The sequence below is a fragment of the Marinicauda sp. Alg238-R41 genome (assembly GCF_947331485.1).
Taxonomy (GTDB): Bacteria; Pseudomonadota; Alphaproteobacteria; order Caulobacterales; family Maricaulaceae; genus Marinicauda; species Marinicauda pacifica.
Map to the genome: position 1 here is coordinate 337,395 of NZ_CAMZOJ010000002.1, position 388,252 is coordinate 725,646.

At 64.9% G+C, this 388,252-nt stretch carries 382 protein-coding genes, 6 tRNA genes, 1 other RNA gene and 1 riboswitch (1 of these 390 running past the window's edge); of the genes, 245 read left to right on the plus strand and 144 right to left on the minus strand.

The window, feature by feature from the left end:
• From PGP17_RS10125 to PGP17_RS10175, 11 genes are all read left to right on the plus strand, one after another.
• Positions 1-1,794, plus strand: the 3' portion of a protein-coding gene (locus PGP17_RS10125; protein ID WP_270375235.1) for a heme lyase CcmF/NrfE family subunit. The gene continues 168 nt to the left of window position 1, outside the view; 1,794 of the gene's 1,962 nt are visible here — the last part of the coding sequence; its start codon lies beyond the left edge, outside the window; the stop codon is at positions 1,792-1,794.
• Complete coding sequence (locus PGP17_RS10130) at positions 1,791-2,150, plus strand: cytochrome c-type biogenesis protein (RefSeq protein ID WP_270375236.1); 360 nt, start codon at positions 1,791-1,793, stop codon at positions 2,148-2,150. The genes PGP17_RS10125 and PGP17_RS10130 overlap by 4 nt, the downstream gene beginning before the upstream one ends.
• Positions 2,151-2,221: 71 nt before the next feature.
• The gene (locus PGP17_RS10135) at positions 2,222-3,430 is read left to right on the plus strand and encodes a bifunctional alpha/beta hydrolase/OsmC family protein (protein ID WP_270375237.1); all 1,209 of its coding nucleotides are present in this window, start codon (positions 2,222-2,224) and stop codon (positions 3,428-3,430) included.
• 125 nt (positions 3,431-3,555) lie between these two features.
• A complete protein-coding gene (locus tag PGP17_RS10140) occupies positions 3,556-5,028 on the plus strand; it encodes a Do family serine endopeptidase (protein ID WP_233342036.1) in 1,473 nt (490 codons plus the stop codon).
• A gap of 37 nt (positions 5,029-5,065) precedes the next feature.
• Entirely contained in the window at positions 5,066-5,740 is a 675-nt protein-coding gene (locus PGP17_RS10145) for a response regulator transcription factor (protein ID WP_270375238.1), read from the plus strand.
• 31 nt (positions 5,741-5,771) lie between these two features.
• On the plus strand, positions 5,772-7,187 hold the full coding sequence (locus tag PGP17_RS10150; protein WP_270375239.1) for a sensor histidine kinase: 1,416 nt from the start codon (positions 5,772-5,774) through the stop codon (positions 7,185-7,187).
• Between the two features lie 37 nt (positions 7,188-7,224).
• Positions 7,225-10,110 carry a bifunctional [glutamine synthetase] adenylyltransferase/[glutamine synthetase]-adenylyl-L-tyrosine phosphorylase gene (locus PGP17_RS10155; RefSeq protein ID WP_270375240.1) on the plus strand — a complete coding sequence of 962 codons (2,886 nt, stop codon included), beginning with the start codon at positions 7,225-7,227 and terminating at the stop codon, positions 10,108-10,110.
• Positions 10,111-10,171: 61 nt separating this feature from the next.
• A complete protein-coding gene (locus tag PGP17_RS10160) occupies positions 10,172-10,735 on the plus strand; it encodes an EF-hand domain-containing protein (protein ID WP_270375241.1) in 564 nt (187 codons plus the stop codon).
• The gene (locus PGP17_RS10165; protein WP_270375242.1) at positions 10,723-11,415 is read left to right on the plus strand and encodes an RNA polymerase sigma factor; all 693 of its coding nucleotides are present in this window, start codon (positions 10,723-10,725) and stop codon (positions 11,413-11,415) included. Before PGP17_RS10160 ends, PGP17_RS10165 begins: the two co-directional genes overlap by 13 nt.
• Positions 11,415-11,837: a hypothetical protein gene (locus tag PGP17_RS10170; RefSeq protein WP_270375243.1), complete on the plus strand. Its 423-nt coding sequence runs from the start codon at positions 11,415-11,417 to the stop codon at positions 11,835-11,837. Before PGP17_RS10165 ends, PGP17_RS10170 begins: the two co-directional genes overlap by 1 nt.
• Entirely contained in the window at positions 11,837-12,451 is a 615-nt protein-coding gene (locus PGP17_RS10175) for a periplasmic heavy metal sensor (RefSeq protein WP_270375244.1), read from the plus strand. The genes PGP17_RS10170 and PGP17_RS10175 overlap by 1 nt, the downstream gene beginning before the upstream one ends.
• A gap of 9 nt (positions 12,452-12,460) precedes the next feature.
• On the opposite strand, the gene PGP17_RS10180 is transcribed toward PGP17_RS10175, so the two are convergent.
• The 3 genes from PGP17_RS10180 to PGP17_RS10190 form a co-directional block, all read right to left on the minus strand.
• Positions 12,461-14,953, minus strand: a complete 2,493-nt coding sequence (locus tag PGP17_RS10180; RefSeq protein WP_270375245.1) for a PAS domain-containing sensor histidine kinase — start codon at positions 14,951-14,953, stop codon at positions 12,461-12,463.
• A gap of 196 nt (positions 14,954-15,149) precedes the next feature.
• Entirely contained in the window at positions 15,150-15,746 is a 597-nt protein-coding gene (locus PGP17_RS10185) for a response regulator (RefSeq protein WP_270375246.1), read from the minus strand.
• A 106-nt stretch (positions 15,747-15,852) separates the two neighbouring features.
• A complete protein-coding gene (locus PGP17_RS10190; protein WP_270375247.1) occupies positions 15,853-16,386 on the minus strand; it encodes a hypothetical protein in 534 nt (177 codons plus the stop codon).
• Between the two features lie 234 nt (positions 16,387-16,620).
• On the opposite strand from PGP17_RS10190, the gene dusA reads away from it, so the two are divergent.
• Complete coding sequence (gene dusA / locus PGP17_RS10195) at positions 16,621-17,619, plus strand: tRNA dihydrouridine(20/20a) synthase DusA (RefSeq protein ID WP_135945896.1); 999 nt, start codon at positions 16,621-16,623, stop codon at positions 17,617-17,619.
• Positions 17,616-18,434, plus strand: a complete 819-nt coding sequence (locus PGP17_RS10200; protein WP_270375248.1) for a sulfite exporter TauE/SafE family protein — start codon at positions 17,616-17,618, stop codon at positions 18,432-18,434. The genes dusA and PGP17_RS10200 overlap by 4 nt, the downstream gene beginning before the upstream one ends.
• Here the strand turns inward: PGP17_RS10200 and PGP17_RS10205 are convergent.
• Entirely contained in the window at positions 18,431-18,622 is a 192-nt protein-coding gene (locus PGP17_RS10205; RefSeq protein ID WP_135945895.1) for a DUF1289 domain-containing protein, read from the minus strand. The two genes, PGP17_RS10200 and PGP17_RS10205, sit on opposite strands and share 4 nt — an antisense overlap.
• Before the next feature lie 114 nt (positions 18,623-18,736).
• On the opposite strand from PGP17_RS10205, the gene PGP17_RS10210 reads away from it, so the two are divergent.
• Entirely contained in the window at positions 18,737-20,035 is a 1,299-nt protein-coding gene (locus PGP17_RS10210) for a NupC/NupG family nucleoside CNT transporter (protein WP_135945894.1), read from the plus strand.
• Between the two features lie 58 nt (positions 20,036-20,093).
• On the opposite strand, the gene PGP17_RS10215 is transcribed toward PGP17_RS10210, so the two are convergent.
• On the minus strand, positions 20,094-20,765 hold the full coding sequence (locus PGP17_RS10215) for a c-type cytochrome (RefSeq protein ID WP_270375249.1): 672 nt from the start codon (positions 20,763-20,765) through the stop codon (positions 20,094-20,096).
• Positions 20,766-20,902: 137 nt separating this feature from the next.
• Between PGP17_RS10215 and PGP17_RS10220 the strand changes: the two genes are divergently transcribed.
• A complete protein-coding gene (locus tag PGP17_RS10220) occupies positions 20,903-21,424 on the plus strand; it encodes a GNAT family N-acetyltransferase (RefSeq protein ID WP_270375250.1) in 522 nt (173 codons plus the stop codon).
• Positions 21,421-22,887: a RimK family protein gene (locus PGP17_RS10225; RefSeq protein ID WP_270375251.1), complete on the plus strand. Its 1,467-nt coding sequence runs from the start codon at positions 21,421-21,423 to the stop codon at positions 22,885-22,887. The genes PGP17_RS10220 and PGP17_RS10225 overlap by 4 nt, the downstream gene beginning before the upstream one ends.
• 16 nt (positions 22,888-22,903) lie before the next feature.
• Here PGP17_RS10225 and PGP17_RS10230 read toward each other — a convergent pair.
• The 3 genes from PGP17_RS10230 to PGP17_RS10240 all read right to left on the minus strand — a co-directional run bounded on the left by PGP17_RS10230 (position 22,904) and on the right by PGP17_RS10240 (position 24,135).
• A tRNA-Thr gene (locus PGP17_RS10230) sits at positions 22,904-22,979 on the minus strand.
• A 72-nt stretch (positions 22,980-23,051) separates the two neighbouring features.
• Positions 23,052-23,567 (minus strand): helix-turn-helix domain-containing protein, encoded by a 516-nt coding sequence (locus PGP17_RS10235; RefSeq protein WP_270375252.1) that lies wholly within the window; start codon positions 23,565-23,567, stop codon positions 23,052-23,054.
• 55 nt (positions 23,568-23,622) lie between these two features.
• A complete protein-coding gene (locus PGP17_RS10240) occupies positions 23,623-24,135 on the minus strand; it encodes a GAF domain-containing protein (protein ID WP_270375253.1) in 513 nt (170 codons plus the stop codon).
• A 309-nt stretch (positions 24,136-24,444) separates the two neighbouring features.
• Here PGP17_RS10240 and metG point away from each other — a divergent pair, with 309 nt between their 5' ends.
• The 5 genes from metG to PGP17_RS10265 all read left to right on the plus strand — a co-directional run bounded on the left by metG (position 24,445) and on the right by PGP17_RS10265 (position 29,833).
• Positions 24,445-26,157: a methionine--tRNA ligase gene (gene metG, locus PGP17_RS10245; RefSeq protein ID WP_270375254.1), complete on the plus strand. Its 1,713-nt coding sequence runs from the start codon at positions 24,445-24,447 to the stop codon at positions 26,155-26,157.
• Positions 26,158-26,245: 88 nt separating this feature from the next.
• A complete protein-coding gene (locus PGP17_RS10250) occupies positions 26,246-26,752 on the plus strand; it encodes a hypothetical protein (protein ID WP_135945888.1) in 507 nt (168 codons plus the stop codon).
• 70 nt (positions 26,753-26,822) lie between these two features.
• On the plus strand, positions 26,823-28,163 hold the full coding sequence (locus PGP17_RS10255; RefSeq protein WP_270375255.1) for an amidohydrolase: 1,341 nt from the start codon (positions 26,823-26,825) through the stop codon (positions 28,161-28,163).
• Positions 28,160-28,588 carry a RidA family protein gene (locus PGP17_RS10260; RefSeq protein WP_270375256.1) on the plus strand — a complete coding sequence of 143 codons (429 nt, stop codon included), beginning with the start codon at positions 28,160-28,162 and terminating at the stop codon, positions 28,586-28,588. The genes PGP17_RS10255 and PGP17_RS10260 overlap by 4 nt, the downstream gene beginning before the upstream one ends.
• Positions 28,589-28,681: 93 nt before the next feature.
• Positions 28,682-29,833 (plus strand): DUF819 family protein, encoded by a 1,152-nt coding sequence (locus tag PGP17_RS10265; RefSeq protein WP_270375257.1) that lies wholly within the window; start codon positions 28,682-28,684, stop codon positions 29,831-29,833.
• On the opposite strand, the gene PGP17_RS10270 is transcribed toward PGP17_RS10265, so the two are convergent.
• Positions 29,830-31,197, minus strand: a complete 1,368-nt coding sequence (locus tag PGP17_RS10270) for a sodium:solute symporter family transporter (protein WP_270375258.1) — start codon at positions 31,195-31,197, stop codon at positions 29,830-29,832. The genes PGP17_RS10265 and PGP17_RS10270 overlap by 4 nt on opposite strands.
• 7 nt (positions 31,198-31,204) lie before the next feature.
• Complete coding sequence (locus tag PGP17_RS10275) at positions 31,205-32,854, minus strand: acyl-CoA dehydrogenase family protein (protein ID WP_270375259.1); 1,650 nt, start codon at positions 32,852-32,854, stop codon at positions 31,205-31,207.
• Positions 32,855-33,028: 174 nt separating this feature from the next.
• Here PGP17_RS10275 and PGP17_RS10280 point away from each other — a divergent pair, with 174 nt between their 5' ends.
• Positions 33,029-34,009: a GIN domain-containing protein gene (locus PGP17_RS10280; protein WP_270375260.1), complete on the plus strand. Its 981-nt coding sequence runs from the start codon at positions 33,029-33,031 to the stop codon at positions 34,007-34,009.
• Positions 34,010-34,063: 54 nt separating this feature from the next.
• Here the strand turns inward: PGP17_RS10280 and rlmB are convergent, their stop codons facing one another.
• Positions 34,064-34,855, minus strand: coding sequence for a 23S rRNA (guanosine(2251)-2'-O)-methyltransferase RlmB (gene rlmB / locus PGP17_RS10285; RefSeq protein ID WP_135945882.1), 792 nt, complete (start codon positions 34,853-34,855; stop codon positions 34,064-34,066).
• A 112-nt stretch (positions 34,856-34,967) separates the two neighbouring features.
• Here rlmB and PGP17_RS10290 point away from each other — a divergent pair.
• The 3 genes from PGP17_RS10290 (at position 34,968) to PGP17_RS10300 (ending at position 35,880) form a co-directional block, all read left to right on the plus strand.
• Positions 34,968-35,053 (plus strand) — tRNA-Tyr (locus PGP17_RS10290).
• 248 nt (positions 35,054-35,301) lie between these two features.
• Positions 35,302-35,727, plus strand: a complete 426-nt coding sequence (locus tag PGP17_RS10295) for a DUF6491 family protein (protein WP_270375261.1) — start codon at positions 35,302-35,304, stop codon at positions 35,725-35,727.
• Positions 35,728-35,806: 79 nt separating this feature from the next.
• A tRNA-Gly gene (locus tag PGP17_RS10300) sits at positions 35,807-35,880 on the plus strand.
• Positions 35,881-36,097: 217 nt separating this feature from the next.
• Here the strand turns inward: PGP17_RS10300 and PGP17_RS10305 are convergent.
• Positions 36,098-36,673 carry a DUF7010 family protein gene (locus PGP17_RS10305; RefSeq protein WP_135945880.1) on the minus strand — a complete coding sequence of 192 codons (576 nt, stop codon included), beginning with the start codon at positions 36,671-36,673 and terminating at the stop codon, positions 36,098-36,100.
• Positions 36,674-36,923: 250 nt separating this feature from the next.
• On the opposite strand from PGP17_RS10305, the gene tuf (PGP17_RS10310) reads away from it, so the two are divergent.
• From tuf (PGP17_RS10310) to PGP17_RS10575, 54 genes are all read left to right on the plus strand, one after another.
• Positions 36,924-38,099, plus strand: a complete 1,176-nt coding sequence (gene tuf, locus PGP17_RS10310) for an elongation factor Tu (RefSeq protein WP_135945864.1) — start codon at positions 36,924-36,926, stop codon at positions 38,097-38,099.
• Positions 38,100-38,222: 123 nt separating this feature from the next.
• Complete coding sequence (locus PGP17_RS10315) at positions 38,223-38,996, plus strand: 2OG-Fe(II) oxygenase (RefSeq protein WP_270375262.1); 774 nt, start codon at positions 38,223-38,225, stop codon at positions 38,994-38,996.
• A 1-nt stretch (position 38,997) separates the two neighbouring features.
• On the plus strand, positions 38,998-41,073 hold the full coding sequence (locus PGP17_RS10320) for a tetratricopeptide repeat-containing sulfotransferase family protein (RefSeq protein ID WP_270375263.1): 2,076 nt from the start codon (positions 38,998-39,000) through the stop codon (positions 41,071-41,073).
• Positions 41,070-42,860, plus strand: coding sequence for a tetratricopeptide repeat protein (locus PGP17_RS10325; protein WP_270375264.1), 1,791 nt, complete (start codon positions 41,070-41,072; stop codon positions 42,858-42,860). The genes PGP17_RS10320 and PGP17_RS10325 overlap by 4 nt, the downstream gene beginning before the upstream one ends.
• Positions 42,861-43,055: 195 nt before the next feature.
• Positions 43,056-45,908, plus strand: coding sequence for a TonB-dependent receptor plug domain-containing protein (locus tag PGP17_RS10330; RefSeq protein WP_270375265.1), 2,853 nt, complete (start codon positions 43,056-43,058; stop codon positions 45,906-45,908).
• 23 nt (positions 45,909-45,931) lie between these two features.
• Positions 45,932-46,996 carry a class I SAM-dependent methyltransferase gene (locus PGP17_RS10335; RefSeq protein ID WP_270375266.1) on the plus strand — a complete coding sequence of 355 codons (1,065 nt, stop codon included), beginning with the start codon at positions 45,932-45,934 and terminating at the stop codon, positions 46,994-46,996.
• A 149-nt stretch (positions 46,997-47,145) separates the two neighbouring features.
• Positions 47,146-47,221: transfer RNA gene (locus PGP17_RS10340), tRNA-Trp, on the plus strand.
• 39 nt (positions 47,222-47,260) lie between these two features.
• Positions 47,261-47,551, plus strand: a complete 291-nt coding sequence (gene secE / locus PGP17_RS10345; protein ID WP_135945874.1) for a preprotein translocase subunit SecE — start codon at positions 47,261-47,263, stop codon at positions 47,549-47,551.
• A gap of 5 nt (positions 47,552-47,556) precedes the next feature.
• Positions 47,557-48,090, plus strand: coding sequence for a transcription termination/antitermination protein NusG (gene nusG, locus PGP17_RS10350; protein ID WP_270375267.1), 534 nt, complete (start codon positions 47,557-47,559; stop codon positions 48,088-48,090).
• A 129-nt stretch (positions 48,091-48,219) separates the two neighbouring features.
• Positions 48,220-48,651 carry a 50S ribosomal protein L11 gene (gene rplK, locus PGP17_RS10355; RefSeq protein ID WP_135945872.1) on the plus strand — a complete coding sequence of 144 codons (432 nt, stop codon included), beginning with the start codon at positions 48,220-48,222 and terminating at the stop codon, positions 48,649-48,651.
• A 6-nt stretch (positions 48,652-48,657) separates the two neighbouring features.
• On the plus strand, positions 48,658-49,365 hold the full coding sequence (gene rplA / locus PGP17_RS10360) for a 50S ribosomal protein L1 (RefSeq protein ID WP_135945871.1): 708 nt from the start codon (positions 48,658-48,660) through the stop codon (positions 49,363-49,365).
• Between the two features lie 316 nt (positions 49,366-49,681).
• Complete coding sequence (rplJ, locus tag PGP17_RS10365; protein ID WP_135945870.1) at positions 49,682-50,197, plus strand: 50S ribosomal protein L10; 516 nt, start codon at positions 49,682-49,684, stop codon at positions 50,195-50,197.
• A 51-nt stretch (positions 50,198-50,248) separates the two neighbouring features.
• On the plus strand, positions 50,249-50,623 hold the full coding sequence (gene rplL, locus PGP17_RS10370; RefSeq protein WP_135945869.1) for a 50S ribosomal protein L7/L12: 375 nt from the start codon (positions 50,249-50,251) through the stop codon (positions 50,621-50,623).
• A 248-nt stretch (positions 50,624-50,871) separates the two neighbouring features.
• Positions 50,872-54,951 (plus strand): DNA-directed RNA polymerase subunit beta, encoded by a 4,080-nt coding sequence (rpoB, locus tag PGP17_RS10375; RefSeq protein ID WP_270375268.1) that lies wholly within the window; start codon positions 50,872-50,874, stop codon positions 54,949-54,951.
• An 84-nt stretch (positions 54,952-55,035) separates the two neighbouring features.
• Positions 55,036-59,250: a DNA-directed RNA polymerase subunit beta' gene (gene rpoC / locus PGP17_RS10380; RefSeq protein ID WP_270375269.1), complete on the plus strand. Its 4,215-nt coding sequence runs from the start codon at positions 55,036-55,038 to the stop codon at positions 59,248-59,250.
• Between the two features lie 414 nt (positions 59,251-59,664).
• Entirely contained in the window at positions 59,665-60,036 is a 372-nt protein-coding gene (gene rpsL / locus PGP17_RS10385) for a 30S ribosomal protein S12 (protein WP_009801142.1), read from the plus strand.
• A gap of 12 nt (positions 60,037-60,048) precedes the next feature.
• Positions 60,049-60,519, plus strand: a complete 471-nt coding sequence (gene rpsG, locus PGP17_RS10390) for a 30S ribosomal protein S7 (RefSeq protein WP_135945866.1) — start codon at positions 60,049-60,051, stop codon at positions 60,517-60,519.
• 35 nt (positions 60,520-60,554) lie between these two features.
• Entirely contained in the window at positions 60,555-62,630 is a 2,076-nt protein-coding gene (gene fusA, locus PGP17_RS10395) for an elongation factor G (RefSeq protein WP_270375270.1), read from the plus strand.
• A 55-nt stretch (positions 62,631-62,685) separates the two neighbouring features.
• Positions 62,686-63,861, plus strand: a complete 1,176-nt coding sequence (gene tuf, locus PGP17_RS10400; RefSeq protein ID WP_135945864.1) for an elongation factor Tu — start codon at positions 62,686-62,688, stop codon at positions 63,859-63,861.
• A 449-nt stretch (positions 63,862-64,310) separates the two neighbouring features.
• On the plus strand, positions 64,311-64,625 hold the full coding sequence (rpsJ, locus tag PGP17_RS10405; protein WP_135945863.1) for a 30S ribosomal protein S10: 315 nt from the start codon (positions 64,311-64,313) through the stop codon (positions 64,623-64,625).
• 4 nt (positions 64,626-64,629) lie between these two features.
• The gene (gene rplC, locus PGP17_RS10410; protein ID WP_135945862.1) at positions 64,630-65,445 is read left to right on the plus strand and encodes a 50S ribosomal protein L3; all 816 of its coding nucleotides are present in this window, start codon (positions 64,630-64,632) and stop codon (positions 65,443-65,445) included.
• Complete coding sequence (rplD, locus tag PGP17_RS10415; protein WP_135945861.1) at positions 65,442-66,080, plus strand: 50S ribosomal protein L4; 639 nt, start codon at positions 65,442-65,444, stop codon at positions 66,078-66,080. The genes rplC and rplD overlap by 4 nt, the downstream gene beginning before the upstream one ends.
• Positions 66,080-66,373, plus strand: a complete 294-nt coding sequence (locus PGP17_RS10420) for a 50S ribosomal protein L23 (RefSeq protein WP_135945860.1) — start codon at positions 66,080-66,082, stop codon at positions 66,371-66,373. The genes rplD and PGP17_RS10420 overlap by 1 nt, the downstream gene beginning before the upstream one ends.
• A gap of 25 nt (positions 66,374-66,398) precedes the next feature.
• Positions 66,399-67,235, plus strand: coding sequence for a 50S ribosomal protein L2 (gene rplB / locus PGP17_RS10425; RefSeq protein ID WP_135945859.1), 837 nt, complete (start codon positions 66,399-66,401; stop codon positions 67,233-67,235).
• Between the two features lie 15 nt (positions 67,236-67,250).
• Positions 67,251-67,529 (plus strand): 30S ribosomal protein S19, encoded by a 279-nt coding sequence (gene rpsS / locus PGP17_RS10430; RefSeq protein WP_135945858.1) that lies wholly within the window; start codon positions 67,251-67,253, stop codon positions 67,527-67,529.
• 4 nt (positions 67,530-67,533) lie between these two features.
• Positions 67,534-67,914, plus strand: coding sequence for a 50S ribosomal protein L22 (gene rplV, locus PGP17_RS10435; RefSeq protein ID WP_135945857.1), 381 nt, complete (start codon positions 67,534-67,536; stop codon positions 67,912-67,914).
• Positions 67,914-68,618, plus strand: a complete 705-nt coding sequence (gene rpsC, locus PGP17_RS10440; RefSeq protein ID WP_135945856.1) for a 30S ribosomal protein S3 — start codon at positions 67,914-67,916, stop codon at positions 68,616-68,618. The genes rplV and rpsC overlap by 1 nt, the downstream gene beginning before the upstream one ends.
• A 22-nt stretch (positions 68,619-68,640) precedes the next feature.
• Positions 68,641-69,069 carry a 50S ribosomal protein L16 gene (gene rplP, locus PGP17_RS10445; RefSeq protein WP_135945855.1) on the plus strand — a complete coding sequence of 143 codons (429 nt, stop codon included), beginning with the start codon at positions 68,641-68,643 and terminating at the stop codon, positions 69,067-69,069.
• Positions 69,066-69,269: a 50S ribosomal protein L29 gene (gene rpmC / locus PGP17_RS10450; protein WP_135945854.1), complete on the plus strand. Its 204-nt coding sequence runs from the start codon at positions 69,066-69,068 to the stop codon at positions 69,267-69,269. Before rplP ends, rpmC begins: the two co-directional genes overlap by 4 nt.
• A gap of 3 nt (positions 69,270-69,272) precedes the next feature.
• Positions 69,273-69,509 (plus strand): 30S ribosomal protein S17, encoded by a 237-nt coding sequence (gene rpsQ / locus PGP17_RS10455; protein WP_135945853.1) that lies wholly within the window; start codon positions 69,273-69,275, stop codon positions 69,507-69,509.
• A 39-nt stretch (positions 69,510-69,548) separates the two neighbouring features.
• Positions 69,549-69,917: a 50S ribosomal protein L14 gene (gene rplN, locus PGP17_RS10460; protein WP_135945852.1), complete on the plus strand. Its 369-nt coding sequence runs from the start codon at positions 69,549-69,551 to the stop codon at positions 69,915-69,917.
• A gap of 2 nt (positions 69,918-69,919) precedes the next feature.
• On the plus strand, positions 69,920-70,234 hold the full coding sequence (gene rplX / locus PGP17_RS10465; RefSeq protein WP_270375271.1) for a 50S ribosomal protein L24: 315 nt from the start codon (positions 69,920-69,922) through the stop codon (positions 70,232-70,234).
• The gene (rplE, locus tag PGP17_RS10470) at positions 70,227-70,787 is read left to right on the plus strand and encodes a 50S ribosomal protein L5 (protein WP_270375272.1); all 561 of its coding nucleotides are present in this window, start codon (positions 70,227-70,229) and stop codon (positions 70,785-70,787) included. Before rplX ends, rplE begins: the two co-directional genes overlap by 8 nt.
• Before the next feature lie 50 nt (positions 70,788-70,837).
• Entirely contained in the window at positions 70,838-71,143 is a 306-nt protein-coding gene (gene rpsN / locus PGP17_RS10475; protein WP_135945849.1) for a 30S ribosomal protein S14, read from the plus strand.
• Positions 71,144-71,155: 12 nt separating this feature from the next.
• Positions 71,156-71,554, plus strand: a complete 399-nt coding sequence (rpsH, locus tag PGP17_RS10480) for a 30S ribosomal protein S8 (protein ID WP_135945848.1) — start codon at positions 71,156-71,158, stop codon at positions 71,552-71,554.
• A gap of 12 nt (positions 71,555-71,566) precedes the next feature.
• The gene (rplF, locus tag PGP17_RS10485; RefSeq protein WP_135945847.1) at positions 71,567-72,100 is read left to right on the plus strand and encodes a 50S ribosomal protein L6; all 534 of its coding nucleotides are present in this window, start codon (positions 71,567-71,569) and stop codon (positions 72,098-72,100) included.
• A gap of 11 nt (positions 72,101-72,111) precedes the next feature.
• On the plus strand, positions 72,112-72,474 hold the full coding sequence (rplR, locus tag PGP17_RS10490; protein WP_135945846.1) for a 50S ribosomal protein L18: 363 nt from the start codon (positions 72,112-72,114) through the stop codon (positions 72,472-72,474).
• 12 nt (positions 72,475-72,486) lie between these two features.
• Positions 72,487-73,068 (plus strand): 30S ribosomal protein S5, encoded by a 582-nt coding sequence (rpsE, locus tag PGP17_RS10495; RefSeq protein ID WP_135945845.1) that lies wholly within the window; start codon positions 72,487-72,489, stop codon positions 73,066-73,068.
• A gap of 10 nt (positions 73,069-73,078) precedes the next feature.
• Positions 73,079-73,273, plus strand: a complete 195-nt coding sequence (rpmD, locus tag PGP17_RS10500; protein ID WP_135945844.1) for a 50S ribosomal protein L30 — start codon at positions 73,079-73,081, stop codon at positions 73,271-73,273.
• 28 nt (positions 73,274-73,301) lie between these two features.
• Positions 73,302-73,784 carry a 50S ribosomal protein L15 gene (gene rplO / locus PGP17_RS10505; protein WP_135945843.1) on the plus strand — a complete coding sequence of 161 codons (483 nt, stop codon included), beginning with the start codon at positions 73,302-73,304 and terminating at the stop codon, positions 73,782-73,784.
• Between the two features lie 77 nt (positions 73,785-73,861).
• A complete protein-coding gene (secY, locus tag PGP17_RS10510; RefSeq protein WP_135945842.1) occupies positions 73,862-75,214 on the plus strand; it encodes a preprotein translocase subunit SecY in 1,353 nt (450 codons plus the stop codon).
• Positions 75,211-75,774 carry an adenylate kinase gene (locus tag PGP17_RS10515; RefSeq protein WP_135945841.1) on the plus strand — a complete coding sequence of 188 codons (564 nt, stop codon included), beginning with the start codon at positions 75,211-75,213 and terminating at the stop codon, positions 75,772-75,774. The genes secY and PGP17_RS10515 overlap by 4 nt, the downstream gene beginning before the upstream one ends.
• Before the next feature lie 209 nt (positions 75,775-75,983).
• Positions 75,984-76,352 carry a 30S ribosomal protein S13 gene (rpsM, locus tag PGP17_RS10520; protein WP_135945840.1) on the plus strand — a complete coding sequence of 123 codons (369 nt, stop codon included), beginning with the start codon at positions 75,984-75,986 and terminating at the stop codon, positions 76,350-76,352.
• A gap of 12 nt (positions 76,353-76,364) precedes the next feature.
• Positions 76,365-76,754, plus strand: a complete 390-nt coding sequence (rpsK, locus tag PGP17_RS10525; protein WP_135945839.1) for a 30S ribosomal protein S11 — start codon at positions 76,365-76,367, stop codon at positions 76,752-76,754.
• Between the two features lie 86 nt (positions 76,755-76,840).
• Entirely contained in the window at positions 76,841-77,860 is a 1,020-nt protein-coding gene (locus PGP17_RS10530; protein ID WP_270375273.1) for a DNA-directed RNA polymerase subunit alpha, read from the plus strand.
• A gap of 48 nt (positions 77,861-77,908) precedes the next feature.
• Positions 77,909-78,331, plus strand: coding sequence for a 50S ribosomal protein L17 (gene rplQ / locus PGP17_RS10535; RefSeq protein WP_135945837.1), 423 nt, complete (start codon positions 77,909-77,911; stop codon positions 78,329-78,331).
• A gap of 172 nt (positions 78,332-78,503) precedes the next feature.
• Positions 78,504-79,940: a Do family serine endopeptidase gene (locus PGP17_RS10540; protein WP_270375274.1), complete on the plus strand. Its 1,437-nt coding sequence runs from the start codon at positions 78,504-78,506 to the stop codon at positions 79,938-79,940.
• A gap of 115 nt (positions 79,941-80,055) precedes the next feature.
• Positions 80,056-80,364: a hypothetical protein gene (locus PGP17_RS10545; RefSeq protein ID WP_270375275.1), complete on the plus strand. Its 309-nt coding sequence runs from the start codon at positions 80,056-80,058 to the stop codon at positions 80,362-80,364.
• A gap of 161 nt (positions 80,365-80,525) precedes the next feature.
• The gene (locus PGP17_RS10550; RefSeq protein WP_270375276.1) at positions 80,526-81,818 is read left to right on the plus strand and encodes a replication-associated recombination protein A; all 1,293 of its coding nucleotides are present in this window, start codon (positions 80,526-80,528) and stop codon (positions 81,816-81,818) included.
• Positions 81,819-81,887: 69 nt separating this feature from the next.
• Positions 81,888-82,709 carry a PIG-L deacetylase family protein gene (locus PGP17_RS10555; RefSeq protein ID WP_270375277.1) on the plus strand — a complete coding sequence of 274 codons (822 nt, stop codon included), beginning with the start codon at positions 81,888-81,890 and terminating at the stop codon, positions 82,707-82,709.
• A gap of 46 nt (positions 82,710-82,755) precedes the next feature.
• Positions 82,756-83,142, plus strand: coding sequence for a fluoride efflux transporter CrcB (gene crcB / locus PGP17_RS10560; RefSeq protein WP_270375278.1), 387 nt, complete (start codon positions 82,756-82,758; stop codon positions 83,140-83,142).
• Entirely contained in the window at positions 83,139-84,122 is a 984-nt protein-coding gene (locus tag PGP17_RS10565; RefSeq protein ID WP_270375279.1) for an RluA family pseudouridine synthase, read from the plus strand. Before crcB ends, PGP17_RS10565 begins: the two co-directional genes overlap by 4 nt.
• Positions 84,119-84,808 carry an HAD-IA family hydrolase gene (locus PGP17_RS10570; RefSeq protein WP_270375280.1) on the plus strand — a complete coding sequence of 230 codons (690 nt, stop codon included), beginning with the start codon at positions 84,119-84,121 and terminating at the stop codon, positions 84,806-84,808. Before PGP17_RS10565 ends, PGP17_RS10570 begins: the two co-directional genes overlap by 4 nt.
• Complete coding sequence (locus PGP17_RS10575; RefSeq protein WP_270375281.1) at positions 84,808-85,548, plus strand: ATP12 family chaperone protein; 741 nt, start codon at positions 84,808-84,810, stop codon at positions 85,546-85,548. The genes PGP17_RS10570 and PGP17_RS10575 overlap by 1 nt, the downstream gene beginning before the upstream one ends.
• Here PGP17_RS10575 and PGP17_RS10580 read toward each other — a convergent pair.
• Positions 85,545-85,991, minus strand: coding sequence for a hypothetical protein (locus PGP17_RS10580; RefSeq protein WP_270375282.1), 447 nt, complete (start codon positions 85,989-85,991; stop codon positions 85,545-85,547). The genes PGP17_RS10575 and PGP17_RS10580 overlap by 4 nt on opposite strands.
• 238 nt (positions 85,992-86,229) lie before the next feature.
• Here PGP17_RS10580 and PGP17_RS10585 point away from each other — a divergent pair, with 238 nt between their 5' ends.
• Positions 86,230-87,762, plus strand: a complete 1,533-nt coding sequence (locus PGP17_RS10585; RefSeq protein WP_270375283.1) for an acyl-CoA carboxylase subunit beta — start codon at positions 86,230-86,232, stop codon at positions 87,760-87,762.
• A 9-nt stretch (positions 87,763-87,771) separates the two neighbouring features.
• Positions 87,772-88,533, plus strand: coding sequence for a hypothetical protein (locus tag PGP17_RS10590; protein WP_270375284.1), 762 nt, complete (start codon positions 87,772-87,774; stop codon positions 88,531-88,533).
• A gap of 5 nt (positions 88,534-88,538) precedes the next feature.
• Here PGP17_RS10590 and PGP17_RS10595 read toward each other — a convergent pair whose 3' ends face one another.
• The 4 genes from PGP17_RS10595 to PGP17_RS10610 form a co-directional block, all read right to left on the minus strand.
• Positions 88,539-88,805 carry a Txe/YoeB family addiction module toxin gene (locus PGP17_RS10595; RefSeq protein WP_270375285.1) on the minus strand — a complete coding sequence of 89 codons (267 nt, stop codon included), beginning with the start codon at positions 88,803-88,805 and terminating at the stop codon, positions 88,539-88,541.
• Entirely contained in the window at positions 88,802-89,107 is a 306-nt protein-coding gene (locus tag PGP17_RS10600) for a type II toxin-antitoxin system Phd/YefM family antitoxin (RefSeq protein ID WP_270375286.1), read from the minus strand. Before PGP17_RS10600 ends, PGP17_RS10595 begins: the two co-directional genes overlap by 4 nt.
• Positions 89,108-90,045: 938 nt before the next feature.
• Positions 90,046-90,687, minus strand: coding sequence for an MlaC/ttg2D family ABC transporter substrate-binding protein (locus PGP17_RS10605; RefSeq protein ID WP_270375287.1), 642 nt, complete (start codon positions 90,685-90,687; stop codon positions 90,046-90,048).
• A 37-nt stretch (positions 90,688-90,724) separates the two neighbouring features.
• Complete coding sequence (locus tag PGP17_RS10610) at positions 90,725-91,498, minus strand: MlaA family lipoprotein (RefSeq protein WP_270375288.1); 774 nt, start codon at positions 91,496-91,498, stop codon at positions 90,725-90,727.
• Positions 91,499-91,711: 213 nt separating this feature from the next.
• Between PGP17_RS10610 and PGP17_RS10615 the strand changes: the two genes are divergently transcribed.
• From PGP17_RS10615 to metH, 5 genes are read left to right on the plus strand one after another with little or no spacing between them, the layout of a single operon-like run.
• Positions 91,712-92,704 carry an ArsR/SmtB family transcription factor gene (locus PGP17_RS10615; RefSeq protein WP_270375289.1) on the plus strand — a complete coding sequence of 331 codons (993 nt, stop codon included), beginning with the start codon at positions 91,712-91,714 and terminating at the stop codon, positions 92,702-92,704.
• A 5-nt stretch (positions 92,705-92,709) separates the two neighbouring features.
• The gene (gene metF / locus PGP17_RS10620) at positions 92,710-93,600 is read left to right on the plus strand and encodes a methylenetetrahydrofolate reductase [NAD(P)H] (protein WP_135945828.1); all 891 of its coding nucleotides are present in this window, start codon (positions 92,710-92,712) and stop codon (positions 93,598-93,600) included.
• Entirely contained in the window at positions 93,597-94,661 is a 1,065-nt protein-coding gene (locus PGP17_RS10625) for a homocysteine S-methyltransferase family protein (RefSeq protein ID WP_270375290.1), read from the plus strand. The genes metF and PGP17_RS10625 overlap by 4 nt, the downstream gene beginning before the upstream one ends.
• Complete coding sequence (locus PGP17_RS10630) at positions 94,658-95,089, plus strand: gamma-glutamylcyclotransferase family protein (RefSeq protein ID WP_270375291.1); 432 nt, start codon at positions 94,658-94,660, stop codon at positions 95,087-95,089. Before PGP17_RS10625 ends, PGP17_RS10630 begins: the two co-directional genes overlap by 4 nt.
• Entirely contained in the window at positions 95,086-97,764 is a 2,679-nt protein-coding gene (gene metH, locus PGP17_RS10635; RefSeq protein WP_270375292.1) for a methionine synthase, read from the plus strand. Before PGP17_RS10630 ends, metH begins: the two co-directional genes overlap by 4 nt.
• A 251-nt stretch (positions 97,765-98,015) precedes the next feature.
• Here metH and PGP17_RS10640 read toward each other — a convergent pair whose 3' ends face one another.
• Positions 98,016-99,044 (minus strand): glutathione S-transferase family protein, encoded by a 1,029-nt coding sequence (locus PGP17_RS10640; RefSeq protein ID WP_135945812.1) that lies wholly within the window; start codon positions 99,042-99,044, stop codon positions 98,016-98,018.
• A 55-nt stretch (positions 99,045-99,099) separates the two neighbouring features.
• Positions 99,100-99,930, minus strand: a complete 831-nt coding sequence (locus tag PGP17_RS10645) for a pirin family protein (protein ID WP_135945811.1) — start codon at positions 99,928-99,930, stop codon at positions 99,100-99,102.
• A gap of 217 nt (positions 99,931-100,147) precedes the next feature.
• On the opposite strand from PGP17_RS10645, the gene rimK reads away from it, so the two are divergent.
• Positions 100,148-101,593 (plus strand): 30S ribosomal protein S6--L-glutamate ligase, encoded by a 1,446-nt coding sequence (gene rimK / locus PGP17_RS10650; RefSeq protein WP_270375293.1) that lies wholly within the window; start codon positions 100,148-100,150, stop codon positions 101,591-101,593.
• A 132-nt stretch (positions 101,594-101,725) separates the two neighbouring features.
• Here rimK and PGP17_RS10655 read toward each other — a convergent pair whose 3' ends face one another.
• Positions 101,726-102,247, minus strand: a complete 522-nt coding sequence (locus PGP17_RS10655; protein ID WP_270375294.1) for a fasciclin domain-containing protein — start codon at positions 102,245-102,247, stop codon at positions 101,726-101,728.
• Between the two features lie 301 nt (positions 102,248-102,548).
• On the opposite strand from PGP17_RS10655, the gene PGP17_RS10660 reads away from it, so the two are divergent.
• Entirely contained in the window at positions 102,549-103,460 is a 912-nt protein-coding gene (locus tag PGP17_RS10660) for a LysR family transcriptional regulator (RefSeq protein WP_135945808.1), read from the plus strand.
• Here PGP17_RS10660 and PGP17_RS10665 read toward each other — a convergent pair.
• Positions 103,457-104,632 (minus strand): FAD-dependent oxidoreductase, encoded by a 1,176-nt coding sequence (locus tag PGP17_RS10665; protein ID WP_270375295.1) that lies wholly within the window; start codon positions 104,630-104,632, stop codon positions 103,457-103,459. The two genes, PGP17_RS10660 and PGP17_RS10665, sit on opposite strands and share 4 nt — an antisense overlap.
• Positions 104,633-104,817: 185 nt before the next feature.
• Here PGP17_RS10665 and PGP17_RS10670 point away from each other — a divergent pair, with 185 nt between their 5' ends.
• Positions 104,818-105,714, plus strand: coding sequence for a tetratricopeptide repeat protein (locus tag PGP17_RS10670; RefSeq protein ID WP_270375296.1), 897 nt, complete (start codon positions 104,818-104,820; stop codon positions 105,712-105,714).
• Here PGP17_RS10670 and PGP17_RS10675 read toward each other — a convergent pair.
• A complete protein-coding gene (locus tag PGP17_RS10675; RefSeq protein WP_270375297.1) occupies positions 105,711-106,634 on the minus strand; it encodes a thioesterase family protein in 924 nt (307 codons plus the stop codon). The genes PGP17_RS10670 and PGP17_RS10675 overlap by 4 nt on opposite strands.
• A 30-nt stretch (positions 106,635-106,664) precedes the next feature.
• Positions 106,665-107,096 (minus strand): transcriptional repressor, encoded by a 432-nt coding sequence (locus PGP17_RS10680; protein ID WP_135945804.1) that lies wholly within the window; start codon positions 107,094-107,096, stop codon positions 106,665-106,667.
• Positions 107,097-107,250: 154 nt separating this feature from the next.
• Here PGP17_RS10680 and PGP17_RS10685 point away from each other — a divergent pair, with 154 nt between their 5' ends.
• From PGP17_RS10685 to PGP17_RS10715, 7 genes are all read left to right on the plus strand, one after another.
• A complete protein-coding gene (locus PGP17_RS10685; protein WP_270375298.1) occupies positions 107,251-107,781 on the plus strand; it encodes a TonB-dependent receptor plug domain-containing protein in 531 nt (176 codons plus the stop codon).
• Positions 107,778-109,361 carry a TonB-dependent receptor domain-containing protein gene (locus PGP17_RS10690; RefSeq protein WP_270375299.1) on the plus strand — a complete coding sequence of 528 codons (1,584 nt, stop codon included), beginning with the start codon at positions 107,778-107,780 and terminating at the stop codon, positions 109,359-109,361. Before PGP17_RS10685 ends, PGP17_RS10690 begins: the two co-directional genes overlap by 4 nt.
• Before the next feature lie 114 nt (positions 109,362-109,475).
• On the plus strand, positions 109,476-110,114 hold the full coding sequence (locus PGP17_RS10695) for an OmpW/AlkL family protein (protein ID WP_135945802.1): 639 nt from the start codon (positions 109,476-109,478) through the stop codon (positions 110,112-110,114).
• A 156-nt stretch (positions 110,115-110,270) separates the two neighbouring features.
• Positions 110,271-111,071 carry a SapC family protein gene (locus PGP17_RS10700; protein ID WP_270375300.1) on the plus strand — a complete coding sequence of 267 codons (801 nt, stop codon included), beginning with the start codon at positions 110,271-110,273 and terminating at the stop codon, positions 111,069-111,071.
• Positions 111,072-111,194: 123 nt separating this feature from the next.
• A complete protein-coding gene (locus PGP17_RS10705; protein WP_270375301.1) occupies positions 111,195-113,345 on the plus strand; it encodes a protein-disulfide reductase DsbD family protein in 2,151 nt (716 codons plus the stop codon).
• A complete protein-coding gene (locus PGP17_RS10710; RefSeq protein WP_270375302.1) occupies positions 113,342-113,959 on the plus strand; it encodes a thioredoxin family protein in 618 nt (205 codons plus the stop codon). The genes PGP17_RS10705 and PGP17_RS10710 overlap by 4 nt, the downstream gene beginning before the upstream one ends.
• Before the next feature lie 5 nt (positions 113,960-113,964).
• Positions 113,965-114,948 carry an NAD-dependent epimerase/dehydratase family protein gene (locus PGP17_RS10715; RefSeq protein ID WP_270375303.1) on the plus strand — a complete coding sequence of 328 codons (984 nt, stop codon included), beginning with the start codon at positions 113,965-113,967 and terminating at the stop codon, positions 114,946-114,948.
• Between the two features lie 10 nt (positions 114,949-114,958).
• Here the strand turns inward: PGP17_RS10715 and PGP17_RS10720 are convergent, their stop codons facing one another.
• Entirely contained in the window at positions 114,959-115,417 is a 459-nt protein-coding gene (locus PGP17_RS10720) for a hypothetical protein (RefSeq protein WP_270375304.1), read from the minus strand.
• A gap of 130 nt (positions 115,418-115,547) precedes the next feature.
• Between PGP17_RS10720 and hisS the strand changes: the two genes are divergently transcribed.
• Positions 115,548-117,014 carry a histidine--tRNA ligase gene (hisS, locus tag PGP17_RS10725; RefSeq protein ID WP_270375305.1) on the plus strand — a complete coding sequence of 489 codons (1,467 nt, stop codon included), beginning with the start codon at positions 115,548-115,550 and terminating at the stop codon, positions 117,012-117,014.
• Positions 117,015-117,278: 264 nt separating this feature from the next.
• Here the strand turns inward: hisS and PGP17_RS10730 are convergent, their stop codons facing one another.
• Positions 117,279-118,214, minus strand: a complete 936-nt coding sequence (locus tag PGP17_RS10730; RefSeq protein WP_270375306.1) for a hypothetical protein — start codon at positions 118,212-118,214, stop codon at positions 117,279-117,281.
• A 182-nt stretch (positions 118,215-118,396) separates the two neighbouring features.
• Between PGP17_RS10730 and PGP17_RS10735 the strand changes: the two genes are divergently transcribed.
• Positions 118,397-119,503 carry a glycoside hydrolase family 3 N-terminal domain-containing protein gene (locus PGP17_RS10735; protein WP_270375307.1) on the plus strand — a complete coding sequence of 369 codons (1,107 nt, stop codon included), beginning with the start codon at positions 118,397-118,399 and terminating at the stop codon, positions 119,501-119,503.
• Here PGP17_RS10735 and PGP17_RS10740 read toward each other — a convergent pair.
• From PGP17_RS10740 to PGP17_RS10755, 4 genes are all read right to left on the minus strand, one after another.
• Entirely contained in the window at positions 119,500-120,957 is a 1,458-nt protein-coding gene (locus PGP17_RS10740) for an amidohydrolase family protein (protein ID WP_270375309.1), read from the minus strand. The genes PGP17_RS10735 and PGP17_RS10740 overlap by 4 nt on opposite strands.
• 132 nt (positions 120,958-121,089) lie before the next feature.
• Positions 121,090-122,727: a chaperonin GroEL gene (groL, locus tag PGP17_RS10745; protein WP_270375310.1), complete on the minus strand. Its 1,638-nt coding sequence runs from the start codon at positions 122,725-122,727 to the stop codon at positions 121,090-121,092.
• Between the two features lie 93 nt (positions 122,728-122,820).
• Positions 122,821-123,111 (minus strand): co-chaperone GroES, encoded by a 291-nt coding sequence (gene groES, locus PGP17_RS10750; RefSeq protein WP_135945792.1) that lies wholly within the window; start codon positions 123,109-123,111, stop codon positions 122,821-122,823.
• 200 nt (positions 123,112-123,311) lie between these two features.
• On the minus strand, positions 123,312-124,325 hold the full coding sequence (locus PGP17_RS10755; protein WP_270375311.1) for a zinc-binding alcohol dehydrogenase family protein: 1,014 nt from the start codon (positions 124,323-124,325) through the stop codon (positions 123,312-123,314).
• A 252-nt stretch (positions 124,326-124,577) separates the two neighbouring features.
• Here PGP17_RS10755 and PGP17_RS10760 point away from each other — a divergent pair, with 252 nt between their 5' ends.
• From PGP17_RS10760 to PGP17_RS10770, 3 genes are all read left to right on the plus strand, one after another.
• On the plus strand, positions 124,578-125,234 hold the full coding sequence (locus PGP17_RS10760) for an OmpA family protein (RefSeq protein WP_270375312.1): 657 nt from the start codon (positions 124,578-124,580) through the stop codon (positions 125,232-125,234).
• 192 nt (positions 125,235-125,426) lie between these two features.
• Positions 125,427-126,731 (plus strand): EAL domain-containing protein, encoded by a 1,305-nt coding sequence (locus PGP17_RS10765; protein ID WP_270375313.1) that lies wholly within the window; start codon positions 125,427-125,429, stop codon positions 126,729-126,731.
• A gap of 199 nt (positions 126,732-126,930) precedes the next feature.
• Entirely contained in the window at positions 126,931-127,185 is a 255-nt protein-coding gene (locus PGP17_RS10770; RefSeq protein WP_135945788.1) for a GlsB/YeaQ/YmgE family stress response membrane protein, read from the plus strand.
• Between the two features lie 390 nt (positions 127,186-127,575).
• Here PGP17_RS10770 and PGP17_RS10775 read toward each other — a convergent pair whose 3' ends face one another.
• Complete coding sequence (locus PGP17_RS10775; RefSeq protein WP_270375315.1) at positions 127,576-128,037, minus strand: RidA family protein; 462 nt, start codon at positions 128,035-128,037, stop codon at positions 127,576-127,578.
• A 127-nt stretch (positions 128,038-128,164) separates the two neighbouring features.
• Between PGP17_RS10775 and PGP17_RS10780 the strand changes: the two genes are divergently transcribed.
• The gene (locus PGP17_RS10780; protein WP_270375316.1) at positions 128,165-129,061 is read left to right on the plus strand and encodes an alpha/beta hydrolase family protein; all 897 of its coding nucleotides are present in this window, start codon (positions 128,165-128,167) and stop codon (positions 129,059-129,061) included.
• 32 nt (positions 129,062-129,093) lie between these two features.
• A complete protein-coding gene (locus PGP17_RS10785) occupies positions 129,094-129,798 on the plus strand; it encodes a glutathione S-transferase family protein (protein WP_270375317.1) in 705 nt (234 codons plus the stop codon).
• An 8-nt stretch (positions 129,799-129,806) separates the two neighbouring features.
• Here the strand turns inward: PGP17_RS10785 and PGP17_RS10790 are convergent, their stop codons facing one another.
• On the minus strand, positions 129,807-131,075 hold the full coding sequence (locus PGP17_RS10790) for a DNA polymerase IV (protein ID WP_270375318.1): 1,269 nt from the start codon (positions 131,073-131,075) through the stop codon (positions 129,807-129,809).
• Complete coding sequence (locus tag PGP17_RS10795) at positions 131,072-131,989, minus strand: ROK family protein (RefSeq protein ID WP_270375319.1); 918 nt, start codon at positions 131,987-131,989, stop codon at positions 131,072-131,074. The genes PGP17_RS10790 and PGP17_RS10795 overlap by 4 nt, the downstream gene beginning before the upstream one ends.
• Before the next feature lie 183 nt (positions 131,990-132,172).
• On the opposite strand from PGP17_RS10795, the gene PGP17_RS10800 reads away from it, so the two are divergent.
• A complete protein-coding gene (locus PGP17_RS10800; protein ID WP_135945782.1) occupies positions 132,173-132,538 on the plus strand; it encodes a response regulator in 366 nt (121 codons plus the stop codon).
• 11 nt (positions 132,539-132,549) lie between these two features.
• Positions 132,550-133,914 (plus strand): PleD family two-component system response regulator, encoded by a 1,365-nt coding sequence (locus PGP17_RS10805; protein WP_270375320.1) that lies wholly within the window; start codon positions 132,550-132,552, stop codon positions 133,912-133,914.
• An 86-nt stretch (positions 133,915-134,000) separates the two neighbouring features.
• Here the strand turns inward: PGP17_RS10805 and rpmG are convergent, their stop codons facing one another.
• The 6 genes from rpmG to topA form a co-directional block, all read right to left on the minus strand.
• The gene (rpmG, locus tag PGP17_RS10810) at positions 134,001-134,168 is read right to left on the minus strand and encodes a 50S ribosomal protein L33 (protein ID WP_135945780.1); all 168 of its coding nucleotides are present in this window, start codon (positions 134,166-134,168) and stop codon (positions 134,001-134,003) included.
• Positions 134,169-134,252: 84 nt separating this feature from the next.
• Entirely contained in the window at positions 134,253-135,428 is a 1,176-nt protein-coding gene (locus PGP17_RS10815; protein WP_135945779.1) for an MFS transporter, read from the minus strand.
• A gap of 8 nt (positions 135,429-135,436) precedes the next feature.
• Positions 135,437-136,027 (minus strand): hypothetical protein, encoded by a 591-nt coding sequence (locus tag PGP17_RS10820; protein WP_135945778.1) that lies wholly within the window; start codon positions 136,025-136,027, stop codon positions 135,437-135,439.
• 17 nt (positions 136,028-136,044) lie between these two features.
• Positions 136,045-136,719 (minus strand): NUDIX hydrolase, encoded by a 675-nt coding sequence (locus tag PGP17_RS10825; protein WP_135945825.1) that lies wholly within the window; start codon positions 136,717-136,719, stop codon positions 136,045-136,047.
• A gap of 4 nt (positions 136,720-136,723) precedes the next feature.
• Positions 136,724-139,006, minus strand: a complete 2,283-nt coding sequence (rnr, locus tag PGP17_RS10830; protein WP_270375321.1) for a ribonuclease R — start codon at positions 139,004-139,006, stop codon at positions 136,724-136,726.
• The gene (gene topA, locus PGP17_RS10835; RefSeq protein ID WP_270375322.1) at positions 139,003-141,714 is read right to left on the minus strand and encodes a type I DNA topoisomerase; all 2,712 of its coding nucleotides are present in this window, start codon (positions 141,712-141,714) and stop codon (positions 139,003-139,005) included. The genes rnr and topA overlap by 4 nt, the downstream gene beginning before the upstream one ends.
• 161 nt (positions 141,715-141,875) lie before the next feature.
• Between topA and PGP17_RS10840 the strand changes: the two genes are divergently transcribed.
• A complete protein-coding gene (locus tag PGP17_RS10840) occupies positions 141,876-142,085 on the plus strand; it encodes a hypothetical protein (RefSeq protein WP_270375323.1) in 210 nt (69 codons plus the stop codon).
• Here PGP17_RS10840 and dprA read toward each other — a convergent pair.
• Genes dprA through PGP17_RS10860 form a run of 4 tightly spaced genes read right to left on the minus strand, consistent with a single transcriptional unit; the run spans position 142,082 to position 146,058 of the window.
• Positions 142,082-143,212, minus strand: coding sequence for a DNA-processing protein DprA (gene dprA, locus PGP17_RS10845; RefSeq protein ID WP_270375325.1), 1,131 nt, complete (start codon positions 143,210-143,212; stop codon positions 142,082-142,084). The two genes, PGP17_RS10840 and dprA, sit on opposite strands and share 4 nt — an antisense overlap.
• The gene (gene plsY, locus PGP17_RS10850) at positions 143,209-143,808 is read right to left on the minus strand and encodes a glycerol-3-phosphate 1-O-acyltransferase PlsY (RefSeq protein WP_270375327.1); all 600 of its coding nucleotides are present in this window, start codon (positions 143,806-143,808) and stop codon (positions 143,209-143,211) included. The genes dprA and plsY overlap by 4 nt, the downstream gene beginning before the upstream one ends.
• 16 nt (positions 143,809-143,824) lie before the next feature.
• Positions 143,825-145,087 carry a dihydroorotase gene (locus tag PGP17_RS10855; RefSeq protein ID WP_270375328.1) on the minus strand — a complete coding sequence of 421 codons (1,263 nt, stop codon included), beginning with the start codon at positions 145,085-145,087 and terminating at the stop codon, positions 143,825-143,827.
• Complete coding sequence (locus tag PGP17_RS10860; RefSeq protein ID WP_135945771.1) at positions 145,084-146,058, minus strand: aspartate carbamoyltransferase catalytic subunit; 975 nt, start codon at positions 146,056-146,058, stop codon at positions 145,084-145,086. The genes PGP17_RS10855 and PGP17_RS10860 overlap by 4 nt, the downstream gene beginning before the upstream one ends.
• Positions 146,059-146,306: 248 nt before the next feature.
• Here PGP17_RS10860 and PGP17_RS10865 point away from each other — a divergent pair, with 248 nt between their 5' ends.
• Positions 146,307-146,705 carry a hypothetical protein gene (locus PGP17_RS10865; protein WP_135945770.1) on the plus strand — a complete coding sequence of 133 codons (399 nt, stop codon included), beginning with the start codon at positions 146,307-146,309 and terminating at the stop codon, positions 146,703-146,705.
• Positions 146,706-146,783: 78 nt separating this feature from the next.
• Here the strand turns inward: PGP17_RS10865 and PGP17_RS10870 are convergent, their stop codons facing one another.
• The 3 genes from PGP17_RS10870 to ruvX are packed head-to-tail and all read right to left on the minus strand — an operon-like array spanning position 146,784 to position 149,082.
• Complete coding sequence (locus tag PGP17_RS10870; RefSeq protein WP_270375331.1) at positions 146,784-147,692, minus strand: AEC family transporter; 909 nt, start codon at positions 147,690-147,692, stop codon at positions 146,784-146,786.
• The gene (locus tag PGP17_RS10875; RefSeq protein ID WP_135945768.1) at positions 147,689-148,621 is read right to left on the minus strand and encodes an AEC family transporter; all 933 of its coding nucleotides are present in this window, start codon (positions 148,619-148,621) and stop codon (positions 147,689-147,691) included. Before PGP17_RS10875 ends, PGP17_RS10870 begins: the two co-directional genes overlap by 4 nt.
• Positions 148,618-149,082 carry a Holliday junction resolvase RuvX gene (gene ruvX, locus PGP17_RS10880; protein WP_135945767.1) on the minus strand — a complete coding sequence of 155 codons (465 nt, stop codon included), beginning with the start codon at positions 149,080-149,082 and terminating at the stop codon, positions 148,618-148,620. The genes PGP17_RS10875 and ruvX overlap by 4 nt, the downstream gene beginning before the upstream one ends.
• Before the next feature lie 145 nt (positions 149,083-149,227).
• Between ruvX and PGP17_RS10885 the strand changes: the two genes are divergently transcribed.
• Positions 149,228-150,061 carry an aldo/keto reductase gene (locus PGP17_RS10885; protein WP_135945766.1) on the plus strand — a complete coding sequence of 278 codons (834 nt, stop codon included), beginning with the start codon at positions 149,228-149,230 and terminating at the stop codon, positions 150,059-150,061.
• Between the two features lie 90 nt (positions 150,062-150,151).
• Entirely contained in the window at positions 150,152-150,862 is a 711-nt protein-coding gene (locus tag PGP17_RS10890) for a flavodoxin family protein (RefSeq protein WP_270375332.1), read from the plus strand.
• 12 nt (positions 150,863-150,874) lie between these two features.
• Here the strand turns inward: PGP17_RS10890 and PGP17_RS10895 are convergent, their stop codons facing one another.
• From PGP17_RS10895 to PGP17_RS10915, 5 genes are all read right to left on the minus strand, one after another.
• Entirely contained in the window at positions 150,875-152,809 is a 1,935-nt protein-coding gene (locus PGP17_RS10895; RefSeq protein WP_270375333.1) for a BCCT family transporter, read from the minus strand.
• Between the two features lie 45 nt (positions 152,810-152,854).
• Positions 152,855-154,861: a tetratricopeptide repeat-containing sulfotransferase family protein gene (locus tag PGP17_RS10900; RefSeq protein ID WP_270375334.1), complete on the minus strand. Its 2,007-nt coding sequence runs from the start codon at positions 154,859-154,861 to the stop codon at positions 152,855-152,857.
• Positions 154,862-154,958: 97 nt separating this feature from the next.
• Positions 154,959-157,592 carry a TonB-dependent receptor gene (locus PGP17_RS10905; RefSeq protein WP_135945762.1) on the minus strand — a complete coding sequence of 878 codons (2,634 nt, stop codon included), beginning with the start codon at positions 157,590-157,592 and terminating at the stop codon, positions 154,959-154,961.
• Positions 157,593-157,879: 287 nt separating this feature from the next.
• The gene (locus tag PGP17_RS10910; protein ID WP_135945761.1) at positions 157,880-158,368 is read right to left on the minus strand and encodes a MarR family winged helix-turn-helix transcriptional regulator; all 489 of its coding nucleotides are present in this window, start codon (positions 158,366-158,368) and stop codon (positions 157,880-157,882) included.
• Between the two features lie 106 nt (positions 158,369-158,474).
• The gene (locus PGP17_RS10915) at positions 158,475-159,227 is read right to left on the minus strand and encodes a PhoH family protein (RefSeq protein WP_135945760.1); all 753 of its coding nucleotides are present in this window, start codon (positions 159,225-159,227) and stop codon (positions 158,475-158,477) included.
• 315 nt (positions 159,228-159,542) lie between these two features.
• On the opposite strand from PGP17_RS10915, the gene PGP17_RS10920 reads away from it, so the two are divergent.
• Positions 159,543-160,067, plus strand: coding sequence for a gamma carbonic anhydrase family protein (locus tag PGP17_RS10920; RefSeq protein ID WP_442915157.1), 525 nt, complete (start codon positions 159,543-159,545; stop codon positions 160,065-160,067).
• Positions 160,068-160,097: 30 nt separating this feature from the next.
• On the opposite strand, the gene PGP17_RS10925 is transcribed toward PGP17_RS10920, so the two are convergent.
• The 3 genes from PGP17_RS10925 to PGP17_RS10935 all read right to left on the minus strand — a co-directional run bounded on the left by PGP17_RS10925 (position 160,098) and on the right by PGP17_RS10935 (position 162,041).
• Positions 160,098-160,586 carry a GYF domain-containing protein gene (locus PGP17_RS10925; RefSeq protein ID WP_233342099.1) on the minus strand — a complete coding sequence of 163 codons (489 nt, stop codon included), beginning with the start codon at positions 160,584-160,586 and terminating at the stop codon, positions 160,098-160,100.
• Between the two features lie 185 nt (positions 160,587-160,771).
• Positions 160,772-161,401 (minus strand): PilZ domain-containing protein, encoded by a 630-nt coding sequence (locus PGP17_RS10930; RefSeq protein ID WP_135945758.1) that lies wholly within the window; start codon positions 161,399-161,401, stop codon positions 160,772-160,774.
• A 76-nt stretch (positions 161,402-161,477) separates the two neighbouring features.
• On the minus strand, positions 161,478-162,041 hold the full coding sequence (locus PGP17_RS10935; RefSeq protein WP_270375351.1) for a PAS domain-containing protein: 564 nt from the start codon (positions 162,039-162,041) through the stop codon (positions 161,478-161,480).
• Positions 162,042-162,207: 166 nt separating this feature from the next.
• Here PGP17_RS10935 and PGP17_RS10940 point away from each other — a divergent pair, with 166 nt between their 5' ends.
• Entirely contained in the window at positions 162,208-163,077 is an 870-nt protein-coding gene (locus tag PGP17_RS10940) for a hypothetical protein (RefSeq protein WP_174235012.1), read from the plus strand.
• A gap of 73 nt (positions 163,078-163,150) precedes the next feature.
• On the opposite strand, the gene PGP17_RS10945 is transcribed toward PGP17_RS10940, so the two are convergent.
• The 3 genes from PGP17_RS10945 to fumC form a co-directional block, all read right to left on the minus strand.
• Positions 163,151-164,362, minus strand: a complete 1,212-nt coding sequence (locus PGP17_RS10945) for a hypothetical protein (RefSeq protein WP_270375354.1) — start codon at positions 164,360-164,362, stop codon at positions 163,151-163,153.
• A 37-nt stretch (positions 164,363-164,399) separates the two neighbouring features.
• Positions 164,400-166,076: a methyl-accepting chemotaxis protein gene (locus PGP17_RS10950; protein WP_270375356.1), complete on the minus strand. Its 1,677-nt coding sequence runs from the start codon at positions 166,074-166,076 to the stop codon at positions 164,400-164,402.
• 281 nt (positions 166,077-166,357) lie between these two features.
• Positions 166,358-167,749, minus strand: coding sequence for a class II fumarate hydratase (gene fumC / locus PGP17_RS10955; protein WP_135945754.1), 1,392 nt, complete (start codon positions 167,747-167,749; stop codon positions 166,358-166,360).
• 359 nt (positions 167,750-168,108) lie between these two features.
• On the opposite strand from fumC, the gene PGP17_RS10960 reads away from it, so the two are divergent.
• Together PGP17_RS10960 and PGP17_RS10965 are read left to right on the plus strand one after the other, a co-directional pair.
• A complete protein-coding gene (locus PGP17_RS10960) occupies positions 168,109-168,450 on the plus strand; it encodes a RusA family crossover junction endodeoxyribonuclease (RefSeq protein ID WP_135945753.1) in 342 nt (113 codons plus the stop codon).
• A gap of 7 nt (positions 168,451-168,457) precedes the next feature.
• Positions 168,458-169,459: a zinc transporter ZntB gene (locus tag PGP17_RS10965; protein ID WP_270375360.1), complete on the plus strand. Its 1,002-nt coding sequence runs from the start codon at positions 168,458-168,460 to the stop codon at positions 169,457-169,459.
• Here the strand turns inward: PGP17_RS10965 and PGP17_RS10970 are convergent.
• The 3 genes from PGP17_RS10970 to PGP17_RS10980 are packed head-to-tail and all read right to left on the minus strand — an operon-like array spanning position 169,456 to position 171,539.
• Positions 169,456-170,649, minus strand: a complete 1,194-nt coding sequence (locus PGP17_RS10970; protein ID WP_270375362.1) for an MFS transporter — start codon at positions 170,647-170,649, stop codon at positions 169,456-169,458. The genes PGP17_RS10965 and PGP17_RS10970 overlap by 4 nt on opposite strands.
• A gap of 6 nt (positions 170,650-170,655) precedes the next feature.
• Positions 170,656-171,090 carry a PaaI family thioesterase gene (locus PGP17_RS10975; protein ID WP_270375364.1) on the minus strand — a complete coding sequence of 145 codons (435 nt, stop codon included), beginning with the start codon at positions 171,088-171,090 and terminating at the stop codon, positions 170,656-170,658.
• The gene (locus PGP17_RS10980; RefSeq protein ID WP_270375366.1) at positions 171,087-171,539 is read right to left on the minus strand and encodes an SspB family protein; all 453 of its coding nucleotides are present in this window, start codon (positions 171,537-171,539) and stop codon (positions 171,087-171,089) included. Before PGP17_RS10980 ends, PGP17_RS10975 begins: the two co-directional genes overlap by 4 nt.
• Positions 171,540-171,696: 157 nt before the next feature.
• On the opposite strand from PGP17_RS10980, the gene PGP17_RS10985 reads away from it, so the two are divergent.
• Positions 171,697-173,130, plus strand: a complete 1,434-nt coding sequence (locus tag PGP17_RS10985; RefSeq protein ID WP_270375368.1) for a cytochrome P450 — start codon at positions 171,697-171,699, stop codon at positions 173,128-173,130.
• Between the two features lie 30 nt (positions 173,131-173,160).
• On the opposite strand, the gene PGP17_RS10990 is transcribed toward PGP17_RS10985, so the two are convergent.
• Positions 173,161-173,634 (minus strand): hypothetical protein, encoded by a 474-nt coding sequence (locus PGP17_RS10990; protein ID WP_270375370.1) that lies wholly within the window; start codon positions 173,632-173,634, stop codon positions 173,161-173,163.
• 381 nt (positions 173,635-174,015) lie between these two features.
• Between PGP17_RS10990 and PGP17_RS10995 the strand changes: the two genes are divergently transcribed.
• Positions 174,016-175,455: a hypothetical protein gene (locus tag PGP17_RS10995; RefSeq protein ID WP_270375372.1), complete on the plus strand. Its 1,440-nt coding sequence runs from the start codon at positions 174,016-174,018 to the stop codon at positions 175,453-175,455.
• Positions 175,456-175,608: 153 nt separating this feature from the next.
• Here the strand turns inward: PGP17_RS10995 and ssrA are convergent.
• Positions 175,609-175,969, minus strand: a transfer-messenger RNA (tmRNA) gene (ssrA, locus tag PGP17_RS11000).
• Between ssrA and PGP17_RS11005 the strand changes: the two genes are divergently transcribed.
• The gene (locus PGP17_RS11005; protein ID WP_270375374.1) at positions 175,969-176,646 is read left to right on the plus strand and encodes a DUF2459 domain-containing protein; all 678 of its coding nucleotides are present in this window, start codon (positions 175,969-175,971) and stop codon (positions 176,644-176,646) included. The two genes, ssrA and PGP17_RS11005, sit on opposite strands and share 1 nt — an antisense overlap.
• A 38-nt stretch (positions 176,647-176,684) precedes the next feature.
• Here PGP17_RS11005 and PGP17_RS11010 read toward each other — a convergent pair whose 3' ends face one another.
• Positions 176,685-177,056 carry a VOC family protein gene (locus PGP17_RS11010; RefSeq protein WP_135945746.1) on the minus strand — a complete coding sequence of 124 codons (372 nt, stop codon included), beginning with the start codon at positions 177,054-177,056 and terminating at the stop codon, positions 176,685-176,687.
• A 257-nt stretch (positions 177,057-177,313) separates the two neighbouring features.
• Between PGP17_RS11010 and PGP17_RS11015 the strand changes: the two genes are divergently transcribed.
• The 14 genes from PGP17_RS11015 to PGP17_RS11080 all read left to right on the plus strand — a co-directional run bounded on the left by PGP17_RS11015 (position 177,314) and on the right by PGP17_RS11080 (position 192,481).
• A complete protein-coding gene (locus PGP17_RS11015) occupies positions 177,314-178,150 on the plus strand; it encodes a thymidylate synthase (RefSeq protein ID WP_270375377.1) in 837 nt (278 codons plus the stop codon).
• Positions 178,150-178,692 (plus strand): dihydrofolate reductase, encoded by a 543-nt coding sequence (locus tag PGP17_RS11020; RefSeq protein WP_135945744.1) that lies wholly within the window; start codon positions 178,150-178,152, stop codon positions 178,690-178,692. Before PGP17_RS11015 ends, PGP17_RS11020 begins: the two co-directional genes overlap by 1 nt.
• A gap of 87 nt (positions 178,693-178,779) precedes the next feature.
• Complete coding sequence (gene hflK / locus PGP17_RS11025) at positions 178,780-179,925, plus strand: FtsH protease activity modulator HflK (protein WP_135945743.1); 1,146 nt, start codon at positions 178,780-178,782, stop codon at positions 179,923-179,925.
• 3 nt (positions 179,926-179,928) lie between these two features.
• The gene (gene hflC / locus PGP17_RS11030; RefSeq protein ID WP_135945742.1) at positions 179,929-180,816 is read left to right on the plus strand and encodes a protease modulator HflC; all 888 of its coding nucleotides are present in this window, start codon (positions 179,929-179,931) and stop codon (positions 180,814-180,816) included.
• A 163-nt stretch (positions 180,817-180,979) separates the two neighbouring features.
• Positions 180,980-182,362: a Do family serine endopeptidase gene (locus tag PGP17_RS11035; RefSeq protein WP_270375379.1), complete on the plus strand. Its 1,383-nt coding sequence runs from the start codon at positions 180,980-180,982 to the stop codon at positions 182,360-182,362.
• Between the two features lie 9 nt (positions 182,363-182,371).
• Positions 182,372-183,310 (plus strand): tRNA (adenosine(37)-N6)-dimethylallyltransferase MiaA, encoded by a 939-nt coding sequence (gene miaA / locus PGP17_RS11040; protein WP_270375381.1) that lies wholly within the window; start codon positions 182,372-182,374, stop codon positions 183,308-183,310.
• Entirely contained in the window at positions 183,307-184,296 is a 990-nt protein-coding gene (gene ilvC / locus PGP17_RS11045) for a ketol-acid reductoisomerase (RefSeq protein WP_270375383.1), read from the plus strand. Before miaA ends, ilvC begins: the two co-directional genes overlap by 4 nt.
• A 115-nt stretch (positions 184,297-184,411) precedes the next feature.
• Positions 184,412-185,170: a TVP38/TMEM64 family protein gene (locus PGP17_RS11050; RefSeq protein WP_270375385.1), complete on the plus strand. Its 759-nt coding sequence runs from the start codon at positions 184,412-184,414 to the stop codon at positions 185,168-185,170.
• A 124-nt stretch (positions 185,171-185,294) separates the two neighbouring features.
• Positions 185,295-186,335, plus strand: coding sequence for a rod shape-determining protein (locus PGP17_RS11055; protein ID WP_135945820.1), 1,041 nt, complete (start codon positions 185,295-185,297; stop codon positions 186,333-186,335).
• Positions 186,336-186,359: 24 nt separating this feature from the next.
• On the plus strand, positions 186,360-187,430 hold the full coding sequence (gene mreC / locus PGP17_RS11060; protein WP_135945737.1) for a rod shape-determining protein MreC: 1,071 nt from the start codon (positions 186,360-186,362) through the stop codon (positions 187,428-187,430).
• Positions 187,430-187,936 (plus strand): rod shape-determining protein MreD, encoded by a 507-nt coding sequence (gene mreD / locus PGP17_RS11065; protein WP_135945736.1) that lies wholly within the window; start codon positions 187,430-187,432, stop codon positions 187,934-187,936. The genes mreC and mreD overlap by 1 nt, the downstream gene beginning before the upstream one ends.
• A 57-nt stretch (positions 187,937-187,993) precedes the next feature.
• Positions 187,994-189,859 (plus strand): penicillin-binding protein 2, encoded by a 1,866-nt coding sequence (mrdA, locus tag PGP17_RS11070; protein ID WP_270375389.1) that lies wholly within the window; start codon positions 187,994-187,996, stop codon positions 189,857-189,859.
• Positions 189,860-189,863: 4 nt separating this feature from the next.
• On the plus strand, positions 189,864-191,009 hold the full coding sequence (rodA, locus tag PGP17_RS11075) for a rod shape-determining protein RodA (RefSeq protein WP_270375391.1): 1,146 nt from the start codon (positions 189,864-189,866) through the stop codon (positions 191,007-191,009).
• A gap of 131 nt (positions 191,010-191,140) precedes the next feature.
• Positions 191,141-192,481 carry a sodium-dependent transporter gene (locus PGP17_RS11080; RefSeq protein ID WP_135945733.1) on the plus strand — a complete coding sequence of 447 codons (1,341 nt, stop codon included), beginning with the start codon at positions 191,141-191,143 and terminating at the stop codon, positions 192,479-192,481.
• A 59-nt stretch (positions 192,482-192,540) separates the two neighbouring features.
• On the opposite strand, the gene pip is transcribed toward PGP17_RS11080, so the two are convergent.
• A complete protein-coding gene (gene pip, locus PGP17_RS11085; RefSeq protein WP_270375393.1) occupies positions 192,541-193,515 on the minus strand; it encodes a prolyl aminopeptidase in 975 nt (324 codons plus the stop codon).
• A 128-nt stretch (positions 193,516-193,643) separates the two neighbouring features.
• Here pip and PGP17_RS11090 point away from each other — a divergent pair, with 128 nt between their 5' ends.
• Together PGP17_RS11090 and PGP17_RS11095 are read left to right on the plus strand one after the other, a co-directional pair.
• A complete protein-coding gene (locus tag PGP17_RS11090) occupies positions 193,644-194,294 on the plus strand; it encodes a hypothetical protein (protein ID WP_270375395.1) in 651 nt (216 codons plus the stop codon).
• 6 nt (positions 194,295-194,300) lie between these two features.
• The gene (locus PGP17_RS11095) at positions 194,301-194,924 is read left to right on the plus strand and encodes a class I SAM-dependent methyltransferase (protein ID WP_270375396.1); all 624 of its coding nucleotides are present in this window, start codon (positions 194,301-194,303) and stop codon (positions 194,922-194,924) included.
• On the opposite strand, the gene PGP17_RS11100 is transcribed toward PGP17_RS11095, so the two are convergent.
• Genes PGP17_RS11100 through PGP17_RS11110 form a run of 3 tightly spaced genes read right to left on the minus strand, consistent with a single transcriptional unit; the run spans position 194,893 to position 198,001 of the window.
• Positions 194,893-195,999, minus strand: a complete 1,107-nt coding sequence (locus tag PGP17_RS11100; protein WP_270375398.1) for a hypothetical protein — start codon at positions 195,997-195,999, stop codon at positions 194,893-194,895. The genes PGP17_RS11095 and PGP17_RS11100 overlap by 32 nt on opposite strands.
• The gene (locus PGP17_RS11105) at positions 195,996-196,715 is read right to left on the minus strand and encodes a class I SAM-dependent methyltransferase (RefSeq protein WP_135945728.1); all 720 of its coding nucleotides are present in this window, start codon (positions 196,713-196,715) and stop codon (positions 195,996-195,998) included. Before PGP17_RS11105 ends, PGP17_RS11100 begins: the two co-directional genes overlap by 4 nt.
• A complete protein-coding gene (locus PGP17_RS11110) occupies positions 196,712-198,001 on the minus strand; it encodes a glycosyltransferase family 4 protein (RefSeq protein ID WP_270375400.1) in 1,290 nt (429 codons plus the stop codon). Before PGP17_RS11110 ends, PGP17_RS11105 begins: the two co-directional genes overlap by 4 nt.
• A gap of 116 nt (positions 198,002-198,117) precedes the next feature.
• Between PGP17_RS11110 and PGP17_RS11115 the strand changes: the two genes are divergently transcribed.
• The 5 genes from PGP17_RS11115 (at position 198,118) to PGP17_RS11135 (ending at position 202,945) form a co-directional block, all read left to right on the plus strand.
• A complete protein-coding gene (locus PGP17_RS11115) occupies positions 198,118-199,287 on the plus strand; it encodes an MFS transporter (RefSeq protein ID WP_270375402.1) in 1,170 nt (389 codons plus the stop codon).
• A 112-nt stretch (positions 199,288-199,399) separates the two neighbouring features.
• The gene (locus tag PGP17_RS11120; protein ID WP_135945726.1) at positions 199,400-200,551 is read left to right on the plus strand and encodes an ABC transporter permease; all 1,152 of its coding nucleotides are present in this window, start codon (positions 199,400-199,402) and stop codon (positions 200,549-200,551) included.
• Positions 200,548-201,312 carry an ABC transporter ATP-binding protein gene (locus tag PGP17_RS11125; protein ID WP_135945725.1) on the plus strand — a complete coding sequence of 255 codons (765 nt, stop codon included), beginning with the start codon at positions 200,548-200,550 and terminating at the stop codon, positions 201,310-201,312. Before PGP17_RS11120 ends, PGP17_RS11125 begins: the two co-directional genes overlap by 4 nt.
• A 20-nt stretch (positions 201,313-201,332) precedes the next feature.
• Complete coding sequence (locus PGP17_RS11130; protein WP_270375414.1) at positions 201,333-202,289, plus strand: MlaD family protein; 957 nt, start codon at positions 201,333-201,335, stop codon at positions 202,287-202,289.
• A gap of 8 nt (positions 202,290-202,297) precedes the next feature.
• Positions 202,298-202,945, plus strand: coding sequence for an ABC-type transport auxiliary lipoprotein family protein (locus PGP17_RS11135; protein WP_270375416.1), 648 nt, complete (start codon positions 202,298-202,300; stop codon positions 202,943-202,945).
• 509 nt (positions 202,946-203,454) lie between these two features.
• On the opposite strand, the gene PGP17_RS11140 is transcribed toward PGP17_RS11135, so the two are convergent.
• Together PGP17_RS11140 and PGP17_RS11145 are read right to left on the minus strand one after the other, a co-directional pair.
• Positions 203,455-205,491 carry a hypothetical protein gene (locus tag PGP17_RS11140; protein ID WP_270375417.1) on the minus strand — a complete coding sequence of 679 codons (2,037 nt, stop codon included), beginning with the start codon at positions 205,489-205,491 and terminating at the stop codon, positions 203,455-203,457.
• Positions 205,492-205,622: 131 nt separating this feature from the next.
• Entirely contained in the window at positions 205,623-205,886 is a 264-nt protein-coding gene (locus PGP17_RS11145; protein WP_270375418.1) for a hypothetical protein, read from the minus strand.
• A 176-nt stretch (positions 205,887-206,062) separates the two neighbouring features.
• Here PGP17_RS11145 and PGP17_RS11150 point away from each other — a divergent pair, with 176 nt between their 5' ends.
• The gene (locus PGP17_RS11150; protein WP_270375419.1) at positions 206,063-207,268 is read left to right on the plus strand and encodes a DUF418 domain-containing protein; all 1,206 of its coding nucleotides are present in this window, start codon (positions 206,063-206,065) and stop codon (positions 207,266-207,268) included.
• Positions 207,269-207,275: 7 nt separating this feature from the next.
• Here the strand turns inward: PGP17_RS11150 and PGP17_RS11155 are convergent, their stop codons facing one another.
• The 5 genes from PGP17_RS11155 to PGP17_RS11175 form a co-directional block, all read right to left on the minus strand.
• Positions 207,276-207,602 carry a hypothetical protein gene (locus PGP17_RS11155; RefSeq protein ID WP_270375420.1) on the minus strand — a complete coding sequence of 109 codons (327 nt, stop codon included), beginning with the start codon at positions 207,600-207,602 and terminating at the stop codon, positions 207,276-207,278.
• Positions 207,603-207,679: 77 nt separating this feature from the next.
• Positions 207,680-209,038 carry a dicarboxylate/amino acid:cation symporter gene (locus tag PGP17_RS11160; RefSeq protein ID WP_270375421.1) on the minus strand — a complete coding sequence of 453 codons (1,359 nt, stop codon included), beginning with the start codon at positions 209,036-209,038 and terminating at the stop codon, positions 207,680-207,682.
• Between the two features lie 106 nt (positions 209,039-209,144).
• On the minus strand, positions 209,145-210,095 hold the full coding sequence (locus PGP17_RS11165) for a GGDEF domain-containing response regulator (RefSeq protein WP_270375422.1): 951 nt from the start codon (positions 210,093-210,095) through the stop codon (positions 209,145-209,147).
• Between the two features lie 170 nt (positions 210,096-210,265).
• Positions 210,266-211,768 (minus strand): UbiD family decarboxylase, encoded by a 1,503-nt coding sequence (locus tag PGP17_RS11170; protein ID WP_270375423.1) that lies wholly within the window; start codon positions 211,766-211,768, stop codon positions 210,266-210,268.
• Positions 211,769-211,838: 70 nt separating this feature from the next.
• Positions 211,839-213,320, minus strand: coding sequence for an amino acid permease (locus PGP17_RS11175; RefSeq protein WP_270375424.1), 1,482 nt, complete (start codon positions 213,318-213,320; stop codon positions 211,839-211,841).
• A gap of 277 nt (positions 213,321-213,597) precedes the next feature.
• Between PGP17_RS11175 and PGP17_RS11180 the strand changes: the two genes are divergently transcribed.
• Together PGP17_RS11180 and PGP17_RS11185 are read left to right on the plus strand one after the other, a co-directional pair.
• Positions 213,598-214,911, plus strand: coding sequence for a PQQ-dependent sugar dehydrogenase (locus PGP17_RS11180; RefSeq protein ID WP_270375425.1), 1,314 nt, complete (start codon positions 213,598-213,600; stop codon positions 214,909-214,911).
• Positions 214,912-215,016: 105 nt separating this feature from the next.
• Complete coding sequence (locus tag PGP17_RS11185) at positions 215,017-215,310, plus strand: hypothetical protein (protein WP_135944083.1); 294 nt, start codon at positions 215,017-215,019, stop codon at positions 215,308-215,310.
• 117 nt (positions 215,311-215,427) lie between these two features.
• Here PGP17_RS11185 and PGP17_RS11190 read toward each other — a convergent pair whose 3' ends face one another.
• The 10 genes from PGP17_RS11190 to PGP17_RS11235 form a co-directional block, all read right to left on the minus strand.
• Complete coding sequence (locus PGP17_RS11190; protein WP_135944082.1) at positions 215,428-215,736, minus strand: GNAT family N-acetyltransferase; 309 nt, start codon at positions 215,734-215,736, stop codon at positions 215,428-215,430.
• A complete protein-coding gene (locus PGP17_RS11195; protein ID WP_270375427.1) occupies positions 215,733-216,029 on the minus strand; it encodes a GNAT family N-acetyltransferase in 297 nt (98 codons plus the stop codon). The genes PGP17_RS11190 and PGP17_RS11195 overlap by 4 nt, the downstream gene beginning before the upstream one ends.
• A gap of 32 nt (positions 216,030-216,061) precedes the next feature.
• Positions 216,062-216,838: an enoyl-CoA hydratase gene (locus PGP17_RS11200; RefSeq protein WP_270375428.1), complete on the minus strand. Its 777-nt coding sequence runs from the start codon at positions 216,836-216,838 to the stop codon at positions 216,062-216,064.
• 90 nt (positions 216,839-216,928) lie between these two features.
• On the minus strand, positions 216,929-217,966 hold the full coding sequence (locus PGP17_RS11205) for a strictosidine synthase family protein (RefSeq protein ID WP_270375429.1): 1,038 nt from the start codon (positions 217,964-217,966) through the stop codon (positions 216,929-216,931).
• Between the two features lie 79 nt (positions 217,967-218,045).
• On the minus strand, positions 218,046-218,477 hold the full coding sequence (locus tag PGP17_RS11210) for a MarR family winged helix-turn-helix transcriptional regulator (protein ID WP_270375431.1): 432 nt from the start codon (positions 218,475-218,477) through the stop codon (positions 218,046-218,048).
• 50 nt (positions 218,478-218,527) lie between these two features.
• Positions 218,528-219,184 (minus strand): class I SAM-dependent methyltransferase, encoded by a 657-nt coding sequence (locus tag PGP17_RS11215; RefSeq protein WP_270375432.1) that lies wholly within the window; start codon positions 219,182-219,184, stop codon positions 218,528-218,530.
• A 4-nt stretch (positions 219,185-219,188) separates the two neighbouring features.
• Complete coding sequence (locus PGP17_RS11220; protein WP_270375433.1) at positions 219,189-219,767, minus strand: beta-class carbonic anhydrase; 579 nt, start codon at positions 219,765-219,767, stop codon at positions 219,189-219,191.
• A 29-nt stretch (positions 219,768-219,796) separates the two neighbouring features.
• Positions 219,797-220,372 (minus strand): peptide-methionine (R)-S-oxide reductase MsrB, encoded by a 576-nt coding sequence (msrB, locus tag PGP17_RS11225; protein WP_270375434.1) that lies wholly within the window; start codon positions 220,370-220,372, stop codon positions 219,797-219,799.
• A gap of 979 nt (positions 220,373-221,351) precedes the next feature.
• On the minus strand, positions 221,352-222,725 hold the full coding sequence (locus tag PGP17_RS11230; RefSeq protein WP_270375436.1) for a glutamate--cysteine ligase: 1,374 nt from the start codon (positions 222,723-222,725) through the stop codon (positions 221,352-221,354).
• An 82-nt stretch (positions 222,726-222,807) separates the two neighbouring features.
• A complete protein-coding gene (locus tag PGP17_RS11235) occupies positions 222,808-223,584 on the minus strand; it encodes a 16S rRNA (uracil(1498)-N(3))-methyltransferase (protein ID WP_270375437.1) in 777 nt (258 codons plus the stop codon).
• 91 nt (positions 223,585-223,675) lie between these two features.
• Between PGP17_RS11235 and PGP17_RS11240 the strand changes: the two genes are divergently transcribed.
• From PGP17_RS11240 to PGP17_RS11250, 3 genes are all read left to right on the plus strand, one after another.
• Positions 223,676-225,040 carry an NAD-dependent succinate-semialdehyde dehydrogenase gene (locus PGP17_RS11240; RefSeq protein ID WP_270375438.1) on the plus strand — a complete coding sequence of 455 codons (1,365 nt, stop codon included), beginning with the start codon at positions 223,676-223,678 and terminating at the stop codon, positions 225,038-225,040.
• 56 nt (positions 225,041-225,096) lie between these two features.
• Entirely contained in the window at positions 225,097-226,026 is a 930-nt protein-coding gene (ubiA, locus tag PGP17_RS11245; protein WP_270375440.1) for a 4-hydroxybenzoate octaprenyltransferase, read from the plus strand.
• Between the two features lie 107 nt (positions 226,027-226,133).
• A complete protein-coding gene (locus tag PGP17_RS11250) occupies positions 226,134-227,945 on the plus strand; it encodes a peptide MFS transporter (RefSeq protein ID WP_233342161.1) in 1,812 nt (603 codons plus the stop codon).
• Positions 227,946-228,022: 77 nt separating this feature from the next.
• Here PGP17_RS11250 and PGP17_RS11255 read toward each other — a convergent pair whose 3' ends face one another.
• The 4 genes from PGP17_RS11255 to PGP17_RS11270 all read right to left on the minus strand — a co-directional run bounded on the left by PGP17_RS11255 (position 228,023) and on the right by PGP17_RS11270 (position 233,406).
• Positions 228,023-228,907: an aspartyl protease family protein gene (locus PGP17_RS11255; RefSeq protein ID WP_270375441.1), complete on the minus strand. Its 885-nt coding sequence runs from the start codon at positions 228,905-228,907 to the stop codon at positions 228,023-228,025.
• A 61-nt stretch (positions 228,908-228,968) separates the two neighbouring features.
• Positions 228,969-231,092 (minus strand): TonB-dependent receptor plug domain-containing protein, encoded by a 2,124-nt coding sequence (locus PGP17_RS11260; protein ID WP_270375442.1) that lies wholly within the window; start codon positions 231,090-231,092, stop codon positions 228,969-228,971.
• Positions 231,093-231,239: 147 nt separating this feature from the next.
• A complete protein-coding gene (gene tldD, locus PGP17_RS11265; protein WP_135944068.1) occupies positions 231,240-232,652 on the minus strand; it encodes a metalloprotease TldD in 1,413 nt (470 codons plus the stop codon).
• Between the two features lie 91 nt (positions 232,653-232,743).
• Positions 232,744-233,406: a hypothetical protein gene (locus tag PGP17_RS11270; protein WP_270375444.1), complete on the minus strand. Its 663-nt coding sequence runs from the start codon at positions 233,404-233,406 to the stop codon at positions 232,744-232,746.
• Positions 233,407-233,653: 247 nt separating this feature from the next.
• On the opposite strand from PGP17_RS11270, the gene coxB reads away from it, so the two are divergent.
• The 10 genes from coxB to PGP17_RS11320 all read left to right on the plus strand — a co-directional run bounded on the left by coxB (position 233,654) and on the right by PGP17_RS11320 (position 241,970).
• Positions 233,654-234,523: a cytochrome c oxidase subunit II gene (gene coxB, locus PGP17_RS11275; RefSeq protein WP_135944066.1), complete on the plus strand. Its 870-nt coding sequence runs from the start codon at positions 233,654-233,656 to the stop codon at positions 234,521-234,523.
• A 12-nt stretch (positions 234,524-234,535) separates the two neighbouring features.
• Positions 234,536-236,170, plus strand: coding sequence for a cytochrome c oxidase subunit I (ctaD, locus tag PGP17_RS11280; RefSeq protein WP_270375446.1), 1,635 nt, complete (start codon positions 234,536-234,538; stop codon positions 236,168-236,170).
• A gap of 25 nt (positions 236,171-236,195) precedes the next feature.
• The gene (locus tag PGP17_RS11285; protein WP_442915150.1) at positions 236,196-237,236 is read left to right on the plus strand and encodes a heme o synthase; all 1,041 of its coding nucleotides are present in this window, start codon (positions 236,196-236,198) and stop codon (positions 237,234-237,236) included.
• The gene (locus PGP17_RS11290) at positions 237,233-237,469 is read left to right on the plus strand and encodes a hypothetical protein (protein WP_270375449.1); all 237 of its coding nucleotides are present in this window, start codon (positions 237,233-237,235) and stop codon (positions 237,467-237,469) included. Before PGP17_RS11285 ends, PGP17_RS11290 begins: the two co-directional genes overlap by 4 nt.
• A 5-nt stretch (positions 237,470-237,474) precedes the next feature.
• Positions 237,475-238,056, plus strand: a complete 582-nt coding sequence (locus PGP17_RS11295; RefSeq protein ID WP_135944062.1) for a cytochrome c oxidase assembly protein — start codon at positions 237,475-237,477, stop codon at positions 238,054-238,056.
• Positions 238,057-238,176: 120 nt separating this feature from the next.
• Entirely contained in the window at positions 238,177-239,070 is an 894-nt protein-coding gene (locus tag PGP17_RS11300) for a cytochrome c oxidase subunit 3 (RefSeq protein WP_135944061.1), read from the plus strand.
• A 3-nt stretch (positions 239,071-239,073) separates the two neighbouring features.
• Positions 239,074-239,445, plus strand: a complete 372-nt coding sequence (locus PGP17_RS11305; protein WP_135944060.1) for a DUF983 domain-containing protein — start codon at positions 239,074-239,076, stop codon at positions 239,443-239,445.
• Positions 239,446-239,454: 9 nt separating this feature from the next.
• On the plus strand, positions 239,455-240,144 hold the full coding sequence (locus PGP17_RS11310; RefSeq protein WP_270375453.1) for an SURF1 family protein: 690 nt from the start codon (positions 239,455-239,457) through the stop codon (positions 240,142-240,144).
• An 87-nt stretch (positions 240,145-240,231) separates the two neighbouring features.
• Positions 240,232-240,810 carry a GNAT family N-acetyltransferase gene (locus PGP17_RS11315; protein WP_135944058.1) on the plus strand — a complete coding sequence of 193 codons (579 nt, stop codon included), beginning with the start codon at positions 240,232-240,234 and terminating at the stop codon, positions 240,808-240,810.
• Positions 240,759-241,970 (plus strand): EAL domain-containing protein, encoded by a 1,212-nt coding sequence (locus tag PGP17_RS11320; protein WP_270375454.1) that lies wholly within the window; start codon positions 240,759-240,761, stop codon positions 241,968-241,970. Before PGP17_RS11315 ends, PGP17_RS11320 begins: the two co-directional genes overlap by 52 nt.
• A gap of 13 nt (positions 241,971-241,983) precedes the next feature.
• Here PGP17_RS11320 and PGP17_RS11325 read toward each other — a convergent pair whose 3' ends face one another.
• Positions 241,984-242,565 carry a YqgE/AlgH family protein gene (locus PGP17_RS11325; RefSeq protein ID WP_270375455.1) on the minus strand — a complete coding sequence of 194 codons (582 nt, stop codon included), beginning with the start codon at positions 242,563-242,565 and terminating at the stop codon, positions 241,984-241,986.
• A 146-nt stretch (positions 242,566-242,711) separates the two neighbouring features.
• Here PGP17_RS11325 and PGP17_RS11330 point away from each other — a divergent pair, with 146 nt between their 5' ends.
• Together PGP17_RS11330 and PGP17_RS11335 are read left to right on the plus strand one after the other, a co-directional pair.
• Positions 242,712-243,194 carry a peroxiredoxin gene (locus PGP17_RS11330; RefSeq protein WP_270375456.1) on the plus strand — a complete coding sequence of 161 codons (483 nt, stop codon included), beginning with the start codon at positions 242,712-242,714 and terminating at the stop codon, positions 243,192-243,194.
• 189 nt (positions 243,195-243,383) lie between these two features.
• Positions 243,384-244,757, plus strand: a complete 1,374-nt coding sequence (locus PGP17_RS11335) for an MBL fold metallo-hydrolase (protein WP_270375457.1) — start codon at positions 243,384-243,386, stop codon at positions 244,755-244,757.
• 8 nt (positions 244,758-244,765) lie between these two features.
• Here PGP17_RS11335 and rnhA read toward each other — a convergent pair whose 3' ends face one another.
• From rnhA to ispH, 4 genes are read right to left on the minus strand one after another with little or no spacing between them, the layout of a single operon-like run.
• Positions 244,766-245,221, minus strand: coding sequence for a ribonuclease HI (gene rnhA / locus PGP17_RS11340; RefSeq protein ID WP_270375458.1), 456 nt, complete (start codon positions 245,219-245,221; stop codon positions 244,766-244,768).
• Positions 245,218-245,592: a nuclear transport factor 2 family protein gene (locus PGP17_RS11345; RefSeq protein ID WP_270375459.1), complete on the minus strand. Its 375-nt coding sequence runs from the start codon at positions 245,590-245,592 to the stop codon at positions 245,218-245,220. Before PGP17_RS11345 ends, rnhA begins: the two co-directional genes overlap by 4 nt.
• Positions 245,589-246,017, minus strand: coding sequence for a DUF1801 domain-containing protein (locus PGP17_RS11350; protein ID WP_270375460.1), 429 nt, complete (start codon positions 246,015-246,017; stop codon positions 245,589-245,591). Before PGP17_RS11350 ends, PGP17_RS11345 begins: the two co-directional genes overlap by 4 nt.
• 49 nt (positions 246,018-246,066) lie before the next feature.
• Entirely contained in the window at positions 246,067-247,011 is a 945-nt protein-coding gene (ispH, locus tag PGP17_RS11355; RefSeq protein ID WP_270375461.1) for a 4-hydroxy-3-methylbut-2-enyl diphosphate reductase, read from the minus strand.
• Between the two features lie 137 nt (positions 247,012-247,148).
• Here ispH and PGP17_RS11360 point away from each other — a divergent pair, with 137 nt between their 5' ends.
• The 7 genes from PGP17_RS11360 (at position 247,149) to gcvPB (ending at position 254,970) form a co-directional block, all read left to right on the plus strand.
• The gene (locus PGP17_RS11360; RefSeq protein WP_135944049.1) at positions 247,149-247,721 is read left to right on the plus strand and encodes a hypothetical protein; all 573 of its coding nucleotides are present in this window, start codon (positions 247,149-247,151) and stop codon (positions 247,719-247,721) included.
• Positions 247,722-247,739: 18 nt separating this feature from the next.
• Positions 247,740-249,503, plus strand: coding sequence for an arginine--tRNA ligase (argS, locus tag PGP17_RS11365; protein ID WP_270375462.1), 1,764 nt, complete (start codon positions 247,740-247,742; stop codon positions 249,501-249,503).
• A 97-nt stretch (positions 249,504-249,600) separates the two neighbouring features.
• Positions 249,601-249,691, plus strand: a riboswitch (glycine riboswitch).
• Between the two features lie 190 nt (positions 249,692-249,881).
• Positions 249,882-250,979, plus strand: coding sequence for a glycine cleavage system aminomethyltransferase GcvT (gene gcvT, locus PGP17_RS11370; RefSeq protein ID WP_270375463.1), 1,098 nt, complete (start codon positions 249,882-249,884; stop codon positions 250,977-250,979).
• 35 nt (positions 250,980-251,014) lie between these two features.
• Entirely contained in the window at positions 251,015-251,386 is a 372-nt protein-coding gene (gcvH, locus tag PGP17_RS11375) for a glycine cleavage system protein GcvH (protein WP_135944046.1), read from the plus strand.
• 6 nt (positions 251,387-251,392) lie between these two features.
• The gene (locus PGP17_RS11380; RefSeq protein WP_270375464.1) at positions 251,393-252,034 is read left to right on the plus strand and encodes an FMN-binding negative transcriptional regulator; all 642 of its coding nucleotides are present in this window, start codon (positions 251,393-251,395) and stop codon (positions 252,032-252,034) included.
• Between the two features lie 9 nt (positions 252,035-252,043).
• Positions 252,044-253,387, plus strand: coding sequence for an aminomethyl-transferring glycine dehydrogenase subunit GcvPA (gene gcvPA / locus PGP17_RS11385; protein ID WP_270375465.1), 1,344 nt, complete (start codon positions 252,044-252,046; stop codon positions 253,385-253,387).
• Positions 253,388-253,389: 2 nt separating this feature from the next.
• Entirely contained in the window at positions 253,390-254,970 is a 1,581-nt protein-coding gene (gene gcvPB / locus PGP17_RS11390) for an aminomethyl-transferring glycine dehydrogenase subunit GcvPB (RefSeq protein WP_442915151.1), read from the plus strand.
• A gap of 3 nt (positions 254,971-254,973) precedes the next feature.
• Here the strand turns inward: gcvPB and PGP17_RS11395 are convergent, their stop codons facing one another.
• A complete protein-coding gene (locus PGP17_RS11395; protein ID WP_270375467.1) occupies positions 254,974-256,077 on the minus strand; it encodes an acyltransferase family protein in 1,104 nt (367 codons plus the stop codon).
• A 219-nt stretch (positions 256,078-256,296) separates the two neighbouring features.
• On the opposite strand from PGP17_RS11395, the gene PGP17_RS11400 reads away from it, so the two are divergent.
• Positions 256,297-256,593 (plus strand): hypothetical protein, encoded by a 297-nt coding sequence (locus PGP17_RS11400; protein ID WP_270375468.1) that lies wholly within the window; start codon positions 256,297-256,299, stop codon positions 256,591-256,593.
• A 192-nt stretch (positions 256,594-256,785) separates the two neighbouring features.
• Here the strand turns inward: PGP17_RS11400 and PGP17_RS11405 are convergent, their stop codons facing one another.
• From PGP17_RS11405 to PGP17_RS11440, 8 genes are all read right to left on the minus strand, one after another.
• A complete protein-coding gene (locus PGP17_RS11405) occupies positions 256,786-257,280 on the minus strand; it encodes a F0F1 ATP synthase subunit B family protein (RefSeq protein ID WP_135944040.1) in 495 nt (164 codons plus the stop codon).
• A 3-nt stretch (positions 257,281-257,283) separates the two neighbouring features.
• Positions 257,284-257,853 carry a F0F1 ATP synthase subunit B gene (locus tag PGP17_RS11410; RefSeq protein WP_270375469.1) on the minus strand — a complete coding sequence of 190 codons (570 nt, stop codon included), beginning with the start codon at positions 257,851-257,853 and terminating at the stop codon, positions 257,284-257,286.
• Between the two features lie 88 nt (positions 257,854-257,941).
• Entirely contained in the window at positions 257,942-258,175 is a 234-nt protein-coding gene (locus PGP17_RS11415; RefSeq protein WP_135944038.1) for a F0F1 ATP synthase subunit C, read from the minus strand.
• A gap of 47 nt (positions 258,176-258,222) precedes the next feature.
• Positions 258,223-258,999 carry a F0F1 ATP synthase subunit A gene (locus PGP17_RS11420; RefSeq protein ID WP_270375470.1) on the minus strand — a complete coding sequence of 259 codons (777 nt, stop codon included), beginning with the start codon at positions 258,997-258,999 and terminating at the stop codon, positions 258,223-258,225.
• Between the two features lie 40 nt (positions 259,000-259,039).
• Positions 259,040-259,387, minus strand: a complete 348-nt coding sequence (locus PGP17_RS11425) for an AtpZ/AtpI family protein (protein ID WP_135944036.1) — start codon at positions 259,385-259,387, stop codon at positions 259,040-259,042.
• A 121-nt stretch (positions 259,388-259,508) separates the two neighbouring features.
• On the minus strand, positions 259,509-262,946 hold the full coding sequence (locus tag PGP17_RS11430; protein ID WP_270375471.1) for an AAA family ATPase: 3,438 nt from the start codon (positions 262,944-262,946) through the stop codon (positions 259,509-259,511).
• A 73-nt stretch (positions 262,947-263,019) separates the two neighbouring features.
• The gene (locus PGP17_RS11435; protein WP_270375473.1) at positions 263,020-263,751 is read right to left on the minus strand and encodes a DsbA family protein; all 732 of its coding nucleotides are present in this window, start codon (positions 263,749-263,751) and stop codon (positions 263,020-263,022) included.
• A gap of 105 nt (positions 263,752-263,856) precedes the next feature.
• Complete coding sequence (locus PGP17_RS11440; protein WP_270375475.1) at positions 263,857-264,405, minus strand: DUF721 domain-containing protein; 549 nt, start codon at positions 264,403-264,405, stop codon at positions 263,857-263,859.
• 118 nt (positions 264,406-264,523) lie between these two features.
• Between PGP17_RS11440 and PGP17_RS11445 the strand changes: the two genes are divergently transcribed.
• On the plus strand, positions 264,524-265,615 hold the full coding sequence (locus tag PGP17_RS11445) for an A/G-specific adenine glycosylase (RefSeq protein WP_270375476.1): 1,092 nt from the start codon (positions 264,524-264,526) through the stop codon (positions 265,613-265,615).
• Here PGP17_RS11445 and PGP17_RS11450 read toward each other — a convergent pair.
• The 3 genes from PGP17_RS11450 to PGP17_RS11460 all read right to left on the minus strand — a co-directional run bounded on the left by PGP17_RS11450 (position 265,612) and on the right by PGP17_RS11460 (position 268,679).
• On the minus strand, positions 265,612-266,754 hold the full coding sequence (locus PGP17_RS11450) for a diaminopropionate ammonia-lyase (RefSeq protein WP_270375477.1): 1,143 nt from the start codon (positions 266,752-266,754) through the stop codon (positions 265,612-265,614). The genes PGP17_RS11445 and PGP17_RS11450 overlap by 4 nt on opposite strands.
• A gap of 20 nt (positions 266,755-266,774) precedes the next feature.
• Complete coding sequence (locus PGP17_RS11455) at positions 266,775-267,866, minus strand: site-specific DNA-methyltransferase (protein WP_135944031.1); 1,092 nt, start codon at positions 267,864-267,866, stop codon at positions 266,775-266,777.
• A gap of 174 nt (positions 267,867-268,040) precedes the next feature.
• On the minus strand, positions 268,041-268,679 hold the full coding sequence (locus PGP17_RS11460) for a ribonuclease HII (RefSeq protein ID WP_135944030.1): 639 nt from the start codon (positions 268,677-268,679) through the stop codon (positions 268,041-268,043).
• Between the two features lie 170 nt (positions 268,680-268,849).
• Between PGP17_RS11460 and PGP17_RS11465 the strand changes: the two genes are divergently transcribed.
• On the plus strand, positions 268,850-269,089 hold the full coding sequence (locus PGP17_RS11465; protein ID WP_135944029.1) for a DUF2188 domain-containing protein: 240 nt from the start codon (positions 268,850-268,852) through the stop codon (positions 269,087-269,089).
• 15 nt (positions 269,090-269,104) lie between these two features.
• Here the strand turns inward: PGP17_RS11465 and PGP17_RS11470 are convergent, their stop codons facing one another.
• The gene (locus tag PGP17_RS11470) at positions 269,105-269,968 is read right to left on the minus strand and encodes a PA0069 family radical SAM protein (protein ID WP_135944028.1); all 864 of its coding nucleotides are present in this window, start codon (positions 269,966-269,968) and stop codon (positions 269,105-269,107) included.
• Positions 269,969-270,337: 369 nt separating this feature from the next.
• On the opposite strand from PGP17_RS11470, the gene PGP17_RS11475 reads away from it, so the two are divergent.
• The 5 genes from PGP17_RS11475 (at position 270,338) to PGP17_RS11495 (ending at position 277,255) form a co-directional block, all read left to right on the plus strand.
• Positions 270,338-270,673, plus strand: coding sequence for a hypothetical protein (locus PGP17_RS11475; RefSeq protein WP_270375480.1), 336 nt, complete (start codon positions 270,338-270,340; stop codon positions 270,671-270,673).
• 46 nt (positions 270,674-270,719) lie between these two features.
• The gene (locus PGP17_RS11480; RefSeq protein WP_135944026.1) at positions 270,720-272,030 is read left to right on the plus strand and encodes a TolC family protein; all 1,311 of its coding nucleotides are present in this window, start codon (positions 270,720-270,722) and stop codon (positions 272,028-272,030) included.
• The gene (locus tag PGP17_RS11485; protein ID WP_135944025.1) at positions 272,027-273,316 is read left to right on the plus strand and encodes an efflux RND transporter periplasmic adaptor subunit; all 1,290 of its coding nucleotides are present in this window, start codon (positions 272,027-272,029) and stop codon (positions 273,314-273,316) included. The genes PGP17_RS11480 and PGP17_RS11485 overlap by 4 nt, the downstream gene beginning before the upstream one ends.
• Positions 273,300-276,455 carry an efflux RND transporter permease subunit gene (locus PGP17_RS11490; protein ID WP_270375482.1) on the plus strand — a complete coding sequence of 1,052 codons (3,156 nt, stop codon included), beginning with the start codon at positions 273,300-273,302 and terminating at the stop codon, positions 276,453-276,455. The genes PGP17_RS11485 and PGP17_RS11490 overlap by 17 nt, the downstream gene beginning before the upstream one ends.
• A gap of 74 nt (positions 276,456-276,529) precedes the next feature.
• Entirely contained in the window at positions 276,530-277,255 is a 726-nt protein-coding gene (locus tag PGP17_RS11495; protein WP_270375484.1) for a ZIP family metal transporter, read from the plus strand.
• Between the two features lie 23 nt (positions 277,256-277,278).
• On the opposite strand, the gene PGP17_RS11500 is transcribed toward PGP17_RS11495, so the two are convergent.
• From PGP17_RS11500 to PGP17_RS11520, 5 genes are all read right to left on the minus strand, one after another.
• Entirely contained in the window at positions 277,279-277,632 is a 354-nt protein-coding gene (locus PGP17_RS11500) for an STAS/SEC14 domain-containing protein (protein ID WP_206751050.1), read from the minus strand.
• A gap of 162 nt (positions 277,633-277,794) precedes the next feature.
• On the minus strand, positions 277,795-279,147 hold the full coding sequence (locus tag PGP17_RS11505; protein ID WP_135944022.1) for a dihydrolipoyl dehydrogenase family protein: 1,353 nt from the start codon (positions 279,145-279,147) through the stop codon (positions 277,795-277,797).
• Between the two features lie 10 nt (positions 279,148-279,157).
• Positions 279,158-279,382: a GDCCVxC domain-containing (seleno)protein gene (locus tag PGP17_RS11510; RefSeq protein WP_135944158.1), complete on the minus strand. Its 225-nt coding sequence runs from the start codon at positions 279,380-279,382 to the stop codon at positions 279,158-279,160.
• A 24-nt stretch (positions 279,383-279,406) separates the two neighbouring features.
• Positions 279,407-279,742 carry a cation transporter gene (locus tag PGP17_RS11515; RefSeq protein WP_135944021.1) on the minus strand — a complete coding sequence of 112 codons (336 nt, stop codon included), beginning with the start codon at positions 279,740-279,742 and terminating at the stop codon, positions 279,407-279,409.
• 10 nt (positions 279,743-279,752) lie between these two features.
• The gene (locus PGP17_RS11520) at positions 279,753-280,145 is read right to left on the minus strand and encodes a mercuric transporter MerT family protein (RefSeq protein WP_135944020.1); all 393 of its coding nucleotides are present in this window, start codon (positions 280,143-280,145) and stop codon (positions 279,753-279,755) included.
• 80 nt (positions 280,146-280,225) lie between these two features.
• Between PGP17_RS11520 and PGP17_RS11525 the strand changes: the two genes are divergently transcribed.
• On the plus strand, positions 280,226-280,666 hold the full coding sequence (locus tag PGP17_RS11525) for a MerR family transcriptional regulator (protein WP_270375489.1): 441 nt from the start codon (positions 280,226-280,228) through the stop codon (positions 280,664-280,666).
• 414 nt (positions 280,667-281,080) lie between these two features.
• Here the strand turns inward: PGP17_RS11525 and PGP17_RS11530 are convergent, their stop codons facing one another.
• Positions 281,081-281,647 (minus strand): RNA polymerase sigma factor, encoded by a 567-nt coding sequence (locus PGP17_RS11530; protein WP_158291217.1) that lies wholly within the window; start codon positions 281,645-281,647, stop codon positions 281,081-281,083.
• Entirely contained in the window at positions 281,634-282,062 is a 429-nt protein-coding gene (locus PGP17_RS11535) for a Spy/CpxP family protein refolding chaperone (protein WP_135944017.1), read from the minus strand. The genes PGP17_RS11530 and PGP17_RS11535 overlap by 14 nt, the downstream gene beginning before the upstream one ends.
• 562 nt (positions 282,063-282,624) lie before the next feature.
• Between PGP17_RS11535 and PGP17_RS11540 the strand changes: the two genes are divergently transcribed.
• The 9 genes from PGP17_RS11540 to PGP17_RS11580 are packed head-to-tail and all read left to right on the plus strand — an operon-like array spanning position 282,625 to position 292,901.
• Positions 282,625-284,487: a copper resistance system multicopper oxidase gene (locus PGP17_RS11540; RefSeq protein ID WP_135944016.1), complete on the plus strand. Its 1,863-nt coding sequence runs from the start codon at positions 282,625-282,627 to the stop codon at positions 284,485-284,487.
• On the plus strand, positions 284,487-285,269 hold the full coding sequence (locus tag PGP17_RS11545; RefSeq protein ID WP_270375490.1) for a copper resistance protein B: 783 nt from the start codon (positions 284,487-284,489) through the stop codon (positions 285,267-285,269). The genes PGP17_RS11540 and PGP17_RS11545 overlap by 1 nt, the downstream gene beginning before the upstream one ends.
• A 10-nt stretch (positions 285,270-285,279) precedes the next feature.
• Positions 285,280-286,380: a DUF2231 domain-containing protein gene (locus PGP17_RS11550; protein ID WP_270375491.1), complete on the plus strand. Its 1,101-nt coding sequence runs from the start codon at positions 285,280-285,282 to the stop codon at positions 286,378-286,380.
• A 35-nt stretch (positions 286,381-286,415) separates the two neighbouring features.
• On the plus strand, positions 286,416-286,976 hold the full coding sequence (locus tag PGP17_RS11555) for a DUF305 domain-containing protein (RefSeq protein ID WP_135944013.1): 561 nt from the start codon (positions 286,416-286,418) through the stop codon (positions 286,974-286,976).
• Between the two features lie 55 nt (positions 286,977-287,031).
• Positions 287,032-287,250, plus strand: a complete 219-nt coding sequence (locus PGP17_RS11560; protein WP_270375493.1) for an SHOCT domain-containing protein — start codon at positions 287,032-287,034, stop codon at positions 287,248-287,250.
• A 33-nt stretch (positions 287,251-287,283) separates the two neighbouring features.
• Positions 287,284-288,615: a permease gene (locus PGP17_RS11565; RefSeq protein ID WP_270375494.1), complete on the plus strand. Its 1,332-nt coding sequence runs from the start codon at positions 287,284-287,286 to the stop codon at positions 288,613-288,615.
• Entirely contained in the window at positions 288,605-290,824 is a 2,220-nt protein-coding gene (locus PGP17_RS11570; RefSeq protein ID WP_270375495.1) for a copper-transporting P-type ATPase, read from the plus strand. The genes PGP17_RS11565 and PGP17_RS11570 overlap by 11 nt, the downstream gene beginning before the upstream one ends.
• Positions 290,821-291,576, plus strand: coding sequence for a class I SAM-dependent methyltransferase (locus PGP17_RS11575; RefSeq protein ID WP_270375496.1), 756 nt, complete (start codon positions 290,821-290,823; stop codon positions 291,574-291,576). The genes PGP17_RS11570 and PGP17_RS11575 overlap by 4 nt, the downstream gene beginning before the upstream one ends.
• A gap of 47 nt (positions 291,577-291,623) precedes the next feature.
• Complete coding sequence (locus PGP17_RS11580; RefSeq protein ID WP_442915158.1) at positions 291,624-292,901, plus strand: APC family permease; 1,278 nt, start codon at positions 291,624-291,626, stop codon at positions 292,899-292,901.
• A 572-nt stretch (positions 292,902-293,473) separates the two neighbouring features.
• Here PGP17_RS11580 and PGP17_RS11585 read toward each other — a convergent pair.
• Together PGP17_RS11585 and PGP17_RS11590 are read right to left on the minus strand one after the other, a co-directional pair.
• On the minus strand, positions 293,474-294,580 hold the full coding sequence (locus PGP17_RS11585; RefSeq protein ID WP_135944008.1) for an acyltransferase family protein: 1,107 nt from the start codon (positions 294,578-294,580) through the stop codon (positions 293,474-293,476).
• 336 nt (positions 294,581-294,916) lie between these two features.
• The gene (locus PGP17_RS11590; protein WP_135944007.1) at positions 294,917-295,192 is read right to left on the minus strand and encodes a DUF5676 family membrane protein; all 276 of its coding nucleotides are present in this window, start codon (positions 295,190-295,192) and stop codon (positions 294,917-294,919) included.
• 158 nt (positions 295,193-295,350) lie between these two features.
• On the opposite strand from PGP17_RS11590, the gene PGP17_RS11595 reads away from it, so the two are divergent.
• The 7 genes from PGP17_RS11595 to PGP17_RS11625 all read left to right on the plus strand — a co-directional run bounded on the left by PGP17_RS11595 (position 295,351) and on the right by PGP17_RS11625 (position 304,564).
• Positions 295,351-296,436, plus strand: coding sequence for an acyltransferase family protein (locus PGP17_RS11595; protein ID WP_158291216.1), 1,086 nt, complete (start codon positions 295,351-295,353; stop codon positions 296,434-296,436).
• 62 nt (positions 296,437-296,498) lie between these two features.
• Positions 296,499-296,945, plus strand: coding sequence for a hypothetical protein (locus PGP17_RS11600; RefSeq protein ID WP_270375498.1), 447 nt, complete (start codon positions 296,499-296,501; stop codon positions 296,943-296,945).
• Positions 296,946-297,016: 71 nt separating this feature from the next.
• Positions 297,017-297,445: a hypothetical protein gene (locus PGP17_RS11605; RefSeq protein ID WP_270375499.1), complete on the plus strand. Its 429-nt coding sequence runs from the start codon at positions 297,017-297,019 to the stop codon at positions 297,443-297,445.
• 69 nt (positions 297,446-297,514) lie between these two features.
• A complete protein-coding gene (locus tag PGP17_RS11610) occupies positions 297,515-298,765 on the plus strand; it encodes a TolC family protein (RefSeq protein WP_270375500.1) in 1,251 nt (416 codons plus the stop codon).
• Positions 298,762-300,495 carry an efflux RND transporter periplasmic adaptor subunit gene (locus PGP17_RS11615; RefSeq protein ID WP_270375502.1) on the plus strand — a complete coding sequence of 578 codons (1,734 nt, stop codon included), beginning with the start codon at positions 298,762-298,764 and terminating at the stop codon, positions 300,493-300,495. Before PGP17_RS11610 ends, PGP17_RS11615 begins: the two co-directional genes overlap by 4 nt.
• A complete protein-coding gene (locus tag PGP17_RS11620; protein WP_270375503.1) occupies positions 300,495-303,641 on the plus strand; it encodes an efflux RND transporter permease subunit in 3,147 nt (1,048 codons plus the stop codon). The genes PGP17_RS11615 and PGP17_RS11620 overlap by 1 nt, the downstream gene beginning before the upstream one ends.
• A 353-nt stretch (positions 303,642-303,994) precedes the next feature.
• A complete protein-coding gene (locus PGP17_RS11625) occupies positions 303,995-304,564 on the plus strand; it encodes a hypothetical protein (RefSeq protein ID WP_135944000.1) in 570 nt (189 codons plus the stop codon).
• 166 nt (positions 304,565-304,730) lie between these two features.
• Here the strand turns inward: PGP17_RS11625 and PGP17_RS11630 are convergent, their stop codons facing one another.
• From PGP17_RS11630 to PGP17_RS11645, 4 genes are all read right to left on the minus strand, one after another.
• A complete protein-coding gene (locus PGP17_RS11630) occupies positions 304,731-305,018 on the minus strand; it encodes a hypothetical protein (protein WP_270375504.1) in 288 nt (95 codons plus the stop codon).
• A 36-nt stretch (positions 305,019-305,054) separates the two neighbouring features.
• On the minus strand, positions 305,055-307,133 hold the full coding sequence (locus PGP17_RS11635; protein ID WP_135943999.1) for a recombinase family protein: 2,079 nt from the start codon (positions 307,131-307,133) through the stop codon (positions 305,055-305,057).
• Between the two features lie 934 nt (positions 307,134-308,067).
• Entirely contained in the window at positions 308,068-309,837 is a 1,770-nt protein-coding gene (locus PGP17_RS11640; RefSeq protein WP_158291213.1) for a recombinase family protein, read from the minus strand.
• Positions 309,743-310,249 (minus strand): hypothetical protein, encoded by a 507-nt coding sequence (locus tag PGP17_RS11645; RefSeq protein ID WP_270375505.1) that lies wholly within the window; start codon positions 310,247-310,249, stop codon positions 309,743-309,745. The genes PGP17_RS11640 and PGP17_RS11645 overlap by 95 nt, the downstream gene beginning before the upstream one ends.
• On the opposite strand from PGP17_RS11645, the gene PGP17_RS11650 reads away from it, so the two are divergent.
• Positions 310,248-310,946, plus strand: coding sequence for a glycosyltransferase (locus tag PGP17_RS11650; protein ID WP_270375506.1), 699 nt, complete (start codon positions 310,248-310,250; stop codon positions 310,944-310,946). The genes PGP17_RS11645 and PGP17_RS11650 overlap by 2 nt on opposite strands.
• Positions 310,943-311,608, plus strand: a complete 666-nt coding sequence (locus PGP17_RS11655) for a TIGR04282 family arsenosugar biosynthesis glycosyltransferase (protein ID WP_270375508.1) — start codon at positions 310,943-310,945, stop codon at positions 311,606-311,608. The genes PGP17_RS11650 and PGP17_RS11655 overlap by 4 nt, the downstream gene beginning before the upstream one ends.
• On the opposite strand, the gene PGP17_RS11660 is transcribed toward PGP17_RS11655, so the two are convergent.
• Positions 311,605-312,453: a uracil-DNA glycosylase gene (locus PGP17_RS11660; protein WP_270375509.1), complete on the minus strand. Its 849-nt coding sequence runs from the start codon at positions 312,451-312,453 to the stop codon at positions 311,605-311,607. The two genes, PGP17_RS11655 and PGP17_RS11660, sit on opposite strands and share 4 nt — an antisense overlap.
• A gap of 165 nt (positions 312,454-312,618) precedes the next feature.
• On the opposite strand from PGP17_RS11660, the gene PGP17_RS11665 reads away from it, so the two are divergent.
• From PGP17_RS11665 to PGP17_RS11680, 4 genes are read left to right on the plus strand one after another with little or no spacing between them, the layout of a single operon-like run.
• Entirely contained in the window at positions 312,619-314,292 is a 1,674-nt protein-coding gene (locus PGP17_RS11665) for an electron transfer flavoprotein-ubiquinone oxidoreductase (protein WP_135943994.1), read from the plus strand.
• A gap of 41 nt (positions 314,293-314,333) precedes the next feature.
• Entirely contained in the window at positions 314,334-316,004 is a 1,671-nt protein-coding gene (locus PGP17_RS11670; protein WP_270375510.1) for a tetratricopeptide repeat protein, read from the plus strand.
• Complete coding sequence (locus PGP17_RS11675) at positions 316,001-316,888, plus strand: 4-(cytidine 5'-diphospho)-2-C-methyl-D-erythritol kinase (protein WP_270375511.1); 888 nt, start codon at positions 316,001-316,003, stop codon at positions 316,886-316,888. The genes PGP17_RS11670 and PGP17_RS11675 overlap by 4 nt, the downstream gene beginning before the upstream one ends.
• Positions 316,885-317,907, plus strand: a complete 1,023-nt coding sequence (locus PGP17_RS11680) for a glycosyltransferase family 4 protein (protein WP_270375512.1) — start codon at positions 316,885-316,887, stop codon at positions 317,905-317,907. Before PGP17_RS11675 ends, PGP17_RS11680 begins: the two co-directional genes overlap by 4 nt.
• Here the strand turns inward: PGP17_RS11680 and PGP17_RS11685 are convergent.
• Positions 317,904-318,854, minus strand: a complete 951-nt coding sequence (locus tag PGP17_RS11685; protein WP_135944155.1) for a polyprenyl synthetase family protein — start codon at positions 318,852-318,854, stop codon at positions 317,904-317,906. The genes PGP17_RS11680 and PGP17_RS11685 overlap by 4 nt on opposite strands.
• Positions 318,855-319,054: 200 nt before the next feature.
• Between PGP17_RS11685 and PGP17_RS11690 the strand changes: the two genes are divergently transcribed.
• From PGP17_RS11690 to PGP17_RS11700, 3 genes are read left to right on the plus strand one after another with little or no spacing between them, the layout of a single operon-like run.
• Positions 319,055-319,285, plus strand: a complete 231-nt coding sequence (locus PGP17_RS11690; protein WP_135943989.1) for a putative signal transducing protein — start codon at positions 319,055-319,057, stop codon at positions 319,283-319,285.
• Positions 319,282-320,031 carry a tRNA1(Val) (adenine(37)-N6)-methyltransferase gene (locus tag PGP17_RS11695; protein ID WP_270375514.1) on the plus strand — a complete coding sequence of 250 codons (750 nt, stop codon included), beginning with the start codon at positions 319,282-319,284 and terminating at the stop codon, positions 320,029-320,031. The genes PGP17_RS11690 and PGP17_RS11695 overlap by 4 nt, the downstream gene beginning before the upstream one ends.
• A gap of 45 nt (positions 320,032-320,076) precedes the next feature.
• Positions 320,077-320,916, plus strand: a complete 840-nt coding sequence (locus tag PGP17_RS11700; protein ID WP_233342155.1) for a S49 family peptidase — start codon at positions 320,077-320,079, stop codon at positions 320,914-320,916.
• A 158-nt stretch (positions 320,917-321,074) separates the two neighbouring features.
• On the opposite strand, the gene meaB is transcribed toward PGP17_RS11700, so the two are convergent.
• Complete coding sequence (gene meaB, locus PGP17_RS11705) at positions 321,075-322,109, minus strand: methylmalonyl Co-A mutase-associated GTPase MeaB (RefSeq protein WP_270375515.1); 1,035 nt, start codon at positions 322,107-322,109, stop codon at positions 321,075-321,077.
• Positions 322,110-322,227: 118 nt separating this feature from the next.
• Here meaB and PGP17_RS11710 point away from each other — a divergent pair, with 118 nt between their 5' ends.
• Entirely contained in the window at positions 322,228-323,466 is a 1,239-nt protein-coding gene (locus PGP17_RS11710) for a DUF445 domain-containing protein (protein ID WP_270375516.1), read from the plus strand.
• A gap of 70 nt (positions 323,467-323,536) precedes the next feature.
• Here PGP17_RS11710 and PGP17_RS11715 read toward each other — a convergent pair whose 3' ends face one another.
• Together PGP17_RS11715 and PGP17_RS11720 are read right to left on the minus strand one after the other, a co-directional pair.
• A complete protein-coding gene (locus PGP17_RS11715) occupies positions 323,537-323,968 on the minus strand; it encodes a peptidase S1 (protein WP_270375517.1) in 432 nt (143 codons plus the stop codon).
• A gap of 214 nt (positions 323,969-324,182) precedes the next feature.
• Positions 324,183-324,683, minus strand: coding sequence for a CC0125/CC1285 family lipoprotein (locus tag PGP17_RS11720; protein ID WP_270375518.1), 501 nt, complete (start codon positions 324,681-324,683; stop codon positions 324,183-324,185).
• A gap of 246 nt (positions 324,684-324,929) precedes the next feature.
• On the opposite strand from PGP17_RS11720, the gene PGP17_RS11725 reads away from it, so the two are divergent.
• A complete protein-coding gene (locus PGP17_RS11725) occupies positions 324,930-325,613 on the plus strand; it encodes a hypothetical protein (protein WP_270375520.1) in 684 nt (227 codons plus the stop codon).
• Here PGP17_RS11725 and scpA read toward each other — a convergent pair.
• On the minus strand, positions 325,610-327,742 hold the full coding sequence (gene scpA, locus PGP17_RS11730; RefSeq protein WP_442915153.1) for a methylmalonyl-CoA mutase: 2,133 nt from the start codon (positions 327,740-327,742) through the stop codon (positions 325,610-325,612). The genes PGP17_RS11725 and scpA overlap by 4 nt on opposite strands.
• Positions 327,739-329,703, minus strand: coding sequence for a methylmalonyl-CoA mutase family protein (locus tag PGP17_RS11735; RefSeq protein ID WP_270375524.1), 1,965 nt, complete (start codon positions 329,701-329,703; stop codon positions 327,739-327,741). Before PGP17_RS11735 ends, scpA begins: the two co-directional genes overlap by 4 nt.
• A gap of 167 nt (positions 329,704-329,870) precedes the next feature.
• On the opposite strand from PGP17_RS11735, the gene PGP17_RS11740 reads away from it, so the two are divergent.
• Positions 329,871-330,692: a DUF2793 domain-containing protein gene (locus tag PGP17_RS11740; protein ID WP_270375525.1), complete on the plus strand. Its 822-nt coding sequence runs from the start codon at positions 329,871-329,873 to the stop codon at positions 330,690-330,692.
• Here PGP17_RS11740 and PGP17_RS11745 read toward each other — a convergent pair.
• Positions 330,678-331,697: an alpha/beta fold hydrolase gene (locus PGP17_RS11745; RefSeq protein ID WP_270375526.1), complete on the minus strand. Its 1,020-nt coding sequence runs from the start codon at positions 331,695-331,697 to the stop codon at positions 330,678-330,680. The genes PGP17_RS11740 and PGP17_RS11745 overlap by 15 nt on opposite strands.
• An 83-nt stretch (positions 331,698-331,780) precedes the next feature.
• On the opposite strand from PGP17_RS11745, the gene PGP17_RS11750 reads away from it, so the two are divergent.
• Positions 331,781-332,395, plus strand: coding sequence for a YqaA family protein (locus PGP17_RS11750; protein ID WP_270375527.1), 615 nt, complete (start codon positions 331,781-331,783; stop codon positions 332,393-332,395).
• Between the two features lie 60 nt (positions 332,396-332,455).
• On the opposite strand, the gene PGP17_RS11755 is transcribed toward PGP17_RS11750, so the two are convergent.
• Both PGP17_RS11755 and PGP17_RS11760 read right to left on the minus strand, forming a co-directional pair.
• Positions 332,456-333,241 carry a slipin family protein gene (locus PGP17_RS11755; protein ID WP_135943976.1) on the minus strand — a complete coding sequence of 262 codons (786 nt, stop codon included), beginning with the start codon at positions 333,239-333,241 and terminating at the stop codon, positions 332,456-332,458.
• A gap of 55 nt (positions 333,242-333,296) precedes the next feature.
• Positions 333,297-334,730, minus strand: coding sequence for an NfeD family protein (locus tag PGP17_RS11760; protein ID WP_270375528.1), 1,434 nt, complete (start codon positions 334,728-334,730; stop codon positions 333,297-333,299).
• A gap of 232 nt (positions 334,731-334,962) precedes the next feature.
• Here PGP17_RS11760 and PGP17_RS11765 point away from each other — a divergent pair, with 232 nt between their 5' ends.
• On the plus strand, positions 334,963-335,424 hold the full coding sequence (locus PGP17_RS11765; protein ID WP_270375529.1) for a hypothetical protein: 462 nt from the start codon (positions 334,963-334,965) through the stop codon (positions 335,422-335,424).
• A gap of 246 nt (positions 335,425-335,670) precedes the next feature.
• Here PGP17_RS11765 and PGP17_RS11770 read toward each other — a convergent pair.
• A tRNA-Thr gene (locus PGP17_RS11770) sits at positions 335,671-335,745 on the minus strand.
• A gap of 323 nt (positions 335,746-336,068) precedes the next feature.
• On the opposite strand from PGP17_RS11770, the gene murA reads away from it, so the two are divergent.
• The 8 genes from murA to PGP17_RS11810 all read left to right on the plus strand — a co-directional run bounded on the left by murA (position 336,069) and on the right by PGP17_RS11810 (position 341,016).
• Positions 336,069-337,334 (plus strand): UDP-N-acetylglucosamine 1-carboxyvinyltransferase, encoded by a 1,266-nt coding sequence (gene murA, locus PGP17_RS11775; protein WP_270375530.1) that lies wholly within the window; start codon positions 336,069-336,071, stop codon positions 337,332-337,334.
• 13 nt (positions 337,335-337,347) lie between these two features.
• The gene (locus tag PGP17_RS11780) at positions 337,348-337,824 is read left to right on the plus strand and encodes a DUF2948 family protein (RefSeq protein WP_270375531.1); all 477 of its coding nucleotides are present in this window, start codon (positions 337,348-337,350) and stop codon (positions 337,822-337,824) included.
• The gene (locus PGP17_RS11785) at positions 337,821-338,297 is read left to right on the plus strand and encodes a UPF0262 family protein (RefSeq protein WP_135943970.1); all 477 of its coding nucleotides are present in this window, start codon (positions 337,821-337,823) and stop codon (positions 338,295-338,297) included. The genes PGP17_RS11780 and PGP17_RS11785 overlap by 4 nt, the downstream gene beginning before the upstream one ends.
• Positions 338,294-338,737 carry an arsenate-mycothiol transferase ArsC gene (locus tag PGP17_RS11790; RefSeq protein WP_270375532.1) on the plus strand — a complete coding sequence of 148 codons (444 nt, stop codon included), beginning with the start codon at positions 338,294-338,296 and terminating at the stop codon, positions 338,735-338,737. Before PGP17_RS11785 ends, PGP17_RS11790 begins: the two co-directional genes overlap by 4 nt.
• A gap of 152 nt (positions 338,738-338,889) precedes the next feature.
• On the plus strand, positions 338,890-339,108 hold the full coding sequence (infA, locus tag PGP17_RS11795) for a translation initiation factor IF-1 (RefSeq protein WP_009800516.1): 219 nt from the start codon (positions 338,890-338,892) through the stop codon (positions 339,106-339,108).
• Between the two features lie 12 nt (positions 339,109-339,120).
• The gene (locus PGP17_RS11800; protein ID WP_270375535.1) at positions 339,121-339,744 is read left to right on the plus strand and encodes a Maf family protein; all 624 of its coding nucleotides are present in this window, start codon (positions 339,121-339,123) and stop codon (positions 339,742-339,744) included.
• Positions 339,741-340,811, plus strand: a complete 1,071-nt coding sequence (locus tag PGP17_RS11805) for a ribonuclease E/G (RefSeq protein WP_270375536.1) — start codon at positions 339,741-339,743, stop codon at positions 340,809-340,811. Before PGP17_RS11800 ends, PGP17_RS11805 begins: the two co-directional genes overlap by 4 nt.
• Before the next feature lie 4 nt (positions 340,812-340,815).
• A complete protein-coding gene (locus PGP17_RS11810; RefSeq protein WP_270375537.1) occupies positions 340,816-341,016 on the plus strand; it encodes a DNA gyrase inhibitor YacG in 201 nt (66 codons plus the stop codon).
• A gap of 3 nt (positions 341,017-341,019) precedes the next feature.
• On the opposite strand, the gene PGP17_RS11815 is transcribed toward PGP17_RS11810, so the two are convergent.
• Together PGP17_RS11815 and PGP17_RS11820 are read right to left on the minus strand one after the other, a co-directional pair.
• Complete coding sequence (locus PGP17_RS11815) at positions 341,020-342,069, minus strand: PAS domain-containing sensor histidine kinase (protein ID WP_270375538.1); 1,050 nt, start codon at positions 342,067-342,069, stop codon at positions 341,020-341,022.
• Between the two features lie 265 nt (positions 342,070-342,334).
• Positions 342,335-344,989: a TonB-dependent receptor domain-containing protein gene (locus PGP17_RS11820; protein WP_270375539.1), complete on the minus strand. Its 2,655-nt coding sequence runs from the start codon at positions 344,987-344,989 to the stop codon at positions 342,335-342,337.
• Positions 344,990-345,180: 191 nt separating this feature from the next.
• Here PGP17_RS11820 and PGP17_RS11825 point away from each other — a divergent pair.
• Positions 345,181-345,256: transfer RNA gene (locus PGP17_RS11825), tRNA-Phe, on the plus strand.
• A 337-nt stretch (positions 345,257-345,593) separates the two neighbouring features.
• On the opposite strand, the gene PGP17_RS11830 is transcribed toward PGP17_RS11825, so the two are convergent.
• The 13 genes from PGP17_RS11830 to PGP17_RS11890 all read right to left on the minus strand — a co-directional run bounded on the left by PGP17_RS11830 (position 345,594) and on the right by PGP17_RS11890 (position 354,925).
• Positions 345,594-346,796: a tyrosine-type recombinase/integrase gene (locus PGP17_RS11830; protein WP_270375540.1), complete on the minus strand. Its 1,203-nt coding sequence runs from the start codon at positions 346,794-346,796 to the stop codon at positions 345,594-345,596.
• 72 nt (positions 346,797-346,868) lie between these two features.
• A complete protein-coding gene (locus PGP17_RS11835; RefSeq protein ID WP_270375541.1) occupies positions 346,869-347,159 on the minus strand; it encodes a hypothetical protein in 291 nt (96 codons plus the stop codon).
• A 27-nt stretch (positions 347,160-347,186) separates the two neighbouring features.
• Positions 347,187-347,429 (minus strand): hypothetical protein, encoded by a 243-nt coding sequence (locus tag PGP17_RS11840; RefSeq protein WP_270375543.1) that lies wholly within the window; start codon positions 347,427-347,429, stop codon positions 347,187-347,189.
• Positions 347,426-347,659: a hypothetical protein gene (locus tag PGP17_RS11845; RefSeq protein ID WP_270375544.1), complete on the minus strand. Its 234-nt coding sequence runs from the start codon at positions 347,657-347,659 to the stop codon at positions 347,426-347,428. The genes PGP17_RS11840 and PGP17_RS11845 overlap by 4 nt, the downstream gene beginning before the upstream one ends.
• A 53-nt stretch (positions 347,660-347,712) precedes the next feature.
• Positions 347,713-348,972, minus strand: a complete 1,260-nt coding sequence (locus tag PGP17_RS11850; RefSeq protein WP_270375545.1) for a DUF5131 family protein — start codon at positions 348,970-348,972, stop codon at positions 347,713-347,715.
• Complete coding sequence (locus PGP17_RS11855; RefSeq protein WP_270375546.1) at positions 348,972-349,472, minus strand: hypothetical protein; 501 nt, start codon at positions 349,470-349,472, stop codon at positions 348,972-348,974. Before PGP17_RS11855 ends, PGP17_RS11850 begins: the two co-directional genes overlap by 1 nt.
• Positions 349,469-350,017, minus strand: a complete 549-nt coding sequence (locus PGP17_RS11860; protein ID WP_270375547.1) for a hypothetical protein — start codon at positions 350,015-350,017, stop codon at positions 349,469-349,471. The genes PGP17_RS11855 and PGP17_RS11860 overlap by 4 nt, the downstream gene beginning before the upstream one ends.
• Entirely contained in the window at positions 350,014-350,295 is a 282-nt protein-coding gene (locus PGP17_RS11865) for a hypothetical protein (protein ID WP_270375549.1), read from the minus strand. Before PGP17_RS11865 ends, PGP17_RS11860 begins: the two co-directional genes overlap by 4 nt.
• Entirely contained in the window at positions 350,292-350,885 is a 594-nt protein-coding gene (locus tag PGP17_RS11870) for a hypothetical protein (RefSeq protein ID WP_270375550.1), read from the minus strand. The genes PGP17_RS11865 and PGP17_RS11870 overlap by 4 nt, the downstream gene beginning before the upstream one ends.
• A gap of 14 nt (positions 350,886-350,899) precedes the next feature.
• Complete coding sequence (locus tag PGP17_RS11875) at positions 350,900-351,406, minus strand: helix-turn-helix domain-containing protein (protein WP_270375551.1); 507 nt, start codon at positions 351,404-351,406, stop codon at positions 350,900-350,902.
• Positions 351,407-351,443: 37 nt separating this feature from the next.
• The gene (locus PGP17_RS11880) at positions 351,444-353,801 is read right to left on the minus strand and encodes a ParB/RepB/Spo0J family partition protein (RefSeq protein WP_270375560.1); all 2,358 of its coding nucleotides are present in this window, start codon (positions 353,799-353,801) and stop codon (positions 351,444-351,446) included.
• A gap of 305 nt (positions 353,802-354,106) precedes the next feature.
• On the minus strand, positions 354,107-354,427 hold the full coding sequence (locus PGP17_RS11885; protein WP_270375561.1) for a hypothetical protein: 321 nt from the start codon (positions 354,425-354,427) through the stop codon (positions 354,107-354,109).
• Between the two features lie 60 nt (positions 354,428-354,487).
• Positions 354,488-354,925 carry a hypothetical protein gene (locus tag PGP17_RS11890; protein WP_270375562.1) on the minus strand — a complete coding sequence of 146 codons (438 nt, stop codon included), beginning with the start codon at positions 354,923-354,925 and terminating at the stop codon, positions 354,488-354,490.
• A 118-nt stretch (positions 354,926-355,043) separates the two neighbouring features.
• Here PGP17_RS11890 and PGP17_RS11895 point away from each other — a divergent pair, with 118 nt between their 5' ends.
• The 35 genes from PGP17_RS11895 to PGP17_RS12065 form a co-directional block, all read left to right on the plus strand.
• Entirely contained in the window at positions 355,044-355,511 is a 468-nt protein-coding gene (locus tag PGP17_RS11895; RefSeq protein WP_270375563.1) for a hypothetical protein, read from the plus strand.
• On the plus strand, positions 355,508-355,870 hold the full coding sequence (locus PGP17_RS11900; protein WP_270375564.1) for a hypothetical protein: 363 nt from the start codon (positions 355,508-355,510) through the stop codon (positions 355,868-355,870). Before PGP17_RS11895 ends, PGP17_RS11900 begins: the two co-directional genes overlap by 4 nt.
• A 13-nt stretch (positions 355,871-355,883) precedes the next feature.
• Positions 355,884-356,309, plus strand: a complete 426-nt coding sequence (locus PGP17_RS11905) for a hypothetical protein (protein WP_270375565.1) — start codon at positions 355,884-355,886, stop codon at positions 356,307-356,309.
• An 84-nt stretch (positions 356,310-356,393) separates the two neighbouring features.
• A complete protein-coding gene (locus tag PGP17_RS11910; protein WP_270375566.1) occupies positions 356,394-356,726 on the plus strand; it encodes a hypothetical protein in 333 nt (110 codons plus the stop codon).
• Positions 356,723-357,127: a hypothetical protein gene (locus tag PGP17_RS11915; RefSeq protein WP_270375567.1), complete on the plus strand. Its 405-nt coding sequence runs from the start codon at positions 356,723-356,725 to the stop codon at positions 357,125-357,127. The genes PGP17_RS11910 and PGP17_RS11915 overlap by 4 nt, the downstream gene beginning before the upstream one ends.
• A complete protein-coding gene (locus tag PGP17_RS11920) occupies positions 357,124-357,786 on the plus strand; it encodes a hypothetical protein (RefSeq protein WP_270375568.1) in 663 nt (220 codons plus the stop codon). Before PGP17_RS11915 ends, PGP17_RS11920 begins: the two co-directional genes overlap by 4 nt.
• A complete protein-coding gene (locus tag PGP17_RS11925) occupies positions 357,786-358,061 on the plus strand; it encodes a hypothetical protein (protein WP_270375569.1) in 276 nt (91 codons plus the stop codon). Before PGP17_RS11920 ends, PGP17_RS11925 begins: the two co-directional genes overlap by 1 nt.
• A complete protein-coding gene (locus PGP17_RS11930) occupies positions 358,058-358,690 on the plus strand; it encodes a hypothetical protein (protein WP_270375570.1) in 633 nt (210 codons plus the stop codon). The genes PGP17_RS11925 and PGP17_RS11930 overlap by 4 nt, the downstream gene beginning before the upstream one ends.
• Positions 358,690-358,989, plus strand: coding sequence for a DUF4031 domain-containing protein (locus PGP17_RS11935; protein WP_270375571.1), 300 nt, complete (start codon positions 358,690-358,692; stop codon positions 358,987-358,989). The genes PGP17_RS11930 and PGP17_RS11935 overlap by 1 nt, the downstream gene beginning before the upstream one ends.
• Before the next feature lie 238 nt (positions 358,990-359,227).
• A complete protein-coding gene (locus PGP17_RS11940; protein ID WP_270375573.1) occupies positions 359,228-360,055 on the plus strand; it encodes a hypothetical protein in 828 nt (275 codons plus the stop codon).
• Positions 360,052-360,951 (plus strand): hypothetical protein, encoded by a 900-nt coding sequence (locus tag PGP17_RS11945; RefSeq protein WP_270375574.1) that lies wholly within the window; start codon positions 360,052-360,054, stop codon positions 360,949-360,951. The genes PGP17_RS11940 and PGP17_RS11945 overlap by 4 nt, the downstream gene beginning before the upstream one ends.
• Complete coding sequence (locus PGP17_RS11950; protein WP_270375575.1) at positions 360,948-361,913, plus strand: hypothetical protein; 966 nt, start codon at positions 360,948-360,950, stop codon at positions 361,911-361,913. The genes PGP17_RS11945 and PGP17_RS11950 overlap by 4 nt, the downstream gene beginning before the upstream one ends.
• Before the next feature lie 272 nt (positions 361,914-362,185).
• Positions 362,186-362,983 (plus strand): hypothetical protein, encoded by a 798-nt coding sequence (locus PGP17_RS11955; RefSeq protein ID WP_270375576.1) that lies wholly within the window; start codon positions 362,186-362,188, stop codon positions 362,981-362,983.
• A 9-nt stretch (positions 362,984-362,992) separates the two neighbouring features.
• A complete protein-coding gene (locus PGP17_RS11960) occupies positions 362,993-365,176 on the plus strand; it encodes a terminase gpA endonuclease subunit (protein WP_270375577.1) in 2,184 nt (727 codons plus the stop codon).
• Positions 365,173-365,382: a gpW family head-tail joining protein gene (gene gpW, locus PGP17_RS11965; protein ID WP_270375578.1), complete on the plus strand. Its 210-nt coding sequence runs from the start codon at positions 365,173-365,175 to the stop codon at positions 365,380-365,382. The genes PGP17_RS11960 and gpW overlap by 4 nt, the downstream gene beginning before the upstream one ends.
• A 3-nt stretch (positions 365,383-365,385) precedes the next feature.
• Complete coding sequence (locus PGP17_RS11970; RefSeq protein ID WP_270375579.1) at positions 365,386-367,053, plus strand: phage portal protein; 1,668 nt, start codon at positions 365,386-365,388, stop codon at positions 367,051-367,053.
• Between the two features lie 12 nt (positions 367,054-367,065).
• Complete coding sequence (locus tag PGP17_RS11975; RefSeq protein ID WP_270375580.1) at positions 367,066-368,742, plus strand: S49 family peptidase; 1,677 nt, start codon at positions 367,066-367,068, stop codon at positions 368,740-368,742.
• A gap of 106 nt (positions 368,743-368,848) precedes the next feature.
• Positions 368,849-369,223, plus strand: a complete 375-nt coding sequence (locus PGP17_RS11980) for a head decoration protein (RefSeq protein WP_270375581.1) — start codon at positions 368,849-368,851, stop codon at positions 369,221-369,223.
• A 72-nt stretch (positions 369,224-369,295) separates the two neighbouring features.
• Entirely contained in the window at positions 369,296-370,330 is a 1,035-nt protein-coding gene (locus PGP17_RS11985) for a major capsid protein (protein ID WP_270375582.1), read from the plus strand.
• A 100-nt stretch (positions 370,331-370,430) separates the two neighbouring features.
• Complete coding sequence (locus PGP17_RS11990) at positions 370,431-370,793, plus strand: hypothetical protein (RefSeq protein ID WP_270375584.1); 363 nt, start codon at positions 370,431-370,433, stop codon at positions 370,791-370,793.
• Between the two features lie 69 nt (positions 370,794-370,862).
• On the plus strand, positions 370,863-371,258 hold the full coding sequence (locus tag PGP17_RS11995; RefSeq protein WP_270375585.1) for a hypothetical protein: 396 nt from the start codon (positions 370,863-370,865) through the stop codon (positions 371,256-371,258).
• A gap of 5 nt (positions 371,259-371,263) precedes the next feature.
• Positions 371,264-371,965 carry a DUF6441 family protein gene (locus tag PGP17_RS12000; protein ID WP_270375586.1) on the plus strand — a complete coding sequence of 234 codons (702 nt, stop codon included), beginning with the start codon at positions 371,264-371,266 and terminating at the stop codon, positions 371,963-371,965.
• Positions 371,962-372,435, plus strand: coding sequence for a hypothetical protein (locus PGP17_RS12005; protein WP_270375587.1), 474 nt, complete (start codon positions 371,962-371,964; stop codon positions 372,433-372,435). The genes PGP17_RS12000 and PGP17_RS12005 overlap by 4 nt, the downstream gene beginning before the upstream one ends.
• Before the next feature lie 14 nt (positions 372,436-372,449).
• On the plus strand, positions 372,450-372,704 hold the full coding sequence (locus PGP17_RS12010; protein WP_270375588.1) for a hypothetical protein: 255 nt from the start codon (positions 372,450-372,452) through the stop codon (positions 372,702-372,704).
• 92 nt (positions 372,705-372,796) lie between these two features.
• Entirely contained in the window at positions 372,797-373,804 is a 1,008-nt protein-coding gene (locus tag PGP17_RS12015; protein ID WP_270375590.1) for a phage tail tube protein, read from the plus strand.
• Entirely contained in the window at positions 373,801-374,340 is a 540-nt protein-coding gene (locus PGP17_RS12020) for a hypothetical protein (protein WP_270375591.1), read from the plus strand. Before PGP17_RS12015 ends, PGP17_RS12020 begins: the two co-directional genes overlap by 4 nt.
• Positions 374,341-374,480: 140 nt before the next feature.
• On the plus strand, positions 374,481-374,690 hold the full coding sequence (locus PGP17_RS12025; RefSeq protein WP_270375592.1) for a hypothetical protein: 210 nt from the start codon (positions 374,481-374,483) through the stop codon (positions 374,688-374,690).
• Positions 374,691-377,369: a hypothetical protein gene (locus tag PGP17_RS12030; protein ID WP_270375593.1), complete on the plus strand. Its 2,679-nt coding sequence runs from the start codon at positions 374,691-374,693 to the stop codon at positions 377,367-377,369. It begins immediately after the preceding gene.
• Positions 377,369-377,734 (plus strand): hypothetical protein, encoded by a 366-nt coding sequence (locus PGP17_RS12035; protein ID WP_270375594.1) that lies wholly within the window; start codon positions 377,369-377,371, stop codon positions 377,732-377,734. The genes PGP17_RS12030 and PGP17_RS12035 overlap by 1 nt, the downstream gene beginning before the upstream one ends.
• On the plus strand, positions 377,734-378,237 hold the full coding sequence (locus PGP17_RS12040; RefSeq protein WP_270375595.1) for a hypothetical protein: 504 nt from the start codon (positions 377,734-377,736) through the stop codon (positions 378,235-378,237). The genes PGP17_RS12035 and PGP17_RS12040 overlap by 1 nt, the downstream gene beginning before the upstream one ends.
• Positions 378,237-378,674, plus strand: coding sequence for a C40 family peptidase (locus PGP17_RS12045; RefSeq protein WP_270375596.1), 438 nt, complete (start codon positions 378,237-378,239; stop codon positions 378,672-378,674). The genes PGP17_RS12040 and PGP17_RS12045 overlap by 1 nt, the downstream gene beginning before the upstream one ends.
• A gap of 16 nt (positions 378,675-378,690) precedes the next feature.
• Positions 378,691-383,856 carry a TipJ family phage tail tip protein gene (gene gpJ, locus PGP17_RS12050; protein ID WP_270375597.1) on the plus strand — a complete coding sequence of 1,722 codons (5,166 nt, stop codon included), beginning with the start codon at positions 378,691-378,693 and terminating at the stop codon, positions 383,854-383,856.
• Positions 383,857-383,873: 17 nt separating this feature from the next.
• Positions 383,874-387,422, plus strand: coding sequence for a glycine-rich domain-containing protein (locus PGP17_RS12055; protein WP_270375598.1), 3,549 nt, complete (start codon positions 383,874-383,876; stop codon positions 387,420-387,422).
• A gap of 11 nt (positions 387,423-387,433) precedes the next feature.
• Entirely contained in the window at positions 387,434-387,919 is a 486-nt protein-coding gene (locus PGP17_RS12060; RefSeq protein WP_270375599.1) for a hypothetical protein, read from the plus strand.
• A partial coding sequence (locus tag PGP17_RS12065; RefSeq protein WP_270375601.1) for a DUF1353 domain-containing protein occupies positions 387,916-388,252 on the plus strand: 337 nt, incomplete at its 3' end. The genes PGP17_RS12060 and PGP17_RS12065, both read left to right, overlap by 4 nt.

Genomic DNA, 388,252 nt, shown 5'->3' on the forward strand with positions numbered 1-388,252 from the left:
CTGTTGATCGTCGCCTTTTTGCAGTCCGATTTCTCGATCGCCTACGTGGCGGGCCATTCCCATATCGACAAGCCGCTGCTGTACAAGGTCGCGGCCGCCTGGGGCGGGCATGAAGGCTCGATGCTGCTCTGGTGCCTGATGCTGGGCCTGTTCGGCCTGGCGATCTCGCGCGTGGGTCCGGCCGATCCGGCGCTGCGCCTGCGTGCGGTTAGTGTGCAGGCCATCCTCCAGCTTCTCTTTTTCAGCTTCCTGGCGTTCGCCTCCAACCCGTTCGACCGGCTGCTGCCCGCGCCGGTGCAGGGCGCCGACCTCAATCCGATCCTTCAGGACCCCGCGCTCGCGGTGCATCCGCCGCTGCTTTATGTCGGCTATGTCGGATTGTCCTCGGCCTTCGCGATTGCGGCGGCCGGGCTGATCGAGAAGACGCCCGGGCGCGCGCTGGGCGCAGCGCTGCGGCCCTTCGCGCTCGCGGCCTGGACCGCGTTGACGGCCGGCATCGCGCTGGGCGCCTGGTGGGCGTATTACGAACTTGGCTGGGGCGGCTGGTGGTTCTGGGACCCGGTCGAGAACGCCAGCTTCATGCCGTGGCTGCTGGGCGCGGCGCTGATCCACTCGGCCATCGCGACGGAAAAACGCGGCGCCTTCCCCGGCTGGACGGTCTTCCTGGCGCTGCTGGCCTTCATCCTGTCCACGCTGGGCGCCTTCCTGGTGCGCTCCGGTGTGCTGACCTCGGTTCATGCCTTCGCGCTCGACCCCGAACGAGGCGTCTGGATTCTCGGCATGCTGGCAAGCGCTGCGGTCGGCGGCTTTGCGCTGTTTGCCCTGCGCGCCGGATCGCTGGGCGAAGGCGAGGGCTTCGAGCCGACCAGCCGGGAAGCCTTCATCGGCGCGAACAATTTGCTGCTGGCGGCCAGCGCCGGCGTGGTGCTGGTCGGCACGGTCTATCCGCTGATCCTGGATATGAGCGGCGGGGCCGCGGTCTCGGTCGGTCCGCCCTATTTCAACGCCACCGCGACACCGCTGATGATCGCGGCGCTGGTGCTCCTGCCGCTGGCCCCCTTCCTGCCTTGGGCCAATGGCGGCGCGCGCGCCGGACTGGCGCAGATGCGCGCCGCGCTTCTGCTTCTGCCGGTCGCGATCGGTGGCGGCGTCCTGATCTGGATGGGCGCGCCGGTCCTGGCGGTGATCGGCGGCGCGCTGGGACTGTGGGTGCTGGGCGGAGCGGCGATGGACGCGGTTAGCGCATTGCCCGCCGCGCGCACGCGAGCCCTCAAGTTTGCGGTGGCCGGCCGGGCGCTCGCTCATGCCGGCGTGGGCTTCATCGCGCTGGGCGCTGCGGCCGATGCCAGCCGCCCGCCGGAACTGACACGGGCCCTGGTTCCTGGCGAGAGCCTGACCCATGCCGGCTATACCGTGACGCTGGAAGACGTGCGCCGCGCGGACGGGCAGAATTATCTCGCCGACCGGGCCACGCTGCGCCTGGAGCGCGGCGGCATTCTGCAGCCGGAACGCCGTTACTATCCAGCCGCCGACCAGAATACGCGCGAAGTCGCCATCCGCACCCGATTGAGCGGAGATTTCTACGCGGCGATCGGCGAACCGCGCCTGCAGCCCGACGGGCGCGTCGGCTACGAGATCCGGCTGGCCTTCCACCCGATGATCTGGGCGCTGGGCCTCGGGGCCTTCATGATCGTGCTGGGCGGAGGATGCGCGCTCTATGCCCGCGCGGCGGGCCGCGTGGTCCAGCGCCGGCGCGCGGCGGGTGAGACAGCGGCCCGGGGGGCGAACTCATGACAACGCTTCTGATGGCCCTGTTCTTGAGCCTGCAGGCCGCAACGCAGCTTGGCACCGAAGAGGAGGCGCGCGCCCAGGACCTGATGCGCGAAGTGCGGTGCATGGTGTGCGCGGGCCAGTCCATCGCCGATTCCGATGCGGGCATGGCCGTGGACATGCGTCGCTTCGTGCGCGAACGCGTGGAACAGGGCCAGAGCGATCGCGAGATTCGCGATGCGCTGGTGGAGCGGTTCGGCCATCAGGTCCTGATGCGGCCGCCCCTGGACAGCCAGACGGCACCGCTCTGGATCGCGCCGGTGGCCTTCCTCCTGCTCGGCGGCGGCCTGCTGGCCGCGACCATGCGCAAGAAGCGCTAGGTGAGGCGCGGCTTGCGTCTCCGGTTCGCGATGCCATCTTTCGCAGGTGGCAATCAACAGGAGCGCAGGTCATGAGCGTGTCGAAAAAGGTGAGTTTTGAAGGCGCGCTGGGTGAGACGCTGGCCGCGCGTCTCGACCTGCCGCTCGGTCCGCCGCGCGCTTATGCGATCTTCGCCCATTGCTTTTCCTGCTCGAAGAACGCGCTCGCCGCGTCGCGCATTTCACGCGCGCTGGCGGAAGACGGAATCGCGGTGCTGCGCTTCGACTTTACCGGGCTCGGAGAGTCCGACGGCGATTTCGCCAATACCAATTTTTCCTCGAACGTCGAGGACCTGATCAAGGCCGCCGGCTTCCTGCGGGAGGAATACGCTGCGCCGACCCTGTTGGTCGGCCATTCGCTCGGCGGCGCGGCCGTGCTGGTGGCGGCCGGCAGCATTCCCGAGACCAAGGCGGTCGTGACCATCGGCGCTCCGGGCGACGCCGAGCATGTGACGAGCCAGTTCGCCGAACACATCGAAACCATCGAGACCGAGGGCGAGGCCGAAGTCGATCTGGCGGGACGCCCCTTCCGCATCCGCAAGCAGTTCCTGGACGATATCGAGGGCCATACGCTGACCGATATTGTGGCCGGGCTGGATGCGCCGCTGCTGATCGCGCACTCGCCGGTCGACGAGATCGTGGGTATCGACAACGCAACCAAGCTGTTCGTCAACGCCCGTCATCCCAAGAGCTTTCTGAGCCTGGACGGGGCGGACCACCTGCTGAGCGACGAGGCCGATGCCGAGCACGCGGCCCGGGTGATTGCCGCCTGGGCGGAACGCTATGCGCTGACGCCCCCGCCGCCCGAACCGGCGGCGGCCCCGCGCTCGAAATCCTCAGCCGTCGTGAAAGAAACCGGGCTGGGCACGTATCACGCGCAGGCCAGCACCGGTCCGCACCATTTCTTCGTGGACGAACCGCGCGAGATGGGCGGAGACGAGGGCGGTCCGAACCCCTACGACCTGCTGTCTGCCGCGCTGGCCGCGTGTACGACGATCACGCTGCGCATGTACGCCAACCGCAAGGACTGGGATGTCGGGCTGATCAGTACCCAGGTCATCCACTCGCGCGAAAAAGGCGCCAAACCGAACGAGGCCGCCGACACGTTCGACCGCGTCATCCGCACCGACAAGGCGCTGGACGAGACCGAGTGGGACAAGCTTCTGGAAATCGCCAACAAGTGCCCGGTGCACCGGACATTGGAGCGCGAAACCACGATCCGCACTTGCAAGGGTGAATAATGACCCCCAATTGCTGATTGGTAATGTTACGGTAATGGAGACGTGACCCGGGCTGCTTCATGAGTGGCGCCGTACCCGGGTGTCTCCCCAACACCGACACACTCGCAAACAGGATGGTCCGAAAAATGAGTTTCAAGATGCCACTGCGCACGCTTTCGACCGGTCTCGCCGCCGCGCTTCTGACGACCTCTGCGCTTCCCGCCATGAGCCAGGCTCAGCAGCCCCGGCCGCCTCTGGCCGCCGCCGTGCCGCAGGGCGCGCCGATGTCGTTTGCCGACCTGATCGAGCAGGTAAGCCCGGCGGTGGTGTCCATCGAGGCATCGGGCACCGTGTCCCGCGGCGAAACGCCGAACCTGGAAGACCTCCCGCCGCAATTCCGGGAATTCTTCGAGCGGTTCGGCGGCCTGCCCGATCAGCAGGAGCCCCAGGAACGCCGCGCGCAGGGATCTGGCTTCTTCATCTCCGCCGACGGCTACCTGGTGACCAACTATCACGTGATCCGCGACGCGGACGACATCACCATCGTAACCAAGGATGGCGACCGCTTCCCGGCCAATGTCATCGGCACCGACGAGGCTACCGATCTGGCGCTGCTTCGCGTCGAGGATGAAGACGAGACCTTCCCCTTTGTGACGCTGGACCAGGATCCTGACGTGCGCGTCGGCGACTGGGTCGTCGCCGTGGGCAATCCGTTCGGCCTCGGTGGCACGGCTACGGCGGGCATCGTTTCCGCGATCGGACGTCCGATCGGCGCGGTCTATACCGATTTCCTGCAACTGGATGCTCCGATCAACCGGGGTAATTCCGGCGGCCCGGCCTTCGACCTGGAAGGCAATGTTGTCGGCGTGAACTCGGCCATCTTCTCCCCGACCGGCGGCAATGTGGGCATCGGCTTCGCCATTCCCTCCGACCTGGCCTCCAGCGTCATCGCCCAGCTGCGTGAAGGCGGAACGGTCAGCCGGGGTTATCTCGGCGTGCGACCGCAAACGCTGACCGCCGACCTGAAGGACGCCCTGGGCCTGGACGAGGACCTGGAAGGGGTTCTGGTCCCGGAAGTCATCGCCGGAACGCCGGCTGCCCAAGGGGGCCTGCAGAACGGCGATGTAATCATCGAGGTCAATGACAACGAGGTCACCAGCGCCATCGAACTGACGCGGCGCATCGGCGCTTTCGCGCCGGGCGAAACCGTGCGTCTGACCGTTCTGCGCGACGGTGACGAACGCACGCTGCGCATCGAGCTGGCCGAGCGCCCGGGCGAGGACGAGCTGAACGGCACTGCCAACGATAACGAGGCCACGGACAGCTTCTTCGGCATGTCTCTCGAGCCCGCCGACGAGGAAACGCGCGAGGGCCTGGATATCGAGGGTGGCCGCGGCCTGTCGGTCGTCGGTGTCGCGCGCGGCTCGGAAGCGGCGGAGAAGAGCATTCGCCCCGGTGACGTGATCCTCGAAGCGGGCGGTCAGGACCTGATGTCGGTCGCCGACCTCGAGGCGGCAATCGAATCCGCGCGCGAACGCGGCCGCAGCGCGGTTCTCGTGCTCGTCGCCTCGCAGGGCGGGGTCCGCTACGCCGCGCTTCAGTTCGAGGACGAGGAATAGGCCATCCGGCCGGATTCCCGACGGGAGAGGAAGTGCCATGCGTCTCTTGATCATCGAAGACGACAAGGATGTCGCCAGCTTCATGAGCCGGGGCATGAAGGAAGCCGGCCACGTCATCGATGCGGCGCACGATGGCGAGACCGGCCTGGAGATGGCCCGCAATGGCGGTTACGACGTCCTGATTGTCGACCGCATGCTGCCCAAGCTCGATGGTCTGACGGTGATCGAAACGCTGCGCGGGGAGGGCGATCAGACCCCGGTTCTGATCCTCTCCGCCCTCGGCGAGGTCGATGACCGGGTCCAGGGCCTGAAAGCGGGCGGCGACGACTATCTGGTCAAGCCGTACGCCTTCGCCGAGCTGCTGGCCCGTGTCGAGGTCCTGGCGAGGCGCCGCGACCCGGACAGCGTGAAGACCCGGCTGACCGTGGGCACGCTGGACATGGACCTTCTGGCCCGCACCGTGCGGCGTGACGGCGAGGACATCCTGCTGCAACCGCGCGAATTCCGCCTGCTGGAATTCCTCATGCGCAATGCCGGCCAGGTGGTGACGCGCACCATGCTTCTGGAGAAGGTCTGGGATTATCATTTCGATCCCCAGACCAACGTGATCGACGTGCACATCTCCCGGCTTCGGTCGAAGATCGACAAGCCTTTCGGTGCGGAGATGCTGCATACCGTCCGCGGGGCAGGCTACCGGCTTTCCGCGCCGTGAGACGGGCCGCTCGGGCCGGGGAGGCTGAGACGTGAACTGGCGCATGCCCGCCTTCGCGCGCACGACCGCCTTCCGGCTGACGCTGATGGCGGCCGGCCTGTTCGCGGTGTCCAGCTTCGTGATCCTGGCGCTGGTCTACGCCTACTCGGTGGGGGCCGCCTCGCGGCGTGCCGATGCCACGATCGGCCAGGAAGTCGCGGCGGTCGAAAAACGCTTCGCCGAGGGCGGGCCGGGCCTGGCCAACCGCTACATCCTGCAGCGATCGGTCGGCGGGTCGGAGTTTCTCTATCTGCTGGTCGGGCCCGACGGGGAGCGAATGACGGGCAATATCTCGGCATTGCCCGCCGTTGCTCCCGACGAGGACGGGCGTATCCGCTTTACCTATGACCGGGCCCCGGTCGATGACGAGGACGGCCAAACCGATACGGCCACCGGGCGCGAGGCGCGCGGACGCATCGCCGCCTTGCCCGACGGGTATGCGCTCTTTGTCGGTCTCGACGTGCAGGAGGAAACGCGCCTCGTCGCCGGACTGCTCAACGCGATTCTGGTCGCCTCTGGTCTGGCGCTGGCGTTTGGGATCGTCTCCGGCGTGCTCGTCAGCCGCCGCTTCGCTGCACGTCTGGAGAGCATTAACGCCGCCGCGCGGCAGGTCATGACCGGCAAGTTTGCCACGCGTGCGCCGCGCACCCATTCCGGCGACGATCTCGACGATCTGGCGCGCCACTTCAACGACATGCTGGACCGGGTCGAGCACCTCATGCATCGCATGCGCACGGCCGGGGATTCCATCGCGCACGATCTGCGCCTGCCGCTGACGCGGATGCGCAGCCGGCTGGAAACGGCGCTGGTCGAGGGTGCGGACAAGACCGACTATGAAGCCGCGCTGGCTCAGGCTGTCAGCGATACCGATGAGTTGCTGAAGACCTTCAATGCCGTGCTGTCGCTGACCCGGCTGCAGACGGGCGAGCGCCGGCAGGCTTTCCAGACGCTGGACCCGGCCGAACTCCTGTCCGATATCGCCGAACTCTACGAGCCGGTGTGCGAGGATGCGGGGCTGGAGTTTTCCAGCGAGCTGGCCAGTGGCCTGACCATTCTGGGCGACCGCGAGCTGATCGCGCAGCTGGTCGCCAACCTCATCGACAATGCGGTCAAGTACGCGCCGGCGGGAGAGGCCATCTGCCTGCGCGTGCGTGAGACCGGGTCCGGCGCGGTGGAGATTTCCGTCACCGATACCGGGCCGGGCATTCCGGCCGAGGACCGGGTCCGCGTGCTGGAGCGTTTCGTGCGTCTCGAAGAAAGCCGCAACCAGCCCGGCGTCGGGCTGGGCCTGTCTCTGGTCCAGGCCATCGCCGAGGTGCATAGCGCCGCGCTGTCGCTCGATGACGGGCCGGGAACGGACGGCGCACCGGGCCTGAGGGTGGCGCTGGTCTTCCCGCAGGTGAAGTAGGCTTGCCCTTCCCGACCCGACGCGCCACCGTCTGTCCATGCCCGATCCCATCCCTGCCCGCCTGACCCGATCCCTTCCGGTATGCGACACCGAGCGTGCCGCGCGGGTACGCGCGCGCCTGCCGGAAGCGGCGAGGGAGGCGTGGGCGGAGGCGTCCGGATTCGTCGATGCGGTGTTTGCGGCCGCGCCCTATCTGGGGCGTCTGGCCGTCCGGCGGGCGGAGACCTTCCTGCGACTGGCGCGCGACAGCCCCGAAGCGGTGATCGCGGACGCCATCGAGCGCGCGCGGGCCGTCGCAGAGCTCAGCGATCACGACGAGGCGGCGCGCGTGCTGCGCGAGGCGAAGAGCGATCTTCATCTGGCTGCCGCGCTGGCCGATCTGTCCGGGGCCTATGACCTGTCCCATGCCGTGGGGGCGCTGACCGCCTTTGCCGATGCCAGCGTGCAGGGCGCTCTGGGCGCGGCAGCGCGCATCCGGGGCTTCGACGTTGAAGCCGACGACACGCCGCTGCCGGGCTATTTCGTCCTGGCGCTCGGCAAGATGGGCACCGGCACGCTGAACTATTCCTCCGATATCGATCTGGTCGTGCTGTTCGAGCCGGACCGGATCGTGACGCCCGCAGGCAAGGAACCGCAAAAGGCGCTCGACCGCCTGACGCAGACCTGGGTGCGGCTCATGTCGGAGGAGACTAGCGATGGCTATGTCTTCCGGGTCGATCTCAGACTGCGGCCCGACCCGTCCTCCACGCCGGTCTCGCTGTCGGCAGAATCGGCGCGGCGCTATTTCGAGGCGGTCGGACAGAACTGGGAGCGGGCCGCTTACGCCAAGGCGCGCGTCTGCGCAGGCGACAGGGAGGCGGGTGAAGCCTTCCTGCGCGATCTCGAACCCTTCATCTGGCGCCGGGCGCTGGATTTTGCTGCGGTCGAGGACATTCGCAGCCTGGCCAAGCAGATCCAGTCCATCGGGCGGCGTGCGGAGATCCGCGTCGCCGGCCATGACGTCAAGCTCGGCCGGGGCGGCATCAGGGAAGTCGAATTCTACGCGCAGGTGATGCAGTTGTTGTTCGGGGGGCGCAAGCCGGCCCTGCGGGTGCCGGACACGGTCGGGGCGCTGCGCGCGCTCCAGGCCGAGGACCTGATCGAGGCGGGGGAGGCTGAGGCCCTGATCGAGGACTACCGCACGCTGCGCCATGTCGAGCACCGCATCCAGATGCGCGAGGACGAGCAGACCCAGACCCTGCCCGTGGACCGCTCTGCCCGCGCGGCGGTCGCGGCCCTTTTCGGCGAAGCGGAGCTCGAGGCCTTCGATGCGCAGGTGACATCGGCCTTGCAGCGCATCCATGCCGCCTTCTCCGACCAGTTCGATGACGGCGACAGCCTGGCCACCGGCGAAGGCAGTCTGGTCCTGACCGGCGTGGAGCCCACACCGGATACGCTCGCCACGCTGAGCGCGCACGGATTTTCACAGCCTGAACAGATCTGGTCGCGGCTGTCTGGATGGGCGGCGGGCCGGGCCAGGGCCGGCCGGACCGAACGCGCGCGCGGCCTGTTTTCCAGGTTGGCGCCGCGCCTGGTCGAAGCGATCGGGGCCACCGGCGATGCCGACCGGACATTTGCGCGCTTTGCCAAATTCTTCGAGGGCCTGCCGTCGGGCGTCCAGCCGCTCTCCCTGCTGGTCAATCACCCCGAACTCGCCGACGAGCTGATTGCCATCCTCGGGCTGGCTCCGCGCCTGGCCGAGGTGCTCGCGCGCCGTCCCGCCCTGCTGGATATCATGCTGGATCCGTCCTTTACCCAGCCGCTGAAGACCGGCGACCGGACCAAGCTCGCCGAGCGCATGCGCGAGGTGCGCGGACGCGGCACACCCTTCGAGCTGGCGCTCAATCAGGCGCGGCGCATCGCGCGCGAGGAACGCCTGCGCATCGGGGCGCAGACCCTGCTGGGCCGGGCCAGTGCCGGCGAGGCAGGGCGCGCCTATACCGATCTCGCGGAGGCGGCAATCGAGGTCATGAGCGATGCGGCCCTCAACGAAGTGGCGCGCCGCCACGGCCCGCCCCCGGGCCGGTTTGCCATACTTGGACTTGGAAAGCTGGGCGGGTGCGAGCTTTCCGCGGACTCCGATCTGGACATCATGGTGGTCTACCAGGCCGATCGCGAGATGTCGGAGGGCGAACGCCCTATCGGATGCGACACCTGGTTTTCGAGATTCACGCAGCGCCTGGTCGCGGCGCTGTCGGCGCCGACCGAAGAAGGCGATCTGTTCGATGTCGACCTGGCCCTGCGGCCGTCGGGGTCGGCGGGTCCGGTGGCGGTCAGCCTGGCCCGGTTCGAGAGCTATTATCAGGGCGGGGAAGCCTGGACCTGGGAGCGCATGGCGCTGACACGCGCCCGTATCGTGGGCGGTCAGGGCCTGGACTCCGAGGTGAGCGCGGCGCTGGACGCGGCGATGGCGTGCGACGTTCCGGCCGGGGACATCCGGCGCGACGCGGCTGCGATGCGCGCGCGCCTGGAACGCGACAAGCCGGCTGGCTCGCTCTGGAATCTGAAGCTGCGGACCGGCGGGCTGATCGAGATCGAATTCATCGCCCAGACCGGACAGCTGGTGTTGGGCCGGCGCCTGTCGCCATCGACCGCTCAGGCCTTGCGGATGCTGGTGGAATGCGGCGCGCTCCCGGATGGCGACGGGGAAGCCCTGACCGGCGCGCTGCGCGACTACAGCCTGGTCACGCAGCTCCTGCGTCTGGCGCACGGGTCGGGCTTTGACCCCGACACCGCCAGCCTCCCCTTCGCCGAACGGCTGGGCGAGGCGGTGGGCGTGAGCGGCCTTCAGGCCCTGCAGGACAGACTGGACGACCATGCGGCCAGGGTTCGCGCCCTTTTCGTGGCCCATATCGGCGAGCCGCAGCTGGACAGCGACGGATAGTGACGGGCCGCAGCGTTCTAGCCTTCGAGGACTGACGACTGACCCTTAGGAGGCTTCACTCATGAAGACCGCATTGAAAACCACGCTTCTGGCCGCCGGCATCGCGCTGGGCGGACTCAGCGTTGCCGTCGCCGCGCCCGGACAGGGCCATCACGGGGGTGGCCGTGGCCATTCCGGACTGACCCATCTGGCCATGTTCGACCTGAATGGTGACAATACCGTCACACGAGACGAAATCGCCTCGCTGAAGGGCGAGGAGTTCGAATGGCGCGACCGTAATTCGGACGGCTATCTTGACGCGGAAGACGCCTCGCCCATGCATCGGCGCATGATGGAGATGCGCGAGGCCCGCCGCGAGGAGATGGGCGACGATGAAGATGGCCGGCGGGGCCGCGGCCATCGTGGCAGACGCGGCGAACGCGGCGGCTGGATGGACGGTCAGGACGCGGACGAAGATGGCCGGATCTCGCGCGCCGAGTTCGTCGACGGCGAAACCCGGATGTTCGACCGTCTCGACACCGATCAGGACGGTTCGGTGACGGCCGATGAACTCGATGCTGCGATGGAACGGCGCGAGGAGCGCCGTGAAGATCGCCGCGGATCGCGCCGCTGGTGGCGCAACTAGGAGCCAGGCCGCATCGTGCGGCCGGGGAGGGCGTCATCGCGCCACGACTGACCTTGATTGCGGGCGGCAAGTCCAGCTCGTCAGTCGACCGCGACGCCTTCCCCGGCGGCGATCTGGCGTATGCGCGCGCCCTGTCGCAGGGCGACCCGGCGGCGGCGCGCCTGTTCATGCGCCGCAATGTGCCGGTCATTCTGGGCCTCGCCCGGCGTCTGCTCGGCAGTGAGGCGGAAGCCGAGGATGCCGCGCAGGACGTGTACATCAAGGTATGGAGAGGCGCGGGCAGGTGGCAGCCCGGAACCGCTCGGTTCGATAGCTGGGTGGGACGTATCGCCATCAATGCCTGCTACGACCGTTTGCGCCGCCGCCGCGAGGTCTCCGGCGAGGTGCCCGAGCGGGCCGACACGGCACCTCTGGCCGACCGGAAGATCAGTGCCAGCCAGACCGCAAAGGCCGTGCGCGAAGCTGTGCAGGCATTGCCCGAACGCCAGAGACTGGCCCTGGAGCTGTGTCACTTCCAGGAGCACTCCAATATCGATGCCGCAACGATGATGGAGGTGAGTGTCGACGCCCTGGAATCGCTACTGGCGCGAGCGCGCCGCGGCTTGAAACAGGCGCTTGCCGACGAACAATCCAACCTCCTCTCCGGCCTGGCCGGGGGAGCTCACGAGGGAGAGAGCTGATGGACCGCACCCGCTTCGACCGCCTTGTCAGCGCCTATGGCGCAGCTCCATCGCGCTGGCCCGCCGCCGATCGCGAGGCAGCGCTTGTTTTCCTGCGCGACCACGCTGACGACGCTCTTCGCGCGCAGCTCGAAGAGGCCGCCCGGCTCGACCGCCTGCTGGAGTCCGCCCGGGACCTCACCGGGGTGCCGGGCAATCTTGAGGCGCGCCTGCTGGCCTCCGGTCCTGGGGCGAAATCGCGCCCAGGCATGGCGACCCCGCGATGGGCGAGCATGGCGGCTGCCGTCGCATTGATTGGCGGCCTGGGGCTGGGATGGTCGTTCGGGGAAACGGGCCAGCCGGACCGGGACGATATGGCGATCTATATTGCCGCGTTCGACAGTCTCCAGGCCGAGAATTCAGCCTGGGTGGAGGAAGAGTGATGTTTAACCGCACCGGCCTTGCCGCCAATCTCTGGGTCGGCCTTCTTGTCGTCTCTGTACTGGCCAACGGCATCCTGATCGGCGTGCTGTTGCAACGCGGGTTCGAGCAGCCGGGGGCCCGGGAGGATCGGGCTCTTGAAACGGTTCTCGGGCCGGGCCGCTTCAATCCGCGCGCCTTCTACGAAGCGTTGCCCGAGGAGGGACGCGCGGCCGCGCGCGAACGCATGATGGAGGGGCGCGGAGAAATCCGCCCCTTGCTGCGTGAAGCCGGTGCGGCACGCCGCGAGGCGGCCGCCGCCATTCTGGCCGAGCCCTTCGATACGGAACGCGCCGCCGAGGCGTTGCGCCGGGCGCGCGAGACGCGCGCCGCCGTCGAAGCGCAGGGCGAGCGCGTGCTGCTGGACATCGTTGAAGGTCTCGATCCGCAGACGCGCAGCGAGGTGCTGGCCGAGGCCTATTCGGGCCGTCCCCCCTTCGAGGGACGCCATCATCGCCGTCACGATCGCCGTGACCGTCATGAGCATCGCGAGCATAACCGCGGCGGCGACGGCGATGGAGATGACGCGGTCCGGGGAGACGAAGCTGCAGACGCGCCGGCCGGGCCGAACAACTAGTTTGGGGAATTACTCGGCGGCGTTGGCGTTCAGCTGAAACGCACCATGCTCGCCTGAGGCTTCGTCAGGCAGCTGCGCGGGCAGGGTGAAGGACACCGTGGTCCCTTTGCCGAGCGTGGAATCGATCCGCAACGTGCCGCCATGCAGCTCCACCAGAGACTTGGACAAGGCCAGGCCCAGGCCAGACCCTTCGTGCTTGCGCGAATGATGCGCTTCGATCTGCTCGAACGGGCGGCCAAGCCGGGGCAGGTCCTCTTCGGGAATGCCGATGCCGGTATCGCTGATCTGGAGCACGACGCCGTCCACCGCATTGAAGCCGCGCACGGTGACCCGGCCGTCCTCCGGGGTGAACTTCACGGCGTTTGACAGAAGATTGAGCAACACCTGCTTGATGGCACGCGGATCGGCTTCGATCTCCGGCAGGTCTTCGCCTTCCAGAACGATATTGATGTTCTTCTCGGCTGCGCGCGCGGAGACCAGGCGCAGGCATTGTTCGATCAAATCCATCGGAACGACCGGCTCGGCTGACAGAACCATCTTGCCGGCTTCGATCTTGGACATGTCGAGAATGTCGTTGATCAGCGAGAGCAGGTGTTGACCGGAATTGTAGATGTCGTTCGCATACTCGGTGTAGCGCTCGTGGCCGAGCGGGCCGAAAATGTTCTGGATCATCATTTCCGAGAAGCCGTTGATGGCATTGAGCGGCGTACGCAGCTCATGGCTCATGTTGGCGAGAAATTCGGATTTCGACCGGTTCGCCTGCTCGGCGCGGATCTTTTCTTCTTCATAGCTGTGCGCCAGTTCCTGGATCCGTTCCTGGGACCGTTTCAGGCTGTCGACACTCTGGCGCAACTGACGGTCATTGGCCTTGAGTGTCGCTTCGTGGCGTTTGAGCGCGGTAATGTCGGCGCCGACCGAGACCAGGCCGCCATCATTGGTGACCCGCTGGGAGTAGTGCAGCCAGCGCCCGTCCTTCAGCTCCATCTCGTAAGTAGCGTTCTCGCGCGCATCGGAATGGACGGCGAGAATGGCCTTTCCGGCGGCCGCCTCGGCATCGTCATAGGCCATGCCGGCTTTCAGCGCGTGCTCGTCGAGATCGAAGAATTCCCGGAACTTGCGGTTCCACAACACCAAGCGGCGCTTGGAGTCCCACAGCACGAAGCTCTCATTCATGGATTCCAGCGCGGCGCGCAGGCGCGATTCCGCCGCCGCGACGCGAGCCTGGGCGCCCTTGCGCTCGGTGATGTCGATGGCGACGCCCATGATGCGCCGGGCATCGCCGCGTTCGCTGACCATCGGACGGCCGCGCATCTGCATCCAGAGCGCGATTGAGTTGGCGCGCGCTTCCAGATTGACCTCTCCCGATTTGAGGGCGCCGCGCAGAGCCGTGCGAACGCGGCCCCGGTCTTCAGGGTCGAGCAGGCTGAGAAACTCCGGCCCACTGATGATCGAGGCTCCCTTGCGGCCCACCATGCGGGCGAAGGACTCGGTGATGAAGACGTCGTCGGTCGACAAATCCCAGTCCCACACGCCGCAGCGGGCGCCCTCGATCGCCAGACGGAAACGGCGCTCGGAGTCTTCAAGCTGCGCCTGGATGGTCTTCAGCTTGCCCATCTGGATCAGCAGGAGCGCACATAGCGCCACGGCCGCAAAGAGCGGCCCGAGGAACATCAGAAGATAGAAGATCAGCGTGCGGCGCCAGCCTGTCTGGTCGATGGCAGGCGGCCCCAGGCTATAGGTCTGGATCGGCGCGTCGGCGAGGGCTGCGACACCCAGAATGCGGTCCTGCTCGCCCATGCGTGCGCCTGAAATCGCTCCGCCCTGGCCGGCCACGCGCAGGATGCGCTCTGTCGACAGCCCGAACCGTTCGGCCGCAAAGGGTGCCCCGCGAAGCTGCACCGGAGGCTGCAAGGCAAGTGTGCGCCCTTCCGCGCTGGCCAGGATCGAGATCTGGTCAGGGCGGTTTTCCGGAAGAATGGCGGCCGGGTCCACCCAGACGACCAGGGCGCCGACCTGGCCGGTGGGCAGCGGCACGCCGGAGCCCATGACGATGCTGGAGGGCGGGCCGAGCAGGGTTGCCACACCGGTCGGGCTGGCCAGAGCCGCCTCGGCCGCCTCCCGGATATCGGCCTGCGTATCCGGCGAGCGGACCACGCTTCCGCCGGGCAGAAGCAGGGCGGCCCCGGAAATCAGGCTGGACTCGGTCAATGTCTGCAGACGGATCCGGGCGACGTCTTCAATGCGGTCTGCCTCGGCCGTCGACAGGTCGGCGGCGGCGAAGGCGAGGGCGCCGCGCACCTCGGCCAGACGTCCGCTGACGCGCTCGGCCAGGAAGGCGGCGGTGCGCGCCTGGGTACCTTCGGCTTCCTCGACCGTGTCGGCCCATTCCTGCTGGAGCTTGAAGGCGATGATCGCGCCGAAGATCATCGAGAACGCGATCACCGCGAAGAGGACGCGGCGCGGCGTCAGCCCGCCGCGCATGGGGCGAGCTTGCTCGGTCATCCCGACAGAGCCATCCGCAGAAGCGGACGCGGATCGCAGGCGCGCCTCGGTCATTGTGTGATTTAACGGAGAGTGAACGCGTTCGTCCAGCAGAATGAAAAGTTTAAGCAGGAAACCGCATGCGTTTGCGAGGCATGATTAAACAATCGCGACGGTTTTGTTGTAATCAGGCGACACGTCTTGCTTTTCTGCCAGTCTAGCCGGCCTGTTCCAGTATGGCCTCTGCTGCTTGCGACGCCGCTTCGCCGGCGGCTTTCGGGGCCGTTTCGCCATCTGGGGCTTGGGGTTGTGGGGCCTCGATCGGCGTCTTGCGCCGCTCTTTTTCAGCCGGCCACTCGATTGTGCGGCGACGGCGGTCCGGTCCAAAAAACGTCTTGGTGCGCACGAACGGGCGCGGCTCGTTCACGCAGGCCGCGATCTTGCGCCACAGCTCGCTGGCATTGATGGGCTTGGCGCAGATTTCGGTCACGCCGGCGTCTCGCGCACTCAGGATGCGCGAACGTTCAGTATAGGCGGTCAAGAGGATGATCGGCACGAACCGGTTGTGGCTGTCGGCTGCGGTGCGCAGCATGCGCGTGAATTCCAGTCCGTCCAGCATATCCATCTGATAATCGAGAATAATCAGGTCGATGCTGTCATTGCGGGCAATGTCGATGGCCTCGGCCGGGTCGCGGCTCTCGAAGATATGAACGATGCCGAACCCGCGCATCATTGTGCGTACGATGTGCAGCATGTGGCTGTTATCGTCGACGAGGAGGACCGTTAGCCGGTCGAGACCGGGAAAAAATTGCACGAGCGACACCTGAAACTGTACCGTTTAAGTGAAGATAGTCTCCGCTGCGCGCTTACCAAGGTGTTAGCCAGGCGACCCATAAATTATTCAGACGACCTGCATTCCGCTAGGTGTCCGATTGGGGTGTGTTCTTGACTGCCCGGACGGTGTCCTTGGCGCGGCGGGCGAGGGAAAGCAGCTCATCGCCCGCCCCCGGATCGTCGCCGGTCAGGCGAACCAGCGCCTCGGCGAGGGCAAGAAGGCGCGGAGCATTCGCGACCAGACGGGCCTGCGCCTCTATCCGGTTGGGATCGCGGTCGTATTCCGCACCGGGCACACGCCACCCGCCCCAGTCGCGCTCATCGGTGACGACCACAGGGTAGGTCCCGGGATGCGGGTGGTGAATGCACTCGTCGGCGGTCTGCCACTTGTTCTTTACCCGCATGAGGCGCCACTGGCCGGGCTGGACATCGGCGTCAGCGGTTTCCTCGGCGGCGAGCTCTGCAGCGGAGAAGTCACGCCCGAGCCCGCAATCGTAGAAGACCTTGACCGGCTCTTCGACGTCCTTGACCCATTGCGGCTTGACCTGCTCCACCATCGCCCAGGTTCCGACCGGGCGCACGAAGACACGCTGGTGTTTCTGAAAGACGGCCTTGGCCATGGATGTCCGCTCCACTTCTGGCAGAAGCATAGGCCCGAAAGCCTCAAATCCCCGTTAAATGTCAGGGTTAAAAATGGACAGTTTGGGGCTGCGTCAGTCGCTGGCTCAGTTCAGGTCCCGCCCTGGGGCCTCATCGGTTCGCGGCAATCGTGGCCGCGAATTTCTTCGATGCAGGCAAAACAGCTCGGTCCCGGCCCGTTTGCGCTTTTTCTGCTGCCGAACTAAATGATCACAATGACCGCACACCCGCACACCCTGGATCGCCGGTTCACCGTGGCGCCCATGATGGACTGGACCGACCGGCATTGCCGGGCCTTCCATCGTGTCCTGACGCGGCGCGCCGTGCTTTATACCGAGATGGCGGTCGACCAGGCAGTGATCCACGGCGATGCGCCGCGCCTGATCGGATTTGATGCGAGCGAGCACCCGGTCGCGATCCAGCTGGGCGGATCGGACCCGCGCTTCCTGACCGAAGCTGCGCGCATCGCGGAAGGCTTCGGCTATGCTGAGATCAATCTGAATGTGGGCTGTCCGTCCGACCGGGTCCAGTCCGGCAAGTTCGGTGCCTGCCTGATGCGCGAGCCGGAGCTTGTGGCCGAATGCCTGGCGGCGATGCGCGATGCAGTCGACGTGCCGGTCACGGTCAAGCACCGGCTCGGCGTGGACGACCAGGATCCCGAGCAGACGCTTTTCTCCTTCGTCGACACGGTCGCCGCCTCGGGCGTGACCACCTTCATCGTGCATGCCCGCAAGGCGTGGCTGAAAGGGTTGAGCCCGAAGGAGAACCGGGACGTGCCCCCGCTCGACTACGCGCTGGTGCGCCGCCTGAAGACGGCGCGCCCGGACCTTGAAATCCTGCTCAATGGCGGTCTCGCCACGCTGGATCAATCGGTCGAGGAGATGAGCGGCGTGGACGGTGTCATGCTGGGCCGGGCCGCGTACCACACACCATTCGAGCTGGCGCGCGTCGACAGCCGCCTCTATGGCGAGCGCGACCCGGTAGAGACACCGTTCGACGCGCTGGAAGCGTACCGGCCTTATGTGGAAGGCGCGCTCGCCGCGGGCACGCGTCTTCACGCCATCACCCGCCACATGCTCGGCCTGTTTACCGGCATGCCCGGCGCGCGCCGCTGGCGCCAAATCCTCTCCAGCGAGGCCAACCGGCCGGGTGCGGACTGGTCGGTTGTCGCGCGCGCGGCGGAGGCCGTCTCGGAGGCGAGACAGGCCGCGTGACCGCGCAGATCTGGGTCTTCTTCGCCGGGCTCCTGGCCACGGGCGCCTTTGCCGGTCTGATCGCCGGCCTGTTCGGGATTGGCGGCGGCGTCGTGATGGTCCCCGCCCTCTACTACACGCTGAGCGCGCTCGGCTATGAAGACCACGCCATGCATGCCGCGGTGGGAACCTCGCTCACCGTCATCGTCTCGACCTCGCTGCGCTCCGTCGCCGCGCATGCCGGCCGCGGCGCGGTCGATTTCGACGTGCTGCGCCGCTGGACCCCCTGGATCGTACTTGGCGCCCTGACCGGGTCGGTGATTGCCGACCTCGCCCCGGGCGAAGTCCTGACCGCGCTGTTCGGCATCGTCGCCCTGCTTTTGTCCGCGCAATTCTTTTTCGGCCGGCCCGACTGGAAGCTGGCGCAGGACCTGCCCGGCCTGCCGATGAGCGGTGTTCTGGGCACGCTGATCGGCACGCTATCCAGCCTCATGGGGATTGGCGGCGGGGTCTTCGGCGTCACGCTGATGACGCTGTGCGGCAAGCCGATCCACAAGGCGGTCGGGACCGCGGCCGGCTTCGGCGTGGCGATCGGTCTGCCGGGGGCCATCGGCTTCATGGTCGCCGGCATGGGCGAGCTTGGCCGGGCGCCGTTCTCTCTGGGTTATGTGAACATGGCCGCCTTCGCGGTGCTGGCGATTGCCGCCGTCTTTCTCGCCCCGGTCGGCGCGCGCCTTGCCCATGCCCTGCCCGAGCACAGGCTGCGACAGGCCTTCGCGATCGGGCTGGTGATCGTCGCGCTGAACATGTTGCGCGAGGCATTCTTCACGGGCTAGCCGGCCTTGCGTGCCAGATAGGCTGCGCGACGCTTTTCAAGCTCCGGTTTGAGCGCGGCGCGTTCGGCGTCGGTAAACCGGGTCCACCGGCCGAGCTCCTCAAGCGTGCGAAAACAGCCGACGCACATCCGGTCCTCCGGGTCGACGAAGCAGACCTGTATGCAGGGAGACCAGATCGCGCGTTTCATGGCGGGGACAGTGTCGTTTCGCGCACGACAGTTCAAGCGCTGGAAAACCGTCCGTCTACACATTAGGGTGCGCGCCCGGGACCGGGATTTCTCAACAACTCGAAGGCAGACACGATGGAAGACGCGGGGCTTCAGCTGCGCAGCCTGATTGGCGTTTTTGCGTTTATCGCAATCGCCTGGGCATTCGGCCCGCGGCGCAAGCCGCCATTCCTCCTCATCGCCGGCGCGGTCGCTGTCCAGTTCGTGATTGCGGTCATGCTGTATTCGCTCGCGCCCACGCGTGCCTTCCTGGCCTCGCTGACCGGCGTCGTGGATGCGCTGCAGAAGGCGACCCTTGAGGGAACGAGCTTCGTCTTCGGCTATCTGGGCAGCCAGCAGGCCGCGGACATGCCGTTCCAGCCTGTCGCGATCAATCCCGACGGGACGGTGCCGGGAGCGTTCACCTTTGCTTTCCATGCCCTGCCGATGGTCATTGTCCTTTCCGCCCTTTCGGCGCTGCTGTGGCGCTGGCGCATTCTCGAGTTTGCCGTGCGCGCTTTCGCGCTGCTCTTTCGGCGCATCCTCCAGCTTTCAGGCGCGGCCTCGCTCGGCGCGGCTGCCAACATCTTCCTGGGGATGACCGAAAGCCCGGTTCTGATCCGTCCGCGCCTGGCCACGATGAGCCGGTCGGACCTCTTCCTGATCATGACGGTCGGGTTTTCCACGGTCGCCGGGTCGGTGATGGCGATCTACGTGTCGCAGCTCTCAGGAGTGCTGCCCGACGCCGCCGGCCACATCGTCACGGCCTCGCTCATCTCCGTGCCCGCGGCGGTTCTGCTTGCCCGCGTGATGCACCCGGCGGAGCCGGGTGAGGAGATGACGGGACAGGAGCCGATCCCGGTCAATCTCTATCATTCCACGATGGACGCTCTCACCACCGGCGTGACCGACGGCGTGAAGCTGTTCATCAACATCATCGCCATGCTGCTGGTCTTCACCGCTCTGGTGACCCTGCTCAACATGATGCTGACCGTCTTTCCCGACTTTTTCGGCGCGCCCATCTCGGTCGAGCGCTTCATGGGCTGGATCTTCTCGCCGCTGGTCTGGCTTGCCGGCATTCCGTGGGCCGAAGCGAACCAGGCCGGCTCCATCATGGGCTACAAGACGGCGCTGAACGAGATTCTGGCCTATGCCGAGCTCGCCAATGCGGAGGGCCTGTCGCCGCGCACCACGCTGATCTTGACCTACGCGGTCTGCGGTTTCGCCAACTTTTCCTCGGTCGGCATCCTGATCGGCGGATTGATGGCGGTCGCGCCCTCGCGCCGAGAGGACATTCTGGCGCTGGCGCCGCGCGCGCTCATCTCCGGCTCCCTGGCCACGCTGATGACCGGCGCGGTGATCGGAGCCCTCCCGGGAAGCCTGTTCGGACTGTAGACGCGAAAACGCCCCTCCCGGCGGGGAGGGGCGTTTCAAGCCCTGCCTCGGGCCGCGATCATTCGACCGGTTCGGCGTGGGTCTCGACCGCCAGGTACGCAATCACGTCGTGACGGTCCTGCTCGTCGCGCAACCCGGGGAAAGCCATGCGGTTGCCGGGGAGGAATTCGCGCGGATTGGCCAGCCATTCTTCAAGCCGGTCCGGCGTCCATTCGAAATCGGCGTTCTGGACCGCATCGGAATAGCGGAAGCCTTCGACCGTGCCGGCTTCGCGCCCAAAGACACCGTGCAGGTTCGGACCGACCAGATTGCGCGCGCCCTCGGGAAGCGTGTGGCAGGCGGCGCAGCGCCGGAAAACACGTTCGCCATTTTCGAGATCGGCTTGCGTATAGGGAGCACCGAATCCGGCGAGGATGGTTTGTGCCTCCTCGCTCATGGCCGGTGTCTCGTCCGCCGTCGCTTGATCCGGAGCAGTTTCGCCAGTCTGATCGGCGTCGGCATCACCGGTCGGGTTGCCATAGGCCGGATCGGGCTCGGCGCTGTCTTGCGACGCGGATGCGGTTTCGGTGCTTCCGCGCGCCGGCGTCTCCGGTCCATGACCAGTGTCCACCTCGCTGTGCGAGGCGGCATCGCCCTCGGGCGCCATCGGTTCGGACTCAGGGTCCTGGCCCGGGCCGCAAGCGGCGAGCACAAGCGCGGATACAGCGGTCAGCAGGCTCAATCGGGTCATCGGCTCGGGACTCCTTGAAGATGATTGGTTCAAATTCGCTTCGTGTCTCAATAGCGCGCCAGGGCCTGCGGGTTCAACGCGCGAGATGACGCAACCGGTTCCATAGCGCTACATACTCCTCGCCCCAGTCCGCCTCCATGAGTCGTCCCTTGACCTCGAACCCGCACGCGCCGTCATCGTCTGTCCACATCCGCCCCGCCGGGCCCGCAGACCTCGATGCGATCGATGCGCTGGAGCGCGGCGCGTTTGCTCAGGATCGCTTTGCCCGCCGCAATCTGCGCCGGTTGCTCACGCGTCCCTCCGCCCTGGTCCTGCTGGCCGAGCGCGCCGGGGAACACGGTCCGGAGCGCGTGGGTTATGCGTTGATCCTCTACCGGCGCAATGCGACGGTGGCCCGGCTCTATTCGATCGCCGTGGACGAGACGGCACGCGGTCAGGGTATCGGTCCGGCACTGGTCGAGGAAGCCGCGCGCCACGCCGCACAGCGCGGATGCCGACGTTTGCGGCTGGAGGTTCGCCGGTCGAACGGCGCTGCGCAGCGAAGTTATGAGAGAAGCGCTTTTCGCCGAACCGGAATTCGCCCAGCATACTATGATGACGGAGAGGATGCGGTGATCATGGAGACCGAGATCGCAATGCGAGAACACACACAGTCATGAGCGATTGGCTCCTTCTGGTCGACCATTCCGGTGACCTGGCCCAGCACGAGACGCCCCACAAGGTGCTCAAGGTCGCCGACTACCTGACCAAGCCCCGGCTCTTCTCCGACCGCCGGCCCAACATCATCAACCTGTCACGCTCCTACGCCTATCAGAGCGCAGGCTATTATGCCTCACTGCTCGCGGAGGCGCGCGCTCACCGCATCGTGCCGACGGTGCAAAGCATGGTCGAGCTGTCGCGCAAGTCGCTCTACGTGTCGGCGCTGCCTGAACTCAACGCTGCGCTGGCCCGCGATCTCGACGCCCTCGCGGAGCGGCCGGAGCGCTTTCTCGTCGCATTCGGGCGTCCCGAGCTTGCCGGCTTCAAGCGGTTTTCGAAGTTACTGTTCGACTGGTTCCGCGTGCCCGCCATCGAGGTGCGCCTGAACGAAGCGGGTGGTATCGACAAGCTGCGCCCGGTTTCGATCCATGCGCTGAAAGGCGAACGCCGCGACTTCTTCCTGGACGCGCTGGACTCCCATACCAAGCGGAGCTGGAGCCCGCAGAAAGCCCGCACTCCGGCGCGCTGGTCGCTCGCGGTGCTGGTCGACCCCAAGGAGGAGAAGCCGCCATCGAACGCGGCCTCTCTCAAGAAGCTGGCAGCGGTGGCCTCGCGCGAGCATGTCGAGGTGCAGCCGATCGGGCCGAACGATCTGGCCAATCTGGCCGAGTATGATGCGCTCTTTATCCGCGCGACCACGGCGATCGACAACTTCACCTATCGCTTCGCGCGGCGCGCCGAGCAGGAAGGCATGCCGGTCATCGACGACACCCAGTCCATGATCCGCTGCACCAACAAGGTCTATCTCAAGGAGCTGCTGGAAAAGGCGGGCATTCCCGCACCGCGCACCCTGATCCTCGACGAAGACGCGAACCTCTCCGACGTGATGGAATCGCTCGGCAGCCCGGTCGTGCTGAAGGCTCCGGACGGGTCGTTCTCGCGCTCGGTCCACAAGGTGGCCACGCGCGAGGAGCTGACGAAGAAGGCCAAGGCGCTGTTCAAGGACACCGCGCTGATCATCGCCCAGGAATACATGCCCACCACATTCGACTGGCGAGTCGGGGTGCTCGGCGGCAAGCCCCTGTTTGCCTGCCAGTACAAGATGGCCCGGGGCCACTGGCAGATCATCAAGCACGGAGAGGGAGGCAAGATGACCGAAGGCGGCTCGGCCACCTTCGCCATCGAGGATACACCCGCCGAGGTCATCGATATTGCCGTTCGGGCCGCCCGCGTGATCGGCGACGGGCTCTACGGCGTCGATATCAAGCAGAACGAAGCCGGGGTGTTCGTCATCGAGGTCAACGACAACCCGAACATGGAACACGATGTGGAAGGCCTGGTCCTGAAGGACGAGATGTGGAAGCAGCTCATCGCCTGGTTCGCCGTGCGTCTGGAAACGCGTATCGGCCACCTGCCTCGATAATCGCCGGGTGTGAAAATGGTGCCGGTTGAGGGACTCGAACCCCCGACCTTCGGTTTACAAAACCGCTGCTCTACCAGCTGAGCTAAACCGGCCTGTCGGTCTTGCGACAACCGGCGCCTCCTATACGCGCGGGCCCCGGCGCGTGCAAGCCGGGCAGCAGCGTCCTAGTGCGTGCGGATGATCTCCACCAGGGCAAGGCGGGAGCCGTGATCGTCGACCACGAGCTGGAGATTGAGATGCAGCTTGGCTCCGTCGATCGTGATCGGGCGCGTCACCGGTTGCTGGGTCGCATCCACGAGCGCGCTGCGAGTCTGTGAAACCGCTTGGGCGATCGTATCCATGGCATTGTCGGGAGCGGTCGCCCCGGCCTCAGCCCAGCGTTCGAAACCGCGCGATACGGTGAGCGGATCGCTTTCCGCACCCATCAGGCGGTAGAGGGCGAACAGGCCGTCCAGACGGGACACGGCCGCGCGCCAATAGTCAAAACTCGACTGGTTCGTGGGATTGGCGAGCAGGGCCTCGATGCTGTCCGCCAGCTGCTGGCTGGCCTCCATCACGCCGGATTCCAGCCGGGAAATCGTGGCCTGGCTGACGCCGAGATCCGCCGCGAGCGCTTCCTGCTTGATCCGTTGACGGATACGGAAGGCGCGAAGCTTTTCACCCAGGTGCAGTCTCGACATGGTGCTTCCTTCTTGAAAAGGCGGTCAGTGCGCAGGCCGGGCAATCAGCCCGATTTCACGATCCTGTGCGCAAGTTCGAATCCGTCTCCATCTCGATCTCCTGGCGATGGGCTGTCAGCGCCGTCATGGCAAACTGGGCGAACCCGAAAAGCATGGTCAGTTCGTCGTCTTTCAGTGTACGCGGCTGCGCATCGATGATGCAGAACGTCCCGAGCGCGGCGCCTTGCTTGTCGATGAGCGGAATGCCCGCATAGAAGCGGATGAAGGGGTGGCCGGTAACCAGCGGGTTGTTCTTGAAGACCGGGTGGCTGGCGGCATCCTCGACAATAAAGGGTTCGGTGCTGACGATGGCGTGCGTGCAGAACGAGATTTCCCGCTCGGTCTCGCAGACATCAAGCCCGTGCCGCGCCTTGAACCACTGGCGCGATTCATCCACCAGCGTGACGAGGGCAATCGGCACATCGAGGGCAATCGCGGCGGTGTTTGTGATCGCCTGAAACCGCGGATCGGGGTCGGTGTCCAGAACCTGGTAGCGCCTGAGCGCCGCGACCCGTTCAGCGTCGGTCATCGAAGCCATGTCAGCGTGTCTCCCATTGCCCGATAGTCCAGGCGACGTGGTTGTAGCGTTTGCACGAACATGACCGAATTTTCGATCTGCCGTCGAGTCCCCGGCTGTTTGAAGACTGCTCACCATCGACCGCGCCGGCGTCCTGCTTCCGACCGATCGCAAGCCTCCCGATCCCCCGGGCCGCTGCCAAAATGCGCCCTGGCTATTTTCCTGACCTCGTGTGACCGCTATGTCTGCGCCTCGCACCGCACCCGCTTCAGCGATCCCGGGCCGGCGGTCAGCACTCTCGAGATTGGACGGTTATCGATAATGCCCCGCATTCTGGTTACGAGCGCCTTGCCTTACATCAATGGTATCAAACACCTGGGCAATCTTGCCGGGTCGATGCTGCCCGCTGATGTCTATGCGCGCTTCGAACGCATGCGCGGCCATGATGTCCTGGCGATCTGTGCGACCGACGAGCACGGCACCCCGGCCGAGCTGGCCGCGGCCGCGGCCGGCCAGGACGTGCGCACCTATTGCGACGAACAGCACGAGATCCAGAAGGCGCTTGGCGAGCGCTTCGGTCTGGCCTGGGATTATTTCGGCCGCACGTCGAGCCCGCAGAATGCCGAACTGACGCAGCATTTCGCGCGCGTGCTCGAAGACAAGGGCCTGATCGAAGAGGTCGTCGAGAAGCAGATCTATTCCATCGACGATGGCCGCTTCCTGCCCGACCGCTACGTCCAGGGCACGTGCCCGACGTGCAAGCATGAAAAGGCGCGCGGCGATCAGTGCGATAATTGCGGCCGGCTGCTGGACCCGGTCGACCTGATCGATCCCTATTCGGCGATTTCGGGATCGAAAAACCTCGAAGTGCGCGATACCCGCCACCTGCGCCTGCTCCAGACCCGGATGGAGAACCGTCTGCGCAGCTGGGTGGACGCGGCGGACGGCTGGCCCTCGCTCGCCAAGTCCATCGCCTACAAATGGCTCGACGAGGGGTTGCGCGACCGGACCATCACCCGGGACCTGTCCTGGGGCGTGCCGGTGGTCCGCGAGGGCCAGGCGCGTGAGGGCTTCGAGGACAAGGTCTTCTATGTCTGGTTCGATGCGCCCGTCGGCTATATCGGCGCGACCGTGGAATGGGCCGACAAGACGGGGGGCGACTGGCAATCGTGGTGGCGCACCGACGAGGGCGCGGGCGACGTCACCTATGTGCAATTCATGGGCAAGGACAATGTCGCCTTCCACACGGTGTCTTTCCCCGCCACGATCCTGGGGTCGGACGAGCCCTGGAAGACGGTGGACCGGCTCAAGGCCTTCAACTGGCTGACCTGGTATGGCGGCAAGTTCTCCACGAGCGAGAAGCGCGGCGTCTTCATGGACCAGGCCATCGACCTGCTGCCCGCCGACTACTGGCGCTGGTATCTGACCGCCGGGGCGCCCGAAGGCGGCGACGCGCAGTTTACCTGGGAGCATTTCCAGTCGGTGGTGAACAAGGACCTGGCCGACGTTCTGGGCAATTTCGTCAACCGCATCCTGCGTTTCGGAAATTCGCGCTTTGACGGCGAGATTCCGGCCGGCGGCGAGCCGGGCGAGGCCGAGAGCTGGCTGTATGAAGAAGTCGATGCCCGTCTGAAGACCATTGCCGAGCACTACCAGGCGATGGAGTTCCGCAAGGCGATGGCCGAGACACGTGCCCTGTGGGCGGCAGGGAATGAATATCTGACCCGCGCCGAACCGTGGAGCCATTTCAAGACCGACCGCGAACGCGCAGCGCTGGGCGTGCGCACGGGCATCAATCTGTGCCGCCTGTTCGCACTGGTGGCTCACCCGGTCATTCCCTTTACCGCCGACAAGATCATGGCGGCTCTGGGCCTGTCCGGCGAAGGCTTCGACTGGCCCGAGGCGAGCGCGCAGGAGATTCTCACCGCGCTGCCGCCGGGAGGCGCCTTCACCCCGCCCGACGTGCTGTTCGCCAAGATCGAGGATGACGCGGTGGCCGAGTGGAGCGAGCGGTTCGGCGGCGGGCAGGAGTGATCGGATTGCGGGGCGGGCGGTTAGGCGTTCCTAAACCTTGAGGCGTGAAAGATGCGCCTTTGCAATGGGTTTGAAGTCCGGACCAGGCATGAGTGACACGGAGACGACATTGGGGGAGGGCGCGCTGGGCGCGGATGTGCTGGCCAAGGCCAACATCAATCCGGAGACCGGCCTGGCGACCGACTACCTCAACCATTTCAACGAAGTGGTGATGCTCATGGACATGTTGCCCGACATGCCCGATTGCGCTGAGGATGTGCTCGATTGGGCCCCGTGCGACTATGTCGAGCATTTCCAGCGTTCGACTTTTGCGGCCAAGGAGCTCGCCATCCTGGCTTACGGCGCCGCACCGCGGGCGCTGCGCGCGCACCTGGAAACCATCATCCTGCAGATCGACAGCGAGGTCGCCCGCGCTCAGTCCATGCTGGAAGGCGGCGCCGATTCCGAGACATGCGCGACAGTCGCCCGCATGGCCAACGAGGATATCCGCCCGCTGATCGGGGCGGCGTCCGGCGCCATTCACGGCAAGATGGACGACGCGGACGAAGCCGAAGAATCCTCCGCCCAGGCCGATATTGACGCGATGTTCGGCTAGGCTGCCATTGACCTTCCCCCCGGCGCACGCTGCAATGGGCGTCAATCAGAGACACCGGGGAGTTCCTTCTATGCGCCGTCTACTCATCGCCGCCGCCTCAGCCACCGCGCTCTGCGCGCCCGCTTTCGCGCAAACCGACGATCTGTCGAGCGCGGTAAGCGCCGACTATGACGCCTACCTGGAAGGCCTCTACCAGCACTTCCACGCCAATCCCGAACTCTCCATGGTCGAGACCGAGACCGCAGCCCGCCTGGCCGAGGAACTGCGCCAGGCCGGCGTCGACGTCACCGAGGGTGTGGGTGCGCCCGGCCTGGTCGGGGTTCTGGAGAATGGCGACGGCCCGACCGTGCTGCTGCGTGCGGACATGGACGGCCTGCCGATGGAGGAGGACACGCCGCTCGACTTCGCCTCCGAGGCCACACAGGAAGACCGTAACGGCAACGTGTTCCCGGTCATGCATGCCTGCGCGCACGACACGCACATGACGGCGCTGGTCGGTGCGGCCCGCTGGTTCTCGAACAATCGCGATGCGTGGTCGGGCAAGCTGATCCTGATCGGCCAGCCGGGCGAGGAGATCGGCCTGGGCTCTCACGCCATGCTGGAGGACGGGCTCTACGAGCGCTTCGGCACGCCGGATGCCGTGGTCAGCTTCCATACCTGGGGATATGTCCCGGCTGGCGAGATCACCTTCGTTTCCGAATACGCGATGGCCAATGTGGACAGCGTCGACATCACCGTGCGCGGGATTGGCGCGCACGGCGCCAGCCCGCAGAACGGGGTCGATCCGATCGTGCTGGCCAGCCAGATCGTGACCAATCTCCAGACCCTGGTGAGCCGGGAGATTTCGCCGTTCGATACCGGCGTCGTGACGGTGGGGGCCTTCAATGCGGGGACCAAGCACAACATCATCCCCGACAGTGCGCATCTCCAGCTGACGGTACGCAGCTATGAGCCCTCCGTGCGTCAGACGCTGCTGGACGGCATCGAGCGGATCGCCATGGCTCAGGCCCGGGCGGCAGGCCTGCCCGACGATCTGATGCCGATCGTCGAAACCGAGGATATCTACACGCCGGCGCTGTACAACGATCCGGCGCTGACCCAGCAATCGGTCGGCGCGCTGCGCGCCCGCTTCGGCGAGGAGAATGTGCGCTCGACCCAGCCGGTAACCGGCGGCGAGGACTTTGCCCGCTACGGCATGACCGAGGCGGGTGTGCCCATCTTCATGTTCTGGGTCGGCGGACAGCCGCGGGATGTGTGGGACGAATACATGGCTCGCGGTGAAGTGCCGCCGGCCAATCACTCGCCCTTCTTCTACCCCGACGCGGAAACCTCCATCACCATGGCCACCGAAGGCATGGCCGCGATCGCGCTGGATATCTTCGAGAATGGTGTGCAGCGGGGCGCCGAGTGAATACGCCCGAACGTGGCGGGATACGGCGCATCCCGTCCGGTGCTCCGTGGGAGGACCGCGTCGGGTATTGCCGGGCGGTCGTCCACGGCGATCAGGTCTGGGTCGCCGGCACGGTGTCCGTCGGACGCACCGGCCATGTTCACGCGCCCGGCGATGTCGGAGCCCAGGCTGAACGCTGCCTGGAGATCATCGCCGACGCCCTGACCCAGGCCGGTACCGATACCGCCCACGTGGTGCGCACGCGCATGTTCGTAACCGACATGAGCGTGCAGACACAGGCGGCCGTGGGTGCCGCTCACCTGGCGGTGTTCGGCGCGCACAGGCCGGCAAGCACCATGATCGGCGTGGCCGCTCTGGCCGCACCCGACTACCTGGTCGAGATCGAGGCCGATGCGGTATTACCCGCAAGGGTTCCGAGCGCATGAGTCCGGCTTGACTGCCTTGCGGCCCGCTCGCCGTGGCTTATGTCTGCCCGACGCAAGACGCGCGAGACAGATACGACAGAAAGGATGGCTCCGATGGAGGGTGTAGAGGCCTCGTCCCTGATCCCGGCCGGAAACAACATCGCCGTGATGGCCGCGCTCTTCACCATCGCCGGCATCGGCTTTCTGCTGGAGAAGACGCGGATCGGCGCACTGCTGACCGGAACGGTCTGGACGATCCTGCTTGCCATTCTCGCCTCGAACCTGCGCATCCTGCCCTTCGACGCGGCGGCGTACGATTTTGTCTTCGCGTATTTTGTGCCCATCCTGATTCCGCTCTTTCTGATGAAGGCGGATCTGCGCCGGATCATCTTCGAGACCACGCGCATCAGCGCGGCCTTCCTGATCTGCTCGGTCGCGACGGTGGCAGGCGCGTTGCTGGCCGGGCTGTTGCTCGATCTGGGCGAGCTGGAAGCCGCGATCACCGGATCGCTGACAGCCAGCTATATCGGCGGATCAGTCAATTTCGGGCCGCTGGTCGAGCAGACAGGCCTCGCCGCGAACGAACCGGCGCTCGTCTCGGCCATCGTCGCGGCAGACCATCTGGCCAGCGCCACCTATCTGGCGATCCTGGCCATCCTGCCCGGCATCGCCTGGCTTGCCCGGCGCTTCGTGACGCGCGACCACACGACTGGCACGGTCGCGGAGACCGGCGAAACGAGCGCAAATGCGGCCACGCCTCTGAGCCTGGGCCTGACGCTCACTTTCGCGCTGCTCGTCGTGGCAATCGCCGATTTCATCACGCAGGCCATCGGCATTCCGGGCCTTCGCTACGTGCTCATCACGGTCCTGGCGGTCGCGCCGGCAACGCTTCTGCCGCGCCAGATGGCAAGGCTTCATGGCGGGTTCGAGCTGGGCGTGGTGCTCGCCTTCGTCTTCTTCGGCGCGATCGCTGCCGGTGCAAACGTCGCCGACATGATCTCGCAGGCCCCGATGATCATGGCCTTCATCGCGATGCTGATCGCCATCCACGCGGTGATCATGCTGGCTGTCGGCTCGATCGCCCGCCTGTCCCTGCCGGAGATGATCATCGCGTCGAACGCCGCCATTCTGGGCGCGACGACCGCGCCTGCGCTGGCGGCGGCCAAGGGCTGGAAGGATCTGGTCACGCCCGGCGTGCTTGCGGGCGTGCTCGGCTATGTGATCGGCACCCCAATCGCGCTCGGTATCTACTGGCTCGTGGGTTAGGCACGGGCGGGCCTGGCGAACGCGAGACCAGCGGCAGCATAGCCGAGCCCCGCCATGGCGATCGACAACATGAATGCGCCTGGTAGGTCCAGCGCATAGTCGGCAATCCAGATGGTGGACAGACCGGCAGCTAGCGCGCCGAGCGCTGCCACCTCTCCGCCAAACCGTGTGCGCAGGCCTATGAGCAGGCTGACCAGGAGACCTGCCGAGCCAAGCGAGGATGCAATCTCGACCAGCCCGTAAATCGTCTCGCCGCTGGTCGCCACCACGTAGGCGCAAAGGCCTGCCACCACGGTCAGCCCCCGTGCGGCGAGCAGCTTCTCCTGCGCATTCGCCTGCGGCCGAAAGCGGGCGTAGACATTTTCTGTCGAGAGCGCGGCAACCGCTAGAAGCGCGGAATCCACGGTGGAGAGTACCGCAGAGAAAAGCGAGCCCACGAAGACGACAAAGAGCGCGTCGGGCAGCAACTGCCTGGCCATGTTGGGCAGAAAGAGATCGCCTTGGGCGGGGTCGAAGCCCAGATTAGGCGCCACCATTCCGAAGATGAGCGGGATGAAGCCGACCACCAGATAGGCGCTGCCGGCGATCAGACCGCCGCGCACGGCGATTCGGGCCGTCCGCGCGCCGAGGAAGCGCGCAATCATCTCTTGCGCAACGATCGACCCCAGAACCGGGATGGCGAACGCGTCGAGCCGAGCAATCCAGCTTTCGCCTTCGGGGACCAGAACCAGCTGTTCAGGTCGGATCAGGGCAAGGCCTTCGCCGATACCGCCCGCCCGCCCGATAAGCAGGACTAGCAGCACCACGAGTCCCGCAAGCACCACGACGCTTTGAACCATGTCGGTAATGACATCGCCCAACAGTCCGCCCAGCAGGGTGTAGACAATGACCAATCCGGTCGCGCCGATCAGCGTGAGGCCGATTGGCAGGCCCGCGACGACCGACAAGATGGACGCCAGCGCCAGAAGCTGGGCTGCGGCCCAGACGACGGAGGTCGGAATGGAAACGAATGCTGCAGCGATTTCGGCGCGCGGACCGAACCGGTCGCGGAAGAAGTCGGCAAGCGTCATGTAGCCGCGCGCCCTCAACTGTCCGGCGACCAGAAGCGCGGCAAGGATCAGGCAGAGGGCGTAACCGATTGGCTCGGCGCGAGCCCCGGCAATGCCCTCATTGGCAATCGTGGCAGTCGATCCGATCACGGTTTCACCGCCAAACCAGGTCGCGAACACCGAAATTCCGACTGCGAACAGCCCCAGGCGGCGTCCGGCTACGAGATAGTCAGCATCGCCTGCGACCCGGCGCGACGCCCAGTAAGCGATGGCGAGCTGTAGCAGAACGTAGCCCGCGAGGGCTGCCAGCATCATGGAGGGATCACACGGTCAGCCGCGCCCGGCCGATCAGCGTGTCGCTGTCGATCCGGGCCGATCCCGCGCCCAGCATGATGGCGCTCTCTTCTATCCGCCGGCCGATAAAGGCCTCCGCGACGGGGTCGAGCCCCGCCCGGATGAGGCTCGCCGCGGTCAAGGCGAGCGCGGCATGTTCCGCAAAGCGGCGCGCATCGGCTTCGCCCACACCGGTTTCCACCATGCGGGAAAGGTCGCGAATGCGCGCGTCCAGGGCAGGGTGGCGGCCGGTCACGCTGGAAAGCTCGCGGGCAAGTGCGTCGCGGGCGGCGGTGTCGCGGGAGAGGGCGCGCAGCACGTCCAGCGCGATGACATTGCCGGACCCCTCCCAGATCGCATTGAGCGGGCTCTGGCGGAACATGCGTGGCAAGGGGTGTTCCTCGACATAGCCTGCGCCGCCATGGGCCTCCATCGCTTCATAGACGAGATAGGGTGCGCGCTTGCAGATCCAGTATTTGGCCAGGGGTGTCAGGACGCGGGCCAGCGCGGCCTCGTGCTCGTCCTCTCCGGCCCGGTCAAAGCTTTCCGAAACCCGGAAGGCGAGCGCGATCACGCCATCGGCCTCCATCGAGAGCTCGGCGAGGACTTCGCGCATCAGCGGCTGATCGACCAGGCGCCGCTGGAAGGCATTGCGCCGGTCGCTGTGCCAGACCGCGGCGGCCGCGGCCTGGCGGATCAGTCCGGCCGACCCGGCCAGGCAATCGAGGCGGGTGTGGTTGACCATTTCGATGATGGTGCGGACGCCGCGCCCCGGTTCGCCGACGCGCCGCGCCCAGGCGGCCTTGTATTCGATCTCGGAGGAAGCGTTCGACTTGTCGCCGAGCTTGTCCTTCAGGCGCTGAATCTCGATCGTGTTGCGCGTGCCGTCCGGGCGCCAGCGTGGCACCAGAAAGCAGGACAGCGCCTCTTCTCCCTCAAGATAGGCCAGTGTCAGGAAGGCGTCGCTCATCGGCGCCGAGCAGAACCATTTATGTCCCGTCAACTCCACTTCGTCGCCGCCGATCGGGCGCGCCTGCGTGGTGTTGGCCCGCACATCCGACCCGCCCTGCTTCTCGGTCATCGCCATGCCCAGGGTCAGGCCGGACTTTTCGTTTGCGGGCAGGAAGCGGGGATCGTAGGCCCCGGCCGTCGCGCCCTTGATCCAGTCGCCGGCCCAGTTGGCGTGGCGCAGTGCAGGCACGCAGGCATAGGTCATCGACATCGGGCAGCACACGCCGGTATCGGCATCGCCCATGAGCATCAGCAGGGCGGCATGCAGGCTGTGTCCGCCCTGATCGACCGTCCAGGCCGCGCTCGACACGCCGTGCGACAGGCCGAGCTCCATCAGATTGTGATAGTCGGGATGAAACTCGACCTCGTCCAGGCGCTGGCCGAACCGGTCAAAGGGCTTGAACACGGGCGGGTTCGCATTGGCGCGGACCGCCCAGTCCTGAACCTCCTGCGACCCGATGCGCGCGCCGAACCCGGACAGCCGTTCGGCATGGACCTTCGCACCGGTCCGCCCGATCGCTTCGCGCACCATCACATCGTCGCTGAAGGCGTTATAGCCTGTCATCGGTTCGGACTGGTTGAACACCTCGTGGGTGGAAAGCTCGGTGCGCGGTTTGAAATGGGTCATGGACGGGTTTCCCGGACTTCGTGTGGGCCAGGCCAGTGACGGCTCAGACCGTGAATGGACAAGGTTTAACGTGTCACGGCGAGCGTATGCGAACAGTATTCAGCCCTATAACACCATAATAGCACAGACCTTCAGTGCAGAAGGGTGTGCAACAGACGTTCGAAAGGTTGAACAATGATCCTGACTACGCTCCTCGCCGCTTCGGCCCTGCAGTCGACCGGCCCCGTCGTTCGCATTGAAGATTTCGTGGGCGAGATCACCGTTAGTGAAGGCGCTTCTCTTTCCGCGCGCCTGGCACGCCGCGGCGCTGGACCCGAGCCAGGCTTTTCCGAGCGTGCCGACGGGTTGCATGTCGATGGCGGTCAGGACACCCGGCGCTGGCAGTGCCGCTCCGGCCTGACGGGCACGACACGGCTGGGGCCGCGCGGCGGAGAGCGCCTGGCCTTCTCCGAATATCCTCACATCGAGATCACGGTACCTGCCGGAACCACGCTGGTGGTCGGCGACAGCATCTTTGAGGGCCGGGCCGGAAATCTCGGCGGACTGGATCTCAGCGCGTCGAGCTGTGGTGATTTCGCGGCCGGCCACATATCCGGCGACGCCGATATCGCGCTTGCCGGCTCGATGGACATCCAGGTTGGCGATGTGGCCGGGACCGCCGAGGTCTCGGTAAGCGGTTCAGGCGATGTCGATCTGGAGGACGTGAACGCGCTGTCGATCCGGCTTGCCGGTTCGGGGGACATCACCGCGGACGAGGTGCGCACGCTTGATATCAGCCTCGCCGGATCTGGCGACATCGAGGTCGATCGCGTGATGAACGGGTCGACCGTACGCATCGCCGGCTCCGGAGATGTCGAGATCGGCCAGGCCGGCGCGCTGACCGTTTCGGTGAATGGCAGCGGCGATTTCGAAGCCGGCCGTGCGGATGGCGCGTTCGATCTGACCTCGAACGGCAGCGGCTCGATCGACATCGGCGGCGGGACGGCCAGCAGCTTCGAAGCACGCACCAGCGGCTCTGGCGATATTGTGTTTGACGGGCACGCCAGCGACCCGCAGGTCCGCCTCTCCGGCGGGGGCGATATTGTCGTGGATTCGACCTCCGGCGATGCCCGGATCAACCGCACCGGCGGTGGCCGCTTCGTCATCCGCGACTGATGCAGGGACAGGCTCGCGCGTCTGGCCGCCGGCCGGCCGCGCGAGCTTCCCACCCTACTGCGGATACAGCTTGGGATTATAGCGGGAGGCCTCGTAGAGCGCGACGGCGGCAGCCGTCGAGACATTGAGGCTTTCCGCCTTGTCGCTCATGGGAATGCGCACCAGCGCATCGCAGTGATCGGCCACGCGCGGACGCAATCCCTTGTCCTCGGCGCCCAGCACCAGGACCAGTCCCGGCCCGGCCGCCTCGCGCACCGCATCGGCGAGGCTGAGGCTGGCTTCCCCGGCGAGTCCCAGGACGGTCCGTCCCGCATCGCGCAGCTCGTCCAGAGCGTCGGCGATGTTCACCACGCGCACATGGTCGATGGATTCAGCCGTCCCCACGGCCGACTTGCAGACCGTGCTGAACAGGGGCGGGGACTTGCGGTCCTGCAGGATGACCGCGCGCGCGCCAAAGGCGGCCGCGGAGCGGAAGATCGCGCCGACATTGTGCGGATCGGTAATCTGGTCGAGCACGACCAGCACGCCGTGCGTCGGGTCGGCGACCGATTTCAGCGAGGCAGGATCAAGTGCCTTCGCCCGCGCGGCGAAGCCTTGATGGACCGCGCCTTCGGGCAGGCGCCGGGCAATCGAATCGGGGTGCTCTTCGGTGAAAGGCGTCCCGTCCGCCAGATCGCGCGCGCCATTCTTTGACACGTACAGCTCGAGGATCTGCCGGCGCGGGTTTGCGACCGCTGCCAGAACCGCGTGACGGCCCCAGATCCAGCCTTCTTCGATCTCGGTTATCTTGCCTGCAGAACGTGCTGCATCGGGCTTTTTCGGGGTGTTGCGCCGCTCATGGGCCATCAGTATAGTCCGCGCTCCAAATCGGGGAGCCGCCTCGTTAGGACGGTCAGCGGTCGAACGCAACACCGTTCAGCGGGGCGGTTTTTTGAGCTGGACCACCCGGTGGTATTTTGGAGGGGTGGGAGAGTGGTTAAATCCAGCAGACTGTAAATCTGCCCGCTTCGGCGTACGCTGGTTCGAATCCAGCCCCCTCCACCATTTCCCGTCACGCACCAGCCCGCCTTTCTCGCGCTTCGAAGGACCGGCCTGGTCGCGCTTCCGCTCGGCGCGGCGACCCAGGGCGCCGACCTCGTGCAAACACATCTGTGTGGCCGCCCGGACGTCTTTCCCTGTTCACCCCTCCGATGGCATTCAAAGCGAACGTAAAAATTCGCATCTCCCGGAACCCGGGCGGCATCAGGCTCGTTGCGAAGCCGATTCGACCAACTGTTCGAGGAGCCGAATTCATGATCCGCAAGTTCTCGATTCTTCTTGCCGGCACAGCAGTGGGACTCACGGCGGCAGCGTGCGAAACCGCGGCGACCGACGAGCCCGACGGTGTTGCCCGCTTCGCTGATGACCCGCGTCTGGGAGAGCGTGCCGACCGCATCTGCTTTACCAGCCAGATCGACGGTTTCGGCCAGGCGACCGACCGAACCATTGTCGTTGAGGCCGGCGTCAACGAACATTATCTCATCGAGACATTCGGCTACTGCCCCAATCTCGACTGGGCGCAATCCATTCGGTTCGATGCGTTCTCGTCCTGCCTGACGCGCGGGGACTCCCTCATTCCCTACGAAACGCTGTTCGCGTCCGATTACTCCGGTCTGGCGGCGCCGCGGGCCTGCCTGATCAGTTCCATCCACGAATGGAATCCGGATGCCGGCGGGTAGGGGCCTCGATCTGCACCCGGTCTACCTGTGAGGCTTGCTTCGCGCGGCAAAGATCGCCAATAAGAAACGAGCGCCTTTCGCGGGTGTAGTTCAATGGTAGAACGGCAGCCTTCCAAGCTGCATACGCGGGTTCGATTCCCGCCACCCGCTCCAGCCTCTTGCGGTAAGCGCTTGTCCCAAAAACATTCTGCGGATGCCTTGGCCCGGACACGCGGCGCCGCGTTGTCCACGCTCTGCGATGTCAGGCCTAGGCTGCGCGCGCTACCACGCGGAGACGGCCATGACGGCCCAGCCTCCTTTCCGAACACGTGCGAGTTCGGCCCCTAGCGGACAGGCGGCGGATTCTGTGGCGAGCGCCGCGCCGTCAAATTCAGGCCGGCGCGCTTCCGGTTTTGGTGCGGGCGTTCAGCTCGATGACAAAGCCGGCAATCGAAATCGCGTAGACGAGAGCGACGAAGGCGGAAATGGCCGTCGCCTGGTTTTCCGTGTCAGGCAGGAGAAGGAAGAGCGCCGTCACGCCGCCGACCCGGATCAGCGTATGCATCAGACCAACCGGGCTGGCATACATCCAGCCGACCACAGCCCAGATTCCGATCGTGGACATACCAAGCGCGAGCGGGAAGAGCGCTGGCGCTTCGAGCATCAGCGCCACCGTGACCGGCCAGTGGAGATTTGCCGCGATCACCGCCGGCAAAAGCACGCCGTTCAGCGGAGATTTTGTCTTGAAGAAGGGCGCCTTGAGTGGCGCCTGCAGCGCCATCGCAATCGGGAAGATCGCCCCCAGCGCATAGGCGCACAGCAGCATCCAGCTGGCGTAATCGACAAAGACCGAGGCGATAGCCAAAGCCGTGAAGACCACAAGGCCCGCCACCGGCATGGGCAGGCCCGCGCGGTTGGCGGCGAACAGGCGGCGGCGTTCTGCATCGAGTGCAGTCTGATCAAGCATGCGCGGGTTCCACGGTTAACAGGTTAGGGCCACAAAGTGAATTAGCGAGCGGTGCCCTGTCTATGTCAAGGATTCGGCGTTCATCGTTTGGCTTTTTCGACGCGGAGCGAGATAGCGACCGAGGCGGGCGTATGAGCCTACCGCCACACCCTCTTGCCTTTCGCGTCGGCGGGCGCTATCCCGCGCGCTCAGTTTCGCGGTGCGGTCCTCGCGCCGTTTACGTTCCATCCCATCATGAAGGTTGAGCGAGATGGCTAAGGAAAAGTTTGCACGCACGAAGCCGCACGCGAACATCGGCACGATTGGTCACGTTGACCATGGCAAGACGACGCTGACGGCGGCGATTACGAAGTATTTCGGCGATTTTCGCGCCTATGACCAGATTGACGGTGCGCCCGAAGAGAAGGCGCGCGGGATCACGATCTCGACGGCTCACGTCGAGTACGAGACCGAGGGTCGTCACTACGCGCACGTCGATTGCCCGGGCCACGCCGACTACGTGAAGAACATGATCACGGGTGCGGCGCAGATGGACGGCGCGATCCTGGTGGTGAACGCGGCCGACGGCCCGATGCCGCAGACGCGCGAGCACATCCTGCTGGCGCGCCAGGTTGGCGTTCCGGCTCTGGTGGTGTTCCTGAACAAGGTTGACCAGGTCGACGACGAAGAGCTGCTCGAGCTGGTCGAGATGGAAGTGCGCGAGCTTCTGTCCTCGTACGATTTCCCGGGCGACGACATTCCGATCGTGGCCGGCTCTGCGCTGGCGGCGATGGAAGGGCGTGATCCCGAGATCGGCGAGAACAAGATCCGCGAGCTGATGGCGGCTGTGGATGAGTTCATCCCGACCCCGGAACGCCCGATCGACCGCGAGTTCCTGATGCCGATCGAGGACGTGTTCTCGATCTCGGGCCGGGGCACGGTTGTGACCGGTCGTATCGAGCGCGGCATCGTGAAAGTGGGCGACGAGATCGAGATCGTGGGTATCCGCGACACGGTCAAGACGACGTGCACGGGCGTTGAGATGTTCCGCAAGCTGCTCGACCAGGGCCAGGCGGGCGACAATGTGGGTCTTCTGCTGCGCGGTATCGACCGCGAGGGCGTGGAGCGCGGCCAGGTGCTGTGCAAGCCCGGCTCGATCAAGCCGCACAAGAAGTTCGAGGCCGAGGCCTACATCCTGACGAAGGAAGAGGGCGGGCGTCACACGCCGTTCTTCTCCAACTATCGTCCGCAATTCTACTTCCGCACGACGGACGTGACCGGCGTGGTGACCTTGAAAGAGGGCACCGAGATGGTGATGCCGGGCGACAATGTGGAAGTGAATGTCGAGCTGATCCAGCCGATCGCGATGGAAGAGAAGCTGCGCTTCGCCATCCGTGAAGGCGGTCGTACGGTCGGCGCCGGCGTGGTGTCCAAGATCATCGAGTAAATCGCGCCGCCTCACCAGGCGACACGATCGAACCAGGGCGGCTGTCACATGGCAGCCGCCCTTTTTCTTTGCGATGAGCGGGATAGACTGCGCCGGACACCAGACTGGCGGGGCGACTTTAGCATGGCGCGAGACATCGAACTGAGGCTCAATCCGGACCTCGATCCGGCACCGTTTGCGGAGGCTTACGCCCGCGACAAGCTCGTGCGCATTCCCGAGATTTTCGCTGAAGAGACTGCGGCGGCGATCGAAGAAGTCCTGATGCGAACCCTGAGCTGGCGGCTGGTCTTTCCAGAGCCGTCTTCCGAGCCGGGCGGGCGCGAGCAGGTCGCCATGCTCACCCAGGACGATATCGCGCGGCTCGGGCGCGAGGGGATGGCCCGGCGAATGCAGGGTGTGCTGACCCGGGCGAGCCAGAACTATGGCTATCTCTATCACGCCTATCCGATGATCCAGGCCTATACGAGCGGGTGGGATTCCGGCCATCCGGTCCACCAGATCACCGAATTTCTCAATTCGCCGGAATTTCTCGAATTCGGGCGGGAGGTGATCGGCGCCAGCGTGATCACCAAGGCCGACGCCCAGGCCACGCTCTATGCACGGGGCAATTTCCTGACCCGTCATACCGATGAAGGCCATGACCGCGAGCGCCGGGCGGCCTACACGCTGGGCTTTACCCGCAGCTGGGAGCCGGACTGGGGCGGAATGCTTGCCTTTTTCGATGACGAGCTCAATGTGAGCCGGGCCTTTCTGCCCCGGTTCAACATGTTGTCGCTCTTTGACGGGACGGTCATGCATTCGGTGGGTACGGTGACCCAGTTCGCGGCGGCCGGACGCTACCAGATTACCGGGTGGCTGCGTGATGATCCGCCGGCGTCCGCCTCGGCAGGAGGCTGAGATGACGGATCTGGAAAAAGCGCACGAACGCCGGCTGGCCGGCGATCTCGATACGGCTGAAACCTATTGCCAGAAAGTGCTGGCGGGAGCCCCCGAAACCGCCGAAGCGCTCAGCCTGCTGGCTGTCTGCCGGGCCGAACGCGGGGCGGTCGATGCGGCCCAGGCGCCCATCGAGCAGGCGAGAAACCTTGCGCCTGACAGCGCGATCGTCGCGATGCATCTTTCGGTCGTGAAGGAGGCTTCCGGCCTGATCGACGAGGCCATGGAGGCGGCCCGCGAGGCGACCTCGCTGGGGCCGGACCGGTTCGAGACATGGGGACGCCGAGGCGACTTGGCCGGGCGGCTGGAGCAGTTTGAAGAGGCTGAAGACGCGCTGGCCCACTGCCTCGAGCTCAAACCTGATCACGCCGGTGTTGCGCTCCGGCTCGCAGGCGCCCGCCTGGTGCTGGAGGATTTCGCCGGTGCGTCCGCCGCACTCGACCAGATCGGACCTCAGGCAGACGACCTGCCGGAGGCCCTGCAGATTCGCGTGGCCATCTCTCATCGCAATGGCGACTGGCGCCGGATGCAGGCTTATGCCGAGCGTCTCCTCACACTCATGCCGGACGATCCGGATATGACCGGCGCTCTGGCTTACGCTCTGGGCCAGCAAGGTTACTACAACAAGGCGAGCCGGATCTTCCGGCCCGTGCTCGATGCGGAGCCGGACAATGCGCGCCACTGGGCCGCGCTCGGACGGCTGCGCCTCGGCGCCCGGTCCGTGGACGAGGCGCGCGAGTGCTTTTCAAAGGCACTTGAAATCGAGCCGGACAATCCGGACGCCAATTTCGGGATGGCGCGCCTGCTCACCTTCACCGGCGACATGCAAGACGCAGAGGCCTATTGCCGGCGAACGCTGGAGGCCGATCCCGATCATCTGGAAGCGTTCGGTCAGCTCTGCGAAGTGTCTTCCGGGCGAATCAGTGACGAAGAACTCGAACGCCTCGAAACCCTGCTGGAGGAAGACAGCCGGCCTGCCGATCAGCAAGCCATCGGCCTCTTCGCGCTGGGTGACATCTACCACGCCAGAAAGCGGCCCGATGACGCTTTCGATTCCTGGTCGCGGGCCAACGAGGCCAAGCAGTCGCTGATCAGCGAGACCCGCCCGGGGTATGATGCGCAAGCACAGGCTTCCGGTACACAGCGCCTGATGTCGGCCTTCCCGGCACCGGTCGAGCCGGCTACCGCGTACGACCGCAAGACCATGCCCCTCTTCATCGTGGGCATGCCGCGATCGGGCACCACTTTGCTGGAAACCGCCATCTCCGCTCACAGCGAAGTCTCCGCGGCCGGGGAGCTGCCGGCAATGCCATTCATCATCCAGGAGATGCTCGCCTGGATGCGCAAGACGGGCTGGAAAGGCGGGAAGCTTCCGGCTGAGCGTCTGGAAGCGTGGCGCCAGACTTATATCGGTCAGTACGACAGCTTCGATATTCCTCCCGCACGCTTCGTTACGGACAAGCAGCCCTCGAACTTCCTCGCGGTCGGTCTGATCGCGCAGCTCTTCCCCGAAGCGCCGATCATTCACATCCGGCGCAACGCTGTGGAGACGGGGTTCTCGATCTTCCGGCGCAATTTCACGGCGCAGTGGCCCTTCGCGAACGATCTTGAGGATATCGCCCACTATTACGGCCAGTACGCGCAGATCATGCGCCATTGGGACCGGGCATTGCCGGACCGGGTGAATTTCGTGCAGTACGAAGACCTGATCGATTCCTTCGAACCGGAACTGCGGCGGTTGCTCGACGGGTGCGGGCTCGATTTCGAACAGCAGTGCGTCGACTATCATACGGTCGACCGCACCGTGATGACCTTCAGCGCGACCCAGGTGCGCAAGGGGCCGACCGCGAGCCACAAGCGCGGCAGCGCGGCTTACGAACACAGGCTGGAGCCCCTGCGCGACGGACTGCGCGCCAACGGCATCGTCGCGGAAACCGGTGCTCTAGCCGGTGAGGGCGCAGGCATTGAGCCGGTCAGCGCTCGATCGTCCGGTGACAGCGCGCGCCGGCCATTCTGGAAGCGGCTGCTCGGCTCATGAATGCTGGCGTGCATACCCAGGCTGTGACCCTTCTGCGAACCGGGGACATCGCCGGTGCGCTCCGTCTGATCGACCGTCATCTGTCCGATCATGACCGGGATGCGGAAGCCTGGCACCTCAAGGCCATGGCTCTGGGCCAGGCCGGACGTCTCGACGAGGCCGAGCTGGCCTTTCACAAGGCCGCGGCGCTGCACGCGCAGCCTGGGATTATTCTGACCAATCTGGGCAACGCACTCTGGCGCGCGGGCCGAACCGAATCCGCGTTGGCCGCCTATGAGTCGGCGTCCCGCAAGGCGCCGGGCCACGGGCCGGCGAGCCTCGGCGCCGGACTGGCTTATCTTGCGCTCGAACGCCTGGACGAGGCGACGCGTGCCCTAGAGGCGGCCCGCGACCGAATGCCCGGCCAGGCTGCGCCGCTCAGCGCACTTGGACGGCTGTACGCAAAGGCGGGCAGGGACGATCTGGCCCTCGAACAGTTCAACGCGGCGCTCGCTGTGAATCCGCGCGCTGCACCGACGCTGCTCAACCGGAGTGCACTCTTGCGCAAGCTCGGGCGACTCGACGCGGCGCTCGCGGATGCCAGGCTGGCGATCCAATTACAGCCGGGCTCGCCCGATGCCCATCTTCAGCTCGCCCACGGGCTACGCCGGGCGGGTCGGACCGACGAGGCGCACGGCGCGTTCATGGGTGCGGTGCAACGCGCACCGTTGCGCGGCGATATTCACGAGGATGCTGCCAATTTCCTGTGGGAGCAGGGCGCGGCGGATCGCTTCACGGACGCGCTGGACCAGGTGCTCTCTCGGCAGCCTGACGCGGGCCTCCTGACGCTGAAGGCCCGCATGTGCCTGCGCGCCGGACTCCTGGAGCCCGCGCTGGCGGCAGCCGAGCAAGCGGTGGAGTTGGCGCCGGAGTCTGCAGGCGCGTTGAGCGTTCGCGCGACATTGCGCCGCCATGCGGGCCAGACAGACCTCGCCGAGGAGGACTTCAAGGCCGCATTATCGTGCAGCGAGGCGACTGTGGACACGCGCCACGAGTACGCGGAACTCCTGCTCTCCGCGCACAGGTTCGAAGACGCGGCCACGCTGCTTGAGGACGAGGTGCCCGATTCCTCGCTTCAACGTCATGTGGCGCTCAAGACCCTCACCTGGCGGGCGCTTGGCGATTCTCGCTATCGCGACCTCTACGATTACGAGACGCTGACCAGAGCGATGACGATCGAGACGCCGGAAGGCTTTGAGTCGCTTGAGGCGTTCAATGCGGCACTGGCCGATTCGATTCGGCGTCTGCACACGTCCAGCACGCATCCGCTCGATCAGACTCTCTATGGCGGAACGCAGAGCGAAGGTCGGTTGTGGGATGTCGACGACCCCGTCATCCAGGCGCTCGCGGGCGCGCTTCAGAAAGCGGCCGAGGCTTACGTATCCGCGCTTCCCGACGACCCGGCACACCCCTTCCTGAAGCTGAAATCCGAGCGGCTTCGCCTCACCGGCGCGTGGTCTGTGATTCTGCGGTCCGGGGGCGGGCATGTCGATCATTTCCACCCGGCGGGGTGGATCAGCGCCAGCTACTACGTGCATGTGCCCGACACCGTGATGTCGGGGCAGAAATCTGGGTGGCTCCGGCTGGGGGGCTCCGGGGTCACAGGCCTCGACCTTCCGGCGGAGCATTACGTGCGGCCCGAACCGGGACTTGCCGTATTCTTCCCGTCCTACATGTGGCACGGGGTGGAAGCCTTTGAAGCGACAGACGAACGCATCACGGCTCCCTTCGATCTGGTGCCAGCCTGAGCGCGCTATGTGACGAATTTGTCACGAGTTGATCCATTTCCCCGCATGGCCGCCTTGCGTGATTGACGGGGCAGTGAGCGCGAACATACGGTCAGCCTGTCGGAATGCCGCGAGGGTATTTCACAGAGCTATCGTGCCGTTTCGGGAAGGGGTCCCGTCTGCGTCACGACTTGTTGCCTGTTTTGGGGAGTTACTATGAGCACGAAAAAGGCTTTTGCCACCAAGCTGCTTTGCACGACCATGTTGTCGGGCCTGGCGCTTTCCGGTGCCACCGCGGTCGCGCAAGACGCGCCTGCGGCTGCAGCGGAAGACGTCATCCAGGTCACCGGTACGCGCATTCAGCGCACCGACACGGTCGCGCCGAGCCCGATCACCTCGGTCGACGCCGAGCTGTTCGAGCTGAACAACGTCGTCAACACCGAAGACCTTCTGAACACTCTGCCGCAGCTGATCCCGGCCTTCGACGCCACGTCGAACAACCCGGGTAACGGCACCGCGACGGTCAGCCTTCGCGGCTTGGGCACCACGCGTACCCTGGTTCTCGTGGACGGCACCCGCTTCGTCGGTTCCGGCGCAGCTCAGGTCGTCGACCTGAACAACATCCCGGCCGCGCTCGTCGAGCGCGTCGACGTCGTGACCGGCGGCGCCTCGGCCGTTTACGGTTCTGACGCCGTTGCCGGTGTTGTGAACTTCATCATGCGTGACGACTTCGAAGGCGTTGAAGTCAGCGCTTCGCATGAGTTCTCCACCAACGAAGGCGATGCGGCGATCACCGACGTCAGCGTCACGCTCGGCGGCAACTTCGACGGCGGCCGCGGTAACGCGGTTGTGTCCTACGGCTACACCCACCGTGAAGCCGTGTTCCAGGCGTCGCGCGAATTCTCCGAGACGGCATTCTGGAGCCCGGGTCCGGGCACCGATCCGTACATTCCGGGTGGTTCGTCCAGCATCCCGCAGACCTGGGTCCGTCCCGCCGCGGGCAACTACTTCGACACGAACCCGGTTGATGGCAGCGGTGACCCGTACTTCCTGATGACCCAGCCCGGCGGCGCGATCGCCGAGCGTCAGGTGTACAACTACGCCCCGACCAACTACCTGCAGCTCCCGCAAGAGCGCCACATGATCTCCACGTTCGGCACGTACGAGCTGAACAGCAACATGGAGCTCTATGTTCGCGGCATCTACTCGAACAACGTTGTGGACTCCCAGCTGGCCCCGACCCCGACGGGTACGCTCGGTCTGACTGTGAACCTCGACAACCCGCTGCTCTCCACCGAGCTGCGTAACCTGTTCACCAACGACACGAGCTCGAACAACGGCGACGGCACGGCGGACATCCGCATTGCCCGCCGGATGGAAGAGATCGGCACGCGTAACAACCTGCGTGACACCAATACCTTCCAGGGTGTGTTCGGCGTTCGCGGCGACATCAACGACGACTGGTCGTACGACGCGTTCTACAACTACTCCCGTTCGTCGGTCGCTCAGATCCTGTCCGGCAACATCTCGGTGTCTGCCTTCCAGGAAGCGATCCTCTGCGACGGTGGCCCGACGGCGATTGCCAGCGGCTGTACTGCCCCGGCTCTCGACATCTGGAATGGCGCCGGCTCGGTGTCTCCGGAAGCTGCCGAATACGTGTCGCGCACCGGTGCCCAGATCGACGTGATCGAGGCGACCCAGGCTGTGGCCGCGGTCTCCGGCAATCTGTCGAACATGGCGTCTCCGATGGCCGACGTCGCTCCGGCGGTCGTGCTGGGTCTCGAGTATCGTGAGAGCTCTGCCTCGATCCGTCCTGACTCCGTGCTGGGCCCGGACGTTCGTGGCTTCAACCAGTCGCTGCCGATCGAAGGCTCGTTCGACGTGACCGAGTTCTTCGCGGAAGTTGACATTCCGCTCATCACCGGCCGCCCCGGCATTGAAAGCCTGGGTGTCACCGCCGCATTCCGTGCGTCTGACTACTCCACGGTTGGCGATGTCCAGACCTACGCCGTCGGCGCGGGCTGGGAACCGGTCGACTCCCTGCGTTTCCGTACGCAGTACAACCGCGCGGTTCGTGCGCCGAACGTGGGCGATCTCTTCGCTCCGCTGACCAACGGCTTCCCGGGTGCAGCTGACCCGTGCTCCAGCGGCCTTGGCAGCTTCGGTGCTGAAACGATCGTCGCCAACTGCGTCGCGACGGGTGTTCCCGCCGCTTCTGTCGGCACGCCGTTCCAGTCGAACGCCCAGATCGAGTCGCTTTTCGGCGGCAACCCGAACGTCTCCGAAGAAGTGGCCGACACCTTCACCATTGGTGCTGTGTGGCAGCCGACCTTCCTCGCCGGCGCAACGGTTCAGCTCGACTACTACAAGATCGAGATCGAAGACGCGATCGCGACCCCGAGCCTGCAAAACCTGTTGGACGAGTGCTACATTCAGGACATCTCGTCCTCGTGTGACTTCTTCACGGGCGCTCGTAACCCGAGCACCGGTGAGATCGCCAACCCGTTCTTCCCGGAACTGTCCTCGGCCAACCTCGCGATTCTCGAAGCCGAAGGCGTCGACCTTCGCGTCGATTACCTCTGGGATGCCGATCAGATGGGCCTGCCTGCTGATCTTGGCTCGTTCGGCCTGAACTACTACGCGACCTACACGCTGAGCAACGGCTACCAGAACTCGCCGTCCGCTGGCTTCGTGGCTTGCGAAGGCAAATTCGGCGCGCAGTGCGGCGAGCCGACGCCTGAGTACAAGCACGTCGTGCAGGGCAGCTGGTACTGGGGTGCTCTGACCACGTCCGTGCGTTGGCGCCGGATCGGTTCGGTTGATCTGGAAGAATCCTTCCGTCCGTTCGTGAGCGATCGCGAACTGCAGATCGACGCGACCGATTACTTCGACGTCACCTTCGGTTACGACGTGACCGAAGCGGCACGCCTCAGCGTTGGTATCCAGAACGTGTTCGACGAAGAGCCGCCGGTTCTGACCTCGACCTCGTCTGAGCAGGCCAACACCTACCCGGCGACGTACGACCCGTTCGGTCGTCGCCTGTTCCTGGGCGCCAACCTGCGCTTCTAGGATCTTAGGTAGTCTGTAAAGAGATGGCGGGCCCGCAAGGGCCCGCCATTTTCTTTTGTAACGGTGCCGTTGCCGTGGCAGGCAGGAAACGAAAAGCGAGGGAGTTGCGTGTGAGCGAGACAGGCGGTGAATGGAAGGCGTTCTGGGCCGATGGTGCCGATGGGCGAACCCGGGCTGCAACCAGTCCGGAACTTCGCAGCTTTTGGGCGGACCTGTTCGCGCGAAGCTTTGAAGGCAGGACCCAGGCTCGGATGCTGGACATTGCAACTGGCCCCGGCATCCTGATCGAGCACGCGCTTGCTTATGCGGCGGACCAGGCCGATCGCTTCGCTCTCCACGCCGTAGGCAGCGACCTGTCCGAGCATGCCGGTGCGAAGGCTCTTCGTTCGAGCGACGAGGGCCGGGTAAATTTTGTCGTCGCCGATGCCGCTCAGCCGCCCTTTCCGGAGTCCACTTTCGATCTGGTCGCGAGCCAGTTCGGGGTCGAGTATGCAGGGCTGGATGCGGTCATGGCGGCGGCCGTGCACGTGGCTCCCGGCGGGCGGCTGGCGCTCGTCATGCACCTCGCAGGAGGCGATATCGAGGATTATTGCCGCGCCTGCGCAGATCTGTTGGGTCAGGTAAAAACTACCGGCGTGTTTGCTTGCGCCTATGCGCTTCTGGATCAAGCGCGCGACGTTCTGGACGGCAAGGAACATGACCGGGATCGGGCACAGGCGCTGGAACAGGAGTTCGTGGCTGCGCGCGACCAACTTCTGCGGTCCATGCATGCGGCCTCGCAGGAGGCGATGGCCGTGACCCCGTTTCTGGCGCGCATGCTGAACGATCTCAATCAATTGTGCGCGCGCCGCTATGCCTATGCGCCGCCGGACGCGTTGAGCTGGGTGCAGCACCAGGAGCGCGAGGTGGAGGTCTATCGCCGCCGCATGCAGTCCATGCTGGAAGCCGCGCAGACCCCCGAGGACCTGGGCGCGCTGCAAACCCGGCTCGAAGCGAGCGGCTTTGACTCCGTGCGCTATGACAAGGTTGTGTCCGCTTCGCACGGCAATGCCTTTGCCTGGCATCTTGAAGCCGTCCGGCCGGGCTGAGGGCTCATCACCTGCCCGGGTGCATTTTTTTTAAGTCCGGGGCTTCCGTTAACGGATTGGTCTGGTTACAACCCCTGCTTCCGAGACTTGGCCCGTCGGCTGGTCCCGTGCTACAGCGCGCGGCCCGGTCGGTATCGGGCATTTTGTGTAGGGGTGTAGCTCAGCTGGTAGAGCGACGGTCTCCAAAACCGTAGGTCGGGGGTTCGAGACCCTCCGCCCCTGCCAGTCTCTGGCGGACGATCTTAAGGGATTTGATCGAGTAGCATGGCGCGACAAAGCAAGACGCGACAGCCGGCCCGTCCCGGCGCGGGCACGTCCAAGGGCGGTTCAGGGTCCGCTCCGGCGGCTCCGGCGCCCAAGAAGGCTTTCAATCCTCTGCGCTTCCTGCGCGAGGTGCGCCAGGAGGGCCGGAAGGTCACCTGGACGTCCCGTCAGGAGACGATCGTCTCGACCATCATGGTCGTGGTCATGGCGAGCCTTGCAGCCGTCTTCTTCTTCGGTGTCGACAGCCTGATTTCCCTGATCATCGATTTCCTTCTGGCCTTGGGGGCATAAGCCTGATGAGCGCGAAGTGGTACATTGTCCACGCGTATTCCAACTTCGAGAAGAAGGTGGCAGACGCGATCCGCGCCGAGGCGGTGATGAAGGGGCTTGAGGACAGGTTCGAGGAAATCCTGGTTCCGACCGAGGAAGTCACCGAAGTGCGCAAGGGCCGCAAGGTCAATGCGGAGCGCAAGTATTTCCCCGGCTATGTGCTGGTGAAAATGGACATGACCGACGAGGCCTATCACCTCGTCAAGAATACGCCGAAAGTCACCGGCTTTCTGGGTTCGGGCAAGCGTCCGACGCCGGTGCCGGAACGCGAAGTCAAGTCGATCATGGGGCAGATGGAAGAGGATGCGGAGCGTCCGCGTCCGACCGTCACCTACGAGATTGGCGAAACGGTGCGCGTGACCGACGGTCACTTCCAGAGTTTCTCCGGCATCGTCGAGGAAGTTGACGATAGCCGCGCGATCCTGAAGGTCGCGATCAACATCTTCGGCCGGGCGACGCCGGTCGAACTCGAATACAGCCAGGTGGAAAAGTCCGCCTGACAACCGTTTCGGTGCGGGAGGGTCCGGGAAAGTCCATTCCGGGTCTGTTTACCGCGCCGCCCACCGCCGCACTGTGCGGCGTCACAGCAAGGGCCGCGCGCACGTGCGCGGTCATAGGAGAAGAGGGACATGGCGAAGAAGATCGCAGGCTATATCAACCTGCAAGTTCCCGCCGGCGCGGCCAACCCGTCGCCGCCGATCGGTCCGGCGCTGGGTCAGCGCGGCGTGAACATCATGGAATTCTGCAAGGCGTTCAACGCCAAGACGCAAGAGATGGAAAAAGGGATTCCGATCCCGACCGTCATCACCGTCTTTCAGGACAAATCCTTCACCTTCGTCACGAAGACGCCGCCGGCGAGCTTCCTGATCAAGAAGGCCGCAGGCGTCCAGAAGGGCTCCGGCGAGGCGGGTAAGGCGTCCGACATCGGTAAGGTGTCCCGCGCCCAGTGCCGTGAGATTGCTGAGACCAAGATGAAGGATCTCAACGCAAACGATCTCGACTCGGCGACCAAGATCATCGAGGGCTCTGCGCGCTCGATGGGCATCGAAGTGACGGAGTAAGGCGCGATGGCTAAGATTGCTAAACGTATCGCCGCGGGCCGCGAAGGCCTTGACCGCGACGCGCTCTACACGCTCGAAGAGGCTGTAAAGCTCGTCAAGGACCGCGCCAATGCCAAGTTCGATGAAACCATCGAAGTGGCCGTGAATCTGGGTGTCGACCCGCGCCACGCCGACCAGATGGTCCGCGGTGTTGTCGGTCTGCCCAACGGGACCGGCCGTTCGGTTCGTGTCGCCGTGTTCGCCAAGGGTGCGAAGGCGGAAGAGGCCGAGAAGGCCGGCGCCGACGTCGTCGGTGCCGAGGACCTGGTCGAAAAGGTTCAGGCGGGTGAGATCAACTTTGAAAAAGTGATCGCGACCCCCGACATGATGCCGCTGGTCGGCCGCCTCGGTAAGGTGCTCGGCCCGCGTGGCATGATGCCGAACCCGAAGGTCGGCTCGGTGACCATGGATGTGGCCAAGGCCATTGAGAACGCCAAGGGCGGTGCCGTCGAATTCCGTGTGGAGAAGAACGGCATCGTGCATTGCGGCGTGGGCAAGGCGAGCTTCAGCGAAGACGCGCTCGTCGCCAACATCCGGGCGCTGCTCGACGCGTTGCTCAAGGCCAAACCGGCCGGCGCCAAGGGCCAGTACATGAAGAAAATCGCACTCAGCTCGACAATGGGGCCGGGCGTGAAAGTGAACACCTCCGAAGCGTCCGCCGCCGCGGCCGCTTAAGAGATAGACCGTCTTCCCGGGTGCGCTTGCGTGCCCGGGCGGGGCGGACAAAGGGGCCTTTACCGGCCGGTTTGTTCGCCCGACCTGTCCGAGATCACAGGGGGCACTCTGCAATGGGTGCCTTAATCCCCGAACGGGGCTCTGGGTGAGACAGAGCAAGAATTCGATTGTCCCGCACGTTCGGGGTGGTCGGTTCGAGCCCTGGGACAGGAATGCGCCGACGGAGGCGCGTTTTCGTCCGCGGGCGAAAGCGCTGCCGCCGCAGGCGCTTTCACCGGGCCGCTCGTGGTGAGGGGCCCAAACAGGGAGACCGCAAATGGATCGCCAGACCAAGGAAGCCTCCGTAGAAGACCTGAAAAGCGTCTTCGCCGGAAGCGGATCCGTGGTCATTGCCCATTATTCGGGCATGACCGTTGCGGAAATGACCGAGCTGCGCACCAAGCTTCGCGAAGTGGGCGGCACGTTCAAAGTGGTTCGCAACCGCCTCGCCAAGATCGCGCTGCAAGGCCAGCCGGGCGAGAAAGCCTCCGACATGTTCACCGGACCTGTCGGGATCGCTTTCTCGGGAGACTTTGTCTCCGCCCCGAAGGTTGCCGTGGATTACGCCAAGTCGAACGACAAGTTCGAGATCATTGGCGGGTTCATGGACGAGGAAGTGTTCGACGCAAAAGGGATCGACGCATTGTCGAAAATGCCCTCGCGCGAAGAACTCATCGGAACCATTGCAGCCCGGCTGCTCGGCCAGGCGGGCGAGATCGTCTCGCGCGTCAACTCGCCGGGTCAAACGCTTGCCGGTTGCATTCAGGTCATCGGCGAAAAAGCCGACGCCTGAGCTGGTCATTCTCCGCATTCGAACTGACACCCTAATCAAGGACGAAAACAAATGGCTGATGTAGCTAAACTTGCTGACGAACTCATGGCTCTGACCATTCTGGAAGCCAAAGAGCTCAACGACATCCTCGAAGAAAAAGGCATCAAGCCGGCCGCTGCTGCGGTTGCTGTTGCTGGTCCGGCTGCTGCCGACGCCGGTGCGGCCGCTGAGGAAAAAGACGAATTCGACGTCATCCTGGTTTCCGCGGGCGACAAGAAGATCAACGTGATCAAAGAAGTTCGCGCGATCACCGGCCTGGGCCTGAAAGAAGCCAAGGAACTGGTTGAAGCCGGCGGCAAAGCGGTCAAGGAAGCCGCTTCCAAGGGTGAAGCCGAAGAGATCAAGAAGAAGCTCGAAGACGCGGGAGCGAAAGTCGAGCTGAAATAACTATGTGCCGGCAGCCCCTCGGGGCGGTCAGCAGATATACGGTGCTTGACGGGCGCGCAGAGCGAATTCTGCGCGCCCGTCGAGGCGTCTAAAAGTTTTCGCCTGCCGCTCCGTTTCGTCCCGGGAGTGGCAAGGCCGGTCCGCCGCCCCCTCATGTCTGGCGGACCGTTGAAAGGGACGGAGTAGGGATCGCGACTGTCGCGGTTCTTATCGAAGGCGCAAGGCACAAAGCCTTGAAGGGAGCGGAAATGGGTCTGTCGTTCACCGGCAAGAAGCGCATTCGCAAGTCATTCGGTCGAATTCCCGAAGCGATTGAAATGCCGAACCTCATCGAGGTTCAAAAGCACTCCTACGATCAGTTCCTGATGAAGGACGTGAACCAGAGCGAACGCTCTGACGAAGGCCTGCAGGCCGTGTTCAAGTCCGTCTTCCCGGTCAAGGATTTCTCCGAACGGGCTGTGCTCGAATTCGTGAACTACGAGTTCGAAGCCCCCAAGTACGACGTTGACGAGTGCATGCAGCGCGACATCACCTTTGCGGCACCGCTGAAGGTGAAGATGCGTCTGATCGTGTTCGATGTGGACGAGGAAACCGGCGCGCGCTCGGTCAAGGACATCAAGGAACAGGATGTCTACATGGGCGACATTCCGCTCATGACCGACAAGGGCACCTTCATCGTCAACGGCACCGAACGCGTCATCGTCTCCCAGATGCACCGGTCGCCGGGCGTGTTCTTCGACCACGACAAGGGCAAGACCCACGCGTCGGGCAAATTCCTCTTTGCCGCGCGTATCATCCCCTATCGCGGCTCCTGGCTCGACTTCGAGTTCGACGCCAAGGACATCGTCCACGTGCGTATCGACCGCCGGCGCAAGCTTCCGGCGACGACCCTTCTGTACGCGCTGGGCCTGGACCGTGAAGAAATCCTGTCGATCTTCTACGACCACGTGAGCTTCGAGCGCACCGCGAAGGGCTGGACCATGCCTTTCGTGAAAGAGCGCTGGCGCGGGGTGAAGCCGCAGCGCGATCTGATCGATGCCAAGTCGGGCGAAGTCATTGCTCCGGCCGGCAAGAAGGTGTCCGCGCGCGCGGCCAACAAGCTGGCCGATGACGGCGTCGAGAAGCTGATCGTGGCCGGCGACGACCTCATAGGGCGTTTCGCCGCGGTCGACATCGTGAACCTGGAAACCGGCGAGATCTTCGTGGAAGCCGGTGACGAGTTCACCGAAGAGTCGCTTCAGCAGATCGAAGAGGCCGGCATCGACTCGCTCGACGTCCTCGACATCGATGGTGTGAACGTGGGCGGCTATATCCGCCAGACGCTCGCCGTCGACAAGAACGAGTCCCGCGAGCAGGCACTGGTCGACATCTACCGCGTCATGCGTCCGGGCGAGCCGCCGACGCCGGACACGGCCGAGGCGCTCTTCCAGGGCCTCTTCTTCGACTCCGAGCGCTACGACCTGTCTCCGGTCGGACGCGTGAAGATGAATATGCGCCTCGACCTCGATGCCGAGGACACGGTGCGTGTCCTGCGCAGGGAAGACATCCTGGCGGTCCTGCAAACCCTGGTGGGTCTGCGCGACGGCAAGGGCGAGATCGACGACATCGACAATCTGGGCAATCGCCGCGTGCGCTCGGTCGGCGAGCTGATGGAAAATCAGTATCGCATCGGCCTCCTGCGCATGGAGCGGGCCATCAAGGAGCGTATGAGCTCGGTCGATATCGAGACCGTGATGCCGCACGACCTGGTCAACGCCAAGCCGGCCGCGGCCGCCGTGCGCGAATTCTTCGGCTCCTCGCAGCTGTCCCAGTTCATGGACCAGACCAACCCGCTGTCGGAAGTGACGCACAAGCGCCGCCTGTCCGCGCTCGGGCCGGGCGGTCTGACGCGTGAACGTGCCGGCTTCGAAGTGCGCGACGTGCACCCGACCCACTATGGCCGGATCTGCCCGATCGAAACGCCGGAAGGCCCGAACATCGGCCTGATCAACTCGCTGTCGACGTTTGCGCGGGTCAACAAGTACGGCTTCATCGAGAGCCCGTACCGCAAGGTGGAAGACGGCAAGCTCACCGATCAGGTCGACTACCTGTCGGCGATGCAGGAAGCGCGCTTCAACATCGCGCAGGCCAACGCAACCGTGAACGAGAGCGGCGAGCTCGCCAACGAGTTCGTCAACTGCCGCATCGGCCCGGGCCGCGACGCGACGCTGATCCCGCGCGAAGACGTGGATTACATCGACGTCTCGCCCAAGCAGGTCGTGTCTGTGGCTGCCGCGCTCATTCCGTTCCTGGAAAATGACGACGCCAACCGCGCCCTCATGGGCTCGAACATGCAACGCCAGGCCGTGCCGCTGCTGAAGGCCGAGGCCCCGCTGGTCGGGACCGGCATGGAAGCGGTCGTGGCACGCGATTCCGGCGCGGCCATCGCGGCGCGCCGCGAGGGAACGGTCGAGCAGGTCGATGCCATGCGTATCGTCATCCGGGCGACGGGTGATATCGATGCCACCGCATCGGGTGTCGACATCTACCGCCTGGCAAAGTTCCAGCGGTCCAACCAGTCGACTTGCATCACCCAGCGTCCGATCGTGAAAGTGGGCGACCAGGTCAAGACCGGTGACATCATCGCGGATGGTCCCTCGACCGATCTCGGCGAGCTGGCCGTGGGCCGGAACGTGCTCGTCGCATTCATGCCCTGGAACGGCTACAACTTCGAGGACTCCATCCTCATCTCCGAACGCATCGTGCGCGACGACGTCTTCACGTCGATCCACATCGACGAGTTCGAGGTGATGGCTCGTGATACCAAGCTTGGTCCTGAAGAGATCACCCGCGACATCCCCAATGTCGGGGAAGAAGCGCTGCGTAATCTCGACGAGGCCGGGATTGTCTCGATCGGCGCCGAGGTCGAAGCCGGCGACATCCTCGTCGGCAAGGTGACGCCGAAGGGCGAAAGCCCGATGACGCCGGAGGAGAAACTCCTGCGCGCCATCTTCGGCGAGAAAGCGTCCGACGTTCGCGATACCTCGCTGCGTCTGCCGCCGGGCACGACCGGGACGATCGTCGAAGTCCGGGTCTTCAACCGTCACGGCATCGAAAAGGACGAACGCGCGATCACGATCGAGCGTGAGGAAATCGAACGCCTGGGCAAGGACCGGGACGACGAGCTGTCCATCCTGGAACGCGACATCTTCTCGCGCCTTCAGGACATCCTGATCGGGAAGAAGGCGGTCTCCGGTCCGCGCGGCTTCCAGAAGGGTGACGTCACGGCCGAGAGCCTGGAAGAGATTCCGGCGTCGCAGTGGTGGAAGATCGGCCTGGACGACGAGAAGGCGATGGGCGAAGTCGAAGCGCTGAAAAAGCAGTTCGACGAGTCGCGCGCCCGTCTGGACCGCCGCTTCGAGGACAAGGTCGAGAAGCTGCAGCGCGGCGACGAGATGCCGCCGGGCGTGATGAAGATGGTCAAGGTCTTCGTCGCGATTAAGCGCAAGCTTCAGCCGGGCGACAAGATGGCCGGCCGTCACGGCAACAAGGGCGTGATCTCCAAGATCAATCCGCTGGAGGACATGCCCTTCCTGGACGACGGGACCCCGGTCGACATCGTTCTGAACCCGCTGGGCGTGCCGTCGCGCATGAATGTCGGGCAGATTCTCGAGACGCACCTGGGCTTTGCCTGCAAAGGGCTTGGCCGCCAGATCGGCGAGGCCTACGAGGCCTATCGCCGGGACGGCAATGTCGAACCGCTCAAGGCCAAGCTGAACCTGGCCTATGGTGACGATCAGGAGATGCCGGAGACGGACGAGGAACTGGCCGAACTCGGCCGCAACCTCGCCAATGGCGTTCCGATCGCCACTCCGGTGTTCGACGGCGCACGCGAACCGGACATCGTCGACATGCTCAAGCGTGCCGGCATGGACGAAAGCGGTCAGGTCACCCTGTACGATGGCCAGACCGGCGAGTCCTTCCGCCGCAAGGTCACCGTGGGCATCAAGCACCTGCTCAAACTGCACCACCTGGTCGACGACAAGATCCACGCGCGGTCGATCGGCCCGTACTCGCTCGTCACCCAGCAACCGCTGGGCGGCAAGGCGCAGTTCGGCGGTCAGCGCTTCGGGGAGATGGAAGTCTGGGCTCTGCAGGCCTACGGCGCTGCCTACACCCTGCAGGAAATGCTCACCGTGAAGTCGGACGACGTGGCCGGCCGTACCAAGGTCTACGAGGCCATCGTGCGCGGCGACGACACGTTCGAGGCGGGCATCCCGGAGAGCTTCAACGTGCTCGTCAAGGAAATGCGCTCGCTCGGTCTGAACGTCGAGCTGGTCAACGAGTAAACGCCTAACCGGCAATGTAGCGAAAGGGCGGCGGGGTCTCCCCTCCAACAGGCTCCGCCGCCGCTACCGTCAAGGAGACGGACCATGAACCAAGAGGTCATGAATATCTTCAACCCGTCCGCCGAAGGCCCGTCCTTCGACCGGATCCGGATTTCGCTGTCCAGCCCGGAGAAGATCCTCTCCTGGTCCTACGGCGAAGTGAAGAAGCCCGAGACCATCAACTACCGGACCTTCAAGCCGGAGCGCGACGGCCTGTTCTGCGCCCGCATTTTCGGTCCGGTGAAAGACTATGAGTGCCTGTGCGGCAAGTATAAGCGCATCAAGTACAAGGGCATCGTCTGCGAGAAGTGCGGCGTCGAAGTGACGCTTCAGCGCGTGCGCCGTGAGCGCATGGGCCACATCGAACTGGCGGCCCCGGTTGCCCACATCTGGTTCCTCAAGTCGCTTCCCTCCCGGATTTCGCTGATCCTGGACATGGCCCTCAAGGATGTGGAGCGCGTGCTCTACTTCGAGAGCTATATCGTGACCGAACCGGGCCTCACCCCGATGCAGCAGAACCAGCTGCTGACGGAAGAGGAATATTACGAAGCGGTCGACGAGTACGGCGACGACGCGTTCACCGCCGGCATCGGTGCCGAGGCCATCCGCGAAATTCTCATCGCGATGGACCTTGAAAAAGAAGCCGAGCGCATGCGCGAGGACATGAAGGAGACGGGCTCGGAGCTGAAGCTGAAGAAGCTTTCCAAGCGCCTGAAGATCGTCGAATCCTTCATGACGTCGAAAAACCGTCCCGAGTGGATGATCATGACGGTCGTTCCGGTGATTCCGCCGGAACTGCGCCCGCTCGTCCCGCTGGACGGCGGCCGGTTCGCGACGTCGGATCTCAACGATCTCTATCGCCGCGTCATCAACCGGAATAACCGCCTCAAGCGCCTGATCGAGCTGCGGGCGCCGGACATCATCATCCGTAACGAAAAGCGGATGCTGCAGGAGTCCGTCGACGCCCTGTTCGACAATGGCCGCCGCGGCCGGGTGATCACGGGTGCGAACAAGCGTCCGCTGAAATCGCTCGCCGATATGCTCAAAGGCAAGCAGGGCCGCTTCCGCCAGAACCTTCTGGGCAAGCGCGTCGACTATTCGGGCCGTTCGGTCATCGTGGTCGGCCCGGACCTGAAGCTGCACCAGTGCGGCCTGCCCAAGAAGATGGCGCTCGAGCTGTTCAAGCCCTTCATCTATGCGCGTCTCGACGCCAAGGGTCTGTCGGGCACCGTCAAGCAGTCGAAGAAACTGGTCGAAAAAGAGCGTCCCGAGGTCTGGGACGTGCTGGACGAGGTCATTCGCGAGCACCCGGTTCTTCTGAACCGCGCGCCGACGCTGCACCGTCTCGGCATTCAGGCGTTCGAGCCCAAACTGATCGAAGGCAAGGCCATCCAGCTTCACCCGCTGGTGTGCGCCGCGTTCAACGCCGACTTCGACGGTGACCAGATGGCTGTGCACGTGCCGCTGAGCCTCGAAGCTCAGCTCGAAGCGCGCGTGCTGATGATGTCGACGAACAACATCCTGTCGCCTGCGAACGGCAAGGCGATTATCGTCCCGTCGCAGGACATCGTGCTCGGTCTCTACTACCTGTCGATCTCCAAGGACGGCGAGCCGGGCGAGGGCATGATCTTCGGCTCCATGGCCGAAATCGACGCGGCCCTGGATGCCGGCGTCATCACGCTGCACACCAAGATCAAGGCGCGCTACGAGGGCGTGGATTCGGAAGGCAACGAGAAGGTCTCCGTGATCGACACGACGCCGGGCCGCATGAAAGTGCTTGAGCATCTGCCCAAGCACAAGCTGCTCAACCCGGACATGCTCGCCGAGCTTCTGACCAAGAAGGCGATCGGTAACCTGATCGATCAGGTCTATCGCCACACCGGTCAGAAGGCGACGGTGATCTTCTGCGACCAGATCATGGCGCTCGGCTTCAAGGAAGCCGCGCGGGCGGGCATTTCGTTCGGCAAGGACGACATGCTGATCCCCGATGCCAAGGCCGATCTGGTTGGCGAAACCCGCTCGCTGGTGGCCGACTACGAACAGCAATATGTCGATGGCCTGATCACCAAGGGTGAGAAGTACAACAAGGTCGTCGATGCCTGGGCGAAGTGCACCGACAAGGTGGCCGACGCCATGATGGACGAGATTTCCAAGCCCATGCCCGGCAAGGACGGCCGTGAGGGCGAGGTGAACTCGGTCTACATGATGGCCCACTCCGGCGCGCGGGGTTCGAAGAACCAGATGAAGCAGCTCGCCGGGATGCGTGGCCTGATGGCCCGTCCGGACGGCTCGATCATCGAGACGCCGATCATCTCGAACTTCAAGGAAGGTCTGACCGTCCTTGAATACTTCAACTCCACCCACGGCGCGCGTAAAGGCCTGGCCGATACCGCGCTGAAGACCGCCAACTCCGGTTATCTGACCCGCCGTCTTGTCGACGTGGCTCAGGACTGCATCGTCAACGAGGACGATTGCGGCACCGAGGAAGGCATCGAGATGAGCGCGGTCGTCGATGGCGGCGAAGTCGTTACCGGCCTGTCCACGCGCATTCTCGGCCGCAATACGGCCGAAGAGGTCAAGGACCCGCAAACCGGCGAGATCCTCGCCACGCGGGATGCCTATCTCGACGAGAATCTGTGCGCGGCGATCGAGAAGGCCGGCGTTGTTTCGGTCAAGGTGCGCTCGCCGCTCACGTGCGAGACCCGCCTTGGCGTCTGCGCCACCTGCTACGGGCGCGACCTGGCGCGCGGCACGAAGGTCAATATGGGCGAGGCGATCGGCGTGATCGCAGCCCAGTCGATCGGCGAGCCGGGCACCCAGCTGACGATGCGGACCTTCCACATCGGCGGCACGGCCCAGGTGTCCGAGCAGTCCTTCATCGAAGCGACCCACGAAGGCAAGATCGTCTTCAAGGATCGCTCCACGGTGCAGAACTCCGAAGGCGCCTTCATCGTCATGAGCCGCAACATGCAGATTGCGATCGTGGATTCCGAAGGCAAGGAGCGCGAGACCTACAAGCTCCAGTACGGCTCCAAGCTGCGCGTCGATGACGGTGAAACCGTCAAGCGCGGTCAGCGCCTGGTCGAGTGGGACCCGTACACGGTTCCGATCGTGACCGAGGTTGGCGGCAAGGTGAAATTCATCGACGTGCTCGAGGGCATCTCGGTGAAGGAAGAGACCGACGAAGCCACCGGTATTGCGTCCAAGGTCGTCATCGACTGGCGCGGCACGACTTCGAAGTCGGGCTCCATCCAGCCGGCGATCGTGGTCAGCGACGAGAGCGGCGATCCGGTCAAGCTGCCGAGCGGCTCTCCGGCCAACTACATGCTGTCGGTGGGAGCCATCCTGTCGATCTCCGACGGGGACGAGGTGAAGCCGGGCGACATCATCGCGCGTATTCCGACCGAAGGGGCGAAGACGCGCGACATCACCGGCGGTCTGCCGCGTGTGGCCGAGCTGTTCGAAGCCCGTCGTCCGAAGGACCACGCCATCATCGCGGAGATGACCGGTCGTGTGGAATTCGGCCGCGACTACAAGAACAAGCGCAAGATCAAGATCACGCCGGAAGGCGAGGATGCCGAAGCCGTCGAATACCTGGTGCCCAAAGGCAAGCACCTGACGGTCCAGGAAGGCGATGTCATCCAGCGGGGTGAATACCTCATGGACGGCAACCCGGCGCCTCACGACATCCTGCGCATTCTGGGTGTCGAGCCGCTGGCCAGCTACCTGATCAACGAGATCCAGGAGGTCTATCGACTGCAGGGCGTGCCGATCAACGACAAGCATATCGAAGTGATCGTGCGTCAGATGCTGCAGAAGATGGAAGTCGGCGATCCCGGCGACACGCACTTCCTGGCCGGCGAGCACGTCGACAAGGTCGAGTTCCTCGAGACCAATGAGAAACTGGTCAAGGAGAAGAAGAAGCCCGCGACCGGCGAGCCGGTCCTGCTCGGGATCACCAAGGCGAGCCTGCAGACCCGTTCCTTCATCTCGGCGGCCTCCTTCCAGGAGACCACCCGCGTGCTCACCGAAGCCTCGATCCAGGGCAAGGTCGACATGCTCGAGGGTCTGAAGGAGAACGTGATTGTTGGTCGTCTGATACCGGCTGGCACCGGGGGAGTTATGCGGGACTACCAGTCAGTAGCGGACAAGCGCGACAGGGATCGTCTCGAAGAACAGGAAAGTGCCACGGCCACCGGCGCGGAGGCTCTCCCCGCCGAAATCGAGGAAGCGGCCGAGCAGGAAAAGAGCGAATCCTGATCGATCAGGCTGTACGCTGAATGAAATGAGCCCCGGTCATCTGGCCGGGGCTTTTTTCTGTTTTCGTTGTCAAAACAAGCTTCAAGCCAGTCCGGCCGCCTTGCTGGACCGGGCGTTGCTGGCGAAGGTGAGGGGGCTTGAAGAGCGCCGGATTTGGCCGGGGGCGGGGCTATGCATTATCCCCTCCACACCCCGCTTGACGGAAGCGAGTCACGCCAGTAGGTTCCGCGCTCGTTTTCGGAGGCGAGCCGTAATCCGCGCCCCGTGCGCCGATTAGACGTCGCCCGAAACAACGAGACAATTTGGATCCGATCGCGGCCGGGGGATACGCTCTCGTCCAAGATCGGTTTTACGCGTTCGCTGCTTGAAGACGGTGGCAACGCCCTAGCGGGATTAGGAACGGACAAGAGCGGGATGCCCACAGTCAATCAGCTCATCCGCAAGCCGCGGAAAGATAAGCCCAAGCGTAACAAGGTGCCGGCCCTTCAGGCCTGCCCGCAGCGCCGTGGTGTGTGTACGCGCGTGTACACCACGACCCCGAAGAAGCCGAACTCGGCTCTTCGTAAAGTGGCCAAGGTCCGTTTGACCAATGGCTACGAAGTCGTGAGCTACATCCCCGGCGAGGGCCATAACCTTCAAGAGCACTCCGTGGTTCTCATCCGCGGCGGCCGTGTGAAGGACCTTCCCGGCGTGCGTTATCACATTCTTCGCGGCGTGCTGGATACCCAGGGCGTCAAGGATCGCCGTCAGCGTCGTTCGAAATACGGCGCCAAGCGTCCGAAATAAGGAGAGACAGGGATGTCCCGTCGTCACCGCGCAGAGAAGCGCGAAATCTTCCCGGACCCGAAGTTCGGCGATCGCGATCTGACCAAGTTCATGAATTACATGATGCACGACGGCAAGAAATCGGCCGCCGAGAGTATCGTGTACGGTGCGCTTGAGATCGTTGAAGGCAAGGCCAAGCGTGAGCCTGTGCGGGTCTTCCACGAGGCGCTCGAAAACGTTGCTCCGGAAATCGAGGTGCGTTCGCGCCGTGTGGGTGGTGCGACCTACCAGGTTCCCGTCGAGGTGCGTCCGGACCGTCGCAAGGCGCTGGCCATTCGCTGGCTTGCTGCCGCTGCTCGCGGGCGTAATGAAAACACGATGCGCGAGCGTCTGGCCGCCGAGTTGATGGATGCATCGTCCAATCGCGGTACCGCGGTGAAGAAGCGTGAAGACACGCACCGCATGGCCGAAGCCAACCGCGCCTTCTCGCACTACCGCTGGTAAGATACTGCCCGGGCCGACGTTAAAGGACCTCCCCAATGCCCCGCGACTATAAGATCGAAGACTATCGTAATTTCGGCATCATGGCGCACATCGATGCCGGCAAGACGACCACGACCGAACGCATCCTGTACTACACGGGCAAGTCGCACAAAATCGGTGAGGTCCATGACGGCGCGGCCACCATGGACTGGATGGAGCAGGAGCAGGAACGCGGCATCACGATCACGTCTGCTGCGACCACGACCTTCTGGCGGAACAAGCGTCTGAACATCATCGACACGCCCGGACACGTCGACTTCACCATTGAAGTCGAGCGTTCGCTGCGTGTGCTCGATGGTGCGGTTTGCTGTCTGGACGCGAACGCCGGGGTCGAGCCGCAGACGGAAACGGTCTGGCGCCAGGGTGACAAGTACAAGGTCCCGCGCATCATCTTCGTCAACAAGATGGACAAGCTGGGCGCCGACTACTTCAACTGCATCAAGATGATCAAGGATCGCCTCGGCGCTACTCCGCTTGTTACGCAGCTGCCGATCGGTGCGGAAAACGAGTTCGAAGGTCTGATCGACCTGCTCAAGATGAAGGCGGTCATCTGGGAAGCCGAGAATCTGGGCGCCACCTTCCGTGAGGAAGAAATCCCGGCCGACCTCGCCGACCAGGCTGCGGAATACCGCGAGCTGCTCGTCGAGACTGCCGTCGAGCAGGACGATGAGGCCATGGAGGCTTATCTTGCTGGCGAAGAGCCGTCTTACGAGAAGCTTATTGAGCTTGTCCGGAAGGGTACAATCGGCCTGAAGTTCAACCCGGTCTTGTGCGGGTCGGCGTTCAAGAACAAGGGCGTCCAGCCGATGCTTGACGCGGTTGTCGATTACCTGCCGTCGCCGGTCGACGTGCTCGACATTCGCGGCATCGATCCGAAGACCGAGGAAGAGACCAAGCGCCGGTCCTCCGATGATGAGCCGACCGCGCTCCTGGCCTTCAAGATCATGAACGATCCCTTCGTGGGCACGCTCACCTTCTGCCGCATCTATTCGGGCAAGGTCGAGACGGGCACTTCGCTGTTGAATACGGTGAAAGACAAGAAGGAACGCATCGGCCGCATGCTGCTGATGCACTCCAATTCGCGCGAAGACATCAAGGAAGCCTTCGCAGGCGATATCGTCGCCATCGCGGGCCTGAAGGACACGACCACGGGTGATACGCTCTGTGATCCGGCAAAGCCTGTCATTCTTGAGCGGATGGAATTCCCGGAGCCGGTGATCGAGCTGGCCATTGAGCCGAAGTCGAAGGCGGACCAGGAAAAGCTTGGTGTTGCGCTTCAGCGCCTCGCGGCCGAGGACCCGTCCTTCCGCATGTCGACCGACGAAGAGTCCGGTCAGACGATCATTGCCGGTATGGGCGAGCTTCACCTCGACATCCTGGTTGATCGTATGAAGCGTGAGTTCAAGGTCGAAGCGAACGTCGGCGCGCCTCAGGTGGCCTATCGTGAAACCGTCGGTGTGCCTTGCGAAATCGATTACACCCACAAGAAGCAGTCGGGTGGTTCGGGTCAGTTCGCCCGCATCAAGCTGCAGATCACGCCTAACGAGCCGGGCGAAGGCTACAAGTTTGAGTCCAAGATCGTTGGTGGTTCGGTGCCCAAGGAATACATTCCGGGTGTTGAAAAGGGCATCGAGTCGATCCGGCACAATGGTCTGTTGGCCGGGTTCCCCCTCATCGACTTCTCGGTGACTCTGGTCGACGGTGCCTACCACGACGTGGACTCCAGCGTCCTGGCCTTCGAAATCGCCGCCCGTGGCGCGATGCGCGAAGCGAAGCCGCAGATGAAGATCAAGCTGCTTGAGCCTGTCATGAAGGTCGAAGTTGTGACCCCGGACGACTATACCGGTTCGGTCATCGGCGATCTGAACTCCCGCCGCGGCCAGATCCGCGACCAGGAGATGCGCGGCAACGCAACTGTCGTGAACGCGATGGTGCCGCTCGCCAACATGTTCGGCTACGTGAACAACCTGCGCTCGGCCACTCAGGGTCGCGCCCAGTTCACGATGCAGTTCGACCACTATGCGCCGGTTCCCCAAGCGGTGGCCGACGAGGTTATCTCGAAAATCGCCTGATCCGGTTGGCGGACCAGGCCCCTGAATAAACGACGCCAGAAGAGCGAGACTAAAGATGGCTAAGGAAAAGTTTGCACGCACGAAGCCGCACGCGAACATCGGCACGATTGGTCACGTTGACCATGGCAAGACGACGCTGACGGCGGCGATTACGAAGTATTTCGGCGATTTTCGCGCCTATGACCAGATTGACGGTGCGCCCGAAGAGAAGGCGCGCGGGATCACGATCTCGACGGCTCACGTCGAGTACGAGACCGAGGGTCGTCACTACGCGCACGTCGATTGCCCGGGCCACGCCGACTACGTGAAGAACATGATCACGGGCGCGGCGCAGATGGACGGCGCGATCCTGGTGGTCAACGCGGCCGACGGCCCGATGCCGCAGACGCGCGAGCACATCCTGCTGGCGCGCCAGGTTGGCGTTCCGGCTCTGGTCGTGTTCCTGAACAAGGTTGACCAGGTCGACGACGAAGAGCTGCTCGAGCTGGTCGAGATGGAAGTGCGCGAGCTTCTGTCCTCGTACGATTTCCCGGGCGACGACATTCCGATCGTGGCCGGCTCTGCGCTGGCGGCGATGGAAGGGCGTGATCCCGAGATCGGCGAGAACAAGATCCGCGAGCTGATGGCGGCTGTGGACGAGTTCATCCCGACCCCGGAACGCCCGATCGACCGTGAATTCCTGATGCCGATCGAGGATGTGTTCTCGATTTCGGGCCGGGGCACGGTTGTGACCGGTCGTATCGAGCGCGGCATCGTGAAGGTGGGCGACGAGATCGAGATCGTGGGTATCCGCGACACGGTCAAGACGACGTGCACGGGCGTTGAGATGTTCCGCAAGCTGCTCGACCAGGGCCAGGCGGGCGACAATGTGGGTCTTCTGCTGCGCGGTATCGACCGCGAGGGCGTGGAGCGCGGCCAGGTGCTGTGCAAGCCCGGCTCGATCAAGCCGCACAAGAAGTTCGAGGCCGAGGCCTACATCCTGACGAAGGAAGAGGGCGGGCGTCACACGCCGTTCTTCTCCAACTATCGTCCGCAATTCTACTTCCGCACGACGGACGTGACCGGCGTGGTGACCTTGAAAGAGGGCACCGAGATGGTGATGCCGGGCGACAATGTGGAAGTGAATGTCGAGCTGATCCAGCCGATCGCGATGGAAGAGAAGCTGCGCTTCGCCATCCGTGAAGGCGGTCGTACGGTCGGCGCCGGCGTGGTGTCCAAGATCATCGAGTAAATCGCGCCGCCTCACCAGGCGACACGATCGAACCAGGGCGGCTGTCACATGGCAGCCGCCCTTTTTCTTTGCGATGAGCGGGATAGACCGAAGGCGAAACAGGAGTTCTCGGGCGGACCTCTGGTAGAGAATCACCATTGATGCGCCAGTCTTCTGCCAGGCGTTGCTGCGCCTCAACCCCGGTTGAAGGGCCCTGTGCGGGCCTTCCATGTTAAAATGGGGTGCTAGGAAGTGTTCAGCTGCGCAACTGGCTGCCGACGAAGAGCCTAATTACGTTGCAGGGTGTTGACGGAACCGACGGGGAAGAGTATCCCACCGTCCTTCTGAGCGGGCTGGCCGTGCCGAGTGCAAACGCAGCTCCATGAAACGCAAAATTTGGATTTGGCGTGAGCTGCCGTGGGCCATAGAGGTCTGTGGTCTGGCTCGCGCGCATTGTTGGGACCGGATCGATGGCACAACAAAACATTCGCATCCGCCTCCGGGCTTTCGATCACCGCGTGCTGGATTCGTCCGCGCGGGAGATCGTTTCCACGGCGAAGCGCACTGGCGCGGCGGTACGCGGGCCGATCCCGCTGCCGACGCGGATCGAAAAGTTCACGGTGCTGCGGGGTCCGCACATCGACAAGAAATCTCGCGAGCAGTTCGAGATGCGCACTCACAAGCGCGTCCTGGATATCGTTGACCCGACGCCGCAGACAGTGGACGCGCTGATGAAGCTCGACCTGTCTGCTGGCGTCGACGTCGAGATCAAGCTGGGAGCTTAAGACCATGAGCCAGGCTCAACAGCTACGCACGGGCGTTCTGGCGAAGAAGGTCGGTATGACCCGTATCTTCTCCGAGGACGGCAATCACGTGCCCGTTACCGTGCTGCACATGGACAATGTGCAGGTAGTCGCGCAGCGAACCGCTGAGCGCGACGGTTACACCGCGCTGCAGCTCGGTGCCGGTGCGGCGAAAGCCAAGCGCACGTCCAAGGCGATGCGCGGCCACTTCGCCAAGTCCAGCGTCGAACCCAAGCGCAAGGTGCTTGAGTTTCGTGTGAGCGACGATGCGCTCATCGACGCAGGCTCCACGTTGACCGCGGATCATTTCGCCGTCGGCCAGAAGGTCGATGTCGCGGGCACTTCGATCGGCAAGGGCTTTGCCGGTGGCATGAAGCGTTGGAACTTTGGTGGTCTGCGCGCCTCGCACGGCGTGTCGATCTCTCACCGTTCCCACGGTTCGACCGGTCAGTGCCAGGATCCGGGCAAGGTCTTCAAAGGCAAGAAGATGGCCGGCCACCTCGGTGCCGAGCGCGTCACGGTCCAGAATCTCGAAGTCGTTCGTATCGACGCCGAACGCGGCATCCTTTGGGTGCGTGGCGCGGTTCCGGGCTCGGCCAGTGGCTGGGTCGAGGTGCGCGACGCTGTCAAAGGTGTGAAGGCCGAGGATCTGCCTTTCCCGGGCCAGTTCAAGGCTGCCGGCGAAGTCGACAGTCCGGAGCCGGGCTCTGAACAGGCCGACATGGTGGCTGAAGGCGCGCCGACCGAAGATCAGGTCGACGCCGCCGCCGACACCTCCGGCGAAGGAGAATCCAAGTTATGAAGATCGACGTGATCAAGCTCGATGCCGGCAAGGCCGGCTCGGTCGATCTCGACGATGCGATTTTCGGCATCGAGGAGATCCGCGGCGACATCCTTCAGCGTGCCGTGAAGTGGCAGCTGTCGCGTCGCCAGGCCGGTACGCACAAGGCACTTGAGCGTAACGAGATCAGCCGCACCACAAAGAAGATGTATCGCCAGAAGGGTACTGGCGGCGCGCGTCACGGTTCGCGCCGTGCACCGATCTTCGTGGGTGGTGGCAAGGCGCATGGTCCGCGGGTTCGCTCGCACGCGACCGAGCTTCCCAAGAAGGTTCGAATGCTTGCTCTGAAGCACGCGCTGTCGTCCAAGGTCGGCGGTTCGAGCCTCATCATTCTCGATGAGGCCAAGCTCGACGCTCCGAAGACGAAGGCGCTGCTCGAGGCGTTCGGCAAGATCGGGCTGAAGAATGCGCTGATCATCGACGGCGAGACGCTGGACGAAAACTTCGCCCGCGCCGCGCGCAACATTCCGAATGTGGATGTGCTGCCGGCGCAAGGTCTCAATGTTTACGACGTGCTGCGCCGGGACACGCTGGTCCTGACCAAAGCGGCCGTTGAAAAGATCAACGAGCGGCTCCAGCCGCGGGAGAACGCGTGATGCCCGCTCCGCGTCATTACGACACCATCGTCGCGCCGGTGATCACCGAGAAGTCGACTCTTCTGTCCGAGGACAACAAGGTCGTCTTTCGCGTGCCGCTCGATGCGACCAAGAAGGACATCGCCGAGGCGGTGGAAGAGCTGTTCAAGGTCAAGGTGAAGGCGGTGAATACGCTGATCACCAAGGGCAAGACCAAGCGCTTCCGCGGCATCGTCGGCCGGCGTACCGATGTGAAAAAAGCGGTCGTGACCCTCGAAGAGGGCCACTCGATCGACGTCACGACGGGCCTCTAGGGCGTCTGGCAGAAGGAAGACACACATGGCACTGAAGACATTCAAGCCGACTTCGCCGGGCCGCCGTTCGCTGGTTCTGGTCAACCGCGAGGAACTCTATTCCGGTCGTCCGGAAAAGACGCTCGTCGAAGGTCTGCGTAAAAATGGTGGCCGCAATAACACCGGCCGCGTGACGGCTCGCCGTCGCGGGGGCGGTGCGAAGCGCCTCTATCGCGTCATCGATTTCAAGCGGACCAAGTGGGATGTGCCCGCCACGGTCGAGCGCCTGGAATACGATCCCAACCGTTCGGCGTTTATCGCACTGATCAAGTATGAAGACGGTGAGATTGCCTATATCCTGGCGCCGCAGCGTCTGGGTGTCGGTGACACGGTCCTTGCGGGCCAGCGCGTCGACGTGAAGCCGGGCAATTGCATGCCGCTGCGCTCCATGCCGGTGGGTACGATCGTGCACAATGTCGAGATGAAGCCGCTCAAGGGTGGTCAGATCGCGCGTTCTGCCGGCGCGTACGCTCAGCTGGTCGGCCGCGACGCCGGTTATGCCCAGGTGCGCCTGATGAGCGGCGAGTTGCGCATGGTTCATCAGGATTGTGTGGCGACGGTTGGCGCGGTGTCCAATCCGGATCATATGAACCAGAACCTGGGCAAGGCCGGCCGTAATCGCCATCTGGGCCGCCGTCCTGCCGTTCGCGGCGTCGCGATGAACCCGGTCGACCACCCGCACGGTGGTGGTGAGGGTCGCACCTCTGGTGGCCGTCACCCGGTGACCCCGTGGGGCAAGCCGACCAAGGGTCGCAAGACGCGCAAGAACAAAGGCACCGACAAGTTCATCATTCGCTCGCGCCACGAGCGCAAGAAACGCTAAGGGAGCGCGCTAGCTATGCCCCGTTCTGTCTGGAAAGGTCCGTTCGTCGACGGATACCTCCTGAAGAAAGCGGACGCCGCCCATGAGGGTGGTCGTAAGCAGGCCATCAAGACTTGGTCGCGCCGCTCGACAATCATGCCGCAATTCGTGGGTCTGACCTTCCAGGTTCACAACGGCAACAAGTTCGTGCCTGTGCTGGTGTCCGAAGACATGGTCGGCCACAAGCTCGGCGAATTCGCGCCTTCGCGGACCTACTACGGTCACGCGGCGGACAAGAAAGCCAAGAGGAAGTAGCGCGATGGGACAGTCAACCAATCCCCGCCGCGTCGCGGACAATGAGGCTCGCGCCAAGCAGCGTATGATCCGGATCAGCCCTCAGAAGCTGAACCTGGTCGCGTCCATGATCCGCGGTAAGCCGGTCGAGCGCGCCCTCAACGATCTTACCTTCTCGCGCAAGCGCATTGCCGACGACGTCAAGAAGGTTCTTGAGTCCGCGATCGCGAACGCTGAGAACAATCACGGTCTCGACATCGACTCTCTGGTCGTGGCCGAGGCCTATGTCGGCAAGAACATCGTTATGAAGCGGTTCCGTGCGCGGGCGCGCGGTCGGGGTGCTCGCATCCTGAAGCCGTTCTCCGAACTCACGATCGTCGTCCGCGAAGTTGAGGAGGCCGCATAATGGGTCAGAAGGTCAATCCGATCGGCCTGCGCCTTGGCATCAACCGCACTTGGGAAAGCCGGTGGTTTGCTCAAGGTGAGGAATATGCCGAGCTTCTGCACGAAGATCTGAAAATCCGCCGCTTTCTTCACGACCGTCTGAAGAATGCTTCGGTCTCCAAGATTGTCATCGAGCGGCCCCACAAGAAGTGCCGTGTGACCATTCACACCGCACGTCCGGGTGTCGTGATTGGCAAGAAGGGCTCGGACATCGAGAAGCTGCGCCGCGAACTGATGAAGATGACCAGTGGTGAGGTTTTCCTCAACCTGGTCGAGGTTCGCAAGCCGGAGACCGATGCCAACCTGGTGGCCGAATCCATCGCTCAGCAGCTTGAGCGCCGCGTTGCGTTCCGCCGTGCCATGAAGCGTTCGCTGCAAACGACGATGCGCATGGGTGCCCTCGGGTGCCGGATCATGTGCAGCGGCCGTCTTGGCGGAGCGGAAATTGCCCGCGTTGAGCAATACCACGAGGGCTCTATCCCGCTTCACACGCTGCGTGCGGACATCGATTACGGCTTTGCCGAAGCGATGACCGCGATGGGCATCATCGGCGTGAAGGTCTGGATCTACAAAGGCGAGATCCTCGAGCACGATCCGATGGCGTCCGAACGCCGTCTTCAGGAAACCGGTGAGCAGCGCGCCCGTTCGGGCCGCGCCGCAGCCTAGAGTTCGAGGTAGGAGTTAAGCCATGCTTCAACCGAAGCGCACGAAATACCGGAAGGCGCACAAGGGGCGCATTCACGGTAATGCCAAGGGCGGCTTCACCCTCAATTTCGGTTCTTACGGCCTGAAGGCTGTTGAGCCGGAGCGGGTTACCGCGCGTCAAATCGAGGCGACCCGCCGCGCCATCACCCGTCACATGAAACGGGCCGGCCGCGTGTGGATTCGCGTATTTCCGGATCTTCCGGTTTCGAAGAAACCGACTGAAGTCCGGATGGGTAAAGGTAAAGGCTCCCCGGAATTTTGGGTGGCCAAAGTGAAGCCGGGCCGGATCATGTTCGAGATCGACGGCGTGCCTGAAGACGTTGCGCGCGAGGCGCTGCGTCTTGGGGCTGCCAAACTTCCGATCAAGACCAAGGTCGTGACCCGTCCGGGCGAACAGGAGGCAGCGCGATGAAACCCGAAGACGTTCGCGCTCTGAGCGATGACCAGCTGCAGGACGAACTCCTCAAGCTGAAGAAAGAGCATTTCAACCTGCGTTTCCAGGCGGCCACCGGCCAGCTGGAGAACACCGCGCGCTTCGGGCATATCCGCAAGGACATTGCCCGACTGAAGACGGATATCCGTCGTCGCGCGCTGCAAGCCCAAGGGAGCTAGGCGATGCCGAAGCGAATTCTGCAAGGCACCGTGGTCAGCGACAAGCAGGCGAAGACGGTGATCGTCCGTGTCGAACGGACCTTCCTGCACCCGCTGCTGCGCAAGACCGTGCGCCGCTCGAAGAAGTATCATGCCCACGACGAAGCGGGCGTGAAGAAGATTGGCGACAAGGTCCTGATCCAGGAGTGCGCGCCGAAGTCGAAGCTCAAACGGTGGGAGGTCGTCGCGGACCAGGCGTAAGCCGTCCTCGAAGACCATCCTGATCTATGGAGGATCACGATGATCCAGATGCAAACTAATCTGGACGTGGCCGATAACTCCGGCGCCCGCCGTGTGCAGTGCATCAAAGTACTGGGCGGAGCGAAGCGGCGTTATGCGCGCGTCGGCGACATTATTGTCGTCTCTGTAAAAGAAGCCTCGCCGAAGGGTCGGGTGAAGAAAGGCGACGTGCGCAAGGCCGTCGTGGTGCGTACCGCTGCGGACATCAAACGCCGCGACGGTAGCGTGATCCGCTTCGACAACAACGCCGCGGTTCTTCTCAACCAGAGCAACGAGCCTCTGGGCACGCGTATCTTCGGCCCGGTCCCGCGCGAATTGCGGGCCAAGCAACACATGAAGATCGTCTCGCTGGCTCCGGAGGTGCTGTAGTCATGGCTGCCAAGATCAAAAAGGGCGATAAGGTCGTCGTTCTGACCGGCCGCGACAAAGGCAAGACCGGCACGGTATCCAAAGTGGTGCCGAGCGAAGGCCGGGTGTTTGTCTCCGGGGTCAACATGGTCAAGCGCCATCAGCGCCCGACGCAGGCCCAGGCCGGCGGTATCGAAGAAAAAGAAGCTCCGATCCAGATCTCCAATGTGGCGATCGCCGACCCCAAGACCGGTGAGCCGACACGCGTCGGTTTCAAGGTCGAGGGTGGCAAGAAGGTTCGGATCGCGAAGAAATCCGGCGAGGTGATCGATGTCTGACGTCGCTCAATACGAACCACGCCTGAAAGCGCGCTACCGCGAAGAGATTCGCAAGAGCCTTCAGGAGAAGTTTGGCTACAGCAATCCGATGGAGATTCCGCGGCTCGAGAAAGTCGTGATCAACTTCGGTGTCGGCGAAGCGGCCCAGGACTCCAAGAAGATCCAGGGCGCGCTGGCCGATCTGCAAGCGATCTCCGGTCAGAAGCCCGTCGCGACCAAAGCGAAGAAGTCCATCGCCGGCTTCAAGCTTCGTGAAGAGCAGCTGATCGGCGCGAAGGTGACCCTTCGCAAGGATCGGATGTTCGAGTTTCTCGATCGCCTTATCACGATCGCTCTGCCGCGCGTCCGCGACTTCCGCGGCCTGAACGGCAAGAGCTTCGATGGCGGGGGCAATTACGCGATGGGCCTGAAAGAGCATATCGTGTTCCCCGAAATCGACTACGACAAGGTCGAGAAGATCCGCGGTATGGACATCGTGGTTTGCACCACGGCCAAGACCGATGAAGAAGCGAAGGCCCTGCTGGCCGAGTTCGATTTCCCGTTCTCGAACTAACGCAGCAGGAACGCGGGCTCGTGGTGAGTCCGCACGCAGGAGATTGATGAATGGCTAAGAAGAGTGCAGTCGAACGCAACCAACGCGTCCGCAAACTCGCAAAGCAGTACGAAGCCAAGCGTGAGCGTCTCAAGGCGATTGCGCGCGACACCGAACGCCCGGTTGACGAGCGTTTCGCCGCGCAGCTGAAGCTCGCCGAGCTTCCGCGCAATTCCGCGCCCACGCGCATCCGGAATCGCTGTGAAGTCAGCGGTCGGCCGCGTGGTTATTATCGCAAGCTGAAGATGTCGCGCATCGCGCTGCGTCAACTGGCCAGCCACGGGTTTATCCCGGGCATGGTCAAGTCGAGCTGGTAGGGAGAGGGACTCATGTCGATGATTGATCCGCTCGGCGATATGCTGACCCGTATCCGGAATGCGCTGATGCGCCACCGGTCCAGCGTTCGCACCCCGGCTTCGAAGCTGCGTCAGCGCGTTCTTGATGTGCTGCTGGAAGAAGGCTTCATCCGCGGCTATTCCGAAACGTCCGATGTGAAGGGCTTCAAAGAGTTCGAAATCGAACTGAAGTACTTCGAAGGTTCCTCCGTTATCAGCGATATCAAGCGCGTGTCCAAACCGGGCCGCCGCGAGTATCGCAAGGTCAGAGATCTGCCCCTCGTTCGCAACGGGCTCGGGATCGCGATCGTCTCCACGCCGATGGGTGTGATGAGCGACGCGGCCGCGCGCGAAGCGAATGTGGGTGGCGAGATTCTCTGCCACATCAGCTAAGGGGAGATTTGAATGTCTCGTTTAGGCAAACTTCCCGTCGAAATCCCCTCTGGCGTCAGTGCCGCGATCAACAACGCGGTAATCCAGGTCAAGGGCCCGAAGGGTGAGCTGAGCTTCGCGTTGCCGCGCAACGTTGCGGTCGAACATGGCGATGACGGGATCACCGTCCAGCCGGCCGACGAAAGCAAGGAGTCCCGCGCGATGTGGGGCACCACGCGTGCGACGATTTCCAATATGGTTCACGGTGTGACGCAAGGCTTCACGCGCGACCTGGAGCTGATCGGCGTCGGTTACCGCGCGCAGATGCAGGGCAACGATCTGAAGTTGTCGCTCGGTCTCTCCCACGACGTGGTCTACACGCCGCGCAATGGCATCAAGATTGCCACCCCGAAGCCGACGGAGATCAAGATCGAAGGTCCCGACAAGCAGGTGGTCGGCCAGACCGCTGCGGAAATCCGGGATTTCCGTCCGCCGGAGCCCTACAAGGGCAAGGGTATCAAATATTCCGACGAGTATGTTCGCCGGAAAGAAGGCAAGAAGAAGTAAGGACGCAGGCGATGAAATCCTCACGCGAGAAGATGCAACGCCGCGCCCAGCGCACACGCACGCGGCTGAAAAAACTGGCCAATGGGCGTCCGCGCCTGTCGGTCTACCGTTCGTCGAAGCACATCTATGCCCAGATCATCGACGACAGCAAAGGCGTGACCCTTGCTGCCGCCTCTACTCTGGAAAAAGACGTGGCCGGCGACGCCGCCACCGGTGCGACGGTCGAGCTGGCCGAGCGTGTCGGCAAGCTGGTCGCCGAGCGTGCGAAAGCCAAGGGCCTGACCGAGGTCGTGTTCGACCGGGGCGGCTATATTTATCATGGGCGCATCAAAGCGCTCGCCGACGCCGCCCGTGAGGGCGGCCTGCAATTCTAAGGGAGGCGACGCATGGCTCGAGATCAGGAGCGCGGTCGCGGCAGGCGCAAAGACCGTGATGATGAGCAGGGCGACGAACTCGTCGACAAGCTCGTCCACATCAACCGCGTTGCCAAGACGGTTAAAGGCGGGCGGAATTTCCAGTTCGCCGCTCTCGCCGTTGTCGGCGACCAGAAGGGCCGTGTCGGCTTTGGCCAGGGCAAGGCGCGTGAAGTGCCGGAAGCCATCCGCAAGGCGACCGAGGAAGCCAAGAAGACGATGGTCCGCATTCCGCTGCGCGAGGGCCGCACTTTGCACCATGACGGCAAGGGCCGTTGGGGTGCAGGCAAGGTGATCCTGCGTTCTGCGCCTCCGGGTACCGGTGTTATCGCCGGCGGTCCGATGCGTGCGATCCTGGAAAGTCTCGGTGTTCAAGACGTGGTGGCCAAATCCACCGGTTCGTCGAACCCGTACAACATGATCCGCGCGACGCTGGAAGCGCTGAAGGCGCAGGAAAGCCCGCGTACGGTGGCTTCCAAGCGGGGCCTCAAGGTGGGCGACATTGCCAACCGCCGCCGCGACGGTGCTTCGGCGCCTGAAGCGATTGAGTCTTAAGGGGTAGATGATGGCGAAGAAAACCACCCTCATCGTGCGCCAGACCGGTAGTTCGACCCGGCGCCCCAAGACTCAGCTTCAGACGCTCGTCGGTCTCGGCCTCGGCCGGATCGGCAAGCAGCGCGAGCTGGAAGACACACCGGCCATTCGCGGGATGATCGCCAAGGTCTCCCACCTGGTCGAAATCGTCGAGGAGCGCGGCTAGGCCGCTGCTTCGATAAAGGAGTACTCCCATGCGTCTGAACGAACTGCGCGACAATCCGGGCGCCGTCAAAGAGCGTACCCGCGTCGGTCGCGGCATCGGCTCGGGCAAGGGCAAGACCGGCGGACGTGGCGTTAAAGGCCAGAAATCTCGTTCCGGTGTAGCCATCAAGGGCTTCGAAGGCGGTCAAATGCCGCTCCATCAACGTCTGCCCAAGCGCGGCTTCACCAAGCCGAACCGGGCGCGTTATGCCGAAGTCACGCTTGAACGCTTGCAGACGGCTGTCGATGCCAAGAAGCTGGATACGACCAAGACCGTTGATGCGGCTGCCCTGGTCGAAGCCGGCGTCGTGCGCCGCGCCCTCGACGGCGTGCGCGTGATCGGCGGTGGCGAGCTGAAGGCCAAGCTGGATCTCGTAGTTGCGGGCGGCTCCAAGCCGGCGCTTGCTGCGGTCGAAAAAGCCGGTGGCAAGGTCACCGTGCTGATTCCGGCCAAGAGCGACAGCAAAGACTAATGTAACGCGGCGACGAGCTTCCTACATGGAAGCTCGTCGTTACCGTGTCTTCCGCCCGGATGGAGTGATCTGAACTCATGGCGTCTGCTGCAGAACAGCTCGCACGCAATATGAATTTTGCCTCTTTCGCCCAGGCGAAAGAGCTTCAGAAGCGCATTCTCTTCACTCTTCTGGTTCTGGTGATCTACCGGATCGGGACCTATGTTCCGATTCCCGGGATCGATCCGGAAGTCTTCCGCCAGACTTGGGAAAACCAGCAGGGCGGAATCCTCGGAAATCTGAATATCTTTGCCGGTGGCGCCGTTGAGCGGATGGCGATTTTCGCCCTCAACGTCATGCCCTATATCTCGGCATCCATCATCATGCAGCTCATGGCGGCCACCGTGCCGAGCCTGGAGCGCATGAAGAAGGAAGGCGGCGAACAGGGCCGCAAGCAGATCAACCAGTATTCGCGCTATCTGACCGTGCTGCTTGCCGCTGTGCAGGCCTTCGCTCTGGCGATCGGTATGGAGCAGGTCAACTCGTCCGGCGTCTCGGCGGCCGTCGATCCGGGCTGGTTCTTCCGCATAACGGTTGTGGTTACCCTCGTCGGCGGAACGATGTTCCTGCTGTGGCTGGGTGAGCAGATCACTGCGCGCGGTGTCGGTAACGGCGTCTCGCTGATCATCTTCGCCGGCATCATTGCCGAGATGCCGCGGGCCTTGTTCGGCCTGCTGGCTCAAGGCGAGGAAGGCACGATCGGGGGCGGCACGATTCTGGTGGCGCTGCTGCTGATGCTGGCTGTGCTGGTGTTTGTGGTCTTCATCGAGCGCGCTCAGCGCCGCCTGCTGGTTCAATATCCCAAGCGTCAGGTGGGCAACCGCATGATGGGTGGCGAATCCAGCTTCCTGCCGCTGAAGCTGAACACGGCCGGCGTCATTCCCGCGATCTTCGCATCCTCGCTGCTGTTCCTGCCCCAGACCATCGCGGGCTTCACGGCACAGGGCGGGGGACCGGAGTGGCTTCGCACGGTCGCCGCACTGCTGGGCCCGGGCCAACCGCTCTTTATTGCTTTCTACGCCGGACTCATCATCTTCTTCTGCTTCTTCTACACATCGATCGTGTTCAATCCGGAAGACACGGCCGAGAACCTTCGCAAGCATGGGGGCTTCCTGCCAGGAATTCGTCCTGGCAAGCGGACCGCCGAGTATCTTGATTACGTGCTCTCGCGCCTGACGGTCATCGGTGCCGGCTATCTGACGATTGTCTGCGTCTTTCCCGAAGTGCTTCGGGCCCAGGCGCCAGGTATTCCCTTCTATATCGGTGGCACGGCGGTGCTGATCGTCGTTTCGGTCACCCTCGACACCGTGACACAGATTCAGTCTCACTTGCTGGCGCACCAGTATGAGGGATTGATCAAGAAGACGAAGCTGCGGGGGCGCAAGCGATGAACGTTATTCTGTTCGGACCGCCGAACGCAGGCAAAGGCACTCAAGCCAAGCGCCTCGTGAACGAGTACGGCTGGGTTCATCTGTCTACCGGTGACATGCTGCGCGCTGCGCGCAAGGCCGGAACGGAACTCGGCAAGCAGGTTTCCGCGATCATCGATCGCGGCGATCTGGTCTCTGACGAGATCGTCATCGCTCTGATCGAAGAGCGCCTGCCGGATGCCGAAGCCGCCGGCGGTGCGATCTTTGACGGCTTCCCGAGGACGATTGCCCAGGCTGAAGCCCTGGACAAGGTGCTGGAAAGCCGTGGCAAGAAGATCGACGTGGTTATCCGGCTCGATGTCGATCCGGACGAGCTCACCCGGCGTGTTGAAAAGCGCGCGAAGGAAGAGGGCCGTCCCGACGACACGGTGGAAGTGTTTAAGAATCGTCTCGACACCTATGAAGCCGAGACAGCGCCGCTCATTCCGTATTACGAGAGCCAGGACAAGCTGGTGAACGTCGATGGCATGGGTAGCGTCGAAGACGTGGCGGCGAGCATCGACAAGGCGCTTGGCCGCTAGAACCGGAAGCATACGGCGGGATCGGTCCTGCCTGCCTGCTTCTACTGAAAGAGAACACGTCGCTCCCTGTTGACGGGAGGGACGCTGAGACTATAAGAAGCGCCCTTCGCTCAAAAGGGCCGGAGCCGTCCCTGTGTGCAGTGTCTTTGGCTGCACCTGCCGGTCCCGGTGTCTTCTGTGAAGCGGCCTGAAGAATTAAGGAGAGCGTCGTGGCTCGTATTGCCGGCGTCAACATTCCGACGAACAAGCGCGTAGAGATCGCGCTGCGTTACATTCATGGCATTGGTGCAACCAAGGCCCGTGAAATCATCGAGACGGTGGGCATTCCGGCTGAAAAGCGGGTCAACCAGCTCACCGATGCGGAGATCCTGCAGATCCGCGAGACGATCGACGCCAATTACACGGTTGAAGGTGATCTTCGCCGTGAGGTGGCTGTCAACGTCAAGCGCCTGATGGATCTTGGTTGCTATCGCGGCCTGCGCCACCGTCGCGGCCTTCCGGTCCGCGGTCAGCGCACCCACACCAATGCACGGACCCGCAAGGGTCCGGCCAAGCCGATCGCCGGCAAGAAGAAGTAAGGACCAAGGTTTATGGCCAAGGAACCCAGCCGCGTACGTCGCCGCGAGCGGAAAAACATTACCGCTGGCGTTGCGCACGTGAATGCCAGCTTCAACAATACGATGGTGACCATCGCCGACGCCCAGGGCAATACGATTTCCTGGTCGTCCGCCGGTCTGATGGGCTTCAAGGGGTCGCGTAAATCGACCCCGTTCGCCGCCCAGATGGCTGCCGAGGATGCGGGCAAGAAGGCGCAGGAACACGGCGTGAAGACGCTTGAAGTGCGCGTTTCCGGTCCGGGTTCGGGCCGTGAGAGCGCTCTGCGCGCCCTGCAGTCGGTGGGGTTCACCATCACGATGATCCATGACGTGACGTCGATCCCGCACAACGGGTGCCGTCCGCCGAAGCGTCGCCGCGTCTAGAGACTCGTGCGGCGTTTGCCGGCTTGCTGAATACACTGTGGCGCGTCGGCCCCTCCGGCGCGCAGTCCGCTTGAAGGGGACGTAACGTGATCGAGAAAAACTGGCAGGAACTGATCCGCCCGATGAAGCCGGAAGTCACTCCCGGCTACGACTCCTCGCGCCTTGCCAAGATCATTGCCGAGCCGCTGGAGCGTGGCTTCGGGATGACGCTCGGCAACGCACTGCGCCGCGTGCTCCTGTCCTCTCTGCAGGGCGCTGCAGTGACCGCCGTTCAGATCGACGGTGTCGTTCACGAATTCTCGTCCATTCCGGGCGTGCGTGAAGACGTCACCGATATCGTTCTGAACCTGAAGCAGGTCGCGTTGCGCATGCACGCCGAAGGTCCCAAGCGCCTGACCCTCAAGAAGACGGGTCCGGGCGAAGTGACCGCGGGCGATATCGAGGAAGTCGCCGACATCGAGGTGATCAACAAAGATCACGTCATCTGCACCCTGGACCAGGGTGCTGAAGTCCGCTTTGTGCTGACGGTCAATACCGGCAAGGGCTATGTCCCGGCCGATCGCAACCGCCCCGAAGACGCCCCGATCGGCTATATCGGCGTCGATGCGCTTTACAGCCCGGTCAAGCGGGTGGCCTACAAGGTGGAAAACACCCGTGAAGGCCAGGTGCTCGACTATGACAAGCTGACCCTGGACATTGAAACCAACGGTGCGGTCACGCCGGAAGACGCTGTGGCGTATGCCGCGCGTATCCTGCAGGACCAGTTCCAGATTTTCGTCAATTTCGAAGAGCCCTCCGAGGCGCGCGGTCCGGAAGAAGAGACTCCCGAGCTCGACTTCAACCCGGCGCTCCTGAAGAAGGTTGACGAGCTGGAGCTTTCGGTGCGTTCGGCGAACTGCCTGAAGAACGACAACATCGTCTATATCGGCGACCTCATCCAGAAGTCGGAAGCGGAAATGCTTCGCACGCCGAACTTCGGCCGCAAGTCGCTCAATGAGATCAAGGAAGTTCTGGCCCAGATGGGGCTGCACCTCGGTATGGAAGCGCCGAACTGGCCGCCTGAGAATATCGAGGACCTGGCGAAGAAGTACGAGGATCACGTCTAGGACGGACTGCCGCGAGGCACTCTGCCAGGGACGATAAGGAGAGAAGTCATGCGCCACGGTAATGCGCACCGCAAACTAAACCGGACCGCGTCGCACCGCAAAGCGATGTTCGCCAACATGGCGGCGTCCCTGATCGAGCACGAACAGATCGTCACGACCCTTCCCAAAGCGAAGGAGCTCAAGCCGATCATGGACAAGCTCATCACGCTCGCGAAGAAAGGCGACCTGGCCTCGCGCCGTCTCGCGATTTCGCGGATCCGCAATGAAGAGCAGGTCAAGAAGCTGTTCGACACGCTGGGCGGCCGCTACGCCGAGCGTCAGGGCGGCTATACGCGGGTCCTGAAAGCCGGGTTCCGCCATGGCGACAACGCGCCGCTGGCCGTGATCGAGCTGGTAGACCGCGATCCGGAAGCCAAGGGTGCCATCGACCGCGCCCGCGCCGCCGAGATGGAAGGCGCCGACGAGGACTAGGTTCTCATCAAACTGGTCAATTGAGGAAGGCCGCGCCCAAGAGGGCGCGGCCTTTTTCATTTTGGGCCGAGCCGGCCTTGCGAAATCTTAATCGGTCATGGCCTGTTCAGGTGCGATCGTGTTGCCTAAATGGAAGTCGATTTTTGTGCCGGTCGAAACAGGATTCAAGTTCATGATCCGCGTTGCCCTCTCTACTCTGAGCCTGATGCTCGGGCTTGCCGCCACTGCCTGCGCGCAGGAGGACGTCGATACGCTCCAGGACCGTGCGCCGGATAGCTTCCACGAGGAGCGCGCTGTTCCGGAAAACCGGACCGAGATGCAGCTCTCCTTTGCCCCGATCGTGCGCGAGGCGGCTCCGGCGGTCGTCAATGTCTATTCGCGCCGCGTAGTGGCTCAGCGCTCGCCCTTTGCCGGCGATCCCTTCTTTGAGCGCTTCTTCGGCAGCCAGCCGCAGCAGCGCGACGTGGGCTCTCTGGGGTCGGGGGTGATCGTGGACCCGTCCGGCGTGATCGTGACGAATAATCACGTCGTCGAAGGCGCTCAGGAATTACGGGTCGTGCTCGCCGACCGGCGCGAGTTCGATGCGGAGCTCTTGCTGGCGGACGAACGCACCGACCTTGCGGTTCTGCAGATCCAGGCCGACGAGACTCTTCCGGTTCTCTCCTACAATGAGGCGGGAGACTCCGAGGTCGGCGATCTCGTTCTCGCCATCGGCAATCCCTTCGGCGTCGGTCAGACCGTGACCTCCGGAATCGTTTCGGCGCTGGCGCGCACCGAGGTCGGGATCAGCGATTACTCCTTCTTCATCCAGACCGATGCTGCCGTGAACCCGGGCAATTCCGGGGGTGCGCTTGTGAACATGAATGGCGAGCTGATCGGCATCAATACAGCGATCTTCTCCCGCTCCGGCGGGTCGATCGGGATCGGGTTCGCGATTCCCGCCGAGATGGTGCGTTCGGTGGTCAATGCCGCGCTCAATGGCGAAGACCTGATCCGGCCCTGGCTCGGCGCCAAGCTTCAGCCGGTGACCAGCGAACTTGCCCAGTCGCTCGGTCTCGACCGGCCGCGCGGCGCCATCGTGGCCGACCTCTGGCCCGACGGCGCGGCTGAAGAAGCCGGCCTGGAGCGCGGGGATATCATCGTCGCGGTCGACGGGGTGGAGGTGAATAACGAAACCGGCATCCGCTTCCGGTTCGCGACGCACGCGCTCGGCGACCTCGCCCGCGTTGAAGTGCTTCGCGATGGCGACACGCGCGAATTCGAGGTGGAATCGCGCCCGGCTCCGGGCAACACGACCGCCGAGCCGCGCACGGTGGGCGGCCGCAACCCCTTTCAGGGCGCGCGCATCGTGGAACTGTCTCCCGCCTTCAACGAGGCTAACGGCATCGATCCCTTCATGGACGGGGTCATGATCGTGGCCGTTGGACGCCGGTCCGTAGCCGACTATTACGGATTCCAGGCCGGCGACCGGATTGTCACCATCGCGGGGATCGAGGTGGATGATTTCGCTGACTTCGAAAACGCCATGGCCGATCAGGATAATGCCCGCGAATGGCCGATCGAGATCATCCGCCGAGGTGAGCGCCATTCTAGGGTTCTGCGTCTTTAGGGATGACGGAGATCGAAAGATTTGGTCAAGCGCAGTTGACGGTTTGAGCCCGCCTCCCTTTAATAGACTCTTGTAGGGAGAATCCAGATGTCAGGATTCGCGAGGAGGGTGCGAGATGAACAAGACAATTTCTTTACTGTGCGTGTCGGCGGGGATTCTGATTGCCGGCTGCACGACAACCGAGGAACGCGCGGCGCTCCAGGCCGAACGCGACGCCGAGCGCGAAGAAATCGCCCGCATGATCGCGGCCGGGGAGTGTCAGGAAGAGCATCGCCTGGGCACAAGGACGCGGCCGCGTTATGTCTGCGACCCTAGTGGCGAGGGCCGGGACGCGAGCGCGGACGGTGCGCGAGAGGCGGTCCGCCGCATTCAGCGCCAAGGCAGTATCTGTTCTGGGACGAACCCGGCTTGTAGTCCCGACTAGCCGAAGGTGCGGCTTGCGCCACCGCAGAGGCAGCCGGCGGTGGTATGCGGTTGAACATCCGGTGATCGTCCGGTCGAGGAGTTGAGGCCGGTCTGTCTCCCGTCAGCCTGTTGCTGACAGGGCGATGTTCATCTGCCGGTTCTCTATGGCACGATGCACGCATGACAGACCTCTTCCAATCGGCCGGGCTCGAGCAGTCCGCGCCGCGCCCTCTTGCTGATCGCCTTCGCCCAAGGACGCTGTCCGAAGTCGTGGGGCAGGATCATCTTCTCTCCGAAACCGGCCCTCTCGGCAGGATGGTCGCGCAAAAGCGGTTGTCCTCGATTATACTCTGGGGCCCGCCGGGGGTGGGCAAGACCACCATTGCGCGCCTTCTCGCTGAAGGGGCCGGGCTTGAGTTCGATGCCATCTCGGCGGTGTTTTCCGGTGTCGCGGACCTGAAGAAGGCGTTCGATCGTGCCAGGGCGCGCCGGGCCAGCGGATCGGGGACGCTGCTCTTTGTCGACGAAATCCACCGCTTCAACCGCGCCCAGCAGGACGGCTTCCTGCCGGTAGCTGAGGAGGGGATTATTACCCTTGTCGGCGCAACGACGGAAAATCCCAGCTTTGAACTGAACGCGGCCTTGCTCTCGCGTTGCCAGGTGATGGTGCTGAAGCGGCTCGACGCCGAGGCGATGGAGCGTCTGCTCAAGCGCGCGGAAGGTCTGGAGGAGGCCTCGTTGCCGATCACAGCCGAGGCGCGCGAGGGGCTCATCGCCATGGCCGATGGCGATGGGCGCTACCTTCTGAACCTCGCCGAGGAGCTTTTCTCGCTCAAGCTGGAGAAACCGCTCGGTCTCGCTGACCTGGCCGATGTGCTCCAGCGGCGCGCGCCGGTCTACGACAAGGATCGTGAGGAGCATTACAATCTTATCTCCGCGCTTCACAAATCTGTTCGGGGATCTGACCCCGATGCCGCGCTCTACTGGCTCGCGCGCATGCTGGCCGGCGGCGAGGATCCGCTCTTCCTGGCGCGGCGCATCGTGCGCATGGCCAACGAGGATATTGGCCTGGCGGACCCGACCGCGGTTCACGCCGCCCTTGCCGCGAAAGAGGTCTACGACTTCCTGGGCAGTCCTGAGGGCGAGCTCGCCCTGGCCCAGGCGGTGGTCCATCTGGCTTGTGCGCCCAAGTCGAATGCCGTCTACACCGCGTACAAGGCGGCCATGCGCAGCGCGAAGAGCACCGGCTCGCTGATGCCGCCCAAGCACATCCTGAACGCGCCGACCAAGCTGATGAAGTCCGAAGGCTATGGCGAGGGCTACCGCTACGACCATAATGAGGCGGGCGGGGTCTCCGGGCAGAACTATTTTCCCGACGGGATGGAGCGCGAACGCTTCTACGAGCCGACCGACCGCGGCCGCGAAGCCGCGATCAAGGAGCGGCTGGAGCACTGGGGCAAGTTGCGGAGGTAGGCGGCGTGTCCGGTACAGTCCGCGCCGGGCCTCTGGCAATCGGCCATGCGAAAGAGACTAGGGGAGCTAATGAGACGCGTCGTTTTGATCTCCATTGCGGCGGCGGCTGCCATTCTCCTGCTGGCGGTCCTTGCCGGGCTCCTGATCGCCCGCTCCATGGTCGGCGAACCCGGCGTCGAGCGCCTGTCCAGCGTGACGGAAGACCTCGGTGCGCAGCGCTTGCTCTTCGTCTTCGCCCACCCCGATGACGAGATCACCGCCAATGCGCTGATGCGCCGCGCTGTGGCGGAGGGCGTCCATGTGGCCCTCTATACGGCGACGCGCGGGGAGGCGGGCACGCAGTATCCGCCTGTCATCGACCAACCCAATCTGGGTGTCGTGCGCGAAGCCGAGGCGAGAAAGCACGGCTTCGACATCGGTGTGGGCCGTCACACGGTCGAGGATCTGGGCGACGGACAGCTTGCCGGCCGCGATTTCGAGGATCTGGTGGCGCGAGTCTCAGCCGAGATTGCGGTTGCGGGGCCGGACACTGTGGTCAGCTTCCATCCGCAGAGCGCGATATCGCTTCATCCCGACCACATGACGATCGGGCGGGCCACTGCCGAGGCCGTCGCGCGCTCGGACCGGCAGATAAATCTCGTCTGGGTGCTGGCCCCGCGCCCGGCGCTGAACCGCTTCGGGGGCGAGCAGGGTGCGCGTATCGCCAGCCTGCAGCCAGCGCCGGACTTTGCCGTTGCCGCGCCGGCGCGGGACAAGCGGCGCGCCTGGGCGATCCATCACAGCCAGTCGGAGTATCTCCAGGCCGAATACGGCCTTCCCCCCTGGCTGCTGTACACGCTATGGACCGAGGAATATTACGCGTTGGCCGGGGAGGGGTGGGACCGGCGATAGCTGCCGGTCTTGCCACTTCCAGTCTTGCGCCCTAACCCTTCGCGTCATGAACCATCTTCTCTTCATTGCTCTGGGCGGCGCACTGGGTGCGGTCTCGCGGCACCTGGTCAACCAGGCGGGTCTGCGCTGGCTCGGGCCGGAATTTCCCTACGGGACGTTTCTGGTGAATGTCGCCGGCTCCTTGATGATCGGGCTTCTGGTCGGGTGGCTCGCTCAGGCCGGGCGGCCGGATGCGACGGAAATTCGGTTTGCGCTCGGCGTCGGCTTCCTCGGTGCGTTTACAACGATGAGCGCCTTCGCGCTGGACGTCGTCGTTATGGCCGAACGCAAGATGCTGGGACTGGCGCTGGCCTATGCGAGCGGGACTGTCGTGTTGAGCGTGCTTGCGGTATTTGCGGGCCTCCTGATTGCAAGGCGGTTATTCGGGTCATGAGCGGCGTCCAAAACCTCGAAGTCACACGTGACGAAGCCGATATCCGGCTCGACCGCTGGTTCAAGCGGCGCTTTCCCCATGTGCCATTCGGCATGGTGGCCAAGCTCGCGCGGAAGGGGCAGGTGCGCGTGGATGGCGGCCGGGCCAAACCGGACGACCGGCTCCAGCCCGGCCAGATCGTGCGCGTGCCGCCACTGCCCGACCCCGGCGAGACCAAACCCGAGCTCAGCCTGTCGCGTGAAGATGCCGCGTTCGCGCGGTCGCTGGTGATCTACCAGGACAAGGAGCTGATTGCCCTCAACAAGCCGCCGGGGCTCGCGGTGCAGGGCGGGTCGAAGATCACCCATCATGTCGACCGCCTGCTCGATGCCTTCGGTCGGGGCGAGGAGCGCCCGCGCCTGGTGCACCGCCTCGACAAGGACACGTCCGGGGTCCTGATCGTCGCGAAAACCGCACAGAGCGCCAAGCGCCTGGCCAAGCTGTTTCAGGGGCGCGACCTGAAAAAGACCTACTGGGCGATCTGTCTGGGCGTGCCGGTGCCCAAGGCCGGCGAGGTCAAGGGCTTCATCAAGAAGGCGGTCGGAGACCATGCCGATCGCGAGCAGATGGTCGGCGCCGCCCATGGCGAGGAGGGCGCGCAGTATGCGCTGACCCGCTACGCCGTGGCCGAGGAGGCGGGCCGGCGTGTCAGCTGGGTCGTGCTGCGGCCCGAAACCGGGCGTACCCACCAGTTGCGCGTTCACATGGCCGCGACCGGCAACGCCATTCTGGGCGACGGGAAATACACCTGCGACGTGCCCGTTCCCGAGGGCCTGTCCCGCAAGCTGCACCTGCATGCCCGCAAGCTGGAAATCCCGCGCCCGGGTCAGAAACCGCTCATCATCGAAGCACCCATGCCCGAGCACATGAATCAGACGTTCGACGCGCTGGGATTCGATCCGCGCGCGGACCTGATCTTTGTCGAGGAGGCCCTCACATGAGCGACCTGAAGCTCGCCATCTTCGACGTCGACGGGACACTGGTCGACAGCCGCCAGGTCATTCACAAGGCCATGGATCGCGCCTTCGTGCGCGCCGGTCTGGGTGAGATAGACTATGACCGCGTGCGCATGATCGTCGGCCTGGAGCTTGGAGAGGCTGTTTCACGCCTTGCCCCGCCAGACTATCCGGTCGCCCGTACTGCCGAACTGGCGGGCTACTACAAGGAAGCCTTCGTCCAGATGCGGGCCGAGGACGGGTTTGCAGAGCCGCTCTACGACGGGGCGCGCGAGACTGTCGAGCGCCTGGTCGACGAGGGCTGGCTTCTGGGTGTGGCGACAGGAAAGGCCCGGCGCGGGCTGGACATCGTCTTCTCCCATCACGGCCTGCATGCCCACTTCCAGACGCTGCAGACGGTCGATCACGGTCCCGGCAAACCGCATCCGCGCATGGTGCTCGACGCCATGGCGGAGACCGGCGTGGATGCCGGCAACACCGTGATGATCGGCGATACCAGTTTCGACATGGAAATGGCCCGGGCCGCCAAGACGCGGGCCATCGGAGTGAGCTGGGGGTTTCACACGCCTGACGAGGTGAGAGCAGGCGGCGCACATGAGCTTCACGAGGATTTCGACAGCCTGTCTGCAGCGCTGCGGGTCTTTGCCTACGAGCGCCGGGGAGCGGCCTGATGAGCATGTCCAAGGCGAAGGCGGAGAACCGCCCGCTGCCCAAGCGATTCTATAGCGAGGTCGCCATCGACCCGGTCGACGAGGGCTGGCGCATTCTGCTCGACGGCCGTCCGGTCAAGACCCCCGCGCGCGCGATATTGCTGGCGCCGGGCGAGGCGCTGGCCGACGCAATGGCGGCCGAGTGGCAGGCCCAGGAAACCGAGATCAATCCGTTTTCAATGCCGCTGACCCGGCTCGCGCATGTGGCGCTGGACCGCATGGGCCAGGTCCGCGACGGGGCGGCGGACGAGATTGCCCGGTTCGCCGGCACCGACATGCTTTGCTATCGCAGCGACCTTCCCGATCTGGCGCGGCGTCAGGCCGAAACCTGGGATCCCTATCTGGACTGGGCGGCGCGCGAACTGGACGCGCCGCTGCACAAGGCACAGACCATTCTGCCGATCGAGCAACCCGACGCCTCAATCGAGGCGCTGCGTGCTCATGCGCTCATACTGGACAATTGGCGGCTGACGGGCCTCGCCAGTGCCGTCCCCCTGACCGGCTCGGCGGTGCTGGGCTTCGCACTTCTCAAGGGGCGTATTACCGGAGAGGCGGCATTCGAGACGGCCCAGCTCGAGCAGGACCATCAGGCCGAAACCTGGGGCGAGGACAGCGAGGCTGCCGATATGGCGGCAAACCGGCGCCGCGACCTGCTGGCTGCGGACCACCTGTTCCAGCTCATGGACGCCGCGAAAACCTAGCTGCGCCGTCCCTTGCCAGGCCCGACACGGTTGGCCGCATGCGAGATCACCAGAGCGGTGAATTCCTCGCTCGCTTGCCAGGTCCGATCGAGCCAGCGCCGGGCATTCAGGCGCGTTTCAAAATTGCTGGCCATGATCTGAACGTTGGCGAACGCCTTGCGAGCGCGACCTCGCTGGGCGGTCAGATCGCTCCGGATGATGGCCACTTCCATGATGTCGGCCAGCAAGAACAGGCGGCTGATCGGATCGTGCTGATGGAAATATACCCGCTCGCCTTCGGCGAGAGGCGCGCCACCATGATCAATCATGAGCTGGGAAACACGCTGATCGCGGCAGATCTCGGCAAGTTCGCAATAGGTCAGCCATCGCTCGGACACGCTTAACGGCCCTTGCAGGCGAGCGTAGAGACGATATGGCGCTTCCAGTTCCCAGTCGAGGATCATTGCCCCCCTCCCAGTCGGTCAGCATTAGACGATAGTACTGAAACCTGCAATTGAAAGGCCAATGGCGCAATTTAGTAGCCTTGGGTCTTTTCTTGTTTAATGCGGCCTGAACTGTGGGCCCGGAAAATCATGGCGGCTGGACCGGTCCGCCGCACGGTTCGGGCCGGTGTGGTGTTTGCTCCTTTCGGGCGGCGGTGCTAACCAGCGATCCAACAAGAAAATCTCGGGAGCGAAGTCCATGAAAGATGTCCTCGAACAGCTCGATGCCAAGCGTCAGGCCGCCCGGGCCGGGGGTGGAGAAAAGCGTGTCCTCGCCCAGCACGAGAAGGGCAAGCTGTCGGCGCGCGAGCGTATCGAGGTCCTTCTGGACGATGGCAGCTTCGAGGAATTCGACATGTTCGTGGAGCATCAATGTTCCGACTTCGGCATGGACGAGAAGAAGATCCCCGGCGACGGGGTGGTGACCGGGTCGGGCACCATCAACGGGCGCCTGGTCTATCTGTTCGCCAAGGATTTCACGGTGTTCGGCGGCTCGCTCAGCCTGGCGCACGCCAAGAAGATCATGAAGGTGCAGGATGCGGCCCTGCGCAATGGCGCGCCGATCCTGGGCCTGTTCGATGCCGGCGGCGCGCGCATCCAGGAGGGCGTGGACGCGCTGGGCGGCTATGCAGAGATCTTCCAGCGCAACGTGCTGGCCTCCGGCGTGGTGCCCCAGATCAGCGTCATCATGGGTCCGTGCGCGGGCGGGGATGTCTATTCGCCGGCGATGACCGACTTCATCTTCATGGTCAAGGACACCTCCTACATGTATGTGACCGGCCCCGACGTGGTCAAAACGGTCACCAATGAGGTCGTGACGCACGAGGAGCTGGGCGGAGCCAGCATTCACGCCAAGAAATCGGGCGTGGCCGACGGCGCGTTCGAGAACGATATCGAGGCGCTGGTCCAGATGCGCCGCCTGGTCGACTTTCTGCCCCTGAACAACCGGGAAAAAGTCCCCGCGCGCCCGAACTATGACAATCCCGACCGGATCGAACCGAGTCTCGATACGCTTGTCCCGCCCAATCCGAACAAGCCCTACGACATCAAGGAGCTGATCCGCAAAACCGCCGACGAGGGCGACTTCTTCGAGATCGCCCCCGACTACGCGACCAATATCGTGACCGGTTTCGGACGCCTGGAAGGCCAGACGGTCGGCTTCGTGGCGAACCAGCCGATGAGCCTGGCCGGCGTTCTGGACATCGACGCTTCGAAGAAGGGCGCGCGTTTCGTGCGCTTCTGCGATGCCTTCTCCATCCCGATCGTCACCTTCGTGGACGTGCCGGGCTTCCTGCCGGGCACCAAGCAGGAATATGGCGGCCTCATCAAGAACGGCGCCAAGCTCCTGTTCGCCTACGCCGAAGCCACCGTGCCCAAGCTCACCGTCATCACGCGCAAGGCCTATGGCGGGGCGTATGACGTGATGGCGTCCAAGCATCTGCGCGGCGACATCAACTATGCCTGGCCGACCGCCGAGATCGCGGTGATGGGCGCCAAGGGCGCGGCCGAGATCATCCACCGCGCCGACCTGGGCGACGAGGAGAAGATGGCCGCCCACACCAAGGAATACGAGGACCGCTTCGCCAACCCGTTCGTGGCGGCCTCACGCGGCTATCTCGACGACGTCATCCAGCCGCGCTCCACCCGCGTCCGCCTGATCAAGGCGCTGCGCACCCTGAAGAACAAGAATCTGAGCAATCCCTGGAAGAAGCACGATAATTTGCCGCTGTGAGGGTTGGTGATGGACGATCCGTCCCTTTCTGAAATACTTCTGCGCTTGGTGGGGCATCAGCTCGCTTGGGCGGAAGCACAACGACAACCACTCTGGCATCTGGCCGCCATTTCCTTGGGAGCATCATTAGTGGGTGCTGGTGCGGCGTTGGGCGGCATTTGGATAGCCGACCATTTTCGTCGCAAAGAACGAAATGCCGAAGCAGCGGCGGCGCTGATTTCAAAATTCAATGTGATTACAAACGGCCTTTGGGGTGTGCATCAGTATCTGCGAGCCGGTATCGCTAACGCCGGGGATGCACCTCGTGAGGAGTGGTGGAAATATATAAATGAAACTATTGGATTTTTGCCGCCTCCCGAGCCCTTGGGGGGCAGGGAACTAGAGCTTCTTGCTAAACACGGTGAAGCGTCATTGTTTTCTGACTTGTCGGAGATTGAGAATTCAAACCGGATCGTCTTTCAGTCCATGCAGAAATATGGAGAAATAAGGCGTTCTCTGCACGAATTAGTCGCGCCATACACCAACTTTCGCAGAACTGATCAAGGGATGGTTGCCGAAACAAACTTTAGACGAGAAGACGCGCCTCTCGCTCCAGCTTTGGCGTATGATTGCGAGTCATTGATAATTGAAAACATCAATATGCTCGAAAGAGTGCTGCCCCAACTCAAGCGCGCAGCTGAGAAATTGAATTCGTTATTTAAGCGCCACAGAAAGTCATGGGGAATTGGGCTCCATATTGAAACGCCCCAGGCTACTGAAGCGGCGAATTAGGCCGTTCAATAATGATACCGGCACTGCACCACCTGCAGCCTTGCCGCATCGCCCTTGCCGATTACCCGATAGACCAGCCGGTGCTCTGAATCGATCCGTCGTGACCAGAGGCCGGAGAATTCTCCCTTGAGCGGTTCGGGTTTGCCCAAGCCCTCGAAGGGTTCGCGCCTGATGTCCTCGACGAGTTTCAGGATGCGCTTGACCTGACGTGGCTCCTTCTCCGCGAACCATCGCAGATGAGTGAGCGCGCGCGGCGTGAACTCGACGTTCATTCGTTGAAATAGGCGGCCGGGTCCTCGGCGAGCTGGCGCAGATCGTCTTCGGTCAGCTCGTGCGTCTCACCCGTCTCGGCCTCGGCGAGGCTCTTGCGCAGCTCGGCGGCGTTCGCCGGGCTCTTCAGGAGGTAGTTGGTCTCCTGGATGGATTCCCATTCCGATAGCGAGACCATCACGACGGGTTCAGCCCCGCGCCGCGTGATGACGGCGGGCGACTTGTCCCCCGTGACCCGGTCCATCAGGGCTTTGAGCCCCTGCCGGGCCTCGGTGAAGGAAACGATGTTGGCGCGCTTGGTCATCTTTAAAGTGTACGCTTCGTTGTACAGGTAAGCAAGGTTTGGGTGGTGAGAATGCTGGCGCTCGCCTCCTACTATTACGACTATCACGGCGCCGGTTTTGGGGGCTCGCGGGGTGTTGCGGGTTCACACGTGAGAAAGAGCTTGGCGAGGGTAGGGCGTGTGACGCGGGCGGGGATGTTTTCTTCTCCCTCTCTCGTCCTCTTTCCTGACGAAAGTCAGGATCCAGGAGAGGACGGGGCGGCGTCATCGGATGAGAGCGCTCCACGCTCTCTGGATCCCGGATCAAGTCCGGGATGACGAGGGTGGAGCGGTTTGAGAGAAGTGCCAGGTGTATGCGCCCAGCACGTTCACCTGCGCCGGCTGTTTGCCGCGCAGGGATGAGAGACGGGGGACGCGGGAGGGATCGCGAACCGGTAGGGATAGTGCGCTGTATGGATAGGCCCACGGGCCTCCCGCGCCACGATGATTTTACAGCCGTCCAGACCCTTTGGCGTAGCGGATTTCCACCTGCCTGCCGGATCGTGTCCCGGACACTGCCGGGACGTCTGCGCGGGGTTTCCACCGGATCTAAAGCGGGGCAACGCGGCTCCCCGGCGGACCTTCACGCCTCCTCGATCCTGCGAGGCGGTATCTGGAATGCGGCCCTTTCAGACCGCACAGCACCACCGGCCGCTCTTTCATCCGCGCGGGACGTTAGACCGCGCGAACTCGAGGCATCGCCCCCACCGCCACACACTTCGGACGCTCCGGAAGGCGCCCCCGTCAGTCACGGTGAGGTGAAAGCAGTATGGAGTGAAATGCGGGGAGGGGGATAAATGGGGAGATATTCCCCTCCTCTTTCCTGACGAAAGTCAGGACCCAGGGAGGACGCGCGGCGTCCTACGGCCTCTGGGTCCCAGCCTTCGCTGGGAAAGAGGGAGGGAAAGGGGAGTGCCAGTCTATCCTTCGCAGACGCGGGCGTAATCGTCCGCGTCCTGGTCCTGGATGCGGCCGCACAGCGTGTCGATCGCGGCCTGGATGTTGCCGCCCGCATTCCCGATGACCGAGGTGATCTGTTCGCGCTGGGTCTGGGCGAGCCAGACGCCGGCGACCTGTGCGTCGAGGACCTTCAACGTTCCGTCGCGCTCCTGGACACGCCAGTTTACTTCGTAGACCTCGCCATCGGGACCGCCGGAGACCTGCGAGCGCACGACCCAGTCATTCTCGTCGCGCGTGACCGATCCGGTGACGTCCAGCGTCTGGCCGGAATAATTGGTCAGTTCGCTCTCATAGACGTTGATCGCGAACTCGCGAAAGACGGTCTGGAATTCTTCCAGCGTCGCCGGCTCGGCCCCGCGGCGATAGCGTCCGAGCACGAAGTTGGTAATACGGTCGACGTCCGCAAGCTCGTTGATGCGATCGCGGAAATCGGCCTTGACCTCAGCCATTTCGCGCTCGCCGGCGCGCATGTCCTGAAGCACGGTGATCACACCCTGGGCCTGGGTCTCGACAAAGTCCTCGGCCTGGCTCGCATCGGCCGCGTAGGCAGGGAGCAGGGTGGTGCAGGCCAGGAGGCCGGCAAGCAGTGTTGTCTTGAACATGGGGGTGTCCTTTCGGAAAGAAGCGGGGGCGGGGCGCCTACTCGTCTTCGTCGTAGTCGGCGCTGAAATCGGGAAGTTCGCCGAACGCGTCGCCATTCTCGTTGGCGATCTGGCTGGCGCGTAGCTGGCGGTAGGCGGACCGGACCTGCACGTAGGGATCGATGGCGGTGCTCTCCATCGTCGTGAACACGCCCTGGGCGCGGGCTCTGGTATCGAGCCCGTTCAGGCCGCGAACGCCCCAGGCCCAGGTGGACTGGCTGTATTCGGCGTTCCAGTTGAGCGGGTGCGGGTAGCGGTCGACAAAACGCCCGGTGCCGTCGCGCAGGCTGGAGGGACCGAGGACGGGCAGCATGATGAAGGGCCCGTCGGCCACACCCCAGACGGCGAGCGTCTGTCCGAAATCTTCCTGGTGCTGCTCGACGCCGGCCGCGCTGGCGACGTCAAAGACACCGCCAATGCCGAAGATCGTGTTGACCGTGAAACGGCCGAACGTCTCGACCGAGGCGCGTACATCGCCTTGCAGCAGCGTGTTGGCGAACACGACGGGCTGGTTGAGGTTGGTCATGAAATTCTGGACCCCGTCGCGCGCCGGCTCAGGCGTGACCGTGGTGTAGACATTGGCAGCCGGTTCCAGAACGGCATCGTCGAGCGCCATGTTGACGCTGTAGATTCCCCGATTGAGCGGCTCGAACGGGTCTCCGGTCTCAGCCGCCTGCTCGCGGCTGGCGCAAGCAGTGGTCAGGGCCGCGACGCCTATCACAAGCGCCGGTTTGATGGCGCGCCGCGCTCGCCCGACAAAAGTCGTTAACATTCAAAGTCTCCAAATTCCTTTGTCCGCGCCCGTCCCCACCTGGGCCGCGCGCGGCGAATGGGTGAACTAACCAACGTTTTTGTCAGAATTCGGTTCGCCGGCGGATGATTTCAAGCGCATGTGCGCAACAGCGCAGCACAAAGGTGAGACGTTGAATGAAATCGGATAATGGCATAAAGATATCTTTATGTCGTTTATCCGGATCTGCATCTGATGGAAGACCTGCTCAAGAAGCTGCGCGCCCTTGCCGAGCCAACCCGGCTGCGCATCACGACCTTGCTGTATCGCGGCGAGCTGACCGTCAGTGAGCTGATGCAGATTCTCGGGCAGAGCCAGCCGCGCGTCAGCCGTCATCTGAAGATGCTGGTCGATGCCGGCCTGGCCGAGCGCCTGCCCGAAGGCGCCTGGGTGTTCTACCGCCTGGCCAAGAATGCCGTGGGCGAGAAGCTGGCCGCCCTGATCGACGAGATGGCCCACGCCGAGGATGCCGACCTCGCGCGCGATCTCCAGCGTCTGGCCAAGGTGAAACAGATTCGCGCGGACGCAGCCCGGCGCTATTTCGAGAACGCGGCCGATAACTGGCAGAAGATCCGCGCGCTCTATTTCCCCGAAGCCGAGGTGGAGGAGGCGCTGCGCGCCGCAGCCGGTCCCGGCCCGTTCAAGCTGCATCTCGATGTCGGGACGGGGACGGGACGGATTCTGGAGCTGTTTGCCGATGTGGCGCGCGACGGAATCGGGATCGATCTCTCTCACGAAATGTTGAACGTCGCCCGTTCGAAAATCGCCGATGCCGGGCTGACCGACCGCTTCGTGCGCCAGGCCGATGCCGGCGCGCTGCCGATCGATACGGGAACGGCAGACCTGGTGACGATGCACCAGGTGCTCCACTATCTCGACGACCCCCAGCGGGCGCTGCACGAGTGCGGCCGGGTGATGGCGCCGGGCGGGCGGCTGATCGTCGTCGACTTCGCGCCCCACGGCCATGAAGTGCTGCGTGCCGAACACCATCATCGCCGCCTCGGCTTCGAGCCGGACGAGATTGCCGGCTGGCTCGAGGAGTCCGGGCTCGGCCCGGCGAAAGTCACGACGCTGGAGCCGGACGATCCTGCAGCGGCCCTTACTGTTCTGATCTGGACTGCGGAAAAGCGCGTTGCCGCCAGCACGGCGGCCGGGCTCACTGCGCAATCAACGGAGCCTGTCCAATGAGCTGGATGACCCAACCCCCGCGCGATTCTCTCGCGCCTGCGAAAGTCTCCTTCGAGTTCTTTCCGCCGAAGAATGACGAGATGGAGGCCCGGCTCTGGGACTCCATCAGCCGGCTGGAGCCGATGGATCCGGCCTTCGTCTCGGTGACCTATGGCGCGGGCGGCTCTACGCGCGACCGCACGCATCGCACGGTTCGGCGCATCGTGACGGAAACCTCGCTGAAACCGGCCGCGCACCTGACCTGCGTGTCGGCGACGTGCGAGGAAATCGACGATGTCATCCGCGATTACTGGGCGGCGGGCGTGCGCCATATCGTGGCTCTGCGCGGCGATCCGCCCGGGGGCATCGGCGAATGCTACACGCCCCATCCGGGCGGTTACGCCAACGGCGCGGAGCTGGCCGCCGGGATCAAGAAGGTCGCCGATTTCGAGATTTCGGTCGGCTGCTATCCGGAGAAGCACCCCGAGAGCGCGACGTGGGAGTACGATCTCGACCTGCTCAAGCAGAAGATCGACAACGGTGCGACGCGCGCCATCACGCAGTTCTTCTTCGATCCGGAGGTCTTCTTCCGCTATCGCGACCGGGCACGGAAGGCCGGGATCGATATTCCGATCGTGCCCGGCATCATGCTGCAGCCCAACTTCAAGGGGCTCAAGCGGATGGCCTCCATGTGCGGCGCGTCGATCCCGCAATGGATGGACGAGCTCTATGAAGGCCTGGATGACGATGTGAAGACGCGCGAGATGGTGACCGCCAATCTCGCGGCCAATCTGTGCACCGCCCTGCAGAAGGACGGCGTCGATCAATTCCACTTCTACACGCTCAACAAGGCGGCAATGGCGCTGTCCACCTGCCGTCTCCTGGGCCTGAAACCGGCCGAGCTGGAGGACGCATGACCCGTCAGGACCGACTGAAGGCCGCAGAAGAGCTGGCCAGCGAACGCATTCTCATCCTGGACGGGGCCATGGGCACCGAGATCCAGCGCCTCGGCCTGGAGGAGGAGGATTATCGCGGCGAGCGCTTTGCCGACTGGGACTCTCCGCTGAAGGGCAATAACGATGTGCTCAACCTGGCCAGCCCGGATGCGGTGGTGAAGGTTCACCGCGCCTATTTCGAGGCCGGGGCGGACATGGTGGAGACCAACACCTTCTCCGCCACCACGATCGCGCAGGCCGATTATTCGATGCAGGATCTGGCCAACGAGATTGCGTCCGAAGGCGCGCGCCTGGCGCGCGTCGCCGCCGACCAGGTGGCCGAGGAAACCGGGTCGCCACGCTTTGTCGCCGGCGCCATCGGGCCGACCAACAAGACGCTGTCGATTTCCCCCGACGTGGAAGATCCGGGCTATCGCGATGTCAGCTTCGACGACGTCCACGCGGCCTATTCGCGCCAGATCGAGGCGATGGCCGAGCATGTCGACTTCTTCCTGATCGAGACGATCTTCGACACGCTGAACGCCAAGGCGGCCATCAAGGCGCTGCTGGATCTTCGAAGCGCGGGCACGATCGACGCGGACATCCCGGTTCTGATTTCAGGCACGATCACGGATGCCTCCGGACGCACCCTGTCGGGCCAGACGACCGAAGCCTTCTGGAATTCGGTGCGTCATGCCAAACCCTGGGCGGTGGGTCTGAACTGCGCACTCGGCGGCAAGGAATTGCGCACCTATGTGCGCGAGATGAGCCGCATCGCGGAGACGCGCGTGCTGGCCTATCCCAATGCCGGCCTGCCCAACGCGATGGGCGAGTATGACGAGACGCCGGACGAGACCGCGGCTTTCATCGCCGACTGGGCGGAAAACGGCCTGGTCAATATCGTGGGCGGGTGCTGCGGTACGACGCCCGAGCATATTGCCGCCATCGCGAAGGCCGCACGCGGCCACCCGGCGCGCGAAATCCCGAAACGCCCGCGCGCCATGCGCCTGTCCGGCCTGGAACCGTTCGAGCTGGCATCATGATCAACGGACCGGTCCAGAGCGGCGATCTGTTCATCTTCTACGGGCTGCTGAAGAGCGGGGCGCGTGGCGCGCCCGAGCATATCGACCTGAAGGGCGGCGGTGCCTTCCAGGGTGCCTGCCGTTTCAGAGGGCGCCTGGTGGATCTCGGCGGATTTCCGGGCGCGATGGACGGAGACACGCTGTGCCACGGCCAGGTCTACCGCCTGGACGACGCAGGTCTGATCGGCGCGCTGGACGAATTTGAAGGCGTGGATGCCGGCGACCCGGCCCGCTCGCTCTATGTCCGGCGCCGCACTGAAATTCTGGACGACGACGCCAAACCAACCGGGCAGAGCGCCTGGATCTACTGGTACGCCAAGCCCGCCGGGGGCGCATCCGACGTCGCCGAGGGCAACTGGCCGCTGGAAGCGGGGAAAGCACGGATATGAGTACGCAAGCCTCCAACAATTTCGTCAATGTCGGCGAGCGCACGAACGTCACGGGCTCGGCCAAATTCCGCAAGCTGATCAAGGACGGCGACTACGCGACGGCGCTGGATGTTGCCCGCCAGCAGGTGGAGAACGGCGCCCAGATCATCGATGTGAACATGGATGAGGGCTTGCTGGACTCGGCCGAGGCGATGGAGACCTTTCTCAAGCTGGCCGCGACCGAGCCGGATATCGCCCGCGTGCCGGTGATGATCGACTCGTCCAAGTTCGACGTCATCGAGACCGGCCTGAAATGGGTCCAGGGCAAGTGCATCGTCAACTCGATCTCCATGAAGGAGGGCGAGGACCAGTTCCGCGAGCAGGCGCGCATCTGCCAGTCCTATGGCGCGGCCGTCGTGGTCATGGCGTTCGACGAGGTCGGTCAGGCCGACACCGCCGACCGCAAGTACGAGATTTGCGAACGCGCCTACAAGATCCTGGTCGACGAGGTCGGCTTCGCGCCCGAGGACATCATCTTCGACCCCAACATCTTCGCGGTCGCCACCGGCATCGAGGAACACAACAATTACGCGGTCGACTTCATCGAGGCGACCAAACGGATTCGCGAGAACCTGCCCGGCTGTCATGTCTCCGGCGGCCTGTCGAACATCTCCTTCTCCTTCCGCGGTAATGAGCCCGTGCGTCAGGCGATGCACTCGGTCTTCCTCTATCATGCCATTCCGGCGGGCCTCGACATGGCGATCGTCAATGCCGGCCAGCTGGAGATCTATGACGAGATCGACCCCAAGCTGCGCGATCTGGTCGAAGACGTGATCCTGAACCGGCGCGACGACGCCACCGAGCGCCTGCTCGAAGCGGCCGAAGAGTATCGCGGCGACGGCTCGAAGAAGGAAAAGGTCGACGCCGAATGGCGTTCCAGACCGGTCGAGGAGCGCCTGAAGCATGCGCTGGTCAAGGGCATCACCGAGCACATCATCGACGACACCGAGGAGATGCGCCTGAAGTCGGAGCGCCCGCTTCATGTCATCGAAGGTCCGTTGATGGACGGGATGAATGTCGTTGGCGACCTGTTCGGCGCGGGCAAGATGTTCCTGCCTCAGGTGGTCAAGTCGGCGCGCGTGATGAAGAAGGCGGTCGGCCACCTTTTCCCCTACATGGAAAAAGAGCGCGAGGAGATGGGTCTGGCCGACGAGCCGGCCGGCAAGATCGTGATGGCGACCGTGAAGGGCGACGTGCACGATATCGGCAAGAATATCGTCGGCGTGGTCCTGCAATGTAATGGCTATGACGTCGTCGATCTCGGCGTGATGGTGCCGCCGGACAAGATTCTGGAGACCGCGCGCAAGGAGAAGGCCGACGTCATCGGCCTGTCCGGCCTCATCACCCCGTCGCTGGACGAAATGGTGATCGTCGCCAGCGAGATGCAGCGCGAGGGGTTCGACCTGCCGCTGATGATCGGCGGAGCGACGACCAGCCCGGCCCACACCGCGGTCAAGATCGAACCGGCTTATAACCGCGCGCCGATCATCCACGTTCACGATGCCAGCCGCGCGGTCGGCGTGGTGTCCAAGCTGCTGTCGGACAAGCGCGAGGCGTTCTGGGAAGAGACCCGGGAGAAATTCGAGAAAATCCGCGTCACCCGCGCTCGCAACCGCAATGCCAAGACGCGGCTGCCCCTCGAGAAGGCGCGCGAAAAGGCCTTCGACCCCGACAAGGACGGTTATACGCCGGTCAAGCCGAAGCAGATGGGCGTGACCGCGATCGAGGATGTGCGCCTGAAGGATCTCGAGCCCTATCTCGACTGGACGCCCTTCTTCATGTCCTGGGACATGAAGGGCACCTATCCGAAGATTTTCGACGACCCCAATCGCGGACAGGCCGCGCGCGAGCTGTTCGAGGATGGCCAGAAGATGCTGCGCCAGATGGTCGACGAGGACTGGCTCCATCCCAAGGGGGTGGTGGGCCTGTGGCCGGCGCAGCGCGTCGGCGACGATATCGAGGTCTTTGCCGACGAGGACCGCAAGGCGGTCGCGGGCAAGTTCCATGGCTTGCGCCAGCAAAGCGAGAAGAGCGGCGACCGGCCCTATCTGACGATCTGTGACTTCGTCTCAGAGACCCAACCCGATTATGTGGGCGGGTTCGCCGTCACGGCCGGGACCGACGAGGACGACATCATCGCCCGGTTCAAGGCCGACAAGGACGACTATTCGGAAATCATGTTCAAGGCGCTGGCCGACCGCTTTGCGGAGGCCTTCGCCGAGTATCTGCACGAACGCGTCCGCAAGGAAATCTGGGGCTATGCGCCGGAGGAGTCGCTCACGACCGAGCAGCTGATCGGGGAAAACTATGCCGGTATCCGTCCGGCTGCCGGCTATCCGGCCCAGCCCGACCACACCGAGAAGGATGTGCTGTTCGAGCTTCTTCAGGCGACGCAGCACACCGGGATCGCCCTGACCGAGAGCCGGGCGATGAATCCGCCCGCTTCGGTAGCCGGGCTGTACTTCGCCCATCCCGAGAGTGCTTACTTCGCGGTCGGGCGGATTGCGAAGGACCAGGTGGAAGACTATGCCGCGCGCAAGGGGTGGAGCCTGGAGGAGGCCGAACGCCATCTGGCGCCGATCCTGGGCTATGACCCGGACAGCCAGAAGGCGGATGTCATGGATGCGGCCGAGTAGGCGGTCTTACATCGTGACGATGACGAACATCGCGCACATAGCCATGATGGTAAGCCGGATAAACATGATAACGCGTCCTGTGCATGGGACGGCGCCTCAAGAGCGGGGCTCTTTGGCGTTCCGCGGCGGCCAGGGCGACGATCTCGCTGCGAGATGTCCGCCAAATCCAGCGCCGCCTCGTCCCGGGGCGGGTGGGCCATGCGGCCCGGTGTGGTCAGCGTATTAACGAAACCTTTCCCGCCCCGGTTCCTCTAGATTGCACTTCCCGGCCGCATCTTGCGCGGCCCGGCTTCGCGGACATGCGGGCCTGAACTCTCTTGTCCATCGGCAATATGGTTGCGCGGACCGAGCGGTACGACTCCGGTCGGGTTCACCATGTCGTGACTTTCGTAATAGTGACGCTTGGCGTGCTCGAGATTGAAGAGTTCGCCGATATCGTCATGGCCGTGCAGCCGCCGCCCGTAGGCCGCCAGGTTCTCGTATTCGGTCAGGCGCTTCAGATTGCACTTGAAGTGGCCGTGATAGACCGGATCGAAACGCACCAGCGTCGTGTAGAGACGCCAGTCGGCCTCGGTCAGCGCTTCGCCCATCAGGTAGGGACGCCCGTCCGACAGCCGGTCTTCGAGCCAGTCGAGCGCGTCGAACAGGGTCGTCACGGCCTCTTCATACGCGTCCTGGCCGGTCGCGAAGCCCGCCTTGTAGACGCCGTTATTGATGTCGTCATAGACACGCGAATTGACCTGGTCGATCTCGGCGCGAAGCGATTCCGGATAGTAGTCGCCCTTCGCGGCCCCGACCTCGTCGAACGCGGAGTTGAACATGCGGATGATTTCCGCGCTTTCGTTCGAGACGATCGTTTCCCGCTTCTTGTCCCACAGGACAGGCACGGTGACCCGTCCGGTCATCTCCGGCTCCGCGGCCAGATAGACCTCGCGCAGATAGTCGGCGTCGTGGATGGGATCGGGGATTACGCCCGGCCCGTCCTTGAAGGTCCAGCCCTGATCCTTCATCAGCCAGTGGACGACCGACAGCGAGATCATGTCTTCCAGCCCCTTCAGACGGCGGAAGATCAGCGTGCGGTGAGCCCACGGACAGGCCAGCGAGACATACAGATGGTAGCGTCCGGGCTCTGCCTTGAAGCCGCCTTCGCCGGACGGGCCGGGCTCGCCATCGGCGGTAACCCAGTTCCGAAACTTGCTCTGGGAGCGTTTGAACTTTCCGCCGGTAGACTCGGTGTCATACCATTTGTCGTGCCATTCGCCGTCGATCAGGAGGCCCATGAGTCGTCCTTTCAGTGTCGGTTTGTCGCGCGGGGCAGTGCCGGAGGAGACCCGGCTAGAAGCGGCCGTTCTGGAAATCGGCCATGGCCTGGCGCACTTCGCCCTCGGTGGTCATGACGAACGGGCCGGCCCACACGATCGGTTCCCCGATGGGTTTGCCGGCGGCCAGCATGACGCGTGCGCCCTTGGGGCCTGCCGTGAACCGGACCGTCTTGCCGGGGCCGAAGACGCCGAGCTCGGACGTGTCCAGTGTCTGCCCCTCCACGCTGATCGAGCCGGTATGGACGGCCGCGAACGTCGTCTTCTCATCGCCGATCGGCTCCTCGAACACGGCGCCCGCTTCCATGCGCAATTCGGCATAGAAGGGCTCGACCGTCACGCCGCCGACCGGACCTTCGACACCGGTCGAGGTCTTGCCGGTGACGATCTTGGCGACGACGCCGTCGCGCTCATCGGCGGGAATCCCGGCCTCGTCGAATTCCTGATAGCCGGCCGGTTTCATTTTTTCGGCCTTGGGCAGGTTGATCCAGAGCTGGAAGCCGCTCATCAGCCCGTCTTCCTGCTCGGGCATTTCGGAATGGATGATCCCGCCTGCTGCGGTCATCCACTGCACGCCGCCCGGCTCGATCACGCCCTCATGACCCTTGTTGTCCTTATGGCGCATCTTGCCCGCGATCATGTAGGTCACGGTTTCGAACCCGCGGTGCGGGTGGGACGGGAATCCGGCGAGATAGTCGCCCGGATTGTCCGAATGAAAATGATCCAGCATCAAGAACGGGTCCAACGTGCGCAGCGAGGGCGTGCCGAGCATGCGCGTCAGCTTCACGCCCGCGCCGTCGGACGCCGGCATGCCTCTGGTGATTTGCTTCAAAGTCCGGATTGCCATTGATCGGGTCTCCCTGGCCGGTATTGCGTTTCCTATGAGATGGGGCAGGCTGGCGCGGGTATCGAGCCCCGGCGTGGACGAGCTCTGTTTCCTGAATGGAAACGCTCGAACGGCGGGAGCGTTTCGTCCGGTACAGGCCGGTAGACGCCGCCATAGGCGCCGGGCTAAGCGAAGGCCGCCGGCATTCCCGTCAGCAGAACAGGACCTGACACGCGATATGAGTGATCCTTTCGTTTTGGGATGGGAGGAGTGGGCCGCCTTTCCCGGGCTCGGTCTTCCGGCCATCAAGGCCAAGGTGGATACCGGGGCGCGCACGTCGGCGCTGCATGCGGTGTCGATCGAGCCGTTCGGACCCGATGACAATCTGCAGGTCCGCTTCGTCATGCACCCCGTTCCCGAGGATCCCGAGGTCGAGGTAACGTGCGCGGCGCCCGTGGTCGACCGGCGCGAGGTCACCAGTTCGAACGGCGAAACAGAATTGCGCTGGGTCATCGAGGCGCGCGTCAGGATAGGCGAGCGCGAATGGCCGATCGAGGTCACGCTGACCAATCGCGAGACGATGCAGTACCGCATGCTGCTCGGCCGGGCCGCCATTCTGGACGATATGGTGGTCAGTCCGACCACTTCGTGCGCGCAGAATGCGCTCAGCTTCGAGCTGTACAAGGATTTTCCGCGCCGCAAGCCGGTCAAGCGCCCGTTGCGCATCGCAATCCTGACGCGCGAGCCGAAGAATTATTCCTCCCAGCGCCTCAAGGAGGTCGCCGAGGCCCGCGGACACGTCGCCGAGATGATCAACACGGCCCGCTGCACCATCGCGATCAATGCGCTCTCCCCGGCGGTGTATTACGATGGCCGCAAGCTACCGCGCTATGATGCCATCATTCCGCGCATCGGCGCGTCGATGACCAATTACGGCATGGCGGTGCTGCGCCAGTTCGAGATGACCGGCGCCTATATCCTCAACAACGCCGAAGCCATCGGGGCCAGCCGGGACAAGCTTTACGCCCACCAGATCCTGGCCCGCGCCGGGATCGGCATGCCGACGACGGCCTTTGCCCACTCGCCCAAGGATACCAAGAACCTTGTCAGCCATGTCGGCGGGGCGCCGCTTGTGGTCAAGCTGCTGGAAAGTACCCAGGGCAAGGGCGTGGTGCTGGCGGAAACCACAAAGGCGGCCGAAAGCGTGATCGATGCGTTCCGGGGACTCGACGCGAACTTCATCGTGCAGGAATTCGTCAAGGAAGCGGCCGGCGAGGACATCCGCACGCTGGTCGTCGGCGGCCGGGTGATCGCCTCGATGAAGCGCAAGGCGCAGCCCGGCGAGTTCCGCTCCAACCTTCATCGCGGCGGGGAAGCCACCCGCGTGCGCATCACCAAGGAAGAGCGCCGGACCGCCATACGGGCCGCCAAGTCCATGGGACTGGCCGTGTGCGGGGTCGATCTGCTGCGCTCGGAGACCGGACCCAAAGTGCTGGAGGTCAACTCCTCGCCGGGTCTGGAGGGTATCGAGAAAAGCTCGGGCAAGGATATTGCCGGCATCCTGCTCGACCATATCGAGTCCCATGTGCGCGCGGTCAGCGTGCCGCGCCGGCGCACGCGCGCCAAACCCTCGGCATCGGCGGCAAGCGGCGCTGGCGGTGGCACTCCTGACCAGGGGGTGTGATTTTGCCCGGAACCGAAGTCTGTCGAACGCATAGAAGAGCCCGCGATCCATGCGGATCGCGGGCTCTTTTGCGCGCCGGCCGATCGAGGGGACGATGAACCGGCCGGCCGCGCGTCAGGCTGAGCGGGCGATTTATTCGCCCGGCATGATCACGGCGTCGATCACGTGGATCACGCCGTTGGAGGCGTCCACATCGGCGGACACGACATTGGCGCCGTCAACCGTGACCGAACCGTCGTCGGAGACGACGACCGTGACGCTGTCGCCCTGCAGGGTGTCCAGCTCATACGTTCCGGCCGCGGTATCGGCCGCCATGTATTCACCCGGGACCACGTGATAGGTCAGAACCGAGGTCAGCTGGTCCTTGTTCTCGGGTTCGAGAAGCGTGTCGACGGTGCCGGCCGGCAGCGCAGCAAACGCCGCGTCGGTCGGTGCAAACACGGTGAACGGGCCGTCAGCCTTTAGGGCGTCGACCAGGTCGGCGGCCTGAACCGCAGCGACCAGCGTGTTGAAATCGTCGGCGCTGATCGCGGTGTCGACAATGTCGGCCTGCATGGCGTCATGATCGGACGAGCCGTGATGATCGGCGAGAGCCGGCGTGGCCGCGGCAGTGGCGGCGAGGGCGGCGGTCGAAAGAAGGGCGGTAAGACGCATTGTAAATCTCCTCCTTGGAGGGGTTCGTCTTGGTGGGGAGGCCGACACGAAATCATATCGGGCCGGCTGCTCCGCATCGTGCGGAACACACACTCCTACGGCTCAGCCCCGCAACTGGATCGCAAGATAATAATTTAGAAGCAGAAAAATTTAACTTTTATCGGGGCGCAGATGCCGACCACGGCCCGTACAGGCCTGTCTACGCTGTGTTCCACACGCCTGGATCGCACAAAGATGGATGACTGCGATGCCGGGCTAATCTAAGAGAGAGCCTGCTCATTATTTCCGCATCGGAAACGACATGGACCGAATTGACTCCCTGAGGCTGTTTTCTGTCGTGGCGGAGCTGGAGAGCTTCACCAAAGCCGCCGACCGCATGGGAATGACCCCGGGCGCGGCCTCCAAGCAGATCTCGGCTCTGGAAGAGCGCTTGCAGGCCCGTCTGCTTGAACGCACGACGCGTTCGGTTCGCCTGACCGATGCCGGCCAGGCCCTGCTCGACCGGGTTCGTCCCTGGCTGATCGAATACGAAGCGATCGAGAACGGGCTGGTGACCGAGACCGGCAAGGCTGCCGGCTTGCTGCGTGTCTCGGCACCGGTCGATTTCGGCGCGGCGCGCCTGATCGAACCGGTCACGGCCTTCATGGCGAAATGGCCTGAAGTGGAAATCCGGCTGGAGCTTGCCGATCGCATGGTCGATCTGGTTGACGAGGGCTATGATCTGGGTGTGCGCATCGGTCATCTCACCGACTCCTCGCTGATTGCCAAACGCCTCGCGGGCGCCTGCATGACCACGATCGCCAGTCCGGACTATCTCGGCGAGCACGGTGCCCCGGTGCACCCCGACGATCTGTCGCGCCATCTGTGCATCATCGACCGCAACAAGCCCGCGCCCAACCAGTGGCGCTACACGCGCGGTAACGAAATCGTCGAGGCGCGGGTGAATGGACGCCTCACCCTGAACGGGGCGAGGGCTGCGGTCTGCGCCGCAGCGGCCGGAGCAGGCATTGCCTGCTCACCGGCCTGGGCAGCCGAGCAGGCGCTGGCCGAGGGCAAGGTCGTGCCGCTGCTGGACGGGTGGGAGCCCGATCACCGCGACCTGTGGGCGGTCTTTCCGTCCAATCGGTATCTGGCCCACCGCGTACGGCTTTTCGTCGATTTTCTCGTCGACTGGTTCAAGGACGGGTTCGAGCAGGGCGGGGCGAAGCGCTAGAACGGTGTGCGTCCCCGCCCGGTCAGCGTCCACGCCATCCAGCCGCGAACGACCGGCATCCGGCAGCCCAGCCCCAGGGCCAGGTCGCGCGCCCGGCCCAGAAGCCTTGACGAGGACTGGAAGACCGGCGTCAGCGCCCAGCTCATCCAGGTGTAATAGCGTGCCGCCCGTCTGCGGCGCGCCTCCCAGTGGCGAATGGCGTGCGTAAGCGGAGCATGATCGCGCAGGCTGAGGGCCAGCTCCACCGCGTCGCACAGGGCCAGATTCGCCCCCTGACCCAGTTGCGGGCTCATGCCGTGCGCGGCATCGCCCATCAGCAGGACGTGACCACGCCGCCAGCGCGGACAGCGTACATCGCGGTACACTGCATGGGCATACTCGCCGGGCTCAGCGACGTCGCCGTCGACACGGGCGGCTTTCGGCCAGATGCGTGCGAGTTCCTCGCGAAAGGGCGCGAGACCCTGCGCGCGCCAGGCGTCCAGTTCGCTATGCCGGATTGACCAGAAGAAGCTCACTCCGGGTCTGCCTGACGGATCGGCAGGATTGTCCCCGACCGGCAACAGGCCCACCATGATGCGGCATCCTTCATAGACTTGTTCCAGCTCGCCTTCGCGCCGTCCATCCGGCTCCGGGGCGATCCGCCACAGCGCGCCCCAGGGATAGACTGGCGCGCTCGCCTGCGGACAAACCTGGTCGCGCAGGCCGGACGCCGAGCCGTCGCACACGAGCGCGAGGTCGAACGCGTCTTCGGGCTGTCCGTCGATAATAGGCCGGGGGCGGTCACACCCGTCGAATCCCGTGACTTCGCGGCCTGATCGCCAGGTCACTCCGGCCTCGCGCGCGGCCTGGTAGAGCATGTCGAACAGGCTGGCACGGTGAATGCCGTAGCCGGTATCGCCCGGGCGGCCATCACAATAGCGAAGATCGAGCACCGTGCGCCCCTTCGGAGTCCGGCCGATCAGGCGTGAGATGCGCGCGCCACGCCGTTCTGCCTCCTGCCGAAGCCCGAGCGTCTCCAGCGCACCCAGTCCGGAGGGCTGGAGCAGCAGCCCCGCGCCGAGCGGGCGCGGAGACTCAAATCGCTCGAAGACGGTCACGCGATGTCCGGTGCGCGCCAGTTGGGTTGCGCTGGCCAGTCCGGCGACCCCGCTTCCGATAATCGCAATGTGCATCGCCGCTTCCCCCGTCAGCCCGGCTCGCTACCTGATTAAGCGGTTGCGAGGCGGGCTCCAATAGGTGGAGAGCGCGCAATATTCGGCCCGGGCACGGGGTAGGCGAGGCGGGCAGCTTGGCTATGATGGCGTTTACCGTGTTCGCGCTAGTTCTGTGGCCTGACCGTTGAAGGATGAGCCCGCCAATGAACCGATCTGCCTCGTCCATTGTTTTCGCCAGTCTCCTGGCCGCCGCCGGTTCCGTGTGTGCAGCCGCGCCGGCATCTGCCGAGCTGATCGATGCGCGTGTGCGCCAGCAGGACGGGCAGGGGACACTCTGGCTGGCGTTCGACACTCAGCCGGGCGGGCTGGAGATGGACAGCTCTCTGAATACGCAAAGGCTGCTCGTGACCGGGGTATCCAGCGCGGATCGCCGCATCGAAATTGCGGTCCCGAGCGCGATTTCAGTGATCGAGCTGAACCCGACCGGAGAGGATAGCGTCGAGATTATTCTGTCCGGCATGTTCGAGACGGTCCAGGCCGATATCCGCCAGGGCGGCATTGCGATTCTGTACCAGGGTGACCCGGTGCCTGGCCCGGTTGTCACGCGCCGTTCGGCTCAGCCGCGTCCGGCAGAGCCGGCACAGGCAGAGCCGCAGCCGGAATCGTCTGACGAGCCGGACTCAGTGCCGGCGAACCCTTCCGCGGCGGTTCCCGCTCCACGCGAGAGCAATTCTGGCGAGGCTGACCAGGCGCGGCCTGGACCGGCCGATCTGACGCAATCTGGCCAGACAGACACGGTGATCTGCGGCGAGACCGAAGCGGCGGTGGCCGAAAGCCCGTGGGATCTCGATGCGCTGGCGAGCCACGCCGATTGTCTGGCCGAAGCCGGGCTCACCGCTCAGGCGGTCGGCCTGTACGAGCGGGTACTGGCCTTCGAACCGGGACATTTCTCCGCGGCGATGGGGCTGGGCCAAATCCGGCGTTCGAACGGTTCGAACGAGGTCGCGCGCCAGCTTTTCCTGGATGCCGCCGACAATGCGCGCACCGACAGCGAGGCCTTACAGGCACGCAGCGCCGCCCGCGGTCTGGAAGAGGGCTAGAGTTTCAGCTCCTCGCGGACCTGAGCGCGCAAGCTTGCGAGCGTATCCGCCTCGGTGGGGACGAGTTTGCGGGCATCCAGATCCATGATGCAGGCCACGCCTTCCACGCTCCACCAGGGCCGCCCGGTAACCGGGTCGAGCACCCAGTGGACGAGGTTCCGGACTTTCTCCCCGACCCCGGTCAGACCCGAGCGGATGACAAAGCCGTCGCCGGGCCGCGCATAGTTGCGAATCGCGATGCGCACTTCGAGAAGGGCGCTCGCGCGGCGCGCCGGACCGTTCCCGGCATGGCTCGCCCATTGTTCGGGGAAGCCTTCCTTGAAGTGTATGACGCTGTCGGAGACCTTTCCTATGGCGCACTCGGCCCGCATCCAGCCGAACATGTCCGCATCCTCCGGCAGGAAGCGGCCCCGCCCCGCCCAGGCCAGATCGAGCGCGTCGGCGCGCTGGAGGCTGAGATCGCTCGCGGGCTCGGCCGGTTCGATGCCGCGCGGCCCCGCCTCGTCGGGCAAGCGCACGAGCAGCTGGTCAAGACGGCTCTGCATGCGATCGGGCCAGGTGAAGGGCTGACCGCTTCTCGGCGCCGCATGATCGAGAGAGATGACAAAGCTCGCCGCCAGCCGGGCCGTGGCCGAATGATACATCATCAGTACCGCATCCAGCCCGTCGGGACGGACGTCGAGAACACCGCCCTGGATATGGAGCGGCGCGCCTGGGCGGGATTCGGCGAAAAAGCGGATGTGCATCGTGCGCGCGATCAGTGTCGCGCTCGCGTCGCCGCCAAAGGCGCGGCGCATGCCGATCAGGTCGGACAGCGTACCGATTCCCTGCATCGCCTTGGCGATATAGTGGCGCACATTGAGGTGACCGAGCTCGTCGCATTCCCACGCATTCGCGTTGCCGCGCCATAATTCATGCATGCTGGTCGCCCCCCAGGCATGGATCCGATCTCAGGACTGCGCGCACTGCGCACAGCGGCCGTAATGCTCGATCACCGATCGATCGACCTGGAAACCCGAGGGGGTTTCGGTCGGAACCGGCGAGGTGTGTCGCTCCGTGACCGCGCCGCACCCTTCGCAGATATAGAGCTCGGCTCCGCCGCACTCATCCCCGCGCACGCACGCCATGTAGGCATTCAGCGCCTCGACCTTGTGGGCCAGGCCCGCCGCGGTCAGGAAATCCAGCGCACGGTACACGGTGGGCGGCTGCGCGCCGCCGCCCGGTTTCAGGCTCGATAAAAGATCATATGCCTTGACTGGCGCGCCGGCCGTCAGAAGCAATTCGAGCACGCGGCGCCGCATCGGCGTCAGCGACAGGCCGCGGCGCGTGCACACCTTCTCCGCCTGGGTCAGGGCGCTGTTTATGGTCAGATTCTGGGTCATCACGAGTCGAAAGTTAATGTGTTCTGCGCGCCAGCGCGAGCCCGCAGCCTGCAGGAAAGTGGCTTGCCATCGCCGAACCCTTGGGGTAGGCGTGCTTTTAGCGAATGCAACATTATAACATTACTAAATCGTCAGAGACGCTCGGAGACCTGTCATGCGCCGCTTCAACCCATCCTCCCTCATGTTTGCTGTCAGTGTCATCGCCCTGACCGGCGCTGGCGCGCAGGCCCAGTCCGAGCCTGAAGACGTGATCCGCGTGACATCCGCACCTTTGGAAACGCGAGCAGACGAAGTCGTCGGCTCCGTCGATGTTGTCGGAAGCGACGAGCTCGTTCGCAATCTGAACGGCAACCTGGCCGATACGCTGGAGAATCTGCCCGGCGTGACCTCGACCTATTTCGGCCCTGCTTCCGGGCGTCCGATCGTGCGCGGCCTTGGCGCGGACCGGGTGCGTGTTCTGATCAACGGGCTTGGCGGGCTCGATGCCTCATCTTCCAGCCCCGACCATGCGGTGACCGCCGAGGTCATCGGCGCGGAGCAGGTCGAGGTGCTGCGTGGTCCGGCCGCGATCGCCTATGGCGGTGGTGCGATCGGCGGTGTGGTGAACGTCATGGACGGCCGCATTCCGACCGCGCTCCCCGAAGACGGCCTCGATGGTTTCGTCTATGGGGCACGACCAGCGTGAATGACGGCACGCAGGTGGCCGGCCGCGTACTGGGCAATCTCGGCGCGCTGGTGCTGCAGGGAGAATACCAGCGCCGCGAGGCCGATAATTTCGAGATCCCGGGCTATGCCGAATCCGCCGCGCTGCGAGAACTCGAGCATGGCGACGAGCATGAGGACGAGGATCACGACGAGCACGAAGAGCACGGAGACGAAGAGGAACTCGCCTATGGCGAGGTCGAGAACTCCGGCTACACCTTCGAGACCGGCTCCGTGGGCGCCTCCATCGTGGGCGACTGGGGCTTTGTCGGCCTTGGCTACAAGCAGACCGACGCCAGCTACGGCCTGCCCGGTCACAGCCATGCCCATGAGGAAGACCACGAGGACGAGGATCACGACGAGCACGAAGACCACGAGGAGGAAGAAGGCCATGCGCACGGCGAGGAAGACGTGCGCCTGGAACTCGACCAGAAGCGGGTCGATCTTCGCGGCGCGTTCGAACGCGAAGGCTTCTTCAACCGGATCCGCTGGTCCTTCGCCCACGCCGACTACGTGCATACCGAATTCGAAGGCGATGAAATCGGTACGGTCTTCGACAAGGAGGGCGTCGAGGGACGCCTGGAAGTTCGCCACCAGCACGGCGGGCCGCGCCAAGGCGCCATCGGCGCCCAGATGCTGACGCAGGAATTCAACTCAGCCGGGGCGGAGGCGTACCTGGAGCCGGTCGTCACGCAGGACTGGGGTCTCTTCGTCGCGGAGCGCTGGGATTTCGATCGCTGGGGTATCGAAGGCGGGCTGCGTTACGACACCCGCAATCTCGATGGACTGCGGGCCGAGCGCGATTTCGACACGGTGTCCGGGTCAGTTTCACTTTTCGCGCGACCGGCCGACGGGTGGTTCACCGGCATCACGCTGTCGCACACCGAACGTGCGCCGACCGACGCGGAAGTCTTCTCTAACGGGGCACACGTTGCCACCCGGGCCTTCGAGGTTGGCAATCTGGATCTGGGTACCGAGACGGCCTGGTCCGGCGAGGCCACGCTGCGCCGTGAGGCTGGCCGCTTCAGCGCCGAAGCCACGGCCTTCTACGCCGATTATGATGGCTTTATCGGTCTTTTCCCGACAGGCGAAGAAGAAGACGGTCTGGACGTGTTCGAATACCGGCAGGAAGACGCGGCGCTCTATGGGTTCGAAGCCAAGTTTGAAACCGAGCTGGGCCGGGTCGCGATGTTCGACCTCAGCGCGGAAGCGACGGCCGACTATGTCCGTGGCGAGCTCGACAATGGCGGCGATCTGCCGCGCATTCCGCCCCTGTCAGGCACGCTGGCGCTGATCGCCGATCACCGCCTGGTATCCCTGCGCGCCGAAGGCCGCTTCGTGGCCGAGCAAGACGAGGTCGCGAGCTTCGAAACATCGACCGAGGGCTTCGCCCTGTTCAACGCGGATGCCCGCATCACGCCGTTCGACGAGCATGACGTGGCCTTCATCGTGGGCGTGCGCAACATCACCGACGAGGAAGCCCGCCTGCACACCTCCTTCCTGAAGGATCAGGTTCCGCTCCCGGGGCGCTCGTACCGCGCCGCGGTCAGCGTCCGGTTCTAGCCGCCTGCGGCGCCCTGCCGCGCGGCAGGGCGCCCCGCGGCAGGATGACCTCTCCCCAAGCGGCCGGAACGGGAGCAGAAAGCCCTACCGAATGTAAGGGAAAGGGGTAATCCCATGAAAACGCTTCTCAAAGTTACGCTGGCTGCCGGCATCTTCGCGCTTGCAGCCGCGCCCGCCCATGCCGAGCAGGGCGACTGGCTCTTCCGTCTGCGCGCGATCAATGTCGTTCCCGATGAAGGCGCGGATATCACGCCGATCGGCGGGGGTGTCGATATCGACACGTCTGTGATGCCCGAGCTGGATATCAGCTATTTCTTCACCGACCATATCGCGGCCGAGCTCATCCTGGGCGTGACGCCGCATGATGTGACCGCGACTGGCACGGCCCTTGGCGATGTGGATCTCGGCGATGTGACTCTGCTGCCGCCGACGCTGACGCTTCAATACCACTTCAATCCCGACGGTCAGATCAGCCCGTATGTCGGGGCCGGCGTGAACTACACGATCTTCTTCGATGAAGACCTTCCCGGCGGAAGTCCGCTGACCAGCATCGACTACGAGGAAAGCTTCGGCGGCGCGCTCCAGGCCGGTGTCGATTACCGGCTCAACGAGCGCTGGTTCCTCAATGCCGACCTGAAGAAAGTCTGGATCAATACCGACGTCACGATCGATGCCGGCGGACTGGGTCTCGTGGAGGCCGATGTCGACATCAACCCGTGGATTTTCGGACTGGGCTTCGGTTACCGCTACTAGGCTCGATCCTCTCACAGATCATCCCACTGGCCGGGGGCTGCGAAAGCGGCCCCCGGTTTGCATTGTCCTAACTGCACCGGGGCGGTGAGGGGCCGTGTTGCCCTTTCAGGCCCGCTCCGCTACCAAACGCGCAAAGTGACAATCTGGGGATAGACCATGGCCGACGCTACACCTTCCGCAAATGCTGCCGTTTCGGGCAACCTTCCGCTCTACAACAACCCGGTCCCGCTCAATAAGGATCGTCACAAGGGCAAGGGGCTGAAATTCTCCGATCGCCAGTTCGACTTCCTCAAGGATACCCATTTCGTACCGGTGACCTTCGGCGAGTTCGGATCCGTGGCGAGCCGCTTCCCGATCCTGTTCCTCGGCGAGAACAAGACCGCCGTGGCCGCGATGGGTCTGCGCAAGGGGCAGAACCTGTTCGTGGACCCGCAAACCGGCCGGTTCGAGCAATTCACCTATCTGCCCGCGTTCGTGCGCCGCTATCCGTTCGTCTCCGCCTCGCACGGTCAGGAGAAGGATCGCTTCACGGTGTGCGTCGATGAGGGCTCTGACCTGTATTCGGACAAGCCGGACGTGCACTTCTTCGACGACAAGGGCGAACTGACCGATTTCACGCAGCGCGCGATCGACTATGTGCGCCGTTTCGAGGCGGATGTGCGCCAGACCCAGGAGTTCACCGCACGGTGCGAAGAACTCGGCCTGCTGACCCAGCAGGAATCCAAGTTCCAGCCGCGCAACGAGAAGGGCGAGCCGGTCGGCGAGCCGCAAGTCGTCGCCACCTATTTCGGCATTGATGGCGGCAAGCTCATGGAGCTCGATACCGAGACCTTCGCGGGTCTGCGTAATAACGGCTATCTGGGCGGCATGTACGCCGCGATGCTCTCCCAGCTGAACTGGGACCCGCTCATCCAGCGCGCCGCAGCCCAGGATACGGGCCAGGCCGCGCAGGCCTGATCGGGGTCCGCCAGTCGAGAATTGCAAAAACAGCCTGCGATCACATGCGCGTCAGGACGGTTTCACCCCGGACCGCCGCGCGATATATCCGGCCTAAAGCCGCTTGTCCGAACGGAGACTTATGTGACCGCACGCCCTGATCTGTTCCGCCGGTATGTGCTGGCCCCGATTGCGTGCGCGCTGGCTCTGGCCGGTCTTGCCCAGGCACAATGGGACAACGCCGACCCGATGGTCGATGCGAGCCTGGTCAGCGAGCGCGAGACCGTCGCGCCGGGCGAGACCTTCCATATCGCGCTGCATCAGGACATCACGCCGGGATGGCACACCTACTGGCAAAATCCCGGCGATAGCGGAGAGCCGACGCGGCTTTACCTGACGCTGCCCGAGGGCTGGCAGGCCGGTGAGCTGATCTGGCCGGCGCCGGCCACCTACGCGCTGGGGCCGCTGACCAATTACGGTTATGCGGATGAGGTGAGCTTTCCCGTTGCTGTCACCGTGCCGGAAAGCGCCACACCCGGTTCCGTGACGATCGAAGCCGAAGCCACCTGGCTGGTCTGCGAGGAAATCTGCATCCCCGAGGACGCCGAGCTGGCGCTCACACTGACTGTGGGCGATAGCGTTTCCGACCGCGCCGGCGCCCGTCTGATCGACACGGCGCTGGAGCGTGCGCCCGTCGCGGCCCCGCAGGACGTGTCCGCCGGGCTGGTGCGCGCGGGCGACCGTCTCCAGCTGAGCGTTGCCGGCGGCCCGTTTGCCGCGGGGGAAAGCGGTGTCCGCAACGTCTATTTCTTTCCCCATCAGGGCGGGCTGATCGAACATAGCGCGGATCAGGAAGCCGTCTTTGCCCCCTCCGGCCTGGCCCTGCGTCTGGCGCCCGGCTTCCTGGCCGGCGATCCGGTCGACGAGGTGCATCCCGGCGTGCTGACCGCCGAGTTTCGCGATAACGGGCGGTGGCAGTCGCGGGCCTACACGATTGCGCCTGAACCCGGTTTGCAGGTGGTGGAGTTGGGCGCGGCGGCGGGTAGCGAGACCGGCCGCACAGGCCCGACGGCGCCCCCGGGCATAAGCCTCTGGCAGGCCGTACTCTTCGCACTCCTCGGCGGTCTAATCTTGAACCTGATGCCGTGCGTCTTCCCGATCCTGTCGATGAAGGCGCTTCACCTGGTTCAGAAACGCGATAGCGATCCCGCGCAGGCCCGCATGCTCGGCCTGATCTTCGGCGCCGGCGTGATCTCGACTTTCTTGGCTTTGGGGGCTGCTCTGGTCGTCGCCCGCGCCGCCGGCATGCCCGATCTGTGGGGCTTTCAGCTTCAGGTCCCGGGCGTGGTGGCCGGTCTGGTCCTGCTGATGTTCCTCATCGGTTTGAATTTCCTGGGGGCCTTCGAGGTCGGAACCTCGTTGCAAGGTGTCGGCGGCGAGGTGAATCCCAATACGCGGGCAGGCTCCTTCCTCACAGGCGTACTGGCCGTCTTCGTCGCGGCGCCTTGCCTGGCACCCTTCATGGCCGGCGCGCTGGCCTTCGCCATCGCCCAGCCGCCGGCGATTGCATTGGTCGTCTTCGCCTGTCTCGGCATCGGACTGGCGCTGCCTTTCGTTGCTGTGAGCTTCAGCCCGGGCCTGCTGGCGCGCCTGCCGAGGCCGGGGCCCTGGATGGTGCGGTTCAAGCAGGTGCTGGCCTTCCCGATGTTTGCGGTCGCCATATGGCTGATCTGGGTGCTCACCCTGCAGACCGGCGCGACCGGCATGGTGTGGATGCTTGTCGCCCTTCTGGCCACGGGGTTCGCGATCTGGGCCTGGCAGGCCGGGGGCAGTCTCGGCCGGGTCAGCGGCGTCCTGGGTGTCGCCCTGGTTGCCGGCGCGCTGGTCATGACCGCGCGCCTCGAGCCGGGCGCGCAGGCCTCCTCGCAGACCGATTTCGAAGTGTGGAGTCCCGAGCGCGTGGCCCAACTCCAGAGTGAAGGGCGCCCGGTCTTTGTCGATTTCACCGCCGCCTGGTGCGTGACCTGTCAGGTCAACAAGCTGGGCACGCTGTCCGACCGCGACGTGCGCGAAGCATTCGATACCGCAGGCATGGCATTGCTGCGCGCTGACTTCACCAATCGCGATCCCGTGATTGCCGCCGCACTGGAAACCCATGGATCGGCGGGCGTTCCGATGTATCTTGTCTACCCGACATCGGGCGGAGAGCCGCAGAAGCTTCCCCCGCTTCTCACCGAAGACACCGTGCTGCGTGCAATCCGCGCGGCCACCGCAAACGGGAGTGATGCCTCATGATGACGCGTTTCCTGACCACGCTCGCAGCCGGTACCAGCCTGCTGGCTCTGGCCGGCATGGCGCATGTCGACCCGGTCGTGGGCGAACCGGCGCCGGCCTTCGAAGCCAGCACTGCCACCGGCGAGGCCATCGCCCTGTCAGATTTTTCCGGCGAGACCGTGATCCTTGAGTGGACCAATCATGGCTGCCCGTACGTGCAAAAGCACTATGACGGCCAGAACATGCAGCAATTGCAGGCGAGCGCCGCGAGCGACGGGATCACCTGGGTCCAGATCATCTCGTCCGCGCCGGGCAAGCAGGGCCATGTTTCCGCCGAGGAAGCGCTCGCCCTGAACCAGTCGCGCGGTGCTGCGCCGGCTCATGTCGTCCTCGACCCGGAAGGCACGATCGGACGCGCCTACGAGGCCGCCACGACCCCGCACATGTACATTATCGATTCCGAGGGCACGCTGCGCTATGCCGGCGCGATCGACGATCAGCCGAGCGCGCGCTCGTCCAGCCTGGAAGGCGCGCACAACTATGTCACCGCCGCGCTCGACGCGATGGAGGCAGGCGAGCCGATCGATCCCGATCAGACGGTCGCCTATGGCTGTAATGTGAAATATCCTGGGTAGGGGCGATGAAAGTCCTCGTCACGGGAAGCTCCGGCCATCTGGGCGAAGCCCTGATGCGCACGCTTCCTCTTGCCGGTCATGAGCCCGTCGGGCTCGATGCCAGACCGGGCGCGTTTACACGGCATACCGGCTCGATCTGTGACATGGACCTCGTCCGGTCGACGATTCGAGGTGCCGATGCGGTTATTCATACAGCCACATTGCACAAGCCGCACGTCGCCACCCATAGCTGGGCCGATTTCGTGGACACGAACATCACCGGCACGCGGATCCTTCTGCAAGCGGCGGTCGAAGCCGGGGTCGGAGCTTTTCTCTTTACCTCGACGACGAGCGCGTTCGGCCGCGCGCTCCGGCCCCCGGCCGGCGCGCCGGCTGCATGGATCGACGAAGAGGTTTCCGGCCGCGTCAAGAATATCTATGGCGCGACCAAGACGGCGGCGGAAGATCTGTGCGAGCTGACGCACGGGCAGACCGCGATGCCTGTTCTGGTCTTGCGCACCTCGCGCTTTTTCCCCGAAGAGGACGATAATCCGCAGGTCCGTGCGCGCTATCGGCCGGAGAACGCCAAGGCCAACGAGTTCCTCTATCGCCGCGTCGATCTCGCCGATGCGGCGAGTGCGCATGTCTGCGCGCTCGAGCGGGCCGGAGAGATCGGCTTCGCGAAATACATCATCAGCGCCACGCCGCCATTCGACCGGGATGACGTGGCGGGGCTACGCGACGATGCGCCGCCGGCCGTCTGGTCCCGCTTCCCAAGTGGCAAGGCAATCTACGAGTCGCGCGGATATGAGATGTTCGATTCGATAGACAGGGTCTATTCCAACGCGAGGGCGCGCCGCGAGCTCGGCTGGGAGCCGGAATACGATTTCGCCCGCATCCTGCGCCAGCTCGATGCCGGGGACCCGATCGGAAGCGCGCTGGCACGTGAGGTCGGCGTCAAGGGCTATCACGGAGACGCCTTCGCCGATGGCCTCTACCCCGTGGCCTGACCCGGTCTGCCTACTCGGCCTCGACAGGGCAGGGCAGGCTGGCCACGGCCTGGGTCTCGCTATCGCGCGCGATGATCGCCGCGTCTTCGAACAGGCCGGCGAACTCGTGATAGGTACGCGCACGCTCGCCATTGCGCGCCGGCTCCGCGAGCGCGTCCAGCCGCGACAGCGCATCTTCGCTCATGCCTTTGAAGATGCATTTCAGGTCGATCGGTCCCCCGACGGCCTCGATATGGCGCGAGAGCCGGATCGCCTCGCCGGCAAAGTCCTGCACCCCCGTGGCGAACGGGTCGGACGGCTCGATGGCGGCGGACGGCGCGCCCGGCGCCTCGGCCAGCGTCTGTGCACGGCCTTCCGCTTCGGCTTTCAGGGTGTCGGCCAATTCGGCCACGCGGGCGGCATCCTGGGCGACCGCGCTGGCTACTGTGCCAAGCAGGAGCACGATGGCGGTCACCAATATGCGCAACATGTCTGTCTCCCGTATCGATTCAGGCCAATCAAGGCTCTGCCACGCAAGACCTGCGCCGCTTGATCGCGTGCCCGTCTCGGCTTAAGTCCGGCGCGACTGCCCCTTTCCTGTCCAAGAGAACACACAGACGATGGCGAAGACCAAAGCCTTCAAGCCGAAAGCCCGGCGTCCGCGCGGGTTTGAGGATCGCTCCGCGAACGTTCTGCGCGCCGAGCGCGCACTGGTACGCGCCGCCTCTGGCGTCTACGAGAAATGGGGCTTCGAACCGCTGGAAACGCCGGCCTTCGAATATGCCGATGCGCTCGGCAAATTCCTGCCCGACGAGGAACGCCCCAACGAGGGTGTCTTCGCCATGCAGGACGAGGACGAGCAGTGGATGGCGCTGCGTTACGACCTCACCGCGCCGCTCGCCCGCTTCGCCGCCGAAAACTTCCAGGACCTGACCAAGCCGTTCCGCCGCTACCAGTTCGGTGAAGTCTGGCGCAACGAGAAGCCCGGACCGGGCCGGTTCCGCCAATTCGTCCAGTGCGATGCGGACAGCGTGGGCGCGCCGGGCCCCGCCGCCGACGCCGAGATCATCGCGCTGGCCAGCGAGGTCATGGGTGCGGCCGGTCTGAGGCAGGGCGACTACGTGATCCGGGTCAACGATCGCCGCCTTCTGGACGGCGTGCTGGAAAGCCTGGGTGCCTCGGCCAGCGAGGCGCGCATGCGTGTGCTGCGTGCCATCGACAAGATGGACCGTTTGGGCCGCGAGGGCGTCGAGCTGTTGCTGGGCGAGGGACGCAAGGACGAAAGCGGCGACTTCACGAAGGGCGCGGGCCTCGATGCCAGTCAGCGCACCCGCGTGCTCGATTTCCTCGAGGCCGGAGGCGGCTCGCGCGCCGAGGTCATCGCCCGGCTAGAAGCGGTCGTGGGCGACACGGCGGGCGCGCAGGGCGTGGAAGCTCTGACCGAGATTGACGCGATCCTGCGCTCTCTGGGCGTCGACGAGACGCGGGCGGCCTTCGATCCATCCATTGTTCGAGGCCTGGGCTATTATACCGGGCCGGTCTTCGAGGCCGAACTACTGGCGACCGCCCAGTATGAGGATGGCAGTCCGATTCGATTCGGATCGATTGGCGGCGGCGGACGCTATGACGATCTGGTTGCCCGCTTTACCGGACAGGCCGTGCCGGCGACCGGGTTCAGCTTCGGTGTCTCGCGCTTCGCCGCGGCCCTGTCTGCGCTGGACCGTCTGGATGCGGCCCGGCCGGATCCGCTGGTCGTCGTGGTCGCGGCCGAGAAGGACCAGATGGCGGAGTATTTCGCGCTGGCCGCAGAGTTGCGCGCCGCGGGCCTGCGCGCCGAGGCCTTTGTGGGCGGAGGCAATATGGGCAAGCAGTTGAAATATGCCGACCGGCGCGGCGCGGCCTTCGCGGTCATTGTCGGCAGCGAGGAGCGCGAAGCCGGGACAGTGTCGGTCAAGGACCTGGCGCTGGGCGCGGAGATCGCGGCGCAAGTCACCGACCGCGAGGAATGGGCCGAGCAGCGCCAGCAATTCACGGTCCCGCGCGAGTCGCTCGTGTCGGAGATCAAGGCGCGTCTGTCGCGCGACTAGCTGTTCCCGGCCCGAACCGCTGCGATACCCGTCTTCATGACCGGGCGGTATGGCCTGCAACGGGCCGCTAGTCTTAAGTCTCTGATCTTGGACAGTTCGAAGGGCTTGACGCCTTTATGACATTTAGGTCATGTTGTTTTCACGACAGGGCCTGACCGTCTTGTCTCTTGAGTGGCGTTTCTGGGGAGGAGACGTCTCTTAATCGACCAACCGAACGCTTAAGCCCGGTATCTTTCGATGCCGGGCTTTTTTTCGCGTGATCGGTTATCGGTGGCCGCTGGCCAGTTCGGGGGGCCGCGGCGCAGCGGGGGGAGCCGGGTGCGTGTAGCTGAATCCGTCCAGAAAGTCCTCGAGCGCGTCGCCCTCCAGCTCCCGGCCATTGACCCAGACCCGGCGTTGGCCATCCTCGTCCTCGACGCGGATATGGCGCCGTTCAGGCCCTGAGCCCTCATTGATCAAAATACTGCGCGCCTCACCCTCTCGCGCACGCATCTCGCTGGCGCGCCTGTCCAGATCGGCGAGCCGCCCGCGGTGCTCGGCGCGAAATTCGGCGAGACCTTCGGCCAGGCCAGCGCGCGCCGTGCGCAACTCCTCGCGTTCGCGGCGTGTCAGGGTCCGGCGTTCGCCGTCCTCTTCCACCCAGCCGCGCTCCAGCGCCGCGTCCATCGAAAGCAGACCGGCCTCCATCCCCACCAGACCGGCGGCGAGGGCCTCATCCATGATGTCGCCGGTACGCAGCTCGGCATATTCGGCCATGCGTTCCGCCTCGGCGGCAATGGCTTCGGTGCGGGCCGCGATGCGCTCGGCATGGGCTTCGGCCATCTCCTCGATATGAGCGGCGTGCACGCGAACGCGCTCTTCGTCGAACTCGGAAACGATGATCATGTCCTGGCCGATTCTGGCCATCGAGGCGCTCAAATCCTCCATGGCGCGTTCGAACTCGGCGCGCTCGCGCGGCGTCCAGTCGCCATTGTCGAACTCGATATCGAAGTCGAAATCGAGTTCAGAATCGCCCGCTCCGCGCTCCTGGGTCACCTCCGAGATCAGGGAGGCGACATCGGCGCCGCTTTCGACGACATAGGGTTTTCCGTTGATCGTCAGCACATTGGCCGATTGGGCCTGGCGGGCCTCGTCGGCCGAAGCGCTGGCGCAGGCCATGAGTGCGGGCATGGCGGCCGCGGCCAGAAATAGGGTTTTCATCAGATATCTCCCGTCCGTGATGGTGCTCACCATGCCGCTGCCGGGATTACACGCGTGCGTCACGGAACTTAAAACTTGTCCATGTAATGCCGGGTCTGAGCGGCGATTGCCGGGCCGTACTGGACAGTGCGGCCGCGTCCGGCTAGCCCTTTGACAGGGAATTGAGGGGAAGGGGTCATTCCATGATCGACCGGCGCGCATTGCTGTCGGCGGCCGCGGCGGCCGGCGTTTCACTGGCCGTGCCCGGTGAAGGGATGGCCCGGTCGAGCTGGCAGGACGCCAGCCTTGCCCAAAAGCTGGGCCGGATGCTGATCCTCGGATTCCTGGGACAGGACGAGACGGCCGGTGATGCCGCGCGGATCGAGGCGCATCTGGGCGAAGGACGAATTGGCGGCGTCCTGTTTCTGCGGCACAATGCGCGCCAGCGCGCCGGCGTGGAGGGGCTTGCTGCCCGCTTCCGCGCCGCCGCCCCCCATGCCTGGCTGACCATCGACCAGGAAGGCGGACTCGTGCAGCGTCTCAACGAGGAGATGGGCTATGGCGATATCCCGCGCGCGATGGATCTCGCCGGCGCGGGCATCGAGGCGGCGTCGCTCGCCTACCGGGATGCCGCGCGCGAGTTGAAGGCGGCCGGCTTCAACCTCAACCTCGCCCCGGTCGCCGATCTCCACCAGGACGCCAACCTTGTCATCGGCCGCTATGGCCGCGCCTACGGCACTGACCCTCACGATGTGGCCCGCTATTGTGCCGCCTTCATCGAGGCGTTCGAGGCGGAGGGTATTGCGTGCGCGGTCAAGCATTTCCCGGGCCATGGCCGATCGGAGGGCGACAGCCATGACGGCTTCGTCGATATCACGGAGAGCTGGAGCTACGAGGAGCTGGTCCCGTTCGCCGATCTCGTACGCTCCGGGCATGCGCATCTGATCATGGGCGGGCATCTCATCAACCGGCGCATCGATCCCTCGGGCGAACCGGTAACCTTCTCGCGCCGGGCCATTGAGGGTCTGCTGCGCGATGTCATCGGCTATCAAGGCGCCGTCATTACGGACGATCTCGACATGGGGGCGATCCGTGACAACTACTCGCGCCGCGACGCGGTACTCGGCGCGATCCAGGCCGGCAACGACCTGTTGCTGATCTCCAACTCGGCCGATCCCGATCCCGAGCTGCCGCAGCATATCCTGCGGTGGGTGGAAGAGGCGATCGAAGACGGCTCTTTGCCGGCCGAACGGATCGATGCGGCGATGGCGCGCCTGGACGCGCTCGACCGGCGAATCCTGCGCGCCTAGTTCTGCGCCATCAGACTGGCGGCCACACGGCGGCTCGTGCGCGGTATGGATGTGTGCGTGGCGGCGCGCTCCAGGGCGTCGAGCCGGGTGCGGTCGAGCCAGATACCGCCCACCATCACGCCTGCGGGAAATTCTACCGCGCTGATCTCCGTCAGAGGATCTCCATCGAGCAGGATGAGGTCGGCGCGCTGACCGGGTGCGATCCGGCCGCGGTCGGTCCAGCCCAGCGCCTGCGCCGGATCGATCGTCGCCGTCCGCAAGGCGTCGTGCGCCGAAAGTCCGGCTTCGACCAGAAGCTCCAGCTCCCGCGTCAGGGACCGGCCGGGCAGGTTGGTGAAGATCCCGGCATCGCTGCCGGCAAGCAGGACAATGCCGGCCTCGTGCATCTGCCGCGTCGCGTCGCGGTAGAAGGCGGCCCGAGGCACTTCGCGCGGCTCCGGGTCCATTCCGCTCCAGAAGTCGTAGACACCCGATTCCAGACGACTGATCAGCGGGTTGAGCGTACCGGTCCCCTCCCGGCTCAGATAGGCGCCCTCGCTTTGCGCCACCCGGATCAGATTGTCGTGGGCGATGAGGGTCGGGGTGACCGTAACGCTGTGGGAGGCCATCTCCTCGGCAAGCAGCGCCATCGCTTCTGCGTCCAGGCGATCGCGCAGGCCGTGCCAGACGATCGACTCGGTGTGCTCGATCGTGAGGAATCCGTCGTCGAGCACGTCCTCGAACCGGATCTCGAACGGCTGGTCGTAGGGTATGCCCTCGCCGCGAAATCCCTCCGGCGTGTGCCCGCTCACCGTCATGCCGAGCTGCGCTGCCTCGTCCAGCACCGCCAGATAGGCGTCGCGTTCGAGGTTGGAATAGACTTTCAGCGCTCGATAGCCCTGATCGTGCTGCCGGCGGACCGCAGCGCGCGCCTCTTCGCTAGTGCTGACGAGCACATGATTGTCCTGCTGATTGGGACCGGGACTGTTGAGGATCGGGCCGGTGGTTATCAGCGAGGGGCCGAGAAGTCGGCCGCTTTCGATACGCCGAGACAGGGGGAGATGGAACGGCATGCCGGACATGTTGCGGACACCGGTCACGCCGTGTGCCAGATAGCCCGCCAGCTCCGCCTCGTCCCATAGATGGATGTGCGCATCGATGAGCCCGGGAAGCAGCGTTCGGCCCTGGCCGTCAATGCGCAGGACGTCGCCGGCTAAAAGCGAGGCGGGCACGGTCAGTTCGCCTGCCTGTCCGACAGCGGCGATCTCGCCGCCGACCACCAGGATTGCCCGGTCCGGCTCGCTCTCGGGTGCATTCGGGTCCATCGTGACGAGGCGCACCGGTTCGATGAGGATGGCGGCTGGACGCGTGGCCGGTACGCGTAGCTCGTACGGCGTGGCAAAGCAGGCCGAGACTAGGGCGATGAGTCCGAGGACAATCACGCCAAGAGCCGCAATTCCGAGCCGAGCGAGCATTGCGGCCTCCTTTTGGCGTTTCAGATGCCTCTGCTTACAGGACGCTTTAGCATGCAGGTCTGGCCAGGTCGCAAAAAAGAAGGGCGGCCCGAGGGCCGCCCTTCCTGTCTGTGCCGTTTGAGAGGCTCGGGCCTAGAAGCCCATGCCGCCCATACCGCCCATGTCCGGAGCCGGAGCAGACGATTCTTTCTTCGGCTTTTCGGCGACGGCCGCTTCGGTCGTGATGAACAGACCGGCAACCGAGGAGGCGTCCTGCAGGGCATGACGCACAACCTTGGCCGGGTCGATCACACCGAAGTCGAGCATGTCGCCATACTCTTCGGTATAGGCATTGTAGCCGAAGGTGGCGCTGGAGTTTTCCAGAACCTTGCCGACGACGATGGAGCCTTCCACGCCGGCATTCTGCGCGATCTGACGGATCGGGGACTGCAGGGCGCGCGCGATGATGGCGATACCCTGGGTCTGATCGTTGTTTTCGCCTTCCAGGCCTTCAAGCACCTTGGCCGCCTTGAGCAGGGCGACGCCGCCGCCCGGCACGATGCCTTCTTCCACCGCAGCGCGGGTGGCGTTCAGCGCATCGTCAACGCGGTCCTTGCGCTCTTTGACTTCGATCTCGGAGCCGCCGCCGACCTTGATCACGGCAACACCGCCGGCCAGCTTGGCAAGGCGCTCCTGGAGCTTCTCCTTGTCATAGTCGGACGTGGTGTCTTCGATCTGCTTGCGGATCTGGTTGACGCGGCCTTCGATGGCCGTTTTCTCGCCCGCACCGTCGACGATCGTGGTGTCGTCCTTGGTGATGGACACTTTCTTGGCAGTGCCAAGCATGTCCAGCGTGACGTTTTCCAGCTTGATGCCGAGATCTTCGGACACGACCTGACCGCCGGTCAGGACCGCGATGTCTTCCAGCATCGCCTTGCGGCGATCGCCGAAGCCCGGCGCCTTGACCGCTGCGATCTTCAGGCCGCCGCGCAGCTTGTTGACCACGAGGGTGGCCAGCGCTTCGCCTTCGACGTCTTCAGCGATGATCAGCAGGGGACGGTTGGACTGAACCACCGATTCCAGAACCGGCAGCATCGGCTGGAGCGAGGAGAGTTTCTTCTCGAACAGCAGGATGTACGGATCTTCGAGCTCGGCGCGCATTTTCTCGGTGTCGGTCACGAAGTACGGCGACAGGTAGCCGCGGTCGAACTGCATGCCTTCGACGACTTCGAGCTCGGTTTCGAGGGATTTGGCTTCCTCGACCGTGATGACGCCTTCATTGCCGACCTTGTCCATGGCGTGGGCGATCATGTCGCCGATCTCTTTTTCGCCATTGGCCGAGATCGTGCCGACCTGGGCGATTTCGGAGCTGCCCTTGATCGGGGTCGAGATCGATTTGATCTGCTCGACGACCTTCTTCACGGCGGTGTCGATACCGCGCTTGAGGTCCATCGGGTTCATGCCGGCCGCGACCGATTTCATGCCTTCGCGGATGATGGACTGGGCCAGAACCGTGGCGGTCGTGGTGCCGTCGCCGGCTTCGTCATTGGTGCGCGATGCGACTTCGCGGACCATCTGCGCGCCCATGTTCTCGAACTTGTCTTCCAGTTCGATTTCCTTGGCGACGGAGACACCGTCCTTGGTGGTGCGCGGAGATCCGAAGGATTTTTCGATGACGACGTTGCGGCCTTTCGGGCCGAGCGTGACTTTTACCGCGTCGGCAAGCGTATCAACGCCCTTGAGCATCTTGTCGCGGGCGGAAGCGCCGAATTTGACTTCTTTGGCAGCCATGAGTGCAAACCTCTGTGTCTAGATGAGTGAAGGATCGGTTCGTCCTGAAGGGATGTGCGCGGGTATCGCGCGGCCATCGCCTGGAGAAACCGACTAGTTTTCGATGATGCCCAGAATGTCGGACTCTTTCATGATCAACAGCTCGTCGCCGTCGACCGTGACTTCGGTGCCGGACCATTTGCCGAACAGGACGCGGTCGCCCTTTTTCACGTCGAGGGTGCGCACGCTGCCATCTTCCTTGATGGCGCCGGAGCCGACGGCCACGACTTCAGCTTCCTGCGGCTTTTCCTTCGCCGTGTCGGGAATGATGATCCCGCCCTTGGTTTTGGCTTCTTCTTCGATGCGCTTGACCAGCACACGGTCGTGCAGAGGACGAAATGCCATCGCTTCTCTACTCCATTCCACGAGCCGAAAAGGGCTCTTTTCAGGGTTGTCAGATCTAGCCGTCAGCGCACTGGCACTCGCCAGGGCCGACTGCTAACAGAGGCGGAGGTAAGAGGGCGCGGCATACGCGTCAAGAGGCAGGAACGTCACCGGGATCGATTTTTCCGCACCCTGGCGCAATTGCTTGCGAAAACAGGCGATCAGAAGCCTTCCAGAACCAGCTTGCCCCGCGCTTTGCCGCTTTCGAGTATCTCGTGGGCGCGGCGCACATTCGCTGCGGAGACCGGACCCAGCGTGTCGGTCACGGTGGAGCGAATCTTGCCCGTTTCGATCAGGCCGGCGATCTCGGCGAGGATCTCGCCCTGGCGCGCCATGTCCGCGGTCTGGAAGAGGGGGCGGGTGAACATCAGCTCCCAGTGGACCGAAACCGCCTTGGTCTTGAAGCCCTTGATGTCCAGCGTCTCGGGATCGTCGATCAGTCCGAAGCGGCCCTGCGGCGCGATCAGCTCGGCGATCTGGTCGATATATTCGTGAGTGTGGGTGATGGAGAAGACGAAGCCGGGAGCGCCGATGCCCAGCGCCTCCACCTGCTCGGCCAGGTTCGCGCTGTGATCGATGACGTGGTGGGCGCCCAGCTCTTCGGCCCAGGCCTTGGTTTCGGGGCGGGAGGCGGTGGCGATCACGGTCAGGCCGGTGAGCGCGCGCAACAGCTGGATCGTGATCGACCCCACGCCGCCCGCACCGCCGATGACCAGCACGGCCCTGGCCGCGCCCGGTACCTCGTCCTCGACCCGCAGCCGGTCGAACAACATCTCGTAGGCGGTGAGGGAGGTCAGCGGCATGGCGGCGGCCTCCGCATCACTCAGGCTGACCGGCGCGCGCGAGACGATGCGCTCGTCCACCAGATGATATTCGCAATTGGTCCCCGGCCGGTCGATGGAGCCGGCATACCAGACCCGGTCACCCTGTCTGAAATCCGTGACCTCTGGTCCGGTTTCCACCACTTCGCCGGCTGCGTCCCAGCCCAGGATGACCGGGCTGTCGCCCTCCACCGGGCGGTTGGCGCGCACCTTGGTGTCCACCGGGTTGACCGAAACCGCCTTGATCCGGACCAGAAGATCCCTGGCCCCGGGGGCAGGGCGTCCGGTCTCGAAATCGATCAGCGCATCGGCGCGCTCCAGCGAACCGGGATTGGTGTAACCGACGGCTTTCATGGCGCGCTCCAGAGGTGGCGAAAGGGAAAAGGGTGCTCGGGATATGGCGATGGCCGCGCGAACGGCAAGGGGCATGCGCCCTGCAGTCCCGTCCCGGCTTGCGATAACTTTTTTTGACAGACGGCCGGAATGCGTGGGCATTCAGCCACAGTTCATTATGGTGCGCGCTTGTTAGAACCGTATTTCACGGAACCCTTGGCGAAGGCCGGGGGTTATCCGGCTGAGTTATTGGCCTTCAGGAGGGACTATCCCATGAAATTTCGTTCCATTCTCGCCGCCGGTATGGCGCTCGGCTTTGCCGCCGCCTGCACCACCACCGACCAGTACGGCAATGTTAGTCAGAATCGCACCGGCACGGGCGTTCTCGCCGGTGCGGCCGCCGGGGCCCTGCTGGGCACGCTGGCGGGCGGCGACGATCGCCGCAACGCGCTGATCGGCGCGGGCGTCGGCGCGCTCGCAGGCGGTGCCACGGGCAATTACATGGACCGCCAGGAAAACGAGTTCCGCCAGCGTCTGCGCGATTCCGGCGTCACCGTGCGCCGCGTCGGCGACGAGCTGGTCCTGGTAATGCCGGGCAATCTCACGTTTGCGACCGATTCCGCTGCACTCGAGCCGCGCTTCGGTCCGATCCTGAACGATGTGGCCAATGTGCTGCAAACCTATCCGGCGACCTATGTCGACGTGATCGGGCATACCGACTCGGTCGGCGCGGCCGACTACAACCAGCTTCTGTCCGAACGCCGGGCGTCCTCCGTGGCCCAGGCGCTGATCCAGCGCGGCGTCATGCGTGACCGTCTCTATGTGGCGGGCATGGGCGAATCCTCGCCGGTCGCGACGAACGACACCGATGCGGGCCGGGCAGCCAACCGCCGCGTGGAAATCAAGATCGCGCCGCACACGCAGAGCTGATAGACGGGTTCGGGCGTTCGAACCGAAGTCTTGACGGCCCGCCGGCGCTCGCCGGCGGGCCGTTTCGTTAACGACCTGTCAAGTCCGGTTAACTCAGTTTAGGATCGAACCGGGTAAGTGACTCGCCGGCCAGGACCGAAGACCTGGTCGCGAGTGCGGACCCAGACTTGAACGAGAGTGACGGTAAGACCCATGCCCCGCGTCAGCGATGTTCTGGTAGTTCTGACCTATGCGATGATTGCAGTCGTCGCATCGCTGGCGTTCGAGCGCTTCGGACTGCTGTCCTCGGGTCTTGCCTGGATCATGGGCGCGGTGGTCTTCCTGATCGCCGGCCAGGTTCACGCCGCTGCGGCACGGGCGGAAGAACGCCGCACGCTGGCGCGCGACCTGCACGAGCTGCGCGCCGCGAACATGTCCCTGCTTGAAGAGCTCGAACAGGTTCAGACCCGTCTCGAAACCGTCGAGACGGGAACCGGTCCGCAGCGCGCAGGGGCGGCTGCGTCTCGCCATGAGGACGGCGATGACGCGGAGGAAGCCTACGAGCTGTCCGATGCGGTCGAGGGCGTTGAGGGCTATTCGATTCCCGCCAGCGCCGCGCGCGCTCAAAATCCCCAGGACGAGCGCCTGATCGCCGACCTGATGAGCCGCCTGGAACGGGCCGGGCAGTCCACCGCGGCCAATCTCACCGATGCGGCCGATCCCGACATCGTACGCGCGGCGCTCGATGCCAACCGCATCGATCTCTATCTGCAGCCGGTCGTCAGCCTGCCCCAGCGGCGGACATATTTCTACGAGGGCTTCTCCCGCCTGCGCGACGAAAAGGGCGGCGTGCTTGCACCTGCCGCCTTCCTGCAGGCGGCCGAGGATGCCAACCTCATCACCGATCTCGACAATCTGATGCTGTTCCGCTGCGTGCAGATCATCCGGCGCCTGACCAAGTCCGACCGCCGGATCGGGATTTTCTGCAATGTCTCGCTGCGCTCCATCGCGGACGAGGAATTCTTCCCCGCCTTCCTCGATTTTCTGCGCCGCAATTCGGATCTGGCCGGCTCGCTGATCTTCGAGATGACCCAGGCCGCCTTCGAGGGCCGCTCGGCGACCGCGGCGCGCAACATGGCGCGCCTGGCCGATTACGGCTTCCGCTTCTCCATCGATCAGGTCTCCAACCTCTCCATGGACCTGGCCGAGTTGCAGCGCGCCGGCGTGCGCTTTGCCAAGGTGGAAGGGCGCCGGCTGGTCGATGCTGCCCATGGCGCTGAGCCGATTGCCGGGCGCGAACCCGGCGCCATCGCGTCCGAAGACATTGCCGGCCTGTTCGCGCGCTACGGCGTCGATCTCGTGGCCGAGAAGATCGAGACCGAAAGCACGGTCGTCGAAGTCCTCGACCTCGATGTCGGTTACGCCCAGGGCCACCTCTTCGGCGCCCCGCGCCCGGTGCGCGAGGACGTCATCGCCGAAACCGACTACGCCAGCGCCGGCCACCGCCGCGCCGGGTAGGGTCTTTCAGACAATCACACGCTCTGAAATTCCGGGCGCAGCAAAGCGCAGATCCGGGACCGCAGGGAGACTGTCTTCGCCAGACAAACCCGTCGCGCCCGGCTTCCTGACCGGATGCCCCGCTTAAACCTCAATGTTCACATAGTCCTTTCTTCGCCGCCGGTGCAGTCCTGCTCGATGCGGCATCGGGGAGATCATCATGACCATTGAAGCGCTGCTTATCTGGCTGCTTATCGGCGCCATTGCCGGCTGGCTGGCTGGAATTATCGTGAAGGGCTATGGCTTTGGCCTGGTCGGAAACATCGTCGTCGGGATTGTCGGCGCCTTTGTCGGCGGCTGGCTCTTCGGACAGCTCGGCATCGCCATCGGTTCAGGTATCGTCGGCTCGATCATCGGCGCGACCGCCGGCGCCGTCGTGATCCTGCTCCTGCTCCGCCTGGTCCGGCGCGCCTGACGGCGCTCTCGCTGTCGGCTCCGTCTCTTTCCTGACGAAAGTCAGGGCCCAAGAAGGACGGGCGGAACCTTACGATCTCTGGACCCCGGCTTCCGCCGGGAAAGAGGCGGGAGGCTTTTTCCGCTCGCCTTCCAATGCTTCGAGGCCGCTTCGCGGCCGCCTCAGCATGAGGGGAGGAGAAAACGGGGACACTGGAAAAATGGGGACGCACGCCTGTTTCCGTCGAACACGGCGATCGGCACCGCGCTCCCCGGGCTTATCCCCGCCCGCCCCTGACGCCCCCACACTGCGCGCCGGCTCTTTCTCAATCCGTATAGGTCCCCCGCGCATCCTCCGGCAGGATGAGAGTCGTGGTAGTAGTAGGAGTCGCTTTTCCGGCGGTTTCGACTCTCAATGCACTTCGATGACGGCGTCGACCTCGACGGCGGCATTGAGCGGCAGGACCGAACATCCGACCGCGCTGCGGGCGTGACGGCCAGCTTCCCCGAAGACGTCCACCATCAGGTCGCTGGCCCCGTTGATCACCTTGGGCACGTCGGTGAAGCTAGGATCCGCATTGACGAACCCGCCCAGCTTGACGACGCGGACCACCCGGTCGAGATCGCCTTCGCACGCCGCCTTGAACTGGGCGATCAGGTTGATGGCGCACAGGCGCGCGGCCTTTTGCGCCGTTGCCAGGTCGACCTCGTCGCCGACCCGTCCAGTCATCAGCCCGTCCGGCCCGAACGCGATCTGGCCTGACACATGGACGGTGGTGCCGGTCCGGGCGAACGCCACGTAATTGGCTACCGGCGCGGCGGCTTCGGGCAGGGCAATGCCCAGTTCGCGCAGGCGGGCGTCAATCGTCGACATGGCGGTCACTCCTTGAGTTTGCTGGTTATAGCCTTCATATCCTTGGCAGGCGGTACGCGGCAATGCACGCTGACCGCTGCGAGGGCAGGGCCGAAGCGAAAAGGGGGGCGAAGGAGTGGAGGCGTCGATGCGCGATTTCGCCGAACCGCCAATCGAAGTGACCGATCTCGACTTTGCCGCGGCCGATGGCCGGGCTCTGGCCGGACGCCTTTATGTGCCGGACACGGTGCGTGCGGTGATGACCGTCAATGCGGCCACCGGCTTCCGCAAGGAATTCTATGACGCCTTCGCCCGGTCGGCGGCGCGATGCAACTGGGCGGTTCTGACCTACGACTATCGCGGTCAGGGCGCCTCGCTGTCCGGCCCGGTGGCGCAGGACCCAGCCACGATGCTGGACTGGGGCCGGTTCGACCAGCCCGCGGCCGCCAGGGCGGTGACCGAGCGCTTTCCCGGCAAGCCGCTCGACGTGATCGGCCACTCGGTCGGCGGCCATTTCGTGGCGCTGCTGCCCGAGGACCTGCCGCTGCGGCGCGTGGCGCTGCTTTCTTCGTCCTCAGGCTATTGGGCCAAGCATAGCGGGATGATGAAGACGTTCGCCTGGAGTTTCTGGCGTATCTTCGGCCCGGCCTTCCTGGCGACGCACGGCTACATCCCCAAGGGTCTTTTGTGGAAGGGCGAAGCCCTGCCGCCGGGGGTCTGGAAGGATTGGCGCGACTGGGGCGTACGTCCGGATTATTTCCGCGACAGGCTCGCCGAGGAAGGCCTGCTCAGCCGATATGCCAGTTTCGATCATCCGATCCGCGCCTGGGTGCCCGATGACGACCCGATCGCCAACCCGGCCACCTCGCGCTGGCTGCTCGAGCAGTACGAGACGGCGCCGACCGAGATGAAGATCGTAAGCCGGTCCGATCTCGGTCGCGGCCAGATCGGCCATCACGGCCTCTTCCACCCGGCCATGGCCGACGTGTTCTGGCCCCAGATCTGGCGCTGGCTATCGTGCGAAGAGGCGCGGCGCGCCGCCTGACGCGGCGCGCAAAACCGGGAGGAGACAGGCGCATGTATGTCCTGAATATCGCCAACAAGAACTACTCCTCCTGGTCGCTGCGCGCCTGGATATTGATGAAGGAGCTGGGTATCGCCTTCGAGGAGCGGCTCCATCCGTTCACGCCGGACGGCTCCAGCTTCGAGCGGTTTCGCGAATTTTCTCCGAGCGGGATGGTGCCTTGCCTTGAGGACGGCGCGCTGCGCGTCTGGGATAGCCTGGCCATCGCCGAGTATCTGGCCGAGGTCCATGAGGGTGTCTGGCCTGTCGAACGCGAGGCCCGGGCCTGGGCGAGGGCGGTGTCGTGTGAAATGCATTCGGGATTTTCCGCGCTGCGCAGCCTGTGTTCCATGAGCGTGGGCGTCAGCGTGCGCCTTCACCAGGTCACCTCGGCACTACAGCGCGATCTCGACCGCATCGACGAGATATGGAGCGAAGGCCTCGAGCGGTTCGGCGGTCCGTTCCTGGCCGATTCAAAATTCGGCGCGGTGGACGCGATGTTCGCCCCGGTCGCCTTCCGCTTTGCCAGCTACGGCCTGTCGGTCTCGCCGCGCGCCATGGGCTGGGTCGAGCATGTCCTGGCCCGTCCGGCCATGACCGACTGGGCGTCGGATGCGTTGAACGAGCCCTACCGCGAGCCGGGCCACGATGCGGAAATCGCGCGGGTGGGGGAGATGGTCGAGGATCGGCGTGTGCCTGCCGCCTTTGTCACCGAATAGACGAGCGGTCAGGGATCGCGCTTGAGCATCCGGCCTTTCTGCACGGCGGCACTACCGAATTTCTGGCGCGCGGCATCCATGGCCCGCTCCGCCGCGGCGCGCCGGGATGCGCTGGGATCCAGCAGATCGCCGGCATCGCCGTGGGCCGGCTCGAGTTCCGAATAGCCCGCCCCGATCAGCCGGTAGCGCTGTCCCGGCTTCTCGCGCGCCAGCATCTCGCGCGCATGACGGAACAGCGTGTCGGCCAATTGTGCGCTGTCCGGCAGCGTGCGCCGGCGGGTCAGCGTTCTGAAGTCGGCGGTTTTCAGCTTGAGCGTGACGACCCGGCCGGCGATTGTGCTGTCCTTCATCCGGTCGGCGACTTTCACGCAAAGCGGCCAGAGGCGGTTCTCCAGCTCGTCCACGTTCGAGATATCGGTGTCGAACGTGCTCTCGGCCGAAACGCTCTTGCGCTCGCGCTCCGGGTTGACCGGGCGTGTATCGATGCCCTGGGCCAGGCGCCAGAGGCGCTGCCCGGTCTCGCCATGGCGCTTGATCATGGCGTGCTCGCCCGCCTTGATAACGTCAGAGAGCGTCTTCAGCCCCTCACGTTCGAGTTTCTTCGCAAAGACCGGCCCGACCCCGTAGACTGAGCCAACCGGACGCGGTGCCAGAAATGCCCGCGCCTCCGCCTCTCCGATCAGCGCGAAGCCGTCCGGCTTGTCGAGGTCGGACGCTGTCTTGGCCAGGAATTTGTTGAACGACAGGCCTACCGAAACCGTGACGCCGACCTCTTCACGGACCCGGGACTGGAGCTTGATCAAGGTCAGGGCGGGAGCCGCGCCATGCAGACGCTGTGTCCCGGTCAGGTCCAGGAAGGCCTCATCGATGGACAGGGGTTCCACCGCCGGAGTGACGTCCTGCATCATCTCGCGAATGCGCCGCCCCTCGGTGACGTAAACGTTCATGCGCGGGCGCAGCACGACCGCGTCCGGGCACAGCTTGAGCGCCTTGAACATCGGCATTGCCGACTTCACGCCGTACAGGCGGGCGACATAACAGGCCGTCGAGACGACGCCCCGGCGTCCCCCGCCGATTATGACGGGCTGTTCTTCCAGCGAAGGATTGTCCCGCTTCTCGATAGCCGCATAGAACGCGTCGCAATCGATATGCGCGATGGAGAGTGTGCTGGCCTCCGCATGGCGTACCAGTCGCCTCGATCCGCAGGCCGGGCAGGCCCGGTCCTGCTCGGACACCGGGTTGAAGCAACGCCGGCACCAGCCTGCGGCGCTATTCATGAGTTCCCCCTCGTGTCCGGCCACAGCCAGGCCGCACCGCGCACGCCGGACGAATCCCCATGTGCATGACGGCAGATGCGTGTGGTGACTTCGTCGGAGAAGACATAGCGCGGCAGAGCGTCGCGGATCGCTGTATCGATGCCCGGGATGTTGGACAGACCTCCGCCAAGCACGATGACCTCTGGATCGAAGATGTTGATCACGCTCGAGAGCCCCCGCGCAACCCTATCGTGGTGACGTTCAAGCGTCGCCAGAGCCGCTCTGTCTCCGGTCGATGCACGGCCGGCGATTTCGGCGGCGGTAAGGGGCTGACCGGTTTCGCGCCGGTGGTCTGCGGACAGGCCGGGGCCCGAACACCAGGCCTCGATACAGCCATCGCGGCCGCACTTGCAGCTCGGCCCGGGCGTTTCTTCCGCAGATGACCAGGGTAAACCGGTATGGCCCCACTCGCCACCGAGCCGGCCGCTTCCTTCAATCAACTGGCCATTCAGAACCATGCCCCCGCCCACGCCCGTACCGAGGATGACGCCGAAAACTGATCCCGCTCCGGCACCGGCGCCATCGCGGGCTTCCGAGAGCGCAAAGCAGTTTGCATCGTTGGCAAGACGCACCGGCCGTTCCAGTGTCCGCGCCAGATCCGCGTCCAGACGGTGGCCGTTGAGTTCGGTGGAGTTGGCGTTGCGCATCAGCCCTGTGCGCGGATTGAGCGAACCGGGATGCCCGATCCCGACAGGTAGCGGAGCCGCCACTCCGGCCTCTGCTTCGATCGCGTGTACCAAGGATCGTATGGCGTCCAGCTTGGCCAGATAGTCACTCGGGGTCGCGACCCGGCGGCGGGCCATAATCTGACCTTGATCGCCCAGAATGATCGCTTCGATCTTGGTGCCTCCAAGATCCACGCCGAGACGCGCCATAAGCCGCTTTCCTGCTTGTGAAAAACCTTAACAGTTCTTATCTTGTTCCTTAACCAACCGGAAGCATCGGACTCATCGTTGATTAAGGAAGATCGTGTTTAATCCCTCGTGGATGGGTAGACAGCCAACGCCAAAAACGGGCGGGGTGACACGGGGAGGTGCGGGAGCGCCATGCTGCAGGTCATGACCAAGAAAGTTCTGATTGTCGAAGACAACGAGCTTAACATGAAGCTCTTTCGTGACCTGCTCGAAGCCCATGGCTACGAGACGTATCAGACTCGTGAAGGGCTCAAGGCGCTGGACATGGCGCGTGAACACAAGCCCGACCTGATCCTGATGGACATCCAGCTTCCCGAAGTCTCGGGCCTGGATGTGACCAAGTGGATCAAGAATGACGACGAACTCTCCGAGATTCCTGTCGTTGCGGTCACCGCTTTCGCGATGAAGGGCGATGAGGAGAGAATCCGTCAGGGCGGGTGCGAGGGCTATCTGTCGAAACCGATTACGGTCAGCACATTCATCGCCACCGTCCGAAGCTTTCTCGACTAACAGGAGCGAGCATGAGCGCGCGGATTTTGATCGTCGATGACATCGAGACAAACCGCAGGCTCCTCGAAGCGCGGCTCTCGGCAGAGTATTTTGAAGTTCTTTGCGCAGCCGACGGTCAGGAGGCGCTCGATCTGTGTGTCGAGCAGACACCGGACCTCGTCTTGCTCGATGTCATGATGCCCGGCATGGACGGGTTCGAGACCTGCCGGCATTTCAAGAATAATCCGGTCACCCGGCACATTCCCGTCATCATGGTCACGGCGCTCGACGAGCGCGAGGACCGGATCAAGGGATTGGAGGCTGGAGCCGACGACTTCCTGACCAAGCCGCTTGATGATGTCGCGCTTTTTGCGCGTGTGCGATCCCTTCTGCGTCTCAAGCAGCTGACCGACGAGTTACGGGTGCGCGAGCGCAGCCTGGATACCGAGGGCGAGCCCGTTCTTGATGTCGAAGTGCCGTCGGGCGCGCATATCGCAGTTGTTGCCGTTGACGACCGAACGGCGGCTCGCCTGGCCGCGAAGCTGCCTGACGATGTCGCCGCTCAGAGCTTCGGTGACCCGCGAGATGCCGTTCAGGCAATCGGGGCAGGCGTGGACCTCGTTGTTGTCGATCTGACCTCGAAGCATTTTGACGGTTTGCGCGTGTGTGCTCGCGTGCGCTCAGACGCCGCCACGCGCAACACGCCGATATTGGCCGTGGTCGATCCGGATGCGCGCGATCAGATGGTGCGCGCTCTCGATCTTGGTGTGAATGACGTAGTCACCCGTCCGGTGGATGCCGGGGAATTGGCGGCTCGTATTCGAACCCAGCTGCGCCGCGCGCGGTATGCCGACAAGCTGCGTGACCGGCTCGACGAAAGTCTCGAACTCGCCGTCACCGATCCGTTGACCGGCCTGTTTAATCGCCGTTACCTCGCCTCGCGTCTGGATCAGGCAGCTGAGGGGTTCGCCCGTGTAGGCGAACCCCTCAGCGTCATCTTGTTCGACCTCGATCAGTTCAAGGAGGTCAATGACAGACACGGTCACGCCGCAGGCGATTTCGTGCTCAAGGCATTTGCCGACACGTTGAAGAGCCAGCTTCGCGCGATCGATATCGCCGGCCGTTTTGGCGGCGAGGAGTTTCTCGTCATTCTGAAGGATACGGCGGCCGACTGTGCTGCGGATGCGGCCGAGCGCGTCCGGGCCGCCGTGGCGCGCCAGGATTTCAGCGTCAAGGCGACTGGGGATACGCTCAACGTGACGGTCAGTGCCGGTGTCGCTCAGATGCGGGACGGGGAAACGGTCGGCCAGCTGCTCGATCGGACCGACGCGGCGCTGTACGACGCCAAGAACGGCGGGCGCAATCAGATCGTCCTGTCACGCGCAAAGGCGGCCTGACTTCACTGCTCCAGAGTCCTGGACATGCGAAAAGGCCGCAGCGGGCGCTGCGGCCTTTTGATCAGGCGTTGTGAAAGGCGCAGATCTTACTTGATCTTGCCTTCTTTGAATTCGACGTGCTTGCGAACGACCGGGTCGTACTTTTTCAGGACGAGCTTCTCGGTCATCGTGCGCGCGTTCTTCTTCGTCACGTAGAAATAGCCCGTGCCCGCCGTGGAGTTCAGACGAATTTTGATCGTGGTAGGTTTAGCCATTGTCGCGCACCTAAAGAAAATCTGGGCGCGCCGAACCTGATCCGGCGCTGCGAGCCGCGGAACATACCCGCAAAGCCTGTTGTGTCAATGCCGCCGACGCGTGAATACCAGCCCGGCGATAGCCAGATACAGTGCCGCGGTTGCCGCGAAGGCGATCATGAGGCCGCCGGGGTTCATCAGCTCCATTGCCGTGCCGGAAACCGGGGGGCCTGCCAGCTGTCCGGCGCCGTAGGAGAAAATGAAGGCGGCATTGCCCATGGCGAACATGGACGGGGTGAGACGCTCACCCATCATGGCCAGGCCAAGCGTGTAGAACGCCCCGGCGATCCCGCCATAAACGAAGATGAGTGGGAAAAGCAGCGGTTTGAACGCGCCGACCCAGAGCAGGACAAGCGGCAGCGCGACGCTGATCGCCGCCACCTGCAGCAGGGTGGCTGCGCGTCCCTGCCGGTCGGCAAGCTGGCCGATCGGGATTTGCAAGGCGATTCCGCCTGCGGCACCGGCGAAAGCGAGCAGACCGACCGTGCCGACACTGAGGCCTAGGCGCTCTGCATAAACGGGCAGGAGCGAGAATATTCCGGTCTCCAGTGCGCCGAAGAGCAGCCCGGCCAGAATTGCGATGGGCGCGAGGCGTACAGCGGCGAGCATGGCGCGCGGGCCGGCCTCCTTCATGTCCGGTGCCATGAGGTCCGGCCCACGCAGGAGCAGGATCGGGATCGCGCCGAAGAGATAGATCGCGCCCCCCACGAGCCAGGGCAGCCAACCCGACGCGCCCAGCGTGGCCAGAAGCAAACCGCCGACTGCGAAGCCGCCCGACAACACGGTGGCGTAGACAGCGAGCAGGCTTGCACGGCGTTCCGGACGAGCGAGCTGGTTAATCCAGGTCTCGCTACCCACGAAGACGACGGTGATGGTCACGCCGACCGCGAAGCGCAGCACGAACCAGAGTGTCACGTCGCGCATGAGCGGAAAGAGAACGAGGACGCCAGCGCTGAGTACGAGGCTGACGACCATGGCCCCTCGCGCCCTGAAGCGCGACAGGAGGGCCGGGATGAAGGGCGTTGCTACCATGGTCGAGAGCGCCGCCGCAGCGGCGTTGGTGCCGACGACCACGGCCGAGCCTGTCATCATTTCCAGATTGAGCGCGACCAGCGGCATCAAGAGGCCGAAACCGCAGCCCGACAAGGCTGCGGCAAGCATCGCCGCGGCCAGCGAGCGGGCACGTCCATAGGCAGGATCGGTCAGGCGGCGCAGCATCATCCGCGCGCTTATAACCGGGACTGGCGTTGGCGTCCCTCCCGCCATGACACCAGGAGAGGCCTCGGGCGACCACCCATGGCCGATAACGACATTGAGGCAAATGCCTCCAGCCCCGTCCCGTTGAGAGCCCTGTCGGCTGCTTCAGGGGTCATCCATATCGTGCGGTCGCAACTGCCCCGAATCTTCAGTGAGTTGGTCACCCGGGCAACCGGTGCCGCGAAGACACGAACATGCTGGCGCGATTGTGCGTCGGTCGGCGAAATCATCCGCCCCAGATAGGTCAGCGCGCTTCGGTCAGGTTCAAGCCGGTGGCGCGCGAGGCGCGACCACAGGCCGGATCGGGTTCGCGGGCCGACCGGGTGAAGCACCGGCCGGGCAATGAGCATGCCGAGGCATTCGAAACCGGACCGCAGCGCAGCATCCATGAAGGCACCGGCGCGCAATTCAGCGGCGCCGAGGCGCTTGCGGCTGATCCGCGGAGAGTCGGCCTGACGCCCGTCGGCGGCCTCTAGCGGGACCATGGGCAGCATCAGGCGGTCGCCGATCCGGCCCAGGGCGAGCTTGCGCGAATGCGGGTCGCCCACGATGAGCGCGCTCATGTCTCTGGGCCGGGTGCTCACAGCTCCTCCAGTGCGAGGCCGGAGCGGGTGGGACGCGCCCACCGGATCGGAGCCTTGCCTTTGAGATGTTCACTCAACTCGCCCAGAACGAAGCGGGTGACCATCGGAATGTCCAGGCCATGGGCGTCGTCCAGGGAGACCCAGCGCAGGTCCTCCAGTTCGCCGGAGCCGGCGAGTGCCGTGCTCCCGTGCAGATGTTCGGCATCGGCCCGGAAGAAGAAGGCATCAAACCGTCTGGGGCGGCCCGGTGGAGTGATGGCACGCGTGACAAGCTGAAGTGGCGCGGCGGTCGGTGCCGCGCCGGCTTCTGCAAACGGCGCCCAGTCGCGCGATGGCTTTTCGATCGGGCGCGGTTCGGCGAGCAGGAGCCCGGTCTCCTCGGCAGTTTCTCGGATGGAGGCGGCCGCCGCAGCGCGGGCGCGCCGTTCGGTCAGCACGCGCGTCAGTACACCCATGACCTCGCTTCCCGGTTCCCGGGCAAGGGGGGCGAAGCCATCGCGCCGATCGACACGTCCGCCAGGGAAGACGTATTTCTGCGGCATGAAGACGTGGCCTCCCGACCGCCGGCCGAGAAGGAGCTCGGTCTCGCCGTTATGGCGCTCGCGCGTCAGGATCAGCGAGGCTGCCAGCTTGGGGCGCAGGGCGCGCGGTTGTGCGGTCGTCTTGGCGATGGGGCTACCGTCGGGGCTTCGATCGTCGCGGCGGCCGTGAGCCCGGCTTCTTCTTCTGAGAACCGGGAGGGCCGCGCCGACTCCTACTACTACTCTTACCACGACCACCTTTACCCGATTCCGGAGGTGTGAGGATTTCAAGGAGCAGTCCGCCGGTCAGCGGGGTCGCCTCGACCAGGCGCACGGTCACCTCCGCGCCCAGCCTGTAGGTGGCCCCGGTCCGGTCCCCGACCAGGGCGTGTGCGCTCTCGTCGTGACGGAAGAACTCGTTGCCGAGCGTCGATATCGGCACCAGCCCGTCGGCGCCGGTATCCTTCAGACGCACGAAGGCGCCGAAGCGTGTGACGCCGGTAATGCGCCCGGAAAACTCCTGGTCGACCCGGTCGGCCAGCCAGCCGGCGATGAAGCGATCGGTCGCATCGCGCTCTGCCGCCATGGCGCGGCGCTCGTTGGAGGTGGTCTCTTCCGCGATCGCCTGAAGCTGGCTGCGTTCCTCGTCGCTCTGCCCGCCGTCGCCCAGGTCATAGGCGCGGATCAGCGCCCGGTGGACAGTCAGATCGGCATAGCGGCGAATCGGCGAGGTGAAGTGCGCATACTTGGCAAGGTTCAGCCCGAAATGGCCGATATTCTGGGTGTCGTAGACCGCCTGGGACTGGCTGCGCAGAACGACCTCGTTCACGGTCTCGTAGTGATCGCCGCCTCGCGCGGCATCCAGCACGCGGTTGAACCGGGCCGGGGTGACGCGGTCGCCCTTGGTCCAGGATAGACCGACAGTGGGAAGGAAATCGGAGAAGTTCTCGAGCTTTTCCGATCCCGGCTCGTCGTGGATCCGGTAGATGAGCGTCATGCGCTTTTCTTCCAGGGCCTCTGCGGCAGCGACGTTGGCCTGGATCATGAATTCTTCGATGAGCTTGTGCGCATCAAGGCGTTCGCGAGTCTCGATACCGGTGACGCGGCCATCCTCGCCAACCTTCACCTTGCGCTCAGGGGCATCGATTTCCAGCGGCTCACGACGGTCTCGGCCGGCCTTCAGAGCCCCATAGGCTCCCCAGAGCGGCTCAAGCACGTCTTTTCGCAGCGTTTCGGCCCGGCCCTTGCCCCGGCCGTCAATTGCTGCCTGTGCCTCTTCATAGGCCAGTTTCGCGTGGCTTTTCATCCAGCCGCGAATGAAGCGGTGGGCCCGCTTGTGGCCCTTGGCATCGAAGACCATGCGCACGGCGAGACAGGGCCGTTCCTGATCCTCGACCAGCGAGCACAGATCGTTCGACAGCCGTTCGGGCAGCATGGGCACGACGCGGTCGGGCAGATAGACCGATACGCCGCGCTTGCGTGCGCCGCGATCCAGCGGAGAGCCGCCGTCGACGTAGGCGGCGACGTCGGCGATCGCGACGTAGACGATCCATCCGTTTTCATTGGCAGGATCGGTATCGGGCAGGGCGCAGACGGCATCGTCATGGTCACGGGCCTCGACCGGGTCGATGGTGATCAGCGGGATGTCGCGCATATCCTCGCGACGGCCCTGGCGCGCCTCTTTGAGCTTCTCGGTATAGGCGAGCTCGGCGTCAGAGAACGCCTGGGGAATATCGTGTTCCTCAAGCGCAATGATGGAGCCGGCACGCGGGCTGTTGGCCGAGCCGAGAATTTCCTCGACGACTGCCGATTTCAGCCCGTGATGGCGCCCGCCTGCAATCCGGACCAGAACCAGGTCGCCGTCTTCCGGCTTCAGCTTGTTGTCCCGGGCGAGGATCAGGTCATGCTTGTTGCGCTTGTCGACCGGCTTCAGGCGCGAGCCGCGCCCGCTGCTGCTGACCTGGAAGACACAGAGCATGCGATTGGCGCGCTCTTCGCCGGACAGACGCTTGATCAGGCGCGCTTCATAGCTGCCATCGGCAAGGCGTTCGAGACGGGCCAGTACCTTGTCGCCGATCCCGAGCGCATCGCCGCTCCTGCCGGATCCCTCGCCTGGAGCGAGCCGGATGGTGGGGCCTTTCAGCTCTTCCTTGACCGGGTCGGCGAGCAGCTCACCGTCGATGTCGGTGTCGATCACCTCAAGCACCGTCACAGGCGGCAGGTCTGCGCCGACCACGTATTCCTTGCGACCGGTCTTGCGGATTGCGCCCTCGACCTCCAGCGTGCGCAGCGCTTCCTTGAGGGCCACACGCTGTTCGCCTTTCAACGAAAGGGCGCGAGCGATCTCGCGCTTGGTAAAACGTCCCTCTCCAAGCTTGATCGTCTCGATCAGCGCGTCGCGGGTGAATCCGCCGGCCTTGAATGGGTTATCGGTCAATTCTCGGACTTTGCCTTTGTCGTGGATCCCGACGATTTCGATGCAGTCTTCTTCGTCGCGCTGGTCTTCGAGGCGGTCGAACTCTTGGCGGTTGCCGATTTCGCCGTCTTCGACTTGGCCGTCTTCGACGCAGCGCTCTTGGCCTTGGCAGGTTTCGCCCTGGTGGCAGCTTTCGAAGAACGCTTCGCCGGGGCTTTACGTTTCGTCCCGCCGCCCTTGGCCGCCTTTGCGGCGATCATCTCGACAGCCTGCTCCAGCGTGACGCTTTCCGGATCGAGGTCCTTGGGCAGGGTCGCGTTGACCTTGCCGTGCTTCACGTAAGGACCGTAGCGCCCTTTCATGACCTGGATCGGACCGCCCTGTTCAGGGTGTTCGCCCAGCTCCTTGAGCGGGGCAGCGGCCGCGCCGCGTCCGCGCGGATTGGCCTTCTTTTCCTCGATCAGGGTGACGGCCCGGTTCAAACCGATCTCGAAGACCTCATCGATGGATTCCACATTGGCGTAGGTCTTGCCATGCTTGACGAAGGGACCGTAGCGCCCCAGGCCCGCCTCGATCACTTCACCGTCTTCGGGGTGCTTGCCGACTTCGCGCGGCAGGCGCAGCAGCATGAGGGCCTTGTCGAGATTGATGTCCTCAACGCTCCAACCTTTGGGCACGGAGGTCCGTTTCGGCTTGTCCTCGCCCGGAAGGGCCACTTCGACATATGGCCCGAAGCGTCCATCCTTGAGATAGACCGTTTGACCGGACTCCGGGTCTTCGCCCAGCTCGCCGTCGCCTTCGATGCCGTTGCCGGACCCGTCTGCCCCGCCGAGCTGGCGGGTGAAGCGGCAGTCGGGGTAGTTGGAGCAGCCCACAAACGCCCCGTGTTTTCCGAGACGCAGCGAGAGCGCGCCTTCGCCGCATTTGGGGCAGATGCGCGGATCCGAGCCGTCCTCGCGCTCGGGATAGATGAGCGGCGCCAGAGCCTCGTTCATGGCATCGATCACGTCGCCAATGCGCAGGTCGGCAATGCTCTCCACGCTGGCAGAGAAATCGGTCCAGAACCGGCGCAGCAATTCCTTCCAGTCCAGATCGCCGGAGGAGACCTTGTCGAGCTGGTCTTCCAGATCCGCAGTGAAGTCGTATTCGACGTAGCGGGTGAAGAAGTTTTCCAGAAACGCGATGACGACCCGGCCCTTGTCCTCGGGCACGAAGCGCTTGTCGTCCATCCGCACATAATCCCGGTCGCGCAGCACCGAGAGAACCGAGGCGTAGGTGGAGGGCCGGCCGATGCCGAGCTCTTCCATACGTTTGACGAGCGACGCCTCGGTAAAGCGCGGCGGCGGCTGGGTGAAGTGTTGCTCGGTATGGGTCTTGTCTGCGGTGGCCCCGGCACCCTGTTCGACCTTGGGCAGACGGCTTTCCTGCTCGTCTTCCTCATCGTCGCGCCCTTCCTGGTAGAGCGCGAAGAAGCCGTTGAAGGTCACGACCGTGCCCGTGGCGCGCAGGGCGAGCGTGGTGTCCTTGTTCTCCAGGTCGATCGTGGTGCGTTCCAGGCGCGCACTTTCCATCTGGCTGGCCATGGCGCGCTTCCAGATCAGCTCGTAGAGGCGGGCCTGGTCGCTATCGAGACGGATCGCGCCGGGCTTGCGCGAGAAGCTGGTCGGGCGGATGGCTTCGTGCGCTTCCTGCGCATTCTTCGCCTTGGACGAATAGGCGCGGGGCACGTCCGGCACATAGTCGTCGCCATAGGTGTCCCCGATGACGGAGCGCGCTGCGGCCACGGCACTGCCGTCCATCTGCACGCCGTCTGTCCGCATATAGGTAATGAGACCGACCGTCTCGCCGCCAATGTCGACACCTTCATACAGGCGCTGCGCGGTGCGCATCGTGCGGGCCGCATCGAAGCCGAGCTTTCGCGACGCTTCCTGCTGGAGAGTGGACGTCGTGAACGGGGGAGGCGGGTTGCGCCTGGTCGGTTTGGCCTCGACTGCCGCGATGGTGAACCCGGCAGTCTGGATGGCGCTTTCGGCGGCGCGCGCACGCGTCTCGTTCTTGACCGACAGGCGCGTAATTTTCTGATCTTCGAACCGGGTCAGCCTGGCGCGGAAGGTGTCGCTTCCACCCGATCGCATATCCGCTTCGATGGACCAGTATTCTTCCGGCTTGAACCGCTCGATCTCGGATTCCCGCTCGGTGATGAGACGCAGTGCCACCGATTGCACGCGCCCCGCCGAGCGCGAGCCTGGAAGCTTGCGCCACAGCACCGGCGAGAGGGTGAAGCCGACCAGATAGTCGAGCGCGCGCCGCGCCAGATAGGCCTCCACCAGCTCCATGTCGATTTCGCGCGGATTGGCGATGGCGTCCTGAACGGCCTTCTTGGTGATTGCGTTGAAAGCCACCCGCTGGATCTGCTTGCCCTTAAGAGCGCGGCGCTTCTGCAATGCCTCAAGCAGGTGCCAGGAGATCGCTTCGCCCTCGCGATCCGGGTCAGTGGCCAGAACGAGCGTATCGGCCTCTTTGAGCGCGTCGGCGATTGCTTTCAGCTTGGGCGCCGACTTGGCGTCGACTTCCCACTCCATGGCAAAATCCTCGTCCGGGCGGACGGAACCATCTTTCGCCGGCAAGTCACGCACATGGCCAAAACTGGCCAGCACGATGTAATCCTTGCCGAGATACTTGTTAATGGTCTTGGCTTTGGCCGGAGATTCGACGACGACAACTTGCATGAATACTGACTCGGGAAATATGGCACGACCGGAACACCCGGCGAACGGCGGGGGAAGTTGGGCGAGGGGCCTTCGCAAGTCAACCGAGGTCTGCGCTTGCACGCGAAAGGCATGTGTCGATAAAACACCCGTAAAGGTTGCTATCGAAGCAGGAACCACGAATGGCTGATCCCCTGGGCGATATTGGAAACCTGCAGCGTGATCCGGACGCGGCGGTAGACTATCTCACTGAACTTCTGGACTCTGCGGCGATTCTGGCGCTGGCGGTCGACTTGCCAAGCTCCAGCGCCTTTCTGACCGCCTGTGCGAAGCTGGTCCATCAGGAGCATGTCACTCCGACCGGCGTCGTGGAGACAGGCGACGAGGTCTAGGTTTCGGGCCAGCTCAGGCAGACCTGAGCACCGGGCAGCAACTCAACCCGGCCGGCCAGCTCCAGTTCGATCAGCGCGGCGAGAACCACCTGGGCCGGGACACCGAGTTGCCGGGTCAGTTCGTCGCGCGCGACCGGCACGGTCGACAGCCGGGAGAGCAGCGCATCGCGAATGCGGTCGGCTTGAGCATCGGTTTCCGCGGACATGTCGCGTTCATCCTCGAAATCGGGTGGCGAGGGTTCTTCCAGGACGGGCCGGCGGGCCGAGTGAAGCACGTTGAGCACGTCGTCGGCGGTTTCGACAAGAGCGGCGCCGTCGCGCAGGAGCCGGTTCGTACCTCTGGCCCTGGGATCCATGGGCGAACCCGGGACGGCCATCACCTCCCGGTTCTGTTCGAGCGCATAGCGCGCCGTGATGAGCGTGCCGGAACGTTCGGCGGCCTCGACTACCAGCACGCCGAGCGAGAGGCCGGAGATGAGCCGGTTTCGGCGCGGGAAATCGCGCGCGCCGGCCTGGTAGCGCGGCGGACATTCGCTCACGATCAGACCCTGCTCGCCAATGGCGCGGTACAGCGCCTCGTGCTCGGGCGGATAGATATGCTCGAGTCCGCCGGCGATGACTGCGATCGTGCCGGTTTCCAGCGCGGCGGCGTGGGCTGCCCCGTCAATGCCTCGTGCCAGGCCGGACACGATGGTGACGCCGTGACCGCCCAGTGTGCGGGCCATGTCACCGGCGAAGCGCACGCCGATCGCCGAGGCATTGCGCGAGCCGACCATGGCGCAAGCCGGTCGCTCGTCTGGATCGAGCGGGCCGAGCACGGACAGGACCGGCGGCGGCGGCTCGAGCGCCCGTAGGAGAGCCGGATATCCGGGTTCGCAGGCGCACAGGAGGCGGGCGCCAAGCGCATCGAGACGATCGAGCTCGCCCCGGGCATCATCGCGGCTGACCGTCCTGAGCGGATCGATGCGACCGCCTCGCCTGGCCAGGCGGGGCAAAGCGTCGATGGCGGCGGCGGCATCGTCAAAGCGCTCAATGAGCTTGGCAAAAGTGACCGGGCCGACGCCGGAGGTGCGCGCGAGCCGGAGCCAGTCGAGACGCTGGTCCGGCGAAAGCGCGCGGGTCTTCACGTCTTCTTCGCTCCGATCGGCGGCTCGCTACCGTCGAGCAGGCGGGTGATGTTCGTGCGGTGGCGCCAGAAGATCAGGACCGCCAGGAAGAGGGCGAGGAGAGCCACGTCGGCGCGTCCGGCAGCGAGTGCAAGGAGAGGCGCCGCAGCGGCCGCCACCAGGGCGGCGAGCGAGGAGAAGCGCATGAGCAATGCCACGCCGAGCCAGGTCGCGCAGGTCAGCAGTCCGACCGGCCAGGCCGCGGCCAGCAGCGTGCCGAGAAAGGTGGCGACGCCTTTGCCGCCGTTGAATTTGAGCCAGACTGGAAAGCAATGGCCCAGAAAGGCGGCGCCGCCTGCCACGAGGCCGGCCGGGGTGGAGACGAGGGCGGCGAAGACGAGACAGGCAAAGCCGGCCTTGCCGGCATCCAGAACGAGCGTGGCCAGGGCCAGATCCTTGCGCCCGGTCCGCAGCACGTTGGTTGCGCCGATATTGCCCGAGCCGATCGTGCGGATGTCTCCCAGTCCGGCGAGGCGGGTCAGGACCAGGCCGAACGGAACCGAGCCGAACAGATAGCCGCCAATGGCGGCCAGAAGAATGAGGGGGTCGAACGCCATTGCGCCTCTCAGGAGATCAAGGTTGCAGGATAATCGCGCCTTCGATGAAAGACATCAAGATTTTACCGAACAGACGACGGCCCGCGAACGCACTCTTCGCTCCGCCGCGCACGGCGCCGTCGCCCAGCACCACGGGGGCGGAGGGATCGATGAGGATCAGGTCGGCCGGGGCACCCTCCTCGATTCGGCCCTGGGCGAGGCCGAGCAGGTCGGCAGGCCCGCTCGTGACCGGGCGCAGCGCTGAGAGCAGGTCGAGCTGGCCGGTCTCCACGAGTGTCAGCAGGGCGGGCAGCAGGGCATGAAGGCTGGTCGTTCCCGGAACCGCGTCCGCGAACGGGTTAGCCTTGGCGACACTACCCACCGCGGTGTGTGCGGAGACCACGGCGTCCACCACGCCGCGGGCCAGCGCGTCGATCAGGGCGAGACGATCCTCCTCGCTGCGCAGAGGCGGATCGAGGCGGTAGCGCGCATCGAAATTGCCCGCATCGACCTCGTTGAACACCAGATGGCTGACCGGGACGGTGATCGCGACTTCGAGGCCGCGCTGGCGCGCCGCCCGCGCTGCAGCGATGCCGTCAGCGGTGGTTACGCGATCGAGGATCAGGCGTCCGCCGGTCAGCTCGGCGAGGCCGGTATCGCGCTCCACGCCGAAGCGTTCGGAGACGCCGGGACGGGCGGGCAGTCCCAGGCGCGAGGACAGGTCGCTCTCATGCGCGACCGTGCCGGCGATCAGGTGGGCGTCCTCGGGGCGCAGGCTGACCCAGGCCTCGAAGCCGGCGGCATAGGACAGGGCACGCCGGACCAGGCGGCTGTCGGCGATCGGCTGGCCGCCATCGCTGAGATAAAGTGCGCCGGCGCGCAGCATCAAACCGATCTCGTTCAGTTCGCCCTTTGCTGCGACGAGGCCGGCGCCGTGGACCCGGACCGGCAGGGTCAGCGCCTGGGCGTCCAGCCAGTCGATATCTTCCGGCGAGGACAGGCCGCACGCCCCGTTCGGGGCGAGGATCAGCGTGCCGATCCCGCCCGAGGCTGCCGCGCTGGCCGTTTGGGACAGGCGCTCGGCGCTCGCAGCGCCGCCAGGCGTTGCGCTATGGGCCCGCATGTCGATCAGGGCAGGAGCAAGGAGGCGTCCATGCGCGTCGATCACCTCCTCCTCGTCGGAAGGGTCAAGGTCGCCGATCCCGGCAATGAACCCGTCGGCAATGCGCAAATCGGCCTCGTAGAGCCGGTCCGACGCCGGGTCGGCAATACGCGCTCCGGTGATGAGGTAGCGGGTCATTGCTCGCCCTCGTCATAGCGCATGTTGGGGGCCTGGCCGGCGAGCATTTCCAGGATCGCCATGCGCACCGCCACACCGCTTTCAACCTGGTCGAGGATGACCGAGCGTTCGGGGTCGTCAGCGAGGGCGGCGTCGATCTCCACGCCGCGATTCATCGGGCCGGGATGCATCACGACGCAATCAGGATTCGCCAGCTCGAGACGGTCATGGGTGAGACCGTAAAGCGCGGCGTATTCGCGCTCGGACGGGATCAGCCCTGCCCCCATGCGTTCGCGCTGGATGCGAAGCGCCATGACCGCGTCGCAGCCCTCCAGCGCTTCGTCGAGGTCGTGAAACACGCTCGCGCCCCAGCGGTCGGCATTGGCCGGGAGCAGGGTAGAGGGACCACAGAGGCGCACCTCGGCATTGAGCAAATTCATCAGCGACACATTGGAGCGTACGACGCGCGAATGGGCGATATCGCCGACGATGGCGATCCGCTTGCCGCCGATCTCGCCCCAGCGTCGGGTTAGCGTGAAAGTGTCCAGCAGAGCCTGGGAGGGGTGCTCGTGCGCCCCGTCGCCAGCATTGATGGTGGAGATTCCCGTCACTTCGGCAAAGAAGGCTGCCGCCCCGGCGCTGGCGTGGCGTACGACCAGCAGGTCCGGGCGCATTGCCGCAAGTGTCTCGGCCGTGTCGGCGAGGCTCTCGCCTTTCTTGATGGAGGCATTGCCTGCCGAGAAATTGACGACGTCCGCACCGAGTCGTTTGCCGGCGAGCTCGAAGCTGGCCAGGGTGCGCGTGGACGGTTCGAAGAAGAGATTGATCTGGCTGAGACCGCGCAGCGCGTCGATTTTCTTGTCCGGCGTGCGGTTGCGCTCGAAATGCTCGCCCGCACGCTTGAACAGCATCGAAACATCCAGCGGGTTGAGCGCGCCGACGCTCAACAGATTGCGATGCGGGAAGTCATAGGCGAAGCGGGCGCGCCCCATCTGCACATGCCTCCAAGCCAAAGCGTTGCGGCGGTATAGGGGGCGCGGACCGGCGCGGCAAGGGGCGGGCGTGCCCGTTCGCGCGCACCTGATGCAAGTGCATGCGCGCGGAATATAAACTTCTTTCGGGGTGGGTTGGCTACCGAAAATGTAACAAAGAAAGCGGTTTCTATTTATAAAAATGAATAAAGCTGGAGTTTTTATAATTATAAACTATATGAATTCTTTTGCGGGGAGGCTTGACAAAAATGTCGCTTCAAAACTGGCGGGTGCTTGATTTCGAAGGCTTGTTCGGACGGGTTCAGGACGGCGCCTCCATGCCGGAGCAACTCGAAGCCATCGAAGAGATGGTCACGATGATCCGCGGTGAAAGCCTTCACCGGATTGTGCTCGACCTGGACCACGCCGACATCGATTTGGGACAGCGAGTCGTCCAGATTCAGCCCCAGGCGCTCGCCGAAGGGATGGTCAAGGCGGGTTTGAGCCGCTTCGCTCTGGTTCACCGCGGAGAGGTAGAAGTCTGGTGGAGCGATCTGCTCAAATCTACAAGACAGCTGGGCATCGACACGTGCGCGTTCACAGCGGCGGACGCCGCGATCGAGTGGATTTGCGCTGACGGAGAGGATTCCCTCTCGCAATCGGGCTAGATCGCCTGTGCGATGACAATGAAGCCGGTGCTGAAGGCGATGCGGCTCAATCCAGGTTCTTGTTCGCTGCACCCGGCCTCATGCCAGTGACCGCGCGATCAGAATGAACGCGGGAGCGCTGAGGGCGCTGACCAGGACGCTCGCAGTGATCATGCCGGCAGTGAGACCGTGCTCGCCTTCGGACTCGGCTACCAGGGCATATATAAAGGCAGCGGTCGGCGCTGCGCCGGCGAGGACAAGGACTTCAAGCTCCAGCGTGCCGAGCCGGGCCACAAGGCCAAGGCCAAGGAAGATGATCGGAGAGACGACAGCCCGGATCAACGCTGCGGAGACAAGCGGCACATAACGCCCACGCAGCGCTGCGAAGTCCAGTCCTGCTCCGATGGTCAGAAGGACCAGTCCGATGGAGGCCGACGCGATGATCTCCAGCGGACGCATGACCAGCGTGATATCAGAGAGCGGCGTCAGACTCGCGGCGAGGCCGAGCAGGCAGGCGACCACGATGGGATCTCGCGCTGCGCCTGACAGGGCCTTAAGGTTTGCATTAGGCGCGACGGCAACTCGACTGATGAGCGTCCCGAGAATCGCACCAGGCACCAGAATGATGATCGCGATCTCGACGGCCTCGGCGCCGAACAGGTTTTGCGACAGGCTGAGAACCAGCACGAAATTCCAGACCGTGGTGGTCGCCAGCATTGCGGCGCGATTGCGCCGGCTGAGGCCCAGCACGGCGGACCATGCAAAGGCGGTGACGCCGACCAGGGCGATTCCGGCAAGGGCCAGCAAGACAAGGCGGCCGGCCGACGGCGAGAGCAGATCGACTCCGGCCAGTGTGCTGAACAGCAGGGCCGGCAGGAGCACGCGATAGTTCAGCCGGTTTACCCCGGCCCAGACGAAGTCCGGCGCGATGGCCGAGGTACGAAGCGCGTAGCCGCAGGCAATTACGATGAAGACCGGCAGGAAGCCATGGATAACTGAGGCGATCATCCGGCCATTCCTCCCGGCCAGGCGATGGAAATCCAGATCGGCAGCGAGAGGGCGGCCAGAATCGTCGTTGCTGTCACATGCCCGGCAGTCAGGCGGGCATCGCCGCCCATCTCGCGCGCCAGCACGTAACTGGCGGCCGCCCCCGGAGTGGCGCCGACGGCGGTCAGGACGGCGAGGGCAACGCCCTCCACCCCGAACAGGCGGCCGAGCACGTAGAAAACCAGGGGCGCGACGAGAAGCTTGAGCGCGACCGCCAGGGTCAGCAGGCGCGGGCGCGCCTTGAGGGCGGAGAAGTCCAGCCCGGCTCCGATCGCAAGGAGGATGAGAGGCAGCGCGGCGCGGCCCGCGAGCGCGGCCGTATCGGCCACCGGCCCGTCACGGAAGAGCCCGAGCGCGTTCGCGCCGGCGCCGGCGACGCAGGCCAGGATGAGCGGGTTGGTGACAATGCGCATCAGGATCAGGCGTCGATTGAGCGGACGCTCGCTTGCGCCCCAGACTGAAAGAGCGGCGACGCACATCACGTTGATCAGCGGCACGGTGGGGGCGAAGACGAGAGCGGCGAGGGCTGCGCCTTCCGGTCCGAAGACCGGCGCGGCGAGCGCCAGAAGGACAAAGCCGTTCCAGCGCACAGAGCCCTGAAACAGGCTGGTATAGGCTGGGCCGTCGATGGGCAGCGGACGGAAGGCGAGCGCAATCGCGCCCATCACCAGAAAACCCAGCGTGACGGCAATGAGAAAGGTTGCCGCGGGCAGGCCGGTATAGTCGGCCTGGCTGATCGTAGAGAAAAGCAGGGCGGGCAGGAGCGCCTGGTAGGAGAGCCGGTTGATGCCGCCCCATAGCTCTGTCGCCACGAGGCCGGTCCGGCGCAGCCCCCAGCCGAGCGCGATCACCCCGAAAATCGGAATGAGGGCGGTGACGACCGGATTCACGGGGCCTCGTCCCCTGCCGCCTCGATAGCGTCGATGGCGTTGGACAGGATGATCGCGGCGGCTTCGGCATCGATGCGTGCCTTGTGGCCCGCATGCTTCACCCCGGCCTCCAGCAGGCGCTCGCCTGCCGCGAAGGTGGACAGGCGTTCGTCCTGGTAGACGACGGGCAGGTCGCGCACGCGAAGAAGATTCGTGACGAAGGAACGCGAGGACTGGGCACGCCGTCCATCGCCACCGTCCATGTGGAGAGGCAGGCCGACGACCAGCCCGGTACATCCGCGCTCGTCATAGAGTGCGAGCAGGGCCTGCGCGTCGGCAGTAAACTTGGTGCGCTGGATCGTCGTCAACGGCGTGACCAGGGTGCGCGCCGAATTGCACACGGCGATCCCGAGCGTCTTCGAGCCGGGATCGACCCCCATCAGCGGACCAGCAGGAAGATGCGCAGGATCAAGGAACAGCATGGGCGTCGAGGTACACCCCTGACACGTCGAAGGAAAGAGCGCAGCCGCGCGAGAGGTTACAGTGCGAATGCATCCAAGCGCGCAGCCATGGCGTTGATTGGCCGAGCCCAAATTCACGAGCAGAGACGAATGGAGGACCCACGACATGGTTCCAGTCGAAGAAATTCACGGCGCGACGATCCCCAAGCTGGGCTTCGGCACGTGGCAGCTTGAGGGCGACACGGCACGCGACCGCGTCAAGGACGCGCTGGACATCGGCTATCGTCATATCGATACCGCGCAAGCCTACGACAATGAGGAGTATGTCGGCGCGGGCATCCAGGAATCCGGAGTCGCGCGCGACGACATATGGCTCACGACGAAAGTGTGGCTCGACCGCTTCAAACAGGGCGATCTGGAGCAATCCTTGCGGGAAAGCCTCGTCAAGCTGAAGACCGATACGGTCGATCTCGCGCTTTTGCACTGGCCCAACCACGAGGTCGCGCTGAAGGAGACGATCGAGGCTCTCAACAATGCCAAGCGTGAAGGGCTGACGCGTAACATCGGTATTTCCAACTTTCCGACCCAGTGGATGGGCGAGGCGGTCGAGCTTTCCGAAGCGCCGCTGATCGTCAACCAGGTCGAATTCCATCCCTTCATCGACCAGCGCCCGGTTCTTGATGCGTGCAAGAAATACGGCATGGGACTGACGGCTTACTGCCCGATTGCCCAAGCGAATGTCATCGGCAACGACACGATCGAGAAGATCGCGGACCGTCACGGCAAGTCTGCGGTTCAGGTGGCGCTGCGCTGGCTGATCCAGCAGGACGGGGTCATTGCCATTCCCCGCTCGTCCAGCCGTGAGCACGCCGCGTCGAATTTCGAGATATTCGACTTTGAACTCAGCGATGACGAGATGGCGCAGATCGGGGCGCTGCACACGCCCGATGGCCGCATCGTCGATCCCAAATGGGCGCCTGCCTGGGATACCGCTGCCTAGCGCGGACTGGATCGAACTCTCAAACACCCCCTCGCGTTCGGCGCAGGGGGTGTTTTTTTTGGCCAAGGCCGCAATGAAGGAGAATCCGCCATGTCCCGCCCGCCTGCCAGCTACACCGACCTGAAGGCCGTCTTCGTCAATTGTACGCTCAAGCGGTCCCCGCAGACCTCCAACACGCAAGGCCTGATGACCAACGCACAGGCCATCATGGAAAAGCAGGGCGTCAGCGTGGAGACGATCCGCCTCGTCGATCACGATGTCGCCCAGGGCGTGCAGCCGGACATGACCGAGCATGGCTGGGACCGCGATGCCTGGCCGGACCTGTGGAAGATCATCAAGGCGGCCGACATCCTGGTGGTCGGAACCCCGATCTGGCTCGGCGAGGAAAGCTCGGCCGCGCGCACCCTGATCGAACGGCTTTATGCGCATTCCGGCGATCAGAATGAAGACGGCCAGTATGTCTTCTACGGCAAGGTCGGTGCCTGCATGGTCACCGGCAATGAGGACGGGGTGAAGCACGTCTCGATGGGGATGCTCTACGCCCTTCAGCATGTCGGCTACACGATTCCGCCGCAGGCCGATAGCGGCTGGATTGGCGAGATCGGTCCCGGCAAGAGCTATCTCGACGAGGGCTCGGGCGGGCCGGATAATGACTTCACCCGACGTAATACGACCTTCATGACCTGGAATCTGCTTCACCTGGCGCGGATGCTCAAGGATGCCGGCGGTATCCCGCCGTACGGCAATCAGATCCCCGCCTGGAATGACGGCGAACGGTTCGGACACCCGCCCGCCGACTAGGCCGTGACCCAATCACTTCAGATGGTAGAGCCATTGCAGGTGGTGCTCGTAATGGCGCAGCACATCGCGCACGATTTGCGTCTTGGAGTAGCCGTAGACGTCGTAGTGCTGGCCGCCGCCTGACAGGAAGACCTCGGCGCGTGCGTACTGCTCCACCGATTCGCCTTCGACGTTAAAATGCGGCTCTTCGTGAACCTTGGCCCACACGCCATAGACGAATTCGGGATTGTCGCCATGCAGGACGGTGATCTTCGTTTCGCACTCGCTGAGTTCAACCGAAGCGTCATAGCCGTGCTTGTTGATTTCGTCGGCCACTTCGCGCAGCGCCGGCTCCACCGTATTGCGCAGATAGTTGCAGACCTCGGTCTCGTTCGGGCGCGAATACATTAGCCTCAGCCGCGCGCGCCAGGACACGGTCGCGCCTTCCACCGGCAATTGCGCCGCTGATTTGACGCCGCGTTTGCGCTGGCTCTCTACGCCGAAGGCACGCACGAGGCCTATGAAAGCGAGCACGATGACAATGGTGAAGGGCAGCGCCGCAGCGATGGTCGCGGCCTGAAGCGCGGCCAGGCCGCCGACGAGCAGCAGGACCGCCGCGACCACGCCTTCCAGGATGGCCCAGAACAGGCGCTGGAAGAGGGGCGGATTGAGCGAACCGCCAGACGCGAGCGTCGACTTGACCAGAGAACCGGAATCCGAACTGGTCACAAAGAAGGTCGTGACCAGAACCACCGCCATGACCGACGTGATGGAGCTCAGCGGAAGTGTGTCCAGAAAGGCGAAGAGAGCCAGCTCGTTTTGCCCGTCGCGAACGGTGTTGAGGATAGCCTCGCCGCTACCGGCCAGTATCTCTCTGAGCGCCGAATTGCCGTAGATCGTCATCCACAGGAATGTGAACAGGGTCGGCCCGAACAGCACCCCGAGAATGAATTCGCGGACAGTGCGCCCGCGCGAGATGCGCGCGATGAACATGCCGACGAAAGGCGACCAGCTGATCCACCAGCCCCAGTAGAAGAGCGTCCAGGCGTTCACCCAGCCCGCATCGCCATAGGCGTCGACATTGAAGGTAAGGAAGGCAATCTGGTCGATATAGTCGCCGATATTCTGCACGAAGGCGCCCATCAGGAAGAGCGTGGGCCCGGCGATGAAAACGAATAGCAGCAAGGCAATCGAGAGGTAGAGATTCCACTCCGACAGGCGCCGGATGCCCGCATCGAGGCCGGCCACCACTGAGGCAGTGGCGAGCGCGGTAATGAGGGCGATCAGGATAACCTGCACCTGGGCGCTGATCTCGATGCCGAACAGGGTGTTCAGTCCGGCATTGATCTGAGTAACGCCGTAGCCGAGCGATGTGGCGACCCCGAACAGCGTGCCGAGCACGGCGAGCGTATCCACGCCATGGCCGATCGGGCCGTAAATGCGGTCGCCAATAAGCGGGTAGAGCGCGGACCGGATCGTCAGCGGCAGGCCATGGCGGTAAGTGAAATAGGCTAGGCTCAGCCCCACCACGACATAGATCGCCCAGGCGTGGATGCCCCAGTGAAAGAAGGTCAGCACCATGGACTCGCGAGCCGCGTCGACGGTCTCGCCCGTGCCTTGAGGCGGGTTGAGATAGTGCGTGACCGGTTCGGCCACGGCAAAGAACATCAGGCCGATGCCCATGCCGGCGGAGAACAGCATCGCGAACCAGGGCGCGAAGCCGTATTCGGGGACCGAGTCGTCGGGGCCAAGCCTGATGCGGCCCCAGTCGGACAGCGCGACGACGATCGAGGCGATCAGAAAGATGCCGACGCCGATCGTGTACACCCACCCGAAATTGGTGGTGATCGAGGCCTGAAGGCCGGCGAAGAAGGTTTCCGCCGTTTCCGAGTAGAAGATGGCGAACGCCACGCCGATGACGACGAGCGCCGCTGCCGGGAAAAACACCGCAGGTTCGATTTTTTTCATGACGATGGACGTCCTTGCCGCTTCGGGCTGTAGGTTTGAAAGTCTTTAGTCGCGATAGTCGATGAGGGCGGGGCCGAGCGCGTCCTTGAGCGGATCGAGCCAGGGCTCGAAATGGCGCCATTGCTCCTTGCCCGTTTTGAAGATCGGCTGACGCACCTGCTCGGAGCTTGCAGTGCGCACTTCGCGCTCGGTCTTGTGAAACTCGACGCAGGCCTGTTCGAAGGGCAAGCCGAGATAGTCAAGGATACGGCGGACCTGGGCTTCCAGATCATCGACCACGTCCTCGTACTGCACGTGAAGGATATCGCCTGGCAGGACCTCATGCCAGTGGCGCATCAGGTCGACATAGCCGCGGTAATACCGCCCGACTTCTTCCAGCCCGTAGGTGAATTCCTGGCCTTCGGCAAAAAGCTGCTTGAACCCCGAAAAACAGCACGCCATCGGGTGACGGCGCGCATCGATGATCCGGGCATTGGGCAGGATCAGCTTGATAAGGGCGATGTGCCGGAAATTGTTCGGCATCTTGTCGGTGAAGAAGGGCGCGCCCTTGCGATGGATGCGGGTGCCTTCGATGTATTGCTCGCCCAGCTCTTTCAGCTGCTCGTCGGAAAGTTCGTGCAGGATGCGCGGGTAGCGCGTCCGGTCGCTGATCTGCTTGCGACCGCGCAGGCGGTGGGAGAGCGAGAGGATATTGGGCAGCTCCAGCGTACCGTCGATCTGGCTGTGCGACGCCAGGATCTGCTCGATCAGGGTCGAGCCGGCGCGCGGCAGGCCGACGATGAAGATCGGGTCGGCGGCGGAGTGACCCTTGCCGGCCTGTGCCTTGAAGAGGTCGGGCGTGCAGAACTCCTTCTGGGCGGCGAACTCCTGTTCCATCTGGTCGGCGGTATAGCGGGTCTGGACGCGTTTGAGCTCGTTGCCGCGCTCATAATAGGCGAACGCGTCCTTGAACGCCTTGCGGTCCTCGTACGCCTTGCCGAGCGCAAAGCAGAGATAGATGCGATCCTGAAACGACAGGCCGGGCTCGCCTTCGCGCGCGGCCATCGTGGCCAGCTCGTCGTCGGTGAACGTGTAGGTCTTCAGATTGGCCAGCCCGTACCAGGCATCGCCGTGATCGGGCTTGATGCGAGCCGCGGTCCGGTAGGCAGAGACCGCTTCGTCCTGGCGCCCATAAGTCTTCAGCGCGTGGCCGCGCGAGGTGAGCGTGACCGGGTCTTCGGGCAGGGTTTCCAGGACGCGATCAAAGAGCGCGACCGCGCCTTCGAAGTCACCGGTCTGCATCCGCTCCACGGCCAGTCGGGACTGGAAAACCGGGCTCTCCGGGTCGCGATTGTAGAGCGCTTCGGCCTCTTCGCGCGCCGCCTCGAACTTCTGGCGCTTGCGCAAGACGTCGATGTAGTCGAGGCGAACCTGGATGTTGTCCGGCTCGAACTCGGCCGCGCTTTCCAGCAGGAATTCGGCATCCTCCATAACGCCAAAGCGCTTGCCGATCTCGGCGAGAAGACGCATGCCCTCGACGTGCCTGGGGTGCTTCTGCAGAAAGGCGCGGCAGAGCTTCTCAGCTTTGAGAAGCTTGTTTTCATATAAAAAATTCGTCACTGCCACGAGTTCGCGGGGCAGGGTGGCGATGCGATCGGCCTGGGCGTGAGCCTGCCGCGCCTCGGCCTCGCGACCTTCGGCCTGGAGAAGTTCGGCCTGTGCGGTCCAGCTGGCCTGCAGGGCGGGATTGAACTGGCACGCGCGCCTGTAGGCTTCAAGCGCGGCCTCTGCCTGGCCTTCGGCCTTGAAAAGGTGGCCCTCTTCTTGAAACCCGCGTCCGAAATCGGGCGCGGTCGATTTCAATTGCTCGAGCCGAGCGTGGGCTCCGGGGAAGTCCTTGAGATAGCGGGCACAGACCGCGCTGATGTAGAGCGCCTCGACATTGTCCGGTTCGGTGGCCAGCAACTCGTCGACAAGCGCCCGGGCCTGGTCGAACCGGCCCTGGTACATTTCGCTCTGGGCCGCTTTCAAACGTGACTGCGGGGTTTGGGCATCATCCGGCACGATGGACATCGTCTCCGATGGAAAATGTGAAAGCGCCCCGCCAAAGGCGGGACGCTTCCATCATCAGCTTGCGCGGCGCGATTTCAACCGGGCTCGCGCGTACAGGCTAGTACTGAACGCCGAAGCGGACGCCGATCGTGCGCGGACGCATGACGGTCGCACGTTCACGGTCGAAGACGAAGTTGTTGCTCGTCATCGCCACTTCATTGGTCAGGTTCTCACCAAACAGCTCGACCGACCAGCGGTCACCAGTGAGGCCAGCACCCAGCGCCAGCGTGGTGTAACCCTCCACGGTCGCACGGTTGATACGGATCACATCCGATTCCGAATCTGTGGAATAGACCAGCTGCGGCATCACGTGCGCCGTCACGCCGTTTTCCAGTTGCCATTCATAGCGCGCACGCAGATTGGCCTGGAATTCCGGCGCGAAGGCCAGCGGATCGCCGACCTGGACGTCGTCGGTCGGGACTTTCACTTCGGTGATCTCGGTGTCGAGCGCCGAGAAGGCACCGGCAATGGTCAGGCCTGGAACCGCATCGACCTGCCAGTTGAAGTCGCCTTCAATGCCGCGGATTTCGGCATCGGCGGCGTTGGCGGAGAAGAACAGGTTGGTGATGCTCGGGTCGAAGATCGTGGTCTGCAGGTCTTCGATCTCGATATAGAAGACGTTGCCGTTGAAGCGCAGCGCTCCATCGAACAGGAAGGTCTTCCAACCCAGCTCGTAATTCGTGATTTCATCGGTATCCAGAGCAAACGGCACGGTGAAGCCGTTGGGACCCTGAGCGCCGCCCGGCCGGTTCAGCAGACCGGGACGGAAGCCTTCCGAATACGTCGCGTAGAACAGGAGATCGGTATTCGGCGTCCAGTTGGCCGTGAACTTGGTGATCACGCCATCGGTTGCTGCCACGTTCGGAGCGCGCACCGCGGCATAGACTTGTGCGGCCTGGGCCGGGCTGAGGCCTGCGGCGATGATGTCGGCCACCGAGTCGTCCAGAGTGAAGGTCTGCTGGTTTGCCAGACCAGTGCCCCGGAAGGTGTATTCGCCGTCGCCATTGTACAGGTCCGAGATATCCGTACCGAAGGCCTGCTGATCGACAGACGCGCCGGAGTTGAAGAAGGATGAATTCGCACTCCCCTTCAGGTCGACTTCGACGTCGTAATAGCGAGCACCCGCGATCAGCGACAGCGTGTCGGGGATCAGGTCGTAAGTGACCTCGCCGAAGACGCCGAGCTGTTCGTCGGTCCTGCGCACATCGTTACGGAAGATGACAGCCGGCGGGAACGGACCTTCATCCGAGCGATAACCGGTCTGGAACGGATAGTTGTCCACGAACGGACCGAACGGATCGGCGGCCTCGGATCCGAAATAGGTGAAGTCGTTGCGTTCATCCAGCTGGGTGTCGGAATAGAACACACCGGTGGTCGCGCGCAGGCGAGCCGTCTGCGGGGTAAGGACCCGGAATTCGTGGCTTTGCACGGTGGTTTCCGAGGTCGATGCGACGATCGCGTTTGGCGCCTGGCAGGTGCCGGACGGCGCCGCGGATCCCGGATAGGTCACCGACCCGTCGCAGACATAGTAGGGGAAGTACTGACCGACGAACATGTAGTCGGTGTAGTCCACCGTCTGATCGGTGTTCCGCTCGGTGTAAGCGCCGGTATAGACGGTTTCGAGTGCCCCGACGCGTCCTTCCAGTGTCCAGGAAATATTGGTGAACTCGTCTTCGAGCTCATCGTCCTCGTAGCGCTGGATTTCCCAGTCGTCCAACTCGGGATCAACGAAGAAGACACCGTCCTTGTCCAGCGATTGCTGCGCGAACGCGACATCGAGACGCCAGTCGGCGTTAAACTCGTAGCGGCCGCTCACTCGGAAGCCTGAATAGGTGGTGTCGTTGAAGTCTTCCTCGGTCCGGCCGGCATTGTTGGCCTCAAGGAAGGTAACGCCTGACAAATCCTGACCGGCCTGGAAGCCGGCGCGCCGAGGCGCGACTGGCACACCGTTCGAGCGCACCGTGCCGGCAGAACGGAAGCGAGCCGATTCCGACAGGTCGCGTGTACCCGCCACATTGTCGATATAGCCACCGGCATGGTCGGCATAGACCACGCCGCGCACGGCGAAGTTCTCGGCAACGGGATAATTGACCACCGCCGTGACGTTCGAGCTCATCTCACCGCCATCGGTCCAGGAGAACCCGAAATTGGCGTTGGCCTCGAACTCGCCGATCACCGGCTTGTTCGTGATCAGGCGCACCGTGCCTGCCTGAGAGGAGGCGCCGAACAGCGTGCCCTGCGGTCCGGGCAGGACCTCGATGCGTTCGAGGTCGGCTGCATAGACGTCCAGATTGCGGCCCGGCTGAGCAAGCGGCTGTTCGTCGAGATAGAAGGCGACGTTCGGCGCGAGACCGGCGACACCGGCCACGGTGAGGCTCGGCGTGGTCGATGCGATGCCGCGAATGTAGATGGTGCGCTGGCCCGGGCCGTTGCCGCCGGCGCTCACGCCCGGCAGCTGGACGAGGTAATCGCTGAACGTATCGATCCGCAATTCCTGCAAATCGCCGGTGTCCAGTGCGCTAACCGCAACCGGAATGTCCTGGGCGCTCTGCTCGGTCTTGGTCGCGGTCACGGTAATGACGTCGCGTGTGCGAGCCGATTGACCCTCTGCTTGAGCGTGCGCCACGCCGGCCGTCGCCGCAGCGGCGGCCGCGGACACGAAGACGGTATTCAATAGAATGTTCTTTTTCATGGGCTTCCTGGTTTTCTATTCGATCGGCTGACAAGTCACAGCGGGACGAGTTCCCGCCGGATCGGTAAGGGCGTGCGTGCGTGAACCGGGATCGATAGATGCGGCGCCGAAACTCGAAAGAGACGTGGCGCGGGACACGAAGATGTGCCTCAGACCCCCGCAGGCCTGAGGTGACCTAGCCCGAAAATGCTTAGAGCTCAAATGACCCAGGGGGCATTGCCGCAATATTGTGATATTTCTGCCACTATTGGAGTCTGGCGAAAACAGGCTTCCGACAGGTGCGCGGGTTAGCCCACCGGATCCTCGTCCGTGGCCCATTCTTCCGAGGTGAGGATCGGGGAGGCGGATATCGCCTGGGCGTCCATCAGCGTCGCGATCCGCTCCAGAGAGGAAAGCAGCATGTGTTGCTCCCAGCAGGCCAAGCTACGGAAACGAGAAAGGAATCCGGCTTGGAGCAGCTCCGGGGCTGACCGGTAGGCCGCTTCTCCCTTCGCGGTGAGAAGAATATGTGTCACCCGCCGGTCTGTCGGCTTCTCGCGCCGTTGCACGAGACCGAGGGCCTCAAGCCGATCCACGATCGTCGTGACGGTGGCCGGGCTGGCTGCAATCTGCTTGGCAATATCGGTTGGACACAGGGGCCCATCCTTGTCGAGCGCCATCATGACCACAAGCTGGGGCGCGGTTAGCCCCGTCTGCTTTACGAGCTGGCGTGACTGAAGGTCGATAGCCCGGGTGATTCGGCGCAGGGCGATAAGAATCTGGTCGTGATCGGTCATGCGGTCGATCTACGCGTCCCAATCCCGTCTCCGCAAGTCTGTGACCTGCGAGAGGGCCCGCCGGGGAAGCCGGCGGGCCCTCTTCACTCATCTTGATAGTTTGGGTTCAAAGAACATTGAGCATGTCGGCGACGAGCGGGTGACGCACGATGTCTTTTGCTTCGAGCCGGCAGACCGCCACGTTCTCGAGAGCGTCAAGCCGGTTGGCGATATCGAACAGGCCGGAGAGTTCGGGCAGTAAATCCGTCTGGGCCGGATCGCCGGTTACGATCATCGTCGAGTTCCACCCGAGGCGCGTGAGCAGCATCTTCAATTGCCCGTAGGTGCAGTTCTGGGCTTCGTCGACAACGATAAAGGCATTGTTGAGCGTGCGGCCGCGCATGTAGGCGATAGGCGCGATCTCGATCAGCCCCTCGGCCATCAGGGCCTTGAGCCGCTTGGGCGAGAGCCGGTCCGCGAGCGCGTCGTACAGTGGACGCAAATAGGGTGCGAGCTTCTCTTCCATCGCGCCGGGCAGGAAGCCGATGGATTCCCCCGCCTCAACCGCCGGGCGCGACAGGACGATCCGGCCGATCTCCCCCGCCTCCAGCGCTTCAACCGCCTTGGCCACCGCCAGATAGGTCTTGCCTGTACCCGCCGGGCCGAGCGCGAGAACCAGGTTGTGATCGTCGATTGCGCTCATCAGCTTGGCCTGGCCGTCTGAGCGCGGTTTCACATTCTTCATGTAGCGCTGATCGCGCATCGGATCGACATCGTCGGGGGTCCAGGCCGTTCCCGGAAAGAGGGCGCGGACTTTCTCTTGCTCGTAATGCTCGGCATTGAATTCACCCGAGCGGCGTTTCGCGGCGCGTTTGGCCATGGCAGGACCTCCAGACAAGAAAAAACCCCTCGCTGGATAGCGGAGGGGCGGATGATGCTTGCGATGAAAGGGGAGCGGCCGAAGCCTCGGCACGACCCGCGTTCGGCGGTGCCACTGAGGGACGGGGCGGTGGTGCAAACGCCATTTTGGCGCCTCCTCCGTTCGGTCGCTGACCCGATGCGATGCGACTCCTTGAACTCGAATCGCATACGCAGTGTCATTCTACTCTGGTGAATGAAGTATGAGTCCCTGCGTCGCAGAAGTTTCATCCCGCGTCGCAAAAACGTCACGCGCTACCCAAGGAGTTCTCCCATGATGCGCATTTTCGAGCTTGACGGTGATCGCCCCGACTTGAGTGGGGACAATTGCTGGGTGGCACCCACGGCAGTCCTGCTCGGCAAGGTGGTTCTGAAGACCAACGCGTCGGTCTGGTTCGGAGCGGTCCTGCGCGGTGACAACGAAACGATCACGATCGGCGAGGATTCCAATGTGCAGGACAATACCGTCATGCACACCGACATGGGCTTTCCGCTGGATATCGGCAAAGGCGTGACGATCGGGCACCAGGCCATGTTGCACGGGTGCAGCGTCGGCGATTATTCGCTGATCGGCATTGGCGCGACCATTCTGAACGGCGCGAAGATCGGGAGGAATTGCATCATCGGCGCCCATGCCCTCATTACCGAGGGCAAGGAAATTCCCGATGGTTCTGTCGTGATGGGCGCGCCTGGCAAGGTCGTCAAGCAGATCGCACCCGGCACCGAGGAGATGCTCAAGGCCAGCGCGGATCACTATGTGGAAAATGCCCGCCGCTATGCGCGAGGGCTGTCCTCAGTCTGATCCGGATGAGAGGCCGGACAGGTCCGAAGCTTATTGCGGCCGTCCCCAGAGTTCACGAATGCGCTGATCGGCTTCGCGTCCCAGGTTGAACCAGGCAGTCCGGTCGCGGCTTGCGTCCACGACCAGCAGTTTGTCATCGCGGCTCAGGGCGTGGCTGAGTTCGTTGCGCAGGATCGCGGCCGTGTAGGGCGCGCGCACAAGCCAGACGCCATGACCGATCTGTTCGGTATCACCGAACTCGGACAGGGCGGCGGCGAACTCGGCTTCGCTCTCTTGGGATAGATGGGCGATGACGACAAAATTGGCGGTGCGGGCATCGCCGGGCGCCGGCCGCGGACGGCGCTGGGCCGGGGTCTGGCGGGCCTCGTCGAACCAGCCCTTGAACTGGTCGACCTGACGGGCATCCAGCCAGCCCGCTTCGCGGCTCTGGGAGACAGTCGAGTGCGCCGCAACGCGGCCTTCCTTCACGAAGGCATGCATCTGGGCCGGAGTGTAGGGACCGTAGACACGTCCCTCCACTCGAACAAACCAAGAGGTCGCACTAGCGTCGTCACGAGGCATCGGCATGTCGCTCCGGTCTTTCATAGGACATCTGCTATGCCAGTCATGAGGCAAGATTCAGGCCACACGTTTAGTATGGGCTGTATCTCAGACAGTTTAAACGGGGATGGTCGGTTTCGCCACAGTTCCCGGGGCCAGACCTGTCAGGCGGCAGGCGGGGTCTGGGGCGATGCAGGCGGATCGAAGGAAACGGCAAACCCGTTATCCAGCCAGCGCGCGACTCGCCCGGACATTCCGCCGACACGCACGGACTCTCCAACTCTGGGACGTTCCAGACAGGCGAACGCTGCACCGGAAATGGACACATCGATGACGTTTGCCCGGATCACGACGCCGTCGCGCAAGGTCAGGGTTGCCTGGCCGCGCGACGGCTTTCGCGCCCCGCCGCGGTCCTCGTTGAGGCCCAGCCGCGCCATGTTGAACTGCCAGGTGATCGCGTCGGCCAGACGGTCGCGCTTGCGGTCGGAAAAGCTGAACCGGACCGCGAAGCCGGCGCGGCCGGCCCGCACGACATCGCCTTCCAGCCGGCCAAGTCCCTCGAACAACATGACAATATGATCGTTGACCGGAGGCGGGACCTCGGCCGAGATGCGAGCGCCTCCAGGAGACACGTCCACCAGCTTGCAGGCAAACTCACCGCGAACGGGGTCGAGATACCGGCCCGGGATGGAAAGCTGAACCCGCCGGAAGCGGCGCTGTTCCTGTGCGCCGCGGGCTGCGATCTTGATCTTGCGCTTGTCCAGACGCGATTTGATGTCGGTAACCGTGCTCATCGTCTGCCCACCCGGTGGAATACAAGCGTGGAGTATCCGCGCGAAATTTTAAAAATTCGCTAGGCCTGCCGGATGTCTACATCGCGTCGTTGGCGGCCCGGGCCCGGGGACGTGCCTGCGCAAGGGGGGCGAACACGTTGACGCTCTGCGCCGGCAGGCTCGCCGGATGGATCTCGCGGATTTCGTGCGACACCACCGGGCGATGTCCCAGCGTCCCGCCGCTCAGCGGCTGATAGAGGCCGAGAACGCGGTCGACGATGCCCTCCGGACCGCGCAGCGGCAGGATGGATATCTCCACGGCAACAGAGCGCATGTCGATTGAATGGGCTTCCACGATGGCCGTTGCGGGCGCAGGCGCTGTCAACGCGCCTTCGAGGAGGGCGCTCATGTGGAGACGGTCATGCCCGCGCCAGAGCGAAAGGAAGTTCTGATCCTTGAACTCGCGCCGGTGCATCTGACACAGCGCACTTCCGGCGAGCCGGAAGATGTGATGATCGGCGTCGATGCGTCTGAGCAGGAAGAGATGACCGAGCAGGCCGGACACGTCCTTCGGCGCGATATCGGCACGCCCCGGCGCATTGCGTCCGAGCCGGCGGGTGTTCCAGTATTCGTACAAGGTTTTGGTATTCGTGTGCCGCACGGCCGGCTCCCTCATCCCTGATTGGGACTAAATCCCCAATTCGGTTCCAGTTTCCGGACCGATTGCAAAGGTCTTGCCAACTCGTAAACGCGCCGGGGTCACCGCGCCGGACCTTCGGTGGCCCGCGCCTTGCACGAGTGAGGGCAAAGATGGATGGAGTCCGCCCATGCGCGTTTCAAAGCGATACGCCACTCTCGCCTCGGCCGTGGCGGCCGCGTTCCTCAGCAGTGCCGCGTCGGCGGGAAATCCCGATCCGACACCGGTCAGCCCGGCCCCGCCGAGCCATTGCTGCACGCATCCCGGAGGCCCGACGATCAACGTGCCGGGCGTTCATATCGGTGGCCCTAGCGTTCATGTCGGCGGTCCGAACATCAATATCGGCGGCGTGAACGTGAACAGCTCTGTGAACGTGAACGTCCAGGCCAATGCGTCGGCTAGCGCGATGGCACGTGCGAGCGCGATCAACAACAGCTCCACCGTGGTCTATGGCGGCGGCACCTGGATGCCGCCGGTCTCGCGCGGCGGCGGAGGGGCGGCCATCGCCGGTCTGCGCCTCGCCGGTGAATACGAGCAGGTGGAAGAAGAACGAAGCCGCTATGTCGAGGGCTGGCGTGTGGTTCGCGCGGTGTGCCTTGATGATACGGGTACGCCACACCCCGCTTCGCGCCCCGATCCTGACGAGCGCGTTCCGCGAGAGTTTGACGGCGAAATCTATCGTTGCATGGCCGGCACCTGGATGCAGACCAGCATTGGCTGGCGCGAAGAGGGCGTCGATCGCTTTGAGGACGGCCAGACTCTGGTGTGCGAGAAGGGCGAGGCGCTTCGCCATGCGCCGGGCGGCCGGCTCTACTGCGCGACCGAGGAACCGAGGCGCAATTGCAACGAGCGGTCGCTGCTACGCCGCTACGGTCCGGGCATCAAGCTGGTGTATTACCGCTATGAAGAGACCTATACCGAGACGGTGGAACGCCGTTCGGAACGGGTATCGGCCCAGTCTATGACCATCATGCTCGATGGCGGTGTGGGCAGCTACTAGATCGCGCGATCGCATAACAAAAAAGCCCCGGCCATGTGCCGGGGCTTTGCTGTTTCTGCAGGGGTGTTTGGTCCTAGTATTTGTAGGACAGCACGACCCATTGCTTCGTTCGGTCCGCGGGTGCAACCGCGCCGCCCGGGCCATCATAGTCTGCGATCTGGAAGGCGAGTTCTGCGTGCTCTCCCAGACCGAGAGCCAGTTCGAAATCCCATTCCTCACCCAGATCTACGCCGGTGCGCTCGGCACTGAACTCGTGACGGGCCAGAAAGACCGACCAGCCGGTGAACACCGCAGAGTTCAGGTCGCCGCCGTAACCGGCTTCAACGTAGAGATCTTCCAGGCCGTCGGGGCCCGCCATGGCGCTGCCGCCGCTGAAGGTGTCCGCCCATCCCTGGAAGCTGTGATTGGCGGCGAGGGGGTTGGCGATCGAGGTCGATCCGTCGCCTTCGATATTCACGTATCCGGCAGCAAGCGAGCCACCGAAGCGAGAGACGCTTGCCTCGCCTGAATAGAAGGTCAGGTCGAAATCGGTTTGTGCGGAGCCGTAGTCGCTCTGCTGGGCGATCATCGCCGAATAGGCCAGGGCGGTCTCGCCATAGCTTCGGGCTCCGGAGATCTCGGCGCCGACCGTGCTGTTGGAGCGGTTCTGCGGCGCGCTGCTATCGGTCAGGTCGATCAGGTAGGCAAAGGCGGACACCGTCACGTTTTCCGTGGCAGCCCAGCCGGCATGGAAGAGGTGCGCGTCGGTATCCCAGCTCAGGTCGCCCGGCCCGCGGTTGAGTTGCCAGTGGTAGACATAGTCCAGTGTGACCGGCCCGTTTTCGAACTGCAGCGCAAGCGCGTCGTGCGAATTTTTGTCCTGACGCCAGCCTGGCGTGCCGATGAAGCGGCTGCCGTCAAACCCAAGATGCTGGCGGCCGAGGCTGCCCGACCATTGATCGTTCGGAGCAAAGCGCAGCTCCAGACGCTGCAACTCGGTCATTGCCTCGTCATTGATCGTCGCAACGCCGGGGCGCGACGTCTGGCTGGTGTTGCGCAGGCCGTCGGTAAGGTCGGCCACATTCTCGATTTCAGCCAGAACGGAGAAACCGTTGCGTTCCGGTGATTGCCAGCCGAGCCGCGTGCGCACGGTAGCAGCTTCGGCATCGTCCTTGCCGGCTTGCTCGACATGTTCGTAGCGGGCGCGAACATCCAGAAGCAAGGTGCCGGGCAGCTCTTGAGCGGACACAGAGGGGGCGCTGGCTGCGGCGCACAGCGCCGTAGCGGAAAGGAGATAGAGTTTCATTTTTTGGGTCTCTTGGTTGTTCTAACCGTGGGAGGGATCAGGCAGCGCGAAGTGCCGCGATGAATGTTTCGAATTCGGTCTTCCAGGCCTCGTGGCGCTTATCCATTTCGCCGGCGGCCTCAAGTACCGAGCGCGAAACCGCATCGGTCTGCCGGGTGGTTTCAGACACGTGCCCGACCCCTTCGGCCGCTTCGGTTGAACCGTCCTGGGCGCGTTGGGCCGACTGGGCGATTTCGGAGGTCGCGGCACGTTGCTGTTCGATCGCCGATGCGGACGCCACGGCGATTTCTCCGAGCTGGGACACGGCAGCGAGTGCTTTTTCAGCCGATTCAGCCGAACGCCTGGACGAACTCTGGATGGCTTCGATGCGCTCCGCGATCTGTTGCGTCGCCTTCCCGGTCTGGCTGGCCAGTGCCTTCACTTCGCTGGCCACGACGGCAAAGCCCTTGCCGGCTTCGCCTGCGCGGGCCGCCTCGATGGTCGCATTGAGTGCCAGCAGGTTGGTTTGTTCGGCCACGGTGTTGATCAGGTCAACAATGGCACCAATGGCGTCAGCGGATTCGGCGAGTTCCTTCATCACCGTCGCGCTGGACTGGGTCTCGCTGCTGGCAACCTTGGACAGCTCGCTGGTCCGGTTGACCTGTTCGGAAACCTCGGTGATCGATGCGGCAAGTTCCTCGGCGGCGGCCGCGACGGCCTGAACGCTGTTGGCCGCCGACTCGGCAGCTGAACGTGCGCTCTCGGAACGCCCTGCGGCTTCAGCTGACGTAGACTGCATCTGGGAAGACGAGGCGCTGAGCTGCTGAGAGGCGGCCATGACGCTGGACAGAAGCTCGGTCGAGGCGGATTCAAACCGGCTCACGGCCGTGTCCACCGAAACCTGGCGCTTGGTCTTGGCCTCGTTCTCGCGAGCTTCGCGCTCGCGCATCTCATCTGCCTGAGCGAGCGCGTCCTGAAGGGAGGCAAGCCCGCGGTTGAGATCGCCGAGCTCGTCTTTGCGCTTCGTGTCGCCAATGGCAAGCCCGCGATCGCCGGCAGCCAGGCGTGAGACGATCGTCTTGGCTTCGGTCAGCACCTTGTTGATCGAGCCACCGATAATCTGGGTCAATGCGAACAGGCCGGCAACGGTGACAATGATGGCCAGGATCGTGACCCAGAAGGCCACGGTCTCCATCCGGTCCATCTCGGCGCGCGCCGCCGCGAGATCGGCGGCCGCGCCGTCGCGAACCGTCTCGATCTGGCTGTCCATGCTGTCGTCGAATACGGCAAGCCGGTCAAAGAACCGGTTCATTGCGGCCTCGTCCATAGTGGCCAGTTGCGGCGCCGCGGCTGAAATCAGAGCGCGCAGATCGGCGTATTCGGTTTCCAGCGTGGCGATCGTGGCTTCGTAGCTTGGATTCGAAATGACGGCTTTCACATTGTTCAAGGTCGTGCCCAGATCGTCCAGGTTGGCGAGTGCGGTCTCGGTCCGCTCACGACTGGGAGCGCCGGCCGCGAGATAGGTGTCACGCAGCAGCGAGGTCAGGTCTTTCTCGAAACCGCTCGCCGCGATCAGATTGGTCGTCGCTTGCCGGCTGCGGGCATCGGCCTTGTCACCGGCATGATCGACCGTGGTGTTCGCAGCCACAAAGCCCAGCATCAGACCGACCGACGCGCCAGCCAGAATGAGAAGCCGCATCCTCATCGAGAAGCGCTGGAGATTGAAGAATGCCATCGTCACGTACTCCCGTTCAGCCTGGGTCGCAGGCGGTAGAAACTGTCCCCTTGCGCGTTCCCGGAAATATGGCTGCCTCGAAGTGCGACTGAGAGGCAAACCCTGATCGTGAACGCGTTCAATATATTTGATATAACAAAGTGGGTTAACGTCGGCTTTCCGTTGTTGCTCAACGGCAATGGTGACAGCTACTTCTCAGTAGCAACTTGTAATTAAACAAGAAACGGGCGCCCATTCGGGCGCCCGTTTCTTTCAGGTTATGTAGAATTCGCGTTCGACGATTACTTGGGGCCGATCATTTTCTCGGGGCGAACAACCTCGTCAAATTCCGTTTCGGTCACGAAGCCGAGGCGGATGGCTTCCTCGCGAAGCGTGGTTCCGTTCTTGTGTGCCGTCTTGGCGACCTCGGTCGCGTTGTCATAGCCGATCTTGGGGGCGAGGGCGGTCACCAGCATGAGCGACTGTTCCAGCAGGTCCGCGATGCGGTCCTCGTTCGCCTCGATCCCCTTGACGCAATTTTCCGTGAAGCTCTCCGAGGCGTCTGCGAGCAGGCGAATGGATGTCAGCACATTGTAGATGATGACCGGCTTGAAGACGTTCAGCTCAAATTGACCCTGGCTGCCGGCAAAGCTGACCGCGGCGTTGTTTCCCATCACCTGGGTACAGACCATGGTCATGGCCTCGTTCTGGGTCGGGTTCACCTTGCCGGGCATGATGGACGAGCCGGGTTCGTTGGCCGGCAGGGCGAGTTCGCCGATGCCGCAGCGCGGGCCGGAACCGAGCAGGCGGATATCATTGGCGATCTTGAACAGGGACACGGCGGTCGAATTCAGAGCGCCATGCGCCTCGACCATCGCATCCTTTGTGGCCAGCGCCTCGAACTTGTTCGGGGCCGTCTTGAACGGCAGGCCGGTCAGAGTGGCGACTTCCTTGGCGAAGGCTTCGGCAAATCCCGGCTTGGCGTTCAGCCCCGTTCCCACCGCGGTTCCGCCCTGGGCGAGTTCGCACAGCGCGGGCAGCGTGGCCTCGACCCGGCGGATTGAGTTGTCGACCATCGCCACATAGCCGGAAAATTCCTGGCCAAGCGTCAGGGGCGTGGCGTCCATCAGATGGGTGCGCCCGATCTTGATGATGTCTGCAAAGGCGTCGGCTTTCTCCTGCAATGCCCCGCGCAACGTTTTCAGAGCAGGCACGAGGCGGTCGACGATCTGGCGCGCCGCCGCGATATGCATCGCTGTCGGGAAGGTGTCGTTCGAGGATTGCGAGCGGTTCACATGGTCGTTGGGATGAACCGGGTCCTTGGAGCCGACCTCGCCGCCCAGTATCTGGATGGCCCGGTTCGCGATGACCTCGTTGGAATTCATGTTCGACTGCGTACCCGATCCGGTTTGCCAGACGACCAGAGGGAAATGATCGTCCAGCTTGCCGTCGAACACTTCGCGCGCGGCCTCGGCGATCGCATTGCCCAGTTCCGGCTCCAGATTGTCGAGTGCCATGTTCGCCTTCGCTGCACAATGCTTGACCGCGCCGAGCGCGTGGACGAGCGGCGCCGGCATGGTCTGGCCGCCGATCTTGAAATTGTTCAAGGAGCGCGCGGTCTGGGCGCCCCAAAGCTTGTCGGCGGGAACGTCCAGCGGGCCGAAGCTGTCGGTCTCGGTACGCATCTTCGTCATGATACAGACTCCTTTGGGCGAGAGGGCGGCGCCGCTTGAAAAGGCGCTGAAATTTCGTCCGGTTTATGAACGCAGCATGCTACGCGGCGCAAGACCTCGAACCGGGTAGACACTCGAGATCCGCAGCGTGCCCTGCGAGCCTCGGGGTTCTGGACCGCTCGCACGTATCCCGGAACCGGCCCTGGAATCGTGGAGGATTAACATTTGACTGAAACCGGGCCCGGCTCAAAGGCCGGTGAGCCTTGCAGAAAGTCGTTGACGCGCCGACACTATGATTAATGATTCGGCGCGGATTGAAGCCTTATGTCTGACCGACCGAATAGACATCGCAGACCCTGTGCCGGGTCGGGAGAGGTAGCGTGCAACCTGCCAATGTTCGAGATTCCCTTCATCTGCGGGTGGACGCAGTCACGACCCAGTCGCGCCGCTTCAAGTCGCTGATCGGCGATTTCTTCCGGACTGAGTTCAAGCGCGTCAGGCCGAAATGGGGTCCTTACGAGGTCACCATCATCATCGAGCGCACGCCGGGCAGCCCGACCGAGGACGTCGACAGTGTCGCCATGTCCGTGCTCGACGCGCTGACCGGCGTGGTGTTCCACGATGACAGCCAGGTGGAACGCCTGCTGGTGGAGAAAGTGGAAGGCGAGCGCGCCCGGGTGAAGGTGCGGGCCCGCCCGATCCTGCCAGAGACCACGCACTAGCCGCGCCGTGGCTCTGATCATCGATCCTGTACGTGTCTTCCTTCTGGACGGAAAAGGTTCCGGCGAGAATGCGAGTCTCGCCGAGATTCCCGAGCCCGATGCTCCGGACCCGCGCGAGGCCGGGCCTGGTCAGAGCTTTGTCTGGCTTCACTTCCAGCGCGATGACGAACGCACACGGGCCTGGCTGGAGGAAGAAAGCGGTCTGGACAGCTTCGTGGTTCAGGCCCTCCTGGCCAAGGACACGCGGCCGCGCTGCACGGTCCATGGCCAGGGTGCCATAGTTAATCTGCGCGGAGTCAATCTGCACGAAGGTGCCGAGGTCGAGGACATGATTTCGGTCCGGTTCTGGATCGACGGACAGCGCGTTGTCGGCGTCTGGCTTCGTCCGCTCTTCGCGATTGTCGACGTGTTCGACGCGATCGAACGCGGCGTGGCCCCCGTCAGCCCCGGCGATCTCATCGCCAAGCTGGCCTTGCGCCTCGCCGATCGCATGGAGCCCACGGTTGCCGAACTCCACGAACGCATCGACGATCTGGAAGACCAGATCAACGCGCCCGAAACGACGGCAGAGCCACGCGCGGAGCTGGCCGATATCCGCCACCAGGCAATCATCCTGCGCCGCTTCATCGGGCCCCAGCGCGATGCGCTGACCACGCTGGCCATTGAGGATCTGGCCTGGCTGGGCGATCGCGACCGCTCCCGCATCCGCGAGGCGGGCGACCGCACAACACGGGTGCTGGAGGAGCTTGAAGCGGTCCGTGAGCGCGCGGCCCTCGTGCACGATCAATTGCTTGAACGCCGGGCCGAGCAGATGAACCGCTACACGCTGCTCCTGTCGGTTGTCGCCGCGATCTTCCTGCCGCTCGGCCTGTTGACGGGACTTCTCGGCATCAATGTGGGCGGCATACCCGGGGCCCAAACGCCCTGGGCCTTCGCCGCCGTGACCGCGCTCATCGTCCTGGCCGGCGGGTTGGAGGTCTGGCTGTTCAAGCGGTTAAAGCTGCTCTAGCCGCGTCCGCCGGCCAGCTGGCGTGCATTGGGGTGCCCCCGAAGGCGCAGCATCGCCCAGACGCCGATAGCGGGACCGATCGCCAGCGGCGCGAATGCGAACTGCCAGCCGGTGACACCCACCCAGTAGGGCAGAGCCTGAACGCTGACGGCGGTCAAGGCGAAGCCCAGCGCGGTCTGCAAGGTCAGAAGCGAGCCGGCCTGATCGCGCGGAGCCAGTTCGGCAATCGCGGCAGAAAACTGTGCGGAGTCGGCAATGACGCTGACGCCGTAGACCAGAAGCAGGGCGATCATCACGCCTGGGCCGAGCGGCCAGGCCAGGCCGGTCAGCAGCGCGCATGCCCCGCTGATAAGCATCGCGCCGGCCGCGACCGGTGTGCGCCCGATCCGGTCGGCGAGCCAGCCCGCACCCAGCGCGCCGAGCGCGCCAGAGGCGATGATCAGGAAGGTCAGACTCCCGATTGCGCTGGCAGAGAGCGACCGCGCCTGGAAATAGGCGAGCAGGAAGGCGCCCGCCCAGGCCCAGAAGGCATACAGCTCCCACATATGTCCGAGATAGCCGAGATTGGCATAGCGCAGGTCTGCCCGCCGGATCGCGAGAACGAAGGCGCGCGGATCGAAGGCTCTGGCCCGCACAAAGGCCGGGCCGGCCTGGCAAAATCCGATGAGCACGGCGGAGAGGCCGGCCAGCGCTGCGGCCCATACGAACGGCGTGCGCCAGTTCACGTCTGCGCCGTCAAGCGCGAACAGGTGGGGCAGGGCCGAGCCCAGCGTCAGGGCGCCTACCAGCAGGCCGATCAGAAGGCCCGCATCGCCTTTCGCCCAGCTGGCGGCCAGCTTCATGCCGACCGGATAAACCAGGGCCAGGGAGGCGCCGGTGAGCAGCCGGAGGCCCGCCATCGCCAGGCTGCCGGGCGGCGTGAGGATGATCGCGAGCGTGGTCAGGGCGGCAAGGCCGGCTCCGGCGGCAAAGACGCGGCGGGGATCGAACCGATCGGACAGTCCCAGGCTGGCACTGACAAGCGCTCCGGCGACAAAGCCGATCTGGACGCTGCTGGACAAGGCGGCGCGCGTAAAGGCGTCCAGGTCGGTGGCGGCCTGTAAGGCGGGCAGGGCGGCGGCCCCGGCAAACCAGGAGGACAGGGCCAGCACCTGGCACAGCGCAATGAGTGCAAGGCTTCTCGCCTTCACGGCCGGCTAGGTGTCCAGAGGCCGGAGCGCGGCCGTTGCGGTCGCGCTCGCGCACAGATGATCATCGCCATCGAACAGATCGCCTTCAGTGAAGGCGACGCTGCGGCCGAGCCGCTTGACCTGGCCGCGCACCCGGCACCGGCCCTTGAAGAGCGGGCGCAGGAAGCTGGTCTTCATTTCCAGCGTGGGCACGGCCATCTGAAGATCAGTGGCGATCAGGGCGGCCAGCGACATGGCTTCGTCCAGAAATCCGGTCACGATTCCGCCCTGGACCGAACCATTGGGATTGAGAAATTCGTCGCGGGCAAAGAAGTGAGCGTCCACCCAGCCTGCCTCGGCATCGAGATCGATCAACGAGAAACCGAAATGGCGCGTGGCCCCGGGCAGGTTTTCGGGGTCGGAAAACAGGGCGCGCAGCCGCTCTGTCGTGTTTCCGGTCAATCTTTCTTCCGGAAAGCGTCGAGGCTGACCACCGTGTTCTCGTCACCGGTTTCACCAGCCGGGGCGTCTCCCGCATCCTGATGCCCCGGGGCCTCATACTCGAAATAGAGCTGGAAGTTCACGGCCGGGTCGTGAAACCGCGTCACCGCGCGCCACGGCACCTTGAGATATTTGGGCACACCCCCAAATTTCAAGGTGACCTCAAAGCCGTCATCGTCCGCCGACAGGTCCCAGAACTGATGCTCCAGAACGATCGTCATCTCGTCGGGATAAGATTTGATAAGGGCCTCGTCGAGGTCGCAGCCGGGATCGGTTGTCTTGAAGCTGACGTAGAAATGATGGCTGCCGGGCAAGCCTTGTGGACTGGCAGCGCGCGCAACAGCTTCGCGCACGACCCCTCTCAGGGCCTCCTGCGCCAGCTTGCCGTACCCCATCAAATCCTTGGTCAAAAGTCCCTCCCCGAGCTGACAGCGAGAGTATCCATCACCGCGCCCGCGTCAATTCGCAACGCTGTGCACGCCGCGCCTGCGCGCAGGGCCGAGGAAGTTGATCAAGAGTTAAGGTCTGCGCGCGACGCTCGCGTGTAAAGATACAGGAATGTGATCCATGATTGAGGAAACTGGTTGTCTGGACGAGGCGAGTTCTTCGCCGCCCGGTGACTCGTATGCGTGGCGAAACGGCGAGCCCTTGTTGCGTCCGGTCGCGTGTGAGCCTCTGACGCGTCTGGTCGGACTGGTGGAGACCGGACGGCTGATGCGCGAAAATCCCATGTCGATCCTGCCTGGGGCGCTATTCCGGCAGACGCGTCTGAGTGGTCCGCATTTTGGCCGCTCCATCCACGAAGTCTCCGGCCCCGCCGAAATGAAGTCCATCCTGCTGGACAATTACGAGGCCTGGCGCAAATCACCCCTCATCATGCGCATGCTGCGTCCGATCCTGGGCGAGGCCATTTTGACGGCCCATGGCGAGAACTGGCATCGCCAGCGCAAAAGCCTCCAGCCCGCTTTCCTTCGACGCCGGATCGAAGGCTTCGCGCCGATCATGGCGGAGGTGGCGGAAACAACCGCCCTTCGTCTGTCCGCCGAGGATCAGCCGGTTGAAATTCAGGCCGTGCTCAACGACGCCACGTTCAGCGTGATCGAGCGGGTGCTGTTTTCCGATGCGCAGGAGTTCGACCGGGTACGCGTTCGCAGCGCGATCGAGGTGATCCTGGCCGAAACCGGCACGCTGCGTATGAGCGACCTGTTGCCGGCGCCCGAGTGGGTACCGCGTCTGATGTCGGCTCGCGCCCTGCGCGCGCGTCACGTCTTTCGCAAGGCCGCGATGGCGCAGATCCGCCGGCGTCGCGAGAGCGGCAATTCCGGGGATGACCTGCTTGGGCTCCTGCTGGAGTTGCGCGACCCGGAGACAGGCGATGGTCTCTCCGACCGCGATATTCGCGATACGGTGATGACCTTCATTGCTGCCGGCCACGAAACCACGGCCATCGCATTGACCTGGGCGCTCTACCTGGTCGCGAGCGACGCGCCGACCCAGAAGCGGCTACGCGCCGAGGCCGCCGAAGCGATGGCACATGGGCGGGCGCTCAGCGCTGCGGACCTGCCGCGTCTCACCTTCTCGCGTCAGGTGATCGAGGAGGCGATGCGGCTTTACCCGCCTGCGCCCATCCTGGGCCGGCGCGCCATTGCAGAGACCGAGATTTGCGGCCATCCGGTAAAGAAGGGCGATGTTGCGCTGCTCGCATTCTACGCTCTGCACAGACACGAAACGCTGTGGGACCAGCCCGATCATTTCGATCCGGACCGGTTCAGTCCGGAGCGGCGTCCGAAAGACCGCTATCAGTTCATGGCGTTCGGAGGCGGACCGCGCGCATGCATCGGCGCCAATTTCGCGTTGATGGAGGCGACGATTTTCCTCTCGACCCTGGTCGCGAAGCTTGGTTTCACACCGGTCGAGGGCCATGACGTCTATCCGGTGATGCAGGTTACGCTGCGGCCGCGCGGGGGGATGGCGCTGAACATTCAGACGCTCCGAAACTAGCCGGGAGGGGAGGCTTCCAATCTCGCGGGGTCAGAGATTGAGGGGGATTTCCATGCGTGTTGCTCGGCTGGCCGGCAGAGGGAAGCGATCTCTCGGCGTTTGCCGGTTGGCGAGGAATGTTTCGGCAGTCTGCAGGTTCGCTGTCAAAAGCGTGTCGTGCCACGCGGCCCGATTGGCGTGATTCAGCAAAACGCCGGCCGGATCGTTTGGCGAATGGACAAGGAACGCCAGCCGGCAACGGCGGCTTCCGTTAGCCATGGTAGAAAAGCGGGCGACAAGCTCTGTCGCCGGTCCGTTATACCGAGCAGCGCGCAGATCGATCAGAAAGGATCGTGTCTTGAACCGTTCGGCCGCCTTGTACATGTCCGCGACCAAAGCCGCGCTGGCTTCGGGACTCCGGTCGCCACAGACCGATATCCGAAGAAAATTCTGCGCCGGGTCGAATTCTATGAAGTGCAAGGGTTCCATGAAACGGATAATGATGAACGCATTCAGTGACGTCAAATAAAATCGTTAATGCGCCCGGCCGTTTTGCAGCGCTAAGGTCTTTGGTATTGAAAGGTAAGGCGATTATTTCTGTGAATTTGCGTGGATAGATGTGAAGAATCGTGGATCTCGGTGGTGGCAGCCGGGCACTAGTCTCGAGCGCTACGAGTGGGAAGGTGGTATTCCGAAATTGCACTTTTTGCTTGAAGTCTTCGCACATTCCTACGGCAGTTGAAGAGCTGATTGAATTCGCGTAGAGCGAGCGCGCTTGTCCGGGCATCAAACGTGCAGTCATCGTCGTGAAAAGCGGCCGCACTCAACATTGATAGACGTGTTTAGGGGGGCATGGCGATTACCGCGTTGGTCGAATTTGCAATCGCTATAATACGGGATTGAACGATGCGAAAAATTGAACGTATTGACCGACACTTCCTGATCGTCGCCAGCACCCTTGTCGGTCTTGTCCTTGCAGTTTGGCTTCGATTGCCGCTGCGCCCCGACATGATGATAAACGTGGACGAGCTAATACCGCTGGCCGTATCTCAATCGATGACGGTGCTTGGCAAGCTCGATCCGAACTGGGCCCATGCTGATCTACCGGAATATTTTCGTTACGATCAATACAATTTCTATTTATACAATATCATATCCCATATAAACATAAATATCGGAGGCTATTTTCACGTTGAGCCTATAACTAGTCTTCGAATTTCTAACGTTGTATTTCAAGTTATCGCGATTGCTCTCGTTTTTGATGGGGCTCGGAGATACGGCTTCTCGATTTTCGCGAACACGGTTCTCGTACTCTCCATGGTGGTCGCCCCGACATGGGTTCACGATGCATTGATGGCGCGCCCCGAGAGCCTTCTGTATCTTATGACAGGGCTCGCATTCTGGATATCGTCGCTCTCGCTCGGACTGTTGATTCGCGTTATTCTTGTTTCATTGGTTCTTGGCGCCGGAGCTGCCGTGAAGGTGACCTATCCGATCGTCGGCGTTGCCGGCGCACTAGGTATCGCCATGCTTGCCTGGCCAGGCTGGAAGAAGGCGGCGCTGGCTGGATTGGCTGCGCCGATTGCCGTAGTGGCGGGCTTCATCGCATCCGCGCCATACGCCATCGCAAATTTCGATATATTTTTTAATGGCTTGGTTGCCCTGTCCACGCAATATGGTTCGGCTCACCCGCCCCATTCACATCCTGACCCTTGGCCGTTAACCTATTTCTTCTGGATTTCGCGCTTCTTCCTTGAGTTGTACTGGCCGTGGCTCATTCTAGTTGTCGCAGGTCTTATACTTGGAAATAATCGTGAGCGAATTGCAATCGCATGTCTTGTGGCGCCATTCGCTCTACTTGTTCTGTATTTCTCAACAAAGACAGTTTTCTTCGAGCGCAATTTTGCGCACGCGATGCCTCTGCTGTTCATTGCAAGCGCGCTATCTTTTGGAACGGTATGCCGTCGCCTTCCCAGCCAACTCATCGGACTCGCTCTGGTCTTGATCGTTTCGCCTGGGCTCTTTTGGTCGATGCAAATCTCTCAGGCGGCCTACTATGAAAGCGCGACGCGCGGCGACTTCGTCCGGTCACACGGTCTTGAAGGCTTTCAGCTGCTTCCTACGAGCCATACGCTGGTATTGGCGCCTCCGCCAGCCTGCGGGGAAATAGCTGTCATGGAATTGGATAACGCCTATGCGCGCCGCTACGATTTGTTGCTTCGCGATCAAGGTTTCAGCCGTGTCGCCTTCTATAAGGGACCGTTCAACGATCTCGCATCGAGCACGCTGCAGTCTTATCTCGGCTACTCAATGGGGTTCTATGCGAAGCCGTGCGAAGGGACATAACCATGGGTCTTCGGCCTAAGGGGTGAGAGAAGACAATGGTGAGGAGGCAAACCGCTTGCGGAGGGCTGAGCGAGCGCTAACGGCATGCCACTCATGTCGACGAGCCCGGGCCAGCTCGCGCCACACGGGGACTAAGCGCTGCAATAGAGAGGAAGTGGGGGCTTCTGTTGCCAGGCGCCCCCGAACCCCGCCTGACCTTGCTAGAGGACAGGACTTAACAAGCGAGTTGCTCGCGCTGCGTTACGCAGCGAGGGCGAACTCTTCAGCAGTGTTGTCGTTGGCAACTACTGTAAACGGGCTGGTAACGAAGCCCATTCGGGCGAACGCTACGTCTTTAGCCATCCGTCGATCCTAATTCGGCCCCTCACACACCGCGCAACGCCGCGGAAGAGAAATTGGTGGAGCCGCCGGGATTCGCACCCGGGTCCGGTCTGGTTATTACACGCGCATTTATCGCCATAGTCTCCGAAGAGACACATGTAACATAAGCTCATTCGGCCGGAGTTTAAAGAGATGGTTCGCCACATCGCTGCAGCCGGGCTGGCGCTTCTGGCGGTATTGATCGGTCTTTGCGTGCTGGCGACCGCGCTGGGGGCAATGCTCGCCTCGCCTGGAGCCCGGCCTGCCTCGCCCGGCAATTGTGAACTGATCGGCGTACAGCGCGTCATGTTGCACACCGAGATCGTGCTGCCGGCAGACGCCTTTGATCCTGACTCGCCCGTACGCGCGCTCTTTCCCGAGGCCAACGGCTACGCCATCGGCTGGGGAGACCGGCGCGCCTATCCTGGAGCGCTGACAGTCGGCCAGGCGGTGACCGCGCTTGTCTGGCCCACGCCCTCCGTGCTGCACGTTCACGCGCTGGACCACCCGCCGCTGGAAGGGCGGCAAGGTGTGACGGTTGCGGTCTCGCGGCAGGGCCTGGAAGCGCTTGTCCGGGAGATCGAGGCGGCCTTCGTCCCGGGTGAGGCGGGTCGTCCGATTCATGCCGGACGCGGCAAGCGCGGCCCGCGAAGCGTGTTCGCGCAGGCGAGGCCCAGCTATCATCTCCTGCGTACCTGCAATGTGTGGACCGGCGCGAGACTGCGCGCCGCCGGCGCCCCCGTCGGGGCGCCGGCGGTGCATCTGCTCCCGTGGACGTTGACCGGCGAGCTCAATGTCCGAGCCCAGGCGGGCTGCCCCGGGCGTTCCTAGTCGACGGATCTGGAAGCGCTGCTGCGCAGAAGGCGCGCTTACCCCATCACGAAGGCGTTGAGCTTGTTGCCGTCCGGGTCGCGGAAATAGCCGGCATAAAAGCCGTCATCGCCACGCGGTCCGGGTGCGCCTTCGTCCTTTGCGCCCATCTCGATGGCTGCATTGTAGATCTCGTCAACATGCGCCTTGTCGCGCGCGGCAAGAGCGACCATCACGCCATTGCCGACCGTGGCGGGCTTTCCGTCATACGGCTTGGTCAGGCCGATGCCCGCTCCGCCGCCCGGCTTGCCCCAGGCGATGAAGGTGTCGAATTCCATCATCCGCCCCGTATCGAGCAGCCCGCAAAGCCGGTCGTAGAACTTGGCCGCGCGCTCCAGATCATTCGTACCAAGGGTCACATAACCAATCATCGAGAGTTCTCCTTATGTTCTGATTTTGTCACCATGTTCCCGCTTCGCCGAGCGCGCAAGTAAAATCTCGATGACATCGCCGGACCGTCCCCGCACGCTTGGCTGCTGCGAGGTCCGGCTCAATCGGGTGGTCTCGTCGCGTGTGATGGTGATGGTAGTCGTGGTAGTAGGAGTCGCGTTCGCACTTTCGGCGGGGACCTCGCCGGACCGAATCGGGCAGACTGACGCGCCCAGGACGCGCTTCACGGGAGGACATCATGGCCATCGCAGAGACGCATGCCGACACGGGCTCGCCGCTCGAGCACGCCTATCTCGACCTCCTGCGCGACATCCTGGCCAACGGCACGGATACGACCGATCGCACGGGCACAGGGACGCGGTCGGTCTTCGGCCGCCAGATCCGCGCCGACCTGTCTGACGGTTTCCCGCTGCTGACGACCAAGAAGGTCCACTTCAAGTCGGTCGCCGTGGAGTTGCTCTGGTTCGTGAAGGGCTTGACCAACGTGACGTGGCTGCAGGAACGCGGTGTCACGATATGGGACGAGTGGGCCGACGAGAACGGCGAACTCGGCCCGGTCTACGGAAAACAATGGCGCCGCTGGACGGGGCCGGATGGTCAGGAAATCGATCAGCTCGCCAATGTGCTCGATCAGATCCGCAGGACGCCGGACTCACGGCGCCTCATCGTTTCGGCGTGGAACCCGGCGGACGTCCCGTCGATGGCGCTTCCGCCCTGCCACTCCATGTTCCAGTTTTATGTGGCCGACGGGCGCCTGTCGCTGCAGCTCTATCAACGCAGCGCGGACATGTTCCTCGGCGTGCCGTTCAACATCGCCAGCTATGCTCTCCTGCTGGCCATGGTCGCGCAGGTGACCGGCTATGAGCCGGGCGAATTCGTTCACACGTTTGGCGATGCTCACATCTATTCAAATCACATGGATCAGGTGAACGAGCAGCTTTCGCGGCCGCCACGAGCGCTGCCGACCCTGTCGCTCAATCCGGCCATCACCGACCTCTTCGCCTTCGAATACGAGGACATCGCAATCCAGGACTATGACCCGCACCCCCGGATCGCTGCACCGGTGGCGGTGTGATGACCGACCCAGTCAAGCTCGTGCATGTGGTCGCGCGCGCACGTAACGGGGTGATAGGCCTAGACGGAGAGCTTCCGTGGCGCCTCAAATCGGATCTGAAACAGTTCAAGCAGGTTACGCTAGGCAAACCGGTCGTGATGGGCCGCAAGACCTGGGAGAGCCTGCCGCGCAAGCCGCTACCGGGCCGACCTAACCTAGTGGTCAGCCGCTCCCTGGCATCGGCAGAGGGCGCAGAGGTCTTCGACAATCCCTGGCATGCGCTGGAGGCCGCACGTGCCGCGGCGCTGCAGGCGGGCGTCGACGAGGTCTGTATCATTGGCGGAGCGCAGCTCTATTCTCTCACACTGGAACGCACCGACCGCTTGTACCTGACCGAGGTCGAGCTGGAGCCGAATGGCGGAACGGTCTATCCCGACCTTGATGGCTCGGAGTGGACGGAGGTGTACCGCGAACGGTTCGAGGCCGGGCCGGAGGATGATGCCCCGTTCACGCTCACCATCCTGGACCGGGTGCGGCAAACCGGTCGCGCACAGCCGGACTGACCGGTTTTACTTGAACCGGCGTGTCGCGCCGTCCACATACAACCGTGATGTGACTTTCACACTTCAAGGGACAATCGGGGAGAGTGCATGCCCTGGAATGACAATACCGGTGGCGGTAGCAACGGGCCCTGGGGCTCGGGCGGCCGCAAGAATGACAATAACCCGTGGGGCCGCGGGCCAGGCGGAAATCGCGGACGCGGTCCTGCCGGCGAACCGGATCTCGAGGATCTGATCCGTCAGCTGCAGGACAGGCTCAAGGGGCTGTTCGGCGGCGGCAAGGGCGGTAAAGGCGGCAAGGGCGGCGGTCTCGTCGGTCTGATCGTGATCGGCGTGGCGCTGCTCGCCGTGATCGTCGCGTCGGTCTACCAGATCGGACCGGGTGAAGCAGGGGTCGTCACACGCTTCGGCGACTACTCGCGCACGACCGGGTCCGGTTTGCGCTTCAAGCTGCCCTATCCGATCGAGACGGTCGAAATCGTCGATGTGGAACAGATTCGTACGGTCACGATTGGTGAAACGCCAGCCGAGGGGCTGATGGTCACGCGCGACGAGAATATCGTCGATCTGTCTTTCACGGTTCAGTGGCAAGTTGATCCGGCCAATGTCCAGGCCTTTGTCTTCAACGTGCGGGACCCCGCCAGCATGGTTCAGACCGTGGCCGAAAGCGCGATGCGCGAAGTCGTCGGCACCTCCGATCTGCAACCGATCATCGGTGCGGGCCGGGGCGAAGTCGCCGATCGCGCAGACCAGATCATGCAGGAAACGTTCGATCTCTATGCGTCGGGTATCCGCATCGTCGGCTTGCAGCTTCAGGAAGCTGCCCCGCCGGGCGACGTGATCGCGGCCTTCCAGGACGTGATCTCGGCCGAACAGGACGCAGAGCGCAATGCGCTGGAAGCCACGGCCTATGCCAACCAGATCGTGCCTGAAGCGCGCGGTACGGCAGTGGGGCTGCTGGAAGAGGCGCGAGGCTACCGCGATCAGGTGATTGCGGTCTCTCAAGGCCAGGCCGACCGGTTCGATGCGATCTACGAAGAGTACCGTCAGGCGCCCGATGTCACACGCCGAAGGATGTTTCTGGAAACGATGGAGCGTGTGCTCGGACGTTCCGAACTCATCATTCTCGATCAGCAGGGAGAAGGCAACGGGGCGGTCCCCTACCTGCCGCTTGACCAGCTGGGTCGAAACCGCGGGGCTCGGACCACCGCCCAGGGTTCAGGACAGGGAGGCTAAGCCATGCGTATTGTTGGAATCGGATTTCTGATCCTGATCGTCGCCGCATTGATCGGCGTGTTTACCGCCACTTACACAGTGAGCGAAACCCAATCGGCCCTCGTGCTTCGCTTCGGCGATCCGGTGCGCACGATCAACGCTCAAGGTGAGGACGAGGCGGGGCTCCACTTCAAGCTCCCTTGGGAGGAAGTCACGCGGTTTGATCGCCGCAACGTCGAATTCGACATGCGGCCTCAGCAGCTCCAGGCCGGAGACCAGGAAAGGCTCGAGGTCGATGCCTTCCTTCGCTACCGGATCGTGGATCCGCGGCGGTTTTACGAATCGGTGCGGACAGAGGCTGTTGCCCGGGGACGTCTGAGCTCGATCATGGAGGACGCCCTGCGCGCCGTTGTCGGTTCGATCCCGTCCCAGGACGTCATTTCCGGCCAGCGCGCGGCCCTTATGGACCGGGTGGAGAGCATGGTCAGCGCGTCTGTCCAGCGTGCCAATCTGGGCATTGAGGTCATCGATGTGCGGATTCTGCGCGCAGACCTGCCCGATGAGGTCGAAGAGCGGGTGTTCCAGCGCATGCGCTCCGAGCGTCAGCAGGAAGCCGCCCGGATTCGGGCCGAAGGCGAGGAGCGGGCCCGGGAGATCCGCGCCGGTGCGGACCGCGAAAGCACCGTCATCCTGGCCAATGCCCGCGCGGAAGCGGATCGCATTCGCGGTGAAGGCGACGCTCAGCGCAACCGAATCTACGCTCAATCCTATGGCCAGGACCAGGAATTCTTCGCCTTCTACCGGTCCATGGAGGCCTATGAGAACGCGCTGCGTGACGGGACTCCCATCATCCTTCCGCCGGATTCGGAGTTCTTCCGTTACTTCCGCAATGAAAGCGGAACGTCGAACTAGTAATCGATGTCAAAGCAGTAAAACGGCCCGCGTTCTGATCGGCGCGGGCCGTTTCATATCGGGAATTGAGTTCGTGCCGTCGCTGGCTGCCGTCTTGCGGCCAGCGGGGGGGACGGATACACCCGGATCGTGATTGCCTGCCGCTCTAGCGAAGGAGACGCCGATGCGCGCCCTGTTCGCCGCTCTTGTTCTTTGTGCCGTCTCGGCGGCCGCCCATGCGCAGCCGCGCGAGGGCTTCGCCGATCTCGCCGAGGCGTTGTCACCGTCCGTGGTCAACATTTCGGCCGTGCAGCGCATGACCGAGAACGATGCGATGCCGACCTTCCCTCCCGGATCGCCGCTGGAGCGCTTCAACGACCTGCTGGGCGACGGACCGCGAATCGCGAACTCGCTCGGGTCTGGTTTCGTCATTCGTGCAGAAGGCGTGGTCGTCACGAACAACCATGTGATCGAAGATGCGGACGAGGTGGAGGTGACCTTCCCTGACGGACGCACCTATCCGACTGATATCGTCGGCCGGGACCCGGCCACCGACCTCGCAGTCCTGCGCATTCAGTCGCAGGATCGTTTCCAGCCCGTTCCCTGGGGCGATAGCGACGCGGCGCGTGTCGGCGACTGGGTGGTCGCGATCGGTAACCCGTTCGGCTTCGGGGGCTCGCTGACAGCCGGTGTGATCTCGGCGCGCGGGCGTGAGATTGGCGGGCGGTACGACGACTATCTGCAGACCGACGTGGCGATCAACCAGGGCAATTCCGGCGGTCCGCTGTTCAATATGGACGGCCAGGTTGTCGGCGTGAACACCGCGATTTTCACCCCCACCGGCGCGAGCGTGGGGATCAGCTTTTCCATTCCCTCCAACATCGCGACCGTCGTGGTCGACCAGTTGCTCGAGTATGGCGAAACGCGCCGCGGGTGGATCGGTGTGAACGTGCAACCGGTGACACCGGACATGGCGCGGGCGATGAACCTAGCCAGTCCGCGCGGTGCCATCGTGAGCCGTGTGGAGCAGGGCGGACCGGCCGATGAAGGCGGGCTCCGCCGCGGCGACGTGATCCTGGCTTTCAACGGCGAGCCGGTTCCCGACGATCGCCGGCTTCCGCGCATCGTTGCAGAGACGGCGGTCGGTACGCGAGCGGCTGTCGATATTCTGCGCCGCGGTGAGGCGATGACACTGACCGTCGAGATTGCGCGTCTGGAAGAAGAGATCGCCGCAACCGGAACGCCGCAGGGCGGCACGCCGGATGAGGCCGAGAGCGAGCCGAGCTTCTTCGGCCTGGCGGTTACGCCGCTGACCGACCCCCTGCGCCGGCGCTACAATGTCCACCCGGACGCGGAAGGCCTGCTGATCACGCAGGTGGACCCGAACAGCGATGCGGCTGGAAAAGTGCGCGAGGGCGATGTCATCGAGGAGATCGCCTGGACCCCGGTCAGCGATGTCGTCGAGGCGCGCCAGGTCGCCGAGCAGGCCTCCGGCGGGGGAGAAGAGCCGGTCCTGTTCACGATCAACCGTGCCGGCCAGTTCATCTTCCAGACGATTCGCCAGTAAGCGGTCGCGGTGGTCGCGGCGCCAGACATCCTGTTCCTGGCCGGCCCTACGGCTTCGGGCAAGACCGCGCTCAGCCTGCACGCGGCCGGGCGCCTGGACGCGGAAATCATCAACGCCGATTCCATGCAAGTGTATGACCGGCTTGCGATTCTGTCCGCTCGCCCTGATCGCGCGGAGATGGCGGGGATTGCCCATCACCTGTTCGGCGAGGTGGACCCGGCTGTGCGCTGCTCGGTTGGCGAGTGGAGCCGCCGGGCGCTGGCGCGCCTGGAGGCGGTGAAAGCGCGTGGAAAGCGTGCGATCTTCGTGGGAGGAACCGGTCTGTATTTCAAGGCTCTAACCGAGGGACTTGCGCCGACGCCGGAGATTTCGGCCCGCGTGCGCGATGCGGTGAATGCTTTAGTCGCGGCGCGCGGAGTTGAGGCATTGCGTGAAGAGGCGATGCGCCATGACCCGGTGGCGGCAAGCCGGGTTGAGCCGGGCGACCGCCAGCGCCTGCAGCGCATCGTGGAAATCGGCCGGGAGACCGGGCAGGCGCTGAGCGCGCTGCAGGCCGATACCGTGCCGCTCCTGGCGCAAGACCGCTGGCGCGGTGTCGTGATTTCTCCTGATCGTGAAACGCTTTACCAGAGAATTGAAACCCGCTTCGACGCCATGATGGCCGCCGGGGCGCTGGCGGAGGCCGAGGCGATTTTCCGCCTGGAGCTGGATCGCGACCTGCCGGCCATGAAAGCGGTGGGCCTGCCGCCGCTTCTCGACCATCTGGCCGGCGAGCTGACGCTGGCGGAGGCGGTGGAGACCGCGAAGCGGGATTCGCGCCGGTATGCGAAGCGGCAATACACGTGGTTTGCCAACCAGCATCCAGGCCGGGCGCGCATTTCCAGCCTTGACCCGGACGATCAGAGAAATGAGCTTAACCGCTTTATAGACAAGGAGTTTGGGCTTTGACCGACGCGCTCTACGAAGCCGATATCGACCTCGAGCCGATCCGGTCGCGCCATGTGGCTATCATCGGGTACGGCAATCACGGCCGGTCGCATGCGCTGAACATGCGCGACATGGGGGTGGAGCGGATTTCGATTGCGCTGCGGCCCGGGTCCGCCTCGATTGCGAAGGCGCAAGCTGATGGATTCACTGTGGTTTCCATCGAAGAGGCGGCGCGCGAAGCCGATGTGCTGTCGCTGCTGGCCGCGGATGAGGCGCACGGTCAGATCTGGGACGACCATATCGCAGAAAATCGCAAGCCAGGACAAGCACTTATCCTGTGTCATGGCTTCTCGATCGAGTATGGCGTGCTCCGGCCCCCGGCCGATTGCGACGTCATCCTGGCGGCGGCCAAGGGGCCAGGCGGGGCGGTGCGCTCCAGCTTTGAAAAGGGTGGAGGACTTGTTGGTTTCTGGGCAGTAACCCCGGGATCGAGCACCACTGCCGAACCATTAGCCAAGGCCTATCTCAATGCAATCGGATGCGGTCGAGCCGGTATTTTCCCATCCAGCTTCCGCGAAGAGGCCCTGGCCGACATTTTAGGCGAGCAGGCCGTCCTGGTCGGCGGAATGTGCGCGCTCGCCCGCACCGGGTTCGAGCGCCTGACCGCGGCCGGAATCGGACCGCGCATGGCCTACATCGATACGGTCCACGAGTTGAAGTATATCGCCGAACTTATCCACGATCGCGGAATAGCCGGTATGTATGAGGCGATCTCGGATACGGCCGAGTTCGGCGCCCATGAGGTGGAGGGGAAGATTTCCAGGGCGGTCGGGCCGGTCTTCGACGCCATTGTCGAGGATGTGACGCGGGGCGATTTCGCGCGGCGCTGGGTGGCCGACTACGCCAATGACCGGGCGTGGCTCAAAGCGGCGCGGGCGAAAGCCGGCGAGCATCCGCTTGAGGACGCCGGCAAGGAGCTGCGCGCCCTGCTCAAGGGATCGAAGTAAGACGCCGCGCCTGCCGGCCGGTTTTGACAAAAGGGGACCAATGGCGTGTTAGTTCGGCATCAAATATGCGAGCGTCCGCGTTCGTTGAGCCGCAGCCCTGCCTGAACGAGTATCGATGAACGCGCTTCTCAAATTTTTCATGCGAATGGATTTGCGCGCGGGCCGCGCCGTCTGGGTGTCGCTGGCGCTGTTCCTGTCGGTGGCGATCGTGTTCCTGATCGGCAAATTCGTGCTGGATCTCGAGCCGGGCGCGGTTGGCGAATGGTTCGAGCACGCGGCCGAGGAATGGTACGCGATCCCGGCCACCATCGTGGCGTTCACGGCGCTCGCCTTTGTCGGCTTTCCCCAGTTCGCGCTGATCGGCGCGGCTGTCTTCGCCTTCGGACCGCTTCAGGGCTTCTTCTATTCCTGGATCGCCACGATGGTCTCCGGCGCGCTCAACTTCTACCTCGCCCGGCTGCTGGGAGCGAAGATCGTCCGGCGCTATGGCGGGCAGACGGTCAACCGGATCTCCGACTTCGTGGGACGCAATGGTTTCTGGGCCAGCTTCATCGTGCGCATCGTGCCCTCCGCCCCCTTCATCGTGGTGAACATGGCGGCGGGAATCTCGCACATGGGATTTCCCGCCTTTGCGTCCGGCATGGGGCTGGGCATCATTCCCAAGACCGCCCTTGTGGCTTTCTTCGGCGGCAGCCTGATGGCGATTCTCTCCGGCGGGGGGCCTTGGGCCATCGCGGCTCTGGTCGCGGCCGGTGCCGCCTGGATCGGCTTCATGCTGATTGCGCGCCGCTGGCTGCGCGGTTCCGATCTCGGAATGGAGGCGGCAGAGTTGAAACAAGACGCACATACGGGCGATGACGCCGCAGAACGCTGAGTTTGAGAGACCTCGCGCGCTTGCAATATGGCGCGAGGCATCGCACAAGAAACCAAGACTCGCTCTGTGACCATTTGGTCGCAGTCTTAAAAATTTGCTCCTGTTTGCTGACACCGGTTTTTCCATGTTCTCAAGCCTGTTCGGCCTTCTCTCTGCGGATATCGCCATCGACCTCGGGACTGCGAACACGCTCGTTTACGTGCGTGGACGCGGCGTCGTGCTCAATGAGCCCTCCGTTGTCGCGTACAAGATAGAAAAGGGCCGCAAGCACGTGCAGGCGGTCGGGGCGGAAGCCAAGCTCATGCTCGGCAAGACGCCTGGCAACGTGGAAGCGATTCGTCCCATGCGCGACGGAGTCATCGCCGACTTCGACGTGGCCGAGGAGATGATCGCCCACTTTATCCGCAAGGTTCACAACCGGCGCAGCTTCGTCAGCCCGCAAGTCGTGATCTGCGTGCCCTCCGGCGCGACCGCCGTGGAGCGCCGTGCGATCCACGAGAGTGCGCTGGGCGCCGGGGCGCGCAAGGTCTACCTGATCGACGAGCCGATGGCGGCCGCCGTTGGCGCGGGCCTGCCCATCGACGAGCCGACCGGTTCGATGATCGTGGATATCGGCGGCGGCACGACCGAGGTCGCGGTGATGAGCCTGTCCGGCATCGTCTATTCACGCTCGGTTCGCGTGGGCGGCGACAAGATGGACGAAGCCATCATCAATTATATCCGCCGTTCGGCGAACCTGCTGATCGGGGAAACGAGCGCCGAGCGCATCAAGAAGGAAATCGGCTCCGCGACGCCGCCGCCGAAAGGCGAAGGGCTGAGCCTGGAGATCAAGGGCCGCGACCTGATGAACGGTGTGCCGCGCGAGATCGTGGTCACCGAGGCGATGATCGCCGATGCGCTGTCCGAGCCGGTCGAACAGATCGTCGAGGCGGTCAAGCAGGCGCTGGAAGCGACGCCGCCGGAACTGGCCGCCGACATCGTGGACAAGGGTATCGTGCTGACCGGGGGCGGGGCGCTGCTCCGCAATCTGGACACCGAGCTTCGCGACCGCACCGGCCTGCCGGTGAGCCTGGCAGACGAGCCGCTCTCCTGCGTGGTGCTGGGTTGTGGAAAAGCGGTTGAAAACCTGCGCGTGTGGCGGCCCATCCTGTCCGAAGCCGTTTAACCGCGCACCTCGGGGGACCAGACCTTGGCGCAGTGGCGATCCTCGCGGCGCGATAATGAAGAGGGTGTGCGGTTCTCGCCGGCCCTGTTCATCTTTCTGGTTCTCGTGTCCTGCATTCTTGTCGCATCCGACCGCCCGGAAAACCGGCCCCAGGTCTTGAGCGGAGTGCGCGCCGGTTTCAACGACGCGGCAATGCCCGTGCTGGAACTGGCCGCCTGGCCGCTTCGCGGCGTTCAGAATGTCGGCCCGTGGTGGCGGCGCCAGTTCGAGCTGGCCCAGGAGAATCGCGAATTGCGCGAGGACCTCGCCGAGCTGCGCGCCTGGCGCGATGTGGCGCTGTCCCTGCGCGACCGGGCCCGGCTCTACGAAGAAGCCCTCAATCTTGAAACACCGGCCGTGCGCGAGCGAATCACTGCCTGGGCCGTGGCCGAGCGGGCCGGTCCGTTCGTACGCTCCCGCCTGATCGGGGTGGGCGCCCGGGACGGGGTGAGGGAAGGCTATCCGGTCGTGAACGTTTACGGCCTGGTCGGGCGCACGGTCGATGTCGGCCAGCGGTCCGCGCGTGCTCTGCTTCTGACAGACTTGAACAGCCGGGTGGCGGTGATGGCCGACCGCTCCAATGCGCGCGCCATGCTGACCGGTGACAATACCGACTTTCCGCGCCTGGAGTATCTGGGAACCGATCCCGATATCCAGGAAGGCGACCGGATCGTGACGTCCGGCGATGACAATGTGCTGCCACGCGGCCTGCCGGTGGGCGAGGCCGTGCGCGACCGCGACGGGCGCTGGCGCGTGGCGCTCTATTCCGATGCCGCGCCGCTGGACCTGGTGTGGATCTGGCCGTTCGAGCCGGTCGCGCCGCCCGAAGCCAATCCGCTTTCCGTGGATGCGCTGCCGGGGCTGAATGCCGAAGACCTGACCGGAGATCTCACCGGAGACGCGCCGCAGGATGCCGGCACACCGCAGAATGGCGAGACGGGGTCTGAGCCTGAAACGTCCGGGCCGGGTGGCGCGCCGGCGGCGATCGCGCAGACGAGCTCATCGGACGGCACAGCAGACGGCGCGGCGGATGGCGAGCCGGGAGGCGAGGACTGATGCGCGCACCCCTGGAACGCCGCTCGGCCTGGCCGACGCTCGCCGGCATGGCTCTGACCCTGATTCCCAGCCTGTTGCTTCACGCGGCGCCGACCCGGCTGCCGACCGGCATGGACCTGCTGCCGCTTCTGCCGCTGATCACGCTCTTCATCTGGGCGGTTCGCCGGCCGCGCTATGTGCCGCCCTGGCTGATCTTCCTGATCGGGCTGCTGCAGGATTTGCTGATCGGCGGACCGATGGGCGTGTGGGCGCTGGCCTACCTGGTCGCCTTTTCCATTGCGCGTCCGCGGGACGAGGAAGGCGGAGGCGAGATCGGCCCGGTTTCCCTGCGCTTTGCGGTGCTGGCCCTGATCGCGCTGGCCGTCGCCTGGGGCGCCGGTTCGGTTGCGCTCGGCCAGCCGGCAGGAACAGCCGACCTCGTGACGGAAGGTGTTTTAACCATCATACTGTTTCCTGTGTTCGCCTTTTTCTTCGCCCGCCGGAAGGAACGCTCGACCTTCTCGTGACCGGGCAGACGAGGCGAGAGTGAACCGGGCGGTCCAGCCCGGGAAACGGGACCAGGAATGAAGCGCGACAAGCAGGAAAATCAGGCGCAGTTCAACCGCCGGGCCATCCTGATGGCCGGGGCCGGCGGCGCCGTGTTCGCAGGCCTGGGCGCGCGCCTCTACACGCTTCAGGTTCACCAGCAGGAACGCTACCGCCTTATGGCGGAAGACAACCAGTTCAACTTCCGCCTCGAGACGCCGACGCGCGGACGGATTCTCGACCGGTTCGGCGAAGCGGTGGCGGAGAATCGCGACAGCTATCGCATCGTCCTGATCCCTGAGCAGGCCGGCGATGCGGAGGCGGCTCTGAACCGGCTCGCGCGGCTGATGGAGCTGTCCCCCGAACGGCGCGAGCGAATCCTGCGCGAAATCCAGCGTTCGCCGCGCTTCCAGCCGGTCGAGATCGCCGAGGACCTGGATTGGGAGACATTCGCGCGGGTCAATCTGCACCTGCCCGACCTGCCGGGGATCAGCCCGGATGTCGGCGAAGTGCGCACCTATCCCCATCCCCAGGCCTTCGCCCACGTGGCCGGCTATGTTCAGGCCGCATCCGAGGCGGCGGCAGGCAACGATCCGCTGCTGCTCCATCCCGGCTTCCGCATCGGCCGGGCCGGGGTCGAGGCGGCCCAGGACCGGACGCTGCGCGGCTCTGCCGGCCAGCTGAAGGTCGAGGTCAATGCCTATGGCCGGGTCATCCGCGAATTGCCCGCCCAGTCCAACCCGTCCGTGCGCGGCCAGGATGTGATGCTGAGCGTGGACGCCGAAGCCCAGCGCTTCGGCATGCAGCGCCTGGCCGGGGAAAGCGCGGCGGCGGTGACGATGGACGTGCAGTCGGGGGAAATCCTGTCGCTGGTCTCCGCGCCGAGCTTCGATCCGAACCTGTTCGTGACCGGGATCGGCACCGATGATTTCCGCGCGCTGAACGAGAACGAATACCGCCCGCTCTTCAACAAGGCGACGACCGGGCTGTACGCGCCGGCCTCCACCGTCAAGGGGATGATGGGCATGGCCGCGCTGGAAGCCGGCGTCATGGAGCCGGACGAGCGGGTTCGCTGCGTCGGCCACACGACACTGGGCAATCGCCGCTTCCACTGCTGGCGGCGCGAAGGCCATGGCTCGGTCGACCTGCACGAAGGCATCAAGACGTCGTGCGACATCTATTTCTACGAGGTGGCGCGCCGGCTCGGGATCGATCGCATCAACGAGATTTGCCACCGCATGGGGTTGGGCGAAATCTACGATATCGGCATGCATATCCCCGACCGCGCCGACGGGCTGGTGCCCAATCCGCAATGGATGCGGGCGCGCCGTAACCGGGGCTGGTCGACGGGCGACACGTATAATGTGGGGATCGGCCAGGGCGACCTGCTGGCCTCTCCGCTTCAGCTGGCGGTCATGACGTCGCGTCTGGCGACCGGGCGCGCGGTGACGCCGACCCTGCTGCGCCGGACCGATCCGGCTCCGTTTGCCGACATGGGGTTCGACCCCGAACACCGTGAACGAATCCACCGGGCGATGCGCGCCGTGGTCCACGAGCCGGGGGGCACGTCCTACTGGTCGCTGCAGGGGCTGGGCGTGGAGGGCGTGGAGATGGCCGGCAAGACCGGCACGGCCCAGGTCTATTCGATCACCACCGCCGAACGCGCCTCCGGCTTGCGCAGCCAGGACGAGCTGCCCTGGCGCCTGCGCAATCACGGCCTGTTCATCGGCTATGCCCCGGCCATCGATCCCAAATACGCCGTTGCCGCGGTGGTCGAGCACGGCGGCGGGGGAAGCGCGGCCGCGCTGCCGGCCCGCGATCTTTTGCGCGACCTGATCGAGCGCGATCCGGCGCAGCGGCTCCAGACGGTGACGGCGATGGCCGGCACCGGGCAGGAGAGCTGACCCCATGGCGGTTTTCACGCAGGCCGTGCCGCGCGGCTTCCGGGCCAAACTCTATGAGGTGAACTGGGCGTTCGTCCTTCTGGTGGTGCTGATCGGCAGCATCGGAGTGGGCATGCTCTATTCGGTCGCGGCCGGATCCTGGACGCCCTGGGCGATCACCCACGCCGTGCGCTTCGGGCTCGGCTTCGCGGTGATGCTGGCCGTGGTGCTGTTTCCGCCGCGCTTCTGGATGGGCGTCGCCTATCCGATGTACCTGGCGGCGCTGGTCCTGCTGATCGGCGTGGAGCTGATGGGCGCGATCGTGATGGGCGCGCAGCGCTGGATCGATATCGGGCCGATCCGCATGCAGCCGTCCGAAGTGATGAAGATTGCCCTCGTGCTGGCGCTGGCGCGCTATTACCACGACCTGCCGCAGGAGAAGGTCTCCTCGCTGGGCGGGCTCCTGGTGCCCGCGGCGATGATCGGCCTGCCCACCGTGCTGATCCTGAAACAGCCCGACCTGGGGACCGCGCTCCTGGTCGCGGCGACCGGGGGCGTGATCGTGTACATGGCCGGCCTGTCCTGGCGCATCATTGCCGGCGGAGCGGTGGCCGTGGCGGTCGGCGTGCCGCTGGCGATCCGCTACGGGCTGGAGGAGTATCAGAGGCAGCGCATCACGACCTTCCTGGACCCCGAAGCCGATCCGCTGGGCGCGGGCTACAACATCATCCAGTCCAAGATCGCGCTGGGATCGGGCGGCTTTACCGGCAAGGGCTTCATGCAGGGCACGCAGAGCCAGCTGAACTATCTGCCCGAACACCAGACCGACTTCATCTTCACCACGCTGGGCGAGGAGTGGGGCTTTGTCGGCGGCATCTTCGTGATCGGGCTGTACGGCCTGCTGCTGGCCAATTGCATCGCGATCGCGATGTCGTGCAAGTCGGTCTTCCTGCGCCTGGTGGTGATGGGGATCACCACGACGCTTGCCCTCTACGTCTTCATCAACGTGGCGATGGTGATGGGGCTGGTGCCGGTCGTGGGCGTGCCCTTGCCGATGATTTCCTATGGCGGGACGGTGATGCTGACCGTGCTGTTCGGCCTTGGCCTGATCCTGTGCGCGCACGTGCATCGCGGCGCCGAGCCGCCCAAGGGGGCGGGCCTGTTCGGCTAGCCATTGCGGCAATGTTGTGACAGCACGCTTGACCGGACCGGCGGACTGGATAACGTTCCGCGCCAGCCTGCCCGAGGGGGCAGACAGGGGAAAAAGCCGGCGTCCAGAGCCGGCAGCGGGAGGAGACATCCATGGCTTCGCTATCGCCCGGGCAGCATGCCCATTGGTCGTCGCGCTTTGCTTTCGTGATGGCGGCCGTCGGGTCGTCGGTCGGGCTTGGCAATCTGTGGCGCTTTCCGTTCCAGACCGGAGAGAATGGCGGCTCGGCCTTCGTGCTGGTCTATCTGTTCTGCGTGGCGCTGGTCGCCTATCCGGTGCTGAACGCGGAACTGAGCATCGGGCGTAACGCCCAGCTCTCCGCCGTCGGCGCGACGCGCAAGATGGCGCACAATTCGGGCGCCTCGACGCGCTGGTCGATCGTCGGCTGGTTCGGCATGATCGGCGCCTTCCTGATCCTGTGCACCTATTCGGTGATTGCCGGCCAGGTCATGGCCTTCTCCGCGATGGGCTTCCTGGGCGAGTTCGGCTCCAGCCCGGTGGGTGAGGCTCCGGTCTCGCTCTACAACTCCATTCCGGTGCAGATCTTCTGGCACTCCCTCTTCATCGTGCTGACCGTGCTGATCGTCGCGCGCGGGCTGAAAGGCGGGATCGAGCAGGCAGTGACCATCTTGATGCCGCTCTTCTTCGTGATGCTGATCGGCCTGTCGGTCTTCTCGCTGCTGCGCGGGGATGCGCTGGAGACGCTGAACTACCTGTTCGCGCCGGACTTCACCAAGATCACGCCGGGCGTGGTGCTGGCGGCGCTGGGACAGGCGCTGTTCTCGGTCTCGGTCGGCTCGGCCATCATGATCACCTACGGCTCCTACCTGCCGCGCAGCGAAAATCTGGGCACGTCCTCGGCCATCATCGCCGGGTCGGACACGCTGGTCGCGCTGATCGCGGGCCTGATGATCTTCCCGATCGTCTTCCTGGTCGGCATCGACCCGGCCTCGGGCATGGGCCTGATCTTCAACGCGCTGCCGGCGGTCTTCGCCGACATGGCGTTCGGCAATATGGTCGGCGGAGCCTTCTTCTTCCTCGCCTTCATCGCGGCGCTGACCTCGTCGATCTCGCTTTTGCAGGTGATCGTGGCCTGGGCCGAGGAGCATACCGACATGAGCGCGGGCATGGCCGCGACGGTGGCCGGTGCGCTGGTCTGGATGGTCGGTGTCGGCGCGGTCTACTCGCCGGTGTTCGGTGGGGCCTTCGTGGACGTGCTGTCGGGCGAGATCTTCCTGCCGATCACCGCCTTCCTGGTCGCGGTCTTCGCCGGCTGGGTGATCCCGAAAGCGACGATGCGTCACGAGAATTCGGAGATGAGCGAAGGCGTGTTCAGCCTGTGGCGCTTCCTGCTGCGCTATGTCTGCCCGATCGTGATCGGCGCGATTCTGGTGCTGGGCCTGAATGCCCGCTTCGGCGTCTTCGGCGGCTAGGCCCGAGCTGCCACTACGGCACGACGCAAAACCCTTCGCCACCTGGCGGAGGGTTTTTGCTATTCCAGCGTGTCGGCGAGCCGGTCGGTGGCGCGCACCAGGCCGTCGATGATTCCCGGCTCGCCCGCGGCGTGGCCGGCGTCGTGGATGAATTCCAGCCGCGCACGCGGCCAGGCCTGGGACAGCGTCCAGGCCGTCTTGGGCGGCGTGACCATGTCATAGCGCCCCTGGACGATCGCGCCGGGAATGGATTTCAGATGCGCGGTCTCTTCCAGAAGGACGCCGTCGCGCTCCAGAAAGCCGCCATGGACGAAGTAATGGGTTTCGATGCGCGAGATCGCATCGGCCCGGCGCGGATCGGGCGCGGCCAGATCGCCGGCGGGGGACATGGCGATGAGAGAACTTTCCCACGAGGCCCAGGCCAGCGCATCGTCCCGGCGCGCGGCGATGTCATCGCCGTTCAGGCGCCGGTAATAGGCGTTCAGCACGTCCTCGCGTTCACGCGCGGACAGGCGCCCGGCAAACCGCTCCCACATGTCGGGGAAGAGGTGGTTGGCGCCGCTGCGGTAGAACCAGTCAAGCTCGGCTTTGGTGCAGGCGAACACGCCGCGCAGCACCATGCCCAGTGTGCGGTCCGGATGGGCGCGCGCGTAGGCCAGTGACAAGGTCGCGCCCCATGAGCCGCCGAAGACCACCCAGCGATCGATGCGCAAGGCTTCACGCAGACGTTCGATGTCATCGATCAGATGAGGCGTGGTGTTGTGTTCCAGCGAGGAAAAAGGGCGCGAGCGCCCGCATCCGCGCTGGTCGAACACGACGATCCTGTAGCGATCGGGATCGAAAAACCGGCGAATGGCGGGAGATGCCCCGCCGCCTGGCCCGCCGTGCAGCGCGACAACGGGAACTCCATCGGCTCGCCCGCATTCTTCATAGTGAAGGGTGTGCCCGTCACCGACGGCCAGCATTCCGGTGCGGAATGGCTCGATATGCGGGTAGAGACCCACGCGATGGTGGCGGCTTCTCTGGGCGTCCATCGTCAAACTTGTGCTAATGATGCTGTTAAACGCTTGGTGTTTGACCAGCTTATGCGTTTTGATAGAGAAATAAAGCGACGCGGGGGGCGTCGCTGACTTCGCGACATGGAGCAGACCGGGTGAGGCGGATGCCGACAAGTCATGCGATTGCAGCCGCACTGGGATGCGCGTTGGTGCTGCAGGGCTGCGCCAGTGCGCCGTTCGACCTGGGCGGCAGCGAGCAGGTGGAGCTCGGCACATCCGAGCAACAGGCGCTCAGACGCGCGGCGCGCACCTTGCGCGACACCGTGGCCGAGCAGGGCTGGCGGGTCGAAACCTCAGGCAATTCCGGGGCTCTGGGCTTTTTCAGCCGTCTTGTCACCGGTGAAGGCGACGAGGCGAATGAGGACCCGGCCGAGACGCCGGCCATGGCCTACATCACAAGCGACGAGGCGAATGCCGTGAGCCTGCTGCAGAGCGATATCGAGCGGGCCACCCGGCTGACGGCGGACGTGGCCGACGCGGCCGACCGCGTCGCAAGCAGCAACACTTCTTACGAACAGGATGCGATCAATCGCGACATTGCCCGCGCCGAAGCGGCGCTGACCGCCGCGCGCCGGGCAAAGAGCTATTTCTCCGATGTGTCCGGCCAGCTGGTGACCCAGGAGGGCGACGGCACGAGCCTGGCCCCGGTCGAATCCGGATTGGACGGGCTGGAAACTGAAATCACGCGGCTGGCTGCAAGCGCCGACCGGCTGGCAGAACGGCGCTGGGCGTCCGGTTCTGCCAATGTGGGCTGACCCGCGGTGAGAGATACGGCCGAGGCGGGTTTCGACCCCGAAACAATCAAGGGATTTCTGGCGCGCGACGAGGCCGATGCCTTGCATCGCCATGCCAGCGGCGTGCGTGCGCCGGGTCCGCTGGTCGAGATCGGCTCCTGGTGCGGGCGCTCAAGCGTCTATCTGGGATGGGCGGCGCGCGAGACCGGCAAGGTGCTGTTCGCCGTCGATCACCATCGCGGATCGGAAGAACACCAGGCCGGAGAAGAGTATCACGACCCGGACCTGTTCGATGCCGAGCTGGGCCGGGTCGACACGCTGCCCGAGTTCCGGCGCACGATTGCTCGGGCGGGTCTTGAAGACACGGTCATGGCGCTGGTCGGACCGTCGGCCCTGCTGGGCCGCTGGTGGCAGGGGCCGGTCAGCTTCCTGTTCATCGATGGCGGCCATGCGATGGAGACGGCGCTCGGCGACTATCGGGCCTGGGCCGGTCATGTGGCGCCCGGCGGAGTGCTGGCGATACACGACGTATTCCCCAACCCTGCCGACGGCGGACGGCCTCCCTACGAAATCTGGAAACTGGCGGTGGGCTCAGGCCTGTTCGAGCCGGTCGAGCGTGTCAATTCGCTTGAGATCCTGCGCCGGCTCTAGCGCCTGCGGTCCAGGCATCGGCACGCGCATGGCGGATCAGCAGATCGCTGCCGGGGCTCAAGGCGTACAGAGCGTCCGCGGCGAGCAGGATGGCTCCGGCCGTCCAGCTCGGAGACTCGCGCGGCCAGACCGCGCCCAGCTCGTACTGCCAGCCCATCCAGTAGCCGCCTTGTGACGAGGCCAGCGGGGACAGATCGTCAAGCAGGCTGCGGGCCGTCTCGGTGCGCCCGGCCGACAGGCAGGCCAGCGCGAGTTCGGCCGTTTCGGCGGCCGTGATCCAGGGCTCGTCGGTCACGCAGCGGCATCCCAGATCCTCCACCACGAAGCGCGACCAGCCCTCCTCCAGGTGGGCACGCGCGGTACGTCCGGTCACCACGCCGGCCAGGACCGGATAATACCAGTCCATGGCGTAGGCCGAGCGGTCGATCTCCCGGTCGAAGCGCTCGGGGCGGTCGATCAGCGCGTCCGCGATCCGCTGGCGGGCTGTGGCCCATTGAGGACGCGGCTTTCCAAGCGCATCGGCCAGGCGCAGCCCGCATTCGAGACTCTTGAACAAGGAGGCATTGCCCGCGCGCAGCGAATCCACGCTGTCCAGCGGCTGACCGGCATCCGGCGCGCGCCAGACGATGTCGCCGTGCTCGCTCTGGTGGGCCAGAACCCAGTCGAGCGCGCGTTCGACCATGGCAAAATGGCGCGCGATCAGGCGCGGCTCATCCAGGGCGAGCGCGCAGCGCAGCACCGTGACGGCGGCATAGCCGTTGAAATTGGTATCGCGCGCAGTGGCCGGTATCGCGGGCGGCGCGATGCGCTCTCCGCTTTCATCCATGGGGATGCCGGCGCCGAGCTCGCCATCCCAGCTGCCATCGGCGTTCTGGCGCGCGGCGAGCGCGTCCAGGGCGCGATGAACGGCCTCCTCGCGTCCGACGACCGCCAGACCCATGGCGCTTTCGCCGTGATTCCACGGGTCCCAGACCCCGGTCTCGATCCAGTCAATCATTCCGTCGCGGTTCTGGAGCTGTTCGATCCGGTCCGCGCAGGCGCCCAGATCCAGGCCGGAGAGAGTGCGCGCGCTCATGCTGCGGCCTTTTCAAAATACAGCGCCACCGATTTGCCGAGGACCGGATTGAGGAGTTTCTCGCTCCAGCGGGTCAGGCGCGGGGCTTCGATCAGGTCCCATTCGAGCACCTTGCGATAGGCGCGCACGGTCCGGCTGTCCTCCTGGCGGTCCCACTTGGCGCAGCGCAGCCACCAGTACGGGCTGTGCAGGGCATGGGCCCAGTGACGCTTGAAGAAGCGGTAGCCCTGGCGCTCCACGCGAGCGCGCAGCTCGGAATCCTTGAAGATACGCACATGGCCGCCGGGCGTGTTCTGGTAGCCGGTGGAGAGTTTCCAGCAGATCGCCTCGGGCCAGTAGCGCGGGACCGAGAGCGCAAACTTGCCGCCGGGTTTCAGGACGCGGTCGATCTCGGCCAGCGCCAGATCGACATCGGGCAGGTGTTCGAGCACTTCAGAACAGATCACGGCATCGAAGCTGTCATCGGCGAAGGGCAGACGTCCCGCGTCGCCCACCGAGAAGACCGCCGTACGCGGCGGCTCGGCCGGGGGCGGCGGCAGCTCGAAGAAGCCGTCAATGGCGGCGTCCAGATCGTCGAAGTCGAGATCGAGCCCGGTCACGTCCAGCGCGCGCTCGTGCCAGTACAGCGCATGCAGGTGGCGTCCGCGGCCACAGCCGAGATCGAGCACACGCATGCCGTCTTCAAGGTCGAGCGCATCGAGGTCGAGTGTGATCATGAGGCAGCCTGGGTCCGGGGATGAGTGGCGATAAGCTCGTGGTAGAGCGAGAGCGAGGCGCGGGCATGATCGTCCCAGACAAAGGCGGTCCGCGCCCAGGCGGCACCGTCCCGGCTCATGCGTTCGGCGCGGTCTGGAAAGTCGAGCACGCTTTCGATCGCCGCGGCCAGCGCATCGGCATCCTCGACCGGAACGACGATGCCGGCATCACCCGCGACTTCGGGCAAGGCCCCGCCGGTCGACACGATGATCGGCGCGCCGCACGCCATGGCCTCGGCCGGAGGAAAGCCGAAACCTTCAAAGCGGGAGGCGGAGACGAAGACGGCCGCGCGCCGGAAGAGCGCCGCGATCTCCGACTGGGCCAGGCCTGAGCGGAATTCGACCCGTCCGGTCAGGCCGGTCTGGTCCAGCATGCGTTTGGTCGGTCCTTCGCGCAGCGTGCCGACGACGACGAGACGCAGGTCGGGACGGGCCGGGGCGATTTTGGCCATCGCCTCGATCAGCACGTCCAGCCCCTTGATGGGCACATCCGCGCTGGCCATCGCCACCATCAGGCCGGGATCGCGAGCGACTGCCGGATCGGGATAGAAAGCGGCGTGGTCGATGCCATTGTGAGAGACGGCGATGCGCGCAGGATCGACGCCGCAGCGCGCCGCATAGGCCTGGCGCGAGGCTTCGGACACGCAGATGAAGCCGGGAAGGCGGCGCGCGGCGGCGGCCTGGGTCTTCACGAAATCATGCCAGCGCGCGACCAGCAGGCGCTTCCACCATGAGCCGGCGCCGGCAATGGCAAAGTCGCGATCGATGTCGATTGGGTGGTGCAGGGTGGTCAGAAGCGGGATGCGGCGTGACAGCCCGACCATCGGCATGGCCAGGGTCTGGTTGTCGTGCACGACATCGAAGCGGTCGCCCTCGCGCTCGAGAAACGCCCTCAGCCGGCGGGCAAAGGCGGTCATCTCGCCGAAGGCCCCGCTATTGTGGGCCAGCCACTCGCCGCGGTCGGCACGCGAGGCGAGGTGGCGCCAGCGCAGGGCGAGAAGCGCGTTGGTCTCGCTGAACAAATCGAGCGAGGGCAGCTCGATCAGCTCGATGCCGGGATCGAGTTCGGGATAGGGCGGGCCGGAGGCGACCGAAACCTCGCATCCCTGACGCGTCAGGGCCCGGCTCAGCTCGCGTATATACACGCCCTGTCCGCCGACATGGGGGTTGGACCGGTAGCTGGTCAGCAATACCCGCAAGGGCGGCGCGGCGCGCGGGCCCGCACTCATGTCGTCGGCGTCTCTCATCGAGGCGGGAAGCTAGCCGCAGGCCCCGGCAGCTCCAAGCGATTTTGCGCGTGCGCGCTGAGCTTTCACCCTGAAGATGCTTGGCGTTGCGGCGGGAAGCTTGTAAGCGCGCGAGCATGCGAGTTCCACACTTCTCCATGACGGCGCGGCAGGGCCGCTTCGCCCTGTTCTACGGCGCGTTCTATCTCGCCTTCGGCGCCTATCTGCCCTACATGCCGGTCTGGTTCGAAGGGCGCGGACTGGCGCCCGAACAGATCGGGCTGGCCGCCGCAGCCGGCATGATCGGCCGGCTGATCGCCGCCCCGCTGGGCGCGGTGTGGGCCGACCGCGCGTCGCGCCGGCGCGACGCGCTGATCGGGTTTGCGGCCATCAACCTTCTGGCGTTCGCGCTGCACATCCCGGCGATCGACCCACGCGCGATCCTGGTGCTGGCGCTGCTGGCGGGCGCGTCGATGACGGGCATCATCCCGCTGGTGGACGCGTTCGCCATGTCGCAGGCGCGCGCCAAGCGCTTCGAATTCGGCCCGGCGCGCGCGATCGGCTCCTTCACCTTCGTGCTCGGCAATCTCGGCGCGGGCTACTGGGTGTCGCGCGCAGGCGGGGAGGCGGCGCTCGCCTGGATCCTCGGCGGGGCGGCGCTGACGCTGGCCGCCGCGATGCTGCTGCCGCCGGGACGGCGCCGGACGGCAAGCCAGACACGGCCGGCCATGAGGGCGGCGGACCTGAAACTGCTGGCCGGGGCCGGTCTGCCGCTGGCCTTTGCCGCGTCGGCCTTCCTGCAGGGCGCGCACGGTTTCTACTACGCCTTCTCCGCCGTGGCCTGGCGCGCGCAGGGCATTCCGGGCGAGGCGGTGGGCGCGCTGTGGTCAACCGGGGTGGCGGCCGAGATCGTCTTCCTGATGCTGGTCGGGCGCGCGATGCGCAACTGGACGCCCGCCGGGCTGCTGGTGCTGGGCGGGGTGTGCTCGCTGATCCGCTGGAGCGCGCTGGCGATGGCGCCGCCGCTGATGGCGCTGTTCGCGCTGCAGATCCTGCATGCGGGGAGCTTTGCGGCGACCTATCTGGGCTTTCTGCGCTTTGCCAGCCAGGCCATGCCCGAGCGTCTGGCCGCCACGGTGCAGGTGGTCAATTCCGCGCTGTCGGGCGGGATTGTTCTGGCGCTGGCGACGCTGGCGTCGGGCTATGCGTATGCGTCCATGGGCACGGGCGGCTTTGCCCTGATGCTTGTGCCGGCCGGGGCGGGGCTGGTGGCGGCGGTGTGTCTGCAGCGCCGAAACCGGTTCTGAAGCGTTGCATTTTCGTGTCAAAGACGGGGCTTCTGCCGTGCCGGGCGCTTCTTCTACTTGGGCGGCCGGGCGAACCATCCCATAAGTTGCAGATCGAAGCCGAGGAGGGCGGATGGCCCGTCACGCGCAGGAGCAGGAGGAACTGGCCGGACTGTCCATCGAGGCAGAGGACGGCCTGTGCGTGGTTCGCCCGCGCGGCGACTGGACGGTGGAACAGATCGGTCGCTTCGACCGGCCCTTGCGCAAGCTCGCCCGCGACGAGGACGCGGCCTCCATCGTGATCGATGTCAGCGCGCTGGACCGGCTCGACACGGCCGGCGCCTATCTGCTGGGACGCACCCTGGGCCCCGGGCGCGAGCTCGAGGAGAGCCGGGTGCGCGGCGAACACCGCACGGCGCGGCGTCTGATCGAGGAAACGCGTGAGGCATTCCAGGACTGCCCGTCCACGCACGAGGCGCGGCGCGGCCCGGTAGCCGTGTTCGCCAGCATCGGACAGGCGCTGGAAAGCTTCGTGCTGGACGCGGTGGACACGTTCGACTTCTTCGGCCGCACGGTCGCGACGGCGGGACGCACGCTTGTCCAGCCCTGGCGGCTCAGATGGACGGCGACCGTCTCGGTCATGGAAACCGCCGGCGTGAACGCGCTGCCCATCGTGGCGGTGCTCGCCTTCTTCATCGGCGCGGTCGTCGCCTATATGGGCGCGGACCTGTTGCAGACCTTCGGGGTCTCGGTCTTCACCGTGGAACTGGTCGGCGTGGCGGTGCTGCGCGAGTTCGGCGTGCTCATCACGGCGATCATGCTGGCGGGACGGTCGGATTCCGCCTTCACCGCGTCGATCGGCTCGATGAAGATGCAGCAGGAGATCGACGCGATGCGCGTGCTCGGCCTCGACCCGTTCGAGGTGCTGGTCCTGCCGCGTGTCATCGCCTGCGTGCTGATGGCGCCGCTGCTCACATTCGCTGCCATGCTGTCGGGCCTGTTCGGCGGGATGGTGGTCAGCTGGGGCGTGCTGGACATCTCGCCCAACTTCTTCATCGACCGGCTCCAGTCCTCGATCAGCTGGGAGCATTTCTTCGTCGGCATTTCCAAGGCGCCCGTCTTCGGCATGATCATCGCGGTGATCGGCTGCCACCAGGGCATGAAGGTCGGCGGCGACGTGGAAAGCCTGGGCGAACGCACGACCGCCTCGGTGGTCCATGCCATCTTCGCGGTTATTGTCGTGGATGCGTTGTTTGCCATGCTCTACCTGGAGCTCGGGATATGAGCGCGGAGCCGATCATCGAGGTGAAGGGGCTGCGCAGCCAGTTCGGCACCCATGTCGTCCACGAGGATCTCGACATGACGGTGCGGCGCGGCGAGGTGCATGGCATTGTCGGCGGATCCGGTTCGGGCAAGTCGGTGCTCGTGAACACCATTCTGGGCCTTCGCAAGCCCGACGCCGGCGAGATCTATTTCGACGGCCAGGCGATGAGCGAGATGAGCGCCCGCGACCGCGCGGTGCTGGAGCGGCGCTGGGGCGTCCTGTTCCAGGGCTCGGCCCTGTTCTCCTCGCTCAGCGTGCGCGAGAACATCATGGCACCCCTGCGCGAGCATATCGACATGCCGGTCTCGCTGATGGCCGAGATTGCCGATCTCAAGCTCGGCATGTCCGGCCTCGGCCCGGAGGCTGCGACCAAGATGCCGTCCGAACTGTCCGGCGGAATGAAGAAGCGGGTCGGCATTGCCCGGGCCCTGGCGCTCGATCCGGACGTCCTGTTTCTCGACGAGCCGACAGCAGGTCTAGACCCGGTCGGCGCCTCGAAGTTCGACGAGATGATCAACGAGCTTCGCGAGACGCTGGGCCTGACCGTCATCATGATCACGCACGACGTGGATTCGCTTTATGCGATCTGCGACCGCATTTCCGTCATTGCCGAGAAGAAGGTTATCGTCACCGCGCCGATCGAGGAGCTGGTGGAGTTCGACCATCCCTGGGTGCAAGACTATTTCGCCGGTCCGCGCGGACGCGCGGCCCGCAGCGGCTAGGAAAGAGGGAGCCTGTCTCCATGGAAACGAAAGCCCATCACGCGCTCGTCGGTTTCTTCGTGGTCTTCCTGGCTGCGGCCGCCGCCCTGTTCACGCTGTGGATCTCGCAAATCCAGTTCGACCGCGAGTTCGAGGAATACGATGTCGTCTTCGACGGCCCGGTGCGCGGCCTGCGCGAATCCAGCGAGGTGCGCTTTAACGGCATCCAGGTCGGCGAGGTCATCGATCTGGGACTGAACCCGGACAATCCCAACGAGGTGATCGCGCGCATCCGGGTGGATGCCGCAACCCCGGTGAAGGTGGATTCCTTTGCCCAGCTGGAACCCCAGGGCCTGACGGGCCTGTCCTACATCCAGCTCTCGGGCGGGTCGCCGGGGGCGGAGGCGCTGCAAAGCCGGTCGGGCGACCGGCCCGCACGCATCTTCGCGCGGCAGGCCCAGCTGGAGGGTCTGGTCGAGGGCGGCGAGACGGTGATCGAGAACGCGCAGATCACGCTGACGCGCTTCAACCGCCTGCTGAGCGACGAGAATATCGAGAATTTCACCCTGACGCTCGACCATGTCGAAGACGTCAGCCGGGCCTGGGCCGAAAACGACGCCATGATCGAGCGTCTGAGCCTGGCCATCGACAATTTCAACCAGGCGGCCATGGATATCTCCTCCGCCGCCGAGGCCTTGCAGCAATTTGGCACGACGGCGGATTCCTTCGTGGTGGAGCAGCTCGGTCCGATGGTGGAGGAGACCACGGCGGCCTCCATCGCCGTGAACCAGGCCTCCGTCGAGACGTTCGAGATGCTCGAAGACATCCGGCCGGGGCTTGAATCCTTCGCCGACGAGGGGCTGGAGTCGCTGACCACCGCTGCGCGCGATCTTCGCGTCCTGATCTCGGCGCTTGAACGTATCGCCGTCCAGCTGGAAGAGGATCCGGCCGGCTTCCTGAGCGAGCCACGCGGCCGTGAAATCGAGGTACCGCAATGACATCGAACATGCTGACGCGTTTGGGGCGGGCCGCCGGGGCGGGTTTGTCACTGCTGCTTGTATCGGGGTGCATCCAGCTTCTTCCCGACAGCCAGCCGGCCAACATCTATCGTCTGGGTCATGAGGCGACCCCGTCTGCCGAAACCGCCGAGGTGGGCGAGGTGATCCTGATCGAACGTCCGGGCGCGCCGCGGGCGCTGGCCGGTAACCGGATCGCGACTGTCGGCAGCGATGGCGAGCTGGCCTATATCTCCGGGGCCAACTGGATTTCACCGGCACCCGACCTGCTGCAGGAATTGCTTCTGGATACGGTTGATCGCGAATTGCCGGGCTATTTGGCAACACGCCCGGGCGATGGCGTCTCCTCGCGCTTCACCTTGCGCGTCGACATGCGCCATTTCGAGGCCGTCTACGACGAGGGCCAGGGCCGCGCGCCCCAGGCGCGGGTCACGCTGCGCGCGCGCCTGGTCGACAGCGAGACGCACTCCATGGTGGGCGTGACCACGGTGTCGGGCTCGGCGCGCGCAGGCGCCAACCGGCAGACCGAAATCGTCGAGGCCTTCTCTCAGGCGGCCGGCGCTGCGGCTGCGGAGCTGGCGCAATGGACGCGCGCTCACCTCTCCCGGCTCGAAGACGAAGCTGGGCCGCAAGGGTAGCGGGCTGTCCTCTCCGGGTTCCGGGTCTCGCTGGGAAAGAGGCGTGGAGGTTGGACCGGCAGAGAAAAACCCAAACGTGTCACCCCGGACGGTCGAAGGCCGATCCGGGGCCTCGTGCGCGTGACGGGCGCGAGCCTGCACCCCTCACGAGGTCCCGGGTCTTCGTTTCACTCGCCCGGGATGACAGTCTTTGGTTTTTCAGTGTGGGATGGCGGCCTTAGAGGGGCGCCATGTCCGCTCTGGGTTCCGGGTCTCGCTTTGCTCGCCCGGAATGACGAGGGGTTGGTTTAATTTCAAACATATAACTCGTCATCCCGGACTTGATCCGGGACCCAGAGAGCTTGGAATACCGTCATCTGACGAGGGCGCCCCGTCCTCTTCTGGGTCCTGACTTTCGTCAGGAAGGAGAGATAGGCAAGCTGGCTGCCTGAGGCCCGGATCGGCCTGCGGCGCTGGGTATCTCCGTGTGGGGTCTATGCCGTCCTCAGCCGGAAGACGAAAGGGCCCGCCTAGCGGCGGCGGTGGCGGCGTGAGCTGGAGCTGTCGCGGTCGGAACTCTCGTCGGGCGCGTCGCCGGCGTCGTCTTCGCTGTTCATGTTGGCGAGCAGGTCTTTCCAGCGCCAGCTGCCCTCGCTCTTGCGCGCTTCGGACGGTGTCCAGTTGTCTTCCCCGGCCGCTTCGGCCTCGGTCTCCTCGCGGCGCGTGTCGACGCTGGACGGGGCAGGGCCGGTCTCCTCGCGTTCTTCTTGCACCCGGTCCTCGGCGCGCGTTTCGAGCGGCTCGCTCCGCTTGCGGCGTCCGCCGGCGGTCAGCGGATCGGGAACTTCGTTCACGCCGATATCGATGGGCTTGCGGCCGCCTGCGACAGAACCCATGCGCAGCATGAAGTCGGAGAGCAATTCGTAATTCTGCCGGATGCGGGCCTGGAAGAGGGAGTCGACCTCACGGGCATTCTCGGTGGCTTCTTCGGCCGTGCGGCGAAGACCGGTCAGGCCCTCCTCAAGCACGCGCTCGATCTCGGCGGCCGCAGAGCGGGCCGAAGCCGGCGCCTCCTCCAGCCCGGACCGCATGCGGTGGAGCAGGGATTCGATCCGCCGGCTTTCCTCGGTCGCCGCTTCCAGCGTGGATTTGAGTTGTTCGCGTACCTTTTCCGAGGCGGTGTCCGCGGCCTCGCCGGCGCGCATCGTCAGCTTTTCCGCTTCGCGCATGCGCGCCTGGAAGGCTTCGTCGGCCCGGCGCGCCGCCTCGAACCCGGACTCGCTGACGCGTTCGAGCGAGGCCTGCGCCGCGTCGGCCTGGGCGTGGAAGTTGCGCGCGCTCTCGTCGGCAGCCTGGCGCGCCGCCTGAGCGGCTTCCTTCAGGCGCTCGAGCGCGTCCTCGTGGGCCTCGGCGGCATCGCGCGCCTCGTCGTTCACGGTGCGGCCAAGCTCGCGGGCGCGGGAGATGGCGGTGTCGACCGCCTCGAGGAAGATCTTCCCGGAGTCCTCGGCACTGGACTTGAGCGTATCGGCCCCGCTGCGCGCGGCCTTCGACATGGTTTCCAGCTCGGCCTTGTGGAAGTCGAGCGCGGCGGCGATCTTCTCCTGCTCGTCGCGCAGCGTCTCGCCGGCAGTCTTCAGGCGATCGCGATGTTTTACATAGGCGGCTTCCAGACCTTCGGTCCGCGTCTTGAGCGTGTCGGCAAAGTCGCGCAGCTCGCCCGAACGCGCATCCAGCGTCAGCGCCACGCGCTCGCCGGCCTCTTCGGCCTTCTCGCCGGCAGCGGACAGGCGCTCGGCGCCTTCGCGGATCCGGCGCTCGCCCTCATTGGCGCGCGATTCGGCGAGCTCGGCCGCGGCGGCCACCATCTTGGAATGGTCCTGGATGGCGGCGGCAATCAGGGCCGCCTTGTCGTCCAGCCCGTCGGAGACTTCAGACAGGCGCTCGCGCTCCTTGCGCAAATGCTTGACCAGCTCCTCGACCCGGGTGCGCGCATCGCCGGATGTGTTTTCCAGCGTGTCGGCGTGATGGGAAATGACTTCTTCCATTGCGGCGAGGCGGGCCAGGGCGCTTTCCATGGAGACGTTGACGCGGTCGATCTCGCCGGTGATCGCATCGGCCAGGCTGCGCACCTCGGTCTCGGTGCTGTCGGCGGGCATGGCGAGCCGGCTCAGGCTGGCTTCCACGCGTTCAGCGCGGCTGGAGGCCCGGATCACTTCGCGGCCGAGAAGACCGGCCAGGGCAAACAGGGCCGCCGGCGCGGCGGCAAACATGGCCAGGCCGGTGAGCTGGGCCGGGGACAGGTCCAGCAGGCCGTCGACCATGTAGCCGGCAAGATAGGCGGCCGACCCGCCGAGCCAGAGAAGCGAGAGGGTGAAGCCGGTAAACAGGGCGGAAACGCCCGAACGCCGGGGCGGCATCTCGGCGGCTGTCAAAGCGCGCGACTCGCGAGACGTCTCAAGCGCGCCGCGTGACTCCGCGTAACGCGCAGGCGTGCGTGTCGCGTCTGCCTCGTCTTCGCGAGACACGGTCTTCTCGTCGGTTCTGGAGAGATCGTCTGCGCTCATCGCGTCCTGCCCGTTCGCGCCGAAAGGTCTTTTGTCCGGCCCCGAACATTATGACAGACCGGTAAGCCCCTGACTTCCCGCTTTCGCAGGGGGAGTCATCTCTACGCGCTTTTTACCGGATTTTGAAGCGTTTAGATCGGGAAGCCGAGCTGAGGACGCGAGATCGCGTCGGCGCCGCCGCAGCCCGTTGCGGCGCGCACCTGTCCGGGTGCAGGCGGAGCGGGCGGGGTCACGAAGCTGACCGTGCCGGTCACGCGTGTCTCGGTCACCGGGTAATAGGCGACGGTTTCGAACCGCACCGGATCGCAGCCTGCGTCACGCTCGTAATCGATGCTGATCAGCGACAAGGCGCTGGCCAGAACAAGGTGCAAGATGTTGATCAGTAAACCCAGCACGCTTCCGGCTCCCGTCAAGTGTCCCGCTTATGCGCCCGCCGCGCGTGCTGCACAAGGCCAATGCGGCATATGGAATATAAAATATTAGTAAGGTTGAACGCCGGGCGCTCCGGTTCGCCTTGAGCCCGCGCCTCGCCCGGCGGTAAGCTGTGAGCGCCAGGGCAGGGGGATAATTCATGAGCACGACCCTTATGCCGGTTCGCGCCAGCGACCGGTTCGAGAGCATCGACATGCTGCGCGGCATCGCCGTGCTGGGCATCCTGATGGTGAATATCCAGGTGTTCGCCATGTATTGGGGCGCGCTGGAGTATCCGCCCGCCCACATGGACATGAGCGGCGCGAATGGCCGCGTCTGGTGGATCACGCAGGTCTTCTTCGAACTGAAATTCATCACATTATTCTCCGCCCTGTTCGGAGCGGGGATCGTGCTGATGGTCGGCGAGGACGCGCAGGCGCCCACCGCGCTTCACCGCCGCAGGATGCTCTGGCTGCTGGCGATCGGCCTGGTGCACGGCTTCGTGTTCTGGTTCGGCGATATCCTGGTGCCCTACGCGCTGGCTGGATTCGTGGTCGTGCTGGCGCGCCGGTGGAGCCCGGCCAGGCTGGTGGTCTGGGGTCTCGTCGCGATCGCGTTCAGCGGGCTGCTGATGGTGGGCGCAGTCTGGGCGGAAGGCTCGATGCCCGGCGCGGGAGAGCCCGCCAAGCTGGCCGCGCATCCCACTCAGGAGTGGCTGGAGCGCTGGGTCGGCGCCTACCAGTCGGGATTCCTGCAGAGCCGGGCCTATAACGCGGCCGGCGAGGGCTTTGCACTGATCGGCCAGATCACGCTCTTCGCCGGGCGCCTGCTGGGCGTGATGTGGATCGGGATGGCGCTGTACAAGACCGGCTTCCTCACCGCGCAATGGCGCGCCAGCGTCTATGCGGCGATTGGCGTCATCGCAGTGGGGGCGGGCGTCTCGGCGGAATGGGTCACCGCCAACGCGAACCTGGCGTCCGGCTTCGCGCCCGAATTCCAGTGGGTGGCGACGGCGGTCAATTATGGCGCGAGCCTGGCGACCGCGTTCGGCTATGCCTCGATCGTCATGCTGCTGGCCAAGCCGGCCGTTCTGCGCTGGGTGCGCCTGCCGTTCGCCAGCGCCGGGCGGATGGCCTTCACCAACTATCTGACACAGACGCTGGTGATGACCTTCCTCTTCGTCGGACCGCCGGGGCTTGGATGGTTCGGGACGGTGGAACGTAGCGGACAGGCCGCCATCGTGCTGGCGGTCTGGGTGGCCCAGCTCGCGATCTCGACCGTCTGGCTGAAAGTCTTCCGCTTCGGGCCGGCCGAATGGGCCTGGCGGTCCCTGAGCTATCGCGAGGCCCAGCCCTTCCTGCGCTGACCTTGTGTCAGGCGGTAAGGTCGAGCACTTCGCCGATCATGTCGTCGGCGGCGCGGATCGAGGTCGAGGCGAGTTTGGCAGCGTGCGTGGCCTTGATGATGTCGACCATCGCCTCGGGAATGGAAGAAGGGGCGCGCCTGCTGCCTGGGATGGGGGTGGGGGCAGAAGCAGCAGACGCGCCAGGGGTGTTGGTGGCACTCTGAGGAGTATTGGCCGGAGTATCCGGCTGTCTGGTTTCGTTCGTCATGACGCTGGTGAGCTTGTCCGCCGCCCGGTTCAACCGGACTGTGGCACCCTGGTAGGCCGAAAGGCCGGAGGCGAAGCTCGCGTTCATGAGCTGACCATGCCCCGCCGCTTGGGGACTTGCACGCGCAAGTTGGTCAGGCGGTAAATGCGCGCTTAACGCCCGGGTCAGGAATGGCGCGCTTCTTCTGCGCCAACTTCCTCGCCGTCGCGGGTCAGGATGCGCGCGGCGGTCAGGTCGCCGGTGACGTTCACGGCAGTGCGCGCCATGTCCAGGAAGCGATCGACACCCAGCACGAAGACGAGGCCGTATTCGGGAATGCCGAAGCTCACGATCAGGCTGGACAGGATCGCGATGGAGACCCCGGGAGCCCCGGGTGCGCCGATCGAGGCCGCCACGAGCGTGACGACGATGAAGGCGATCTCGGGAATCGCCAGCGGCACACCGGCGACCTGGGCCACGAAGACGACGGCGCACGCCTGGTAGAGCGCGGTGCCGGCCATGTTCACGGTGGCGGCCAGCGGGATGAGGAAGCTGGCCACCGAGGAGGGCACGCGAAGCTTCTCCACCGCGGTCTCGATCGACAGCGGCATCACCGCCGCCGAGGAGGAGGTGGAAAAGGCGAGCAGTTGCACTTCGCCCACCGCGCGCTGGAAGCGCATCGGGGAAATCTTCCCGAACACCGCCGCGAGGGTGATGTAGAGGGCGAGCAGGATGGCCAGTCCGATCAGGACGGTCGCCACATAGGCGCCGAGAGCGGCGAGCGACTGTACGCCCAGACGGGCCAGGAGCTGGGCGGTGAGGCCGAAGACGGCGTAGGGCGTCAGGTACATCGCCCATTTGACCACGGTCATGGAGACTTCGAGCAGCGCTTCGAGCATCCCCATCAAGGGCGCGAGCTTGTCCTTGCTGGAGCTGGCCACGTAGGCGATGCCGACGAAGATCGAGAACACGACGATGGCGAGCATTTCATTGCCGACCGCCGCGGCGAGCGGGTTTTCCGGGACCAGCGAGACGAGCAGATCGGGCACTTCGGCCCCGATCTCGCCGAACCGGTCGACGGGTGAAGCCGGGGTGGCGACCGCATCCGGCTTGAGCCGGGGCACCGGAACGGGGCTGAGATTGACCAGCGCGCCGGGGCGCAGGAGGAGGGCCAGCCCCGCGCCGAGGACCGCCGCGAAGACGGTGGTTGCGCCCACGAAGACGGCAAACCGTCCGCCCACCCGCCGAAGCTTGGCCGGATCGGACGCGCCAGCGGCCAGACCCAGGATGATCGAGGACGCCACCAGCGGCATCAGGACCATCTTGATGAGGGAGAGGAAAAGCTGACCGGGCAGGGCAAGCCAGCGCCCGATCGTGTCGGCCAGAGCGGGGTCGATCAGCCCGGTATCGGGACCGAGCGCCATGCCGACGGCGACGCCGGCCACGAGGCCGGCCAGGACCTGGGCCCAGAGCCGGGATCTGAGCCAGCTTTCCGCACGCGAAACCAGGCTGCGGTAGTGAATACGCTTGACGTCGGGGGTCATGGCGGGGCGGGTGCCGTTTCAGGAAGTTGCAGCCGCGAGTGTTCCGCCGAGTGCCCGGCCGCGTCAAGGCAAGCGGGCCGGGCACATGCGCGCAGGGTGCGCGTGCCTAGCCGAAGGCGATGCGGTTGCGGCCCGAGGCCTTGGCGCGATAGAGCGCGCTGTCGGCGCGCGAGAGCAGCTCGTCGGGGGTGGCCATGTATTCCTGCGGCATGAGCACGGTCACGCCGAGGCTCGCCGAGACCGGCACCGTGTCGCCAGCATCGTTCTCCACGACAAGGCTTTCGGTCGCGCGGCGGAGGCATTCCGCGCGCTGTTCGGCCTCTTCGCGGCAGCAGCGCGGCATAATGACACCGAATTCCTCGCCCCCGAGGCGGGCCAGCATCTCCTGCGACGCCAGCGCCGAGCGCATGGCGGAGACACACTGAACCAGCACCCGGTCGCCGGTTGCGTGCCCGTGCGTGTCGTTGATCGCCTTGAAGTGGTCGAGATCGGCCATGATCAGGCTGAGCGGCTGGGTCTGGCGGTCGGCTTCGAACACGGCGCGCTCGAGCGATTGCATGAAGGCGCGCCGGTTGGCGGCACCGGTGAGGGAGTCGGTCTCGGCCTGGCCGCGAAGATCGCGTTGCAGGCGCACGATGCGGGCCGCGGCGCGGATACGCGCCTTCATCTCCACCGGGTTGAACGGCTTGGGGATGAAGTCGTCCGCGCCGACATCGAGCGCTTCGGCCACCTGGACTTCCTGGCCCAGCGCGGTCATCACGATGGTGTGGATATGGCTGGTTTCGGCCTCGGCCTTCAGGCGCCAGCACAATTCCAGCCCGTTGACCTGGCCGACCTCGATACCGGTGATGAAGATGTCGCAGCCGCTATAGCGCAACAGGTTAAAGGCCTCCTGGGAGCCCCCGGCCTCGATGACGGTAAACCCGCCATCCTCCAGGATTTCGCGCAGGATGCGCCGCTGCACGCGGCTCGTCTCGCAGATCAGCACCGACAGGCGTGCACCTGCCAGGCCGGGACTGTCGATCGAACCCGCCATAATGGAGACGTGCTGGTTCACCGCGCGCCTCTCCCCCGTGTGTGTGTTCGTTGCCGAAATGCGCAGACTTTTTGTCCGCGTCGTGTTGTGTGAGGGGGTATGACGCGAAGGCCTTAAGGAAGGGTGAGAAGCGGGCGCGAAAATGGCTTTTATAACTAAATAATGCGTGCGGCGGGGCCGGGCGTTGTCCGCTAGTCCAGCCCAAGCTCGTCCCACATCGCGTCCACCGCCGTCTTCGTCGCGTCGTCCATGTCCAGCTTCTCGCCCCATTCGCGGTTGGTCTCGCCCTCCCACTTGTTGGTGGCGTCCAGGCCGATCTTCGAGCCGAGGCCGGAGACCGGCGAAGCGAAGTCGAGATAGTCGATCGGCGTGTTTTCCAGCATCGTGCAGTCGCGCGCCGGATCCATGCGGGTGGAGATGGCCCACCAGACATCGTCCCAGTCGCGGGCATCGATGTCGTCGTCCACGACGATGACCCATTTGGTGTACATGAACTGGCGCAGATACGACCACGCGCCCAGCATCACGCGCTTGGCGTGGCCGGCATAGGCCTTCTTCATGGAGATGACGGCGATGCGGTAGCTGCACCCTTCGGGCGGCAGCCAGAAATCGACGATCTCGGGAAATTGCTGCTGGATGAGCGGGATGAAGACCTCGTTCAGCGCTTCGCCCAGCACGCTCGGCTCGTCCGGCGGCCGGCCGGTGAAGGTCGTCAGGTAGATCGGGTTCCGGCGCATGGTGATGGCGCTGATCTGGAAGACCGGGAAGCGCTCGACCGAGTTGTAATAGCCGGTGTGGTCGCCATAGGGGCCTTCCGGCCCGTCCTCGTCGAGAAGGACATGGCCTTCCAGCACGATCTCGGCCTCTGCCGGGACCTTCAGCGGGACGGTCTTGCAGTCGACCAGCTCGGCCTTCTTGCCGCGCAAGAGCCCGGCGAACTGGTATTCGGAGAGCGTGTCGGGGACCGGCGTCACGGCGGCCAGGATGGTGCCGGGATCGGCGCCCAGGACCACGGCGGCGGGCAGGGGTTCGGGCTTCTTGTCCTTCCAGCGCTGGTAATGCTGCGCGCCGCCGCGGTGTTTCAGCCAGCGCATCAGCGTGCGGTCCTTGCCCAGCTTCTGCATGCGGTAGATGCCGAGATTGAAATCGTCTTCCTTGCCCTCACCCGGCCCCCTGGTGACGACGAGCGGCCAAGTGATGAGCGGGGCGGGCTCGCCCGGCCAGCAGCCCTGGATGGGCAGGCGATCCAGATCGATATCCTTGCCGGTGAGCACGACCTCCTGGCAGGGGGCCTTCCTCACCGTGGCGGGGCGCATGCTCATCACAGTCCGGGCGAGCGGCAGCATGTCGAGCGCATCGCGGAAGCCGCGTGGCGGCTCGGGCTGGCGCAGGAAGGCGAGAAGCTCGCCGACCTCGCGCAACTGCGCCGCCGTGCGACGCGGCTCGCCGCCCAGCGTGACGGCGCGGGCGACGCGCTCCACCGTGCCGAACAGATTGACGAGGGCGGGCATTTCCGACGGGCGGCCATCTTCATGGACCGGGTTCTCGAACAGGACCGCCGGGCCACCCTTGGCCAGCAGACGGCGCTGGATCTCGGTCATTTCCAGATGGGTGGAGACCGGGCGGGTGATGCGCACCAGATCGCCGTCGGCTTCGAGCTGCTCGATGAAATCCCGAAGTGATTTGTAGGCCATAAGCGGGTCTCCCTTCGCCCGCCGGGAAACTAGGCCGGACGGGCGAAGGGGCCAAGCGTTCAGATGCGCGTCAGAAGGACCCGGAGATCCGGCTGTGGCGCAGGCCGTAGAGGAAATAGACCACCAGCCCGACCACCAGATAGCTGCCGATCAGCATGAAGTTGTGCAGCGGCATCTGGAAGATCAGGAAGGCGCAGGTCAGCACGCCCAGGATCGGGGTGACGGGATAGAAGGGCACCTTGAAGGGGCGGTGCAGTTCCGGGTGGCTGACCCGCAGATACATCACCGAGATACAGACCATGGCAAAGGCGGCGAGCGTGCCCAGGCTGACCAGGTCGCCCAGCACCTTGATCGGCGTGGTGGCCGCGGCGGCCGCCACCGCTCCGCCGACGATCACGGTGTTGATCCAGGGCGTCTTGCGTTTCGAGTGCAGGCGGGAAAAGAGCGGCGGCAGCAGCCCGTCCTTGCCCATCGTGTAGAAGATGCGGGTCTGACCGTAGAGCAGCACCAGCATGACAGAGGACAGGCCGAGGATCGCGCCCGCCTTGATGAGGAAGGAGAACCAGCCCAGCCCGATCGCGTCGACGGCGGTGGACATCGGGTCGGGCACCGCCAGCAGGGTGAAGGGCACGATGCCGGTCAGGACCAGCGCGGTCAGCATGTAGAGCGCGGTGGAGATGCCCAGCGAGCCGATGATGCCGATGGGCAGGTCGCGCTGCGGGTTCTTCGCCTCGGCTGCGGCGGTCGAGACCGCTTCAAAACCGACATAGGCAAAGAAGATGATCGCGGCGGCCCGGAACACGCCCTGGATGCCGAATTCGTCGCCGCCCTGATGGGGCGGGATGAAGGGCGTCCAGTTGGCTTTGTCGACATAGAAGAAGCCGATCACGATGAAGGCGAGCAGGACGGCGACTTTCAGGATGACGAAGAAATTGTTCGCGCGCGCCGATTCGCTGACGCCCAGCACAAGAAGGCCGGTCACCAGACCGACGCCGAGCAGGGCCGGCAGGTTCAGCAGGGCGGTCACGGTCGTACCGTCGGCCAGCGTCACCAGGCTGCCGGTCGGCGCTGCGAGCGTGGGCGGGACGACCACCCCTAGATCGGCGAGGAAGCTGACGAGATAGCCTGACCAGCCCACCGCCACGGTTGACGCGGCCAGTCCGTATTCGAGCACGAGCAGCAGGCCCATCACCCAGGCGACGATCTCGCCCAGCACCGTATAGGCATAGGTGTAGGCCGAGCCCGAGACCGGCAGAACGCTTGCCAGTTCGGCATAGCAGAGCCCGGCGAAGGCGCACACGAAGCCGGCGATGATGAAGGACAGGATGATGGCCGGGCCGGCATGGGCCGCGGCGGCCTGTCCGGTGATGACGAAAATCCCCGCGCCGATGATGCAGCCGACGCCGAGACTGGTCAGGTTGATGGGGCCGAGGTGTCGGTGAAGCTCTTCGCCATGAAACTGGGACTGGACGAGCGCGACCGATTTGCGCGCGAAAAGCCGTTGCCAGAGACGGCCGGGCCCGACGGAGGGGCCGATAGGTGTGTCGGTCAAGGATTGACCCTTAAAGAGCCCTCCCACGGCGGCGAGGCTTCAACGTGAAACCAATGTCGCCGGGTCGATCCGTGGGCCCGCCGCCGGCAAATCGTTACATCGGGCCGGAGCATTTGAAAACGGGATTTTTCTGTGCGCCTCGCCAGTCCGCCCTAGATCAAGACGGTGCGCTCACGGGACGTGCCGGGACGGGATCTGGACCGGCGGGGAACCAGAACACGCTTTGCGTGTTGGAAGCGCGACGACTTACTCATTCACTGCACCGGGACCTCTCATCATGCGACTCATGCTTCTTGCCTCCACCGCCCTGTTTGCCGTGGCCTGTCAGCCAGCCGACAACGACACCGGCATGGCTGCCGGCTCGACCGAAACCGGCGCGATGACTGACGCGGACTCCGCCCCGGACATGGGCCGGACAGAGATGGCTGCGTCCGGTACCGAGCCTGCCATGGCCGGGGACGAGCCGGAATACGAGGATTTCGGCGAGAAGGAAGTCCCCGAATTTGAGCCGGCCTTCGAAAACCAGACGCGCGCGCCTCTTCCCGATGAAACCCACGACTGGACCATCGAAGAGGTCGCCGACGGTCTGGGCGAAGTCTGGGGCTTCACCTTCCTGCCTGACGGCACGATCCTGCTGACCGAGAAGGAAGGCACGATGCACACGCTGGCCACGGACGGGACGCTGTCCGATCCGATCAGCGGCGTTCCCGAGGTCTTCAACGACGACCAGGGCGGTCTGCTGGACATCGTGCTCGGCCCCGATTTCGCCGAGACCTCCATGGTCTACTTCTCCTACGCCGAGCCGCGCGAGAATGGCGAGAACGGGACGGCCGTCGCCCGCGCGCGCCTGTCCGACGATCGCACCGCGCTCGAAGACGTTGAAGTCATCTTCCAGCAGATGCCGTCCTGGGATTCGGGCAAGCACTTCGGCTCGCGCCTGGTGTTCGCGCCGGACGGCACGCTGTATGTGGGCCTCGGAGAGCGCTCGCTGGCCGAGCCGCGCCAGCTCGCCCAGGATCCGACCAATCACATCGGCACGGTCGTGCGCATCAATCCGGACGGTTCGGTGCCGGACGACAATCCGTTTGTCGGCAGCGACGAGGGCGCCGACGAAGTCTATGCCTACGGCATTCGCAACATCCAGGCGGCCGCGCTCGGCCCGGACGGCGCGCTGTGGGAGATCGAGCACGGCCCGCGCGGCGGTGACGAGCTGAACCGCATCGAGGCCGGCGCCAACTATGGCTGGCCGGTCATCGGGTACGGCATGCAGTATGACGGCACGCCCCAGCACGAGATGACACAGCAGGACGGCATGGAGCAGCCGGTGTATTACTGGGATCCGGTGATCGCTCCGGCCGGCATGATCTTCTACACCGGCGACGCCTTCCCGAACTGGCAGGGCGACATCTTCGTGGGCGGGCTGGCCACCCAGAAGGTGGTGCGCCTGACGCTGGAAAACGGGCAGGTGACCGGCGAGGAATGGATCCCCGCCAATGGCCGCATCCGGGACGTCGTCCAGGGCCCGGATGGCGCGATCTACCTGTCCAACGAATCCGACGGCACGATCGAACGGATCGTTCCGGCAGACTAGGGCGAGCTGGCGCTGCGTCCGGATCGTCCGGGCGCAGCGCGCTCACCGCGGAACGTCATTGCGCGCCCCGCCGTTGTCTAGCCAGCTATGCAAGCGGGAGCCGGAATGAGTTTCGTCTACCAGTTCATCGGGATCGTGCTGATCGTGGCGGGCCTGCCGCTATTCTGGACCCCGATCCCCGTCGGTGCCGTGATGATCGCCACGGGGCTGGCCCTGCTTGTCTCCAATTCGAGCCTGGTGCGCGGCTGGGTCATTGCGGCGCGCGATGCGCATCCGCGCTTCGACCGCTGGATGCGTCAGGCTCAGAAAGCGATTCCCGGCCCGTTCTCTCGCGTCCTCTCGCGTACCGACCCGGACACTGACAGCGAGAGCGCCGATCAGAGCGACAAAATGCGCTGAACACATTCAGTTACCGAATTTAAAGAAAACAGCGACAGGATGCTCGTGTGTTTACCCCTCGTGAGCACGCGAAAGCCGTAACTTGAAGGACCGGGCAACCCCAAGCCCGGTCCTTTTTTATGGCTTGCGGGGAGTGAGCACGTCCTGCCACTCGGGGTGCTTCTCGATCTGAGCCTTCGCGAACGGGCATAGCGGCACAATCTGAACGCCGTTGGCCCGCGCATCGAGCACCGCGCGTTCCACCAGGGCCTGCCCCACGCCTTGCCCGCGCCACGCGTCCGGCACGCCGGTGTGATCGATAATGATCAGGTGCGCATTGGCGATGGAGAAGGTGAGTTCGGCATCCGGCTTGCCGTCTGCCTGCACGAAATAGCGGCCCTTGGTCGGCGTACGCTCTTCGAGGATTTCAAACTCGGCCACGCTCATGTTCCGGCCTCCCGCACATCGTTCATGGCCGGAGTGCGGTCCATCTTGATGCGCACATAGGGGCAGACCGGATTGATGGTCCACCCGCGTTTTCTCGCGTCTTCGACCGCGCGCTCGACAAGGCGGGCGGCAATCCCGTGTCCGCGAAGGGCGGGCGGGGTGAAGGTATGGCCGATGACCATGACCTGACCCTGCATCGTGTAGGTCAGCTCGCTCTCGCCGTCTTTCCCATGAGAGACGGCATAGCGCCCGAGTGCCCCGTCACGCGTTTCGGTAATCATCGTCTCGCCCATCCTGTCACCTCGCGCAGCTTGAGCCGGGGCTGTCAGCCGAACTTTGAAAAGTCCGGCTTGCGCCGTTCCATGAAGGCGCCGACCGCCTCCTTGAACTCCTCGGAACGCAGCAGATCGGCGAAGAGTTCGCCTTCGCGCTTGATCCGCTCCATCAGATCTTCGGATGGCGAGGTCATCAGCGACTTGGCCGCGCGGATGGCGGAGGGCGCCTTGGCGGCCAGGGCGCGGGCGCGGGTCATGACCTCGTCCTCCAGCGTTTCGGCCTCGAAGACATCGCTGACCAGATGGCGCGCCTTGGCCGTTCCGGCATCCCAGCTCTCGCCCAGCAGCAGAAGCTCGCTCGCCACGCTGCGTCCGAGCAGGCCGGGCAGGATCTGGCTGGAGCCGAACTCCGGCGCCAGGGCAAGATCGACGAAGGGTGTCTTGAACACGGCGCGGGTGGACGCATAGGCAAGGTCGCAGTGCAGGAGCAGGGTCGTCCCGATCCCGATGGCCATGCCGTCGACCGCCGCGATGACCGGCTTGCTGCAGCCCATCAGGGCGCGCATGAAATCCTCGACCGGCGGGGTATCCGCGCCGCCGATATGAGGCGGGGCCTCCATGAAGTCCACAAGGTCGTTGCCGGCGGTGAAGACACCGTCCTGCCCGGCGATCACCACCACGCGGATGGCCGTGTCGCTGCTCGCCTCTTCCAGGGCGCGGGCCATGGCCGAATACATGGCGCGCGTGATCGCGTTCTTCTTGGCTACACGGTCAAAGCGGATGACCCGGACCGGGCCGGTGTCCTCGACGCGAATATCGTCGCTCATGGGCAATGTCCTTGTTGAGTATTGACTGGCGGCGATCTGAACGGAGACCGGGCCTGCCGGTCAAGCGCGCGAGGTGTCACGCCTCGTCTGTCAGCTGCGCGGGCAGATCAGCACGCGATCATCGAACACGGCCCCGACGATGAGGTGGGTGCCGCTGATCGCGCCGACGCTGGAGGCATTCAGCTCGCCGTTCAGCGCCATCAGCTCGCGCGACACCGCGCCGGTCTCCGGGTCGACGCGGATGACCTCGGACGGCGCGATGGAGTCCGGGTCTTCGGCGTGGTCCAAAAGGGCGAAGATATTGGGATGGGCGCCGATCCACAGATCGCCCTGCGGTCCGATCTCGATATTGTCCGGGCCGGTGTGAGCCGCGATGCGGTCGATACGTTCCAGCCGCCCGTCCGCGCCATCGCGCCGGTAGACATTGACCCGGCGTGTGAGGAGCTCGGCGACATAGATCGTCCGCCCGTCCGGCGCCATGGCGATGCCGTTGGCGTAGACCAGCCCGTCGGCGGCGATCGATCCGGTCTGGCCGTCAAAGAAGCTGACGCCCCCTAGCGGCAGGCCAAGAAATGCCTCCAGCGTGGACAGAATGCCGGTCTGATAGCGCCGGTCATTGGTGGCGTAAAAGCTGCGCGGCCCGACCGCCAGCAGGTCGTTGGGCGAAGAGAGGTCGGGGTAGGTGATGGATTCGATATGGGAGAGCGCGCCGTCCGTGCCGATCTCGAAAATCTCCACACGGTGCCCGCCTGCGCGCGGATGGTTGATCACGAAAAGGCGGTCTGGCGCGTTGTCGCGCGTCAGCAGCGAGATGCCGTGCGGGTGGAAATCCTCCGGCCCGTCGCTCACCTTGCGCAGGGTCATCTGCGGATCTGCCGGGTCGAATGCCCAGATGCCGTTGGCGCCGCCATCGCCGCCGCGCCGCTCGGCCGCGGAGACATAGGCCAGGCCGGTGACCGGGTGGATCGTCACGTCCTCGGTGCCCGGCGCGATGGTGAGCGCCTCGCACCCGTCCAGCCCGGTTTGCTCAAGATCGGCGAAAGTGCCCGCCGCAGGCAGCACGATCCAGGCCGCGCGTGCCGCGAGTGCGATAACGATAATGACGAGCGCGATCAGCAGTGTGCGCATATCGGCGTCCCCCAGACCCTTCAAGTCTTCAAGGAGAGCTTACACCCGCATTAACCTTTTCGCCAATGGCCTGGTTGGGTCAGCCGCCCGTGGCGATGCGGGTGAGGGCGCGGTGCACGGTGTCCGCATCCTCCTCCCCGAACAGAGCGGTCAGCTCGCTGTTGAACTCGCGCAGCACTGCGTCGGCGCGTTCGCCGGCTTCGCGGCCCGCCTCGGTCAGGGCGACGACGGCGCCGCGCCGGTCGTCCGGGTCGGGATGCTTGGTGACCAGCCCGGCGGTCTCCATGCGCGTCACCAGGCCGGTGACGGCAGGTGCGCCGAGCGCCAGAACCTCGCCGATCGCGCCCATGCGCCGCTCGCCCCGGCGTAAGAGGAGGAAGAGCACGGCGGCCTGGCTGGCGCTGACCGTGGCGTGCTTGCGCAGCCGCGCGTCCGCGTCGCGATGCAGGCGGCGCGCAGCGATTTCGATCAGGAGGTAGAGCCGCCGGTCGACGGCGCGAACACGAGCCATGGGCGAGACCCTGCGCCGATTCTTTCGGACCCGAAAGATTGGCGGCGGGCTCAGCCCTTGAAGCGCCAGACCCGGGCCAGGCGCACATCGCGGTCTTCCAGGTCCCGCGTAACCGGGGTGTCGTAGCGCGCCAGGGCTTCCAGCCGGTCCTTCGGCATGAAGGCGCGGCCCGGATCGCCGACCAGGACCAGCGCGCCGCGTTTATTCAGATCCGAAAGCCAGGCGGCGATGCGCGCCGCGCCGGGGCCTTCGTAGAAGACATCGCCGGCCAGCACCACGTCCCAGCCTTCGTCCGTCCCGACCAGGTCGATTTCGCGCGCATGCAGTGTGACGCCGTTCAGCCGGGCATTGGCATGGGCGGCCTCGACGGCAAAGGCATCGATCTCGCTCGCATCCACGCGTGCCGCGCCGGCCCTCGCCGCGCCGATGCCGGCGACCGCGCAGCCGCAGGCGAAATCAAGAACGTGCTTGCCCGAGACCAGCCCCGGATTGTCCAGACAATAGCGCGCGAGCGCCTGACCGCCCGCCCAGGCGAACGCCCAGAAGGGCGGAGGCAAGCCCATCCGGCCCAGCGCCTCCTCGGTCTTCTCCCAGATCGCGATCGTTTCGTCGGCGAGGTGGAAGGAGAGCTCCGGCGTCAGCGGCGCGCTCTGCACGCGGGTATTGTCCGCGATGAAGCGTGCCGGATCGAGCGCCGGAGCCAGCACGTGTCTAGCGGGCGCGCCCTGCGGCGCTGGCCGCTTCGATCTCGGCGAGCTTTCCGGTGTCGACGTCATAGATGAAGCCGTAGACGGGAATGCGGCCCGGCACCAGCTTGTGGTTGCGGATGCGCGTCACGCCCTCGGTCACCGCCTCGGCCGCGTCGGAGAAGGTGAGCCATTTGATGAATCGGCCCTCTTGAGAACCATCCTCGCCGCCCGGGTCGCTCCAGCCGTCCGCGCCCGGCGTGGCGGTGTTCAGGCTGCTCTCCAGCAGGGTCTCCATCGTGGCCTGGTCGAACATTCCCATGCCGCAATCGGTGTGATGGATGACGTAGAATTCCTTCGTGCCGAGCAGCTTGTGGGAAATCACGAGCGAGCGGATCGCGTCGTCGCTGGCGCGACCGCCGGCATTGCGGATGACGTGAACATCGCCCAGCTCGAAGCCCAGCGCCTCGGCCGGCATGATGCGCGCATCCATGCAGGTCAGCACCGCAGCCTGCTTTGCCGGGGGAATGGGCTTGCCGCCCCGGTCGAAGCTCGCGGCATAGTCGTCATTGGCGCGCTTGATGTGGTCGTAATTTCCGGACATGGGCGTGTTCCTCTGTGAAATCTGAGCGTTCAAGTGGCCGTGTCGGGCACGAAGTCCAGCGCGACGCCATTATTGCACCAGCGCTCGCCGGTCGGTTCCGGCCCGTCCTCGAAGACGTGGCCCTGATGGCCTTCGCAGCGCACGCAATGATACTCGGTGCGCGGCGTCCACAGGCGCAGATCGGTCTTGGTCTCCAACGCGCCCTCGATATGGGTATAGAAGCTCGGCCAGCCCGTGCCGGACTCAAACTTGGTCTCGGACCGGAAAAGCGGCAGGGCACAGCCCGCGCAGATATAGGTCCCCGCGCGGCTCTCCTCCAGCAGGGGCGAGCTGCCCGGCCGCTCCGTGCCCTCGCGGCGCAGCACGTCGAACTCGGCCTCGGTCAGACGCGCGCGCCAGTCCTCGCGGGTAAAACTCGCAAAATCCTCGCTCGCCTCGCCCATCGCGACGATGCGCGGCGCGCTCTCGCGGCGCGAAGGCGCGCCCGGCGCTGGCGTGCTGGCCGTCGTGTCGGCTGAGGTGTCGGGCTGGGCCTCGCTGGCCGAAGGACGCCCGCAGGCGGCGACGGCAGCGGCGGAGGCCAGGAAAATCCGGCGGTCGAGCATGAGGCAAAACTCCGTAATTCAGCTTGATCTCTAACCTAGTGTGAGCGGGCCGGGCGTCCAATCACGCCTGTGTGTGCCAGCGGCGAGCGAGCGTGAGAATGGGCAAGGCGGGGGTGACTCCTACTACTACCACGACTCTCATCCGGCCCCGGTGCGGGCTTGATGGCGGGTGAATGAGGGTGAGGCGTCATGACTGGCTCCGCTGACAGGACACAGAGGAGAGTAGAGCCGCGGCTGGCAGGGGCGGAGAAGGGGGTGTGATCCTTATGCCCCCACTTTCATGATCCCCGGCCTGACCGGGGATCCAGAGGGTTTGGGGCGCCGTCATCAAATGAAGGCGCCCTGTCCTTATCCAGGTCCCGGGTCCGCTTCGCGGCCCGGGATTTCAGGACATGTAATCTGATGAAACCCCGGCCGACCGAAGGGAGTGCCGGGGCCTCGGGGCGGTTTGTCTTCGAGAGGTCCCGGGTCTGCGCTGCGCTCCGCCCGGGATTTCAGAGCCTGTGATTGAGTACAGGGACTCGTGTCGTTCCGGTCGGCCCCGGCCCGGTTTTGGAAGGACTGCATCGGCGCTCCCCGGCGCAGGCCGGAGTCCAGGGGAGACCCGAGCGGCGTGATCCGATGAGGGCGTTCCACGATCTCTGGATCCCGGCTTTCGCCGGGAGGCGATTGTTTTTATGTGATTTGTTGGTCGACGGTTCGGAATCGCGGAAGCGAGGGAACGTAGGGGGCCTCACGCTCTCTGGGTCCTGACTTTCGTCAGGAGAGAGGTGCTTGTTCTCTTGTCTGCACGAGCTTGGCCGGAGGCCGTCATCCGATCCTTCGAGGCCCGGTTTTCAACCGGGCACCTCAGGATGAGGGTGGGCTCGAAATCAAGCTATTGTAATAAAAATGCAAAAATAGCACCGCAGACCCCGACTGCACCCTCATGCTGAGGTGCGAGCAAAGCGAGCCTCGAAGCATCGGACGGCAAGCGCCCCTAATACGCGCACGCCTTGAAGACCGGCTCCACGCTGTCATTCCACTCATTGTGGAAGCGTTCGATGAGGAGGTCGGCCGGCGAGTGGCCGCTTCTGGCGATCTCGAACAGATCGTCGAGGAAGAGGGCTTCGTGTTCGCCGTGGGCGTTGAGGCGGGCGCGCGCCTTCAGGCCTTCACGGGCGATGTCGAGCGCCTTGAGCGCCACGTCCTGGACCTTGCCCTCGCGGAAGGGGGCCTGGAGGGCGAGTTTGGCGGTGTCGGTGCGCAGGGCGATGCGTTCCTCGTTCGTCCAGTCCTTGACGAGGTCCCAGGCGGCATCCAGCGCGGTATCGTCATAGAGCAGGCCGACCCAGAAGGCGGGCAGGGCACAGAGCCGGCTCCACGGGCCGCCATCGGCGCCGCGCTGTTCCAGGAAGGTCTTCAGGCGCACTTCGGGGAAGAGGGTGGAGAGGTGATCCTCCCAGTCGCTCAGGACCGGAACGGCGCCGGGCAGGGCGGGCAGTTCGCCCCTGAGGAAATCGCGGAAGCTCTGGCCCGAGGCGTCGATGAAACGGCCCTCGCGCTTGACGAAATACATCGGCACGTCGAGCGCCCAGTCGACATAGTGCTCGTAGCCAAAGCCCTCCTCGAAGACGAAGGGGAGCTGGCCGGTGCGGTTGTTGTCGGTGTCGGTCCACACATGGGCGCGGTATGAGCGATAGCCGTTCAGCCCGCCATCCTTGAAGGGCGAGTTGGCGAACAGGGCCGTGGCGATGGGCTGGAGCGCGAGCGAGACGCGGAATTTCTTCGCCATGTCCGCTTCGCTGCCAAAGTCCAGATTGGTCTGGACGGTACACGAGCGGAACATCATCTGATGGCCCATCGTGCCGACCCGGGCCATGTAGTTGCGCATGATCTGATAGCGCGCCTTGGGCATCATCGGGGTCTCTTCCAGAGACCATTTGGGCGAGAAGCCCAGCCCCAGGAAGCCAGCGCCGATCTCGTCGGCGACGCTCTTGACCTCGCGCAGATGGCCATTCACCTCCGCGCAGGTCTCGTGCAGGGTTTCCAGCGGCGCGCCGGACAGCTCGAACTGGCCGCCCGGTTCCAGCGTGATCGATCCGCCATTGCGTTTGAGCGCGACCGGCTTGCCGTCTTCCTCGATCGGGGTCCAGCCAAAGCGCACCAGGCCCTCAAGCATCTTGCGCACGCTCGGACCGTCGCTCTCGTAGGGCAGCGGGTTGTGGCCATCCAGGGTGAAGCCGAACTTCTCGTGCTCGGTGCCGATGCGCCAAGCGTCGCGCGGTTTTTCACCCGCCGCGATGGCCTCCACCAGCTGGGATTTGTGTTCGATCGGGGCGCCTTCGCCGCCAGCGTTATACGTGCCGCTCATGTCTCGCCCCGTGGTTTCAACCCTTTGGTGGGCAGACAGGTATGCGGGCAAAGCCCCTGCCGCAAGTGGGCGTATGCGCCAATCACAGGCTCGTGTTCCAGTCGCCCAGCACCGCCTGGTAGACGGTCAGGGCGGCCGCTGCCGCAGTGTCGGCGCGCAGGATGCGCGGGCCCAGCGTGACCGGCACGACGAAATCCTGATCGCGCAGTATGTCGCGCTCGGCCGGGTCGAACCCGCCCTCCGGTCCGATCAGGATGGCAAAGGGCGTGCCGCGCTCGAAGCGCTGCAAGGCCTCCAGAATGGGCTTGGCCCGGCCGGCCTCGCCGCCCCAGGGCTTGCCGCCCTCATCGCCCGCCTCGTCGCAGAAGAGGAGGGCGCGGTCTTTCGCCCAGCCATCGATCAGGGCGGCCAGCGTGCGCGGTTCGCCGATCTGCGGCAGGTCCAGGCGCTCGGTCTGCTCGGCCGCTTCGCGCGCATGGGCGGCCAGCCGGTCGAGACGCACGGTCTCGGCCATGGTGCGCCGTGTCATCACGGGTGCGATCCGGGCCGCGCCAAGCTCGGTTGCCTTCTCCACGATGAAGTCGGTGCGCGCGCGCTTGACCGGCGAGAAATAGAGATGGACGTCCGGGCTCTCGCGCTGCTCGCGCAGACGGGCCTGGACTGAGAGACGGGCCGCGCGCTTGCCCGCATCGGCCACCTCGGCGCGCCATTCGCCGTCACGCCCGTTGAAGACGCGCACGCCGTCCCCGGCTTTGCGCCGCATCACCGTGAGCAGGTAGTGACTCTCCTCCTTGCCCAGCGCAAGCTCGGCGCCGGCGGACAGGTCGGTATTCAGATAGAGGCGCGGTTCGACAGTCATCCTGCTCCTCTAGCGCGTTCACAGCCGGGGCGAAACCGCGGGGCGCGACGAAGCGTTGGCGCCATGACAGAGCGAAAGAACGAGGCACCCCATGGCGTTTGAATCGAGGAATCCGGCGACTGGCGAGGTCTTCGCGACCCATGAGGGCGCGGACAAGGACCGGATCGAGACCGCCCTGGAGCAGGCGGTCACGGCCGTCGGCACGCTGGCGCGCCTGGGCTTCAAGGGCCGGGCCGAGCGCATGCGCCGGGCCGGCGACATCATGGAGAACGAGGCCGGCGAGCTGGCAAAGCTGATGTCGCGCGAGATGGGCAAGCCGGTCGCCCAGGCCAGGGCCGAGGCGGAGAAATGCGCCTGGGTCTGCCGCTATTACGCCGACAATGCCGAGGACTTCCTCAAGGACGAACCGATCGAGGCCGGCGACAAGGGACGCTGCGCGCTGCGCTACCTGCCGCTGGGGCCGGTTCTGGCGATCATGCCGTGGAATTTCCCCTTCTGGCAGGTCTTCCGCTTTGCCGCGCCAAACCTGATGGCGGGCAATCCGGGTATACTGAAACACGCCTCCAATGTGCCGGGCTGCGCGAAAGCCATCGAGGACGTGTTCAAGCGCGCCGGCTTCGAGCCGGGCAGCTTCACCAGCCTGCTGATCGACGGCAAGACGGCGAGCGGGCTGGTCGGCGACGCGCGTATCCGCGGCGTGACGCTGACCGGGTCTGAGGGTGCCGGTCGCAAGGTCGGCGAGGCGGCCGGCCAGGCGATCAAGCCCTGCGTGCTGGAGCTGGGCGGCTCGGACGCCTTCGTCGTGATGCCCAGCGCCGATCTGGACGCCGCCGCGAAGGTGGGCGTGAAGGCCCGCATACAGAATAACGGCCAGTCCTGCATCGCGGCCAAGCGCTTCATCGTGCACGAAGACGTCTACGAGGCGTTCAAGGACCGCTTCGTCGAGGAGTTGAAGGCCCAGACGGTGGGCGACCCGCTCGACGAGGACACCGATATCGGCCCGCTGGTCGGTCCTGACGCTGCCGAGGAGCTCGACGCGCAGGTGCGCGACACGATCAAGGCGGGCGCCAGGGCGGTGGTCGAGCCTGGACGGCGCGAAGGTGCGTGGTTCACGCCCGGCGTTCTGGAAGACATTCCCGAAGACAGCCCCGGCTACAAGGACGAGCTGTTCGGCCCGGTCGCGCTCTTCTTCAAGGTTGGCGACCTGGAGCAGGCGATCCATCTGGCCAACGACCATCGCTACGGGCTCGGTTCGTCCTTCTGGTCGAAAGACGAGGGCGAGATCGAACAGGCGTGCAACCGGATCGAAGCAGGCTCGACCTATGTCAACCAGATGGTCGCCTCCGACCCGCGCCTGCCCTTCGGCGGGGTGAAGGCGTCCGGCCACGGGCGCGAGCTCGCTCGGGCCGGCATCCTGGAATTCACCAACCGCAAGACAATTGCGGTGAAAGAGTGAGGCGCGAACGGCGGCGCGAACTTTCGCGCGGGCGAGCGCTCGGCTAAGGCTACGCCATGAGCCTTGCCCGAGATCGCCGCGTCGCAGACAGCCTGCCGAAAACCTGGGTCGACCGGGCGCCCGGTCCCGTGCGACCGTATCTGAGGCTGGCGCGCTATGACCGGCCGGCCGGCTTCTGGCTGCTCGCACTGCCCTGTTTCCAGGGGCTGGCGCTGGCCGGGATCGGGTCCGGCTTAGGCTGGGTCGATCTCTACTACGCGCTGCTCTTCGCCATCGGCGCGGTCGCCATGCGCGGGGCGGGCTGCACCTATAACGACATTGTCGACCGCGATCTCGACGCTCAGGTCGCGCGCACCGCCAACCGGCCGCTTGTGGCCGGGACGGTGAGTTTAAAGCGCGCCTGGATCTTCCTGGTAGCGCAAAGCCTGGTGGGCCTCCTGGTGCTGATCCAGCTGCCGCCGGTGGCCATAGCGACCGGGCTGGGCGCGCTGGTGCTGGTGGCCGGCTACCCCTTCATGAAGCGCATCACCTGGTGGCCGCAAGCCTGGCTGGGGCTGACCTTCAACTGGGGCGCGCTGGTCGCCTTCGCCGCCGGGGCGGGGGGATTCGCGCCGGAAGCCTTCCTGCTCTACGCGTCCGGCCTGTTCTGGACGCTGGGCTATGACACGATCTATGCCTGCCAGGATATCGAGGACGACGCGCTGGTCGGGGTGAAATCCTCCGCGCGCGCGCTCGGCCCGCGAATCCTGCCCGGACTGTGGATATTCTATGCCCTGAGCGCGCTTCTGGCGGTCGCGGCCGGCGTGGTGGCGGGCGCATCGCTTGTGTTCGCGGTGCTCGTTTCGCTGTACGCCGCCCATCTCTTCTCCCAGCTCCTGCGCGTGGACCTGAAGGACGGGGCCTCCTGCCTGTCTGCGTTCAAGTCGAACCGCACGAGCGGGCTGCTGCTGGTGCTCGCCTATGCTGCGGCAGCGTTCGCGATCTAGACCCGCCAACCGAAAAGCCCGCTTGGCCGCAGCGCGCCTGCATGCTCTATTGCGACCGAATTTTGACGCCCTGCGCGCGGGCGGACAAGTAAACGGGGGAGACCTGCGTGAGCGATACCACCACCCATGACCCGGTCCCGAGCGGACTGAAAGACACGAGCTTTTTCGGTCACCCGAAAGGGCTCGCCATCCTGTTCCTGACCGAGATGTGGGAGCGCTTTTCCTATTACGGGATGCGCGGTCTGCTGATCATCTACCTGACCCAGCATTTCCTGTTTTCCGATTCCCGGTCGACCCTGATCTACGGGGCCTACACCGCGCTGGTCTACGTCATGACCATTATCGGGGGCACGCTGGCAGACCGCTATCTGGGGCAGAGGAAGGCGGTGACCTATGGCGCCATCCTTCTGGTGCTCGGCCACGGCATGATGGCCTTCGAGGGCTCGGGATCGCGCGAGATCTACACCTATGAAGGTGCCGAGTACGAGATCACGCTGGACGGGCGCGGCGGCGACGCGAACCAGATCCTGGTATCGGATATCGGCGAGTCTCAGATCAGCTTCGCCGAGGGCGGTCAGGTGATGCAGATTGCCGATCCGGACGCGGTCGGCCTGCCGGCTGAAGTGCCGTTCTCAAACGAGATGACGCGCATCGAGCAGCAACAGCTCTACGTCAACATTCTCTACTTCGCCCTGGCGCTCATCATCGCCGGCGTGGGGTATCTGAAGGCGAATATCTCCACCATTGTCGGGGAGCTCTACGAGCTGGGCGATCCGAGGCGGGATTCCGGCTTCACCCTGTTCTACATGGGCATCAATCTGGGCTCCTTCCTCTCCTCGGTACTCGTGGGCACAATCGGCATCGTCTATGGCTGGAAATGGGGGTTCGGCCTGGCCGGCATCGGCATGCTGATCGGCCTTTTGACCTTCCTGTTCTTCCAGGGCTGGCTCAAAGGTCTGGCCGAGCCGCCCAATCCCGCCAAGCTGAAGGAAAAAGTGCTGGGCATCGTGACGGTCGAGCAGGCCTGCTACCTGGCCGGCCTCGTGATCATCGGTGTCGCCATGCTGGCGGTGATGAACCCGCAATATGTCGGCGGCATTCTCGGCCCGATCGGCCTCATCATGCTGGCCTTCCTGGTCGGCTATGCGGTGTTCTTCACAAAGGGCCAGGAACGCGGCCAGATGCTGGCAGCGACCTATTTCATCCTGGCGCAGATCCCGTTCTGGGCGCTGTTTGAACAGGCGGGCTCCTCGCTCAACCTGTTCACCGACCGGCTGGTGGACCGCACCATGTTCGGATGGTCGGTACCGGCCCCGGTCTTCCAGGCGCTGAACGCGGGCTTCATCATCATCTTCGCGCCGATCCTGGCCTGGCTCTGGGTTTTCCTGTCCAAGCGCAGGTGGAACCCGTCCACGCCGGTGAAATTCTCGTTCGGCGTCTTCATGGCCGGTCTTGGTTTCTGGGTGCTGGTCGGCGGGATCCAGCTGTCCGGCGCGGCTCTGGTTCCGGTCTACTTCGTCTTCCTGATCTACCTGATCCACACGCTGGGCGAGCTGATGCTCTCCCCGGTCGGATTGTCGGCGGTGACCAAGCTTGCTCCGGCACGCGTGGTCGGCATGACGATGGGCGCCTGGTTCCTGTTCTCCGGCCTGTCCAACTTCCTGGCCGGCGTCATTGCCTCGACCACCGGTGCGGAAACGCTCGGCGGCCAGCTGACCGATCCGGCAGCGGCCAAGGCAGGCTACGCGGCGGTCTATTCCCAGGTCGGCCTGTACGCCATGGGCATCGCCGTGGTGATGTTGCTCATCAGCCCCCTGATCAAGAAGGCGATGGGCGATGCGGCCAAGGAGCTGCACTACCATCCCACCGAGACCGAGGCTTCCGGCCCGTCCATGGACCGAGAGTCCGACGCGCCATAAAGGCCGTCAGGTCTGACTTGAACGAGAACGGCCGCGGGGCATCCCCCCGCGGCCGTTTTCTTTGGATGAAGCGCCGGTCAGCAGGCGAGGGCGTCGCGCCCGGTAATCTGGAAGTCGCCGCTATCGTAATCGATCACGAAATCGGTGAACTGAAGCAGGTCCATGCCCATGATCATGGCCGGCTCGTCCTGCCATCCCATCGCCTCGAAGACGTAGACGTCGGCGACGGGAAGCAGGAGGCGGCGCACGCAGGTTCCGCCCATCTCGAACTCGTTGAGGCGGGCATAGTCGTCGGTGCGGTCGATGCGGCTGGCAACCCCGCCCAGGCTGACGGGCCAGCCAGACTGGCGAACCGAGGCGTAGAGCTCGGCCAGCCGGCTGTTGGCGACCGACCGGGTTGCACCTGTGTCCACGAGCACGCGGACCGGCCGATTGAAATGATAAAGGGAGGCGTTCGCGATCAGCACGCGGCTCAGCTCGTGACGTGTGCCGTCGCGCGGCGCGGTCAATGCGTCGGTGATACACAGCGCGCCGCGGCTGAAATCCATGTCGATCGTGTCACCGCTGAAGAAGTCCGCGCCCAGCAGGCCGAGAATGGTGGAGCTTTCCTCCAGATCGGACTCCACGATGACCGCCTCAACCTCGCGCGCCTCGCCGGGGAAGACCGAGAGCGATACATCGACTGTGCCCGTGGCGAATAATTCGGTCAGGGTGATGACCTCGCGCGCCGTTACATCCTGCGCGTTCAATGCTTCCACGACCGAGCGCGCAAGGGCCGTGTTACTGGCCCCGGTATCGATCAGGAAACGGGCCGGTCCGAAGCCTTCGATCTCGACGGTCACGGCGGGGCGGTAATCGGCGCTCAGGGCGAGTGGAACGCATTGTCCCGCCTCTCCGGCGGCCTGCGGCCCCGCCGCCTGCACGGCGGCTGCGAGGAGGGACAGGACGGGGAAGAGGGCCATAACGAAATGCTCCGGACTTAGAGTATCGGGCGATAACCCTACTCTGCCAGCCCGGACGCGCCTAGAGCGTGCCGCGAAGCTGGATGTAGACGCGCGCGCCCTCTGTAAAGTCACGCCGTTCGATCAGCGCGACCGGGCCGGCCGAGCGTGAACGGGCGTAGATGATACGTTCCCTCTGCGAGGGATCCTCGATGATGAAATCGGCGCCCAGGCGCGCCGTCAGACCGCGAAAGCGCGAGGTTTCCACATAGACGTCGAGATCGCCCTTGGTGAAGACCTCCTCGCGCAGCTCGCGGGCGCGATAGATGCTGCGGTCGCTGAGCCAGTAATAGTCCCAGCCCCACGCCCATTGGGCCTCGGGGAAGGTCTGGCGGAAATCGAAGCTGAGCTCCCATTCCGCGGTATCGGAGAAGGGGCGGTCCTCGCCGGTCAGCGGATCGTCGACATGGGTGTCGTACCATTCCACGAAACCGTCCAGCACCGCGTTGGACATGCCGAACAGGGCCAGGTTGGAGGACCAGTCCAGCGTCACGCGGTTACGGATTCCGTCACCGATATTACCCGGCGCATCGAAGACGCCCCGGGGCGTGACGACGGGAATGTAGTCGTCCAGATCCTGGACCCAGTCGCGCCCGACGACGACCGAAACGGTGGCGTCGTCGCCGAACCGGCGCTCCCATTCGGCTTCCAGCGTCCACGTATTTTCCGGGCGGTAGTCCGGATTGCCCAGTACGGCGACATCGTCGGTGAGATTGACCGAGCTGGCGAATTTGGAGAATTCCAGCTGGTCGACATCGCGAAGACCGGCCAGGCGCCAGCGCGTGACGCCGTCCGGGGTCCAGATGAACGCCATGGACGGTTTGAGAAAGCGGAACTGGCGTTCCTGCACCGCGTCGCCGCTCTGGCTGATTTCGGAGACCTCGTAGCGCAAACCGCTTTCCAGCGAATAGGCCGTGCCCATCGACCAGACATGGTTGAACGAGGCTTCCCCGCGCACTTCCTCGACCCGCGTGTCGGAGACGGGCAGGTCGACCGGCGACACGCTCATGCCGTCGTCGAAAAAGAGATCGAGCGCGGTCTCGCGGAAATTGAAAGCGCCTTCCAGCGCCGCATCGAAGGAATGGTTCGCGTTGGCGGTCCAGGAGATTTGCTGGCGCAAGGCGCGCTCGCCGCTCGCCCCGTCCAGCAAAAGCAGATCGGCGCCCTTCAGCCCGCCCGCATCGTAGATTTCATAGCGCTCCGGTCCGATATCCCAGGAGGAGTCGCGCACGAAGGCGGTACTTTGAAGCTCGACCGCATCGGAGAGGCGGTGCGAATAGGCCAGCGTTGCCGATCCTTCGCGCTCGAGCTCCTTCGTGGTGAACAGCTCCAGTCCGATCACCTCCTCCGGATTGAGGCCGGATCTCACGCGCGTGGTGAAGTTGCGGCGCCAGTTGGAAAATTCGCCGCGCAGATCGAGGCGCACCCGGCCGTCGGCACCCACGGGGGTCGCGATCGACGCAGTGGGTGTGTACTCGTAATAGCGGCGCTGATCGATCCCGTCCTCGAAACGAAGGCGTTCGCCTTGCCCGTTGAAGACTGTCTTGTCCTGGCGGAATTCGGGTCCGTTCCAGTAGCCTTCCAGCCCGACCGTCACCTCGACTTCGCCGAACCGGTCGGTCAGGAAGATTTCACCATGGGGGACAACCCGGTGGGACCGAGTCTGGTAGAGGGCGCGGGCGGACCAGTTGATCGAGCGGCCCGCGCCGGCGCGCAGGATCACATTGGCCAGCTGACCGTGACCGCGCATGTCGTACTCGGGCACGGCTTCGCGCACGAGTTCGATGCGTTCGACATCGCCGGCCGGAATGCGGTCGAGAATATCGTGCAGCTCCTGGGACTTGTCGCTGGGCCGGCGGCCATTGATGAGCAGATTGCCGAAGGCGTCAGCCAGGCCCCGGCGGTCCGTATCGCCGCCCGAGAGCGAAAAGCCGGGCAGGCGCGTGACCATGTCGGCCGCGGTGACGGGCGTGAACTGATCGAAGAAGCCGCTCCGGTACTGGACAATCGCCTCGCTGGTAGTGACTGCAGGCACGGCAGAGGCGGCACTGACACTGTCGTCGCCGATCTGTTCCTCTTGCGCCAAGGCAGAGGCGCTGAAGAGCAAAGAAATCCCGATCGGCGCGGTAAATCGCGTCAAGTGCATGATGATCCCCGAATGGCGAATGTTGATCTCGGCGACGCTGTTTACTGTGCCGATCGGCCAGCGTGCCCGAGATGAGGTCTAAACGCCCAGATCACCATGTCCAAGTTACTACACGGTAAGCTTTCTACAATTTCATGCAGGGGAAAGTCAGCCCGCGCCGCCGACAGTCAGGCCCTTGATCTTGATCGTGGGCTGGCCGACGCCCACCGGCACGCCCTGACCGGCCTTGCCGCAGGTGCCGACGCCGGGATCCATCATGAAGTCATTACCGACCATCGAGACCTGGGTGAGCGCGCTGGGGCCGTCACCGATCAGGGTGGCACCCTTGATCGGTTCGACCACCTTGCCGTTCTTGACCCGGTAGGCCTCGGTGCAGCGGAAGACGAATTTGCCGGAGGTGATGTCGACCTGGCCGCCGCCGAAATTCTTCGCCCAGATGCCGTCCTTCAGGCTGGCCACGATCTCGTCGGGATCGTCATTGCCGGCGGTCATGATGGTATTGGTCATCCGCGGCATGGGCGCGTGGGCATAGTTCTCCCGGCGGCCATTGCCGGTCGGCTCCACGCCCATCAGGCGCGCATTCTGGCGATCCTGCATATAGCCGACGAGCACGCCGTCCTCGATCAGCGTCGTGCGCCGGGTCGGGGTGCCTTCGTCATCGAAGCTCAGCGAACCGCGGCGCTCGGAGATCGTGCCGTCATCGATGACGGTGACGCCCTTGGCGGCGACCTGCTCTCCGACGCGGCCGGAAAAGGCGCTGGTGCCCTTGCGATTGAAATCGCCTTCCAGACCGTGTCCCACCGCCTCGTGCAGAAGAATGGCCGGCCAGCCGGCGCCGAGCACGACTTCCCATTCGCCCGACGGCGCATCGACGGCCTCGACATTGACCTTGGCCACCCGCAGGGCTTCGTCGGCGAGCGATTTCCAGGCATCGGGCGCGAGCCAGCGCTCGAATTCCGCGCGTCCGCCGGCTCCGGCCGAGCCGGTTTCCCGGCGACCCTTGCGTTCCACGGTGACCGAGACGTTCAGGCGCACGAGCGGGCGCACATCGGCGCGCACATCGCCATCGGCGCGCACGATGCCGATCACGCGGCGTTCGCTGGAGAGCGAGCAGGAGACCTGGACGACCTCGCTGTCGCGGGCGCGGCAATAGGCATCGATTTCGGCAAGCAGCTTTGCCTTGGCCTCGAAGCCGGGCTGGCCGATCACATCGACATCGTCATAGAGCTTGATGTTGGTGCCCGGCGGGGGCGGAGCCATGATGGCGCTGCGCCCCTTGCGCGCGGCCGCAGCCGTCTCGCCGGCGCGGCGCAGGGCGGCCAGGCCGCTATCGTTGGAATGGGCAAAGCCGGTGGTCTCGCCAAACACGCCGCGCAGGCCGTAGCCGCGCTCGGAATCGAAATTGGCGATCTTCAGCCGGCCATCGTCGAATGCGAGCGATTCCGATGTCGCCGTTTCCAGGAAGAGTTCGCCGTCATCGGCGCCGTCCAGATTGTCCGCCAGGACCTGGCGGGCATCGTCGGCGTCGAAATCGAAGGCGGCGAAGGGATTGGCGGTCATGGAAGGCTCCATCCTTGAGATTGCTCAAGACATAAAGCCTTCACACCCCCGATGCGAGGGCACGCCCTGTATTTTGCCGGTCGCGGCGAGGCTAGCGGTCTGCGTCTGCCGGCGGGAGCGCGTCGAAGCGGGCTGGCTGGCGGGCGATGAGCGCGTTCTGGCCGCCATCGAGTTCGGCGGCCTCGAGATAGGCGTCGCGCGCCTCGTGAAACCGGTCCTGGCCTTCGAGCGCGATCGCCAGGTTGAGCCAGGCCAGCGCCGGTTCGTTCAGCGTCTGGGAGAGGGCGTGGTTGGCGGCCTCTTCGGCGTCCTGGTAGCGGCGAAGCTCGATGAGGGCCGCGGCGCGGTTCAGCGCAACGGCGCCTGACTGGGGCAGCAGGTCCGCGGCCTGGTCGAGATCGGTGAGGGCGGCGGGCGCATTGCCGCGGCGAATCTGATTGACCGCGCGATTGACGAGGACCTGTCCGCGCTCGCTTTCCGAAAGTCTCGTGTCGCGCAGCAGGATATCGCAGGCGCCCAGCGCCCGCGCATCGCCGCGCTCGGTGCGTGCCCCCGATTCGCACTCCGTCCGGGGGCCGTCGGGCGCGGGTTGCGCCTGGTTCGTGGCCGAGACCGGCTGGCCGTAGCCTCGACCGGAAACGATCAGGACGAGGATGGCGGCCAGTACCAAAGCACTGAGGAGACCGCCTGCAGCGCCGATAACCGTTTCAGAAAAGACTTTAAAAGACCGTAGCTTGCGCTCACGCGTCGTCATGGTTATGCCCCTCGTTCAACAACCCGGCCTCACTGTAACAACAGGAGGCGGCTCGAACCAAGCGGGTAAAGACCTAGTTAAGACTGCAACTGAAACCCGAGGGTCCGGCAATGCTGCTGAAAAAACCTTGCGGGTTGCGACAAAAAGGCGCTTAAAGCGCCCTGACAGCCAGCGGTTGGCGCTCTATATTCCGCCGCAATTGACGGGAAGTACCGCCGTCGTCCTGTATCAAACCTTCGGGGGAGTCATGCGCTTGAAGGCCGCTCTTGGAGCACTCGCTTCGCTTTTCGTCCTGGTGACCGGGTCCGCATCCGCGACGCCGAATCAGGTTTATGCCCGCGACGGACAGATCGGCTTCCAGCAAGCCGTGACCCCGATCATGGAAAACATCACCGCCTTCCACTCAATGGTGTTCTGGCTCATCGCGGCCATCACCCTGGTCGTGGTGGCGCTGCTGGCCTGGGTGATGATTCGCTACAACGCGAAATCGAACCCGACGGCGGGCCGGTTCAGCCACAACACGCTGGTCGAAGTCGTGTGGACGGCGGTGCCGGTCATCATCCTCGTGGTGATCGCCGTTCCCTCCTTCCAGCTTCTGTATTTCCAGGACGTGATCCCGGAGAGCGATTTCACCATCAAGGCGACCGGCAACCAGTGGAACTGGAGCTACGAGTATCCCGACCACGGCGGATTCTCCTACGTGGCCAACATGCTGCCTGAAGAAGAGCTGGCGCCCGGCCAGCCGCGTCTGCTCGCCACCGACCTGCCTGTCGTCGTTCCGGCGGGCGCCACGGTGCGTGTGGAAGTCACTGCCTCGGACGTGATCCACAACTGGGCGATGCCCTCCTTCGGCATCAAGATGGACGCCATTCCCGGCCGCCTGAACGAGACCTGGTTTGAAGTCGGCGACGAGGATATCGGCATCTATTACGGCCAGTGTTCGGAGCTGTGCGGCCTGCGCCACGCCTTCATGCCGATCGAGATCCATGTCGTTCCCCAGGACGTGTTCGACGCCTGGGTCGCCGCGGCGAACGAGGATCCGTACGAAGCACCGAGCGTGCTCGCGGCCCACTACGATGCAACGGCGCGCGAGACCCGTCTCGCCGCGGCCGAGTAAGGAGAGGCAATCATGTCAGCTGAATCTGCTGTCCAACACGATCACACGCCGTCCATGTGGGACTGGAAACGCTGGGTCTTCTCCACCAACCACAAGGACATCGGCACGATGTACCTGATCTTCGCCATCGTGGCGGGGGTCATTGGTGGCGGCCTCTCCGGCCTCATCCGCTGGGAACTGGCCGAGCCGGGTCTTCAGGTCTTCACCGGCCAGAATACCGGCTGGGGCGCCATTTTCGGCAACGAGCACAACTATAACGTCGTGACGACGATGCACGGCCTGATCATGATCTTCTTCATGGTCATGCCGGCCATGATCGGCGGTTTCGGCAACTGGTTCGTGCCGCTGATGATCGGGGCGCCGGACATGGCGTTCCCGCGCATGAACAACATCTCGTTCTGGCTTCTGCCCTTCTCCTTCGCGCTGGCGCTGCTCTCCATGTTCGTGCCGGGCACGGGGGGCGAGAACGGGTTCGGCGGCGGCTGGGTGCTCTACCCGCCCTTGTCGACCACCGGCCATAACGGGCCGGCCATGGACCTGCTGATCCTGTCCCTGCACATCGCGGGCATCAGCTCGATCCTGGGCGCGATCAACTTCATCACCACGATCTTCAACATGCGCGCGCCGGGCATGACCATCCACAAGATGCCGCTCTTTGCCTGGTCGGTGCTTGTGACTGCCTTCCTCTTGCTGCTCTCGCTGCCGGTCCTGGCCGGTGCGCTGACCATGCTGCTGACCGACCGCAACTTCGGAACGACCTTCTTCGATCCGGCCGGCGGCGGCGACCCGGTCATGTTCCAGCACCTGTTCTGGTTCTTCGGTCACCCGGAAGTCTACATCCTGATCCTGCCGGGCTTCGGCATCATCAGCCACATCGTGTCGACCTTCTCCAAAAAGCCGGTCTTCGGCTATCTGGGCATGGCCTACGCCATGGTCGCCATCGGCTTCATCGGCTTCATCGTGTGGGCGCACCACATGTATACGGTCGGCCTGAACGTGAACCTGAAGGCCTATTTCGTGGCGGCGACGATGATCATCGCGGTGCCCACCGGCATCAAGATCTTCTCGTGGATCGCGACGATGTGGGGCGGCTCGATTTCCTTCCGCACGCCGATGCTGTGGGCGATCGGCTTTATCTTCCTGTTCACCGTGGGCGGTGTGACCGGCGTGATGCTGGCCAATGCCGGCGTCGACCAGTCCCTGCACGACACCTATTACGTGGTGGCACACTTCCACTACGTGCTGAGCCTGGGTGCGGTGTTCTCGATCTTTGCCGGTTTCTACTACTGGTTCGAGAAGATCTGGGGCGTGAAGTACAACTCGGTGCTGGCCCGTATCCAGTTCTGGCTGTTCTTTGCCGGCGCGAACATCATCTTCTTCCCGCAGCACTTCCTGGGCCTGGCCGGCATGCCGCGCCGCTACGTGGACTATCCGGACGGCTACGCCTTCTGGAACATGGTGTCCTCGTGGGGCTACGTGATCATGGCTGTCGGCATGGTGGTGTTCTTCGTCCTGCTGATCGAAGCGGCCATCCGCCGCCGGCCGGCGGAAGCCAATCCGTGGGGTGAAGGCGCAACCACGCTGGAGTGGACGCTGTCCTCTCCGCCGCCCTTCCACCAGTTCAACGAGCTGCCGAAAATCAAGTAGGCGGCGCTCAAGCCAGAGGGCTTTTTTGACCCCAAGCTCTGTCGATAAAAGCGAGGGCGGCGCTGCACATGCGGCGTCGCCCCCGCCGTTTCAGAACGAAACGAAATCGGGCCCGTCCGCCGCGATCGCGGGGCCGCGCGACTATTTCGACCTGATGAAGCCGCGCGTCATGACGCTGGTGGTGTTCACCGGGCTGGCCGGCCTGGTGGCGGCGCCGGGTGAGATCAACCTGTTTGCCGCCATCATCGCCGTGTTCGCGCTGGCCGTCGGGGCCGGGGCGGCCGGGGCCATCAACATGGCTTACGATGCCGATATCGACGCGGTCATGCGGCGCACACGTCTGCGCCCGGTCGCGCGCGGGATCGTGCCGGTCTCGGAGGCCTATACCTACGGCATTGTCTTCGCGATGATGTCGGTGCTGGTGATGGCCATGGCGACGAACTATGTCGCGGCGGGCTTGCTGGCCTTCTCCATCGCATTCTACGGGCTGGTCTACACGGTCTGGCTCAAGCGCAGCACGCCGCAGAACATCGTGATCGGCGGCGCGGCCGGGGCGTTCCCGCCCATGATCGGCTGGGCCGCGGTAACCGGCGGGGTCGAGCTGAACTCGATCCTGCTCTTCGCGATCATCTTCCTGTGGACGCCGCCCCATAGCTGGGCGCTGGCGCTCTACAAGTCGGGCGACTATGCCGCGGCCGGCGTGCCGATGATGCCGGTGGCCAAGGGCGCCAGATCCACCCGCATCCAGATCATGATCTACACGCTGGCCTATCTGGCCGCGACCGCCGCCCCGCTGGTGACCGGGCTCGGCGGCATCGGCTATGGCGTCGCCGTGGTGGCCGGGGGCGGACTCTTCTTCCTGCTCGCCCTGCGCGTGCTGATGTCGAAAGCGGGCGAGGCGAACGCCGCAGAAGACGAGCTTTATGCCGTGCGGGCCGGCGACAAGGCTGCGCGCGACCTGTTTGCCTACTCGATCGCGCACCTGTCGCTTCTTTTCGCCGCATTGCTCGTCGAGCACGGAGCCGGTCTATATGTTCCGCTCAGCCGTATTGGATGGATTGGATGACACACCCCGGCGATTCGCCAGAGACCCACGGGAGCGATGAGACGCAGACCGGCGCGCACGCGGACGGCCCGGGCGCCGTCAACCCTGTGGAGCGCACCGATCTGAGCGCGCAGGAGAAGGCCCAGCGCAACAAGCGCAATCTCGCGATCGCCTTTGGTTTGGTCGCGTTCGTGGTGCTGATCTTCTCGATCACCGTGATGCGCCTGGCCTCGAACATTTCCGCAGGGGGCTGAGAGCGATGCGCCTGCTTCCTGCCGACAAGAATCTGCGCGTCCTGACCGTGTGCGCGGTTGCTGCGGTCGGCATGGTCGGTGCCGCCTATGCGGCGGTGCCGCTCTATGACCTGTTCTGCCGGGTGACCGGTTATGGCGGAACCACGCAGGTGGCCCAGTACGATGCCGGGCAGATCATCGACCGCTCGGTGACGGTGCGGTTCGACGCCTCCATGGCGCGCGGTTTTCCCTGGGAGTTCGAACCCCAGCAGCGCTCGATGGAGCTGCAGCTGGGCGAGACGGCGCTGGCCTTCTACCGGGCGACGAATACCTCGGACCGCCCGATCACCGGCGTGGCCACCTATAACGTCACCCCGTTCAAGACGGCGCCTTATTTTTCCAAGCTGGAATGCTTCTGCTTTACCGAGCAGACTTTGCAGCCGGGCGAATCGATGGACATGCCCGTCCTCTTCTTCGTCGATCCCTTGATGGATGAAGAAGAAAGCCTGGACGATGTGCGCACCATCACCTTGTCCTATACGTTCTGGGAGGCAGGCCGCGATCGTGACCGCGCCGCGCCCGAAAACGCGGCAGGGCAGACGCGCTGACGCGCCAGAGAAACTGCTGACCCGGCAAAGCCGGACAGCGCGAAGGAATTGATAGGGGGCAAGGGCGCCGCTATAGGTGCGGTCAAACCCCCGTAAGACTGGGACTTGCAGGAGAGCACCATGGCCGGCGGAGCCGTTAAACACGACTATCATCTGGTAGAACCGAGCCCGTGGCCCTTTACCGGCTCGCTCGGCGCCTTTGTCATGGCTCTGGGCGCTGTCGTCCAGATGAAGGGCCTGTCCAGCAATGAAGAGAGCTGGGCCTATTTCTTCCTCCAGGACGGATCCTGGTGGCTGCTGGGCCTCGGCTTCCTGATCGTGGCATACACGATGATCGGCTGGTGGACCGACGTGATCAAGGAATCACGCCGCGGAGACCACACGCCCGTCGTCGATATCGGCCTGCGCTACGGCATGATCCTGTTCATCGTCTCTGAGGTGATGTTCTTCGTGGCCTGGTTCTGGGCCTTCTTCGAGATGGCGCTCTTCCACGAGGCGCGCGCGGGCGCGACCTGGACCGGCGAGGCGATCGGCGTCGACTTCTCGGCGTGGGAAAGCTGGCCGCCGCCGGGAATCGAAACCTTCGATCCCTTCCACCTGCCGCTGATCAACACGATGATCCTGCTCCTGTCGGGCACGACGGTCACCTGGGCGCACCACGCGCTCCAGCACGGTGACCGCAAGGGCGCCAAGATCGGCCTCCTGCTGACGGTCCTGCTGGGCCTGTGCTTCACCTCGCTGCAGGTCTACGAATACGCCCATGCCCATTTCGGGTTCGGCGGATCGCTCTACGGCGCATCCTTCTTCATGGCGACCGGTTTCCACGGGGCACACGTGGTCATCGGGACGGTATTCCTGCTGGTCTGCCTGCTGCGCCTCATGGCCGGCCACTTCACGCCGCAGAAGCATTTCGGCTTCGAAGCCGCCGCCTGGTACTGGCACTTCGTGGACGTCGTCTGGCTGTTCCTGTTCGCCTTTGTCTATGTGGTCTTCGCCGGACAGGTCGCTCACTAGACCATGACCGAACCCAGCCCCTTCTCTGCAGGTCTCGCGGGACGGTGTCCGCGCTGCGGGGAAGGGCGCTTGTTCGAGGGCTTCCTGACCATTGCGCCGGAGTGCGAGACCTGCGGGCTCGATTTTTCCGGCGAGGATGCGGGGGACGGGCCGGCCGTCTTCATCATGTTCCTCGTCGGTGCAATCGTGGTCCCGCTCGCGCTTCTGCTACATCTCTGGCTCGCGCCGCCGACCTGGGTTCATCTCATCATCTGGATTCCGGTGGTAATCGGGTTGAGCCTCTGGTTCCTGCGCCCGTTCAAGGGCGTGATGTTTGCCCTCCAGTACAAGCATAGCGCCCGGGAAGCCCGGCTGGACGAGGACGGAGATGAGTAAGGGACCGCGATGAAGTTTCGTCCGCTCCTCGTGCTCACGCTGTTCACCCTGCCTGCGCTCGCCCTCCTGGTCTGGCTGGGAAGCTGGCAACTGGAACGCGCCGCCTGGAAACGCGCCGAAACCGACTCCTACCTTGCTGCGGGCCTGCGCCCGCCGGCCGATCTCGAGACGCTGTTATGCGGCGATGAGGTGGTGGCCGGTCAGCGGGTGGCGCTGGAGCAGGAGCCGAGCGGCGAGGCCGTGCGTCTGTACGGCGTGGACGCGGGCAACCGCCCCGGCTGGCGCCTGCTTCGCCCGGTGGACGCGCCGGACTGTGCCGAGGGCTACGACACGGTGCTGGTCGAAACCGGCTTTGAACCCCTGAACGGGGACGTGCGAGCGGCGACCGGCGAGTTCAGGCTTTCCCGCGCCCCGGGAACGGGCATGTTCACGCCCGCCAATAGTCCGCAGGCCAACGAGTTCTATACGCTCGCCCCCGAAGCGATGGCCGCCCGTCTCGCGCAGTCGGGCACGCCCAGCGGCGACGTTCTGGTCGCGCGAGGTGCGCAGAGCCTGCCGCCCCACCTGTCCCAGACCCCGCCCTCGCGCCATTATGGCTATGCCATTACCTGGTTCGGTCTCGCCGCTGCGCTGATCGGGGTCTACCTGGCATTGCACATTGCACGCGGCCGGCTGATATTCACGCGATCGAAAGACTGAACGGGTACAGTCATTTGCCTGAGCCGGTTTTCCGCGTGACTGCGTGCTGCGAAAACCCGATGATGGGAATAAAGAGGGAGGCGGGTCGTGGCACTGTGGCGGGACGACAATCCGGAAACAATTCTCTACAGCGAGAACATCTGTCTGCGCCATCCCAGCCTGGACGACTATGACAGCTGGGCCAAGCTGCGCTTTGCGAGCCGCCGCCATACCGAGCAGTGGGAACCGGCCTGGGCCGAAGACGAGCTGACCCGCTCCGCCTTCAAGCGCCGCCTGCGCCGCTACCAGAGCGATATCGAGAGCGGGCAGGGCTTTCCCTTCTTCATCTTCCGCGCCAGCGACGACGTGCTTCTCGGTGCGTGCAATTTGAACAATGTCCGACGGGGCGTGCTGCAGACGGCGGATCTGGGATACTGGATCGGCATGCCCTATCAGCGCCGCGGCCATACGCGGGCAGCCGTGCGCCGCGTGTTGTCCTACGCGTTCGAAACTCTGAAGCTGCACCGGATCGAGGCGGCGACCCGGCCGGAGAACGAGGCCTCGCGCGCCCTGCTCCTGTCGATCGGTTTTACGCCGGAGGGGGTTGCGCGCAAATATCTGAAAATCCACGGCGAATGGCACGACCATCTGAAATTCGCGATTCTGAAGGACGACCCGATCCGCTGATGACCCAGGGCGCGGACCTGTTCGCCGCCGCCGCCAGGGCCGCGGGCGCCATCGCGCTACGGGCGCAACTGGACTCCGGCGCGCTCGCGGTCGAGGGTGATGCGGCGCCGTTCGGTATCACTGCGACTCAACGCGCGGCGCATCTTTCCAGTCTCAGGGCCCAGATTGCCCAGACCGACGCCCACGCCTTCGACGGGCTGTACAGGGCCGGGCCGGTGGATGTGCGCCTGCGCCTGGTCGGCGAGGACCGCCATGTCCGTCATGTGCGTCTGACCGGGCGCACCCGCGATGGCGTCTTCGAGGGAATGCTGCTGATCGCCGGCGCGGCGCCGCGCGGCGGGACCGAGAAACTCGACCGCGAAGCGGATCTGACGCGCGACCTGCAGGCCGGGCGCGTCATACCCTTCTACCAGCCCATCATCGACCTGGACTCGGGGCGTCTGGCCGGGTTCGAGGCCCTGGCAAGATGGCGCCGGCCCGGCGAATCGCTCGTGGCGCCGGATGACTTCCTGCCGCTGGCTGCGGAGATGAATCTGATCGCCGAAGTCGGGACGCGTATCCGAGAAGGCGCGATCCGCGACCTGGCGGCCTGGCAGCAGGCCGGGCTGGAGCTGGGCGGGCTTTATATCGCCGTGAACGCCACGGCGGGCGAGGTTTCCGCCCCTGGCTTCGTGCGCGCCCTGATCGAGACAATCGATGCGGCGGGCATACCGCGCGACCGGTTCAAGCTGGAAATCAACGAGAGCGAGCTGATGCTGGCCCCGGAGGCCGTCGTGCTGGCCTGCCAGGCGCTCAAAGAGGCCGGTATCTGCCTGGTGATCGACGATTTCGGGACGGGGTATTCCTCGCTCGCGCGTCTGGACCAGCTGCCTTTCGACGTGCTGAAGATCGACCAGTATTTCATTCGCGCGCTGGGCAGCGCCCCGGACCGCAATCCGCAGGCGCGCTCCATCGTCACCTCCATCGTGGAGCTGGCGCGCGCCTGTGAGATGGATGTGGTCGCCGAGGGCGTGGAGAGCGCGGCGAGCGCGGACGCTGTGCGCCAGCAAGGCGTCCGGTTCGCGCAGGGCTTCCAGTTCGGCAGCGCGGTGCCCGCCGACGAGGCTGAAGCCTGGATCATCGAAGGGGCCAGCGGGCGCTTCGCGGGCCCGGCGGCCTGATCGGGCGCCGTGTTCAGGCGTGTCCGCTCGACGCGCTCAGAAACTCCGGCGCAATGCCCAGCTTGCCCAGCGCCTTCTCCCACTTGCGGTCGAAATCCTCGTCGAAGAGCAGGTCCTCGTCCGGATCGACGACGAGCCAGGCGTTTGAGCCGATCTCGTCTTCCAGCTGGCCCTCGGTCCATCCCGCATAGCCCAGCGCCAGAAGGCAACGGCGCGGCGGTGTGGAAGAGGCGATCGCCTCGAGAATATCCTTGGTGGCCGTCAGGCCGACGCCGGGGCCGATGCCGAGCGTGGTCTCGTCGCTGGCATAGTCGTCGGTGTGCAGGACAAATCCGCGGTCGCGATCGATCGGCCCGCCGAAGAGCACGGCCTGATCGGGCGCTTCGATTTCGGAGGTGACACCCAGCTGCTCGAACAGGGTCGGCAGGCGCAGGGCGTCCATCGGCTTGTTGACCACGAGCCCCATCGCGCTGTCATTGGAATGTGCGCAAACCAGCACGACGGACCGGTCAAAGCGCGGATCGCCGATGGCCGGACTGGCAATCAGCAGGCGTCCGGTCAGATAGTCGGGCTTGTGGTGCGTGTCCTCTGTCATGGGTCCAGTCTCGGCACGCGGCCCTGTCTTGTCCAGAGCCGGTGCAGTGCGCCGTGGCTTGGCGCAGAGGGGGCGCGCCTCTATCTGTGGAGTGACATCCCGTGCCGCCGGTTCGGGAAAGCGATGTTTCAAGCGGAGTTTTGACGATGGTGATCCAGGTAGGCGATACGCTTCCCGACGTGACTTTCATGACCATGACGCCCGACGGCCCGACGCCGGCCAGCACCGATGACGTCTTCAAGGGCCGCACCGTGGCGCTGTTCTCGGTTCCGGGCGCGTTCACCCCGACCTGCTCGGCCAAGCACCTGCCGGGCTTCATCGAGAAGGCCAGCGAGCTCAAGGCCAAGGGAATCGACCGGATCGTGTGCACGGCGGTCAACGATGTCTTCGTGCTCGATGCCTGGGCCAAGAACCAGAACGCGTCCGATCAGGTCATGATGCTGGCTGACGGCAATGCCGACTTCGTGCGCGCGCTCGGTCTCGTGATGGACGGCTCCAAGTTCGGCATGGGCGTGCGCGGCCAGCGTTTCTCGCTCGTGGTCGAGGACAAGGTGGTCAAGCAAGTCCATGTCGAGGAAGCGGGCGACTTCAAGGTCTCCAGCGCCGAGCACATGCTGGATAGCCTCTAGCGCCCCCACCACAGGCTTGACGAGACTGCCCCGGGCCGGATTCGGCCCGGGGTTTTTCGTGTCTGGACACGGCTCCGGGGATGGTTCCCAGGAATGGCTCTGGAGGTGTGCGGTTTTGACCGGGAACGTTCGCCCGGCGGTCCGGGTTCTCGGCGTACTGGCTATGCTGAGAAGGGAGCTTCCCCCGCGATGTTCGTCGAGACCGTCAAGACCGAAGGACTGGCCCATCTCTCCTACATGGTGGGCGACGGCCAGTGCGCCGCCGTGATCGATCCGCGCCGCGATGTGCGCGTGTACGAACGCATCGCCCAGCGCCGCGGCGTGACCATCACCCACATCTTCGAGACCCACCGTAACGAGGACCTGCTCACCGGGTCGCAGAACCTGGCCAACCGCACCGGGGCCGAGGTGCTGCGCGGAACGACCGACGAGTATGACGTGCCCTACGCGCAGATGGTGCGTGAGGGCAAGCGGGTCGAACTCGGCCAGGCCAGCCTGACCGTCGTGGAGACACCCGGCCACACGCTGGATTCGATCTCGCTGGTGCTGCGCCACCACGAAACGGGCGAGAGCGCACTCGGCGTGTTCACCGGCGATGCGCTCTTCGTCAACGATGTGGGCCGCACCGACTTCTACCCGGACCGGGCCGAAGAGGTGGCCAACCTGCTCTACGATAGCCTGCACGAGAAGCTTCTGCCGCTCGGCGACCAGACAGTGGTTTATCCCGCCCACGGGGCCGGCTCCGTGTGCGGGCAGGGCATGGCGACGCGCGATTTCTCCACGCTGGGCTATGAGAAGGCGCATAACCCCCGTCTCCAGCTATCGCGCGAGGCCTTCGTCAAAGCCAAGACGGGCGAGCATCACGACTACCCGCCCTATTTCCGCAAGATGGAAGAGCTGAATGCGAGCGAGGGCCCTGGCTTGCGGGTCTGCCCGGTCCTGCCGGGACCGATCCCTGTCGATGCCTTCGCCCGCAAGCAGGAGGAAGGGATGCTGGTGGTCGACCTGCGCATGGCCGAAAGCTTTGCGGGGGGCCATGTGCCGGGCTCGATCTGCCTGCCGGCTGACATGATCGCCAGCTTTGCCGGCTGGGTACTGCCCTACGATACGCCGCTGGGCCTGGTCGCTGCGAGCGCGGAGCAGGCCGAACGCGCGGCGCTCGACCTTGCCCGGATCGGCTATGACAGGATCGAGGGCTATCTGAACGGCGCCGTGATCGGCTGGGCGAAGACCGGACGGCGGGTGGAGACTTTCGGGGCGATTGACGGGCCGGACTTCAAGGCGGCGCTCGACGGCCAGGCGGACTTCACCGTGCTCGACGTCCGCTCCAAGCCGGAAGTGGAGGAGGCGCGGGTCGAAGGCTCGACGCATATCTTCATCGGCGAGCTGACCGGCCGCCTCGATGAGCTGGACCAGACAAGGCGCATCGTCACGTTCTGCGGCTCGGGTCAGCGCGCCGCCATCGCGGCCAGCCTGCTTCAGCGCGCCGGATTTGAGGCTGTGAGCGTGAACTGGGGTTCGATGGCGGCTTGCCAGGCCCTGGGGTGCCGTCTGGAGCGCTGAGCGCGACCCTAGCCGTGGTTCGCCGCCTCGGCGCGCATCGTCACGATGGCCTCGCGGGCCAGCGCGTCGGCGCGTTCGTTCTCCGCGTGGCCGGCATGGCCCTTGATCCATTCCCACTTGATGTCGTGGCACTTCGCGGCCTCGTCCAGGCGCTGCCAGAGGTCGGCATTCTTGACCGGCTTCTTTGCTGACGTCTTCCAGCCATTGCGCTTCCAGTTGTGGATCCACTTCGTCACGCCGTCGCGGACATAGACGCTGTCGGTGACCAGGCGGACCTTGCTTGCGCGCTTGAGCGTTTCGAGCGCCCGGATCGCCGCCATCAGCTCCATACGGTTATTGGTCGTCTCCGGCTCCGCGCCGGAAATCTCCTTCTCGTGGCCGTTCCATTCGAGCAGCGCGCCCCAGCCGCCCGGACCGGGATTGCCCGAACACGCGCCGTCCGTGTGAATCGTCACCAGAGTCATTCTTCAAGGGCCTTTTCCAGCGGCAGGCCCTGGGCCCGGTAGAAGCTGAGCTTGTCGAAATAGCCGCGCTGATGGACGATCCTGCCGTCTGCGACATGGAATATCCCGCAACCGCGCAGGCCGAGCGGATCGGACCATTCGAGAATGGCCCGGTCGCCATCCACGAACAGGTTCTCGATCACGCAAACCATTCGGGCGCGGGCAAATTCTCGCTCGAACAGGGCGCGGATGGCGCTGCGTCCGTGCAGGGGTTCGTACGCGACCTGGTGGTTGACGGCGTCTTCGGCGTAGAGCCGTTCCAGCCCGTCGACATCGCCGGCATTGAAGGCATCGACCCAGGCGCGGACGACCTGTTCAGGGCTGGCGCTCATGTCGGCTTGACCTCGTACTTCCCGGACAGATCGCGAAGGCCCGCTTCGATCAGTTCGGCCAGAACTTCAAGGTCGATATCGGCCAGCGTCTTCACATAAAGGCATGATTTGCCATGGCTATGCTTGCCGAGCCGGTCCAGCAGGGGCTGATAATCGGTATAGCCGGGAAGGATGTAGATGGAGTGAGCGCTCTTGCGCGGCGAGAAGCCGGTCGCCAGGAAGTCGCCTTCGCGTCCGGACCCGTAACGGTAGTGATAGATGCCATAGCCGATCAGTGACGGGCCCCAAATCTGCGGCTGCCATCCCGTGACACGCCGGAAGAGCGCGTCCAGCGTGCGCGCTTCCTCGCGTTTGCGCTCAGGCTCCACCGCGTCGAGAAAAGTGTCCACGCTCTGCGCCGTTGGCTGGGTCTTGTTCCCTGACATTGCCGACATCCTCCCGAGGTTCAGGCGCCGCGCCGTGGCCCCGGCGTGGTCACGCGACTTCCTTGGGAAGCTTGAACACCACGTCTTCCTCGGCAACGCTGACGTCTTCGATCCGCACGGTGAAACGTTCGGCGACTGCGGCGAGCAGGTCCTCGACCAGATCTTCCGGCGCGCTGGCGCCAGCGCTGACGCCCACATGCTCGACCCCGTCAAACCAGGCCCAGTCCACATCCTCGGCCGAGGGGACGAGATAGGCCGCCCTGGCGCCGGCACGCTTGGCCACTTCGACCAGGCGGACCGAATTGGAGGAGTTCGCCGCGCCGACCACGAGTACCAGGTCTGCGCGCGCGCCAATGGCCTTCACCGCCTGCTGGCGGTTGGTGGTGGCGTAGCAGATGTCTTCCTTGTGCGGTGCCGCCATGTTCGGGAAGCGGCGCTGCAGCACCTCCACGATGGCGGCCGTATCGTCGACCGAAAGCGTGGTCTGGGTGACGAAGGCGAGATTGTCGGGATCGGCGGGGGTGAAGGCCTCGGCATCCTCGACGGTCTCCACCAGATGGATCGCGCCTTCGGGCAATTGGCCCATCGTGCCGATCACTTCGGGATGGCCGGCATGGCCGATCAGGATGATCTCGCGGCCGGTGCGGTCATGGCGCTGGGCTTCGACATGGACCTTGGACACGAGCGGGCAGGTCGCGTCGACGTAGAGCATGTTGCGTCTGGCCGCTTCCTGGGGCACGCGCTGCGGCACGCCATGCGCGGAGAAGACTACCGGCCGGTCGTCCGGGCACTGGTCCAGCTCCGACACGAAGATGGCTCCCATCGCCTTCAGCCGGTTGACCACATGCTTGTTGTGCACGATCTCGTGGCGCACATAGACGGGAGCGCCATAGCGTTCCAGTGCGCGCTCCACGATCTGGATGGCGCGGTCCACACCGGCGCAGAAGCCGCGTGGGGAGGCGAGAAGGACAGTCAGGTCGCGCGTTCGGGTCATGATTTCTCAGCTCGGCGGAGCGCTTGGCGTTGCCCTTGGGACAGTGCCATCGTAGAGACGATGTAACAGCGCACGGGCGCGCCGCAAGGGGCGTGTCCGGCTTTGAGCATTCACGTTACGTCTTCGGGAGACGCTTCATGCGCCGCATTGCCGCTCTGATCTGCCTTTCCATGCTCGTTACGGGCTGCCAGTCGGTGCGTGGCGTGGTCGAAGGCGATCAACCCAACCCGGGACCGTGCCCGACGGCGCTTTCCCTGTACGACGCCCACCGTGTCGTCAATTTTCACGGCGACGGGGTGGTCTATTCCAATGTCGGGTTTACCGGCGAAATCCTCAACGTGGTCAGCTTCTGCGAATATACCGACCGCGATGCCAGCCCGATCTCGATGGATATGGGCATCCGCATGGCGTTCGGCCGCGGCCCGGCGGCCAGCGGCCGTTCACACACCTATCAGTACTTCGTCGCCGTGACCCGGCGCGACCAGGCCGTGATCGAGCGTCAGGTCTATCCCGTCACCGTGGAGTTTCCCGCTGGCGTGGACCGGGTCGAGCTCGTGCAGGAATTCGAGAACATGGTGATCCCGCGGGCCGACGCCAGCACATCGGGTGCGAACTTCGAGGTGATCGTGGGCTTCGAACTGACCGAAGAGCAGCTCGAATTCAATCGCTCGGGCCAGCGTTTCCGCGTGACTGCGGGCAGCGGCAGCTAACAAGACGATACGCTTGATATGACCTCCATCACAGAAACGCTGAGCGCCTCACTCGGGGCGTCCTTCGCCGCTATGGGGCTTCCGGCCGATCTGGGCCAGGTCGCCGAGAGCGACCGCCCCGACCTGGCGCCCTATCAGTGCAATGGCGCAATGGCGGCCGCGAAGCTCGCGAAGAAGGCGCCGCGTGCCGTTGCCGAAGAGGTCGTCGCGCACTTCTTGCTAAGCCAGTCCGGTATCGAGGTCGAAATCGCCGGGCCGGGCTTCATCAACCTGACGCCGGCCGCCGGACTGTACAGCGCCCGGGCCAATCAGATCGCTGCCGACGACCGGCTGGGCGCGAGCCGCGTGGAGCGCGAGCGCATGGTGATGCTCGACTTCGGCGGACCGAACGTGGCCAAGCCGATGCATGTCGGCCATCTGCGCTCCTCGGTTATCGGCGACAGCCTTCAGCGCCTGTTCCGCTTCCGCGGCGACCGCGTGGTCAGCGATATCCATCTGGGCGACTGGGGCTATCAGATGGGTTTGCTGCTCACCGAACTTCAGGACGAGCAGCCGGACCTCGTTTATTTCGACGAGACCGCCGAGGCGCCTTTCCCGGACGAGCCGCCGGTGACGATCGAGGATCTGTCGCGCCTCTATCCGCAAGCGGCCGCCCGGGCGAAGGAAGACGAAGCCCGCGCCGCGCGGGCGCGGTCCGCGACCGCCGAGCTTCAGGCCGGCCGCGCGGGCTATCGCGCGTTGTTGCGCCATTTCATCGAGGTCTCGATCGCGGCGCTGAAAGCCGATTTCGAGGCGCTGGGTGTCCATTTCGATCTGTGGAAGGGGGAAAGCGACGTCGATCCCCTGGTGCCGGACACGATCGCACTGTTCGAGGAAAAGGGGATACTCGAAGAGAGCGAGGGCGCGCGCATCGTCCGCGTGGCGCGCGAGGACGACAAGAAGGAGCTGGCGCCGCTCATCCTGGTCAGCTCGAAGGGCTCCGCGCTCTACGCGACCACCGATCTGGCGACCATTCTCGACCGGCGGCGCGACTACGATCCCGACCTGATTCTCTACGTAGTCGATCTGGGTCAGTCCGACCATTTCGAGCAGGTCTTCCGCGCCGCGGTCCTGGCCGGCCTCGCCGGCGAAGGCGAGCTGGAGCACGTGAAGTTCGGCACGGTGAACGGGCCGGACGGCAAGCGTCTGCGTACGAGGGCAGGCGGAACGTTCCGTCTGGCCGACCTGATCGAGGAAGCCTATAGCCGGGCCCGTGCGCGCCTGAGCGAAGCCGGCCTGGGCGCCACGCTGGACGAGGCCGAGTTCGACCGGGTGGCGCGCATGGTCGCCAATGCCGCGATCCGCTTTGCCGATCTGCAGAATTACCGCACGACGAATTATATCTTCGAGCTCGACCGCTTCGTCTCGTTCGAGGGCAAGACCGGTCCGTATCTCCTCTATCAGGCCGTCCGGATCAAATCGATCATGCGCAAGGCCGCCGAGCAGGGGCTCGAGGCAGGCGAGATCGCTGCGGGCACGCGGGAAGAGACCGCGCTGATCCGGCGCCTGGACGGCTTCGACGCGGCGTTGACGCGCGCTTATGAGCTGCGCGCCCCGAACCATATCTGCGATCACGCCCACGCGCTGGCCCAGACGTTTTCCAGCTTCTATGCGGCCTGCCCGATTCTGCCGGAAAAGGACGAGTCTGTGCGCGCCAGCCGGCTCGCGCTGGCCGAGACCGTGCTCAAGCAGCTGGAACTGACGCTGTCCCTGATCGGACTGGAGACTCCCGAACGGATGTAGTGGCGCGTCCGCATCCCATCGCGATTGACTCCGCGTCCGGGCAAACTACCCTGCGGCGCAGCATCCGGGCCGTTAGCGGGCCGGGTACGAAAACTAAGGCCTCCTTGCGGGAGAGACCGGCCGAAGACGCCGGCGCCGAAGGCGCAACCGCCCCGGAAACGCTCAGGCAACAGGACCGCGAGGTATATGGCTGACGCTGGAAAGTGGATGCGAGCGGGTGACCGTCCGCCTCCCACCGAAGGAGCATGCGGCGCGGGCTGGTGAGCCCCCGGCCGAGGAATCTCTCAGGTCGATCAGACAGCGGGGGCGCGCCAACCGGATTTCCGTCACGGAATCCGGTTCGCCCCTGCGTGAACACATGTCTGGACCGGAGATGCCATGACCGACCAACCCCTGTTGCGAACCCCGCTATACGACCTGCATGTCGAACTGGGCGGGAAGATGGTCCCGTTCGCCGGCTACGAGATGCCGGTCCAGTTCGAGGGGATCATGGCCGAGCACAATCACACGCGTGAGGGTGCGGGCCTGTTCGACGTCTCCCACATGGGCCAGGCGCGCGTGACCGGTGAGGCCGGGGCGCTGGAAGCGCTGATCACCGCCGATCTCTCCGAGCTGGAGCCGGGCACCCAGAAATACACGCTGCTGCTCAATGACGAGGGCGGCATCATGGACGATCTGATGGTGTCGCGCCCGGACGAGGACGGCTTCTTCGTCGTCGTCAATGCGGCCACCAAGGGCGCCGATTTTGCCCATATGCGCGACCGGTTCGGACGCCGGGCCGAACTCATCGAGCTGAACGACCGCGCGCTGCTGGCCCTGCAGGGGCCGAAGGCGGGCGCGGTGATGGAAGCCCTCTGCCCGGACGCCGCCAGGCTGGTCTTCATGGAAGCGGGCCGCTTCACCCTGAACGGCGCCGACGTCTTCGTGTCGCGGTCGGGCTATACCGGCGAGGACGGGTTCGAGATTTCCATTCCCAACCACCAGGCCGAAGAGATTGCCCGCCTGCTGCTGGACGACGAACGGGTCAAGCCGATCGGGCTCGGGGCGCGCGACAGCCTGCGCCTGGAAGCCGGGCTCTGCCTCTACGGCCACGACATGGACGAGACCACGACGCCGATCGAGGCGTCCCTGACCTGGGCCGTGGCCAAGTCGCGCCGCGCCAGCGCCGATTTCCCCGGCGCGCGCAAAATCCTGAAACAGATCGAGGATGGCGCCTCGCGCAAACGGGTCGGATTCAAGCTGAAAGACAAGGCCCCGGCCCGCGAAGGCGCCGAGATCGCGCATGACGGCACGGTCGTGGGCATCGCGACCTCGGGCGGGTTCGCCCCGACCGCGGGTGCGCCCATCGGGATGGGCTATGTGCCTGCCGAGCTTGCCAAGCCGGGAACCGAAATCGAGCTGATCGTGCGCGGCAAGGCGCGCCCGGCCGAAATCGTCAAAATGCCTGTTGTGGCTCACCGCTTCTATCGCGGCTGATCCCTTCGACGTTCACATTCTCACGGGAGAGTTTCATGAGCCAGACCCGCTTCACCGAAGACCACGAATGGATCAAGACCGAGGGCGACGGCCCGGCCACGGTCGGCATCACGCCCTACGCAGCCGAACAGCTGGGCGACGTGGTCTTTGTCGAGCTTCCTGAAGTCGGCAAGTCCTTCAAGAAAGGCGACGAAATCGCGGTCGTGGAATCGGTCAAGGCCGCCAGCGAGATCTATGCGCCGGTTTCCGGCAAGGTCGTCGAGGTCAACGGCGCCCTGGAAGACGCCCCGGGCAAGGTGAATGAAGACGCGCACGGCGCGGGCTGGTTCTTCAAGCTGGAAGTCGCCGACGCCTCCGAGCTCGACGCGCTGATGGACGAAGCAGCCTACCAGAAACACGTCGACTAGATCGCGATGTTCAGCCCGCACCCCGCCTATGTCTGCGACAGCGCGGAGGCGGCTGCTTTCATGCGCCAGCATCGCTTCGCCACGCTGGTGGTGCAGGGGCCGGACGGGCTGATCGCCGCACGCACGCCGATGCTCGTGGAATGCGGCGCTAAGGGCGAGGTGAGGGCGCTGCGCGGCCATGTCGCCCGGGCCAACCCGATCTGTCCGGTCCTCGACGGCACATCTGAAGGACTGGTTCTGTTCTCCGGGGCCGACGCCTACGTCTCTCCGGGCTGGTATGCGAGCAAGGCCGAGACGGGCCGCGCCGTCCCGACGTGGAATTACAGCTCGGCTGAGGCGCGCGGCATCGTGTCGCTTGAGACCGGACGCGATCAGATCATCTCTGTCATCGACGCCTTGAGCGATGAGATGGAGGCCGACCAGAACCCGCCGTGGCGGCGAACCGACGCCCCGCCGGACTATATCGAGCGCCTGCTCAACGCGATCGTGGCGGTTCGCGTGGAGGTCAGGGAGGCGGCGCTGGTCAGGAAGCTGAGCCAGGACAGGACGCAGGCCGACTTTACGGGCATCGCCGATGCCCTGGCCGGCCGGACCAATCCAATTGCGCGGCAGGTGGCCGCGGACATGAATGAATTGCCGAGAAGGTGAGAGTTGACGATGCGCTATCTGCCCCTGACTCCGGACGACCGGACCCAAATGCTTGAAACGATCGGTGTGTCGTCTATCGACGCGCTGTTTACCGATGTGCCTGAAAGCGCGCGTCTGGACGGACCGGTCGACCTGCCGCGCAAGGCGACCGAGCTGGAGGTCGAGCGGGCCTTCGCCAAGATGGCCAGGAAGAATCTTTCAGCCGGGGAAGCGCCCTTCTTCGTCGGCGCCGGGGCTTACAAGCACCATGTGCCGGCCACGGTGGATCACCTGATCCAGCGTTCCGAATTCCTGACGGCCTACACACCCTACCAGCCGGAAATCAGCCAAGGCACGCTGCAGACCCTGTTCGAATTCCAGACCCAGGTCGCGCGCCTGACCGGCATGGCGGTCGCCAACGCCTCGATGTATGACGGCTCGACCGCCTGCGCGGAGGCCGTGCTGATGGCCAGCCGCGTGACCAAGCGCAAGAAGGCGGTGCTGTCCGGCAATCTTCATCCGCACTATTCCGCCGCCACCGCGACGCTCGCCAAATACATGGACATCGAGGTGGAGACCGAGGGCGCCGCGCCGGGCAGGGCCGACGATCTGGTCAAGTATATCGACGACGACACCGCCTGCATCGTGGTCCAGAACCCGGACGTGTTCGGCCATGTGCGCGACCTGACCGCTCTGGCCGAGGCCGCCCATGCCAAGGGCGCTCTGCTGATCGCTGTGGTGACCGAAATCGTGTCCCTGGGCCTGATGACGTCTCCGGGCGAAATGGGCGCGGACATTGTGGTGGGTGAGGGCCAGTCGCTGGGTGTCGGTCTGCAGTTTGGCGGGCCTTATGTGGGCCTGTTCGCCTGCCGCGACGACCGCAACTTCATCCGCAACATGCCGGGCCGCCTGGCTGGGGAAACCGTGGATGCGGACGGGCGCCGGGGCTTCGTGCTGACCTTGTCGACGCGCGAACAGCATATCCGCCGCGACAAGGCGACGTCGAATATCTGCACCAATTCCGGGCTGATGGCGCTCGCCTGGACGATCCATATGAGCCTGCTCGGCGAGAAGGGGCTGACCCAGCTCGCCCGCCTCAACCACGAGCGCGCCATCGAGCTGGCCGATCGCCTGGCCGGGATTGACGGCGTGGAGCTGGTCACCGACGCCTTCTTCAACGAATTCACCGTGAAGCTCACCCGTCCGGCCACAGAGGTAGTCGAGGCGTTGGCCCAGCGCGGCATCCTGGCCGGCGTCCCGGCCAGCCGGCTCTATCCGGGCCAGTTTGAAACCCATCTCATCCTTGCCGCGACCGAAACCAATACCGACGGCGATCTCGACGCGCTCGAAGCTGCTCTCAAAGAGGTGCTCTAACCATGGCCATGAACACGCAAGGACGCCCCTCCCGCCCCGTACATGCCCCCGATCCGGGTGCGTATAGCGAGACGTTTTCCGGCTCCAAGGGGCTGGACCAGGCCGAGCCGCTGATCTTCGAGCGCGGCGATTTCGACAATTGCGGCGTCGACCTGCCCGAACCCAAGGGCCTGAAGACCCGCCTCGACGGGCTGGAGCGCAAGTCGGCGATCGGGCTGCCCGGCCTCTCCGAGCCGGAAACGATGCGCCACTATGTGCGTCTGTCGCGCAAGAATTACGCGATCGACCTCGGGCTCTACCCGCTCGGTTCGTGCACGATGAAGCATAATCCGCGCCTGAACGAGAAGCTGGCGCGTCTTCCCGGCCTGTCCGACATCCATCCGATGCAGCCGCAATCGACCGTGCAGGGTGCGTTCGAGCTGATCGGCGAGCTCGCTCACTGGCTGATGACGCTGACGAACACGCCGTGCGTGTCGATGAGCCCGAAGGCCGGCGCGCATGGCGAGCTGTGCGGCATGATGGCGATCCGCGCCGCGCTGGATGCGCGCGGGGAAACCGGGCGCCGCCGCGTGCTGGTGCCGGAATCCGCGCACGGCACGAACCCGGCCACAGCCGTGCAGTGCGGCTTCGTGACCGATGAAATCCCCGCCGATGCGTCGGGCCGGGTCGACATGGAGGTCTTCAAGTCGAAGCTGGGCGACGACGTCGCCGCGATCATGCTGACCAACCCGAATACGTGCGGCCTGTTCGAGCGCGACATCAAGGAAATCGCGGACCTCATCCACGAGGCCGGCGGCTATTTCTACTGCGACGGTGCGAACTTCAACGCGATTGTCGGGCGCGTGCGTCCGGGCGATCTCGGCATCGATGCGATGCACATCAACCTGCACAAGACCTTCTCCACGCCCCATGGCGGCGGCGGGCCGGGCTCCGGCCCCACCGTCTTCTCCGAAGCGCTCGCGCCCTTCGTGCCGGTGCCCTACGTCATCCAGGATGGCGAGACCTGGGCCATGGTCGAGCACGAGCAGGAGGCGAAGGACCTGTCCGGCGGCGAGCCGTTCGGGCGTCTGGTCGCCTTCCATGGCCAGATGGGCATGTTCACCCGCGCGCTGTCCTACATGATGAGCCACGGCTCGGACGGGCTTCGCCAGGTAGCAGAGGACGCGGTCTTGAACGCCAACTACATCCTGGCGCGCCTGCGCGGTGAGATGACGGCCGCGTTCGAGGGCACGTGCATGCACGAGGCGCTGTTCGACGATACCTTCCTGAAGGATACCGGCGTTTCCACGCTCGATTTCGCCAAGGCGATGATCGACGAGGGCTATCACCCGATGACGATGTACTTCCCGCTGGTCGTGCACGGGGCGCTGCTCATCGAACCGACCGAGACCGAGAGCAAGGCTGGGCTGGATCGTTTCTGCGACACCCTGCTCAAGCTCACCGAGGCCGCCCGGGACGGGGATACTGGACGTTTCCTGAATGCGCCGGTCCACGCCCCGGCCAAGCGTCTTGACGAGACGCGCGCGGCGCGGTCCCCGGTCCTGACCTGGCGCGAGGACGAGACCGCGCAGGCGGCCGAATAGGCGCTACCAGATCCGGGCCGCAATCGGCGGTTCGCGCAGGAATGGGGCGGCCGGGAAGACCCGGTCGCCCCATTTTCGTGTCACGGCCAGAACGGGCCGCTCGAACAGGCGGAAGGTGAGCCCGGCCACAGCGATGGAGGCGAGGCTGGCGGTCGCAATGAAGATCAGATTGGGCAGCGGGCCTGTGTCCGGCACGAAACGGTCGACCAGGCGCACCAGCAGCGCGACCACGGGCAGGTGGGCGAGGTAGAGCGCGTAGGACCAGTCGCCGAGCGCAACGAGGGGGCCGGGCGTCTTCATCCGGTGATCGATCTCGAGCGTGACGACGCCATAGGTCGTCAGCGCCGCAGGCACGCCCCATATCCCCACACGCAGCCATCCCATGGGGATATCGGCAGGACCGGCCGGAGCGAGCCAGGCGAAGGAGCCGGCCCATAAGGCAAGCCCGGCCACAAGCGCCGCCGCGCCGAACCGGCGCCGTCCCGAGCAGACCAGCAAGCCGATTGCGCACCCGGCGATGAACTCCAGCGTGAGCGGATGGAAGGCCAGACCGGCGACCGCGCCCGAATAGGCCAGGCCGCTCCAGTGTGCCGCCAGAATGGCCGCGATCCAGACGGAGAGCGCGGGGACAAACAGCCGGCGCGGCAGGAGAAGCAGCCCGGCGAAGACCAGGTAGAAATACAGCTCGTGAATGAGCGTCCAGGCGACGAGGAGCACGGGCGGGCTGCTGACCGGCCACAAGGTCAGCGAGGCGAGCAGGTTCAGCTCGTCGAGCCCGCGCGTCAGGCTGCCCGGCATGACGAGATACCCGATCAGCACGAGCCCGGTGAACAGCCAGTAGGCCGGATAGATACGCGCCGCACGCTGGTAGAGGAAGCGCGCGCTCTGTGCGGGTGCCGCGCGGCCCATGCCGCGGGTCACATAGACCATGACGAAGCCGGAGATAACGAAGAAGAGGTCGACGCCGCTGGCCCCGGCCTGCAACCAGGCGGGAAGGAGCGGGGCGTCGAGGAAGCGGATCTCGTTCTGGGCCAGATGCCCGGCCAGCACAGCGAGCGCCGCCACCGCCCGCAGGGCCTGGACTGAGTAGAGGCGCGATACGATCAAGACCGTCTCCCGAACCGAGGACCGCGCAGCTTAGCGCCGCGATGAGCCGGAACAACTGAGCTCTTTTTGCATCAATGCGATACGATTCTCACGGCCTGTGTGATTGGCCTCGAATTCGACACGCCCGGGTCTTTCTTCTTTCATCCTTGATCCCCATCTTCGCGAAGGTGGGTTCGCGGCAAGAGCGCGCGTAATACCGAAGGACTGAAGTGCGTGGCGATGAACGAACCCTTCAAGGACAGGTGGTCCAATCCACTCGCTGGCGTGCTTCTCGTGCTTGTGCGCGGGATTGGCGCGGTCGTGGGTCTGTTCCTTCTGGTGATCTCGATTCCGTTGACGATCAGCCCGATTCCTCTGGGCATTCCGCTTTTTCTGGTTTCGATGATCCTGCTCGCGGCGACGTCCCGGCGCGCGCATCGTCTGATTACCGGCTTTCTCAAACGTCACCCCAAGCTCTGGTCCCGCGTCAAACATGTGTTCGGCGGCGATCACGACGATGAGGCCAAATCGGGCTAGCGCATGACGCTGGTTCTGAGCCTGTTCTCTTTCCATCTCGAGTTCATTCATAAGGTTCGCCAGCCAAGATGCCGCCGGGTGCGGCCACGTGGCGGGCCTGGGTGAGCTCCGCCCCGTGCCTTGGCGCGAGACCCATGAAAAAAGCCCGGAGCGATTGGCTCCGGGCTTTTGTCTTCGGCGGGATCATCAGATCTAGTTCAGCCGGTCTTTCAGTGCCGCGAGGTCGTCTTTGACGATCGCGTTGCGCTGGGCCTTGCTGAGCTTGGACTGCATCAGCTGGCCGGCGGCATCGACGGCCAGATCGGCGGCCCGCTGGCGGATTTCCTTGATCGCGCTGGCCTCGGCCTGCTCGATCCGGCGTTCTGCGAGCGCGCGGCGGCGCTCGATCCGCTGGGCAATTTCCTTCTTCGCGTTATTGCGAAGATATTCGGCTTCCTGGCGGGCCTGCCGGATGATCTCCTCGGCCTCGTCAGCCGCTTCCTGCTGGCGCCGCTCGTAGGAGGCCAGACGCTCCTGCGCTTCCTCGCGCAGGCGGCGGGCTTCGTCGAGTTCCTTGCGGATCGTCTCGGCCCGGCTGTCCAGCGCGTTGCCGACCGTCTTGTGCACGCCCATGAAGAAGAGCAAGGCAAAGAAAGCGATCAGGCCCAGGAAGGACCAGAAAGTTGTATCGGCCAGAAGCGACATCATAGCTTACTCCTTCGCTCCGGCGAGGACTTTGCGGGCCTCGTCGTCGGTGACGTCCAGACCGGCCAGATGCTGAGCCACCGCCACCGCGGTTGTCGCGGCAATCGTGTCCAGCTCGCCCAGCGCCTTCTGACGAAGTTCGCCAATGCGGGCCTCGGCTTCGTCCTGCTCGGCCTGCAGCTCGGCATCGACGCGGCTCATTTCTTCGGAAATGGACGCATCGGCGTCGGCCTTGGCCTCGGCACCGACAGACTGAGCGCGCGCCCGGGCATCGGCCAGGGAGCGTTCGTACTGCTTCACAGCGTCGTCGGCCTGCGACTTCATCTGCGAGGCGGCATCCAGATCGTCGGCGATCCGGTCGCGGCGTTCCTCGATCGCACCGCCAATGCGGGGCAGGACCCAGCGTGACAGCAAGAAGTAGAGAACGCCGAACGTGATCGCCAGCCAGAAGATCTGGGACGCGAAATAGGTCGGATCGAACGGCGGGAAGGCTCCCTCGGCGCCCGAATGGGCGGCGTCGGCAGCGTATTCAGCCGTCTCGGAATGGGTCTGCGGCGCCATACTGGCGAGCTCCATTCGAAAAAGTCGTCAGATAATTCCGGGCCGGGCGTCCGCCCAAGGACGGATCCCGGCCAGGAACAAGGCTATCACACAAGAGGTGCGATTAACCGACGACGTTGAAGATCAGCAGAAGCGCGATCAGCAGCGAGAAGATGCCCAGGGCTTCCGTCACGGCGAAGCCGAAGATCAGGTTACCGAACTGGGACTGGGCTGCTGCCGGATTGCGCAGGGCACCCGTCAGGAAGGACGAGAAGATGTTGGCCACACCGATGGCGGCGCCGAGCATGCCAAAGCACGCCAGGCCGGCACCGATAAAACGAGCTGCATCCGCTTCCATGGTTTGCTCCTTGAACTTGGATTTGCGGTTGAAAGGATGGTCTGGTGTTAGTGCCCCGGATGGAGCGCATCGTTGAGATAGATACAGGTCAGGATCGCAAAGACATAGGCCTGCAGGAAGGCAACGAGGAACTCCAGCGCCGTGAGCGCCAAAAGCATGAAGAAGGGCAGGACCCCGATGACGGCGTAGCCCGCGCCCGCGGCGCCAAGCATCACGATGAAGCCTGCAAAGACCTTCAACAGGATGTGGCCGGCCAGCATGTTGGCGAAGAGACGCACCGACAGCGAGATCGGACGTGACAGGAAGGAGATGATCTCCACCGGAGTCACGATGATGTAAAGCGGAAGCGGGATGCCGGACGGCGCGAACAGTTTCAGGAATTTGAAGCCGTTCTTGTAGATACCGTATCCCACAACGATGGCCATGACCAGCAGAGACAGGGCGAAGGTGACGATGATGTGGCTCGTCACCGTGAAGCCGTGCAGGCCCGGAGCGGGGAAATAGTGGAACATCCCCAGAAGGTTGGCCATCAGGATGAAGATGAAGAGTGTGAACACGAAGGGGAAGAAGCGCAGCCCTTCGGTGCCCGCCGTGTCGCGTATCATGCCCGCGACGAATTCGTAGAGCATCTCGGCCACGGACTGGCTGCGGCCCGGCACCAGCGCGCGGCGCGACATGGCCATCATCAGGCCTGCCACGGTCAGCGCGACGGCCACGACCATGAAGTAGCTCGAGTTGGTGAAAGACAGATCGAGGCTGCCGATTTTCAGCGGGAAAACCGGATGAATCTCAAACTGTGCAATCGGGTTGGTTGCGTCAGCCACGCCCGGCCCCTTGTCACGGCCCTTAAGAGCCGCCCTTCTGCTAATCCCGCGGGTCCTGACGCGATTCCGCGTCCTTGTCCCCTGCGGCGTTCACCTCTTGCGCCGCCCGCACCACATTCAGCGTGCCGGCCGCGAAACCCAGTAACGTCCCGACCATAATGCCCAGCGGCGCGGTACCGACAAACCAGTCGAAGGCAAAGCCCAGACCGATCCCCACCAGGACCCCCGCCATGAAGTCCGATCCATACCGAAGCCCAACAGCCCAGCCGCTGGCGCGGTTGCGGGCCTCTTCCTCGCTCCGGCGCGCATCGAGTTTGGCCTGAAGGCGTTGCTCGAAGTCGTCAGGATCTTTTGGAGCGTTGGACAGCGGTTTGTCTCGACAGGACATTGCAATCTGCGGCCTGCCGAGGGGGTCCCCGACAAGCGCGCGCACCGTATAAGCGAGGTTTGGCCAAGTCAAGCAAGGCCTGTGCGGAACCAAATCTTTGATTTGAAATGTCTTTTTTAGTCTACTCGGCCGCCAGCATCTCTTCGGCGCGTGTCAGGTTCACCGAGACGAGCTGAGAAACGCCGCGCTCGCCCATGGTCACGCCGAAAAGCCGGTCCATGCGGGCCATGGTGACGGGGTTGTGCGTGATCACCAGGAAGCGCGTATCGGTCTGCTTGCGCATCGCGTCGAGCATCTTGCAGAAGCGGTCGACATTGGCATCGTCAAGCGGCGCGTCGACTTCGTCGAGCACGCAGACCGGGGCGGGGTTGACCAGGAAGACGGCAAAGATCAGCGCCGCGGCGGTCAGGGCCTGCTCGCCGCCGCTCATCAGGGCCATGTTTTCAAGTTTCTTGCCCGGCGGGCAGGCCATGATTTCCAGGCCGGCCTCCAGCGGGTCGTCGCTCTCGGTCAGGCGTAGCTCCGCGCGCCCGCCTCCGAACAGGGTGGAGAAGAGCTCGCGGAAATGACCGTCCACGATCTCGAATGCCTCCAGCAGGCGCGCCCGGCCTTCGCGTGACAGCGTGTCGACGCCCTTTCTCAGGCGCGCCACGGCCTCCATGAGGTCGTCGCGTTCCTTCGTCAGCTCGTTTCGCTGGGTCTGCAGGGCCTCGGATTCCTCGTCGGCGCGCAGATTGACGGCGCCGAGACGTTCGCGTGCGAGCCGGGCTTCATCGAGACGGCGCTCGACCTCGTCGGTGCTCAGCTCGCCGTATTCGCTCTGGGAGACGCGCTGGGCCAGCGCCTGAGGTGTCTCGCCGGTGGCGTCCTCCAACCGTTCGGCCGTCTCGGTGCGCCGTTCGCGCGCCGCGGTCAGGCGTGCCCCCGCCGCCGCGCGTGCTTCGCGCGCACTGCCCGCTTCGCGCTCGGCTGCGCGCAAGGTTGAGTCGGCTTCACGCTGGGCGGTTTCGGCCTCGGCCACCTTGTCTCGCGCCAGGCGGGCGGACGACTCGGCCTCGGCGAGCTTGCCCAACAGAGCCTTGCGCTTTTCCTCGATGCCGGCCGGCAGGGCGCGGGCCTCTTCCAGCTGGCGTTCGGCTTCGCTGCGTTCGGTATCGATTTCCGTCAGGCGCTTGGCGGCCGATTGGGCCCGCCGTGTCCAGTCGGCATGTTCGCGTTCGATCGAGGCGATGCGATGGCGCCGGCCCTGACTGTCGCGCTTCACGGTATCGAGCGCCGCCCGCGCCTCGGCCGCCTGGGAGCGCGCGGTTTCGGTCCGCGCCCGGGCCTGGTCCAGGGCTTCCTCGCCGGCATCGCCGGTTTGGACGGTGCTCAGATGATCGCGCGCCTCGGCCAGCTCGGCGCGGGCCTGCTCGGCCTGTTCGGCCAGCGCCTCCGCATTTTCCACGAGGCTCACCCGCCGCGCTTCGTCGCGCACGGCCGCTTCGCGACCCTCCGACAGCGCCCGGTCAGCATCGCGCACGGCCCGTTCGCTGTTCTGGACGCTGCTCCGGGCCGAACCGAGCGCGGCTTCCGCTTCCTGCAGCCGTCCACGGCTTTCCTCTGCCTGCCCCTGCGCCAGTTCGGCGGCCTTGGTCGCCGATGCCAGCTCATGTTCGATCTCGCGCAGGCGGTTCAGATTCTCCAGCCGCGCCGCGGCCGGGGAGGGCGCTCCGGCGCTCGCGGCAAAACCGTCCCAGCGCCGCAGGGCGCCGTTCCGCGTCACCAGGCGCTGGCCGGGCTTCAGTTCGGCGGCCAGGCGGTCGAGATCGTCGTCCTCGACCACGCCGATTGCGGCCAGGCGCAAGGCCAGGGCATCGGGGCCGTCCACTACGGCGTTGAGCGGAGTTGCGCCCTTGGGCAACGCGCCGGCGCGCACGCCGGCCCCGCTCCAGCGGCGCGCGGCACCGTCCTCGAGACCAGCTTCAAGATCGTCGCCCAGAGCGGCGGCCAACGCCGTCTCGAAACCGGAATCGGCGCGGACCGCGTCGAGTGCCCGGTCTTCGGATTCGCCGGTATCCAGCATGCGTTCGAGGCTCTGCGCCTCGCGCTGCAGCGCCTTGACGTCGCCCTCGGCCGCGCGCGCCGCTTCCCGCGTCTCGTCGGCCCTCGTGCGTGCGGCGTCCAGCGCGGCTTCGCGCGCTTCAAACCCGGTGCGGGCCTTGTCCAGGGCGGACGAGGCAGACTTCACCCGGCCTTCCAGCTCCTCCAGAGCGGGGCCGCCACTGCCGGTAAAATTCTCGACGCGCTCGCGCGCGCTTTCCAGGTCCTTTTCGATCCGCTCCAGGCGGCGTTCGGCCTGCTCGACATCGCGCTGTGCGCCGTCGCGCGCGGCACGCGCCTGGGCGACCCGGTTGGATTCGCGGTCCAGGGCCGCTTCGGCGTCGGCGCGTTCGGTCTCTGCCTCCTGAAGCCGGGCCTCGGCGGCGTCGACCGCCTCGCGATCGCCACTGGCGGCGTCCTTCACCTCGGCCAGCGCGGCGTCGAGTCTTTCCAGCGCGGCTCTCGCTTCGCTCTCCAGCTCGCCTTCGCGGGTCTTCGATCCGGCCAGCTCGCCCAGCCGGGCGGTCAGGCGGGCGATGGTCGCCTCCAGCGTATCGAGCTCGCGCTCCAGCTGGTCGCGTTCGCGGTCGAGGCGGCGTTCCGCGGCGCTGGCTTCGGCCTCGGCCTCGCGCAGGGGCTGAAGCCCGGCCTGAACCCGCTCGGCATTGGAGGTGGCCGAAGCGGCCAGGCGAATCGCCTCTTCGGCGACGGCCTCGACCTGTTTCAATTCCTGCTCGGCTTGGTCCACGGCCTCGCCGGTATCGCGGTAGCGGCGCAGCCAGACCAGGGCCTCGAACTCGCGGATCTCGGCGGAGAGCTTGCGGTAGCGCGAGGCGTGGCGAGCCTGACGCTGGAGGGACTGGAACCGGCTTTCCAGGTCGTCCACGACGTCCTGCAGCCGGTCGAGATTGGCCTCGGCGGCGTTCAGGCGCAGCTGGGCTTCGCGCCTGCGCGCGCGCAAGCCGGCGACCCCGGCGGCTTCCTCGAGCACGCGGCGGCGGTTTTCCGGCTTGGCGGCAATGAGTTCGTTGATCTGGCCCTGACGGACCAGGGCTGGTGAGTTGGCCCCGGTGCCCAGATCGGCAAAGAGGAGCTGCACGTCCTTCGCGCGCACTTCCTCGCCATTGATCCGGTAGTCGGAGCCCTTGCCGCGCGTGATGCGGCGCACGACTTCCAGGGTGTCGGCGTCATTGAAGCGGGCCGGCGCGGTCTTGTCGGTATTGTCGACGTGGAGGGTGACTTCGGCCTTGTCACGGGCAGGACGGCTGTCCGTACCGGAAAAGATCACGTCTTCCATGCCGCCGCCACGCAAGGATTTGGCGGACGTCGCGCCCATCACCCAGCGCAGGGCTTCGAGAAGATTCGACTTGCCGCAGCCATTCGGACCGATCACGCCGGTCAGACCCGGGTCGATATGCAACTCCGCCGGGTCGACGAATGACTTGAAGCCGACCAGACGCAGCTGGGTGAACTTCAATCAGACCTCCAAGCGCACCGCCGCCGGGTTGACCCGGTCATGTCTTGCGGTGCCACATCCACGCATTTCGCGCCTAGCTTTCGGCGCGAGCCTTGAAGTAGGCAATGATTCGGTCGAAGGCGTCGCCTGTAAACTCGGCCGGGATCGTCCCGTCCGCGTCCTCGATCGGATTGCCGTCGACGGCAAACACGCTGCCATCGCCCTCGGGTGCGCGCATCATCTCGACGCGATCGCCGTTGATCACGAAGCTCGGTGTTGCGGTGATGCCGTTATCGACGGCGGTCTGGTTGGCGGCCTGAACCTCGGCCAGCAGGGATTCGTCCTGCATGCAGCCCAGGAATTCCTCTTCAGAAAGCCCGACAGAGCGGGCAATCGTGACGAGCTGGCTTTGCGCCGTGCCGTTCTGCATCGCGGTGAACAGTGCGCGCTGCTGCTCGAACAGGATGTCGAGCACGTCGAAATAGCGTTCTTCGGGAGCGCACCGCGCCAGCATGAAGCCGGCCACGGCCAGTTGCGGCTGGCCGGTAATCATTTCGCGGAAGACGAAGCGCACATCGCCGCTTTCGACATGCTCCTCGATGGTCGGGTAGACGCTTTCGTGCCAGGTCGCGCAATGGGGACAGGCGACCGAGGCATACTCGACAAACACGACCGGCGCGTCTGCGTTGCCGATGGCATGGTCGCTCTCGGTCTCATAGCTGCTGCGCCCGGCCTCGTCGGAGCCGTTCGCGCCTCCGCCACACGCTGAAACAAGAAGGCCGGCGCCGAGAAAGGCTCCGGCAAAGAGGCGGCGGGTCAGGGTCATCGCGTCAACTCCGTTGGCGTCTTGGATCGTTCGAACCGTGAATATCGGACCGGACTTTAATCAAGCCCGAGCGGTCGGCGCCACCTCTTTGGTCACGCGAGCCGCTCACGTGCGGGTCGGGCCGGGCCCGGGCCAGTCGCCTTCCCGGCTGTTGATCTCGCTTTCCCAGCGGTTTAGCAGCGCCGAGAGCCGCGCCTTGGGGTCCTGGGGCAGGGCGGGACCCTCCACCACCTTGACCACGCGGGTGATGCGCGGCGCGCGCCGGCCCGGAGCCGGCGCCAGAGAGCCTTGAAGGATGCGCAGGCGGGCCGGCCGGCGCCCGGTATATTGCGCGACCCGGTCGAGAATCCGCGCCGATTGCGCCTCGATCAGGGCTGCCGCCGGGCCGCGCGCAGTAATCACCAGGGTCGACCCGGCCGCGCCGCCCTGGAATTTCTCCGGCTGGCTCCACTGGGCGAGCTTCTCGCCAACGATTTCCTTCCAGTGACCGCTCAATTCGTTGGCCGCTGTTCCAAACTGCTTGGCCAGCGGCTTTGCGATCCGTGCGGCCGCCCGTCCTGCGCTGGGCGTGAAGCCGCGCACCGGCTTGCCACGGTGTTCCTGCGCCCAGTCCAGGGCCTCGCGCGCGGCGTCGGCCTCGCGGCTGACGCTCACGCGGTGCCTCGCGCCGGTGCGCGCCGTGATTGATGGACGTCGTGACTTCATGCTTTCCAGTGTGCGGGTGCGCAGGCGCACTGGCAAGATGGCGGAGCGGCACGGTGGGACGCAACGAATGACGACGGACAGGCTTCATCGCGACCGCCCCGCCGGGATGCATGACGCCTTACTGGACTGGTATGATCGCGAGGGCCGCAGCCTGCCCTGGCGGATCCGTCCCGAAGACCGTGCCCGGGGCGTGCGCGCCGATCCCTACGCCATCTGGCTGTCGGAAATCATGCTGCAGCAGACGACAGTGCCGCATGCGACGCCCTACTGGTTCAGATTCCTCGAGCGCTGGCCCACCGTCCACGATCTCGCCGGCGCCGACCGCGACGCGGTGATGGCGGCCTGGGCCGGGCTTGGCTATTACGCCCGGGCCCGCAACATGCATGCGTGCGCGATTGCGGTCAGCCACACGCTGGACGGCGTGTTCCCGAGCGATCTGGATGCGCTGAGGGCTCTGCCCGGCATAGGCGACTACACTGCGAACGCGATCCGCGCCGCCGCGTTCGATGCTCCGGCCAGCGTGGTGGACGGCAATGTCGAGCGCGTCATCGCCCGGGTCTTTGCGATCAAGACACCGCTGCCGCGCGCCAAGCCGGAGATCAAGACACAGGCGGCCGCTCTTGCCGGGGCCGGCCCGCGTCCGGGCGACTATGCGCAGGCCATCATGGATCTGGGCGCGACGGTCTGCACGCCGCGCTCTCCCGCCTGCGCGCTCTGTCCCTGGAGGCCTGCCTGCGCGGCTTTCGCCGAGGGGTGCCAGGGGGAGCTTCCCCGCAAGGAGAAGAAAAAGCCCAAGCCAGTACGCAAGGGGGTCTGCTTCCACCTGACCCGGACCGGACCGGGCGGCGAGGAAATACTGCTGCGCCGGCGGCCCGATAGCGGCCTGCTCGGCGGGATGATGGAATTGCCCGGGACGACCTGGACGGAAGATCCCCCGGATGCCGAGGCGATCCGGGCGGCGGCGCCGTCCGACACGGCATGGGAAAGCGCGGGCGAGGTGCGCCACGTCTTCACCCATTTCCAGCTCGAACTGGAGGTGAGGACCGCGCACCTGACCGGAGCCGCCGAGGCGGTGCCGGGTGAGTGGGTGGCGGTCGAAAGGCTCGGCGAGGCCGGCCTGCCCTCCGTGATGATGAAGGCGGCGCGGCTCGGGTCCTAGCCTGCGGCGCCCTCGGTACCGATGAGGACGATTTCGCTCCCGGCACCGAGCCCGGCTTTCTTGCGCAACTCTTCATCGCGAAGCAGCGCCACGAGGCCCGCCAGCCCTGCCGCAGCCGTCGCGCTGGCCTCGATGACCGGATCCTCGTCATGACCCTCGGCCAGGAGTTCGACTGCTTGGGCGGCGTCCGCGTCGCTGACGGTCATGAAGGCGTGTGCGCAACGCGCCAGAGCCTCGAAGGCCAGGCGCGAGGGCGCATGACAGTCGAGCATGTCCATCACGCTGCCGCCCACATCCTCGGCGCGCTGGGGGCGTCCGGCCTGCAGGCTCGCAAACAGAGCCGGGGCGGCCTCCGGCTCGACGCAGATGCCGAGCGGGGCATCGTCTTCGCGGCGCGCCTTGAGCCCGGCAATCACGGCCGCGGCCATGCCGCCAACGCCGGCCTGGCAGAGAACATGGCTGGGTTCGGCCCCAACCTCGCCAAGTTGACGGTCCAGCTCATCGGCCAGGACGCTGTAACCCTGCACGACATCGCCGCTGGCCTCGTCATCCAGGCTTTCCGACGTGTCCGCGATCAGGTGCCAGCCCTCCCGCTCTGCGACGCGTTGCGCCTCTGCGACCGCATCGTCGAACACGCCCGGGACCACGCGCACCTCGGCGCCTTTGGCCTCCAGGCGCTTGATCCGGTGCGGCTCCACGCGCGAATGGACGAAGATCACGCATTTCATCTTGAAGATGGCCGCTCCGGCCGCGACCGACAGGCCGTGATTGCCGTCGGTGGCGGTCGTGACCGTCATGTCCTCGGCGATCGAGGACGCGGCGCCGCCGATCAGGGCCTGCGGTTCGGGATCGGATTTGAGTGCCGCCGCGACGCGCCGCTCCAGCAGGCGCGCGACCGCAAAGACCCCGCCCAGCGCCTTGAAGGAGGTCAGCCTCATCCGCGCGCTTTCATCCTTCCACCAGATCCGGCGCACGCCCAGCCGGCTGGCCAGCCCGTTCAGCTGGATCAGCGGGGTCTCTGCGTCCACCGGGCAGGCTTCCAGCAGCCGGCGCGGAGCCTTCACCGCGTCGAGGCCGAAGCGCGCCTCAAGGCTGTCGGGCCAGTCATCGCGGGGCGTGTCGTTGATCCAGAGGGCCACTTGCGGGTGTCCTTTGCGCTTCAGACTTCCATCTCGGCGCGGATCTTGGAGCGCAGGACGTCGATCGGCATCAGATTGCCATGGCGGCGCACGTGCCAGAAGGTCCAGCCATTGCACGAGGGCGCGGCCTGGACGCGGGCGCCGACCTGGTGGATGGACCCGCTTTCGGTGCCGCTGGAGACCGACCCGTCCGCGCGGACCCGCGCGGTGCGGCGGCCCTGGCTGCAATACAGCGTGTCGCCCGGCTTGATGAGGCCGGCTTCGACCAGCGCGCCGAACGGAATGCGCGGCAGCGAGCGCTTGGACTGTGTCACCGCGATCGCATCGCCCCGGCCCGGTTCGATGGCGGCCAGGCGCCGGCGGGCCACGTCGATATAGCCCTCATCGGCCTCGATCCCGATGAAATGCCGCCCGAGCTTCTTGGCGACCGCGCCGGTCGTGCCCGTGCCGAAGAACGGGTCGAGAATGGTCTGGCCCGGATCGGTGCTCGCCAGGATCACCCGGTGGAGCAGCGATTCCGGCTTCTGCGTTGGATGGGCCTTCTTGCCGTCGGCCGCCTTCAGCCGTTCTCCGCCGCCGCAAATCGGCAGCGTCCAGTCGGAGCGCATCTGCACCCCGTCATTGAGCGCCTTCATCGCCTGGTAGTTGAAGGTCGGCTTGGAGTGCTTGTGCTTGGACGCCCAGATCAGCGTCTCATGCGCATTGGTAAAGCGGGTTCCGCGAAAATTCGGCATCGGGTTGGACTTGCGCCAGATCACATCGTTGAGGATCCAGAAGCCCATGTCCTGCAGGAAGGTGCCGACGCGGAAGATGTTGTGGTAGCTGCCGATGGTCCAGATCGCGCCGTCATCCTTCAGGACCCGGCGCGCCTCTTCCAGCCAGCCGCAGGAGAACAGGTCATAGGCGTCGAAATCGCCGATCTGGTCCCATTCGTCGTCGACCGCATTGACCTTGGAATTGTCCGGCCGGTGCAGATCGCCGCCCAGCTGGAGATTGTAAGGCGGGTCGGCGAAGATCAGATCCACGCTCCCCTCTGGCAGGGACGCCATGATCTCCACGCAGTTTCCGTGCAAGATCTCGTCTTTGGGCAGAGCGTTTGACACCGCAATCATCCTTCGCGAACCAACTGATTCTCCATCGATGAATCGATGCGGCTTTCCAGATGGTTAAGAGCGATTCACCGTATCTGGCCGCGCGTTGCGGCAACCGGACGGGTTGCACGATAGCGCGCCGCGCCGGGGTCTGGCCAATTTTTCGAATCAGTTGAATCGCTTAGGTGGCCCGCCTTATTCGGCGACCGGCTCGAAAAGATCGCGATGGGCGCCTTCCAGCGCCTGCCTGACAGGTGCAAAACTATATCTGTGGATGGGCGTGGGTCCCAGAGTTCGCAGCCCGTGTTGGTGGGCGGGCGCGCCATAACCCTTGTTGCGCGCGAAGGCGTAGCCGGGATAGCGCCGTCCGGCGCGGATCATGATGGCGTCGCGCACCGTCTTGGCGATGATCGATGCGGCCATGATTGCCGGGTCGTAGCTGTCGCCTCCGACCAGCGCGGTCGTCGGGCAGGGCAGGCGCGGGGTGCGGTTGCCATCGACATAGCAGCGCTCGACCACGCAGGGCAGGGACAGCACCGCCCGGCTCATCGCCGCCATCGTGGCGTGCAGGATGTTCAGCCGGTCGATCTCCTCCGGCTCCGCAATTCCCACCGCGACGAGCGCGCGCTTGCGGATCTCCACGGCCAGCTCGACCCGGCGTGCCTCGGTCAGCGCCTTGGAATCGTTGAGATCGTCCAGAAACCCGCAACGTCTGGGCAGGATGACCGCGGCCGCGACCACGGGGCCGGCGAGCGGGCCGCGTCCGGCCTCGTCCACGCCGGCGTGCAGCTTGTTGGTCTTGGCAAAGCGTTTCGGACAGGAGGCAGTCTGCATGCGATTACCCTGTCAGCGGTCCGGGCAAAATTCCAGCGTGCGCGGCTGTGCGTACGCATCAGGATGCATCTGACAAAGTTTTGGCCAGCCTCGAAACCCGATCGCCTCGCACCCGTTGCCTAGGACACCGGCTTGCCGGTTCTTCAAGAAGCAAACGGAGTATTCGTCAGATGGCTCAAGCAACAGCTCGCTTTGTCTCGCCGCGCGAGGATGGCAGCTGGGACAACAAAGCCGCGAACGCGTCCCGCGCCTCCAGCGTCCATGAAACCCAGGCCGATGCCGTCGAGGCGGCGAAGACCACCCTGCGCAACCAGGGCGGCGGCGAACTCTCCATCCAGGCCAGCAACGGCCAGGTGCGCGAAAAAGTCAGCGTGCCGGGCAAGCAGCACGCCCGCGTGCTCAATCAGTAACGGCCCGGACGGGGTCTAGAACAGGCTCATCTGCGCGCCGGTTTCCAGCGGCACCTCGAACAAATCCGTGCGCAGGGGCTGGCGCTCCCCGTCCAGCCCGTACCGGCGTCTGGCCTTCTCGAAACGCTGCGCGATCAGCTCGGCAATCGGGCCTTCGCCGCGACCGCGCTTGTGGAAGGTGGCGTCGTAATCCTTGCCGCCGCGCGTCTGGCGCACGAGCGACATGATCTTGCCTGCGGCGTCCGGACGCTCGCTTTCCAGCCATTCGCGGAACAGGTCGGCGATCTCCAGCGGCAGGCGCAACACGACGTAGCTCGCGCTGCGCGCTCCGGCCTCGGCGCCCGATTTCAGCAACGTCTCGATTTCCCGGTCGGTCAGGCCGGGTATCACGGGCGCGGTCATCATCGTGACCGGAATTCCCGCGGAGGACAGCTGTGCGATCGCCTCCATCCGGCGTTGCGGCGTGGACGCGCGTGGCTCCATCGCCCGGGCGAGCTTGCGGTCCAGCGTGGTGACCGAGAGGGAGACGCGAACGAGCCCCAGCTCGGCCATCTGCGAGAGAATGTCGATGTCGCGCGTCACGCTTGCCGACTTGGTGATCAGCCCGACCGGATGCTTGAATTTCAGGCATGTTTCCAGGATGGAGCGGGTGATCCGCAGGCGCTTCTCGATCGGCTGGTAAGGGTCGGTATTCGCGCCGATGGCGATCGTTTCAGGGACATAGCCGCGTTTCCTGAATGTCTTCTCAAGCAGGGCGGCCGCGTCGGGCTTGAAGAAGAGCTTGCTCTCGAAATCCAGCCCCGCCGAATAGCCCCAATAGGCGTGGCTCGGCCTGGCATAGCAATAGATGCAGCCGTGCTGTCCTGTTGCACACTTCAGATATAAGCGTGAACGGTAATGATCGTTTCATCGCTCGCAAGCTCCAATGTCTCAAAGCAAAAAACTATCTCGGCACCTTAAGCAAGAGAGCGACGCCATTGTCTGATGCAGTTTTTTTTTGCGGGTGGCGCTGATCTACTGGCAGCAGACCCAAACCCGTCAACCAGGCCAGTAGGAGCAGAAAGTAGCTTAAAAAGCGCCAGAAACTGTCCAACGGAGGGGGAGAGTAGCTCAGAGGGCGGCAAGGAGCGCTGACGTGATCTGGAAGATTATCCGGGCGCTTTCATTCTGAGCGTCTTGGAAAACGGGCTAACTAACTGGCCGCCATGATCGAGAAGGGCTAGGATGCGGCTTGCAAACACTTTCACGATGGACTATGTACACCGCATGGCCGTTCTTCGCGCATTGCTGATCGTGTTGACTCTGCTGGCGCTCGCCGGCGCGTCTGCGAACGCGTCGGTCGCGCATGACGATCATCACTCTAGCCATCCTGCGGCCGAGGCCGAAGCGTCCGGTCCGTCAGGAGCCGATGAGCGCTCCGATATCCACGCCACGCATCCGTGCGGGGTTTGCCACCACATGACGGCATTGCCGGGTATAGGCCCTGGCCTGTCTCAGGTTTCCGCGCCGCTCGCCTTCAGACTGGGACACCAGTCTCTGACCGGACGGCGCGCTTCGCCTCCGCACCAACCTCCAATCGGGTGATCAGACGCATTTCGTCCTGACCCTTCCGACTGGAGAATTCTTGTAAATGTCCAAACCAAATGACGCTCGGCGTGTATCGCCGGGCCGCTGGATCGTGGCGCTGCTTGTCGCAGGCGCGGTCCAGACCGGCGGTGCGCATGCGCGTGGCGATGAACCGGTCCGCCTTTCAGTGTCAGACGCGCTTAGCCGCGCGGTCTCGGCACATCCCGAACTCGACGCCCAGGCCGCCGAAATCGAGGCCCGTGAGGGCGAAGCGCGGCAGGCGGGCCTGTGGAGCAATCCCTCGATCGAACTGGAAGCCGACGAGATCGGCGGCGATCGCGGTGGTCTCGGTGATGGCGAAACGACCGTGTTTCTGCGTCAGACGATCCCGTTTGGCGGAGACCGCAGCCGGGCCCGAAACGCCGGGCTCGCAGCGACCCGCGTGGCGCAACAGACGCTTCGCCAACGCCGGCTCGATCTGCTGGCCCGCACGGCGACGGCCTTCGTCGAGGCCGATGCGGCTCAAGACCGGGCCGAGGTTCGCCAGGAACTTCTCGACCTCGCCCGGGAGGCGGCCGACGCCATCTCCGCACGTGTCGAAGCCGGACGTGCCTCGCCGATCGAAAACAACCGGGCTCGCGTGCTGCTGGAGACAGCGAGATCGGCAGCGACGCGCGCCAGGCTCGAAGCGAATGCTGCAACGGGAGAGCTGGCCGCAATCCTCGGCGCACCCGGACTGGAGGCATCCCTGGGCCATCCGCAACCTCTGTTCGGCTTCAATTTCTCCGAGGAGACACCTCAAGGCGCGATCGAGGCCAATGCCCGTCTCGCGGTGCAGCAGGCCGAGATCGCCCGCCGGGCAGCCGTCCTTCGTGCCGAGCGAGCCGGGGCCATCCCCGATGTGACGGTCGGCGCCGGGATGCGACGGTTCGGGGCCAGTGACGAAACCGCCTACCTCGCCTCGATCGAAATCCCCATTCCCGTGTTCGATCGCAATCAGGGAAATATCGCGGCGGCGGCGGCGCGAGAGACTGTCTCGCTTCTGGAGGCGGATGCGTTGCGGCGCGAGCTCATGCGCGAGTTTGCCCTGAATTACGGTCGCTGGCGGCGTGCCGGAGAGCATTACGAGAGCCTTCGAACACAGATTCTCCCGGCATCAAGAGAGGCCTATGAGGCGTCGCGGGAAGCCTATCGGGAAGGCGAACTCGATCTTCTCAACCTGCTCGACGTACAGCGTGAATATTTCGATTCGCGGATCGCGCTGATCGATGCGCGCTCCCGCTTCGCGGCATCTGCCATCGACCTTGATCTCGTAACCGGCGGACGCCGGCTTGTGGCGCTGCTCGAGGGCGCGCCGATGGAGGACATCCAATGAAACCGAACTCCTTCTTGCTTCTCACAACCTGCATGCTGGCGCTCTCCGCCTGTGGACAGGACAGCAGCCCGGCACCGGTCACGGACGATCATGGCGAGGAATCCGGGCAACACGCCGGCGAAGGCGAAACGCATGCGCCGGATGATCATGCCAGAGACGAACATGCGCCAGGCGAAGATGGCGATGACGAACACGCGGCCGACGGGCACGAAACGGAGTCCCGTTCGGTCCGTCTGACCGAAGCCCAGCAGGCCGAGCTTGGAATCCAGATGGCCCCGGTCTCGTCGGGGCCTGTCGCCGCGACGGTCGAACTGCCGGGTGAAGTCGTTTTCGACCAGACCCAACTGGCTCACGTCGCGCCGCGGGTTTCAGGCATAGTCCGCCAGGTGAATGCCGCCGAAGGCGACGAGGTCGAAGCCGGTGAGGTCCTGGCCGTCCTGGAAAGCCGCCCATTGGCTGACGCCAAGGCCGAGTATCTTTCGGCCCGTGAGCGCCTGGCTCTAGCCGAAGCCTCCTTCAACCGCGAACAGCGGCTCTGGGAGCGGCAAATTTCCGCCGAGCAGGACTTTCTCGACGCCCGTCAGGCGCTGGAAGAAGCCCGCATCACGCTACGGCGGGCCAGTCAGCAACTGGAGGCGCTCGGTGTCGATGCGCAGGAGCGCAGGGATATCGCAGCCTCGCCGGAAGCCTCTCTGACCCGGTACGACCTGGTTGCTCCGATCACCGGGACGGTGATCGAGCGTCACGCGGTGCTCGGCGAAACGCTGGAGTCCCAAGGCGAGCAGCCCGCCTTCATCATCGCCGACACCAGCACTGTCTGGATCAACGCGGCGATATATGGCGAGGACCTTGCCCGGGTAAATGCCGGGGACTCGGTACTGATCGAAGTCGGGGAAGGCATCCCTGCGATAGAGGAAACGATCGAGTTCGTGAGCCCTCAGCTCGGCGAACGAACCCGAACGGGGCGAGCCCGGATAGTCGTGGAGGATGCCGGTGAGCGTCTGCGCCCAGGCATGTTCGTCACGGTGTTTTCCACCCCGGCAGACGCCCTGCCGGCGCTTCGCGTTCCAGTCAGCGCACTACAGACCATCGAAGGCGAAACAGTCGTCTTCCGCGCCGAAGACGATGCCTTTCACGTTCAACGCGTCGAAGTCGGTTCCCGCTCGTCCCAGTTCGCCGAGATCACCAGCGGGCTGACGCCAGGCGCGACCGTCGTCACCGAGGGCGCCTTTGCGCTGAAAGCGGAATTGCAGAAAGGAGAGTTCGGCGATGGCCACGCGCACTGAACATCACGCGGGCTCGCAGCCTGCACTCGCAAGATTGCTGTACCGTATCGCGGGCGGACGCATGCTCGCCCTCCTTGCCTTCATAGGGATCATCGCGGGAGGTATCGTAACGTTCCGGACCATGCCTGTTGATGCGTTCCCGGACGTGACCCCGACCCTGGTCCAGGTTTTCACCGAAACCGAGGGCCTCGCACCCGAAGAGGTGGAACGTTACGTCACCTTCCCGGTCGAAACCTCCATGAACGGGTTGCCGCGGATCGAGGAGGTCCGGTCCACCTCCAATTTCGGGCTCTCGGTCGTGACGGTCTATTTCGAGGACGGCACGGACATTTACTGGGCCCGCCAGCTCGTCGGAGAACGCCTCCAGCAGGCGCGCGAAGAAATCCCGGAAGGGTTTGGCGAGCCCAAGATGGGCCCGATCACCACCGGTCTGGGACAAATCCTGTTCTACTTCCTGGACAGCACGAACGGAGAACATGACGGCATCGAGCTGCGCACCATCCAGGACTGGATCGTGAAGCTCGACCTTCAGACCGTACGCGGGGTTACCGAGGTGCTTTCGCTCGGCGGCTTCGAACAGCAATACCAGATACATGTCAGGCCGCAGGCCTTGCTGCGCTTCGACCTAACGATCGAGGATGTGGTGGAGGCGGTATCGGCTAACAACGCCAATGCGGGCGCCCAATTCCTGGTCGAAAACAGCGAGCAATACACCGTGCGTGCCGTCGGTCTTGCCGAAGGCGAGCACGATCTGGAGGACATTGTCGTCAAGGTCGCCGACGGCGTGCCGGTTCGGGTCGGCGATCTCGCGCGGGTCGAGGTGGGCGGAGCCCCGCGCCAGGGTCTGGCCACCATGAATGGCGAAGGCGAGACCGTTGCCGGCCTGGTGTTGAAACTCATCGGGGCCAATACCAACGAGGTGATCGCGAGCGTCAAGGATCGGCTCGACCGTATCAACGCGGCGCTTCCCGAAGGCGTCGTGGCGACGCCGTATTACGATCAGTCCGAACTGGTCGGCAAGGCGGTCTCGACCATGACGACGGCACTCTGGCAGGGCGCTCTTCTGGTGGTGATCGTCCTGATCGCGTTCATGCGGGGATGGCGCCCCAGCCTGATCGTCGCGGCGTCCATCCCCTTCTCGGTGGCATTCGCACTCCTGGCCATGCGCATCTTTGGCGTCTCGGCCAATCTGATGTCGCTAGGCGGCATCGCGATCGCCATCGGCATGATGGTCGACGGCGCCGTGGTGATCGTGGAGAACGCCAACCGGCGCCTGCAGGAGGCTGCGGCAGACGCGAACAAGCGCAGCGTGATTGCCGCCGCCTGCGCGGAGGTCTTGCAGCCGCTGATCTTCGCCATCCTGATCGTGGTTGTCGTGTTCGTGCCGATCCTCACCCTTCAGGGTGTGGAGGGAAAGACGTTCCGGCCGCTCGCATTTTCGGTCGTCTTCGCCATGGCGGGGTCGCTCGTCTTTGCGGTCCTTCTGGCGCCGGTCGCATCCTTCTTCGGTCTCAAGCACACCCGGAAGGAGGAACACCAGCCCGGAGAGGGCCTCTTCGAACGAACACTTGCGCCGGTGATCGGCTTTTTCGTCAAGAAGCGCTGGGCCGCACTCCTGCTGGCTGCGGTCATGCTGGTTTCGGGCGGGGCGATCTTTCCGCGCCTCGGCTCGGAATTCACGCCGCGGATGAATGAAGGCGATCTGCTTGTGCGGCTGACAATGGCGCCCTCGATCTCACTTCCCGAGGCGCGCGAGACGGTCACGCGGTTCGAGCGCGAGTTGCTCGCGCAATTTCCCGACGAGGTCGAACGGGTCGTCACCAGGGTGGGCCGGGGCGAGGTGGGCGCACACGCCGACCCGGTTAATAGCGGTGAGGCTTTCGTCGCGCTCGCCCCGCGTTCGCAGTGGACGGGGGCGCGTAGCCAGGAAGCGCTGCTGGCGGAGATGAGCGAGGCGTTCGAGGACTTTCCCGGCGCCCAGTTCAATTTTACCCAGCCGATCGCTGCGGCGACCGATGAGCTTCTCACCGGCACCAAGGCGGCCCTGGCCATCAAGCTGTTCGGGCCGGACATGGGTGTGCTCGAAGAGCGTGGCAACGAAATCGCGGCCGTGGTTCGCGAGCTTGAAGGGGCGGCCGACGTCCAGGCCGACCAGGTCAGCGGCGCACCCCAGCTGCGCATTACGGTGAACCGCGAGGCGATCAGCCGTTTCGGCCTGAACGTGGAAGACGTGCTTGCGGTCGTGAGAACGACGATCGGAGGCGAACAGGCCGGACAGGTCTTCGAGGGTGTGCGGCGTTTCGATATCATAGTGCGCTACCAGGAGGCCGCGCGCGCGAGCGCCGAACGGATAAGCCGTATCATCGTGACCGGGCCGAACGGTGAGCTGATCCCGCTTGGGCAGCTTGCCAGCGTTGAACGCATCGAGGGGCCGCGCCAGGTCACCCGCGAGAACAGTCAGCGCTTTCTCACGGTTCAGGCGAATGTGCGCAATCGCGACATCGGCTCCTTCGTCGAAGAGGGCCGTGCCGCAGTCGCCGAGGCCGTGGACCTGCCGCCAGGCTATTTCGTGGAGTGGGGCGGCCAGTTTGAGCTCCAGCAGGAAGCCAATGCGCGCTTTGCCGTGGTCATCCCGGTCACGCTCGCCATCGTCTTCCTGTTGCTGCTGTTCAGCTTCGGCCGTCTGAAGAGCGCCCTGTTGATCCTGGCCAACATCCCGCTGGCGCTTGTCGGCGGCATCGCCGCGCTCTGGCTGACCGGACAGAATCTGTCCGTGCCGGCTTCGGTCGGCTTCATCGCGCTCTTCGGTATCGCGCTTGGAAACGGGATGGTGCTCGTCTCCTTCCTAGATGGCTTTGCCCGTGAGCGGCGCGATATCGACCGGCTCTCCATCGATGCCGCCGCGCGGCGGGCCAAACCGGTCCTGATGACGGCCACCACGACCGGGCTCGGCCTGATGCCGCTGCTCTTCGCGAGCGGTGTCGGGTCCGAGGTGCAACGCCCGCTCGCCGCGGTCGTTATCGGAGGGTTGGTGACCTCTACGGTCCTGACGCTCTTGGTCATGCCGGCAGTGTACAAGTGGTTCGCGCCGGCCCCGCCGTCGGATGCCGGTGTGGAGGACCTGCCCGCCCCGGTTTAGCTTGAGGCCTTCCGCGGCGAATAAGCGCCGCGGAAGGCCCATTCTTCGTCAGCGACGTCCGGAGGATCGGACCCATGCCGGAACTGGCCAATGTCCTGTTCTTCGCCCTGCTGCCGGTCCTCGGCAACTTCATAGGGGCGATAAGTATCGAATTTCACGTCGCGTCATCGCGCATGGTCAGCCACGCGCTCCATGCTGCGGTTGGGCTGGTGTTGGCGATCGTGACGATCGAGCTCATGCCGCGCGGGCTGGCAGTGATGGAGAACTGGCAGGTAGGCCTGGCGTTCGGGCTGGGCGGGCTTGGCTATATCATGCTCATGAAGGCGGTCACCTTCGTCCAGAGCCGGACGCGCTCGGACGCCGGTTCGAGCACATGGATGGTCTATATCGCCGTTGGTGTCGACCTTTTCGCCGACGGGCTCATAATCGGAGCCGGCAGTGCGGTTTCGCCGGGTCTTGGATTGCTGCTTGCTCTCGGCCAGCTGCTCGCAGACTTCCCTGAAGGCTATGCTGCCTTCGCGAACCTCCAAGCCAGGAACGTGTCACGCAAGACCCGGTTCGCCCTTTCCGCCGCCCTCGTCCTGCCTGCAACAATCGCGGCGCTGGTCTCTTTCCTCTTACTGCGGGATATGGCCGAATGGGTGCAGACCTCGGCACTAGTTGCGGTGGCGGGACTTCTCACGATCGCCGCGATCGAAGACATGATGGGCGAGGCTCATGAAAGCGCCGAAGACCGGACCGGCTCCATCCTGGCATTTATCGGCGGGTTCGTTCTGTTCAGCCTGGTTACGACGGGATAGGAAAAGGGCGCGACGGTCGGCTGTCAGGCCTGAAGCCAGGCTTCTGCGGCCGCGCGCTCATCGGTTTCGAAAAACTTCAGCTCGGCCTTGAAAAACGGATCGCTCAACGCGGTGCCCCAGTCCTCCCAGCGCTTGTCGCCAAGGATTGCGATGCGTTCCATCTGGTCCTGATGGCTGACGTCGAACCTCAGGTCGGCCCAGAGGCCCTTGAAGTCCCAACCTTCGAAATCTTTCAACTCGATCAGCATCCGAACCTTTTCCTGGTCGGAGGCCGCTTTTTCGAATTGCTCGGCAAATTGCTCGATGTCGGATTGCGAGACCGTGCCGGTCACAGTGACCCTGAGAATGCCGTCTTCGCCCATCGAATTCGTAATCATGATGCGTCTCCCGCTTCAATTGGCTTCCAACCCGCCAATCGAGAACGCTACGCCGTGGTTCCGTACAGGGGTGAGGATGACCAGCTTGTCGGGGCGAGTTTCTCAACGAGCAAGCGTTCTCATCGCTGTGTAAATCGCGCAGCTTCTGCGGCTGTCTTGAGGTTAGAGAAGCGAGCCGAGGTCAGAGCCCAGCGTGGGATAGGCGGCGATCATGTCCTTTAGATCGCGCGCGCCAAGCCGGTGACGAATCGCAAGCGCGAAGATATTGATCAGTTCGCTATAGCTGTCGCCGAGAAGATGAGCCCCCACAATACGGTCCCCGTCCTCGTCGATGAGGACTTTCGCCGCGCCGCAGGATTCGCCGATCCGCCGGTTGGAAAACCAGCCGCCGGTGTCGTTGAAGGCGACCCGCAGGTTTGAGGTCGCTTTTTTCGCCTCCTCCTCGCTCATGCCGACGGAAGCGAGTTCGGGCAGGGTGAAAACCACGCTCGGCACGCCGCGATAGTCCGGCGCCTCGCCCGGCTCGTCGAGCATGTTCTTCGCGGCCCGCTTACCTTCCAGTACGCCGACCGGAGTAAGCGGCGCGCCTTCGGTGTCGGCCGCATCGCCTGCGGCATAGACGCTCCGATTCGACCGGCTACGCAGACGTGCATCAACGTGCACGCCCTTCTCGCTCCAATCGATGCCCGCCACATCGAGGTCCAGCCTCTCCAGATTGGCGATACGGCCCGCGCCGTGAACGACGAGACCGGTTTCGATGTGACGCGACTTGCCGGCCTGCTCGACGAGCACTTGGTATTCCCCACCGTCCTTTTTCACGGCCTTGAGTTCGGTTGTGCCCTCGAACTCGATGCCGGCCTCTCGGCCACGCTCGACGAGCCTGGCGACCAGGTCGGGGTCGAACGCCTCAAGAGGGCGCTCGCCCCGGTCGATCATGTGAACCTTCGCACCGGTCCGCGCTGCGATATGGGCGAACTCAGAGGATACATACCCTCCGCCGACAAAGAGAATGCGGGACGGGAGCGCCGTCAGGTCCATGAATTGCGTGCTCGTCGTGAGGTATTCCTCACCAGGTATGCCGAGCGGGCGAGGACAGGCACCGGTGGCGATCAGGATGCGCCCCGCTTCGAGATGGTCTTCGTTCACCGCAAGCGTGGACCCTCCGGTAAAACGCGCGGAGCCGTGCCAGGTCGCGATCCCCTTGTCTTTCAGTCCGCTCTCGATGCGACCGGGCATGTCCTCGACGAAGGATTGCTTGAACGCGACGAGATCGGCCCAGTCTATGCTCAGGCCGTCGTCCCTGATCCCCTTTCCCCTCATCAGGCGCGCTGCTTCGACGATCTCGGCGCCTCGCCGAAGCATCTTCTTTGGATCGCAGCCTCGTAGGGCGCAGGTGCCGCCATAGGGCCGCTCGTCCACGATGGCGACCGACCAGCCAGCCGAGGCGCAGACATGGGCCGCCGTTACGCCGGCCATGCCCGCGCCAATCACGATGAGATCGAAATCTTTCGTCATGGGGTTCTCGCTAGCAGCTGCGGCAGGCGCCGGCGGTCCCGTTCGCCCGCGCTTCCTGTATCGGCGGACAGGGCTGGGTCCCGTAGGAACAGAACACGCAGCAATCGCCCGACTTGGGACGGAGCAGCGTCCCGCACCCCTTGCAGTCATAGAAGAACTGGCAGGCATCGACCGGCATCGTCTCGGTCTCGCTGTGAGAACACTCCGGGCAGGTCAGCGTCGAGGTCGGTATAATGGTTTTCTCCCGCAAGGTCGTGGTTCAGTCTTGACGAAGCGCCGCAGGATAACCCGCACTGGTCGAGGCTTGGGCAATTGCGACGGAACTTGTCCGCCGGGGATCGAATGTGACGCTGGCCTCCCTGGTTTGGTAGTCAATCTCGACCTGCTCGACCCCGTCGACACGGTTCATCGCCGCCTTCACCGCGATCGGACAGGTGACGCAGCTCATGTTCTGCACCTCGAACACCACGGTGCGCCGGTGGGTTTCCTGGTTGGTTTCACCCGTCGTTGCGGAGGAGATGGCCACCTCCGGCGCCGCCGCAGTCGATAGACCGAGAAATGCCGCGCTCAGCGCAGATGCAAACAGTGTGATCATGATGATCCTCCTAGTAGAAAAGCGGCGCCCAGACGCCGGCGGTCAGGGCCAGTGCAACGAGTAGTGTCGAAGTCCAGAGAGCGAGTTTAACGGTCAGGCTCGACACGGTGCGGCCACCCTGCCGATCATCGCACTTGGTCCGCCGTCCGTAGACCTGCCAGAAACCGAGGCCGATCAGGCCGATCGCGATGACCGCGAAAATCGGCTTGTAGGGTTCGAGCGCAGTCAGGGTCCCGATCCAGGCGCCGGAAACCCCGGCCAGTACGAGGGCAAGAGGCAACACACAGCAGGATGTAACGCCGAGCGCTGCGAGCAGCGAGCCTCCAGCGAGCCAGCCCGTGTGCTGCCGCCTGACTTTAGAGCGTGAGGAACTCGCGTCGGCTATATCGTCGGTCTGGTCCATGGGCGTGCTCCGGGGTCGAAATCGCTATGGAACCGGGATACAATCTGTACCGGCTACAGCTTCAAGGGTGTTCTCTGAGAATGACGATCACACAATCGCGAGGCGGGCTGAGGCGCGGCGCGCTGGCGCGCAAGATCGGCTGCAATGGTGAGACGATCCGCTATTACGAGAAGATCGGCCTGCTCAGGGAGCCGGACCGGACACAAGGTGGACACCGGGTCTACTCCGTCGAAGATCAGCGCCGGCTCGGCTTTATCCTTCGCGGCCGGGGGTTGGGCTTTTCGATTGAGCAATTGCGCGACCTGCTCTGCCATGTCGATGCGGGCGACTACACCTGTGGCGAAGTTTCGGCTCTCACGCGGCGCCACCTTCACGCCGTTCGCGAGAAGATCGCGGAGCTTCACAAGATGGAAGTCCGGCTCGTCCAAATGACGAATGCCTGTGAGGGAGGCAGGAAGCCCTCGTGTTCGATCATCGATTTATTGGAGGAGAGGGAACAGGTTGCTGGCTCTGAGAAATAAGTAAGTTCGACTGCCCGCGCCAAAAAATGGAGGACTTCAAGGCGCGCTGACAGCACCCCCATACCATGTACGGCAATCTCGCATGCTGGTTGGTTGTCCCTCGATCGATTTCCTTTGCTAATCGTCTCTGCTGCGCTCGTGACGAGTCCCGGCAAAAGAGCCTTGGGGCTCATGCCATACGAACAAGAAGCCTTCCAGGCCAGCAATCCGGGCGTCTACCCAGAGCACAGAATTTCAAGTGTGAGGCGGCTACACGACGTGCGTGCGAGTGGCGGCAGCCCTTGGGCGCCGCTGATACTACGCGTCGCCCTGCTTATGTGGGCCCGCCGCGTCGTGGCGGTCCGCCTTCCGGTTTCGGCGATGCGTAGCGAGTATTCTACGTGAAGTGCCGTAGCGCACCGCGCATAATCTCCATTATCCCATATCTGACTTGATCTTGCGCCTTGCCCGGTAGACGCGCACCTCGGCCGCCTTTGCCGAGATGCCCATGATTTCACCGATTTCGGATAGGGAAAGACCTTCGATTGAAGCGAGGAGGAGCGGGATCCGAAGGCCCTCTGGTAACTTGGCTATAGCCTGTTCTGTCGCGTCCAGGGCTTGCCGATCGGAGGTCTGGCGCTCCGGTGAAGGCGCGTCTGTCGGTATTTGTTCAAGTGTGTCCTCGGCGCCGATCCATTTCAGTACGCTTCGGCGGCGGAAATGGTCGCGCAGCTTGTTACGGGCGATGGCGAACAGCCAAGTTTGAAAGGGCCGCGACGGGTCATAGCGATGCAGGTTGCGGTAGACGGCGACGAAAGTGTCCTGCGCAACATCATTGGCGTCGTCTTCGCTCAGCCCTTGGCTAATCGCAAACCGCACCAGGCGCGGTGCGTCGCGCGTCATCAGCCGGTCGAAGGCGTACCGGTCGCCATGACGGGCTGCGGCTACGAGGGGCTCGCCAGCAGTCACCGCTGAGGCAGCTGGCTTATCAGCCTTGGTCATCAAAAGCGCGACCGAGTATATCGTCGAACTCCTGCGCCTGCTCCGGCGAAAGCTCGGCGCGCATCGCCAGGAGATGATCGAGCGTGGCAAGCTGCAGCTCGACCATGGCATCGTGGTAGCGCGCGGTTGCGGCCGTAACATCCTCAGACAACGCTTTATCACGCAATAACGCCTCACCGATCGCCTCGCGCGCCTCTCGCAGTTCGGCTTCCTTCGCGTCTCTGATGGCAGCGAAACGGGCTTCGATCTCGTCGATGCGTGTGTCCTGTTCTGCATCAAGTTCGAGTTCTTCATGAACCAGAGCGTGAAAATTGTCGCCTTCCTGGCCGCCGCTTCCCAAGCCGATGCCGAGCCAGACGCCAATGAGACCGCCGGCAAGGCCGAGAACCGCCGCGACCAATCCCGAACGGATCATTGCTTGCGTCCTTCTCTCAACGAGACAAGCGCGTACGGCCCGGACGGATCGAACGCGTCCAGGACGTCACGATCGTGGGCATGGACAGCACTTAGCCCAGCGAAGCTTCCGACTATCAGGGCAAAGGCTGCCGGCGCCACGCGCCAGGACAGGGCCGGCACTAGCCCGCCGAGTGAGCGTAGCGTCGCCCCGCTTCGCCTCTCGATTCTCGCCCAGACAGCCTCCCGAAAGTCAGGCCGTACCGGTCGAGCCGATTGTCGGCCAAGTTCATAAAGACGGGTATCGAGATCATGGTCGTTCATGGCGCTCTGGATCCGGGAAGAGGTCGAAACACGAGATAGTACGCGTATCGTCAGGTGTTCCCTCAAGGCGAAATATGAGAGCGGCCCGGTGCGACGCTCCCTGCTGCGAATGATTTGAGGGCGCGAGGCCTCTGCGTCGTAATCTCCGTGTGCCGGCTGCCACCGGGGCCCAGCTCTCCCGCCCCCGGATGTGCCATGGGTACCCCGGAGGCGGTCGATGCGAGGGCGAAGTTCGATAGCAGCAAAGGGTCCCCCCATCCATGACACGCATTGACAGGCGCGGGTTTCTGACGGCCGGTGCCGCGAGTGGGCTCGCCGCTTCCGGTTTGCTGCCGGCCTGGGCGCGGAGCCAGAGCGTGATTGCGCCGCAGAGCGGGCTCAGCGGGACCGAATTTGATCTCACGATTGGGCGGTCCCCGGTGAGGATTGACGGACGACCCGGACGCGCCATCACCATAAACGGTACCATTCCCGCCCCGCTCTTGCGCTGGCGCGAGGGCGACGATATCACGCTGCGGGTCACCAACACGCTGGACGCGGACACCTCGATCCACTGGCATGGCATCCTCATCCCGTTCCACATGGACGGCGTGCCCGGCGTCAGCTTCCCCGGCATACGGCCCGGCGAGACCTTCACCTACCGATTTCCTGTGAGGCAAGCTGGAACCTACTGGTATCACAGCCACTCCGGGCTTCAGGAGCAACTTGGCCATTACGGGCCAATAGTCATCGATCCGGCCGGCTCCGATCCGGTCGCGTACGACCGCGAATACGTGATCGTGCTGTCGGACTGGACCTTCATGGATCCGCACCGGCTTTTCGACGAGCTGAAGAAGAGCGCGGACAGCCTGAACTATCAGAAGCGCACCTTCGCCGACTTCCTGGCCGATGTGCGTGAAGAGGGCCTCGGCGATGCGATCGCGCAGCGCGACATGTGGGCGCGCATGCGCATGATGCGCACAGATATATCCGACGTCACAGGCGCAACTTATACCTATCTGATCAACGGGCACGGGCCGCAGGACAACTGGACGGCCCTGTTCAGTCGCGGCGAGCGGGTCCGGCTTCGGATCATCAACGCCTCTGCGATGAGCCTGCTCAATTTCCGCATCCCGGGACTGGCAATGACTGTCGTCCAGGCCGACGGGCTCAACGTCCAGCCGGTCGAGACCGACGAGTTCCAGATGGGCGTCGCGGAAACCTACGACGTGATCGTGGAACCCACAGAGGACCGGGCCTACGCGATCGTGGCCGAGGCGATCGACCGCTCGGGCATGGGCGTCGCAACGCTCGCCCCGCGGCTCGGCATGCGCGCAGAAGCCCCGCCGCTTCGCGAGCGCCCGCTGCTGACCATGACCGATATGGGCATGGGCGGTCATGCCGGCCACGACAGCGCCATGGCCGCTGGCGCGGGCATGGCGATGGATCATGGCTCGAACGGCAATCATGCGGCTATGGAACATGACGGCCCGGCTCTCGGGACGATGAACCATGACTCGATGGATCACGGCGCAATGGTCGGCGGTGGCGCTGCCATGGTCGAGCACAACCATCCGCAGTGGCCGGGCGTTGCCAATGTCGCGATGGCACCCATCAGCCGGCTCGACGAGCCGGGGATCGGGCTGGAGGACGTGCCCCACCGCACGCTCAGCTATTCCCAACTGCGTAGTCTCGACCCCAACCCGGACTCCCGTGCGCCGGGACGCGAGATCGAGCTTCATCTTACCAGCAACATGGAACGCTATATGTGGTCGTTCGACGGGGTGCGCTTTTCCGAAGTCGTCGAGCCGATCGTCTTCCGCCAGGACGAGCGGCTGCGCCTGACGATGGTGAACGACACCATGATGCCCCACCCGATCCACTTGCACGGCATGTTCTTCGATGTGGTAAACCACGAGGGCGACCATCTCCCGCGCAAGCACACCATCATCGTGAAGCCGGGCGAGAGGCTCTCGGTGGACATCACAGCAAACGAGGTCGGCGACTGGGCTTTCCACTGCCACCTGCTCTACCATATGCACGCGGGCATGATGCAGGTCGTTTCCGTGCGCGCAGACGCGGAGAGCCACCTGAACGCCCACGCCCATTCCGGTCATCACGCTCACATGACGGGGAGGGATTAATGGCTCGTCTCATCACCTCTGCCGCACTGGCCCTGGCGCTGAGCGCGCCCGCCTTCGCCCAGGAGGGACAATGGTCGGCGGCCGATGAATATTACGATACCGTCGAAATGGACGAGGCGCGCCGCCAGCTCCAGCATGAGGGTGGCGGCACGCGTCACCTATTCCTCCAGGCCGACCGGCTGGAATACCAGTCCAACGACGGAGCACCGCTGCTCGTCTGGGACGCGCAGGGCTGGTATGGCGGCGATCTGAACCGGATCTGGGTCAAGACCGAGGGCGAACACAGCCTTGCCGAGGACTCTATCGAGGGCTTCGAGGTCGAGGCACTCTACAGCCGCGCGATCACGCCCTATTTCGACCTGCAGGCGGGTCTGCGCCAGGATTTCGACCCTGATTTCGAGACCACCTATGCGGTCGTCGGTCTGCAGGGCCTTGCGCCCTACTGGTTCGAAGTCGACGGTGCGGTCTATCTCAGCGACCTGGGCGACCTTACCGCGGGCTTCGAGGCCGAATACGAGCTCCTGCTCACCCAGCGTCTCGTCCTGCAGCCGCGCGCCGAGTTGTCGTTCTCCGCGCAGGACGTCCCGGAACTCGGACTGGGCGCAGGGCTTTCCTCTGCGGAGGCTGGTGCCCGCCTGCGTTACGAGATCGATCGCCAGTTCGCGCCCTATATCGGCGTGAGTTGGCACGAAAAGTTCGGCAAGACGGTCGATTTTGCACAGCTTGAAGGGGAGGATACGCACAGTGTCTCCTTCGTCCTCGGCGTGCGGCTCTGGTACTAGGGGGATTTTCATGGATAATCTGATCGAGCCGAACCTGCACCCGATCTTTGTGCACTTCGTCGTCGGGCTATTGTTCACCAGCGCGCTCGCTCTGGCGATTTCTGCCTTTGCGCCGACCGACACGCGCTGGCGTTCGACCTTGCAAGCGGCCGGCGACTGGATGCTGGGTCTCGGCATTCTTGCCGCGCTCGGCGCTGTGATCGCCGGGTTCGACGCTTACTACTCTGTCACCCATGACGGTCCCTCTCACGAGGCCATGACGACACACCGCAACTGGGCGCTGCCGACCGCGGCCGCGTTCCTCGGCCTCGGTATCTGGCGGTGGTTCAAACGCAGCGAGCGTCCGGGCGCTCTTTTTGGCCTGGCCGGACTCGTCGCCGCGGCGCTTCTGACCGTGACCGCCTGGTGGGGCGGAGAGCTCGTCTTCCGTCATGGACTGGGCGTAGAGAGCCTGCCGGCCGCTACCGGTGAAGGCCATGACCACGATCACGGCGATGGCGGACACGGTCATGACGAGACAGCCGGCGCCGAGAGCGAGAGTGAGCACGCTCATGACCAGAGTAGTGGCGATCAGGAGCACGCGCACGATGGGGGAATGTCCAACGAGCATGCCCACGCCTCCGAAGAAGGTCGTTCGCCGACAAGTGCCCCGGCGCACTCGGCACCGGGTACGCCCGAAGCAACAGCTCTTGCCTTGCATGCGGCCTTGGCTAGCCAGGACGAAACGCAGGTGCGCAGCTTGCTTTCGGAAGATGTCCTGATCCTGGAATCGGGCGGCGCGGAGCGCTCCCTGGAGCAATACGCTTCCCATCATATGATGTCCGATATGACCTTCCTGTCGAGCGTATCCCGCGAGACGCTGTCTCAAACCGCTGAAATCTTCGGCGACACGGCCTGGGTCGCGACGGAGACAGCCCTTCGTGGGCGCTTCAACGAGCGCGAAATCGCGGTGAAAAGCCAGGAGAGCCTGGTGATGCGCCGCGCGGGCGAAAGCTGGATCATCGAGCACGTGCACTGGTCGAACAGCGCGCTGCAGAACGGTCTGTCGGTTGAAGAGTCGGATCGGCAAGGATTCGAGGATGAGCACGACCACGCCGATCACGATCACTAGGCCTTGAGCGGGGGCTCACAATAGAAGAGGCGACAATGACTGACGAAACGAAAGGCTATCTACGCTTCGGCGCGATGATCATCACAGGGATGATTGTCATGTTGGGTGTGATGTATCTCAACACCTACGCATGGGAGCATGTCCGTTGGAGCGAGACCCGCTTCTACATGATGTTCCTGATGGGCGCGACGATGGCAGTCGTGATGCTGAGCTTCATGCTCGCAATGTATAAGAATACGCGGATCAACATTGCTATCTTCGCCGGTAGTGTCCTGATCTTCGTCCTGGCGCTGTGGCTGGTGCGCAGTCAGGCGACGGTTGAAGATCGATCCTACATGAAAGCGATGATCCCGCATCATTCCATAGCCATTCTGACCAGCGAGCGGGCAAATATCGAAGATCTACGAGTGCGCGAACTTGCCAATGAGATCATCCGGGCACAGCGCCGCGAGATCAAGGAAATGGACTGGCTGATTGACGACATCGCCGCGAATGGGGCGGCGACAACCATGGAAGACGCGCAGGCCCGGCCGGTCCCGGCATTCGAAGGCCAGGTAAACCCGGACACGCGCACTCCAGATCTGCAAGACAATTGATCTGCGATCGCGAGCCGGTTCCCGGCCGCGCTGAAAACGTCTGCTGGAGGAAGAGATGATGAACGGTTGGGGACACGGCATGTTCGGCGGCGTCTGGATGATCATGGTATGGGGCGTCATCATCGGCCTCCCAGCCTTGCTCGTCTGGTTCGCGGTTCGACGCGGTGGCGGCAGCGAGAGGCAGGCCAACCCGCGCGAAATACTCGAAAAGCGCTATGCCAGTGGCGAGATCGACGAAGAGGAATTCGAGCGGCGCAAACGCAATCTCGACTAACCAGAGCCGAAAAAGGGCCATGACGGCAAGCTAATGGATATTCTGGTCAGCTATGGGGAAGCCGCCAAGACGACGGCTGGCTTTTTCTGGAAATCCGGCTGGGCATTCGTGCTTGGCTACGCGGTCAGCGGGATGATCCAGGCCTTCGTGCCGAAGAGGCGCCTGACGCGCCATATGGGCGATCCCGACGCCAAGAGCGTGAGCCTGTCGACCCTGTTCGGCATGATTTCCAGCTCTTGTTCGTTCGCCGCGCTCGCCGCGGCGCGCGCCCTCGTGCACAAGGGCGCTCATTTCGTCTCGGCCGTCGCCTTCATGTTCGCCTCGACCAATCTGGTGATCGAGCTGGGCATCCTGATCCTCATCTTCCTGGGCTGGCAGTTCCTGGTGGCCGAGATCATCGGCGGGCTGATCCTGATCGCCATCAGCACGATCCTGATCCGGCTCACCTATCCCAAATCTTGGATGGAGGCTGCGCGCGAAAAGGTCGAGGCCGAAGGCGACGCGGAAGCCGAGAGCTTCGATCCGATGGACCGGATTACCAGCCTGAAGGGCTGGGCGAGGGTGGGAAACAATTTCGTCGATGAATGGCTGATGGTCTGGCAGGAGATCCTGATCGGCTTCACCGCCGCGGGTTTCATCGCCGTCTTCGTGCCCGACAGCTTTTGGAAAGCGCTCTTCCTGTCCGATTTCGCGGTGGACAATCCCGGCAATTTCTGGGTTGTACTTCAGAACGCCATGGTCGCGCCCTTTGTAGCGGCAGCGACCTTCATCGGCTCGATGGGTAATATCCCGCTCGCCACGGTCCTGAGCTCGGGCGGCGTGCTGTTCGCCGGTATCATGGGCTTTATCTATTCCGACCTGATGGTGCCCCCGCTGGTGAAGGTGAACGCCAAATACTATGGCTGGCGCGTCGCGCTCTACATCGCGGGGGTCATGTATGCCAGCATCGTGGCGACCGCGATCATCCTGCATTACGGCTTCTACTGGTTCGGCGTCATGCCCGAGACCGGGCGCGCGGTCTCCGACGTCGCCCAGTTCAAGCTCGACTACACGCTCTTCATGAACATCGCCGCGCTCGCCATCGTCGCCATCATGCTCTGGCTGCGCGGAAAGCATCACCGGATGGCCGAGGATGAACCTGGCCACGACCACGCCGGGGGCGAATTCGGCGTGCAGGACTTGGGTGACAACGCTCTTCATCATCGGTCTTGCCGGCGGGGCTGTGGCCTTCTTCACGACAGGTGGAACCAACTAACTCGGAACGGTCAATTTCCAAGCACCTTGCATACCCCCGGGGGGTATTGTATTCATCTAGTCCGGCCTAGAACCGGCCGACCGGCGAGGAGGCCGCGCAATGAGCAATGATCACAACCATTCGAGCGAAAACGCTTGCTGCGCAGGAGGCGCCAAGTCTGCGCCTGACGGAAAGTACGACACCGTGCCCGAAGGCTATTCGGGCACGGTCTACACCTGTCCGATGCATCCCGAGGTCCGTCAGCCCAAACCCGGCCCGTGTCCGCTGTGCGGCATGGCGCTGGAGCCTGAAGGCGTCGTCGTCGGCGAGGAGGACCAGAGTGAGCTGAGAGACATGAGCCGGCGCTTCTGGATCAGCGCGGCGCTGACCTTCCCACTCTTTGTCTACGCCATGGGCGACATGCTGCCGGGCCGGCCCCTGCACGGCCTACTCGACAGCACCCTCGCCCAATGGATCCAGCTGGTGTTGGCCACGCCCGTGGTGCTGTGGGGCGGCTGGCCCTTCATCGTGCGCGGCGTGCAGTCGGTACGCACGATGAATCTCAACATGTTCACCCTGATCGGGCTCGGCATCACGGTGGCCTATGCCTTCTCGGTGGTGGCCACGATCGCGCCGGACCTCTTCCCGGACTCCTTCCGCGATGCGCAGGGGCGGGTCGGGGTCTATTTCGAGGCCGCCGCGGTGATCACGACGCTGGTCCTGCTCGGTCAGGTTCTGGAGCTGCGCGCGCGCAGCGCCACCTCCGGCGCGATCCGCGCTTTGCTCGAACTTGCCCCGCCCCATGCCCGCCGGATCGAAGCGGATGGCAGCGAGCAGGACGTCTCTATCGAGGACCTCCAAGAAGGCGACCGGCTGCGCGTGCGTCCCGGCGAGAAAATCCCTGTGGACGGGGAGATCGACGAGGGTTCCAGCACGATCGACGAATCCATGATCACCGGCGAGCCTATGCCGGTGCAGAAATCGACCGGCGACAGCGTCACCGGCGGCACGGTCAACCAGTCCGGCGGCTTCGTGATGCACGCCACGCGCGTCGGCGAGGACACGCTGCTGTCCCAGATCGTGAAGATGGTCGCCGAGGCGCAGAGGAGCCGCGCTCCCATCCAGCGCCTGGCCGACGTGGTCGCGGGCTGGTTCGTGCCCATCGTCGTGGTGATCGCGATTCTCTCCTTCACCGCGTGGACCCTCTTTGGGCCGGAGCCGGCGATGGCCTTCGGTCTCGTCAACGCAGTGGCCGTGCTCATCATCGCCTGCCCGTGTGCGCTGGGTCTGGCGACCCCGATGTCGATCATGGTGGCGACCGGAGAAGGCGCGAAGAACGGCGTGCTCATCAAGAATGCCGAGGCGCTCGAGACGCTGGAAAAGGTCGATCTGGTCGTGGTCGACAAGACCGGCACGCTGACCCAAGGCCGTCCCGAACTCGTCACCGTCGAGGCCGAGGACGGGGTGGAGGAAAACGAGCTGCTCTCGCTTACGGCCTCTCTCGAGCGCGGCAGCGAGCACCCTCTCGCGGCGGCTATCGTGAAGGGTGCCGAGGCGCGCGGCGCGACATTGTCCGATGTCTCCGGCTTCCAGTCGGTCACCGGCAAGGGCGTCTCGGGCAAGGTCGAGGGCCGGGACGTTGCGATCGGCAATCGTGCGATGATGAGCGATCTCGGGGCGCTTTCCCCGGCATTGGCCGAACGTGCGAATTCGCTGCGCGCCGAGGGCCAGACGGTGATGTTCGTAGCGGTCGACAATCGGCCAGCGGGGCTTATCGGCGTCGCCGACCCCATCAAGGACACCACGCCGGAGGCCCTGGAGGCCCTGCACGCAGCCGGCATAAAAGTTGTCATGCTCACCGGTGACAGCCGAGGGACGGCCGAAGCCATTGGCCGGCAGCTAGGGATCGACGAGATCCACGCCGATGTTCTGCCTGAGGATAAGAACCGCATCGTGGGCGAGCTGCGCGAGAAAGGCCATGTCGTCGCGATGGCCGGGGATGGCGTCAACGACGCGCCCGCGCTCGCCCGCGCCGATGTCGGCGTTGCGATGGGCACCGGAACCGACGTCGCCATGGAAAGTGCCGGCGTGACGCTGGTCAAGGGCGATCTCAGAGGCGTGGCCAAGGCGATTCGCCTGAGCCGGGCCACCATGGCCAATATCCGCCAGAACCTGTTCTTCGCTTTCGTCTACAACACGGCCGGTGTGCCGATCGCGGCCGGCGTGCTCTACCCGGTCTTCGGTCTGCTTTTGAGCCCGATGATCGCCGCCGCCGCGATGGCGCTCAGCTCGGTCTCCGTAATCGGCAATGCCTTACGCCTAAGATCGGTCAAGCTATGAGCGGCCAGCGGGACGAGGATGGAAAAGGCTATACGCCGCTGCTTGGAATCGCCGCATTGACGCCTTTCTACGACGCAGTAATAGCGATCTTTACACGGGAGGGACGATGGCGCTCCCTGTTGATCGCGGAACTTTCTCCTAAGCCTGAAGATGTAATAGTAGACATCGGCTCGGGCACCGGCAGGCTGGCCGAGCAGATCTGGCGTGTGCCGCCCTTCACAACCTATCTCGGCGTCGATCCGGATGAGCAAGCTGTGGCTATGGCTCGCAGGCGTGCCCGGCGGATGAGTGAATCTTTCACGTTTAGGACCGGCTTTTTTACCGGAAGCGAACTGATCGCTGGACGATCGCCCAACCGCATCGTCACCTCGCTGGTCCTGCACCAGACACCGCTGGCCGAGAAACGCAGAATCTTGCACGCGGCCTATGAGGGGCTCCAGCCCGATGGGGTATTGCTCATTGCAGATTACGGTCTTCAGAAGACCCGGTTTATGCAGCTCTTGTTCCGATTGACTGTACAGGCCTTAGACGGCGTCCAGGACACCCAGCCCAATGCCGACGGTGTTCTTCCCACCCTCCTGAATGAGGCCGGATTTGCAGCCGTGGACGAATTGGCCCGGGTGGACACGCTCACCGGGACGATAACCATACTAAAGGCTTCCAAGACACCGACGTCTGCAGCTAGAGGGCTCCATCCCGCCCCCGGCTCGGTCCAGTCCTCTGCAGCAGCACACAGAAGGAAGTGCCGGTGAAAAACTCAAGCCGTGTTACCCAGTACGCCCAGAACAGCCTGACCCTGATGGGTGCGGTGGCGATGGGCACCGGCGTCATGATCGGGGCGGGCATTTTCGCCCTGACCGGGCAGATCGCCCAGTTCGCCGGACCCCTCTTTCCGCTGGCCTTCCTGGTCGCCGCCGTGATCAGCGCGTTCAGCGCCTATACCTATATCAAGGTCTCGAACAAATACCCCTCCGCGGGCGGGATCGCGATGATCCTGAACAAGGCCTACGGGCCGGCCACGATCACCGGCGGTGCTGCGCTCCTGATGGCGTTCTCGATGATCATCAACGAGAGCTTGGTGGCGCGCACCTTCGCCACCTACACCCTGCAGCTCTTCCCCGGCGATCCGCACCCGGTCTTCGTGCCGATCCTCGCGCTGGGACTGATCGTGTTCGCCTTCCTGGTCAATATCGCGGGCAACCGGCTTGTCGGCGGGATATCCAAGGCGGCCGCGATTGCAAAGATCGGCGGCATCCTTGTCTTCGCACTCGTCGCGCTGGCTGCTGCCGGGTTCAGCTTCCAGCCAGCCCGGGCGAGCGATGGCGCGGACGCCTCGATCATGGGCTTCCTGGCCGGGGTGGCGCTGGCCATCCTCGCCTACAAGGGCTTTACCACGATCACCAATAGCGGCGCGGAGATCGCCAATCCCCACCGCAATGTCGGGCGCGCGATCATGATCGCGCTTGTCATCTGCCTGGTGGTCTACATGCTGGTCGCCTGGGCGGTGGGCTCGACCCTCTCCATCGACGAGATCGTGGCCGCGCGCGACTATTCCCTGGCCGAGGCGGCGCGTCCGGCCGTGGGTGAAGCCGGGGTCTGGTTCACCGTTCTGCTCGCCATCGTCGCGACCGCGTCCGGCGTTATCGCCAGCATCTTCGCGGTGTCGCGCATGATCGCGATGCTCACCGACATGAAGCTCATCCCGCACAGCCATTTCGGCATGCCGGGCCATATCCAGCAGCACACCCTGGTTTACACGGTCGTGGCGGCCGGCGTGCTCGCGGCCTTCTTCGATCTGGGCCGCATCGCCTCGATGGGCGCGATCTTCTATCTGGTGATGGACGTCATCATCCACTGGGGTGTCTTGCGCCGAATGCGCGAGGATGTCGGCGCCAACCCGGTCGTCCTGGTCGCCGCCATCCTGTTCGATCTGATCGCGCTGGGCGCCTTCGTCATCATGAAGCTGCTGAGCGATCCGTTCATCATCGCGGTCTCGGCCGGCGGCATCGCCGCGATCTTCGTCTTCGAGAAGGTTTATCTCGTCCGACGCGCGCCGCCGAATAGAACCGAGACCTAGGCAGACCCACTAAGCATCTGACTTAGGCTCCTCATTCATTGCCAGTAGGCAATGAGGGTCGCCAGGCGCGACAGCCAACAGGAATGTGGCTGAGATGGGCGGGCAAGCCGGCGTATGAGATCAGGGCGGGTGTGGCTCGGGTGTCCGGCACGTTGCCGACGGTAAGTACGAGCGCGTAGGGCCGGCCTAGCGTGTCGGTGAGTGCATGGATCTTGGAGGTCTGACCGCCCCGCGATGGCGCGATCGCCTAATTTTTCGCCCCCCTTTTCCGCAATGTGCCACTGGAGGCCAGCACTGCAAGAAGGCCTGTCCAGAAGCGGCGCCGGGACCATCGGTCGAAGCGGTTGTAGATGGTTGTCTACTGCCCGTACTCGGGCGGGGCAATCACACCACAGGCAACCCGATTTGAGGACATGGAAGATGCGCGAGATTACCCGCCGGGTCACTTACGCGTGGAAAGGTGCGGCCGGACCGCCGGCCATTGATCGTCATCAAGACAGAACAATCCCGCCATAATCGGCTCCGTTCGCTGCGCGACCGCCTCACCCCTGGGATCGGATTTTAAAGCTACTTCACCACGATATCATAGGTTTTGTGGTTGGAGGCTTCTCCACCGAGAATCCCTGCGATTTGCTCGACGGAGGTTCAATCGCGGCGGCAGCCCCCTGCTTCTCTCTCCAACTTGCAGAACGCAATCCCAGCAGCATGAAGGACGCGCCTCCGCCGAGGCGTAGCACAATTTCGTGCAGTAGAATCGGTATCGCTATGCCGGCAGCCAAGCCAAGCGCGAGGCCAATATACGGATCGGGCCGGGTAAGCAGCTGATAAGCTAGCTGCAGGCTCATCACTGCGAACAGGTGGTAGAGATAGATGCTGAACGAATAGGTCCCGATCCGGGCAAACGGACGAATGGTGAAGCGAAAGGCGAGTAGCGTGCCGCTGAGCGTGAGACCGAGGCCCAGTGCCAGACCCGTTCGCCGGGCAATATCGCGATCCGGTCCGGCAAAGACCGTTAGGGCGTGAAATGCAAACAGCACAAGTGCGAGCGCTACGCCGACAAGCGCGACGCGCCTTACCGAAGGCGATTCCAGCCGGGCCATAATCAGTCCGAAACCGAAGAACGGCGCGAGATAGATGGCTCGGTCCAGCGACATCCACTCCACCCCGCGCCCCAGCGGCGAGAGGAAGGCCGACGCGCTCACCGCCAGGAAAACGAAGGCTGCTGTTTGAGGCCGACGCGGCAAAGCGAGGTCGACGAATGCGACGGCGCAAAAGATCAAGATCAGAGCCTGCAGGAACCAGAACTGAGCATAGGGCTGAAGATAAATTGTCCAGAAGCGTGCCGGCTCGATGGCCCAGGACCCGCTCGTTACCGTCATGATCAGGGCGAATGTCGTTGCAGCGAATACGAACGGAGCGACCAAACGGCGCGCCTTTCCCCGTGTGAATGTGCCTACTTGGCCCGGCTGTACCGGCCGCGCCGCATAGACAAAGCCGGACAACATTGCAAAGAGTGGCATGCGAAGGTGAAAGAAGAGCTGTGCGAAAAGCGCTAATGGGTGATCGTCGAGGACCCGGAGCCCTTGACTGGGCGCCTCTCCGATCACGTGCAGCGCGACAAGCAGCAGGCAGGCTAGGCCCCGCAGGGTATCGATGGATGGGTCGCGAGAGTTACGCAAAGCCGATCATGTCCCTTGGTGGCGCATATCGTCCCGAGCGGACGGTATATGATGGGCTTCCAGCAAATCTTGGGCCATCGGAGCCAATGCGCGTCGGGCCTCAGGATTGAGATGGCGTGCCGACACATTCTTCTGTGCCCTCGGAAAGGCGATGAATTCGCAGGCTCATTGTCGGCTATTGACGCCGCGGATTCTTAATGCGGTCGAAGCATGGTTCAGAAACGCATTTTTTGGTGGGCGGTCTCGGAAAGACGATTAATGACGGACCAGGGGCGAGCATTTTTCAATGCCTCCCGCGGTAGCAACCACAAAGATGAACTACCTAGTCAACCGCGCCTAAGTGCGCCTTGAGAAAAAGCGCCAGAGTGGAACAAACACGACCGCGATATACCAGCCATAGAGATAGGCGCCGGCTGCGCCGAAGAAGAAACCGGTCCAGGTCAGCCATTCAAAGCCGGGAAGCAAGGGCGCCCACGCTTCGTGCATATGAAAGCGCTCCGGCATGACGAGCCCGAAGCCAATACAAAGCAGGTAGGTCACCAGGAGGAAGGCCGACAGTGAGAGGCCTGTTACCTTCATGCTCAACGGTTTCGCGAGGTCGGTATCCTTCATTTCGAAATCTCCATCCAGATTCGATCTGCCATGATCAGTGACAGCCACGACCCGGATACGATCCGGCGCAGGAAATCCCTCGGTTTGACATGAGGCCGTGAGGGAACCGGGCGCCGTGCGCGTAGTCGGTCGGTAACCGGATTTGCGGGGGGCATTCCTTGAGAACGATCGGTGCGGCTTTCACCGGGCGGGACAATCGCTTCACCCTGATCCGTCTTGCTCTCGCAAGTGCCGTGCTCCTTGAGCACGCGGTGATCGTGACGCAAGGACCACTTCCTCCACCACCTATGGCGATCAACGCATGGTCCATAAGCTATGCCGCGGTGAACGGCTTCTTCGTTCTATCCGGGTTCCTGATTGCCAACAGCCTCGAGCATCGCGCGGATCCCTTCACCTATGCGGCGTCGCGCATTCTGCGCCTCATGCCGGCTCTGGTATTTCTTTCAGCGATCGCGGTGTTTTTTGTTGGCCCTGTAGCGACCGGCCTGTCTCAGGCAGCCTACTGGACGGCTCCGCAGACCTGGACGTACCCGTTCCAGGTGTTGGCATTTCTCGACACATCGCAAGGTCCGGCCGGCATCTTCCCGGATCATCCCTGGCGGGGTGAGTTCTCGGCCACGCTCTGGACGCTGCGTTATGAGGTTATCGCCTATATCGCCGCCGCCCTGTTGTTCTTCACGCCTCTTCCCTGGGGCCGTGTCGCCGCGCTCGTATATTTCGCGATCGCCAACCTTGCGTATCTGCTCATCCAGACAACCTGGCCCGAGGCTCCGGCCCTGTTTACGAGCGCGGCGCGCCTGTCGGCGGCTTTCACTTTAGGCATGGTCGTATATTTGTGGCGCGAGCGGCTTCCTGTTCTGCCATGGGCTGCGATCGCGGCCCTTCCGCTTTGGCTGTTCCTGGGGGAGGCGCCTCTCGCTGAACTCTTTCTCAACCTCGCGATCGGCTCGCTCCTTTTCTGGGTGGCGTTCGCGCGGTTCGGCGGGGCGCCGACATGGAGCGCCGTCCCAGATTGGTCGTATGGCATCTATATCTGGCACTATCCGATTATGCAGCTCGTGCTGCTTGCCGAGCCGGAAGCGGACCCCTGGACCGTTGGGGCCTTCACGATCCCTGCCACCGCGGCGATCGCCGCGATCTCCTGGTATTGGATAGAAAAGCCGAGCCTTGGCCAGAAATCGCTACTCGGCGCGCTGCTGCGCGAGCCCAGAACAATTTTCAAGCTGATGCACCGCATCCGGTGAGGGAATGACGGCTTCAGTGCGTACTGAGTTTGAAGCAAGCGATCTCGACAGGAGACGATCCGATGAAACAGATTTGGATAACTGCCATCGCCGCCTCCGCCCTGCTTGGCGGAGCCGCATTCGGCCAGCAACCCGATGCCGATGGGGATCATGGCGCGCACCACGGCGCGGAGAGCACGACACAGAGCTCCCATGGCGATCGCGGCGCACATCGGCCCATGATGATGGGCGAAATGGACATGACCGGTCACCACGAGCACATGACGCGCATGCGTAGCCTGATGGACGAGGCACGCAATACCGACGATCCCGAAGAACGCCGTCGCTTGATGGCCGAGCATCGCGAGCAGATGCAGAGCCGCATGGGCGCCATGATGGACCACGACGATCAAGGGGACATGATGGAGCATTGCAGCCAGCGCATGTCGATGATGCAGGACATGATGGAGCAGATGATGGCGCGCCAGGAGATGATGGAAGGCTCCGCCAACGTCGGCGGCGGGGAGTAGCCAAGGTCGACTGCCGTCGCGAAAACAGGTAGCAACACTTGATTTAACGCTGACAGCGCGCTATGTACTGGATGATGAGCCGCAACCGCGATCAGGACAATGCTTTGACGCATGTCGCATGGATTAATGTGAGATCGAGCATCGCCGCATTTGCGCTGGCGGTGATTTCGCTCGTCCTGGTCCTGTCCTCGCCCGCGCTCGCGCAGGTCGGCCATGAGCCGGAGGCCTGCGGCCCGGCCCATCATGACGAGATGTGCTGCATGGACGCCATGTCCGCAGAGATGGAAGAGCAGGCCGCCTCCATGGCTGCCGGTGCTGACCATATCTGTGACGAGGCGAGCTGTGCGATGATGATCTCCTGTGCGCCCGCAACCGCCATTCTGACATTGGGTGGCGAGGACTCCGCGCTTGCAATCCCCCTGGATCACGGGGCGGCCCGCTACACCTCGCCTCACGCGTCCGCTCTGCTTGACGGGCTGAAACGACCTCCGCGCGCCTAGCTTTTCGAGCCGGGTCCGGTCTGACGACCGGCGCCGTTTTGCGAAAAGTGAATGTGTGGAGACATCCCAGTGAAATTCCCAATTTTTGCGGCGGCGCTTGCAGCCGTAGCGACTGCGTCGGCAGGCGCTCAGCACGGCCCCCAACCGGGCGCGCCGCTGAGCCTCGCCGAGGCGGTCCTCATCTCCGAGCGCAGCGAGGAACCGGGCGTGCTCGCCTGGCGGCAACGCTCGGCCTCGCTCGAAGCGCTCGGCGAGTCGGAGAATTCCCGGCCCGATCCCTCGATCCGGATCGCCGCCAACAATATGCGGCTCGACGATTTCGACCTGAACCGCGAGGCGATGACGCAGGGCGAGGTGCGGGTACGCCAGAGTTTCCTGCGCGGCGAGACCGGCGAACTTCGCCAGGCCCGCCGCGCTGCGCAGGCCGACGGTGCCGAGGCTCGCGGCGTTCTGCGGCAAAGCGAGATCCGGCGCGAGGTTCGAGAGAGCTGGCTCGACGCCTTTTACTGGGAACAGGCCGGACAACTCACAAGCCAGCGCCGCGACGAGCTGCGCCAGCTCGGCGAGATCGCGCTCGCGACCTTCGCCACCGGCCGGTCGAACGCGGCCGACGTGATCCGCGTCGACCTGGAAACCGCGGTTCTCGATACCCGGCTCGTCGATATCGACCGGTTCGCCCACCACGCGCGCACGCGCTTGGCCCGCTATCTCGGCGAAGCCGCTCACCGCCCCTTGGCCGGCGGGCTTCCGCACCTGCCCGCCCTGCCGCAGGCCGAGGCCATCGAAGCCGTGTTGGCCCGGCATCCTTCGGTCGCCGTTCAGGACGCGGAGATCCGCGCCGGCGAGCGCGAGATCGATCTGGCCCGCCAAGCCTTCAAACCGGCCTGGTCGGTCGACGCCGGATATGGCGTACGTGACAGCCGGTCGGACTTCGCGAGCGTCGGGGTGAGCGTCGAAATCCCGCTCTTCAACCGCGATGCACGCGAGGCGGGGGTGACCAGCGCACGCGAAGCGCGCTCTGCCGAGGAGCTCGAACGCCGCGCCCTCTTGCTGGACCTGCGCCGCGAATGGGAGCGACTTTTGTCCGACCGTTCCAGCCGCGAGGCGTCCATCGCCTTGTACGAGCGCGATGTCCTTCCCAATGCGCGCGAGACCGCCGAGGCGGTGATGACCGCCTACGAAAACGGACAGGCGGACTTTCCCGAACTGGTCCGCGCCGAACTGGCTCTTCTTGACGCCGAACTCGCGCTTCTGCGCCTGCACGTCGACGCCCTCAAGGCCGAGGTCGGCCTCCTCTATCTCGCCGGAGATATCCAATGAATATGCGTAATTTCATCGCAGGCGCCGGGCTTCTTGCCGGCGGCGTCCTTCTCGGCGCGTCCGCTGTCTTTTTCCTGGCTCCGGCCGGTGATGGTCCGGCGGGCGATGGCGAGCCGGACATCCTCTACTGGGTCGCACCCATGGATCCGAGCTATCGGCGCGATCAGCCGGGCCAGTCGCCGATGGGCATGGACCTCGTCCCGGTCTATGCCGGCGAGGAGGCGGGCGACGCCGAGGAGGGCGTCGTTCGCATCAACCCCACCGTGGCCAACAATATCGGCGTACGCACAGCAGAAGTGGAACAGGGCGCGCTGTCCCGGCGCGTCGAAACCGTGGGCTATGTCCGCCCGGTCGACGACCTGACCAGCGTCGTGGACGTACGTGCCGAAGGCTGGATCGAGCGTCTTCCCGTCGCGGCTGTCGGCGATGTCGTGGAGCGCGGCGATCTTCTCTTCAGCATGTATGCGCCGGCCATCCTGACCGCGCAGAGCGAGTTCCTGCAGGCGCGCCGGCTCGGCCGTGAAGCGCTGATCCAGTCGGCCCGCGCTCGCCTCATCGCGCTCGGAATGACGCGAGGCCAGATCGAGGCGGTGGCCCGGTCCGGCGAGCCGAGCCGGCTCGTCGATGTGCGCGCCGGCCAGGATGGAACGGTGTTGGAGATCGGCGTGCGCGAGGGCCAGCACGTCCAGCCGGGCAACCGCCTGATGACCATCACCGATCTGTCTCAGGTCTGGGTCGTCGCCGACTTGTTTCAGGACGAGGTCCAGGCCGTCGCGCCCGGTCAGGAGGTCTCGATGCGCACTCCCGACCAGCCCGGCCGGGTCTGGGAGGGCGAGGTGGAATATGTCTACCCCACCATCAATCCCGATAGCCGCTCGGTGCCGGTGCGCATGCGCTTCGAGAACCCGGAGCGCACGCTTCGTCCCAACAGCTATGTCAACGTCGCCATCGAGGCGGCCCCGCGTCTCGATGTGATCCACATCCCGCGCGAAGCACTGATCCGCACCCGCCAGTCCGACCGGGTGATCCTTGCGCTGGGCGAGGGGCGCTACCGTCCGGCTCGCGTTGTGCCCGGCATCGAGACCGGTGGCCGGGTAGAAATCATCGAAGGCCTTGCCCCCGGCGAGCGCGTCGTGGTGTCCGCCCAGTTCTTGATCGATTCCGAGGCGAACCTGCAGGGCGCGATGCTGCGCATGACCCCGCCGGAAAATATGCGCGAGACGGAGGAACCCGCCGAACCCGAAGCCATTCAGGTGACGGGAATTGTCGAAAGCGTCATGCCCGATCAAGGCATGATCCGCCTTGCCCACGACCCGATCCCGGCAATCGGATGGCCCGAAATGGTGATGGGATTCGACGTCGCGCCCGCCGTTGATCTCGGCCCGGTAACGCCAGGAGACCGGGTCGAGTTCGAAATGGTCGAAACCGCCGACGGCACCTGGATCATCACCGGTATCGCACCGGTGGGCGAAGACGCCGTCCAGGGCACGGGAACGGTCGAAGCGATCATGGGCGATCAAGGCATGATCCGCCTTGCCCATGACCCGATCCCCGAGATCGGGTGGCCGGCGATGAACATGTCGTTCGAGCTCGCCGAGGACCTCGATCCGGGCCGGATTGACCAGGGTGACCGGGTCGAATTCGAGATGGTCGAGACGCCGGAAGGCGCCTGGATGATCACCGATATCACGCCGGTGGACGGCGAAGCCGGCAATGGGGGGCAGCGCTAATGATCGCCTCCCTTATCCGCTGGTCGATCGCCAACCGGCTGATCGTTCTTCTCCTCGCCGCGATCCTGACCGGTTACGGCGCGTACTCGCTCTCGCGAACGCCGCTCGATGCGATTCCGGACCTATCCGACGTGCAGGTCATCGTCAAGACGACCTATCCCGGCCAGGCGCCGCAGGTCGTGGAGGACCAGGTCACCTATCCGCTGACCACCGCAATGCTCGCCGTGCCCGGCGCGGTGACGGTGCGCGGCTATTCCTTCTTCAACGACAGCTATGTCTACGTGATCTTCGAGGACGGGACCGATCTCTACTGGGCCCGCTCGCGCGTGCTCGAATACCTCTCCCAGGTCGCCCCGACCTTGCCCGACAGCGCCACCACCGCGCTCGGCCCGGATGCGACGGGGGTGGGCTGGATCTATCAGTACGCCCTCGTGGACCGGACCGGCGGGCACGATCTTTCCGAACTGCGCTCGATCCAGGACTGGTTTCTCAAATACGAGCTTCAGACGATTGAGGGCGTGTCCGAGGTCGCGGCCATCGGCGGCATGGTGCGCCAGTACCAGGTCGTCGCCGATCCCGAGCGCCTGCGCGCCTATTCGATCCCGCTCTCTCAAGTACGCACCGCCATCGAGCGCGGCAATCAGGAAAGCGGCGGGCGCGTCATCGAGATGGCCGAGGCCGAGTACATGGTGCGCGCCTCGGGCTACATCACCGGCATCGAGGATCTTGAGGCCATCCCGCTCGGCGTCACCGACACCGGCACGCCGATCCTGCTCGGCGATGTCGCCGAGATCCGCACAGGGCCGGAACTGCGCCGCGGCATCGGCGAACTCAACGGCGAGGGCGAGGTGGCCGGGGGCGTCGTCATCATGCGCTTCGGCGAGAACGCACTCGCCACGATCCGCCGCGTCGAGGAACGCCTGTCAGAACTGGAAGCCTCACTGCCCGAAGGCGTCGAGATCGTCACGACCTACAACCGCGCCGACCTGATCGAACGTGCGGTCAGCTCGCTCGGCAAGAAGCTGATCCAGGAACTCATCGTCGTCGCCCTGATCTGCGCGATCTTCCTGTTCCACCTGCGCTCCTCGCTGGTGATCGTTCTGAGCCTGCCTCTCGGCATCCTCGCCGCGATCGTGATCATGAACGCGCAGGGCATCAATGCGAACATCATGTCGCTCGGCGGCATCGCCATCGCCATCGGCGCGATGGTCGATGCGGCGATCGTGTTGATCGAGAACCTGCACAAGCACATCGAGCGCGAACCGCTGACGCGGGAGAACCGATGGCGCATCGTCGCCAAGGCCTCCACCGAGGTCGGTCCCGCGCTCTTCTTTTCGCTGATGATCATCGTGGTCAGCTTCCTTCCCGTCTTCGCGCTGGAAGCTCAGGAGGGGCGGCTGTTCCGTCCGCTGGCCTTCACCAAGACCTATGCGATGGCGGCCGCAGCCGGACTGGCGATCACGGTGGTTCCCGTGCTGATGGGCTATTTCATCCGCGGCCGGATCGTCCCCGAGCGCAAGAACCCGGTCAACCGCCTGCTGATCGCCGCCTATCGCCCGTTCATCGGCCTGGCGCTCGCCCGGCCCTGGCTGATGATCGCGGTGTCCGCGCTCGCCATCGCCAGCGCAGCCGTGCCGCTGTCGCGCATCGGCAGCGAGTTCATGCCCGATCTGAACGAGGGCGACCTCTTGTACATGCCGAGCGCCTATCCGGCTGCCTCTGCGGGCAAGATGGCCGAGCTCCTGCAGCAGACCAACCGGCTGATCATGACCGTGCCTGAAGTGCTCACCGCACACGGCAAGGCGGGCCGGGCGGACACGGCGACCGATCCCGCGCCGCTGACCATGATCGAGACCACGATCCAGCTGCGCCCGCGCGAAGAATGGCGCCCGGGCATGACGATCGATGATATCCGCGCGGAACTCGACGCGGCGGTCGAGGTGCCCAGTCTAAGCGATGTCTGGATCATGCCGATCCGCAACCGGATCGACATGCTGGCCACCGGCATCAAGACCCCGGTCGGCATCAAGGTCGCCGGACCCGATCTCGCGGTGATCGCCGAGATCGGCCAACGAATCGAGGACGCTATCGAGACCGTGCCGGGTACCAGCTCGGTCTATGCCGAACGTGTGACCGGCGGGCGTTTCGTCGATATCGACGTGAACCGCGCGGAGGCCGCACGCTTCGGGCTCAACATCGCCGACGTGCACGACGTGATCCGTACCGCGATCGGCGGCATGACCATCACCGAGAGTGTGGAAGGGCTGCAGCGCTATCCGGTGAACCTGCGATATCCGCAGGACTATCGCGGCTCGGTTGCCGATCTGCGAGCGCTTCCCGTCGTCACCCCGTCGGGCGAGGAAATCCCGCTCGGGCGCGTCGCCGACATCACGATCGATGACGGACCCGGCGTGATCCGCAGCGAGAACGCCCGGCTCAACGGCTGGATCTATATCGACATCGCCGGGGTCGATATCGGCTCCTACGTGGCCGAGGCTCGCCAGGCCGTGGCCGACCAGGTCGATCTTCCTGCGGGCTATTCGCTCAACTGGTCGGGCCAATACGAGTACATGGAACGGGCCCAGGCCAAGCTCGCGCTCGTCGTTCCGGTGACGATCGCGGTGATCCTGCTGCTCCTTTTCCTGAGCTTCCGCCGGATCGTCCCTGTCCTGATGATCATGGGTACACTCCCGCTCGCGCTCGTGGGCGGGCTCTGGCTGCTTGATCTGCTCGGCTACAATCTGTCCGTCGCTGTCGGGGTCGGCTTCATTGCACTCGCCGGTGTCGCGGTGGAGATCGGCGTTCTGATGATCGTCTATCTCGAACAGGCGCTCGCGCGCCATCGAGAGAGCGCCGCCGAAGAGGGCCGGTCCCTGAGCGGGCAGGATATCCGCGAGGCGGTGATCGAGGGCGCACTCTTACGCGTTCGTCCGATCATCATGACCGTTGCGACTGTCATCGTCGGTCTGTTACCGATCATGTTCGGCAGCGGCGCGGGTTCGGAAGTCATGCGCCGCATTGCCGCCCCAATGGTCGGCGGCATGGCCAGCGCGACCGTACTGACTTTGCTGGTCCTGCCGGCGTCGTTCCTGATCTGGCAGCGGTTGGCGCTAAGATCACAAGATCGGCAGGTGGGTTCCGTTTGAAGTGGCCAACCAAGCGATCTTGAGGCCAACCGCAATGCGAGGGGACTTGCCTGCCTCGCAATTGCTGCGAGCTGAAGAGCCTTTGTTACGCTCCAATGGTGTTTAGACCCCCAGACTGGACATCTGGGGTCTACCCGGAGCACCAGACTCCAAGTCTGGTGCTTGAACAGCCGGGTCTCCCGCCCAAGGGTGCCAAATAGAAATTTTGTCGGCCCCTGACCGCTTGGACAGCAAAGGCAATGACGGCTTAGGAACAGCTCGCCCTTATCTAAAGGTGCTTGATTTTATTGAAACTTATGAGGATTTACGCTAGAACAAACTCCACGAAACCTCTTTCCACGAGCCCCCACAAAATGAATATCGAATCCTTCATTCTGCCCGACCGGGCCGAACTAGCCGCCTATTTGCCACGCTTGCTCGGAGCCAAGGTGAGTTTCAGCAATGTTCCGCACTGGCGTACGGGCGAAGAACGCTCAATCAAGCTACCGATGCCCTCGGTTCTGAGGACCTCCTTCGGCTTTCACGTGGAGCTGCTCCAGCTCGACCTCAATTCCGATATGGGCGGAGGCGAGGTTTCTCCGGTGCGCCCCATCGGAGCCAATTACGCATTGCTGCCTGTTGCCGGCATCAAGGGCTCTTACTCCGGCTATTTGACCCCCAAGGGCACGGTAAAGGCTGTTCCACAGCAATCCCTCATTCTCCTGGGCGGCACCTACTCGTTGCAGCCAGGCGGCAGCCACAAGGCGGATCGCTTCCAGCCGATCCTCACGCGAGTCGGTGAAGACTTCTCCAAGCTGTCGGGGCGAGAGCCCTACGTCGTTCCTGAAGGCCTCGCCGTGCCGTGGTTGAACACGACGCAGACTCCCTACCCACTCCTTGTCGGCGCACCCGGTGGAACGTACTCTCTATTATTTGGAAGCTGAGCCACTTGTGGGCCGAGGTCACCATCTCCCTAGACGTGACGTCGTGAGGCAACCACTGAGGCACTCCCACAGTCGGCGGTGATGATGGTTCTATCGCTCCGATAGAGAGTTCTAGCCGAAATGGGCCTGTCCCTGCCCAGGCGCCGGCAAAGCGACCCAATATTCTTCAATCGGGCTGCGTGACCCGGGTCTCGTTCCACTGATCGAACAGCTTTGCCGCTTCGGATTTGGGAAGCCCGAATTCCAGCGTGATCCGAAGCGGCGCCTTTGCCGGATCGAGTTCGCCGGATTGCTGCAGCCGCGTCAGAAACTCAAAAACATCTTTTTCTTCCATCCATCCACCGTAGAGTGCGTCAGGGTCGCAGGCAATCTGGCGGGCGGGGTCATGAACTACTGGGGCTGAGCTTGCCCCCTGGCGATGGTCGGATTTCAGCAGCTCGGTGAATGCACCCAAAGGATGGCAGCTATTAACCGATGAGGGCGCACAACGCTAAGTGTGGGACTCGTCACTGGAGGAGTGCTGGGGACCGACGACCACGATCACAGCTTCGGGAGCGCTTACTCTGATTGGGGGGATGGACTTCGTCATCGGAGGCTGGGCGATGCGCGCCTTCCACTCAGCGTCGGTTAGGCCCCGCTCGTTCCAAACATAACCGGTGTCGGAGGTGCGCATGTTGATGCAGCGCGTGTAGCCTTGCTCCTGGAGATAACTCACGGCGTTCCGGGCTCGCTGGTCCGGTGATCGGTCGGTATCGATACCGATCGTCGGACAGGCTTCACCGAGGGCTTCCGCCATCCTCTCCATAGAAACCGGTTTGTCGGCATGATCCAGCAGGTGCGCGATAATAGGCAGGTCGGCGCGCACCGTTGCTAAGCGAGGATCTTGCCAAGCCAGCACGTAGGAGAAGGTCCAGACGATGTTCGCGTTACCCAGTTCGAACATCGGCCGATGTCCATGCTTGGTAACGCGATCAATGTCCATGTTGGCGAGATCGATCAGATTGGCGATCGGACCCTCGACCGTAACCCTCATATCGCCGGCGCCACGACCGTCGGTCTCCGATCCTACCGGGTTCAATACGACACGTGAAATCAAACCGCGTAGAAGCTCCTTGGCACGTGAGGCCTCGGAATCCTCAGCCTGCAGGTGCTCACTCAAAGTATCGAGCGTGCGCGAAATCGAGGCGATGATTTCATTAGTGCCGCCAGCGACGACCATCGGCGGTGCCCGGTTGATCTGCGTTTCAAGCCGGCGCTTCTCGGCGCCGAGGCGGTCGAGCTCCTCCAGCAGCATCTGACTTGCGAAAGACGTCTCGCTGGCATTGGAGAGCTGGCTCATCAAATTCCCGATGTGCTTCTCGGTATCCTTCAGGTGGCCGGTCTGCGTCTCCAACCTTGCCGAATGGTCTTCCTGAGCGCGGTCGACCTCGTCGCAAAAAGCGTCCAGCGCCTGTCCAAGAGTTGTCGTGTCCAAGACATGGGTTTTCAGCTTCTGATAAATTGTTGTTTCGACCGCAACACGATTCACGCGCCGTGAATTAGTGCAAATGCCTTTATCCCTACGACCGGTGCAAACGTACTTTCCATCGCTGACGACGGCGGTGGATCCACACACGCCGCAGTGAACTCTGCCGCTAAAGGCGAATTGAACCTTCCGTTTTTGGTGGAAGGGCCGGTCGAGATGCTCGGCCAGACGCGCCTGATTGCGGTCCCATACGCTCTTGTCGATAATTTGAAGTTCGGGGTGCTGTGTTATGATACGCTCCGCCTCCGCTGTGAAAGCCGTCTTGATTTGGCCTTTACGGCGCCTGCGCTTGGTCTTTCTGAAATGATATTCGCCTACGTATATTGGGTTTCGAAGAATTCCCAAGCCGCCGTTACGGTTGCCAAGCAGGCCGCCCGGGCGCCACTGCTTTCCTTTGGGGCTAGGCACGCCCTCGGCGTTCAAGGTCTTACATATTTCGAAAGTGGTGCGACCAGCGTCGAATTCCGCGTGAATCCGCTGCACGATTGCTGATTGCTCAGGGTCGATTTCGCGGAGCCCGTTTATCGCCTCTCCGCGCGTATCCACCTTCAAGACTTTTCGATACCCATACGCAATGGAGCCGGACATGCGCCCTTGGCTAATCGCCAGCTCCTGCCCGCGCTTGGATTTCTGGATGTTTTGTTTAATAAATTGCTGGTTTTGCACGGCTTTAAACGCCAGTTCGATGTCGCTGACGACCCCGTTCACTACCGTGCACAGAACGATATCAAGCTCATCCAATTCCTTCGCAATCTGGTGCATGTCCGCTGCGTCGCGGCTGGTGCGGTCAATGTCCTCGACAAGCAGCACGTCGAATTCGCCGCGCTCAGCCGCCGCCAGCATCTCAAACAGGCCGGACCTGCCCATAGTCGTGGTGCCGGACCGCTCCGCGTCGCTGAACCGCTTGTATTCCTCCCACTTGCGCGCCTTGCTGTAGATCGCGCACAGCCGCTCCTGGCCGTCGATGGACGTCTGCTTCTGCCGGTCGGTGGAGAAGCGGCTGTAAAATGCTACCCGACTACCGGGCGGGGGCAAGCTTGGCATTAATTCTGATCCGACTTGTTAGCTTCGGCGCGAGTTTCTGCGGGCCGCACGCGAGCGGACAGCCGAGCTACCGCGAGAGTGAAGGGTAAAAGCATGGCATCCAAGTCACTCATACCTTCGCTGAGCTCAGCCTCGTGGCGTCTGCGGCGGTCCTTTCGCAAGGTCTCGGCCATATCGTGTCCGCTTACATCGATCTCCGTGGTCAATCTCTGTTCTCCAGCTGCCAATCTTGAATGCGACAAAAGGCTATCACGACGGCAAAAAGACGTCAAGTTAGACTAATTGACTTAGTTGGTGGGTTTGATAGCAGCTAAAGCATATGAAAGCGCCAAGGTTCTGAGATGCACTTAAAATTCCAAGTTGAAGAAACTCTTCATGGGCCGGCACGGATATCCGATATGACCGGCCTTTCAATGGACGGGCAGAGGAATTGGCGTCAAAGGGGCCATTTGGGCCCGAGTGATGGGCCACGTGGCAAAATGAGCACCTCAGCCGTGGCTGCTTTGGCGGTGAGAGCCTTCGCTGCCGAGCTTGGCTATCCGGCGCGGGACAGCGAGCAACTTGGTGTCGACGCTGGTCCAAGCGTCATATACCCTTCGTTGTTAGATTCTCCTTGGGCGGCGATAAAACTGGAAGGCTCACCGGCAGCGAAACAAGCCTTCCGAGTTGCACATGAAGGCAGCACTCAAATCGCTAGCGCGATCTCTGGACTTGGAGATTGTAGGCCAGCGACAACGATCAGCTGGTTTGATCAGGATCCGCCGACGCTTACCGCTTCTCCAAACTTGGAGCCTTGGGAGGGGTATGAGATAACCTTGCGACGCATTAACCTCATCGGCATTGGGGCAAGGCTGATTCAGTATGCTGGAAAGCCACTATTCACAGTTGCGATATGTGATGTAAAATAATCTTCAAATCATGCGATCAAATGATGTTATTTATTTTCTTGGTATCGCTCGATGAAGCGATTGAGCCAAGCAAGTGTCGTTGGTTCTGGTCCGGTCCACTTTTCTTCGGTCGCTGAAGCTTGTGCGAATGTCGCGAAGACTTTTTCCGCTAGCTCGGGGCCGGATAGATCAGGGAAAATATGCCGCGCAATTTCGAGTCCGTCGTATCGGAGCATCACCGTGCCGTCATTGCTGAACGCACAAACAAGCATGTTAGCCGGAAGCACCAATCCTATTTCTCGACGGTCTTCGTCGTCTACGCCGCAGACTACCTTGCAGCCTAATCCCAATATGGCGTTGTGGACGCGCAGTCGTGCCGCAGTACGCACCGCCGTGTCGGCATCATCAAGCGAAACGCGGACATCTCGAACCCGGTCCAGATGTTCGGCTGGGCTAACGGCGCCTTTGGCTGCGTCAAGAGCCTCGGCGCTCTTGATCCGCGTGGCATGTAAATTCCGTAGGGACCTCTCAGCCTGAATAAGGCGCTCCTCAATCGCATCCGATGCCCCTATGCGAGCAAGGGAGTCAACTAGGCGGTCAATCACCTCCTTCTTATCGGCAATCGTTTTCTCGATATCGGCAAGCTCATTCGCCAGCGACGCCGTCTTATCCGGGGCAGAAAAATAATTATCTTCTAATGCCAGATGGAGGATCTCGTCGAGCGCGGCCTTTTCGAAAGGCTCGTACCGAAACATTTCGGTCTGTGTGCAGCCTCGCTTTCGAGCGGCAAAGCTGCACTGCCAATAGCGTTTAGAATGAGGTTTTCCGCTTGTTCTGAGGTGCATGCGATTTCCGCATGACTCACAGACCACGACGCCGGCGAAAAGGTTTGCCACCCCGCGAGTATGACCACCACCCTTACGAGGCCCGGTTTTTCTCGCGTTCACCTGAGCACGAGCGCGTGCGACAAGGTCAGCATCAACGATCCGCGGGTAATACCCCACAATCCGCTGGTCGAACTTGGTCCGCTTGGCGCTGGTGTTTGAGAAGCCTGGTACGTAGTCACCCTCAACGGAGGGTTGGCTAAGGATCAACTTGATGGAAGTAATTTCCCAAGTCGGCGTCGTTTCGGTCTTACGCCATTTTCCCCATGCTGGGCTACCGCGCTCATTTAGCTCTTTTGCAATCCACCGCGCGCCCTTGCCCTCTGCGGCCATTTCGTAAATTTCCCGAACGAGCTGGGCTCGTTCCTCGACAATCTCGAAGCCACTACGGTCTTCTTTGGCGACCAGCCAACCGGGCGCTTTAGCAGTAATGATCTGCCCGGTCTCTTGAGCGCGCTCCATGTTTCGCCGTATGCGATCAAGCACGCGCTCTGACTTCTGCTGGCTCTCATCATTTGCCAGCTTTGCGCGCATCAGTATTTCGATGACGCCCATAAGATCAGCGCGCAATCCCGCATCATTATAAACTCTACCGCCGTCGACCGTCGCGATCGTCAGGCCTGCCGAGCACAAGTCCTCCATCCATCGCAGCGTGGTCCGCGTTTCTTGGCGAGATAGGCGATCCAACTTTTCGACAACTAAGACCGTGTCGGTTCCAGCCTCGCCGCTCCGGACGCGATCGGCAAATTTTCCGAGTTCGCCGGTAGCGATATGGTTCCCCGTCCAGGCAGATTTCCCTAGATCTTCAATGACTTCATCGACAGGCCAGCCTTGTCGTTCACAGAACTGCTGACACAGCTCCAATTGCCGGTCTCGGCTTGCTCCACGCTCTTGTTTCGGCGTCGAAAAGCGGATGTAGATGGTGGCGCGCATGGTTGATCGTATCCCCTGTTGCTCTGATGTGTGCAACAGAGGAATACAGCCAGCCGTGCTCGCATCCGCGATACGGATTGATCGAGCGGTTAAAGCCGATATCGGGACTGTCATTGGTCGACACGATGGAGCGCGAGGCATCGCGGATCAGCGTGGTATCGAGGCGCGGCGCCGGTTTGTCGCCTGTTTCCCACCCATCGTCGAAAGGTTCGGCGGTATGCCGCTCAAACCGGCCGGCGGCGTTCGATTTCGCACCGCGTCCCTTCTGCTGAAGGTGCTCGGGCAGCGCAACCGACTGGCGGGGGGAGAGGATACGCGTGCTCATGGCGCTGATCCTGTTTCCGCGAACAGAACAAAGCAAGAACTTTTTCAGTTTGACTTCCGGTCGCGGACCGGCTTTGACAGAGCCCATGAGCCGCCTCGTCGTCATCATTCCCGCTCTCGACGCCGCCTGCCACTTGCCCGCCACGCTGGAGGGGCTGGAGGAGGGTGTGCGCTCGGGGCTTGTCGCCGGCTGGGTGCTGGCCGACGGCGGCTCGGCGGATACCACGCGGGAGCTTGCGCGCCGGGCCGGTTTCCATCTTGTCACCGGTGCGCGCGGGCGCGGGCCGCAGCTCATCGCGGGCGCTCAGGTGGCGGCCGGCCTTGCCGGGCGCGATGACTGGTATCTCTTCCTGCACGCCGATACCCGGCTGGAGCCGGGCTGGTCGGCCGAAGTCAGGCGCGTCATGGGCGGCAACAGCCTGCGGGCCTGGGCCTTCCGCTTTGCGCTTGATGCTCAGGGTGCCCCGGCCCGGCGCCTGACGCGCGGCGTGAACTGGCGTTCTGCTGCGCTGAAACTCCCCTATGGCGATCAGGGCCTGCTTATCTCGCGCGAGTTCTACGAGCGGCTCGGCGGCTACAGGCCGCTTGCCTTGTTCGAGGATGTCGATCTGGTCCGGCGGATCGGACGTCGGCGGCTCTCCATTCTGAGGAGCCGGGCGGTCACAAGCGCGCAGCGCTTTGCCAGGCAGGGCTATGCGGCGCGGTCCGCGCGCAATCTCACCTTGCTGGCGCGCTATTATCTCGGCGCGGATCCGGCCCGTCTGGCGAGAGCTTATTCCAGATGACCGCGCATCTGGTCGTGTTCGCCAAGGCGCCCGTTATAGGCGGTGCCAAGACGCGCTTGGCGCGCGGCGTTGGCCAGGTCGAGGCCTGGCGGCTCTACCGCGCGATGACGGCCCGCGTCCTGCGCCGTGTGGCCGGACCCTGCTGGCAAATATGTCTGGCCGTCAGTCCGGATGCGGCGGCCGGGCGGCACTTTCCCGGCGTCTGGCCGCAAGCGATGGCGCGAATCGCGCAAGGGCACGGCGATCTCGGTACGCGCCAGGCGCGCGTGTTCGGCGCGGCGCCAGATCGCACAGGACGCGCAAAGCGTCCGGGGTCGGGTCCGCGGGCATCGTACTCGCAAGTCGGTGAGCAAGGACGGGGCCCCGTCATCGTCATCGGCACCGACGCGCCCCAGATCGCCCGCGCCGACATTGCGCGCGCCTTCACCCTGCTCAGGCAGAACGACGCGGTCATCGGTCCGGCCGAAGACGGCGGCTACTGGCTGCTCGGCTTGAACGCGCCCGCACCGGCGGCCCTGTTCGAGGGCGTGCGCTGGTCTCACCGCGAAACGCGCCGCGATCTTGAAGCGCGCCTGATCGCGTGCGGGCTGGGCAGGATCGCCTATCTGCGCATGCTGCGCGACGTGGACGAGGTGGAAGATCTGCGTGCGCTCGGCGGCTAGAGCGTCTCCAGCCGCTCCTGCAGGCTGAGCATGTCGGCCCAGGCGCGGCGCTTTTCCTGCGGGCGGCGCAGGAGGAAGGCCGGGTGGAAGATCGGCAGGGCCGGGATCGAACCGGCCTCCTCGAAGGCCTCGTCCTTGACCCGGTATTCGGTCCAGCGCCCGCGCAGGCTCATGATCCCGGACTTGGCTCTGAGCAGGGTCTGCGCCGAGATACCGCCGGCAAAGACCAGCAATTTCGGTTTCGCCAGCGCGATATGGCGCTCGGCAAACGGCAGGCAGGCCGCGATCTCCGAGTCGGTCGGCTTGCGGTTTCCCGGCGGACGCCAATTGACGATATTGGTGATGTAGAGCTGGCTCTCATCCAGGCCGATGGCGGCGAACATCCGGTCAAGCAGCTGACCGGACCGCCCGACAAAGGGCTGGCCCTGATCGTCTTCCTCGCGGCCAGGCGCCTCGCCGACCACCATGATGGCGGCCTCGGGGTTGCCGCGCGCGAAAACGGTGCTCTTCGCCGTCGTCTTGAGCGGGCAGCCTTCGAACGCATCCAGCGCGGCCTTGAGCGCGTCGAGAGACTGGGCCTGTCCGGCCATTTCGCGGCCATCCTGCTCGGGCGGCTCCGCGCCGAATCCCGCCTCCCTGGCGCGCGCGGCCGTGGCGGCAGGACGCGCGGGTGCGGCGCTCGGTGTCTGGCGCATGACGGCTCCCGCGGCCTCGCGGCCCGGACGCGTACTCGGCTCGCTTCGCGCCGCTGCCGGGATGTCGGGCATCTCGACCCCGGCTTCTTCCCACCAGGAAAGCAGGCTTTTCAGGATGCGCGTTTCGTCCGGTGAAAGCGGTGCGGTCATGATGCGGGTCCGGTGGACTTTGAGGTGTGCGCGCGCTGGCCTGCGCGGCGGGCTGCCCTAGCTGAAAGGCAGGAGCTAGGCTAAGACGGGAACGAGCCAACGCAAAGCCGCGTGTTCGGTCGAGACGCCGAAGCGGTGAAAAAGAAGAAGTTGCGAGGAGACGACATGGCGGAAGAGGCGATCGAACGGGAATCGATGGAATATGATGTTGTGATCGCAGGGGCGGGCCCGGCTGGCCTCTCCGCCGCGATCCGGCTCATGCAGCTGGCCCAGGAGTCCGGCAAGGAAATCACCATCGCGGTGATCGAAAAGGGCTCCGAGGTCGGCGCCCATATCCTGTCCGGCGTTGTCTTCGACCCCAAGGCCATGGACGAGTTGCTGCCTGACTGGCGCGACGATCCGGCCAATCCGCTCGAGACCGAGGTGACGGGCGACAAATTCTTCATGCTGGGCGAAGCTGGTTCGGCCGCTTTCCCCGGCTTCATGATGCCCGGATTCATGCACAACAAGGGCTGCTATGTCGGCTCGCTCGGCGAGGTTTGCCGCTTTCTCGCGGCCAAGGCCGAAGAGATGGGCGTTGAGATCTATCCCGGCTTTCCGGCGGCCGAGTACATCGAGGAAGACGGCGCCATCAAGGGCGTGATCACCGGCGACATGGGCGTGGCCAAGGATGGCTCGCACAAGGACATGTATGCGCCGGGCATGGAGCTGCGCGCCAAATACACCCTCATCGCAGAAGGCGCGCGCGGCTCCCTGTCGAAGCAGCTGATCAAGCGCTTTAACCTGGACGAGGACCGCGAACCGCAGAAATACGGCCTCGGCATGAAGGAGCTGTGGCGCGTCAAGCCGGAGAAGTTCAAGAAGGGCTATACCCAGCACACGATGGGCTGGCCGCTCGACAACGAAACCGGCGGCGGCAGCTGGATGTATCATTTCGGGGACAATCTGGTGTCCATCGGCTTCGTGATGCACCTCAACTACAAGAACCCGCACCTCTTCCCGTTCGGCGAGTTCCAGCGCCTCAAGACCCATCCCGATATCGCCGAAGTGCTCGAAGGCGGGGAGCGCCTGTCCTATGGCGCGCGTGCCATCACCGAAGGCGGCTACCAGTCGGTGCCCAAGCTGGCCTTCCCCGGCGGTGCGCTGATCGGATGCTCGGCCGGGTTCGTGAACGTGCCGCGCATCAAGGGCAGCCATAACGCGATGAAGACCGGCATGCTGGGCGCCGAGGCCGCGTTCGAAGCCGTCACCGAAGGGCGTCAGCACGACACGCTGGACGCCTATGAAGCCGCCTACGACAAGAGCTGGGTCAAGGCCGAGCTGAAAAAGGTGCGCAACGTCAAGCCGCTCTGGTCCAAGTTCGGCACGACGGTCGGCGTGATGCTGGGCGGGCTCGACATGTGGACGAACGAGCTGTTCGGCTTTTCCGTTTTCGGCACGATGGACCATGGCGGAGCGGACTACGAAGTCACCAAGCCGGCCAGCAAGTGCAAGCCGATCACCTATCCCAAGCCGGACGGCGAACTCACATTCGACCGTCTGTCCTCGGTGTTCATCTCCAACACCAATCACGAGGAAGACCAGCCGGTACACCTGAAGGTCGCCGACTGGCAGCTCCAGAAGGAAAGCGAGCTGGAGGTCTATGGCGGGCCGAGCGCGCGCTATTGCCCGGCCGCCGTGTATGAGTGGGTGGAGCCGGATTCCGGGGGCGAGAAGCAGTTCGTGATCAACGCGCAGAACTGCGTCCACTGCAAGACGTGCGATATCAAGGATCCGAACCAGAACATCAACTGGACGACACCGGAAGGTGGCGGCGGTCCCAACTATCCCAACATGTAAGACCACAAGGCGCGCCCGGAGATAATCCGGGCGCGATTGCCATGCGCGCCACGACCTTGACCTGTCTCTCCCTGCTGCTGGCCGCCTCCTGCGCGGCGGGCAGCAATTTCCTGTCTCCCGAGGAGGCCGAGGAATCCTCGGTCTATGGCGCGTTTCTGGCGGCGCGCTATGCCGGGGCGTCGCGCGACATGGATCGCTCCGCCACGCTCTATGCCGAAGCGCTGGAGCTTCAGCCCGATTTCGAGCTGCTGTCCCAGCGCAGCTTCTTTGCCGCCTTGCTGGCGGGCGATTTCGAGCTGGCCGATCAGGCCGCCCTGACCTCGGCGGAAGGCGCGGAGGATCCCCAGCTCGTGCGTCTTTATCTCGATGCGGTCGCGCTGGAACGCGGGGACCGCCACGAGGACTCGCCGGACGATCCCCAGCTGGGCGCATTCGCCCGCGCGGTCCAGACCGTCATGACCGACTGGTCGCGCGCCCAGACCCGCTCCGGCGCGCGCGAAGTCGCCGCGGAAACGCTCGATGTCTCCGCGCAGGTCGCCGACTACGGGATCCTGCACAAGGCGATGCTGTTCGAGGCGGCCGGCCAGTGGGACCGGGCGCTGGACGGGTATACCAGCGCCGCCCTGAACGGGGACATGATCGAGCTCGCCACGGTCCTCCAGGGGGCCTTGCTGGAGCGGCGCGGACGCCGCAACGAGGCGATCGCGCTTTACCGGCAACGCGTCGACGAAGACCCTTATCCCGATCCCGAAGTGCTTTACGCCCTGCAGCGCGCCGAGGCGGGCCGCCGGGCGCCGCGCTTTGACGCCAACGAGTATGCCGCCCGCGCCCTCTATGCCCTGACGCGCGCGCTCACGCGCAACTCGCCGGGCGATTACACGGCCCTGTTCCAGCGCCTGGTGGAACGCGTCGATCCCGGGTTTGCCCGCAACCGCTACTCGCTCGCCCAGACGCTGGAATCCATCGACATGGATGGCGAGGCGCTCGCCATCTACGAATCGCTCGACGGCACCGCGTTCGAAACGCGTGCCGAGGTCGACGCGGCCTGGCTGCTCTTCACCACGGGGCGGCGCGAAGAGGCGCTCCTGCGCGCCGAGCAGCTGCAATCTGACAGCATGGACGAGACGGCGCGTCTGTTGCTCGCCGACATCTACCGCCTGACCGACCAGTGCGACCGCGCGCTGCCTCTGTACGCCAGCGTTTCGGAGACGGACCGGAGCGCCCGGCAGCGCTGGCAGCCGGCCTTCTTCGAAGGCATCTGCTACCAGCAGCTTGGCGACTGGGATAACGCGGAGGCGCGCTATATCCAGGCGCTCGAATACGCCCCCGACGAGCCGCGCGTCCTCAACCATCTCGGCTATAACTGGATCGTCTTCGGCGAGCATGTGGAGGAGGGGCTCGACATGGTCCGGCGTGCCGCCGAGCTTGCCCCGGACAATGGCGCAATCCTGGATAGCGTGGGGTGGGGCCTCTACAAGCTCGGGCGCTACGAGGAGGCGGTCGGGTATCTGGAACGCGCCGCCGTGGCTTCGCCCGGCAATGCGACGATCAACTGGCATCTCGGCGACGCCTATGCGCGTCAGGGCCGCGCGCTGGAAGCGCGCTTTTCCTGGGAACACGCGCTGGAGCTGGACCCGCAGCCGCGCGAACGGACCCTGATCGAGGCGCGCCTCGAGGGCGGAATCGAAACGGGGCCGGACGACATCGAATGACTGGGCAAGCCATACGCGAGTTCGCGCCCGCCAAGGTCAATCTGTCTCTCAATGTCGGCCCGCTCCAGGCCGACGGCTACCACCCGGTCGATTCCCTGGTGGTGTTTGCCGACTGGGGCGATGTCATCTTCGCCGAACCGGCTCCAGAGGGTCTTCACCTGTCGGTGTCGGGCGCACACGCGGCTGCACTGGAGAGCGAGGTGGAAAACCTCGTGCTCAAAGCGGCCTATGCCCTGCGCGCCGCCGCCGGCCGTCCCGAGCTGTCGGCCAGGATCGTGCTGGAAAAGGCGCTGCCCGTGGCTGCAGGCCTGGGCGGCGGTTCCGCGGATGCCGCCGCCACGCTGCGCGCGCTCTGCCATCTGTGGGAGCTCGATTTCGGAGCGCGTCAGCTGGCCGAGATCGGCTCGGTGCTCGGGTCCGATGTGCCGGCATGCGTCTATTCGCGGCCCTTGCTGATGCGCGGACGCGGAGAGCGGGTCTCGCCGCTGCTGGCCTGGCCGGACCTGCATGGTGTCATCGTCAATCCCGGCGTGCCGGTCGCGACCGGGCCCGTTTTCGCCGCCTACGACAAAACCGAGCCGCAGGCGCTTGTGCCTGGCGCCATGCCGATTGCCGGTCATGGCGACGCAGCGGTCACGCTCACCGCCGCTTTAAAGAACGACCTTCAGGCGCCGGCCATCGCTATGGTGCCGGAGGTCGGCACGGTGCTGGACGCGCTCGAAGGGCTTCCCGGCTGCCGCGTCGCGCGAATGTCAGGGTCGGGCGCGTCCTGCTTTGGCCTGTTCGACGACGAACCGGACGCCCGCGCTGCCGCGGACGAGGTGGCGGCGCAGAACCCGTCCTGGCTCGTGCAGCCGGTCAAGCTCGCCAGCGCGCTGGTATGAGCGTCTATCTCTTCAGCGCCGCCCTGATCAGCGCCGCGGTGAGCTGGCTGGTCAGCGAGCTGTCGCGCCGAGGCGGGGTGCTGGACTTTCCTGAGGCGCGCTCGCTGCACGCGACACCGACGCCGCGCAGCGGCGGGCTCGGCATTCTGGCCGGGTGCGGGGCCGGAGCGCTCGTTCTGCTCGCCGCGCCGGTCGGCGCGCCCGGCATGGCCGCGGCGCTGGCCTTTGCCGGGGCGTGCGGCGCGCTGGGCTTTCTCGATGATCTGTTCGCCCTGAACGGACGGATCAAGTTTGCCTGCATGTGCGCGCTCTGCCTCGCGCTGGCCGGTCTCTACCCGGTCGACCGGCTCTCTCTCACACTGGAATGGTCGATTGCGCTTTTCCCCGTCCTGGCCGTCGCGGGCAGCGCGCTCTTCCTCTTCACGGTGATCAACGCCGTCAACTTCGTGGACGGATCGGACGGCATGCTGGCCGCGGTCCTGATCCCGGCCGGGATCGGTCTGGCCGTCGCGGGGCTCGCCAGTGGCAGCCTGTCGACCAGCTTTCTCGGCGTCCTTCTGGCCGGCAGTCTTCTCGGAATGCTGGGTCTCAATCTTCCCCCGGCCAAGCTATTCGCCGGCGATGCCGGCTCGCTTGCGGCGGGAGCGCTGTATGGGGCCGGCGCGCTTCTCATGGCCGGCAGGGGCTTTGCCGGGTCGCTCTGGCTTGCCCCGCTCTTCGTCCTGCCGGTGCTGGTCGATGTGCTGCTGACCCTGCTGCGCCGCGCCCGTCATGGCCGTCTCAGCCTTGAAGCGCACAGCGAACATGCCTTCCAGCGCCTGATCAAGACGGGCTGGAGCCATGCCCAGGCCGCGATGGCCTATGGCGGCCTGTCGAGCCTTTGCGTGCTGGCCGGCCTCGTGGCCGCCCAGGGGCCGGACGCTGCGCCCTTCCTGGCGTTCGTTCTCGCGTGCGCGGGACTGACGGGCGCCTACGCCTGGGCCGGCGCCTATGCCCGGCGCCGCGGCGTGGATGCCTAGTAGGCTCGTTCCACGACGAATTCGGCGAGCTGGTCGAGCGCCTGGCTCCAGGGATTGTCCTCGAAGATCGCCAGCGCATCGCGGGCCCGCTGGGCGTGGGCTCGCGCCGCAGCCAGAGTGCCTTCCAGGGCGCCGCGCCGTTTCAGGATCGTCACCGCCTCGTCGAAGGTCGCATCGTCCTGGGGCTGTTCTCGGATCACGCGTGTCCAGAAGGCGCGCTCGGCCTCGTCGGCGGCGTCCAGCGCCAGGACGACGGGCAGGGTGACCTTGCCTTCGCGGAAATCGTCGCCGGTATTCTTGCCGAGATCGGAGGCGAGCCCGCCATAATCGAGCGCGTCGTCGACCAGCTGGAAAGCCAGCCCGAGCTCGCGGCCATAGGTCTCCAGCGCATCTTCTTCGCGCTGCGGACGGTCGGCAATGATCGAGGAGACCTGGGCTGCGGCGGAGAAGAGCGCGGCGGTCTTCGCGCCGATGATCTCCATATACTCGTCCCGGCTGGTCTCGATCTTGCCGGCGGCGACCAGCTGGTGGACCTCGCCCTCGGCGATCACCGCGGCGGCGCGGCTGAGCACATGCAGCGCGTCCATCGACTTGGAATCGACCATCAGCATGAAGGCGCGCGCAAACAGGAAGTCGCCGACCAGCACCGAATGAGGGTTGCCCCAGACCTGGTTGGCGGGAAGCTTGCCGCGGCGCAGATCGCTCTCGTCCACGATATCGTCGTGCAGCAGCGTGGCGGTGTGAATGAATTCGACCGCCGCGGCCAGGGCGATATGGGCATTGCCCTCATAGCCCAGCATGCGTGCGGCCGCGACCGTGATCAGGGGCCGGATGCGCTTGCCGCCGGCTTCCACGATATAGCTTGCCAGTTCGGGGATCAGCGGGACAGGGCTGCCCATGCGCTCACCGATCAGCGCATCGACGGCGCGCATGTCGCCTTCGGCCATCTCGTGCAGGCGCACTACCGGATTGATCCGGTTGCCTTCGATCGATTTCTGAGGAAGTCCGTTCACCGCAAGCCCCTTGCAGTCTCAGCCAATGGACCGGCACAATAGGTTTGGCCACACACCCCGGCAAGCGGCCGGGGCTGTGCGTGATGTCGCGGGGGAGTATCATATCCTGCGGGCCAGGCGAGCGCGGTGAGCACATGAAAGAAGTCTATTCCACGAACGACCCGGTCCAGCTGTCCTTTGTCGAGGCCGTCCTGAAGGATGCCAGGCTCAATCCGGTCACGCTGGATTCCCAGACGGCGAGCATCTTCGGCGGCGCCGTGCCCTGGGTGAACCGGCGCGTGCTGGTCGCCGACGAGGACTGGGAGCAGGCGCGCCAGGTGCTCAAGGATGCTCTGGGCGAGGCGTACAAACCGCCCAATCCATGACGCCGCAGGAGGCGGTCACCCGGGACGGATTCCTGGGCGGCCGGTTGACCCTGTGGCAGTCGGCGCAGGGCTACCGGGCCGGCATCGACGCCGCTTTGCTCGCGGCCAGCCTTGAGCTGGACGCGGGCGGCCGGGTGGTCGAGTTCGGCTGTGGTCCGGGCGCGGCTCTGCTGTCGGCGGCGCTGCGGTATCCTCAGGCGAGCTTCACCGGTCTCGAACGCGATCCCGAAGCGGCGGCCCTTGCCGCGCGCAATATCGAGGATAACGCCCTGTCGGCCCGTGTGCAGGTGATCGAGACCGATGCGCTGTCCTATGAGCCTGAGGAGGGCGGAGCGGACGCGGTGTTTTTCAACCCGCCCTTCTTTGAAGATGCGTCCAGCCTGCGCGCCCCGAAGGAAAACAAGCGCGCCGCATGGATGAATGACACGACCCTGGCCGACTGGGTCAGGGCCGGCGCCAGCCTGCTCGCGCCGCGCGGATCGCTGACCCTCATCCACCGCGCCGATGCGCTGGACCTGGCATTGGCAGCCTGCCGCGTTGCGCATCTCGGCTCGATTGTGGTCCTGCCGGTCCACACCCATGCGAACCGTGCGGCCAAGCGCATCCTGGTGCGTGCGGTCAAGGCTGGCCGGGCCCCGCTGCAATTGCGCCCCGGCTTCGTGCTGCACGATGACGGGCCGGGCCAGTACACAGAGCTGGCCGACCGGGTGCTGCGCGGGACATCCGGCCTTGCCATGACACGCTGAGTACGACACCCCTGAACACGAAAACTGGAAAACAGGAGATCCGCCTTGGCCGCGCTCGCCCCTCTCTCGCCCGTCATGCGCGGGATCCGCAAACTGCTTGGCCGTGACGGCCCGCTGGTTCCCATTGTCAGGCTGGAAGGCGTCATCGCCCCGGGCGGACGCGGCAACGCGCTCAACTTGGCCAAGGTGGAGAAGCTGCTGGCGCGCGCTTTCGCGCCCGGCTCTGCGGCTGCGGTGGCGATACTCGTCAATTCGCCAGGAGGCAGCCCCGTACAGTCAAAACTGATCCACGACCGCATCCGCGCGCTTGCCGAGGAGAAGGACAAGACCGTCCTGGTCTTCTGCGAGGACGTGGCCGCGTCCGGCGGCTACATGATCGCCTGCGCGGGCGACGAGATATTCTGCGACGCCTCCAGCATCATGGGATCGATCGGTGTGATCTCGGCAAGTTTCGGCTTCACCGGCGCGATGGAGAAAATCGGGGTCGAGCGCCGCTTGCGCACCGCGGGAAAGAACAAATCCCTCTCCGATCCGTTCAGCGAGGAGACCGAGGAACAAAGAACGCGGCTCGAGCGCCTCATGAACCGCCTGCACACCCATTTCATCGAGCTGGTGAAGACGCGCCGGTCCGGCAAGCTGGACGAGAGCGACGAGGAGCTGTTCACCGGTCAGGTCTATACTGGCGACGAGGCAGTCGAGAACGGGCTGGCCGATCATCTCGGCGAAGTGCGCAGCGTCCTAAAATCGCGCTACGGCAAGGATGTGCGGACCAGGCTGCTGACCGTACCCAAGGGCGGGATGCTGTCGCGGCTGCTCGGCCAGAGCGCGGCGAGCTTCGCCGAAACGCTGGAGAATCGCGAGATCTGGTCGCGCTACGGGTTGTAAGTCATGGGCTCTCTCACACTCACCCTGGTGCTGGTTCTCGGCGGATTCGTGCTGTTCTTCGCGATGCGCGGCCGGACGCGATCAAGAAACGATGCCGCACAGAGGGCCGCCCGGCGTGCGGTGGAGCGCCATCTCGGGCACCCCGGCAAACACACCGGTCAGGACTCCCCGGCCGCGCCTGAGGATGTGCCCGACGAGGACACATCCGACGAGGAGCCGCGTTCAGGACCGCCGCGATAGCTTGCGATCAGGCGTTCGGCCGCTTCGCTGGCCGGCAGGCTGCCTATTGCGACGGCGTCTTCCAGCGTCGCTGCGGCGTTCCTGACACCGGCATCGGCGCGGAACTGGCTCAGCACGCGGTCCTCGACCATCGACCATAGCCAGCGCACCTGCTGCCCGCGGCGCCTCTGGTCCAGCTCGCCGGCCTCTTTCAGCGCCTTGCGATGCTTGGTGACGGTCTCCCACAGCGTGTCGATGCCGTCGCGCGTCAGCGCGGATCCGGTCAGCACGACCGGAGACCAGTTCTTCGAGGCTGGCGCAAACAGGTGCAGCGCCGCTTCGAGATCGCGCGCCGAGCGCCGCGCGCGCTTCTCGTTCTCGCCTTCGGCCTTGTTCACAAACAGGATTTCAGCCAGTTCCAGAATGCCCTTCTTGATACCCTGCAGCTCGTCGCCCGCGCCGGGCAGCATCAGCGCGACGAACACGTCGACCATGTCGGCCACGACCGTTTCGGACTGGCCGACGCCCACCGTCTCGACAATGACGACGTCATAGCCCGCCGCTTCGCACAGCAGCATGGATTCGCGCGTCTTGCGCGCGACACCGCCCAGCGTTCCGGCGGCCGGGGAGGGCCGGATAAAGGCGGCCCGGTCGACGGCCAGCTCGCCCATGCGCGTCTTGTCGCCCAGAATCGATCCCTTCGACCGGCTGGAGGACGGATCGACGGCAAGCACCGCCACCTTGTGACCCTGGCCGGTCAGAAACTTGCCCAGCGCCTCGATCAGCGTGGACTTGCCGACGCCCGGCACGCCGGTCAGCCCGATGCGCCAGGCATTACCGGTCCGGTCCATCACGGCGGTCAGGATATCGCGCGCCTCCTGCTGGTGATCGGCGCGCGTGGATTCCACACGCGTGATCGCCTGGGCCAGCGCGGCGCGGTCGCCGGAAACAAGTCGGTCGGCAAGCTCGTTCATGAGGTCGAGTTCAAGGCGTTTTACGCGGCGAAGGCAAGCATCCTGTCACCGCGATCCACCGGCCCGGCCTGAGCATGGCGCGGTGATTTCAGCTACAGGGACGCCTATGGTGGACGTCATGACCGGATCCAGCCTTCATCCCGCCACCCGCATGCGCATTGCCGCGACCGCCGCGCTGGTGGCCATGGCCGTGCTGTTCACCGCCACGCATATCTGGACCGACGATACCGGCGTCTGGGGGTATGTGCGCGCTTTCGCCGAGGCGGGGCTGGTGGGCGGGCTGGCCGACTGGTTCGCGGTGACGGCGATTTTCCGCCGCCCGCTCGGCCTGCCCATCCCGCACACCGCTGTCATTCCAAGAAACAAGCAGCGCATTGCCGATGCGGTCGGGCGCTTCATCGCCGACAATTTCCTCGACCCCGCCCTCGTGGCCGAGCGGCTCGAGCAGTCCGATCCCGGCGCGCAGATCGGACAGCTGATGGCCGACCGCTCCCAGGCGCGAAAGCTGGCGGACGGGCTGACCGGCGCACTGCCCGACATTCTCGCCTTCCTCGACGACGAGGCCGTCGCGCGTTTCTGGCGCCAGCGTGTGGCCGAACAGGCCCAGGGCGCGCGCCTGGCGCCCGCATTCGGCGCCGTGCTCGAAGCGCTCACCGCCGGGGGCAAGCACCAGGTCCTGCTCAATGCCGGGCTGGACGAGGCCTTCAAGGCCCTGTCCGAGCACGAGGACCGCATCCGGACCGCCGTGCGCGAGCAAAGTCCGCGCCTGCTGCGCTTCACGCGCATGGACCGTCGCGTGTCCGACGCGCTGATCGCGGCGATCGAGGACTTGCTGCACGACATGGCGGTCGAACCCGAACACCCGATGCGGATGCGGGTGACCGAGCTGGTCAATGATTTCGCGATCGGCCTGCGTGACGATCCGGCCCTGCAGGCGCGCATCGAGACCATCGTGACCGAGGCGCTGGCTCATCCGGCGCTGGCCGGCATGGCCGAGGCGGGATGGCTGGAGGGCAAACGGGCGGTCCTGAACGACGCGGCGCGCGGCGAGGAGTCCCGGATCGCGGCCTATGTCACCGACGCGCTGGTCTCGCTGGGCGAGGCAATTTTGAAGGACGAGGAGGCGCGCGCGGCCTTCAACGCCCGCCTGCGCCCGGTCGCGGTGCATCTGGCCGAACGCCACGGCCCGGACGTCGCGCGCATCGTCTCCGACACGATCGCCTCCTGGGATGCCGGGACCATCGTGGAGAAGCTGGAATCCAATGTCGGCCAGGACCTGCAATATATCCGCCTGAACGGCACGCTGATCGGCGGTCTGATCGGGGTGACCCTGCACGCCCTGACGCATATTCTCTAGACGCTCACGAAAAAGGCGCCGCCGGACGATCCGGCAGCGCCTGTCGCAAGGTCTGCAATAAAGCGCTGACCTAGTATTCGGTGACGTAGAGCGTCGCCGGAGCGTTGTTGCCTTGATAGACGCCGACCCAGATGTCGTACTGGCCCGAGGCGCTGAAGACGAGGGCCGGGTTGAGGCCGTTCACGTCGTCCGAGCAATACCACTGTCCGTCCGGCCCGTTGACGACCAGCGTGGTGTCGATGTTGGACCGGGCGCCGATGGTCATGCGGCCACCGCCCCAGTTCAGGCGAGCGTCGGGCGCATTCGCGATGGTGCCCGCGCAGCCCACACTCGCGGCGTCGAGCGTGCCGCCAGCGGTGATCTGAAGTTCGGACGGGTCGGGCATGAAGCCCGCGCTCAGCGAGTAGGAACCGTAAGTCGGCGTCAGGGAGAAATCCTGCGCGAGTGCGGCGGTGCTGGTGATGGCGGCGAGAGCCGCGGCGGCGAGTATCGTGTTTTTCATGGAAATCCCCCAATTGGATCTGGAACCGCCGGGCGGGTGTCGCCAGCCGGTGAACCTGCGCCGCTGGTACAATCCAGCCGGCTGCGGGCACGTACGAACGATGCCCCTGCGAGTATGAACGGAATGTGAGCGCAGGCCAGCTGGAATCGCGCTTTTTAAGCGCCGCGGCCGGTCACCCGGCATGGCTCGCCCACAAGGCCGCGCGGCCCCGGGCTCAGATCGGCTCTGCGCCGCCCATGGCTGCGAGGATCTGGCGCGCATCGTACGCACGTTCGGGCCGGTCCGCCCCGCGTCCGGCGATGATTTCCAGCGTCAGCGTCGTGCGCCGCTCCTGACCGGGGCTGATCCCGATCCCCAGGCCCACACCGCTGCTGCGATAGCCGCCCGAGCCGATCCCGCCGCCGACCGATCCGCCAAGGCGCACCGGAGAATCCTGTTGCCCCGTTTGCTCGCTGGCGCGGTCGACGATATCGAACCAGTCATATCCCGCCTGCAGGCTCAGCTCGGCGGCGCGGCGCAGCGCATAGCGTTCCACATCGGCGGGGCTGGCATCCGGGCCGGCGGTGAAGCTGACCCGCCAGCGATCGTCCTCGATGCGCAGGCTGTCATAGCCGACGGCGCGCGCGCCATCCGCGGCCGGGCCGTAAACGGTCTGGGTCGGCGCGCAGGCGGCCAGCGCCGCGGCGAGGGAGAGGGCGGAAAGCGTGCGGATCATGAAGACCTCCAGGCGCGGGTGTCGCTCAAGCTCACGGCGATGATAGGCCATCGCGGCAGGACTGGCGAGGCGCGGGCCAATCCCCGTCTTCTTGCCGGGGGTGGCCCGCCGGTGCGTGTCAGTAATAACCTGCGATCAAGGCGTTAGGTTGCATGTCCCCATCGCCACGCGCCCCGCTCATCCACCCCTGCCAACGCCGCCCCTAGGCTTCGACCCGTGGATCAATGCCAGGGCGAGGAGCAGGCGATGAGCGAATGGATCAGCATGATTGGCGAGGTGGCCGGTCTGGCCGGGCTGGCCGGTGTCACCGCCGCCGGCCTGGTGGATACGCTGGGCAAGGCGGTCACGCCGGGCGGTCGCGGCCTTCCGATGCGCGGCTTTCGCGCTGTCGAGCGCGTTATCGACCATGCCGCGCCGGTCCTGCGCCTAGCGCTGGGCGAGCAGTACCGTCAGACGCTGGCGGAGGCCTATCGCGATGGGCGCCGGTCCGGAGATGCGCCTGCGCTCCTCAAGCTGGCCATCGGCCAGGGGCTCGACCGGCTGGAAGACAGCGGCTCCGCCCTGGTCGACGACATGGCCCGCTCCATCGGCCTGCCGGTCGAGCCGGGCGCGCGCGATACCGCCGACCAGACGCGCATGGCGCTGGAAACCGAGACCGATGCGGTTTTCCTGCTGGCCGAGTCCGAATACCGCACCACCGCCCGGCTGCTCGCAGGCGCGGTCGCGCTTCTCCTGTCTTTCGGTGTCTGGATCACCCTGCCGGCAGACATGCGCGCCGAAATCCCGTTCGTCCAGGCCATCCTGACCGGCCTCGTCGCCGTCCCGCTCGCCCCCGTCGCCAAGGACATCGCCAAGGCGATCGAGGGGCTGAGGGGCGGGGTGGAAAAGGGGGATGAGCGAGGAGGGCCGGGACTGAGAGAGAGACCCTAACTTCCCAACTTCCCCAGCAATTCCATTGCGCTGTCCGCGATCACCGTGCCCGGCGGGAAGACCGCGGCGGCGCCCATCTCGATCAGGGTGGGGACGTCTTCGGGCGGGATGACGCCGCCGACGACGACCAGGATATCTCCGCGGCCCTGGTCTTTCAGGGCATCGCGCAGCTCGGGCACCAGGGTGAGGTGACCCGCGGCTAGCGACGAGGCCGCCACGACGTGGACGTCATTCTCCACTGCCTGGCGGGCCGCCTCTTCCGGGGTCTGGAAAAGCGGGCCGATATCCACGTCCCAGCCCATGTCGGCAAAGGCGGAGGCGACCACTTTCTGGCCGCGGTCATGGCCGTCCTGGCCCATCTTGGCGATGAGGATGCGCGGGCGGCGGCCTTCGTTTTCGGCAAAGGCGTCGGCGGCGGCGAGCGCCTTCTTCACCTTCTCGTCGTTTCCGGACGCTTTCAAATACACCCCCTGAACCGATTGGATTTCGGCCTTGTGCCGGCCCCAGACCTTTTCCAGAGCGTCGGAGATTTCGCCGACGGTCGCATGCGCGCGTGCGGCCTCGACCGCGAGGGCGAGCAGATTGCCTTTCCCGCTTTTCGCAGCCTCGGTCAGCGCCTCCAGGCTCGTCTCGACCGCGCCCGCGTCGCGGTCGGCTTTCAGGCGCGCGAGCTTTTCAAGCTGTTCCTTGCGCACGCGCGCATTGTCCACGCGCAGCACTGGCACGTCTTCGGGCTCGCTGGAGCGGAACTTGTTCACGCCGACAATCGTCTGGAGACCGGAATCGATGCGCGCCTGCGTCTTGGCCGCTGCTTCCTCGATGCGCAGCTTGGGCGTGCCGTCCTCGATCGCCTTGGCCATGCCGCCGAGGGAATCGATTTCCTCGATGTGCTTCAGCGCCTTGGCGGCCAGATCGTGCGTCAGCCGCTCGATATAGTAGGACCCGCCCCACGGATCGATCGCGTCGGTCAGATGCGCTTCGCTTTCCAGCACGAGCTGCGTGTTCCTCGCGATCCGGGCGGAGAAATCGGTCGGCAGGGCCAGCGCCTCGTCCAGCGAGTTGGTGTGCAGCGACTGGGTGTGCCCGTCCACGGCGGCCATCGCCTCGACGGCGGTGCGCGCCACATTGTTGAACACGTCCTGCGCGGTCAGCGACCAGCCCGAGGTCTGGCAGTGCGTGCGCAGTGAGAGCGATTTGTCGCTCTTGGGATCGAAGCGCTCCTTCATCAGCTTGGCCCAGATCAGGCGCGCCGCGCGCAGCTTGGCGACCTCCATGAAGTAATTCATCGAGATGCCGAAGAAGAAGGACAGGCGCGGCGCGAACGCGTCCACGTCCAGCCCCGTCTCCACGCCCGCCTTCACGTATTCCAGCCCGTCGGCGATCGTGTAGGCGAGCTCGATATCGGCCGGGGCGCCGGCTTCCAGCATGTGGTAGCCGGAGATGGAGATCGAGTTGAAGCGCGGCATCTCCTCGGACGTGTAGGCAAAGATGTCGGAGATGATCCGCATGGAGGGGCGCGGCGGGTAGATATAGGTGTTGCGCACCATGAATTCTTTCAGGATGTCGTTCTGGATCGTCCCTGAAAGCTGGTCGTGGCGGACACCCTGTTCTTCCGCGGCGACGATGTAGAGCGCCATTACGGGGAGCACCGCGCCGTTCATCGTCATCGACACGCTCATCTGGTCGAGCGGAATGCCGTCGAAGAGCTGGCGCATGTCGAGAATGGAATCGATGGCCACACCGGCCATGCCGACATCGCCCTTCACGCGCGGATTATCGGAATCGTAGCCGCGGTGGGTCGCCAGATCGAAGGCGACCGACAGGCCCTTCTGACCCGCCGCCAGATTGCGGCGGTAGAAGGCGTTGGATTCCTGCGCGGTGGAGAAGCCGGCATATTGGCGGATCGTCCAGGGCCGCTGGGTGTACATGGTCGGGTAGGGGCCGCGCACGAAGGGCGCCGCGCCTGGACGGGTGTCGGCAAAGTCCAGCGCGTCGCGGTCGGCGTCGAAATAGGCGGGGCGGATCTCGATGCCTTCCGGGCTGACCCAGCTCTCCGCGTCCGCCGCCTTGGCGGCCGCAGTCTCGGGGCTGTCGAGCTCGATCGCGGTGAAATCAGGATGAGCCATCACGCCACTCCCAGAATCGCGTGCGCGCGCGTCAGGTCCTCGACCGCATCGCTTCGCATGTGGATGAAATGGTCCGCGCCCGCGATCTCCATCGCCTTGCCCGCGACCCAGACCGCTTCGGCGCCCGCGTCCTTGAGCGCCTTGGCCAGGCCGCCCGCTTCGGCCTCATAGGCCGTGTCAGTGCCGCAGATTACCGCGAGAGGGCGGCCCGACGCCTTGAACGCCGCAGCGCAGTCCTGAACCGAGCCGTAGACCTCGCCTCCCTCGGTCTCGATCCCGCCAACCGCGAGGCGGTTCTTCGCAAAGCCCGCGCGCGCATTGAAGTCGGCCAGCGCACCCAGCGTTGCCAGGAAGGCCCGGGGCCGCGAGCCGGTCTTTTCCGCGTGCGCATCCGCATCGGCGCGAAGCGCCTCGAACGGCTCGGCGAAGCGTATGGGGGACAGGGGGTCCCATGCCGGTTCTGGCTGCTTGCCGGCAGCGATCTGTGCGCCGGCACTGGCCGCCTCGATCCGGGTCTCGACCGATCCCTCCGGCAGCGCTGCGGATTTCAGCGCCGGCGGGGTATGGCTCGCCGTATCGATCTCGGCATCCTTGGCGTCGAGTTCGGGATAGGTGCTCACCCCGATCAGCATCTCGCGCCCGCTGGCATAGGCGGCCCGGCGCGTCTCGCGCATTGTCGCGATCTCGCCCTGCAGCCAGCCGGCTTCCAGCGCAGGTATAACCCCGCCGCGCCGCTCGATGTCCTGGAACATGTCCCAGCCGGCTTGGGCCAGACGCTGACCCAGCGTCTCGTGCAGATAGCCGCCGCCGGCCGGGTCGGCGACCTTGCCGATATGACTTTCCTCGCCGAGCATCATCTGGACATTGCGGGACAGGCGCCGGGCAAAGCCGGTCGGCGCGCCCTTGGCATCGGTGAAGCGCCGCGTCGTGATTGCGTCCGCGCCGCCCGCCGCCGCGCCCAGCGCGGCGCAGCTGATGCGGATCAGATTGGTCCAGGCATCGCGCGCGGTCAGCATGCGCCGGCTCGTCGTGACGTGCAGGTGCAGGCCGCGGTGCTCCTGTGAGCAGCCGAAGGCCTCCGCGACCTGGCTCCACACCCGGCGCGCCGCGCGCAGCTTGGCGATGGTCAGGTGAATGTCCGCATCGGCGGCCACCGAAAACTCCAGCGTTTGCGCGGCCTTGTCCGCGCTCAGGCCCGCATCGATCAGCGCGCGCATGTATCCCGAGCCCGATGCGCACAGAAAACCCAGCTCCTGGCCCTCCGATCCGCCGGCCTCATGGACCAGCCCCGCATCGACGCGAAGCGCACGGAGGCCGGGCATGTGATCCTGCGTCCACTCTGCCGCCTCGGCCGCGAGCGCCATCTCCTGTTCGAAATCGCCGGACGAGACGCCGAGCCGCGCGGCGCGCGCATGCGGGGACAAGCCCAGCCCGCCGCGCAGGTTTTCGCGCTCCAGGCCACTCTGTTCGATCAGGGCCAGCAGCAGAAGCGCCGCCTGCGTCGCGTCCGGGGAGAGGGCCAGGTGCACCGGCGCCAGATCGAGCATCACCCCGTCCAGCGCGGTCTTCATCTCGTCCAGAGTGCGGATCGCGGTGCCGTGCCGTCCCTCGGGATCGATCTGGAGCAGGATTTCGCTTGCGCCGCCGCTCAGCTCTTCCAGCATGGCCGCATTGGCGCGTTTCGGGTCGCCATGGCCGACCGCCTGGCGGATGGCCCAGGGCAGATAGGCATCGCGCTGTGCGGTCAGTCCGCGCACGAAGGGCGCAGCGCCCGGCGCGCCGGTCTCCATGACCGCGTCCAGATCGCTGCGCGTGAACAGGGGGCCGCGTGCCAGACCGTCGGCAGTCTTGCGTTCGATCCGCGACAACCCGGCGCCCTTGAGCGCTTTCTCCGCCAGCGCCCGCCATGCCGCGTCGTCGGCAGGGTCAAATCCGGCATTCAGGGAGTGAATATCTTCGGCCATGGATCATCTCTACATCGATTTTGGCCGGAGGTAACGCAAGGCCAGCCCTTCAGGTCAAGCGCCTGGCTGCTCGACGCGCGCCCGGGGATGGTCCGCGCCGCTCTCCCCGCCCGTACCGGGCCGCCTAGCATCGGGTGAGTTTCAAGCCAATGCGGAAAGAGGGCGAGATGAACGAAACGAGCGAGCGGCTGGGCCTGCCATACCTGATGCCGGCCCAGGCCCAGAAGCATGTCACCGTGAACGAGGCGCTGCGCCGTCTCGATGCGCTGGTCCAGCTGTGCGTGACCAGCCGGGATATCGGCGAACAGCCCGAAACTCCTGCGGCCGGCGCCGCCTACATCCTCCCGCCGGATGCGTCCGGTGCGGCCTGGACCGGCCAGCCGGCGGATACGATCGCAGTCTATCAGGACGGGGCGTGGGCCTTCTTCACGCCGCACACCGGCTGGCGGGCCTTTCTGGCCGATGCGGGCGAGGGCGCGGTTTTCGACGGCGCGGCCTGGCGGCTGGGCAGCGAGACGGTCTCGCGCCTCGATCATCTCGAACGCCTCGGGGTCGGCACCGCGGCCGACGACACCAACCGCGTGGCCGTGCGGGTCAATTCTGCGCTGTGGACCGCGCGTGAGACGGCAAGCGGGGGCACGGGCGATCTGCGCTATGTGCTCAACAAGCAGGACGCGGCGAACACCCTCGCCATCCTGATGCAGAGCAGCTGGTCGGGCCGCGCGGAGCTTGGCCTGACCGGATCGGACGACTTCACGCTGAAGCTCTCGCCAGACGGGGTGAGCTGGCTGGACGTACTGCGCGCCCGCCAGGCGGACGGCGTGGTGCAAATCGCCGCGCTGGAAGCCGGCGCGTTACAACTGGACGCGCATACCCCGCTCTCCGCCTCCGCGCCGGGTCAGGCGGGCACGCTCTGCTGGGACAGCGATTTCGTCTATATCTGTGTCGCCTCCGACACCTGGAAGCGCGCGGCCCTAGCCAGCTGGTGAAGCGGCCAGGCGGTCGAACACCTCGCGCACCCGCTTGAACATGGGTTCGCTCATCGCATGGCCGCCCAGGGTCACGATCTGCAGATTCGAGTGCGGCACCGCGCGGTGAAGCCGCCAGGCCGCCTGCGCCGGGCAGACCAGGTCATAGCGCGTCTGCAGGATGTCCACCGGCATGGTCAGCCGGCCGGCCCCCTCGATCAGCGCATCGCCGTCCAGAAAGCATGCGTTTGAAAAATAGTGCGCCTCGATCAGGGAATGGGCGATCAGCCAGTCGCGCCCCTTTGCCTTGAAGGCCTTGAACACGTCGGCCCGGCTCATGCGCCGCCAGGACAGGATTTCCTCGAACGCGCTCCAGCGATAGATCAGGCTGGCTTCGACATCGCCGGGGCCTGCGTCGGGACGCGCCATCGCGTCCAGGCGCGGCGCGCCCTCGGCCAGCTCCGCACGCATCGCCTCCAGTGCCCAGTCCATGAAGGCGAATGCGTCGTGCTGCACGGATCTGGGCGCATCGCGCATCAGCCAGTCGCGCGCATCGGGATGGATCAGCCCCGCCCCGTCCGGGCGATGCCACCAGGAGCATTCCTCGCGCGTGCCCAGCAGCACGCCTTCCACCACCAGCGCCTCGACAGCGCCGGGATAGGCCTCGGCATAGGCGATCGCCAGCGTCGCGCCCCAGGACGGCCCGAACACGATCCAGCGCTCCAGGCCCAGATGACGGCGCAGCGCCTCGATATCCTCGATCTGGTGGGCGGTGGTATTGGCCTCCAGCGAGACGTGCGGCGTGGACTTGCCGCACCCGCGCTGGTCGAACTGCACGATCTCGAAGCGCGCCGGATCGTAATAGCGCCGGTGGCGCGGTCCGCTGCCCGATCCCGGTCCGCCATGCAGGAACAGCACCGCGCGCGCCCCCTGTGTCCCGGACCGCTCGAAATACAGGCTATGGCCCTCGCTGACCGGCAGATGGCCGGTCTCGAACGGTGTGATTTCAGGGTAAAGCGCGCTCATGAATGCGAAGCTAGCCAATGAGTCGCGTCAGGTCAGCGCAGTCGCGCATTGAACGCTTTGCCGCGTCATGCGTCCTTACCCCCATGAGCGATGAAACCCACGCCTCTTCGCAGGACAGGACAAGCCGGCTTTTACGATGGACGCGGGAGGGCAATACCCCCTTCGCGCTGTTCTGGCTGTCGATTGCGGAGAGTACCGTCTTTCCGATCCCGATCGAGATGATCATGACGCCGGTCATGCTCGCTGACCGCGCACGCATCTGGATCTATGCCCTGATGGTGCTGGCCGGCTGCATCGTCGGCTCTTCGCTCGCATATCTGGTGGGATATTTCTTCTTCGAGACCGTGGGCCAGGCCCTGGTGAACGCGCTCGGTCAGGGCGAAACCCTGCAGGAATTCCGCAGCTATGTGGCCGAAAACGGGCCGATGGCGACCTTCCTGATCTCGATCACGCCGATCCCGCTCATCACCGCCAGCCTCGGCGCCGGGCTGGCGGGCATGAATTTCGCGATCTTCATCGTCATCGTGGGCTTCACCCGCGCGCTTCGCTATTTCGGCATCGCCGTGCTGGTCGCCCTGTTCGGCAAGGCGTTCGAGCGCTTTCTGGACGAACACATGACCGGCCGGCGCAAGCGCTGGATCACCTGGGGCGTGACGCTTCTCACCCTGGCGGTGATTGCCTGGCTGATCTTTCGCTAGAGCATTTTCAGCGAAAGCGGGGACCGGTTTCGCGGTTCGAAAATGCGATAAAACACGGATCTACTCGGACGTCTTCCCGGTCAGTGAGCGGGTGATGTTGCCCAGCATGTCGATCGGCATCGGGAAGACGATCGTGTTCGCGCCTTCGTCCGCGCCGAGCTGTTGCAGCGTGGACAGATAGCGCAGCTGCATGGCGCCTTCCTGCGTGCCAAGCGTCTGGGCGGCATCGGCCAGCTTCTGCGCAGCCTGGGCCTCGCCCTCGGCCGAGATCACCTTGGCGCGCCGCTCGCGCTCGGCCTCGGCCTGGCGGGCAATGGCGCGGATCATCGACGGGTCGATATCCACGTGCTTGATCTCGACATTGGAAACCTTGATGCCCCAGGCATCGGTCTGCCCGTCGAGAATCTGCTGGATGTCGCTGTTCAGCTTGTCGCGCTCGGACAGCATCTCATCGAGATCGTGCTTGCCCAGCACGCTTCTCAGCGTGGTCTGCGCCAGCTGGCTCGTCGCCATGGTGTAGTCGGAGACCTTGTTGATCGCCTTCTGGGCGTCGATCACACGGTAATAGATCACCGCATTGACCTTTACCGACACGTTGTCCTGGCTGATGACGTCCTGGCTCGGCACGTCCTCGGCGAAGATGCGCATGTCCACCTTCACCATCTGCTGGACGAAGGGGATCAGGATGACGAGGCCGGGACCCACCGTGCCCGAATAGCGTCCGAGCGTGAACACGACCCCGCGATCGTATTCGCGCAGGATCTTGATCGCCGCGGAGAAGAACGCGCCCAGCACGGCGAGGACGGCCACGATGAGGCCGACATTGAGACCGATCTGTTCCAGCATGGGGTAGCTCCTGTTCAAGCTGAGGGGGCAGGGGTGAGCGGTTGGAGGTGAGGGGTCAGGACGTCTTCTTCACGGTCAGCGTCAGGCCGTCGATGCCGGTCACCACGACCGGATCGCCGGGCGCGAGCGCGTCCTTGGACACGGCATGCCAGCGCTCGCCGTCGGCATGGACGAAGCCTTGCGTACCGGACCATTCCAGCACGCGCCCCTCCATGCCCTTCAGGCTTTCGCGCCCGGCCACGGGTTTTCGCGCCTGCGCGGCGAGCCCGTAAAACAGCGCGGCGAAGGTGAGGGCGCCCAGCGCGGCCGTCACCCCGGCGATCAGGCGCCAGTCGAGCTGCAGGGCCTCGATATCGGTATCGACCAGCATGACCGCGCCGAGCGCGAAGACCGCCAGCCCCGATATGGCGAGAATCCCGAACGAGGCCACGAACGCCTCCGCGATCAGCAGGCCGAGCCCCAGCACGATCAGCGCCGCCCCGGCATAGCTCACCGGCAGCGTGTTCAGGCCGTAGAAGCCGACGATCAGGCAGAGCAGGCCGGCAATCGCGGTGACCGGCTCCAGCCCGTTATAGAAGCTCGCCAGGAGGCCGATAAATCCCAGATTGATCAGCAGGAAGGCGATGTTGGGATTGGTGATGACCTGCAGGAAGGCGAGCGCGAACCCCGGCTCCACGCGCTCGATCGAGGCCCCGGCGAGGTCCAGCGTGACCTCGCGGCCCTCCACCAGGGTCAGCGTGCGCCCGCTGGCCTGCTCTAAAAGCGCATCCAGACTCGGCGCGATAAGCTCGGCGACATTCATCTCCACCGCCTCGTCGGCGGTCAGGCTGACACCCTCGCGCACCGCGCGCTCGGCCCAGTCGGCATTGCGGCCGCGCAGCTCGGCCAGCGACCGGATCTGCGCCACCGAATCGTTGACCACCTTGTTGCGCATGGCCTGGGCGGAGGAGGGGGCGGCTTCGACCTCCCCGGCGCCATCCTCGTCCGCGCTATCCTGTACCTCGCCGTCTGTGCTGTCGCCCTCCGCCGCGTCCTGCGGCGCGGCAGGCGGATCGCTCGCCGGTCCGAACTCGACCGGAGTGGCTGCCCCGACCGTGGTGCCCGGCGCCATGGCGGCGAGATGGCTGGCATAGAGGATATAGACGCCCGCGCTGGTGGCGCGCGCACCCTGGGGCGCGACGTAGACGATGACCGGAACCTGGCTGGACAGGATCGCCAGATTGATCTCGCGCATCGCATCCACCAGCCCGCCGGGCGTATCCATTTCGATGACAAGGGCGCGCGCGCCGTCCTCGGCGTCTTCAATCGCGCCGGTGATGAAGGCGGCATTGGCCGGGCCGATCACCCCGGTCAGCGGGGCGACGTGAACCGGGCGTGCATCCGCCGGCCCGGCGCTTTCCTGGGCGAGGGCCGACAGCGCCAGAAGTCCCGCCCCGGCGAGCGCCAGCACCGCGCCCGCGCGGCGACTCCATCCTCGAAGACCTGGCATGCCCGTCTCCCCGCAGCGTGACCTGTCCAGGTCAAACTAGCGCACAACACGCACGCGCCCAACGCGAATCGGGATGGGCGATTGGAGTGTGCGGCACCCGAGACTAGCTGGCGGCGACCTGATGCAGCCGCCCGAGATGCCTTTGCGATAGTTCGCAATACCTCGGAGAAATTGGTTGATAAAAAATTAAAAGTATGAGATACCTTAATCGAAGTTAACGAGAGGTATGGTGATGACCAATATAATTTCTGTTTTGACCTATAAGTCAGTCGAGACAATTTTGGCGGTTGGCGGGACCCAATCTTGGGCGCTGGATCGGAACCGTGCAGCGCGATGTCGCTATGTTGTGATTTGTCGTAATGCCAAGACCCGTGAACCCGAAGGGCCGGAGCCACACGGTACGGCGTTTCTTGTCGGGAAAATTAGGGACGTGGTCCCGTCGAGCGAAACAGAAGGTCGATGGCTGATCCAGATAAGCGAGTATGCGTTGATCGATGCGCCTGACCAATGGGAAGGGCGCAATCCGGTCGCTTATTGGCCAGAGGATGAATATGAGGGGATCGACTTCGAAGCTCTCGTCTTTCGTCCCTTGGAAACATCTCCACTCAAGCTGACCATTGCTGAGGCCAAAGCCGGGCTCGCACATGGATTGAATGTGGATGAGTCGGCCATCGAGATTGTAATTCGCGGATGATGCCTACCTTGGAGAATCGGCGCTTTCGCAACGAGGTGCCGTTTCACGTCTACCGGCTGGGCCGCAAGCTGTGTTTCCGGTTCTTCGAGGTAGACGCAAGCGCTCGCTCGCAGGCCTTCGAGGCCGCTGCGTGAGATGCTGTCCAGAGTGGCACGCGATCAGGACCTGGCTCTGGGTCAGCCCGTAAATACTTAGCGCTCGGAGCGTCATGAGACGCTAACCGGCAATGGTCGATGAAAAAGGAAATGGTGCCGCCACACAGATTTGAACTGTGGACCTCTCCCTTACCAAGGGAACGCTCTACCCCTGAGCTATGGCGGCGTGCGCGGCCGGTATGGCCCGGCGCGATCAGGTGGCGGGCTATACCCTATCATTTCTTCCTCGCCAAGGCCGGGGTTGACGCCGATTGCAGGTCGTCGCATCTCCGCGCTCATGACCGGTGACAAAGATACGCAGCCCCAGGGTGGCAAAACGCAGTCGGAGCGCGAAAAGCGCCTGGCCGAGGCCTTGCGCCGCAACCTCAAACGCCGCAAAGCTGCAAAGAAACCCGATTAAGGCCGCGAGCCCGCCCCGATTTCGCCCGATGCCGGCGCAGGCTGCATCGAGGCGGGCCGGGCGGGCGGCGGCACAAGGACGCTTGATTTATGGATCGCATTCGTATTCGCGGCGGGACGCCCCTGCACGGCGAGATTCCCATCTACGGCGCGAAGAATTCCGCGCTCAAGCTGATGGCCGCCGCGCTGCTGACCGATGAACCGCTGATTCTGAACAACATGCCGCGCCTGGCCGACACGCGCTTCATGGCCCAGTTGCTGGCTCATCTCGGCGTGGTCAGCGAGGAGCAGAATCATAACGTGCTGCGCCTGCATGGCGCGCAGCTGGAAGAGCCGTACGCGCCCTACGATCTGGTGCGCAAGATGCGCGCGACCTTCAACGTGCTCGGGCCGCTGGTGGCGCGTACCGGCCGGGCCAAGGTCTCCCTGCCGGGCGGCTGTGCCATCGGTGCGCGTCCGGTCGACCTGCATCTCAAAGCGCTCGAAGCGCTCGGGGCCACGGTGGAGCTGGACGAGGGCTATGTCATCGCCTCCGCGCCCAATGGCCTGACCGGGGCCGAGATCGATTTTCCCATGGTCTCGGTGGGCGCGACCGAGCACGCCATGCTGATGGCCGTGCTCGCCTCGGGCCGGACCCTGCTGGAAAACTGCGCGCGCGAGCCCGAGATCGCCGATCTCGCCGACTGCCTGAACGCGATGGGCGCGAAGGTCAGCGGCGCGGGCACCTCCACCATCACCATTGACGGCGTTCCGCGCCTGTCGGGGACGACCTGGAGCGTGGTGCCCGACCGGATCGAGGCCGGCACATACGCGATTGCCGCCGCCGCGGCCGGGGGCGAGGTCACGCTGGTCAACGCCGCGCCCGCGGCCAATCGCGCTTTGTGGGATGCGCTTCGCCGGGCCGGCATCACGATCGCCATCGAGGGCGAGAACGTCACCGTCTCGCGCGCGCCGGGCACGCCCATTCAGCCGGTGGACATCCAGACCGCGCCCTGGCCGGGCTTTGCCACCGATCTGCAGGCCCAGTTCATGGCGCTGATGGCGCTGGCCGACGGGACCTCGCTGATCCGCGAGACGATCTTCGAAAACCGCTTCATGCACGCGCCCGAGCTGACGCGCCTGGGCGCGCGGATCGAGGTGCACGGCAATGAGGCGGTGGTGCGCGGCCCGGCGGCCTATCGCGGCGCTCCGGTGATGGCGACAGACCTTCGCGCCTCTGTCAGCCTGGTGATTGCCGGACTGGCCGGGGAGGGCGAAACTCTGGTCAACCGGGTCTATCATCTCGATCGCGGCTTCGAGCATCTCGAAGAGAAGCTCTCGCGCTGCGGCGCCCGGATCGGGCGCGAAAAGGAATAGGAGGATTTCCCGCGTGGCTGATTTCAAACCCCTGCGTCTTAAAGTTGAAGACGGTGACGATCTGACGGTCGTGTCCGCGGCGCTGCAGGACGCGGTCGGCCAGCTTGGAGATTTTTCCTGGGATTCCCGGGCGCGCCGCTTTCGTATGCTGCTCAACCGGTATCGCTGGGAAGCGGCCGGCGATCGCGGCAAGGGTGAACGCGTGCGCACCGCGCTTCAGGTCGATTCGGTGCTGTCGGTGCGCTCGCGCAACGTGAAGCAGACCGCGCCGGACGCGGTCGTCTCGCTGCTCGCCCTGGCGTTCGAGCGCAAGGATGACGATCCCGAAGCCCCCGAGGGCACGCTGGTCGTCACGCTGGCCGGCGGCGGCGATATCCGCATCGAGGTGGAATGCGTCGACGTGATCCTGGCCGATGTGTCCGAGCCCTGGCGCGCGCGCGCCAGGCCGGCGCATGAAACAGGGCCAGAAACAGGGGAGGCGGGCTCGTGAACGACAGCCATACCCTGGTCTCGGTTCATGTCGATCTGGCCACGATCGGGCGCGGCGAGGAGACGGTCGAGCACGAGCGCCGCGTCGCCATCGCCGATCTGCTCGATGCCAACAAATTCTATCCGGTCGGGTCGGAGGAAGGTCCCTACGACCTGCGCCTGGCGATCGAGGACGAGCGCCTGGTCTTCGACATCAAGCGCGAGGACGGCACGCCGGTGCGCGTCTTCGTCTTCTCGCTCGGCCCGCTGCGCCGGATCATCAAGGACTATTTCCTGATCTGCGAAAGCTATTACGCGGCTGTTCGCGATGCGCCGCTGGGCCAGATCGAGGCCATCGACATGGGCCGGCGCGGTGTCCACAACGAGGGCAGCACGCTGCTCAAAGAGCGCCTGGAGGGCAAGATCGAGGTCGATTTCGACACCGCGCGCCGCCTCTTCACCCTGATCTGCGCGCTGCACCGGAGGGCCGCATGAGCACGCCTGCGGCGGGTCCCGCCGTGGTGTTCGTGTGCGGCCGCAATTCGGTGCGCTCGCCCATGGCCGAGGCGCTGTGGAAGAAGACCTATGGCGAGGTCACGCCGTCGAGCTCCTTCGGGGTCCACCCGGCCGGGTATCCGGACGGCTTCATGGTCAATGTGATGAACGAGATCGGCGTCGACCTGTCGCGCTTCGATTGCCGCACGGCGGACGATGTCGCGGACGAACCCTGCGATCTGGTCGTGTGCCTGGCTGCCGAGGCCGAACCGGCCGCACGCGAGTTCGCGGACTCCCGGGGCGCACGCTACGAACGCTGGCAGGTCTCCGACCCGGCCATGCAGGACGGCCATCACGGCGAGCGGCTGGAAGCCTTCCGGATCTCGCGCGACGCCATCGCCGCGCGCATCGAGCGCTTCGCCCGCGAGCACGCGTCCTGAGCCTGCGAGCGCGCGGCCTGAGTGTGCGCGCTCGACGGATAGGGGCGACACGACTATAAAGCCTCCAAGTCCGCCCGCCGGAGCCATCCGAGCGGGCGAAACGTTATTGATACATAGACACGTCACACGACGAAACGTCCAAGAGGAGCCGCATGGCGAAGGAAGAACTTCTCGAATTTCCCGGTGAGGTGGTCGAACTCCTGCCGAATGCCACTTTCAAGGTGAAGCTGGAAAACGATCACGAGATCATTGCCCACACCGCAGGCAAGATGCGCAAGAACCGTATCCGTGTGCTGGCCGGCGACAAGGTGCTGGTCGAGATGACCCCGTACGACCTGACCAAGGGTCGGATCACCTATCGCTTCAAATAGGCGGCACGCGCCATGACACAGGCGCCCGTGACAGAGGCGAAGTCCGCGTCCGGTGACGGCGCGCGCGTCCGCCCCCGCCTGATCTTGGCCAGCGCCTCGCCGCGCCGGCAGGAACTCCTGGCCCAGATCGGCTTTGCGCCGGACGCCATTCACCCCACCGATATCGACGAAAGCGAGCGTCCGGGCGAGACCCCGCGCGCGCTGGCCTTGCGTCTGGCCGTTTCCAAGCTGGCCGCCGCCGATCATCCCGGCTGCTACGTGCTTGCCAGCGATACCGTCGTCGGTGTGGGCCGCCGGATCCTGCCCAAGACGGAGACGGAGGCCGAGGCGCGCGCGTGCCTTGCCCTGATGAGCGGGCGCAATCACCGCGTCTTCACCGGCGTCGCCGTGCGCGCGCCGGACGGGCGGGAAGCGCACAAGGTGGTCGAGACCCGCGTCTCGCTCAAACGCCTGCACTCCGACGAGATCGACGCGTATATCGCCAGCGGGGAATGGCGCGGCAAGGCGGGCGGCTACGCCATTCAGGGCCGGGCCGGCGCCTTCATCGAAAACCTGATCGGGTCCTATACCGGCGTTGTCGGCCTGCCCGTCTATGAAACCCGGCTATTGCTGACCGGGCTGGGATACCGTCCATGAGAATCGTGACCGCCGACCATCTTGGCGAAACGCGCGTGGCCTTGATGGAAGGCGAGCGCGCAGTGGAAATCCACCTCGAACGCTGGAGCGAGCGCGGCCGCCGTGCGATCCGCGGCGAGGTCTATCGCGGCCGCGTGCGCCGGGTGGACGCCTCGCTCAACGGGGCCTTCATCGCGCTCGGCGCCGGGCCGGACGGCTTTTTGCCCTTTGGCGGGGCCGGGCGACCGGACGAGGTGCACGAAGGCGCGGCCGTCGGCGTCCAGATCGTGCGCGAAGCCTTCCAGGAGAAGGGCCCCAGCCTCACCCTGTTCGAGGTCGAGCCCGGCGAGGCGCCCGAAACGATCGTGCCTGCGCCGCCGGTGGCCGAGCGCCTGGCCATGTTCTTCGAGGCGCCGGTGAAGACCGCGCAGGAGGCCGGCGTCGATATCGACGCGCTGGTCGACGAGGCGCTGGAGCGCGTGATCCCGCTGGCCGGCGGGGGTCATATCATCGTCGATCCCGTGGCCGCACTGACCGCCATCGACGTCGACGCGGCGGGGCGCAAATCGCCCGGCGGCGGCGCGAAAATGGCGATGGAGCTGAACAAGGCCGCCGCGCGCGAGGCCGCCCGCCAGATCCGCCTGCGCGGCATTGGCGGTGTCGTCGCCATCGACTTCCTGCCGCTGAAGAAGAAGGCCGACCAGGGCAATCTCGTCGCCTCCATCAAGTCGGCCTTCCGCAACGATCCGGCCAAGGTGGACATTGCCCCGCCCTCACGCTTTGCCATCGTGGAATTGTCGCGCCAGCGTCTGACCCGGCCGCTGCACGAGATCGTGTTCGAGCGCCCCGGACTGGAAACCGTGGAAACCTGCGCGCTCACCGCCCTGCGCGATCTCGAACGCGAGGGCCGCAATGACCGCGCCGCCCGGCTGGAGCTGGCTGCGGGCAAGGAGGTCCATGCCTGGCTGAAAGCTGATCCGGCCGGCTGGCACAAGGCGGCCCGTCACCGCTATGGTGACCGCATCGCCCTGATCGAGAGCGAGACGCTCGGCCCGCGCCAGAGCCTCGTCACGCCGCGCAGAGACTAGACTGATGAGTTCTTCCAAGACAAAGACCGGCGCGCCTGCCGCCAAATGCCCGTCCTGCCGCAAGCCGGTGGACCCGGCCTTCCGCCCGTTCTGCTCGAAACGCTGCGCCGATGCCGATCTGGGCCGCTGGTTCTCCGGCGCCTACGCCATTCCCGGCGAGCCCGTCCCGCGCGAAGCACTGCCGCCCGAAGAGGACGAGGACTAGGCGCTACTCGGTTGCGGGGATGGTAAGCGTGAAACAGGTCTGATCGGCGTCGGAATCCACCGTCAGGCTGCCCCCGTGCGCGGCGGCAATCTCCGAGGAAATATAGAGTCCCAGACCCAGCCCCTGCGGGCTCGACTGCGGGTCGCCCTTGAAGAAGGGCCGGAACAGATTTTCGCGCGCAGCGCTGGAAATCGGCTCTCCGGCATTGGCGACGGCGATGGTCAGCTGCCCGTCCGCCTGCGTGGCCTTCAGTCTGACCGGCTCGCCCTCCACGCCGTGGCTGACCGCGTTGCCCAGCAGGTTGGAGACAATCTGCATGATGCGGGACGCGTCGCACACCACGGAGCCGGACAGATCGGCCGTGTATTCGATGCGCGCGCCGGGAACGGTGTTCTCGATCTCCTCAACCACCTGGGAGATGCGCGAGTCCAGATCCTGGTGACGCTCGCGCTCGATCCCGATCCCGTCGCCAAGGCGCACCCGGGCGAACTCCATCATGTTGCGGATCAGTTCCGACATCCGGCTGGCACTGCCCTGCATGCTCTGCAGAACCTGCTGTGCATTTTCGCTTTCCACCTCGCGCGACAGAAGGCGCAGCCCGGAAATGAACGAGCTGAGCGGGGTGCGCAGATCGTGGCCGAGAATCGCCAGGAATTGCTCTCGCAGCTCCGCTTCCTCGCGCTGTTTGGCGATCGTCTGGTCGCGCTCTTTCTCCGGCGTGATATCGCGGCTGGTGCAATAGATGCCGTCCGCTTCGGGAACCGCGACCCATGAGAGCCAGCGATAGCCATCGGACTTTGCCCGGTAGCGATTTTCGAAGCGCAGGACCGGCTTGCCCTGCGTCACGTCTTCAAAGGCGGAATCCGACCGCTCGATATCGTCGGGATGCAGGAAGCGCCGATAGGCTTCGCCGACCATCTCCTCGCGCGTCCAGCCCAGCGTCGCCTCCCACGCCGGGTTGACCGCCACGAACCGGCCCTGCGTGTCCAGGATGCACATCGGGTCCGGATTGACCTGCCAGCTGCGCGACCCGATATGGTGCTCGTCCAACACTGTCCCCCTCCGATCGCGGCGCGAAAAGCACGTATATAGCGTTGAGTATAACAGATTCCACTATCCCGCGCGCTGAAGACGCCAGCCGGGCGCGGTAAGCCGTCACGCCCCTTTAAACCTGGTCAGGCCACCTCCGGCAGCCCCCCAGCCGCGCGCAATCTGACGATATCCTGTCGGGGCGGAGGGCAGGTCAATGGAAACCCATTGATTGGGGAGGCCGGTGACTCCTGCCACGCTGGCCAAGGCAAGGCTGGCTCCCTGACCCCTACCTCGCAAACTCCACCCTGAGATACGCCACGCGGCCGCGCGGATCGTGGACCTTGGTGTCGTAGCCGAGCGGGGTGTCGACGAAGGGGGCGGGTTCGTCGGTGAGGTTGAGGGCGCCGAGCACGAGGCGTCCGCGGTCCGCGCCGACGTTGAAATTATAGGCGAGCTGCAGGTCCAGCACCGTCCACGCATCGATCGTCGCGCCGCCATTCTCGTCATCGGCATAGCTGGCGATATGGCGCAGGCCTGCGCGCGACTGCCAGTTGGCATGGCGCCAGTCGATCCAGGCGCTGGCGCGCAGGTCCGGCACAGAGCGGGCAAAATTGGTGAAGTTGCGACTGCCCGCCGCATCGACCGTGGTGCCCAGCACCGGATCGGTCAGGGTGAATTCGTCGATATAGCTCGCCTGCACGCCCCAACCGAACGCGCCCAGCCCGGTCTCGACCGGCGCGGCGGTCAGGCCGGCATCGATGCCTTGCGCTTCGAGCGACGGCGCATTGACGAAGCGGGCGCGCACCAAGCGCACATCGCCGATGGAGGAGAGCTCCACGCGCGGATCGTTATAGACGCCGTCATCGGCGAGATCGGCCGCCAGGATGGCGTTCGGATTCTCCTTCACGATCAGCCCGTCATACTCGGCCCGCCACAGATCGATATTCGCCGTCAGGCCGCGTGCTTGCCACACCGCGCCCGCGGTGAAGGTGTCGGCGGTTTCCGGGTCGAGATCGGGATTGCCGACCGTGCGCACCGGCAGGAAGCTGGAGGCCGAACCGGTATTGAGCGATTGCAGCGTCGTCGTCGCCGAGACCTGCTGGTGCAGCGACGGCGCCCGGAAGGACTGCGCCCAGCTGGCGCGCAGGGTCAGCGCATCGCTCGCTTCGAACACGGCCGCGATCTTCGGGTCGGTGGAGGCAAAGCCGTCAATATCCTCATACCGCGCGGCCAGTTGCAGCTCGAGCCGGTTCGTGACCGGCACGATCGCGTCGGCGAACACGGCATGTGCGTCGCGTTCCCCCTCATAGTCCGGCCCGCCGATGATGAAGAGGAAATTGTCCGCGTTGAAGTCGGCGCCATGATCGACGCGCAGCGTCTCGCGGCGCAGCTGCAGGCCGAGCGCCGCGCTCACATCGCCGGCGGGCAGGGCGGCGAGGGCCGGTGTGCTGGCGACCGCTTCGACCACGCCGAGATCGGCACGCGAGTTGCGTACATCCTCGCCAATGATGTCGTCGAGGACGGCCGGGCTGTTATAGCGCGGATCGGCGGGGTCGCGCACGACGGCGCCCGACCCGAACGGGTTGAAGTAATAGCATCCCGCGCTCTGGTCGCCCGCGCTTGCCGCGCCGGGCCCGGGACAGTCCGCCCCGCCGAACCCGGCCAGCGCCGCGTCGAAATTGTCCGCCAGCGTATCGGTGATCGTCGCGCGCAGATCGTTGCGCGAATAGGTCGTGTTCAGTTCCAGCGTGACCGGCATCGCGCCCCAGCTGACGTCCTGCGCGATTTCGCCCGCGACGCGCCAGGTCTCGTGATCGAAGCGGCGCCGCGCCGCGCCGGCGCTCGCGCCCAGCGGACGGCCGAGCCAGACCACGTCCTCGCCGAACGGATTGCCGGGCAGGCCGGCATCGAGCAGCGGGAAGTTCAGATTGGGCAGGGAGGGCGAGTTGCCGCGCTCCACCGACTGGTCGGTCCCGCTGACGCGCAGGGCGTAGCGCACATCCCCGGCTTCTCCCGTCAGCGCGGCAAAGGCCTGCAGGCGCTCTTCCTGTGTGACGAGCGAAAAGAACTGGCCGTAATCGACCTGGCAGCTGCCCGGCGTGCCGGTCGCGTCGTCCGGCCCGGCGCGGTTCAGAATGCCGCCGCCCGCCTCGCACAGCGGATCGGCATAGCTGGCAAACCCTGCGCTCGGGACCAGATAGCTGCCCGGCTGGCCCAGCGACAGGCCGGTGCCCGGCACGAAATCGGTCTCGAACCCCTCCAGACCCTGCCGGTCCAGCCATTCCACGGCCGCAATCAGGTGGAGATCGGCGCCAATTTCGCCCCCGGCAATGGCGGCCAGCTCATAGCCCGCGCCCGAGCCGTCATACTCGGTCGGTCCGCGCAGTTCGGCGGTCAGCTCGAACCCGGAGAAGTCGTCGCGCGTCATGACATTGACCACGCCGGCCACCGCGTCCGATCCGTAGACCGGCGAGGCGCCGTCTTTCAGGACCTCGACGCGCGAGATCGCGATGCCGGGCACTAGGGCGTTCAGATCGACAAAGCTCGCCCCGTCATCGGCCGAGACGCTGGCCACGGTCTGGCGCTGCCCGTTCATCAGGACCAGGGTCGACCCCAGCCCCAGCCCGCGCAGATTGACGCTGGACGTGCCCGACGTGTCGTTCTGCGTGCCGGGATCCTCGTTGAACTCCGATCCGGTAATCGAGGGCAGGAAGGCGAGCGCGTCGCCGAGATCGGCAAACCCGGCCGCCTCGATGTCCTCGCGCCCGATCCGGGTCACCGGACGGTCGGTGACCGAGGCGCCCGGCGCGCGTCCGCCGATCACCGAGACCACGTCCTTATCCCCGCCTGCCGCCTGGGCCAGGGCCGGGGAGAAGCCGGCAGACAGGGTCATCGCAGTGAGCGGTAAAATCGCGGCAGACAGCATGAGGCGCGCAGTCATGATATGTCCTGGTAACGGTTTGAGGAGCGGGGTTGATGGCGAGGTAGCAGCCTCGCCCCGCACCGGCAAGCCACATGGCCGACCGCACTGACAAAGCGATGACAAAGCCGCGTTTGAGGCATGGACAGCGTCATTTCAGTTTCTTATAAACCGCGCTCTCGCCAGCCGCCGTCGCGCGGTCTGGTCCGGGCGCCCGGGTAGCTCAGTTGGTAGAGCAGCGGATTGAAAATCCGCGTGTCGGTGGTTCGAATCCGCCCCCGGGCACCATTTTCAAACACCTGCCATCGTTAGACTTTTCGCCCGTTCGCGCCGCGTTCCGGGCGGCATCCGCCCGTTTTTGCCCGTCCGTATATTCCGCATATTACAATCGCTTACGGCGGGCTCCTTATGTTCCTGACGGGTGGATGACGGGTGGATGTTGCCGGGGCGTTCCGCCGGAGGAGTCGGACTGGCCGGGGCAACCGAAACCGAATTCGAGGCGCGGCTGTCAACCGCGCCAGCGCGCCGCGTCGCAAGCGCTAGGGCGAACGCCCGCCCGCAGCGAAGCCGGCGCAGTCCGGCGTGCGCGAGGAACCGACCGGCCGGATGGCCGGGAGGACAGGGGCTAGTCGAACGCCCGCTCGGCTTTGGCCGCCATCGCCGCGTCGGCCGCGTCGGCCGGCCAGAGGTGGCCATAGAGTTCCATCGTCAGCTTGACCGTCGCATGACCCATGCGCGCCATGATCTGTTTCGGTCCGGCCCCCTGATCGATCCAGAGGCTGGCCGCGATATGTCGGGCCGTCTTGGGGCTGTAGCGCGGCGTCCAGATGGCCGGGGCATAGCCGCCCCTGGGATGGCGGCGCGGCGCTTCGCGTCCGGTCTGGTCGGCCAGGCCGGCCGCGCGCATGACCGGGGTCCAGGTGTTGCGGTAGAGGCCGGCATGATCCCAGAGCCCGCCGGTGTCGCTGGGAAAGAGCAGATCCAGCTCGCCCTTTGGGGCCGCCAGTGACCATCGGCGCAAGGCGGAGATCGTCTCCGGACCCAGCGGAACGAAGCGCCGGCTGGCGTCGGTCTTCGGCGCGTCGTGAATCTCGCCATACTTGTCGGCCGAGCGGCGCACATGGACGCCGGGGACCGGCCCGTTCAGGACCAGATCGACCGAGCGGCGCAATGCGCGCAACTCCCCGGCGCGCAAGCCCCCGAACATCACCAGGCGGACCAGAGCGGCGGCCCGCCCGCGATCGTCGCGGTCGTCGGCGGCGTCGAGCATGGCCCGGCACTCTGAGCGGTCCGGGATCTCGACCGGCTCGGCCAGGCGGCGCGACCGGGGCGCGGCGATCGTGGCGGCCGCCGCGGCGCCTGGCTGCCCCGTGAGATCCCGGGCGGCTGCCCATTTCCAGAATTGCCGCACGGTCTGCGCGATCTTGCGGGCGAGCGCGTAGCTCGTGCCGCCCTCGATGAGGCCGTCATAGAAGGCCTGAATATCGCGCGTGCGGATCTCGGCCATGCGCATGGCGGCGATCGGCGCACCTCCGGCGTGCTGGCGCAGGTGCTGGCGCTTCTGGTCGTAGCTCGAGCGGCGCCGCTCTCCGGCCTCTACAAGGCCCTCATAGGCGCTCAGGAAGGACTCCGATGCCTCGGCCAGGGTGGCACGCCCCGCGGCCCCGGGATCGATCTCCATGGCCGCCGCATGGGCCTTGGCGTCGGTTTTGAGATCGAAATACTTTTCGCGCTGCCGGCCGTCACGGTCGTACCAGCTCGCCACCCATTTGACGGGGCGGGTCCCATCCCTGCGGGGGGTGCCGAGTTTCTTGCGGACGGACGCCATGGGCGCAGTCAGGCCCGGGCGCGCGGGCCGGTCAATCGGCCGGCGGCGGGACGGTCCCGATTCCGGGCGGGTCTAGAAGGTCTCGAACTTGATGAGAAGGGTGCGGTCCTGAACGGTCTGCTTCCACGAGACCCCCGACAGCGGCTCCTCGTCAGGCCCGTCGAACCGGACGCCGTGCGGTATGTCCCATCGCCGGATTTGATCGGCCGGGCACTTCTGTATAGCCCGTGCTTTGGCTCGATTGATTTCGCGGTCAATCTCATCGCCGATCGCGTGTTTGGCCTGATCTCTGGGGAACTGGAGGTCGATGGACTGATCAAGGGGGACCGACTTGGCGATTGGCTGGTAGCGAGTGTCAGGCATGGGCAGGCCTCCGTTTCAAATAACATCTTACACCACGCCGTGGCGTTCGAGCCAGGCTTCGAGCGAGGCGGCGCGCGCACACAGGCCCACCCCGGGCAGATTGCCGATCGGGCAGTCGGCGGTCTTGCCGGCGGCCTCGGCCTTCTTGGCGGCTTCGCGGAGTGCGTAGACCTGACGCTCGTCGAGACCAAGCGTCTCGGCAATCGCCTTCGCGCCGGTAATCAGACGCAGATCGCCGGCGGTGCTGGGGGGCGCGGGGTGCGAGGTCATGACGGCAGGTCCTCCCTGGCGGCCAATGCCCGTTCGAGTTCACTGACGCGTGTTCGCAGGCGCTGAATAGTGCGCCAGGCGCATCTTTGATGTTCGAGACGCGCCTGCGACTTTTCCTCCAGGCGGATAATATAGGCGTGGGCCTCGGCGAGCCGGCGCGTCGGCGTCTCGACACGGCTTTCCGGCACGTCGCAGGTGCAGCCGGCGGGGCCTTGGACTGCGGCGCCCATACACATGGGGATCATTATCGTGTCGTCCCCGGTGCCTATCCAGTGGCAGCGGCTCACGACGCCGCCCTACCGGCCGGGCGCTCCGGCCAGGCCAGATGTTCGACGCCGTCGAGCGTGCGGCCGGCGGCTTTCTTGCCGACGCGGCACATCCACGCGGCGCCTTGCTCTTGCCAGCCGTGTTCGACCAGGCCGCCGATATTCTTCGCTCCGGCGCCGATGATCTTTCCATCCGCGCGCAACACTAGATCGGCGCGGCCATCGCAGCACTGGCTTGCGGCGTGCCGTTCCGTGTGGTCGGCGTATTCCCCCCACTGCTTGAACAGAAAGGGCGTGCCCGCCGCGGCGCACTGGTCGCGCAGGCTGCGGACCCAGTCGGGATGCATGGGCCTTGCGCCCGGGCCGCTCTCGCCACCGGCAATGACCCAGTCGAGCTTGCCGCGACGTCTCAGGGTAGCCGGTTCCCAGCTGTCTTCCTCGCCGCGCTGCGGGTATCGGCGGCGCCCTACGCCGCTGCCGTAACGATAGCGCGGCAGGTCGATAATGCCGGGCCAGCCATCGCGCCAGCCTGTCCCGTCGATCCAGTTCGAACCGCGCAACGCGTCAACCACGCCGTCAGCGTCTTCGTCTGGGTCGACCAACCAAGTCAGATCCACCGCCTCTAGCAGCGGTTCGCAGGACACGAACCGCGCCGCCGCCGGTGTCTCGAGGAGGAGCGGGATGCGGCTGTCGGCAGTGTCCTGGTCTTCGGCGCTGACGCCAAGCCAGACATTGGAGAGGGGCCACCAGCGTTCCCAGCCATCGCGCGCCTCGGCGAGGTTGTCCAGGCGGAGCCCGCCCGAATGGATCTCCAGCAATTCAACGACGCGCTCAACGACGCCGAGCTTGATGCCTCGCATGTAATCCCGCATCCGGTAGGGATGCTTGGTCAGCACCATGAAGATGTGCTGCGGGCAAAGCGCCATCACCGCGAAGACCTCGTCGATCCAGTCGGCCGGCACGTTGGGATGAAACAGATCGCCCATGCTGTTGACGAACACTGCGCGCGGTTTCGTCCATCGCAGCGGTGCAGTGAGCGTCTTCTCCGGGGCCTTGCCAATCTTGCCGGTCCAGACCGGCCCGGCCTTGCTGGGTTTCGTCGTGCCGGCGTAGTGCGGCGTGCGCGGATTGCCGTCGAGCCGGTTGCCGGCCGTCTTCATCGCGTAGCAGTTTGTGCAGCCCGCGCTGGTGACGGAGCAGCCCACGACCGGGTTCCAGCTCTCGCCCTTATAGCCGGGGATGTGGGTCCATTCGATTTCGGTAGCATGCGCGGCCATCAGCTGTGTCTCTCCGGTGCGAGGTGCAGATTCGGCAGGTCTTCCTCGTCCTTGCCGTCTTTGCCGGGCTCGGGATTGAAGATGAGGCGCGACGCCCAGCCCGTGTCCGTCGATGGGAAGCCTTCGAAGAAGTCGTGCAGGAAGGTGTTGAGCATTTCCGCCCCCAGCTCCCGCTGGCAGACGCCTTCGGTCTGATCATTGGCCGGCAGGATGAAGGTCTCGCGCTGGGCCTCGGGCATGTCGGCCAGCAGGGTCTCGAAGAGCGGGAGCGTGCTTTTCCAGTGCGGTGGCACGCGAAAGCGCGAGCGCGCCGAGCTGCCTCTGTCATGGCTAATCGTGGACAGGGCCTCCAGCAGGTGCGGGTATTTGCGCGCCGTGACCTCGGGCCAGCCCGGCCCGTCCGGAAGCGGAATGTCGCTGGCGTACAGCGGCATACCGTCCGGTCGAAGCCGGGCCAGAACGCGGCGATGACGAAGCTTGTACAGGATGCGGGCAATCATGGGCGCTGTCCTTCGGGTTTAGCCCGACAACCCAGTGCGGCGCAGGCGCCGGGCGTGGGGCATTGGCAGTCCCGGACACCGCAGATCATTGCGATGTGGCGGATCTCGATCCGGCCGGTTGAGGGATCGAGCTGTACGACAGCGGGATCGCTGCGGTTGGCCACGATCGAGATACTGGCGCCTTCTGGGTACTGTGTCCGTCGACGGGATGTCTGCGGTGCAGATTCGGCCGGGTCTTTCTCGTCCTTGCCATCCGTGCGGATCCCGAGCGCCTCGAGCGCGTCGGTGAGGTCATCGAAGAGGCGGCCATATTCCAGATCGGCCGGGGTGGGCAGGCTCGATCGCCGGCGCGCGCCGGGCGCGAGAAAGGCGTGCAGCGCGGCCGCGGCAATGAGCACTGTGTTCGGCGTGCCCGGCCGGGGATCGGCGCAATGGGTGCACAGATTGGCCTCGGCCCAGCCGCATGGCCCGCGCTCGGCATCGATGCAGGGCGTATGGTCGGTGCAGCCGCAGGCGCGGCACCGCGGTTCCTGAAAGGCGCTCATGCCTGGCCTCCCGGTTCCTGTAGCGCGGCCAGTTGCCGCTTGATCTCGGGCAGGTTGATCCGGGCGTTCGACTGGAGATCGGTCATCACTTCCGGCAGCAGCTCGTCGAACTTCTCCATGTCCATGTCGCAGGCTACGACCAGCACATTGGAAAGCGCGCACAGCATGGCGTCATAGGCGACCTTGACCGTCGCGCCTGCACACGCGAGCTGCACCTCGGTAAAGACCCGCTCGGTGTCTCCGCGCAACCATTCGCCCGGCTTGCTCTCGTCGCTCACGACCGGCCTCCCGGCTTGTTCATCTCTGCCGTCTGCCCGGCGCTGACGCAGGCGAGGGCGAAGGCCAGCGCGTTGAGCTGATTGAGGTCCTCGCAATTGTTGAAGGTGAGTGCGTCGACCGGATCGACCTGGCCGCCGCGCTGTTCGGCCCAGCTCATTGCGAGGCGGATATCGTCGCCAAGGAGGCCGTTCGCCATGCGCGCCAGAAGGCGAACGTCATCCGGGGCGTCCATCACGAACGGCTTGAAGCCCGAGAAGATGGAATCCTCCCGGCAGATCGCTTCATGCACCTGGCATGCAAAAGCGTGATAGCTCTTCTGAGCCGGGCCAAGGCGGCCGGGCTTGGCCGTTAGCTCATCCATCGCCCGCGCGCTCAGGCGCAGCCATTTCGTGCCGTCCGTGTTGTTCCCGGTCACGACGCTTATCGTCTCAGCCAGGACCCGGCAGAGGCCTTGAAGCGCATAGGCCGGGGAGACGTCACAGTCGGCCAGAAGATGCACAAGCAGCGCGGTCGCGACCTTGCGCGAGCGCTCTGCAGAGGCGTCGACCTCCTGCTTGTTGTCGCGATCGTCCTCATGATGGGGGGTCATTTGGGCCTCGTGTCTCAAAGATGCGTGGGGTTGGTGCGCACGGGCCGAAGCTCCCGGAGGTCGGGCGGCCGGCGTTCGGCGTGCTTGGCGTTGACCGCCTCGATGGTCTTGACGATCAAGAGGACCTGGTCGCGCTGGTCGGGTTTGAAACCGGCCAGGGCCTGGGCCGCGTGCAGGATGCGCGGATCCTCGCCGGCCGCCTCGAGCAGGCTGGACAGGGTCTGCGTCTGCGGATTTCCCGGCGTGGTTTCTCCGGTGGCAAGCCAGAGAAAATCGCAATTGAGCACATCGGCCGCAGCGACGAGGCGGCTCACCGCCATCCGGTTCCGGCCGGTTTCATATTTCTGGATCTGCTGGAAGGTCACGCCGATGGCCTTGCCGAGGCTGGACTGCGTGACCTTGGCCAGCTCGCGGACCAGGCGCAGGCGGTCGCCGATCTCGCCATCGCGGGGCGTGGTACGCCGGCCGGTGCGCTGGGCCGGGGCTCGATCGCCGGGCGCAACAGGGGTGTGCGTGTTCATGGGTAGACTCCTTGTGAAGAGGGGCGGTGTGCCGCGTTCAGCCTGCCTTGGCTGAACTCAGGCCCCGGCGGCCGTGCAGCCGGTAGGGCTTGTCGGTATCCGCGGGAGGGCAGGTCATCTCGACCGTGGTGCGGGCATAGCCGCTGTCTGTTGACTGCCTTTCGGCGATATCCCTGATCCGGTTGAGCAGGACCTCGCCCGCCATGCAGGCCGCCGCGGCTTCCGGGCTCGTGTCCGGCGCACCATTGGGGACGAGCTGGATCTCGATGGCGCCCGTCTCGACAAAGCCGGCGAGGGCTGAGAGGAGCTGACGATCGGTCATGGCGGTGGGGGGCACCGGCGAACGCCGTTCGCTGGCGGGCTCGCCTTCCTGCGGCGCCGGATCCGCGCCCGGGTCAAGGGGGCCGAGGCCTTTGGCGTAGTCGAGGACGCCGCCGACCCGGTTGCCGATGACGTTGAAGGCCCTGGCGGCCTGGCGTGCGTCGCGCACGGGCAGTTCGTGGGCGCGTTGATGAAGGTAGACAAGGGCGTGCCGGGCGCCGGCGCGGATCGCATCGGCGCGGGTCTCGTGTCCTTCGTGTCCGCCGGAGACCCCGCCAGAGGCTTCGCCCTGGTCGCGCCGGTATCTGTAGCCCGTACGCCAGCGCCCGTCCGGCGCGCACCGGGCGAGACGAACCTCGATCGACCATTTGCCCGCCCCGTGTTCGTCGCCGTAGAGCACCACCGTCTCCTGCGCCGGGTAGACGCCATGCGCGTTGGGCTCGACCGGGTCGGGCTCGCTCGCCGGCCGGTCTGCGCAGACGTGATAGCGCGACGCGTGCTCCGGATCGGCGTCGGCCGCGCCGGTGTCGTTCTCCGGCACCCAGAACCAGCCGTGATCGTTGGTCTCGATCGCCCCGGCCTTCACGCCGGCGTCGATGGCGTCGCCGGGATTGGTGACCCCTTCGGCGGCCAGCTTCCTTTCCAGCGGCGCGCGGCCCATCTTGCGCCCGGCGTCCTCGAGGAAGTGGATCCACATCGCGCGCTCGGACCAGGCCGACCACCATTCCGGCCGGCTGGCCCCGGTCGATGCGGCGGTCTCTTCCGGCTCGGCCTCTTCGGCCCGCCGCGCGTCCGCGCGCGACAGGTAGAGCCAGTTCTGGCCCGGCCCGGCATTGCGATAGAGAGCGCCCCATTGAATCCCCGTCTCGACCGCCTCGCGCCCGGCCTGGGCATCGGCGCCCAGCCGCTCGGCCGCCTTGATCGCCGCAACGTCCTCGCCCATCACGCGGCGGTCCTCGAACACGGCGCGCCAGAAGGCCTCACCGCGCGGTGCGCCCTCATCGGGCGTGCGGGTCTCGTCCTCGCCAAAAAGGCCGCCGGGATTGGATAGCGCGCGCATCTCCTCGAGGCGCCGAGCCAGATCGGCCTCGGTCCGGTAACCCTCCGCGCCCTGAACGAAGCGCGAGAGCAGCGCCGCCTGTTCGGCGTCCGTGCCTGCGGACAAGGCCCGCGCGTGCGCGAACTTGAGGCCTCGGCTTTCATCGATGGCCGCGGCCCGGACGGCCTCGCACAATGTCTGGCTGGCCTTGATCATCTGTTCGACCATGCGCGGGCTTTTCAAGCCGAGCGCCGCGGCGATCTCGCCGGCGACCTTGCCGGGGTCTCCGCCCTCGGCTTCGCGATCGCGCTTGGCGGCGGCGTAGGCGTCGGCCTGCTCGAGCCAGTGAGGATCCGCGCGCCGCGCATTCTCGGCGATCGCGATCATGCGCATTTCAAAGTCGGACAGCGGCCGGACCAGCACGCGCAGGGGCGCGGCCGGATCGAAGCGGGGCGAAGACCGGCCCTGTTCGGCCAGGCGCTGGCAGGCCCGCCGGCGCCGCTCGCCCGCCACAATCTCGAACTGGCCCGCCGCGTCCGGCCGCGGCCGGGCAACGAGGTTCTGTAACAGGCCCTCGGCCAGAATGCTGCCGGCCAGCTCGTCGAGCGCGTCCTCGTCGAACGTCTTGCGCGGGTTGAGCGGGGAGGGGTGGAGTGCGGAAAGCGGGACAAGCTGGGTTCCGTCACCGTGTGCGTCACCGTGTGCGTGCCCGGCGCCGGAGGGGGCCGCGTCCGGGGCAGCCGCCTCGCCGGTCAGCATCAATTGCGCCCAGCCGGCCATGGCCGGCGGATCGAAGCTGATCGCGCCCTTGTCGCGCATGCGCTGCAGCGACCGCTTCACGGCGTCCTTTCGCGGCCGGGCGAGCTGTTTGGTGAAATAGGCTGCCGCATCGTCCAGGCCGCTCGGCGGCTTGCCGTCGCCGCCTTTCAGGGTTTCGAGATGCGCCAGGAAGGCTAAAGCCAGATCGCAATCCCCGATCGCCTGTTCGATCACCGGGGCCGGAGTGGCAGAGGGAGAGAGGGTGTGTGCCGTCATCGTCCAGATCCTTTCCGTCCGCAGGGCGGACGTGCTGAAAAAGGACCCGGGGGCGGATCTCTGCAGGTTCCGGCCGGCAGCGGGAGGGGGTCCGCAATGCCGAACGAGGTCCGCCCCCGGGTTGCGGTCGACCGATCCAGTGAACGGGGAGGCCTGGAGGCGACTGCAACGGGATAAAAAGCGGGAAAAGCGGGATAGTCAAGTACTATCCCGATCATTTCCCGCTGCGGATCAATGCGCGGTTGTGCCCGGCGTGTGTCTGGAAAGCGGCGTCCGGCCTTGGCTGCGGGCTCTTCGCGCGCGGCTCAGGGGTCCTCGCGCGAGATGAGGGACAGGCTCGGTGCGGGGTTGAGAAAGCGCTGCAGGAGGCGCAGCGCCTGGCGCACCTCGGGCTCGTCCGGTCCGGCAATCGCAAAGCGGCTTTGCCCCTGCGCATCGACCATCGTCAATTCGATATGGTCATCGCGTTCGCGCGCAATCAGGGTCAGGTCGAGGGGCTGGGGATCGTGTGCGACAGCGGACAGGCGCAGCCTGTCGCGCAGCGCCTGCCAGCCCGGCGCAAGCGTGTCCGGGTCGCTCTCGTCGGGGCGGTCTCCCGGGTGCTTTCCATTATGCGGCGGGCTCATAAGTCCCGAAGCTATTTAGGCAATTCGGCAAGTGCAAGCCGCTTGCGGAACGCCGCCCGGTCAGCCCGCCGAGCGCTGCCGGCGCCGGCCGCGTTCGTCCAGCCCGTGTTCGCCCTCGCCGCGCGTCAGTGTGCGCGCGATCTCGATGATGCGGCGCGCCTCGTGAGGCGCCGATCGTATCAGGCCGATCAGCTCCAGCTCTTCATCGCTCAGGTGAAATGTCGCGACCGCCTGGGGCGCGGGGGCGGGATCGCCGGCCGGACGCTGGCGGGGCACGTCCTGGGCGCCGGTCAGATAATCCAGATCGCATTCGAGCACTTCGGCCAGGGCCAGCGCGGTTTCCACGCGCATCTTGCCGCTGGATTTGGTGCGTCTCAGGTCGCGGATGAGATCCTTTGACCCGGCCGGGCTGGCAAGCTCGCTCGCTCGCGAGGCGGACAGACCCGTCGCCTTGAGGCGCTGGTCGATGCGGTCGATTCGGATCTGAGGATCAGCCATGCCCCGTGCTTGCGCCGATCTTAGCGGGATGACACGCGGGGTCTGCCCCGAATTTACGCTTTCGTAACCCTCGAATCGGGATAAAGGGGATGTAATCCCGATTTGAGGTGCGCCCGGCATGGTCAAAACTTCCAAATTCTCCAACGATCCCGCGTCCGTCCCGGCCGTCATCGAGGCGAGAAGCGGGATAGTATCGGGATTATCCCGATCCGGCAATGCCGGCGCGGACGCCCGCGAGGCCATAGCCCCGTGCAGCGCCGCCCGGCTGGTTCTGGCCCTGACCGCGCCGCGCTTCGGTCTGTCGCTGTCCGACTTCATCGGCCGTCCCCGCGGACGCTCACCGGTCGGGCGTGCGCGCCAGGCGGCCGTGGCCCTGTTCATCGCGCGCCGCAAGTGTTCGGTCAGCGTCGCGGCCCGGGCCTTCGGCATTGATGAATCCACGGCGCGCGAAGCGGTGAGCCGGGTCGATGCGCGCCGCCGCGAGTGCGACGCCTACGATGCAGCCTGCCGCGCGATCGCCGCCGATCTGCAGGCTCTGCGCCTTGCCGATGCCGGCTGCGATGCCGGGGGCAGGGAGGCAGGATGAGCGCGCTCCCTCAGACCCATCTGCCCGCCGGCGCGCCCTGGCATGTCGCGACGGTCGAGATCCGCCGCCTGGTCGAGCGCGATCAGAGCAGCGATGCGGCCGTGCGCCTGCGTCAGGAGATGGATGAAGCCCTCGGCCGCGCCAAGCGCCTGGCCGGGGTCTCACCGGATCCGGCCCTGTTCGAGACCATGCTGTCCCTGGCCGTCATCTGGGCCGGCCGCAAGGACCCGGTCGAGCGCGAGCGCGCCGGCCGGCCGCTCTATGCCGCGGCCGACGCGCTTGCGCAGACCGTGCGCGAGGGCCGCCGGTCCTGCGCCTTTTCCCCCATCGAGCTGGGCTTGCCGCCCGGCGACCGCTGAACAGGAGGTATCCATGACCCAGCGGACTCTCGGCCTGCCCCAGGATGCGCGTTCGCGCGATCCCAGGGCCATGGCCCGACTGCGGGCCGAAGCCATCAAGGCCAAGGTCTCCATTGCCGATCTGGCCGAGCTGCGCGAGGCGGATGTCACGCCGACCAGCGAGGGCTGGCGGTGCGATTGTCCGAGCTGCCGCGGCGTGCAGACCGTGCGCATCTGGGCACACGGCGAGCGCTGCCGGTGCGAGGCGGCGGGCTGCACGCTGGAAGGTGACGTGGTGACCTTCGAGATGGCGGCCTCCGGAGCGCCGTTCGCGGCTGCCTGTGCTTCGCTGGAAGAGGCCTACAGCCTTCCCGGGCCGGACGGCGCGCGGGCCGGTGGCACGGCGCCAGCGGCCCGCGATGACCGGACCTGCGACCTGTTCGGAGGTGGTCATGTCTAAAGCCCTCAAAGCTCTGACCGAGGCGGTGGTGATCGCCGCGTTTGTCGTGATCGTTCTGATCGTCGTGTCGGAGGGCTGCACGCTATGAGCCGCCCGTCCTGTCTGACCCTGAGCTATGCCGGACTGACCGCCGCGATCGATGTGACCCGGTCGGCCAGCGGGCATGTGCTCGGCATTTATCGGCTGAGCCTGGTCATCGAAGCGTCGGCCAACCCGGCCGAAGACAGCCGGCGCGCCCGCGCCGGCCTGGCGCTTCACCGGGCCGTCTACCGCGTCAACCGCCGCATGGCTTATGACCGCACCGCCGCCGGATTGCTTGGCACGATCCCGGAGTCCGATGCGGCCGCGCGTGCCCTTCTGGACGTCATGGCACGGTCCGATCCGGGCGGCGATGCCGGGCGGAGGGCAGGGTCATGAGCCGTACCCTTGTCCTGACCGCCGATCTGATTGCGGAGATGATCGTCTGCGCAGCGGCCGAAACCGGGGTCGAGCCGGTCGAGGTGATGGACCCGCGCAAGCGCGGGCCGCTCTGCCCGGCCATCGCCGAAACCCGCCGCGCGGTCTGCCTGGCCCTGCCGTCCCTGCCGCTGGCGGCCCGTCTGGCCTTCCGCCTGAAATGGTGGGGCTCGCGCGATTCCGCCCTCTCACAAATTTCCAATGCCCGGCGCCGCGGGGAGGACAAGTCCCGCGCCTGCCAGGAAGCGCGCGATTGCCTGCCGGCCGGCCCGGGCTTGCGCCCGCTGGCCGATGAGGACGGCCCGGTCTTCGCCAACACCGGACCGCGCCGGTCCGGGCGCTGTGCGGAGATATCCTCATGAGCGCCAATCCCGCCCTGAATGCCGGCCTGGTAGCCGAGATGGTCGTGGCGGCCGCCGCCGTGTGTGGGGTCACGCCCGAACAAGTCATGGATCCGCGCCTGAAAGGCTGCGGACACCCGCAGATCATCCGCGCGCGGCGTGCCGTTCTGCTGGCCTTGCCCGACATGAAGCAGGCGATGCGGCTGGGTGCCGGCCTGAAATGGTGGGGTTCGCCCGGTTCGGTTCAGGCCACGCTCTACGTGTCCCGTGACCGGGGTGAATATGACAGCCCGGCCTGCATGGCGGTTCGCGCCGTGTTGGCGCCGGTCCTGACCGCGACAGCCAACGCGGCGGTGCAAAACGACGCGCTTGCCCGCCGCGCCATCGACACGGTCAGGGCCTCGACGCGCGGGCCGGGCTCAGCCCCGGTGAGGACCCGCGCCAGCCGCGCGCCGGCCCCGGCGGCACCGTCCCTGGCCACTGGCCTGGGACGCCGCCTGCCGGGCGGCGGTGTCGGCCCGGCCGGTGACGATCTCGAGCGCCGGGCGCGCCGATTTGTCCGGGCCATGCGTGCGAAAAGCCCGCATCTCTCCCTGGCCGTCATTGCCGTGGCCCTGGGCCAGCAGCTCAAGGCCGTTGCCGGGTCGGACTGGCTGCGAGACGCGCTGGGGGAAGGGTGATGGCCCGCGACCTCTTCCAGTCCACAGCCCCGGCACACCGTGCCGAGCCTTCCCCCGAGTTCCGGCGCATCGCCACGGGCGAAGATCTGTTCGATGTGCGCGCCGACATTTTTGCCCGCCTGGACGATCTGGTGTTCGAGGCCGGGCATGTGCGCGGCCGGATCGACGGGCGCTGGCGTGACCTGACTTTTGACGAGGCGCGCCGCGCCGGCCCCAACCCCCACCGCAGAGCGAACGCCGTTCGCCGGACCCAGCCGCAAAGGAGCGCGCGATGACGCAAACCAACACACCGGACCCGGCCTTCGATGAGCCGATGAGTGAGGCCGAATGGGAGGCCGCCCAGGCCTGGACGGATCACGCGCACCATCTGGTCGGGGCGTTTCTGATCGCCTCGATCGACCGCGGCGAAAGCGATCCGGCCTTTGTGCTGCATGCTCTTCTCGGCGCCACGCTCAATCTGATGGGGGCTTATGGCGGCGCGGAGCTGACCGCGCGCGTCGTCCGTGACGAGCTGGCCCATTGGGCCAACGGTCAGGCGCAGGGCCGGGTCCCGCGTCCGGACGATGAGCCGACCGCCGAACAGCGCACCCTGTTCGAGAGCCTGCAGGCCTTCCGCCGCCAGATGATGACCGATCCGAACGGCATGCTGGCCGCGCGCCCTTTCGAAGAGGGTCCGGCCCGGACCGAGAAGCGCTGGCAGACCCTGGCCGAAAGCCTAGTGTTGCAATTGATGCCGGAGGATGGCGCGGCCGTGCTTGGCCTCGGCCATCGCTGCGGACCGCGCCGGACCGACATGCACGCGGTTCTGAAAGCGGGCGGCGACGCGGCCGCGGCCGGCTATCTGGCCGAGCTGCTTGTGTTCCGCTTCCCCGCCCCGGGCGCCCATCCGCACGGGAGCGCGTGATGGCCCTTTATGTCGACGATCCGATCCACAAGCTCGGGCGGATGATCATGGCGCATATGACAGCCGATACGCTGGAGGAGCTTCACAGGGCCGCTGACGCGCTCGGCCTGCCGCGTCAATGGTATCAAGGGCCGCCTCGCACCGCCTTTGCTCATTACGATCTGTGCAAGGCCAACCAGGCCCGCGCGCGCCGCGAGCTGGGGGCGGTCATCGTTCGCCCGCGCATTATTGCGCAAAAGGCCCGGGCGCTGGGATGCGCCACCTCTTCAGAACGGCAATTGCCGGGGGAGGGGGCATGAGAGAGAGCGAATACGATCTCGAGCGCTACCTCCTGCTCGGCGAGGAGCCGAAGGGGATAGCTGGCCCGGCTTCCCCCGCGCGCATTGCGGCCTGGAAGAGGTGCCTGGCCGTCAATCATCAACACGAATTTGCGGAAACGCTTAGCGCCTTGAGATGGCAGATATTCAGAACCTTTTGCCTCCCAGTCTTCGCCGTGTCGCCGTCCGACGCCCCGGCCGGGACGGAGGACGCGCCATCATGAGCCGAGTTCATAACCGCTCCCAGGCCGTCATGGCGCAGCGCGTCGAGGCCCATGACAGCCTGGACGATTTCCCAACGCCGGCGTGGGCGACGCGCGCCCTGATTGAACACATCCTCGCCCCGCGCATGGACGTGTCGGCCGCCCATGTCTGGGAGCCGGCCTGCAATCGCGGCTTCATGGCTGCGGCCCTGGAAGAGTATTTCGCCGAGGTGCTGGCCACCGATATCAAGGACTATTCGGCCGATCCGGCGCCGTGCCCGAATTGGCGCGCGGGGCGGGCCGACGCGATCGGGGATTTCCTGATGCCTGGCCAGCTCGACCGCCTTGCCCGGGTCGGCGGGTTCGCCGGCGCGATCGCCGATTATGAGGGGCCGCGCTGGATCGTCACCAATCCGCCCTTCCGGCTGGCCGCCGAATTCATCGCCCGGTCCCGCGCCCTCGTCGTGGACGGCCTCGCCCTGTTCGTGCGCGGCGCCTTCCTGGAAGGCGAGGACCGCTGGCGCGCGATCTATTCGAAACGCCCGCCGGCCATCCACGTGGTCTTCGCCGAACGCGTCGTGCTTTTGAGGGGAAGGTGCGTGGCGCGCAATGCGATCGATCCGGGCTCGGCCCGGCCGGGCACGAAGGCGTCGAGCGCAACGGCCTATAGCTGGCTGGTCTTCAACGATGAATGGCTGGACGCCCAGGGCGGGCGCACGGTCACCGAATGGATCCCGCCATGCAGCTCGGCCCTGACACGGCCCGGCGACTATCCGGAGTATCCGCCCGGCTATTTCCCGGACGCGCCTGCCTGCCCCGCTGACGGGCCTGGAGGGCTGCTTTGACGACGAGACGAGGAAAGCCGTTCCGGCGGCCGCGGCGGAAGTTCATCATCGCGCCCCCGCATGTGCTGTGGGACGTGATCGAAGGCCACCTGACCCATACCGATCTGATCATCGCCAACGTGCTGGGCACGATGACGAACAATAATGGCTGGATCTCCAACCAGGCGCAGGGGACGATCGCCTACCTGGCCGATGTGTCGCGCGAGACCGTCAACCGGTCGATGAAGCGCCTTGTCCTGCGCGGCCATCTGCGCGTGATCGATCCGCCGAGCCCGGGCGGCCGAAAGAGCTATCAGCTGATCTTCGACCGGCGCCCGGAAGGGTCTGAAGCCCAGACCGCCTACCATTTGTCGCTCCTCGAGCAGATCGGCGCCGATCAGGGCATTCCTGCCGAGTTGCTCGCCCCGCTCAAACAGGCGCTTTCTGGCACTGCCAAGGCCCGGGGGTGTGACGCCAGCGTCACAGGGTCAGGGGGTGTGACGCCAGCGTCACAGGGGGGTGTGATCCCTGACGATCACAGGGGGTGTGATCCTTCGCGTCACACAAGAGACGAAGTTCTTTCTGGAGAAAATAACCCTGACCCTTCTTCGCCAGGCGGGAGCCCCATGCGTCCGGACCGCACAGGCCCTGACGGGCACAATGCGTCCGGACCGCACGAGGCCGGCCGTGGCCCGGGCCTGACGCTGGATGCGATCAAGCGCATTCGCGAACAGGCCAAGGAAGAGTTCGGGATGGAGGCCTACCGCGCCGATATCGCCAGCCTTCAATTCATCGGCGACAGCGTTGTGACCGACCGGTTCAAGGCAGAGACGATTGCGGAGCGGTACGGCGCGTTCCTGCGCCGTCAGGGCATCCGGGTCATACGAGATGGCGGCAGCTATGAGAGGGCGCTATGAGCGGCAACAGGCGGGATCTGAACCGGGAGGCGGCACGGCGTGCCGGGGCCAGTCTCGAACGCGCGGAACTGCGCCTGAGCCGCATGCTCGGCGAGACCGAGAGGTGTCTGGCGCGGGTGCTTCCCTTGCACCGCAGGCTGATGCGCAGACGGCGCAAGGCGGCGAAGCTGGAGGCGCGGATCATCGCGCGGGCCGGGGCCGGGCAGGGCGTTCAAGCCGGCGATCGCGCCCGGCTTGAACGCTATCAGCAGCTCGTCACCCTGACGCAAGAGCGGCTGGCCGATCCACGGCGCCGTCTGCGTCATGCGAGAGCGGCCGTCAAAGGGGCCAAGGCCGGGCTGGCCGCGGCCCGCCGGGATCTGGACCCGGACCGACTGGCCCTGTCGGTGCGCCGGCTCGAGGACCTGGCGCGCGACCGGCGTGCCGCGCAAGCCTCGGGCAAGGCACGGCGCGAGGCGCGCCTCGATCTCGACCGGGACGGGCCGACGCCGGACCAGGTGCTCAAGCGCGGAACCGGAAGCCGGGTGGCTGGCGGGGCCGTCCGCCTGGACGATGAGATACCGGAGACGCTGCGGCGTATGGTTCGCGCCGGTCAGCTCGACCTCCACTCGGCCCGGGCTGCCGGGCGATGGCGCTCCGACTGGCTGTTCGGGTCGAGCCGGGCGCGGATGGCGCAGCGCTACGAGATCCGCGTGGACGGTGGCAAGGCCGGCGGCGCGGTCGAGCTGGACAAGGTGCAGGCCTGGCGCCGCTACGAAATGGGCGGGAAGGTGCTGCCCGGCGGGCTGCGCCGGACAGCCGAGGCGGTCATTCTTCACGAGGCGACGTTGGGCGAATCACCCGGGGCGTCCGAGGCCTATGCCGCCGGTTCGCCGGGTCGACGGGCCGCCGCCGGGGCTCTGGTCATCGTCGCATGTGATTTGCTCCGGGCCTTCTATGACAAGGAGTTCGGCCGCAGCTGATCGATGCGTGCAACAAATCGCTTGACGTGCGTGCATGCGTGCAGGTAGCCATTTGATCGACGCTGACAAGTGCGCCTGAAGCCCGGCCGGGGAACCCCGCGCCGGGCTTTCTCATGGATTTGGGTCCTTCCGGAAGCCCTTGTTATTATGGCCACTTCTGAGGCGTTTTGCGTTTTTAGTGAGCCGGTTCGGAAAAAGACGCACGCATCTTCAAAGATGCACGCTTAGGCAGGAAGGTGCACGCATTGCGCTTGGCCTGCACGCTTCACGACATGACCGATCTTGAACTCATATCCATCGAGCGGTGCGCAGAGCGCCTTACTGCGGGCGGAGATCAGATCTCCCGCTCGGCTCTGTCGCGGTACGTGAAGAATCACGGATTGGTCGAGAAGCGCCGCGGCCGGGAGGCGTTGGTGAATTTCGCGAAGGTCCGCAGCCATCGCGCCAACAACTTCCAACGCAAGGTGATGCGCGGTGAAGAATTGACGGCGGACGTGCCGCCGGCCGCCCAGGCGACGGGCACTGCCAGCGAAGCCGATAGTTCGCCGGTGTTGCCGGGGCTCGGCGAGCCCGGTGACGTCGATGCGGACAAACCGGCTGAGACGGACGGCCAGCCCGACCAGGCGGATGCCGACAATGTTGCGGCGCTGGATCCGCGGCGCCGCACGCACGAGGCCAAGGCGTTCCGCGAAGAGATGGAGACCGCGGCCGTTCTCGGCCGGACGGTTCCCGTCGACGAGGTGACCGCTGGGATGGCGGATGCAATCGCCGCCATGCGCCAGCTCGCCAAGGCAACGCTGCGCGATGCGGCTGACCGGGCCGCTGCCGAGCTGGGCGTTGAGGCGACGAAGATCCCGCTTTTGCGCCAGCACTTTCAGACCTATGTCCGCGGTGTCGAGGAGCGCTTTGCCCAGGAATGCGCTAAGCTGGAGCGTGCCTGCAGCCAGTCCGACGCGATGCCGAAGGAATCGATCGCCGATGCCCGTGCACGGCTGGACCGGGTCACGGCCTTTGCCCTGCGCACGCGCGGCCTGCGTGCCAGTTCCCGCCGCCTAGAGCAGGTCTCCTAGAGCGATCCCATGATCACCGGTATCGGCAAGTTCGGCGGCGATGTCCGCGGACTGTTTCCGGCTATGGCGCTGGGCTTTGCGGCGGTGTTCTCCGCGGTGGCCGAGGCCCGCCCGCCGGAGATCCAGACCGTCTCGCAATGGGCAGACGCCGCCCGCCAGATCGCCCCGGAATCCGGTTCGCCGCACCCCGGGAAATGGGTCACCGCCCGTGCCCCGTACCTGCAGGAGCCGCAGGACTGTTGCGGCATCGATCACCCGGCCCGCGAATGCTACATCGCCGGGTCGGCACAGTCGGGCAAATCGGAGATCCTGCTCAACGCGGCCTTCCATTGCGTCGACACGGACCCTCGATCCATTCTGGTCCTGACGCCATCGCGCGACAAGGCCCTGCAGTGGAACCGGGAGAAGTGGGAGCCGAACGCCCAGGTCACCGAGGCGATCCGGCTCAAGACCTTCGCGCAGAAGGGCCGCTCGGCCGAGGATTCCACCTCACTCTACAAGCGCTTTGCCGGCGGCTTCCTGAAGATCGTATCGGCCGGCACGGCCAAGGAGTTGCAGGCTTCCACGATCGGCCTGGTCATCCTGGAGGAGCCGACCGACTACCCGGCCGATGCCGATGGCCGGGGCGATCCGATCCGCCAGGCCTATCACCGCCTCGACGCCTATGGCGCGGACGGCAAGATGATCGGGGCCTCGACCACCGGAGAGAAAGGCCGGTGCCGGATCACCGCCCTGGTCGAGGCCGGTGCCCTTTGCCGCTACTATATTCCGTGCCCCGATTGCGGCCACTATCAGGTGCTGCGTATCGAGAACTTCGGCTTGCACGGTGTGCGCGAGCCGGTCCTGGGCTTTGTCTGCCCTGCCAATGGTTGCCTCATCGAAGAGCATCAGCGCGCCGGCTTCCTCGAGCACGGCGTCTGGCTGGCGACCTTCACCGCAGAAGATCCGGATTCGAACCCGGCCCCGCCGCGTCACTTTGCCCCGGACGAACTCGAACGCTGGACCGGTCGTGATCGCGAGGGCCGCTATCCCAGCTTTCACTTCTGGCAGGCCTACTCGCCCTTTGCGTCGTGGGAGAAGATCCACAAGGAGTACAAGGAGGCCCAGCAGAACCCGGATCTGCTTAAGACCTTCTATCAGCAGGTTCTGGCCGAGCCTTACGAGCCGGCGCACGACCGGCCCAAACACGAGCTGGTCTTCGACACCATGAAGGCACCGGGCATCCTTCGCCTGGCGCGCGTGGTGCGCGGCGAGGTGCCGCCCTGGGCCAGCCTGATCACCGGCGCGGCCGATGTGCAGGGGGATCGTATCGAATGGGCGGCCTGGGCCTGGGGACCGCGCGCCATCGGCGCCCGGTTCGATCGCGGCGTGATCCCGATCGACCCGGACGATCCGATGGCCTGGACCGAGCTGGCCAAGGTTTCCCGCTATGTCTACGAAGGCCCGACGCTCAAGCCGGTGACCTTCGACCGCTTCGGCTGCGACACCGGCGGTCATCATACCAGCCAGGCCTATCTGGCGTGCCATCGTCACAACGTGCTCGCGCTCAAAGGCAAGCCGAAGGATCCCGACGCGGCCCCGCTCGAGCGCGGCAAGCTGGTCAAGGTCAAGGATGATAGCGGCCGGATCATTGCCAAGATTCCGCTTTGGCTGGTCGGCACCTTCCATTTGAAAAGCCGCGTCTATCGCGGCCTCAATCAGGCGGCGCTGTCGCTGGACAGCGGCCAGATCCTGCCCGGCTCTCTCTTCCTTGAGCCCGACCTGACCGAGGCGGACGCGCGTCAGATCACGGCCGAATACCTGGTCGAGGACGTAGTCGGCGGACAGAAGGTGCGCCGCTGGGAACGTCCCAAATGGCAGGCCAACGAGCAACTCGACCTGACCGTCTACAACCTGGCCGAAGCGATCGCCTGGGGTATTGACCGGTTGAACCTGGAGGGATGGAACCGCTGGGCGTCTTCGCGCGCCAAGGATCCAGCCCTTGAGGGTGCCGGGCCGCTCGAAGCGCTGATGCGGTCGCCTGACGTTGCCGCCGGCGACGTGCCGCCCGGACCGGCCGGCCTGGTCGAGGACGCTTCCGAAATCGAGACGCCAGACCGGCCGCGCGCGGTCAACGAGCGCGGGGCGCAATCGGTCTTCCGCAAGGACGGCCTGCAATCGCTGTCGCGCATCAACAAGGGGACCGACACGTGACCGACGCCCAACGCCTTGTCGAGGCCGAGAATGCCCTTCATCAGCTGGAAACAGGCCAGTCGGTCGAGCTGACGACCTATGAGGGTCACACGGTGAAGTACACGGCGGCGAAGGCGGGCGAGTTGCGCGCCTACATTGCCCGGCTCGAGGCGCGGATTGCCGGCAGGCCGGCCCGCGGCGCCCTTCGCATCCGGTTCGGGCGTTAGATCATGGCACAGCTGCTGGACGATAAAGGCCGGGCGATCACCCCGGCCATGGTGGCGCAGGCCCGCATGAGCGCCTGGCATCCGCGCGGCTCGGGCCGTTACGGCTATTCGCCGGGCGGCGAGGCGCGCCAGGCGGCCCTGGCGGGCTGGACGCCGTCCCTGCGCACGGCGGACGGGGCGAATGCCTACTCGCGCGATCTGACCAATGCCCGGGTGCGCGACCTGATCCGCACGAACGGAACGGCCCGGGCGGCGATCGTCAAGAATGCCGACATGGTCGTTGGCCAGGCGCTCAAGCTGATGAGCCTGCCGGACGCGAACGCGCTGATGGTCAGCCGTGAAGAGGCGATGGCGCTGGGCAAGGCGATCGAAGCACACTGGCGCACCTTTGCCCATGACCCGCTCAAACGCTGCGATCGCATCCGGCGGCATCAGTTTCCGGGCCTGGCCAACCTTCTGTTCCGCGAATGGTGCCAGGTCGGCGAGAGCTTCTATGTGATCCGCAAGAAGGTCCGGCCGGCCTGGATGTATTCGACGGCTCTGCACATCGTGAACGTGGAACGCATGAGCAATCCGCACGGCATGATGGACCGGCCGGAACTGCGCGGGGGGATCGAGTTTGACGACGCCGGAGAGGCGCTCGCCTACCATATCCGGCAGACGCATCCCGGCGCGTCCTATCTCGACCCGCGGGTGAACGAATGGCTGCGCGTTCCCAAGGAAACCAGCTGGGGCCGCCCGGTGGGCGTGCATGGGTTCGAGAGTGAGGAAGCCGAACAGACCCGGGGAATCTCGCCTTTCGCGGCGATCCTCGAAGCGTTCAAGATGATTGACCGGCATGGCCACGCCGAGCTGCAGAACGCTGTCGCGAACGCGCTTTTCGTCGCCTTCATCAGCTCAAGCTACGACCCGTTCTCGGTCGCGCAGAACCTTGAGGTCAATCCGACCGGTGCCGCCCGTGACTGGAACGATGTGCGCGGCGAGTTCTACCAGGGCAACGAGGTGAAGGTCGGGGAGGCCACCCTGCCGGTCCTGCCGCCGGGCGATACGATCGAGATGAACAATACCGCCCGCCAGGCCGCCAGCCTGGACGCGTTCCGCGGGGTCTTCCTGCGCGAGATCGCGAGCGCTCTGGGCGTGCCCTATATCGCGCTCGCGGAGGACTGGAAGGCGGTCACCTATTCGAGCGCACGCGCCGCCCTCAACGAGATCTGGCGGTCGGTCCAGTCGCGCCGCGCCAGCTTCGTTGAGCAGGTGATCACGCCGTTCTTCTATGCGTTCGTCGAAGAGCTGTTTGCCGAGGGCCTGATCACCGCGCCGTCCGGCGCGCCGTCCTTTTGGGAGATGCCGGCGGCTTATCTGCGCTGCACCTGGATCGGCCCGGGCCGCGGCTATATCGACCGCAAGAAGGAAGCCGAGGGCGCGAAGACGCTCAAGAATGAGCGCTTCACGACGCTACGCCGCGAACACGCGGAGCAGGGCCAGGATTGGGAAGAAGAACTCGACCAGATGGCGCGCGAGGCGTCCTACCTGGCCGAACTCGAACTGGCCCCCAGCCTGGCCGCCGCCGGCGTGCCCGACGCCAATCTGCCACCCGCGCCCGATCCCGCCGATCCCGAAGACCCCGACGCGGACGATCGCGCCGAGCTTGCCGCGCTCCAAGACGCCTGACGGAGATCCATCATGCCCAGCTTGTCCTGCCTGTCCGGCTATGTCGGGCGGCCCCTTCTGCTTGCCGAAGATCACGGCAATACCGTGATCCGACAATTGACCCGGCCGGGAGAGACCGAGCGCGGCATGCTCGCCTCGCTTGCCCGTCTCTTCGCCGGTTCCAGCGAACGCCGTTCGCCGAACGATGCCCCGCGCACCGAGGCCGGCAGCGCTCCGGCGGGTGATCCGGCCGATCCGGCGGCGCGCGCCAAGGCCCTCTATATCAAGCCGGCGAGCGCCGATCGATGGGAGTACGAGTGGGGATACCTGCTTGCCGATGGCGTTGCGCTGATCGATGTCGACGGCATGGTCGACGCGCGCGGCGACCGGATCATCATGGAATATTGGTGCGAGGACATCCTCGGTTATGACCATCTGACCGGGGCCATCCTGCGCGCTGCCGCCGACGATCGGGTCGGCGCGATCGGCATTCGCATCGAGTGCCCCGGAGGCGATGCCTCCGGCCTGTTCGACTTCTGCGGCGCGATCGCCTCGGTCTCTGCACGTGCCGGCGGAAAGCCGATCTGGGCCTATACCGCAAAGGGTGCGCTCTCGGCCGGATACGGGATCGCAGCCGCATGCGACAAGGTTTTCGCCTCCGGCCAGGCTCTCGTCGGTTCGATCGGTGCCGTGGCCTTCCACATCGATACCAGCAAGGCGGCCGAGAAGGCCGGGATCGCAATCACCGCGGTCAAGTGGGGTGAGAACAAGACCGCCGAAATGGGCATCGCGCCCGTAACCGACGACGCCCTTGCCCGGATGCAGAGCCGGATCGATGAGCTTGGCGAGACCTTTGCCGAGCATGTGGCGGAGATGCGCGGGATCGATATTGAAGCGATCCGCGCAATGAATGCGAATATCTATCTGGCCCGTCACCGTGACGAGGCTCAGTCCGGCCTGGCCCTTGGTCTGGTCGACGAGATCGCCAGCGAAGCGGTGTGGTTCGACCGTCTTCGTGCGTTGGCGAACGGCGAGGCCGGGACGGCCGAAGACGCCGGATCCGGCACCGCCCAGACGGTGCAAGCTGCGGCATCGGCCCGCACGCCGCTGAGAACCCAGACGACTACCCACCCGCAACCCAAGGCCGCCGCGGCTTCCGCGCCGGCGCAGAATCGAGGAGTCCGCGAGATGGACAAAGCAAAGCTCGACGCCCTGACCGCCCGCATGGAAGGCGAGGGCAAGAAACCGGAAGAGATCCTCGCCGCCATCAAGGCGATGATCGACGAAGAAGAGGACGATGGCAGCGGCGAAGCCAATGCCGGCGACGGCGAGGAGGAAGAGGACGGCGCGGCTGCGGCTGCCGCCTCGGCCGCCAAACCGGGCAAGAAGGCCGGCGCGGATCTTCAGGTCTCCGCGGCGACCGTCTCGGCCATCATGGACCTGCCCGAGGCGTCCCGTAATCCCAAGCTGGCGGCCGAAATCGTCAGCATTCCGGGCATGACGGTCGCGAAAGCCAAGTCGATGCTGATGGCCGGCGGATCGGCCAAGCCCGGTTTTCCCGGCGAGGTGCCGGATCCGGGTGTCAAGGATCTTGGCAATCCTTCGCAGGCGCAGGCCGGCGGCGATCTTGTCGCCGAAGCCCGCGCTCTGGCCGGAAAGTTCGGTCAGTCCTCTCGCCTGCGGCAAACGCCGAAGTCCGCCGCCTCCTAGACCGCCCGAAGCCGGTTCCGCCGGCCGGGTACGAACGGCGTCAGCGCCCCGCCGCACCCGTCTCGTCCGGGCGCCCAATCCCTGTAACGTCTGAAGGATCCAGAACATGGACAGTCAGCATCAGTCCTACACCGAGGACAGTTTCGAGATCGGTGAATACCCCCTGGTCGAAGAGATCGAAACGATCCTGTCCGGCCAGGACATCGCCGCCCGCCAGCCCGTGGGAAAGATCACGGCTAGCGGCAAGTGGAAGCTGTCGGATCCGGCAGCTGAGGATGGATCGGAGGTCGTTCGAGGCTTCACCCGGTTCGCCGTCGATGCCAGTGGCGCCGATGCGCAAGCGTCGATCATCAAGTCGGCCCGCCTTGATCAATCCGCCATCGTCCTGACCGGGACCGATCACACGATCGCGACCATGAAGGCCGATCTGGAAGGCACGCCGCTCTTCCTCGCCCCGGTCCTCGACCAGTCCGGCGCCTGATCGGCGCCGTCCAGGAACCCGCGCGTCCGCGCCGGCCTGACCCTTTCAACCTTGCCAGAAGGATCAAGACCCATGGCTCTCAATCTTACCGGCCGCGAGACGCACGAAATCGTGGCTGTCGTCGAACAGTTCGCCCGCCCCCGCAGCTTTCTGCTCGACACCTTCTTTCCGCAGATCTCCGAGTCCGACGATCAGTATGTCGATATCGAGGAAGTCGTGCGCGGAAAGTACATGGCCCCGATCGTCCACGAGGATCATCCCGGCCGTGATGTGAAGACCGGCGGGTTCAACACGTCCCGCTTCGAACCGGCGCTCGTCAAGCCGCTGGAAAGCGTCAAGCCCAAGCGCGCCTTTAAGCGCATGGCGGGCGAACAGGCCGGCGGGATCATGACCCCGGCCGAACGTTTTCAGCTGACCATTCTCGACATCCTGCAGGAGCAAAGGAAGTCGATCATCCGCCGCAAGGAGTGGCAGGCAAGCTCGGCCTTGCGCAACGGCTCGCTCACCCTGAACGGGGAGGGCTATGAAAAGCCCATTACGGTCGATTATCAGCGCCCCTCCAACCTGACGCTGGCACTTCTTGCGGACAACCAGTGGGGTGATGACGGCGTCGATCCCGCACAGGATCTCGAAAACTGGATGCTGACCCTGCAGCAGGAAAGCGGGTACGGCGTCACCGATGTCGTGTTCGATCCGAAAGCCTGGTGGAAGGCGCGCCCGGCCTTCAAGGATGCGCTGGACAACCGCCGGCAAGATGGGGGGAAGCTGCAGCTCGGCCCGGTCAATGTCGGTGACGATGTCTCCCAGGCCCGCTTCCTGGGCGATATCGGCGACCTGCGCTTCTGGGTTTACCAGGAATGGTATGACGACGCGCAAGGCGTGCAGCAGATCATGCCGGACAATACCGTCATCCTGGGCTCGGCCGCGATCGAGGGCATCCAGGCCCAGGGCGCGATTGCCGACGACGCGGTCGGCTTCTTGCCACTCGAATACGCCCCGAACGTCTACCGGGAGAACAACCCGCCCAAGACCTTCTGCATGACGCAGTCCAAGCCGCTGGTCATTCCGGCGCGCGCGAACGCGTCCATGTGCGTCACGGTCGCTTAAGGGCGGGCTTTCCACCCGACGCCTCAGGCCGGGCGTGCGTTTGCGCCCGGCCCTTTCTCACACGCTGAACAGAAGGACGCCGATCATGGCTAAACCTGAGATGACCAAAATGCGCGTGGCCAAGGGCCGCACGCTGCAGCTCGCCCGCAACGACAACAAAGACGACTTCGCCGGCGAGAAGGACATCGTCGAACTCGAGGTTGAAGAGGCGAAGCGCCTCAAGGGCCTGGGCTTTGTCGTGGACTATGAAGAACCGAAGAAAGAGACGGTGAAATCGGCCGGCTCCAAGAAGGCCGGCGCCGCCAAGACCGGCACCGCCAAAACCGGCAGCAAGACCGGCACCGCCAAAACCGGCACCGCCAAGACCGGTGACGGCGACGGAGATGGCCCGGGTGACAGCGATGCCGACGACGCCTCGGGCGATGAAACGCCAGGCTCCGGCCAGACCCAGCCGGCCGCCTGAAGAACGCCGTTCGGCCAAGCTCAAGGAAAGCGCCCCGGGTCCTGACGGATCCGGGGCGGTCTTGACCCGATGACCACGCACGCCCGCCGCGCCCTGGACGTGGCCTTTCGCCTTTACGGCTTCGATGCGGTCTATACCGCGCCCGAGGCCCAGGCGGCGGCCGGGACGGTGCGCCTGTTGCCCGTGCCGCAGGAGATGGCGGATGCGACCGCGTCCTTCATGACGACACGCATCGTCACGTCCTCGCTCCAGTTTCGTGTGCGGATCTATGAGCCCGCGCTCGAGGACGCGGTGCTGGCCGAGAAGGGCGAACTCGTGACGCCGGCCGAGCTGCCGGCCGGGTTCGAGGCCTATGCCGACAAGACGTTCGTCATCGATGGCGAGCCCAAATCGCTCGATCTCTACCGGCTCACCCGCACGATCGCGGTCCATGATGCGGCCCGCTTCGGCCCGGCACTGGCCTGACGTCCATGTCGGTCGATATCACACTCGCCCTTCGCGGTGACTATGAACGGTTCACGTCCGCCGCGCAGACTGCCGTGCTGCAGGCGCTGGCTGCGGCGGCGTATGACGTCACCTTTCAGGCCCGCGAGGAACTCAAGAAGGATACGCGCGCGGCCGGTCTCGGCGTCATCGAGCGGACCTGGCGCATGGAGATGTTTCCGGCCCGCGGCAAGCTTTCGACCGCCCCGACAGGCTGGATCTACTCGCGCGCGCCTCAAATCATCGAATCCTTCGAGCGGGGTGTGACGATCGGCGGCGGTCCGTCCAGTCCGATTGCGATCCCGATCCCGGACAGCCCGGCCGGAGATCTGAAGAACCCGCGCGGCCCGGCCAACCTGGTCGATGCCGCCGAGGCGAAGTTCGGCAAGCTGACCGTGATCCCCGGCGGTCCTGGCAAGGCGGCCATGCTGGTCGCGAACAATGTGCGCTTTACCAAGACCGGGCGGCTGTCTGCGGCCAAGCTGACAAAGACCGGACGCTATCGCAAAGGCGCGGCCAGCGTGCCGCTCTTCTGGCTGGTACCGAACGCGCATCTGAAGAAGCGCCTGAACGTGGCGAAGATCCGTCATCGCGCCGAACGCCGTTCGGCGGCGCGCCTGCGTCATCACCTGGACCGCCACTTGGCTGACGTCATCGCCAAGCTTTCCGATCAGGGCTTCAGGCTTTGACCCGCGCCGAACAGATCCGGAAGGCCTTGTTCGAGACGATCCGGACCGGTGCGGCCGCCACGCCGAACCTGCCGGTTCCGGTCCGCAATGAGGGTCTCGAACAAGGCCTGTCCCGGCTCTCGGCGCAATCGGGATCGCATGGCTGGCTCAACCTGATCGACCTTCAGCCCGAAAAGCTGGGCGAGGAAATAGGAGATCAGGGCGAGGGGCTGGAGGAGTACGACCTGCCCGTCCGCGTCGAGTGGGTCGTGCTGCATCCCGACGATGCGACCCGCGAAGCCGCTTTCGATGCCGGTCTCGAAGCGCTCGGCGCCATCCTGCGCGCCGACCTCACGCTCGGCGGGATCTGTGACGATCTCACCTTTGACGCGCCCGACAGCGCAGAGACCGTGCTGTCTGGCGTACCGCAGTTCAAATCGTGCGAGTTCACCGTCCGGCTGCTCTTTGCGGTGCCGGACATCCTGTCCTGAAAGGAGTTCCGCCCATGGCCCGCAAACCCAAATCCACGCCGCCCGCCTCGCAAACCGGATCCGCGGCGGAGGAGGTGCAGGTTCAGACCGCCAAGCCCGCACCGCCTGTCTATGCCTTCTTCCTGCGCGCGCACAGGCAGGGCGACGGGTCGCAGATTGCGCGCGGATGCGTGCGCCGGATCTCCGGCGACGAGTTCACCCGGCTGAGCGGCGGCGAGAGCCCGACCGTGCGCAAGGCCAGCCAGACCGAGATTGCGCTCGCCGGCTAACGTCTTTCGCCCCTCGCTTCGGGCCGGGCGCGCGTTCGTGCCTGCGGCGCCTCGCGCCGTTCTCACCTGCCTACTGATCACGGAGATTACACATGCCGGACGTTGCATCCCAACGAAGCCGTGGCCTTGTCCTGGCCGCCGGTCTTCAAACCGACTTCGTCTCGCCCCTGTCCTCGGGGCTGGGGCGCTACACCTATTACGAAGAGAGCCTGAACACGACCGAGGCTCCGGCCGAGGACAACGAGCTGGGCCTGGAGACCCATGACGATCGCTCTCCGACCGATCCGGGGCCGGGCTCGAAAGGCGGGCAGGGCTCGATCGTGGTGCCCGCGGACCTGAACCAGCTCGGCTTCTGGCTGACCTTGCTTCTGGGCACCCCGGACACGACCGACAACGAGGACGGCAGCTGGACGCATGTCTTCGAATCGGGTGCCGACACGCTGCCGAGTGCCACGCTGCAGCGCGCCCTGGGCAGCGGCCGCTGGAAGATCGCCAAGGGGTTGATGGTCAATTCCATTGCCTTCGGCCTGGCCAAGTCCGAGGACGGGTATCGCACTTTCCGCCTCGATTGCATGGCCCGTGAAGTCTACACCGCCGGCGCCCCGATCGAGGCGGATCCGGCGGCCATGGCCGCCCGTGCCAAGCTCCCGGCCAAACGGGGCCTCACGCGGCTGAACTCGGTGGTCAATGCCCAGCTGGTCTCCGGCGAGTTCACCTTCGCCAACAATCTTCAGCGGGAGGATTATGCCGATAGCGCCGACGACGCCGGAGATCTGGCGAGTGCCATGGAACCGGGCGATCTCAGCTTTTCCGGCAACCCGACCTACCGCTTCAAGCGCGGCGCCGCACTGAACGGGGCGATCGACCTGTTCACCTCGCATACCACGCCTTTTGCTCACGAGATCGAGTATGCGCGCTCGGACACGTCCTCTCTGCTGATCGCCACGCCGCGCTGCTTCGCGCCGCCGGCCGTGCCGGCCGCCAACGGGCCGGGGCCGGTCGACTTCTCGACCTCGATCACGGCGCGTCAGGTGGTCGGGGAAACGCCCGCTCCGCTGATGACGGTCACGCTGACCAACGCTGTGGAGAGCTATTCGTGACCGCGTCTGACAAGCCGATCCGGCTGAAGCGCCGGGCCGACACACAGACCATCGAGATCGGTCAGGTCTGTCTTGAAGTGCGCCCGGCCGGCGCGTTCGAGAAGGACATGGCCGAGGAACTGGCCAGGGGCTATGCGCGCAAGGTCGTCGAGTCCAGCGAGCTGGCCGCCACGTTGAACCTGTCGGCCGGCGTGCTGGCCCGGCTGGGCGATCTGCATGACGGTCTCGACTTCTCGGCGGGCTTCGGTCTCTTCCTCTATGCGGTGGCGCTGGGCGAAATCTCGATCGTCCAGGTTCTGTCCGGTGTGGAAAGCCCGGACGGGCGCCCGTCCCCGTTCGCGCCCACCCTCGGCGATATCGCGCTCCTCTTCCAGGAGAACCTGCCACCGCCGAGCGCGGAGACCTATGCCGGGGCCTTCATCACCCGGATATCCGGTCTGCGCATTCTGGAGGATGGCGAGGGAAAAGGCTGCGCCGCCGCGCCCGGTATCTCTGGGGGCGCGGCGGCGAATCCTGCCGGCGATGTCAGAACCTAGGCGAGCCCTGTGCCACCGGCGGCCGCACGATTGACGGGACCTGGTGTCCGCTCGATCTCGACGCGCCGCGGACGCCGGAGGGCAATCTCGCCTGGTCGCTCGCGCAGGATCCGGGGGTCTGGATCCACGTTCCGCTTTCAATGCCTACCCCGAACGGGATTCCGGTCACGGCTCTTGTGTGCACCGGGCTTCAGGTGCGTGAAGCCCTGGGCCGCGTGGCCGGGCTGCACCGGTATGACCGCGCCGCGCTCATCGCCTTCCTGCGCGATATCGAGGCCGGCCGGATCCTTGGTGAAAGCGATCAGGCGGGCGGCGGCGAACCGCAATCCGGCGAATACGAGGACGATTAAATGAGCCGTGCCGTCAACGTCCTCCGGCTGCGCCCGGGCGATGCCGACCAGGTCATGTCCGCGCTCAAGAAGCTTGGCGGAGAACATGAGCGCCTGGCCGATCGCATCGAGAAATCGAACAGGAAAAGTTCGAACTCGACGCGCGCCGTGGACCGGGCCATGCGCGATCTGCGCCGCAACCTGACCAATACCGCCTCGCGCATTCCCATTCTGGGCGGTGCGGTCGAGGCGCTTGGCATGAAGGCGGTCGCGGCCGCTGCCGGCATCGCGGCCCTGGGGCTGGGTCTGACCCGCGCCATGCGCATCGCCCGCGAAGCGGTCCGGGCCTTCGATGAGGTGGCCAAGCGGGCCGACCGGATGAGTCTGGACACCGACACCTTCCAGTCTCTGCAGTTGGCGGCCGACGAAGAGGGCGTGAAGCTGGAACAGCTCAATCAGGCTCTGAACATCTTCACGATCAACTCGGCACGCGCCGCGACCGGGCGCGGCGAAATGGTCGAGAAACTGCGCGAATCCCATCCCGATCTCCTGCGTGAGATCAATCTGACCGAGACCAATGCCGAGCGCCTCGAGCTGATCACGACCGCTTTGCGCAATGCCCGCAATGAACGCGAGCGGACCATCCTGGCCAATGCCGCCTTCGGTGAAAGCGGCCTGGCCGTTGCCCAGATGCTGGAGCGCCAGCAAGGCGGTATTGCCGGCCTGACCGCCCGCGCGCGGGAGATGGGTGTCGTTGTCGATGAAAGCGTGCTGCGCCGGGCCGAGATGATGGAAAACCGGCTCGGCGTTGCGGCCCGCGTGATCGATGTGAACATGAAACAGGCCTTTATCGGTCTAGGTCCGATCTTGGTGTCCAGCTCGGAAAGTTTCGCCGATTTCTCTCAACGGGTTCGCGAAGCCTCCGAAGTGGTCGGAAATCTTTGGCAGCGTATGAAGCTGCTTCTCGATCTCGACTTCGGCCACCGCTTGGAAGAGGCGGAGGCATTTGCCGACGAACTCGCGAAACTGGACGAAAACCTCTACAATCTGGGCAATCGGCGGCAACCTTTCGTAAGCACGGGGCTTGTCGGCGTTCAAGGACGAGTGCGTGAAATACTCGGCGAAGATGTCGCGGCCGAAATCGAACGGCAGGTTGACGAAGCAGGCGGTAATGTCCGCGATCTAGTGCAAGCTTATCGGGATGCCATCATTGCGCTGGCGGACGAAACGGCACAGGAACTCGCACGTCTGCGACAGCCGGGAGCCTTGCCGTCCGCGGCGGAGGGCGGCGAGGACACCCTGACCCTGTCGCAGCGGCGCGAGGCGGCCCGCGTCCGCGCCGAGCTGGGGGACACGTCCGGTCTCGTCGCGCTTGAACAGGAGCGCCTTAGCGAGCTGGTCGGGGCCGGGGCGATCACGGCGGACGAAGCGACGGCCGCGCTTGCCCGCTACCGGACCGGGCTGGAAGAGGCGGGAAGCGCGGCCCGCGATGCGGCCCAGGCCGAACGGGCGGCCGCGCAGATCCGCGCGGATCTCGGCGCGGATCTCGGCGATGTCAGCGAACTCGTGAGCCTGCGCCAGGGCGAACTGAACGCGCTTGTCGCGCGCGGCTCCATTACACAGGACGAAGCCAGCCAGGTCCTGCGCCGGTATCGCGCGGAGCTGGATGGCACGGCCGAGGCGCTCGCCCGGGCTGAAGAGATCACGCGTTCCGTCCGCACCCCGGCCGAGATCTACAATCAGCGCGTGGCCGAACTCTCCGTCCTGCATCAGCGGGGCCATCTGGACTTTGCCGTCTATCTGCGCGCCATGCAGGCGGCCCGGGCCGAGTATGAGCAATCCAATCCGCTTTTGGCCGACGCGGCCCGCATCCGGGACGAGATCGCGACCAAGGAGGAACGCCTTGCGGCGGAGACCGCACGGGTGCGCGAGATCGTCGAGAACACCAACCTCAGCTGGGAAGAGGCCCGCGAGTATCTCGAGCGCTACAGCGAAGGCCTCGATCGGGCAGAGAAGGCGGGCAGCGCGCTGCGTTTCGAGACCCAGCTGATGGATCGCATTCTCTCCGGCCAGGTCGAAAGCTGGGAAGACCTTGGCCGGGTCGCCTTGCAGGTCCTGGCCGACATTGCCCGTCAGGCCATGATGACGGCGGACTCCACGCAAGGGCTGGGCTCATTCATTGCACAGATCGCCGGGGCCTATTTCGGGGGCGGCGCTGGCGGCGCGATCAGTGTGGCCCGCACGGCGGGACCCGCCATGGCCAACGTCCCGGCGCCAAGCCTCTCCCTGCCGACTTTTCACGAGGGCTGGCAGGGCAGTCCGTCGAGCGCCGCCCGCATGGTGCGCCGTCATAGCCGGCTCGGACCCGATGAGTATCAGAGCGTGCTGCGGCGCAATGAGCGGGTCTGGACGGCCCGGACCAATGCCGAGGTGCTGGCCACCTTGTCCTCGATCGCGGGCGCGCTGGCCCAGGCTCCGGCGCCGGGGCAAGCGGCCGGTGCGGGGGGCATCGAGGTCCATGTCAATGACTATGGCGGGCGGCGCGACGATGTAGAGGTCAGCGAACGGCGTTCGCAGGAGGGCGGTCACCGCCTCGATGTGACCATCGGCAAGAAGGTCAACGCCATGATGGGCAGCGGCGCCTTCGATGGCGGTATGGCCAAACGCTATGGTCTGAAGCCGAAAGTGGGGCAGCGCTGATGGCGATCGACCTGCCCGATGGATTTGTCCTCCGCACGCTGCGGGACGGCTACACCTACACGCCGCCCAGGGTCCGCGAAAGCGAGGTCGATCAGGGGGCGCCGAAACAGCGGCGCGACACGACCGCAGCGCCGGCCGATATTCAGGCCCGCTTCGTCATGTCGCGCGCGCAGTACCGCGATGTCTTTGTGCCGTGGTTCAACGGCGCTCTGGCCGGCGGCGCGCACTGGTTCAACTGGACCGAGCCTTTCACCGGCGATGCGGGCCGCGCGCAGTTCAAGGGCGGCAGCCTGCCGCCGACCACGCGTTCGGCCGGCGGGCGTATCGTGCTTGGCGCCCAGCTGCGCTTTGTGAGGACGCCCTGATGGTCTCGCGCCGCTTCCTGGAGGAAAGCCAGGCGGAATCCACGGACGAGGTCTGGCTTGTCTTGCTGACCTTTTCGCACCCCGATCTTGCTGCGCTCGCCATCGACCGGCCCGATATCGGCATTTCGGACGGCGAATTGCGGCTGGTCGGGAATGACACCGATATCGTCTCGAACGGGCGGACCTTCATGGCCTACGCGTTCGAGTGGATCCCGCCCGGCCAGAGCGAACAGGGCCGCGATGCCGCGCGCATCCGCCTGGACAATGTCGATCGGCGCATCGTGGAAATGATCCGGCTGCTCAAGACGTCTCCGGAGGTGACCGCCGAGATCGTCCTGGCCAGCGACCCGGACGTGATTGAGCAGACCTTTCCTGCCTTCATCATCCCGGCCCCGGGCTGGAGCATGCTGACGATCGAGGCCGATCTGAGGGCGCGCGACGATGACGACGAACCGGCCATTGCCTGGACCTATTCGCCGCGCTTCGCGCCGGGTCTGCATTGATGTCCGTGCAGGTCTCTCTTCGTCCGCCGCGCGGCTGGCAGGCGCCGTATATCGGGGTGCCCTATCGATGGGGCGGGACCGATCCGTCAGGCTGGGATTGCTGGGGTCTGGTTTCCTTCCTCCTTCCGGCTCATTTCGGCACCGGCCCGATCGCGCTTTATCAAGACGTGCGCACGCCTGAGATCAATGCGAGCCGGGCGGCGCGCTTCGACGCACAGGAGACCGCCATCAAGGCCGGCCGCGGGGAGTGGCGGCCGAGCCCGCCGCAGCCGGGCGCGGTCGTGTTGTTCAACATTCAGGGCCGTCCGCTGCATGTCGGCCTGTGCCTGGGGCAGGGCCAGTTTCTTCACGTCATGGCCCAGACGCCGACCTGTATTCAGACGCTGGGATCGCCGGAATGGGCGCGCCGGATCGAGGGCTATTATGTGCCCGCTTGATGACAGGACGCGCCCTGTGTCGCGCGCCGCACTGACGGCGCACGTCTTTGATCGTCCCTTCGCCCAGACCCGGCCGCGCCGGATTACGGTGCCGGAGGGCGCCACGATCGCCGCCATGGTCGAATCCGGGATCGGCGATCCGGTTCTGCGCGCGCATGCCGTGGTGTGGTTGCAGGGTGAGTGTGTGCCGCGCGCATCCTGGGCGCGCATCCGGCCCAAGCCGGCCGCTGTCGTGTCGATCGGCATCCGGCCGTCCGGGGGCGATAGCGGCGGTGCCAAGCTGATCCGCACCGTGCTGCAGGTCGCCGTGGTGGCCCTGGCGACCTGGGTGGGCGGCGGCGCCGGCGGTGCGATCGCCTCATCCCTGTGGGCCGCCGCCGCTGCCTCAACCATCATGGTCGTGGGCAATCTGGCCATCAACGCCCTGGTCCCGCCGCCTCAGCCCAGCCTGGAGACGAATGCGCGGCCGGACGCAACATATTCGATCGAGGGCGCCAGAAATGAGCTGGTCCCTTATGGCGTGGTTCCCCTGCCCATGGGGCGGATCCGGGTCTTTCCGCGCATGCAGGGCCAGCCCTGGCAGGAGACGGTGGGCGACGATGTCTATTTGCGCCTGCTCTTCTCGCTCGGGCCTATGGAGTATGCCGACCCGGATCCGGATCTGATCCGGATCGGGGAGACGCGCGCCATCGATTTCGAGGGCGTCGAGATTGAAACCCGGGTGCGTCCAACCGACCCGCCTCTCACGCTCTACACGACAGACCCGTCGACCGAAGTGGTCGGGGCGCATCTGACGACCGGTCTCTGGGTCACCCGAACGGGCCAGCCCGGAATGACCGAAGCCGTCATCATTCTCGCCTTTCCGACCGGTCTGGGCGGTAAGGACAAGAAGGGCAAGAATGTTTCGGTCACGGTCACGCTTGACGTCCAGTATCAGCCGGTTTCCGAAGATCCGGACACAGGCCCCTGGTATGATGCGAGATCTTCGGCCCCGCAGGCCAATCAGGCTGTGGCGGCGCTGGGCGAGACCCGCTTCGGCTTCGGCGGTCTGTTTGGCGATTACGATACCCGCGTTCGCGGTTTCGGCGCGCCGACCGGCACGGTCACCTACAGGCGGGCGGAGCCGGGCAAACCGTTCCGCCGCGAGATCCGGGTGGCCCTGCCGGAGGGGCAGTACCGTTTCCGCATCCGCCGGACGAATGCGGAAGCCGATGATGACCGGACGGCAGACCGGGTCGACTTTGCGCAACTGATCAGCTTCGCCCCGACCGATCCGAATCCGGAGCCCATGCACGCCGAAATGGCGATGCGCATCAAGGCCAGCGACCAATTGTCGGGCATGGTCGACACGATCAATCTTGTGCTCGAGCGCGTCGCCCCGCGCCTGGATCCCGCGATCGCCGGCGATGAAGACGCGGATCTGTCGGCCGTGACGGCCGACGACTGGACCGAGGCGGCCGTCACGCGCAGCCCGGCCGATCTCGGCCTGTTTGCCGTGCGCGGGCCGCATGTCGCGAACCCGCGCCCCGATGCGCTGATCGACTGGCCGGCCTGGGCCGCCTTCTCCAGATGGTGCGCCGATCAGGGCTACACGTTCGATTATTTCCTCGTTGAGGATATGCGCCGGGCCGACTGGTTGCGCCTGATCTGTGCGGCCGGCCGCGGCCGGCCCGTGATCCTGAACAATCTTCTATCGGTCGTGATCGATGCGCCGCGGGCCTCGGGACCGTCCGCCATGATCACCGCGCGCAATGTGCGCGGCTTCCGGATGACGAAAACCTTCCCGGGCGACGTCCATGCCCTGCGCGTCACATTCCAGAATGAGCAGGAGGATTACCGGACGGACGAGCGCATCGTCTATATGGACGGCTATTCGAAAGACGGGAGCGAGCCGGGGACGCAGGAGGCCACGAAGTTCGAGGCGCTCGAGCTGATCGGGGTCACCGATCCGGATCTGATCTATCGTCTGGCCCGGTTTCACGGCGCGACGGCCTTGCTTCAGACCGAACGCTTCCACTTTACCCAGGACGTGGAATCGCTGACTTGCACCTACGGGGATCTCGTCGCGATCCAGCATGACGTGATGGTGCTCGGGCTGGGCGCCGGCCGGGTGCAATCCCTGATCCTGGAGGACGGGACCGGGCGGGTTGCCGGCGTGGTGCTGGATGAAACCGTCGAGATGACCGCCGGCGTGCAGTATGGCCTGACCTGGCGGCGCGTGGTCGATGACGAAGACGATCATGCCCATGTCGAGCTTGAAGCGTCGCGGCCGGTCCAGACCGAGCCCGGCGCGGTGCAGACGCTGCTCTTTGCCGACAGCATGGCGGCGGATGAGGCGCCCTCGGTCGGAGATCTTCTGGCCTTCGGCGAGCTGGGTCAGGAGACAGTGCCGGCGCTTGTGCGCAACATCGATCCGGCCCCCGGCCTCGAAGCCGATATCGAATGTGTCCTGGAAGCCGGGGCGCGCTTCCTGGCGGAAGACGGGCCGGTGCCCAGCTGGGGCTCGGCCATTGTCACGCAAATCCGCCGGCGCCCGCCAACGCCTGAGCTTGTTGCGGTCAATGTCAGCGCCGCCGGGATCTTCGTGCGCTTTGGCGTCCCGACCGGCTTCGAGGATCGCATTGCCCGGGTCGAGGCGGCCTGGCGCGTCACGCCCGCCGCGGACGGCGAGGCGGCCTGGACCGCGCTGTCTCCCCTGGGTGCGGAAGACCGGGTGCTCAGCTTCGTCCCGCCCAGCCCGCTGGAGGATTATGATTTCAAGATCGTCCTGATCGACGCTGAAGCGCGCCGGTCCGAAGCCCCGTTGCTGGTCACGTCGATCTCGGCCGACGACCAGCTCGACCCGCCGCAGGGCGTGTTTGCCAATGCCGTCACGATCGAGACAGCGAACGGCGTTCGCCAGCCGGTTCTGCAGGTCTCGGCTGAAGCCGATGACGACTTGACCCTGACTGATCTGGTTGTCGAGATCCGGCCCAGCTCCAGCGAGGACGAGGCCGACTTCAATCCGCTGGCCATTCTGCCGCCGGACCGGCCGACGCGCGATATTCGCGATGTGCCGCCCGGTTCGACCGTGGACGTGGCCTTTCGCTACCGCGCGCTGCGGGGCGAGGGCTATGTCTTCAGCCCGCGCGTGCTGGTCGAAGATGTGGTGATCCCCGATGAGCTGACATCGATCGACGCCACAATCCCGTCCGCTGCGATCGAGGCGGCGAAGGGCGCGATCAACGACGCACTTGGACGCGTGGACGAGACGCTCGCGGACTCCGCCGGCGCGCTGGCTCTGACATCCGCCATGAGCGGCCAGCACTCGCTGCTCAACTGGTTGCAGGACCCGCTTTTCGAAGCCGGGTCCGATGGCTTCCGCGTGGTCGAGGGTGTCCAGATGCTCGCGGACGGGCCTCAGCGTGCAATTCAGGCGTCGTGGACACTCTCCGCAACGGGCGCGCAGACCACGCGGGTCATTTGGTGGCCGGGCCGCAAGCCGGTCCGTGAGGGTGTCTTCGTGCAGGCCTCATGCGACATCGCGGTCCTGGGCGCGGCGTCGAGCGCGCGCGTGGAAGCGGTCTGGTACGATGCGGCGGGCGAGACCCTGTCGGCGAGCGAACTCGGCGCCGGATCGTCCGGGCGCATCGGCGGTGTCGCCGAGGCCCCGGAAGAGGCGGCCTTCGTGGAAATCCGCGTCGTCCCGGTTGCGGGCTCGGCAGACATTGGCGGGCTCGTGTTGTCCCGCCCGCTCGCCGCCTACGCTTTACCCGGGCAGATCGCGCCGAGCCCGTTTCAGCCGCCGGATAACGAACTCGCTGCCGAGATCGCGGAGCTGCGCCGCACGGTCGGCGCCATGGCGGAGTTCATCCGCAGCCTGCAGGCGGAAACCCGCCAGGGCCGGGCCGGCTACCGGGAGAACGTGACGGCGCTTGTCACCGAAAGCGAGGCACGCGCCGAGGCCGTGGCGGGCGTGTACGCGGTGCTCGAAGGTCAGTATCTGACACAGGCCGCGGCGTCGCAAAGCTATCTGGCGCTCGCGAATCTGGAGGAGTCGATTGCGGGGATCGACCTGACCGCCAACGCCGCGTTCGAGGCTCTTGCGACTACGGTCAACGGCCTGCCCGAGGACGTGCTGAGTGAGGCCTCGGCAGAGGCGACATTCGTTTCGAAAGCCGGTCTGGAGCAGGCTGTCGCGGGGATCAGCTTCAGCGGTAATGCTGAATGGCAAGACCTGACCGCCGCGTTCGACATTCTTGTGGGCGCGGTCGCGGATGTTGAAGATCAGGCCGCGTACTTTGAAGTTCTGGTTGAAGGCGCGGGCGGCAATAATTCTCAGGTCCGGCTTTTCGCGGGCAAGGACGGCTCGGCGGTCGACCTGGTCAGTGACCGGATTGCGCTTCGCAACCCCGTGGACGGAGCCGTTACCGACGCGTTGGTCGCATCCGGCGGGAATATCTTCATCCCCAACCAGCTGATTATCGACGATGGCGGACGGCTGCTGATCCAGGGGCCGGGTAACGCCGAGATGAATTTTGGCAACTGGCTTGGTGGGACGAAGTGGGGGCTGAATGTCTATGATGGATCGAAAGAGCTTGTGCTGCTCGATCCGGTGTCCGGGATATTTCTGATCGATGGGGTCACGCTCAAGGATGCAACCGTCGCAGGCTCGGGCCTGGCGGTGGGTGCCGCCGTCAAACAGTGGATTGCCGCCGACGCGCCGAGCAATTGGTACATCACCGCGACCAGCCAGAAGCTGGCGAGCTTCGTCGTTTCGGGCGATACCGCCGAGGCGGCGCTGCAGATCGACGCGCAGATCGACGTCTACAATCTTCATGACGCGGATGTGCATATCGGCGCCCTGATCCAGGTCGATGGCGGGGCGGGCGGAACGCGGACCTTCTATCGGATCATGGGGCAGACGGTGACCGAAACGCTCGCCGGGGGGATGACCACCCAGCAATTGAGCGCGGGCAGTCACACGATCGACCTCTGGGTCGTCTATTACGGCGCGCGCTCCGGCACCCCGGACAACACGGATATTCGTGTCGAGAACTACGAGGTGCGGGCCGCGCTCGTTGAGCGTGCGGCGGTCACGCAGCTCTCGACGGCAACCCAGCCGAATACGACAGGCGGCGGTGGCGGCGGCGGAGGCCCCGGTGGGGGCTGGAATCCGCCCCCCGGCGCAGCCTTGCCCTAACACAGGATCACGAGCCCATGTCACAAACATATATCTGGTTTGACCTTGCTGGCGGCTGGACCGATCCCGAGACCGGCGAGACCTTCCGCCCGGGCCAGACGGTGCGCTTCGACACGAGCGTGACCGAGACGGCAGAACTCGTGCAGCGTGCGATCGATGCCGGCGCCGCGGTGGACCTGCCCCAGCTTCTTGCGACCTTCTTCCAGATTGCGTGGTCGAACATCACCGGCAAGCCTTCCACCTTCGCGCCGGAGGCGCACTCGCACGCTGCGGGGGATATCGTATCCGGCGAATTCGCGGACGGCCGTATCTCCGAGAGCAGCGTGACGCAGCATCAGGCGGCGCTGGCTTTGGCCATTGCCCAGGTCTCGGGGTTGCAGGCCGCGCTCGACGCCAAGCTTGCATCGACCCTGAAAGGCGCAGCCAACGGGCTCGCGGAGCTGGACGCGTCGAGCCTGCTCAAGGCTGCGCAGATCCCGAACGTGCCGGCGTCCAAAGTCACGGGCACGCTCGATGCGGCCCGCATTCCGGATCTCGACTGGTCCAAGATCATCGACGCGACCCGGCCGGACACGCTCGCCGGGTACGGGATCACGGATGCGCTGACCGAAACCGAAATCGGTCAGCAAATCCAGGCAGCGATTGACGCCCTAGTCGGCGGCGCGCCGGGCGCACTGGACACGCTGAACGAGCTTGCGGCCGCGCTCGGGGATGACCCGGACGCCATTGCCACGCTGACCAATGCCGTGTCGAGCAAGCTGGATGCGTCGGTCTGGCAAGCCGCGACTGCCGCGGTCGACGGCTACATGTCCAAAGAGGACAAGGCCAAGCTTGACGGTATTGAGTCCGGCGCAACCGCCGACCAGACCGGCGCGGAGATCGCGGCAGCCTACGAGAATGAGGATGACCGCAACGCCTACACTGACGCGGAGAAGTCCAAGCTTGCCGGAATCGAAGAGGAAGCGACGAAGAACGCGGCCGACGAGGATTTGCGGGACCGGAGCACGCACACGGGAACGCAAGCCATTTCGACGGTGTCGGGCCTGCAATCTGCCCTGGACGGCAAGGCCGCGCTCGACCAACTCCCCTTTGCCAGTGTGATCGAATACACGTCCACAGACACTTCGACGGACCTGGCGGCGGGGGCGGTGATCCAGTGGGACACGGCCCGCGTCTCCGACACCGCGATCACCCTGGCCGGGGCGAACGATACAGACATCACCTTCGCCGCCAACGGTAAGTACCGGATCGCGGCGCGCCTGTCCTACGAGGATACGAGCGCGGAAGGCGTGGACGTCAACAACTCCATTGGCCTGTTCTTCAAGCTGAACGGGACCGGCACCGGCGGTCAGGGGGTCGGCTCCGTGGTCGTCAACACCGCCGGAGCCAATGAAGGCCAGGCATGGTTCGAGCAGGTGATCGACATCACCGACTACGCCAATCAGGTCGTGACGGTCTGCACGCAGCGGCTCTCAGGCGCAGACGAAATTTACCTGCGCTCCGGGGAAAGCACGCTGATCGTCGAGAAGGTCGGCGGCAAGAGCGCGCTACTGGCCGGGCAGGATATCGAAGACATCAACGGCCTTCAGGATGCGTTGGACAGCAAAGCGTCGATTACGCACGACATTATCGACATAGCCCCGTCCAGTAGTGTCATAACCCCGGCGACGGGGGTGCAGGCGTTCGAGGCCAACTCAGCTCTTGAGACTGGTTGGCCCGCTCAGTACACGGTGGGCCTGAATGTCAAATTCAGCGAAAACCGTCTGTTCCAGCTCACCGCCAGCAATACGGCGATGTGGTTCCGCAACGGCCATAACGTCAACGGGTCAGGGGGTACGGGGCCGGGCTGGTATCCGTGGCGACTGATCTGGAACAGCGCCAATTTCGACCCGACGACCAAGGCCGACAAATCCAACACCTACACGCAAGCCGAGGTCGATGCCGCGATCACGGCTGCCATTGACGCCCTGATCGGGGGAGCGCCGGGCGCACTCGATACACTCAACGAGCTGGCCGCCGCTCTGAACGATGACGAGGCGTTTGCGGCGTCTGTGACCGCTTCCCTCGCGGCGAAGGCTCCTCTGACCCGCGCGCTCCCCGCTGGCGGCACCACGGGCCAGGTGCTCGCGAAGGCGACGGGCGATGACTATGACAGCGAGTGGGTCGATCAGTCTGGCGGTGGCGGCGGCATCGCCGTGCAGGCCCTCCAGACGAGCGTTTTCACGCCGGAGGCAGGCAAAGCCTACCCATGCGATCTGAGCGGCGGGGGCTTTGCGCTGACGGGTCTGCCGTCCGGCACGCAGGGTGACCGGATCGAGCTTTACGACCCGAACGGTTCCTGGTCGGAAACCGACGCGCTGACCATTCCGGGTGAGGCGGTACTCAACGGCGACGATGTGGACCTGATTGTCCCGGTCCCGAACGCTTGGGTGGTGCTCGAATACGTAAACTCGAACTACGGCTGGGATGTGAAGATCATCGACCCGGAAGACGCGGACACGTATCGCGCCGCGACCGTGGAAACCCCATCCATCACGAGCCCCGCCGACGATGCGACCGATGTGGGCGAGACGATCATCGTCACGGCCTCGGCCTTCGCGATGACCTACCAGAGCGACATCCCCGCCTCGACAGACTGGCAACGCTCGACCGCCTCGGACTTCTCGACCATCGACGCGGAGAGCCTGGAGGATGCGAGCAATCTGACGACCTGGACGACGCCCGCGCACGGGTCCACGTCGACGGAATACTTCTATCGGGTCCGCTATCGGTCGGCGGGTGGCGCGGTGTCGGAGTGGTCGCCAGTTATCAGTGTGACGACGAGTAATGCGTTTAATATTACTAGTGCCACAGGAGGTGATGAAGTCTTCAATGACGGCGACTACACCGTTCACAAATTTACGACTTCGGGTTCCTTTGTCTTAAATACTGTTGATGCCGCTTCTGACTTTTCTGCCTTAATCGTGGCTGGAGGGGGCGGTCGAGGTGGTAACTCCGGAGGCTATGGCGGAGCCGGGGAAATGATCGAATGGACTGGGTTTTCCCCCGTGGTGGGTGAGTACCCAATCGTCGTAGGTAGTGGCGGGGGTGCTGGGGCTAGTCAATTTAACTTAGGAACCAAAGGAGGGACGAGTTCTTTCAATGGGAACTCAGCCAATGGTGGCGGAGGCGGAGGGGCCAACAATACCGGTGGCTCCAATATCAGCGGTGCGGATGGGGGTAGTGGCGGGGGAGTTGTGGGCGGGGGTCCTAGTTATACTGCGGGCGGTGGGGCGTCTGTAACCACAGGCACCTTCGGAACCTCTTACGGGAATAACGGTGGTGGCCACACCTTTCCGTCGAGCACAGGTACACTTCACGGTGGAGGGGCAGGGTCCGCTGGAAGTACTAACTCTCCCGGCGGAGGGGTGGGACGAGCCAATTCAATCACAGGGTCATCGGTCACCTATGCGAAGGGTGGAAGCCCTGTGGCCGTTGATGAAAATACTGGGTCTGGAGGTTCCACGGGCGATGGCTCCGGAACGGACGGAGTAGTCATTATCCGGTATCGGCGCACCCCAGTTTAGGAGGACCACCTATGAAATATGCAGTCCTTGACGAAGACAACCGCATCGTAAATCTCGTAGCCGCCAAACCTGAGTATGCGTCAGGACAAGGCTGGATTGAGGCGGGCGCTGGACAGTACGGCGACCGCTGGGATGGGGCAAAGTTCATCCCGTTCCGGGACGAAGCGCTTTCCGAGATCGCGGCGATCCGCTGGAGCAAGACGCAGTTTTTCGCTTATGATGACGTTATAGCCTACGCAGAACCGGCCATGGGTCCGGTTATGGGCAAGATACGCATCCTCGAAGAGCTGGATGCGACCGGCCCGGTCAAGTTCAAGCTCAACGCCACGACCTGGCGGGACATGACGCTGTCCGACCTGAAAGCCTACGGGTTGGCGATCGATGCGTTTATGCAGCCATTCTACGACTACGAGGCCGTACTTGCCGGGCAGATCGAAGCGGCAGCCAGCTTCGAGGTTGTCAACGCCATCGACCTCATGAGCGGATGGCCGGCGTGACCCCGGTTGTCCGCGTCGAGCGTCGAGGGCCGCTGGCCTGCTTCGTGTTGCTGGAGCCCTTGACGGTGCGCGAGCTGACGATTGACCCACCGTTCGCCAGCGACGGGGAGAGTGTGCCTTGGTGGGCGCAATGGCTCTTCCCGCGTGCGTCCGCCGCGCTGCCTGCCTCCTTCGCGCACGACTACCGGCTATCGCTCACACGCGATCCGGCGGCCCGGTTCCGCGCGCATCGCGAGTTCCGCGAAGACCTGATCGAGACCGGGGTCCGCACCTGGCGCGCGCAGATCATGTGGCGTGCGGCCATGCTGGCTGACGACACAATCCCGGCCGCGC

What these genes read in the sequence shown, in the direction of transcription:
- PGP17_RS10130 (WP_270375236.1), top strand. Translation starts at nt 1,791, where the DNA reads ATGACAACGCTTCTGATGGCCCTGTTCTTGAGCCTGCAGGCCGCAACG.
- PGP17_RS10135 (WP_270375237.1), top strand. Translation starts at nt 2,222, where the DNA reads ATGAGCGTGTCGAAAAAGGTGAGTTTTGAAGGCGCGCTGGGTGAGACG.
- PGP17_RS10140 (WP_233342036.1), top strand. Translation starts at nt 3,556, where the DNA reads ATGAGTTTCAAGATGCCACTGCGCACGCTTTCGACCGGTCTCGCCGCC.
- PGP17_RS10145 (WP_270375238.1), top strand. Translation starts at nt 5,066, where the DNA reads ATGCGTCTCTTGATCATCGAAGACGACAAGGATGTCGCCAGCTTCATG.
- PGP17_RS10155 (WP_270375240.1), top strand. Translation starts at nt 7,225, where the DNA reads ATGCCCGATCCCATCCCTGCCCGCCTGACCCGATCCCTTCCGGTATGC.
- PGP17_RS10160 (WP_270375241.1), top strand. Translation starts at nt 10,172, where the DNA reads ATGAAGACCGCATTGAAAACCACGCTTCTGGCCGCCGGCATCGCGCTG.
- PGP17_RS10170 (WP_270375243.1), top strand. Translation starts at nt 11,415, where the DNA reads ATGGACCGCACCCGCTTCGACCGCCTTGTCAGCGCCTATGGCGCAGCT.
- PGP17_RS10175 (WP_270375244.1), top strand. Translation starts at nt 11,837, where the DNA reads ATGTTTAACCGCACCGGCCTTGCCGCCAATCTCTGGGTCGGCCTTCTT.
- PGP17_RS10180 (WP_270375245.1), bottom strand. Translation starts at nt 14,953, where the DNA reads ATGACCGAGCAAGCTCGCCCCATGCGCGGCGGGCTGACGCCGCGCCGC.
- PGP17_RS10190 (WP_270375247.1), bottom strand. Translation starts at nt 16,386, where the DNA reads ATGGCCAAGGCCGTCTTTCAGAAACACCAGCGTGTCTTCGTGCGCCCG.
- dusA (WP_135945896.1), top strand. Translation starts at nt 16,621, where the DNA reads ATGACCGCACACCCGCACACCCTGGATCGCCGGTTCACCGTGGCGCCC.
- PGP17_RS10205 (WP_135945895.1), bottom strand. Translation starts at nt 18,622, where the DNA reads ATGAAACGCGCGATCTGGTCTCCCTGCATACAGGTCTGCTTCGTCGAC.
- PGP17_RS10210 (WP_135945894.1), top strand. Translation starts at nt 18,737, where the DNA reads ATGGAAGACGCGGGGCTTCAGCTGCGCAGCCTGATTGGCGTTTTTGCG.
- PGP17_RS10215 (WP_270375249.1), bottom strand. Translation starts at nt 20,765, where the DNA reads ATGACCCGATTGAGCCTGCTGACCGCTGTATCCGCGCTTGTGCTCGCC.
- PGP17_RS10220 (WP_270375250.1), top strand. Translation starts at nt 20,903, where the DNA reads ATGAGTCGTCCCTTGACCTCGAACCCGCACGCGCCGTCATCGTCTGTC.
- PGP17_RS10225 (WP_270375251.1), top strand. Translation starts at nt 21,421, where the DNA reads ATGAGCGATTGGCTCCTTCTGGTCGACCATTCCGGTGACCTGGCCCAG.
- PGP17_RS10235 (WP_270375252.1), bottom strand. Translation starts at nt 23,567, where the DNA reads ATGTCGAGACTGCACCTGGGTGAAAAGCTTCGCGCCTTCCGTATCCGT.
- PGP17_RS10240 (WP_270375253.1), bottom strand. Translation starts at nt 24,135, where the DNA reads ATGACCGACGCTGAACGGGTCGCGGCGCTCAGGCGCTACCAGGTTCTG.
- metG (WP_270375254.1), top strand. Translation starts at nt 24,445, where the DNA reads ATGCCCCGCATTCTGGTTACGAGCGCCTTGCCTTACATCAATGGTATC.
- PGP17_RS10250 (WP_135945888.1), top strand. Translation starts at nt 26,246, where the DNA reads ATGAGTGACACGGAGACGACATTGGGGGAGGGCGCGCTGGGCGCGGAT.
- PGP17_RS10255 (WP_270375255.1), top strand. Translation starts at nt 26,823, where the DNA reads ATGCGCCGTCTACTCATCGCCGCCGCCTCAGCCACCGCGCTCTGCGCG.
- PGP17_RS10265 (WP_270375257.1), top strand. Translation starts at nt 28,682, where the DNA reads ATGGAGGGTGTAGAGGCCTCGTCCCTGATCCCGGCCGGAAACAACATC.
- PGP17_RS10270 (WP_270375258.1), bottom strand. Translation starts at nt 31,197, where the DNA reads ATGATGCTGGCAGCCCTCGCGGGCTACGTTCTGCTACAGCTCGCCATC.
- PGP17_RS10275 (WP_270375259.1), bottom strand. Translation starts at nt 32,854, where the DNA reads ATGACCCATTTCAAACCGCGCACCGAGCTTTCCACCCACGAGGTGTTC.
- PGP17_RS10280 (WP_270375260.1), top strand. Translation starts at nt 33,029, where the DNA reads ATGATCCTGACTACGCTCCTCGCCGCTTCGGCCCTGCAGTCGACCGGC.
- rlmB (WP_135945882.1), bottom strand. Translation starts at nt 34,855, where the DNA reads ATGGCCCATGAGCGGCGCAACACCCCGAAAAAGCCCGATGCAGCACGT.
- PGP17_RS10295 (WP_270375261.1), top strand. Translation starts at nt 35,302, where the DNA reads ATGATCCGCAAGTTCTCGATTCTTCTTGCCGGCACAGCAGTGGGACTC.
- PGP17_RS10305 (WP_135945880.1), bottom strand. Translation starts at nt 36,673, where the DNA reads ATGCTTGATCAGACTGCACTCGATGCAGAACGCCGCCGCCTGTTCGCC.
- tuf (WP_135945864.1), top strand. Translation starts at nt 36,924, where the DNA reads ATGGCTAAGGAAAAGTTTGCACGCACGAAGCCGCACGCGAACATCGGC.
- PGP17_RS10315 (WP_270375262.1), top strand. Translation starts at nt 38,223, where the DNA reads ATGGCGCGAGACATCGAACTGAGGCTCAATCCGGACCTCGATCCGGCA.
- PGP17_RS10320 (WP_270375263.1), top strand. Translation starts at nt 38,998, where the DNA reads ATGACGGATCTGGAAAAAGCGCACGAACGCCGGCTGGCCGGCGATCTC.
- PGP17_RS10325 (WP_270375264.1), top strand. Translation starts at nt 41,070, where the DNA reads ATGAATGCTGGCGTGCATACCCAGGCTGTGACCCTTCTGCGAACCGGG.
- PGP17_RS10330 (WP_270375265.1), top strand. Translation starts at nt 43,056, where the DNA reads ATGAGCACGAAAAAGGCTTTTGCCACCAAGCTGCTTTGCACGACCATG.
- PGP17_RS10335 (WP_270375266.1), top strand. Translation starts at nt 45,932, where the DNA reads ATGGCGGGCCCGCAAGGGCCCGCCATTTTCTTTTGTAACGGTGCCGTT.
- secE (WP_135945874.1), top strand. Translation starts at nt 47,261, where the DNA reads ATGGCGCGACAAAGCAAGACGCGACAGCCGGCCCGTCCCGGCGCGGGC.
- nusG (WP_270375267.1), top strand. Translation starts at nt 47,557, where the DNA reads ATGAGCGCGAAGTGGTACATTGTCCACGCGTATTCCAACTTCGAGAAG.
- rplK (WP_135945872.1), top strand. Translation starts at nt 48,220, where the DNA reads ATGGCGAAGAAGATCGCAGGCTATATCAACCTGCAAGTTCCCGCCGGC.
- rplA (WP_135945871.1), top strand. Translation starts at nt 48,658, where the DNA reads ATGGCTAAGATTGCTAAACGTATCGCCGCGGGCCGCGAAGGCCTTGAC.
- rplJ (WP_135945870.1), top strand. Translation starts at nt 49,682, where the DNA reads ATGGATCGCCAGACCAAGGAAGCCTCCGTAGAAGACCTGAAAAGCGTC.
- rplL (WP_135945869.1), top strand. Translation starts at nt 50,249, where the DNA reads ATGGCTGATGTAGCTAAACTTGCTGACGAACTCATGGCTCTGACCATT.
- rpoB (WP_270375268.1), top strand. Translation starts at nt 50,872, where the DNA reads ATGGGTCTGTCGTTCACCGGCAAGAAGCGCATTCGCAAGTCATTCGGT.
- rpoC (WP_270375269.1), top strand. Translation starts at nt 55,036, where the DNA reads ATGAACCAAGAGGTCATGAATATCTTCAACCCGTCCGCCGAAGGCCCG.
- rpsL (WP_009801142.1), top strand. Translation starts at nt 59,665, where the DNA reads ATGCCCACAGTCAATCAGCTCATCCGCAAGCCGCGGAAAGATAAGCCC.
- rpsG (WP_135945866.1), top strand. Translation starts at nt 60,049, where the DNA reads ATGTCCCGTCGTCACCGCGCAGAGAAGCGCGAAATCTTCCCGGACCCG.
- fusA (WP_270375270.1), top strand. Translation starts at nt 60,555, where the DNA reads ATGCCCCGCGACTATAAGATCGAAGACTATCGTAATTTCGGCATCATG.
- tuf (WP_135945864.1), top strand. Translation starts at nt 62,686, where the DNA reads ATGGCTAAGGAAAAGTTTGCACGCACGAAGCCGCACGCGAACATCGGC.
- rpsJ (WP_135945863.1), top strand. Translation starts at nt 64,311, where the DNA reads ATGGCACAACAAAACATTCGCATCCGCCTCCGGGCTTTCGATCACCGC.
- rplC (WP_135945862.1), top strand. Translation starts at nt 64,630, where the DNA reads ATGAGCCAGGCTCAACAGCTACGCACGGGCGTTCTGGCGAAGAAGGTC.
- rplD (WP_135945861.1), top strand. Translation starts at nt 65,442, where the DNA reads ATGAAGATCGACGTGATCAAGCTCGATGCCGGCAAGGCCGGCTCGGTC.
- PGP17_RS10420 (WP_135945860.1), top strand. Translation starts at nt 66,080, where the DNA reads ATGCCCGCTCCGCGTCATTACGACACCATCGTCGCGCCGGTGATCACC.
- rplB (WP_135945859.1), top strand. Translation starts at nt 66,399, where the DNA reads ATGGCACTGAAGACATTCAAGCCGACTTCGCCGGGCCGCCGTTCGCTG.
- rpsS (WP_135945858.1), top strand. Translation starts at nt 67,251, where the DNA reads ATGCCCCGTTCTGTCTGGAAAGGTCCGTTCGTCGACGGATACCTCCTG.
- rplV (WP_135945857.1), top strand. Translation starts at nt 67,534, where the DNA reads ATGGGACAGTCAACCAATCCCCGCCGCGTCGCGGACAATGAGGCTCGC.
- rpsC (WP_135945856.1), top strand. Translation starts at nt 67,914, where the DNA reads ATGGGTCAGAAGGTCAATCCGATCGGCCTGCGCCTTGGCATCAACCGC.
- rplP (WP_135945855.1), top strand. Translation starts at nt 68,641, where the DNA reads ATGCTTCAACCGAAGCGCACGAAATACCGGAAGGCGCACAAGGGGCGC.
- rpmC (WP_135945854.1), top strand. Translation starts at nt 69,066, where the DNA reads ATGAAACCCGAAGACGTTCGCGCTCTGAGCGATGACCAGCTGCAGGAC.
- rpsQ (WP_135945853.1), top strand. Translation starts at nt 69,273, where the DNA reads ATGCCGAAGCGAATTCTGCAAGGCACCGTGGTCAGCGACAAGCAGGCG.
- rplN (WP_135945852.1), top strand. Translation starts at nt 69,549, where the DNA reads ATGATCCAGATGCAAACTAATCTGGACGTGGCCGATAACTCCGGCGCC.
- rplX (WP_270375271.1), top strand. Translation starts at nt 69,920, where the DNA reads ATGGCTGCCAAGATCAAAAAGGGCGATAAGGTCGTCGTTCTGACCGGC.
- rplE (WP_270375272.1), top strand. Translation starts at nt 70,227, where the DNA reads ATGTCTGACGTCGCTCAATACGAACCACGCCTGAAAGCGCGCTACCGC.
- rpsN (WP_135945849.1), top strand. Translation starts at nt 70,838, where the DNA reads ATGGCTAAGAAGAGTGCAGTCGAACGCAACCAACGCGTCCGCAAACTC.
- rpsH (WP_135945848.1), top strand. Translation starts at nt 71,156, where the DNA reads ATGTCGATGATTGATCCGCTCGGCGATATGCTGACCCGTATCCGGAAT.
- rplF (WP_135945847.1), top strand. Translation starts at nt 71,567, where the DNA reads ATGTCTCGTTTAGGCAAACTTCCCGTCGAAATCCCCTCTGGCGTCAGT.
- rplR (WP_135945846.1), top strand. Translation starts at nt 72,112, where the DNA reads ATGAAATCCTCACGCGAGAAGATGCAACGCCGCGCCCAGCGCACACGC.
- rpsE (WP_135945845.1), top strand. Translation starts at nt 72,487, where the DNA reads ATGGCTCGAGATCAGGAGCGCGGTCGCGGCAGGCGCAAAGACCGTGAT.
- rpmD (WP_135945844.1), top strand. Translation starts at nt 73,079, where the DNA reads ATGGCGAAGAAAACCACCCTCATCGTGCGCCAGACCGGTAGTTCGACC.
- rplO (WP_135945843.1), top strand. Translation starts at nt 73,302, where the DNA reads ATGCGTCTGAACGAACTGCGCGACAATCCGGGCGCCGTCAAAGAGCGT.
- secY (WP_135945842.1), top strand. Translation starts at nt 73,862, where the DNA reads ATGGCGTCTGCTGCAGAACAGCTCGCACGCAATATGAATTTTGCCTCT.
- PGP17_RS10515 (WP_135945841.1), top strand. Translation starts at nt 75,211, where the DNA reads ATGAACGTTATTCTGTTCGGACCGCCGAACGCAGGCAAAGGCACTCAA.
- rpsK (WP_135945839.1), top strand. Translation starts at nt 76,365, where the DNA reads ATGGCCAAGGAACCCAGCCGCGTACGTCGCCGCGAGCGGAAAAACATT.
- rplQ (WP_135945837.1), top strand. Translation starts at nt 77,909, where the DNA reads ATGCGCCACGGTAATGCGCACCGCAAACTAAACCGGACCGCGTCGCAC.
- PGP17_RS10540 (WP_270375274.1), top strand. Translation starts at nt 78,504, where the DNA reads ATGATCCGCGTTGCCCTCTCTACTCTGAGCCTGATGCTCGGGCTTGCC.
- PGP17_RS10545 (WP_270375275.1), top strand. Translation starts at nt 80,056, where the DNA reads ATGAACAAGACAATTTCTTTACTGTGCGTGTCGGCGGGGATTCTGATT.
- PGP17_RS10550 (WP_270375276.1), top strand. Translation starts at nt 80,526, where the DNA reads ATGACAGACCTCTTCCAATCGGCCGGGCTCGAGCAGTCCGCGCCGCGC.
- PGP17_RS10555 (WP_270375277.1), top strand. Translation starts at nt 81,888, where the DNA reads ATGAGACGCGTCGTTTTGATCTCCATTGCGGCGGCGGCTGCCATTCTC.
- crcB (WP_270375278.1), top strand. Translation starts at nt 82,756, where the DNA reads ATGAACCATCTTCTCTTCATTGCTCTGGGCGGCGCACTGGGTGCGGTC.
- PGP17_RS10565 (WP_270375279.1), top strand. Translation starts at nt 83,139, where the DNA reads ATGAGCGGCGTCCAAAACCTCGAAGTCACACGTGACGAAGCCGATATC.
- PGP17_RS10570 (WP_270375280.1), top strand. Translation starts at nt 84,119, where the DNA reads ATGAGCGACCTGAAGCTCGCCATCTTCGACGTCGACGGGACACTGGTC.
- PGP17_RS10575 (WP_270375281.1), top strand. Translation starts at nt 84,808, where the DNA reads ATGAGCATGTCCAAGGCGAAGGCGGAGAACCGCCCGCTGCCCAAGCGA.
- PGP17_RS10580 (WP_270375282.1), bottom strand. Translation starts at nt 85,991, where the DNA reads ATGATCCTCGACTGGGAACTGGAAGCGCCATATCGTCTCTACGCTCGC.
- PGP17_RS10585 (WP_270375283.1), top strand. Translation starts at nt 86,230, where the DNA reads ATGAAAGATGTCCTCGAACAGCTCGATGCCAAGCGTCAGGCCGCCCGG.
- PGP17_RS10590 (WP_270375284.1), top strand. Translation starts at nt 87,772, where the DNA reads ATGGACGATCCGTCCCTTTCTGAAATACTTCTGCGCTTGGTGGGGCAT.
- PGP17_RS10595 (WP_270375285.1), bottom strand. Translation starts at nt 88,805, where the DNA reads ATGAACGTCGAGTTCACGCCGCGCGCGCTCACTCATCTGCGATGGTTC.
- PGP17_RS10600 (WP_270375286.1), bottom strand. Translation starts at nt 89,107, where the DNA reads ATGACCAAGCGCGCCAACATCGTTTCCTTCACCGAGGCCCGGCAGGGG.
- PGP17_RS10605 (WP_270375287.1), bottom strand. Translation starts at nt 90,687, where the DNA reads ATGTTCAAGACAACACTGCTTGCCGGCCTCCTGGCCTGCACCACCCTG.
- PGP17_RS10610 (WP_270375288.1), bottom strand. Translation starts at nt 91,498, where the DNA reads ATGTTAACGACTTTTGTCGGGCGAGCGCGGCGCGCCATCAAACCGGCG.
- PGP17_RS10615 (WP_270375289.1), top strand. Translation starts at nt 91,712, where the DNA reads ATGGAAGACCTGCTCAAGAAGCTGCGCGCCCTTGCCGAGCCAACCCGG.
- metF (WP_135945828.1), top strand. Translation starts at nt 92,710, where the DNA reads ATGACCCAACCCCCGCGCGATTCTCTCGCGCCTGCGAAAGTCTCCTTC.
- PGP17_RS10625 (WP_270375290.1), top strand. Translation starts at nt 93,597, where the DNA reads ATGACCCGTCAGGACCGACTGAAGGCCGCAGAAGAGCTGGCCAGCGAA.
- PGP17_RS10630 (WP_270375291.1), top strand. Translation starts at nt 94,658, where the DNA reads ATGATCAACGGACCGGTCCAGAGCGGCGATCTGTTCATCTTCTACGGG.
- metH (WP_270375292.1), top strand. Translation starts at nt 95,086, where the DNA reads ATGAGTACGCAAGCCTCCAACAATTTCGTCAATGTCGGCGAGCGCACG.
- PGP17_RS10640 (WP_135945812.1), bottom strand. Translation starts at nt 99,044, where the DNA reads ATGGGCCTCCTGATCGACGGCGAATGGCACGACAAATGGTATGACACC.
- PGP17_RS10645 (WP_135945811.1), bottom strand. Translation starts at nt 99,930, where the DNA reads ATGGCAATCCGGACTTTGAAGCAAATCACCAGAGGCATGCCGGCGTCC.
- rimK (WP_270375293.1), top strand. Translation starts at nt 100,148, where the DNA reads ATGAGTGATCCTTTCGTTTTGGGATGGGAGGAGTGGGCCGCCTTTCCC.
- PGP17_RS10655 (WP_270375294.1), bottom strand. Translation starts at nt 102,247, where the DNA reads ATGCGTCTTACCGCCCTTCTTTCGACCGCCGCCCTCGCCGCCACTGCC.
- PGP17_RS10660 (WP_135945808.1), top strand. Translation starts at nt 102,549, where the DNA reads ATGGACCGAATTGACTCCCTGAGGCTGTTTTCTGTCGTGGCGGAGCTG.
- PGP17_RS10665 (WP_270375295.1), bottom strand. Translation starts at nt 104,632, where the DNA reads ATGCACATTGCGATTATCGGAAGCGGGGTCGCCGGACTGGCCAGCGCA.
- PGP17_RS10670 (WP_270375296.1), top strand. Translation starts at nt 104,818, where the DNA reads ATGAACCGATCTGCCTCGTCCATTGTTTTCGCCAGTCTCCTGGCCGCC.
- PGP17_RS10675 (WP_270375297.1), bottom strand. Translation starts at nt 106,634, where the DNA reads ATGCATGAATTATGGCGCGGCAACGCGAATGCGTGGGAATGCGACGAG.
- PGP17_RS10680 (WP_135945804.1), bottom strand. Translation starts at nt 107,096, where the DNA reads ATGACCCAGAATCTGACCATAAACAGCGCCCTGACCCAGGCGGAGAAG.
- PGP17_RS10685 (WP_270375298.1), top strand. Translation starts at nt 107,251, where the DNA reads ATGCGCCGCTTCAACCCATCCTCCCTCATGTTTGCTGTCAGTGTCATC.
- PGP17_RS10695 (WP_135945802.1), top strand. Translation starts at nt 109,476, where the DNA reads ATGAAAACGCTTCTCAAAGTTACGCTGGCTGCCGGCATCTTCGCGCTT.
- PGP17_RS10700 (WP_270375300.1), top strand. Translation starts at nt 110,271, where the DNA reads ATGGCCGACGCTACACCTTCCGCAAATGCTGCCGTTTCGGGCAACCTT.
- PGP17_RS10710 (WP_270375302.1), top strand. Translation starts at nt 113,342, where the DNA reads ATGATGACGCGTTTCCTGACCACGCTCGCAGCCGGTACCAGCCTGCTG.
- PGP17_RS10715 (WP_270375303.1), top strand. Translation starts at nt 113,965, where the DNA reads ATGAAAGTCCTCGTCACGGGAAGCTCCGGCCATCTGGGCGAAGCCCTG.
- PGP17_RS10720 (WP_270375304.1), bottom strand. Translation starts at nt 115,417, where the DNA reads ATGTTGCGCATATTGGTGACCGCCATCGTGCTCCTGCTTGGCACAGTA.
- hisS (WP_270375305.1), top strand. Translation starts at nt 115,548, where the DNA reads ATGGCGAAGACCAAAGCCTTCAAGCCGAAAGCCCGGCGTCCGCGCGGG.
- PGP17_RS10730 (WP_270375306.1), bottom strand. Translation starts at nt 118,214, where the DNA reads ATGAAAACCCTATTTCTGGCCGCGGCCGCCATGCCCGCACTCATGGCC.
- PGP17_RS10735 (WP_270375307.1), top strand. Translation starts at nt 118,397, where the DNA reads ATGATCGACCGGCGCGCATTGCTGTCGGCGGCCGCGGCGGCCGGCGTT.
- PGP17_RS10740 (WP_270375309.1), bottom strand. Translation starts at nt 120,957, where the DNA reads ATGCTCGCTCGGCTCGGAATTGCGGCTCTTGGCGTGATTGTCCTCGGA.
- groL (WP_270375310.1), bottom strand. Translation starts at nt 122,727, where the DNA reads ATGGCTGCCAAAGAAGTCAAATTCGGCGCTTCCGCCCGCGACAAGATG.
- groES (WP_135945792.1), bottom strand. Translation starts at nt 123,111, where the DNA reads ATGGCATTTCGTCCTCTGCACGACCGTGTGCTGGTCAAGCGCATCGAA.
- PGP17_RS10755 (WP_270375311.1), bottom strand. Translation starts at nt 124,325, where the DNA reads ATGAAAGCCGTCGGTTACACCAATCCCGGTTCGCTGGAGCGCGCCGAT.
- PGP17_RS10760 (WP_270375312.1), top strand. Translation starts at nt 124,578, where the DNA reads ATGAAATTTCGTTCCATTCTCGCCGCCGGTATGGCGCTCGGCTTTGCC.
- PGP17_RS10765 (WP_270375313.1), top strand. Translation starts at nt 125,427, where the DNA reads ATGCCCCGCGTCAGCGATGTTCTGGTAGTTCTGACCTATGCGATGATT.
- PGP17_RS10770 (WP_135945788.1), top strand. Translation starts at nt 126,931, where the DNA reads ATGACCATTGAAGCGCTGCTTATCTGGCTGCTTATCGGCGCCATTGCC.
- PGP17_RS10775 (WP_270375315.1), bottom strand. Translation starts at nt 128,037, where the DNA reads ATGTCGACGATTGACGCCCGCCTGCGCGAACTGGGCATTGCCCTGCCC.
- PGP17_RS10780 (WP_270375316.1), top strand. Translation starts at nt 128,165, where the DNA reads ATGCGCGATTTCGCCGAACCGCCAATCGAAGTGACCGATCTCGACTTT.
- PGP17_RS10785 (WP_270375317.1), top strand. Translation starts at nt 129,094, where the DNA reads ATGTATGTCCTGAATATCGCCAACAAGAACTACTCCTCCTGGTCGCTG.
- PGP17_RS10790 (WP_270375318.1), bottom strand. Translation starts at nt 131,075, where the DNA reads ATGAATAGCGCCGCAGGCTGGTGCCGGCGTTGCTTCAACCCGGTGTCC.
- PGP17_RS10795 (WP_270375319.1), bottom strand. Translation starts at nt 131,989, where the DNA reads ATGGCGCGTCTCGGCGTGGATCTTGGAGGCACCAAGATCGAAGCGATC.
- PGP17_RS10800 (WP_135945782.1), top strand. Translation starts at nt 132,173, where the DNA reads ATGACCAAGAAAGTTCTGATTGTCGAAGACAACGAGCTTAACATGAAG.
- PGP17_RS10805 (WP_270375320.1), top strand. Translation starts at nt 132,550, where the DNA reads ATGAGCGCGCGGATTTTGATCGTCGATGACATCGAGACAAACCGCAGG.
- rpmG (WP_135945780.1), bottom strand. Translation starts at nt 134,168, where the DNA reads ATGGCTAAACCTACCACGATCAAAATTCGTCTGAACTCCACGGCGGGC.
- PGP17_RS10815 (WP_135945779.1), bottom strand. Translation starts at nt 135,428, where the DNA reads ATGATGCTGCGCCGCCTGACCGATCCTGCCTATGGACGTGCCCGCTCG.
- PGP17_RS10820 (WP_135945778.1), bottom strand. Translation starts at nt 136,027, where the DNA reads ATGAGCGCGCTCATCGTGGGCGACCCGCATTCGCGCAAGCTCGCCCTG.
- topA (WP_270375322.1), bottom strand. Translation starts at nt 141,714, where the DNA reads ATGCAAGTTGTCGTCGTCGAATCTCCGGCCAAAGCCAAGACCATTAAC.
- PGP17_RS10840 (WP_270375323.1), top strand. Translation starts at nt 141,876, where the DNA reads ATGGCTGATCCCCTGGGCGATATTGGAAACCTGCAGCGTGATCCGGAC.
- plsY (WP_270375327.1), bottom strand. Translation starts at nt 143,808, where the DNA reads ATGGCGTTCGACCCCCTCATTCTTCTGGCCGCCATTGGCGGCTATCTG.
- PGP17_RS10855 (WP_270375328.1), bottom strand. Translation starts at nt 145,087, where the DNA reads ATGACCCGCTACCTCATCACCGGAGCGCGTATTGCCGACCCGGCGTCG.
- PGP17_RS10860 (WP_135945771.1), bottom strand. Translation starts at nt 146,058, where the DNA reads ATGGGGCGCGCCCGCTTCGCCTATGACTTCCCGCATCGCAATCTGTTG.
- PGP17_RS10865 (WP_135945770.1), top strand. Translation starts at nt 146,307, where the DNA reads ATGTCGCTTCAAAACTGGCGGGTGCTTGATTTCGAAGGCTTGTTCGGA.
- PGP17_RS10870 (WP_270375331.1), bottom strand. Translation starts at nt 147,692, where the DNA reads ATGATCGCCTCAGTTATCCATGGCTTCCTGCCGGTCTTCATCGTAATT.
- ruvX (WP_135945767.1), bottom strand. Translation starts at nt 149,082, where the DNA reads ATGCTGTTCCTTGATCCTGCGCATCTTCCTGCTGGTCCGCTGATGGGG.
- PGP17_RS10885 (WP_135945766.1), top strand. Translation starts at nt 149,228, where the DNA reads ATGGTTCCAGTCGAAGAAATTCACGGCGCGACGATCCCCAAGCTGGGC.
- PGP17_RS10890 (WP_270375332.1), top strand. Translation starts at nt 150,152, where the DNA reads ATGTCCCGCCCGCCTGCCAGCTACACCGACCTGAAGGCCGTCTTCGTC.
- PGP17_RS10895 (WP_270375333.1), bottom strand. Translation starts at nt 152,809, where the DNA reads ATGAAAAAAATCGAACCTGCGGTGTTTTTCCCGGCAGCGGCGCTCGTC.
- PGP17_RS10900 (WP_270375334.1), bottom strand. Translation starts at nt 154,861, where the DNA reads ATGTCCATCGTGCCGGATGATGCCCAAACCCCGCAGTCACGTTTGAAA.
- PGP17_RS10905 (WP_135945762.1), bottom strand. Translation starts at nt 157,592, where the DNA reads ATGAAAAAGAACATTCTATTGAATACCGTCTTCGTGTCCGCGGCCGCC.
- PGP17_RS10910 (WP_135945761.1), bottom strand. Translation starts at nt 158,368, where the DNA reads ATGACCGATCACGACCAGATTCTTATCGCCCTGCGCCGAATCACCCGG.
- PGP17_RS10915 (WP_135945760.1), bottom strand. Translation starts at nt 159,227, where the DNA reads ATGGCCAAACGCGCCGCGAAACGCCGCTCGGGTGAATTCAATGCCGAG.
- PGP17_RS10920 (WP_442915157.1), top strand. Translation starts at nt 159,543, where the DNA reads ATGCGCATTTTCGAGCTTGACGGTGATCGCCCCGACTTGAGTGGGGAC.
- PGP17_RS10930 (WP_135945758.1), bottom strand. Translation starts at nt 161,401, where the DNA reads ATGAGCACGGTTACCGACATCAAATCGCGTCTGGACAAGCGCAAGATC.
- PGP17_RS10940 (WP_174235012.1), top strand. Translation starts at nt 162,208, where the DNA reads ATGCGCGTTTCAAAGCGATACGCCACTCTCGCCTCGGCCGTGGCGGCC.
- PGP17_RS10945 (WP_270375354.1), bottom strand. Translation starts at nt 164,362, where the DNA reads ATGAAACTCTATCTCCTTTCCGCTACGGCGCTGTGCGCCGCAGCCAGC.
- PGP17_RS10950 (WP_270375356.1), bottom strand. Translation starts at nt 166,076, where the DNA reads ATGGCATTCTTCAATCTCCAGCGCTTCTCGATGAGGATGCGGCTTCTC.
- fumC (WP_135945754.1), bottom strand. Translation starts at nt 167,749, where the DNA reads ATGACGAAGATGCGTACCGAGACCGACAGCTTCGGCCCGCTGGACGTT.
- PGP17_RS10985 (WP_270375368.1), top strand. Translation starts at nt 171,697, where the DNA reads ATGATTGAGGAAACTGGTTGTCTGGACGAGGCGAGTTCTTCGCCGCCC.
- PGP17_RS10995 (WP_270375372.1), top strand. Translation starts at nt 174,016, where the DNA reads ATGCGAAAAATTGAACGTATTGACCGACACTTCCTGATCGTCGCCAGC.
- PGP17_RS11005 (WP_270375374.1), top strand. Translation starts at nt 175,969, where the DNA reads ATGGTTCGCCACATCGCTGCAGCCGGGCTGGCGCTTCTGGCGGTATTG.
- PGP17_RS11010 (WP_135945746.1), bottom strand. Translation starts at nt 177,056, where the DNA reads ATGATTGGTTATGTGACCCTTGGTACGAATGATCTGGAGCGCGCGGCC.
- PGP17_RS11015 (WP_270375377.1), top strand. Translation starts at nt 177,314, where the DNA reads ATGGCCATCGCAGAGACGCATGCCGACACGGGCTCGCCGCTCGAGCAC.
- PGP17_RS11020 (WP_135945744.1), top strand. Translation starts at nt 178,150, where the DNA reads ATGACCGACCCAGTCAAGCTCGTGCATGTGGTCGCGCGCGCACGTAAC.
- hflK (WP_135945743.1), top strand. Translation starts at nt 178,780, where the DNA reads ATGCCCTGGAATGACAATACCGGTGGCGGTAGCAACGGGCCCTGGGGC.
- hflC (WP_135945742.1), top strand. Translation starts at nt 179,929, where the DNA reads ATGCGTATTGTTGGAATCGGATTTCTGATCCTGATCGTCGCCGCATTG.
- PGP17_RS11035 (WP_270375379.1), top strand. Translation starts at nt 180,980, where the DNA reads ATGCGCGCCCTGTTCGCCGCTCTTGTTCTTTGTGCCGTCTCGGCGGCC.
- PGP17_RS11050 (WP_270375385.1), top strand. Translation starts at nt 184,412, where the DNA reads ATGAACGCGCTTCTCAAATTTTTCATGCGAATGGATTTGCGCGCGGGC.
- PGP17_RS11055 (WP_135945820.1), top strand. Translation starts at nt 185,295, where the DNA reads ATGTTCTCAAGCCTGTTCGGCCTTCTCTCTGCGGATATCGCCATCGAC.
- mreD (WP_135945736.1), top strand. Translation starts at nt 187,430, where the DNA reads ATGCGCGCACCCCTGGAACGCCGCTCGGCCTGGCCGACGCTCGCCGGC.
- mrdA (WP_270375389.1), top strand. Translation starts at nt 187,994, where the DNA reads ATGAAGCGCGACAAGCAGGAAAATCAGGCGCAGTTCAACCGCCGGGCC.
- rodA (WP_270375391.1), top strand. Translation starts at nt 189,864, where the DNA reads ATGGCGGTTTTCACGCAGGCCGTGCCGCGCGGCTTCCGGGCCAAACTC.
- PGP17_RS11080 (WP_135945733.1), top strand. Translation starts at nt 191,141, where the DNA reads ATGGCTTCGCTATCGCCCGGGCAGCATGCCCATTGGTCGTCGCGCTTT.
- pip (WP_270375393.1), bottom strand. Translation starts at nt 193,515, where the DNA reads ATGGACGCCCAGAGAAGCCGCCACCATCGCGTGGGTCTCTACCCGCAT.
- PGP17_RS11090 (WP_270375395.1), top strand. Translation starts at nt 193,644, where the DNA reads ATGCCGACAAGTCATGCGATTGCAGCCGCACTGGGATGCGCGTTGGTG.
- PGP17_RS11100 (WP_270375398.1), bottom strand. Translation starts at nt 195,999, where the DNA reads ATGAGCGCGCGCACTCTCTCCGGCCTGGATCTGGGCGCCTGCGCGGAC.
- PGP17_RS11105 (WP_135945728.1), bottom strand. Translation starts at nt 196,715, where the DNA reads ATGATCACACTCGACCTCGATGCGCTCGACCTTGAAGACGGCATGCGT.
- PGP17_RS11110 (WP_270375400.1), bottom strand. Translation starts at nt 198,001, where the DNA reads ATGAGAGACGCCGACGACATGAGTGCGGGCCCGCGCGCCGCGCCGCCC.
- PGP17_RS11115 (WP_270375402.1), top strand. Translation starts at nt 198,118, where the DNA reads ATGCGAGTTCCACACTTCTCCATGACGGCGCGGCAGGGCCGCTTCGCC.
- PGP17_RS11120 (WP_135945726.1), top strand. Translation starts at nt 199,400, where the DNA reads ATGGCCCGTCACGCGCAGGAGCAGGAGGAACTGGCCGGACTGTCCATC.
- PGP17_RS11125 (WP_135945725.1), top strand. Translation starts at nt 200,548, where the DNA reads ATGAGCGCGGAGCCGATCATCGAGGTGAAGGGGCTGCGCAGCCAGTTC.
- PGP17_RS11130 (WP_270375414.1), top strand. Translation starts at nt 201,333, where the DNA reads ATGGAAACGAAAGCCCATCACGCGCTCGTCGGTTTCTTCGTGGTCTTC.
- PGP17_RS11135 (WP_270375416.1), top strand. Translation starts at nt 202,298, where the DNA reads ATGCTGACGCGTTTGGGGCGGGCCGCCGGGGCGGGTTTGTCACTGCTG.
- PGP17_RS11140 (WP_270375417.1), bottom strand. Translation starts at nt 205,491, where the DNA reads ATGAGCGCAGACGATCTCTCCAGAACCGACGAGAAGACCGTGTCTCGC.
- PGP17_RS11150 (WP_270375419.1), top strand. Translation starts at nt 206,063, where the DNA reads ATGAGCACGACCCTTATGCCGGTTCGCGCCAGCGACCGGTTCGAGAGC.
- PGP17_RS11155 (WP_270375420.1), bottom strand. Translation starts at nt 207,602, where the DNA reads ATGAACGCGAGCTTCGCCTCCGGCCTTTCGGCCTACCAGGGTGCCACA.
- PGP17_RS11160 (WP_270375421.1), bottom strand. Translation starts at nt 209,038, where the DNA reads ATGACCCCCGACGTCAAGCGTATTCACTACCGCAGCCTGGTTTCGCGT.
- PGP17_RS11170 (WP_270375423.1), bottom strand. Translation starts at nt 211,768, where the DNA reads ATGGCCTACAAATCACTTCGGGATTTCATCGAGCAGCTCGAAGCCGAC.
- PGP17_RS11180 (WP_270375425.1), top strand. Translation starts at nt 213,598, where the DNA reads ATGCGACTCATGCTTCTTGCCTCCACCGCCCTGTTTGCCGTGGCCTGT.
- PGP17_RS11185 (WP_135944083.1), top strand. Translation starts at nt 215,017, where the DNA reads ATGAGTTTCGTCTACCAGTTCATCGGGATCGTGCTGATCGTGGCGGGC.
- PGP17_RS11190 (WP_135944082.1), bottom strand. Translation starts at nt 215,736, where the DNA reads ATGAGCGTGGCCGAGTTTGAAATCCTCGAAGAGCGTACGCCGACCAAG.
- PGP17_RS11195 (WP_270375427.1), bottom strand. Translation starts at nt 216,029, where the DNA reads ATGGGCGAGACGATGATTACCGAAACGCGTGACGGGGCACTCGGGCGC.
- PGP17_RS11200 (WP_270375428.1), bottom strand. Translation starts at nt 216,838, where the DNA reads ATGAGCGACGATATTCGCGTCGAGGACACCGGCCCGGTCCGGGTCATC.
- PGP17_RS11205 (WP_270375429.1), bottom strand. Translation starts at nt 217,966, where the DNA reads ATGCGCACACTGCTGATCGCGCTCGTCATTATCGTTATCGCACTCGCG.
- PGP17_RS11210 (WP_270375431.1), bottom strand. Translation starts at nt 218,477, where the DNA reads ATGGCTCGTGTTCGCGCCGTCGACCGGCGGCTCTACCTCCTGATCGAA.
- PGP17_RS11220 (WP_270375433.1), bottom strand. Translation starts at nt 219,767, where the DNA reads ATGTCCGGAAATTACGACCACATCAAGCGCGCCAATGACGACTATGCC.
- msrB (WP_270375434.1), bottom strand. Translation starts at nt 220,372, where the DNA reads ATGCTCGACCGCCGGATTTTCCTGGCCTCCGCCGCTGCCGTCGCCGCC.
- PGP17_RS11230 (WP_270375436.1), bottom strand. Translation starts at nt 222,725, where the DNA reads ATGAGCGGCACGTATAACGCTGGCGGCGAAGGCGCCCCGATCGAACAC.
- PGP17_RS11235 (WP_270375437.1), bottom strand. Translation starts at nt 223,584, where the DNA reads ATGACTGTCGAACCGCGCCTCTATCTGAATACCGACCTGTCCGCCGGC.
- PGP17_RS11240 (WP_270375438.1), top strand. Translation starts at nt 223,676, where the DNA reads ATGGCGTTTGAATCGAGGAATCCGGCGACTGGCGAGGTCTTCGCGACC.
- ubiA (WP_270375440.1), top strand. Translation starts at nt 225,097, where the DNA reads ATGAGCCTTGCCCGAGATCGCCGCGTCGCAGACAGCCTGCCGAAAACC.
- PGP17_RS11255 (WP_270375441.1), bottom strand. Translation starts at nt 228,907, where the DNA reads ATGGCCCTCTTCCCCGTCCTGTCCCTCCTCGCAGCCGCCGTGCAGGCG.
- PGP17_RS11260 (WP_270375442.1), bottom strand. Translation starts at nt 231,092, where the DNA reads ATGCACTTGACGCGATTTACCGCGCCGATCGGGATTTCTTTGCTCTTC.
- tldD (WP_135944068.1), bottom strand. Translation starts at nt 232,652, where the DNA reads ATGACCGCCAATCCCTTCGCCGCCTTCGATTTCGACGCCGACGATGCC.
- PGP17_RS11270 (WP_270375444.1), bottom strand. Translation starts at nt 233,406, where the DNA reads ATGACGACGCGTGAGCGCAAGCTACGGTCTTTTAAAGTCTTTTCTGAA.
- coxB (WP_135944066.1), top strand. Translation starts at nt 233,654, where the DNA reads ATGCGCTTGAAGGCCGCTCTTGGAGCACTCGCTTCGCTTTTCGTCCTG.
- ctaD (WP_270375446.1), top strand. Translation starts at nt 234,536, where the DNA reads ATGTCAGCTGAATCTGCTGTCCAACACGATCACACGCCGTCCATGTGG.
- PGP17_RS11290 (WP_270375449.1), top strand. Translation starts at nt 237,233, where the DNA reads ATGACACACCCCGGCGATTCGCCAGAGACCCACGGGAGCGATGAGACG.
- PGP17_RS11295 (WP_135944062.1), top strand. Translation starts at nt 237,475, where the DNA reads ATGCGCCTGCTTCCTGCCGACAAGAATCTGCGCGTCCTGACCGTGTGC.
- PGP17_RS11300 (WP_135944061.1), top strand. Translation starts at nt 238,177, where the DNA reads ATGGCCGGCGGAGCCGTTAAACACGACTATCATCTGGTAGAACCGAGC.
- PGP17_RS11305 (WP_135944060.1), top strand. Translation starts at nt 239,074, where the DNA reads ATGACCGAACCCAGCCCCTTCTCTGCAGGTCTCGCGGGACGGTGTCCG.
- PGP17_RS11310 (WP_270375453.1), top strand. Translation starts at nt 239,455, where the DNA reads ATGAAGTTTCGTCCGCTCCTCGTGCTCACGCTGTTCACCCTGCCTGCG.
- PGP17_RS11320 (WP_270375454.1), top strand. Translation starts at nt 240,759, where the DNA reads ATGGCACGACCATCTGAAATTCGCGATTCTGAAGGACGACCCGATCCG.
- PGP17_RS11325 (WP_270375455.1), bottom strand. Translation starts at nt 242,565, where the DNA reads ATGACAGAGGACACGCACCACAAGCCCGACTATCTGACCGGACGCCTG.
- PGP17_RS11330 (WP_270375456.1), top strand. Translation starts at nt 242,712, where the DNA reads ATGGTGATCCAGGTAGGCGATACGCTTCCCGACGTGACTTTCATGACC.
- PGP17_RS11335 (WP_270375457.1), top strand. Translation starts at nt 243,384, where the DNA reads ATGTTCGTCGAGACCGTCAAGACCGAAGGACTGGCCCATCTCTCCTAC.
- rnhA (WP_270375458.1), bottom strand. Translation starts at nt 245,221, where the DNA reads ATGACTCTGGTGACGATTCACACGGACGGCGCGTGTTCGGGCAATCCC.
- PGP17_RS11345 (WP_270375459.1), bottom strand. Translation starts at nt 245,592, where the DNA reads ATGAGCGCCAGCCCTGAACAGGTCGTCCGCGCCTGGGTCGATGCCTTC.
- PGP17_RS11350 (WP_270375460.1), bottom strand. Translation starts at nt 246,017, where the DNA reads ATGTCAGGGAACAAGACCCAGCCAACGGCGCAGAGCGTGGACACTTTT.
- ispH (WP_270375461.1), bottom strand. Translation starts at nt 247,011, where the DNA reads ATGACCCGAACGCGCGACCTGACTGTCCTTCTCGCCTCCCCACGCGGC.
- PGP17_RS11360 (WP_135944049.1), top strand. Translation starts at nt 247,149, where the DNA reads ATGCGCCGCATTGCCGCTCTGATCTGCCTTTCCATGCTCGTTACGGGC.
- argS (WP_270375462.1), top strand. Translation starts at nt 247,740, where the DNA reads ATGACCTCCATCACAGAAACGCTGAGCGCCTCACTCGGGGCGTCCTTC.
- gcvT (WP_270375463.1), top strand. Translation starts at nt 249,882, where the DNA reads ATGACCGACCAACCCCTGTTGCGAACCCCGCTATACGACCTGCATGTC.
- gcvH (WP_135944046.1), top strand. Translation starts at nt 251,015, where the DNA reads ATGAGCCAGACCCGCTTCACCGAAGACCACGAATGGATCAAGACCGAG.
- PGP17_RS11380 (WP_270375464.1), top strand. Translation starts at nt 251,393, where the DNA reads ATGTTCAGCCCGCACCCCGCCTATGTCTGCGACAGCGCGGAGGCGGCT.
- gcvPA (WP_270375465.1), top strand. Translation starts at nt 252,044, where the DNA reads ATGCGCTATCTGCCCCTGACTCCGGACGACCGGACCCAAATGCTTGAA.
- gcvPB (WP_442915151.1), top strand. Translation starts at nt 253,390, where the DNA reads ATGGCCATGAACACGCAAGGACGCCCCTCCCGCCCCGTACATGCCCCC.
- PGP17_RS11400 (WP_270375468.1), top strand. Translation starts at nt 256,297, where the DNA reads ATGAACGAACCCTTCAAGGACAGGTGGTCCAATCCACTCGCTGGCGTG.
- PGP17_RS11405 (WP_135944040.1), bottom strand. Translation starts at nt 257,280, where the DNA reads ATGATGTCGCTTCTGGCCGATACAACTTTCTGGTCCTTCCTGGGCCTG.
- PGP17_RS11410 (WP_270375469.1), bottom strand. Translation starts at nt 257,853, where the DNA reads ATGGAGCTCGCCAGTATGGCGCCGCAGACCCATTCCGAGACGGCTGAA.
- PGP17_RS11415 (WP_135944038.1), bottom strand. Translation starts at nt 258,175, where the DNA reads ATGGAAGCGGATGCAGCTCGTTTTATCGGTGCCGGCCTGGCGTGCTTT.
- PGP17_RS11425 (WP_135944036.1), bottom strand. Translation starts at nt 259,387, where the DNA reads ATGTCCTGTCGAGACAAACCGCTGTCCAACGCTCCAAAAGATCCTGAC.
- PGP17_RS11435 (WP_270375473.1), bottom strand. Translation starts at nt 263,751, where the DNA reads ATGACCCTGACCCGCCGCCTCTTTGCCGGAGCCTTTCTCGGCGCCGGC.
- PGP17_RS11445 (WP_270375476.1), top strand. Translation starts at nt 264,524, where the DNA reads ATGACGACGGACAGGCTTCATCGCGACCGCCCCGCCGGGATGCATGAC.
- PGP17_RS11455 (WP_135944031.1), bottom strand. Translation starts at nt 267,866, where the DNA reads ATGATTGCGGTGTCAAACGCTCTGCCCAAAGACGAGATCTTGCACGGA.
- PGP17_RS11460 (WP_135944030.1), bottom strand. Translation starts at nt 268,679, where the DNA reads ATGCAGACTGCCTCCTGTCCGAAACGCTTTGCCAAGACCAACAAGCTG.
- PGP17_RS11465 (WP_135944029.1), top strand. Translation starts at nt 268,850, where the DNA reads ATGGCTCAAGCAACAGCTCGCTTTGTCTCGCCGCGCGAGGATGGCAGC.
- PGP17_RS11475 (WP_270375480.1), top strand. Translation starts at nt 270,338, where the DNA reads ATGGACTATGTACACCGCATGGCCGTTCTTCGCGCATTGCTGATCGTG.
- PGP17_RS11480 (WP_135944026.1), top strand. Translation starts at nt 270,720, where the DNA reads ATGTCCAAACCAAATGACGCTCGGCGTGTATCGCCGGGCCGCTGGATC.
- PGP17_RS11485 (WP_135944025.1), top strand. Translation starts at nt 272,027, where the DNA reads ATGAAACCGAACTCCTTCTTGCTTCTCACAACCTGCATGCTGGCGCTC.
- PGP17_RS11490 (WP_270375482.1), top strand. Translation starts at nt 273,300, where the DNA reads ATGGCCACGCGCACTGAACATCACGCGGGCTCGCAGCCTGCACTCGCA.
- PGP17_RS11495 (WP_270375484.1), top strand. Translation starts at nt 276,530, where the DNA reads ATGCCGGAACTGGCCAATGTCCTGTTCTTCGCCCTGCTGCCGGTCCTC.
- PGP17_RS11500 (WP_206751050.1), bottom strand. Translation starts at nt 277,632, where the DNA reads ATGATTACGAATTCGATGGGCGAAGACGGCATTCTCAGGGTCACTGTG.
- PGP17_RS11505 (WP_135944022.1), bottom strand. Translation starts at nt 279,147, where the DNA reads ATGACGAAAGATTTCGATCTCATCGTGATTGGCGCGGGCATGGCCGGC.
- PGP17_RS11515 (WP_135944021.1), bottom strand. Translation starts at nt 279,742, where the DNA reads ATGATCACACTGTTTGCATCTGCGCTGAGCGCGGCATTTCTCGGTCTA.
- PGP17_RS11520 (WP_135944020.1), bottom strand. Translation starts at nt 280,145, where the DNA reads ATGGACCAGACCGACGATATAGCCGACGCGAGTTCCTCACGCTCTAAA.
- PGP17_RS11525 (WP_270375489.1), top strand. Translation starts at nt 280,226, where the DNA reads ATGACGATCACACAATCGCGAGGCGGGCTGAGGCGCGGCGCGCTGGCG.
- PGP17_RS11530 (WP_158291217.1), bottom strand. Translation starts at nt 281,647, where the DNA reads ATGACCAAGGCTGATAAGCCAGCTGCCTCAGCGGTGACTGCTGGCGAG.
- PGP17_RS11535 (WP_135944017.1), bottom strand. Translation starts at nt 282,062, where the DNA reads ATGATCCGTTCGGGATTGGTCGCGGCGGTTCTCGGCCTTGCCGGCGGT.
- PGP17_RS11540 (WP_135944016.1), top strand. Translation starts at nt 282,625, where the DNA reads ATGACACGCATTGACAGGCGCGGGTTTCTGACGGCCGGTGCCGCGAGT.
- PGP17_RS11545 (WP_270375490.1), top strand. Translation starts at nt 284,487, where the DNA reads ATGGCTCGTCTCATCACCTCTGCCGCACTGGCCCTGGCGCTGAGCGCG.
- PGP17_RS11550 (WP_270375491.1), top strand. Translation starts at nt 285,280, where the DNA reads ATGGATAATCTGATCGAGCCGAACCTGCACCCGATCTTTGTGCACTTC.
- PGP17_RS11555 (WP_135944013.1), top strand. Translation starts at nt 286,416, where the DNA reads ATGACTGACGAAACGAAAGGCTATCTACGCTTCGGCGCGATGATCATC.
- PGP17_RS11560 (WP_270375493.1), top strand. Translation starts at nt 287,032, where the DNA reads ATGATGAACGGTTGGGGACACGGCATGTTCGGCGGCGTCTGGATGATC.
- PGP17_RS11565 (WP_270375494.1), top strand. Translation starts at nt 287,284, where the DNA reads ATGGATATTCTGGTCAGCTATGGGGAAGCCGCCAAGACGACGGCTGGC.
- PGP17_RS11570 (WP_270375495.1), top strand. Translation starts at nt 288,605, where the DNA reads ATGAGCAATGATCACAACCATTCGAGCGAAAACGCTTGCTGCGCAGGA.
- PGP17_RS11575 (WP_270375496.1), top strand. Translation starts at nt 290,821, where the DNA reads ATGAGCGGCCAGCGGGACGAGGATGGAAAAGGCTATACGCCGCTGCTT.
- PGP17_RS11580 (WP_442915158.1), top strand. Translation starts at nt 291,624, where the DNA reads ATGGGTGCGGTGGCGATGGGCACCGGCGTCATGATCGGGGCGGGCATT.
- PGP17_RS11590 (WP_135944007.1), bottom strand. Translation starts at nt 295,192, where the DNA reads ATGAAGGATACCGACCTCGCGAAACCGTTGAGCATGAAGGTAACAGGC.
- PGP17_RS11600 (WP_270375498.1), top strand. Translation starts at nt 296,499, where the DNA reads ATGAAACAGATTTGGATAACTGCCATCGCCGCCTCCGCCCTGCTTGGC.
- PGP17_RS11605 (WP_270375499.1), top strand. Translation starts at nt 297,017, where the DNA reads ATGATGAGCCGCAACCGCGATCAGGACAATGCTTTGACGCATGTCGCA.
- PGP17_RS11615 (WP_270375502.1), top strand. Translation starts at nt 298,762, where the DNA reads ATGAATATGCGTAATTTCATCGCAGGCGCCGGGCTTCTTGCCGGCGGC.
- PGP17_RS11620 (WP_270375503.1), top strand. Translation starts at nt 300,495, where the DNA reads ATGATCGCCTCCCTTATCCGCTGGTCGATCGCCAACCGGCTGATCGTT.
- PGP17_RS11625 (WP_135944000.1), top strand. Translation starts at nt 303,995, where the DNA reads ATGAATATCGAATCCTTCATTCTGCCCGACCGGGCCGAACTAGCCGCC.
- PGP17_RS11635 (WP_135943999.1), bottom strand. Translation starts at nt 307,133, where the DNA reads ATGCCAAGCTTGCCCCCGCCCGGTAGTCGGGTAGCATTTTACAGCCGC.
- PGP17_RS11640 (WP_158291213.1), bottom strand. Translation starts at nt 309,837, where the DNA reads ATGCGCGCCACCATCTACATCCGCTTTTCGACGCCGAAACAAGAGCGT.
- PGP17_RS11650 (WP_270375506.1), top strand. Translation starts at nt 310,248, where the DNA reads ATGAGCCGCCTCGTCGTCATCATTCCCGCTCTCGACGCCGCCTGCCAC.
- PGP17_RS11645 (WP_270375505.1), bottom strand. Translation starts at nt 310,249, where the DNA reads ATGGGCTCTGTCAAAGCCGGTCCGCGACCGGAAGTCAAACTGAAAAAG.
- PGP17_RS11655 (WP_270375508.1), top strand. Translation starts at nt 310,943, where the DNA reads ATGACCGCGCATCTGGTCGTGTTCGCCAAGGCGCCCGTTATAGGCGGT.
- PGP17_RS11660 (WP_270375509.1), bottom strand. Translation starts at nt 312,453, where the DNA reads ATGACCGCACCGCTTTCACCGGACGAAACGCGCATCCTGAAAAGCCTG.
- PGP17_RS11665 (WP_135943994.1), top strand. Translation starts at nt 312,619, where the DNA reads ATGGCGGAAGAGGCGATCGAACGGGAATCGATGGAATATGATGTTGTG.
- PGP17_RS11670 (WP_270375510.1), top strand. Translation starts at nt 314,334, where the DNA reads ATGCGCGCCACGACCTTGACCTGTCTCTCCCTGCTGCTGGCCGCCTCC.
- PGP17_RS11675 (WP_270375511.1), top strand. Translation starts at nt 316,001, where the DNA reads ATGACTGGGCAAGCCATACGCGAGTTCGCGCCCGCCAAGGTCAATCTG.
- PGP17_RS11680 (WP_270375512.1), top strand. Translation starts at nt 316,885, where the DNA reads ATGAGCGTCTATCTCTTCAGCGCCGCCCTGATCAGCGCCGCGGTGAGC.
- PGP17_RS11685 (WP_135944155.1), bottom strand. Translation starts at nt 318,854, where the DNA reads ATGGCCGAAGGCGACATGCGCGCCGTCGATGCGCTGATCGGTGAGCGC.
- PGP17_RS11690 (WP_135943989.1), top strand. Translation starts at nt 319,055, where the DNA reads ATGAAAGAAGTCTATTCCACGAACGACCCGGTCCAGCTGTCCTTTGTC.
- PGP17_RS11695 (WP_270375514.1), top strand. Translation starts at nt 319,282, where the DNA reads ATGACGCCGCAGGAGGCGGTCACCCGGGACGGATTCCTGGGCGGCCGG.
- meaB (WP_270375515.1), bottom strand. Translation starts at nt 322,109, where the DNA reads ATGAACGAGCTTGCCGACCGACTTGTTTCCGGCGACCGCGCCGCGCTG.
- PGP17_RS11710 (WP_270375516.1), top strand. Translation starts at nt 322,228, where the DNA reads ATGACCGGATCCAGCCTTCATCCCGCCACCCGCATGCGCATTGCCGCG.
- PGP17_RS11715 (WP_270375517.1), bottom strand. Translation starts at nt 323,968, where the DNA reads ATGAAAAACACGATACTCGCCGCCGCGGCTCTCGCCGCCATCACCAGC.
- PGP17_RS11720 (WP_270375518.1), bottom strand. Translation starts at nt 324,683, where the DNA reads ATGATCCGCACGCTTTCCGCCCTCTCCCTCGCCGCGGCGCTGGCCGCC.
- PGP17_RS11725 (WP_270375520.1), top strand. Translation starts at nt 324,930, where the DNA reads ATGAGCGAATGGATCAGCATGATTGGCGAGGTGGCCGGTCTGGCCGGG.
- PGP17_RS11735 (WP_270375524.1), bottom strand. Translation starts at nt 329,703, where the DNA reads ATGGCCGAAGATATTCACTCCCTGAATGCCGGATTTGACCCTGCCGAC.
- PGP17_RS11740 (WP_270375525.1), top strand. Translation starts at nt 329,871, where the DNA reads ATGAACGAAACGAGCGAGCGGCTGGGCCTGCCATACCTGATGCCGGCC.
- PGP17_RS11745 (WP_270375526.1), bottom strand. Translation starts at nt 331,697, where the DNA reads ATGAGCGCGCTTTACCCTGAAATCACACCGTTCGAGACCGGCCATCTG.
- PGP17_RS11750 (WP_270375527.1), top strand. Translation starts at nt 331,781, where the DNA reads ATGAGCGATGAAACCCACGCCTCTTCGCAGGACAGGACAAGCCGGCTT.
- PGP17_RS11755 (WP_135943976.1), bottom strand. Translation starts at nt 333,241, where the DNA reads ATGCTGGAACAGATCGGTCTCAATGTCGGCCTCATCGTGGCCGTCCTC.
- PGP17_RS11760 (WP_270375528.1), bottom strand. Translation starts at nt 334,730, where the DNA reads ATGCCAGGTCTTCGAGGATGGAGTCGCCGCGCGGGCGCGGTGCTGGCG.
- PGP17_RS11765 (WP_270375529.1), top strand. Translation starts at nt 334,963, where the DNA reads ATGACCAATATAATTTCTGTTTTGACCTATAAGTCAGTCGAGACAATT.
- murA (WP_270375530.1), top strand. Translation starts at nt 336,069, where the DNA reads ATGGATCGCATTCGTATTCGCGGCGGGACGCCCCTGCACGGCGAGATT.
- PGP17_RS11790 (WP_270375532.1), top strand. Translation starts at nt 338,294, where the DNA reads ATGAGCACGCCTGCGGCGGGTCCCGCCGTGGTGTTCGTGTGCGGCCGC.
- infA (WP_009800516.1), top strand. Translation starts at nt 338,890, where the DNA reads ATGGCGAAGGAAGAACTTCTCGAATTTCCCGGTGAGGTGGTCGAACTC.
- PGP17_RS11800 (WP_270375535.1), top strand. Translation starts at nt 339,121, where the DNA reads ATGACACAGGCGCCCGTGACAGAGGCGAAGTCCGCGTCCGGTGACGGC.
- PGP17_RS11805 (WP_270375536.1), top strand. Translation starts at nt 339,741, where the DNA reads ATGAGAATCGTGACCGCCGACCATCTTGGCGAAACGCGCGTGGCCTTG.
- PGP17_RS11810 (WP_270375537.1), top strand. Translation starts at nt 340,816, where the DNA reads ATGAGTTCTTCCAAGACAAAGACCGGCGCGCCTGCCGCCAAATGCCCG.
- PGP17_RS11820 (WP_270375539.1), bottom strand. Translation starts at nt 344,989, where the DNA reads ATGACTGCGCGCCTCATGCTGTCTGCCGCGATTTTACCGCTCACTGCG.
- PGP17_RS11830 (WP_270375540.1), bottom strand. Translation starts at nt 346,796, where the DNA reads ATGGCGTCCGTCCGCAAGAAACTCGGCACCCCCCGCAGGGATGGGACC.
- PGP17_RS11835 (WP_270375541.1), bottom strand. Translation starts at nt 347,159, where the DNA reads ATGCCTGACACTCGCTACCAGCCAATCGCCAAGTCGGTCCCCCTTGAT.
- PGP17_RS11840 (WP_270375543.1), bottom strand. Translation starts at nt 347,429, where the DNA reads ATGACCTCGCACCCCGCGCCCCCCAGCACCGCCGGCGATCTGCGTCTG.
- PGP17_RS11845 (WP_270375544.1), bottom strand. Translation starts at nt 347,659, where the DNA reads ATGGGCGCCGCAGTCCAAGGCCCCGCCGGCTGCACCTGCGACGTGCCG.
- PGP17_RS11850 (WP_270375545.1), bottom strand. Translation starts at nt 348,972, where the DNA reads ATGGCCGCGCATGCTACCGAAATCGAATGGACCCACATCCCCGGCTAT.
- PGP17_RS11855 (WP_270375546.1), bottom strand. Translation starts at nt 349,472, where the DNA reads ATGATTGCCCGCATCCTGTACAAGCTTCGTCATCGCCGCGTTCTGGCC.
- PGP17_RS11860 (WP_270375547.1), bottom strand. Translation starts at nt 350,017, where the DNA reads ATGAGCGCCTTTCAGGAACCGCGGTGCCGCGCCTGCGGCTGCACCGAC.
- PGP17_RS11870 (WP_270375550.1), bottom strand. Translation starts at nt 350,885, where the DNA reads ATGACCCCCCATCATGAGGACGATCGCGACAACAAGCAGGAGGTCGAC.
- PGP17_RS11875 (WP_270375551.1), bottom strand. Translation starts at nt 351,406, where the DNA reads ATGAACACGCACACCCCTGTTGCGCCCGGCGATCGAGCCCCGGCCCAG.
- PGP17_RS11880 (WP_270375560.1), bottom strand. Translation starts at nt 353,801, where the DNA reads ATGACGGCACACACCCTCTCTCCCTCTGCCACTCCGGCCCCGGTGATC.
- PGP17_RS11885 (WP_270375561.1), bottom strand. Translation starts at nt 354,427, where the DNA reads ATGAGCCCGCCGCATAATGGAAAGCACCCGGGAGACCGCCCCGACGAG.
- PGP17_RS11890 (WP_270375562.1), bottom strand. Translation starts at nt 354,925, where the DNA reads ATGGCTGATCCTCAGATCCGAATCGACCGCATCGACCAGCGCCTCAAG.
- PGP17_RS11895 (WP_270375563.1), top strand. Translation starts at nt 355,044, where the DNA reads ATGGTCAAAACTTCCAAATTCTCCAACGATCCCGCGTCCGTCCCGGCC.
- PGP17_RS11900 (WP_270375564.1), top strand. Translation starts at nt 355,508, where the DNA reads ATGAGCGCGCTCCCTCAGACCCATCTGCCCGCCGGCGCGCCCTGGCAT.
- PGP17_RS11905 (WP_270375565.1), top strand. Translation starts at nt 355,884, where the DNA reads ATGACCCAGCGGACTCTCGGCCTGCCCCAGGATGCGCGTTCGCGCGAT.
- PGP17_RS11910 (WP_270375566.1), top strand. Translation starts at nt 356,394, where the DNA reads ATGAGCCGCCCGTCCTGTCTGACCCTGAGCTATGCCGGACTGACCGCC.
- PGP17_RS11915 (WP_270375567.1), top strand. Translation starts at nt 356,723, where the DNA reads ATGAGCCGTACCCTTGTCCTGACCGCCGATCTGATTGCGGAGATGATC.
- PGP17_RS11920 (WP_270375568.1), top strand. Translation starts at nt 357,124, where the DNA reads ATGAGCGCCAATCCCGCCCTGAATGCCGGCCTGGTAGCCGAGATGGTC.
- PGP17_RS11925 (WP_270375569.1), top strand. Translation starts at nt 357,786, where the DNA reads ATGGCCCGCGACCTCTTCCAGTCCACAGCCCCGGCACACCGTGCCGAG.
- PGP17_RS11930 (WP_270375570.1), top strand. Translation starts at nt 358,058, where the DNA reads ATGACGCAAACCAACACACCGGACCCGGCCTTCGATGAGCCGATGAGT.
- PGP17_RS11935 (WP_270375571.1), top strand. Translation starts at nt 358,690, where the DNA reads ATGGCCCTTTATGTCGACGATCCGATCCACAAGCTCGGGCGGATGATC.
- PGP17_RS11940 (WP_270375573.1), top strand. Translation starts at nt 359,228, where the DNA reads ATGAGCCGAGTTCATAACCGCTCCCAGGCCGTCATGGCGCAGCGCGTC.
- PGP17_RS11950 (WP_270375575.1), top strand. Translation starts at nt 360,948, where the DNA reads ATGAGCGGCAACAGGCGGGATCTGAACCGGGAGGCGGCACGGCGTGCC.
- PGP17_RS11955 (WP_270375576.1), top strand. Translation starts at nt 362,186, where the DNA reads ATGACCGATCTTGAACTCATATCCATCGAGCGGTGCGCAGAGCGCCTT.
- PGP17_RS11960 (WP_270375577.1), top strand. Translation starts at nt 362,993, where the DNA reads ATGATCACCGGTATCGGCAAGTTCGGCGGCGATGTCCGCGGACTGTTT.
- PGP17_RS11970 (WP_270375579.1), top strand. Translation starts at nt 365,386, where the DNA reads ATGGCACAGCTGCTGGACGATAAAGGCCGGGCGATCACCCCGGCCATG.
- PGP17_RS11975 (WP_270375580.1), top strand. Translation starts at nt 367,066, where the DNA reads ATGCCCAGCTTGTCCTGCCTGTCCGGCTATGTCGGGCGGCCCCTTCTG.
- PGP17_RS11980 (WP_270375581.1), top strand. Translation starts at nt 368,849, where the DNA reads ATGGACAGTCAGCATCAGTCCTACACCGAGGACAGTTTCGAGATCGGT.
- PGP17_RS11985 (WP_270375582.1), top strand. Translation starts at nt 369,296, where the DNA reads ATGGCTCTCAATCTTACCGGCCGCGAGACGCACGAAATCGTGGCTGTC.
- PGP17_RS11990 (WP_270375584.1), top strand. Translation starts at nt 370,431, where the DNA reads ATGACCAAAATGCGCGTGGCCAAGGGCCGCACGCTGCAGCTCGCCCGC.
- PGP17_RS11995 (WP_270375585.1), top strand. Translation starts at nt 370,863, where the DNA reads ATGACCACGCACGCCCGCCGCGCCCTGGACGTGGCCTTTCGCCTTTAC.
- PGP17_RS12000 (WP_270375586.1), top strand. Translation starts at nt 371,264, where the DNA reads ATGTCGGTCGATATCACACTCGCCCTTCGCGGTGACTATGAACGGTTC.
- PGP17_RS12010 (WP_270375588.1), top strand. Translation starts at nt 372,450, where the DNA reads ATGGCCCGCAAACCCAAATCCACGCCGCCCGCCTCGCAAACCGGATCC.
- PGP17_RS12015 (WP_270375590.1), top strand. Translation starts at nt 372,797, where the DNA reads ATGCCGGACGTTGCATCCCAACGAAGCCGTGGCCTTGTCCTGGCCGCC.
- PGP17_RS12025 (WP_270375592.1), top strand. Translation starts at nt 374,481, where the DNA reads ATGCCTACCCCGAACGGGATTCCGGTCACGGCTCTTGTGTGCACCGGG.
- PGP17_RS12030 (WP_270375593.1), top strand. Translation starts at nt 374,691, where the DNA reads ATGAGCCGTGCCGTCAACGTCCTCCGGCTGCGCCCGGGCGATGCCGAC.
- PGP17_RS12035 (WP_270375594.1), top strand. Translation starts at nt 377,369, where the DNA reads ATGGCGATCGACCTGCCCGATGGATTTGTCCTCCGCACGCTGCGGGAC.
- PGP17_RS12040 (WP_270375595.1), top strand. Translation starts at nt 377,734, where the DNA reads ATGGTCTCGCGCCGCTTCCTGGAGGAAAGCCAGGCGGAATCCACGGAC.
- PGP17_RS12045 (WP_270375596.1), top strand. Translation starts at nt 378,237, where the DNA reads ATGTCCGTGCAGGTCTCTCTTCGTCCGCCGCGCGGCTGGCAGGCGCCG.
- PGP17_RS12055 (WP_270375598.1), top strand. Translation starts at nt 383,874, where the DNA reads ATGTCACAAACATATATCTGGTTTGACCTTGCTGGCGGCTGGACCGAT.
- PGP17_RS12060 (WP_270375599.1), top strand. Translation starts at nt 387,434, where the DNA reads ATGAAATATGCAGTCCTTGACGAAGACAACCGCATCGTAAATCTCGTA.